This is a genomic window from Micromonospora rhizosphaerae (assembly GCF_900091465.1).
GTDB lineage: Bacteria > Actinomycetota > Actinomycetes > Mycobacteriales > Micromonosporaceae > Micromonospora > Micromonospora rhizosphaerae.
In genome coordinates this window covers 4630045-5079179 of sequence record NZ_FMHV01000002.1, presented here as the reverse complement: position 1 = coordinate 5079179, position 449135 = coordinate 4630045, and the positions used below count along the sequence as shown (strand labels likewise).

Annotated in this window: 431 protein-coding genes, 8 tRNA genes, 7 pseudogenes and 3 riboswitches (2 of these 449 only partly in view); of the genes and pseudogenes, 253 read left to right on the top strand and 193 right to left on the bottom strand. The window is 72.0% G+C overall.

Annotation, left to right across the window (positions count from 1 at the left end; translation table 11 throughout):
• The 7 genes from GA0070624_RS23915 to GA0070624_RS34250 all read right to left on the bottom strand — a co-directional run.
• A protein-coding gene (locus tag GA0070624_RS23915; protein ID WP_245718952.1) for an NUDIX domain-containing protein crosses the window boundary here: on the bottom strand, nucleotides 1-77 show its start. Its footprint begins 439 nt before the window's first position; 77 of the gene's 516 nt are visible here — the first part of the coding sequence; the start codon lies at nucleotides 75-77; its stop codon lies off the left edge, out of view.
• Between the two features lie 240 nt (nucleotides 78-317).
• The gene (locus GA0070624_RS23910) at nucleotides 318-959 is read right to left on the bottom strand and encodes an SRPBCC family protein (protein ID WP_091344804.1); all 642 of its coding nucleotides are present in this window, start codon (nucleotides 957-959) and stop codon (nucleotides 318-320) included.
• The gene (locus GA0070624_RS23905) at nucleotides 956-1318 is read right to left on the bottom strand and encodes an ArsR/SmtB family transcription factor (protein ID WP_091344801.1); all 363 of its coding nucleotides are present in this window, start codon (nucleotides 1316-1318) and stop codon (nucleotides 956-958) included. The genes GA0070624_RS23910 and GA0070624_RS23905 overlap by 4 nt, the downstream gene beginning before the upstream one ends.
• A gap of 98 nt (nucleotides 1319-1416) precedes the next feature.
• On the bottom strand, nucleotides 1417-2088 hold the full coding sequence (locus GA0070624_RS23900; protein ID WP_091344799.1) for a peptidoglycan recognition protein family protein: 672 nt from the start codon (nucleotides 2086-2088) through the stop codon (nucleotides 1417-1419).
• A gap of 59 nt (nucleotides 2089-2147) precedes the next feature.
• Nucleotides 2148-2894, bottom strand: coding sequence for a lysozyme (locus GA0070624_RS23895; RefSeq protein ID WP_091344797.1), 747 nt, complete (start codon nucleotides 2892-2894; stop codon nucleotides 2148-2150).
• A 260-nt stretch (nucleotides 2895-3154) separates the two neighbouring features.
• Entirely contained in the window at nucleotides 3155-4261 is a 1107-nt protein-coding gene (locus GA0070624_RS23890) for a ScyD/ScyE family protein (protein ID WP_141715152.1), read from the bottom strand.
• Nucleotides 4262-4321: 60 nt separating this feature from the next.
• Nucleotides 4322-4540, bottom strand: a complete 219-nt coding sequence (locus GA0070624_RS34250; RefSeq protein ID WP_141715151.1) for a hypothetical protein — start codon at nucleotides 4538-4540, stop codon at nucleotides 4322-4324.
• Nucleotides 4541-4694: 154 nt separating this feature from the next.
• Between GA0070624_RS34250 and GA0070624_RS23885 the strand changes: the two genes are divergently transcribed.
• Together GA0070624_RS23885 and GA0070624_RS23880 are read left to right on the top strand one after the other, a co-directional pair.
• Nucleotides 4695-5045: a YciI family protein gene (locus GA0070624_RS23885; RefSeq protein WP_091344793.1), complete on the top strand. Its 351-nt coding sequence runs from the start codon at nucleotides 4695-4697 to the stop codon at nucleotides 5043-5045.
• A gap of 5 nt (nucleotides 5046-5050) precedes the next feature.
• Nucleotides 5051-6253 (top strand): RNA polymerase sigma factor, encoded by a 1203-nt coding sequence (locus GA0070624_RS23880; RefSeq protein WP_091349656.1) that lies wholly within the window; start codon nucleotides 5051-5053, stop codon nucleotides 6251-6253.
• Here the strand turns inward: GA0070624_RS23880 and GA0070624_RS23875 are convergent.
• Nucleotides 6241-6888 carry a TetR/AcrR family transcriptional regulator gene (locus tag GA0070624_RS23875; protein ID WP_218105272.1) on the bottom strand — a complete coding sequence of 216 codons (648 nt, stop codon included), beginning with the start codon at nucleotides 6886-6888 and terminating at the stop codon, nucleotides 6241-6243. The genes GA0070624_RS23880 and GA0070624_RS23875 overlap by 13 nt on opposite strands.
• Complete coding sequence (locus tag GA0070624_RS23870) at nucleotides 6885-8099, bottom strand: acyl-CoA dehydrogenase family protein (RefSeq protein WP_091344791.1); 1215 nt, start codon at nucleotides 8097-8099, stop codon at nucleotides 6885-6887. Before GA0070624_RS23870 ends, GA0070624_RS23875 begins: the two co-directional genes overlap by 4 nt.
• 117 nt (nucleotides 8100-8216) lie before the next feature.
• On the opposite strand from GA0070624_RS23870, the gene GA0070624_RS23865 reads away from it, so the two are divergent.
• Together GA0070624_RS23865 and GA0070624_RS23860 are read left to right on the top strand one after the other, a co-directional pair.
• Entirely contained in the window at nucleotides 8217-8969 is a 753-nt protein-coding gene (locus GA0070624_RS23865) for an SDR family NAD(P)-dependent oxidoreductase (RefSeq protein ID WP_245719182.1), read from the top strand.
• A gap of 131 nt (nucleotides 8970-9100) precedes the next feature.
• Nucleotides 9101-10693 (top strand): FAD-binding oxidoreductase, encoded by a 1593-nt coding sequence (locus tag GA0070624_RS23860; protein ID WP_091344787.1) that lies wholly within the window; start codon nucleotides 9101-9103, stop codon nucleotides 10691-10693.
• Between the two features lie 69 nt (nucleotides 10694-10762).
• On the opposite strand, the gene pobA is transcribed toward GA0070624_RS23860, so the two are convergent.
• From pobA to GA0070624_RS23815, 9 genes are all read right to left on the bottom strand, one after another.
• Nucleotides 10763-11935 carry a 4-hydroxybenzoate 3-monooxygenase gene (pobA, locus tag GA0070624_RS23855; RefSeq protein ID WP_091344785.1) on the bottom strand — a complete coding sequence of 391 codons (1173 nt, stop codon included), beginning with the start codon at nucleotides 11933-11935 and terminating at the stop codon, nucleotides 10763-10765.
• Between the two features lie 104 nt (nucleotides 11936-12039).
• Nucleotides 12040-13236 carry an MFS transporter gene (locus tag GA0070624_RS23850; RefSeq protein ID WP_091344782.1) on the bottom strand — a complete coding sequence of 399 codons (1197 nt, stop codon included), beginning with the start codon at nucleotides 13234-13236 and terminating at the stop codon, nucleotides 12040-12042.
• A 2-nt stretch (nucleotides 13237-13238) separates the two neighbouring features.
• On the bottom strand, nucleotides 13239-14069 hold the full coding sequence (locus tag GA0070624_RS23845) for an IclR family transcriptional regulator (protein ID WP_091344780.1): 831 nt from the start codon (nucleotides 14067-14069) through the stop codon (nucleotides 13239-13241).
• Between the two features lie 23 nt (nucleotides 14070-14092).
• Nucleotides 14093-15553 (bottom strand): benzaldehyde dehydrogenase, encoded by a 1461-nt coding sequence (locus GA0070624_RS23840; protein ID WP_091344777.1) that lies wholly within the window; start codon nucleotides 15551-15553, stop codon nucleotides 14093-14095.
• Between the two features lie 28 nt (nucleotides 15554-15581).
• Complete coding sequence (locus GA0070624_RS23835) at nucleotides 15582-17180, bottom strand: thiamine pyrophosphate-dependent enzyme (protein WP_091344775.1); 1599 nt, start codon at nucleotides 17178-17180, stop codon at nucleotides 15582-15584.
• Nucleotides 17177-18007 (bottom strand): ABC transporter ATP-binding protein, encoded by an 831-nt coding sequence (locus GA0070624_RS23830; protein ID WP_245718951.1) that lies wholly within the window; start codon nucleotides 18005-18007, stop codon nucleotides 17177-17179. The genes GA0070624_RS23835 and GA0070624_RS23830 overlap by 4 nt, the downstream gene beginning before the upstream one ends.
• Nucleotides 18004-18798 carry an ABC transporter permease gene (locus GA0070624_RS23825; RefSeq protein ID WP_091344771.1) on the bottom strand — a complete coding sequence of 265 codons (795 nt, stop codon included), beginning with the start codon at nucleotides 18796-18798 and terminating at the stop codon, nucleotides 18004-18006. The genes GA0070624_RS23830 and GA0070624_RS23825 overlap by 4 nt, the downstream gene beginning before the upstream one ends.
• Nucleotides 18795-19631: an ABC transporter permease gene (locus GA0070624_RS23820; protein ID WP_245718950.1), complete on the bottom strand. Its 837-nt coding sequence runs from the start codon at nucleotides 19629-19631 to the stop codon at nucleotides 18795-18797. The genes GA0070624_RS23825 and GA0070624_RS23820 overlap by 4 nt, the downstream gene beginning before the upstream one ends.
• On the bottom strand, nucleotides 19628-20593 hold the full coding sequence (locus GA0070624_RS23815) for an ABC transporter substrate-binding protein (protein WP_091344770.1): 966 nt from the start codon (nucleotides 20591-20593) through the stop codon (nucleotides 19628-19630). Before GA0070624_RS23815 ends, GA0070624_RS23820 begins: the two co-directional genes overlap by 4 nt.
• Before the next feature lie 299 nt (nucleotides 20594-20892).
• Here GA0070624_RS23815 and GA0070624_RS23810 point away from each other — a divergent pair, with 299 nt between their 5' ends.
• Genes GA0070624_RS23810 through GA0070624_RS23770 form a run of 9 tightly spaced genes read left to right on the top strand, consistent with a single transcriptional unit; the run spans nucleotide 20893 to nucleotide 28235 of the window.
• On the top strand, nucleotides 20893-21711 hold the full coding sequence (locus tag GA0070624_RS23810) for a CoA transferase subunit A (protein ID WP_091344768.1): 819 nt from the start codon (nucleotides 20893-20895) through the stop codon (nucleotides 21709-21711).
• On the top strand, nucleotides 21708-22478 hold the full coding sequence (locus GA0070624_RS23805) for a CoA-transferase subunit beta (RefSeq protein ID WP_218105270.1): 771 nt from the start codon (nucleotides 21708-21710) through the stop codon (nucleotides 22476-22478). The genes GA0070624_RS23810 and GA0070624_RS23805 overlap by 4 nt, the downstream gene beginning before the upstream one ends.
• Nucleotides 22475-23656, top strand: a complete 1182-nt coding sequence (locus GA0070624_RS23800; protein ID WP_091344766.1) for a thiolase family protein — start codon at nucleotides 22475-22477, stop codon at nucleotides 23654-23656. The genes GA0070624_RS23805 and GA0070624_RS23800 overlap by 4 nt, the downstream gene beginning before the upstream one ends.
• Before the next feature lie 12 nt (nucleotides 23657-23668).
• A complete protein-coding gene (gene pcaH, locus GA0070624_RS23795; protein WP_176731842.1) occupies nucleotides 23669-24421 on the top strand; it encodes a protocatechuate 3,4-dioxygenase subunit beta in 753 nt (250 codons plus the stop codon).
• The gene (gene pcaG, locus GA0070624_RS23790) at nucleotides 24414-24986 is read left to right on the top strand and encodes a protocatechuate 3,4-dioxygenase subunit alpha (protein WP_091344764.1); all 573 of its coding nucleotides are present in this window, start codon (nucleotides 24414-24416) and stop codon (nucleotides 24984-24986) included. Before pcaH ends, pcaG begins: the two co-directional genes overlap by 8 nt.
• A complete protein-coding gene (gene pcaB, locus GA0070624_RS23785) occupies nucleotides 24961-26304 on the top strand; it encodes a 3-carboxy-cis,cis-muconate cycloisomerase (RefSeq protein WP_091344762.1) in 1344 nt (447 codons plus the stop codon). Before pcaG ends, pcaB begins: the two co-directional genes overlap by 26 nt.
• Nucleotides 26301-27068: a 3-oxoadipate enol-lactonase gene (gene pcaD / locus GA0070624_RS23780; RefSeq protein ID WP_091344760.1), complete on the top strand. Its 768-nt coding sequence runs from the start codon at nucleotides 26301-26303 to the stop codon at nucleotides 27066-27068. The genes pcaB and pcaD overlap by 4 nt, the downstream gene beginning before the upstream one ends.
• The gene (gene pcaC, locus GA0070624_RS23775) at nucleotides 27058-27453 is read left to right on the top strand and encodes a 4-carboxymuconolactone decarboxylase (protein ID WP_245718949.1); all 396 of its coding nucleotides are present in this window, start codon (nucleotides 27058-27060) and stop codon (nucleotides 27451-27453) included. Before pcaD ends, pcaC begins: the two co-directional genes overlap by 11 nt.
• Nucleotides 27450-28235 carry an IclR family transcriptional regulator gene (locus GA0070624_RS23770; RefSeq protein WP_091344757.1) on the top strand — a complete coding sequence of 262 codons (786 nt, stop codon included), beginning with the start codon at nucleotides 27450-27452 and terminating at the stop codon, nucleotides 28233-28235. The genes pcaC and GA0070624_RS23770 overlap by 4 nt, the downstream gene beginning before the upstream one ends.
• 23 nt (nucleotides 28236-28258) lie before the next feature.
• Here GA0070624_RS23770 and GA0070624_RS23765 read toward each other — a convergent pair whose 3' ends face one another.
• Entirely contained in the window at nucleotides 28259-28729 is a 471-nt protein-coding gene (locus GA0070624_RS23765) for a hypothetical protein (RefSeq protein WP_091344756.1), read from the bottom strand.
• A gap of 262 nt (nucleotides 28730-28991) precedes the next feature.
• Here GA0070624_RS23765 and GA0070624_RS23760 point away from each other — a divergent pair, with 262 nt between their 5' ends.
• Entirely contained in the window at nucleotides 28992-29945 is a 954-nt protein-coding gene (locus GA0070624_RS23760) for a DUF559 domain-containing protein (protein WP_091344755.1), read from the top strand.
• A 316-nt stretch (nucleotides 29946-30261) separates the two neighbouring features.
• On the opposite strand, the gene GA0070624_RS23755 is transcribed toward GA0070624_RS23760, so the two are convergent.
• Complete coding sequence (locus GA0070624_RS23755; protein WP_141715150.1) at nucleotides 30262-30732, bottom strand: hypothetical protein; 471 nt, start codon at nucleotides 30730-30732, stop codon at nucleotides 30262-30264.
• Nucleotides 30733-30917: 185 nt separating this feature from the next.
• Here GA0070624_RS23755 and GA0070624_RS23750 point away from each other — a divergent pair, with 185 nt between their 5' ends.
• Nucleotides 30918-31184 (top strand): hypothetical protein, encoded by a 267-nt coding sequence (locus GA0070624_RS23750; RefSeq protein ID WP_091344753.1) that lies wholly within the window; start codon nucleotides 30918-30920, stop codon nucleotides 31182-31184.
• A 414-nt stretch (nucleotides 31185-31598) separates the two neighbouring features.
• On the opposite strand, the gene GA0070624_RS23745 is transcribed toward GA0070624_RS23750, so the two are convergent.
• Nucleotides 31599-32669, bottom strand: coding sequence for a hypothetical protein (locus tag GA0070624_RS23745; protein ID WP_218105269.1), 1071 nt, complete (start codon nucleotides 32667-32669; stop codon nucleotides 31599-31601).
• Between the two features lie 181 nt (nucleotides 32670-32850).
• Between GA0070624_RS23745 and GA0070624_RS23740 the strand changes: the two genes are divergently transcribed.
• A complete protein-coding gene (locus tag GA0070624_RS23740; protein WP_091344748.1) occupies nucleotides 32851-33336 on the top strand; it encodes a VOC family protein in 486 nt (161 codons plus the stop codon).
• A gap of 148 nt (nucleotides 33337-33484) precedes the next feature.
• On the opposite strand, the gene GA0070624_RS23735 is transcribed toward GA0070624_RS23740, so the two are convergent.
• Entirely contained in the window at nucleotides 33485-34795 is a 1311-nt protein-coding gene (locus tag GA0070624_RS23735; RefSeq protein ID WP_176731841.1) for a right-handed parallel beta-helix repeat-containing protein, read from the bottom strand.
• A gap of 202 nt (nucleotides 34796-34997) precedes the next feature.
• Between GA0070624_RS23735 and GA0070624_RS36650 the strand changes: the two genes are divergently transcribed.
• Entirely contained in the window at nucleotides 34998-35768 is a 771-nt protein-coding gene (locus tag GA0070624_RS36650) for a LuxR C-terminal-related transcriptional regulator (RefSeq protein ID WP_342672754.1), read from the top strand.
• 17 nt (nucleotides 35769-35785) lie between these two features.
• On the opposite strand, the gene GA0070624_RS23725 is transcribed toward GA0070624_RS36650, so the two are convergent.
• On the bottom strand, nucleotides 35786-36697 hold the full coding sequence (locus GA0070624_RS23725; RefSeq protein WP_091344741.1) for an SAM-dependent methyltransferase: 912 nt from the start codon (nucleotides 36695-36697) through the stop codon (nucleotides 35786-35788).
• 284 nt (nucleotides 36698-36981) lie between these two features.
• On the opposite strand from GA0070624_RS23725, the gene GA0070624_RS23720 reads away from it, so the two are divergent.
• Nucleotides 36982-38484, top strand: coding sequence for a plasmid pRiA4b ORF-3 family protein (locus GA0070624_RS23720; RefSeq protein ID WP_218105268.1), 1503 nt, complete (start codon nucleotides 36982-36984; stop codon nucleotides 38482-38484).
• A gap of 91 nt (nucleotides 38485-38575) precedes the next feature.
• On the opposite strand, the gene GA0070624_RS35980 is transcribed toward GA0070624_RS23720, so the two are convergent.
• Together GA0070624_RS35980 and GA0070624_RS23710 are read right to left on the bottom strand one after the other, a co-directional pair.
• The gene (locus GA0070624_RS35980) at nucleotides 38576-38713 is read right to left on the bottom strand and encodes a PIN domain-containing protein (protein ID WP_245718948.1); all 138 of its coding nucleotides are present in this window, start codon (nucleotides 38711-38713) and stop codon (nucleotides 38576-38578) included.
• Nucleotides 38714-38990: 277 nt separating this feature from the next.
• Nucleotides 38991-39200 (bottom strand): type II toxin-antitoxin system VapB family antitoxin, encoded by a 210-nt coding sequence (locus tag GA0070624_RS23710; RefSeq protein WP_091344738.1) that lies wholly within the window; start codon nucleotides 39198-39200, stop codon nucleotides 38991-38993.
• A gap of 182 nt (nucleotides 39201-39382) precedes the next feature.
• On the opposite strand from GA0070624_RS23710, the gene GA0070624_RS34245 reads away from it, so the two are divergent.
• Both GA0070624_RS34245 and GA0070624_RS34955 read left to right on the top strand, forming a co-directional pair.
• Complete coding sequence (locus tag GA0070624_RS34245) at nucleotides 39383-40156, top strand: VOC family protein (protein WP_141715149.1); 774 nt, start codon at nucleotides 39383-39385, stop codon at nucleotides 40154-40156.
• 26 nt (nucleotides 40157-40182) lie between these two features.
• Nucleotides 40183-40452, top strand: coding sequence for a hypothetical protein (locus tag GA0070624_RS34955; RefSeq protein ID WP_176731840.1), 270 nt, complete (start codon nucleotides 40183-40185; stop codon nucleotides 40450-40452).
• Between the two features lie 34 nt (nucleotides 40453-40486).
• Here GA0070624_RS34955 and GA0070624_RS23700 read toward each other — a convergent pair whose 3' ends face one another.
• A complete protein-coding gene (locus GA0070624_RS23700) occupies nucleotides 40487-40903 on the bottom strand; it encodes a MarR family winged helix-turn-helix transcriptional regulator (protein ID WP_091344735.1) in 417 nt (138 codons plus the stop codon).
• 79 nt (nucleotides 40904-40982) lie between these two features.
• On the opposite strand from GA0070624_RS23700, the gene GA0070624_RS23695 reads away from it, so the two are divergent.
• The 4 genes from GA0070624_RS23695 to GA0070624_RS23680 all read left to right on the top strand — a co-directional run bounded on the left by GA0070624_RS23695 (nucleotide 40983) and on the right by GA0070624_RS23680 (nucleotide 46974).
• Nucleotides 40983-42776 (top strand): ABC transporter ATP-binding protein, encoded by a 1794-nt coding sequence (locus GA0070624_RS23695; RefSeq protein ID WP_091344733.1) that lies wholly within the window; start codon nucleotides 40983-40985, stop codon nucleotides 42774-42776.
• Nucleotides 42777-42842: 66 nt separating this feature from the next.
• Entirely contained in the window at nucleotides 42843-43862 is a 1020-nt protein-coding gene (locus GA0070624_RS23690; RefSeq protein WP_091344731.1) for an endonuclease NucS domain-containing protein, read from the top strand.
• A gap of 273 nt (nucleotides 43863-44135) precedes the next feature.
• On the top strand, nucleotides 44136-44852 hold the full coding sequence (locus GA0070624_RS23685) for a DUF7008 domain-containing protein (protein WP_091344729.1): 717 nt from the start codon (nucleotides 44136-44138) through the stop codon (nucleotides 44850-44852).
• 883 nt (nucleotides 44853-45735) lie between these two features.
• The gene (locus GA0070624_RS23680) at nucleotides 45736-46974 is read left to right on the top strand and encodes a chymotrypsin family serine protease (protein WP_141715147.1); all 1239 of its coding nucleotides are present in this window, start codon (nucleotides 45736-45738) and stop codon (nucleotides 46972-46974) included.
• A 70-nt stretch (nucleotides 46975-47044) separates the two neighbouring features.
• Here the strand turns inward: GA0070624_RS23680 and GA0070624_RS34240 are convergent, their stop codons facing one another.
• The 3 genes from GA0070624_RS34240 to GA0070624_RS34950 all read right to left on the bottom strand — a co-directional run bounded on the left by GA0070624_RS34240 (nucleotide 47045) and on the right by GA0070624_RS34950 (nucleotide 48851).
• Nucleotides 47045-47836, bottom strand: coding sequence for a hypothetical protein (locus GA0070624_RS34240; RefSeq protein ID WP_141715146.1), 792 nt, complete (start codon nucleotides 47834-47836; stop codon nucleotides 47045-47047).
• Nucleotides 47823-48338, bottom strand: a complete 516-nt coding sequence (locus GA0070624_RS23670) for a sigma-70 family RNA polymerase sigma factor (protein WP_091344723.1) — start codon at nucleotides 48336-48338, stop codon at nucleotides 47823-47825. The genes GA0070624_RS34240 and GA0070624_RS23670 overlap by 14 nt, the downstream gene beginning before the upstream one ends.
• A 279-nt stretch (nucleotides 48339-48617) precedes the next feature.
• Nucleotides 48618-48851, bottom strand: coding sequence for a hypothetical protein (locus GA0070624_RS34950; protein WP_176731838.1), 234 nt, complete (start codon nucleotides 48849-48851; stop codon nucleotides 48618-48620).
• Between GA0070624_RS34950 and GA0070624_RS23660 the strand changes: the two genes are divergently transcribed.
• A complete protein-coding gene (locus GA0070624_RS23660) occupies nucleotides 48850-49314 on the top strand; it encodes a hypothetical protein (protein ID WP_176731837.1) in 465 nt (154 codons plus the stop codon). The two genes, GA0070624_RS34950 and GA0070624_RS23660, sit on opposite strands and share 2 nt — an antisense overlap.
• A 31-nt stretch (nucleotides 49315-49345) precedes the next feature.
• Here the strand turns inward: GA0070624_RS23660 and GA0070624_RS23655 are convergent, their stop codons facing one another.
• Nucleotides 49346-50269: a hypothetical protein gene (locus GA0070624_RS23655; RefSeq protein WP_091344719.1), complete on the bottom strand. Its 924-nt coding sequence runs from the start codon at nucleotides 50267-50269 to the stop codon at nucleotides 49346-49348.
• A 166-nt stretch (nucleotides 50270-50435) separates the two neighbouring features.
• The gene (locus tag GA0070624_RS23650; RefSeq protein ID WP_091344716.1) at nucleotides 50436-53279 is read right to left on the bottom strand and encodes an AAA domain-containing protein; all 2844 of its coding nucleotides are present in this window, start codon (nucleotides 53277-53279) and stop codon (nucleotides 50436-50438) included.
• 158 nt (nucleotides 53280-53437) lie between these two features.
• Between GA0070624_RS23650 and GA0070624_RS23645 the strand changes: the two genes are divergently transcribed.
• A complete protein-coding gene (locus GA0070624_RS23645) occupies nucleotides 53438-56368 on the top strand; it encodes a M36 family metallopeptidase (RefSeq protein ID WP_091344713.1) in 2931 nt (976 codons plus the stop codon).
• A gap of 123 nt (nucleotides 56369-56491) precedes the next feature.
• On the opposite strand, the gene GA0070624_RS23640 is transcribed toward GA0070624_RS23645, so the two are convergent.
• Nucleotides 56492-56608: an ATP-binding protein gene (locus GA0070624_RS23640; protein WP_245718947.1), complete on the bottom strand. Its 117-nt coding sequence runs from the start codon at nucleotides 56606-56608 to the stop codon at nucleotides 56492-56494.
• A 161-nt stretch (nucleotides 56609-56769) separates the two neighbouring features.
• Between GA0070624_RS23640 and GA0070624_RS23635 the strand changes: the two genes are divergently transcribed.
• The gene (locus GA0070624_RS23635) at nucleotides 56770-57417 is read left to right on the top strand and encodes a DedA family protein (RefSeq protein WP_091344710.1); all 648 of its coding nucleotides are present in this window, start codon (nucleotides 56770-56772) and stop codon (nucleotides 57415-57417) included.
• Between the two features lie 272 nt (nucleotides 57418-57689).
• Here the strand turns inward: GA0070624_RS23635 and GA0070624_RS23625 are convergent, their stop codons facing one another.
• On the bottom strand, nucleotides 57690-58298 hold the full coding sequence (locus GA0070624_RS23625; RefSeq protein WP_091344708.1) for a glycine zipper family protein: 609 nt from the start codon (nucleotides 58296-58298) through the stop codon (nucleotides 57690-57692).
• A 66-nt stretch (nucleotides 58299-58364) separates the two neighbouring features.
• Between GA0070624_RS23625 and GA0070624_RS34235 the strand changes: the two genes are divergently transcribed.
• On the top strand, nucleotides 58365-58592 hold the full coding sequence (locus GA0070624_RS34235; RefSeq protein WP_141715144.1) for a hypothetical protein: 228 nt from the start codon (nucleotides 58365-58367) through the stop codon (nucleotides 58590-58592).
• A gap of 90 nt (nucleotides 58593-58682) precedes the next feature.
• A complete protein-coding gene (locus tag GA0070624_RS23620; RefSeq protein ID WP_091344705.1) occupies nucleotides 58683-59927 on the top strand; it encodes an FUSC family protein in 1245 nt (414 codons plus the stop codon).
• Here GA0070624_RS23620 and GA0070624_RS23615 read toward each other — a convergent pair.
• The gene (locus tag GA0070624_RS23615) at nucleotides 59863-60558 is read right to left on the bottom strand and encodes an alpha/beta hydrolase (protein WP_091344704.1); all 696 of its coding nucleotides are present in this window, start codon (nucleotides 60556-60558) and stop codon (nucleotides 59863-59865) included. The genes GA0070624_RS23620 and GA0070624_RS23615 overlap by 65 nt on opposite strands.
• A gap of 215 nt (nucleotides 60559-60773) precedes the next feature.
• Here GA0070624_RS23615 and GA0070624_RS23610 point away from each other — a divergent pair, with 215 nt between their 5' ends.
• Both GA0070624_RS23610 and GA0070624_RS23605 read left to right on the top strand, forming a co-directional pair.
• Nucleotides 60774-61991 carry an MFS transporter gene (locus GA0070624_RS23610; protein ID WP_245718946.1) on the top strand — a complete coding sequence of 406 codons (1218 nt, stop codon included), beginning with the start codon at nucleotides 60774-60776 and terminating at the stop codon, nucleotides 61989-61991.
• Nucleotides 61992-62187: 196 nt separating this feature from the next.
• Entirely contained in the window at nucleotides 62188-62526 is a 339-nt protein-coding gene (locus GA0070624_RS23605) for a hypothetical protein (RefSeq protein ID WP_091344702.1), read from the top strand.
• A 148-nt stretch (nucleotides 62527-62674) separates the two neighbouring features.
• Here the strand turns inward: GA0070624_RS23605 and crcB are convergent, their stop codons facing one another.
• From crcB to GA0070624_RS23565, 8 genes are all read right to left on the bottom strand, one after another.
• On the bottom strand, nucleotides 62675-63037 hold the full coding sequence (gene crcB, locus GA0070624_RS23600; RefSeq protein ID WP_091344699.1) for a fluoride efflux transporter CrcB: 363 nt from the start codon (nucleotides 63035-63037) through the stop codon (nucleotides 62675-62677).
• A complete protein-coding gene (locus GA0070624_RS23595; protein WP_091344697.1) occupies nucleotides 63034-63513 on the bottom strand; it encodes a FluC/FEX family fluoride channel in 480 nt (159 codons plus the stop codon). The genes crcB and GA0070624_RS23595 overlap by 4 nt, the downstream gene beginning before the upstream one ends.
• A gap of 222 nt (nucleotides 63514-63735) precedes the next feature.
• Nucleotides 63736-65388, bottom strand: coding sequence for an FAD-dependent monooxygenase (locus GA0070624_RS23590; RefSeq protein ID WP_091344695.1), 1653 nt, complete (start codon nucleotides 65386-65388; stop codon nucleotides 63736-63738).
• Nucleotides 65385-66353: an MBL fold metallo-hydrolase gene (locus tag GA0070624_RS23585; RefSeq protein WP_218105267.1), complete on the bottom strand. Its 969-nt coding sequence runs from the start codon at nucleotides 66351-66353 to the stop codon at nucleotides 65385-65387. Before GA0070624_RS23585 ends, GA0070624_RS23590 begins: the two co-directional genes overlap by 4 nt.
• A gap of 25 nt (nucleotides 66354-66378) precedes the next feature.
• The gene (locus tag GA0070624_RS23580; protein ID WP_091349629.1) at nucleotides 66379-67110 is read right to left on the bottom strand and encodes an ABC transporter ATP-binding protein; all 732 of its coding nucleotides are present in this window, start codon (nucleotides 67108-67110) and stop codon (nucleotides 66379-66381) included.
• On the bottom strand, nucleotides 67110-69050 hold the full coding sequence (locus GA0070624_RS23575) for a branched-chain amino acid ABC transporter ATP-binding protein/permease (protein WP_091344693.1): 1941 nt from the start codon (nucleotides 69048-69050) through the stop codon (nucleotides 67110-67112). Before GA0070624_RS23575 ends, GA0070624_RS23580 begins: the two co-directional genes overlap by 1 nt.
• Nucleotides 69050-69919, bottom strand: a complete 870-nt coding sequence (locus GA0070624_RS23570) for a branched-chain amino acid ABC transporter permease (RefSeq protein ID WP_091344691.1) — start codon at nucleotides 69917-69919, stop codon at nucleotides 69050-69052. Before GA0070624_RS23570 ends, GA0070624_RS23575 begins: the two co-directional genes overlap by 1 nt.
• A 10-nt stretch (nucleotides 69920-69929) precedes the next feature.
• Nucleotides 69930-71081, bottom strand: coding sequence for an ABC transporter substrate-binding protein (locus GA0070624_RS23565; RefSeq protein ID WP_176731836.1), 1152 nt, complete (start codon nucleotides 71079-71081; stop codon nucleotides 69930-69932).
• A gap of 179 nt (nucleotides 71082-71260) precedes the next feature.
• Between GA0070624_RS23565 and GA0070624_RS23560 the strand changes: the two genes are divergently transcribed.
• From GA0070624_RS23560 to GA0070624_RS23540, 5 genes are all read left to right on the top strand, one after another.
• A complete protein-coding gene (locus GA0070624_RS23560) occupies nucleotides 71261-71932 on the top strand; it encodes an IclR family transcriptional regulator (protein WP_091344686.1) in 672 nt (223 codons plus the stop codon).
• An 85-nt stretch (nucleotides 71933-72017) separates the two neighbouring features.
• Nucleotides 72018-73325, top strand: coding sequence for a phenylacetate--CoA ligase PaaK (gene paaK / locus GA0070624_RS23555; RefSeq protein WP_091344684.1), 1308 nt, complete (start codon nucleotides 72018-72020; stop codon nucleotides 73323-73325).
• Nucleotide 73326: 1 nt separating this feature from the next.
• A complete protein-coding gene (gene paaI, locus GA0070624_RS23550) occupies nucleotides 73327-73749 on the top strand; it encodes a hydroxyphenylacetyl-CoA thioesterase PaaI (RefSeq protein WP_091344683.1) in 423 nt (140 codons plus the stop codon).
• Nucleotides 73750-73795: 46 nt separating this feature from the next.
• Nucleotides 73796-74905 carry a nucleotide disphospho-sugar-binding domain-containing protein gene (locus GA0070624_RS23545; protein ID WP_091344681.1) on the top strand — a complete coding sequence of 370 codons (1110 nt, stop codon included), beginning with the start codon at nucleotides 73796-73798 and terminating at the stop codon, nucleotides 74903-74905.
• 63 nt (nucleotides 74906-74968) lie between these two features.
• On the top strand, nucleotides 74969-75535 hold the full coding sequence (locus GA0070624_RS23540) for a dienelactone hydrolase family protein (protein WP_091344678.1): 567 nt from the start codon (nucleotides 74969-74971) through the stop codon (nucleotides 75533-75535).
• A 102-nt stretch (nucleotides 75536-75637) separates the two neighbouring features.
• Here the strand turns inward: GA0070624_RS23540 and GA0070624_RS23535 are convergent, their stop codons facing one another.
• On the bottom strand, nucleotides 75638-77896 hold the full coding sequence (locus tag GA0070624_RS23535) for an adenylate/guanylate cyclase domain-containing protein (protein WP_245718945.1): 2259 nt from the start codon (nucleotides 77894-77896) through the stop codon (nucleotides 75638-75640).
• A gap of 186 nt (nucleotides 77897-78082) precedes the next feature.
• Between GA0070624_RS23535 and GA0070624_RS23530 the strand changes: the two genes are divergently transcribed.
• The 10 genes from GA0070624_RS23530 to GA0070624_RS23485 all read left to right on the top strand — a co-directional run bounded on the left by GA0070624_RS23530 (nucleotide 78083) and on the right by GA0070624_RS23485 (nucleotide 91997).
• The gene (locus GA0070624_RS23530; protein ID WP_091344676.1) at nucleotides 78083-81052 is read left to right on the top strand and encodes a helix-turn-helix transcriptional regulator; all 2970 of its coding nucleotides are present in this window, start codon (nucleotides 78083-78085) and stop codon (nucleotides 81050-81052) included.
• Nucleotides 81053-81149: 97 nt separating this feature from the next.
• Complete coding sequence (locus GA0070624_RS23525) at nucleotides 81150-81920, top strand: DUF5995 family protein (RefSeq protein ID WP_091344675.1); 771 nt, start codon at nucleotides 81150-81152, stop codon at nucleotides 81918-81920.
• Nucleotides 81921-82003: 83 nt separating this feature from the next.
• On the top strand, nucleotides 82004-82753 hold the full coding sequence (locus GA0070624_RS23520) for a phosphotransferase enzyme family protein (RefSeq protein WP_091344673.1): 750 nt from the start codon (nucleotides 82004-82006) through the stop codon (nucleotides 82751-82753).
• A 113-nt stretch (nucleotides 82754-82866) separates the two neighbouring features.
• Nucleotides 82867-83262: a hypothetical protein gene (locus GA0070624_RS23515; protein WP_091344671.1), complete on the top strand. Its 396-nt coding sequence runs from the start codon at nucleotides 82867-82869 to the stop codon at nucleotides 83260-83262.
• A 127-nt stretch (nucleotides 83263-83389) separates the two neighbouring features.
• Nucleotides 83390-85495, top strand: coding sequence for an APC family permease (locus tag GA0070624_RS23510; protein WP_425413556.1), 2106 nt, complete (start codon nucleotides 83390-83392; stop codon nucleotides 85493-85495).
• Nucleotides 85496-85832: 337 nt separating this feature from the next.
• Nucleotides 85833-86813, top strand: coding sequence for an ABC transporter permease (locus GA0070624_RS23505; RefSeq protein WP_091344666.1), 981 nt, complete (start codon nucleotides 85833-85835; stop codon nucleotides 86811-86813).
• A 92-nt stretch (nucleotides 86814-86905) separates the two neighbouring features.
• Nucleotides 86906-88672, top strand: a complete 1767-nt coding sequence (locus GA0070624_RS23500; protein ID WP_245718944.1) for an ABC transporter substrate-binding protein — start codon at nucleotides 86906-86908, stop codon at nucleotides 88670-88672.
• Between the two features lie 102 nt (nucleotides 88673-88774).
• Complete coding sequence (locus tag GA0070624_RS23495) at nucleotides 88775-89776, top strand: ABC transporter permease (RefSeq protein WP_176731835.1); 1002 nt, start codon at nucleotides 88775-88777, stop codon at nucleotides 89774-89776.
• An 11-nt stretch (nucleotides 89777-89787) separates the two neighbouring features.
• The gene (locus GA0070624_RS23490) at nucleotides 89788-90861 is read left to right on the top strand and encodes an ABC transporter ATP-binding protein (protein WP_176731834.1); all 1074 of its coding nucleotides are present in this window, start codon (nucleotides 89788-89790) and stop codon (nucleotides 90859-90861) included.
• A 35-nt stretch (nucleotides 90862-90896) separates the two neighbouring features.
• Entirely contained in the window at nucleotides 90897-91997 is a 1101-nt protein-coding gene (locus tag GA0070624_RS23485; RefSeq protein ID WP_176732044.1) for an ABC transporter ATP-binding protein, read from the top strand.
• A 180-nt stretch (nucleotides 91998-92177) separates the two neighbouring features.
• On the opposite strand, the gene GA0070624_RS23480 is transcribed toward GA0070624_RS23485, so the two are convergent.
• The 4 genes from GA0070624_RS23480 to GA0070624_RS23465 all read right to left on the bottom strand — a co-directional run bounded on the left by GA0070624_RS23480 (nucleotide 92178) and on the right by GA0070624_RS23465 (nucleotide 95437).
• Nucleotides 92178-92384: a hypothetical protein gene (locus GA0070624_RS23480; protein WP_091344659.1), complete on the bottom strand. Its 207-nt coding sequence runs from the start codon at nucleotides 92382-92384 to the stop codon at nucleotides 92178-92180.
• 117 nt (nucleotides 92385-92501) lie between these two features.
• Complete coding sequence (locus GA0070624_RS23475; protein ID WP_091344657.1) at nucleotides 92502-93710, bottom strand: low temperature requirement protein A; 1209 nt, start codon at nucleotides 93708-93710, stop codon at nucleotides 92502-92504.
• 194 nt (nucleotides 93711-93904) lie between these two features.
• Nucleotides 93905-94774: a helix-hairpin-helix domain-containing protein gene (locus tag GA0070624_RS23470; protein WP_091344654.1), complete on the bottom strand. Its 870-nt coding sequence runs from the start codon at nucleotides 94772-94774 to the stop codon at nucleotides 93905-93907.
• Between the two features lie 210 nt (nucleotides 94775-94984).
• Nucleotides 94985-95437, bottom strand: coding sequence for a hypothetical protein (locus GA0070624_RS23465; protein ID WP_218105266.1), 453 nt, complete (start codon nucleotides 95435-95437; stop codon nucleotides 94985-94987).
• Nucleotides 95438-95574: 137 nt separating this feature from the next.
• Here GA0070624_RS23465 and GA0070624_RS23460 point away from each other — a divergent pair, with 137 nt between their 5' ends.
• Complete coding sequence (locus GA0070624_RS23460; RefSeq protein WP_141715142.1) at nucleotides 95575-96051, top strand: SLOG cluster 4 domain-containing protein; 477 nt, start codon at nucleotides 95575-95577, stop codon at nucleotides 96049-96051.
• Nucleotides 96052-96138: 87 nt separating this feature from the next.
• On the opposite strand, the gene GA0070624_RS23455 is transcribed toward GA0070624_RS23460, so the two are convergent.
• From GA0070624_RS23455 to GA0070624_RS23445, 4 genes and pseudogenes are all read right to left on the bottom strand, one after another.
• A complete protein-coding gene (locus tag GA0070624_RS23455) occupies nucleotides 96139-97002 on the bottom strand; it encodes a S1 family peptidase (RefSeq protein ID WP_091344649.1) in 864 nt (287 codons plus the stop codon).
• 211 nt (nucleotides 97003-97213) lie between these two features.
• On the bottom strand, nucleotides 97214-97396 hold the full coding sequence (locus GA0070624_RS35975; RefSeq protein ID WP_245718943.1) for an HAD family hydrolase: 183 nt from the start codon (nucleotides 97394-97396) through the stop codon (nucleotides 97214-97216).
• A gap of 17 nt (nucleotides 97397-97413) precedes the next feature.
• Nucleotides 97414-97536: pseudogene (locus tag GA0070624_RS35970) on the bottom strand (HAD family hydrolase); the annotation flags it as partial.
• A gap of 49 nt (nucleotides 97537-97585) precedes the next feature.
• The gene (locus tag GA0070624_RS23445; protein WP_091349616.1) at nucleotides 97586-97987 is read right to left on the bottom strand and encodes an MmcQ/YjbR family DNA-binding protein; all 402 of its coding nucleotides are present in this window, start codon (nucleotides 97985-97987) and stop codon (nucleotides 97586-97588) included.
• Nucleotides 97988-98060: 73 nt separating this feature from the next.
• Between GA0070624_RS23445 and GA0070624_RS23440 the strand changes: the two genes are divergently transcribed.
• From GA0070624_RS23440 to GA0070624_RS23425, 4 genes are all read left to right on the top strand, one after another.
• Nucleotides 98061-98327 carry a hypothetical protein gene (locus GA0070624_RS23440; RefSeq protein WP_141715141.1) on the top strand — a complete coding sequence of 89 codons (267 nt, stop codon included), beginning with the start codon at nucleotides 98061-98063 and terminating at the stop codon, nucleotides 98325-98327.
• Nucleotides 98328-98437: 110 nt separating this feature from the next.
• Nucleotides 98438-98749: a nucleoside triphosphate pyrophosphohydrolase family protein gene (locus GA0070624_RS23435; RefSeq protein ID WP_176731833.1), complete on the top strand. Its 312-nt coding sequence runs from the start codon at nucleotides 98438-98440 to the stop codon at nucleotides 98747-98749.
• A 230-nt stretch (nucleotides 98750-98979) separates the two neighbouring features.
• Complete coding sequence (locus GA0070624_RS23430; RefSeq protein ID WP_091344643.1) at nucleotides 98980-99570, top strand: dihydrofolate reductase family protein; 591 nt, start codon at nucleotides 98980-98982, stop codon at nucleotides 99568-99570.
• A 4-nt stretch (nucleotides 99571-99574) separates the two neighbouring features.
• Nucleotides 99575-100693, top strand: a complete 1119-nt coding sequence (locus tag GA0070624_RS23425; RefSeq protein WP_091349609.1) for an alpha-hydroxy acid oxidase — start codon at nucleotides 99575-99577, stop codon at nucleotides 100691-100693.
• A gap of 52 nt (nucleotides 100694-100745) precedes the next feature.
• Here the strand turns inward: GA0070624_RS23425 and GA0070624_RS23420 are convergent, their stop codons facing one another.
• Complete coding sequence (locus GA0070624_RS23420) at nucleotides 100746-101795, bottom strand: LacI family DNA-binding transcriptional regulator (protein WP_091344640.1); 1050 nt, start codon at nucleotides 101793-101795, stop codon at nucleotides 100746-100748.
• A 261-nt stretch (nucleotides 101796-102056) separates the two neighbouring features.
• Between GA0070624_RS23420 and GA0070624_RS23415 the strand changes: the two genes are divergently transcribed.
• The 6 genes from GA0070624_RS23415 (at nucleotide 102057) to GA0070624_RS23390 (ending at nucleotide 108117) form a co-directional block, all read left to right on the top strand.
• A complete protein-coding gene (locus GA0070624_RS23415; RefSeq protein ID WP_091344638.1) occupies nucleotides 102057-103142 on the top strand; it encodes a substrate-binding domain-containing protein in 1086 nt (361 codons plus the stop codon).
• 98 nt (nucleotides 103143-103240) lie between these two features.
• Nucleotides 103241-104269 (top strand): ABC transporter permease, encoded by a 1029-nt coding sequence (locus tag GA0070624_RS23410; protein WP_091344636.1) that lies wholly within the window; start codon nucleotides 103241-103243, stop codon nucleotides 104267-104269.
• A complete protein-coding gene (locus GA0070624_RS23405) occupies nucleotides 104266-105108 on the top strand; it encodes an ATP-binding cassette domain-containing protein (RefSeq protein WP_091344634.1) in 843 nt (280 codons plus the stop codon). Before GA0070624_RS23410 ends, GA0070624_RS23405 begins: the two co-directional genes overlap by 4 nt.
• Nucleotides 105109-105161: 53 nt before the next feature.
• Nucleotides 105162-106103, top strand: coding sequence for a carbohydrate kinase family protein (locus tag GA0070624_RS23400; protein WP_091344631.1), 942 nt, complete (start codon nucleotides 105162-105164; stop codon nucleotides 106101-106103).
• Between the two features lie 53 nt (nucleotides 106104-106156).
• The gene (locus GA0070624_RS23395) at nucleotides 106157-106408 is read left to right on the top strand and encodes a hypothetical protein (RefSeq protein ID WP_091344629.1); all 252 of its coding nucleotides are present in this window, start codon (nucleotides 106157-106159) and stop codon (nucleotides 106406-106408) included.
• Between the two features lie 59 nt (nucleotides 106409-106467).
• Nucleotides 106468-108117, top strand: coding sequence for a ribulokinase (locus GA0070624_RS23390; protein WP_091344627.1), 1650 nt, complete (start codon nucleotides 106468-106470; stop codon nucleotides 108115-108117).
• Nucleotides 108118-108300: 183 nt separating this feature from the next.
• Here GA0070624_RS23390 and GA0070624_RS23385 read toward each other — a convergent pair whose 3' ends face one another.
• From GA0070624_RS23385 to GA0070624_RS23375, 3 genes are all read right to left on the bottom strand, one after another.
• Complete coding sequence (locus tag GA0070624_RS23385; protein ID WP_091344625.1) at nucleotides 108301-109737, bottom strand: glycine hydroxymethyltransferase; 1437 nt, start codon at nucleotides 109735-109737, stop codon at nucleotides 108301-108303.
• 18 nt (nucleotides 109738-109755) lie between these two features.
• Nucleotides 109756-109845: riboswitch (ZMP/ZTP riboswitch) on the bottom strand.
• Between the two features lie 97 nt (nucleotides 109846-109942).
• The gene (locus GA0070624_RS23380) at nucleotides 109943-110443 is read right to left on the bottom strand and encodes a hemerythrin domain-containing protein (RefSeq protein WP_091344622.1); all 501 of its coding nucleotides are present in this window, start codon (nucleotides 110441-110443) and stop codon (nucleotides 109943-109945) included.
• A 149-nt stretch (nucleotides 110444-110592) separates the two neighbouring features.
• Nucleotides 110593-111324, bottom strand: a complete 732-nt coding sequence (locus tag GA0070624_RS23375) for a histidine phosphatase family protein (protein WP_091344620.1) — start codon at nucleotides 111322-111324, stop codon at nucleotides 110593-110595.
• A gap of 146 nt (nucleotides 111325-111470) precedes the next feature.
• On the opposite strand from GA0070624_RS23375, the gene GA0070624_RS23370 reads away from it, so the two are divergent.
• From GA0070624_RS23370 to GA0070624_RS23360, 3 genes are all read left to right on the top strand, one after another.
• Entirely contained in the window at nucleotides 111471-111701 is a 231-nt protein-coding gene (locus GA0070624_RS23370) for a hypothetical protein (RefSeq protein ID WP_091349605.1), read from the top strand.
• 173 nt (nucleotides 111702-111874) lie between these two features.
• Entirely contained in the window at nucleotides 111875-112201 is a 327-nt protein-coding gene (locus tag GA0070624_RS23365; RefSeq protein WP_091344618.1) for a hypothetical protein, read from the top strand.
• 28 nt (nucleotides 112202-112229) lie between these two features.
• Nucleotides 112230-113213, top strand: coding sequence for a DNA polymerase domain-containing protein (locus GA0070624_RS23360; RefSeq protein ID WP_091344616.1), 984 nt, complete (start codon nucleotides 112230-112232; stop codon nucleotides 113211-113213).
• A 31-nt stretch (nucleotides 113214-113244) separates the two neighbouring features.
• On the opposite strand, the gene GA0070624_RS23355 is transcribed toward GA0070624_RS23360, so the two are convergent.
• The gene (locus GA0070624_RS23355; RefSeq protein ID WP_091344614.1) at nucleotides 113245-113754 is read right to left on the bottom strand and encodes an Lrp/AsnC family transcriptional regulator; all 510 of its coding nucleotides are present in this window, start codon (nucleotides 113752-113754) and stop codon (nucleotides 113245-113247) included.
• Nucleotides 113755-113826: 72 nt separating this feature from the next.
• Here GA0070624_RS23355 and pdhA point away from each other — a divergent pair, with 72 nt between their 5' ends.
• The 6 genes from pdhA (at nucleotide 113827) to GA0070624_RS23325 (ending at nucleotide 121285) form a co-directional block, all read left to right on the top strand.
• Entirely contained in the window at nucleotides 113827-115029 is a 1203-nt protein-coding gene (gene pdhA / locus GA0070624_RS23350) for a pyruvate dehydrogenase (acetyl-transferring) E1 component subunit alpha (RefSeq protein ID WP_176732043.1), read from the top strand.
• Nucleotides 115029-116033: an alpha-ketoacid dehydrogenase subunit beta gene (locus GA0070624_RS23345; protein WP_091344610.1), complete on the top strand. Its 1005-nt coding sequence runs from the start codon at nucleotides 115029-115031 to the stop codon at nucleotides 116031-116033. Before pdhA ends, GA0070624_RS23345 begins: the two co-directional genes overlap by 1 nt.
• The gene (locus GA0070624_RS23340; RefSeq protein ID WP_091344607.1) at nucleotides 116018-117442 is read left to right on the top strand and encodes a dihydrolipoamide acetyltransferase family protein; all 1425 of its coding nucleotides are present in this window, start codon (nucleotides 116018-116020) and stop codon (nucleotides 117440-117442) included. Before GA0070624_RS23345 ends, GA0070624_RS23340 begins: the two co-directional genes overlap by 16 nt.
• A gap of 102 nt (nucleotides 117443-117544) precedes the next feature.
• Nucleotides 117545-119224 carry a right-handed parallel beta-helix repeat-containing protein gene (locus tag GA0070624_RS23335; RefSeq protein ID WP_091344604.1) on the top strand — a complete coding sequence of 560 codons (1680 nt, stop codon included), beginning with the start codon at nucleotides 117545-117547 and terminating at the stop codon, nucleotides 119222-119224.
• Nucleotides 119225-119437: 213 nt separating this feature from the next.
• Nucleotides 119438-120709 (top strand): L,D-transpeptidase, encoded by a 1272-nt coding sequence (locus GA0070624_RS23330; RefSeq protein ID WP_091344601.1) that lies wholly within the window; start codon nucleotides 119438-119440, stop codon nucleotides 120707-120709.
• A 210-nt stretch (nucleotides 120710-120919) separates the two neighbouring features.
• Complete coding sequence (locus GA0070624_RS23325) at nucleotides 120920-121285, top strand: anti-sigma factor antagonist (RefSeq protein ID WP_091344599.1); 366 nt, start codon at nucleotides 120920-120922, stop codon at nucleotides 121283-121285.
• A 73-nt stretch (nucleotides 121286-121358) separates the two neighbouring features.
• On the opposite strand, the gene GA0070624_RS23320 is transcribed toward GA0070624_RS23325, so the two are convergent.
• A complete protein-coding gene (locus GA0070624_RS23320) occupies nucleotides 121359-121727 on the bottom strand; it encodes an FKBP-type peptidyl-prolyl cis-trans isomerase (protein ID WP_091344596.1) in 369 nt (122 codons plus the stop codon).
• 174 nt (nucleotides 121728-121901) lie between these two features.
• A complete protein-coding gene (locus GA0070624_RS23315; RefSeq protein ID WP_091349602.1) occupies nucleotides 121902-122468 on the bottom strand; it encodes a DoxX family protein in 567 nt (188 codons plus the stop codon).
• Nucleotides 122469-122694: 226 nt separating this feature from the next.
• On the opposite strand from GA0070624_RS23315, the gene GA0070624_RS23310 reads away from it, so the two are divergent.
• Nucleotides 122695-123393, top strand: a complete 699-nt coding sequence (locus GA0070624_RS23310; RefSeq protein ID WP_091344593.1) for a CBS domain-containing protein — start codon at nucleotides 122695-122697, stop codon at nucleotides 123391-123393.
• Nucleotides 123394-123415: 22 nt separating this feature from the next.
• On the opposite strand, the gene GA0070624_RS23305 is transcribed toward GA0070624_RS23310, so the two are convergent.
• From GA0070624_RS23305 to GA0070624_RS23285, 5 genes are all read right to left on the bottom strand, one after another.
• Nucleotides 123416-124141 carry a helical backbone metal receptor gene (locus GA0070624_RS23305; protein ID WP_091349599.1) on the bottom strand — a complete coding sequence of 242 codons (726 nt, stop codon included), beginning with the start codon at nucleotides 124139-124141 and terminating at the stop codon, nucleotides 123416-123418.
• 121 nt (nucleotides 124142-124262) lie between these two features.
• Entirely contained in the window at nucleotides 124263-124814 is a 552-nt protein-coding gene (locus GA0070624_RS23300) for an Asp23/Gls24 family envelope stress response protein (RefSeq protein WP_091344591.1), read from the bottom strand.
• Nucleotides 124811-125329 carry a hypothetical protein gene (locus tag GA0070624_RS23295; RefSeq protein ID WP_091344588.1) on the bottom strand — a complete coding sequence of 173 codons (519 nt, stop codon included), beginning with the start codon at nucleotides 125327-125329 and terminating at the stop codon, nucleotides 124811-124813. Before GA0070624_RS23295 ends, GA0070624_RS23300 begins: the two co-directional genes overlap by 4 nt.
• Before the next feature lies 1 nt (nucleotide 125330).
• On the bottom strand, nucleotides 125331-125666 hold the full coding sequence (locus GA0070624_RS23290; RefSeq protein WP_091344586.1) for an Asp23/Gls24 family envelope stress response protein: 336 nt from the start codon (nucleotides 125664-125666) through the stop codon (nucleotides 125331-125333).
• A gap of 13 nt (nucleotides 125667-125679) precedes the next feature.
• Nucleotides 125680-125868, bottom strand: coding sequence for a hypothetical protein (locus tag GA0070624_RS23285; protein ID WP_091344584.1), 189 nt, complete (start codon nucleotides 125866-125868; stop codon nucleotides 125680-125682).
• 204 nt (nucleotides 125869-126072) lie between these two features.
• Here GA0070624_RS23285 and GA0070624_RS23280 point away from each other — a divergent pair, with 204 nt between their 5' ends.
• The gene (locus GA0070624_RS23280; protein WP_091344582.1) at nucleotides 126073-126951 is read left to right on the top strand and encodes a PDDEXK family nuclease; all 879 of its coding nucleotides are present in this window, start codon (nucleotides 126073-126075) and stop codon (nucleotides 126949-126951) included.
• Between the two features lie 287 nt (nucleotides 126952-127238).
• A complete protein-coding gene (locus tag GA0070624_RS23275; protein WP_176731831.1) occupies nucleotides 127239-128537 on the top strand; it encodes a hypothetical protein in 1299 nt (432 codons plus the stop codon).
• Nucleotides 128538-128778: 241 nt separating this feature from the next.
• Here the strand turns inward: GA0070624_RS23275 and GA0070624_RS23270 are convergent, their stop codons facing one another.
• Entirely contained in the window at nucleotides 128779-129126 is a 348-nt protein-coding gene (locus GA0070624_RS23270) for a histone-like nucleoid-structuring protein Lsr2 (RefSeq protein ID WP_091344580.1), read from the bottom strand.
• 258 nt (nucleotides 129127-129384) lie between these two features.
• Between GA0070624_RS23270 and lon the strand changes: the two genes are divergently transcribed.
• Nucleotides 129385-131721, top strand: a complete 2337-nt coding sequence (lon, locus tag GA0070624_RS23265) for an endopeptidase La (RefSeq protein ID WP_091344577.1) — start codon at nucleotides 129385-129387, stop codon at nucleotides 131719-131721.
• Between the two features lie 81 nt (nucleotides 131722-131802).
• On the opposite strand, the gene GA0070624_RS23260 is transcribed toward lon, so the two are convergent.
• The gene (locus GA0070624_RS23260) at nucleotides 131803-133575 is read right to left on the bottom strand and encodes a DEAD/DEAH box helicase (RefSeq protein WP_091344575.1); all 1773 of its coding nucleotides are present in this window, start codon (nucleotides 133573-133575) and stop codon (nucleotides 131803-131805) included.
• 235 nt (nucleotides 133576-133810) lie between these two features.
• On the opposite strand from GA0070624_RS23260, the gene GA0070624_RS23255 reads away from it, so the two are divergent.
• The 7 genes from GA0070624_RS23255 (at nucleotide 133811) to GA0070624_RS23225 (ending at nucleotide 141211) form a co-directional block, all read left to right on the top strand.
• A complete protein-coding gene (locus GA0070624_RS23255) occupies nucleotides 133811-134557 on the top strand; it encodes an ArsR/SmtB family transcription factor (RefSeq protein ID WP_091349592.1) in 747 nt (248 codons plus the stop codon).
• Between the two features lie 129 nt (nucleotides 134558-134686).
• On the top strand, nucleotides 134687-135703 hold the full coding sequence (locus GA0070624_RS23250; RefSeq protein ID WP_091344573.1) for a cytochrome P450: 1017 nt from the start codon (nucleotides 134687-134689) through the stop codon (nucleotides 135701-135703).
• The gene (locus tag GA0070624_RS23245; RefSeq protein WP_091344571.1) at nucleotides 135700-136506 is read left to right on the top strand and encodes an isocitrate lyase/PEP mutase family protein; all 807 of its coding nucleotides are present in this window, start codon (nucleotides 135700-135702) and stop codon (nucleotides 136504-136506) included. Before GA0070624_RS23250 ends, GA0070624_RS23245 begins: the two co-directional genes overlap by 4 nt.
• Nucleotides 136507-136626: 120 nt before the next feature.
• Nucleotides 136627-137589, top strand: coding sequence for a hypothetical protein (locus GA0070624_RS23240; RefSeq protein ID WP_091344569.1), 963 nt, complete (start codon nucleotides 136627-136629; stop codon nucleotides 137587-137589).
• Nucleotides 137590-137593: 4 nt separating this feature from the next.
• Complete coding sequence (locus GA0070624_RS23235) at nucleotides 137594-139204, top strand: asparagine synthetase B family protein (protein WP_091344566.1); 1611 nt, start codon at nucleotides 137594-137596, stop codon at nucleotides 139202-139204.
• Nucleotides 139205-139246: 42 nt separating this feature from the next.
• Nucleotides 139247-140179: a PfkB family carbohydrate kinase gene (locus GA0070624_RS23230; RefSeq protein WP_091344564.1), complete on the top strand. Its 933-nt coding sequence runs from the start codon at nucleotides 139247-139249 to the stop codon at nucleotides 140177-140179.
• A gap of 42 nt (nucleotides 140180-140221) precedes the next feature.
• The gene (locus GA0070624_RS23225) at nucleotides 140222-141211 is read left to right on the top strand and encodes a linear amide C-N hydrolase (protein ID WP_091344561.1); all 990 of its coding nucleotides are present in this window, start codon (nucleotides 140222-140224) and stop codon (nucleotides 141209-141211) included.
• Between the two features lie 54 nt (nucleotides 141212-141265).
• On the opposite strand, the gene GA0070624_RS23220 is transcribed toward GA0070624_RS23225, so the two are convergent.
• Nucleotides 141266-142708 (bottom strand): LVIVD repeat-containing protein, encoded by a 1443-nt coding sequence (locus GA0070624_RS23220; protein ID WP_091349589.1) that lies wholly within the window; start codon nucleotides 142706-142708, stop codon nucleotides 141266-141268.
• Between the two features lie 139 nt (nucleotides 142709-142847).
• Between GA0070624_RS23220 and GA0070624_RS23215 the strand changes: the two genes are divergently transcribed.
• Nucleotides 142848-143540: a DUF305 domain-containing protein gene (locus GA0070624_RS23215; protein WP_091344558.1), complete on the top strand. Its 693-nt coding sequence runs from the start codon at nucleotides 142848-142850 to the stop codon at nucleotides 143538-143540.
• A 716-nt stretch (nucleotides 143541-144256) separates the two neighbouring features.
• On the opposite strand, the gene GA0070624_RS23210 is transcribed toward GA0070624_RS23215, so the two are convergent.
• Nucleotides 144257-145609 carry a serine/threonine-protein kinase gene (locus GA0070624_RS23210; RefSeq protein ID WP_176731830.1) on the bottom strand — a complete coding sequence of 451 codons (1353 nt, stop codon included), beginning with the start codon at nucleotides 145607-145609 and terminating at the stop codon, nucleotides 144257-144259.
• 549 nt (nucleotides 145610-146158) lie between these two features.
• Between GA0070624_RS23210 and GA0070624_RS23205 the strand changes: the two genes are divergently transcribed.
• The 8 genes from GA0070624_RS23205 (at nucleotide 146159) to GA0070624_RS23170 (ending at nucleotide 153222) form a co-directional block, all read left to right on the top strand.
• Complete coding sequence (locus GA0070624_RS23205; protein ID WP_091344553.1) at nucleotides 146159-146800, top strand: RNA polymerase sigma factor; 642 nt, start codon at nucleotides 146159-146161, stop codon at nucleotides 146798-146800.
• Between the two features lie 15 nt (nucleotides 146801-146815).
• Nucleotides 146816-147571: a hypothetical protein gene (locus GA0070624_RS23200; protein WP_091344551.1), complete on the top strand. Its 756-nt coding sequence runs from the start codon at nucleotides 146816-146818 to the stop codon at nucleotides 147569-147571.
• Nucleotides 147572-147730: 159 nt separating this feature from the next.
• Nucleotides 147731-148960 carry an ergothioneine biosynthesis glutamate--cysteine ligase EgtA gene (gene egtA / locus GA0070624_RS23195; RefSeq protein ID WP_425413555.1) on the top strand — a complete coding sequence of 410 codons (1230 nt, stop codon included), beginning with the start codon at nucleotides 147731-147733 and terminating at the stop codon, nucleotides 148958-148960.
• Nucleotides 148957-150291, top strand: coding sequence for an ergothioneine biosynthesis protein EgtB (gene egtB / locus GA0070624_RS23190; RefSeq protein ID WP_091344546.1), 1335 nt, complete (start codon nucleotides 148957-148959; stop codon nucleotides 150289-150291). The genes egtA and egtB overlap by 4 nt, the downstream gene beginning before the upstream one ends.
• A 28-nt stretch (nucleotides 150292-150319) precedes the next feature.
• Nucleotides 150320-151066 (top strand): ergothioneine biosynthesis protein EgtC, encoded by a 747-nt coding sequence (gene egtC, locus GA0070624_RS23185; RefSeq protein WP_091344544.1) that lies wholly within the window; start codon nucleotides 150320-150322, stop codon nucleotides 151064-151066.
• 56 nt (nucleotides 151067-151122) lie between these two features.
• Nucleotides 151123-152088, top strand: coding sequence for an L-histidine N(alpha)-methyltransferase (egtD, locus tag GA0070624_RS23180; RefSeq protein WP_091344542.1), 966 nt, complete (start codon nucleotides 151123-151125; stop codon nucleotides 152086-152088).
• A 194-nt stretch (nucleotides 152089-152282) separates the two neighbouring features.
• Nucleotides 152283-152870 carry a TMEM165/GDT1 family protein gene (locus tag GA0070624_RS23175; protein WP_091344539.1) on the top strand — a complete coding sequence of 196 codons (588 nt, stop codon included), beginning with the start codon at nucleotides 152283-152285 and terminating at the stop codon, nucleotides 152868-152870.
• 136 nt (nucleotides 152871-153006) lie between these two features.
• On the top strand, nucleotides 153007-153222 hold the full coding sequence (locus GA0070624_RS23170) for a hypothetical protein (RefSeq protein WP_091344537.1): 216 nt from the start codon (nucleotides 153007-153009) through the stop codon (nucleotides 153220-153222).
• 48 nt (nucleotides 153223-153270) lie between these two features.
• Here GA0070624_RS23170 and nhaA read toward each other — a convergent pair whose 3' ends face one another.
• Nucleotides 153271-154596: a Na+/H+ antiporter NhaA gene (gene nhaA / locus GA0070624_RS23165; RefSeq protein ID WP_091344535.1), complete on the bottom strand. Its 1326-nt coding sequence runs from the start codon at nucleotides 154594-154596 to the stop codon at nucleotides 153271-153273.
• A 316-nt stretch (nucleotides 154597-154912) separates the two neighbouring features.
• Between nhaA and GA0070624_RS23160 the strand changes: the two genes are divergently transcribed.
• The 4 genes from GA0070624_RS23160 to GA0070624_RS23145 all read left to right on the top strand — a co-directional run bounded on the left by GA0070624_RS23160 (nucleotide 154913) and on the right by GA0070624_RS23145 (nucleotide 159690).
• A complete protein-coding gene (locus GA0070624_RS23160; RefSeq protein ID WP_091344533.1) occupies nucleotides 154913-156379 on the top strand; it encodes a tyrosine-protein kinase domain-containing protein in 1467 nt (488 codons plus the stop codon).
• A gap of 154 nt (nucleotides 156380-156533) precedes the next feature.
• Nucleotides 156534-157796, top strand: coding sequence for a glycosyltransferase family 4 protein (locus GA0070624_RS23155; protein WP_091344531.1), 1263 nt, complete (start codon nucleotides 156534-156536; stop codon nucleotides 157794-157796).
• A 52-nt stretch (nucleotides 157797-157848) separates the two neighbouring features.
• Nucleotides 157849-158262, top strand: a complete 414-nt coding sequence (locus GA0070624_RS23150; RefSeq protein WP_091344529.1) for a protein-tyrosine phosphatase family protein — start codon at nucleotides 157849-157851, stop codon at nucleotides 158260-158262.
• A 168-nt stretch (nucleotides 158263-158430) separates the two neighbouring features.
• Nucleotides 158431-159690, top strand: coding sequence for a D-alanyl-D-alanine carboxypeptidase family protein (locus tag GA0070624_RS23145; RefSeq protein ID WP_091344527.1), 1260 nt, complete (start codon nucleotides 158431-158433; stop codon nucleotides 159688-159690).
• A 95-nt stretch (nucleotides 159691-159785) separates the two neighbouring features.
• On the opposite strand, the gene GA0070624_RS23140 is transcribed toward GA0070624_RS23145, so the two are convergent.
• A complete protein-coding gene (locus GA0070624_RS23140; RefSeq protein WP_091344525.1) occupies nucleotides 159786-160577 on the bottom strand; it encodes a DUF2249 domain-containing protein in 792 nt (263 codons plus the stop codon).
• 19 nt (nucleotides 160578-160596) lie between these two features.
• On the opposite strand from GA0070624_RS23140, the gene GA0070624_RS23135 reads away from it, so the two are divergent.
• The 6 genes from GA0070624_RS23135 to GA0070624_RS23115 all read left to right on the top strand — a co-directional run bounded on the left by GA0070624_RS23135 (nucleotide 160597) and on the right by GA0070624_RS23115 (nucleotide 167339).
• Complete coding sequence (locus GA0070624_RS23135; protein WP_091344523.1) at nucleotides 160597-161352, top strand: helix-turn-helix transcriptional regulator; 756 nt, start codon at nucleotides 160597-160599, stop codon at nucleotides 161350-161352.
• Complete coding sequence (locus GA0070624_RS23130) at nucleotides 161349-162479, top strand: hypothetical protein (RefSeq protein WP_091344520.1); 1131 nt, start codon at nucleotides 161349-161351, stop codon at nucleotides 162477-162479. Before GA0070624_RS23135 ends, GA0070624_RS23130 begins: the two co-directional genes overlap by 4 nt.
• Nucleotides 162479-163708 (top strand): hypothetical protein, encoded by a 1230-nt coding sequence (locus GA0070624_RS35335; RefSeq protein WP_218105263.1) that lies wholly within the window; start codon nucleotides 162479-162481, stop codon nucleotides 163706-163708. Before GA0070624_RS23130 ends, GA0070624_RS35335 begins: the two co-directional genes overlap by 1 nt.
• Complete coding sequence (locus GA0070624_RS23125) at nucleotides 163705-165072, top strand: multicopper oxidase domain-containing protein (RefSeq protein ID WP_218105262.1); 1368 nt, start codon at nucleotides 163705-163707, stop codon at nucleotides 165070-165072. The genes GA0070624_RS35335 and GA0070624_RS23125 overlap by 4 nt, the downstream gene beginning before the upstream one ends.
• 96 nt (nucleotides 165073-165168) lie before the next feature.
• Nucleotides 165169-166434, top strand: a complete 1266-nt coding sequence (locus tag GA0070624_RS23120; RefSeq protein ID WP_425413554.1) for a D-alanyl-D-alanine carboxypeptidase family protein — start codon at nucleotides 165169-165171, stop codon at nucleotides 166432-166434.
• Nucleotides 166431-167339, top strand: a complete 909-nt coding sequence (locus GA0070624_RS23115; RefSeq protein ID WP_425413516.1) for a M15 family metallopeptidase — start codon at nucleotides 166431-166433, stop codon at nucleotides 167337-167339. Before GA0070624_RS23120 ends, GA0070624_RS23115 begins: the two co-directional genes overlap by 4 nt.
• 52 nt (nucleotides 167340-167391) lie before the next feature.
• Here GA0070624_RS23115 and GA0070624_RS23110 read toward each other — a convergent pair whose 3' ends face one another.
• Nucleotides 167392-168429 (bottom strand): M4 family metallopeptidase, encoded by a 1038-nt coding sequence (locus tag GA0070624_RS23110; RefSeq protein WP_091344513.1) that lies wholly within the window; start codon nucleotides 168427-168429, stop codon nucleotides 167392-167394.
• A gap of 124 nt (nucleotides 168430-168553) precedes the next feature.
• Nucleotides 168554-169843: a D-alanyl-D-alanine carboxypeptidase family protein gene (locus GA0070624_RS23105; RefSeq protein ID WP_176731829.1), complete on the bottom strand. Its 1290-nt coding sequence runs from the start codon at nucleotides 169841-169843 to the stop codon at nucleotides 168554-168556.
• Nucleotides 169844-170106: 263 nt separating this feature from the next.
• Between GA0070624_RS23105 and GA0070624_RS23100 the strand changes: the two genes are divergently transcribed.
• Nucleotides 170107-170613 (top strand): DinB family protein, encoded by a 507-nt coding sequence (locus GA0070624_RS23100; RefSeq protein WP_091344509.1) that lies wholly within the window; start codon nucleotides 170107-170109, stop codon nucleotides 170611-170613.
• Nucleotides 170614-170652: 39 nt separating this feature from the next.
• On the opposite strand, the gene GA0070624_RS23095 is transcribed toward GA0070624_RS23100, so the two are convergent.
• Entirely contained in the window at nucleotides 170653-171459 is an 807-nt protein-coding gene (locus tag GA0070624_RS23095; RefSeq protein WP_091344507.1) for an alpha/beta hydrolase, read from the bottom strand.
• 242 nt (nucleotides 171460-171701) lie between these two features.
• On the opposite strand from GA0070624_RS23095, the gene GA0070624_RS23090 reads away from it, so the two are divergent.
• Nucleotides 171702-172094 carry a hypothetical protein gene (locus GA0070624_RS23090; protein WP_091344505.1) on the top strand — a complete coding sequence of 131 codons (393 nt, stop codon included), beginning with the start codon at nucleotides 171702-171704 and terminating at the stop codon, nucleotides 172092-172094.
• 287 nt (nucleotides 172095-172381) lie between these two features.
• A complete protein-coding gene (locus tag GA0070624_RS23085; protein ID WP_091344501.1) occupies nucleotides 172382-174391 on the top strand; it encodes an elongation factor G in 2010 nt (669 codons plus the stop codon).
• Nucleotides 174392-174419: 28 nt separating this feature from the next.
• Here the strand turns inward: GA0070624_RS23085 and GA0070624_RS23080 are convergent, their stop codons facing one another.
• Together GA0070624_RS23080 and GA0070624_RS23075 are read right to left on the bottom strand one after the other, a co-directional pair.
• The gene (locus GA0070624_RS23080) at nucleotides 174420-175007 is read right to left on the bottom strand and encodes a DUF6058 family natural product biosynthesis protein (protein ID WP_091344498.1); all 588 of its coding nucleotides are present in this window, start codon (nucleotides 175005-175007) and stop codon (nucleotides 174420-174422) included.
• Nucleotides 175008-175050: 43 nt separating this feature from the next.
• Nucleotides 175051-175812 (bottom strand): hypothetical protein, encoded by a 762-nt coding sequence (locus GA0070624_RS23075; RefSeq protein ID WP_091344495.1) that lies wholly within the window; start codon nucleotides 175810-175812, stop codon nucleotides 175051-175053.
• Nucleotides 175813-176147: 335 nt separating this feature from the next.
• Here GA0070624_RS23075 and GA0070624_RS23070 point away from each other — a divergent pair.
• The 11 genes from GA0070624_RS23070 (at nucleotide 176148) to GA0070624_RS23020 (ending at nucleotide 180303) form a co-directional block, all read left to right on the top strand.
• Nucleotides 176148-176220: transfer RNA gene (locus tag GA0070624_RS23070), tRNA-Trp, on the top strand.
• A 212-nt stretch (nucleotides 176221-176432) separates the two neighbouring features.
• Nucleotides 176433-176505: transfer RNA gene (locus GA0070624_RS23065), tRNA-Glu, on the top strand.
• Nucleotides 176506-176527: 22 nt separating this feature from the next.
• A tRNA-Gly gene (locus GA0070624_RS23060) sits at nucleotides 176528-176601 on the top strand.
• A 30-nt stretch (nucleotides 176602-176631) separates the two neighbouring features.
• Nucleotides 176632-177831 carry an RtcB family protein gene (locus GA0070624_RS23055; protein WP_091344494.1) on the top strand — a complete coding sequence of 400 codons (1200 nt, stop codon included), beginning with the start codon at nucleotides 176632-176634 and terminating at the stop codon, nucleotides 177829-177831.
• A 38-nt stretch (nucleotides 177832-177869) separates the two neighbouring features.
• Nucleotides 177870-177942: transfer RNA gene (locus GA0070624_RS23050), tRNA-Arg, on the top strand.
• A 16-nt stretch (nucleotides 177943-177958) separates the two neighbouring features.
• A tRNA-Glu gene (locus tag GA0070624_RS23045) sits at nucleotides 177959-178034 on the top strand.
• Between the two features lie 5 nt (nucleotides 178035-178039).
• Nucleotides 178040-178112: transfer RNA gene (locus tag GA0070624_RS23040), tRNA-Arg, on the top strand.
• Nucleotides 178113-178127: 15 nt separating this feature from the next.
• Nucleotides 178128-178198: transfer RNA gene (locus tag GA0070624_RS23035), tRNA-Cys, on the top strand.
• Nucleotides 178199-178447: 249 nt separating this feature from the next.
• The gene (locus GA0070624_RS23030) at nucleotides 178448-179245 is read left to right on the top strand and encodes a PIG-L family deacetylase (protein ID WP_091344491.1); all 798 of its coding nucleotides are present in this window, start codon (nucleotides 178448-178450) and stop codon (nucleotides 179243-179245) included.
• Between the two features lie 74 nt (nucleotides 179246-179319).
• A complete protein-coding gene (locus GA0070624_RS23025) occupies nucleotides 179320-179538 on the top strand; it encodes a hypothetical protein (RefSeq protein WP_141715140.1) in 219 nt (72 codons plus the stop codon).
• Between the two features lie 15 nt (nucleotides 179539-179553).
• Nucleotides 179554-180303 (top strand): hypothetical protein, encoded by a 750-nt coding sequence (locus tag GA0070624_RS23020; RefSeq protein WP_091344485.1) that lies wholly within the window; start codon nucleotides 179554-179556, stop codon nucleotides 180301-180303.
• An 11-nt stretch (nucleotides 180304-180314) separates the two neighbouring features.
• Here the strand turns inward: GA0070624_RS23020 and GA0070624_RS23015 are convergent, their stop codons facing one another.
• From GA0070624_RS23015 to GA0070624_RS23000, 4 genes are all read right to left on the bottom strand, one after another.
• Nucleotides 180315-181208 (bottom strand): Gmad2 immunoglobulin-like domain-containing protein, encoded by an 894-nt coding sequence (locus tag GA0070624_RS23015; RefSeq protein ID WP_245718941.1) that lies wholly within the window; start codon nucleotides 181206-181208, stop codon nucleotides 180315-180317.
• Nucleotides 181205-182593, bottom strand: a complete 1389-nt coding sequence (locus GA0070624_RS23010) for a sensor histidine kinase (protein WP_245718940.1) — start codon at nucleotides 182591-182593, stop codon at nucleotides 181205-181207. The genes GA0070624_RS23015 and GA0070624_RS23010 overlap by 4 nt, the downstream gene beginning before the upstream one ends.
• Before the next feature lie 22 nt (nucleotides 182594-182615).
• Nucleotides 182616-183296: a response regulator transcription factor gene (locus GA0070624_RS23005; RefSeq protein ID WP_091344476.1), complete on the bottom strand. Its 681-nt coding sequence runs from the start codon at nucleotides 183294-183296 to the stop codon at nucleotides 182616-182618.
• Between the two features lie 92 nt (nucleotides 183297-183388).
• On the bottom strand, nucleotides 183389-183943 hold the full coding sequence (locus GA0070624_RS23000; protein WP_176731828.1) for an AMIN-like domain-containing (lipo)protein: 555 nt from the start codon (nucleotides 183941-183943) through the stop codon (nucleotides 183389-183391).
• Between the two features lie 290 nt (nucleotides 183944-184233).
• Between GA0070624_RS23000 and GA0070624_RS22995 the strand changes: the two genes are divergently transcribed.
• The 4 genes from GA0070624_RS22995 (at nucleotide 184234) to GA0070624_RS35960 (ending at nucleotide 185999) form a co-directional block, all read left to right on the top strand.
• The gene (locus tag GA0070624_RS22995) at nucleotides 184234-184674 is read left to right on the top strand and encodes an ArsR/SmtB family transcription factor (protein ID WP_245718939.1); all 441 of its coding nucleotides are present in this window, start codon (nucleotides 184234-184236) and stop codon (nucleotides 184672-184674) included.
• A 4-nt stretch (nucleotides 184675-184678) separates the two neighbouring features.
• Entirely contained in the window at nucleotides 184679-185098 is a 420-nt protein-coding gene (locus tag GA0070624_RS22990) for an NUDIX domain-containing protein (protein WP_091344471.1), read from the top strand.
• A 368-nt stretch (nucleotides 185099-185466) separates the two neighbouring features.
• Nucleotides 185467-185667 carry an alpha/beta hydrolase gene (locus GA0070624_RS35965; RefSeq protein ID WP_091344468.1) on the top strand — a complete coding sequence of 67 codons (201 nt, stop codon included), beginning with the start codon at nucleotides 185467-185469 and terminating at the stop codon, nucleotides 185665-185667.
• Between the two features lie 26 nt (nucleotides 185668-185693).
• Entirely contained in the window at nucleotides 185694-185999 is a 306-nt protein-coding gene (locus tag GA0070624_RS35960; protein WP_245718938.1) for a hypothetical protein, read from the top strand.
• Nucleotides 186000-186091: 92 nt separating this feature from the next.
• Here the strand turns inward: GA0070624_RS35960 and GA0070624_RS22975 are convergent, their stop codons facing one another.
• Both GA0070624_RS22975 and GA0070624_RS22970 read right to left on the bottom strand, forming a co-directional pair.
• Nucleotides 186092-186664, bottom strand: a complete 573-nt coding sequence (locus GA0070624_RS22975) for a hypothetical protein (protein WP_176731827.1) — start codon at nucleotides 186662-186664, stop codon at nucleotides 186092-186094.
• A 151-nt stretch (nucleotides 186665-186815) separates the two neighbouring features.
• Nucleotides 186816-187262 (bottom strand): hypothetical protein, encoded by a 447-nt coding sequence (locus GA0070624_RS22970; protein ID WP_091344456.1) that lies wholly within the window; start codon nucleotides 187260-187262, stop codon nucleotides 186816-186818.
• 96 nt (nucleotides 187263-187358) lie between these two features.
• Here GA0070624_RS22970 and GA0070624_RS22965 point away from each other — a divergent pair, with 96 nt between their 5' ends.
• Nucleotides 187359-188285 (top strand): diacylglycerol kinase, encoded by a 927-nt coding sequence (locus GA0070624_RS22965; protein WP_091344451.1) that lies wholly within the window; start codon nucleotides 187359-187361, stop codon nucleotides 188283-188285.
• Here GA0070624_RS22965 and GA0070624_RS22960 read toward each other — a convergent pair.
• Together GA0070624_RS22960 and GA0070624_RS22955 are read right to left on the bottom strand one after the other, a co-directional pair.
• On the bottom strand, nucleotides 188248-189219 hold the full coding sequence (locus GA0070624_RS22960; protein WP_091344447.1) for an EamA family transporter: 972 nt from the start codon (nucleotides 189217-189219) through the stop codon (nucleotides 188248-188250). The genes GA0070624_RS22965 and GA0070624_RS22960 overlap by 38 nt on opposite strands.
• A 190-nt stretch (nucleotides 189220-189409) precedes the next feature.
• The gene (locus GA0070624_RS22955) at nucleotides 189410-190165 is read right to left on the bottom strand and encodes an HAD family hydrolase (RefSeq protein ID WP_091349576.1); all 756 of its coding nucleotides are present in this window, start codon (nucleotides 190163-190165) and stop codon (nucleotides 189410-189412) included.
• Nucleotides 190166-190251: 86 nt separating this feature from the next.
• Here GA0070624_RS22955 and GA0070624_RS22950 point away from each other — a divergent pair, with 86 nt between their 5' ends.
• Both GA0070624_RS22950 and GA0070624_RS22945 read left to right on the top strand, forming a co-directional pair.
• Entirely contained in the window at nucleotides 190252-193044 is a 2793-nt protein-coding gene (locus GA0070624_RS22950) for a DEAD/DEAH box helicase (protein ID WP_091344443.1), read from the top strand.
• Between the two features lie 166 nt (nucleotides 193045-193210).
• Entirely contained in the window at nucleotides 193211-194092 is an 882-nt protein-coding gene (locus tag GA0070624_RS22945) for an MHYT domain-containing protein (RefSeq protein WP_091344440.1), read from the top strand.
• A 50-nt stretch (nucleotides 194093-194142) separates the two neighbouring features.
• Here the strand turns inward: GA0070624_RS22945 and GA0070624_RS22940 are convergent, their stop codons facing one another.
• Together GA0070624_RS22940 and GA0070624_RS22935 are read right to left on the bottom strand one after the other, a co-directional pair.
• Nucleotides 194143-195063, bottom strand: a complete 921-nt coding sequence (locus tag GA0070624_RS22940) for a 5'-3' exonuclease (protein WP_091344436.1) — start codon at nucleotides 195061-195063, stop codon at nucleotides 194143-194145.
• Nucleotides 195064-195142: 79 nt separating this feature from the next.
• Nucleotides 195143-195367 (bottom strand): hypothetical protein, encoded by a 225-nt coding sequence (locus tag GA0070624_RS22935; protein WP_091344433.1) that lies wholly within the window; start codon nucleotides 195365-195367, stop codon nucleotides 195143-195145.
• Between the two features lie 106 nt (nucleotides 195368-195473).
• Between GA0070624_RS22935 and GA0070624_RS22930 the strand changes: the two genes are divergently transcribed.
• A complete protein-coding gene (locus GA0070624_RS22930) occupies nucleotides 195474-196547 on the top strand; it encodes a DUF4037 domain-containing protein (protein ID WP_091349573.1) in 1074 nt (357 codons plus the stop codon).
• Between the two features lie 252 nt (nucleotides 196548-196799).
• Here the strand turns inward: GA0070624_RS22930 and GA0070624_RS22925 are convergent, their stop codons facing one another.
• Nucleotides 196800-197978 (bottom strand): low temperature requirement protein A, encoded by a 1179-nt coding sequence (locus GA0070624_RS22925; RefSeq protein WP_091344430.1) that lies wholly within the window; start codon nucleotides 197976-197978, stop codon nucleotides 196800-196802.
• 511 nt (nucleotides 197979-198489) lie between these two features.
• On the bottom strand, nucleotides 198490-199689 hold the full coding sequence (locus tag GA0070624_RS22920; protein WP_091344427.1) for an epoxide hydrolase family protein: 1200 nt from the start codon (nucleotides 199687-199689) through the stop codon (nucleotides 198490-198492).
• A gap of 527 nt (nucleotides 199690-200216) precedes the next feature.
• On the opposite strand from GA0070624_RS22920, the pseudogene GA0070624_RS35955 reads away from it, so the two are divergent.
• From GA0070624_RS35955 to GA0070624_RS22900, 4 genes and pseudogenes are all read left to right on the top strand, one after another.
• Nucleotides 200217-200488 (top strand): annotated as a pseudogene (locus tag GA0070624_RS35955) (IS256 family transposase); the annotation flags it as partial.
• A gap of 71 nt (nucleotides 200489-200559) precedes the next feature.
• Entirely contained in the window at nucleotides 200560-203346 is a 2787-nt protein-coding gene (locus GA0070624_RS22910) for an ATP-binding protein (protein WP_091344424.1), read from the top strand.
• A gap of 125 nt (nucleotides 203347-203471) precedes the next feature.
• A complete protein-coding gene (locus tag GA0070624_RS22905) occupies nucleotides 203472-204803 on the top strand; it encodes a nicotinate phosphoribosyltransferase (protein WP_091344421.1) in 1332 nt (443 codons plus the stop codon).
• Nucleotides 204804-204923: 120 nt separating this feature from the next.
• Nucleotides 204924-206378, top strand: a complete 1455-nt coding sequence (locus tag GA0070624_RS22900; RefSeq protein ID WP_091344418.1) for a pyridoxal phosphate-dependent decarboxylase family protein — start codon at nucleotides 204924-204926, stop codon at nucleotides 206376-206378.
• A 54-nt stretch (nucleotides 206379-206432) separates the two neighbouring features.
• Here the strand turns inward: GA0070624_RS22900 and GA0070624_RS22895 are convergent, their stop codons facing one another.
• The 7 genes from GA0070624_RS22895 to GA0070624_RS22860 all read right to left on the bottom strand — a co-directional run bounded on the left by GA0070624_RS22895 (nucleotide 206433) and on the right by GA0070624_RS22860 (nucleotide 210789).
• Nucleotides 206433-207050: a TMEM175 family protein gene (locus tag GA0070624_RS22895; protein WP_091344415.1), complete on the bottom strand. Its 618-nt coding sequence runs from the start codon at nucleotides 207048-207050 to the stop codon at nucleotides 206433-206435.
• Nucleotides 207051-207140: 90 nt separating this feature from the next.
• On the bottom strand, nucleotides 207141-207725 hold the full coding sequence (locus GA0070624_RS22890; protein WP_091344412.1) for a type 1 glutamine amidotransferase domain-containing protein: 585 nt from the start codon (nucleotides 207723-207725) through the stop codon (nucleotides 207141-207143).
• A gap of 31 nt (nucleotides 207726-207756) precedes the next feature.
• The gene (locus GA0070624_RS34945) at nucleotides 207757-208152 is read right to left on the bottom strand and encodes a DUF2267 domain-containing protein (RefSeq protein ID WP_176731826.1); all 396 of its coding nucleotides are present in this window, start codon (nucleotides 208150-208152) and stop codon (nucleotides 207757-207759) included.
• On the bottom strand, nucleotides 208149-208640 hold the full coding sequence (locus tag GA0070624_RS22880; protein ID WP_091344406.1) for a DUF2267 domain-containing protein: 492 nt from the start codon (nucleotides 208638-208640) through the stop codon (nucleotides 208149-208151). The genes GA0070624_RS34945 and GA0070624_RS22880 overlap by 4 nt, the downstream gene beginning before the upstream one ends.
• An 83-nt stretch (nucleotides 208641-208723) precedes the next feature.
• Nucleotides 208724-209113: a DUF2267 domain-containing protein gene (locus GA0070624_RS22875; protein WP_091344403.1), complete on the bottom strand. Its 390-nt coding sequence runs from the start codon at nucleotides 209111-209113 to the stop codon at nucleotides 208724-208726.
• Nucleotides 209114-209401: 288 nt separating this feature from the next.
• Complete coding sequence (locus tag GA0070624_RS22865) at nucleotides 209402-209908, bottom strand: hypothetical protein (RefSeq protein WP_091344395.1); 507 nt, start codon at nucleotides 209906-209908, stop codon at nucleotides 209402-209404.
• Nucleotides 209887-210789 (bottom strand): hypothetical protein, encoded by a 903-nt coding sequence (locus GA0070624_RS22860; protein ID WP_141715135.1) that lies wholly within the window; start codon nucleotides 210787-210789, stop codon nucleotides 209887-209889. Before GA0070624_RS22860 ends, GA0070624_RS22865 begins: the two co-directional genes overlap by 22 nt.
• A 132-nt stretch (nucleotides 210790-210921) precedes the next feature.
• On the opposite strand from GA0070624_RS22860, the gene GA0070624_RS22855 reads away from it, so the two are divergent.
• From GA0070624_RS22855 to GA0070624_RS22840, 4 genes are read left to right on the top strand one after another with little or no spacing between them, the layout of a single operon-like run.
• Nucleotides 210922-212289 carry a cytochrome ubiquinol oxidase subunit I gene (locus tag GA0070624_RS22855; RefSeq protein ID WP_245718937.1) on the top strand — a complete coding sequence of 456 codons (1368 nt, stop codon included), beginning with the start codon at nucleotides 210922-210924 and terminating at the stop codon, nucleotides 212287-212289.
• Nucleotides 212286-213326 carry a cytochrome d ubiquinol oxidase subunit II gene (locus GA0070624_RS22850; protein ID WP_091344389.1) on the top strand — a complete coding sequence of 347 codons (1041 nt, stop codon included), beginning with the start codon at nucleotides 212286-212288 and terminating at the stop codon, nucleotides 213324-213326. Before GA0070624_RS22855 ends, GA0070624_RS22850 begins: the two co-directional genes overlap by 4 nt.
• Before the next feature lie 47 nt (nucleotides 213327-213373).
• The gene (locus GA0070624_RS22845) at nucleotides 213374-214333 is read left to right on the top strand and encodes an ATP-binding cassette domain-containing protein (RefSeq protein ID WP_091344386.1); all 960 of its coding nucleotides are present in this window, start codon (nucleotides 213374-213376) and stop codon (nucleotides 214331-214333) included.
• Nucleotides 214330-215121, top strand: coding sequence for an ABC transporter permease (locus tag GA0070624_RS22840; protein WP_218105261.1), 792 nt, complete (start codon nucleotides 214330-214332; stop codon nucleotides 215119-215121). Before GA0070624_RS22845 ends, GA0070624_RS22840 begins: the two co-directional genes overlap by 4 nt.
• On the opposite strand, the gene GA0070624_RS22835 is transcribed toward GA0070624_RS22840, so the two are convergent.
• Nucleotides 215076-218300, bottom strand: coding sequence for an ATP-binding protein (locus GA0070624_RS22835; RefSeq protein ID WP_091344383.1), 3225 nt, complete (start codon nucleotides 218298-218300; stop codon nucleotides 215076-215078). The two genes, GA0070624_RS22840 and GA0070624_RS22835, sit on opposite strands and share 46 nt — an antisense overlap.
• A gap of 367 nt (nucleotides 218301-218667) precedes the next feature.
• Between GA0070624_RS22835 and GA0070624_RS34940 the strand changes: the two genes are divergently transcribed.
• The 9 genes from GA0070624_RS34940 to GA0070624_RS22790 all read left to right on the top strand — a co-directional run bounded on the left by GA0070624_RS34940 (nucleotide 218668) and on the right by GA0070624_RS22790 (nucleotide 228684).
• A complete protein-coding gene (locus tag GA0070624_RS34940; protein ID WP_176731825.1) occupies nucleotides 218668-219054 on the top strand; it encodes a hypothetical protein in 387 nt (128 codons plus the stop codon).
• Between the two features lie 245 nt (nucleotides 219055-219299).
• Nucleotides 219300-219389: a K(+)-transporting ATPase subunit F gene (gene kdpF, locus GA0070624_RS22825; protein ID WP_091344381.1), complete on the top strand. Its 90-nt coding sequence runs from the start codon at nucleotides 219300-219302 to the stop codon at nucleotides 219387-219389.
• Nucleotides 219389-221044 (top strand): potassium-transporting ATPase subunit KdpA, encoded by a 1656-nt coding sequence (kdpA, locus tag GA0070624_RS22820; RefSeq protein ID WP_091344379.1) that lies wholly within the window; start codon nucleotides 219389-219391, stop codon nucleotides 221042-221044. Before kdpF ends, kdpA begins: the two co-directional genes overlap by 1 nt.
• 20 nt (nucleotides 221045-221064) lie before the next feature.
• Nucleotides 221065-223257, top strand: coding sequence for a potassium-transporting ATPase subunit KdpB (gene kdpB, locus GA0070624_RS22815; RefSeq protein ID WP_091344377.1), 2193 nt, complete (start codon nucleotides 221065-221067; stop codon nucleotides 223255-223257).
• Complete coding sequence (locus GA0070624_RS22810) at nucleotides 223257-224138, top strand: potassium-transporting ATPase subunit C (RefSeq protein WP_091344375.1); 882 nt, start codon at nucleotides 223257-223259, stop codon at nucleotides 224136-224138. Before kdpB ends, GA0070624_RS22810 begins: the two co-directional genes overlap by 1 nt.
• Nucleotides 224139-224241: 103 nt before the next feature.
• The gene (locus GA0070624_RS22805; protein WP_091344372.1) at nucleotides 224242-226794 is read left to right on the top strand and encodes a sensor histidine kinase; all 2553 of its coding nucleotides are present in this window, start codon (nucleotides 224242-224244) and stop codon (nucleotides 226792-226794) included.
• Entirely contained in the window at nucleotides 226791-227489 is a 699-nt protein-coding gene (locus GA0070624_RS22800) for a response regulator (protein WP_091344368.1), read from the top strand. The genes GA0070624_RS22805 and GA0070624_RS22800 overlap by 4 nt, the downstream gene beginning before the upstream one ends.
• An 8-nt stretch (nucleotides 227490-227497) precedes the next feature.
• Nucleotides 227498-228067 carry a UPF0158 family protein gene (locus tag GA0070624_RS22795; RefSeq protein ID WP_218105260.1) on the top strand — a complete coding sequence of 190 codons (570 nt, stop codon included), beginning with the start codon at nucleotides 227498-227500 and terminating at the stop codon, nucleotides 228065-228067.
• A 20-nt stretch (nucleotides 228068-228087) separates the two neighbouring features.
• Nucleotides 228088-228684 carry a GNAT family N-acetyltransferase gene (locus tag GA0070624_RS22790; protein WP_091344362.1) on the top strand — a complete coding sequence of 199 codons (597 nt, stop codon included), beginning with the start codon at nucleotides 228088-228090 and terminating at the stop codon, nucleotides 228682-228684.
• On the opposite strand, the gene GA0070624_RS22785 is transcribed toward GA0070624_RS22790, so the two are convergent.
• Entirely contained in the window at nucleotides 228662-231067 is a 2406-nt protein-coding gene (locus GA0070624_RS22785) for a low temperature requirement protein A (protein WP_091344358.1), read from the bottom strand. The genes GA0070624_RS22790 and GA0070624_RS22785 overlap by 23 nt on opposite strands.
• Before the next feature lie 191 nt (nucleotides 231068-231258).
• On the opposite strand from GA0070624_RS22785, the gene GA0070624_RS22780 reads away from it, so the two are divergent.
• Nucleotides 231259-233208, top strand: coding sequence for an APC family permease (locus GA0070624_RS22780; protein ID WP_091344356.1), 1950 nt, complete (start codon nucleotides 231259-231261; stop codon nucleotides 233206-233208).
• A 2-nt stretch (nucleotides 233209-233210) separates the two neighbouring features.
• On the opposite strand, the gene GA0070624_RS22775 is transcribed toward GA0070624_RS22780, so the two are convergent.
• From GA0070624_RS22775 to GA0070624_RS22765, 3 genes are all read right to left on the bottom strand, one after another.
• Nucleotides 233211-234071, bottom strand: a complete 861-nt coding sequence (locus GA0070624_RS22775) for an SAM-dependent methyltransferase (RefSeq protein WP_091344353.1) — start codon at nucleotides 234069-234071, stop codon at nucleotides 233211-233213.
• Nucleotides 234072-234175: 104 nt separating this feature from the next.
• Nucleotides 234176-234580, bottom strand: a complete 405-nt coding sequence (locus GA0070624_RS22770; RefSeq protein ID WP_091344350.1) for a DUF2267 domain-containing protein — start codon at nucleotides 234578-234580, stop codon at nucleotides 234176-234178.
• Nucleotides 234581-234641: 61 nt separating this feature from the next.
• Nucleotides 234642-235697, bottom strand: a complete 1056-nt coding sequence (locus GA0070624_RS22765; protein WP_176731824.1) for a CapA family protein — start codon at nucleotides 235695-235697, stop codon at nucleotides 234642-234644.
• A gap of 140 nt (nucleotides 235698-235837) precedes the next feature.
• Here GA0070624_RS22765 and GA0070624_RS22760 point away from each other — a divergent pair, with 140 nt between their 5' ends.
• The gene (locus GA0070624_RS22760; protein ID WP_218105259.1) at nucleotides 235838-237451 is read left to right on the top strand and encodes an FAD-dependent monooxygenase; all 1614 of its coding nucleotides are present in this window, start codon (nucleotides 235838-235840) and stop codon (nucleotides 237449-237451) included.
• On the opposite strand, the gene GA0070624_RS22755 is transcribed toward GA0070624_RS22760, so the two are convergent.
• Together GA0070624_RS22755 and GA0070624_RS22750 are read right to left on the bottom strand one after the other, a co-directional pair.
• Nucleotides 237427-238107 (bottom strand): class I SAM-dependent methyltransferase, encoded by a 681-nt coding sequence (locus GA0070624_RS22755; RefSeq protein ID WP_245719178.1) that lies wholly within the window; start codon nucleotides 238105-238107, stop codon nucleotides 237427-237429. The genes GA0070624_RS22760 and GA0070624_RS22755 overlap by 25 nt on opposite strands.
• Before the next feature lie 150 nt (nucleotides 238108-238257).
• Entirely contained in the window at nucleotides 238258-238932 is a 675-nt protein-coding gene (locus GA0070624_RS22750) for a glycosyltransferase family 2 protein (RefSeq protein WP_091344345.1), read from the bottom strand.
• 145 nt (nucleotides 238933-239077) lie between these two features.
• Here GA0070624_RS22750 and GA0070624_RS22745 point away from each other — a divergent pair, with 145 nt between their 5' ends.
• A complete protein-coding gene (locus GA0070624_RS22745; RefSeq protein WP_091349325.1) occupies nucleotides 239078-240493 on the top strand; it encodes a hypothetical protein in 1416 nt (471 codons plus the stop codon).
• A 31-nt stretch (nucleotides 240494-240524) separates the two neighbouring features.
• Here the strand turns inward: GA0070624_RS22745 and GA0070624_RS22740 are convergent, their stop codons facing one another.
• On the bottom strand, nucleotides 240525-241586 hold the full coding sequence (locus GA0070624_RS22740) for an NAD-dependent epimerase/dehydratase family protein (RefSeq protein WP_091344342.1): 1062 nt from the start codon (nucleotides 241584-241586) through the stop codon (nucleotides 240525-240527).
• 131 nt (nucleotides 241587-241717) lie between these two features.
• Here GA0070624_RS22740 and GA0070624_RS22735 point away from each other — a divergent pair, with 131 nt between their 5' ends.
• From GA0070624_RS22735 to GA0070624_RS22725, 3 genes are all read left to right on the top strand, one after another.
• The gene (locus tag GA0070624_RS22735) at nucleotides 241718-243022 is read left to right on the top strand and encodes a molybdopterin-dependent oxidoreductase (RefSeq protein WP_091344337.1); all 1305 of its coding nucleotides are present in this window, start codon (nucleotides 241718-241720) and stop codon (nucleotides 243020-243022) included.
• The gene (locus GA0070624_RS22730; protein ID WP_091344333.1) at nucleotides 243015-243500 is read left to right on the top strand and encodes a hypothetical protein; all 486 of its coding nucleotides are present in this window, start codon (nucleotides 243015-243017) and stop codon (nucleotides 243498-243500) included. The genes GA0070624_RS22735 and GA0070624_RS22730 overlap by 8 nt, the downstream gene beginning before the upstream one ends.
• A gap of 223 nt (nucleotides 243501-243723) precedes the next feature.
• A complete protein-coding gene (locus GA0070624_RS22725) occupies nucleotides 243724-244983 on the top strand; it encodes an IS4 family transposase (protein WP_245718936.1) in 1260 nt (419 codons plus the stop codon).
• A gap of 58 nt (nucleotides 244984-245041) precedes the next feature.
• Here GA0070624_RS22725 and GA0070624_RS22720 read toward each other — a convergent pair whose 3' ends face one another.
• From GA0070624_RS22720 to ccsA, 6 genes are all read right to left on the bottom strand, one after another.
• Complete coding sequence (locus tag GA0070624_RS22720) at nucleotides 245042-247540, bottom strand: glycoside hydrolase family 65 protein (RefSeq protein WP_245718935.1); 2499 nt, start codon at nucleotides 247538-247540, stop codon at nucleotides 245042-245044.
• Nucleotides 247541-247601: 61 nt separating this feature from the next.
• On the bottom strand, nucleotides 247602-248492 hold the full coding sequence (locus GA0070624_RS22715; protein WP_091344328.1) for a cytochrome c-type biogenesis protein CcmH: 891 nt from the start codon (nucleotides 248490-248492) through the stop codon (nucleotides 247602-247604).
• On the bottom strand, nucleotides 248489-249046 hold the full coding sequence (locus tag GA0070624_RS22710) for a TlpA family protein disulfide reductase (protein WP_091344324.1): 558 nt from the start codon (nucleotides 249044-249046) through the stop codon (nucleotides 248489-248491). Before GA0070624_RS22710 ends, GA0070624_RS22715 begins: the two co-directional genes overlap by 4 nt.
• Nucleotides 249043-251001, bottom strand: coding sequence for a heme lyase CcmF/NrfE family subunit (locus GA0070624_RS22705; protein WP_091344321.1), 1959 nt, complete (start codon nucleotides 250999-251001; stop codon nucleotides 249043-249045). The genes GA0070624_RS22710 and GA0070624_RS22705 overlap by 4 nt, the downstream gene beginning before the upstream one ends.
• Nucleotides 250991-251401: a cytochrome c maturation protein CcmE gene (locus GA0070624_RS22700; protein WP_091344318.1), complete on the bottom strand. Its 411-nt coding sequence runs from the start codon at nucleotides 251399-251401 to the stop codon at nucleotides 250991-250993. The genes GA0070624_RS22705 and GA0070624_RS22700 overlap by 11 nt, the downstream gene beginning before the upstream one ends.
• The gene (gene ccsA / locus GA0070624_RS22695) at nucleotides 251398-252165 is read right to left on the bottom strand and encodes a cytochrome c biogenesis protein CcsA (RefSeq protein WP_091344315.1); all 768 of its coding nucleotides are present in this window, start codon (nucleotides 252163-252165) and stop codon (nucleotides 251398-251400) included. Before ccsA ends, GA0070624_RS22700 begins: the two co-directional genes overlap by 4 nt.
• 198 nt (nucleotides 252166-252363) lie before the next feature.
• On the opposite strand from ccsA, the gene coxB reads away from it, so the two are divergent.
• The 10 genes from coxB to GA0070624_RS22650 all read left to right on the top strand — a co-directional run bounded on the left by coxB (nucleotide 252364) and on the right by GA0070624_RS22650 (nucleotide 262456).
• Complete coding sequence (gene coxB, locus GA0070624_RS22690; RefSeq protein WP_091344310.1) at nucleotides 252364-253353, top strand: cytochrome c oxidase subunit II; 990 nt, start codon at nucleotides 252364-252366, stop codon at nucleotides 253351-253353.
• 21 nt (nucleotides 253354-253374) lie between these two features.
• Nucleotides 253375-255294 carry a cytochrome c oxidase subunit I gene (gene ctaD / locus GA0070624_RS22685; RefSeq protein ID WP_091344305.1) on the top strand — a complete coding sequence of 640 codons (1920 nt, stop codon included), beginning with the start codon at nucleotides 253375-253377 and terminating at the stop codon, nucleotides 255292-255294.
• The gene (locus GA0070624_RS22680) at nucleotides 255291-255917 is read left to right on the top strand and encodes a cytochrome c oxidase subunit 3 (protein ID WP_091344300.1); all 627 of its coding nucleotides are present in this window, start codon (nucleotides 255291-255293) and stop codon (nucleotides 255915-255917) included. Before ctaD ends, GA0070624_RS22680 begins: the two co-directional genes overlap by 4 nt.
• Entirely contained in the window at nucleotides 255917-256318 is a 402-nt protein-coding gene (locus GA0070624_RS34205) for a hypothetical protein (RefSeq protein WP_141715134.1), read from the top strand. Before GA0070624_RS22680 ends, GA0070624_RS34205 begins: the two co-directional genes overlap by 1 nt.
• Nucleotides 256315-257223, top strand: a complete 909-nt coding sequence (locus GA0070624_RS22675; protein ID WP_245719176.1) for a cytochrome c oxidase assembly protein — start codon at nucleotides 256315-256317, stop codon at nucleotides 257221-257223. The genes GA0070624_RS34205 and GA0070624_RS22675 overlap by 4 nt, the downstream gene beginning before the upstream one ends.
• Nucleotides 257220-257615, top strand: a complete 396-nt coding sequence (locus GA0070624_RS22670) for a c-type cytochrome (protein ID WP_091344292.1) — start codon at nucleotides 257220-257222, stop codon at nucleotides 257613-257615. Before GA0070624_RS22675 ends, GA0070624_RS22670 begins: the two co-directional genes overlap by 4 nt.
• Before the next feature lie 90 nt (nucleotides 257616-257705).
• Nucleotides 257706-258449, top strand: coding sequence for a cytochrome bc1 complex diheme cytochrome c subunit (qcrC, locus tag GA0070624_RS22665; protein WP_176731823.1), 744 nt, complete (start codon nucleotides 257706-257708; stop codon nucleotides 258447-258449).
• Nucleotides 258446-259309 carry a QcrA and Rieske domain-containing protein gene (locus GA0070624_RS22660; RefSeq protein ID WP_091344287.1) on the top strand — a complete coding sequence of 288 codons (864 nt, stop codon included), beginning with the start codon at nucleotides 258446-258448 and terminating at the stop codon, nucleotides 259307-259309. The genes qcrC and GA0070624_RS22660 overlap by 4 nt, the downstream gene beginning before the upstream one ends.
• Nucleotides 259306-261066 carry a cytochrome bc1 complex cytochrome b subunit gene (qcrB, locus tag GA0070624_RS22655; protein ID WP_091344283.1) on the top strand — a complete coding sequence of 587 codons (1761 nt, stop codon included), beginning with the start codon at nucleotides 259306-259308 and terminating at the stop codon, nucleotides 261064-261066. The genes GA0070624_RS22660 and qcrB overlap by 4 nt, the downstream gene beginning before the upstream one ends.
• A gap of 127 nt (nucleotides 261067-261193) precedes the next feature.
• A complete protein-coding gene (locus GA0070624_RS22650) occupies nucleotides 261194-262456 on the top strand; it encodes an ROK family transcriptional regulator (RefSeq protein ID WP_091344280.1) in 1263 nt (420 codons plus the stop codon).
• A 224-nt stretch (nucleotides 262457-262680) separates the two neighbouring features.
• On the opposite strand, the gene GA0070624_RS22645 is transcribed toward GA0070624_RS22650, so the two are convergent.
• The 7 genes from GA0070624_RS22645 to GA0070624_RS22615 form a co-directional block, all read right to left on the bottom strand.
• Nucleotides 262681-264093 (bottom strand): GH1 family beta-glucosidase, encoded by a 1413-nt coding sequence (locus GA0070624_RS22645; RefSeq protein ID WP_091344277.1) that lies wholly within the window; start codon nucleotides 264091-264093, stop codon nucleotides 262681-262683.
• A 68-nt stretch (nucleotides 264094-264161) separates the two neighbouring features.
• Nucleotides 264162-265169, bottom strand: coding sequence for an ABC transporter ATP-binding protein (locus GA0070624_RS22640; protein WP_091344274.1), 1008 nt, complete (start codon nucleotides 265167-265169; stop codon nucleotides 264162-264164).
• Between the two features lie 173 nt (nucleotides 265170-265342).
• Nucleotides 265343-266404, bottom strand: a complete 1062-nt coding sequence (locus GA0070624_RS22635; protein WP_091344271.1) for an ABC transporter permease — start codon at nucleotides 266402-266404, stop codon at nucleotides 265343-265345.
• Nucleotides 266405-266407: 3 nt separating this feature from the next.
• Nucleotides 266408-267388 (bottom strand): ABC transporter permease, encoded by a 981-nt coding sequence (locus GA0070624_RS22630; protein WP_091344267.1) that lies wholly within the window; start codon nucleotides 267386-267388, stop codon nucleotides 266408-266410.
• Nucleotides 267385-268563 carry an ABC transporter ATP-binding protein gene (locus GA0070624_RS22625; RefSeq protein WP_091344263.1) on the bottom strand — a complete coding sequence of 393 codons (1179 nt, stop codon included), beginning with the start codon at nucleotides 268561-268563 and terminating at the stop codon, nucleotides 267385-267387. Before GA0070624_RS22625 ends, GA0070624_RS22630 begins: the two co-directional genes overlap by 4 nt.
• Nucleotides 268564-268676: 113 nt before the next feature.
• On the bottom strand, nucleotides 268677-270356 hold the full coding sequence (locus tag GA0070624_RS22620) for an ABC transporter substrate-binding protein (RefSeq protein ID WP_091349318.1): 1680 nt from the start codon (nucleotides 270354-270356) through the stop codon (nucleotides 268677-268679).
• A 96-nt stretch (nucleotides 270357-270452) separates the two neighbouring features.
• A complete protein-coding gene (locus tag GA0070624_RS22615; RefSeq protein WP_091344261.1) occupies nucleotides 270453-271523 on the bottom strand; it encodes a LacI family DNA-binding transcriptional regulator in 1071 nt (356 codons plus the stop codon).
• A gap of 118 nt (nucleotides 271524-271641) precedes the next feature.
• On the opposite strand from GA0070624_RS22615, the gene GA0070624_RS35950 reads away from it, so the two are divergent.
• Together GA0070624_RS35950 and GA0070624_RS22605 are read left to right on the top strand one after the other, a co-directional pair.
• Nucleotides 271642-272007, top strand: a complete 366-nt coding sequence (locus tag GA0070624_RS35950; RefSeq protein ID WP_245718934.1) for a hypothetical protein — start codon at nucleotides 271642-271644, stop codon at nucleotides 272005-272007.
• Nucleotides 272008-272332: 325 nt separating this feature from the next.
• On the top strand, nucleotides 272333-272593 hold the full coding sequence (locus GA0070624_RS22605; protein ID WP_091344256.1) for a hypothetical protein: 261 nt from the start codon (nucleotides 272333-272335) through the stop codon (nucleotides 272591-272593).
• A 94-nt stretch (nucleotides 272594-272687) separates the two neighbouring features.
• Here the strand turns inward: GA0070624_RS22605 and GA0070624_RS22600 are convergent, their stop codons facing one another.
• A complete protein-coding gene (locus GA0070624_RS22600) occupies nucleotides 272688-273461 on the bottom strand; it encodes an FkbM family methyltransferase (protein ID WP_245718933.1) in 774 nt (257 codons plus the stop codon).
• A gap of 120 nt (nucleotides 273462-273581) precedes the next feature.
• Here GA0070624_RS22600 and GA0070624_RS22595 point away from each other — a divergent pair, with 120 nt between their 5' ends.
• From GA0070624_RS22595 to GA0070624_RS22575, 5 genes are all read left to right on the top strand, one after another.
• Nucleotides 273582-274055, top strand: coding sequence for a molybdenum cofactor biosysynthesis protein (locus GA0070624_RS22595; RefSeq protein WP_091344251.1), 474 nt, complete (start codon nucleotides 273582-273584; stop codon nucleotides 274053-274055).
• Nucleotides 274056-274171: 116 nt separating this feature from the next.
• On the top strand, nucleotides 274172-275998 hold the full coding sequence (locus GA0070624_RS22590; RefSeq protein ID WP_091344248.1) for an AMP-dependent synthetase/ligase: 1827 nt from the start codon (nucleotides 274172-274174) through the stop codon (nucleotides 275996-275998).
• A 3-nt stretch (nucleotides 275999-276001) separates the two neighbouring features.
• The gene (locus tag GA0070624_RS22585) at nucleotides 276002-276874 is read left to right on the top strand and encodes an alpha/beta fold hydrolase (protein ID WP_091344246.1); all 873 of its coding nucleotides are present in this window, start codon (nucleotides 276002-276004) and stop codon (nucleotides 276872-276874) included.
• A gap of 97 nt (nucleotides 276875-276971) precedes the next feature.
• Complete coding sequence (locus tag GA0070624_RS22580) at nucleotides 276972-278246, top strand: FUSC family protein (protein ID WP_091344244.1); 1275 nt, start codon at nucleotides 276972-276974, stop codon at nucleotides 278244-278246.
• A gap of 86 nt (nucleotides 278247-278332) precedes the next feature.
• On the top strand, nucleotides 278333-278632 hold the full coding sequence (locus GA0070624_RS22575) for a hypothetical protein (RefSeq protein WP_141715132.1): 300 nt from the start codon (nucleotides 278333-278335) through the stop codon (nucleotides 278630-278632).
• Between the two features lie 14 nt (nucleotides 278633-278646).
• Here GA0070624_RS22575 and GA0070624_RS22570 read toward each other — a convergent pair whose 3' ends face one another.
• The gene (locus GA0070624_RS22570) at nucleotides 278647-279630 is read right to left on the bottom strand and encodes an acetylxylan esterase (RefSeq protein ID WP_091344237.1); all 984 of its coding nucleotides are present in this window, start codon (nucleotides 279628-279630) and stop codon (nucleotides 278647-278649) included.
• A 461-nt stretch (nucleotides 279631-280091) separates the two neighbouring features.
• Here GA0070624_RS22570 and GA0070624_RS22565 point away from each other — a divergent pair, with 461 nt between their 5' ends.
• Together GA0070624_RS22565 and GA0070624_RS22560 are read left to right on the top strand one after the other, a co-directional pair.
• A complete protein-coding gene (locus GA0070624_RS22565; RefSeq protein WP_091349315.1) occupies nucleotides 280092-280484 on the top strand; it encodes an ATP-binding protein in 393 nt (130 codons plus the stop codon).
• On the top strand, nucleotides 280481-280816 hold the full coding sequence (locus GA0070624_RS22560; protein ID WP_091344234.1) for an STAS domain-containing protein: 336 nt from the start codon (nucleotides 280481-280483) through the stop codon (nucleotides 280814-280816). Before GA0070624_RS22565 ends, GA0070624_RS22560 begins: the two co-directional genes overlap by 4 nt.
• Before the next feature lie 300 nt (nucleotides 280817-281116).
• On the opposite strand, the gene GA0070624_RS22555 is transcribed toward GA0070624_RS22560, so the two are convergent.
• The 4 genes from GA0070624_RS22555 to GA0070624_RS22540 form a co-directional block, all read right to left on the bottom strand.
• Nucleotides 281117-281335 carry a Rho termination factor N-terminal domain-containing protein gene (locus tag GA0070624_RS22555; protein ID WP_091344231.1) on the bottom strand — a complete coding sequence of 73 codons (219 nt, stop codon included), beginning with the start codon at nucleotides 281333-281335 and terminating at the stop codon, nucleotides 281117-281119.
• Nucleotides 281336-281485: 150 nt separating this feature from the next.
• A complete protein-coding gene (locus GA0070624_RS22550; RefSeq protein WP_091344228.1) occupies nucleotides 281486-281866 on the bottom strand; it encodes a hypothetical protein in 381 nt (126 codons plus the stop codon).
• A 155-nt stretch (nucleotides 281867-282021) separates the two neighbouring features.
• Nucleotides 282022-282324, bottom strand: a complete 303-nt coding sequence (locus GA0070624_RS22545; protein ID WP_091344225.1) for a hypothetical protein — start codon at nucleotides 282322-282324, stop codon at nucleotides 282022-282024.
• A gap of 35 nt (nucleotides 282325-282359) precedes the next feature.
• Nucleotides 282360-282746 carry a DUF2267 domain-containing protein gene (locus tag GA0070624_RS22540; RefSeq protein WP_245718932.1) on the bottom strand — a complete coding sequence of 129 codons (387 nt, stop codon included), beginning with the start codon at nucleotides 282744-282746 and terminating at the stop codon, nucleotides 282360-282362.
• Between the two features lie 264 nt (nucleotides 282747-283010).
• Between GA0070624_RS22540 and GA0070624_RS22535 the strand changes: the two genes are divergently transcribed.
• A complete protein-coding gene (locus tag GA0070624_RS22535; RefSeq protein ID WP_218105258.1) occupies nucleotides 283011-283763 on the top strand; it encodes a class I SAM-dependent methyltransferase in 753 nt (250 codons plus the stop codon).
• A gap of 18 nt (nucleotides 283764-283781) precedes the next feature.
• On the opposite strand, the gene GA0070624_RS22530 is transcribed toward GA0070624_RS22535, so the two are convergent.
• From GA0070624_RS22530 to GA0070624_RS22520, 3 genes are read right to left on the bottom strand one after another with little or no spacing between them, the layout of a single operon-like run.
• Nucleotides 283782-285194, bottom strand: coding sequence for an acyl-CoA synthetase (locus GA0070624_RS22530; RefSeq protein ID WP_091344214.1), 1413 nt, complete (start codon nucleotides 285192-285194; stop codon nucleotides 283782-283784).
• 26 nt (nucleotides 285195-285220) lie between these two features.
• Nucleotides 285221-286003: an enoyl-CoA hydratase/isomerase family protein gene (locus tag GA0070624_RS22525; protein WP_091344211.1), complete on the bottom strand. Its 783-nt coding sequence runs from the start codon at nucleotides 286001-286003 to the stop codon at nucleotides 285221-285223.
• A gap of 3 nt (nucleotides 286004-286006) precedes the next feature.
• Nucleotides 286007-287263, bottom strand: coding sequence for a CaiB/BaiF CoA transferase family protein (locus GA0070624_RS22520; RefSeq protein ID WP_091344208.1), 1257 nt, complete (start codon nucleotides 287261-287263; stop codon nucleotides 286007-286009).
• 151 nt (nucleotides 287264-287414) lie between these two features.
• Here GA0070624_RS22520 and GA0070624_RS22515 point away from each other — a divergent pair, with 151 nt between their 5' ends.
• Nucleotides 287415-288200, top strand: coding sequence for a GntR family transcriptional regulator (locus GA0070624_RS22515; protein ID WP_091344207.1), 786 nt, complete (start codon nucleotides 287415-287417; stop codon nucleotides 288198-288200).
• A complete protein-coding gene (locus tag GA0070624_RS22510; protein WP_091344205.1) occupies nucleotides 288197-288730 on the top strand; it encodes a gamma carbonic anhydrase family protein in 534 nt (177 codons plus the stop codon). The genes GA0070624_RS22515 and GA0070624_RS22510 overlap by 4 nt, the downstream gene beginning before the upstream one ends.
• A gap of 18 nt (nucleotides 288731-288748) precedes the next feature.
• Here the strand turns inward: GA0070624_RS22510 and GA0070624_RS22505 are convergent, their stop codons facing one another.
• Nucleotides 288749-289576 carry an IclR family transcriptional regulator gene (locus GA0070624_RS22505; protein ID WP_091344201.1) on the bottom strand — a complete coding sequence of 276 codons (828 nt, stop codon included), beginning with the start codon at nucleotides 289574-289576 and terminating at the stop codon, nucleotides 288749-288751.
• A 273-nt stretch (nucleotides 289577-289849) separates the two neighbouring features.
• Here GA0070624_RS22505 and aceB point away from each other — a divergent pair, with 273 nt between their 5' ends.
• On the top strand, nucleotides 289850-291451 hold the full coding sequence (aceB, locus tag GA0070624_RS22500; RefSeq protein WP_176731822.1) for a malate synthase A: 1602 nt from the start codon (nucleotides 289850-289852) through the stop codon (nucleotides 291449-291451).
• 118 nt (nucleotides 291452-291569) lie between these two features.
• On the opposite strand, the gene GA0070624_RS22495 is transcribed toward aceB, so the two are convergent.
• Together GA0070624_RS22495 and GA0070624_RS22490 are read right to left on the bottom strand one after the other, a co-directional pair.
• Nucleotides 291570-294497, bottom strand: coding sequence for an FAD-binding and (Fe-S)-binding domain-containing protein (locus tag GA0070624_RS22495; protein ID WP_218105257.1), 2928 nt, complete (start codon nucleotides 294495-294497; stop codon nucleotides 291570-291572).
• 44 nt (nucleotides 294498-294541) lie between these two features.
• A complete protein-coding gene (locus GA0070624_RS22490) occupies nucleotides 294542-295705 on the bottom strand; it encodes a pyridoxal-phosphate-dependent aminotransferase family protein (RefSeq protein ID WP_091344195.1) in 1164 nt (387 codons plus the stop codon).
• A 338-nt stretch (nucleotides 295706-296043) separates the two neighbouring features.
• On the opposite strand from GA0070624_RS22490, the gene GA0070624_RS22485 reads away from it, so the two are divergent.
• Nucleotides 296044-297549: an SLC13 family permease gene (locus GA0070624_RS22485; RefSeq protein ID WP_091344191.1), complete on the top strand. Its 1506-nt coding sequence runs from the start codon at nucleotides 296044-296046 to the stop codon at nucleotides 297547-297549.
• A gap of 112 nt (nucleotides 297550-297661) precedes the next feature.
• Nucleotides 297662-298417 (top strand): 2-keto-4-pentenoate hydratase, encoded by a 756-nt coding sequence (locus GA0070624_RS22480; RefSeq protein ID WP_141715131.1) that lies wholly within the window; start codon nucleotides 297662-297664, stop codon nucleotides 298415-298417.
• 29 nt (nucleotides 298418-298446) lie between these two features.
• Here GA0070624_RS22480 and GA0070624_RS22475 read toward each other — a convergent pair whose 3' ends face one another.
• Together GA0070624_RS22475 and GA0070624_RS22470 are read right to left on the bottom strand one after the other, a co-directional pair.
• A complete protein-coding gene (locus tag GA0070624_RS22475) occupies nucleotides 298447-301053 on the bottom strand; it encodes a hypothetical protein (protein WP_091344186.1) in 2607 nt (868 codons plus the stop codon).
• Nucleotides 301054-301343: 290 nt separating this feature from the next.
• On the bottom strand, nucleotides 301344-302105 hold the full coding sequence (locus GA0070624_RS22470) for a YoaK family protein (RefSeq protein ID WP_091344184.1): 762 nt from the start codon (nucleotides 302103-302105) through the stop codon (nucleotides 301344-301346).
• Nucleotides 302106-302290: 185 nt separating this feature from the next.
• Between GA0070624_RS22470 and GA0070624_RS22465 the strand changes: the two genes are divergently transcribed.
• From GA0070624_RS22465 to GA0070624_RS22435, 7 genes are all read left to right on the top strand, one after another.
• Nucleotides 302291-303004, top strand: coding sequence for an iron-containing redox enzyme family protein (locus tag GA0070624_RS22465; RefSeq protein WP_091344172.1), 714 nt, complete (start codon nucleotides 302291-302293; stop codon nucleotides 303002-303004).
• Between the two features lie 97 nt (nucleotides 303005-303101).
• Nucleotides 303102-303479, top strand: a complete 378-nt coding sequence (locus GA0070624_RS22460) for a Rieske (2Fe-2S) protein (protein WP_091344169.1) — start codon at nucleotides 303102-303104, stop codon at nucleotides 303477-303479.
• A 7-nt stretch (nucleotides 303480-303486) separates the two neighbouring features.
• Nucleotides 303487-304707: an NAD(P)/FAD-dependent oxidoreductase gene (locus tag GA0070624_RS22455; RefSeq protein ID WP_091344167.1), complete on the top strand. Its 1221-nt coding sequence runs from the start codon at nucleotides 303487-303489 to the stop codon at nucleotides 304705-304707.
• On the top strand, nucleotides 304704-306140 hold the full coding sequence (locus GA0070624_RS22450) for an aldehyde dehydrogenase family protein (RefSeq protein WP_091344165.1): 1437 nt from the start codon (nucleotides 304704-304706) through the stop codon (nucleotides 306138-306140). The genes GA0070624_RS22455 and GA0070624_RS22450 overlap by 4 nt, the downstream gene beginning before the upstream one ends.
• Complete coding sequence (locus GA0070624_RS22445; RefSeq protein ID WP_091344164.1) at nucleotides 306137-306547, top strand: Rieske (2Fe-2S) protein; 411 nt, start codon at nucleotides 306137-306139, stop codon at nucleotides 306545-306547. The genes GA0070624_RS22450 and GA0070624_RS22445 overlap by 4 nt, the downstream gene beginning before the upstream one ends.
• Nucleotides 306548-306552: 5 nt before the next feature.
• Nucleotides 306553-308166, top strand: coding sequence for a gamma-glutamyltransferase family protein (locus GA0070624_RS22440; RefSeq protein ID WP_218105256.1), 1614 nt, complete (start codon nucleotides 306553-306555; stop codon nucleotides 308164-308166).
• Nucleotides 308159-308611 carry a RidA family protein gene (locus tag GA0070624_RS22435; protein WP_091344162.1) on the top strand — a complete coding sequence of 151 codons (453 nt, stop codon included), beginning with the start codon at nucleotides 308159-308161 and terminating at the stop codon, nucleotides 308609-308611. The genes GA0070624_RS22440 and GA0070624_RS22435 overlap by 8 nt, the downstream gene beginning before the upstream one ends.
• Nucleotides 308612-308836: 225 nt before the next feature.
• Here the strand turns inward: GA0070624_RS22435 and GA0070624_RS22430 are convergent, their stop codons facing one another.
• Complete coding sequence (locus GA0070624_RS22430; protein ID WP_091344160.1) at nucleotides 308837-310432, bottom strand: hypothetical protein; 1596 nt, start codon at nucleotides 310430-310432, stop codon at nucleotides 308837-308839.
• Between the two features lie 185 nt (nucleotides 310433-310617).
• On the opposite strand from GA0070624_RS22430, the gene GA0070624_RS22425 reads away from it, so the two are divergent.
• Complete coding sequence (locus GA0070624_RS22425) at nucleotides 310618-312060, top strand: MFS transporter (RefSeq protein WP_091344158.1); 1443 nt, start codon at nucleotides 310618-310620, stop codon at nucleotides 312058-312060.
• On the opposite strand, the gene GA0070624_RS22420 is transcribed toward GA0070624_RS22425, so the two are convergent.
• Nucleotides 312047-313807, bottom strand: a complete 1761-nt coding sequence (locus GA0070624_RS22420) for a PucR family transcriptional regulator (protein ID WP_091344156.1) — start codon at nucleotides 313805-313807, stop codon at nucleotides 312047-312049. The genes GA0070624_RS22425 and GA0070624_RS22420 overlap by 14 nt on opposite strands.
• A 127-nt stretch (nucleotides 313808-313934) precedes the next feature.
• On the opposite strand from GA0070624_RS22420, the gene GA0070624_RS22415 reads away from it, so the two are divergent.
• Entirely contained in the window at nucleotides 313935-314390 is a 456-nt protein-coding gene (locus GA0070624_RS22415) for a GlcG/HbpS family heme-binding protein (RefSeq protein WP_091344155.1), read from the top strand.
• Nucleotides 314391-314479: 89 nt separating this feature from the next.
• On the opposite strand, the gene GA0070624_RS22410 is transcribed toward GA0070624_RS22415, so the two are convergent.
• Entirely contained in the window at nucleotides 314480-314872 is a 393-nt protein-coding gene (locus GA0070624_RS22410) for a Na-translocating system protein MpsC family protein (RefSeq protein ID WP_091344152.1), read from the bottom strand.
• 310 nt (nucleotides 314873-315182) lie between these two features.
• On the opposite strand from GA0070624_RS22410, the gene GA0070624_RS22405 reads away from it, so the two are divergent.
• The 5 genes from GA0070624_RS22405 (at nucleotide 315183) to GA0070624_RS22385 (ending at nucleotide 322302) form a co-directional block, all read left to right on the top strand.
• Complete coding sequence (locus GA0070624_RS22405) at nucleotides 315183-316280, top strand: Nif3-like dinuclear metal center hexameric protein (protein ID WP_218105255.1); 1098 nt, start codon at nucleotides 315183-315185, stop codon at nucleotides 316278-316280.
• Nucleotides 316281-316289: 9 nt separating this feature from the next.
• Nucleotides 316290-317849, top strand: coding sequence for a hypothetical protein (locus GA0070624_RS22400; RefSeq protein ID WP_218105254.1), 1560 nt, complete (start codon nucleotides 316290-316292; stop codon nucleotides 317847-317849).
• A gap of 219 nt (nucleotides 317850-318068) precedes the next feature.
• Nucleotides 318069-319373: an erythromycin esterase family protein gene (locus tag GA0070624_RS22395; protein WP_425413515.1), complete on the top strand. Its 1305-nt coding sequence runs from the start codon at nucleotides 318069-318071 to the stop codon at nucleotides 319371-319373.
• A gap of 152 nt (nucleotides 319374-319525) precedes the next feature.
• A complete protein-coding gene (locus GA0070624_RS22390; RefSeq protein WP_091344148.1) occupies nucleotides 319526-320851 on the top strand; it encodes an IS4 family transposase in 1326 nt (441 codons plus the stop codon).
• 140 nt (nucleotides 320852-320991) lie between these two features.
• Nucleotides 320992-322302 (top strand): hypothetical protein, encoded by a 1311-nt coding sequence (locus GA0070624_RS22385; RefSeq protein WP_141715129.1) that lies wholly within the window; start codon nucleotides 320992-320994, stop codon nucleotides 322300-322302.
• Nucleotides 322303-322417: 115 nt separating this feature from the next.
• Here GA0070624_RS22385 and GA0070624_RS22380 read toward each other — a convergent pair whose 3' ends face one another.
• The 5 genes from GA0070624_RS22380 to GA0070624_RS22360 form a co-directional block, all read right to left on the bottom strand.
• Entirely contained in the window at nucleotides 322418-323410 is a 993-nt protein-coding gene (locus GA0070624_RS22380) for a TIGR03842 family LLM class F420-dependent oxidoreductase (RefSeq protein ID WP_091344144.1), read from the bottom strand.
• A gap of 13 nt (nucleotides 323411-323423) precedes the next feature.
• Nucleotides 323424-324827, bottom strand: a complete 1404-nt coding sequence (gene hydA, locus GA0070624_RS22375; RefSeq protein ID WP_091344142.1) for a dihydropyrimidinase — start codon at nucleotides 324825-324827, stop codon at nucleotides 323424-323426.
• Complete coding sequence (locus GA0070624_RS22370) at nucleotides 324824-325666, bottom strand: nitrilase-related carbon-nitrogen hydrolase (protein ID WP_091344139.1); 843 nt, start codon at nucleotides 325664-325666, stop codon at nucleotides 324824-324826. The genes hydA and GA0070624_RS22370 overlap by 4 nt, the downstream gene beginning before the upstream one ends.
• Complete coding sequence (locus GA0070624_RS22365) at nucleotides 325663-327222, bottom strand: NCS1 family nucleobase:cation symporter-1 (RefSeq protein WP_091344137.1); 1560 nt, start codon at nucleotides 327220-327222, stop codon at nucleotides 325663-325665. Before GA0070624_RS22365 ends, GA0070624_RS22370 begins: the two co-directional genes overlap by 4 nt.
• A 239-nt stretch (nucleotides 327223-327461) precedes the next feature.
• Nucleotides 327462-329066: a PucR family transcriptional regulator gene (locus GA0070624_RS22360; RefSeq protein WP_091344135.1), complete on the bottom strand. Its 1605-nt coding sequence runs from the start codon at nucleotides 329064-329066 to the stop codon at nucleotides 327462-327464.
• Nucleotides 329067-329191: 125 nt separating this feature from the next.
• Here GA0070624_RS22360 and GA0070624_RS22355 point away from each other — a divergent pair, with 125 nt between their 5' ends.
• Nucleotides 329192-330481, top strand: a complete 1290-nt coding sequence (locus GA0070624_RS22355) for an aspartate aminotransferase family protein (RefSeq protein WP_091344133.1) — start codon at nucleotides 329192-329194, stop codon at nucleotides 330479-330481.
• Nucleotides 330478-331968: a CoA-acylating methylmalonate-semialdehyde dehydrogenase gene (locus tag GA0070624_RS22350; protein ID WP_091344131.1), complete on the top strand. Its 1491-nt coding sequence runs from the start codon at nucleotides 330478-330480 to the stop codon at nucleotides 331966-331968. Before GA0070624_RS22355 ends, GA0070624_RS22350 begins: the two co-directional genes overlap by 4 nt.
• A 222-nt stretch (nucleotides 331969-332190) precedes the next feature.
• Here the strand turns inward: GA0070624_RS22350 and GA0070624_RS22345 are convergent, their stop codons facing one another.
• Nucleotides 332191-332841, bottom strand: a complete 651-nt coding sequence (locus GA0070624_RS22345) for a hypothetical protein (protein ID WP_141715128.1) — start codon at nucleotides 332839-332841, stop codon at nucleotides 332191-332193.
• A 91-nt stretch (nucleotides 332842-332932) separates the two neighbouring features.
• On the opposite strand from GA0070624_RS22345, the gene GA0070624_RS22340 reads away from it, so the two are divergent.
• The 3 genes from GA0070624_RS22340 (at nucleotide 332933) to rnhA (ending at nucleotide 335149) form a co-directional block, all read left to right on the top strand.
• Nucleotides 332933-333337, top strand: a complete 405-nt coding sequence (locus GA0070624_RS22340) for a contact-dependent growth inhibition system immunity protein (protein ID WP_091344126.1) — start codon at nucleotides 332933-332935, stop codon at nucleotides 333335-333337.
• Nucleotides 333334-334566, top strand: a complete 1233-nt coding sequence (locus GA0070624_RS22335; protein ID WP_091344123.1) for a lycopene cyclase family protein — start codon at nucleotides 333334-333336, stop codon at nucleotides 334564-334566. Before GA0070624_RS22340 ends, GA0070624_RS22335 begins: the two co-directional genes overlap by 4 nt.
• A gap of 106 nt (nucleotides 334567-334672) precedes the next feature.
• Entirely contained in the window at nucleotides 334673-335149 is a 477-nt protein-coding gene (gene rnhA / locus GA0070624_RS22330) for a ribonuclease HI (RefSeq protein WP_091344120.1), read from the top strand.
• Between the two features lie 66 nt (nucleotides 335150-335215).
• On the opposite strand, the gene GA0070624_RS22325 is transcribed toward rnhA, so the two are convergent.
• From GA0070624_RS22325 to GA0070624_RS22315, 3 genes are all read right to left on the bottom strand, one after another.
• Entirely contained in the window at nucleotides 335216-335446 is a 231-nt protein-coding gene (locus GA0070624_RS22325; protein WP_091344118.1) for a hypothetical protein, read from the bottom strand.
• A 44-nt stretch (nucleotides 335447-335490) separates the two neighbouring features.
• Complete coding sequence (locus GA0070624_RS22320) at nucleotides 335491-335727, bottom strand: preprotein translocase YidC (RefSeq protein ID WP_091344116.1); 237 nt, start codon at nucleotides 335725-335727, stop codon at nucleotides 335491-335493.
• Between the two features lie 198 nt (nucleotides 335728-335925).
• Nucleotides 335926-336807, bottom strand: coding sequence for a pentapeptide repeat-containing protein (locus GA0070624_RS22315; RefSeq protein WP_091344114.1), 882 nt, complete (start codon nucleotides 336805-336807; stop codon nucleotides 335926-335928).
• 173 nt (nucleotides 336808-336980) lie between these two features.
• Here GA0070624_RS22315 and GA0070624_RS22310 point away from each other — a divergent pair, with 173 nt between their 5' ends.
• Complete coding sequence (locus GA0070624_RS22310; RefSeq protein WP_091344112.1) at nucleotides 336981-337586, top strand: hypothetical protein; 606 nt, start codon at nucleotides 336981-336983, stop codon at nucleotides 337584-337586.
• Between the two features lie 37 nt (nucleotides 337587-337623).
• Here the strand turns inward: GA0070624_RS22310 and GA0070624_RS22305 are convergent, their stop codons facing one another.
• Complete coding sequence (locus GA0070624_RS22305) at nucleotides 337624-338418, bottom strand: SDR family oxidoreductase (protein WP_091344109.1); 795 nt, start codon at nucleotides 338416-338418, stop codon at nucleotides 337624-337626.
• A 75-nt stretch (nucleotides 338419-338493) separates the two neighbouring features.
• Between GA0070624_RS22305 and GA0070624_RS22300 the strand changes: the two genes are divergently transcribed.
• Nucleotides 338494-339912: an RtcB family protein gene (locus tag GA0070624_RS22300; RefSeq protein WP_091344107.1), complete on the top strand. Its 1419-nt coding sequence runs from the start codon at nucleotides 338494-338496 to the stop codon at nucleotides 339910-339912.
• Nucleotides 339913-339917: 5 nt separating this feature from the next.
• On the opposite strand, the gene GA0070624_RS22295 is transcribed toward GA0070624_RS22300, so the two are convergent.
• A complete protein-coding gene (locus GA0070624_RS22295) occupies nucleotides 339918-340346 on the bottom strand; it encodes an archease (protein WP_091344105.1) in 429 nt (142 codons plus the stop codon).
• Nucleotides 340347-340471: 125 nt separating this feature from the next.
• On the opposite strand from GA0070624_RS22295, the gene GA0070624_RS22290 reads away from it, so the two are divergent.
• Nucleotides 340472-341077 carry an MBL fold metallo-hydrolase gene (locus GA0070624_RS22290; protein ID WP_091344103.1) on the top strand — a complete coding sequence of 202 codons (606 nt, stop codon included), beginning with the start codon at nucleotides 340472-340474 and terminating at the stop codon, nucleotides 341075-341077.
• 141 nt (nucleotides 341078-341218) lie between these two features.
• Here the strand turns inward: GA0070624_RS22290 and GA0070624_RS22285 are convergent, their stop codons facing one another.
• The 4 genes and pseudogenes from GA0070624_RS22285 to GA0070624_RS22270 form a co-directional block, all read right to left on the bottom strand.
• Entirely contained in the window at nucleotides 341219-342184 is a 966-nt protein-coding gene (locus GA0070624_RS22285) for an RNA polymerase subunit sigma-70 (protein ID WP_091344101.1), read from the bottom strand.
• The gene (locus GA0070624_RS22280; protein ID WP_091344099.1) at nucleotides 342181-342600 is read right to left on the bottom strand and encodes a VOC family protein; all 420 of its coding nucleotides are present in this window, start codon (nucleotides 342598-342600) and stop codon (nucleotides 342181-342183) included. Before GA0070624_RS22280 ends, GA0070624_RS22285 begins: the two co-directional genes overlap by 4 nt.
• A 108-nt stretch (nucleotides 342601-342708) precedes the next feature.
• Nucleotides 342709-343269: a cysteine hydrolase family protein gene (locus tag GA0070624_RS22275; RefSeq protein WP_091344097.1), complete on the bottom strand. Its 561-nt coding sequence runs from the start codon at nucleotides 343267-343269 to the stop codon at nucleotides 342709-342711.
• A gap of 82 nt (nucleotides 343270-343351) precedes the next feature.
• Nucleotides 343352-343765, bottom strand: a pseudogene (locus GA0070624_RS22270) (TetR/AcrR family transcriptional regulator); the annotation flags it as partial.
• On the opposite strand from GA0070624_RS22270, the gene GA0070624_RS34935 reads away from it, so the two are divergent.
• From GA0070624_RS34935 to GA0070624_RS22260, 3 genes are all read left to right on the top strand, one after another.
• A complete protein-coding gene (locus GA0070624_RS34935) occupies nucleotides 343682-343906 on the top strand; it encodes a hypothetical protein (protein ID WP_176731531.1) in 225 nt (74 codons plus the stop codon). The pseudogene GA0070624_RS22270 and the gene GA0070624_RS34935 overlap by 84 nt on opposite strands.
• A gap of 63 nt (nucleotides 343907-343969) precedes the next feature.
• Nucleotides 343970-344419 carry a hypothetical protein gene (locus GA0070624_RS22265; RefSeq protein ID WP_091344095.1) on the top strand — a complete coding sequence of 150 codons (450 nt, stop codon included), beginning with the start codon at nucleotides 343970-343972 and terminating at the stop codon, nucleotides 344417-344419.
• Between the two features lie 293 nt (nucleotides 344420-344712).
• A complete protein-coding gene (locus GA0070624_RS22260; protein ID WP_091344093.1) occupies nucleotides 344713-344952 on the top strand; it encodes a hypothetical protein in 240 nt (79 codons plus the stop codon).
• Here GA0070624_RS22260 and GA0070624_RS22255 read toward each other — a convergent pair.
• Nucleotides 344922-345584, bottom strand: a complete 663-nt coding sequence (locus tag GA0070624_RS22255; RefSeq protein ID WP_091344091.1) for a TetR/AcrR family transcriptional regulator — start codon at nucleotides 345582-345584, stop codon at nucleotides 344922-344924. The two genes, GA0070624_RS22260 and GA0070624_RS22255, sit on opposite strands and share 31 nt — an antisense overlap.
• 209 nt (nucleotides 345585-345793) lie before the next feature.
• On the opposite strand from GA0070624_RS22255, the gene GA0070624_RS35330 reads away from it, so the two are divergent.
• From GA0070624_RS35330 to GA0070624_RS22235, 5 genes are read left to right on the top strand one after another with little or no spacing between them, the layout of a single operon-like run.
• Nucleotides 345794-346267 carry a hypothetical protein gene (locus GA0070624_RS35330; RefSeq protein ID WP_218105253.1) on the top strand — a complete coding sequence of 158 codons (474 nt, stop codon included), beginning with the start codon at nucleotides 345794-345796 and terminating at the stop codon, nucleotides 346265-346267.
• Entirely contained in the window at nucleotides 346236-347213 is a 978-nt protein-coding gene (locus GA0070624_RS22250) for an RNA-guided endonuclease TnpB family protein (protein ID WP_218105252.1), read from the top strand. The genes GA0070624_RS35330 and GA0070624_RS22250 overlap by 32 nt, the downstream gene beginning before the upstream one ends.
• 12 nt (nucleotides 347214-347225) lie before the next feature.
• Nucleotides 347226-348779: a flavin-containing monooxygenase gene (locus GA0070624_RS22245; RefSeq protein WP_091344089.1), complete on the top strand. Its 1554-nt coding sequence runs from the start codon at nucleotides 347226-347228 to the stop codon at nucleotides 348777-348779.
• 36 nt (nucleotides 348780-348815) lie between these two features.
• On the top strand, nucleotides 348816-349760 hold the full coding sequence (locus GA0070624_RS22240; RefSeq protein WP_091344087.1) for an SDR family NAD(P)-dependent oxidoreductase: 945 nt from the start codon (nucleotides 348816-348818) through the stop codon (nucleotides 349758-349760).
• Entirely contained in the window at nucleotides 349757-350614 is an 858-nt protein-coding gene (locus GA0070624_RS22235) for an alpha/beta fold hydrolase (protein ID WP_245718931.1), read from the top strand. The genes GA0070624_RS22240 and GA0070624_RS22235 overlap by 4 nt, the downstream gene beginning before the upstream one ends.
• On the opposite strand, the gene GA0070624_RS22230 is transcribed toward GA0070624_RS22235, so the two are convergent.
• Nucleotides 350580-351743, bottom strand: coding sequence for a low temperature requirement protein A (locus tag GA0070624_RS22230; RefSeq protein ID WP_245718930.1), 1164 nt, complete (start codon nucleotides 351741-351743; stop codon nucleotides 350580-350582). The genes GA0070624_RS22235 and GA0070624_RS22230 overlap by 35 nt on opposite strands.
• 232 nt (nucleotides 351744-351975) lie before the next feature.
• Here GA0070624_RS22230 and GA0070624_RS22225 point away from each other — a divergent pair, with 232 nt between their 5' ends.
• The 3 genes from GA0070624_RS22225 to GA0070624_RS22215 all read left to right on the top strand — a co-directional run bounded on the left by GA0070624_RS22225 (nucleotide 351976) and on the right by GA0070624_RS22215 (nucleotide 355114).
• Nucleotides 351976-353076 (top strand): CapA family protein, encoded by a 1101-nt coding sequence (locus tag GA0070624_RS22225; RefSeq protein WP_091344084.1) that lies wholly within the window; start codon nucleotides 351976-351978, stop codon nucleotides 353074-353076.
• Between the two features lie 80 nt (nucleotides 353077-353156).
• Nucleotides 353157-353819 carry a GntR family transcriptional regulator gene (locus GA0070624_RS22220; protein WP_091344082.1) on the top strand — a complete coding sequence of 221 codons (663 nt, stop codon included), beginning with the start codon at nucleotides 353157-353159 and terminating at the stop codon, nucleotides 353817-353819.
• A complete protein-coding gene (locus tag GA0070624_RS22215) occupies nucleotides 353816-355114 on the top strand; it encodes an MFS transporter (RefSeq protein WP_091344080.1) in 1299 nt (432 codons plus the stop codon). Before GA0070624_RS22220 ends, GA0070624_RS22215 begins: the two co-directional genes overlap by 4 nt.
• A 5-nt stretch (nucleotides 355115-355119) precedes the next feature.
• On the opposite strand, the gene GA0070624_RS22210 is transcribed toward GA0070624_RS22215, so the two are convergent.
• Nucleotides 355120-355545 (bottom strand): hypothetical protein, encoded by a 426-nt coding sequence (locus tag GA0070624_RS22210; protein WP_245718929.1) that lies wholly within the window; start codon nucleotides 355543-355545, stop codon nucleotides 355120-355122.
• 142 nt (nucleotides 355546-355687) lie between these two features.
• Here GA0070624_RS22210 and GA0070624_RS22205 point away from each other — a divergent pair, with 142 nt between their 5' ends.
• Together GA0070624_RS22205 and GA0070624_RS22200 are read left to right on the top strand one after the other, a co-directional pair.
• Nucleotides 355688-356776 carry an S-(hydroxymethyl)mycothiol dehydrogenase gene (locus GA0070624_RS22205; RefSeq protein ID WP_091344078.1) on the top strand — a complete coding sequence of 363 codons (1089 nt, stop codon included), beginning with the start codon at nucleotides 355688-355690 and terminating at the stop codon, nucleotides 356774-356776.
• Nucleotides 356773-357402: an MBL fold metallo-hydrolase gene (locus tag GA0070624_RS22200; protein WP_091344076.1), complete on the top strand. Its 630-nt coding sequence runs from the start codon at nucleotides 356773-356775 to the stop codon at nucleotides 357400-357402. Before GA0070624_RS22205 ends, GA0070624_RS22200 begins: the two co-directional genes overlap by 4 nt.
• A gap of 17 nt (nucleotides 357403-357419) precedes the next feature.
• On the opposite strand, the gene tsaA is transcribed toward GA0070624_RS22200, so the two are convergent.
• Genes tsaA through GA0070624_RS22185 form a run of 3 tightly spaced genes read right to left on the bottom strand, consistent with a single transcriptional unit; the run spans nucleotide 357420 to nucleotide 359619 of the window.
• A complete protein-coding gene (gene tsaA / locus GA0070624_RS22195) occupies nucleotides 357420-357830 on the bottom strand; it encodes a tRNA (N6-threonylcarbamoyladenosine(37)-N6)-methyltransferase TrmO (protein ID WP_091344074.1) in 411 nt (136 codons plus the stop codon).
• On the bottom strand, nucleotides 357827-358768 hold the full coding sequence (locus tag GA0070624_RS22190; RefSeq protein WP_091344072.1) for a sensor histidine kinase: 942 nt from the start codon (nucleotides 358766-358768) through the stop codon (nucleotides 357827-357829). Before GA0070624_RS22190 ends, tsaA begins: the two co-directional genes overlap by 4 nt.
• Nucleotides 358765-359619 (bottom strand): MEDS domain-containing protein, encoded by an 855-nt coding sequence (locus GA0070624_RS22185; protein WP_176731821.1) that lies wholly within the window; start codon nucleotides 359617-359619, stop codon nucleotides 358765-358767. The genes GA0070624_RS22190 and GA0070624_RS22185 overlap by 4 nt, the downstream gene beginning before the upstream one ends.
• A 328-nt stretch (nucleotides 359620-359947) precedes the next feature.
• On the opposite strand from GA0070624_RS22185, the pseudogene rho reads away from it, so the two are divergent.
• The 5 genes and pseudogenes from rho to GA0070624_RS22155 form a co-directional block, all read left to right on the top strand.
• Nucleotides 359948-361090, top strand: a pseudogene (gene rho / locus GA0070624_RS22180) (transcription termination factor Rho); the annotation flags it as partial.
• 11 nt (nucleotides 361091-361101) lie between these two features.
• A complete protein-coding gene (locus GA0070624_RS22175; RefSeq protein WP_091344067.1) occupies nucleotides 361102-361563 on the top strand; it encodes a VOC family protein in 462 nt (153 codons plus the stop codon).
• 73 nt (nucleotides 361564-361636) lie between these two features.
• Nucleotides 361637-362764 carry a DUF3626 domain-containing protein gene (locus GA0070624_RS22170; RefSeq protein ID WP_245718928.1) on the top strand — a complete coding sequence of 376 codons (1128 nt, stop codon included), beginning with the start codon at nucleotides 361637-361639 and terminating at the stop codon, nucleotides 362762-362764.
• 300 nt (nucleotides 362765-363064) lie between these two features.
• On the top strand, nucleotides 363065-363856 hold the full coding sequence (locus tag GA0070624_RS22160) for a hypothetical protein (protein WP_091344064.1): 792 nt from the start codon (nucleotides 363065-363067) through the stop codon (nucleotides 363854-363856).
• A 746-nt stretch (nucleotides 363857-364602) separates the two neighbouring features.
• Nucleotides 364603-365193: a hypothetical protein gene (locus GA0070624_RS22155; protein ID WP_091344063.1), complete on the top strand. Its 591-nt coding sequence runs from the start codon at nucleotides 364603-364605 to the stop codon at nucleotides 365191-365193.
• 113 nt (nucleotides 365194-365306) lie between these two features.
• Here the strand turns inward: GA0070624_RS22155 and GA0070624_RS22150 are convergent, their stop codons facing one another.
• A complete protein-coding gene (locus tag GA0070624_RS22150) occupies nucleotides 365307-366767 on the bottom strand; it encodes an MFS transporter (RefSeq protein ID WP_245718927.1) in 1461 nt (486 codons plus the stop codon).
• Between the two features lie 70 nt (nucleotides 366768-366837).
• Entirely contained in the window at nucleotides 366838-367074 is a 237-nt protein-coding gene (locus tag GA0070624_RS22145) for a hypothetical protein (RefSeq protein WP_091344060.1), read from the bottom strand.
• 136 nt (nucleotides 367075-367210) lie between these two features.
• On the opposite strand from GA0070624_RS22145, the gene GA0070624_RS22140 reads away from it, so the two are divergent.
• A complete protein-coding gene (locus GA0070624_RS22140; protein WP_091344058.1) occupies nucleotides 367211-368359 on the top strand; it encodes a geranylgeranyl reductase family protein in 1149 nt (382 codons plus the stop codon).
• Between the two features lie 74 nt (nucleotides 368360-368433).
• Here the strand turns inward: GA0070624_RS22140 and GA0070624_RS22135 are convergent, their stop codons facing one another.
• On the bottom strand, nucleotides 368434-369468 hold the full coding sequence (locus tag GA0070624_RS22135) for an NAD(P)-dependent alcohol dehydrogenase (protein WP_091344056.1): 1035 nt from the start codon (nucleotides 369466-369468) through the stop codon (nucleotides 368434-368436).
• An 88-nt stretch (nucleotides 369469-369556) separates the two neighbouring features.
• On the opposite strand from GA0070624_RS22135, the gene GA0070624_RS22130 reads away from it, so the two are divergent.
• Nucleotides 369557-369748 (top strand): hypothetical protein, encoded by a 192-nt coding sequence (locus tag GA0070624_RS22130; RefSeq protein ID WP_091349281.1) that lies wholly within the window; start codon nucleotides 369557-369559, stop codon nucleotides 369746-369748.
• A 56-nt stretch (nucleotides 369749-369804) separates the two neighbouring features.
• Here the strand turns inward: GA0070624_RS22130 and GA0070624_RS22125 are convergent.
• The 3 genes and pseudogenes from GA0070624_RS22125 to GA0070624_RS22115 form a co-directional block, all read right to left on the bottom strand.
• A pseudogene (locus tag GA0070624_RS22125) lies at nucleotides 369805-370677 on the bottom strand (5'-nucleotidase C-terminal domain-containing protein); the annotation flags it as partial.
• A gap of 193 nt (nucleotides 370678-370870) precedes the next feature.
• Nucleotides 370871-371557, bottom strand: a complete 687-nt coding sequence (locus GA0070624_RS22120) for a nucleotidyl transferase AbiEii/AbiGii toxin family protein (RefSeq protein WP_176731820.1) — start codon at nucleotides 371555-371557, stop codon at nucleotides 370871-370873.
• Complete coding sequence (locus GA0070624_RS22115; RefSeq protein WP_091344055.1) at nucleotides 371521-371862, bottom strand: hypothetical protein; 342 nt, start codon at nucleotides 371860-371862, stop codon at nucleotides 371521-371523. Before GA0070624_RS22115 ends, GA0070624_RS22120 begins: the two co-directional genes overlap by 37 nt.
• Before the next feature lie 606 nt (nucleotides 371863-372468).
• Here GA0070624_RS22115 and GA0070624_RS22110 point away from each other — a divergent pair.
• The gene (locus GA0070624_RS22110; RefSeq protein ID WP_091344053.1) at nucleotides 372469-373053 is read left to right on the top strand and encodes a hypothetical protein; all 585 of its coding nucleotides are present in this window, start codon (nucleotides 372469-372471) and stop codon (nucleotides 373051-373053) included.
• 271 nt (nucleotides 373054-373324) lie between these two features.
• On the opposite strand, the gene GA0070624_RS22105 is transcribed toward GA0070624_RS22110, so the two are convergent.
• Entirely contained in the window at nucleotides 373325-374050 is a 726-nt protein-coding gene (locus GA0070624_RS22105; RefSeq protein WP_342672769.1) for a TIGR04282 family arsenosugar biosynthesis glycosyltransferase, read from the bottom strand.
• A gap of 364 nt (nucleotides 374051-374414) precedes the next feature.
• On the opposite strand from GA0070624_RS22105, the pseudogene fdh reads away from it, so the two are divergent.
• The 9 genes and pseudogenes from fdh to GA0070624_RS34200 form a co-directional block, all read left to right on the top strand.
• Nucleotides 374415-377660: pseudogene (fdh, locus tag GA0070624_RS22095) on the top strand (formate dehydrogenase); the annotation flags it as partial.
• Between the two features lie 14 nt (nucleotides 377661-377674).
• Entirely contained in the window at nucleotides 377675-378718 is a 1044-nt protein-coding gene (locus GA0070624_RS22090; RefSeq protein WP_091344044.1) for a 4Fe-4S dicluster domain-containing protein, read from the top strand.
• A complete protein-coding gene (nrfD, locus tag GA0070624_RS22085; RefSeq protein WP_218105251.1) occupies nucleotides 378715-379989 on the top strand; it encodes an NrfD/PsrC family molybdoenzyme membrane anchor subunit in 1275 nt (424 codons plus the stop codon). Before GA0070624_RS22090 ends, nrfD begins: the two co-directional genes overlap by 4 nt.
• Nucleotides 379990-380035: 46 nt before the next feature.
• Nucleotides 380036-381325 carry an L-lactate MFS transporter gene (locus GA0070624_RS22080; protein WP_091344042.1) on the top strand — a complete coding sequence of 430 codons (1290 nt, stop codon included), beginning with the start codon at nucleotides 380036-380038 and terminating at the stop codon, nucleotides 381323-381325.
• Between the two features lie 63 nt (nucleotides 381326-381388).
• Nucleotides 381389-381484: transfer RNA gene (locus GA0070624_RS34930), tRNA-Sec, on the top strand.
• Between the two features lie 22 nt (nucleotides 381485-381506).
• Nucleotides 381507-382811, top strand: a complete 1305-nt coding sequence (selA, locus tag GA0070624_RS22075; RefSeq protein ID WP_091344040.1) for an L-seryl-tRNA(Sec) selenium transferase — start codon at nucleotides 381507-381509, stop codon at nucleotides 382809-382811.
• A 1-nt stretch (nucleotide 382812) separates the two neighbouring features.
• Complete coding sequence (selB, locus tag GA0070624_RS22070; RefSeq protein ID WP_091344038.1) at nucleotides 382813-384576, top strand: selenocysteine-specific translation elongation factor; 1764 nt, start codon at nucleotides 382813-382815, stop codon at nucleotides 384574-384576.
• 49 nt (nucleotides 384577-384625) lie between these two features.
• Entirely contained in the window at nucleotides 384626-384823 is a 198-nt protein-coding gene (locus tag GA0070624_RS22065; RefSeq protein ID WP_091344036.1) for a hypothetical protein, read from the top strand.
• 107 nt (nucleotides 384824-384930) lie between these two features.
• Complete coding sequence (locus tag GA0070624_RS34200; RefSeq protein ID WP_141715127.1) at nucleotides 384931-385113, top strand: hypothetical protein; 183 nt, start codon at nucleotides 384931-384933, stop codon at nucleotides 385111-385113.
• A gap of 3 nt (nucleotides 385114-385116) precedes the next feature.
• On the opposite strand, the gene GA0070624_RS22060 is transcribed toward GA0070624_RS34200, so the two are convergent.
• Nucleotides 385117-385770, bottom strand: coding sequence for a hypothetical protein (locus GA0070624_RS22060; RefSeq protein ID WP_091344034.1), 654 nt, complete (start codon nucleotides 385768-385770; stop codon nucleotides 385117-385119).
• 133 nt (nucleotides 385771-385903) lie between these two features.
• On the opposite strand from GA0070624_RS22060, the gene GA0070624_RS22055 reads away from it, so the two are divergent.
• Nucleotides 385904-386110 (top strand): hypothetical protein, encoded by a 207-nt coding sequence (locus GA0070624_RS22055; RefSeq protein ID WP_091349270.1) that lies wholly within the window; start codon nucleotides 385904-385906, stop codon nucleotides 386108-386110.
• On the opposite strand, the gene GA0070624_RS22050 is transcribed toward GA0070624_RS22055, so the two are convergent.
• From GA0070624_RS22050 to GA0070624_RS22040, 3 genes are all read right to left on the bottom strand, one after another.
• The gene (locus GA0070624_RS22050) at nucleotides 386107-386583 is read right to left on the bottom strand and encodes a hypothetical protein (RefSeq protein WP_091344032.1); all 477 of its coding nucleotides are present in this window, start codon (nucleotides 386581-386583) and stop codon (nucleotides 386107-386109) included. The genes GA0070624_RS22055 and GA0070624_RS22050 overlap by 4 nt on opposite strands.
• Nucleotides 386580-386789, bottom strand: coding sequence for a phosphatidylethanolamine-binding protein (locus GA0070624_RS22045; protein WP_091344030.1), 210 nt, complete (start codon nucleotides 386787-386789; stop codon nucleotides 386580-386582). The genes GA0070624_RS22050 and GA0070624_RS22045 overlap by 4 nt, the downstream gene beginning before the upstream one ends.
• Nucleotides 386790-386868: 79 nt before the next feature.
• Nucleotides 386869-387747 (bottom strand): universal stress protein, encoded by an 879-nt coding sequence (locus tag GA0070624_RS22040; RefSeq protein WP_091344028.1) that lies wholly within the window; start codon nucleotides 387745-387747, stop codon nucleotides 386869-386871.
• Nucleotides 387748-387874: 127 nt separating this feature from the next.
• On the opposite strand from GA0070624_RS22040, the gene GA0070624_RS35945 reads away from it, so the two are divergent.
• The 15 genes from GA0070624_RS35945 to GA0070624_RS21965 all read left to right on the top strand — a co-directional run bounded on the left by GA0070624_RS35945 (nucleotide 387875) and on the right by GA0070624_RS21965 (nucleotide 399533).
• The gene (locus tag GA0070624_RS35945; RefSeq protein ID WP_245718925.1) at nucleotides 387875-388351 is read left to right on the top strand and encodes a class I SAM-dependent methyltransferase; all 477 of its coding nucleotides are present in this window, start codon (nucleotides 387875-387877) and stop codon (nucleotides 388349-388351) included.
• 2 nt (nucleotides 388352-388353) lie between these two features.
• Entirely contained in the window at nucleotides 388354-389541 is a 1188-nt protein-coding gene (locus GA0070624_RS22030) for a PP2C family protein-serine/threonine phosphatase (RefSeq protein ID WP_091344026.1), read from the top strand.
• 47 nt (nucleotides 389542-389588) lie between these two features.
• A complete protein-coding gene (locus tag GA0070624_RS22025) occupies nucleotides 389589-390053 on the top strand; it encodes a MarR family winged helix-turn-helix transcriptional regulator (RefSeq protein WP_091344024.1) in 465 nt (154 codons plus the stop codon).
• Nucleotides 390054-390378: 325 nt separating this feature from the next.
• The gene (gene clsA, locus GA0070624_RS22020) at nucleotides 390379-391020 is read left to right on the top strand and encodes a cardiolipin synthase ClsA (RefSeq protein WP_091344022.1); all 642 of its coding nucleotides are present in this window, start codon (nucleotides 390379-390381) and stop codon (nucleotides 391018-391020) included.
• Complete coding sequence (locus GA0070624_RS22015) at nucleotides 391017-391961, top strand: DUF881 domain-containing protein (protein WP_091344020.1); 945 nt, start codon at nucleotides 391017-391019, stop codon at nucleotides 391959-391961. The genes clsA and GA0070624_RS22015 overlap by 4 nt, the downstream gene beginning before the upstream one ends.
• Complete coding sequence (locus GA0070624_RS22010; RefSeq protein ID WP_091344018.1) at nucleotides 391958-392290, top strand: small basic family protein; 333 nt, start codon at nucleotides 391958-391960, stop codon at nucleotides 392288-392290. The genes GA0070624_RS22015 and GA0070624_RS22010 overlap by 4 nt, the downstream gene beginning before the upstream one ends.
• 9 nt (nucleotides 392291-392299) lie before the next feature.
• Nucleotides 392300-393262 carry a DUF881 domain-containing protein gene (locus GA0070624_RS22005; protein WP_091344015.1) on the top strand — a complete coding sequence of 321 codons (963 nt, stop codon included), beginning with the start codon at nucleotides 392300-392302 and terminating at the stop codon, nucleotides 393260-393262.
• Between the two features lie 56 nt (nucleotides 393263-393318).
• Entirely contained in the window at nucleotides 393319-393699 is a 381-nt protein-coding gene (gene gcvH, locus GA0070624_RS22000; protein WP_091344014.1) for a glycine cleavage system protein GcvH, read from the top strand.
• Between the two features lie 218 nt (nucleotides 393700-393917).
• Nucleotides 393918-394370, top strand: a complete 453-nt coding sequence (odhI, locus tag GA0070624_RS21995; RefSeq protein ID WP_091344012.1) for an oxoglutarate dehydrogenase inhibitor Odhl — start codon at nucleotides 393918-393920, stop codon at nucleotides 394368-394370.
• Between the two features lie 50 nt (nucleotides 394371-394420).
• A complete protein-coding gene (ftsR, locus tag GA0070624_RS21990; RefSeq protein ID WP_176732037.1) occupies nucleotides 394421-395116 on the top strand; it encodes a transcriptional regulator FtsR in 696 nt (231 codons plus the stop codon).
• A gap of 210 nt (nucleotides 395117-395326) precedes the next feature.
• Nucleotides 395327-395791: a bifunctional nuclease family protein gene (locus GA0070624_RS21985; RefSeq protein ID WP_091349267.1), complete on the top strand. Its 465-nt coding sequence runs from the start codon at nucleotides 395327-395329 to the stop codon at nucleotides 395789-395791.
• Nucleotides 395792-395996: 205 nt separating this feature from the next.
• Entirely contained in the window at nucleotides 395997-396596 is a 600-nt protein-coding gene (locus GA0070624_RS21980; protein WP_091344007.1) for a MerR family transcriptional regulator, read from the top strand.
• Nucleotides 396597-397102: 506 nt separating this feature from the next.
• Nucleotides 397103-397492 carry a group I truncated hemoglobin gene (locus GA0070624_RS21975; RefSeq protein ID WP_091344004.1) on the top strand — a complete coding sequence of 130 codons (390 nt, stop codon included), beginning with the start codon at nucleotides 397103-397105 and terminating at the stop codon, nucleotides 397490-397492.
• Between the two features lie 2 nt (nucleotides 397493-397494).
• Nucleotides 397495-398673, top strand: coding sequence for a globin domain-containing protein (locus GA0070624_RS21970; protein ID WP_091344002.1), 1179 nt, complete (start codon nucleotides 397495-397497; stop codon nucleotides 398671-398673).
• Between the two features lie 164 nt (nucleotides 398674-398837).
• Nucleotides 398838-399533 carry a DivIVA domain-containing protein gene (locus GA0070624_RS21965; protein ID WP_245718924.1) on the top strand — a complete coding sequence of 232 codons (696 nt, stop codon included), beginning with the start codon at nucleotides 398838-398840 and terminating at the stop codon, nucleotides 399531-399533.
• 110 nt (nucleotides 399534-399643) lie between these two features.
• Here the strand turns inward: GA0070624_RS21965 and GA0070624_RS21960 are convergent, their stop codons facing one another.
• The gene (locus GA0070624_RS21960) at nucleotides 399644-400303 is read right to left on the bottom strand and encodes an NAD(P)H-binding protein (protein WP_091344001.1); all 660 of its coding nucleotides are present in this window, start codon (nucleotides 400301-400303) and stop codon (nucleotides 399644-399646) included.
• Between the two features lie 118 nt (nucleotides 400304-400421).
• Between GA0070624_RS21960 and GA0070624_RS21955 the strand changes: the two genes are divergently transcribed.
• Both GA0070624_RS21955 and gcvP read left to right on the top strand, forming a co-directional pair.
• On the top strand, nucleotides 400422-401351 hold the full coding sequence (locus tag GA0070624_RS21955; protein WP_091343998.1) for an NAD-dependent protein deacetylase: 930 nt from the start codon (nucleotides 400422-400424) through the stop codon (nucleotides 401349-401351).
• 66 nt (nucleotides 401352-401417) lie between these two features.
• Nucleotides 401418-401516, top strand: a riboswitch (glycine riboswitch).
• Nucleotides 401517-401591: 75 nt separating this feature from the next.
• A complete protein-coding gene (gene gcvP / locus GA0070624_RS21950; protein ID WP_091343995.1) occupies nucleotides 401592-404411 on the top strand; it encodes an aminomethyl-transferring glycine dehydrogenase in 2820 nt (939 codons plus the stop codon).
• A gap of 102 nt (nucleotides 404412-404513) precedes the next feature.
• Here the strand turns inward: gcvP and GA0070624_RS21945 are convergent, their stop codons facing one another.
• Entirely contained in the window at nucleotides 404514-404714 is a 201-nt protein-coding gene (locus GA0070624_RS21945; protein WP_088974232.1) for a DUF5999 family protein, read from the bottom strand.
• Nucleotides 404715-404861: 147 nt separating this feature from the next.
• Between GA0070624_RS21945 and GA0070624_RS21940 the strand changes: the two genes are divergently transcribed.
• Nucleotides 404862-406139, top strand: coding sequence for a chorismate-binding protein (locus GA0070624_RS21940; protein WP_245718922.1), 1278 nt, complete (start codon nucleotides 404862-404864; stop codon nucleotides 406137-406139).
• A 362-nt stretch (nucleotides 406140-406501) separates the two neighbouring features.
• Here GA0070624_RS21940 and pip read toward each other — a convergent pair whose 3' ends face one another.
• Nucleotides 406502-407449 (bottom strand): prolyl aminopeptidase, encoded by a 948-nt coding sequence (pip, locus tag GA0070624_RS21935; protein ID WP_091343993.1) that lies wholly within the window; start codon nucleotides 407447-407449, stop codon nucleotides 406502-406504.
• A 52-nt stretch (nucleotides 407450-407501) separates the two neighbouring features.
• On the opposite strand from pip, the gene GA0070624_RS21930 reads away from it, so the two are divergent.
• From GA0070624_RS21930 to GA0070624_RS21905, 7 genes are all read left to right on the top strand, one after another.
• Nucleotides 407502-408023, top strand: a complete 522-nt coding sequence (locus tag GA0070624_RS21930; RefSeq protein WP_091343991.1) for a MarR family winged helix-turn-helix transcriptional regulator — start codon at nucleotides 407502-407504, stop codon at nucleotides 408021-408023.
• Nucleotides 408024-408423: 400 nt separating this feature from the next.
• A complete protein-coding gene (locus tag GA0070624_RS21925; RefSeq protein WP_091343989.1) occupies nucleotides 408424-410283 on the top strand; it encodes an ABC transporter ATP-binding protein in 1860 nt (619 codons plus the stop codon).
• An 81-nt stretch (nucleotides 410284-410364) separates the two neighbouring features.
• On the top strand, nucleotides 410365-411399 hold the full coding sequence (locus GA0070624_RS21920) for an aminoglycoside phosphotransferase family protein (protein ID WP_091343986.1): 1035 nt from the start codon (nucleotides 410365-410367) through the stop codon (nucleotides 411397-411399).
• A complete protein-coding gene (locus GA0070624_RS21915; protein WP_176731818.1) occupies nucleotides 411396-412403 on the top strand; it encodes a phosphotransferase family protein in 1008 nt (335 codons plus the stop codon). The genes GA0070624_RS21920 and GA0070624_RS21915 overlap by 4 nt, the downstream gene beginning before the upstream one ends.
• Nucleotides 412403-413575 (top strand): hypothetical protein, encoded by a 1173-nt coding sequence (locus GA0070624_RS34925; RefSeq protein WP_176731817.1) that lies wholly within the window; start codon nucleotides 412403-412405, stop codon nucleotides 413573-413575. The genes GA0070624_RS21915 and GA0070624_RS34925 overlap by 1 nt, the downstream gene beginning before the upstream one ends.
• Complete coding sequence (locus GA0070624_RS21910; RefSeq protein WP_176731816.1) at nucleotides 413572-414627, top strand: aminoglycoside phosphotransferase family protein; 1056 nt, start codon at nucleotides 413572-413574, stop codon at nucleotides 414625-414627. The genes GA0070624_RS34925 and GA0070624_RS21910 overlap by 4 nt, the downstream gene beginning before the upstream one ends.
• Before the next feature lie 30 nt (nucleotides 414628-414657).
• Nucleotides 414658-414876 (top strand): hypothetical protein, encoded by a 219-nt coding sequence (locus GA0070624_RS21905; protein ID WP_091343980.1) that lies wholly within the window; start codon nucleotides 414658-414660, stop codon nucleotides 414874-414876.
• A 57-nt stretch (nucleotides 414877-414933) separates the two neighbouring features.
• On the opposite strand, the gene GA0070624_RS21900 is transcribed toward GA0070624_RS21905, so the two are convergent.
• The 4 genes from GA0070624_RS21900 to GA0070624_RS21885 are packed head-to-tail and all read right to left on the bottom strand — an operon-like array spanning nucleotide 414934 to nucleotide 420605.
• The gene (locus tag GA0070624_RS21900; RefSeq protein ID WP_091343978.1) at nucleotides 414934-416085 is read right to left on the bottom strand and encodes a glycosyltransferase; all 1152 of its coding nucleotides are present in this window, start codon (nucleotides 416083-416085) and stop codon (nucleotides 414934-414936) included.
• Nucleotides 416082-416792, bottom strand: a complete 711-nt coding sequence (locus GA0070624_RS21895) for a ChbG/HpnK family deacetylase (protein WP_091343976.1) — start codon at nucleotides 416790-416792, stop codon at nucleotides 416082-416084. The genes GA0070624_RS21900 and GA0070624_RS21895 overlap by 4 nt, the downstream gene beginning before the upstream one ends.
• Nucleotides 416789-419500: a glycosyltransferase gene (locus tag GA0070624_RS21890; protein WP_141715126.1), complete on the bottom strand. Its 2712-nt coding sequence runs from the start codon at nucleotides 419498-419500 to the stop codon at nucleotides 416789-416791. Before GA0070624_RS21890 ends, GA0070624_RS21895 begins: the two co-directional genes overlap by 4 nt.
• A 58-nt stretch (nucleotides 419501-419558) precedes the next feature.
• Complete coding sequence (locus GA0070624_RS21885; protein WP_091343972.1) at nucleotides 419559-420605, bottom strand: NAD-dependent epimerase/dehydratase family protein; 1047 nt, start codon at nucleotides 420603-420605, stop codon at nucleotides 419559-419561.
• A 304-nt stretch (nucleotides 420606-420909) separates the two neighbouring features.
• Here GA0070624_RS21885 and GA0070624_RS21880 point away from each other — a divergent pair, with 304 nt between their 5' ends.
• Both GA0070624_RS21880 and def read left to right on the top strand, forming a co-directional pair.
• Nucleotides 420910-421716, top strand: coding sequence for a TetR/AcrR family transcriptional regulator (locus tag GA0070624_RS21880; RefSeq protein WP_091349261.1), 807 nt, complete (start codon nucleotides 420910-420912; stop codon nucleotides 421714-421716).
• Between the two features lie 10 nt (nucleotides 421717-421726).
• The gene (gene def / locus GA0070624_RS21875; protein ID WP_091343970.1) at nucleotides 421727-422236 is read left to right on the top strand and encodes a peptide deformylase; all 510 of its coding nucleotides are present in this window, start codon (nucleotides 421727-421729) and stop codon (nucleotides 422234-422236) included.
• Nucleotides 422237-422334: 98 nt separating this feature from the next.
• Here def and GA0070624_RS21870 read toward each other — a convergent pair whose 3' ends face one another.
• From GA0070624_RS21870 to GA0070624_RS21860, 3 genes are all read right to left on the bottom strand, one after another.
• The gene (locus GA0070624_RS21870) at nucleotides 422335-423114 is read right to left on the bottom strand and encodes a GNAT family N-acetyltransferase (protein WP_091343968.1); all 780 of its coding nucleotides are present in this window, start codon (nucleotides 423112-423114) and stop codon (nucleotides 422335-422337) included.
• Between the two features lie 122 nt (nucleotides 423115-423236).
• The gene (locus GA0070624_RS21865; protein WP_281181000.1) at nucleotides 423237-424010 is read right to left on the bottom strand and encodes a sulfite exporter TauE/SafE family protein; all 774 of its coding nucleotides are present in this window, start codon (nucleotides 424008-424010) and stop codon (nucleotides 423237-423239) included.
• A gap of 66 nt (nucleotides 424011-424076) precedes the next feature.
• Entirely contained in the window at nucleotides 424077-424970 is an 894-nt protein-coding gene (locus GA0070624_RS21860) for a LysR family transcriptional regulator (RefSeq protein WP_091343966.1), read from the bottom strand.
• A gap of 71 nt (nucleotides 424971-425041) precedes the next feature.
• Between GA0070624_RS21860 and GA0070624_RS21855 the strand changes: the two genes are divergently transcribed.
• Both GA0070624_RS21855 and GA0070624_RS21850 read left to right on the top strand, forming a co-directional pair.
• On the top strand, nucleotides 425042-425578 hold the full coding sequence (locus GA0070624_RS21855) for a DMT family transporter (RefSeq protein ID WP_091343964.1): 537 nt from the start codon (nucleotides 425042-425044) through the stop codon (nucleotides 425576-425578).
• A gap of 39 nt (nucleotides 425579-425617) precedes the next feature.
• A complete protein-coding gene (locus GA0070624_RS21850) occupies nucleotides 425618-426400 on the top strand; it encodes an endonuclease/exonuclease/phosphatase family protein (RefSeq protein ID WP_091343962.1) in 783 nt (260 codons plus the stop codon).
• Nucleotides 426401-426407: 7 nt separating this feature from the next.
• Here the strand turns inward: GA0070624_RS21850 and GA0070624_RS21845 are convergent, their stop codons facing one another.
• The 11 genes from GA0070624_RS21845 to GA0070624_RS21795 form a co-directional block, all read right to left on the bottom strand.
• On the bottom strand, nucleotides 426408-427286 hold the full coding sequence (locus tag GA0070624_RS21845) for a bifunctional 5,10-methylenetetrahydrofolate dehydrogenase/5,10-methenyltetrahydrofolate cyclohydrolase (protein ID WP_091343960.1): 879 nt from the start codon (nucleotides 427284-427286) through the stop codon (nucleotides 426408-426410).
• A 13-nt stretch (nucleotides 427287-427299) separates the two neighbouring features.
• A riboswitch (ZMP/ZTP riboswitch) is annotated at nucleotides 427300-427382 on the bottom strand.
• A gap of 164 nt (nucleotides 427383-427546) precedes the next feature.
• Nucleotides 427547-428812: a phospholipase D-like domain-containing protein gene (locus tag GA0070624_RS21840; RefSeq protein ID WP_176731815.1), complete on the bottom strand. Its 1266-nt coding sequence runs from the start codon at nucleotides 428810-428812 to the stop codon at nucleotides 427547-427549.
• Between the two features lie 304 nt (nucleotides 428813-429116).
• Nucleotides 429117-429317: a TetR family transcriptional regulator C-terminal domain-containing protein gene (locus GA0070624_RS21835; protein WP_091343957.1), complete on the bottom strand. Its 201-nt coding sequence runs from the start codon at nucleotides 429315-429317 to the stop codon at nucleotides 429117-429119.
• A gap of 79 nt (nucleotides 429318-429396) precedes the next feature.
• Nucleotides 429397-430464 carry a DNA glycosylase AlkZ-like family protein gene (locus GA0070624_RS21830; RefSeq protein WP_091343955.1) on the bottom strand — a complete coding sequence of 356 codons (1068 nt, stop codon included), beginning with the start codon at nucleotides 430462-430464 and terminating at the stop codon, nucleotides 429397-429399.
• 189 nt (nucleotides 430465-430653) lie between these two features.
• A complete protein-coding gene (locus GA0070624_RS21825; protein ID WP_091343952.1) occupies nucleotides 430654-432159 on the bottom strand; it encodes a tripartite tricarboxylate transporter permease in 1506 nt (501 codons plus the stop codon).
• A 3-nt stretch (nucleotides 432160-432162) separates the two neighbouring features.
• A complete protein-coding gene (locus GA0070624_RS21820) occupies nucleotides 432163-432735 on the bottom strand; it encodes a tripartite tricarboxylate transporter TctB family protein (protein ID WP_218105248.1) in 573 nt (190 codons plus the stop codon).
• Entirely contained in the window at nucleotides 432732-433715 is a 984-nt protein-coding gene (locus GA0070624_RS21815; protein WP_091343950.1) for a tripartite tricarboxylate transporter substrate binding protein, read from the bottom strand. Before GA0070624_RS21815 ends, GA0070624_RS21820 begins: the two co-directional genes overlap by 4 nt.
• Before the next feature lie 80 nt (nucleotides 433716-433795).
• The gene (locus GA0070624_RS21810) at nucleotides 433796-434581 is read right to left on the bottom strand and encodes a triose-phosphate isomerase (RefSeq protein WP_091343948.1); all 786 of its coding nucleotides are present in this window, start codon (nucleotides 434579-434581) and stop codon (nucleotides 433796-433798) included.
• 2 nt (nucleotides 434582-434583) lie between these two features.
• Complete coding sequence (locus GA0070624_RS21805) at nucleotides 434584-435039, bottom strand: ribose-5-phosphate isomerase (protein WP_091343946.1); 456 nt, start codon at nucleotides 435037-435039, stop codon at nucleotides 434584-434586.
• Entirely contained in the window at nucleotides 435036-436766 is a 1731-nt protein-coding gene (locus tag GA0070624_RS21800; protein WP_091343944.1) for a dihydroxyacetone kinase family protein, read from the bottom strand. Before GA0070624_RS21800 ends, GA0070624_RS21805 begins: the two co-directional genes overlap by 4 nt.
• The gene (locus GA0070624_RS21795) at nucleotides 436763-437704 is read right to left on the bottom strand and encodes a sugar phosphate isomerase/epimerase family protein (protein WP_091343942.1); all 942 of its coding nucleotides are present in this window, start codon (nucleotides 437702-437704) and stop codon (nucleotides 436763-436765) included. The genes GA0070624_RS21800 and GA0070624_RS21795 overlap by 4 nt, the downstream gene beginning before the upstream one ends.
• Before the next feature lie 90 nt (nucleotides 437705-437794).
• Between GA0070624_RS21795 and GA0070624_RS21790 the strand changes: the two genes are divergently transcribed.
• Both GA0070624_RS21790 and GA0070624_RS21785 read left to right on the top strand, forming a co-directional pair.
• Nucleotides 437795-438562, top strand: coding sequence for a GntR family transcriptional regulator (locus GA0070624_RS21790; RefSeq protein ID WP_218105247.1), 768 nt, complete (start codon nucleotides 437795-437797; stop codon nucleotides 438560-438562).
• Between the two features lie 128 nt (nucleotides 438563-438690).
• The gene (locus tag GA0070624_RS21785) at nucleotides 438691-439689 is read left to right on the top strand and encodes a 4-hydroxythreonine-4-phosphate dehydrogenase PdxA (protein ID WP_091343937.1); all 999 of its coding nucleotides are present in this window, start codon (nucleotides 438691-438693) and stop codon (nucleotides 439687-439689) included.
• A 140-nt stretch (nucleotides 439690-439829) separates the two neighbouring features.
• Here the strand turns inward: GA0070624_RS21785 and GA0070624_RS21780 are convergent, their stop codons facing one another.
• Nucleotides 439830-440837 carry a tyrosine-type recombinase/integrase gene (locus GA0070624_RS21780; RefSeq protein WP_091343934.1) on the bottom strand — a complete coding sequence of 336 codons (1008 nt, stop codon included), beginning with the start codon at nucleotides 440835-440837 and terminating at the stop codon, nucleotides 439830-439832.
• A gap of 386 nt (nucleotides 440838-441223) precedes the next feature.
• On the opposite strand from GA0070624_RS21780, the gene GA0070624_RS34920 reads away from it, so the two are divergent.
• A complete protein-coding gene (locus GA0070624_RS34920; protein ID WP_176731814.1) occupies nucleotides 441224-441607 on the top strand; it encodes an MmpS family transport accessory protein in 384 nt (127 codons plus the stop codon).
• Nucleotides 441608-442349: 742 nt separating this feature from the next.
• Here GA0070624_RS34920 and GA0070624_RS21770 read toward each other — a convergent pair.
• Nucleotides 442350-443093 (bottom strand): GNAT family N-acetyltransferase, encoded by a 744-nt coding sequence (locus tag GA0070624_RS21770; protein ID WP_141715124.1) that lies wholly within the window; start codon nucleotides 443091-443093, stop codon nucleotides 442350-442352.
• 210 nt (nucleotides 443094-443303) lie between these two features.
• Nucleotides 443304-443876, bottom strand: coding sequence for a hypothetical protein (locus GA0070624_RS21765; protein WP_141715123.1), 573 nt, complete (start codon nucleotides 443874-443876; stop codon nucleotides 443304-443306).
• 357 nt (nucleotides 443877-444233) lie between these two features.
• Between GA0070624_RS21765 and GA0070624_RS36935 the strand changes: the two are divergent.
• Nucleotides 444234-444800: pseudogene (locus GA0070624_RS36935) on the top strand (DUF6218 family protein); the annotation flags it as partial.
• Between the two features lie 15 nt (nucleotides 444801-444815).
• Here the strand turns inward: GA0070624_RS36935 and GA0070624_RS21760 are convergent.
• The 6 genes from GA0070624_RS21760 to GA0070624_RS34915 all read right to left on the bottom strand — a co-directional run bounded on the left by GA0070624_RS21760 (nucleotide 444816) and on the right by GA0070624_RS34915 (nucleotide 448793).
• Nucleotides 444816-446231 carry an FAD-dependent oxidoreductase gene (locus GA0070624_RS21760; protein ID WP_091343924.1) on the bottom strand — a complete coding sequence of 472 codons (1416 nt, stop codon included), beginning with the start codon at nucleotides 446229-446231 and terminating at the stop codon, nucleotides 444816-444818.
• 76 nt (nucleotides 446232-446307) lie between these two features.
• Nucleotides 446308-446802 carry a GNAT family N-acetyltransferase gene (locus GA0070624_RS21755; RefSeq protein ID WP_091343921.1) on the bottom strand — a complete coding sequence of 165 codons (495 nt, stop codon included), beginning with the start codon at nucleotides 446800-446802 and terminating at the stop codon, nucleotides 446308-446310.
• Nucleotides 446802-447131, bottom strand: a complete 330-nt coding sequence (locus tag GA0070624_RS21750; protein WP_091343918.1) for an ArsR/SmtB family transcription factor — start codon at nucleotides 447129-447131, stop codon at nucleotides 446802-446804. Before GA0070624_RS21750 ends, GA0070624_RS21755 begins: the two co-directional genes overlap by 1 nt.
• Nucleotides 447132-447139: 8 nt before the next feature.
• A complete protein-coding gene (locus tag GA0070624_RS21745) occupies nucleotides 447140-448384 on the bottom strand; it encodes a M28 family metallopeptidase (RefSeq protein ID WP_176731813.1) in 1245 nt (414 codons plus the stop codon).
• Nucleotides 448381-448629, bottom strand: coding sequence for a hypothetical protein (locus GA0070624_RS21740; RefSeq protein ID WP_091343916.1), 249 nt, complete (start codon nucleotides 448627-448629; stop codon nucleotides 448381-448383). The genes GA0070624_RS21745 and GA0070624_RS21740 overlap by 4 nt, the downstream gene beginning before the upstream one ends.
• A gap of 14 nt (nucleotides 448630-448643) precedes the next feature.
• Nucleotides 448644-448793, bottom strand: coding sequence for a hypothetical protein (locus GA0070624_RS34915; protein ID WP_157551546.1), 150 nt, complete (start codon nucleotides 448791-448793; stop codon nucleotides 448644-448646).
• 86 nt (nucleotides 448794-448879) lie between these two features.
• On the opposite strand from GA0070624_RS34915, the gene GA0070624_RS21735 reads away from it, so the two are divergent.
• Nucleotides 448880-449135 carry the 5' portion of an ArsR/SmtB family transcription factor gene (locus GA0070624_RS21735; protein ID WP_091343914.1) on the top strand. Its footprint extends 128 nt past the window's final position, so the window shows 256 of its 384 coding nt (coding positions 1-256); it begins with the start codon at nucleotides 448880-448882; its stop codon lies off the right edge, out of view.

The following is a 449135-nucleotide window of genomic DNA, read 5'->3' as shown; positions in this document are numbered from 1 at the left end:
CAGACCCGCGGCCAGCCGGCGGCCGCCGGGTAGGCCGCTCCGCAGTACGAGCAGTGCGAGTACGGAACGCTGGTCACGCCGCAGCACGTTACCCGCCCGGCCGCCGCTCGGCGTGGGTTAGCCGCCGGATCGAGGTCGTCCACGAGTTCCACGCCGACCCGCCACCGGCCGGATGACCGTCCCCCGGGCGACCCCCGCCCCGCCGCGCCGATCATGGAGTCGTGGTCCCTCCTGAAAGCCGCGCACGACCTCAGAACAGGCGCCACATCTCCATGATCGACCGACGCGCGGCGCGAGGGTCCAGGGAACCCGCGCCGTCAGGACGCCGGGACTCCGGTGTACGCGGCGGTCGTGCGGTCTGCCGCCGCCCGGGCCTCGTCGGCCGGGGTGCCTGCCGCCACGCTCGCCTCGCCCCAGCGCTCGCTGCTCAGCGTCATGAACTGGCGGCCTTCGTCGGAGCCCATCCACGCGGCGGCCTGCGCCGGGTCGACCCCGCTGCCGTCGCCCGCGAGGTGCGAGGCCAGGCCGAGCAGGCCCATGTCCCAGCCGACGCCGACGGCGCCGGGGCCGAACTCGGCCCAGCGCTGGTCGTCGACGTGCGCGACGTGCTCCAGCTCGAACCGGGTACGGCCCTCGCCGGCCGGGCTGAGCCGCACCTCGATCCAGCTCGCCTCGTCGCCATACTCCCAGGTGGCGGCGAAGCTGTGCGGCGGGTCGCAGCGTTCGATGGTGCCGCTTGCGTTCCCCTCGAGCTGGTAGCGGCCGTGCAGGCGTAGGTCACCGGAGATGGGCAGGAACCAGCGCGGGATGCGGTCCGCGCTGGTGCAGGCGTCCCAGACGTCCTCCAGCGGCGCGCCGTACGTCTGACTGATGGTCATCACGCGCGCCTCCCCGGCGGGCAGCGTACGGCTGCCGACGGTGCGCTCCACGGAGCTGATCTGCCCGATCACGTCGATCATGGTGCTTTCCTCTCATCAGGGTTGCCCTCGCGCAGCCGGCGCTCCCGCCGGCCCCGCGCCAGCTCGGTGGCGAGCGCCTCCAGCGGCGGGGTCCAGAACCGGCGGAAGTGGTCGAGCCAGGCGTCGACCTGGTGCAGCGGCTGCGGGTCCACCGCGTAGAGGCGGCGGGTGCCCTCGGGTCGTACGGTCGCGAAGCCGTTGTCCCGCAGCACCTTCAGGTGCTGCGACACGGCCGGTTGGGAGATGCCGAACTCCTCCTGAACCGCCGCGCAGATCCTGCCGGCGGTCTGCTCACCGCCGGCGAGCAACTCCAGGATCCGGCGGCGGACCGGATCCCCGAGGACGTCGAAGGCGTGCACCAGCCTTTTCTATCAGACTCAGCTTATATAAGCCACCGGTACACATGCGTTGAGGCGCCGGCGGGGCACGACCCCGCCGGCGCGCTTCCGGCCGGCTCTCAGCCAAGCCGGGCGGCGACCGCGCTGCGCAACTCCGGCAGCCGGTCGTGCAGCAGCCCCGGGCACTGGGTGCTGTTGAAGTCCTTGTGCCCGTAGATCTCGCTGGCCGGGATGGCGTACTGCTGGCAGGTGAACGCGCAGAAGACCACCAGGCTGTCCCAGAGCGCCTGCGGCGGCTGCACGTCGAGGTAGGTGCCCTCGTTCTCGATGCCGATGGCCTGCGTGTTCTGCCCGACGCAGTGCGCGCCCTGCACCATGGTCTGCCCGTGCAGCAGCGCGTAGAGGCTGCCGTGCCGGCCCTCGGTGAGGTACCCGCCGCGGCTGTTGGTGAAGTGCTGCCCGGAGTCGATCCAGCCGTTGGTGTCCATGTGCAGGTTCTGGATGTCGCGGGAGTTGGCGTAGGCGTGGGCCAGGCTGTAGTCGGTCGAGTTCGGGAACGCCGTGTGGTGGATGATGATCTTGTTCGGCCGGCTCTGCACCACGCTGACCGACGACTTCGGCGGCCGGGCGCCCCAGGTCGCGCAGTTGGCGATGACCGGCTGGTCGACCCGGGTGGTCACGGCCCGGGCATGGCGGTCGCCGCCGAGTTGACCGAGTGCGGTGACGCCGGCGGCGGCGCCGAGCAGGACGGCGCCGCGCAGCACGGCCCGCCGGGGTACGGGGACGGACATCGGGGCCTCCTCGAAGGGGCGATCCGGTGGTGGGCCGGGCGGCCCGCCACCGGTGGTGGTCAGCAGGGTCCGTTGCAGGCCAGCACCTTGAGCCGGTCCCAGGTGCCGTTCCACACGTCCTGGTCGCCAGGGAAGGTGCCGGAGGAGGCCCACTGCCAGAAGGAGTACGTCGACCAGCCGGCCGGCAGGGTCCCGACGGTGCTGGAGTACCGGGCGATCCAGAGCGGGTTGTTCGCGGCGAAGCCGCTGTAGTTGCCCGTGCAGGTGGTCCACCAGTCGGTGGTGGTGTAGATGGTCGCCCACCGGCCGGTACGGGCGTAGTACTGGTTGACGAACGACGTGATCCAGCTGCGCATGCCGCTCTGCGTCAGGCCGTAGCAGGTCGAGCCGTACGGGTTGTACTCGATGTCGAGGGCGCCCGGCAGGGTCTTGCCGTCCTTGGACCATCCGCCACCGTGGTCGACGAAGTAGTTGGCCTGGGTGGCGCCGCTGGACCGGTCGGGCAGGGCGAAGTGGTACGAGCCCCGGATCATCCCGACGTTGTAGGAGCCGTTGTACTGCTGGGCGAAGTACGGGTTGGTGTAGCCCGTGCCCTCGGTGGCCTTGACGTACGCGAACCGGGCGCCGTTGTTCCAGGCCGCGGACCAGTTGACGTTGCCCTGGTAGCTGGAGACGTCCATGCCGGGCAGGCCGGCCGGGGCGGCGCTGGCCGGCGTCGTGCCGAGGGTGGCCGAGGCGGCCAGGGTGACCGCGGCGAGCAGGCCGGCCGCGGCGGCCCGCAGCGCCGATCGCAGGGGACGGTTCATCTTTCCTCCCTGGGGTTGCCGCTCGGGGCGGCGGGAGTGACGAAGGGAACTGTCAGTATTAAGACACGAGGCGAAGATTAACTTCAATAGATGTATTGAAGATCATCCCTGTGAGGTGGCCCACCAGTCGAGCACAGCTACCGAGGAAACGACAACGGCCGGCTCCCGATCTACTTCGGAGCCGGCCGTTGTCGTTCCGGTGCAGGAGAGATTGAACGCGGGCCGCTGGGCGACGAGCCGCGTGGGCGGCCGCGCGGCGGTCAGGGCGTAATGGTCACGACCGACCCGTTCCCGAACACGTCGGTCGTCGCGTACAGCTTCCCGTTTGCCCACTCGACGGCGGCCGGGAACGGCACGTCGGCGAGAGGCTTCGCACCAGCCCCGGAGACGGTGGAGATGCGGCCGCCGAACAGCTCTGCGACATAAATGGTGCCGTCGGGACCGACCGCGAGGTTCGTCGCGCCGAGGAAGCCACTGGCGATCCGGGTGACCGTGCCCGTTGCCAGGTTCACCGAGTAGACCGCGCCGCGGGCGCCGAAGCTCGGGTCCTCCGGGCCGCCGGGGAGGCTCGACACGTAGAGCAGACCGTCCCGACCGAGCTCGACGTCGGTGGGCACGGGTTCGAAGTTGTAGGTCTTTCCGACGGTGCACTCGGGCAGCCCCACGCCGGCAGCCAGCTCGGCGGTGATGACGGATGGTGCGGGCGGCAGCACGGCGACGGTGCTGATTGTGCCGTCGGGTGCGACCCGGACGACGTCGTTGCCTGCCGCGTCAGCGACGACGCGTGACCCGTCGGGCAGGATCGCGACAGAGTACGGGTGCGACTCGACGATCCCGAGATAGGGATCGGCGCCGATTTCCGCGGGCACCTGCGCCGCGCACTCGGGTGTGAGTCCGTGGAAGCCGTAGCTGTTGACCTGGTCCGGGTTGACGGTTGCCTCGTAACTACCGACGTCGGCGACTGGGCGTACCTTTCCGTTCGCTAGGACGCGTTTCACCTGCGCGAACAATCCATCCTCGGTCTCACCGCTGGTCGTGAAGGTCACCGTTCCGCGCCCCTCTGCGGCGACACCCGCAATCTCCGCGCCGGGCGTCGACACGACCTCTGTCGCACCCTTCCACCCCACCGCGGTCAGCTTCCCGGCGAAGGACTGGGAGACGTAGATCGTCCCGTCACTTCCCACGGCCAGCTGCAGCGGCCCGGCCAGTCCGTCGATGATCGGGTCCGACACCGTTGCCGCCGAGGCGGGCGCCGCGCCCGGCAACACCAGCGCCATGGCAACGGCGGTTACCACGGCCACCTGCGAACGTGCTCGTAACATGCGTTGACCCCCCTCCCGGCGCGCGGACGGCGCCGAGTCGCTCACCGAACATAAAATTCGGTGTACGTAGAGCCATCGGTGAAAAGGTCAGGGTCGGAAACCGATCTACTTCCCTCCCCGCCCGCCACAGCCCTCGCCGGTGAGCCGAAGGGTTGGTCCGCCGCGGTCCCCTCGTTGCGACTTGCGGGCCACCTGTCGCAGCAGCAGCGAGACCCTTTGGACGACGACGTTACGCGGGGGCATCGACCACACAGGACGTCCGAGCCCGAAGTAGAGCAGGCCGTAGCGGGCCAGCGCCCAGGACGCGAGCAGGACGGAGAGCACGCCGCCGGTGCTGGCGCCAGCCAGGCCGCCCGCGCGGCGCGGACCCCCAGCCTGCGGGAAAATCCCCGGCCGGCGTGTCGATCCGGGGGCATCCCGTTCGTATGGAGGGTGAAGGGGCCGGCAGTGGGCCGGCCCCCGGGGCGAGGAGGAACGCATGAAGCAGTACCTGATCAGCATGTACCAGCCGGCCGGCCAGGGGATGCCCGACCCGGAGTTCCTGGCCGGGGTGATGCGGGAGATCGACGCCATCCGCCGCGACCTGGTCGAGGCCGGGTCCTGGGTCTTCGGCAACGGGCTGCACGCGCCGGAGACGGCGACGGTGCTGCGGGCCAAGGGGGACGAGGTGCTGGTCACCGACGGGCCCTACATCGAGGGCAAGGAGTACCTCGGCGGCTTCACCATCATCACCGCCCCGGATCTGGACGCCGCCCTGGAGTGGGGCCGCCGGTACGCCCTGGCGACCACCCTGCCGATCGAGGTGCGCCCCTTCCAGGGCGAGGCGTGACCGATCTGACCGACGTCGAACAGGTGTTCCGCGCGGAGTACGGCCGCGCGGTCGCCGTCCTGGTCCGCGTCCTCGGCGACATCGACCTCGCCGAGGAGGCGGTCCAGGACGCCTTCGCCGCGGCGGTCGACCATTGGCCGACCGACGGCCTGCCGCCCAGCCCGGCCGGATGGATCATCACCACCGCCCGGAACCGGGCGATCGACCGGCTGCGCCGCGAGGCGTCCCGGGCCGACCGGCACGCGCAGGCCGCCCTGCTGTACGACCGCGACGCACCGGCCGAGGAGGGACCAGTGCCCGATGACCGGCTCCGCCTGATCTTCACCTGCTGCCACCCGGCGCTGAGCGCCGGCGCCCGGGTCGCGCTGACCCTGCGGCTGCTCGGCGGCCTGAGCACCGCCGAGATCGCCCGCGCCTTCCTCGTGCCGGAGCCGACGATGGCGCAGCGGCTGGTCCGGGCCAAGGCCAAGATCCGGGACGCCGGGATCCCGTACCGGGTGCCGCGCGACGCGGACCTGCCCGACCGCCTCCGGGCGGTGCTGGCCGTGGTCTACCTGGTCTTCAATGAGGGGCACACCGCGAGTTCGGGGGAGCGGCTGGTCCGGGACGAGCTGTGCGCCGAGGCGATTCGGCTGGGCCGGCTGCTGGCCGAGCTCATGCCGGACGAACCGGAGGTGCTCGGGCTGCTCGCGCTGATGCTGCTCACCGAGGCCCGCCGGCCGGCCCGCGTCGCTTCCGACGGCAGCCTGGTGCCGCTGGCTGAACAGGACCGCGGCCGGTGGGACCGCGCGTTGATCGGCGAGGGGCAGGCGCTGGTCCGCCGCTGCCTGCGGCGGGACAGGCCCGGGCCGTACCAGATCCAGGCGGCGATCAACGCCGTGCACAGCGACGCGACCGCCGCCGCCAACACCGACTGGGGTCAGATCGCCCAGCTGTACGACCAGCTCATGGTGCTCGCGCCCAGCCCGGTCGTGGCGCTGAACCGGTCGGTCGCGGTGGCCGAGGTGGACGGAGCGGCGGTAGCGCTGGCCCTGGTCGACGGCCTTGACCTGGCCGGCTACCACGTCTTCCACGCGGTCCGCGCCGACCTGCTGCGCCGGCTCGGCCGTGCGGACGAGGCACGCCTGGCGTACGGCGCGGCGATCGAGCGCACCGACAATGCCGCCGAGCGGGAGTTCCTCCGTCGCCGGCTGGGTCAGGTCCGGTAGGGCGGGCCTGCCGGGGCGCGCAGGCCGCCGACGAACAGCGCGACAAGCTGGTGACCGACCTCCGCGAAGGACAGCGGCCCGCCCGGGCGGAACCAGGTGTGCGTGTTGCCCAGGGCGCTGAGGAAGGTGTGGGTGATGACCGTGGCGGAGACGTCGGTGCGCACCACGCCGCTCTGCTGCCCTTCGCGTACCAGGTCGCAGAAGAGGTCGTGGTAGCGCCGGCGCTCCCGGCGGGTGGCCTCGGCATGCTCGTCGTCTAGCAGGTGCGCCGACTTCGCCCAGACGGTGAGCTCGGCCAGGTGCTCGGCCGTGTGCTCGACGACGTCGAGGGCCGCGGCGTGCAACCGCTCCTCGACCGGCGCGTCGCCGTCGGCGATCTCCCGCAGCCGCTGCGTCTGCTCCGCCAGCAGCTCCCGGTAGATGCTCGTGAGCAGCTCGGACTTCGAGCCGAACCAGTGGTACAGAGCCCCCTTGGTGACCTCCGCCGCGGCCACGATCTCCTGGACGCTGGTCGCTCCGTAGCCGCGCCGGGCGAAGAGTTCGGTGGCGGCCGCGACGATCCGCTGCCGGGCCGAGCCGCGCGCGGCCCGCCGCCGCCCGGCCCCGGCGGTCGGCTCGGTCGCGGCCACGCTCACCGCGACTCCAGCTGGCGGCGGATCTCGCGGCGGGCGACGTCACGCACGTGCACCTCGTCCGGGCCGTCGGCGATGCGGAGCGTACGGGCGCCGGCGTACATCGACGCCAGGGGGAAGTCGTCGGAGACCCCGGCCCCGCCGTGCACCTGGATCGCCCGGTCGAGCACCTCGAGCGCGACCCGCGGCGCCACCACCTTGATGGCGGCGATCTCGGTGCGGGCGGCCTTGGCGCCGTACCTGTCGATCATCCAGGCCGCCTTGAGCGTCAGCAGCCGGGCCTGCTCGATCGCGATCCGCGACTCGGCGATCTGCTGCTGCACCACGCCCTGGCGGGCCAGTTCCTGGCCGAAGGCGACCCGCGATGCCGCCCTGCGCACCATCAGGCTCAGCGCCCGCTCGGCCAGCCCGATCGAGCGCATGCAGTGGTGGATGCGGCCGGGACCGAGCCGGGCCTGGGCGAGGGCGAAGCCGCTGCCCTCTTCGCCGAGCAGGTGGGAGGCCGGCACGCGGACGTCGGAGAAGACCACCTCGCCGTGGCCGTGCTGGTCGTGGTAGCCGAAGACCGGCAGCGAGCGGAGCACCTGGACGCCGGGGGTGTCCACCGGTACCAGGATCATCGACTGCTGCCGGTGGGTGTCGGCCGACGGGTCGGTCTTGCCCATCACAATCATGATCTTGCAGCGCGGGTCGGCGATGCCGGTGGTCCACCACTTGCGGCCGTTGATGACGTACGAGTCGCCGCCGCGCTCGATGCGGGTGGAGATGTTGGTGGCGTCGCTCGAGGCGACGTCCGGCTCGGTCATCGCGAAGGCCGACCGGATCTCCCCGTCGAGCAGCGGACGCAGCCAGCGCTCCTGCTGCTCGGCGGTGCCGAACATGTGCAGGATCTCCATGTTGCCGGTGTCCGGCGCCGCGCAGTTGGTGGCTTCCGGAGCGAGTTCGATGGAGTGGCCCATCAGCTCGGCCAGCGGGGCGTACTCCAGGTTGGTCAGCCCGGAGACGTCGGGCAGGAACAGGTTCCACAGCCCCCGGCGGCGGGCCTCGGCCTTGAGCTCCTCGACGACGGGGGGCAGGTGGTGGCGCTTGCCGGAGGCCGCCAGCTCGGCGCGCTGCGCCGCGTACACCGGCTCGGCCGGGTAGACGTGGTCGTCCATGAACTCCTGCAGCCGGTGCAGGTACTCGGCGCCCCGGGCGCTCGGTTCGAAGTCCACTGCTTCCTCCCCATTGACGCGCATGCGACCGGCTGGTTAGCGTCGCCCGAACATACCGTCCGGTCGGTTTGCCGTCCAGGCCTGCCACAGTGAATGCGAGGAGCCCAGGTGAGTGTGATGGACCGGTTCCGCCTCGACGGGAAGGTCGCCGTCGTGACGGGCGCCTCCTCCGGCCTCGGCGTCTCCTTCGCCCGGGCGCTCGCCGAGGCCGGCGCCGACGTGGTGCTCGGCGCCCGCCGAGCGGAGCGGCTGCCGGAGACCGGCGCGCTGGTCGAGGCGGCCGGACGCCGCTACGTGGCCCGGGCCACCGACGTCAGCAAACCCGAGGACTGCGAGGCGCTCATCGCCACGGCGATCGACACGTTCGGCCGGGTGGACGTGCTGGTCAACAACGCCGGCGTCGGCACGGCCGTCCCCGCCACCCGGGAGACGCCGGAGCAGTTCCGGTCCGTGATCGACGTGAACCTCATGGGCAGCTACTGGATGGCCCAGGCGTTCGCTCGCGCCGCGACCGACGGTGGCGCGATCGTCAACATCTCCAGCGTCATCGGCCTGCGCCCGGCGAACATCCCACAGGCGGCGTACGCGTCGAGCAAGGCCGGCATCATCGGGCTGACCCGCGACCTGGCCGCGCAGTGGACCGGCCGCAAGGGCATCCGGGTCAACTGCATCGCCCCCGGCTTCTTCCAGTCCGAGATGAGCGACCAGCTTCAGCCGGCGACGTTCGAGATGGTCAAGCAGGTGGCCCCGGCCGGCCGCCTCGGCGAGCACGAGGAACTCGCCGCCACGCTGATCTGGCTGGCCAGCGACGCCTCCTCGTACGTCACCGGAGTGACCGTCCCCGTCGACGGCGGCCTCGTCATGCCGTGACCACTCACCTCTGACGGTCCGGCAAACGCCGGAAGCTCAGGCGCGCAGGCGGTTGTCGACCTGGGTCACTCGCTCTACGCTCAGTCCGTGTTGGACGGTCGGAGCGTACCGCCACCAGCCAGGTGCGATCTGTGAGCCGGCCCCGCTCCTGGTGGGGCTGGGGGTGGGCGGACCGGGCCCTCGACGCCGAGGCGAGCCGGCGGTTGGCTGCCCGCGTCGCCGCCTTCGGACTCCCGTTGGACGGAACGCTGGCGCGCGTGCCGGACCCGGCCGGCCTCGGGCTCCCCGAACCGCGGCTCACCCCGCCGGCGAGCCTCGCCGAACTCTGCCGGACCGACCCGCTCACCCGGGCCGCCCACACCCACGGCAAGGCCTACCGCGACGTGGTGCGAAACCTGCGCGGCGAGCTGGACCACGCGCCGGACCTGGTGGCGTACCCGCGTTCCGAGGCCGACCTGGTCGCGCTGCTGGACTGGGCCGTGGCCGACGACGTGGCGGTGGTGCCCTATGGCGGCGGGACCAGCGTGGTGGGCGGGGTGGAGTGCCGGGACCGGTCGCGGCCGGTGCTCAGCATCGACCTGACCGGACTCTCCGGTGTGGTGGAGGTCGACGAGATCAGCAGGGCTGCGCGCATTCGCGCCGGCACGCTCGGCCCCGAGCTGGAGGACCAGCTGCGCCCGTCCGGACTCACGCTGCGCCACTTTCCGCAGAGCTTCGAGTTCTCCACCCTCGGCGGGTGGCTGGCCACCCGAGCCGGTGGACACTTCGCCACCGGCCACACCCACATCGAGGACCTGGTGGCGGCGGTACGGGTCGTGACCCCGGCCGGCGTCGCCGGGTCACTGCGGGTGCCGGGCAGCGGGGCCGGCCCGTCACCCGACCGGCTCTGGCTCGGCTCGGAGGGCACGCTCGGTGTGATCACCGAAGCCTGGGTCCGGGTGCAGTCACGCCCGCGGTTCCGCGCCGCCGCCGCGGTCCGCTTCGAGGAGTACGCCGATGCGGTCGCGGCGACGCGCGACGTGGTGCAATCCGGACTGCAGCCGGCCAACTGCCGGCTGCTCGACCGGCTGGAGTCGATGCTGGGTGCCGGTGTGAGAGACGGCTCCTGCCGCTTGCTGCTCGGGTTCGAGTCGGCCGACCACCCGGTCGACTCGGCGCTGAACCGGGCGGTGCAGCTTTGTCGTGCCCGTGGCGGCCACCCGGATGCTCCGACCCGCGAGAAGGAGATGCGCGCTGACGCGCCGGATGCGGTCGCCGAATGGCGGGACACATTCGTCTCCGCGCCGTACCTGCGGGACGCGCTGGCCCGGCTCGGTGCCGTGGTGGAGACCTTCGAAACGGCCTGCACCTGGGCGGGGTTCGACGCGCTGCACGCCGCGGTGATCGACGCGGTCGCTCACGCCGGCATCGCCATCAACGGCTCGCCGGCGCTGGTCACCTGTCGGTTCACCCACGTGTACCCGGACGGGCCGGCTCCCTACTTCACCGTGTACGCCGCGGGACGGAGGGGCGCCGAGGTGGCGATCTGGGACCAGATCAAGGTTGCGGCCAGCGAGGCGATCGTGGCGAACGGTGGGACGATCACCCACCACCACGCGGTCGGGCGCGATCACCGCCCCTGGTACGACCGCCAGCGTCCGGACCCGTTCGCCCTCGCACTGCGCGCCACGAAGCGGGCCCTCGACCCGGCCGGCGTGCTCAACCCCGGTGTCCTTGTCGACTGAGGATCGCCCGGGCTCGACACTCTTCTTGTCGCTCGCTGTTGCCGGCCTGCGCTGATCCGCGCCCCGCGGTCACACCTCGGGCAGGCCGACGTAGTTCTCCGCCAGGCTGGTCGCGTACGCGCGGGAGGTTGCCACGTAGCGCAGCGTCGAGGACTGCAGCTTCGCCTCGTACGCGTCCTGGCCGTCCAGCCGGTGCAGCATCGACGTCATCCACCAGGAGAAGTGCTGCGCCCGCCAGACCCGGCGCAGGGCGGTCCGCGAGTAGTTCTCCAGCAGGTCGGTCCGCCCCTCGCCGTACCAGGCGGCGAACGCGTCCCCGAGCAGCGCCACGTCGGCGAGCGCGAGGTTCATGCCCTTCGCCCCGGTGGGCGGGACGATGTGGACGGCGTCCCCGGCGAGGTACAGCCGCTCCCACTGCATCGGCTCGACCACGAAGCTGCGCATCGGGGTGATCCCCTTCTCCAGGATCGGCCCCTCGTTGAGCGACCAGCCGGGCACCGTCTCCAGCCGGGCCCGCAGCTCCGCCCAGATCCGCTCGTCCGGCCACGCGGCGATGTCCTCGTCGGGAGCGACCTGCAGATACAGCCGGGAGATCTCCGGCGAGCGCAGGCTGTAGAGGGCGAAGCCGCGCTCGTGGTTGGCGTAGATCAGCTCGTCCACCGCGGGCGGCGCGGCGGCGAGGATGCCCAGCCAGGCGAACGGATAGGTCCGCTCGTAGGTGGTCAGCAGGCCGTCGGGCACCGCCGCCCGGCTCACCCCGTGGAAGCCGTCGCAGCCGGCCACGAAGTCGCAGTGCAGCTCCTCCTCCCGGCCGTCCCGGCGGAACCGGATGACCGGGGAATCCGAGTCGAGGCCGTCGAGGCGTACGTCGTCGACATTGAAGAGGATCTCGCCACCGGCCGCGAGCCGGGCCGCGATCAGGTCCTTGACCACCTCCTGCTGCCCGTAGACGGTGATCGCCCGCCCGGTCAGCTCGGTCAACGGCACCCGGTGCGACTCGCCGTCGAAGCGCAGCTCGATGCCTTCGTGCCGCATCCCCGCGCGGTCGAGCCGGTCGGCGAGTCCGGCGCGGCGGAGCAGGTCCACCGAGCCCTGTTCGAGGACCCCGGCACGGACCCGCTGCTCCACGTACTCCCGGCTGCGGCACTCGAGCACCACGGACTCGATGCCGTGCAGGTGCAGCAGGTGCGACAGCATGAGCCCCGCGGGTCCCGCGCCGACGATGCCGACCTGGGTACGCATCCGTGCCTCCTCGTTCTCCGTGTCGCCGCCGAAGCGCGGCCCTGTCAGCCTGCCGGATCGGGCGGCGCGGCGCCGCTACCGGTTTCCGTCCAGCGGAAGCCGGCTCAGACCTGGCGGTCCCGCCCGGCGCCGAGCGCGGCCGCGGCCATCACCGTGACCGCGACGCAGAGGGCGACGAGCGGTGCGGTCCAGTCGTCCGACACGTCGTGCAACAGGCCGACCAGCACCGGTCCGGTCGAGCCCAGCAGGTAGCCGACCGACTGCACGGTGCCGGAGAGGTCCCGGGCCGACTCCGGCGTACGGGCCCGGATCACCAGCAGCGCCAGCGCGAGGCCGATCCCGGCGCCCTGCGCCAGCCCGGTCAGCGTGGCCCAGAGCAGGTACAGCGCGGGCGCGACGAGCAGTCCGAGCAGTCCCACCCCCCAGGTCGCGCAGACCAGCAGGCCGAGGCCGCGCTGGTCGCGTCGGCGGGCCGCCAGGGCGGGCGCCGCCACGGCGGTGGCGATGCCGAGCAGGTTGAACAGGGCGAGCGCCCAGCCGGCGCCGGCGGCGGAGACGCCCGCGTCCCGCAGCAGCGTGGGCAGCCAGGCCAGAATCGCGTAGTAGGTCAGCGACTGCATCCCCATGAACCCGGCGAGCTGCCAGGTGACCGGCGAGCGCAGGACGGCGGCCCCGCCCAGCCGGACCACGGGGGCGACGTGCCGGCGCCGCAGCTGGGGGAGCCAGGCGATCGCCGCGACGGCGGCAAGTCCGCCCACCAGGAGCAGGGCACCCCGCCAGCCGAGCCCGATGTGCGCCAGCGGGGCGGTGACCGCCGCGGCGAGGGCGGCACCCCCGGTCAGCGCAGCCGTGGTCAGGGCGGTCACCGGACCCTGCCGGTCGGAGAAGTCCTGCTTGACGATGCTGGGCACCAGCACGTTGCCGACGGTGATTCCGGCGCCCACCACCACCGTGCCGGCGACCAGCCACCAGAGACCCGGCGCGGTGCGGACCAGGCTGCCGGCCACGATGCCGAGCATCGCCAGCAGCAGGGCCGCCTCGATGCCGATCCGGCGTCCGAGCAGCGCCGCGAAGGGTGACAGCAGCCCGAAGCAGAGCACCGGCAGCGTGGTGAGCAGCCCCGCCGTGCCGCTGGACAGGCCGAGGTCTGCTCGGACGTCCGGCAGCAGCGGGGCGAGCCCGGCGATCGCCGCGCGCAGGTTGAGCGCCAGCAGGACGACGCCGAGCAGGGCCAGCGGTCCGGCCGCCCGGCGGCCGCGGCCGCCGGTCTTCGGGGACTGGGCAGTCCGTTCGTGCGTCATGGTCAGGCGCTCGCCCGGTGCGCCGGCGGGCGGTGGGGCGCGACGCCGTGCCGCAGACCCGGGTACGGGTCCTCGGCGGTCGTCGTGAGCCGGGCGGCCACCTGGTCGGCCACGCCGCGCAGCGCGGGCACCAGTCGCTCCAGGTGCGCGCCGAGACTGTGCACGACGACCCCGATGGAGGCCACGGCGGTGCCCTCGGTGTCCAGGACGGGCACGGCCACCGAGCACGACCCGAGCGTCATCTCCTCGCTCGTGGCCGCCCACCCGTGCCGGCGCACGGTGGCCAGCTCGCGGGCCAGCCGGCCCGGTTCGGTGATGGTGTACGAGGTGCAGCGGGGCAGCGGCCCGCGCAGAAACGCGGCGATGTAGGCGGCGGAGGCGAAGGCGAGCAGCGCCTTGCCGACGCCGGTGGCGTGCAGCGGCAGCCGCCCGCCGACCCGCGAGATGATCGGCACCGCGCGGTGCCCGGTGACCTTCTCGACGTAGAGCGCCTCGTCGCCGTCGCGGACGGCGAGGTGCACGTTCTCCCGCACCGCGGAGTGCAGGTCCTGCAGGTACGGCAGTGCCACCTCCCGCAGCCGGGCGTGCAGCGGCGAGAGCAGGCCGACCTCCCACAGTCGTACGCCGACGGTGTAACCGCCGTCGGGACCGCGGGACAGGGCCCGCCAGGCGACGAGCTCGCCGACCAGCCGGTGGGCCGTGGCCAGCGGCAGGCCGGTCCGCCGGGCGATGTCGGTCAGCGTCAGAGTCGGGTGGTCGACGTCGAACGCGCCGAGGATGGCGAGCACCCGCGAGGTCACCGAGGTGCGCGGGTCGCGGATGCCGCCAGCCACGGTCGTCTCCTTCTGTCGTCGGCTCAGAACGGGTACCGGGCGATGGTCCCCTGCATGGTCAGCCACTGGGTCTCGGTGAACGCCTCCACGTTCGCCGCCGGACCGCCGAACCGGGAGCCGGTGCCGGACGCGCCGACGCCGCCGAACGGGGCCACCGCCTCGTCGCTGACCGTCTGGTCGTTGATGTGCACGATGCCGCTGGGGATCCGGTCGGCGAGCGCCATCGCCTTCATCACGTCCCGGCTCAGGATGCCCAGCGACAGCCCGTACTCGGTGTCCCGGGCGAGCGCCGCGGCCTCGTCCAGGTCGCGGAACGCGATCACGGGCGCGACCGGGCCGAAGACCTCCTGGGCGTACGCGGGGGTGGTGGGGGTGACGTCGGCGAGCACCGTGGGGCGGTAGAAGAGCCCCTCGTACGTGCCGCCGGCCGCCAGCCGCGCGCCCGCGTCCACACTGGCGGTGACCAGCGAGTGGATCTTGTCGCGCTGGCGCTCGTCGATGATCGGCCCGAGCGCCACCTGCTCCTTGGCCGGGTCACCGACCGGCAGGTGGTCCGCCTTCTCGGCCAGCTTCTCGACGTACCGCTCGGCGAGGCTCTCGTGCACCAGGTGACGGCCGGTGGTCATGCAGATCTGGCCCTGGTGCAGGAACGAGCCCCAGGCGCCGGCGGAGGCCGCGAGGTCCAGGTCGGCGTCGTCGAGCACGATCAGCGCCGAGTTGCCGCCGAGCTCCAGGTGCGCCCGCTTGAGGTGGCGGGCGGCGGCCTCGCCGACCTTCCGGCCGGCGGCCGTCGAGCCGGTGAAGCTGATGACCCGTACGTGCGGGTCGGCCACCAGCGCCTCGCCGGCCTCCACGCCACCGGGCAGGACGTGCAGCAGCCCCTCGGGCAGCCCCGCCTCCTCGAAGATCCGGGCAATGGCCAGCCCGCCGGCGATCGCCGTACGCGGGTCGGGCTTGAGCACCACGGCGTTGCCCAGGGCCAGGGCCGGCGCGACCGAGCGGATCGCCAGGATGAGCGGGAAGTTGAACGGCGCGATGACGCCGACCACGCCGACCGGCAGCCGGCGGGCGAGGCTGAGGCGCGGCTGGCCGCTCGGGATGATCTCGCCGAGCGGGTGCGAGGCGAGCGCGGCGGCCTCGTAGCACTCCTGCGCGGCCGTGTCCGTCTCCACGCCCGCCTTCGGCGGGATCGAGCCGGCCTCCCGTACCAGCCAGTCACCGACGTCGGCCGCGTGCTGCTCCCACAGCTGACCGGCGCGGCGCAGCACCGCGGCGCGCTCGAGGTAGCTCGCGGCGGCCCAGCCGCGCTGCGCCTCGGCGGCCCGCGCGCAGGCCCGGGCCACGTCGTCGGCGTTCGCCACGCCGACCTGGGAGATCTCCTCGCGGGTGGCGGGGGAGAGGACGGGGCGGGTGCCGCCCGCGGCCTCGACCCAGCCATCGCTGTAGACCATGCCGTGCCACGTCGCGGTGTCGAGCAGAGTCATCGTGGTCCTCCTTGGGGCGGTACGAAGGTCAGGGTTGGAAGTGCTGTTCGGTGACGACCGGCACGTCGAGCAGCAGCGGCTCGGTGCGGTCGGCCAGCGTCGGGACGACCTCGTCGAGGACGGCGAGCAGCTCCTGGTGGCTGGTCACCCGGCGGGCCGGGCAGCCGAGTGCGGTGGCCAGCCCGTGCACGTCGACGTCCTCGAACGCCGGCCACGGGGCCTTGCCGCCGACCTTGTCGGCGAGCCGGTCCATGATCGCGTAGCGGCCGTTGGAGAGGATCACGAAGAGCGCGCCGCAGCCGTACCGGGCGGCGCTCCACAGTCCCTGGATGCCGTAGAGCGACGAGCCGTCGCCGAGGACGGCCACGACCGGCCGGCTCGGGTCACCCATCCGCAGCCCGGCCGCGGCCGGCAGCCCGAAGCCGAGGCCGCCCATGGCCGCGCTGACGAAGCCGCGTGGCTCCCGGGCCGGCAGCAGCCGGTGCAGGTCCGGCCGGGTCGACGGGGTCTCCTCGACCAGCACGACGTCGCGGGGCAGCCGCTCGGCGAGCGCGGCGAAGACGTGCACCGCCCGGATCGGCTCCCCGGGAGCCGGCGGTTCGACCGTCTCGGTGCGCCGCGCCGGCACCTCGGCCCGCCGGGGTGAGACCCGTTCGGTCACCGTAGCGCAGAGCGCCGCCGGGTCGGCGAGCACGGCGAGGTCGGCTCGGCTGTGGTGCAGCTCGTCGGGGTCGGCGGAGACCACCGCCACGGTCAGCCCGTCGGGCACCAGCGGGCCCGGCTCGTACGGGTACTGCCGGAAGGCGCCGGTGCCGACGACCAGCGCGACGTCGTGCCCGTCGAGCACGGACCGCAGCCGGGACCGGCCGGCGGGCAGGTGCCCGGCGAAGCGCGGGTGGTCCTGGGGGAAGCCGGCCCGGGCGCCGAACGCCTCCTGCCACACCGGCGCGCCGATCCGCTCCACCAGCGACACCAGCGCATCCCAGGTACGGCGGTCGTCGGCGCCGGCGCCGACGACGACCACCGGGTTCGATGCGCCGTCGAGCAGGCGGGCCACCCGGTCGGCGGCGGGCCCCGGCGCCGAACCGGCGCGCAGCACGGTCGTCGGCGCGGCCAGCCCGAGCGCCGGGTCGACCTGCGCCGACCAGTCGTCCATCGGGACGACCACGATGGCCGGCCCCCGGTGCTGGACGGCCTCGTGCCACGCGCGCCGCACCGCCGCCGGGACGTCCTGCGGCAGCACCGGCTGGTTGACCCAGACCGGGTACGGCCCGGCCAGCCCGTCCAACTGCCCGGCGAGGAACGGCTCCAGCGCCAGGTGCCGGCGGTCCTGCTGGCCGACCACCACGACCAGCGGCGCGCGGTTGACCCGGGCGGTGGCGAGCGCGCCCACGGCGTTGCCGAGTCCCGCGGTGGTGTGCAGGTTGACGAACGCCGGCCGGCCGGTCGCGATGGCGTGCCCGGTGGCCATCCCGACCACCGACCCCTCGTGCAGGGCGAGGACGAACTCCAGGTCGTCCGGGAGGTCGGCGAGGAAGGCCACCTCGGTGGAGCCTGGATTCGCGAAGATCCGGTGCATCCCGCACTGTCGGAGGATGTCGAGGGTCGCCTCGCGGACCGTCGTCACGCGGCGGCCTTGTGCTTCTTCGCCCGCTGGATCTGCTCGAACACGTGCCCCCGCAACTCGGCGAAGCGGCTCGACGAGCGGGTGGTGAGCTGGTCGCGCTCGTCCGGCAGGTCGACGGTGACGTCGTCCAGCACCACCGTCGGCGAGCTGGAGAGCACCAGCACCCGCTGTCCGAGGTAGACCGCCTCGTCGATGTCGTGGGTGACGAAGAGGGTGGTCACCCCGAGCCGGTGCCACAGCGACCGGACCAGGTCCTCCAGGTCGGCCCGGGTCTGTGCGTCCACCGCGGCGAACGGCTCGTCCATCAGCAGGATGTGCGGCTCGTAGGCGATCGCCCGGGCGATGGCGACCCGCTGCTGCATGCCGCCGGAGAGCTGCCAGGGGTACGCCGACTGCACGTCGGCGAGGCCGACCGCGTCCAGCGCCGTGTGGATCAGCTCCTCCCGGCGCGCCTTCGGCAGCTTCTTCTGCTTGAGCGGCAGCTCCACGTTCTTCCGGACGGTCATCCACGGGAACAGGCTGCGGCCGTACTCCTGGAACACCACGGCCATGCCCGGCGGCGGGCCGTTGACCGCCCTGCCTTCGAGCACCACCTCGCCCGAGGTCGGCGCGAGCAGGCCGGCGATGCACTTGAGCAGCGTGGTCTTGCCGGCGCCCGAGGGGCCGACCACGCAGACGAGGTCACCCTTGCCGACGGCGAAGGTCAGGTCACGGACCGCCTCGACCGAACGGCCGTGCCCCTCGTACACCTTGCGCACGCCGCGGACGTCGAGCAGCACCTCGGTGCCGGTACGCGACTGGGTCTGGGTCTGGGTCATGGAACTCATCGACTCCCACCTCGCTGCGCCTGGCGCAGCCCGAAATACCACTTGAGGACCCGCTGCTCGAACAGCCGCATCAGCAGGGCGAGCAGGAACCCGAGAACACCCAGCAGCAGGATGCCGGTCCACATCTCCGTGACCGCGAAGGTCCGCTGGAACTGGATGATGCTGAAGCCCAGCCCGTTGCTGGCGGCGAACATCTCGCTGATCACCATGAGGATGATCCCCACGGAGAGGCCCTGGCGCATGCCGGTGACGATCTGCGGGCTGGCCGAGCGCAGGACCAGATGCCAGAGCCGGGCCGGCCCCCGTACGCCGTAGCAGCGGGAGGTCTCCACCAGCACCTCGTCCACGGCGCGGACGCCCTCGACGGTGTTGAGCAGGATCGGCCAGAGGCAGCCGGAGACGATCACCAGCACCTTCATGGCGTCGCCGATGCCGGCGAAGAGCATCAGCACCGGCACCAGCACCGGTGGCGGGATCGCGCGCAGGAACTCCAGCACCGGTTCGCAGAACGCGCGGACCCGGCGGAACGAACCGATCGCGGTACCGAGCGACACCCCGAGCAGAACGGCCAGCAGGAAGCCGCCGAGCAGCCGGAGCACGCTGGGCAGCACGTCGACGCTCAGCCGGTCGGAGAAGAGCCAGACGTCGTCGACGTTGGCGAGGATGTCCGCCAACGGCGGCAGGTAGTAGCTCTCGCTGTCGGCGGAGAGGACCCACCAGAGGGCGAGCAACGCGGCCGGCAGCGCGAGCGCCGCCACGGTCGAGCGGGTGATCCGGCGGACGAGACTCATGCCGCCACCTCCCGGCGCAGCGACGGGTGCCAGGACAGCAGCCACCGCTCCAGCCGTCGGGCGAGGACGTTGACCGCCACGCCGAGCAGGCCGGTGACGATGACCAGCGCGTACATCCGGGGGATGGCACCGCCGGACTGGGCGACGCCGATCTCGTTGCCCAGCCCCGGCGCGCCGATGATGAGCTCCGCGGTGATGGCGAGGATCAGCGCCACGGCCGCGGCGAGCCGGACGCCGGTGAGGACGTACGGCAGGGCGGTCGGCCACGTCACGTGCCGCATCCGGGCCCAGCGGTCCAGGCCGAAGGTGCGCGCGGTCTCCTGGGCGACGGGATCGACGTCCTGCACGCCGTAGAGCACCTGGACCAGGACCTGCCAGAACGAGGCGTAGACGACCAGCAGCAGGACCGACCGCAGGTCGGTGCCGAAGACCAGGACGGCCAGCGGAATGAGGGCGACCGACGGGATGGGGCGGAGGAACTCGATGGTCGAGGCGGTGAATTCGCGCAGGACGGGGACCGTTCCGATGACGAAACCGACGGCGATGCCGAGCACCACCGCGATGACGAGGCCGAGGAACCAGCCACGCACGGTGTCACCGAGTGCGGTCCAGAAGCTGGCCTCGCCGACGAGTTCCGCCAGGGCCACGCCGATCCGGCTGGCTGGCGGCAGGTAGTCCGGCGAGACGAGGCCGATGCGTGGCACGACCTCCAGCAGGGCGACGAAGGTGGCGAACCCGAGGACGCCGAGCAGCGCGCTGCCCCCGAGCAGCCGACCGGCCGCGCCGGCCCGGGACTTCCGGGCCGGCGCGGCGAGCGTGGTCGTGGACGTCACGGGAGCAGCTCCGAGACGTCGACCTTCTGCTTGATCAGGCCGTCGGTGAGCATCAGGTCGGCCATCGTCTGGACCGATTCCCTGTTGATCTGGCCTGACCAGCTCGGGAGCGTGATCTTCTCGGTGACCGTCGGGTCGATCTTCGTGTACTTCAGCAGCACCGCGCGCGCCTCCGCCGGGTGCTCCTGTGCGTACTTCAGGGACTTCTCGATGGCCGCGGTGAAGCGCTTCACCAGGTCCGGGTTCTGCTTGATGTTCTTCTCGGTGGTGAAGTACGCCGAGATGGTGAGGTTCGGCGCGGTGTCGACGAAGTTGGACGCGATCACCCGGGCGCCCTGGTTCTGCGCCACGGTGAAGAACGGCTCGACGATCCAGGCGGCGTCGACCCGCTTGGCGGCGACGGCGGCCGGCATGTCCGGGAAGGCCAACTCGACGAACTTCACGTTGGTCGGGTCGCCGCCGGCCTTGCGGATGGACGCGCGGACCGTGGTGTCGCCGATGTTCTTCAGGTTGTTGACCGCGACGGTCTTGCCGGAGAGCTCGGCCGCGCTCTTGATCGGGCTGTCCTTCGGCACGACGACGCCGCCGAAGTCCTTGCCCTGCTGGCCGGTCGAGGAGTTGCCCTCGGCGATCGCCTTGAGCGGCAGGTTGTTGGAACGGGCGACGATGAGCGACACCAGGTTGCCGAAGGCGAAGTCGAACTCCCCGCTGACCACGCCCGGCACGGCGGCCGCGCCGCCGGTCGTGTTGACCACCTCGACGTCGATGCCCTGTTCGGCGAAGAAGCCCTTCTCCTTGCCGAGGTGCAGGGGTGCCACGTCCACGATCGGGATGGCCCCGACCTTGACCTTGGCAGTGCCTCCGGCCTTCTCGCCGGAACCGCCGGCATCGGAGGAACCGCATGCGGCGGTGACCGTGAGCACTGCTACGGCGGCTATGGCACTGGTGATGAAACGGCGCATGAAGGTTAACTCCCGCGTCCGGCGGTCCCTGGGGACCGGGGGTGGTGGGCCCGGTGAAAGGGGAGCCCGGGTATGTTCGCTAGCCGAACGGCTGTTCTCATCTAGAACGTTGGCACGTGGCGCGGCTCACGTCAACGGGTCGCCGCAACATTTCTGCAACGAGGAACGACGCCGGCGATCGCGCTGGTCCGGGCGCGTTGACGGATCACCGTGCGGGGCATTACGTTCGACATGAGGACGGCAGTCCGCATAGCGAACAGCGGGCACGCCGAGGAAATCCACCGGGGACGGGGAGGCTCATGGCGAAGCTCGTCTCGCTGGCCGAGGGTGTGGCGGACCTGGTCCGCGACGGAGACGTGGTGGCCCTGGAGGGCTTCACCCACCTCATCCCGTTCGCCGCCGGCCAGGAGATCATCCGTCAGGGACGGCAGGACCTGACCCTGGTCCGGATGACGCCCGACGTCATCTACGACCAGCTCATCGGCGCGGGCTGCGCCCGCCGCCTGGTGTTCTCCTGGGGCGGCAACCCCGGCGTGGGATCGCTGCACCGCTTCCGCGACGCGGTGCAGAACTCCTGGCCGGTACCGCTGGAGCTGGAGGAACACAGCCACGCGGGGATGGCCAACCGGTACGTCGCCGGAGCCTCCGGCCTGCCGTTCGCCGTGCTGCGCGGCTACACGGGCACCGATCTGCCCCGGCACACCACGAACATCAGGACCATCACCTGCCCGTTCACCGGTGAGGTGCTCACCGCGGTGCCCGCGCTGCGTCCCGACGTGACGGTGGTGCACGCCCAGCGCGCCGACCGGGCCGGCAACGTGCAGATGTGGGGCATCACCGGAGTGCAGAAGGAGGCCGTGCTCGCCGCGCGCCGGTCGCTGGTCACCGTCGAGGAGGTCGTCGACGAGCTCGAACCGGTACCGGGCCAGGTCGTGCTGCCCGGCTGGGCGGTGACCGCGGTGGCCGAGGTGCCGGGCGGCTCGCACCCCTCGTACGCCCAGGGCTACTCCGTTCGCGACAACGACTTCTACGTCGCCTGGGACGCGATCAGCCGGGACCGCGACACCTTCCGCGACTGGTTGGCGCAGCACGTGCTCAAGGCGGAGGTGGGAGCGTGAGCCCGGAGTACACGTCCGACGAGATGATGACCGTGGCCGCCGCCCGCCAGTTGCGCGACGGGGCCGCCTGCTTCGTCGGGATCGGCCTGCCCAGCACGGCGGCGAACCTGGCCCGGGCCACCCACGCGCCGAACCTCGTGCTCATCTACGAGTCCGGCTGCCTCGGGGCGAAGCCGGACCGGCTCCCGCTGTCCATCGGCGACGGGGTGCTTGCCGACACCGCGGACGCGGTGGTCTCCGTGCCCGAGGTCTTCAACTACTGGCTGCAGCCCGGCCGGATCGACGTCGGGTTCCTCGGCGCCGCGCAGCTCGACCGGCACGGCAACATCAACACCACCGTCATCGGCGGCGACTACGCCGACCCGAAGGTACGGCTGCCCGGCGCCGGCGGCGCCCCCGAGATCGCCGCGTCCTGCGGCGAGGTCGTGGTGGTCGTCCGGCAGAACCTGCGCACATTCATCGACCGGGTCGACTTCGTCACCTCGGTCGGGTACGGCAGCGGACCGGGCGACCGGGAGCGCCTCGGCCTGCGCGGCGGCGGCCCCCGCTTCGTGATCACCGACCTCGGCGTCCTGGCACCGGACCCCGAGACCTGCGAACTGACCCTGACCCGCCTGCACCCCGGCGTGGCCGTCGACCAGGCGCGGGCCGCCACCGGCTGGGAGCTCGCCGTCGCCGACGATCTGACGACCGGCGAGCCGCCGACCGAGCACGAGCTCTCCGTGCTGCGCGCGCTGGAGGCGACGAAGCGGGGGGCGCCCCGGTGAGCGACGACGTCTACCTCCTCGACGCCGTGCGTACCCCGATCGGCCGGTACGGCGGCGGCCTGGCCGGCGTGCGGCCGGACGACCTCGCCGCGCACGTCGTGGGTGAGGTCGTCCGGCGCAGCCCGGGCCTCGACCCGGCCCGCATCGACGACGTACTGCTCGGGGACGCGAACGGCGCCGGCGAGGACAACCGGAACGTGGCGCGGATGGCCGTCCTGCTGGCCGGCCTGCCGCCGTCGGTGCCCGGCGCGACGGTCAACCGGCTGTGCGGCTCCGGGCTGGAGGCCGTGATCGGCGCGTCCCGGGCGATCGCGCTGGGCGATGCCTCGATCTGCGTCGCCGGCGGGGTGGAGTCGATGAGCCGGGCGCCGTGGGTGCTGCCCAAGCCCGAGCAGGGCTACCCACGCGGGCACGAGACGCTGCACTCGACGACGCTGGGCTGGCGGATGATCAACCCGCGGATGCCGCAGGAGTGGACGGTGGCGCTGGGGGAGGGGGCGGAGATCCTCGCCGACCGCTACCAGATCAGCCGGGCGGAGCAGGACGCCTTCGCACTGCGCAGCCACCAGCTCGCCGCCCGCGCCTGGGAGGCCGGGGTCTACGCCGACGAGGTCAGCCGGGTGCCCGGCACAGAGGTCGAGCGGGACGAGAGCATCCGGCCCACCACCACGCTCGAGGCGCTGGCCCGGCTCAAGCCGGCCTTCCGGCCCGACGGCACGGTCACCGCGGGCAACTCCTCCCCGCTGAACGACGGGGCGAGCGCGCTGCTGCTCGCCGACCGGGCCGGCGCCGACGCGATCGGGCGGGCCCCGTTGGCCCGGATCGTCTCCCGCGCGGTCACCGCGGTCGAGCCGCACCTGTTCGGCATCGGCCCGGTGGCCGCCGCGCAGGAGGCACTGCGCCGGGCCGGCATAGGCTGGGGCGACCTCGACGTGGTCGAACTCAACGAGGCGTTCGCCGCGCAGTCGCTCGCCTGCCTCGCCGAGTGGCCGGATCTCGACCCGGAGATCGTCAACCCGCAGGGCGGGGCGATCGCCCTCGGGCACCCGCTCGGCTCGTCCGGGTCGCGGATCCTCGGCTCGCTCGCCTGGCAGTTGCACCGCCGCGGCGGCGGGCGGGGGCTCGCCGCGATCTGCATCGGGGTCGGCCAGGGGCTGGCCGTCGTGCTGGAAGCCTGACGGGAGAGGTAGATGACCCAGGACATCGTGACCGACAGCGGCCTGATGCTGCCCCGGTACCGGCGCGACGACGCCGACGCGCACCCGCCCCTGCTCAGTCCCGGCTACAAGTCGACGGTGCTGCGCTCGCCACGGCAGCCGCTGACCTACCTGCCGCAGCGACTCACCGAGGTCACCGGGCCGCTGCTGGGGGAGGGGCGGTTCGGCGAGCTCGACCACGACCTGACCCGTCAGCACGAGGGCGAGCCGCTCGGGCAGCGGGTCATCGTGCACGGCCGGGTGCTCGACGGTGACGGCCGCCCGGTGCCGCACACGCTGGTGGAGATCTGGCAGGCCAACGCCGCCGGGCGCTACCGGCACGCGGTGGACAACTGGCCGGCCCCGCTCGACCCGAACTTCGACGGGGTGGGGCGGGTGCTCACCGACGACGCCGGGCGGTACCGCTTCATCACCGTGCAGCCGGGCGCGTACCCGTGGAAGAACCACGACAACGCCTGGCGGCCCGCGCACATCCATTTCTCCCTCTTCGGCCGCGCCTTCGCCCAGCGGCTGGTGACGCAGATGTACTTCCCCGGCGACCCGCTCTTCTTCCAGGACCCGATCTTCAACTCGGTCCGCGACCCGAAGGCCCGGGAGCGGATGATCGCCCGCTACGACCACGCGACGACCCAGCCCGAGTGGGCGCTGGCCTACGAGTTCAACATCGTGCTGCGCGGCCGGGAGAGCACCCCCTTCGAGGACGAGGACGACGACGACGATGAGTGAGCAGCTGGGAGTGACCCCGTCGCAGACGGTCGGGCCCTACCTGCACATCGGCCTGCTCTGGCCAGACGGCCCGTACGTCGTCCCCGACGGCACCCCGGGCGCGTTCTGGCTTCGCGGGCAGCTCTTCGACGGGGCCGGCAACCCCGTGGTGGACGGGATGGTCGAGACCTGGCAGGCCGATCCGGACGGCCGGTTCGACCACCCGGACGATCCCCGCGGCGCCCGGCCGCCGTCCGTGCCCGGCTTCCGGGGCTTCGGGCGCAGCGCCACCGACGCGCAGGGGCGGTACGAGATCCTGACCGTCAAGCCGGGCCCGCTGCCCGCCCCGGACGGGGCCACGGAGGCGCCGCACCTCAACCTGTCGGTCTTCGCGCGGGGGCTGCTGCACCGCGTCGTCACCCGGCTCTACTTCCCGGACGAGCCGGCGGCCAACGACGCCGATCCCGCGCTGCGCGGCGTCGACCCCGACCGCCGCCATACGCTGCTCGCGACCGAGGCGCCGGACGGGCTGCGCTTCGACATCCACCTGCAGGGGGAGCATGAGACCGTCTTCTTCGCCGTCTGACGGGTTGCTCGGCGGCCTCTCCGGTGACCCCGGCGTCGACGCCGAGCTCACCGACCGGGCTCTGCTCCAGGCGATGCTCGACGCGGAGGCCGCGCTCGCCGGGGCCGCCGCGGACTGCGGCGTGGTACCCCGGCCGGCCGCCGAGGCGATCGCCGCGCAATGCCACGCCGACCGGTACGACCCCGCCGCACTCGGCCGCGCGGCCGAGGAGGCCGGCAACCCGGTCGTCCCGCTCGTGCGGGAACTGACCGCGGCGCTGCCCGAGGACGCCCGGGCCTGGGTGCACCTCGGGGCGACCAGCCAGGACGTCCTCGACACCGCGCTCGTCCTGGTGGCGGTGCGCGCGGCCGGGCCGCTGCTGGGCCACCTCGACGCGGCCGCCGGGGCGGCGGCCCGGCTCGCCGAGGCCCACCGCGACACCGTCATGGTCGGCCGCACGCTCGGGCAGCAGGCGTCGCCCACCACGTTCGCGCTCAAGGCCGCCGGCTGGCTGGTCGGCCTGGTCCAGGCGCGTACCCGGCTGCGTCAGGTCCGGGCGGCGCTGCCGGCGCAGCTCGGCGGCGCGGTCGGCACGCTCGCCGCGCTGGGACCGACCGGACCGGCGGTGGCCGAGCGGTACGCCGAGCGCCTGGGCCTTGCCACGAGCCCGCTGCCCTGGCACACCCGCCGCCAACCCGTGCTCGACCTCGCCGCCACCCTCGGCGGGCTGCTCACCGCCACCGGCAAGGTCGCGCTCGACGTCGGGCTGCTCGCCCAGACCGAGGTCGGCGAGGTCGCCGAGGGCGGCGCCGGTCGGGGCGGTTCGTCGGCGCTGCCGCACAAGCGCAACCCGGTCGACTCGGTCCTGGTCACCTCGGCCGCGCGGCGCGCGCCCGGTCTCGTCGCCACCGTGTTCGCCGCCGCAGTGCAGGAGCACGAGCGGGCCGCCGGCGGCTGGCACGCCGAGTGGGAGCCCCTGCTCGACCTGCTGCACCTGGCCGGTGGCGCCGCCGCCCGTACCGCCCGGATGCTGGACGGCCTTGAGGTCCGCCCGGACCGGATGCGGGCGAACCTCGACGCCACCGGCGGTCTCGTGCTGGCCGAGGCGGTCGCCGCCCGGCTGGCCCGCGCGCTCGGCCGCAGCGGGGCGCACGACGCCGTCGCCCGAGCCACCCGACGGCCGCCGTTCCGCGACGCGCTGCGCGCGGATCCCGGCGTGCGTGCGCACCTGAGCGAGCCCGAGATCGGTGAGGCACTCGACCCGCACAGCTGGCTCGGGTCGGCGGGACTGTTCGTCGACCGGGCGCTGGCCGCGTACCGGACGGAGGAGTCGTCGTGACGTCCCGACTGCACGCCACCGTGGACGGTCCGGCCGGCGCGCCGGCGCTGCTGCTCGGCAGCTCTCTCGGCACCACCGGCGCCATGTGGGAACCCCAGCTGGCGGCCCTCGCCGCCCGCTACCGGGTGATCCGGTACGACCATCTGGGCCACGGCCGCTCCGCGGTGCCGCCCGGCCCGTACACCATCGAGCTGCTCGGCCGGGAGGTGCTGGCCCTGCTCGACGACCTCGACGTGCGGCGCGTGCACTACGCCGGGCTCTCCCTCGGCGGCATGGTCGGCATGTGGCTCGCCGCGCACGCCCCCGACCGGGTGGGTCGGCTGGCGCTGCTCTGCACGTCGGCGTCGCTGGGCCCGCCCGAGGGCTGGCGCCAGCGGGCGGCGACGGTACGGGCGGCCGGCCTGGCGGCCATCGCCGACGCCGTGGTGGCCCGGTGGTTCACCCCGCCCTTCGCGGAATTCCGGCCGGAGGTGGTCGCCGCGCACCACGCCATGCTGACGGCCACCCCCGCCACCGGCTATGCCGGCTGCTGCGAGGCGATCGCCGCGATGGACCTCCGCGCCGACCTGGGCAAGGTGTCTGCGCCGACGCTGGTGATCGCCGGCGCGGACGACCCCGCCACCCCGGTGGAGCACGCCGCCCGGATCGTCGAGCGGATCGCGGGAGCGCGGCTCGCCGTGGTCGACCACGCGGCGCACCTGGCCAACGTGGAGCAGCCGGAGCAGGTCGGAAAACTGCTCCAGGAACACTTCGATGAGGGGTGATCTGATGGACGACCGCGAGCGACACGAGGCCGGCATGGGGGTACGCCGGCAGGTGCTGGGCGACGCGCACGTCGACCGCGCGGTCGCCGGCACGGACGAGTTCACCGCGGACTTCCAGGACTTCATCACCCGGTACGCCTGGGGCGAGATCTGGACCCGGCCCGGCCTGGACCGGCGCACCCGCAGTTGCATCACCCTGGCGGTGCTGGCGACTCTGCACCACGACGAGGAGTTGGCGATGCACGTGCGGGCCGCGCTGCGCAACGGGTTGACCCCGGCCGAAGTCGGTGAGGTGCTGCTCCAGGTGGGCGTCTACGCTGGGGTTCCCGCGGCCAACCGGGCGTTCAAGGTGGCCCAGCAGACACTGCGGCAGGAGGCCGGATGACCGAGGAGGCCGGGCGCTCCCCGGAGTTCGTCCAGTCGCTGGAACGTGGACTCGCCGTCATCCGGGCCTTCGACGCCGAGCACCCGCAGCTCACCCTCAGCGAGGTGGCGCGGATGACCGGGCTGACCCGGGCCGCCGCGCGCCGGTTCCTGCTGACGCTGGTCGAGCTGAACTACATGCGCACCGACGGGCGGCTCTTCTCCCTGCGGCCGCGCATCCTGGAACTCGGCTACGCGTACCTGTCGAGCCTGAGCCTGCCCGAGGTCGCCCAGCCGCACATGGAGGCGCTCGTCGCGCAGGTGCACGAGTCCTGCTCGATGTCCGTCCTCGACGGTGACGAGGTGGTGTATGTCGCCCGCGTCCCCACCAAGCGGATCATGGCGGTGGGGATCAGCGTCGGCACTCGCTTCCCCGCCTACGCGACCTCCATGGGCCGGGTGCTGCTCGCCGCCCAGCCCGCCGATTGGCTGGACGACTACCTCGCCAAGGCCGACCTCAAGCGGCTGACCCGACGCACCATCACCGACCCGGCCAAGCTGCGCGCGGTCCTGGGCAAGATCGCCGCGCAGGGGTATGCGCTGGTCGACCAGGAGCTGGAGGAGGGGCTGCGCTCGCTCGCCGTGCCCATTCACGGGGAGAACGGGCAGGTGATCGCGGCCCTGAACGTCTCCGCGCACGCCAGCCGTGGACCCTCCGAGGTGATCCGCAAGGAACTGCTGCCCCCGCTGCTGGCGACCGCCAAGCGAATCGAGGAGGACCTCCGCGGCGGCCCGAACCGGTAGGTGGTCCTGCTTGTCGCGGGATGTCAGGCGAGGGCCCGCTGCAGGACGCCGGCGATCATCAACAACGCCACCGCACCTCCGGCGAGGACGCAGATCATCAGCCCCGCCTTGGCGGGAGTCGATCGAGCGCCGCGTGCGATGCCGAGGTTGACGCCCATGGCGATGCCGCCGATCAGGCCGCCGATCAACCCGCCCCGAAGCACGAAGATGAAGACGACAAATGGCAGGACGGCCAGGATCTGGAGCAGCGCCGGTACGGCGGGTCCCGTGCGGTGCTTGACGCCCGCGATCTCGATCGTGGGATACGCGTCGAACAGGCCGCCGTGCAACTTGGCCTCCTTCATCGTGCCGTCCGCGGCGGGCAGGAGGTAGTTGTTGGCCCGGGTGCGGGTCGCGGTCTGGTCGCCGACCGTGATGGAGGCGGGGCGGAAGTTCGGCGCGGTGACGACGACCGGCCCGGCGAGGCCATCGATCTGAATCGGTTCGGTACGCATGGCGGGACATACTAGGCGCTCGGGTGATCTTCCGCCGTCCCCTGTGGAGCATCTCAGCGAGTGACGGCACCCCGCATCGCATGATCGTCTACGCCTCACCGTCATGACACGCCGAGCAGAGGCAGCGCCCGCATCAGACGATCTTGCAGCGCCGTAGCACATCGCGCCGTTCCACGTGGTGCCGTCCACACCTCGCTGCATCGTCCACAGCCGACGCCGGTGCCGCTTGCGGCAGAGACGCGGCGGGGCCAGTGTCTGCCGCGTGAAATCGGTGCTCCAAGCGCTGGTGGATCAGAGTGGGGAAGTGGTGACCCGGGCGGTGGCGGCCCAGGTGGTGCCGGAGTCGACGCTGCGGGGAGCCTGTCATGCCGGCCGACTGCTCCGGGTGCTGCCCGAGGTCTACGTCGACGCCCAACTCGTTCCACCCGCACCGGCCGACGGCGCGCCCGTCCTCGCCCGCCTCGGCCCCGAGCTGGGGCGGCGAGCCGTGCTCGCGTACGCGGACGGGCGGGGCGCACTGAGCAGCCTCCGTGCCCTGGACGTGTGGGGCCTGCGCTCGCAACGCATCGGTGAGCCCGTGCACCTCGATGTGCCGGCCGGCTCCGGCATCCGCACCCGGCCACACCTCGTCGTGCACCACCGACTGGGCTTCACGGTGGCGCCGCCGCACGTCGTCTACCGCTGCGGCATCCCGGTCGTGCGGCTGGACCGCGCGCTGGTCGACGCCTGGCCGCAGTTGCCTCCGGCGGACCGTCCGGCCCCGCTGATCCGGGCGGCCAACGACCGACTGACCACGCCGCGGCGGGCCTTCGGGGCGCTGGCGGCCGCACCGAGGCTCACCGGCCGGGCCGAGCTGCGGGCTCTCCTCGTGAAACTCGCCGCAGGCTGCCGCAGCCCGCTGGAGATCTGGGGACACGACCACGTCTTCACCGGCCCCGACATGCCTGCCTTTCAGCGACAGGTACGGATCCAGGCGCGAGGGCGCACGGTCTACCTCGACGTCGATGCGGAGCGGGAACGCGTCGACTTCGAGCTCGACGGAGCGAGCACCCACGGCGATCGGCGGCAGCGCGAGGTCGACCTGCGGCGGGACGCGCTGCTGGCCACGCTCGGCATCCTGGTGGTGCGGTTCGCGCACCGTCGGCTGGTGCACGAGACCGACGAGGTACGCCGCGAGATCCTGGCGATACTCGCTAGCCGCCGAGGCGGCGGTTGACCGAGTGCTGTAGAACGTCGACCCTCATCGGTCCCGGCCCTCGAAGAGTTGCCTGATGGTCTCCAGCACCTGAGCGCAGTGCGCCTCGGCCTGCCAGCGCTCCTCCTCGCCGCCCAGCCGCTCGTGCCGGGCGACCTTCCCCTCGCCGCGGGAAGTGAAGAACGGCTGGCTCTAGACCATCGATGAGTTGTCGGACCGTATTCGGACGTCGACCTGAACGGGTGAATCCTCGGGGCAGCGGGGACCGGCGGAAGGTTGTTGATGATCCGTTGGCAACGACGGACATCAACACCCTTCTGCCGCGGCAGGGCAGGTCCTAGCGCTGGCGTACGCGTGGGTCGGCGAGGGCGCGGGCCGCGGCGGCCAGGATCCCGCTCGCGCACAGCGCCGGCGCGCCGATCAGAAACTCCTCCCGGTCCATCCACTCCACGAGCTGCACTCCGGGGCGGGCGAGGAGCGACTGATCGAGTGAGAGCGCCGCCGCGTCGTCGTAGCACGACCGTGCCTCGTCGCCCACCCATAACGTCCAGTGGAACGGGCCGATGCGCTCGGGGCCCGCGTCCGTCTCGTCGAAGATCTCCCACCACCGGTCGCGCGGCTTCACCGGTCCGGCACCGAGTGCGCCGCAAGCGACGAGTTCCTCGACCGTCATCGGCGCTACGCCGGGTTCGGTGACGGGCACCACCAGGTCTGCCAGCTCGTCGTCGTGCTCAGTGCAGGCGCAGTTGGGCCGGGTGGGAGGCACCCACTCGGCCTCCTCGGCGTCTTGTCGTTGGGACGCAGACATGGTGGGCATCGTAGGGCGGAAATCGCTACGGCGATGTCCCGCCCGCGCCGTTTGGCGGGCCTGCTCGGACGATCGCCACAACCCTCCGTGGCGCTGCTGGAAGGCCTGACCGGCCAGTACGGCGGCTACGGCGGCGCGGCACCCCGACTCTGGTCAACTACCGACGAGTTGCTCATCATGACCAGATGCAGCGCTTCGCGGATGACGATGCCGGTTACCTGAACTGGATCTCGCGCAACCCCGACGGGTATGTCGTGAACACCAACCGCAGCCCGAGTCCTAGCTACCTGATCCTGCATCGGGCCACCTGCAGGACCATCGCGGAGAGCCCGACCAGAGGCGGCAGGTGGACTGACCAGTACATCAAGCTCTGCGGAGGCCGTGCCGAGCTTGAGCGCTGGGCCCACGAGGAGGTCGGCGGCCCGCTGAAGCCCTGCGCTCACTGCGAATAATGCGCGGGGTCGGCGCTCCGACCAGAAAGTCCCCGGCCCGCGCCGTTGGCGCACGGCGGTGACCGGCCGATCCTGCACGGTTGCGGCCGCCACGAGCCGGACCTGATGGACTGACCCGACACCGGACGGCACCACGCCGGAGAACCTGCTCGCCGGCGCGGCGCCGCAACTCGTCTCCGGAAGCCGGGTCGCGGGCTTCTACCGCACCGCCGATGTGAAGGGCCGGCACGTCGAGGCGTACTCGTGGGGTGGGCTGACCTCGCGCAGCGGGAGCCGAATGCTGTGGCTGCTCCTGCTGCCGTTCGCCCTGGTGAACGTCGGCGGGTGGATGTGCACGCCGACCGCCTGGGGGCACCCCTGGCGGTTCCGGTTCCACCGGGCGGTGGTCCGGCAGGGCCACCGCTACTTCGTGAGCTATGCCCGGATCGGAATGCCGTGGCCGCGGTCGTCCGTCAGGATCTCGAACAGGGCGCGGTGTTCGGTGAGCAGGGTTTCCCGGGTACCCGTTACTCGGTTGGTCACCTCGACCTCGCAACGCGCGATCTTGGTGTTGAGACAGTGCTTTACCCCGCCCGGTGGATTCGAGTACGCCAGGCCGGTGAACGCCTCCGGTGGTGCCTCGATCCGTCCGCGCACCTGGACTGAAGGGGACTGCGAGGCGAAGTCCCAGCCGAAGTAGCGGAAGCGGCCGGTCGCCCGGATCCCTTGCCACAGCGAGACCAAGGAGTGCTCCTGGCCTCGGTGGCGCAACACGAGCAGGGTGACCATCGGGGTGTTCACGGGACCGATCCGGTTACTCGCGGTGGCAACCTCCAGGAAGCTGTCCGGTGCGTTGTCGAAGCCGGCTACCTGACCGAAGGCATAGCGGTCGGTGTGCCGGGTGCCCCAGTTGTGATTTTGGCTGCCCACCCAGTCGCCGACTCTGATTCGGCGATCGCCGACGATCAGTTCACCGTCGTAGCGGGCCAGGGGACTGCCCACGAGGCTCTTCGCCTTCGGAAAGCCACCCCGATACAGCCGGGGCGGCAAGAGGTAGAGCGGAGGCTGGTCGCTGGCGTACGTCAACTGCCAGCGCACGCCGTGCACCCCGCCGGCCAGCCTCGCGGGTCCTAACGTCGCCTCCCCGATCCGCACGGAGAACGCCCGCCGATCGAAGTCGCAGTCGGCAATCGGATGCTCCTGCTTGGCCACGACGTGCTGCCCGGTCTCACCGTCGAACAGCACGAACCACAGCTCGCCGATCGCTTCGACGGGGCGACCTGCCGGGGTGAAGATCGTGTAGCGGATCCAGAACGCCAGGGGCCGGCTGGGATGGTTGGCCCGCTGGTAGAAGCTCTCGTAATGGCCCGCGCGCTGGTCCGGCTCGTACTGGGTCCAGTTGACCTGCTCAGCCACCAACGGGTTCGGCCGCATCAGTCGCTTCCTTTCGGCGTCAAGGGAACAGCGACAGCAACGCCCACGCTGCTGATTCTTCGCGTTCGGCACTGGCTTCGCCAGTCACTAATTCTCAGCGCCTCGTCATGACGAGGACGGCGCATGCGCCGTCTGGCAGGTGCCACCCGGGACCGGTTCACCGAATGAGCGATGAGTTTTCCGCCGTGTCGGCGTTGTACACGTGAAGCATCGGTTGCGGGAGCCCGGTCCCGTCGTACGAGAGGACAACGCCATGCGGCAGAAGATCACTCCGAACCTGTGGTTCGACACCCAGGCCGAGGAGGCCGCGAACTTCTACATCTCCGTCTTCGACAACTCGCGCATCGTGAACGTCACCCGCTACACGGAGGCCGGGCCACGACCGGCCGGCATGGTGATGACGGTGGAGTTCGAGTTGGCCGGTCAGCGGTTCGTCGGCATCAACGGCGGTCCTGAGTTCACGTTCACCGAGGCCGTTTCCTTCCAGATCAACTGCGAGACGCAGGACGAGATCGACTACTACTGGGAGCGCCTGTCCGAGGGCGGCCAGGAAGGGCCGTGTGGCTGGCTCAAGGACCGGTACGGCCTGTCCTGGCAGGTCGTACCGACCGGGATGGAGGAGATGTTGAACGACCCGGACCCGGAGCGGGCCCGGCGCGCGATGCAGGCCATGCTCGGAATGGGCAAGATCGACATTGCCGCGCTGCGCAGCGCGGCCGACGGCGTCCCGGCGACCTGACGAGCCGGCGAGGTCAGGGCATCGCGGCCCGCACCGGCCTCACGCCAGCCGGGGGCCCTTGATCCGAGGCAAGTGAGCGGCTCGACGCGTTGTCGAGCCGCTCACCCTTTCGAAGGTCACGCCTGGGCGCAGCGGCCGTGGTGGTCGGTCACGAGGATTGAGCGCCGCAGATCGTCCCTTCCGGGTAGTCCGTGAGGCACTGGTTCCCGACCCAGGTGTTCGCCGTCCGGTTGTCGTCCCGGGCATCGAGAACGCCGTTGCCGAACATCCAGTTGCCGGAGAAGGTGTTGTCGCTCGTCGACGAAGCTGCGTAGATACCGCGGCGCCCGTTGCGTTCGGTCACGTTGTCCCGGACGTCATTACCTGCGTTTCCTGCCGGAACGATTATCCCGTCGAGCCCGTTGTCGCTGCTGACGTTTCCCGCGATGACGGAGTCCCGCAGCTCGCCCGCACCGACCGTGAGGCCCTGGCCGGCATTTATGCCGCTGAAGACCATTCCGCGCGCGGTGTTACCGGTGATGGTCACCCGGCGGCTGGGCGGGAACTTGTCGAAGTAGCTCGCCGAGGCAAAGATGATGCCGACCCGCCCGCCGGTCACGAGGTTCGACGCGACGGTCAGGTCCGTGTTCCCGCCTCCGAAGGCGATCGAACCGGTGCCCGAGGCCCCGACGACCTCGTTGGCGATGACGGCGCTCCGGGCTGAGTTCTGCAGCGCAATGCCGGTGCCCTCGGCCCGCGACACGTTGTGGTCCACCGTCACCTGCTCGCGTCGGCCCGGGCCGGCCACGTCGATTCCGGCCTGGTTGCGGAAGGTGTCGTTGTGGTCGATTCGCGCCGTACGTAGATCGCGGGCGTTCCACGCGCCACGCTCGTTACCGACCGGGAGCTTCCACAGGCTGTCGTCGTCGAGCTCGCAGACCAGACCCCAGCGGTTGTCGCGGAAGCAGTTGTGGTCGACGCGGGACTCCCGGGCGCCCGCAGTGCCGAAGTCCATGCCGAAGAGGGTGTTCAACCGGACCAGATTGTGGTGGACGTGCTGCCCGGAGAATCTGTCGTCCGCGTCGATTCCCACCGAGGCGTCCTGCACGACGAACCCAGCGAGGACGACGTCGTCGGCCAGCATGTCAAAGGCGACGCTGAACCCGTCCGCGGCCGGGTCGACGATCACCTGCTGGGTCGGGTCGAGGCCGTCCGCCTGTGACGCGGCGGCGTCGAAGCAGTCAATCGCCTCCACCGCATCAGGTTCACCCCACAGGATCAGTGGCTTGTCCACGCGTACGCTCTCGGGATAGACGTCGGGGCAGACCTTGATCCGTGTCCCCGGCTCGGCTGCGTCGACCGCTGCCTGGATCGACGTGAAGTCCGCATTCCCGCACTGCGCTCCGTCGCGGTCCACGACCAGCGTGGAGGGGAGGGACGCCACGGCAGCGCTGGACAGCGCGACGAGCGCCACGGCCACTGCCGCGAGGAGAGGTACCGACCTGATCATTCTCATTGCTGCTCCTCCCTCGAGGCGCGGCCGCGGTGGCCCTGAGGGCATCGTCCGTTTTGGGGAGAGGGGTCGGACAGTGTCGCAATCGCCACTGGACAGAGTCCTGCTTGCTGCGCCTGCATCCGCTCGCCAGACTTGCCACAACGCGCTGCTCGACGGCGGAGGACACATGCGACGGGACGAAGCGCTGCTGCGCGCCAGCATGGACGCCGCGAGGCTCGTGGCCGCCGGACACGACTACGTTGAACCGTTCATCGCGGCAGTCGGACGAGCCATCGACGCGGACGCGGGGGCGGGCTTCACCCGGTGGAGCCTCGCTGAGGGCGAGGTGGCGACGGTGACCGTCACGGTGTGGGACGCCGCACCGCTGCCGCAGCACTACATCGATGCCGCCCGGGCCGTGGCGTCCCGGCACCCGTGTTTCCTGGATCTCAGGTCGGGAAGAGGGTGGGCGCAGCGGGTCAGCGACCATGTTGACCTGCCGCGGTTCTGGCACACCGAGACCTACCACTGGATGCACAGCTGGACGGACGGGCGGTATCCGGCGGGTCTGCACCTCGGCGCCCGGCCGGACCAGGTCGTCTTCCTCGGCGTGCATCGAAGGCACCGCGACTTCGAGGCCGACGAGATGGCCGCGCTGTCCCTCGTCCGCGAGCCTCTTGCCAGCGCCCTGGCGTTCCGCCGGGAACTCGACGCGGCGGCCGCCCGGCTGGTCGGGCCCGAGAGTACGAACGGTGGCGGCGACACCGACCGGCTGACGCCCCGCGAGCGCGACGTGCTGGCCCTGGTGGCGCAGGGCTGGACCAACCAGCGGATCGGGCGGCGCCTGGGGATCACGGAACGCACCGTCCGCAAGCACCTCGAGTGCGGCCGCGACAAGATCGGTGCCAGCAGCCGTGCGGAGGCCGCGGCCTGGTGGGCGAGGACCGGCAGCCGCTGATCCGCGGTGAGCTTGCATCAGTCGACCTCACGGCGCCGCGCGACCATCAGCGGGGTGCCAAAGAAGGTCATCACTCTGACGTCGAGGAAGCCCGCGTCCTCGAGTAGCTGCCCGGCCGTCCCGGGCGACATGCGGCCACCGCCCAACATCAGATATTGCACGTCCCCCGCAGCGCCCAAGAGTCCGCCTTCGGCGGTGTGAGCCAGCCCCATCACCACAACCGCACCGGGACGGGCCGATCTGTGCAACCGGGGCAAGGCAGCGACGAGCACCGGCGGGGGCAGGAACGGCTGAGGCACCCAGATGAGATCAAACGCCGCGACCTCCTCGAACTCGGTCACAGACTGCTCGCGTACCTCGATCCGGTTGGTGAGTCCCGCGGCGGACACCGCGTCTCGGCCGACGCGGACCGAGGGCGGGTTGATGTCGAGCCCCACGGCTTTCAGGCTCGGGTGCCGCCTGCAGAGTTCGATGCTGATGCCGGCCGCGCCCACTCCTACGTCGAGGAACGCCGCACCCGGCCGGTCCAGCCGGTTGGGAAAGCCCGGTACGTTCGCGAGCACCCGCCTGAGCACGTGGTTGACGGCAATTCCGCTGACCAGGCCGTACGAGCGGATCGTCTCCGGATCCTCCGGCGACCACACCGCCGGGTCGCCACCGGCCAGTGTGCCGGCCAGTTGCAGCGTGCTGGCGACCAAGCCGCCGTGGGCCGCGGCCGGCACGTCCGGCGGCAGGGACGCCAGCAGCGACTGAGACGGGCGCACCGGATCCGGCTCCAACAGTCCCGCCGCGATCAGCAGTCGTTGGGCGGCGACGGCCAGCGCGTCGTCGGCGGCTGCCGGCGAATCCAGCAGCCCCTGGCGGGCCAGGCGCCCCAACGCGGCCAGTACCCACATGTTTGCCTGCAGATCCTCGAGCGGGTTCGGCATGACCTCATGCTCCTCGCCCGGGCCCTCGGTGAGTAGCGGCGGCGGCGTCCGAAGGGCGACAACGACCCGCGGCGGAGACCAGAGGCGAGCGGGAAGGGTCGTCAACGCCCACCGCAGCGCGCTCACCGCCTGAGATCCTGGCGTTCCTCGTCGCCGCGGTCCGCCAGCGTGGTTTGTGCTCGGTGGCGGTGTGCCGGCCTGCCGTGGGACCGGTGGAATGCGGCAGACTGTGCGGCGTGAGTCCAGTGAGCCGTGGCCGTCGGCGCAACGGGAAGAAGCGATCAGTGCGAGGAGGCGGGCCGCTCGTCGTGGTCGGCGCGCCTGAGGAGTGCGACTGCCCGTACTGCGCCGGGGCGCAGCCCACGCCGGAGCAGATCGGCGGCCTGATCCCGCCGCCGATCGACATCGACGCCATGCAGGATCCGCTGGAGGTGGAGATCGTCGCCTCGATGTTGGTGACGATCGTGGCCACCGTAGGCGACGACTTCGAGCGGGCGTTGCGGGACCTGTTCGTGCCGACGTTCGAGGCGCAGGCCAGCCCGGAGGCGCGGGCCATGCTGGCGGGAATCGCGTCGGTTTACGACGGCGAGGTCAGTCGCGCCGCGACGGAGGGCGCCAGCCGACTCGCCGGTGCTGGCATCACCTCGCCACCCTGGCTGGCCGAGCTGGAAGCCCCGGTCACGATGCCGGACTGCTGCCGCTTCGCCGATTCGGCGGGTGGGACGTTCATGCTGGCTGCCCGGTTTCAGCGGGAAGGCCGGTCACATGTCGTCGCCGTCAGCGTGGACGAGTTCGACTGCGGCGCCGCCCGCGACATCCTGTTGATCGACGGGGATCAGTGGGAACAGGCGCGCGCGGAACTACTGTCCGACCTGCGCGCCGGTGGCGTAGACGTCACGGAGGAGAAGCTCCGGCCGGCGGAGTTCCGTCAAGCCGTGGAGGAGACGCTGGAGGCCCGCTCCGACCACGACCGCGACCGCGGCACCGAGGGGCTGGACGAACTCCTTGAGGAGGACGGCCCCGGCTACGCTGCGCTGGCCCTGCTGCTCCGCAGCCGGATTCGGACCCTTCCCGCGCCCCGGCAGCGCAAGCGGGGTCATCTGCACGACGGCGAACTGGACGTGGCTTCGATCTCCGCGCTGCTCGACCGGCTGCACCCGCCGCGACGGGGCGGTTCGATACCCACCCCACGGCGCTCCGCGGGCCTGCCCGCGAAGCGGAAGAAGTCCGACGGCCCAGCGCCCATTTACCAGATCAAGGTGAGCCTGCGGGGCGCTCGCCCACCGATCTGGCGGCGTCTCGAGGTGCCCGCGGACGTCAGCCTCGCCCGCCTGCACGAGCTGATCCAGGCTGCGTTCGCCTGGACCGACAGCCACCTGCACGTCTTCGAGACCCCGTACGGCAGCTTCGGCCGTCCCGACACCGACCTCGGTCACCGCGCCGCATCGCGGGTCACGATGGAACAGGTCGCCTCCGCCGTCGGAGACAAGCTGCGCTACACGTACGACTTCGGCGACGACTGGGAACACGACATCCTCGTGGAGAAGGTCCTCGACCGGGACGCGTCCGTGGCGTACCCGCGCTGTGTCGGTGGGCGGCGGGCCGCGCCGCCGGAGGACTGCGGCGGCGTGTGGGGGTACGCCGAACTGGTGGAGATCCTCAGCGACTCCAGTCATCCCGAACACCGGGACCGGCTGGACTGGCTGGGCCTGGATGATCCAGCGGGCTTCGACCCGGCCCGGTTCGACGCGAAGGCGGTGACCGCGGCCCTCCAGCAGGGGCGGTAGTGCCAGCTGCCCCGCATTCACCATCGTCGAGCGCCGGCCGCCGGCCGCCGCGAGCCCGGGAGGTCGGCCCGGAGTGGACTAGCGTTCCGCTTCAGTCAGCCGAGCCGGGAGCCATCACCCAGGCGGTTGGCTGCCCGATGATTGCCGTGATCATGTCGAAGCCATCGTCGTAGTGCAGCACGGTGGCGCCGTGGCGCTCGGCGGTGGCGGCGATCAGCAGGTCCGCCATCGACAGGGTGCGGTGGTTCCCTTGTGGAGCGCCTGGACCTGGACGTCGATCGCCCGATCCCAGATCTCGTCCGGCATGGCCAGCCAGCGGAATCCGCCAAGCAGCCAACGCGCGCGCTGCGCGTCCTTGGCCGTGCGGGCGCTGTGGATAACCTCGATCCTTACCACTCCGCACACCGCCGGCAGCCCTCTTTTGGACAAACTCGTCGAGCACGGGGCTACGGAGGGTTTCGGCCAACGGGCGAGCGCCGACTTGTCCAGGAGGTAAAGCTCCCGGCTCACGCCCCGTCCGGCTTGGCCGCGCCCGTTCCACCGGTCAGGTCGGGAAGTCCGCCGGTCTTGAGCCAGTCGGCAAACTCGCGCCGCTTTTTCCAATTGACCACCGCCGCAAGAGCGGCGTTGACAGTCGCCTTTTTCGTCGTGGTACACAGGATCTTCGACGCTTCCGCGAGCAGGTCGTCGTCAACGTCCAGGATCGTTCGTGACATGGTAGGGACCTCTCTGCCGGCAGCGAGTCAGCACCGATGATTTCAAGAATGCCCGCAGTTGATATCACTGCTCTCGGAGCGCGCCCGCCGGGCTGCATGGGAGCGGCATTACTTGGCTTGCGCGGAGCCATCGCGGCGCGCGTCCGGCCAGGAATTGTCCGAATGTGTGCCAGGATGGCGGCATGAGCACACCAAAGTTCCCCAAGGGCGCCCCGACCTGGGTTGACATCGGCACGACCGACGTCCCGGGTGCCGTCGCCTTCTACACCCGGCTCTTCGGCTGGACACACCTGGATTTCGGACCCGACGCGGGCGGCTACGGAGCGTTCCTGAAGGACGGCCGGCAGACGGCCGGGATCGGCCCGGCGATGGATCCGGAGCGCGGCACGTCCTGGGCGACCTATCTCGCTACGGACGACGCGACGGCGACCGCCGCCGCCGCGGAGGCCGCCGGCGCAAAGGTGATCATGGCACCGATGCAGGTGATGGACCAGGGCAGCACGGCGGTCCTCCTCGACCCGACGGGCGCCTACGTCTCGATCTGGCAGCCCGGCAAGCACCGCGGTGCCGAGGTGACCGGCGAGTCCGGCAGCCTCACCTGGGCCGAGCTCATGACAAGTGACATCGCTGCGAGCAAGGCGTTCTACACCTCCGTCTTCGGGGTCACGACCCGTGACGTGGCAATGGGCGGCGACGAGACCTACACGCTCATCGAGGCCGGTGGGCAGCCCGTGGCGGGAGCCATGCAGATCAGGCCCGACTGGGGCCCGATGCCCTCGCAGTGGAGCGTCTACTTCGCCGTCGACGACTGCGACGTCACCGCGGACCTGGCCATCTCGCTAGGCGCGACGGAGATGCTGCGGCAGGACTCGCCCGCCGGGCGATTCGCCACACTCACCGACCCGCAGGGCGGCGCCTTCTCGATCATCAAGAACGACCCGAACTTCTCCATGTGAACGTTCGGCGGCCGGCACTCCCGGGCGTGGATGGTCTGCCAGTCCCGCAGAGCCCGCTTGAGCCGCTCGTTCTCCTGACCGAGCAGGCGTACCTGCTGGAGTCGGATCTGGGCGCCGTGCAGGACGGACGGCTGGCGGATCTCAGCTTCGTTCGCGGCAACCCGTTGCAGGACATCCACAACGGCGCCAACGTCGAGATGGTGATGAAGAACGGCCGGGTCTACACCATCGATGAGCTGATCGGGCCGTACTCGGACGTCGACCTGAACGGCCGAGCCCAGGGCGAAGGGTGTTGATGATCCGTCGGCGACGACGGATCATCAACACCCTTCAGTCGCGCAGCGTACGCAGGATGCGGGCCAGGTCGGCGCGGTCGGCCGGGCTGAGATGACCGAAGAAGTGTTCCGCCTCGGCGTGGCGGGCGGCGCGGATCGCGGCGCCGACGCGGGCGCCTTCCTCGGTCAGCGCGACGAGCGTGGCCCGCCGGTCCTCCGGGTCCGGCCGGCGCTCGGCGAGACTCCGCTCCTGCAGACCGTCGACTACCTCGGTGGTGGAGCGCGGCGCGATGTGCAGGTGGTCGGCGAGCGTGCTGAGCCGCACCGGGCCGTGCCGCATCAGGACGTCGAGCGCCCGGGCGTGTCCGGGGTTGAGGTCCCACGGTTCGAGTGTCCGCCGGGACTGGTGGCGCAGTCGCCGGGCGACCCCCCAGAACGCCTCGGCCAAGCTCTCCTCGTCCTTTCCCCTCACCCGGAATACGGTAGCAGCACTTCCTGTTGTTCCCTCATAGTGAGGTAACCTCAGCATATTGACAGGAAGTGAGCACCCCTTGGAAGCACCCCGGGAGGGCCGCGGCGGCGGCCCGCGCACCGTCACCCCCGCCGAGAAGGCGCAGGCCCGCCAGGTCCCGCTGCGTCGCGTCGGCGCTCTCTTCGGCGCACACCGTCGACAGTTGGCCCTCGTTGTGGCGATCATCGTGGCGTCGTCCGTGCTCGCGATGGCGTCGCCGTTCCTGCTCCGTACCGTGATCGACCAGGCCCTGCCGGAGCGCGACCTGGCCCTGCTGAGCTGGCTGGTCCTCGGCATGGTCGGGGTCGCGGCCGTTACCGCCGTCCTCGGCGTGGTCCAGACCTGGATCTCGACGCGGGTCGGGCAGGAGGTCATGCACCGACTGCGCACGGACGTCTTCGCCCACCTGCACCGGCAGTCGATCGGCTTCTTCACCCGGACCCGCACCGGTGAGGTGCAGTCCCGGATCACCAACGACATCGGCGGCATGCAGACAGTCGTCACCTCCACCGCCACCTCGATCGCGGCCAACCTGACCACCGTGGTCGCCACGGCGGTCGCCATGGTGGCGCTGAGCTGGCGGCTTTCCCTGGTGTCCCTGGTGGTGCTGCCCCCGGCGATCTGGCTGACCCGCCGGGTCGCCCGGATGCGGCGGGAGATCACCACACAACGGCAGCGGGAACTCGCCGACCTCAACGTGACCATCGAGGAAGGGCTCTCGATCAGCGGCGTCCAGCTGAGCAAGACCCTTGGGGCCGGGCCCGCCCTCGTCGACCGCTTCACCGCCTCCTCGGCCCGCCTGGTCGACCTGGAACTTCGCTCAGAGCTGGCCGGCCGCTGGCGGATGGCGTCGATGAGCGTCATCTTCGCCGCCATCCCTGCGGTCATCTACCTCAGTGCCGGCCTGCCGGGCGCCGCCGGCACCCTCAGCATCGGCACCCTTGTCGCCTTCACCGCCCTCCAGGGCGGGCTGTTCCGGCCGCTGATGGGCCTGCTCAACGTCGGCGTCTCGGTGACCGCATCGCTGGCCCTCTTCGCCCGGATCTTCGAGTACCTCGACCTGCCCGTCGAGGTCGACGACCCGGCGCGGCCGGTCCCCGTCGACCCCGCCCGGGTGCGCGGCCACCTGCGCTTCGAGGACGTCACCTTCAGCTACCCGGGCAGCGACACCGCCGCCGTCGCCGGCGTCAACCTGGACGTCCCGGCCGGCACGAGCCTGGCCCTGGTGGGGGAGACCGGCTCCGGCAAGAGCACCCTCGCCGCGCTGATCACCCGCTTCCACGACCCGGCCGCCGGCCGGGTCACCATCGACGGCGTCGACCTGCGCGACCTGCGCCTGGCCGACCTGGCCGCCGTCGTCGGCGTGGTCAGCCAGGAGACCTACCTGCTGCACACCACCGTGCGGGAAAACCTCCGGTACGCCCGGCCGGGCGCCACCGATGCCGAGATCGAGGCCGCGGCCCGCGCCGCGCAGATCCACGACCTGATCGCCGCTCTTCCCGACGGGTACGACACGGTGGTCGGCTCCCGCGGCCACCGCTTCTCCGGCGGCGAGAAGCAGCGGCTGGCGATCGCCCGGACCCTGCTGCGCGACCCGCGGATCCTGGTGCTCGACGAGGCCACCAGCGCGCTGGACACCGAGACCGAACGCGCGGTGCAGCGGGCCTTCGACGAACTGTCCCGCGGGCGGACGGTGATCACCATCGCCCACCGGCTCTCCACGGTCCGGGACGCCGACCAGATTGCCGTGCTCGACCACGGCCGCATCGTCGAATCCGGCACGCACCAGAGCTTGCTCGACCGGCACGGCCGGTACGCGGCGCTCGCCGCCTGAGGCCTTCCGGCCGGCCAACGACAACCGCCGATCCGGCCGGGTACCGTCCGGGGAGGAGGAGGCGCTGTGGCGGAAGAGCTGCTGTTCACCGTGGATGGACCGAAGGCGGTACCAGCGCGTCGGATCTCGCTCGCGGAAGCGGGGCTGCTGGAGCGCCAGCATCTCCAGCAGTGGGTTATCGACCACCCCGAACTCATCGGGAATGGCGTAAAGATCGTGACGTTCGAGTTCGATCGGTGGGTCTCTGGCGCTGGCAGCGCGGCCGCTGACCGGCTGGACGTACTCGGTATCGATCGCACGGGTCGACTCGTGGTTGTCGAGCTCAAACGAGATAGAGCACCGGACACCGTGACGATGCAGGCCATCAACTATGCGGCCATGGTGCGGCGGTTCAGCCTGGACACCCTTGCTGATGTCCACGCCGCGTACCTAGGCGGGTCGACGACCGCTGACGAAGCGCTAGCGCGCCTGATGGAATGGGCTGAGGGGGTCTCTGACGAGACGCTGAGCCCCCCTCGGATCGTGCTGATGGCCTCGGACTTCGGCCCGACAGTCACCAACACCGCACTATTCCTGTACGAAGCGGGGATCGACATCCGCTTGCTTCGCTACCAGCTGTACGAGACTGCAGCGGGCGAGAAGATGCTCTCGGTCGCGCAGCTCCTGCCCGTGCCGGACGCGGAAGAGTTCATGGTGCGGCCCCGGTCGAGCAGCGCCACCCAGGCCGCCTCGCGTAAGTCCGGCGAGCGTCGAGCGGCGGCCGCGCAGCGGCTCATCGCGCACGAACTGATCCCCGACGGTACGTCGCTGACCGTCACCATGCCGAACCTTGTCGGCCAGGACCGTGACGCCATCAGAGCATGGCTGGATGCGGAGCCCGACCGGGCGCGGGTGCGCTGGTACAACGATCTGACCGCACCGGTTGAATGGGAGCACGACGGGCAGCGATACCGGCTGATCGGGCTGATCCGCACCATCATCGAGTCGGCTACCGGAAAACCACCGCAGGCTCAGATCTGGCCGACAGCGTGGTATTGCATCGACGACGGGAGAACCCTGAACCAGATCGCAGACCCTCTTCCGTAGCCATGATTCGGGCCAGACGTGCTGCAATCTGGGTGTCGGTCTCGACGCTGGCTGAGGATCCTGACGTCGGTCCCGTTGCGCCCCGATGCCTCGACGCGCGGGCGTCGCTGGCAAGCGCCGTGGCGGCGATCGAGGATGCGCTGCACCGGCCGGAGGAAAAGGATGGCGGTTACCCGCTGGTGCTGGTAACCGACGAGGGCGGCAGCGCGGCTGAGTACCGGGCGGTGGTGGAGCGGCGGATCGCGGTCATCGAGGGCAACCGCAAACATCGGGTTGATCGAGCGGCCGGAGTGCAAGCGGCGGTGGGCCACCGAGGGCTGGGATGCGATGCAGGCGAAGGCGCTGCGCGACTGGCTGCTGGACCGGTGCGAGGCGCGAGAGCTGTGGTACCACCACGTCGACAGGCTGGAGCAGCCGCGCCCGCTGACCACCGCCCAGCTCGCCGACGAGCTGCGCCGCGACGCCGACGTGCTCACAGTCGCCAACCTCTACGCGCCCGGTCAGGACCTCGGCAAGGTGGTCGCCGACCTGGTCGCCGACGAGCACGTGCCGCACCTGGCCGCGCTGCGCTACAAGGACTCCGGCCTGAGCAAGCGCGCGGACTGGGAGCACGTGTGGGACCTTCAGCGGCAGGAGCGGTTCGTGTCGTACCCGGGCGCCAGCCGCGACGGTGACCCGTCGCTGCTGGTCGGTTGGGCCGGCTGGGACCACCGCGAGCAGGCCCAAGCCCTCGCGACGCTGATCGTGGCCCGTGAGCAGGAGGACGGCTGGGCCGCCGACCGGCTGGTGCCGCTGGTCGCGGGGTTGCGCGAGATCTTTCCCTGGGTACGCCAGTGGCACGGCGAGTTCGACCCGGAGTGGGGTGCCTCGCCGGTGGACATCTACGCCGGCTTCCTCGCCGAGACCACCAATCGCCTACACCTCACCGATGAGGCGCTCACGTCCTGGCGCCCGCCCAAGGCCACCCGCGGGCGTAAGGCGAAGGCATGACCCCAAAAGGACAACTCACCCTCGATCGTTCGGTCTCAACCCCAGGGCTGCTCAACAGGAGCGGCCATGGGGGAGGCTTCAGCAACTGCGAGGTCCCTTATGACGGGCGATCAGGGCCTCCGACAAGCCGGATCATCCCAGATTGGGGGCACTTCCTCGTCCTCGATCATGAACCACGGGCGGGCCTTCTGAAGGGCCGAGGCTGACTGCGGATATCAACTGTTAGCGATTGCTGTGTCGGGGTGTTGGTGTAAGGGACGGCCATCGCGGGATCCGGTCTGATGTTATGCGGCGATCGGGACGGGGTCGCCTGGTTGTTGTCGTAATGGGCAGGCTGGGCGGGAATGAGGCGGGCTTTTGTTGAGCAGTTCCAGGCGCATGTAGCGGCGACCAGGGTGCGGATCTCCGCCCGTATCGAAGGACGCCGCGGTCGTCGTTCCGGGTAGGTCCACTCCCTGCCGACCAGCTCGCGGTGCCACCCGCCGCAAGGCGGCCGGGGTCACGAAGAACGTCGACCAGCGGGAACGAGGCAGCAGCCGCGACAGGGCTGACAGCACCAACCGGTCGACGGGCTAACTCGAGATCCTTGGACCGCTCGCCACGCAGGCCTTGCATTACGAGCCGCAGGATCAAGACGCAAGATCAGATACCGCAAGGAAAATCTGCTCGCCACCATGCCTCGCGGTTGGCTGGCCGGGCCGCACAAAACCGCACCCCAGGGGCCAGAACCGGGTTTCCCAGCGGGCACAAGCTCGGCCCCGCCCAACATCGTAGAGCCACTTTTTCCTCGCATTTCAGGCACCCGCCGCACACCGAACGGGGCAGCGGCAGCTAGTGGCCCCCTGTACATTGGCCGCAGTCTCGTCAATATAGGAGGGCATAAATGGCAGGACTGCGGCATTTCGCGGTCATCGTCGCAACGACCATCGCCGTATCACTAACGAGCGCGGGTGCCGCTCAGGCCAAACCCACTCCACTGACGTACCAGCAGATCGCCGCATTGCCCCTGGACGAGCAGGCCGTCATCCTCGATCCGTTGCGCGCATTGGCGAACGCGGCCGGCGAAGTCGGCAGGTCGCAGTGGGCGAGCGTCTACTCCGGCATCCAGATCGATGCCTCGGCCCGTACCGTGACCATCTACCTCACCGACCTGCGCGTCAAGTCGGCCTTCCTGGGCGCGGTGCGGAAGACCGACAAGGCGGTCGACCTCCGGGCCGCCCGCTTCGCACAAGGTGGCCACACCTTCGCGACGCTGACCGCGGCCAGTGATGACGTGCTGCAGCAGCAGAAGCAGATGGACATGAGCATCGAGAGCATCGCGGTCCCCTCGGATGGCAGCGCGTTGCACATCCGGGCGTACAACGTCGATCACGCCAAGCAGGCGCTGACGACGTCGTCGGTCACCGGCAGAAGTTCGCTCGCCGCTTCGGTGCCGATCGTCGTGGAGAACGCGACGAACGGCAGTGACATGTCTCGACTCCGAGACAGTCCGCAGTGGATCTCCGGAGCGGCGATCAGCCAGACCAGCACCAGCCAGGCGTCGGTCTACGCCTGCACCTCCGGCCTACCGGCCCGGCGTAACTCGGACGGACGATCGTTCCTGATCACCGCGGCGCATTGTTTTGGTAACGGCGTCACGGTGTACACCGGGTGGCAGAACGGCGGCCGCAACCGAATCGGTGTCGTCGCCAACCGGGACAACATCGACGATGCCATCGCGATCGACACCAGCAGCACCGGCACGACGGCCAGCCGCGAGTGGGACGGTCCTCCCGGTCCAATCGCGAACGTGTACGACGTGAGCGGCTCCGCGTACTCCTACAACGGTGACCTGACGTGCCAGGACGGCTACACCTCCGGCATCGTCTGCGGCCTGCAGGTGACCGACGGATACATCACCTGGACGGGCAGCAACGGTGTCAACCATCGCGGGGTCGAGGCCCACCAGGTCAACGGACAGACGGCGATCCGCGGTGGCGACAGCGGCGGCCTGGTGTTCGCGCTGCTCAGCGGCAATATCCGTCAGGCGCGCGGGATCAACAGCTGGGGTGGTGGCGATGTGATCCGGTGGTGCGAGGCCCCGTACATCTTCTCCACCTTCGGGATGTCGCTGGCTCCGTAGGCGAGCGACGTACGCGACTACGTGCGCAGTGCCCGGCCATGCCGGGCACTGCGCACGTCGGCGCACCACGTCATCGCGGGAAACCGGCGCGGCTCACCAGCAGGGGCGCGCCGAGCACGGGAATGCCCAACGACGTCTGCTGGGGCAGTTTCTCGACCGGCCCCTGAAGTACCACCACCTCGTACGACTGCGGTGCCGACCAGACCGCCGCCCAGCTCAGCGATGGGCAGAGCATATTGCGTGGACCCAGTTCCTGGGTGCTCGGGCGGTCGGGGGCGACGTCGAACCCGTAGCCGATGAGATCCACGCCCTGTGGCGTCACGTCCCCCGGCAGGTTCAGCATCGGCCCGCCGCCCACGATGACCCCGGCCCTGAGGTAGAGCACCTCGAACAGCCGCGGCGGGCTGGACACGATGTGCATGGGGGCTGCGGCCTTGAAGGTCACGGCGATGTCGGGGCCGACGTCGTCAGCGGATTTCCGGACCGAACTGATCGCCATCGTCAGGCCGGTGCGGCTAGTCGCGGCATCGGCCAGGACCAGTCGTTCTCCGCACATGTACACCTTGGGTGGTGCCCCCGATGGCGTCGTGGAACCCTGCGCCGATGGGCCGCTGGCTGGAGGCTTGGCTGACGCATCGCTCATGGTCTGACTTCCGTTCTCCGATCCACCCCTTACCCAGCTGGAAATCGCCACCAAGGCCAAAACGATTGCAGCGGTGCCTGCCGTCGTGCCGAGAACGGACCGGCGACGACGCCGGCGTCGAACCTTGGCGACGATGCTCTCCGCGTTGAACCCGAGCGGACCGGCCTCGGCCGCGACGACGGCCAGGTCGTCGCGGAGCGGCGCATCATGGGGTTGCATAGCCATCCTCCGTGGTGTGGTCAGGCGATCCCAGGTGATCGGCGAGCCGGATGCGAGCCTCGTGCAGGTGTCGCTTGACAGTGCCTGGGCTGAGCCCGAGGTGATCGCTGCTCTCCAGAACGGACAGGTCGAGGTAGTAGTGCAGCACCACGCACGCTCGTTGCCGGGGGGACAGCTCCATCAGTGCCCGGCGGAGGTCGCCGCGCAGGTCGGTCTGCGCGTGCTGGTCCTGCCGCGGTGACATCGCCGTCAGGGGCAGCAGGCGCTCCCACACTCGGCGGCGGCGCACTCGGTCGAGAAAGATGTTCAACATGATCTTGCGGACATACTGCTCGACCTGAGCGACGTCGGATCGCTGGGAGGAGGTGAACGTCCGGACGAGGGCGTCCTGCACCAGATCCTCGGCCTCGCTGCTGTTGCCGCACAGGAGATAGCCGTACCGCTTCAGCGCCGCACCACGCTGCTGCACGAGCTCTGTCAGCGCCCGGTCCCACGCGGCCACTGCACCACCTCCTTGACGGTCGTCCCAGGTCACCAATGCTGCCCGCCATTAGGACGAACTAGCACCCTCGCCGGTTGGGGCCAGCGAAGAAGTCTTTCGAGGGGAGTGTCAGGTTAACGGCGGCCGGCGCCGGTCGGGTCGAGGCTCGTCAGCGCCATGTAAACGTCTGCCAGCAACGGCGGAGGACTTACGGCGGGCCATTACGCAACCCCCGGTGGGCGCCGGCACCGCCGAGCGATCGGTACGGTAAGCAGCATGTCTTCGCCCACCCCTGCACCGCTACTCCGGGAGTTCATCGAGATCCCGGAGCGCACGAGCACCAGCGACTTCGTGCTCAAGGTCGCCGACAGTGTCGCCGACGCCGACGCCGACGCCGACGCCGACGCCGACGCCGACTCCACGCTCCGCGACTACGTCGTCACGGACCGGCTTCTCGGCAACTTCGACGAGGCGCTTGCTCTGAATGACCGGCGGTGCACCGCAGGGCCTGTCGTACCAGATGGTGTGGGCCATGCGCGAGGTGCTGCTCGGAGCCGATCCGCCGGTCAGTCTCACTCAACGGGCCGTCACACGGTTGGCGAAGCTGCGTGAGGAGGCGACGTCCTGGGTGCACCCGGGCGGCACGGTGATCGTTCGGGACCGGGAGGGCGAGGTCCGGTGGTGGACCTGGGCAGCTTTCCGCGCCAACGCCACTCTGGTCGCCACTCTCGGCGAGCTGGCTGATCCCACCCAGCGTTACGACGACGCGTCCATCCGGCTGCGTCCCGACCTGGACCGGGAGATGTGGCGGGTGGCAACGGGAGACGCCGTGGGTCGGATTTGTCTGCCGGACGTGACCGAGCAGGCCCTCGCCGGGCTCAAGTTCAGCGCAGCCCTGCCCGCGCGGCTGGCGACCGCCACGCTCGCGGCGAGGCTGGCGGACATCGAGTCCGCCGCAGCGGTCCTCCAGGAGCCCGCCAAATTCGCCTACCTGTGAGAACCCCGCCGGTCGAGGTGCCCAGTTCCGGTCAGGCTGATCGGGGTCTGGCCGAAGAGTCGTCCGTTGATTTCGAATCGTCCGCAGGCTGGGGCGCTTCTGGGGGCTTCCCGTCGGGCCCCTGCTTCGGGATGTCGCCCGATGTGGCTCGTCCGAAGATGTCACTGTCCCGCAGCGTTTCCCGGAACAGATCTTCGAGTCGCCGCAGGGTTGCCTTGTGCTCGGCCAGCAGGTGCTCCACGTCGCTGGCCAGCTTCTCGTTCGTCCGCTGTCCGCCGCCAGTGGCGAGGCTGCTGCCAAGATTTTCCAGGACCGTAACCACCTTCCGGCTGAGCTGCTCGGCGTACTCCGCTCGCCGCTTCCGTACGTCGAATTCAGATCCGATTCTGATCAGCTGTTCCCAGTAGGGCATGGCGATCCGCATGACCCGCTCGTCGGGCCGCACACGGACCTGCGGTACACACTCCACCACCCGGTCGCCCTGCGGGTAGTGCCATGGGACTTCCTTGAGGAGCACCTGCTGCAGCTTCGCCTCCAGTCCGGCCGCACGGTGTGGTGCGAACCTGCCGGCGTGCTCCGCCGCGAGGTGCGTCAGCCTTCCGATGACGTCCGGCATGTAGTAGTGCGCGTAGCCGCTCAGCGCCTCCCGCCGGAGGCGGTCGGATGACCAGGTGAAACTGGCATCGACGGTGAAGTTGAAGACACCATCCTGAGCGGAAACGCGGATCGGCGCCGGCGCATCGCGCCGTTCGGTGTGCCGGCGGGGCGGGGCTGATGATTGCCAGACCGACGGTCGGCGGTTTTCCTCCTCGTGCAGGGCGTTGACCATCCGCCTCCAGAGCTCACGCACATGCCGCCAGAACGTGACTGCGCCCAGCAGGAGCGCCTCTGACCGGTCGCCCAGTCGTCGCCACCGGTCGGCCGATTTTGATTCCTTGCTGGAGGCGTCGGTCACGCCACCTCCCTCGTAGAGACTCCGGCAGTTCCGGCGCGCGGTCCATTCCTTACGATAACCGGGCGTGACCGATTTGTCGGCAGTCGCGCCCTGACCGACGCTTGGCATCCAGATATTTCGACAAATCCTGTTATTAAAGATATAAACCGCACTCCGGGCGGTGAGTTTACGGTCTCGTCATCCGAGAGGTGAGGTCGAGGGCGGCCCGGATCGGGTCGTCCGACCAGCGGCTGGCGAACACGTCGTACAGGTGCCACCCGGCCCGCAGCAGCGTGCGCTGCCGCTCCACGTGCGCCGCGACCCCGTCCTGGTGCACCCCGCAGATCACCGCCACGGCGTCCGCATCCTCGCCCACGCAGAGATCCACCCGCCACCGACCAACCGGGTAGCCCGGTCGTACCGGCAGCCCGAGCCGGCGCAACTCCTCGGCCAGCGCGCCGGTCCACCCCGCAATCGGGCCGTCGGTGTCGGCTGCGGCGGGTGGGCGGGCGGCGTACGAGAGGTAGTCGCCGACCAGCCCGTCGGGGGACCGCAGCGACGTGACCACCGTCAGGTGCCGCCTGGCCCGCGTGACCAGCACGTTGAACAGGTTCGGCTCGGCCACGAACCGGTGCCGGGACGGCGGGTCGTCGTCCACCAGTCCGAGCGACGCGATCACCACCTCCACCTCGCTGCCCTGGAACGCGTGCACCGTGCCCGACCGCAGGCCGAGGCGTTCGATCTCGTCGACGTCGTATCCGGACAGCAGTGCCGCCTCCACCGCGTCCGCCTGCGCCCGGAACGGACTGACCACCGCGATCCCACCCTCGGGCGGTCGCGCCGCCAGCCCCCGGACCAGGTCCAGCACGGCGTCCACCTCGGCCCGGTTGACGCCCTCGACCACGGCCGCGTCGGCCACCGTCACCACGTCGATGACGTCGGCTCGCTCGTTGCGCGGGTGCCGGGTGACCAGCTCCAGCCTGCCGTCATAGAACCTTCGGGCGGAGAACCCGATCAGGTGCGGCGCGGACCGGTGGTGCTCGCCGAGCCAGGTCACCGGCGCCGCGCCGGCCGCCACGTCGAACGCGCTCGACCGCCGCACGTCGAGCCGGTCGGCGAAGCGGTCCAGGCCGTGCCGATGCAGCGTCGCGGCCACGTCCACGTCGGCCACGAACGACACGAACCGAAGCTGCCGCGGATCACCGGCGACCAGCGCGCGCCGCGCCCGGGCCAGCACCGGGGCGGCCCGGAGTTGGTCGATGTGCGCGGCCTCGTCCAGCACCACCAGGTCGAACATGCCGGCCACCGGCGGCAGCAGGTCCTCGACGTCGGCCACCGTGCCCACCCACAACGGCAGCGCCCGTACCAGCGCCTCGGCGTCCAGCCCGGCGAGCAGCTCGCGACGGCGATTCCGGCCGGCCCGCAGCGCCGCGCCCAGGCCGCTGGCGGCGCGGCGCGCGTCCGCCGTCCACCGTCGGGCGCTGGTGGCCCGGTGCCGCATGGCCGTGCCGACGGCGGCGGCGAGCGCGTCGTCCGCCTCGGTCAGCGCCCGCCAGGCCGGCGCCAGGTCCGTGCCGCCGGTCGCGGCCAGCCGCGCCGCCGCCCGTACCGCGGACGCGGCGTCCACCGCCGCGCGCAGCCGCTCCACCGGTACGTCGGGACGGGCGCCCGCCAGCCGCCGGAGCCGCCCGGCGGCGCGCGCCCGCCGCCAGCGCCACCACCACCCGTCACCGGCCCGGGTCGCGCCGGCCAGCGCGGCCCGGACCGCCGCCAAATCGGTGTCCGGCTCGAACGCCGCCGGGGCGTCGTGGGTCAGGGCGGGCAGCAGCGGCTGCCAGCCGGGCAGCGTAGCGGCGAGTCGTTCCTCGTCGAGGGCCGCCACGATCCCGGCGCGGACGGCGGCGACGCGGTCCCGGGCCGCCGCCACGGCCGCGGCGTCGGCCCCGAGCAGCGCGTCGTCCGCACCGGCCGCCGCGCCCCCGGCCAGCTCGGCGGCGATCGCCTCGCGCCGCTCCGCGTCACCGAAGAGCACCGGGGTCGGCCCGGGATGGCGGCGAAGCAGCTCGCCCAGCACGTCCGCGGCGTGCACCGACTGCGTCGCCACCAGCACCGATCCGCCCCGGTCCACCGTGTCGAGCGCCGCGGCGACCAGAGTATGGCTCTTGCCGTTGCCCGGCGCCCCGGAGACCACCACCACCGGTTCCGTCCGGGTCCGCCGGACCACGTCCCGCTGCGCGGAGTTCAGCGGCAACGGCGACAGCACCTCGTCGCCGTCGGCCGGCTTGTCGTGGTCGAAAACGGTGCCGGGCGCCTCCCCCACCACGGGCGGCCGGCCGTCGAGGGTCGGTGGGTGGACAGTCGTGATCGGGCCGCCCGCGCGCCCGGCGGTGTCGACGTACAGCCTGCTCAGCGCCGTGCTCGCCAGCCCGGGACGGCCCGCCCAGCTGAGCAGGGTGTCCCGGAGCCGACCGGCGAACACGTCGCGGGTCACGAAGATCGCGGCGGCGGCGACGCCGGTGAGGACCGCGTCGTCGGTGCTCCGCGGCGGCTTCGAGACGACGGCCTGCACCTTCAGCCCCGCGGCCTCGGCGGCGGCGGTGATCCACGCGGCGGTGCCGGCGGCCGTCAGCCAGCCCGGCCCGGCCAGCCCCGGCGCGGCCTCCAGCCGACCGGCCAGGTCCCGGTCCTCGATCAGCGAGGTCAGTTCGAGATCCCCGGCCGGGACGACCCGGTAGCCGCGTCGGGCGCGCTCCAGGCGTACCGGCTGGGCCAGCAGCGGCAGGCGGACCCGCCGCCGCCCACCGTCCACGTCGGCCCCACCCACCAGGAAGGCCAGGCCACGGCGGAGGATCCGCTCGTCGCGGTGCAGCGCGTCCAGCGCCGCCAGCCGGTCCAACCGGGCGCCGCGCGGGCCCCGGTCCGGCTCGGGCAACCAGACCAGCGGCCGGCCGGTCCCGGACACGTCGAAGACCCGCTCGGCGCCGGCCGGGGCCAGGTCGGCGAGCGCGGACAGGATCGTGGCCGCCTCCATCGCCGGCGATTCTGCCGTACGTCCAGCACGGGGCCCGCGCGCCACGGTGGGTGGGCCGCATCGAGATTTGAACATTTGTGGATGTTCGGCCAGTGCCGACGGCCGCGCTGACCTGGTCGGATGGCAGGACGGACATCGCCGTTCGAAGAGGAGGGACCGTGCGCACACCATCCCGTGCGTTGACGGGGACCACCGCGCTGCTGCTCGCGGCCGGGCTGGTCCTGACCGCCGGAGCCAGCGGCCAGGCAGCGCCCCATGAGGAGACCCGCACTCAGGCCCAGCCCGGCCACCTGCCGGGCGACACCCACGACAGCAAGACCGAGGACAACCGCCAGGGGCGGATCGCCCCGACCGACCGACAGCGCGACCGGGCCGCCGCCCTCGGTGCCCGGGCCCGCTGGACCACCTTCGGTACGCCCGCGATGCTCACCTCGACCGGCCGCCCGCTGGCCACCGGTCTGCCCGCCGACCCGGCCGCGGCGGCCCGGGCCTACGTGGCCGCCAACCGGGACCTGCTCGGCCTGACCGCCAGCGGCGCCGCAGCCCTGGAGCAGTTGACCGTCGCCCCGATGGGCGACGGCGCCACCGTCCTGTTCCGCCAGCGCTTCGGCGACCTGCCGGCCGCGGTGGACGGCGTCCTCGCGGTCGGGGTCCGCGACGGCGCGGTGTGGCACGTCAGTTCCTCGCTCGCCCGGGACGCCGCCGCGCCGGCCCCGGCCACGCTCACCGCCCAGCAGGCGGAGCGGGCCGCCGCCGCCGACGCCGGTGTCGCGAACCCGAAGATCCTGCGGACCTCGCTGGTCGCGGTGCCGACCGTCGACCGGGGCTCGCGGGCCGCGTACGAGGTGATCTTCGGCGCGGACCTCACCGGGGCCGACCCGGCCGCCTTCTCGACCTACGTGGACGCCCGGGACGGCAGCGTTCTGGTGCGCGAGGACCTGGTCGACCACGATGCCGACGACCCGGAGTGGAAGGTCTTCCCGAACTCACCGTCGACCGACCACTCGTCGGCCGACACCCGGGTGCGCTGGTGCTTCGGCGCCGCGGGTTGCGACGAGACCGTCGGCACCTCCGCGTCCTCCCTGCCCTGGGACGTCGACCCGGCCACCGGGACCGCCACGCACACGACCAAGGGCAACAACGCGATCGCGGTGCACAACTGGTTCAGCAACGACCCGTTCAGGGTGGGCACCGAGACCGCGACGCCGCGGCCGGACCGGAAGTACGCCTACCCGTGGACCAACCAGTGGTACGAGCAGCAGTGCAGCCCGGACACCTTCACCTCGCCCAAGGCCAACGACATCGACGCCGCCCGGGCCAACCTGTTCGCGATGCACAACCGCATGCACGACTGGTCGTACCACCTGGGCTTCACGGAGGCGACCTGGAACCTGCAGCAGGACAACTTCGGCCGCGGTGGCCTCGGCGCCGACGCGGAGCAGGGCAACGCCCAGGCGGGCGGCGTGAGCGGCGGCCCGCCGAACTTCGCGGCCCGCGACAACGCCAACCAGATCACCCCGGCCGACGGGGTCGCCCCGATCACCAACATGTACCTCTGGCAGCCGATCGCCGGCTCCTTCTACGCGCCCTGTGTGGACGGTGACTACGACATGTCGGTGATCGCCCACGAGTACACCCACGCGATCAGCAACCGGATGATCGCCGGCCCGAACGCCGGGGTCAGCTCGCCGCAGGGCATGAGCGAGAGCTGGTCGGACCAGCTGGCGATGGAGTACCTCTACGAGCACGGGTACGCCCCGGCCGGCCGTCGCGGGTTCACCATCGGCGAGTACGCCACCGGTGACCCGGACGTGGGCATCCGCAACTACAACATGAGCGACAGCCCGCTCAACTACAGCGCGATCGACTACGACTTCGTCGGGCTGCAGGTGCACGCCTCCGGCGAGGTGTGGAGCGCCACCAACGTCGACATCCGCGCGGCGATGATGCAGCGGTACGGCGCCGGTGACGCGGCGCTGCAGAAGTCCTGCGCCAACGGCGCGACGCCGGTCACCGCCTGCCCGGGCAACCGGCGCTGGATCCAGCTGGTGTTCGACTCGTTCCTGCTGATGGCCGTCAGCCAGGTCAGCATGGTGGACGCCCGGGACGCGATGCTCGCCGCCGACCGGATCCGCTTCGGCGGGGCCAACCAGGACCTGCTCTGGAACGCCTTCGCCAAGCGCGGTCTCGGCGAGGCCGCCGCCAGCAACGGCAACGGCGACGTCAACCCGACGCCGGACTTCACCTCGCCGTACGCGAACGAGGCGAGGCTGACGTTCCGGTCGGTGCTCGACGACGTGGCCGTACCGGGTGCCCAGCTCTTCGTGGGTCCCTACCAGGCCCGGGCCGTGCCGGTCGCCGACACCGACCCGGCCACCGCGCTGACCGACCAGGTGAGCCTGGTGCCCGGCACGTACGAGTTCATCGTCCGCGCGCCGGGACACGGACACGTCCGGGTCGGTCCGGTCACCGTCAAGGCCGGTCAGGTGCGCGACCTGCCGGTGCAGGTGCCGGTGAACCTGGCCTCCGAGGCCAGCGGGGCGGCGGTCAGCGGTGACGGCGTCAACCTCGTCCGGATAGCGGATGACGACGAGGCGACCAACTGGGCCTCCCTCGGCAGCCCGGTCGCCGGCCGGCAGGTCACCGTGGACCTGGCCGGCGGCGCCCAGCAGGTACGCCGGGTCCAGGTCAGCGCGATGCTGCGCCCGCCGGTCACGGGCGACCCGGACGCGGGGACGCAGAGCCGGTTCTCCGCGCTGCGGCAGTTCCGGGTGCTGGCCTGCGAGGCCACCGGCACGGTCACCTGTGCGGACGCTGCGGACTTCCGCGCCGTCTACACCAGCCCGGCCGACGCGTTCCCGTCGGTGGCGCCCCGGCCCCGGGCGCCGGAGCTGATCATCCGGTCCTTCGACATCCCCCGGACGAGGGCGACCCACCTGCGCATCGAGGTGGTGACCAACCAGTGCACCGGCGCACCCGACTACGCCGGTGAGCAGGACGCCGACCCGGGGGCGGACACCGACTGCACGACCGCCAGCGTCCAGGCGAACAACGTCCGGATCGCCGAGTTCCAGGCGTTCACGCAGTAACCGGTCCCATCGCGGCGCCGCGGGTGGCGGGTCCTCGCCCGTCCACCCGCGGCGCCGCGCCGCTTCGGCGACTTCGCGCACGCCGGACGGCGACCGAATGGATGATGGGCCCGGACGGGCGCGTCAGGCGCCGCCAGAGACCCGCTTGACCAGGTGGACCGTCGTGCCCTCGGGCGTGCCGTCGATGGTCGCCTCGTCCAGCAGCCGCGCCATGATCAGCCGTCCCCGGCCGCGGTCCACGCCCTCGGCAGCGGCCTCCCGCCAGCCGCGGACCCAGCGCAGTGGCCGCCCAGTCCGTGACCGCAGCGCCGCACCTGTCCGGTCCGTACCCGGAAAGAGATCGCTGGCGGCGTGGGCCGTACGCCAGGCGGACCGGGCCGGTCGCGGGCGACAATCGGCCGATGGACCAGCTGCTGAACCTGCTGGCGGCGCTGCCGCCCGCCCTGGTCCTGGCCCTGGTCTTCCTGCTCCCGGCGCTGGAGGCGTCGACCTTCCTCGGCCTGCTCGTACCCGGGGAGGTCGCCGTGCTGGTCGGCGGGGTGCTCGCGCACGAGGGGCGGCTGCCGCTCTGGGCGGTGGTGGTCGCGGCGGTGACCGGGGCCGCGCTCGGCGACCAGATCGGCTACCTGGTCGGGCGCCGCTACGGCCGGCGGCTGCTGGCCCGGACCCCGCGCCGGTTCGTCCGCTCCGGCGAGCTGTGGCGGGCGCTCGACCTGATTCGACGGCGGGGTGCCATGGCGGTGGTGCTCGGCCGGTGGGCGGCCGCCCTGCGGGCCCTCGTGCCCGGGCTGGCCGGCATGAGCGCGATACCTCAGCGCACCTTCACCCTGGCGAACGTCACCGGCGGCGCCCTCTGGGCGGTGACCGTGGCCGTGCTCGGCTACCTGGCCGGGGCGTCGTACCGGCTGCTGGAGCGGCGGCTCGGCCTGGGCGGGGAGGTGGTGCTCGCCCTGGTGGTGGTCCTGGTGCTGGTGCGGGTCTGGCGGGGTCGGGTGGCCGCGCGCCGAGGCCGGATCGCCCCGGACGTTCGGGGTATGGGTCGCCGCTAACGATGGGCATCAACGTTCGAGCGCCGCCCGTGGGTATGCCGAGAGTTTGGAGCTGCCCGCACGGACGGGGCAACTATGGCTGGGGCTGGGGCTGGGGCTGGGGCTGGGGCTGGGGCTGAAGCCGGAGCTGAAGCTGGATTTAGCGGCGCTGGGGGCAGCGGGCCAGCGCGGCACCGGCTGGGCGTACAGACGGGGCAGCTCGAAAGGCACCTGCGGATGGGACAGCCGGGAGGTGCGATGAGCGCGGTGCCGGCGGCTCGGCCCGCTCGGCCTCACCGCGGCGGCCTCCCCTGGATCCGGTACGCGATGGCCTCGTGCCACACGTGCGGGTAGACGCCGATCTCGAAATAGCGGGTGAACCGGTTGATCGGGGCGTTGGCGTGATCGTGGTAGAGCAGCCAGACCGGGGCGATGGTGAAGAGCACGTAGTTCGCCAGCACCAGCGGGATGTAGAGCGGGCCGAGCAGCCGGGCCTGGAGGATGTGCACATCCTCGTGGCGCTGGATCCGTGGGCTGGAGCCGGCGCAGACCGTGCCGATGGTGGTGGCGTACCTCGGGGAGACGCCCTCGACGACGTTGACCCGGCCGCTGTGCGGCGAGACCACCCGGTCGATCTGGTGCCGCACGACCAGGTGCAGGGCCAGGTAGACCGCGCCCACCACGGTGTTGAGCAAGCTCCACGTGTGGTCGACGACGAAGAGCAGGACGCCGCGGATGTCCGGGGCGTACGTCCGGGCGGAGCCGATCGCCCAGCCGAAGGGCGCGCCGACGAGCAGTCCGAGCAGCGCGCCGGTCACCAGGCCGACGATGCCGCCGGCCCACTGGCCCAGGAGGGCGCCCAGAGCGATGTGAACGATGACGCTGAGGATTCCGAAGCCCATGGGTTCACCTCTTCCGACCCACGAGTGGATGGGACGGGCACGCTGGCTTGTCCAACAGTGTGTGTGATGGCGTCAGCTCCCGCAGCGGGCGATCAGTCACAACGTTTCCGTCGCCCGGGGGAGCCCGGCCGGGCCGCGGCGGGGCCGGACGTGGTGATCGGCGAGGGTGCCGCGATCGTCCTCGTCCCCGCCGACGAGTTGCTCGACGGCCGGCCCTACACCCCGGGCACCGCCAGGCTCTTGACCCGCTTCCTGGCCTCCCCGGAGTACACCCGCCTGGCCGCCGCCGGCTGACCGGGGCCAGCCGGGGCGACCCGGACCACTGCTGTCCGGCGCGGAACGGCGCACCATGGGTGGGTCGGTCCGACGGCGGAAGAGGTGGCGATGGCGCGGTGGAGCTGGTTCCGGCCACTCCGGCTCGGCGTGTCTGACGCCACGGCGCGACCCGGAGTAGTCGTTTGGGAGGCCGCCGGGCGGCTGAAGCGCGGCTGGCTGCCCGTGGTCGAGGCGACGCTGGCGGCGGTCATCGCCTGGGTGCTGGCCGCCCGACTGGTCGGCCACCCGGAGCCGTTCTTCGCCCCGGCCGCCGCGCTGATCGTCCTCGGCCAGGCTCGGGGCCAGCGGATGCGCCGGGCCGTCGAGGTGGTGCTCGGCGTGGCGGCCGGCGTGCTCGTCGCCGACCTGGTCGTCCAGGCGCTCGGGCCGCGTACCACCTGGACCGTCTTCACCGTCATCCTGCTGACCGTCGCCCTGGCCGTGGCGATCGGCGCCAGCTCGGTCACCGTGGTGCAGGCCGCCGTCTCCGCGCTCTACCTGGTGGTGGTCGCGCCGCCGACCGAGTCGCTGGTTCCGTTCCGGTTCGTCGACGCGCTGATCGGGGGCGCGGTAGCGGTCGCGGCGAGCCAGCTGATCGACGCCCGGCGGCCGCTCGCCCCGCTGATCGACGAGTTCCGGCGCACCTTCGAGGAGCTGGCCGAGGTGCTCGACGAGATCGCCGCGGCGCTCGACCGCGGCGACGAGGACGCGGCGCTGGCCGCGCTGGAGCGGGCCCGGCACGCGGACGCCGGCGTGGATCGCCTGCGAAGTGCGGTGCTCGCCGCCGGCGAGGCGCTCCGGCTCAACCTGCACCGGCGTCGGCACATCGGGCGGCTGCGTTCGGTGGAGGGCTCAATCCGGCAGATCGACTACGCGGTGCGTAACGTGCGGGTGCTCGCCCGGGCCGCGGTCACCCTCACCCGGGGGTCGGCCCCGGTGCCACCCGACCTCGGCGTCGCCGTCCGCACCCTGGCCGAGGCGGTCCGGTCCGCCGGGAACGCGCTCGCCGCCGACCTGAGCGGGCAGGACGGCAGCGCGGACCGGCACGCCGAGCGGGCCGACATCGCGGCGCTGGAGGCGGTCCGGGTCGCCGGGCAGCTCTTCACCCCGGGGCAGACGCTGCCGCTGGCCATGATCATCGGACAGGTGCGGGCCACCGCGATCGACCTGCTCCGCGGCGTGGGCGTGGACGACGACGCCACCGTGCTGGGCCGGGTGGACGCGGCGGTCACCGCGCCGACGAACGGCGTCAGCCGGTCAGCCACTCCACCGCCCGCTGCCGGATCTCCGCCGGCACCTCGTGGCCGCCGGTGAACTCCGCGTACTCCACCGCGTAGCCCAGCGAGTGCAGCCGGGGGACCAGCCGCCGGCTGCACATGTCCACCGGCAGCACCCGGTCGTCGGTGCCGTGCGAGACGAAGGCGCGCGGCCGGCCGTGGGTGACCAGCGGCGCGGCGAAGCCGGGGGAGAAGGCCAGCACCGCGTCGAACAGATCGCCGTTGGTCAGGCCCAGGGACAGGGCGTACGACGCCCCGTCGGAGAAGCCGCCGACCACCACGCCGTCCACGGGGTACGCCCCGAAGATCGTATCCAGCAGCTCGTCGATCCGGCCCACGTCGGGGCCGAACCCCTCCACGATCAGGTCCCAACTGCTCGCCGTCGCCTGCGGGGCGAGCAGCAGCAGCCGGTGCGCGTCGGCGAGCGGGAGCAGCAGGTCGAGCCCCTGCCGAGCCGATCCGCCGGCCCCGTGCAGAAGCAGCACCAGCCGGTACGGTCCGTCGCCTTCGGCCGGGGCGTACGCCAGCGCCAGCGGCTCGCCGTCCGGCGCGGTGAACCGCGCCAGGCCGGTGGCGCCCTGGACCACCGGCGGGGCCGGCCGGGCTCTCAACCGCCCGTGCCGCGGGTTCTCCTCGGGCTGCCGGTGCGGCGGCGCGGGCTCGGTCACCTGGGTCGCCCCTTCCCGTCGGCGAAATCCCCGGGCGGTTACCCCGCTCTCCGCCGGTCAACCGTCCGCCCGTTCCGGCGCCCTCCCGCGGTGACCCGCGGCCCTCCAGCACGGGTTGATCGTCGTCGGTAAGGGGCGGAACCCGCTTGTGGTGGTAGCACTCTCCGGTGTGTGATCGTCGGCGAGGCAGTTCCCGGGGAGAGGGAGAGAACGCTGTGCAGAGCACCGCCGACGCACCGACCGCCGAGCCGCGGCTGGTACCGCGTCCGGTCCTGGCCGCCCGGACCGGCGTGGCGGTCGTGTTCGCCCTCAACGGGCTCGCGGTGGCCTCCTGGTTCTCCCGGGTGCCCGCGGTACGCGAGGCCCTCGGCCTGAGCGCCGGGCGGCTGGGACTGCTGCTGCTCGCCATGTCCGTCGGCGCGCTGCTGGCGATGCCAACCGCCGGGCTGGTCACCCAGCGCCTCGGCCCGGCCCGGACGGTGGCGACGTCGACGCTGCTGGTCGCGGTGGGCATGACGATCGTCGGGCTCTCCGCCGGGCTCGCCGGCTCGGTCGTCGGCGTCGCCGTCGGGCTGTTCGCCCTCGGCTACGGCTCCGGCACCTGCGACGTCGCGATGAACATCGAGGGGGCGGCCGTCGAGCGCCGACTGGGCCGGACCATCATGCCCCGGTTCCACGCGGCGTGGAGCCTCGGCTCGGTGGCCGGTGCCGGGATCGGCGCCGGGGCGGCCCGGGTGGGCGTACCGGTCGCCGTGCACCTGACCGTGCTGGCGGCCGTGGTGCTGGTCGGCACCCTGCTCGGCGCCCGGTCCTTCCTCCCGGCCCCCCGGGAGACGGACGGCCGGGCCGAGCCGGCGGCCCGGCGTCGCGCGCAGCTGGCCGCCTGGCGGGAGCCGCGCACCCTGCTCATCGGCCTGCTGGTGCTGGTGATGGCGTTCACCGAGGGCAGCGCGAACGACTGGGTGGCGGTCGCCTTCATCGACGGGTACGGCGTCAGCGAGGCGGTGGGCGCCGCCGTGTTCGGCGTCTTCGTGGTCGGCATGACGCTGGGGCGCACCGTCGGCACGATCGCTATCGACCGTTGGGGGCGGGTGCCGGTCCTGCTCGGCACCATCGGCCTGGCCGCCGCGGGCGCCGCGTGCGCGGTGCTGGCCGGCTCCGGGCCGGTGGCGATCGTCGGCGTCGCGTTCTGGGGCCTCGGCGCGTCGCTCGGCTTCCCGGTCGGGATGAGCGCCGCCGCGGACGACGAGGACCGGGCGCCGGCGCGGGTGAGCGTGGTCGCGGTGATCGGCTACACCGCGTTCCTCGCCGGGCCGCCGCTGCTCGGCCTGCTCGGCGACCACGTCGGTACGCTGCGCGCCCTGCTCGTCGTGCCGGTCCTGCTGCTGCCCACCCTCGCCCTGGTCCCGGCCCTGCGCCCACCGGCCCGCTGACTTCCGTCGTCCCGCGCGGCCATGATCGACTCCGCTTCCCGCACATCGGGGTGATCTTGCCGGCCGGTTACCGCGATGTCCGGGATATGGAGCGGCTCAATCCTGCCGGGGGCCAGCGGGCTGTCATCTGCCTTGCAGCGGATTGTCAGGAATCGGTGCTGCACTGGGAGGGACGCCGAGGAGAGGAGGCGGGCAGATGGGCTGGTTCACCCGACGGCCGCGGGCCGGCGACGGGACGACCCCGACCAAGCTCGACCGGGAGGCGACGAGGGACGACCTCGCCGCGCTGGAGGCGTTCGTGTCCAGCCGCCGGGGCGTGGAGTTCTATCTGGAGCCGGAGACCACTGCCACCGACACCACGGTGGTCGCGATCGCGCACGACGGCGAGTGGATCCGCCGCCGCACCGGCTCGCCGCGGGCCGCGGCGAAGATCGCCCAGCGGCACGGCATTCCCCTGTACGAGGCCGCCCGCACCGGCTACCCGGAGCGGATGCGGGCCTGGAACCGGGCCCACCCCGAGCGCCGCGCCCGCTGACCGGCGCCGACCTCGTCGATCGTACCGACGGCGTCGATGACCGCGGCTCCTCACGGGTCGGTGGGTCAAGGTCGACGGTGATGCTAGATCGTCGGTCGTCCCTGAGGCGTCCCTGCGTCGACGGAGGGGGCTGGCCGGCGGGGTGGGATCAGCCGGCCAGGGCGCGGGTGACGGCGTAGCCGAGCGAGGCCGCACCCAGCCCCGCGACCACGCTGGCCAGCGTGTTGGCCAGGGCGTGGAAGCGGGCGCCCTCCCGGGTCAGCCGCAGCGTCTCGTAGCTGAGCGTGGACCAGGTGGTGAGGGCGCCACAGAAGCCGGTGCCGACCAGCGCGGTCACCTCCGGGTCGGCCGGGACGGCGGCGACCGCGCCGAGCAGCAGCGAACCCAGCACGTTGACGGTGAGCGTCCCCCACGGGAAGGTCGAGTCGTGCCGGGCCTGCACCGCCCGGTCGGTCAGGTAGCGCAGCGGCGCGCCGAGCGCCGCCCCGATCGTGATCAGCAGGACCGTCACCGGGCCTCCCGCCCGGTCCGAGCCAGCAGCCGGGCTGCGGCGGCGTCCCCGGCCCAGACCGCGAGCAGCGCGCCGACCACGGTCGCCGCCAGGTACGCCAGGGCCGTACCGGCCGCCCCGACAGCCACCGCCCGCTGGGTGTCCACCGCGTACGCGGAGAAGGTGGTGAAGCCGCCGAGCAGCCCGACGCCCAGAAACGGCCGCACCAAGGGGCCGGTGGGGCGCGCCCCGATCACCGCCATCAGCGCCCCGATCAGCAGACTCCCCGTCACGTTGATGCCGAACGTGGCCCAGGGAAAACCGGTCGGGTGGTGCGGGAAGGCGGCCTGGATGCCGGCCCGGGCCAGCGCGCCGAGCACGCCGCCGGCGGCGATGGCGCCGAGCACCGCCGCCGGGTGAGCGGTCAGCTCACCCCGGTCGGCCGGTAGGTGCAGGTCGACGTCGGGGTCGACGCGGAACTCGGGCGGTCGTGACACGGTGCCTCCCCACCAGTACGGGCATCACTGGCAGGGACCGTTGGCGACGGTGTCGCGGTTCTCCCGGCGTGGCCCGGGACGGCGGGCCCCACCGCCGGTCTCCGGCCGAGCATAACCCGCCTCCCGGTCCCGCCCGGCCAGCCCCCGCGCGTCCGGGCGAACGGGATCGCGGGCGGCCGACCCCCGAGCCCGGCGCCCGCGATCCCGAAACCTCCGCCCTCGCTAACCGGCGCGCGCCTCCTCGCCGGCGCGCGGCGGCACGACCGCCTGCCGTGGCAGGGTGAGCCCGAGCGCGCGGCGTACCGCGGCGGACACCGCCATGTCGTCGGACCGGACGACGGCGGCGAGATGCCCGTCCGGCCTGATCACCATCGCCTCCCCGGCCCGCGCCTCCAGCGCCCCGGCGAGCAGGCCGGTCGGGTCGATCTCCGGTATCGCCAGTACCCGCACCGGTGCCGGGCGCGCCGCGTCCACCAGGGCATCGAGCAGGTCGGTCGCCTCGCTGGTGAGCACCAGAACCCCGTCGCGGACGAGTTGGCGCAGCCGGGTCACCCCGGGCTCGTCGGGAACGGTCACCGGCGCGTCGGGCACCAGCACCCCGGGTACGACCGGCGGCGCCTCTCCGCGAGGTGGGCGGCCGGGGAAGGTCCGGTCCGCGTGCGGGGTGGTCAGGGGGGAGTCGACGTACCAGTACGGCTCCGCCAGCCGCCCGGAATCGACCTGGCCGCGGGCCGCCGGGTCGGTGAGCGCCCGGTCCAGGACGTCCCGCCGGCGCTGCCGCGCCGGCTCGTCGTGGGGGACCAGGAAGTCCATCGTGGCGCTGGTCACGGCGAGATTCTCCGCCGCGGCCGCGCTCCGTTCCGCCTCGTACGTCGGCAGCAGCGCCGGGGGCGCCCAGCCACGCAGGACGAAGGCGATCTTCCAGGCGGCGTTCTCGGCGTCCTGCACGCCGGAATTCAACCCCCGCGCGCCGAACGGCGCCACCAGGTGGGCGCAGTCACCGGCGAGCAGCACCCGCCCGACCCGCATCCGGTCGACCAGCCGGGAATGGAACCGGTAGACCGACGACCACACCACCTCGTACGGCCGGTCGCCGATCACCTGGCGGATCCGCCGGTCGAGCGCGCCGCTGTCCCGTTCCCGGTCCAGGTCGAAGTCCGCCGGCACCTGCCAGTCGATTCGGTACGTCGAGTCGGGGCACGGGTGGATGAGCACCTGGCGGCCCGGGTTCCACGCCGGGTCGAAGTAGAACCGCCGCTCGTTCGCCCACTCACCGAGGTCGGCGCGGATGTCGCAGATCAGGAACTGGTCGTCGAAGGACCGGCCGCCGAAGGTCACCCCCAGCGTCCGGCGGACCGCGTCCCCCCGGGCACCGGCGCAGGCGAGGACGTACGGGGCCCGCACCCGCCGCTCACCCTCGCCGGTACGGCAGGTCACCGTCACGCCGTCCGCGTCCTGGCTGATCCCGGTGACCTCGTGCCCCCAGCGCACCTCGATCGTCCGGGTCGCGGCGATCCGCTGGTCGAGGACCTGCTCGGTGTGGGACTGCGAGACGTTGACGAAGGGTGGGAACGGCGACCGGCCACGGTCGGCGAAGGTCAGGCAGAACAGTTCCGCGTCCCGGTAGTACGTGCGGGCCCGTTCCCAGGTGACGCCCGGGTCGGCGATCAACCGGCCGGCACCCACCGCCTCCCACACGTCCAGCACGTCGCGCTGCTGGCAGATCGCCTTGGATCCGACAGCGTCCCGCTCCGGACGCGCGTCGAGCACGGTCACCGGTACGCCCCACCGGGCCAGCAGCAGGGCGGCCGTCTGGCCGACCGGCCCCGCGCCGATCACGACGACCGGGTCCGGTCCCGCCTCCGGACTGCTCATCCCTGCAGCTCGTTCCACACCTCACGGTCCCGCTCGGCCGTCCAGATACGCGGCCAGTCGACACCGTCGAGTTCGTCCCACAGCCGCTGCACGTTGAACGGCAGGCAGTGTTCGAAGATCGGCCACCTGCCGTACCGGGGAGCGAGAGTGGCGTGGGTGCTCTCGAAGGCGTCCTTGAGGGAGCCGCCGGCCGCGTGCACCTCGCCGACCTTCTCCCGCATCACCAGCAGGAAGTCCCGGGTCTGGTCGATGGCGGCGTCGACCGCCGCCCGTCCGTTGGCCACCGCGCCCCGACCGCCGACCAGGGCCTCCGCCCCGAACTCGCGGACCCGGTCCAGCGTGCCGGTGGACCAGTCGGCGTGGAAGGCGTCCCCGGTGTAGAGCGCCGCCTGCGCCTCGACCAGGTCGCCGGCGAAGAGCACCCGCTGCCGGGGCAGCCACAGCACGATGTCGCCGGCGGTGTGGCCCCGGCCGCAGTACTGCAGCACCACCTCGCCCCGGCCGCCGCCGAGGTCGATGGTCAGCCGGTCGGTGAAGGTGACATCCGGCCAGGTCAGCCCGGGGACCGTCTCCTCACCGGTGAACAGTCGCGGCATCCGGCCCCGCTCGGACTCCCAGTCCTGCCGGCCGCGTTCGGCGATGAGCCGCCGGGTCTGGTCGTGGGCGATGATCACGTCGGCGTCGAACGCGGACGCGCCGAGCACCCGCACCGCGTGGTAGTGCGAGAGCAACAGATACTTGACGGGCTTGTCGGTGTGCTCACGCAGCCTGTCCAGCCAGCGGCGGGCCATCACCGGCGTGGCCCGGGCCTCGAACGCCACGACGAAGTCCTCGCCCTCGATCGCGCCGACGTTCGGGTCGCCCTCGGCGGTGAGGGCGTACACGCCGTCGGCGATCACCTCGAGGGTCTCGGTCTTCTCCTGCACATCCGCCGACGAGGCGAACGGCTTGGCCACGGATGTCACGGCCTCTCCTTTCTGTCGGGCGACGTCAGGACGTCGCGGTCGAGTAGTTCCCACCGAGATACGCGCTGCGGACCCGGTCGTCGTCGGCGAGCACGGCGGGGGAGCCGGTCGCCACGACCCGTCCCCGGTCCATGACGACCACCTCGTCGGCGACCCGGAACGCGGCCCGGGCGTTCTGCTCCACCAGCACGATGGCGAGCTCGTGCTCGGCCTTCAGCCGGGCCAGCGCGGCGAAGATCTCCCCGACCAGCCGGGGCGCCAGGCCCAGGCTCGGCTCGTCGAGGACGAGCACCTTCGGTCCGGCCATCAGGCCGCGTCCGATCGCCACCATCTGCTGCTCGCCGCCGCTGAGCGTGCCGGCCGGCTGGTCGAGCCGGGTGGCGAGCCGCGGAAACAGCTCCAGCACCTGGGCCCGGCGGGCGGCCACCGCCGTCCCGTCGCGGCGCCGGGTCCAGCCGCCCAGCGCGAGATTGTCCGACACCGTCAGCGACGGGAAGACCAGCCGGTTCTCGGGTACGTGGGCCAGCCCGGCCGCCGCGATCGCCTCGGCGCTCAGCCCGGTGAGCTCCCGCCCGGCCAGCGTGATCCGCCCGGCCGAGGGCCGCAGCAGCCCGGAGAGCGCCCGCAGCAGGGTGCTCTTGCCCGCGCCGTTGGCCCCGATGACGGCGAGCAGTTGACCGTCGGCGACGGCGAGGTCGATCTCGTGCAGGACCTGGAGCTTGTCGTACCCCGCGCTCAGCCCGGAGACGTCCAGCATCACGCACCGTCCTTCCTGGCCGGTTCGCCGTCGGCGCCGGGCGCCGACGCGACGACTTCCTCCTGATCGTCGCCCACCCCGAGGTAGGCGGCCAGCACCGCCGGGTCCTGCCGCACCTCGTCCGGGGTCCCGAGGGCGATCAGGTGCCCGTCGTCGAGCACCGCGACCCGGTCGGCGAGGGCCAGCACCGCCTCCACGTCGTGCTCCACCAGCACGATCGCCATGCCACCGGCGCGCAGCCGGCGCAGCAGCCGGACCAGGTCGTGGCGCTCCGCGCCGGAGAGGCCGGCCATCGGCTCGTCGAGCAGCAGCAGATCGGGTTCGAGGGCGAGAGCTCGGGCGATCTCCAGTTGCCGCTGCCGGCCGAACGGCAGGTCCGCCGCCGGCCGGTCGGCGTCCGCCGCGAGGCCGGTGAGGGCCAGCAGTTCGTCGACGGATCGCTGGATCTGGCGTTCCTCGGCACGGGCCGGCAAGGACAGCGCCCCGCGCAGCATGCCCGCGCCGCTGCGCAGGTGGCGACCGACCGACACGTTGCCGCGCACCGTGGTGGAGCGGAAGATCTGCAGGTTCTGGAAGGTCCGCGTCGCCCTGGCCCGGGCGAAGACGTGTGGCTTCCGACCGTCGATGCGGGTGTCGCCCAGTCGCACCGAGCCCGCCGACGGCGTCAGGACGCCGCTGATCATGTTGAAGCAGGTGGTCTTCCCGGCTCCGTTCGGGCCGATCAGGGCGAAGATCTCGCCGGCCCGTACGTCGAAGGACACCGCGTTCACGGCGGTCACGCCGCCGAAGCGGCGGGTCAGGTCGCGGACCTGCAGCAGCGGTGCCCCCGCCGCGGGCCGGCCCTCCCGGGCGAGCAGGGGCGCCGCGTCCACCTCGACGTCGGTGCCGACCGCGGCCGGTTCGTCGCTGGCCGGCGCCGGACGTTGGAGGCGGGCGAGCAGCCGCCGCCACACCTCGTGGATGCCGCCCGGTACGAACAGGATGACCGCGGTGAGCACCACGCCGAACCCGACCAGCTGCACCTCTCCCTCGGCGCCGGGGACCAGGGTGGGGATGAGGCTGCGCAGCCCCTCGTCGAGCAGTTCGACCGCGAACGCGCCGATGATGGCGCCCCACACGCTGCCCAGGCCGCCGAGCACGGACATCAGCAGGAACTCCACCGAGAGCGGGAAGTTCGCCGCGTTCGGGTTGACCACCCCGATCCAGTGCACGTACGCGACGCCGGCCAGTCCGGCGAAGCCGGCGGAGAGCACGAAGACCTGCAGCCGCAGGCGGAACGTGTCGACGCCCAGGCACTCGGCGGCGACCTCGGAGTCGTTGACCGCGCCGAGGGCGCGGCCGATCCGCCCGGCGACGATGTTCCGGGCCAGCAGCAACGCCAGGAAGACCACCGGGGCGAGCAGCCAGAAGTACTCGGCGGGGCTGTCGTAGCGGCGCCCGCCGAAGGTCGGCTTGTAGACCCCGTAGATGCCGGAGGTGGCGCCGAGGAACTCGGACTCGGTGGCGGCGACGGTGACGATGATGCCCAGGCCCAGCGTGGCCAGCGCCAGGTAGTGCCCACGCAGCCGCAGCAGCGGCAGGCCCACCAGCAGCGCCGCGAGCATGGCCAGGCCGACCGCGATGATCGCGGCGACCACCATGGGTACCTGGTACCTGGTGACCAGGACCGCCTGCCCGTACGCGCTGATGGCGAAGAACGCGGCCTGGCCGAGGCTGACCTGCCCGGCCAGCCCCATCAGCAGGGTCAGGCCGATCGCGGCGAGCCCGTAGATCAGCGCGTACACCCCGACGTTGACCACCGACTCGGAGGCCAGCAGCGGGAATGCCGCCAGCAGCAGCGCCAGGACGACGAAGCCGGCCGGTTCCCCGCGGCCGAAGCCCCGGGAGCGGGTCCGGGTGGTCGGGGTTCCGCCGCGGGGCTGCGGAATGCGTACCGTCATCACACCCTCGCCACGGCGCGCTGCCCGAGGATGCCGCCTGGGCGCACCACCAGGACGACGATCAGGACGATGAAGGCGACCGCGTCGCGCAGCCCGGAGTCGACGTAGCCGGCGACGAGCGACTCGAGGATCCCGAGCAGGAGGGCACCGCCGATCGCACCCCGGATCGAGGTCAGACCGCCGAGCGTGGCGGCGACGAAGCCCTTGAGCCCGAGCGTGAGGCCGGAGTCCCAGGCGCTGAAGTAGACGGGACTGGCCAGCACTCCGGCGATCGAGGCGAGCAGCCCGGCGATGCCGAAGGAGACCAGCGACGCCCGGGAGATCGAAATGCCCACGAGCCTCGCGGCCGTGGCCTGCTCGGCACACGCCCGCAACGCCTTGCCGGCGAGGGTCCGCTCGTAGAACCAGCTCACGGCGACCGCGACGAGCGCGGTGACGCCGAGGATCCACAGGTACTGGGCGCGCACCGCGACGCCGAAGACGGTGAAGTCGCTGCCGGGGAAGGGGGTGAGACCCTTCGCCTCCGGCCCCCAGATCAGCAGCATGGCGGCCTTGAGCGCGGTGGAGACGCCCAGCGTCAGAATGATCGACAGCAGGGTGGTCATGCGCTTGACCGGGGCGATCACGAGTCGCTGCATCAGCGCGGCCACGATCACGACGGTGACGACGGCCAGCACGATGGCGGCGGGCAGCGGCATACCGCTGCCCGCCGCGCTGATCGCGACCAGCCCCGCCAGTGCCACGAGTTCGCCCTGGGCCAGGTTGATGACTTCGCTGACCGTGTAGATCGCGACGAAGCCCATCGCGATCAGGGCGTAGACGGCGCCGATGGAGACGCCGGCCAGGAGGAGTTGGAGTAGATCGCTCATCGTCGGGTGGCTACTTGTCCTGCAGGATCTGCCACTTGCCCCCGGAGACGGTGACCAGCACCAGAGCCTCCTTGGTCAGGCCCGAGTGGTCCTCCGGCGTCATCTTGTAGACGCCGGTGACGCCCACGAACCCGTCGACCTTCTCCAGGTGGTCGCGGACCTTCTGCTTGTCGGTGCCGACCGCCTTGAACGCGTCCATCGCGAGCTGGAAGGCGTCGTACGCGTGACCGGCGAAGGTGGACGGCTTCTCGTTGTAGGCCTGCTGGTAGTCGGCGAGGAACTTGGTCAGCACCGTTTTCTGCGGGTCGCTGTCGGGCAGCTGGTCGGCGACCAGGAGCCGGCCCAGCGGGGCGACCAGGCCGTCGGCGCTGGCGGCGGCGGTGTCCAGGAAGACCTGGTTGCCGATGCCGTGGCTCTGCACGACGGGGGCGCTGATGTTGAGCTGCCGGTAGGCCTTCTGGGCGAGCCCGGCCGCCGGCGGGATGCCCCAGATGAGGTTCATGTCCGCCTTGGCGTTGCGGATGTTGATCATCTGGGCGGTGAAGTCGGTGGCGTCCGGGGCGAACTTCTCGACCTTCACGACCGAGATCCCGTCGGCCTTGCCGAGCTCGGTGAGGGTCTCCGCCACCCCCTCGCCGTATCCGGACGCGTCCCGCAGCAGACCGATCGTCTTCCAGCCCTTGGCCTTCGCGTGCTCGACGATGTTCTCCAGCACGACCGCGTCGTTCTGGGCCGTCTTGAAGACCCACGTCGCGCCCTTGGTGACCTTGACGTTGGCGGCGAGCGAGATCATCGGGGTTTTGCTCGACTCCGCCACCGGCCGCATCGCCAGGCTCGGGCCGGTACGGCTGGCGCCGAGCACGATGTCGACCTTCTTGCTGACCATCTCGTTCATGGCCTTGGCAGCGCCGTCCTCGGTGGACTGGTTGTCCTCGACGATCAGCTCGATCTTGCGGCCGTTGATGCCACCGGCCTGGTTCACCTGCTTGGTCAGCAGCTCCAGTGTCTTGCGCTCGGGTACGCCGAGGCTCGCGCCGGCGCCGGTGATGTCGAGCACGGCGCCGATCTTGATCGGGCCGCTGCTGTCGCCGCCGCCTTCCGCGACGTCCTTCTCGGCACAGCCGGCGATGGTGAGCAGCAGCGTCGCCGCCGCCGCCGTCATGACACCGACCCTGCGGGTCCTAGCCATCACTCGCTCCCTCTGGTCGCGGCTCCGGTCGGGATCCCGCCGGGCTCCGCCGCCACGGGGTTGTCCGATAATCGAACACCCTGTTCCGATATTGAATCGAGAGGCTAGTATGGTGTGATCGGGCACACAAGGGCCCGAGCGAGAAGGGCCTCATGGTGACGCACTCCCAGACCCTGGACCGCGGTTTGCGCATCCTGGAGGCGCTCGCCGCCGCCGACGGTCCGCGATCGATCGCCGAGCTCACCCAGGCCATCGACGTACACCGATCGATCGTCTACCGCATGGTGCGCACGCTGGAGGCCCACCGGCTCGTCAGCCGCCGGCCGGACGGCCGGTACGAACTGGGCTTCGGGCTGTCGGCCCTGGCCCGCTCGGTCAGCCCCGCCGTGCAGTCCGCCGCGCTGCCCGCGTTGTCCGCCCTGGCCGACGACGTCGGCATGACCGCCTTCCTGGTGGTTCCCGACGGCGACGAGGTGGTGACCCTGGCCAGCGTGGAGCCGCGCCGGACCCACGTGCACGTCGCCTACCGCCCGGGGGTGCGGCACTCGGTTCATCTCGGCGCCCCGGGCATCGCCGTCCTCGCCGGGCGGCCCCCGCAGCCTGGCGAAGCGGAGCGGGTCACCGAAGCGCGGGAGCGCGGGTGGGCGTCCTCGCACGGCGAGGTGCTCTCCGGGATGCGGTCGGTCGCCGCGCCCGTGGTCGACAACCGCGGCGAGGTGGCCGCTGCAGTGGCCGTGGTCTATGTGGCGGACGAGAGCGACCCCGCCGACCTGGGTAAACGGGTCATCGCTGCCGCTGCCGCCGTTGTCGAACGGCTGGGTTGAGTCTGCTGGTCGAGCAAAGATTCCGAGGCGTACGGTACGTCACGACGATGGCCGCAACGCCGCCAACAAATCCGAGGAGGGCACAGTGCAGGACCGGACTCCACGGCCGGAGGAGTTGGAGCCGATCGAGCGGGCGTCCGTGGACGAGCTGCGGGCGCTGCAACTGGACCGGCTGCGCTGGTCGCTGCGGCACGCGTACGACAACGTGCCGCACTACCGCCGGGCCTTCGAGGCGGCGGGGGTCCATCCGGACGACTGCCGGGAGCTCGCCGACCTGGCCAAATTCCCGTTCACCGGAAAGGCCGAGCTGCGGGAGAACTACCCGTTCGGCATGTTCGCGGTGCCCCGCGAGCGGGTCGCCCGGGTGCACGCCTCCTCCGGCACCACCGGCCGCCCCACCGTGGTCGGCTACACCCGGGACGATGTGACCACCTGGGCCCGGCTGATGGCCCGGTCGATCCGCGCCTCCGGCGGCCGCCCCGGCGACCGGGTGCACGTGGCGTACGGCTACGGGCTCTTCACCGGCGGGCTCGGCGCGCACTACGGCGCCGAGGAGCTGGGCTGCACGGTCATCCCGGTCTCCGGCGGCATGACCGAGCGTCAGGTGATGCTGATCCGCGACTTCGAGCCGGACGTCATCATGGTCACCCCCAGCTACATGCTGGCGATCGTGGACGAGATGGAACGCCAGGGCGTCGACCCGCGGACCACCTCGCTCAAGGTCGGCATCTTCGGGGCCGAGCCGTGGACCGAGGACATGCGCCGGGAGATGGAACAGCGGCTCGACATGCACGCCGTGGACATCTACGGGCTGTCCGAAGTGATGGGCCCGGGCGTGGCCAACGAGTGCGTGGAGACCAAGGACGGGCTGCACCTCTGGGAGGACCACTTCTACCCGGAGATCATCGATCCGGTCACGGGGGAGGTGCTGCCCGACGGTGAGCAGGGCGAGCTGGTGATCACCTCGCTCACCAAGGAGGCCATGCCCGTGGTCCGCTACCGCACCCGCGACCTCACCCGGCTGCTGCCCGGCACCGCCCGGCCGATGCGCCGGATCGAGAAGATCACCGGGCGGACCGACGACATGATGATCGTCCGCGGGGTGAACGTCTTCCCGACCCAGATCGAGGAGCTGATCCTGCGTACCCCGGCGTTGTCGCCGCACTTCCAGTGCGTGCTGGACCGGCAGGGCCGGATGGACACCCTCACCGTCAAGGTGGAGCGCCGGGCCGGGGTGGCCCCGGACGTGGCGGCCCGGGCCGGCGCGGCGCTGGTCGAACAGGTCAAGAACACCATCGGGGTCAGCGTCGCGGTGCAGGTGATCGAGCCGGACGGGGTGGAACGGTCGATGGGCAAGATGCGCCGGATCATCGACCAGCGGCGGGGTGGCTGACATGGGGGAGAGTGGCGGCCGCAACGCGGCCCACGAGATGTTCGACGCCGACGTGGCCTCCAAGGGGCTCGGCATCGAGCTGGTCTCCGTTGCGGACGGTGCGGCGGTGGCCCGGATGCGGGTCACCGCGGCCATGCTCAACGGTCACGCCATCGGCCACGGCGGCTTCGTCTTCCTGCTGGCCGACACCGCCTTCGCGCTGGCCTGCAACAGCCATGGCCCGGTGACCGTCGCGGCCGGCGCCGAGATCAGCTTCCTCCGCCCGGTCCGCGAGGGCGACCTGCTGGAGGCCCGGGCGACCGAGCGCACCCGGTACGGCCGCAGCGGCATCTACGACGTCACCGTCTGGCGGGACGACGAGGTTGTCGCCGAGTTCCGGGGCCGCAGCCGCACCCTGTCCCAGGGCGGTGGAGCGGCGGCCTGAGCCCGCGGGGTCCCACCGACCGGCGGGTGGCCCCTAGCATCGAGGCATGCGTGTGCTGGTGGCGTCCGCGCCCCTGATCGGTCACGTCTTCCCCCTGCTGCCGCTCGCCCTCGCCCTGCGCGACGCCGGGCACGACGTGCTGGTCGCTACGGCGGCCGACGGCCTCGCGGCGGCCCGCTCCGGCCTGCCGGTCCGCGATGTCGCTCCGGCGTTCGACTTCGGACGGATCGCCCGCGGGGTGATGCTGCGGCATCCGCTGGTCGCGCGCGCCGAGCTGGCCGGTACGGCCGGCACCCGCGGCGCCGCCCTCCTCTTCGGACAGGTCAACGACGAACTGGCCGACGGCATGGTCGCCCTGGCCCAGGAGTGGTCACCCGACCTGGTGGTCTACGAGCCGTTCGCGGTGGCCGGCGCGCTCGCGGCCGCCCGGGTCGGCGTCCCGGCGGTACGCCACGAGAACTCGCTCTTCGACGGGCGCGAGCTGGTCCGGGTCACCACCGAGCGGCTCACCGGGGCGCTGCGCCGGCACCGCGTCGCGACGATCCCGCCACCCGCCGCGGCGATCGCCGTAGCCCCGCCCAGCGTGGCGACCCAGGACGGCTGGCCGCTGCGGTACGACTCGTACGCCGGCGGCGGTGAGCTGCCGGACTGGCTGCGCGAGCCGGGGGACCGGCCCCGGGTGCTGGTCAGCCGGAGCACGGTGGCCGGTCCCGGCGGGGCGGGCCCGATGCGGGCGGTGGTCGCCGCCGCCGACCGGGTCGACGCCGAGTTCGTCCTGGTGCGGCCGAACGGGCGGCTGTCCCGGTCGGCGTTGCCGGCCAACGTCCGTACCGTCGACTGGATCCCGCTCGCCGCGGCCCTGCCGGCCAGCGCGGCGCTGGTCCATCACGGCGGCGCGGGCAGCGTCCTCGGCGCGCTGGTCGCCGGCGTCCCGCAGCTCGCCACCGTCGGCCCGGGTGACCGCCGGTTCAACGCCACGTTGGCGGCGAACCGGGGCGCCGGCATCGCGGCGCCGGCCCGGGGGATCACCGCGGAAACCCTGTCCCGGCTGGTCACCGACGCCGAACTCGCCGCCGCCGCGGTGAAGGTGAGCCGGGAGATCGCGGCGATGCCGCCGCCGGCCGAGCTGGTGGCGCGGATCGAGTCGCTGGGCTGACCGTCGACGATCCCGCCGGGCGCGGCGGGCCCGTTTGTCGGTGGCCGGGTGCAGGATGGGCCGATGGGACACATCCTGCTCTTCCACTCGGTCTACGGGCTGCGGCCCGCCGTGCTCGCCGCCGCGGACCGGTTGCGCACCGCCGGGCACCAGGTCACCACCCCCGACCTGTACGGGCTGCCGGCAACCGACACCGTCGAGGAGGGCTTCGCGCTGCTCGACAAGGTCGGCCGGGACGCGGTGCTGGACCGGGCCCGCGCCGCGGCAAGGGACCTGCCGGCCGAGACGGTGCTGGCCGGCTTTTCGCTGGGTGCGGGGGTGGCCGGGGCGCTGCTCGCCGAGCGGCCGGCCGCGGCGGCCCTGCTGCTCCTGCACGGCACCGGCGGCGCGCCCGACGCGGTGCGTCCCGGGCTTCCGGTGCAGCTGCACCTCGCCGACCCCGACGAGTACGAACCGCAGCACGAGGTGGACGAGTGGCAGCGGGCGATGACCGCCGCCGGCGCCGAGCTGTCGGTGCACCGCTACCCGGGGCCGGGGCACCTCTACACCGACCCCGACCTGCCCGACCACGACCCCGTGGCCGCCGAGCGGACCTGGGAGCGGGTGCTGGCGTTCCTCGCCGACCGCTGACCGCCAGGGGTCCCACGGGAACGAGGTGTCACCCCGTGGCCGGCTGCCCGCTGCGGGTGACCTGGCGGCCGCCCCGGCCCGCGCCGCAGTCCGCGCGACGGCTCAGGCCGCGGCGAGCCGGACAGTCGATACTCCACTCCGTTTGCGCGACATTGGGGTGTCGGCCGCCGTCGGACCCCGCGAGGTGCCGTAAGCGGAGTCGATCATCTCGGCTGAGTCGTTATCGGCCGGCGGGCCGTCCAGACCGGCCCGGGGATGCACGGCCAGCGGATGGATCCGCCCCACGGTCCGGTCCGGTCGGGACCGGCGCGGGAGGGCTCCGGCTTCGTGGGTAAGGTCGGGCACGCCGTCCCGGCGCCTGTCCGCGTCGACCGCCCAGGTCGCATCGGCCGCACGTAGCGCGTCGACCGCGGGCGTGGCGTAAACCGCACGTGTGGCCGGGGCCGCCCGCCTCGCGTCGACCGCCCGGGGCGCGTCCAGCGCGGGTTTGGCGGGGACCGCCTGGGAGGCGTCGACCGCTTGGCGGGCGTCGACCGCGGGGGTGGCGTCGACCGCGCGGGGGGCGTGGGGCGCCCGCCTCGCGTCGGCCGTGGACATGGCGTCGGCTGCGCGCGTCGGGTCGAGGAGGCGAGGCGTCCGAGCGCGGCGGGCGAATTCGGCCCGGACCGCGCGGGGCAGCCGGTCGTGGGCGACCAGCGCCACCGCCGGCTCCGCGACGGCGTACCCGCCGCGCGCCGGCCGCAGCAGCGCCTGCGCCGCCAGGTCCCGCAGCACCGGCTCGGCCCGGCCCGGCGCCCAGCCGAGCAGCCGGTCGACCGCCGTCGGGGCGAAGCCGACGCCGAGCGCCGCACCGGCCATCAGCACCGCCCGCTGCTCCCCGTCGAGCCGATCCAGCCGGGCGTCGACGATCCGGCGGACTGCCTCGGGCACCCGGGCGCCCGACGCCCCGTCCTCGTCGAGCCCCCGGACGTACGCCTCGGCGACGCCCGGGTTGCCGCCGACCAGCGGCAGCAGCCGCCCCGCCAGCGCGGCCGGTCGGCCGGCCCGGCGGAGCTGGTGCCGGAGCAGCCGTCCGGTGTGGACGGTATCGAGCGCGGGCAGCGGCACCCGCCGGCGTCGGTCGGCGGCGCCGGGCAGCACGTCGGCCCAGCCCGGACCGTGCGTGGCCACCACCGCCAACGGCAGCTCCCGCTCGGTCGCCGCCGCGAAGAGCCGGTGCAGGAACCGGTTCAGCGCCGGGGCCGCTCGGTCCAGGTCGTCCACCGCGACCACCACCGGCTGCCCCGCCGCCAGTTCCAGCAGGACCTGCAGCCACGCGTCGGCCCCCCGATCCGCGGCGGCCGCGTCCTCCGACGCGGCCAGCAGCTCCGCCAACGCGTGCGCCGCCGCGCCCCGCCGCTGCGGCGGAAGGACTCCTTCGAGCGCCGTGGCCAGCCGCCGGCGTACGGTCGCGGAAAGGTCGGTGTCGCGGACCCCGGCGAACCCGCGGACCATGTCGGCCAGCGGCGTCCAGGCCCCCTGCGGGTACGGCGGGCAGTGCGCGACACACCAGCGTACCGGCACCCCGTCCACGGTGGACGCCGCCCGCACCAGCTCGTGCAGCAGCCGGCTCCGCCCACTGCCCGCCGGGCCGACCAGCGAGACCCAGCGCGGGCGGCGGTCCCGGACCGCCCGCGCGATCTCATCGCCCGCCGTGGCCAGCTCCCGCCGCCGGCCGATCAGCGGGCCGTGGTGCCGGGCCGGGCCCCCCCGGCCCGGCCCGGTCACCCGCCAGACGTCCAGCGGCATCGCCTTGCCGGCGACCGCCATCGAGGCCAGCGGCCGCTGCTCGACCAGGCCGGCGGTGGCCCGCCGGGTGGCCGCGCAGACCACCACGCCGCCGGGCGGGGCGTACTGCTGAAGACGGGCCGCGGTGGTGATCACCGCGCCGCTGGCCATGCCGTGCCCACCGTCGCGGGTGCCGGCGACGTCCACCAGCGCCTCGCCGGTGGCCACCCCGACCCGCACGCGCAGCCGAGTGCCGGCCGGCGACCGTCGGCCGAGGGCGCGCTGGATCTCCAGCCCGGCCTGCACCGCCCGGTACGCGTCGAAGCCGTCGGAGCCGTGCGCGCCGAAGAGCGCCATCACCGCGTCGCCGATGTACTTCTCGACCACGCCGTTCCACCGGCGCAGCACCCCCGCGACGGTGTCGAAGTACGCCCGCTGCAGGGCCCGCACGTCCTCCGGATCGAGCCGCTCGATCAGCCCGGTGGAGCCGACGATGTCGGCGAAGAGCACGGTCACGGTCCGTCGCTCCTCGGGTACCGGCCAGTGTGCCGAGCCGAGGGCTTCCGGACTCCCGGCGATTGTGGACATTTGCATCGCACCCGTCCTCCCCCGTTGGTGCCTGACGACCTACGGAGAGTTGCACCACCGGATCGTCGGGGGATCGGTAGGACGACGTATGTCGGCCACCCGCAACCTTTAGTCGCAATGTCGACGCGAGGAGTACCACAAGGCCCGTTCGCCCGTAGAACAGTGCGGGAGCCTGTGATTAGGCTGCGAGCCATGGCCAGCGATGTGGACACCGCACCGCTCGTCGGTCGTGCCGATCAGCTGGCGACGCTCCGGTCAGCGCTGCTCGACGACGTCGCGCCGGGGCACACCGCGGCGGTCTTCCTCACCGGCGAGTCCGGGGTGGGCAAGACCCGGCTGCTGCACGAGGTGAGCACCCGGCTGCGGGACGGCGGCGCGCTGGTGCTCACCGGCTCCTGCCTGGACATCGGCGACGCCTCCCCGCTGCATCCGCTGCGGCAGGCGCTGCGCCGCTTCGACGGCGAGCTGACCGCCGCCCAGGCCCGTACCTCCTCGGCGGTGCGCGGTCTGCTCCAGATGTTCGACGACGAGACCCCGGGGCCGGATGGCGCCGGCGCGCTGCTGGAGCGGGTCTCCCGCGGCCTGCACCTGGTCGCCGGCGGTCGCCCGCTGGTTTTGGTGCTGGACGACCTCCAGTGGGTCGACCGGAGCACCCGCGAGCTGCTGCTCTATCTGCTCGCCGGCCTCGGTGACCTGCAGCTGTCGGTGCTCGCCGCAATCCGGGCCGAGGCCCTGCAGGGCGCCCACCCGCTGCGTCGGGTCCTCACCGAGCTGCGCCGGCTGCGGTCGGTCCGGGTGCTCGACCTGGCACCGCTGGACCGGGCGGACACCGACCGGCTGGCCGCGGCGATCGTCGGCCGGCCGCTGGCCCCGGACGCGGCCGAGCTGGTCTGGCAGCGCAGCGGCGGCAACCCGTTCGTGGTCGAGGAGCTGGCCCGGGACGTGCGCGACGGCCGGGACGAGCTCTCCGACACGCTCCGGGAGATCTTCCTGGCCCGGGTCGACGCGCTGCCGCAGCCCGCGCACGCGGTCATGCACGCGGTCGCCGCCGGTGTGGAGCCGGTCGAACACTGGCTGCTGGCCCAGGTGGTCCGGCTGCCCGAGGAGGACCTGATCCAGGCGGTCCGGGCCGCGGTGGCGCACCGGCTGCTGGTCGGTGCCGACGACGGCTACCGGTTGCGGCACCGGCTGGTCGCCGAGGTGCTGGCGCACGAGCTGCTGCCCGCCGAGCGCTCGGCCCTGCAGCGGCGCTACGCCGAGGCGCTGACCTCGGCCACCGCTGAGCTGCACCAGGCCCGGCTGGCCCACCACTGGCGGCTGGCCGGTGAGCCGGCCCGCGCATTGCCGGCCGCGATGGCCGCCGCCCAGGAGGCCGAGCGGCTGCACGGTTACGCCGAGGCGCACCGGCACTGGTCGAGCGCGCTCCAGCTGGCCGCCGCGCCGCCCGCCGGCCCGCCGGACGCCGCCCGCCCCGCACCGGTCGAGGTCGACCGCGCCGAGCTGCTGGAACACGCCGCCGAGACGGCCCACCACTGTGGCGAGCACGCCCGGGCGCTGGCCCTGCTGGAGGAGTTGGCGGCGGACGCCGGCGGTCCGCCGTCCTGCGCCCTGCACATCCGGCGGGCCCGCTACCTGGCCGCCGCCGGCCGGTCCGCCCCCGCCGAGGCCGAGTACCGGCGGGCCCTGGCTGCCGCCGACTGCACGCCGCGGGAGCGTGCCACCGCCGCGGCCCACCTGGCCGAGCTGCTGCTGCACCTCGGCCGGTACGCCGAGGCCGGCGACCAGGCGAGGGAGGCGCTGCAGCTCGCCGCGGCGGTCGAGGGCTCCACCTCGGAGGTGGTGCTGGCCAGCGCCGCGCTCGGCTTCAGCGAGGCCTACCTGGAGGACCCGGACGCCGGGCTCGCGGTGACGCGGGAGGCGCTGGAGGTCGCCGAGCGCTCCGGGCGGCCGGAGGACGTGGCCTGCGCGTACCTGCACCTGGCGGAGCTGCTGACCGGCCCGCTGAACATCCTCGAGGAGGGCGTGGTGGTCGCCCGCCGCGGCGCCGAACGGGTCGCCGAGCTGGGCCTGGGCCGCACCTGGGAGACCCGGCTGCTGGCCATCGCCACCAACGGGCTGTTCCGGGTCGGGCAGTGGTCCGAGGCGGAGAAGGTGGTCGCGGCGGCGCTGCGGCACCGCCCCTCCGGCGCCGACGCGGTCGAGCTGCTGCTGGCCCGGTGCCGGCTCTCCGTCGGGTACGGCGACATCGAGGCCTCCGACCGGGACCTGGAGGCGGTGGCCACCGTGTTGGCCGGCGGCGGCGCCCGGCACGTGCTGCCGATGCTGATCCTGCGGGCCGGGCTGGACATGTGGCAGGGGCGGCACGACCTGGCCCGGCAGGCCGTCCAACGTGGTCTGACCGAGAGCCGCTCCGACGATGTGATCGTGCTGGCCACCCTGGCCTGGCACGGGCTGCGCGCCGAGGCCGAGGCGCACGCCAGCCGCACCATCGCGGTGGACGAGATGGCGGTGCGGCGGCTGCGCGAGGTGGTCGACCGGGTTGCCCGCAAGAGCGAGGACGCCGCTGGTCCGGTGCGCTACATCGTGGACGGATTCCTCGCGCTCTGCGACGCGGAGGTCAGCCGGCTCGACGGCAGGGGCGACCCGGAGCTGTGGGCCCGCTCGGCGGCGGAGTGGGACCGGCGCAACCACCCGTACCCGGCGGCGTACTCGCGGCTGCGTCAGGCCGAGGCGCTGCTGGCCCGGCGCAGCCGGGTCGCGACCGCCGGCAAGCTGCTGCGGCAGGCGTACCAGATGGCGCAGGGCCTGGGGGCGGTGCCGCTGAGCAGCGAGATCCGTACCATTGCCGGCCGGGCCCGGGTGACGCTGGAGGAGCGGGAGACCGAGCGGCGGCCCGCGCCGCCCCGTGAGCGTCCCGCGGCCGCCGTCGCCGAGCCGGCCGTCGACGAGCTGGCCGTGCTGACCGCCCGGGAGCGCGAGGTGCTGGCTGCGGTCGCCGAGGGGCTGACCAACAAGGAGATCGGCCAGCGGCTGTTCATCAGCGAGCGGACCATCGGCGTGCACGTCTCGCACATCTTCGACAAGCTCCAGGTCCGCACCCGGGTGCAGGCGAGCGCGATATTCCTGCGCAATCGTCCCGATCACCCGTACGGCGCGGACTGACATACGTCGTTCTACTGATCCGGCCGACCGGCGTCGGCTGGAAGGCTGTCCTGCGTCACCGCGGCGCTCCTGGCGCCCCGGCCACAGTGGAGGAGAGATGACCGAACCGGTCTGGGGTCCTGTGCACCAGGACATGGTGGGGCTGCTCGCCGACCACCCCGCCGACGTGCCGGCGGTGGTCGACCATCTCACCAAGCTCCAGGACCTGCTGGTCCGGCTGCCCCCGCTCGAGGCGAGCTGCCCGCTGGCCGACTTCAACAAGCTCTACCTGACCATCACCACCAGCGTGCTGGACGGCCTCTACGACGACCGCTTCGCCGACCCGGTCTTCCTGGCCCGGCTGGACGTGGAGTTCGCCGCCCGCTACTTCGACGCGCTGCGGTACTGGACCGAGTCCAGCGCGAACACGCCGAAGGCCTGGCACTGCCTCTTCGAACGGATGCGTGGCCCGGACGCCCGACCGCTGCCCTCGGCCGCCGCCGGGGTGAACGCGCACATCAACTACGATCTGCCGTTCGCGCTGGTGACGACGTTCGACAGCCTCCAGTCCGAGCCGGTCGACGGCAGCGACCAGCACCACGACTACCTCGAGATCAACGACATCTTCGCCGAGCGGATCCCCGAGCTGCGCCGCGGCTACCTGGACCACTGGCAGCTCATGATCGACATGCTGAACGGCGACATCGACGACTGGTACCAGGGCGAACTGGTGGAGTACACCCGGAACGTGGCCTGGCGCAACGCGCAGAAGATCTGGCGCTGCCGGCACGACCCGGATGCCCGCGAGTGTGAGCGGACGCGGCTGGACGACAACGCCGCGCTGCTCGGTCGGCTGCTGCTCTCGCCCCTCGGGGCCTTCCTGCAGTAGCCGCGACGGGGGGTCCCCGCGTTCCGTCCTCCGGTCGGAACGCGGGGACATCGTCGTGCCCACCGCCGGGGCAGGATGGGCGGATGACACGCGACGAGCAGCCGCTGACCGGCAACGTCACCGCCGGGGTGGTGCGGGTCGGCGACACGGTCCGCCGGCCGGTCGGGCCCTGGACCGACAGCGTCGACGCCCTGCTGCGCCACCTGCACGAGGTCGGCTTCCCCGGCGCGCCCCGACCGCTCGGCCGGGACGCCGCGGGCCGCCAGGTGTTGGAGTACGTCCCGGGGGAGACCGGCCCACCCGAGGGCACGTACGCCCCGGCGGAGCTGGCGTCGATCGGTGCGCTCCTGGCCGACCTGCACCGCGCGACGGCGGACTTCGTGCCCCCGGCGCCGGCGGTGTGGAACCGGGTCATCCCGCCCGACGGCGAGGAACTCGTCTGCCACCACGACGCCGCCCCGTGGAACCTGGTCCGCTCACCCCGCGGCTGGGTGCTGATCGACTGGGACTCGGCCGGACCGGGCACCCGGCTCTGGGAGCTGGCGTACGCGGCGCAGAGCATGGCCGGGATGGGGCCGGACCGCCCGGCCCGCGAGTCGGCCGAGCGGCTCCGGATCTTCGTGGACGGCTACGGCCTGTCCGGGGCGGACCGCCCGGCGCTGGCCGGGATGCTCGGTCGCCGCGCCCGGGCGATGTACGACCTGCTCTGCCGGGGCGCCCGGGAGGGTCGGCAGCCGTGGGCCCGGATCCACACCGAGGACGGGGCGTACTGGCGGGCCACGGCCGAACACCTCGACGCCCACGTGCGGCTCTGGACCAGCGCGTTGGAATGAGGTGTCACTCGGCAGGAGGGGTGTCGGGCCGCCCGGACCGGGTACGCGCGGCCCATGGTGAGCAGCGAGCGGTCCGGAGCGGGCCGCGCAGTTCCGACGGCGGGCGGTCGACGGTGAGCGGCCCGCCGCAGCGGTTCGGGTTCCGGTTCGACCCCCCGTTCCGCCTGCCGCTGGCACTGCTCGGCATCCGGCCGGAGACCGCCAGCGTGGAGGTCGGCTCCGAGGAGCTGACGGTCCGGTTCGGGCCGTGGCGGCTGCGGACCGCCCGGGGCAACGTCACCGGGGCGGAGCTCGGCGGGCCGTACCGCTGGTGGCGGGCGATCGGACCGCACCTGTCCCTTGCCGATTGCGGGGTCACCTTCGGCAGCAGCGTCGCGGCGGGCGTCTGCGTCCGCTTCGCCACCCCGGTGCCGGCCCTGGCGCCCGGCCGGTGGCTGCGTCACCCGGCGGTCACGGTGACCGTCGCCGACCCGGACGCGCTGCTCCGCGCCCTGCGGATCGCCGGCTGACCGTGCCGGTCATCGAGAACTGGCACGATCCCGCGCGCCCCTGATGATCTTTCCCCGCGTGCCCGGTTCCGACCGGCGACCCCCTGGATACCGCCTACCGTCGGATCAGGGCGTGGAGGGGGTGACGATGGCGGACGGGCGGGGCGGGGCGCAGCCACGAGGAGGGCGGGGCTGGCGCGACCCGAGGTCGACCCGCCCGGGGCGCGCGCGGCGCGCCGCCGGCGACCCGGCACGCGGTCACCGTGCCGGTCGGCCACCGGGGGCGATGCCGGAGTGCGTGGAGAGCCCGAGCCGCCCGGCGCCGCCGCCCGGCAGACTGAGCCGCTGGCTGTTCCAGCACCGGGTGCAGCCGGTCGGCCCGGAAACCCGGGAGCCGGAGGCGAAAGCGCACCCCTGGTGGCAGGTCATGTGCCTGACCGGTGTGGACTACTTCTCCACCCTGTCCTACCTGCCCGGCATCGCCGCGCTGGCGGCCGGGGCGCTTTCCCCGCTGGCCACCCTGCTGATCGTCGCGCTGACCCTGTTCGGCATGCTGCCGATGTACCGGCGGGTGGCCCGGGAGAGCCCGCACGGGCAGGGCTCGGTGGCCATGCTGGAGCGGCTGCTGCCGTTCTGGCGGGGCAAGATCTTCGTCCTGGTGCTGCTCGGCTTCGTGGTCACGTCGTGGATCATCACGATCACCCTGTCCGCCGCGGACGCGACCGTGCACCTGCTGGAGAACCCGATCCTGCCCGCGTCCTTCCCGCGGAGCACCCTCGCCGCGGTCGGGGTCACCGTGGTGCTGCTGCTCATCCTCGGCGGCGTGTTCCTGATGGGCTTCAGCGAGGCGGTGCAGGTCGCTATCCCACTGGTCGCGGTCTTCCTCGGGCTCAACGCGGTGATCGTGGCCGCCGGGCTGGCCGAGGTGGCCGCCAACCCGGGGGTGCTGGGCGGCTGGACTCATCTCCTGACCGCCCGTGCCGAGGGGCTGACCGACCTGCTCGGGCCGGCCGTGCTGGCCTTCCCGCTGCTGGTGCTCGGGCTGTCCGGCTTCGAGACCGGGGTCAGCATGATGCCGCTGGTCACGGGTGAAGACGCCGACCCGCAGGAGCGGCTGCGGGCCCGGATCCGCAACACCCGCAGGCTGCTCACCACCGCGGCACTCATCATGTCCGTCTACCTGATCACGACCACTCTGGTCACCACCCTGCTGATTCCGCCGAAGGAGTTCCAGCCCGGAGGCGCGGCCAACGGACGGGCGCTGGCGTTCCTGGCCCACGAGCACCTCGGCGAGGCGTTCGGCACGGTCTACGACATCAGCAGCATTCTGATCCTCTGGTTCGCCGGCGCCTCGGCGATGGCCGGCCTGATCAACATCGTGCCCCGCTACCTGCCCGAGTACGGCATGGCGCCGGAGTGGGGGCGCGCCGTCCGGCCGGTGGTCATCGTCTACACGCTGATCAGCATCGCCATCACCGTCTCGTTCCGGGCGGACGTCAACAGGCAGGCCGGGGCGTACGCGACCGGAATCCTGGCGATGATGTTCTCCGGCGCGATCGCGGTGACCATCTCGGCGCACCGGGCCCGGCAGCGGATCGCCACCGCCGGCTTCACCGTGCTCAGCCTGGTGCTGCTCTACGCGCTGTTCGCCAACGCGATCGAGAGACCGGACGGCATCACCATCTCCGGCACGTTCGTCGCCGGCATCATCGTCGTCTCGCTGATCTCCCGGGTGTCCCGCACCACCGAACTGCGCGCCGAGCGGATCGAGTTCGACCCCACCGCCCGCCGGTTCATCGCCGATTCGCTGGCCTACGACGGCCGGCTGCATCTCGTCGCCAACAAGCGGCAGACCGGCACGGCGCAGGAGTACCGGGCCAAGGAGCGGGCGCAGCGGGCGATGAACCCGGTGCCCGGCGCCGCCGACATCCTCTTCCTCGAGATCGACGTGGTCGACCCCTCCGAGTTCAGGAAGGCGCTGCGGGTGCACGGGGTGGAGGTCGACGGTTACCGGGTGCTGCGGGCCAGCAGCCCGGCGGTCCCGAACGCCATCGCGGCCATCCTGCTCGCGCTCCGTGACGCCACCGGGGTCCGCCCGCACGCCCACTTCGAGTGGTCGGAGGGGAACCCGCTCGCGCTCCTGCTGCGCTACGTGATCCTCGGCCGGGGCGACACCCCGCCGGTGACCCGGGAGATCATCCGCAAGAGCGAGCCGGACCGCGCCCGCCGTCCCGGCATCCACGTCGGAGGCTGACGGCCGTCCAGAGCCGATGCCCCGCCCGGCCGCAGGAAGCGTCACATCGGCCGCGGTTGGCGAATGGTCCGTTCGTGCAAGGCGCGCCGTGTTTCTGGCCGTTGCATCAGCAACCGGGGCCGCCGAACGGCTGATGACTTGTAACGCCATCATCACGGGCCGGCCTGATGTTGGTCACAGCAACCATCCGCTATTGACGGTCACCCACGCCCGGGTCCAAGGTGCGACCAACGAAGTCGACCGATGGACCGGCTTCGCCCTCGCTTCCTCACCCGCACGGGCGGACCGGGTCTCTCCGGCGCGTCCGAGCGGGTGGTCGGAGAAAGGTGGACCCGCCATGACAGTGGGACCGGTGACAGCACCCGCCGAGACGCAGGCCGTGGAGGAGGCGTCCGTTGCCGGGACGGCGATCGAAGGCCGGTCGCTGGGCCGGATCGCGTGGACCCGGCTCAAGCGGGACCGGGTCGCGATGGCCGGCGGCGTCACGGTGCTCCTGCTGATCCTCGTCGCGGTCCTCGCGCCGCTGATCAACAAGGCGTTCGGCCATCCGGTGAACGAGTACCATCAGGACAAGATCGACCCCAACCTCGGGGGCATCCCGCCGGTGGGCACCTGGGGTGGGATCAGCCGGGAGTTCCTGCTCGGCGTGCAGCCGGTCACCGGCCGCGACCTGTTCAGCCAGATCATCTACGGCGCGCAGACATCCCTGCTGATCGCCTTCACGGCGACCCTGCTCGCGGTGGCCATCGGCATCGTGGTGGGGGTCAGCGCGGGGTTCTTCGGCGGCTGGCTCGACTCGCTGTTCAGCCGGTTCATGGACCTGGTCCTGGCCTTTCCGCTGATCCTGTTCGCGATCGCGCTGATCTCGGTGCTGCCGCCGACCAAGGGCTTCCGGATCGCGGTCATGATCATCATCATCGGCGGTTTCAGCTGGCCCTACATCGGACGGATCGTCCGGGGCCAGACGCTGTCGCTGCGGGAACGTGAGTTCGTCGAGTCGGCCCGCAGCATCGGGTCCAGCAACTTCCGGATCATCTTCAAGGAGCTGCTGCCCAACCTGGCCGCCCCGATCCTGGTCTACTCCACGCTGATCATCCCGACCAACATCCTGTTCGAGGCCGCGCTCTCCTTCCTCGGTGTCGGCGTTCCACCGCCGACGCCGTCCTGGGGCCGGCTGCTCTCGGACGCCGTGCAGTTCTACGAGTACGACCCGATGTACATGTTCGTGCCCGGCATGGCGATCTTCCTCACCGTGCTGGCGTTCAACCTGTTCGGCGACGGGTTGCGGGACGCTCTCGACCCGAGGGCCAACCGCTGAACGCACTTTGGACCGACATCCCGCTGTGCCGCCGCACGTGCGCATCTCACCGTCCGGTCAGCCCCCGGACGACCCGCCACAAGGAGGAAGCAGTGAACCTGAGAAAAGGTGTGGTGATCGGCACCACCCTCACCCTCGCCATGGGTCTGATGGCCTGTGGCACAAGTGAGTCCAAGGACGAGGAGAAGGGCTCGACGGTGTCGGCCGAGTTCAACGCCGGCACCAAGGGCATCGTGAACGCCTCGGACAAGAAGGGCGGGACGCTGCGCTTCGGCTACAGCTCCGACCCGGACTCGCTGGACCCGACGCGGATCTACTACGCCTCGGGCCAGAACTTCATGCGGTCGTTCTACAACCGCACCCTGCTCACCCCGGACTCGAAGCCAGGTGAGGACGGCCTCAAGCTGCAGCCCGACCTGGCCGAGGCGATGCCGGAGATCAGCGCGGACAAGCTGACCTACACCTTCAAGCTCAAGAACGGGCTGAAGTTCGAGGACGGCGCCCCGGTCACCTCCAAGGACGTCAAGTACGCCATCGAGCGCACCTTCGCCCAGGACGTGCTCTCCGGCGGCCCGACCTACCTGATCGACCAGCTCGACCAGGGCCAGAACTACCCCGGCCCGTACAAGGACACCGATCCGGAGAAGCTCGGCCTGAAGTCGGTCCAGACGCCGGACGACAAGACCATCGTCTTCAAGCTGGCCAAGCCGTTCCCGGACTTCCTCTACCTGCTGCCGATGGCGCCAGGCGCGGTGCCGCGGGCCAAGGACACCGGCGCCAAGTACACCGAGCACCCGGTCTCCACCGGCCCGTACATGTTCGAGACGGTGGACCCGGGCAAGAAGATCACGATGGTGCGGAACCCGAACTGGGATCCGGCCACCGACCCGATCCGCAAGGCGCTGCCGGACCGGGTCGAGATGACCCTGCAGATGCAGCCGGACGAGCTGGACAAGCAGCTGTTGGACGGGACCCTCGACCTCGACTTCGGTCAGACCGGCGTGCAGCAGTCCGGCCAGGCCAAGATCCTGCTGGACAAGAACCTGAAGAAGAACGCGGACGAGCCGGTGACCGGCTTCATCCGGTACTTCACCATCAGCACCAAGGTCCCGCCGTTCGACAACATCCACTGCCGTAAGGCCGTGCAGTACGCGGCGGACAAGGTCGCGCTGCAGACCGCCCGCGGCGGCGCCGACGCCGGTGGTGACATCGCCACCAACATGCTGCCGCCGAACATCGCCGGCCACGACCCGAAGCTCGACCCGTTCGGCACCAAGCAGGGCAAGCCGCAGGTTGACAAGGCGAAGGAAGAGCTCGTGGCGTGCGGCAAGCCGAACGGCTTCGAGACCAAGATCGCCGTCCGGAACCGGGGCAAGGAGCCGAAGACGGCCGAGGCGCTGCAGCAGGCCCTCGCCCAGGTCGGCATCAAGGCCACCATCGACCAGTCGGACGCCTCGCTGTACTTCCGCTCGACCATCGGCTCGCCGGACAACGTGCACAAGAAGGGCTACGGCATCATGACCGCCGGCTGGGGCGCCGACTTCCCGACCGGCACCGGCTTCCTGCAGGTCCTGGTGGACGGCCGGCTGATCCAGGCCAGCGGCAACAACAACTACGCGGAACTGAACGACCCGGAGATCAACGGCATGATCGACCAGGCCACCGCCGAGACGGACCCGAAGAAGGCCGCGGACCTGTGGGGCCAGATCAACGCGAAGGTGATGGACACCGCCACCCAGCTGCCGTTCGTGTACGACAAGGCGCTCAACTACCGCAACCCGCGGCTGACGAACGTCTACGTCTACTCGTACTTCGGCGAGTGGGACTTCGGATCGCTCGGCGTCAGCGACGGCAAGTGATCTGACCCGACAATCCTGCGAGTAGCGGAAGGCAGGTGAAGGTCGCTGCGCCGGCCGGCGTCGCGGACATCCCGTGGCGCCGGCCGGCGGTCGGCCGATGACGTGACCCACTACATCCTGCGCCGGGTACTGACGTCCGTCGTGCTCATGATCATCATTTCGATGATCACCTTCGGCGTCTTCTTCATGGTGCCCAAGCTCGCCGGCACCAACCCGGCCGAGCTCTACGTCGGCAAGCAGGCCACCCCGGCCGACGTCGCGGCGACCGCCCGCAAGCTCGGGCTGGACCAGCCCGTGACCGTGCAGTACGCGCGGTTCGTCAAGGGCCTGGTGGCGGGGCGGGACTTCGACGACGGCCCCAACAAGACCCACTGCGCCGCACCCTGCTTCGGCTACTCGTTCCGCAACGACCGTCCGGTGTGGCCCCTGCTGCTCGACCGGCTGCCGGTGACCATCTCGCTGGCCGTCGGCGCGGCGGTCATCTGGCTGATCGGCGGGGTGCTCGCCGGTGTCATCTCGGCGCTGCGCCGGGGCGGCGCGCTCGATCGAACGGTGATGGTGCTGGCGCTGGCCGGCGTCTCGCTGCCGATCTACTTCACCGGACTGCTCGCCCAGCTCGTCTTCGTCCACCAGCTGCACTGGTTGCCCGGCGGCGAGTACGTCAACCTCTGGGACGACCCGGCCGGGTGGGCGGGCAAGCTCTTCCTCGGCTGGGTGACGCTCGCGCTGCTCTACGCCGCCACCTACGCCCGGCTGACCCGGGCGCAGATGCTGGAGACGGTCAGCGAGGACTACGTCCGCACCGCGCGCGCCAAGGGGCTGCGCGAGCGGACGGTGATCGGCAAGCACGTGATGCGCTCCGTCCTCACCCCGATCGTCACCATCTTCGGCCTGGACATCGGTTCCCTGCTCGGCGGCGCGATCCTCACCGAGTCGGTGTTCGGTCTGCCCGGTATCGGGCGGCTCTCGATCGACGCGGTGAACACCAAGGACCTGCCGGTGGTCCTCGGGGTCACGTTGTTCGGTGCGCTCTTCATCGTGCTGGCCAACTTCGTCGTCGACCTTCTCTACGCCGTGATCGATCCCCGGGTACGGCTGGCATGAAAGGGGCGGACATGTCCTCGACGATCACCGCGACGGACTCGACCGAGGGCCCACGGCTCGGCCCGCTGCCATCGGCCTTCCTGGACGTACGGGATCTGCGCATCCATTTCCCCACCGACGACGGCCTGGTCAGGGCCGTGGACGGGATCTCGTTCACCCTCGAGCGGGGCCGCACCCTCGGCATCGTCGGGGAGTCCGGCTCCGGCAAGAGCGTGACCAGCCTCGGCATCCTGGGGCTGCACCACCGCGGACGCGCCCGGGTCAGCGGTGAGGTGTGGCTCGACGGTGAGGAGCTGATCTCCGCGCCGGCCGAGCGGGTCCGCCAGCTGCGCGGCCAGCGGATGGCCATGATCTTCCAGGATCCGCTGACCGCCATGCACCCCTACTTCACGGTGGGGGCGCAGATCATCGAGGCGTACCGGGTGCACCACAAGGTGGCGAAGTCCGTCGCCCGCAAGCGCGCGATCGACCTGCTGGGCCGGGTCGGCATCCCGCAGCCGGCCCGGCGGGTGGACGACTACCCGCACCAGTTCTCCGGGGGCATGCGCCAGCGGGCGATGATCGCGATGGCGCTGGTCAACAACCCGGAGCTGCTCATCGCCGACGAGCCGACGACGGCGCTGGACGTGACCGTGCAGGCCCAGATCCTGGACCTGATCCGCGACCTGCAGGAGGAGTTCGGCTCGGCCGTCATCATGATCACCCACGACCTCGGGGTGGTCGCGGAGCTGGCCGACGACATCCTGGTGATGTACGGCGGCAAGTGCGTCGAGGAGGGCACCGCGCAGACCATCTTCCGCCGACCCGAGCATCCGTACGCCTGGGGTCTGCTCGGCTCGATGCCCCGGGTCGACCGGTCGGTGCGCGACCGGCTCATCCCGATCAAGGGCAGCCCGCCCAGCCTGATCAACCTGCCCGGCGGATGCGCGTTCCACCCGCGCTGTCCGTACCAGGGGCGCAACGGCATTCCCTGCCGCACCGAGGTCCCCACCCTGGCGGAGGGGAGCGATCACGGCGTGGCGTGCCACATCCCGCCGTCGGATCGTCGGCGGATCTTCGCCGAGGACATCGCCCCGGCGCTCTGACCGGGCACGCGTACGAAGGAGCACCTGTGCCGACGATTAGCCAGACCGAGCGCACGCCCAGCCGCCCGGCGACCGACGACCTGCTCCAGGTGAGCGGGCTGGAGAAGCACTTCCCGATCACCCATGGGGCGGTGATCCGGCGCGCCGTGGGCGCGGTACGGGCCGTGGACGGCATCGACTTCACCGTCCGGTCGGGCGAGACGCTGGGTCTGGTCGGCGAGTCGGGATGCGGCAAATCGACCACCGGGCGCCTGATCAGCCGGCTGCTGGAGCCGACCGGCGGAAAGATCGTCTTCGAGGGCCGGGACATCACCCACCTCTCCACGCGGGAGATGCGACCGCTGCGCCGCGAGGTGCAGATGATCTTTCAGGACCCGTACTCGTCGCTCAACCCCCGGCACACCGTCGGCGCCATCGTCGGCGCGCCCTTCCGGGTGCAGCACATCCCCACCCCGCAGGGCACCAAGCGGGCCGTGCAGGAACTGCTGGAACTGGTCGGGCTCAACCCCGAGCACTACAACCGGTACCCGCACGAGTTCTCCGGCGGGCAGCGACAGCGCATCGGCATCGCCCGCGCGCTCGCCCTGCGGCCGAAGCTGATCGTGGCCGACGAGCCGGTCTCCGCACTGGATGTCTCCATCCAGGCGCAGGTGGTCAACCTCCTCGACGACCTGCAGCGGGAACTGAACCTGACGTACGTCCTCATCGCCCACGACCTGTCGGTGGTCCGGCACATCTCCGACCGCGTGGCGGTGATGTACCTTGGCAAGATCGTCGAAGTCGGACCCCGGGACGCCCTGTACGCCGCGCCGCTGCACCCGTACACCCTCGCCCTGCTCTCGGCGGTCCCGGTGCCGGACCCGGACCGGCGCGACCGCGCCCAGCGGGAACGGATCCTGCTGACCGGCGACGTGCCGAGCCCGATCGACCCGCCGTCGGGGTGCCGGTTCCGGACCCGCTGCTGGAAGGCGCAGGAGCTCTGCGCGCGGGAGGTGCCGCCGCTGCGCGAGCTGGCGGCCGGCCAGCTGGTCGCGTGCCACTTCCCGGTCGAGGAGGTCGAGCGCACCCCGCAGGGGCGGGTCAGTGCGCAGCGGGCGGCGGCGGAGGTCCCGCCGGTGACCACCGGCCCCGCCTGAGGCGACGACCGAGCGGTTGCCATCGGGTCGTCAGGGGGCAAGCACCCGTCGCGCCGTCCCGCCACGGCGGAGAAGGACCCAGCCTCCTAGGACGCGTTACAGAGCGTGACGCACGCGGATCGGGTAAAGCAGAAGGTCCGCGCCGCGGGGGGAGCGGCGCGGACCCGGGGGGAGGGCGGTCTACTTGGACGGCTCCGGGATCTTGCAGTCCACCTTGGGGTTGGCGCCGACGTAGTTCAGCGGCCCGGCCACGATGGTGACCAGGATGGTGCCCGCCTCGGCGCAGTTGGCGTCCTTGTCGCTGTAGTAGCCGCGCTGGCCGGCCGCGATCGCGCCGATGATCAGCCAGATGACGACGAGGACTCCGAGTATCGAGGTGCCGCGCATGGTTGCCTCCAGGGGTGGATACGAGGTGAAGAGGCTTGTACCCAATCGCGACGAACCGCTAACGGTGCTCGCGATCGGTCATAGCGCGCGCACCGGGCCGTTGCTGGGACACCCGGCTCAGTGCGGCGGGGACGGTTCCTCGGGCGGGCGGCCCCGGCTGCGCCGGTAGTCGGCGGCCGCCACGCCGGCCAGCACCAGCATTGCCCCGGTCGCGGCGAGCAGGGGCGGCAGGAAGAGTACGGCGGGAGCGATGGTGAGCAGCGCCAGCAGCCCGCCGGGGCGGGACAGCGAGACCCTGCTGAACACCTCGTACTCGAAGGCGGACCGACCCACCAGGAACAGCGCCGGCCCACCCAGGATGAGCGCGGCCCAGGCCGGCGGGGTCCGCCCGGAGGGTTCGTGCAGCACCAGCTCGAAGCCGGCGGCGCTGGTCACCACACCGGCCACCATCAGCAGGTGGGTGTACGGCGCGGTGAAAAGGAACCGGCTCGGCTGCTTCGCGCTGGAGATGGCGTGCGGCAGCAGCTGACCGGACTTGTGCACGTAGATCCGCCAGAGCAGCAGCGTGCTGATGAAGGCGACCGAGAAGGCGGCGATGTTTCCCAACTCGGAGTGGCTGCTGCGGCTGTAAATCATCCCGGTCACCAGGATGGCGTCGCCCAGCGCGATGATGAAGAACTGCTGGTAGCGCTCGGAGAGGTGTTCGGCGGTGATGTTGCGCTGGGTTTCGGGCACCACGCCGAGGCCCGGGACCGGATAGGCCAGCCGGAAGCCGACGTAGTCGATGGCCAGCGCCAGCGCCCACCATGCCTCCCGGGCCGCCCCGTGTACGACGCCGCCCACCAGCCACGGCACGGCGGAGATCCCGAACCAGGTGAAGATCCGGGCCGCCCGGCGCTGGGTCTGCCGGTCGTGCCGGACCGTCGGCATGAGGAAGATGCCGCGACCGAGATGGATCGCGACGTACGTGCCGGCGAAGACCAGCCCCCGGCTGGCGAAGGCCTCCGGGATGGCGGTGGTCATCAGCAGCGCCCCGAACATCACAATGGCGATCAGCAGCCTGATCTCCGTGCGCCGCGGGTCGTACATGTCGGTGACCAGGGTGGTGATGGCCCAGGTCCACCAGATCGCCATCAGGATGAGCAGGGACTGCAGGGCGCGTTCCCAGCTGAGGTCGGTGACCAGCCCGCGGGAGATGAGAGCGAGCGCCACCACGTAGACCAGGTCGAAGAAGAGCTCCAGCAGGGTCGCCCGGCGGGACGACTCCGGGTCGCGCACCGGGGGCTGACGTTGTTCTTCGGGCTGCTCCGGCGTGGCGGATGGCACGAGCTGCTCCTGCGGTGGCGGGATTGGCGCGGCGGGCCGGCCGGCCCTCACCGACCGTAGCGACGTCCGGCCGATCTCGTGTCCGATCTATTACTTCGGCTGGCGGCGGTTATCGACCTACGGCCGCCGAAGGAGGGCGCAGCGGGACCGGGCCGGTGGCGACGACGGATCGTCACCACCGGCCCGGACGATGCTCAGGCGTCCGCGCCGGCTCCCACCGCCGCCGGCAGCGCCTTGTCAGCCTCGGCGGTGGCGCCGACCAGCACCTTCGCCTGCTGCGACCAGGTGGCCAGGCTCGGGGCGGCGCGCAGGCCGGCGGCCCGGATGGTGTCCCGCAGGGCCGCCTCGTCCAGCTCCGCGAGCTGGCGGTAGGTCCGGATGCCGGCGGCCTGAAGGGCGGTGGCCATCTTCGGCCCGATGCCCTGGATCCGCCGGAAGTCGTCCGCGGCCTCCCCGGCGGGCTCGGACGCGGTGGCGGCCGTCCCGTTGGCGGCGGCGGTCCCGGTCGCGGCGACGGCGGTGCCGTCCGGGGTCGAGGCGGTCTCCGGGGCGTCGCTCGCCGGCGGGCTGACGTCCGCCACGGCCGCCAGAGGAGCCGGGACGGTGGTCGTGGTCTCCGTCGAGGTCTCCGCGGCGGCCGGTTCCTGGTCGGCGACCACGCTGGTCGGGCCGTCCGTCGGCTCGTCGGCCTCCGTCGCCTGAACCTCGGCGTGCGCGGGCTCGACCTCGGCGGGCTCGCTGGTGGTGGCCGCCGCGGAGTCCGCGTCGGCCGGCTTGGCGTCGGCCTCGGCCGGGGTGGTGTCGGCGGTACCGTTCGCCTCGAGGCGCGCCGGCTCGGTGTCGGTCGACGCGGTGGCGTCGTCCACGACGGCCTCCGGCCGCTCCTGGTCGACGGTGGCCGTCTCCGATACGCCCAGCTCAGCGACCCCCGCGACGGGGTCACCCTCCACGATGGGCGCTGCCGGGCTTGCGGCGGCGCGGCGGTCGCGCAGCACCCACCCGCCGACGAGGCCCACCAGCAGGGCCAGGATCACGATCAGCCATTGCCCGAAAGTCGACGGCACGGCTACCTCCCTCGTATGTACGTGACCAGAGTCGCAATAAACTCGGGGCAGCTTTGCACACGTCCGTCGTCGAGGACAGGGAGGTCGGCGGCTTCCGCCATAGGTGGGACGCGTCGCGCCAGCGGGTGGTGGGGGGATGACCGTGCGTGTGGCGCCGGTCCGCATTCGCGGGGCCGTGTCCGCCGGATGCGGTGAGTGCATTACCGACGGTCAGGTGTCGTACTCACCGCTGTCCCAGGGCTCGGTGAACGCCATGTAGTTGCCCGGGTGCAGCTCCACCCACCACGACTCACCGTCCTCCTCGGGCGGCCGGGGGATGAGGCCGAAGGTGGTGCCGGACCGCTGCACCTCGAAGGGCGCGACTTCGATGCGGCCGAAGGTGACCGGCCCCAGTTGCGCGAGCCGCGCCTCGTACGTCCGACGGCGGGCCTCCCGGTCCATGAGGTGCCTCGGTCCGAAGGCGTCGATCGTCGCCTCCAGCAGGTGCCCGGCACTGTCGAAGAGAAAGCGCGCGACGAATTCGTCGCCCTCGCCGGCCTCGGGGTCGGCGGGTACGAACGGCGTGGTGAGGAAGAACTGCCGTCCGTCGGCGGTGTGGCCGACGTGTTCGGCGTAATAATCGTCATGGTCGATCGCGATGAGCGTGGGCCGTCCGCTGGTCACGCCCGGGACGGTAGCGGACCGGAACAACGCCATGGGCGAGCCCGGGGTAGCCGATTTTCCGTCCGCTGCCCGGTGTCGGGACAAGAATTTCCTGGTCACCGGCGGAAATGGTGGTCGGGAAGGGGCGGGCAGCCGTCATGCAGGTAGCGGTGTGTGGACCGGCGGACGCCAGGCAGGCCGAGCTGGCGGACGCCCGCCGGGTGGGGGAGCTGCTGGCCGAGCGCGGGGCCACCGTCCTCTGCGGAGGCGGCGGCGGGGTGATGGCCGCGGTCGCCGCCGGCGCACGCTCCCGCGACGGCCTGGTGATCGGGGTACGCCCCGACGACGGCCACGACCCCGGTCCCGCCGACCTCTCCGCGTCCGTGGTGACCAACATGGGTCAGGCCCGCAACGCGATCCTGGTGTGGAGCGCCGACGCGGTGATCGCCGTCGGCGGCTCCTGGGGGACGCTCAGCGAGGTGGCTCTGGCCATGCGGCGGGGCGGCATCCCGGTGGTGGTGCTCCGCGGCTGGCGGATCCACGACGCGACCGACGTCCCGGTGGCCGGCCTGCGGCACGTGGACACCCCGGAGGCCGCCGTACGCGCGGCTCTCAACCCGGCGGTGCAGTCGTGACCGTCGGGCGGGTGTGTGGCGCTGGGATCAGAACGGCGCGGCCCGGCCGCAGAGCCGAAAGTCTGTCGGCCGGGTGCGCCGGGTGGCTCAGTACACGGTGACGCCGTACACGCTCGCGGCTTCGGTGACGGGCTGGTAGAACGTCGTGCCACCGGAGCGACAGTCGCCACTGCCGCCGGAGGTGATGCCGAGCGCCTTGGTGCCGTCGTAGAGCGGGCCGCCGGAGTCGCCGGGTTCGGCGCACACATTGGTCTGGATCATGCCGCGTACGGTGCCGCCGCCCTGGTAGCGGACCGTGACGTTGAGCGCGGTGACGGTTCCGCTGTGGGTGCCGGTGGTCGACCCGGTCCGCTTGACCGACTCGCCGACGAAGGCGTTGGCAGCGGTGAAGCCGCCGGGGTGGCTCAGCGACGCGTTGTCGTAGCGGACCAGCGCGTAGTCGTTGCCCGGGAAGCTGTAGCCCATGGTCGGGCCGATGAGCGTGGTGTGGCTGGAGTTGGTGTACCAGGTCTTGGCGACCTTCCCACAGTGGCCGGCGGTGAGGAAGTAGTAGGTGCCGCCGCTGACGACGTTGAAGCCGAGGGAGCAGCGGTAGCCACCGCCGTAGATGGCGTCACCGGCGGAGACGAGCGGACGGAAGACGCCGTGCGCCCGTTCGACCCGGAGGGCGCCGGCCTTGCCGGCGGCACGTTGCGTGAGAGTCGCGATCTCGGCGCGGGAGACGGTGCCGTCGGCGGTGACCACGACGCGGTCGGCTGCCGCGTCGACGTGCCAGGCGATGCCCTCGACGCCCGACTGCTGCACCGCGTCGCTGACGTCGGAGAGCTGGTCGGCGCTGTAGCCCTGGGGGGAGGCCGCCGCCGCGGAGGGCAGGGTGAATGCGCTGGCGGCGATCAGTCCGACAGTTGCGGCTAGGAGTTGGGCTCGGCGGGAAGTGCGTCTGATCCTCACTGTCGCCTCCTCGGGAGTGCCGGGACCGGGGATCGGGTCCCGTGCGGTGTCGTCAGGAGACGCATCGCCGGGGGCAGGTGATGTCGTGCTCCTGAGGACGCTGCACCGAGTGTCGGCCTTCGTCAATGCGACGGGCAAGCGGCACCGGCGTGGCGACCAGGACGAATGGTGCCGCCGTGACCGGACGCTCGGTCACCGAATGGTCCGGCGGTCAGGCGAGCAGCGAGCGCAGATTCAGCGGACGGTCCGCGGTCAGGTCCGCGGGTTCGCTCGGGTCGTACTGGTGGCCCCAGCCGGCGGCCACGGCCAGGGCGCCGATGCGTCGCGCCGCCCGGAGGTCGAGCGGCGAGTCACGTACGCGGCCCGGGTGGGCTCGACGCCCAGCAGCCGGCACGCCAGCTCGACACCGTCCGGGTCGGGCTTGGGACGCGCGACCTCGTCCCCGCCGACGATGACCTGGAAGTGTCGGAGGAGGCCGCCCCGATCGAGCAGAATCTCGGCCGCCCGGTGGCTGGCGCCGGCGAAGAGACCGATCGCCGTGTCCGCGGCGACCTCGGCGAGCAGGTGCCGCGCATGCCGTGGCTCAAGCCGTCGCGCCGGTGTCCGCTCGGAACTGGGCCGCGAGGCGCTTCGGCGCCCGGGCGTACCAGGCCTCGGTCACCAGCTCGGTCAGCTCCTCCACACCGATCCGGTCCAGCCGGACCAGCACCGCCGGGTACCCGTCGAAGTGCGGGGTGGTGAAGTAGACGTCGGGGTCGTCGGCGATCAGCGCCTCCTTGGCGCCCACGTCGGGCACCCGCGCGCCGAGGATCGGGCCGTCCGGCGCGGCATCGCCGAGGGCGTCCAGGTCGGCGCGGCGCAGCGGCCGTTCCCAGGCGAAGGGCTTGTCCCGGACCCGCCAGGCGGGCAGTCCGTCATGGGAGCCGCCCTCGGTGGTCTCGGGCAGGGCGAGCGCGATCCGTCGTACGTCGTCCCAGTTGGCCATGGCCTGACGATACGGGTACCGGCGCAGTAGCCGGACGGTTGGCCGCGCCGGGAGATGTACGAGGGTGACCTGTTTGACCAGGGTGACGAACACGGCGACCGGGGCCAGCACGCTCGTGGACGCGGGCGGCAGCGCGATGGTCGAGTACGGCACGGACGGCTCGATGACGTGGTACGTGACCGGGCCCGTGTTGTTCGGCTTCGGCGAGAACGCCGGAACCCTGCCGCGCGGCCTGTCGAACATCGACGGGCAGTTCGTCGTCGAGTTCTCCCCGACGTTCTACAAGACCCTCACGATGGTGAACGGCACGGCCTACAACGTCTGCACGGACCTCGACTGATCGAGGGCCGCGGCGGCCCCGCGCCGGCTGCGGCGGTGGCCGGGCCCATCCGTCGATGGGCCCGGCCAGCGGCGGCGCCGGCCCGACCGGGCGGCGGTAGATTGCCGATCATGGACATCGGTGAGCTTCAGGCCCGGGCGCGGCAGATCGCCGACCGGTACGACCGGCACCACGTCGACGCGGGTCGTAGGCCGTGGAGCACGGGCGAGCTGGCGCTCGGGTTCGTGGGCGATGTCGGTGACCTCGCCAAGCTGGTGCTGGCGGTCGACGGTCGGCGGGAGATCCCGGACGCCCGCGACCGGCGCGGCCACGAGCTCGCAGACTGCCTCTGGTCCGTCCTCGTCCTCGCCGACCGGTACGACGTCGACCTGGTCGCCGAGTTCGGGAAGATGACCGACGGGATCGAGCGGCACCTGGGGTGATTCCCGCACCAGATCAGCCGAGCCCGGCCGCCTCGCGGAGCAGGGCGATGTCGTGGTGGTCCACCGCGCCTGCCGTCCGGCCGGATCGCCACCGGGTGCACGTCGACCTTCCGGCCGTCCGGTGCGGTCAGCTCGGCGTGGACCCGTCGAGCAGCGCGGTCACCTGAGCCCCGTTCACGCGGCGATCTTGTCAGACTGGTCGCCTGCCACGCCAACGGGAGAGGACTGCGATGCGCAAGATCATCGTGTGGATGTCGGTGTCCCTCGACGGCTTCTTCGAGGGACCGAACCACGAACTCGACTGGCAAAAGGTCGACGACGAGCTGCACCAGCACTTCAACGACGAGCTGTCCCGGATGAGCGCCTTCCTGGACGGCCGCCGGACCTACGAGCTGATGGCCGGGTTCTGGCCGACCGCCGATCAGGATCCGGGCAGCAGCGCGCCGACGCGGGAGTTCGCCGGGATCTGGCGGGACATGCCGAAGCTCGTCTACTCCCGGACCCTGGAGCGGGCCGACTGGAACAGCACCATCGTGCGGGAGGTCGTACCCGAGCAGGTGCTGGCCCTCAAGGCAGCGCCGGGCAGCGACATGGTGATCGGCGGCGCGGACCTCGCCGCGACCTTCCGCCGCCTGGACCTGATCGACGAATACCGGATCTACCTCCACCCGGTGGTCATCGGGCGGGGCAAGCCGCTGTTTCCGTCCGACACCCGACTCGACCTACGGCTTGTGGAGAGCCGGGCGTTCGGCAACGGTGTGGTGATGCTGCGATACGTCGACGAGCCCGCGCGCGCAGAGGCCGGGCGGGCCGATGGCTGACACCATGCTGCCGGACGCCCCGGCCGGACCGGTTGCCGTGGACGTGGCCGCGTGGCCGGCGAGCCTGGCGGAGTTCGCCGGGCCGGCCCGGGCGGCGCTGCCGCCGGAGGTCTGGGACTTCATCAACGGCGGCAGCGGCACCGAGACCACGCTGACCGCCAACCGGGCCGCTCTGGACCGGGTCGCCGTGCTGCCCCGGGTGCTGACCGGCGTGGACCGTCCGCGTACCGATGCGCCGCTGCTCGGCCGGGCGCAGGCGATGCCGGTGGCGGTCGCGCCCATGGCGTACCAGCGGCTGGTCCACCCCGACGGCGAGCCGGCGCTGGCCGCGGCGGCCGCAGCGGCCGGAGTGCCCTACGTGGCCAGCACGCTGAGCAGCACCCCGATCGAGGAGATCGCCGCGGCCGGCGACCAGGTCTGGTTTCAGCTCTACTGGCTGCGCGAGCGGGGCATGGTCGCCGACCTGCTGGACCGGGTGCACGCGGCCGGCTGCACCGCGCTGATGGTCACCGTCGACGTACCCATCCTCGGCCGACGGCTGCGCGACGTGCGCAACGGCTTCGCGCTGCCGCCGCACGTCACCGCCGCGAACCTGCCGGGCGGGCGGAACGACCTGGCACACCAGGGCACGCCAGGGGTGTCCGCCGTGTCCGCCGGCGCGGTCTTCGCGCCCGCGCTGAGCTGGGCCGACCTTGAGTGGCTGCGCGGCCGTACGCCGTTGCCGCTGCTGATCAAGGGGATCCTCGACCCGCGCGACGCGGTGCGCGCGGCGGAGGCCGGGGCGGCCGCGGTGGTGGTTTCCAACCACGGCGGACGCCAGCTCGACGGCGCGCCGGCCACCGTCACCGTACTGCCCGAGGTGGTGGCCGCGGTGGGGGAGCGGTGCGAGGTGCTGCTGGACAGCGGCGTACGCGGCGGGGTCGACGTGCTGCGCGCGCTGGCGCTCGGCGCGAGGGGCGTGCTGGTCGGCCGGCCGATGCTCTGGGCCCTGGCCGCCGGCGGGCGGGCCGGTGCCGAGGCGGCGCTGGCGCTGCTCGCCGCCGAGCTGCGCGACGCGCTCACCCTGACCGGCTGCGCCGACCCGGCCGCGGCCCGACAGCTGCGCACCCTGACCGGAGGCTGACCGCTGGCCGCCCGCCGACGAGCGGCCGTTGGCCGGTGCGGGGCGGCCCTGGTCAGCGGGAGTGTGGCCCCCTGATCTCGCCCGAGCCGCGGACGATCAGCCGGGTCGCCACCAGGTGGCTGGTGGGGTGCCACTGTTCGCCGTCGAGCCGCCGGAAGATGAGCGAGGCGGCGGTTCGGCCCATCTCGGACGGGTCCTGCGCGATCACCGTGACCGCCGGCGACAACAGGTCCGCCAGCGGGAAGTCGTCGAAGCCGACGAGGGCGACCTCGTGCTGGCGGCCGAGCTGCTGCAGGGCGCGGATGGCGCCGATGGTGACGATGTTCTGCGAGGTGAAAAGCGCGGTGGGGGCGGGGTCGGCGAGCAGCAGCCCGCGGACCGCTGCCTCGGAGTCCCGCTCGGTGTGCAGGTCGTGGACGATGGTGGCCGGCCGGATGCCGTGGTCGCTCAGCGCCTCCTTGAAGCCCTGGAACCGCTGCCGGGCGGTCGTGATCGTCCGCAGGTCGCCCAGGTACGCGATGTCGCGGTGCCCGTGCGCGACGAGATGGTGGACGGCCATGGCGGCGCCGTGGTGGTTGTCCGCGAGCACGGCGTCGACCGACAGGCCGACCGGCGGCCGGTCCACGAACACCACCGGCGTCCCGTCGTTGACCTCGCGCCCGAGGTAGCTCTGGTCGTCGCTGGCCGGCACCACGACCAGGGCGTCGGCCTGCCGGGCGCGGAAGGCGCGCACCAGGTCGCGTTCGCGGTCGGGATCCTCGTCCACGCTGCCCGCGAAGATCAGCACGCCGCGCTCCCGGGCGGCGTCCTCCAACGCGCGGTGCAGGACCGCGGAGAACGGGTTGGCCAGATCCTCCAGGACCGCCGCGATCGCCGCGCTCCGGCCGTTGGCGCGCCGGAGGCTGCTCGCGGTGAAGTTCGGCCGGTAGTCCAGTTGCGCGATCGCCCGCTGCACCGCGGCGGTCTTCGGTGCGGAGACCCCCGCCTCCCCGTTGACCACCCGCGAGACGGTCTTCGGGCTCACACCCGCGAGCAGAGCGACGTCCCGGAGCGTGGGTCGGGTCCTGCCGCTTGGCGACGTAGCGGAGACGGCGGCATGCATGAGCGCTCCTACCGGGCGGGGTGGTGAGGTGCGGGATCGGGGGCCACGCCTGTACGCCGGTGGCCCCCGCCCGAAGGGCTCCACCGTGGGCGAATCCTGCGCGCCCCTGACATCGATGTCAAGAGTTGCCGGCGAGTTACGAGCTGGTTATGCGAAACCTTCGGTCAAGGCATTGACATCTGTCCGATGCGGGCCCGAGACTGCGCTGACATCGTTGTCAATCCCGCCCCGGCCCGCCGGGGAGTCCCCCAGGGAGAACACATGATCCAGCGCAATGGCCGCCGCCGCGCCGCCTTACTGATCGCCGCCACGGCGGTGAGCAGCATGGTCGTCAGCGGGTGCGGTGACAGCTCGGGCGGCGGCTCCGGAGACGGTGGCAAGAGCATCGCCGTCTCGCTGATCACCAAGAACTCCACGAACCCGTTCTTCGTCGCCATGCAGAACGGCGCGAAGAAGGCCGCCGAGGCCGAGGGCGTGAAGCTCACCGTGGCCGCCGGCAAGGAGGACGGCGACGAGGCCGGGCAGGTGCAGGCGATCGAGAATGCGATCGCCCGCGGCGACGACGGAATCCTCATCACCCCGACCGGCCCCGGCGTCAACCCGGCGATCAAGAAGGCGCGGGACGCCGGCCTCTACGTCATCGCGCTGGACACCCCGCCCGACCCGGCGGACACCGTGGACATCACGTTCGCCACCGACAACTTCAAGGCCGGTGAGCTGATCGGCAAGTGGACGGCCGCGCAGCTCGCGGGCAAGCCCGCGACCATCGCCCTGCTGGACCTGTTCAACGACAAGATCGTCTCCGTCGACTACAACCGGGACCAGGGCTTCCTGACCGGCATGGGCATCGACACCGCCGACAAGAAGAAGAACGGCGACGAGGCGAAGACGGGCAGCTACTCGGGCGGCACCTACACGATCGCCTGCAACGAACCGACCAACGGCGCCGAGGACGGCGGCCGGACGGCGATGGAGAACTGCCTCACCAAGAACCCCGACATCAACGTGGTCTACACCATCAACGAGCCGGCCGCGGTCGGCGCGCACAAGGCGCTGCAGGCCGCGGGCAAGACCCAGGGCGTGCTGATCGTCTCCGTCGACGGTGGCTGCGACGGCGTACGGCAGGTCAAGGACGGCGTCATCGGCGCCACCTCGCAGCAGTACCCGCTGAAGATGGCCGAGCTGGGCGTGCAGGCGATCAAGAAGATCGCGAACGACGGGGAGAAGCCGAAGGTCTCCGACGGCCTCGACTTCTTCGACACCGGCGTCGCCCTGGTCACCGACAAGACCGCCACCGGGGTCGAGAGCATCACCAGCACCGAGGGCACCCAGCGCTGCTGGGGCTGAGCCACCGCCGCCACGGTCGGGGCGCCGGGGCATCCTCCGCTCCGCGCCCTCGACCGGGCAGTCCGTCCGCCACCGCCGACAACGGCAGGGAGCCCGCCGTGACCACCACGACCCCACCGACCACCGCAGCGCAGCAGTTCGCCCTGCGCCGGCACTCGCCAGTGCAGCGCCTCCAGCATCTGCTGCACGCGCACCCCGCGATCAGCCCGTTCCTCGTGCTGGTCGGATCGTTCGTCGTCTTCGCCACCCTCAACCCGCGCTTCGCCTCGCCGAACTCGCTGTCGCTCGTCCTGCAGCAGGTGGCCGTCATCGGAGCGCTCGCGGTCGGGCAGACACTGATCATCCTGACCGCGGGCATCGACCTGTCGGTCGGCGCCATCGTGATCCTGGCCATGATGCTCTCGGCCAAGCTGGCCGAGGAGCAGGGACTGCCGGGCGTCCTCGCCATCGTCCTGGCCATCGCGGTCGGCGCCGCCGCGGGAGCGCTCAACGGGGCGCTGGTGACGCGGCTGAAGCTGCCGCCATTCATCGTCACCCTCGGTACGCTCAGCGTCTTCACCGCGATCGGGCTGCTCTACTCGAGCGGACAGAGCGTCCAGGCCACCGACCTTCCGGCGGTGCTCAGCTGGACCGGCGAATCCTTCCCGGTGGGCCGGTTCCGGATCACCGCCGGCGTCGTCGCGGTCGTCATCCTCTACCTCGTGGTGGGCTTCGCCCTGGCCAAGACCGCCTGGGGTCGACACGTCTACGCGGTGGGTGACGACAAGGAGGCCGCCCGCCTCGCCGGCATCCGGGTCGACCGGGTGCTCCTGAGCGTGTACGTCGTCGCCGGCGCCATCTACGGCATCACCGCCTGGATCCTGATCGGACGCGCCGGCGCGGCCAGCCCGAACGCCATCACCGACGCCAACCTGGAGAGCATCACCGCCGTGGTCATCGGCGGCACCAGTCTCTTCGGTGGCCGCGGGGCGGTGCTCGGCACCCTGCTCGGCGCGCTGATCGTCGGTTTCTTCCGCAGCGGCCTCTCCCTCGCCGGGGTCGACGACCAGTACCGCGTACTCGCCGTCGGCGTGCTGGTGATCCTCGCCGTGGCCGTGGACCAGTGGATCAGGAAGGTGAGGTCATGACCGCCACCACCACGCACATTCCCGCCGGGCGGGCCGGCGCGGCGGACAGCGACCAGCGCTCGCCGGTGCTGTCGGCCCGGGGCCTGGTCAAGACGTTCGGCAAGGTCGTCGGGCTCGACGGGGTGGATCTCGACCTGTACCCGGGCGAGGTGCTCGCCGTCATCGGGGACAACGGCGCGGGGAAGTCCACACTGATCAAGTGCCTGACCGGTGCCCTGACGCCCGACACCGGGGAACTGTTCCTGGAGGGGAAGCCGGCGCAGTTCAAGCGGCCGCAGGACGCCCGGGACGCCGGTATCGAGACCGTCTACCAGACGTTGGCGGTGGCGCCGGCGTTGGACATCGCGAGCAACCTCTTCCTGGGTCGGGAGAAGCGCCGGCGCGGCCCGCTCGGCTCGGTGTTCCGGATGCTCGACCAGAAGGGCATGCGCCGGGAGGCCGCGCAGGCCCTCGCCGATCTCGGCATCGGCACCCTGCAGAACGTGGCGCAGGCGGTCGAGACGCTGTCCGGAGGCCAGCGTCAGGCCGTGTCGGTGGCCCGGGCCGCGGCCTTCGGCAGCAAGGTGATCGTGCTGGACGAGCCCACCGCGGCGCTCGGGGTCAAGGAGTCCAACCAGGTGCTCCGGATGATCGAGGAGGTTCGCGAGCGGGGGCTCCCGGTCATCCTGATCAGCCACAACATGCCGCACGTGTTCGAGGTCGCCGACCGCATCCACATCCAGCGGCTGGGCCGCTGCGCCGGCGTGGTTACGCCGGCGTCGCACACGATGCCGGAGGTGGTGGCCATCATGACCGGCGCGACCACCCTCGAGGAGACGCCGGGCCGGACGGCGGGCTGAGAACTGGCTGTGGAGCTGGTCGGGGCACCGCGCGGTGCCGGGAAGGGAAGACTGTGATCTCGGTTGTCGGCGAGAGCCTGGTGGATCTGATCGAGGATCCGTCGGGCGAGGTGATCGCCCATCCCGGGGGCAGCCCGGCGAACGTCGCCGTGGCGCTCGCCCGCCTCGGCCAGCCAACCACCCTGCTGACCCAGCACGGCGACGACGCACACGGGCGGCTGCTCCGGGACCATCTGGCCGGCAGCGGCGTACGGCTGGATCCCGCGTCGGTGCCGGACCTGCCCAGCACCAGCGTGGCCCGGAGCCGGGTGGGTGCGGACGGGCAGGCCCGGTACGACTTCAGCATCGCCTGGCGGTCCTTTCCGGACCGGACCGGCGTGGGGACGGGCAGCCGCTGCCTGCACACCGGCTCGCTCGCCACCGTCCTGCAGCCGGGCGCCGACGACGTGCTGGCGCTGGTCCGGGAGCGGCGGGCGACGACGATGATCAGCTACGACCCGAACTGCCGGCCGTCCCTGATGGGCGACCGGAGCACGGCCCGGCACCGGGTCGAGGAGCTGGTGGCGGCGAGTGACCTCGTCAAGGTCAGCCTGGAGGATCTGGCCTGGCTCCACCCGGAACGCGGGCACCAGCGGGTGGCGCGGGAGTGGCTGGAGCGAGGCCCCGTCCTCGTGGTGGTCACCCGCGGCGACGGCGGGGCGTGGGCGGTCAGCCGAGGCGGTGAGGTGCAGGTGGACGCCCGACCGGTGCGGGTGGTGGACACCGTCGGAGCCGGTGACGCGTTCACGGCCGGGCTGCTGGCCGCGCTGAGTGAGCGGGACCTGCTCGGCGCCGCGCGGCGGACCGCCCTCGGCGCCGTCGGCCGGGACACGGTCGCCGCCGTACTCGCGGAGGCGGCCCACGTCGCCGCCCTGACCTGTGCCCGACGGGGAGCCGATCCGCCGACGCGGGCCGAGCTGGCGGCGGACCTGGCCGGTTCGCGGCCCGGAACCTGAGCGCCGGTAGGTGCGGCGGTGACCAGCTTGCGGTGTCGCACCATACTGGACGAATGGTTGCCTGGGAGTACGCGCTGCTGGTCCGCCGATATCAGGCACAGGGCCGCAATTTCACCGTCTCGTTCGTCTGGTACGGCCCGGACGGGTCCCGGCGGGACATCACGGCGTACGGCGACACGGCGATCGCACACCTCAACCGGGCCGGCCGGGAGGGCTGGGAGCTGGTCTCCGCCGCCGAGGACGTGAACAACGTCCAGGGCAGCACCGAGGTGCACCGGTACCACCTCAAGCGCCCGGTCGGCTGAGCGACTACCGTGACCTCCCACCACCGCTGCCGAACCGGGCGGTGGTGGGAGGAGGAGCAGTGAGCCGGTACGTCGTCGGGGTGGACTTCGGCACGCTCTCCGGCCGCGCGGTCGTGGTCGACGTCGCCGACGGCATCGAGCGCGGCAGCGCGGTCCACCCGTACCGGCACGGGGCGATCACCGAGCGGCTGCCGGACGGGCCGTCGCTGCCCCCGGACTGGGCGCTGCAGGACCCGGCCGACCACCGTGAGGTGCTGCGGGTGGCCGTCCCCGCCGCCGTCCGCGCGGCCGGGATCGACCCGGCCGAGGTGATCGGCATCGGCCTCGACGCGACCTCCTGCACGGTGCTGCCCAGCCTCGCCGACGGCACTCCGCTCGCTGAGCTGCCCGAGCTGCGGGACCGGCCGCACGCCTGGCCGAAGCTCTGGAAGCACCACGCGGCGCAGCGGCAGGCCGACCGGATCAACGCCCTCGCCCGGGAGCGCGCCGAGCCGTGGCTGGCCCGCTACGGCGGCCGGGTCTCCGCGGAGTGGCAGCTCGCCAAGGCGCTGCAGGTGCTGGAGGAGGACCCGGAGGTCTTTCGCCGCGCCGAGCGCTGGATCGAGACCGCCGACTGGCTGGTCTGGCGGCTCTGCGGCCGGGAGACCCGCAACGTCTCCGCCGCCGGGTTCAAGGGGCTGCGTCAGGACGGCCGCTACCCGAGCCCGAAGTTCCTCGCCGCGCTGCACCCGGGCCTGCCCGACCTGCTGCCCAAGGTCGACGGGCCGCCCGCCCCGCTCGGTGCCCGGGCCGGCGGGCTCACCCCCGAGGCGGCCCGGTGGACCGGGCTCCCGGAGGGCGTCGCGGTGGCCGTCGGCACCATCGACGCGCACGTCACCGCGGCCGCCGCCCGCTCGGTCGCGCCGGGGCGGATGCTCGCCGTGCTCGGCACCTCCACCTGCCTGATCATGAACTCGGACACCTGTCACGAGGTGCCGGGTGTCTGCGGTGTCGTCGAGGGCGGCGTCACCGCCGGCGGCTGGGGCTACGAGGCGGGGCAGAGCGGCGTGGGGGACATCTTCGCGTGGTACGTCGAGCGGGCGCTCCCCGCGCCGTACGCCGACCGGGCGCGGCGCCTCGGTGTCTCGCCGTACGAACTGCTGGACACCCTCGTGGCGGAGCAGCCGGTCGGCGGACACGGGCTGCTCGCGCTGGACTGGCACAGCGGCAACCGGTCGGTGCTGATGGACCACGAGCTGAGCGGGGTGCTGGTCGGGCTGACCCTGGCCACCCGGCCGGAGGAGATCTGGCGGGCGCTGCTGGAGGCGACGGCGTTCGGCGCGCGGACGGTCGTCGAGGCGTTCACCGCGGCGGGGGTGCCGGTCGACGAGCTGACCGCCGCTGGCGGGCTCACCCGCAGCCGGCTGCTGCTGCGCAGCTACGCCGACGTGCTGCGCCGGCCACTGCACGTGGTGGACACCGAGCACCCGGCCGCCCTTGGCGCGGCGATCCATGCCGCAGTGGCCGCCGGGGCGTACCCGGACGTGGAGACGGCGTCGGAGGCGATGGGTGCCGCCCACCGCGAGACCTGGCACCCGGACCCGGCCCGCGCCGCCAGCTACGACGAGCTGTACGCCGAGTACCGCGCCCTCCACGACCACTTCGGCCGCGGAGGAACGAAGGTTCTCCACCACCTCCGCACCCTCCGCAACCGCGCCCTCCGCCGCTGACCTCCCCCACCGCCCGCCCCGCCCGACCACAGTTGATCAAGAGGTTTTGGTGCGGAAACCCGCGCCTCCAGGACGCAAACTTCTTGATCACCGCGAGGAGGCGTGCGGGTGACGCGGGAGACGGCGACGCCCCGCGCGGCGTGGGCCGGGCGGGGCGTCGGGGTAGCGCGAGACGGCTCGGGGTCAGCCGAGGTCGACGGCGGGGTAGAGGGGGAAGCCGGCGAGCAGGTCGCTGGCCTGCTTGCTGACCCGGTCCGCGACCGCCGCGTCCAGCACGTACTTCGCCTTCGACGGGGTGCCGTCCGGGTTGGCGCCCGACCGGGTCTGGCTGAGCACGGTGTGGATCAGCTCGGCCGTCTCGTCCATTTGCGCCGCGCCCAGGCCGCGGGTGGTCAGCGCCGGGGTGCCGATCCGGATGCCCGAGGTGTACCAGGCGCCGTTCGGGTCCTGCGGGACCGCGTTGCGGTTGGTGACGATGCCCGAGTCGAGCAGCGCCTGCTCGGCCTGCCGGCCGGTGAGGCCGTACCCGGAGACGTCGATCAGGACCAGGTGGTTGTCGGTGCCGCCGGTGACGAGCTTGGCGCCCCGGCGCAGCAGCCCGTCGGCGAGCGCCTGGGCGTTGTCGACGATCCGCTGGGCGTAGTCGGGGAAGTCGGGGCGGCGGGCCTCGGCGAGGGCGACCGCTTTGGCGGCCATGACGTGCGGCAGCGGGCCGCCGAGCACCATCGGGCAGCCCCGGTCGACCTGGTCGGCCAGCTCCGGCTGGCACAGCACCAGGCCGCCACGCGGGCCGCGCAGCGACTTGTGGGTGGTGGTGGTGACGATGTGCGCGTGCGGCACCGGGTCGAAGTCGCCCGTGAAGACCTTGCCCGCGACCAGGCCGGCGAAGTGCGCCATGTCGACCATGAAGGTGGCCCCGACGGAGTCGGCGATCTCCCGCATGATCCGGAAGTTGATCTTCCGGGGGTACGCCGAGTAGCCGGCCACCAGGATCAGCGGCTTGAACTCGCGGGCCGCCTCGGCGACCTTGTCGTAGTCGACGAGGCCGGTGGCCGGGTCGGTGCCGTAGCTGCGCTGGTCGAACATCTTGCCGGAGATGTTCGGCCGGAAGCCGTGGGTGAGGTGGCCGCCGGCGTCCAGCGACATGCCGAGCATCCGCTGGTTGCCCAGCTCCCGACGCAGCGCGAACCAGTCCGCCTCGGTGAGGTCGTTGACCTGGCGTACCTGGGCCTTCTTGAGCGCGGGGGACTCGACCCGGTCGGCCAGGATGGCCCAGAACGCGACCAGGTTGGCGTCGATGCCGGAGTGCGGCTGCACGTACGCGTGGGCGGCGCCGAACAGCTCCCGGGCGTGCTCGGCGGCGAGCGCCTCGACGGTGTCGACGTTCTGGCAGCCGGCGTAGAAGCGGCGGCCGATCGTGCCCTCGGCGTACTTGTCGCTGAACCAGTTGCCCATGGCCAGCAGGGTGGCCGGGGAGGCGTAGTTCTCGCTGGCGATGAGCTTGAGCGACTCGCGCTGGTCGGCCAGCTCCGCCCGGATGGCGTCGGCCACCCGCGGCTCGACTGCGCGGATCACCTCCAGCGCGCTGCGGAAGGCGGTGGATTCGGCGTTCAGCGACATGTGACCTCCTACTGACGTGCGGAAGGCCCAGGCGCTCGGCGTGCGTCCTTGCGACGGGACCGCTCCCCGATGGTGCTCCATCCCCACGCGCCAGTCACGGCCCGCGCCGATCCTACCGGGTCCGGGTCCACACGAACGGCGCGGCCGACCCCGGACAGGACGACGGGACCCGGGCCCGCCGGGTCCCGCGCCACGGCTCCCCAGGTCAGGCCGTCACCGCGTCCAGCGACTTCTTGAGCGCCTTCGGCGCGGCCGGGGTCTTCGGCGCCTTCTTCCGCAGTTCGATCATGCGCTCGCCGATCTCCTGCAGCTGGCTACGCCCGAGCGCCTCGCGCACCTTCGGGAACCACTCTTCCTCCTCCTCCTGGACGTGGTGCAGCACGCTCTCGATCAACACGGTCGTCTTGGCGTTGTACCGCTCGTCGTCCGGGTTCATGGTGAAGAGCTCGAAGCAGAGCACGTCCGCGACGTGGTGCTCCTCGTACGACTCCAGGATGTCGTCCTCGACGTCCGGCACGAGCTTGCGGACCTCGGGATACATGACCTCGTTCTCAAGGTACGTGTGCACCGTCAGCGCCTCGAGGATCTGCTTGACCAGCTTCTGGCGCTCGCTCGCCGGCCCCTCCTCGGCGTCCTGGAAGGCCTTGAACAGGCGGCGGATCTCCTTGTGGTCGTCCTTGAGCAGCACGATGGCGTCGGTGGACACCGGTACCTCCTTGGGTCTGGGCGGGTGTGCTCCCACTACCCCCGGTGCAAGCTGCAAAAACGGATGGGGCCCGGCGATGTCCGCCGGGCCCCACTCGCCTCTTGCCGCCGGCCGGCAGCGGCCCGGAGCAGCGCGTGATCACCGGGGCCTCAGACCGGTTCGGCATGGACCTCGTCCTCCCGGGTCCGCCGCGCGCCCCGCCGACGCAGGTGGGCGACGTCGTTGAACACGTCCAGCGTCAGCCGCCCCTCGCCGTCGGCAGACCAGCCGGTGACCGAGCAGTTGGCGATCCGGTGCGCTTCGGCCATTGCCATCAGCTCGGCCTCGGTGAGCCCCTCCACCAGGTATCGGAGCGTGAAGACCAGGGCGTCGTGGCCGAAGAGCAGCACCCGCCCGCCCTCGTGGTCACGGCGCAGGTCGCCGAGGAGCGCGCGCAGCCGCAGCGCCACGTCCGTCCAGGACTCCCCGCCCGGCGGCCGGTGGTAGAACTTGCCCAGCCGGGCCCGGCGCTCCGCCTCCGCCGGGAACCGTTGCCGCACCCCGTGCTCGGTCAGCCCGTCGAGGATGCCCAACTCGCGGTCGCGCAGCCGCTCGTCCCGGCTGACCGGGATGCCGCTTCCGGCCAGGGCCAGCTCGGCGGTCTGCGCCGCCCGCACGTACGGCGACACCACCGCCACGTCCGGGCGTCGCGCCTCGGGCAGACCGGCGAGCCAGCGGCCGGTGGCCCGGGCCTGCTCCTCCCCGGTCGCCGACAGCGGAACGTCCGCGTCCCGGTGGTTCAGATCGATCAGCTCCGCACCGGACGCCTCCGCCTGGCTCGCCACGACGTTCGCCGTGCTCTCGCCGTGCCGCACGATCCAGAGCGCTGCCAGTTCCGCCATGCGGCAACCGGTACCCCGGCCGGTGCGGGGTAACCGTGGCGGTCGGCGGCGGGGCCCCGGGTGGGCCGGGGGCGTGAACCGGCCGAAGCCGGGTAAGCGCTGGCGCCACCGGAAGTCGAGACATGGGGAGGTACGCCGTGGCGACCATGACCAAGGAACAGATGAGCCCGGTGCGGGACAAGAACTACGACCTGCTCCACACCCTGCAGATGTCGCTGGAGAACATCTACCGGATGGACACGTACATCTCCGACGCGGAGGAGCGGGGCGACACCGAGCTCGCCAACTGGTTCCGCAAGATCCAGGAGAACAACCGCAAGGCGGGTGACCAGGGCAAGCAGATGCTCATGACGCGGATGCAGCAGGAAGGACGCTGAGCACCGGCGCCGCCGGGGCCGGACGGACATTCCTCGTCGCGCCCGGTCCCGGCAACCGCGACACCGCCCACCGGACTGTCGCCGGCCCGACTGACCGCTGCCCGGCACGGGACAGCGGCCGGACCCGTCGACGGAGGAGAATGTCTGCTCCGACACGACGGGATGGAGCTCCGATGACGGTCGTCAAGGGTCTGCGGGAAGCCCTCGTGCTCTTCAGCATCGCGGTGGTGCTGATCGCGGTCGGGGTGGGGATCTGGGTCGCGGTCAGCGGCGGGGACTTCACCCACCGGCTCGGCGTCGGGTGCATGGTGGTCGGCGCGCTGCTCGGGATGACCGGTGATCTGACCCTGAGCCGTATCGAGACGATGCCCGCGCGCTCGGTGTTCGGGCTCGCACCGGAGCGGGAGGGAGCCGGCGGCGGGCGCGTGCTCACCGGCGTCGGCATCTTCCTCTTCGTCGCGGTGCCGCTGATCGCCATCGGCATCCTGCTCGTCAGCTGACGACACGGCTGGCCCACGGCGTCGTACGGTGGGAGGCGTGGCGACGACGGCGGCCGAGGAGATCAAGGTAGGGGAGCGGGTGGTCCGGGTCTCCAGCCCTGACAAGCCGTACTTTCCGGAGCGCGGACTGACCAAGCTGGACGTGGTCCGCTACTTCATCTCCGTCGGCGACGGCATCCTGCGCGCCCTGCGGGACCGCCCGACGATGCTGGAGCGCTGGCCGCGCGGCGTCTTCGAGGGCGCGAAGATCGCCACCCGGCAGGACAACCGCGGGGACGCCTTCTACCAGAAGCGCCTCCCGGCCGGCGCGCCCGACTGGGTGCGGACCGCGCACATCACCTTCCCGAGCGGGCGGACCGCCGACGAGGTCGCGCCCAGCGAGCTGGCGGTGGTGATCTGGGCGGCCAACCTCGGCACGCTGCGCTTCCACCCGTGGCCGGTCTCGGCGGCCGACGTGGAGCACCCGGACCAGCTCCGGATCGACCTCGACCCGATGCCGGGGGTCGACTTCGCCCAGGTGGTGCCGGTGGCCCACGAGGTACGGGCGTTCCTCGACGAGCTGGGGCTGGTCGGCTATCCGAAGACCACCGGCGGCCGGGGCCTGCACGTCTACCTGTCGATCGAGCCCCGGTGGAGCTTCGGCGAGTGCCGGCGGGCGGTGCTGGCGCTGGGCCTCGAGATGCAGCGCCGGCTGCCGGAGCTGGTCACCACCACCTGGTGGCGGGAGCAGCGGGACCGGCCGGTCTTCGTGGACTACAACCAGATGGCCCGGGACCACACCGTGACCTCGGCCTACTCGATCCGGCCCACCCCGCAGGCGCTGGTCTCCGCGCCGCTGGACTGGTCGGAGCTGGACGACGCGCGGCCGGAGGACTTCGACCTGGTCTCCCTGCCGGGGCGGTTCGCCGAGCGCGGCGACCCGCACGCGGGCCTGGACGAGCGCCGCTTCTCCCTGGAACCGCTGCTGGAGCTGGCCGACCGGGAGGGGCTGGCGGCCCCGCCGGAACGCTGACCCCCGGGGTCGGCCGGCCGTCGGCCCAGGCTCACTGCCAGGGGCTCTGCGCCCCGTCGAACTCCTCGAAGACCAGCCAGGTGCGTGTCGACAGCACCCCGGCGATGCTCTGCACCCGGTTGAGCACCACGTCCCGCAGCGTGGCGTTGTCCGGCGCTCGGACCAGGGCGAGCACGTCGTGCTCGCCGCTGAGCAGCGCGACGTGCTCGATGTAGCGCACCTGGGCCAGCTCCGCCGACACCTCCCGCCAGGTGTTCTGCTCGATGGTCAGCGAGATGTACGCGGAGGTGCCGAGCCCGGCCGGCTCCGGCGCGACCTGGGCCCGGAACCCGCTGATCACCCCGTCCCGCAGCAGCCGCTCCACTCGCGCGTACGCGTTGGTGCGGGAGACGTGCACGCGTTCGGCCAGCGTACGGATGGAGATGCGCGCGTCGCGGACCAGCTCGTCGAGGATCCGCCGGTCCACCTCGTCCAAGGGGCCGGTGGCCGAACGTCCCGTCCCGCCCGCCACGCCCGGTATCGGGGTGGTCTCCTGGCTCATGGACTCCTCCTCGCCGTGCCATTCGTCCCACGTTCGTCGGGAATCTTGAGTCAATCATCCGACAGCAGGAGCATAGGGCCACCACACGTCCAGGAGGTCCTCGCCGTGACGACCACACCCCAGGCGGTCCGCAGGGCATCCCCGCGCACCCGCCGGCCGGCCACCCCGGCCGCGCCCGATCCGTCGGCCGGCCTGCTGCCGCAGACCGAGCCGGTCCGACTGCTCGACCCGGACGGCACCCCGCTGCCGCCCCGCGACGACTACCCGGAGCCGCCCGTCGAGGCGCTGCGCGAGATGTACCGCCGGATGGTGGTCGGCCGCCGCTTCGACATCCAGGCCACCGCGCTGACCAAGCAGGGTCGGCTCGCCGTCTACCCGTCCTCCCGCGGCCAGGAGGCCTGCCAGGTCGGGGCGGTGCTCGCCGTCCGGGACACCGACTGGGTGTTCCCGACCTACCGCGAGTCGATGGCGCTGACCTCGCGGGGCATCGACCCGGTCGAGGTGCTCACCCTGCTGCGCGGCGACTGGCACTGCGGCTATGACCCGGCCGAGCGGCACACCGCGCCGCAGTGCACCCCGCTGGCCACGCAGTGCGTGCACGCCGCCGGCCTGGCCCATGGCGAGGCGTACCAGGGGCGGGACACCGTCGCGCTGGCCTTCATCGGCGACGGCGCCACCAGCGAGGGCGACTTCCACGAGGGGGTCAACTTCGCCGCCGTCTTCAAGGCCCCGGTGGTCTACTTCGTGCAGAACAACAAGTACGCGATCAGCGTCCCGCTTTCCCGGCAGACCGCCGCGCCGAGCCTGGCGTACAAGGGCGTCGGCTACGGCGTGCCGAGCGAGCAGGTCGACGGCAACGACCCGGTGGCCGTGCTCGCGGTGCTCACCCGCGCGGTGGAGCACGCCCGCGCGGGCCACGGGCCGTTCCTGGTCGAGGCGCACACCTACCGGATGGAGCCGCACACCAACGCCGACGACGCCACCCGCTACCGGGACGGCGCCGAGGTCGAGGCCTGGCGCGACCGGGACCCCATCGCCCGGCTGGAGACGTACCTGCGGGCGCGCGGGGTGCTGGACGACGCGGCCGTCGCGGCGATCGCCGACGAGGCCGAGGCGTACGCCGCCGAGCTGCGGGACCGGATGAACGCGAAGCCCACGGTCGACCCGCTCAGCCTCTTCGACCACGTCTACGCGCAGCCGACCCCGCAGCTGGTCGAGCAGCGCGAGCAGGTCCGCGCGGAGCTGGCCGACGCCGACGAGGAGGGTGAGCGCTGATGGCCACCATGACCATGGCGAAGGCGCTCAACGCCGCGCTCGCCGACGCGCTGCTGGAAGACGAGCGGGTGGTCGTCTTCGGTGAGGACGTCGGGCAGCTCGGCGGCGTCTTCCGGATCACCGACGGGCTGCAGGCCCGGTTCGGCGACAAGCGCTGCTTCGACACCCCGCTCGCCGAGGCCGGCATCGTCGGCTTCGCGGTCGGCATGGCCATGTCCGGGCTGCGCCCGGTGGTCGAGATGCAGTTCGACGCGTTCGCGTACCCGGCGTTCGAGCAGATCGTCTCGCACGTGGCGAAGCTGCGCAACCGCACCCGGGGCGCGCTGAGCGTGCCGATCGTCATCCGGGTGCCGTACGCCGGCGGTATCGGCGGCGTGGAGCACCACTGCGATTCCAGCGAGGCGTACTACGCGCACACCCCGGGTCTGAAGGTGGTCACCCCGGCCACCGTCGAGGACGCGTACTCGCTGCTGCGCGAGGCGATCGCCGATCCGGACCCGGTCGTCTTCATGGAGCCGAAGAAGCTCTACTTCTCCAGCGCCGAGGCCGCGTTGCCCGCGACCACCGCGCCGTTCGGCAAGGCCGTGGTGCGGCGGCCCGGTCGCGACGCCACCCTGGTCGCGTACGGCCCGGCGGTGCCGGTCGCGCTGGAGGCCGCCGAGGCCGCCCGCGAGGAGGGCTGGGACCTCGAGGTGGTGGACGTACGCACCATCGTGCCGTTCGACGACGCGACGATCACCGCGTCGGTGGGCAGGACCGGCCGGTGCGTGGTGATCCAGGAGGCGCAGGGCTTCGCCGGGGTCGGCGCGGAGATCGCCGCCCGGGTCCAGGAGCGCTGCTTCCACGCCCTGCATGCCCCGGTGCTGCGGGTGTCCGGCCTGGACATCCCGTACCCGGCGCCGATGCTGGAGCACACCCACCTGCCGTCGGTGGACCGGGTGCTGGACGCCGTCGCCCGACTGCAGTGGGACGACCAGCCCGACCCGCGGTGGGTGGCGGCATGACCACCGTCGAGCGCACCCAGGTCTTCCTCCTGCCCGACCTCGGCGAGGGGCTGAGCGAGGCGGAGATCGTCGAGTGGCGGGTCGCCGTGGGCGACATCGTCACGGTGGACCAGACCGTGGTCGAGGTGGAGACCGCCAAGGCGGTCGTCGACGTGCCCTGCCCGTACGCCGGTCGGGTCGTCGCGCTGCACGGCGCGGCGGGTGAGATACGGCCGGTCGGCCAGCCCCTGATCACCATCGCGCCGCTCGACGGTGACGGCGGGGCGGGCGACGAGCCCGCCGGGCACGCCACCTACCGCGAGGAGGAGCGGGCCGGCTCGGGCAACGTGCTGATCGGCTACGGCACCGGGCACGGCGGCTCCGGCCGGCGGCGGCGCCGGCCGCGGCTGGCGGTGGCCGGCGAGCCGCCGGCCGCCGTCGGAACCGGCGCGGTGGCGCAGACCGACCCGACCGGCCCGGCCGACGCCGCGCCGGCCGGGACCGGCGTGACCGCGTCGCCCGGCTCGTCCCCGGCCCTGGTCATCTCGCCGATCGTCCGGCGGCTGGCGAAGGAACGCGGCGTGGACCTCGCCTCGGTGCGGGGCACCGGCCTCGGCGGCGTCATCCGCCGGGCCGACGTGGAGGCCGCCCTCGCCGACGCCGCCGCGCCCGCCGCCCGACTCGCCGCCGTGCCGGACGCGCCCGAAGCGCACGTCGGGCTCGCGCCCGCCGGCGACGGTGACGTGGTCATCCCGCTCACCGGCATCCGCAAGGCGATCGCCGACAAGCTCTCCCGCAGCCGGCGGGAGATCCCCGAGGTGACCATCTGGGTCGACGTGGATGCCACCGCGCTGCTGGAGACCCGGGCCGCGATCAACGCGGCGACCCCGGACGCCCCGGTCAGCATCCTGGCCCTGCTGGCGCGGATCTGCCTCAGCGGGCTGCGGAAGTACCCGCAGCTCAACGCGCACGTCGACACCGAGGGGCAGCGGATCGTCCAGTCCGCCGGGGTGCACCTGGGCATCGCCGCGCAGACCGACCGCGGCCTGCTGGTCCCGGTGCTGCGCGACGCGCAGCGGCTGACCACCCGGGAGCTGGCCGCCGAGCTGGCCGCCACGACGGCCGCGGCGCGGGCCGGCACCCTGCCCCCGGCGCGGCTCACCGGCGGCACCTTCACCCTGAACAACTACGGCGTGTTCGGTGTGGACGGTTCCACCCCGATCATCAACCACCCCGAGGCGGCGCTGCTCGGGGTGGGGCGGATCGTGGACAAGCCCTGGGTGGTCGACGGTCAGCTCGCGGTCCGCAAGGTGACCCAGCTCAGCCTGACCTTCGACCACCGGGTCTGCGACGGCGGCGTGGCGGGCGGCTTCCTGCGGCACGTCGCCGACTGCGTCGAGCAGCCGGCGCTGCTGGTCGCGAACGTCTGACCCGCCCGGCCCCGGCCCCGCTCGGGGCCGGGGCCGTTTCATCGCCGTTTCTCACTCGATGCACCGGGAATGCCAGCCCCGGTCACGGAGGGGAGGAACCAGATGGAGTACCGGCACATGCCCGCCGCCGGCGGCGTGCGGCCGCACCCGGTCGCCGGTGCTCCACTGCTCTGCAATGCGCGCGAGCACGGCCTCGTGGGCGACGGGACGACCAACGACCAGCCCGCGTTCGCCGCGCTCGTGGACCGGCTCGGTGACGCGTACGCCGCGGACGGGCGGGCCCGGGTGATCTACTGCCCGCCCGGGGTCTATTCGATGCGGGATGCAGGCACGGTGTGGCGGAGCGGGGTCTCCCTGCTCGGCGCCGGTCCCGGCGCCACCCGGTTCGTGCTCAGCAACGCCGGCAACCGGGCCGATCCGGCCCCGCTGGCCTTCCACACGGCCAAGCACCACGGCGCCGACCGGGAACGGCACCTGAAGTACTGCACCTTCGCCGACTTCGAGATCGACGGCTCGGGAGTTTCGTCCGCCGAGTACAACCCGCTGGCCAAGGGACTGGGCCTGCAGTATCTGGTCCGGGGCGTCTTCCGCAACCTCTACATCCACCACACCGCCGCCACCGGGCTGGGGTGCGACTTCCTCCAGGACACCCTGATCGACGGGGTGCTGGTGGTCGGCTGCGGCCGGCTGGACAACGGCACCGAGCTGGGCGGCGCCGGGATCGGCATCGGGATCGGCGGGTGGGGCAGCGTCGAGAGGTTCAACGTGATCAACTGCACGGCGATCGCCAACGCCACCAACGGTATTTTCCTCGAACTGCAGAAGGCCGGCGAACTGCGGCCGCGCGGCATCCGGATCATCGGCTGCCACGCCCAGGGCAACCGCTTCGGCATCTCGGACTGGGGCGCCAACGGCCTGATCGTCTCTGCCTGCACGATGACCGGCAACCTGGAGGCGGGCTTCCACGTCTCGGCGAAGGGCACCTCCGGCACGGCCGGACGCGGCGGCATCCTCGCCGACTGTGTGATCGACGGCAACCTGCGCGACGGGGTCAGCATTGGCAACACCCCAGGCCCGTACACCATCCGGGGCAACCGGATCAGCGGCAACGGCCGATACGGCTACCACCAGCGCAGCCTGGGCGGGGAGGAACAGGAGACCGCGCGGGAGATCGTCATCGAGAGCAACGACTTCTACGGCAACAGCGTCGACGCGATCCGGATCGACCGGCCGATCCACGACGCGATGGTGGTCAACAACCGGATCCGGGGCAACGGCCGGCAGTGTGGCTCGGCCGTCTCCGGGGGCGGCGACTCGGTGCGGTACAGCGAGAAGCTGGTGGTCGACCGTCGCGCGACCTGGCAGCACGACGAACACCGGGGCAAGGTGGTCAAGGTGGGTGACGACATCGCGGTGGTGGCGGCGAACAACGACACCGAGCTGACCCTCGCACCGATCCGGCCCGACTCGTTCACCGGCTGGAGCGGGGCCATTCCCGCCCCGGGCTCCCGGTACGAGCTGCCGGCCGCGCCCGACATTCGGGCCGGCATCAGCGTCAACGCGCCGCTCGACGCGGCCACCATCCGGGGCAACCGGATCTGGGACGGCAGGGAGCCCCGCGCCCAGACCCACGGGCTCTGGATCACCGAACAGGGCAGCTGCGTCGACTGTCGAATCGAGGACAACGACCTCGCGGGCAACATGGAGGGCCCCACCCGGCTGGACACCCCGCTCATCGGCGGCCGGTGGGAACGCAACCACGGTGACGATGACTGGACCTGAGCGTCGGCTGGGTCGAATCGGTCGTCCCGGTCCGCTCGGGCGCAGTTCGGCCACATTGTGACGCCGGGCCCGTCGGATGCCGCAATTCCCATTCCAGTACGCGGAGGCCGAAACCGATGTCGTTTCGCCCGACCAATTCCGCCGAAGCAAGCATCCCCTTCCCGTCGGCCCTACAGAATGTGAACCAAGGGGAGTGGAAAAGGGGGGCGGAATATGTATGTGCGGCGGCGATTCACGCTAATCGCGGTAACCATCGCAGCCACACCGCTGGTCCTCGGCGGATGCACCGCCGACCAGAAGCCGGGAGTGCACGGCAAGAAGGCTGTCGGCCCGTCGCTGACCGTGACGCCGGGTGACAAGTCCCGCGACGTGCCGATCAGCGCGGAGGTGGGCGCCACCGTCAAGGGTGGGAAGATCACCGCGGTGCGGCTCACCGACGACAAGGGCGCGCCGGTCGCGGCCGAACCGAGGGAGGACGGGTCCGGTTGGGTGCCGGCCAAACCATTGAAGAACTCGAAGACGTACACGGCGGAGGTGACCGCGACCGGCGACAAGGGACGGACCACCACGCAGAAGACGACGTTCACCACGGCGGCGAAATCGACCAAGCCGGCCATCACCAGCGAGCTCTATTTCACCAGTAAACAGACGTACGGGACGGCTCTGCCGGTGACCGTCGCCTTCGATCCGCCAATTCCCAAAGAGGCCCGGGCGGACGTGCAACGGCGACTGTTCGTGAAGACCGACCCGCCGCAGCCGGGCACCTGGTCGTGGGTGAAGGACGGCAAGCAGGTCGAATACCGGGCGCCCGACTTCTGGAAGCCCGACACGAAGATCAGCGTACGGAGCGCCCTGCAGGGGCTGCCGATCGGCAAGAACGCCATCGGCGACGCTGACCGCACCGCGACCTCGAAGATCGGCCGGCAGGTCTCCCTCGAGATCGACAACGGCACCAAGCAGATGTCGGTCTACCAGGACGGCAAGCTGCTCCGCAAGATCCCGGTGAGCCTCGGCAAGTCGAGCACCCCGACCTCCAGCGGCAAGATGGTGATCATGGAGAAGTTCGACCGGACCACCTTCGACACCCGTGGCGACCCGAACGGGGGCTACGTGGTCGACGTGGACGACGCGCAGCGACTGACCTGGGGCGGCGAGTTCATCCACTCCGCGCCGTGGTCGGAGGGGGACCAGGGCAACATCAACGTCTCGCACGGCTGCACCAACGTCTCTGCCGCGGCGGCGCACTGGCTGATGGGGATCACGCAGGTCGGCGACCTGGTGACCGTCAAGGGCACCGAGGTGAAGTTGGACCAGGGCAACGGCTTCACCGCCTGGAACGTCAGCTGGGACGAGTTCGCCAAGGGGAGCGCGCTGCCGGTCCCGGCCGGGCTCGCGCCCACCCACAGCGCCACGCCGCACCCGGGTGCGGTGGCCGGCGGCGGGTCGCCCGCACCGGCCGCACCCGCCCCCTCGGCCGGCGGCTGACGGGAGGAACGATCACGGACGGCCGGTCCGCCACCGAGGTGGCGGACCGGCCGCGTCTGCGGCGTGGCGGATCGGCCTCGCCCTGCCGGGTGGCCGACCGGCCGCGTCCAGGGTCGGACCCCGAGTTCCTCCGGGTCGGACCCGGGACGTACCCGGATCCGGTGTCTCGGTCGGGCGGAACTGTCGGTCCCGCCGGATAGGTTGCTCGACATGGGACAGCGCAGCGACCGGTTCCACGCCGAGACCAGCGTCGGCGACCACGTGGTGGACGTCCGAGCGGTCGGTGAGATCGACATCGCCACGGTCGGGGCGTTCCGGGCCGCGCTCTGGGCGGCCCCGGCGCGGCCGGTGCTGCGGCTGGATCTGGCCGGCGTCCGGGTGTTCTCCGCCGCTGCGGTGCGCGCGCTGGTCGCGGCCCACCTGTGGATCCGGGCCCGCGGCGGCGAGCTGGTGCTGGTCGACCCGGATCCGGTGGTGGCCCGCGTGCTGCGCGCCACCGGCCTGCACCGGGTGATGCCGATCCGGGAATCGACGACCGCCGGTGCGCCGGGGTTGGGAGAGCTGGTGGGAGTCTGATCGGCGGCGGGCCCGGCAGACCGCAGGGCCGCCGGCGGGGATGCCGACGGCACCCTGCGGTACGGGTGGCGGATCAGCGGACGCCGAGCAGGTCGACCACGAAGACCAGCGTCTCGCCCGGCTTGATGACGCCGCCGGCGCCCCGGTCGCCGTAACCCAGGTGCGGCGGGATGGTCAGCCGGCGACGGCCGCCGACCTTCATGCCGACCACACCCCGATCCCAGCCGGCGATGACCTGGCCGCCGCCGAGCGGGAACTCGAAGGGCTCACCGCGGTTCCACGACGCGTCGAACTCGCGCCCGGTCGAGTGGGCCACCCCGACGTAGTGCACCCTGGCCACCTGACCCGGCTGGGCCTCCGGGCCCTCGCCGACGGTGATGTCCTCGATGACGAGATCGGCGGGCGGGGCACCCTCGATCGGGCCTACTTCGGGCTTGTCCATGCGAAGGTCTCCTACCTCGGTGGGTGATTCATCCGGTCTCTGCCGATCCTGCCCGATCGCGACCGGCCGATGCGCGGCGGTCCCCGCAGCCGGGCAGCGGCGGGGACCGGTGGGCGTACGAAACGGCGGGCGTCACCGCCGGTGACGCCCGCCCTGTGGGTAGTGCCTGATGGTTCACGTCAGCCAGGGGAGCCGCTGGACGATGGGGAGCCTCGCCCAGGCCCGGCCGAGTCCGAGGGTGTCACCGGCGCCGACCAGGGCCAGGCCGGCCAGCAGACCCGCGTAGATCAGGTGGTCGTCCATGAACGGGTTGTTCTCGGGGGGGAGCACGGCCGTCCACATCATGACCATCAGGATCCCGCCGGCGACCGCGGCGACCCGCATCCCGATGCCGAGGACCAGTGCCAGGCCGATGGCCGCGAGGCCGATCATGAACAGCCAGTCCGCCCAGGCCGCGCCGGCGATCCCGTTGTAGAGCCCCTTGAACGGGCCGGTGGCGCCGAAGGCGAGGAAGCCCTTGGTGGGGCTGCCGCCGTTGATCCAGGCGTTCTTCGCCGGGGTGGCGTGTCCGAGGCCGAACATCTTGTCCAGGAAGGCCCAGAGGAAGATCCAGCCCAGGGCGATCCGCAGTCCGGCGAAGACGTACCGGGCGGCCCGCTGACGGACGGTCTCGACGTCCCGGGTGGTCTCGGCCGCCGGAGCCCTGGTGTTGGCGGTGATCCGCTCGATTGTCGCGGTCATGGTCTCCACGTCCCTTCTTCTGCCTCGCACCGCGCTTTCCGATGGCAACTCCATTCCATCTCTGCGGCGGCGGCCCGGGCAGGGCCGACCGGGCCGCTCCTGCCCGGGACCTTGGACCTCTTCCATCCCGGTCCGGTCGGCCTTTCCGGGCCGGTCGACCGCCCCTGACCAGGGGCGCCGGTGCGGCCATACCGTCGCCAGTGGAACAACCGCCGAGGAGGTCGTGATGAGGACGTGGCAGGTGGGCGACGTGATGACCAGGGACGTCGCGACGGTGGGGGAGGAAACCCCGTACCGCCGGATCGTCGACGTGCTGGTCCGGCGGGGCATCAGCGCCGTGCCGGTGGTGGACGACTTCCGTCGGGTGCTGGGTGTGGTTTCCGAGGCGGATCTGCTCCACAAGATCGAGCGGGCCGGTCACCCGGACGAGCGGCGGATCTTCGAGGGGCGGCGTCGGCGTACCGCGCGGGAGAAGGCCGGCGCGCTGGTCGCCAGAGATCTGATGACCAGGCCCGCGGTGACGACGTACTCGGAGGCGTCCCTGCCGGCGGCGGCCCGGCTGATGGACCGTGAGGCGGTCAAGCGGCTGCCGGTGCTGGACGACCTCGGTCGGCTGGTCGGCATCGTCACCCGCAGCGATCTGCTCCGGGTGCACCTGCGCACCGACGCGGAGATCCGCGAGGACGTGGTGCAGGAGGTGCTGCGCCGGGTGCTCGCTGTGCGGGACGGCCTGGTCACCGTGCAGGTCCGCGACGGCGAGGTCACGCTGGACGGCCGGCTGGACCGGCGGACCGCCGTCGAACTCGCCGGCCGCCTCGCCGGCCAGGTCAGCGGCGTGATCCAGGTCCACAACGCGATCGGGTACGACGTGGACGACACCACCCTGGTCGAGCTGGATCCGGGACAGGTCACGCCGGTGGCCTGAGCGCCACCTCCCCTCGCCCCGTTCAGGCAGCTCGGAGTGGGTGGGCGAGCTGGGCGGCGAGCACCGCGGGGGCCTCCGCGAGACAGGGGCCGTACCAGGTCAGGTGCCGGCCGGAGACCAGCGCGCACGGGACGCCGGGGAAGACCTCCGGCCCGTCGTCGGCGGTGAACCGGTACGGCTCGTCCGGCAGCACCACCAGCTCGGGCCCGCGGCCGCGCAGCTCGTCCAGGTCGGGGCGGGGGTAGCGCTCGGCGTGGTCGGCGTACAGGTTGGCCACGCCGAGCCGGCGCAGCACGTCACCGGCGAAGGTCTCCCCGCCGAGCACCACCCAGGGCCGGCGCCAGACCGGGACCACCGCCCGCCGCGACGTTGTGGGCTCGGCCAGGGCGGCCCAGGCCCGGCGGGCCGCCACGAGCCAGTCCGGCTCGGTCGTCGCGCCGAGCGCGGTGACCAGCTCGCCGAGCTCGGTCAGCGCTTCCGGCACGGTACGCGGAAAGGTGACCCGTACCGGCACCCCGGCGGCGACCAGCGCCTCGGCGTCTTCGCGGCGGTTCTCCTCCTGGTTGAGCAGGACCAGGTCGGGTCGGAGCGCGAGCACCCCGTCCAGGTCCGGGTACTTGCTGCCGCCCACCCGGGCGACGTCCAGCCCCTCCGGGTGGGTGCACCAGTCGGTGGCCCCGACCAGCACCTCGGGCCGGGTCAGCGCCACCGCCTCGGTCAGCGACGGCACCAGGGACACCACTCGCACGCCCGTCCCCTTCCGCCGCCCGGCCGGACCGATCATGCCGCACGTCGGTGGGGATCGCGAGCGGGGCCGCGGGCGCCCGCAAAGCCGCTCGCCACGTGGTCGTCCGGCCCTGTCCGGCTGGTCAGGGCCGGGCCTGGTCCACCCGGGCGGTCACGTCCAGGTGCGCCGGCCGGCAGCCGACGGTCGCCGCGAACCGGCGGACCGCGGCGTCCACGTGTTCGCGGACGGCGGCGGTGCCGGTGCGCGGGTCGAGGTGCACCTCGATCCAGACGTCCGGCCGGGCCACCGCGCCGGTGAGCACCACCCGCGCCCGGCGCACCCCCGGCTCCCGCAGCAGATCCCGCTCCAGCGCGCCGGTCAGCAGTCCGCTGGCCACCCGGGTCCGACCGGCGCCATTGCCCGGGTGCACCAGGGTCCCGGCCACCCGGCCCGGCACCCGCAGCTCCCGGGCGATCAGCCGCTGCCCTAGCAGGGCGAGCAGCGCCCCGCCGACCGCCACGGCGAGGACGCTCCACGGCGCGCCCGCCCGCCACCAGTGCAGCAGGCCGGTGCCGAGCAGCGGTGCGCCGGCGCCGGGCAGCCAGTCCAGGCTCACGGCCAGCCCGGTCCCGCCCAGGGCGGTCAGCAGCAGGGCGATCACCGTCCACAGCAGCCGATGCGCGGCGTTGCTCATGTCGTCCGCCGGGCGGGGATGAGCCGGACCTCGATCCGGCCGCGCGAGGGCGCCGCCAGCCGGTCCAGCTCCCGGTGTACGGCGAACTCCACGTCGGAGACGGCCGCCGGGTCGCCGGTGGCGGTGACCCGGGGTCGCCAGGCGTCGCCGCGTCGGCGGATCCGGACCCGGGCCCGTCGTACGCTGGGCACCGACCGGGCCGCACGGGCCAGCCGCCGCTCCACCGAGCGCCGGTGCAGGTGCCAGCCGTCGTCCTCGGTCAGCCGTAGCCGCGTCGGACGCCACCGGCGCAGCTCAGCGGCGAGGATCACCAGGCCGAGCAGGGTCACCCCGGCCGCCACCGCGCGGACCGAACCGTCCTGCCAGCGGGTGCCGGTCAGGGTGGCGTACCAGCGGGGGAGCAGCAGCCCCGGGCTGCCCACCGCCGCGAGCAGCGCCTCGACCGCGACGAGCAGCCCGCCGGCGAGCAGGGCGACGGCGAGCAGCAGGGTGGCCACCCGGTTGGCCGTTCGCATGTCAGCCGGGCTCCTCGCCGGGGAGGACCACGTCCACCACCGTGATGGTGACCCCCTGCACGGGCAGGCCGGTGTGCGCCTCGATCCGGGCGGCGACCCGGCGGCGCACCGCCTCGGTGATCGTCGGCAGGTGCTCGCCGTAGCCCACCAGGAGGTCGAGGTAGACGCGGGCCGCCTGCCCGTCGGCGCGGACGGTCACCGCGGCCGGGGCGTAGACGCCCGGAATGTGTCGCGTCGCGTCCTCCGCGAGCCGGCAGGCGCGGTCCTCGGTCCGGCCCGGCGCCGCGTCGGCGTGCGCGTGCGCGGTGCGGCCGCGACGGGGCAGGGTGCCGGTCACTCGGGCGCCCCGGTCAGCGTCGTCGGGTCGGGGCCGCCCGGTCGGCGAGCCCGGCCGTGGTCACCTCGCCGTCGAGGACCCGGACCAGCAGCCAGCCGACCAGGCCGGCCAGGGTGGCGGCCGCCGCCGCGCCGGCACCGCCGAGCGCCCAGACCGCGACCAGGAGGAACCCGGCGAGGAACCCGAACTGCTGCCGCGTCATGCCCACCTCCGCTGGTGCCGGCCGGCTGATGACCCCGGCGTACCCGCTCTCGCCCTGGTCAGTCGCCTATAACGTGGCAAGGTTCGGCTCGAACGTCCCGCGGGCTCCCTCGGTGGCGGCCACGGACCGCACCGACGGGTCGCCCACCATGATCGACGCCCTAGACTCGACGGGTCGACCGATCAACGGATGGATCTGGCGAGGATGACGGGCACCGGTAGCGAGGACGGCACCTGGCTGCGTCCGATCACGGCCGGGGGCACGCCGCTGCTCACCCGGGCCGGTCAGGTCGTGTACGCGTCGCGGCGGCTCAGCGAGCTGGTGCAGGGGCGTCCGCCGGGCATCACCGGCCACCAGTGGAGCTCCGCGATCCGGGAGGGTTTCGACCAAGTGGTCTGCGCCGCCGACAGCGGCCGGCCCGTGTTCGCCGTGGAGATCGCCCCGCCGCCGGCCGCCGGCTCGCCGGAGCAGCGCGCCGAGCGGATGAAGAACGCGGTCTGCGCGGCGGTCGGCCTGGAGGTGCTGCGGATCGAGTCGCCGACCCTGCGCGGCGCCGACCACGGCCGCCGCATCGTCGAGTACGTCATCGATGCGCGCGGCTACGCGGACGCCGCCAGCCCCGAGCCCGACTCTGGTGAGCAGCCGACGGTCGGGTTCCGCGACATCATCGGCCGGCTGCCGGATGGGCGCAGCGGCCACGTCAACGACCTCGGTGCCCTGGCCCGGGCCGCCGCCGTCGAGGCGTACGTGAACCGGCAGCTCGCGGATCCCATCATCCGGGGCCTGCACGTGCGCTGGAAGAACAGCCCCGCCGAGGGGTGGAGCTGGGTCGAGGTGCGGCCCGGACGGTGCCTCCTCGAGCGGGTCCAGCTCTGGGACCAGCGGTTCTCGTGCGGGGTCGACCCGGCCCGGCTCGCCGAGGACCTGGCCGCGCTGGCGGTCGGGGAGCGGCTGCGCGACCTCGACGCCGCCGAGCCGCTGCTGGTGGACCGGGACCAGCTGCGCCGGGACCTCCGGCTGCTGGCCGGCCGCCGCGACGAGTTGGACGGCGGCTTCGCGTTCGACCACCTCTGCGCCGACTGACCGCGCCCGTCGAGGAACCGCTCCGGGCCGAAATGGCCGGCCTCCCCCCTGTGCCGGTTGAGCATCTCCTTCTCGAATTCCCCGATCCGGCGTTGAACCAGCACCGTCGCCGCTCCGTACTCCACCGGGAATGGACGCAGATCTTCCCGAGGCGCGCCGGCGAGCGCGGGAGACGGAGCGGAAAGGCATCGTCGCTCATCGACGCGTCGCAGTGATCCTCACCCCGAAGTTCCGTCGGTCCGCCGGGATCACGGGCCAACTACCGGATCGAGAAGGAGAGCAATTCGATGCGCAGGTCCAGAGGGGCGCGCCGGTCATCCGGTAACGCGCGGAGCAAGCGACTGCTGGCCGTTGTCGGCACGCTCGCGGTCTTCGGCGCAATCGTCGCCGTGACCCAGATTTCGTCCGCCCAGGACCGGCGGACGGACAGCCGCACCGTCGCGGCGTCGTGCGTCGCCCCCAGTCCCGGCGCGACCGCACCGAGCGGGCGGGGCAGCACCACCCGGACCTGGCAGAACGGCCGCTGGGTGCGAAACCACTGGGGCGACGGGCAGATGTCGGTCGCCGAGTGCCAGTCGGTCAAGGCCGGTGGCGCCGCCGCCGGTGCCCCCACCGTGGCCTGCCCGGACGTCAAGGCCAGGCTCCCCCAGATCCCTGACCAGGCCCGCGCCGAGGTGGACCGCAACCTTGCGCTGCTGGACGCGCAGATCGCCGAGGCGAACCGACGGCTCGCCGCCGACGGCAGCCGCAACGACCAGGACTTCATCAACAACGTCGTCCTGCGGCCCTTGGCCGACGAGCGGACCGCGACGTTGAACCGGATCGCGACCGCCATCGGCCGGGCGGCGCAGCGGCCGGAGGGCCTCGACCAGCTCGCCCAGTGCGCCCTCGCCGACGCGGGTCAGAATGCCGGCGGAAACGACACCGGCGACAACGGTGGTCAGAACACGGGCGGCAGCGACAATGGCGGCCAGAACGCCGGTGGCAACGACAATGGCGGGAACAACAACGGCGGCAACAACGGTGGGAACAACGGCAACGGGCTGGGTGTGCTGGCCAAGGACTGCGGCAACAGCAAACTGCAGCCGCATGACGGTTTCCAGGCCGGTGACCGCTGTGTGAGCACCGCATTCGGTGAGGTCGGCGCGGCGGCGAACAATCCGTCGCTGCTGATCACACAGTTCCCGAACCAGGTCCGGCGCAACCAGCCCTTCAATCTGCGGGTGACCACCCAGAACCTGGTCCGGGACCGCTTCCTCGCGGCGGGTCAGGGCGGCTACTACCTGGAGAGTTCGCTGCTCAACGACCAGGGGCTGGTGCGGGGCCACTTCCACACCGCCTGCCGAATGCTGAACAGCACCCGGCAGCCACCGGCGCCCCAGGACGTGCCGGCGTTCTTCGTGGCCACCGAGGACGGTCGGGGCGGCGCCCAGCCGGACGACGTGATCATTCAGATTCCGGGCCTGCCGCAGTCGGGTCTCGCCCAGTGCGCGGTCTGGGCCGGTGACGGCTCGCACCGGATCCCGATGATGGAGCGGGCCAACCAGACCCCCGCGTTCGACGTGGTGCGGATCCGGGTGAACTGAGCGACGGTCCGGGCGCCGTCCGGGCGTACCCGGACGGCCCCGGTCGCCCGTTCAGGTCAGCGCCGGCGACGACTCCCCGGCCTCGCGTTGATCATGGTGGCGCCGGTCACGCCCCGGCACAGGCCCCGGGTCCCGCGCCCACTCGGCGGAATTTGCTAACGACACGGAAAACAGCACCGGGGCCGCCGCCGATTTCTCAGCGTGACCCCGGGGTGCCGGAAGGTGATCTTTGCCCGCTCGCTCAGCGGTTCTTGTACGCCTCCACCACAGAGACCGGGATGCGGCCCCGCTCGGAAATCTCGTAGCCGTTCTTGGCGGCCCATTCCCGGATGGCCCGGTTCTGCTCGCGGTCCATTCCGGAGGTGGCCGGACGCCCCGGGCGGCGAGTGGCGCGGCCCGCGTCGAGCGCTCCGCGGCCCATCCGCCTGCCAGCGTTGATGTACGGGTCCAGGGCCTTGCGCAGGACGCCCGCGTTCTCGTCGGAGACGTCGATGGTGTACGCCACGCCGTCCAGACTGAACTCGACGGTCCGATCGGCCTTTCCGCCGTCGAGATCGTCGGTCAGAACGGTGATTACTTTCCTTGCCATCGCGATTGCTCCCTGTGTCGGGCGGGGTGTGGCTAAGAGTTTGACGCACCGCGCGGCGAATTCGCAACAATACCCGTTGTTCTGCATTCGGCGGGTCGCAAATCCGTACGCCGGAATCGTCTGCCGCCGGGTGTCAGCCCCCGGTGCGGGGCCGGCCGGGGAGGGCGAGGGGAGTGGTCTGGGTCACAACCCGGAACAAGGGGAACGCTTTGTTACTTGAGCCTGACACGCTCAACTCAACGCGATAGCAGGTGTTCGATGGCAACTCTTCCGGTACTTCCCCTGACCGACGCCGTCCTGCTGCCGGGCATGGTCATCCCGGTGACCCTCGACCCGACCACCCAGGCAGCGGTCGACGCGGCCCGCGCCACCGGCGACAGGAAGCTCCTGGCCGTGCCCCGCATCGACGGCGAGTACGGCTCCGTCGGCGCGGTCGCCACCATCGAGAAGGTGGGCCGGCTGCCCAGCGGCGAGCCCGCCGCCGTGATCCGCGGCCTGGCCCGGGCCCGGATCGGCTCCGGCGTCCCCGGCCCCGGCGCCGCCCTCTGGGTCGAGGCGACCGAACTCGACGAACCCGCCCCGGCCGGCAAGGCCCGGGAACTCGCCCGTGAGTACCGCGCGCTGATGACGTCCGTCCTCCAGCAGCGCGGCGCATGGCAGGTCATCGACGCCATGGAGCGGATGACCGACCTCTCCGAGCTGGCCGACGCGGCCGGCTACGCGCCCTGGCTCACCCTGGCGCAGAAGACCGAGCTGCTCGCCGCGCCGGACGTCACCGCCCGGCTGGAACTCCTCGTCGGCTGGGCGAAGGACCACCTGGCCGAGCAGGAGGTCACCGAGCAGATCAACAGCGACGTCCGCGAGGGGCTGGAGAAGTCCCAGCGGGAGTTCCTGCTCCGTCAGCAGCTCGCCGCGATTCGCAAGGAGCTCGGCGAGGACGAGCCGGACGGCTCCGCCGACTACCGGTCCCGGGTCGAGGCCGCCGACCTGCCCGAGAAGGTACGCGAGGCGGCGCTGCGCGAGGTCGGCAAGCTGGAGCGGGCCAGCGACGCGTCCCCGGAGGCGGGCTGGATCCGTACCTGGCTCGACACGGTGCTGGAGATGCCGTGGAGCACGCGTACCGAGGACAACACCGACCTGGCCGCGGCCCGGGCGGTGCTCGACGCCGACCACGCCGGCCTGGCCGATGTTAAGGACCGCATCCTGGAGTACCTCGCGGTGCGCAACCGCCGGGCCGAGCGCAACCTCGGCGTGGTGGGCGGCCGTGGCTCCGGCGCGGTGCTCGCCCTCGCCGGCCCGCCCGGCGTCGGCAAGACCAGCCTCGGCGAGTCGATCGCCCGGGCGCTCGGCCGCAACTTCGTCCGGGTCTCCCTCGGCGGTGTCCGCGACGAGGCGGAGATCCGCGGCCACCGGCGCACCTACGTCGGCGCGCTGCCCGGCCGGATCGTCCGCGCCCTGCGCGAGGCCGGCTCGATGAACCCGGTCGTGCTCCTCGACGAGGTCGACAAGCTGGCCGTCGGCTACTCCGGCGACCCGGCCGCGGCCCTGCTGGAGGTGCTCGACCCGGCGCAGAACCACACCTTCCGGGACCATTACCTGGAGGTCGACCTCGACCTGTCCGACGTGCTCTTCCTGGCCACCGCCAACGTGGTGGAGACCATCCCCGGCCCGCTGCTGGACCGGATGGAGCTGGTCACCCTGGACGGCTACACCGAGGACGAGAAGGTGGCCATTGCCCGGGACCACCTGCTGCCGCGCCAGCGGGAGCGAGCCGGGCTGACCGCCGACGAGGTCACCGTCGCCGACGAGGCCCTGGCCCGGATCGCGGGGGAGTACACCCGGGAGGCCGGCGTCCGGCAGCTCGAGCGGGCCCTGGCCAAGATCCTGCGCAAGGTGGCGGTGGCGCTGGCGTCCGACCCGGCACCGGTCCGGGTGGACACGGACAACCTGGCCCGCTACCTGGGCCGGCCGAAGTTCACCCCGGAGTCGGCGGAGCGGACGGCGGTGCCCGGCGTGGCCACCGGCCTGGCGGTCACCGGCGCCGGTGGGGACGTGCTCTTCATCGAGGCCACCAGCATGGAGGGCGAACCGGGGCTGACCCTGACCGGCCAGCTCGGCGACGTGATGAAGGAGTCCGCGCACATCGCCCTGTCGTACCTGCGCTCGAACGGGCGCCGGCTCGGGCTGGACCCGAACGCCCTCGCCGGGCGGCGGATCCACCTGCACGTGCCGGCGGGCGCGGTGCCCAAGGACGGCCCCAGCGCCGGCATCACCATGGTCACCGCCCTCGCCTCGCTGGCCAGCGGCCGACCGGTACGCCCCGAGTTCGGCATGACCGGCGAGGTCACGCTCTCCGGCCGGGTGCTGCCCATCGGCGGCGTGAAGCAGAAGCTGCTCGCCGCCCACCGGGCCGGCCTGACCGAGGTGATCATCCCGGCCCGCAACGAGCCGGACCTCGACGACCTGCCCACCGAGGTACGCGAGGCGCTGACCATCCACACCCTCGCCGACGTCGCCGACGTGCTCGCCCTGGCGCTGCGCCCGGCCGACGTCGACGCGGAGACCCTGGGCGGCCAGCCACTCGCCGCGGCCTGACCGTGCCTGCTCCGGCACACCCGGGGCGGGACCAGGCACACCGAGGCCCCCGGTCGATCGACCGGGGGCCTCGGTCCCTTCTCAGCCGCGCTCGCGGCGACCGCCGGCCGCGAAGTCCCGGTCCCGGCGCTCACGTCGGTCGCGGCCGTCGAAGCCGCCGCCGCCGTCACGATCCAGGCGGACCGTCGCCTTACGGCCCTTGATGGTGCTGCCGCGCAGCCCCGCGATCACCTCGTCGGCGACCCCGTACGGCACCTCGACCAGGGAGAACCGGTCGGCGATCTCGATCGAGCCGATGTCCCGCCCGCTCACCCCGGTCTCCCCGGTGATCGCCCCGACCAGGTCCTGCGGCCGGACCCCGGCGCGCCGGCCCAGCCCGATGAAGACCTGGGTGGTGCCGCCCGGGCGGGGTCGACCGCGCCGCTCCGCGCCGCGGCCGTCGTACTGTCGGGCCTCCCGCGGCGGGCGGACCGCGACCTGCGGGATCTCCTCCTCCTCCTCGGCGGGGCCCGGCGAGGTGGCCTCGTGGGCCAGCTTCACCGCCGCGAGCGCGACCTCCATCATGTCGAACTCGTCGGTCAGCGACTCGACGATCACCCGGAACGGCTCCAGGTTGTCTTCGAGCAGGCTCTCCCGCATCGCCGCCTGGGTCAGCTCCAACCGCCGGGCCCGCAGGTCGGCCACGGTGGGGATCTTGTCGACGCTGATCCGCTGCCCGGTGACCCGCTCGATGGTCTTGAGCATCCGGTGCTCGCGCGGCTCGGCGAGGGTGATCGCCACCCCCTCCCGGCCGGCCCGACCGACCCGGCCGATCCGGTGCACGTACGACTCGGGCGCCGACGGCACGTCGTAGTTGACCACGTGGGTGAGCTGCTCGATGTCCAACCCCCGGGCCGCCACGTCGGTGGCCACCAGCAGGTCGGCGGTGCCCGCCCGGAGCCGGCCCATCACCCGGTCGCGCTGCTCCTGGCTCATCCCGCCGTGCAGTGCCTCGGCCCGGTAGCCGCGGCCGTTCATCGTCTCGGTGAGCCGGTCCACCTCCTCGCGGCTGCGGCAGAAGACGATCGCCGCGGTGGGGGACTCCACGTCCAGCACCCGGCCCAGCGCCGCCGGCTTGTGCCCCCGGGTGACCATGTACGCGCTCTGCCGCACCCGGGGCTGCGCACCGGCCGCCGGCTGCTCCCGGCCGATCTGGATGCGCACCGGATCGTTCAGGTGCTGACGCGCCAGCCCGTCGATCCGCGACGGCATGGTGGCCGAGAAGAGCACGGTCTGCCGCTGCTCGGGCGCGTGCTCCAGGATCGCCTCGATGTCCTCGGCGAAGCCCATGTCGAGCATCTCGTCCGCCTCGTCCAGCACCACCGTCGCCAGCGAACCCAGCCGCAGGGTGCCCCGGGCGATGTGGTCCAGGGCCCGGCCCGGGGTCGCCACCACCACGTCCACGCCCATGTCCAGGGCGCGCAGCTGACGGCCGATCGGCTGACCGCCGTAGATCGGCAGCACCCGGGCGCCGAGGTCCTTGCCGTACCGGTGGAACGCCTCGGAGACCTGCACCGCCAGTTCCCGGGTGGGCACCAGCACCAGCGCCACCGGATCACCGCCGGTCCGCTCGTCCGGCATCCGCTGCAGCAGCGGCAGGGCGAACGCGGCCGTCTTGCCCGTACCGGTCGCCGCCTGCCCCAGCAGGTCCCGGCCGGCCAGCAGCGGCGGGATGGCCTCCCGCTGAATCGGGGTCGGCTCCTCGTAGCCGAGGGCGGAGAGCGCGGCCAGCAACTCGGTGCGCAGCCCGAGATCTGCGAAGGTGCTCCCGTCGTCGGTCGCGGTGGGGTCGGTCGGTGTGGGTGCGGAACTCATGCGCCCAGCTTTTCATCACCCACGACCGCGCGATGCGGCGACCGGCACAACCGTCGGCCGCACCACGTTCCCGTTCAGCCGAGCACGATGGCCAGCACGGCGGCTGCCCCGACTGCCCCTGGCCTTACCTGATCTTTACGTCCGTGCGGGCCCTTGCAGGCCCGGTTCCCGGGGCACTCCCGGTACCGGCACCGGTCGGCCGGCACCGAAACGTGCCCGTGCCAGCATGGTGGGCATGACCACGACCACCGCCGACGGCCGCTCGGTCGCCGGCCTCGCCGCACTGCTCGCCGACGGCACCCGGGCCAGCTTCTGCCTCGCCCTGCTCGACGGGCGGGCCTGGACCGCGGGGGAGCTGGCCCGCGCCGCCGGGGTGGCGCCGTCGACTGCGAGCGACCACCTCACCCGGCTGGTCCGCGGCGGGCTGCTGGTGGAGGAGCGGCAGGGCCGGCACCGGTACGTCCGCCTGGCCGGGCCGTCGGTCGCCCAGCTGATCGAGGACCTGGCCGGCCACGCCCCCGCCCCGCCGGCCCCGCCCCGGACCCTGCGCGCCGCGTCGGCCGGCGCCGCCCTCGCGTACGCCCGGACCTGCTACGACCACCTGGCTGGGCGGCTCGGCGTGCTGCTGTACGACGCGCTGCTCGACCGCGGCGTGCTGGACCGGGCGGGCGGCCTCGCGCTGACCCCGGCCGGCCTGGAGTGGCTGAACGGCCTCGGGGTGCCGGTCGAGCCGCTGCGCGCCGCCCGGCGCCCGCTGGTCCGCGACTGCCTGGACTGGACCGAGCGGCGTCCGCACCTCGCGGGGGCGCTCGGCGCGGCGCTCTGCCGGCGCTTCCTCGATCTCGGCTGGACGGTCCGCGGCACCGGCCGCGCGGTCCGGCTCACCCCTGCCGGGACGCCCGCCCTGGCCGCAGCCCTCGGCCTCGACCCCACCGACCTGGCACCCGCCCCACCCCGCCCCACCGGCGGCGGCCGCGCCTGATCCACCCACCCCCGCCCCGCCCTTGCACACGGAAAGAGTGGCTATCCGGCGCGAAATTGCCACCGTGAACCAGCGCGGTGAGGCGACGGTTCGGTCGGGGCCGAAGCGATCCGGACCTACCGTCGGGCGATGACGGTTACCTGGCCCCTGATCGGCCCCGCGCCCGAGACGCTCGACTGCGGACCGCCGACCGTCGCCCCTGACGGCGGCTGGACGGTCACCCGGCACGCCGACGTGTGCGCGGTGCTGACCCACCCGGACTGCGCGGTGCCGGCCGCGCCCGAGGGGCCGCCGGGCACGCTGGCCTGGCTGCGGAGCACGGTCAGCCGGTTCAGCGCCCCGGACCGGCACCCGGCCCGACGGGCGATCGGTGTCGCCGCGCTGGCCCGGATCGATCCTGCCGAGCTGAGCGCGGCCGCCGCCCGACGTACCGAGGCGGAACTCGACCGGGCCGGTGACCAGCTCGACGTGATGGCTCGGCTGGCCCGACGCGTACCGCTGGAGGTGCTGGCCGCCGGACTCGGCCTCGCCGACCCGACCGGCGCCTGGCCGGCGGTGGCCGCGGTGGCCGCCGCCTACCACCCGGGTGCCGGTCCGCCGGCGGTGCGGCGCGCCGACCGGGCGGTGTCGGCGCTGCTGGCGATGTCGCCGCCGGCGCCGCCGGAGGTCGCCGCGAACCGGATCGGCCTGCTGGTCCAGGCCTGCGACGCCACCGCCGGCCTGATCGGGGCCGCCGCCCGGCACCTGCTGCCGCTGCCGGCGTCGGCGCCGACCGCCGACCTGCTGGCCGAGGTGCTCCGCCTCGACCCGCCGGTACGCGCCACCCGGCGGGTCACCACCGCCGCGATGCGGCTCGGCGGGCGGGAGATCGGCCCTGGCAGTCCGCTGCTGCTCCGCTTCGACGCGGCCAACCGCGACCCCGCGGTCTTCGCGGAGCCGGACCGATTCGTGCCCGGCCGACGCGCCCGGGCGATGACCTTCGGCGCCGGACCGCGCGGCTGCCCCGGCGAGCGGCACGCCCTGGCGCTGGCCGCCGGCGTCGTCGACGTGCTGCGCCGACGCTGCCGCGCCGCCGACGCGGAGGTCCGCCACGACCCGCACCCCACCCTGCGCATCCCCACCAGTCTCGAGGTGAGACCCCGATGAACGACCGCCACGCCGCGTTCCGGGCCCTGCACCGGCCGGGGCGCCCGGTCCTGCTGCCGAACGCGTGGGACCACGCCTCCGCCGCGGCGCTGGCCGCGCAGGGCCACGCGGCGATCGGCACCACCAGCCTCGGGGTCGCCGCGGCCAGCGGCAAGCCGGACGCGGCGGCGGCCACCCGGGCGGAGAACCTGGATCTCGCCCGCCGGCTCCGCCGGCTCCCGGTGCTGCTCACCGTCGACATCGAGGGCGGGTTCAGCGACGATCCGGCGGCCGTGGCCGGGTACGTCGCCGAGCTGGCCGCGGTGGGCGTGGTCGGAGTCAACCTCGAGGACGGCCGCCCGGACGGCACCCTGGAGCCGCCCGAGCGGACCGTGGCCAAGATCGCGGCGGTGAAGGCGGCGGTGCCCGAGCTGTTCGTCAACGCCCGCACCGACGCCTGGTGGCTGGGGACGCCGGACCCGCTGGCGCAGGCCCTGCACCGGGCCCGGGCCTACCGGGCGGCCGGCGCCGACGGGATCTTCGTCCCCGGCGCACCGGACGACACCGTCGGCCTGCTCGCCGCCGAGATCGCGGCGCCGCTGAACGTGCTGTACCGCCCCGGTGGGCCGGACCTGGCCGAGCTGGGCCGGCTCGGGGTGGCCCGGGTGAGCACCGGCTCGCTGCTCTTCCGCGCGGCGCTCGGCGCCGCGCTCGAGGTCGCCGACGCCGCCCGGTCCGGCCGGCACGGGGACCTCCCCACCGTCCCGTCGTACGGGCAGGTGCAGGGGTTGAGCGGGCGGTTCGGCACCGACCGCACCGGATGAGGCCGCTCCGTTCCCTTCCGAGGAGATTAGGAGGATTGCTCGCGGAACCTCCCGTCCTGGTGATTACGGTGTGTTTCAGGCTCATCCACGCCGTCTCCCGCCGGGAGAGAGGACCCGACCATGCGAGTGCCCAGCCGAAGCCCCGGCCAGCAGCCCGGGCCGGCCGTCGCGTCCACCGCCCCCGCCCACCGGCTGCCCACGCCGGCCCGCCGGCCGTCGTCGCGCGAGCCGGATCTGGCGGCGTACCGGGCGGCGGTGGCGGAGCTGCTGGTGGAGGTCGGTGCCCTGGCGGACGCCCCGTCGACCGCGGCCCGGCAGATGCTCCTGGACCAGCGGCTGCGCGAGCCGGCGATCGCCGCGGTGCTCGACGCGACCCCGCAGGGGTTCGTCGGCGCCCGGGAAACGCTGCTGCTGGAGATGCTCCGCTATCAGCCCAACGCCCGCAGCTCCGCCGGCGACCTGACCGCGCTGGTCCGGATCTTCCTGCTCTCCCGCATCGACGTGATGTGGTGGCGGGACACGCCGACCTTCCACACCGACACGCAGGTCAACAGCTCCATCGAGCTGATCGACCTGGAGTGGCTGCGCCGCCGGGGCCTGCTCCGCTTCCGCTACCAGGGGCAGCCGGTCACGGTCCTCGGCCGGGGCCTGCGCGCCGTGCGCCGCCGGCTCCGCCCGGACGCCGCCCCGCACACCGCGGGGCTGATGTTCCGCCGGGCGCGGCGGGAGATCGTGGCCCTGCTCAACGACGTCGGCCGGGAGCTCGCCTTGGCCGCCCCGCCGGGAACCCCGCCGCTCTGGGTGACCAGCCTGGTCCGCAGCGCCGAGCACCAGTACCGGCTGCGCCGCCTGGGTTACGCCGCGATGGTGCCCAGCGGGCACTGCCTCGGGTACGCCGCGGATGTGGAGATGGCCTGGTTCCGGCGCTTCGGCGTCCGGGACATCCTGGCGGGGCTGCTGCTGGCCCGGCAGGAGGCCGGCGAGATCAACGTGGTCGACGAGGGTCAGGCCTGGCACGTCTGCGTCGCGCCTGCCGCCTGCCAACGGTTCCGGCGGGCGTTCGAGGCCGAGATGGGGGTGTGACGGCGTGTGCGGCATCGCGCTCAGCATCGGCCCCGAGGCCGACCCGGCCACCTTCCGCCGGATGCTCGGCGTCCTCGCCCCGCGCGGGGAGGTCACCGAGACGCGACAGGAGACCGGCCTGCTGGCCGGTGCCCGCCGGCTGCGCATCGTGGACCGGGACCGGGCGGTGCAGCCGTGGGTCTCCGCCGACGAGCGCTTCCTGCTCTGCTACAACGGCGAGGTCTTCAACCACCACGAGCTGCGCGGGGAGCTGACGCGGCTCGGGTACACCTTCCGCAGCGACAGCGACACCGAGGTGGTCCTCGCGGCCTTCCTGCGCTGGGGCGAGGACGTGGTACGCCGACTGCGCGGCGAGTACGCCTTCGCCGTCGTGGAGCGGGCCACCGGCCGGGCCTACCTGGCCCGGGACCCGCTCGGGGTGAAGCCGCTCTACTGGACCCGCAGCCCCGGCTGCCTGCACCTGGCCTCGGAGGTCAAGGCGCTGGTCGGGCACGGCGCCCCGGTCAGTGAGGTGCCGCCCGGGCACCACGGGTGGGCCGATCCGGGCCGCGGGGTCCGGCTGCGTCCGCACGTCGACCTGCTCAACCTCGGCGCCGGGCTGCCGGTGATCGACGACCCGGACGAGGCTGCCCTGCTCGTCCGTGCCGCGCTCACCGACAGCATCCGGATGCGGCTGGACACCGACCTGACCGTGGGGGTGGTGCTCTCCGGCGGGCTGGACAGCTCGCTGGCCCTGCTGCACGTGCGGGAGATGCACCCGGACTGCGTGGCGGTCACGGTCGGGGTGCCGGACAGCCCGGACGTGGCGTACGCGCGGCGGCTCGCCGCCGACCTCGGCGTGCCGCACGAGGTGATCGAGCTGCGTCCGCGGGACATCCGGCTGGCCGACGTCCGGGAGGCGATCCGGATGTCCGAGCTGACCGAGTACGGCGACATCATCAACGCCATCGTGTCGGTGCCGATCTTCCGCCGGCTGCGCGCGCTGGGGATCAAGGTGGTGCTCACCGGGGACGGCTCGGACGAGCTGTTCGGCGGCTACCCGATGTACCTGCAGGTCGGCCCCAAGCGGTCCCGCCGGCTCTTCCTGCACCGGATCCGCAACCTCTGTCGTACGGAGCTGCAGCGGGTGGACCGGGCCAGCCTGGGCCACGGCGTGGAGGCCCGGGTGCCGTTCCTCGACCTGAGCGTGGTGGAGCTGGCGATGCGGCTGCCGCTGGAGCTGAAGATGCGCGACGGACAGGACAAGTGGATCGTCCGCCGGGCGTTCGCCGACATCCTGCCCGACTACATCCGACGGCGACCGAAGAACCCGATGTCCTACTCTTCCGGGCTGCACGAGCGCGCCCGCCTCTACAAGCCGCTCTTCGCCCGGCTACACCGGTCCTTCGGCTACGACCTGCTCGAACCGGTCCGCCGGGACTTCGACAGCGTGCTGCTGCGCTGCGGCAACGACCTGGACCGGGCGATCGCCGAGGGGCTGGCCCGGCCGGACTACACCGTCCTGGAGCACGCCCGGGACCTGGTCGGCGCGGCGAAGTGGAACGCCATCCCGATGGTCCGCCGGCTGGTCGGGCCCCGCCGTACCCGGGGCGACGAGGCGCCGCTGCCCGGCTGAGCGGCGTGGCGTGACCAGGGCCGCCCGGGGTATCAGCCCGGCATGGTGGGACTGGACGCGATCGCGGTCGGGCAGGTGGCGCGGGACATCGTTCTGGTGGTGGACGAGGTGCCCGGCCCCTCCCGAACCGCCCGCGTTCGGTGCCGCCGGGAGCTGCTCGGCGGCAAGGGCGCCAACCAGGCCGTGAGCCTCGCCCAGCTCGGCGCACGGGTCGGGCTGCTCGGGGTGGTGGGGCAGGACGAGGTCGGCGACCGGCTGCTGGGTCAGGCGCGCAGCGACGGCATCGACGTCGCCCCCGTGCTGCGGCGGGAGGGCACGCCGAGCGCCCTGATCGTCGACGTGGTCGACGCGCAGGGCCACTGGCGCTACCTCGAGGACATCCCCCGGGAGACCCTGCTGACCGAGGCGGACGTGGCCGGCGCGGAGGACGCGCTGCGGGCCGCCCGGGCGGTGCTCGTACAGCTGCAGCAGCCGCTGGCGGCGGCGCTGGCGGCGGCGCGGTGCGCCCGGTCGGCCGACCGGCTGGTGGTGCTCGACGGGGCGCCGGACGATCCGGGCGGGGCCGCCGAGCTGCTCGCGCTCGCCGACGTGCTGCGCGCCGACGCGAAGGAGGCCGGACTGATCTTCGGCGAACCGCCGAAGGACGCCGAGACCGCCCTGCGGGCCGGCCGGGAGCTGCTCGGCCGGGGGCCGTCCCTGGTTGCCGTCGAGGTGGCGGGGGCGGGGAACGCCTTCGTCTGGCCGGACGGGGAGTTGTTCGTGCCCATCAGCGAGACGCCGACGGTGGACACCACCGGCGCCGGCGACGCCTTCGTCGCCGCGCTCACCCTCGGCCTGCTCCGCAAGGATCCGCATGATCAGACGGCCCGGTACGCGGTCGCGGCGGCCGGCGCCACGGTCGGCCATCCCGGTGGTCGGCCGGACCTGACCGCCGAGGCGATCGAGGAGCAGTTGGCCCGCATCCCGGGGAGCTGACGGAGATGGACAGCCATCGGTGCCTGCCCTAGCGTCGCTGGTATGCGCAGGAGTCTGCTCGCCACCGGTGTCGCCCTGCTGCTCGCGGTCACCTCGTGCTCGCATCCGCAGTCCCCGGCGTCGCCTCGGGCCGGGACGCCGACCGCGTCCCGCCAGGACGCCGGGCAGGTCGAGCGGACCCTGGCCAGCCTGCGCAAGGTCGACGACCTGCCGCTGTACGAGCTGACCTACGTCGGCGACTACGACCCGACGGTCGGCACGTCCGCCACGGCCGAGGCGAGCCCCTTCGGCTGCTCGCTCTTCGCCGCCCTCGGCGACCGCGGCCGGCCGTTGTTCGCCCGCAACTTCGACTGGGACCCCAACCCGGCCCTGGTGCTGCGGACCGACCCGCCGGACGGCTACGCCTCGGTGTCCCTGGTGGACATCTCCTACCTTGGGGTGGGACCCGATCCGGCCGGTGACCGCCGGCTGCTCAACGCGCCGCTGCTGCCCTTCGACGGGATGAACGAGCGCGGCCTCGCCGTGGGCCTGGCCGCCGACGACCGGGCGACCGCGCGTCCGGTGCCGGGCCGGCCGACGGTCGGTTCGGTACGCATTCTCCGCCTGGTGCTTGACAACGCCGCCACGGTGGACGAGGCGATCGCCGTGTTCGAGCGCTACAACCTCGACTTCGACGGCGGGCCGCCGCTGCACTACCTCCTCGCCGACGCCACGGGCGCGTCCGCCGTGGTCGAGCTCGTCGACGGCACGATGCGGGTCCAGCGGGGCCGGGGCGACTGGCAGGCGCTGACCAACGTGCCGGTGGTGGGCGTACCCGAGCCGGAGTTGCGGCAGGACCACCGGTACGGGGTGATCGCGGCCGCCCTGGACAAGGCGGGCGGGGTGGTGGACGCCCCCGCGGCGTTGAGCGTCCTGGACGCCGTGCGGCAGCCGCACACCCGCTGGTCGGTGACGTACGGCCTGCGCAGCGGCGAGGTGCGGCTGGTCACCGCGACCGGTGGCGAGCGGCGTTACCAGTTGCCAATGGGCTGACCGGGGTCGGGCCCGGCCCCCTGTCGCGGGGACCGGGCCCGGGGGCCGGTACGCCTACCTGTTCCGGTAGCTGGGCTGCGTCTGCACGTTCAGCTCCTGGAAGCGGGTGTTGTTGGCCGTGCGCGGATCGTCGATCTCCAGCACGTCCAGGCCCTTCTGGATGTCGCTGGAGTAGATGTGGCCGTTGTAGTAGTAGGCGGACCAGGAGCCGCCGAGGATGAGCTGGGTGGCCGAGAGCGGCCCGCGCTCCCAGTAGCCGATCTCGGTGGGGTTGGCGGAGTCGGTGAAGTCCCAGACCGAGATGCCGCCCTGGTACCACGCCTGGACCATGATGTCCCGGCCGGGCACCGGGATCAGCGACCCGTTGTGCGCCACGCAGTTCTCCGTGTCGGCGTTCACCCGGGGGATCTTGTAGTAGCTGCGGAAGGCCAGCGAGCGGGCGTCGCCGCTGCCGGTGACGTCGTAGATGGCGTCCGCGCCCTTGTTCGGCCCGACCTGCTTGTTGCAGGTCGCGCCGCCGCCACCGCCGAGTTCGTCGGTGAAGACCACCTTGGTGCCGCTGTTGTTGAACGTCGCCGAGTGCCAGAAGGCGAAGTTCTTCGTGTCGCGTACCTGGTCGATGACCCGGGGCGCCTCCCGGTCGGAGATGTCCATCAGGATGCCGTCGCCCATGCAGGCACCCGCCGCCAAGTCCTTCTCGGGGAAGGCGGTGATGTCGTGGCAGCCGCTGGTCGCCGAGGTGCTGGAACCCTTGTATCCGCCGTCGGGGAAGAGGTTCGGCGTGGCCACCACCGCCGCGTCGGTCGGGGCGCTCAGCGGCACCTTCACAATGGAGATCGAGTCGTGCGGCGGCTGGCAGTCCGGGAAAGTGTCCGACGGGAAGTACGACGACACGTAGAGGTAGACCGAGGTGCCGTCCTTGGCTGGGACGAGGGTGTGGGTGTGCGAGCCGCAGTCGGTCTCAACCGACTTGATGTAGCGCGGGCTGGTCTTGTCGCTGATGTCGAAGACCTTGATGCCCTCCCAGGACTCCTTGATGGTCGCGGACTGCGAGACGCTGTGGCAGGAATCGTCGCTGCGCGAGGAGTCGGTGGAGAGGAAGAGCAGGTCGCCGTAGACCGACACGTCGTTCTGCGAGCCGGGGCAGAGCACCTGCGACACGATGGACGGCGCGTCCGCGCGGGCGATGTCGTAGATGACGAAGCCGTTGTAGTTGCCGACGAAGGCGTAGTGGCCCTGGAAGGCCATGTCGGTGCCGAACGACGACGTGGTGTTGAACGGGGCCTGCTTCGGCAGGTTGGCGATCTGGCGGATGTTGAGGCTGTGGGCGATCTCGTCGACGCCGAGTCCGGTGCCCGGTTTGGCGGGCTCGGCACTGAGTGGTGTCTCTTGAGCGCTGCTGGGCGGGGCGGTGACCACGCCGGCGAGGAGGAGGCCGGCGGCCGTCACGCTCACGATCCGGAGCCGACGGGCCTGAGGCGTACGGAATCTGATCATCGGCGACACCCTTCGAAAGGGGATGGCGAGTGTCCAAACCTTACCGTCCGGCGATCAGCATCAATGTGACCTGGGTCACACGATGTGTCCTTTGTTGATAGATAGGATCGCTGTCACCTCGACCGGAGGAGGGTCGCGCATGACGGGCCGACGTGGACGCGTGCTGATCGCCGTCACAGTCGCGGCCCTGCTGCTGGCCGCCTTGGGCCTGACACTGCGGTCTCGTGCCGGCGCCCCATCGACGGTCGCCCGTACGGCCGGCGGGTCGGGGGCGGGGCCGTCGCCTTCCGCCGACGCACCCCCGGTCATCGTGCCCGGCCGGCCCGGGGAGTCGGCGGCGGTCCGCCCGGCGCAGGAGGTCAGGGACGGCTCGCCGCCCCGCTACAACAGCCTCGATGTCTGGTTCGTCCGGATGATGATCCCGCACCACCAGCAGGCGCTGGAGATGGCCGCCCTCGCTCCGGACCGGGCCGCCGACCCGCGGGTACGCGCCGTCGCCGACCGCATCCGGGCCGCCCAGGCTCCCGAGGTGGGCATGATGCGTGCTTGGCTCGACGCGCGGGGTCTGCCCGCAGCGGTCCCCGGCCACGACCACGGCACGATGCGGGGCATGCAGTCGCCGGAGGCGATGCGGCGGCTCGCCGACGCCCGGGGCGCGGACTTCGACCGGCTCTTCGTGCGGATGATGACCGAGCACCACCAGGGCGCCGTCACGATGGCAACCGATCTGCTCAAGGTCGGCGTCGACCAGGCCCTGTCCGAGTTCGCCAACTCCGTCGCCACCGAACAGACGGTGGAGATCAACCGCCTGCGCGAGTTGACCACCCCCTGATCAGCCCGTCCGCGCCACCCTTCGCCGCCGAGATGCCTCCTCGGCTCCCTCTGGAGCTGCCCCGTCTGGGCCACCGCTGGCAGCGGGTTGTATGCAGCTGGTGCCCGTGCAGGCGGTCACCGGTCACGTAGATCATCGTCGGCCGTCGACCAAGGCGCTCGCCGAGATGTACGAAGTCGGCAGCCAGTCGACGGTGCGCCAGGGCCATCACGATCCTCATCGAGACCGGCGAACTCTACGGCCACCAGGGTCTCGGCGTCTTCGTCGCCGATCGCGAACCGTCCTGACCAACCGCCCCGGTTGCTGAGGTCCCGTCGATCAAAGGGACCGGCGGCGGTGCCCCGCCGGTGCGGGCAGCTCTAAAGGCAGGCGGGAGTCACGCCGCCGGCTGCCGCCGGACTGCCCCGTACGCTGGGTGACCTGAACGTACGATCTTCGGCCGTCCGCTGCGCGGTGCCGCGTTCGACGTCGCCGTCTCCGGCCTGGTGGCGCTCTTCGCCGTCGCCGGTGTGGTTACCCAGCCGGCCTGGCGGGCGCTTGCCCGCCCGGTGGCCGAGGCGCTCGGCGTGGTGTGACCGCTACCCGGCGGTGACACCGTCGGGCAACAGGTGCGTGGGTCAACGGGCCGGGTTCCGTCCAGCCAGGACGGGACCCGACCGGCGGGTGTCGGGCCGGGCACATCAGCCCGGACACTCACCGCCTGTTGGGCCGGAGGCTCAGCCCCCCGGAACGACCGGGGGATTGGCAATGGTGGTCGTCGGTGCCGGTGCGGTGGTGGTAGAGGTGTCGGTCGGTGCCGGATCGGTACTCGGCGGCGTTGTCCCGGTCGGGGACGGATTCGGCGACGTCGAGGGCACTGGGGACGCGCTCGGTGCCGCACTCGGCGTTGCGGAGGCCGACGGAGACCGCTTGCTGACCGGCCCGGCCGGGCGGCGCGTCCGGCTACTCTGTCCGGTCGGGGTCGCCTCGGTGGCCGACGCCTCGCCGGTGGGCGCGACCGCGGGTTCCGTGGTCTTGATCGTGGTGGCCGGCGCATCCGCCTGCTTGGCCGCGCCGAGCGCCGCGCCGAGCGCGGCCAGCGCCACGAGCACCGCGGCAAGCGCGCCGACAAGCGTCCCACGCCGCCCGCCACGACGCGACGGGGAGACCGATGGTGCCGGCGAGACGACTGGAAGATCGTCCCTGGTGGTCGCCACCCCGGCCGAATTGCGCAACCGGACCGGCACCATGGCGGTAGGGGACTCGGCCATAACCGCCCTGGCCGCCTCCGCCATCGCGGCACCGGTCGAGAACCGGTCCGCCGGATCCTTCGCCAGCGCCCGGGTCACCAGGGCACGAACCGGCTCCGGGATGTCGTGCGGCAGCGCCGGCGGTTCGTCGTCGAGGTGCTTGACGGCCACCTGCAGCGGGTTGTCGCCGGTGAACGGCGGGCCGCCGGTGAGGCAGCAGTACGCCACCGCGCCGAGGGCGTAGATGTCGGTGGCGCCGGAGACCGGTCGGCCGGCCGCCTGCTCGGGCGCCATGTAGAGGGCCGTGCCGGGCACGGCGTTGGTGCTTGTGATGCTGGTCACGTTGGTCGACCGGGCGACCCCGAAGTCGACCAGCACCACGGTGCCGTCCTCCTGCACCAGCAGGTTGCTCGGCTTGACGTCCCGGTGCACGATGCCGCGGGCGTGCGCCGCGTGCAGCGCCTGGGCCACCTGCGCCACGATCGACATCGTCTCGCCGACCCCGAGGTGGCCGGCGGCCTCGATCCGCCTGGACAGCGGCTCGCCCGCGACGAACTCCATGACCAGGTAGTCGGCGCGGCTACCGTCGGCCAGCTCGTCCTCGCCGCTGTCGAAGACCTGCACGATGCCCTGGTTCCGCAGGGACGCCATGATCCGCGCCTCGGCGCGGAACCGGGCGATGAAGTCGGGATCGGAGACCAGCGCGGGGAGCAGGACCTTCACCGCGACCGGGCGGCCGAGGACCAGGTCGGTGGCACGCCAGACGTCGCCCATGCCGCCGGTGGCGACACGTTCGTCCAGTCGATACCGACCGCTGAGCACGACCCCCGATGACAACACCTCAATACCGTACCCAGAGCCGGGGCGGAGCAAATCCCGCAATCCCGCCCGCCGGAGGCGGCGGCGGGTCCGCAGCCGGTCGGCGGGCCGTCTGGTGACGCCTCGGCGGACCGGTCGACCGGGACGAGTCGGGTACGATCGGCCAGAAAACCTTGCTGACCGGTCCATTTGTCCCAGCTTGGGCACCAGGCGGGCGCCGGTGACAGCGCGCAGCGTTCAGGCGCAGTTCGGTGTTACGCCGACACGCCGATGGCAGCCGTAGATGATTCTCACTTTTTTCCTGGTCAACGGCGGCTTGTCGGTCCACCAGACCACTCCTAGCGTTAGCCCGACTCGGGCTCGCCCCCTGGTGCCGGTACGGTATGTCCGCCGACGGCCGTGCTTCGCGGCGAGTGTCCATACGTGCCGCCCGAGCGCTCCGGCGCCCGGGCGCGATCAGGGTCAGCGGGGGACTGATGGTGCGGGTGGAGGTCCGGTCACCGGACCGGGCGGGCGTCGCGCACGCCGGCCACGGCATGGGCCGGTCCGGAGAGCGGGAACGGCGGGTCCATGACCGGTGAGCTGAGCGAGGCGGTCGACGCGGCGCAGGCCGGCGACGAGGATGCCTTCCGCTTCCTCTACCGCAGCCTGCAGCCCGGCCTGCTGCGCTACCTCACCGCGCTGGTGGGCGCGGACGCCGAGGACGTCGCCTCGGAGACCTGGTTGCAGATCTCCCGCGACCTGCCCAGCTTCACCGGCGGCGAGTTCCGGGCCTGGACCGTGACCATCGCCCGGAACCGCGCGATGGACCACCTGCGTCGGCAACGCCGGCGACCGTCCCTGCCGGTGCCGGTGCAGTCGCTCAGCGAACTGGCCGGGGACGCGGACACCGCGGAGCGGGCCGGCGAGACGATCGGCACCGAGGCGGCGCTCGCGCTGATCGCCACCCTGCCACCACGGGAGGCGGAGGCGGTGCTGCTCCGGGCGGTGATCGGACTCGACGCGGAGACCGCCGGGCGGGTGCTCGGCCGGCGACCTGGAGCCGTGCGCACCGCCGCCCACCGAGGCCTGCGCCGGCTCGCCGCGCTGTTGGAACGCTCCGACGTGGGCCAGCCGTCGGGCCGGGCCTGGGGAACCACCGCGCCCCGCCCCCGTACCGGCCGGGGGCGGCAGGCGCCGAGCGCGCCGCACGCCAAGCCGGCGGACGGATGACGTGAGGGGGAACTGATGAGCTTTCGCCGGACCGACGGGCCCGCCGACCGGGCGGGGTCCGAGCGGCTTCTCGACGCGGCGCGAGCCGGTCGACGCCCGAGCCCCGACGCCGATCCGCTGGTCCAGCTGCTCGCCGCCGCGGCAGCCCCGGCCAACCCAGGCGAGCTGTCCGGGGAGGGGCAGGCCCTCGCCGCGTTCCGAGCGGCCCGGGCGGCTCCCGCGCCGGTACGGGCGGCCCGCCGACGGCGGATCGGAGCCGGCGCGGTCGCCTGGCTCGCCGGCCTCGCGGCCACCGCCACGGCCGGTGCGGCGTTCGCCGCGGTCAGTCTCGACCGACCCGAGGAGCCGGCTCCGCCGTCCGCCCCGACCACGCCCGGCAGCTCCGGAGCCGACGGATCGCAGTCGCAGACCCCGGGCGGGGGCACCACCGGGGGCGGTCCGCGTGCTTCACCGTCCACCGCTGGCGCGCCCAGCACCGCCGGCGGCGGACCCGGCCGCCCGGCCGACACCCAGCAGCTGACCGGCCTGTGCCGGGCCTACCTGGCCAAGCCGGCCGGGCAGCGGGCCCGGGCGCTGGAGACGCCCACCTTCGCCGACCTGGTGGTCGCGGCCGGCGGTGCCGACCGGGTCGACGGCTTCTGCCGACGGCTGATGCCGGAGCAGGCCCCGAAGGCCTCGCCCAGCGCCCGAGCCACCCGGTCGCCCGGGGCCGTCACGGGGCCCACGTCGGCCGCGCAGACCGGGAAGCCGACCACCGAAACCGGCGGTTGACACCGATCCGGACAAAAATTCATCTCTCCGGGGGCGCGGATTCCGTCTGCTAGACAGAAGATGGTGGAACCAAGGGCGCCCCCGACCGGTGACGGTGGGCGGCGCCGCGGTGGAGGCAGCGGTCGCCACCCGCACGGGGAGAGGAGCCGTCTCTTGATGATGTCGCCGGACCTGGACCGTGCCACCGTCCTCGCGGACGCGGCCGCGGCGGCCGGGCACATCGCCAGGATCTGCTTCAAGACCGGCCCACCCACCTGGACCGGCGTCGAACTGGAATGGACCGTGCACGACGCCGCCGACCCGGCCCGACCGGTCGATCGCGAGCGACTGCGCATGGCGCTGGGGCGGCACAGCCCCGTCACCATCGACGGAACCAGCCCCGCCGATCAGCTCCGGCACGGCAGCACCGTGACCGTGGAGCCGGGCGGGCAGGTGGAACTCTCCACCGCGCCGCGATCGTCCATCGCCGCGCTGATCCTGGCCACCGAGGCCGACATCGCCGAGCTGAGCGCCGTACTGGATGCCGCCGGCCTGGTCCTCGGGCGTACCGGCATCGATCCCTGGCGGGCCCCGCGTCCGATCGTCGACACCCCGCGCTACCGGGCCATGCGCTGCGTCTTCGACCGGCACGGCCCGGCCGGCCGGACCATGATGTACAGCACCGCCGGCCTCCAGGTCTGCCTGGACGCCGGCGAGCCGGACCGGCTGGGCGACCGGTGGGCGGCGGTGCACGCGGTGGGGCCACCGCTGCTGGCCGCGTTCGCCACCGCGGACCGGCACGCCGGCCGGCGTACCGGCTGGGCGTCGGCACGGATGGCCGCGTGGCTGGCTATCGACCCGGCCCGGACCCGACCCGTCTGGTCGCCGGGGCGGCCCGACCGGGACCCGGTCGCCGCCTGGACGGAGTACGCCCTCGCCGCGCCGCTGCTCTGCCTGCGCGACGACGGTCCGGACTGGACACCACCGCCCGGCGTCACCTTCGCCGACTGGATCGACGGGGCGCTGCCCCGACCCCCCACCACGGACGACCTGGAATACCACGTCAGCACGCTCTTCCCACCGGTACGCCCGCGCGGCTACCTGGAGGTCCGCTACCTGGACGCGCAGCCCGGTCCGGAGTGGACCGTGCCGCTCGCGGTGCTGGCCGCCCTGCTCGCCGACCCGGGCACCACCCGGGCCGCCCTGTCCGTCGCGACGCCGGTGGCCGACCGCTGGCACGCTGCCGCCCGGTACGGCCTGAGCGACCCGCCGCTCGCCGCCGCCGCGGCGAACCTGTTCGACCTGGCCCTGGCCGCCCTGCCGCGACTGGAGCTGCCACCGGGTACGCACGAGGAGACGAGCCGAGCAATCCGGCGGCGGCGCGCCGCCGCGGAGAGGGGACACCGGTGACGACCACCGAACAGCCGGGCACCGAGACGGAGCTGCGCAGCCGCATCGCGGTGGAGCTGGAGCGGACCCGGGCCCGTACCGCGCTGCTGACCGAAGCGGTCGACGACGCCGACCTGATGCGGCAGCACTCGCCGTTGATGTCCCCGCTGGTCTGGGATCTGGCGCACGTGGGCAACCAGGAGGAGCTCTGGCTGGTCCGGGACGTCGGCGGTCGCGAGCCGGTGCGCCGGGACATCGACGACCTGTACGACGCCTTCAAGCAGCCCCGCAAGGACCGCCCCTCGCTGCCGTTGCTCCCGCCGACCGAGGCGCGCGCCTACGTGCGGACCGTCCGGGACAAGGTGTACGACCTGCTCGACGGAATCCGCTTCACGGACCGGCAGCTGGTCGTCGACGGGTTCGCGTTCGGGATGATCGTGCAGCACGAGCAGCAGCACGACGAGACCATGCTCGCCACCCACCAGCTGCGCTCCGGCGCGCCGGTGCTGAACGCGCCGCCGCCGCCCGAGCCGCGGGCCCGGGTGACCGGTGAGGTGCTGGTGCCGGCCGGCCCGTTCACCATGGGCACCTCCACCGACCCCTGGGCGCTGGACAACGAGCGTCCCGCGCACACCGTCGACCTGCCCGCGTACGTCATCGACGCCGCGCCGGTCACCAACGGGCAGTACCGCGAGTTCATCGCCGACGGCGGCTACGACGACCCGCGCTGGTGGAGCGGAGCCGGCTGGCGGCACCGCACCGAGGCGGGGCTGACCGCCCCGATGCACTGGCGCCGCGACGGGGACGGCTGGGCGTACCGGCGGTTCGGCCGCTGGTCCCCGGTCCGCGACGACGAGCCGGTGGTGCACGTCTGCTGGTTCGAGGCGCAGGCGTACGCGGCCTGGGCCGGCAAGCGGCTGCCCACCGAGGCGGAGTGGGAGAAGGCGGTCCGCTGGGACCCGGCCACCGGCCGCTCCCGCCGCTACCCGTGGGGCGACGAGGACCCGACCGGCGAACACGCCAACCTGGGCCAGCGGCACCTGTGGCCGGCGGCGGTCGGCGCCTACCCGGCCGGCGCCTCGCCGCTCGGCGTGCACCAGCTCATCGGTGACGTCTGGGAGTGGACCTCCACGACCTTCCGCGGCCATCCCGGCTTCACCGCCTTCCCGTACCGGGAATACTCCGAGGTCTTCTTCGGGGACGACTACCGGGTGCTGCGCGGCGGGTCGTTCGGCACCGACCGGGCGGCCTGCCGGGGCACGTTCCGCAACTGGGACTACCCGATCCGGCGGCAGATCTTCAGCGGCTTCCGATGCGCCCGGGACGCCCGGCCCGAGGAGGCGCACGGATGACCGCCCGCCGGTCCGGCGGTGCGGCCTGATGTGTCGGCACCTGGCGTACCTGGGGCCGCCCGTGAGCCTGCGGAGCCTGCTGTACGACCCGCCGTACTCGCTGCTGCGGCAGTCCTGGGCCCCGCGCGACATGCGCGGCGGGGGCACGATCAACGCGGACGGCTTCGGGGTCGGCTGGTACCCGGGCGACGGCGACCCGGTCCGCTACCGGCGCGCCGGGCCGCTCTGGAGCGACGCCACTCTGCCGGAGCTGGCCGCCGTCACGGTCGCCGGCGCGGTGCTGGCCGCCGTCCGCTCCGCCACCGTCGGCATGCCGGTGCAGGAGACGGCCGCCGCGCCGTTCGCCGAGGGTCGCTGGCTGTTCAGCCACAACGGGGTGGTCCGGGGCTGGCCCGACTCGCTGGTCCCGCTCGCCGCCGACCTGCCCGTGCGCGATCTGCTCACCCTGGACGCGCCGACCGACGCCGCGCTGCTCTGGGCACTGCTCCGGCACCGGCTGCGGGCGAGGGAGGACCCGGTCCAGGCGATGGCCGACACCGTCGCGGCGGTCGAGGCGGCCGCCCCGGGCTCGCGGCTGAACCTGTTGCTCACCGACGGCCGCATGGTGGTGGCGACGGTTGCCGGGCACGCGCTGTCGGTCCGGACGACCGGGGAATCCGTGCTGCTGGCCTCGGAACCCCTCGAGGACGAACCCGGCTGGCAGGCGGTGCCGGACGGGCAGCTGGTGGTGGCGACCTCGAACGGGGCGCGGGTCCGCGCCCTGGCGGGAGCGTGACCCCGGATCTGTTGCGCAGGTGGGACAGGGACGTTCGCCAACGGAAGGGACACCTCATGAGCGCGGAGCCATTGGAGATCTACCTGGAGGAGCAGGAGCTCGGCCGCGGCCTGCGGGAGGACGTACGGGTGGGACTGACCGCCGAGCCGAAGTGGCTACCACCGAAGTGGTTCTACGACGCCCGGGGCAGCGAGCTCTTCGAGGAGATCACCCGGCTCCCGGAGTACTACCCGACCCGGGCCGAGCGGACCGTGCTGGCCGAGCACGCCGGCGAGATCGCCGAGCTGACCGGCGCGAAGACGCTGATCGAGCTGGGTTCCGGCTCGTCGGAGAAGACCCGGCTGCTGCTGGACGCGTTCACCCGCCGCGGCGGCCTGGGCACCTTCGTGCCGCTGGACGTCTCGGTCAGCGCGCTGCGGCAGTCCACCGCGCAGATCGCCGCCGACTACCCCGGGTTGCGGGTACGCGGCGTCGTCGCCGACTTCACCCGGCACCTCGACCGGCTGCCCACCGGTGGCCGGCGGCTGGTGGTCCTCCTCGGCGGCACGATCGGCAACCTGCTGCCGATCGAGCGGGCGGAGTTCCTCACCGCGATGCGCGCGGCGCTGGAGCCCGGCGACCGGCTGCTGGTCGGCACCGACCTGGTCAAGGACCCGGGGGTGATCGTGCCGGCGTACGACGACGCCGCGGGGGTGACCGCCGAGTTCAACCGCAACGTGCTGCGGGTGATCAACCGCGAGCTGGGTGCGGACTTCGACCCGGACGCGTTCCGCCATGTGGCGCTCTGGGACCCGGAGCACGAGTGGATCGAGATGCGGTTGCGGGCCGAGCGACCGATGCGGGTGCGGGTGCTCGACCTGGATGTGGACTTCGCCGCCGGCGAGGAGCTGCGGACCGAGGTCTCGGCGAAGTTCCGGCCGGAGGGAATCGCGGCCGAGCTGACCGGCGCCGGGTTCGCCCCGCAAGCCTTCTGGACCGATCCGGACGGGTTGTTCGGCGTCACGCTGGCCCGGGCCGACTGAGCGGCCACGGGGGCGTGGGATAGGCTGGGCGGCGCGAAGGGGAGTAGCCCCCAATGTCGTGGTCGACATACTGATGCGTTTCGCATCCGGCCACGCGGCCCCGTCCCAGGGCGGGCGAGACCTTCGACTCAGGCTGTCGCAGCCGGGTCGAGGGCGCCCCTGTACCTCCTCCCGGCTTGATCGGGAAGGTTCACATGGACGGTTTCCTCGTCGCGCTGGTGATCAGCTTCGGCGTCATCTTCGTCGCTGAGCTGGGCGACAAGTCCCAGCTCATGGCCCTGACGTTCGCCACGCGGTTCAAGCCGGTGCCGGTGCTCATCGGCATCACCATGGCGACCGCGATCGTGCACCTGGCCTCGGTGGCGATTGGGTACGGCCTCAACGCGGCCCTGCCCACCGGTTGGATCTCGCTCATCGCCGGCCTGGCGTTCCTCGGTTTCGGCGCCTGGACCCTTCGGGGGGACAAGCTCACCGAGGAGGAGCGGCGCAAGGCGGAGAAGACCGGCAGGTCCGCGATCGTCGCTGTCGGCGTGGCGTTCTTCCTGGCCGAGCTGGGCGACAAGACGATGCTCGCCACCATCACCCTGGCCACCAAGTACGGCTGGTTCGGCACCTGGCTGGGCTCCACCCTCGGCATGGTGGCCGCCGACGCGCTGGCCATCCTGGTCGGCCGGCTGCTCGGCCGGCACCTGCCGGAGAGGACCATCCGGTACGGCGCTGCGGTGCTCTTCGCCATCTGCGGCCTCTGGTTGATCCTCGAGGCGGTGAGCCAGCTCCCCTGACCGGGCGGTCCGGGCCGGGCTGGTCACCGACGCCGCCTGGCCCGGTCCGAACATCGCCGCCTCGCTGCGGCCGAGAGGCTCACCGCCTAGCGTGGGCGGCGAGAGTCGACCCTGGAGATAGCCGGAGGACAACCGGATGAGCAGGCATGACGACCCCAACGAGTACGGCTTCGCCGGTGAGCCCACCGCCCCCGAGCCGCCGCCGGGTGCGCGCCCGGACGAGCAGGACAAGGCTGAGGCGGTCGCGGTGCCGGCTGACGACTTCACCGAGCCGATCACGGAGGCGGTGTACGAGGAGACCGAGGAGCCGGAGGAGGCCGAGGAGGAGCGTACGGCCGAGCATCGGGGCTGACCGGCGTGGCCCGTCCGGGAGCGCGCCGCCGGACGGCCGCCGGCCCGCTCAGCGGCCGTCCGCGGGATCCTGCTGGTAGACGTCCGGCACGCCGTCGCCGTCGTCGTCCCGGCTCTCCCGCTCGGCGATCCGGCGGTAGGCCGCGTTGCGGCGCGTCAGCACCGACGAGGCGAGCGCTGCCGAGATCAGGGAACCGAGCAGGACGGCGGCCTTCACCCTCTCGTCGGTCTCGCTGCCCGCGCCGAACGCCAGCTCGCCGATGAGCAGCGACACGGTGAAGCCGATGCCGGCCAGCAGCGCCATCCCGAACAGGTCGGCCCAGGTGATCTCGTCGTCGAGTTCGGCGCGGGTGAACCGGGCGAGCAGGAACGTCGAGCCGAACACTCCGACCGTCTTGCCGAGCACGAGACCGAGCACCACCGCGGTCACCACCGGGTCGGTGAGCAGGTCGGCCAGGTCGGTGCCGACCAGGGACACCCCGGCGGCGAAGAACGCGAAGACCGGCACCGCGAAGCCGGCCGAGACCGGCCGCCACCGGTGCTCCAGCCGCTCGGCCAGGCCCGGTCCGCTGCCGCGGGACGGCAGCACCGGCACGGTGAAGCCGAGCAGCACCCCGGCGACCGTGGCGTGCACCCCGGAGGCGTGCACCAGCGCCCACGCGAGCGCGGCGAGCGGGATGAGCGCCCACCACCAGGTCCGTCGCTTCTGCACGAGCAGGGCGAAGAGGCCGATCGGCACCAGCGCGCCGAGCAGCGGCAGGGGATGGAAGCCGGCGGTGTAGAAGACGGCGATGATGATGATCGCGAAGAGGTCGTCGACCACCGCCAGGGTGAGCAGGAACGCGCGCATGCCCTGCGGCAGGTGTGAGCTGACCACCGCCAACACCGCCAGCGCGAAGGCGATGTCCGTGGCGGTGGGAATGGCCCAGCCGCGCAGGCCGGCGCCGCCGGCGGCGAGGGTCACCGCGACGTAGCACAGGGCCGGCAGCAGCATGCCGCCGATCGCGGCCGCCACCGGCAGCGCCGCCCGCCGCGGATCCCGCAGGTCGCCGGCGACGAACTCGCGCTTGAGTTCCAGGCCGACCACGAAGAAGAAGACGGCCAGCAGTCCGTCCGCGGCCCACTCCGCCAGGCTGAGATCCAGGTGCAGCGCCGACCCGCCGGACCACGGCTGCCAGGCACCGAGAGCGGCGTACGACGACCGCCAGGGCGAGTTGGCCCAGATCAGGGCGACCACCGCGGCGAGCAGCAGCAGGCCACCGCCGACGGTCTCGGTGCGCAGCACGTCGGCAAGGAACCGCGCTTCCGGCCAGGAGCGGCGGGAGAAGAGGCGGTTGGAGCGGCGGGAGTCGGCGCGCGGGGTGCGGTCGGTCATGCGGTGGGTCCACCTCGGGGTCCGGGATCGGCAGGGCCATCGCCGACCAGACTTCCCGGCACACCGCCATCGACCCTATCCGACTGGGCGCAGTGGAGCCCTCGTCTCCGGCTGCCGGCCGGGTAGGCCTGGTGCTGGCTTGACGTTCGTCCGTTTTCAGGAGATTGCAGGCGTTCAAGAGTCCGTATCGCCTACATTGGGCTGGTCGTTTCTGACACGGATTGAGCGCATAAGAGAGCTGACACGGCGTTTGCGGACGGTAGGGGGATTCCGTGGAGTTCAAGCCGCTAGTTGACCGGACGAGGCGGGGGGCCTGATGGACGTCCGTACCTACCTGCGTCTCATCCGCCGTCGCTGGTGGATCGTTCTGATCACCCTCGTGGTCGCACTCGCAACAGCCGCGCTCATCACCGTCCGGACCACACCTCGGTACGTCGCCTCGGTGACCTTCTTCGTCGCCAGTCCCAGCCAGGGGGCCACCGACGCCTACCAGGGCAGCCTCTTATCCCAGCAGCGCGTCAAGTCCTACGCCGACCTGCTCACCAGCGATCGGTTGGCGCAGACCGTGGTGACGGCGAACCCGCTCGGCCTCACCGCCGAGCAGGTCCGGCGGAAGGTGAGTACGTCCACGCCGCCCGACACCGTTCTGCTCGAGGCGTCAGTCACGGACACGGACCGGACCCGGGCACTCAGACTCACCCAGACACTCTCCGTGAAGTTCACGGAGCTGGTGCAGAAGGTTGAGACCTCCTCTGGAGGCGGCTCCGCACCCATGAAGATCGAAGTGGTCAACGGACCGCGGGTAAGCTCTGCCCCGGTTTCCCCCCAGCCCCTGCGGAACCTGGCCCTCGGCACGCTTCTCGGGCTACTGGCCGGCATGGGGCTGGCCGTCCTCCGTGGCGTGGCCGATGTCCGGATGCGCGACGGCGACAACCTGCAACGCACCACCGGGAGTCCGCTGCTCGGCGAGATCCCGTTCGAGGCCGACGCCAAGTCGGCGCCGCTGATCGTCGGAGAGGCGGCGCTTTCCGCCAGGGCCGAGGCGGTGCGCAAGCTGCGGACCAACCTGCGCTTCGTCGACGTGCACGAGCCGGCCCGGGTCATCGCCGTCACCAGCGCCATGCAGGGTGAGGGCAAGACCACGATGGCGTGCAACCTGGCCATCGCGCTTGCCGAGGCGGGCTGGCGGGTGCTGCTCATCGACGCCGACCTGCGGCGGCCGAAGGTTGCCGACTATCTCGGTCTCGACGGAGGCGTCGGCCTCACCGACGTGCTGATCAGTGACGCCCAGGTCGGTGACGTCGTCCAGCGGTGGGGCGACCGGTCCCTGCTGGTGCTCCCCAGCGGATCCGCTCCGCCCAACCCGAGCGAGCTGCTCGGTTCCAAGGCGATGGGGGACCTGCTGCTCACCCTGCGGGAGTCCGCGGACATCGTGGTCATCGACACCGCGCCGCTGCTCGCCGTCACCGACGGTGTGGTGGTCGCCGTGCAGGCCGACGGCGCGCTGCTGGTCACCCGGCAGGGGCGGACCTCGCGCACCCAGGTGGCCGCGGCGGCGCGGTCGCTGCACTCCGTCTCGGTCCGCCTGCTCGGCTGCGTGCTGAACATGTCCAAGGTGACCAAGGCGGACAGGTACCAGTACGAGGCGTACCGGGTGCCGGCTCCCGCCACTGGCTCGGCCGTGCCGGCCGACCGGGCCGCCACCGCGGCCCGCGATGGCGACGGTGCCGGCGTGGACGACGTCGGCCACGGGACTCAGGATTTAAGTCGGCTGCCCCGATGAGTGTCACCAGGGGTCTGATGGACCGCTCGATCGCAGCGGCACAGTGCCGCAAGTCGGCGGGCGAACCGCCGATCGGCCCGCGGGGGTCGGCGCCGGTCCCGGCCGCGACCTCGATCGCGTACGGATGCCTGAAGGCCGCGCCGGGGGTACGACCATGAAGATCGGGATTCTCTCGTACCACTTCCCGCCGGAGCCGGCGTTCATCCCGGGCAGCCTCGCCGAGGAGCTGGCCGCCCGCGGCCACGAGGTACGCGTGCTGACCGGCTTCCCGGACTATCCCGGCGGGCACGCCTATCCGGGGTGGCGCCAGCGCTGGCGGCACCAGACCCGCAGCGATCGGCTGACGGTCCGTCGGGTGCCCCGGTACGCCAGCGGCGACGGGTCCACCCGCGCGCGGATGGCGAGCTGGCTGTCGTTCGCCGGCAGCGTGGCGCTGACCGGTCGCCGCTACCTCAGCGACATCGACGCCCTGTACGTCTTCCAGCTCCCGGCGACCACCTTCGCCACCGCCGGCCTGCTCCGGCTGCTCGGGCGGGTACCGACCGTGCTCCACGTGCAGGACGTGTGGTCGGAGGAGGATGATCCGACGCGGGGCGTCGACAATCAACGGTGGTCGGGTCGGATCAGCAACACCATGCGTCGCATCTACCAGGAGGCCGACGGCATCGCGGTCAGTGCGCCGTCCATGCGCGACCTCGTGGTCGACGACGGGGCCGACCCGGGCCGGGTGCGGGTCGTGCTCAACTGGACCGACGAACGGATCTTCCAGCCGGTCGACCCGAGTCAGGCCTCCCGCAGCCTGATCCGTCGGGACGGCCGGTGCGTGATGATGCACGCCGGAACGATCGGCGTGCGGCAGGGACTGGAGACCGCGGTCCGGGCGGCGGCTGCGCTGAACGACCGGATGGACCTGGTCCTGGTGGGCTCGGGGGCCGAGGAGCGGCGGGTGCGGGGGCTCGCCGCCGAACTCCAGGCGGACAACGTCCGATTCGTCGAACGACGCTCGCCGCTGGACATGCCGGACCTCTACGCCGCGGCCGACTACCAGTTGGTGATGCTGCGGGACCTGCCGCAGCTGCGCGGCATGGTGCCCGGGAAGCTGCAGGCGGCGCTCTCCTGCGCCGCACCGGTGGTCGCCTCGGCCGGCGGCGACACGATGGAATTCGTCGAGCGGGCCCGGGCGGGACTGTCCTGTGCGCCCGAGGACTGGGCCGCGCTGGCCGACCGGTTCTGGCTGGCCTCCACCATCCCACCGCCCGCCCGCACCGACATGGGCCGCCGCGGGCGCGACGCCTACCTGCGGGAGATGTCGCTGCGTGCCGGGGTCGACCGGATCGAGCAGATGCTCCACGAGGTCGCGTCGGGCGCGGCCCGGACGGGCCAGCCGGCCGAACGACAGGCGCCGCAGGGGGCGTAGCAGCCCTCGATACCTCTGCGCCGCGCGACCGCGGAGCGGTCACAATGGCCGGGTGGGGGAGCCCTGGGCGGACCGGACCGGTCTGGTGCTGCTGCCCGGTGGCGCCGAGGTGCGCGGCCGCCGGGTCGCCGCCGCGGCCTCACCCGCCGACTTCGCCCTGCTGCTGGCCCCCGCGCCGCCGCCGGCCTGGCCGCACCGGCGGATCCGCTGGCCCGACTTCTGGGTGCCGCTCGACCGTGCCGACGCCGTGGACGCGCTCCGGGAGGCGCTGCGCCGGGCGTACGCCGGGGAACGGGTGGAGGTGGCCTGCCGCGGCGGCGTCGGCCGAACCGGCACGGCGCTCGCCGCCCTGGCTGTCCTCGACGGGCTGCCGGCCGACCGGGCGGTGGACTGGGTACGCGCCCGCCATCACCCGCGGGCGGTGGAGACGCCCTGGCAGCGGCGCTGGCTGCGGCGGATCGGCTGACGGGTCGCCGCCGTACCCTCATCGCGCGCGACGCCTGGCTGCGGGCGACCGACCGCTGGGACCTCGTAGCGAAGACTGCCGGTGACCCTGCGGACCCGAATGGTCGCGGGCCGTCAGCAAGGGAACCGGTCCCGGCATGATTCGATCTTGCGGATAGTCTCCCTGGTCATGAGAGCGAGGGTCCTGGCCGCCGCCACCGCCGCCGTACTCGTGAGCGCCGGGGTGTCCGCCCCGGTGCAGGCCGCACCGCCCGCGCGGGCCGCCGCCGCGCCGCTGCCGTGTCCGAAGGCGGCGGCGCCGAAGGTGTCCCGACCGCCCCGACCGGTGCCGCCGCCGCCCGTGCCGGAGGACCGGGTCGTCGGCGGGGAGCAGCTCGACACGCCGGGACTGGTCGCGCCGGCCGGCGCGCCGGCGCCGCCTGCGGTCACCGCGACGTCGTGGCTGGTCGCCGACCTGGACAGCGGCGCGGTGCTGGGGGCCTGCGGCCCGCACGAGTACGGCACCCCGGCCAGCACCCAGAAGCTGCTGTTGGCGGCCACGATGCTGCCGAAGCTGGACCCGAAGCAGGCGGTCACCGTGACCCGGAGCGACCTGAAGATCGCCCCGGGCAGCTCCGCCGTCGGCCTGCTCGTCGGCGGCCGCTACCCGGTGGAGACGGTCTGGCTCGGGCTGCTGCTGAACTCCGGCAACGAGGCGGCCAACGTGCTGGCCCGGCTCGGCGGCGGCCCCGACCTGGTGGCCGGCGGGGTGCGCGCGATGAACGAGGAGGCCCACCGGCTCGGTGCCCGGCAGACCCACGCGGTGACGCCCTCCGGGCTGGACGGCAAGGGGCAGTTCACCAGCGCCTACGACCTGGCGCTGATCGCCCGGGCCTGCTTCGCCAATCCGCTGTTCCGCCGGTACGCGCTCACCGAGCGCACCCAGATCCCGGCCCAGCCCGCCCTGAAGAAGGGCGGATTCCAGATCCAGAACGAGAACCAGCTGATCTACCGGTACCGGGGCGCGCTCGGCGGCAAGACCGGCTTCACCGAACTGGCCCGGCACACCTACGTCGGCGCCGCCGAGCGCAACGGGCGGCGGCTGGTGGTGACCCTGCTCGGCGCGGAGGCCCGCCCGTTGCGCGGTTGGCAGCAGGGCGCCGAGCTGCTCGACTGGGGGTTCTCCCTGCCCCGGGACGCCTCGGTCGGCCGGCTGGTCGAGCCGGGGGAGCTGGACGCGGCGGCGGAGGCGGCCCCGAGCGGTTCCCCGGGCGCGCCGGCCACGCCACCCCCATGGCAGGGGCCCGTCGTGACGGCCGGCCGCCGCATGGCCGAGGGAGACTGGCGGGTCATTCTGCCGGTCGCCGGCGGCGCCGCCGCGGTGGTCGGGGTGGTCGTGACGCTGCTGATGGCGCGGCGCCGCCGCCCCGTCGGCCGACGCCGCGCCTAGCCCTCGACCACGGCGGTCCCGCTGTCAGCCCGCCTGGTCCCGGCGGCACCGGGTCGGACGGCGGTGACGCCACCCGGACTGTGCGCGGTGGTCGGTCAGGCCCGGGCCGGGACGCGCTGCAGCCGGATCTGCCACACGTCCGGGCCGTCCTGCAGCCATTCCGTGGTCATCCCGGCGCCGTACCGCCGGTCGATCTCCGCGAGCAGCGGGCGGGGAGCGTGCGGGGCGACCAGGACCAGCGCGCCGTCGGCCGGCAGCGCGTCCAGGGCCGCGAGCACCCGGGCGTGGGGTACGTCTCGGACGTCCAGCCGCGGGTCGATGCTCAGCACGGCCGCCTCCGCGCCGGTGGGCGGGGCGTCTCCGCCGCACGCGCAGGCGCCGCCGCATCCGCCCGTACCGCCGCTCTCCTCGGCCCCGATCAGCTTGTGCATGCCCGTTAGGAGCCCGGCCAGCGACACCTTGTCGGCGTCGGCCAGCAGCGGCACGATCAGGCGGTTCTCCTTGTCGAGGTGGACGGCGAACAGGGCGGCGAGGGCTCGGGCGGCAGCGGCGGCCCGTGCCGGACCGCTCGCCTTCCCCAGCTCCGAGACCAGCCCGAGGATGGCTGCGTGCTCGCGGAGCATGCCGTCCACCAGCAGCTTGCCCCGGTCGAGCGCCGCGGCGGCCGGGTACATCGCGGCCTCCTCGGCCTGCGCGTGCGGCAGCAGTTCGTCGTGCAGCCAGCGGGCCAGCTCGTCCCGGTGGCGCAGCGTCTCGGTCTCGGCACCGCGGTCGGCCGCCGCCAACAGGCGCCCGGTGTGCGAGTCGAGGGTGGCGGCCAGTTCGGCGTGGTGCCGTACGACGGCCTGCGCGGCGCGACGGTCGGCGGCGCGGTCCGGCTGTGACATGGAGCCCTCCTGAGTTTTGATGCCGTTCGGCGTTGTAACGTTAACCATCGTGGAAACCCCGAGAACAGGGCCTTCCGGCGGGACCATCGACACCCCCCGCCACCGAGCGCTCGGCACGGCCAGCCGGGTGACCATCCTCAAGCTGGTGCGCGACGCCGATGGCGGCATGACCGCCGCCGAGGTCGCCGAGCGCACCGGCCAGCACCTCTCCACCACCCGCACCCACCTGGACCGGCTGGTCGAGGCGGGGCTGCTGGTGAAGGCGAGGGCCGGCGGCGGCCAGCCCGGGCGCCCCGCGTGGCGCTACCGGGCCACCGGGCACGACGATCCGGCGCCGGCCCCCGCCCCGTACCGCTCGCTCGCGGCCGCCTTGCTGGACCACCTCGCCCGCGCCGACGGCGACACCCGGGCCGCGGCGGGCCGGGTCGGCGAGGACTGGGGCCGGCACCTCGCGGCGGCGACCGACCAGGACGCCGGTCCCGTCGGCACGGTGCTGAACGTCCTGGACGGTCTCGGGTTCACCCCGCGGCTGTCCGAGACCGGCGCCGACGACGGCGGCACGGCCGAGGTGCACCTGCACACCTGCCCGTTCCTTGACCTCGTGGGCCGCAACCCGGACGCGATGTGCGGGCTGCACGCCGGCGTGATCCGCGGCGCGCTGGAACGCGGCGGAGCGCCGGACGCGACCGCCGTGCTCGAACCCTTCGGCGCGCCCACCGCCTGCGTGGTCCGACTCGGCCTGACCAGGACCGTGTCCGGGGACGGCCCGGCATGACCCGGCCCCGGCCGGTACCGGTGAGCTGGCGTTCACCCGTCCTGGCCGCTGGCGCGTTCGCGCTGCTCACCGGCCTGTACGCGGCCCTGCTGCTGCTCGGCGTGCCGGTCCCGGCACCCCGGCGACCGCTGGAGGAGGTGCACGGGCCACTGATGGTGTTCGGCTTCGTCGGCACTCTGATCGGGCTGGAACGCGCAGTGGCCCTCGGTGCCCGGTGGGCCCTGCTCGCGCCGGCCTGTTCCGGAATCGGCGCGCTGCTGCTGGTGCTCACCGGCGAAAGCCTGGCGGCCAAGATCATGCTGATGACCGCCGCGGTCGGCCTGCTCGGGATCTACCGGGCGCTCTGGCGCCGGCAACCGGGCGTCGCCCTGCTCGCCCAGGCCACGGGAGCTTTCGGCTGGTACGCGGCCACGCTGCTCTGGCTGGCCGGCTTCCCGCTGGCCGAGGCGGTGCCGTGGCTCGTCACCTTCGTCGTGGCCACGATCCTCGGGGAACGTCTCGAACTCGCCCACGTGGCGCTGGCACCGGCCGGACCGCGCTGGTGCCTGGCGGCGCTGGCCGCCCTCACGGTCGGGGCCACCGCCACCCTGCTCTGGACCGGCCCCGGCGGGCACCTGTTCGGCGTGAGCCTGCTGGCGGTGACCGCCTGGCTGTCCGTCTCCGACGTGGCGCGTCGCACCGTCCGGGGCCGCGGCCTGCCCCGCTACGTCGCCCTCGGGCTCCTCGCCGGCTACGCGTGGCTCGGCCTGGCCGGCCTGCTCTGGGCCGGTGTCGGAGCCACCGCAGCCGGAGCCCGCTACGACGCCACCCTGCACGCGGTCTTCCTCGGCTTCACCATGTCGATGATCTTCGTGCACGCCCCGGTGATCCTGCCGGCGGTGCTCCGCCGCCCGCTGCCCTACCGGCCGGTGCTCTACGCGCCGCTGGCCCTGCTGCACGGCTCGTTGCTGCTGCGCGTCGCGGTGGGGGACGGCCTCGGCGTCGAATCGGTGTGGCGGTGGGCCGGGGTGGCCAACGTGGCGGCCGTACTCGGCTTCCTCGGCTGCGCCATCGCCCTCTCCGTCCGCCGGCTGCCCAGCGCGGCGCGGCCCTCGGCTCCCGCGCCTCCAGCGGTGGCGGTGCGGTGATGGCCGGCACGGAGACCCGGCCCGCCGGGCCGGTGGCGACCGGCCGGGCCGGCTGGCATCGACGGGTGGCGGCGCTGCCGACGGCGTACCTGCTTGGGCTCGTCGCCCTGGGCTTCGGCCACCCCTTCGTGCCGTCGTGGCGCTGGCTGGCGATCCACCTCTTCCTGCTCGGCGCGGCGACGAACGCCATCCTGATCTGGAGCGCGCACTTCACCGTCGCGGTGCTCCGGGCCCCGGCGCGGAACAGTCGGCGCGCCGAGACCGTACGCCTCCTCACGCTGAACACCGGCGTGCTGGCCGTGCTGGTCGGCGGCGCCGCGGACCGCCCCTGGATCGGGGTGGCCGGAGCCGTCGTCGTCTTCGCCGCAGTCGCCGCGCACCTCGCCTGGCTGGCGGCTCGGCTGCACGCCGCGCTGCCGACCCGGTTCGCGGTCACGGTCCGCTACTACCTCGCCGCGGCGATCGCCCTGCTGGTCGGCATCCCGGTCGGCGCCGCGATGCTGGTGGTCGACGAGCCCGCCCGGCCGCGGCTGCTGCTGTTCCACGCGCACGTCAACCTGCTCGGCTGGGTGACCCTGACCGTCCTCGGTACGCTGCTGACCCTCTGGCCGACCGTGCTGCGTACCCGGATGGCCGAGGACGCGGTCCGCGCCGCGACGGCGGCCCTGCCCCTCGTGGTGACCGGCCTCGTCCTGCTCGGCACCGGTCTGCTCGCCTGGTGGCGTACGGTGATCGGCGCCGGCCTGGTCCTGGTCGTCCTCGGCGCGCTGACCGCCCTGCGACCCGCGTTCGCCGCTGCTCGCGGCCGGCCACCGGGCTCCTTCGCCGGCTGGTCGATCGCGGCCGCCGCCGGATGGCTCCTCGTCGCCCTCGCGCTCGACGCCTGGACGCTGCTGGGCAGCGCCGCGCCGGACCCGGCCGCCGAGCGGTTCGGCGCGGTGCTCGTCCCCCTGCTGGTCGGCTTCGTCGGCCAGATCCTGCTCGGCTCGCTGAGCTACCTGCTGCCGGTGGTGCTCGGCGGCGGCCCGGCCGAGGTGCGCCGGCGTACCGCCCTGCTCGACCGGCACTGGCCGCAGCGGCTCGCGATGACCAACGCCGCCCTGGCGGTGTTCGCCCTCCCGACCCCGCCGTTCGTCCGCATCACCACCTCACTGCTGGTCCTCGCCGCGCTGGTGCAGTTCCTCGTGCCGGCCGTCCGGGTCCTGCTCACCGCCCGGAGACAATCGTGAACCCGTCCACCGGCCACACCCCCGTCCGCCCGCTCGGCGGCTTCGCTGCCGGCCTCGCCCTGGTCCTGCTGGCCGTCCTCGTCGGGGTCGCCGCGCAGCGCGTCACCGGCGTGGCGGCGCCCAGCGCCGTGCCCGCCAACGGTCAGGTGCCGGCGACCGGGCACACCACCACCGTCGCTGTCGTGGCGGAGGGAATGCGGTTCCACCCTGCCCGGATCACCGTGCCGCGCGGCGACCGCCTGGTCATCGAACTGACCAACCGCGACGACCGACGGCACGACCTCGTCCTGGCGAGCGGTGTTCGAACGCCGCCGGTGAGCCGCGGCGGCAGTGCCCGGCTCGACGCGGGCGTCATCGGCGCAGCCTTGGCCGGCTGGTGCTCGCTGCCCGGTCACCGACAGGCCGGGATGACGCTGAGCATCAGCGCGACGGGTGCCCCGGCCGCCAGCCACGACCACGCGGCCGACCCGACGCAGAGTGCGATGCGCGTCGACCCGATGGCCGACCCGGGGCCCGCCTTCACCGCCCGGGACGCCACCGCGCCGCCGACCCCGCCCAGCCGGCTGCACAGAGTGGAACTGCGGGCGCGGGAGGTCGTGCGCGAGGTGGCCCCCGGCGTCCGCCAGAAGATGTGGACCTTCAACGGCATGGTGCCCGGACCGGTGCTGCGCGGCCGGATCGGCGACACGTTCGAGGTCACCCTCGTCAACGAGGGCAGCATGGACCACGGTGTCGACTTCCACGCCGGCGCGCTCGCGCCCGACGCGGTCATGCGACCGATCGACCCCGGCCAGCGGCTGACCTACCGGTTCACGGCCGCCAAGGCGGGGATCTGGATGTACCACTGCTCGACCATGCCGATGCTGCACCACATCGGCAACGGCATGTACGGCGCAGTCATCATCGACCCGCCAGACCTCGCCCCGGTCGACCGGGAGTACGTCCTCGTGCAGTCCGAGCTCTACCTAGGCCCCGTCGGTGAGCCCGGCGACCTGGCGAAGATGCAGGCCGAGCGACCCGACGGCGTCCTCTTCAACGGCTACGTCGCCCAGTACGATCACCGCCCGCTCACCGCCCGCGCGGGAGAGCGGGTCCGGGTGTGGGTGCTCGACGCCGGGCCGAACAGGGACAGCGCGTTCCACGTCGTCGGCGCCCAGTTCGACACGCTCTACCGGGAAGGGCAATGGCAGCTGCGGCCGCCGGACCCTGGCGGGGCGCAGGTGCTCGACCTGGCACCGGCCGCCGGCGGCTTCGTGGAGACCGTCTTCCCCGAGCCCGGCCGGTACCCGTTCGTCAGCCATCTCATGGTCGACGCGGAGCGTGGCGGCCACGGTGTGTTCGAGGTCGGCCGGGCGGGGGAGTAGCCTACCGGCCGCCTCGGCCGGCCGGGCGCGATCGCATGACCGGACGACCTGATCGTGTCGCCATCGTTACCCTGCGTGAGCATGAGAGTTCCGCTCCTGCGGGCGACGCTGCTCGCCGCCGCGCTCCTGCCGGCGGCGGCCGTTCCCACCGTCGCCGTCGCGCACACCGGTGCCCCGGTCCCGGCCGTCGCCCCGCGGGTACCGTGCCCGAACGTGCCTGCCCCGACGTTGCGGCCGCCGAAGCCGCCGCCTTCGGCCGACCCGGCGGCCCGTGCGGTGGGCGGGCTCGCGCTGGCCACCGCCGGCCTGGTGGTGCCGCCATCGGTGCCCGCGCCGCCCGCGGTGACCGCGACGTCGTGGCTGGTCGCCGATCTGGACAGCGGCACGGTGCTGGGCGGCTGCGGTCCCCACGAGTACGGCGCTCCGGCCAGCGTGCAGAAGCTGCTGCTGGCCGCCACGATGCTGCCGAGGCTGGACCCGCAGCAGGAGGTGACGCTCACCGCGGAGGACCTGGCCATCGAGCCGGGCAGCTCCGCCGTAGGCCTGGTGGCCGGCGGCCGCTACCGGATCGAGACGATCTGGCTGGGACTGCTGCTCAAGAGTGGCAACGAGGCCGCCAACGCGCTGGCCCGGCTGGGCGGCGGCGGCGACGGCCAGGCCGGCGGGATCCGCGCGATGAACGAGGAGGCCACCCGGCTCGGCGCGCTCCAGACCCATGCGGTGACCCCGTCGGGCCTGGACGGACCGGGGCAGTTCACCAGCGCGTACGACCTCGCGCTGATCGGCCGGGCCTGCTTCGCCGACCCGGCCTTCCGCCGGTACGACTCGGCGCGGACCGCCGAGATTCCCGGGCAGCCGGCGCTGCGCCAGAAGCCCTTCCAGATCCAGAACGACAACCAGCTGCTCCACCAGTATCGCGGCGCGCTGGGCGGCAAGACCGGCTACACCGACCTCGCCCGCCACACCTACGTCGGGGCGGCGGAGCGCAACGGACGGCGGCTCGTGGTGACCCTGCTCGGGGCGGAGACCCCCAACCAGCGCGGGTGGCAGCAGGGCGCCGCCCTGCTCGACTGGGGTTTCTCGCTGCCGAAGGACGTGAGCGTGGGCCGGCTGGTGCGGCCCGGCGAGCTGACCTCCGGCAGTCCGTCGCCGAGGGTGCCGCCGTCCGCGCTCGCCGGTGGCGCCGGGCTGCACGGCACCGCGGAGGGCGGCCCGGCACCGTGGCCCGGGACCGCGCCGATGCTCGGGATCGGCACGCTGCTGGTGGCGGGCGGGGCGGTGCTGATCACCCGTCGTCGCCGGCACGCCGTCCGGGCCCGCTCAGGTGACCCTGACGCCGAAGCTGATAGTCGCGACCCGTGAGGGTGACGCGGACTGATCTACCGGTGGGCGGCGTGGCGGCGGCCGGCCGGGTCCCGCGCCGGTCTGCCGCCCGGGTCATCGCCCTCGCCCTGGCGCTGTTGGCCACCGCCTGCGCACGGCCCTCGCCCACACCGACCCCGTCCCCGCCGACCCCGTCCCCGTCGAGCCCGTCCCCGTCGAGCCCGTCCCCGACGGCCGCCGGACTCCGCGCCCCGGCGGACTTCGTCGTGCTCTCCGACGTCGATCCGAGCATCCACACCGACATCCGGTACGCCACCGCGCACAACTTCGTCGGCCGGCCGATCGTCGGCTACCCGGAGCCGCTCTGCCTGCTCACCCGGCGGGCGGCGGAGGCGCTGCACCAGGTGCAGGCCGCCGCGCTCGCTCAGGGCCGCAGCCTCAAGGTGTACGACTGCTACCGGCCACAGCGTGCGGTGGACGACTTCGTCGCCTGGGCGAAGCTCCCCGGCGAGCAGCAGATGAAGGCGGAGTTCTATCCGCACGTCGCCAAGTCGAAGCTCTTCGACGAGGGCTACATCGGCGCGCCGACAGCGCACAGCCGGGGCAGCACACTGGACCTCACCCTGGTCCCCGTGCCGCCGCCCACCCGGCCGGCGTACGCGCCGGGGCAGCGCTTGGTCTCCTGCACCGCGCCGCCGGGTCAGCGGTTCCCGGACAACAGCGTCGACATGGGCACCGGGTTTGACTGTTTCGACCCGCTGGCACACACCGCTGACCCCCGCATCACCGGCGCCGCACGGGAGAACCGGCTGCTGCTCGAGCGGCTGATGGCAACGCAGCGGTTCGAGAACTATCCCGGGGAATGGTGGCACTTCCAGTTCACCGACGAGCCGTACCCGACGACATATTTCGACTTCCCCGTCGCCCGGTCGTCCCTGCGGTGACCCCGCCCCGACCGGACGTCGGTCCGGCCGGGGCGGTCGCCGATCTGGGCGATCAGAGGATGCCGCGGGCCTCGAACGCGGCCCGGGTCGCCGCGGCGGCGGAGGTCCCGTAGAGCCGCTGCGCGGCGGCGACCGTGGCCTCCGCCGCGGCCCGGAACGAGGTGTCCGGGGCGAAGTCGAACTGCGCCTCCACGATCAGCGTGGTGGCCCTGCGGTCACCGAGCGCGGTGCGGATGTCCCACAGTGCGCGCGACCAGATCTCGCCGTCGGCGTGCACCTCGCCCCGTACGTCCTCGGGGTAGTGCTTGGTGCCGTCGAGCCGGCGCAGGCAGTGCGGGGTGGTGCGGGTGTAGGAGACCGAGTCCCAGTCGGCCACGCAGGCCTCCGGGGTCTTCGTCGGCGTACCGGTGGCCCAGCTCGTCACCACGACGGCCAGGTAGTCGCTGAAGGCCTCGCCGATCGAGCCGGACTCCAGGTTGGTGCCGAAGCCGGCCACCTGCGCGTCCTGCACCGAGTGGCCGTACTCGTGGACGATCACCTCGGCGTCCTCGGCGTCGTCCACGCCGCCCTTGCCCAGGGTGATGTTCGCCTTGTCCTCACGGAAGAACGAGTTGTCCCCGCCGAACTGGTCGATCCGCAGCTCGATCTGCCGCTGGTTCACGGGCCGTAGGGTGCTGCCGAAGCCGAGCGACTGCAGGTACGCCTGGGCGGTGTTCACCCAGTGGTAGCCCATGACCTGCTCGAACTGGTCGGCGTCGCGATGCCACGCCGGGAAGGTGCCGTCCACCATCCGGGCCGGCGTGCCGGTCTTGCTCTTGACCACGACGTACCTGCCGGTGAGGGTGCCGGAGCCGTCGAGGTTGGTCAGCGTCACCGACCGGTACGCCCCGGCCAGCGCCGGATAGTCGGCGTCCTTCTGGTCGGTCAGCGTCTGGTCGCCCAGCTGCTGCACCGGGTTCGGGGCGAAGACCGTGGCGGTGGCGCTGTGGTCGTACGGGTCGCCGGCCGCCTGGACGGTCGTGCCGCCGGCGACCAGCGCCGCGGTGACCGCCGAGGCGACCACCGCGGAACGTTTGAGGTGTGGGTGCATTGGATGATCCCTTCGAAGGTGGATCGATCCGCTGAGACTAATACGACAGCCATCGTTTGAATCTGGCTCGTGGGCCGGGTAGACGTGGGACGGACTGATGGAACAACCGCGCCGGCAGCGGTGGTCAGCGGTGGTGGCGGATGCGTTCCCAGGTGCTCGGCGGTTCCATACCGGTACCGGTGCGCAGCGCCGTGCCGACCGGCTCGCCGCCGCCGGCGCTGACGGTGAGCCGGCCGTGGTCGGCCCCGGCCGCGATCCGCGACGGCACGGCCGGGATCTGGGTGTGGAGCCGCACCTGCAGGCCCGGCCAGCCGACCACCTCGACCTTCTCGGCGGCGTTGATGGTGGTACCGGTGCCCAGCGGGCCGCGTACGGTGGCAACCTCCTCGCCGGCCTCGACCAGCGTGTGGACGGCGAGCGCGGCCGCCGTCGACCGCAGCAGCGACCGGGTTACCGCGAACACCCGGTCCAGCTGGACCGGGGTGTTGGCGCCGGGCTGGCCCAGTACGGCACCGACGATGGTGAGCTTCCGACCGCCGACATTGACCACCGCCGCGAAGACGAGGCAGCCGCCGGCCTCGTCGGTGGAGCCGGTCTTGATTCCCACCACGCCGTTGCGGCCGACCAACTCGTTGTAGTTCTTCACCGTGCCGGCCACCGGCAGGGTCGCCTGCTTCTGCTTGACGATCTCCGCGAATGCCGGCAACGCCATCGCCTTGCTCGCCAGGATCACCTGGTCGTGCGCGGTACTCACGGTGTCGGGGTCGAGGCCGGACGGGTCGGTGTAGTGGGTGCCGGACATGCCGAGTTGGTCCGCGGTGGCGTTCATCTTCGCGACGAACGCGGAAACGCTGCCGGAGTCCCAGGCGGCGAGGATGCGCGCCATGTTGTTCGCCGACGGCAGCAGCACCGCCTGCAGCGCCTGCCGTTCGGTGATCACCTCACCGGCCCGCACCTCGACGAGCGACTCGCCGCGCGCCTGCTCCGCCGGGTACGCGGCGGCCTGCTCGGCGCTGACCGTCAGCTCGGGACCCTGCTCGCCGGCGGCGAGGGGGTGCTCGGTGAGGATGACGTAGGCGGTCATCACCTTCGTCACGCTCGCGATCGGCAGCGACTTCGACCCGCCGGAGGTGCCGACCGTCCCGAGCCCCTCGACCGAGATCATCGCCTGGCCCGAACGCGGCCAAGGCAGCCGCGGCACCGTACCGGGGATTGCCATCGACGCGGGCAGGGTCAGCTCGACCGTCGAGGCGGGCAGCGGGTGCCGCAGCGGCGCGACGGCGTACAGCGCGCCGCCGAGGAGCAGCAGCGCCAGCAGACCGCACAGCAACCACGGCAGGCGCCGGCGCCGGACCGGCGGCGCCGGTGGTATCCGGCTGAACTCCACGGTCGGCATTTCCGTCGGACCGTACATCGCGTTTCCTCCCCCGTGACAAAACCGCAGCACGATAGCAGGTCTGGTCGGTCCATCGGCGCCCCTCGGGTGCGGCGTGACGGCCTCCATGGAGTTATCGCCGCCACCGGTTCCACAGGTTCACGTGATCTACCCCACGATGGGTACGGCAGGTTGCTACGGCCGTCGGGCCCGGGTTCCAATGTTCGAGCTCGGCTGGGTCGGCGATACCCGGTGCAACCTCGCACCCGCCGCGGCTCCCGTCGTACCAGGAAGGACCCCCCGTGGAGACCGATCGGATCGGCCCGCCCCTGCTGGCCGGGGAGCGCGAGACGCTGCGCGCCTTCCTCGACTTCCACCGGGCCACCCTCGCCATGAAGTGCGAGGGCCTCACCGACGACGAGCTATGCCGGCAGTCCTCCCCGCCGTCGACGCTGTCGCTGCTCGGCCTGGTCCGGCACATGGCTGAGGTGGAGCGCACCTGGTTCCGCCGGGTGATCAACGGCGAGGACATCCCGCTGGTGTGGTCGGAGACCGGCGACTATCAGGAGGCGTACGACGCCAGCACGGCCGACCGGTCGGAGGCGTTCGAGGCGTGGCAGCGGGAGGTCGAGCACGCCCGTCGTATCGAGCGGGAGGCGGAGTCCCTCGACGTGACCGGCCACCAGGCGCGGTGGGGCGAGGACGTGTCGCTGCGGCTGGTGATGCTCCACATGATGCACGAGTACGCCCGGCACAACGGCCACGCCGACTTCCTGCGGGAGGCCATCGACGGCTCCGTCGGCGTCTGACGGTCGGCAGGGGCGCGCGAGGCTCACCGCCCCCGCCGCTCAGCCTCCGCTGACGCCCGGCCGGTCGCCCCCGCCCGAACGCAGCGGGAGCCAGGCCAGCGCATCCTGGATCTTCGCGTCCCAGTACGCCCAGTCGTGCTCCCCGGGGGAGAAGTCCACGGTGAGCGGTATCCCGCGCCGCCGGGCGGACTCGACGAAGCGGGTGTTGTCGTCGTACAGGAAGTCCTCGGTGCCGCAGGCGACGTAGAGGGCCGGCAGGTCGGCGCCGGCGCGCTCCAGCAGCGCGATGGTGTCGTCGTCCGTGCCGGGCACGTGCCGGTCGCCGAAGACGGTGTGCCAGACGGCCGGGTCCACCGGGCTGGTCGGGTGCTCCCGCCGCTCGGCCACGTTCAACGCCCCGGAGAGGCTGGCCGCGGCGGCGAAGCGGCCCGGGTCCCGCAGCGCCCACTTCAGCGCGCCGTAGCCGCCCATCGACAGCCCGGCGACGAAGGTGTCCTCGCGCCGGTCGGAGAGCCGGAAGAACGACCGGCAGACCTCGGGCAGTTCGCTGCTGAGGAAGGTCCAGTACCGGTTGCCGTGCTCCTCGTCGGTGTAGAAGCTCCGCGCGGCCTGCGGCATCACCACCGCCAGCCTCAGCGGCGCGACGTAGCGCTCGATGGAGGTGTGCCTCGTCCAGATCGTGTCGTCGTCGGATAGGCCGTGCAGCAGGTACAGCACCGGCGGGTCACCGACCGTGGTGCTGCCGGCCGTGCCGATCTGCGACGAGGCCGGCTCCGGCAGGAGCACGGTCATCGACGTGCCCATGCCCAGCGCCTCGGAGAAGAAGTCACAGCGGATCCGCGCCATGGGCGTGGATGCTACGCCCCGCCGCCCCGAACGCGGCCTGCCCCAGCACGGGCACCGCGAGCACCGCCTCGGCCAGGGTTCGCCGCCCGGCGGCGCCGGTGCCGGCCAGCCGGTCGAAGTGCCGGTCGAGGTGCGGGTATTGCCTCGGACGGGCAGGGGGGACAGGATGACCAGGCGCGTTCAGGTAACTTCCGCGTAACCTTCGCGCCGCTGGTTCTGTCACATGGAAGTGGGAGTCAGTCATGAGCGACGTGTCGTCGGCGCTGGGTGTGCGCCTATACCCGGACCTGGTCGAGGCGGGCGGGCTGGCGTCCGCGCTCGCCGAGACCGCCGCCCGGCACCAGCTCGATGTCGGCCGGGTGACCGCTCCCGAGCAGGGGCGGAGCCGGTTCACCTGCGCCGAGCTGACGTCCGAGCCGGGGACGGTCTGCGTCGGCCTGGGCTCCCAGGCCCGGTATTTCATGATCGACGTCAGGGTGGCGGGGCAGGTCCAGGCGCGCGGCGACGCCACCGACCTGGCGCAGGTCGCGCAGGTGGTCGCCGCCTGGCGGGGCGGCGCGACGCTCGGCGACCTCGCCGCGCGCTTCCCCTTCATGGAGGCGTGCCGTCCCGCGCCGGTTGCGCAGGCTTCGTAGCGGACGCGGCAGGGATCGATCCCCGCCCCCGCTAGCGTCACGGTCGTTGACCCATCTCGGACGGGGCGCTGAATGAGGGCCTCGGTCCGTGCCGCCCGCAACGCCAGCCGGTCGGTGGGGGCACGCCGCCGATCACGTACGTCGGAAGAGTTAATCGGTTGCCGGGAGCTCGGGCCGGCTGCTGCAATCCGGGCAGAAGCCGACCGAGCGGAGGAGCCAGGCAATGCGAGCAGCGTTCATGTCCATCCAGAAGGGAATCGCCACCTATCCAAAGGACATGACGCTGCGTGAAAACGTTGAACCTGGGAATCCTGGCACATGTCGACGCCGGTAAGACGAGCCTGACGGAGCGGCTGCTGCACAGCGCCGGCGTCATCGACCAGCTCGGCAGCGTCGACGACGGCAGCACCCGCACCGACACCATGGCGCTGGAACGGCAGCGCGGCATCACCATCCGCTCCGCCGTGGTCTCCTTCGTCGTCGACGGGGTGACGGTCAACCTGATCGACACCCCCGGCCACCCCGACTTCATCGCTGAGGTCGAGCGGGTACTCGCCGTGCTCGACGGCGCGGTGCTGGTGGTCTCGGCGGTGGAGGGCGTCCAGGCGCAGACCCGGGTCCTGATGCGGACGCTGCAGCGGCTGCGCATCCCGACCCTGGTCTTCGTCAACAAGGTGGACCGGGGCGGCGCCGACCCGGAGCGGGTGCTGCGCCAGATCGCCGAGAAGCTGACCCCGGCCGTGGTCGCCACCGGTCGGGTCGACGCCCCCGGCACCTGGGCGGCTCGCTGCGTCCCCTTCGGCCCCGAGGACTCCGGCTTCACCGAGCGGCTCGTCGACCTGCTCACCGCGCACGACGACGCGCTGCTCGCCGCGTACGTCGAGGACGAGAGCGCGGTGTCCTCCGGCCGGCTGCGTCGGGCGCTCGCCGCGCAGACCGGACGGGCGCGCGTACACCCGGTCTTCGCCGGCTCGGCGATCACCGGGGCCGGGGTGGACGCGCTGATCGCCGGCATCGCGGAGCTGCTGCCGGCGGCCGAGGGCGACGAGGACGCCGAGCTCTCCGGCACGGTTTTCAAGGTCGAGCGCGGCCCGGCCGGCGAGAAGATCGCGTACGCCCGGATCTTCGCCGGCAGGATCCGGGTCCGCGACCGGGTCCGGTTCCGCCGGGACGAGGAGGCCAAGGTCACCGCGATCGGCGTGTTCGAGGATGGGGACGCCGTGCCCCGCCCGTCGGTCGGCGCCGGCCGGATCGCCAAGCTCTGGGGGCTGGGCGACATCCGGATCGGCGACCCGCTCGGCACGCCGCCCGATCGGCCGGCCGGTCGCCACCACTTCTCCCCGCCGACGCTGGAGACGGTCGTCGTGCCGTGCCGGGCGGCCGACCGGGCGGCGCTGCACACCGCCCTCACCCAGCTCGCCGAGCAGGACCCGCTGATCAACCTCCGGCAGGACGACCTCCGGCAGGAGATCTCCGTGTCCCTCTACGGCGAGGTGCAGAAGGAGGTCATCCAGGCCACCCTGGCCGACGAGCACGGCGTGGCGGTGACCTTCCGGGAGACCACCACCGTCTGTGTCGAACGGCCGGTCGGCGTCGGCGCCGCAGTCGAGTGGATCGGCAAGGAGCCGAACCCTTTCCTCGGCACGGTCGGCCTGCGGATCGAACCGGCGCCGATCGGCAGCGGCGTCGAGTTCCGGCTCGGCATCGAACTCGGCTCGATGCCGCTGGCCTTCCTCAAGGCCATCGAGGAGACGGTCCGGGAGACCCTGCGGCAGGGCCTGTCCGGCTGGCAGGTCACCGACTGCCTGGTCACCCTCACCCACGGCGGCTACTGGGCCCGGCAGAGCCACTCCCACGGCGTCTTCGACAAGAGCATGTCCAGCACCGCCGGCGACTTCCGCAACCTCACCCCGCTGGTGCTGATGGACGCCCTCACCCGCGCCGGGACCCGGGTGTACGAGCCGATGCACCGCTTCCGCCTCGACCTGCCGGCCGACCTGTTCGGCACGGTCCTGCCGGTGCTGGCCCGCCTCGACGCCGTACCCCGGACCTCCACCATGCGCGGCACGTCCCACCTGGTGGAGGGGGAGGTGCCGGCCGTGCGGGTGCACGCACTGGAGAAGCAGTTGCCGGCGCTGACCCGGGGCGAGGGCGTGCTCGAATCCGAGTTCGACCACTACCGGCTGGTCCGTGGCCTCGCGCCGAGCCGACCCCGCTGGGACCACAACCCGCTCAACCGCAAGGACTACCTGCTGGCCGTCGCCCGGCGGGTCACCGCCCGCCCCGATCAGCGCTGACCTGCGTTCGGGTGGTGCATTGCCGGGCTTAGCGCGGGTATCGGGCACGCACCGCGTCGATGCAGGTGTCGCGCGAGGTCGGGCCGCCGAACCGGTGCCGGTCGTACCCGGTGAAGGCCGGCTCCAGCGCGTCCAGCTCGTCGACCAGCGCGTGCAGCCGGGCCGACCAGTCCGCCGACCCGGCGTCCGGCTCATCGGGCGCCGACCGGATCGCCGCCGTCAGCTCATCCTTGCGCCGGATGCTGTCCGGGGTGACGGACCGCAGGCAGACGTACCGGCCGCTGAGGTAGGCGTCCCATTCCGCCGTCCCCTCCGCCGGGTCCGCCCAGTGCCCGATGAACCAGGCCGCCAGCCGCTCCGGGCCGCCCGCCCGCTCGGCCAGCGCGAACAGGTCGGCCGGGACCATCTCCGCGCCGTCCGAGCGCAGATAACCCGGCATCGGCAGCCGCCGGTCCAGCATCAACCGGCGTACGTCGTCCGGGTCCCGACCGGCCGCCGCGCACAGCTCCTCGAGCACCACGAACTCTTCGCTGACGTACGCGTTGTCCGCCGCCGTCATCAAGTGCTCCCCGTTGACCTCGCGAAACCGCTCCGCCACCCGACGCCTCAACTCCACGCTCGCCCCTCCCGGACCGGCCGCCCCGGTGCTCCCGGGCAGGTTAGGCACCAGATCCTTCGGCCCCGGCCGAAGCGTCGCCGCCCCACCGCTCGATCCGGGCGAGCGCGTGGGCGCACAACTCGTCGGCCGCTTCCCGCCAGCGGGATTCCTCGCTCGGTGCCCGCCGGCGCCAACTGCGGCCGAGCACCGCGTCCCGGGACGTCGCGATCAGCGCGAACAGGCGGGGCTCCTGCTCCACCCGCACCCGCCGGCCCGGCCTCCCTGGGTCGTCGTCGGTCCGGGCGTACCGCAGCAGGGTGTTGGCCGCGTGGTACCGGACCAGGTACTCCCGGTCGCGGACCGCCCCGCCAAGCGCCCCGATCAGCGTCACCGTGGGCGGGAAGCGGTCCAACGCGATCGCGGCGTCCATCCGGGTGCCCCAGTGGCGTGCCTCGCCGAGCACCGAGACGATCGGCTCGGCCCACCGGTCGTCGCCGCTCAACCGGTGCAGCGTCACGGCGAGCTCGACCAGGAAGGACCCCGACGCGGTCGGCACCGCCGCCCGAAGCAGGTGGCTCGCCCCACGAGGCTCCAGCCCGGCCTCGGCGAGCACCGCCACGGACTCCGCGGCCACCGGGTCGCCGTCCTCGAGCCCGGCCGCCAGCATCCGCCTGACCATCCCCGGGTCGTCACGCGCCACCCGCAGCAGTCGGCTGAATTCCGGCCCGTCGTGCCAGACCAGGTACGGATCGCCGAAGATGTCCCGCCGCCACCGCCGCCACTCCTCGACGGTGGCCGGTGACCTCGCCTCGCCCGGCCGCATGTCCACATCGTGCCGCCGACCGTTGCCTGCCGCACGCCGGCCGTGCCACCGCCGAATATCAATTGCGGCGACCGCACGGCGGGCTTACCTTCATCGGGCAACGTCAACCGGATCAACCCAGGGAGTACGCCGTGTCGCAGCGCACCCGCACCGAGGCCCCGCGGTCCATGCCGCGCGGCGGTGCCCTGCTGCCCGAAGGCGAACGAGCCCTGGGCCTGTGCCGGCAGCAGCGTTGGCAATCGGGGTGGCGGCGCGACTAGCGCCAGCGCGACACGCGCAGCCGCCCGCCCCGCGAAGGGGGACCGGGCGGCTTTTTCGTCACCCCACTTCCGCTCAGGGGCGTAGCTCAACCGGAAGAGCACCGGATTCCAAACCCGATGGTTGCAGGTTCGAATCCTGTCGCCCCTGCTCCTGTGCCCCGGCCCCGGCCGGCGACCTCGCTCCTTCTCAACTCCACAGTGGACGACATGAGCACGACCCCGGCCGGCGCCCCGACGCGCCGGCCGGAGCGACACGTCCGGGACGAGGGAGCTGGCTGACCCGCTCGCCTTGGGCGGGAGAGACACGGGCTTCGATTCCCCGGTCCCGGACTTCGCCGGATGGTTCCCGCCATCCTGCACGGGCCGTTGGAGCAATTGGCAGCTCACCCGGTTCTCAGCCGGGCGGTTACGGGTTCGAGTCCCGTACGGCCTACGCCGGTCCCACCCGGGACCATGCGGTTGTAGCGCAGTCAGGCAGCGCGTCACCTCGCCATGGTGAAGATCGCCGGTTCGAATCCGGCCAGCCGCTCGACCACACCCCCGACACGAGGAGACGACGATGGGATTCACCCCGCTGGCCGGCACCCGGGCGCCGGTACGGGTCTGGACCGACCCGTACACGATCGAGGCGCAGGCCGCGCGGCAGCTGCGCAACATCGGCGCGCTGCCCTGGGTGCAGGGCGTCGCCGTCATGCCAGACGTGCACTTCGGCAAGGGCGCCACCGTCGGCTCGGTCATCGCCATGCGGCAGGCCGTCTCGCCGGCCGCGGTCGGCGTCGACATCGGCTGCGGCATGTCCGCCGTACGGACCTCGCTCACCGCGGCCGACCTGCCGGACGACCTCGCCCCGCTGCGCTCGGCCATCGAGGCGGCCATCCCGGTCGGCTTCGCGATGCGCGACGACGCGGTCGACCCGCGCCGGGTCCGCGGCCTCGAGCAGGCCGGCTGGGACGCCTTCTGGCGTCGGTTCGGCACCCTGGACCGCCGGGTGGCGCAGCTGGAGACCCGGGCGCAGCGGCAGCTGGGGACCCTCGGCGGCGGCAACCATTTCATCGAGGTCTCCGTCGAGCAGGGCGGCCCCGACGACGGTCAGGTCTGGCTGATGCTGCACTCCGGCTCCCGCAACATCGGCAAGGAGTTGGCCGAGCGGCACATGGCGGTGGCCCGCGGGCTGCCGCACAACGTCGACCTGCCCGACCGGGACCTGGCGGTGTTCCTCGCCGGCACCCCGGAGATGGACGCCTACCGCCGGGACCTCTGGTGGGCACAGGAGTACGCGCAGCGCAACCGAGCCGTCATGCTCGCCCTGCTCTGCAACGTGATCGGCGACGAGTTCCCGCACGTCTCGTTCGGCGAGCCCATCTCGTGTCACCACAACTACGTGGCGGAGGAGAGCTACGACGGCGTGGAGGTGCTGGTGACCCGCAAGGGTGCCATCCGCGCCGGCCGGGGTGACCTGGGCATCGTCCCGGGGTCGATGGGCACCGGCTCGCACATCGTGCGCGGCAAGGGCAACCCGGACGCGTACTGCTCCGCGTCGCACGGGGCCGGGCGGCGGATGTCGCGCGGCCAGGCGAAGCGGACGTACAGCACCGCCGACCTGGCGCGGCAGACCGCCGGGGTGGAGTGCCGCAAGGACGCCGGGGTGGTCGACGAGATCCCCGGCGCGTACAAGGACATCACCAAGGTGATGGCGCAGCAGGACGACCTCGTCGAGGTGGTGGCGCACCTCAAGCAGGTCGTCTGCGTGAAGGGTTAGACCGGCCGGCGCCCGCGGGGGGTGGGCGCCGGTCGTACGCCCCGGTGGCGCAGCGGAGAGCGCGCCGGTCTACGAAACCGGAGGGCCCAGGTTCGAATCCTGGTCGGGGCACGGCGGGTACGCGAATGGCGCGGTGGACGAATGGGGAGAGTCGCCCGGCTTTCACCCGGGACACGTTGCGGGTTCGAATCCCGTCCGCGCTGCTCATGCCCCCGTGGCGCAGCGGAGAGCGCACCAGTTTCCGAAATTGGGGGTCGCTGGTTCGAATCCAGCCGGGGGCACTGGTTCCGGCACCCGACCGAGTGCCCGAGTGGCCAGGGAACGGTCTGCAAAACCGTCAACGCGGGTTCGATTCCCGCCTCGGTCTCGATCGTGTCGTCCACTGTGGTTCTCCGCCGGAGGACGTGGGTCCAGCTGCTGCTCATAACGGCGGCCCGCCCGGTTCGACACCGGGTCCGGCGACGAGACGCCCCGCGGACGGTGTGTTCAACCGACGGTCCAGCCGTCTGGTCCCTTCCGGCGGCGAGGCCAGCGGCGGCGCTTTGCGGCCGGGCCGGCGCCGGCGGCCTGGTGGCCCTCGGCGGTGGTGGCCATCGATGCGCCATCATCGTCGGGCATGAGGCCTTCTAGCCCGCCGGCCACCGATGCGGCCACGACAGCCACGGGTAGGTCCCCCGGCCTGGCGCCCACCTCCGCCCGAGCGGCGCTGTTCCTGGTCCCGCATCCCGACGACGAAACTCTGGCTGCTGGTGTCCTGCTCGCCGGGCATGCCGCCGCGGGCAGGGAGGTGCACATCCTGCTGCTGACCCGCGGCGAGAAATCTGCGGTCAAGGACATCCTCAACGGGGTCAGGACGTCGCACTGGTGGGGCGTGCCGCACGACCCGACGGTGGAGGGGTACGCCGCCCTGACCGAACGGACCCTCGGCGCGGCCCGGTACCGGGAGCTGGTGGCAGCGGCCGCCGCCCTGGGCGTCACCGAGGACCGGATCCACGAGGCCGGCCTGCCGAACGACGGGGTGACCGTCGAGGAGGTCAAGGCGGCGGTGGTCGCCACCGCCGACGCCATCGGCGGGGACCTCGGCCTCTGGGCACCGTCGTACACCGTTGACGACCACCCCGATCACCTGGCCGCCGGCGAGGCTGTGCGGCAGTTGGGTCTCGACGATCCGATTCGATGGGGGAGCTGTCGCTATTACGTGCTGCCGCCGTACTGGTCGGATCCGCGGCTGGGTTCGGTCGACTGGTGCTGGGACGACCCGATGGAATCGGAGACCGCCGCGCGGGCCCGCAACGCCTGCCGGGCGTACGGGTCGTGGCAGCCACAGGCCGGGGTGTTCGCCTGCGGCTACCACTCGGTGTACGCCATGTTCCGGCAGATCGACGCCAACCCGCGAAGTCTGACCCACGAATAGCGCGGCAGCCGAAGAACGGTACGCGTTGCGGCGACTCGGGTCCGCCCGGCACCTGGCTTCGCTACCGTCGGGATGTGGACAAAATGAACGTGCGCCTGCGTGGCGGGCCGTACGACGGGCAGACCGTGGGCTGGGACGTGCCGAACGCGGACGACCCGCCGCCGTCGTACCAGCTGAAACTGCACGGACCGCACGAGACGGTGGAGACCATCGAATACCGCCGGGCTGAGCGCGCGCCGCAGGGCGCGCCCGAGTCCTGGATCTACGAGGCGTCCGATGGCGGGCCACGGTAGGAAAGCGGTCTCGGCATGAGCGAGGTGCTGGAGGACGGCGACATCTACTTCCTCTACCGCCCGCGGGTGGGCGAGCAGCACGTGGACTCGCTGGAGGAGGTGCAGCGATTGCTGGTGGTGCTGCACCCGTGGCGCGGACGGCAGCGGCTGCGGCTGCTCGTGGTCGGCCGCAAGCACCTACCCGAGATCGACGAGCACAACCGCTTCTGGGGGTTCGTCGACACCGTGGTGAGCCGGCCACAGCAGCTCTACGAAGCGCTCCGGCCGCGCCAGTACGAGACGAAGACCCGTGGTGAGCGCCTGCAACCGGCGGCTCGGCCCGCGGCCGAGGGGGCGTACAGCATCGCCCGCCACGACGACCACACCCATCTGGCGTACCAGCTCGAGCTGCCCCATCGTCTCGGTCCGCCGCAGCACGAACTCGACATCGAACCCGAGGCGAGCTACATCGTCACGGTGAAGAATCCGCAGGCACCGTCGCCGCCCGGGGTCGGTCTGCCGGGGCCCGGCAAGGCGAAGCTCCCAGCTGACCTGCAGGAGCGCTTCCACGGCCGCCGGTTCGCGCCGCTCGATCCGCCCCGGTTCCTCGACCACGGGGGCGTGGAGCTGGTGCTGATCGGGGCGGCCCACGACGCCTCGGCCGAGCTCGGGATCGACCTGGACGCCGAGGTGGAGCGGGCGGCCCGAAACACGATCTTCGAGGATCTGCGCATCGGGCGCGCGGAGCAACCGGCCGCGCCGCTGCTCACCGGCCAGTGGCAGTGACGGTGCCTTGCTCACCTGCTGGCGGTGACGACGACGGGAATCCTCACGACGTTGATCCGGGAACCGTCGCGGGCCGATACCTCGTACACCTCGACGGTGCCGGGCTGGGTCGTGGCGAGTCGGTAGGCGACCGCGGTGCGGTAGTCACCGCGACAACCGGTGCCGCAACTGGCGGTGGTGAAGGCGGTGGCGATCTCCCGTCCGGCGCTGTCGAGGATGCGGATGCTGACGGTCGCCTCGAAGACCTGCGCGGTGCCGGCGAGGGTCACCGGGCTGGTGACCCGCTGGCCGATGGTCGGGGCGGTCACCACGATCGCCGGCAGGAGGTCGGCGTAGTCGCGCCGCGAGACGGACTCGCCCGCCGGGAAGGCGACCCGGCGCACGGTGGGGAACTGGGTGAGGGTGTAGACCACCTGGGCCCGGCGGAGCCGGACCGTCGCTGCCCCGCCGTCGGAGAAGCCCGGCGGAGGGCTCACCACCGCCAGTCCCTCGACAATGCGGACGACCTCGACGCCGGTCGGCAGCAGGGTGGTCAGACCGGCCGCGGCCTCGGCGGGCGATGGCCCGGCGGCCAGCTCGGTGAGGGCCAGCCGGGATGTCGCTACGGTGGCCGGCCGGGTGCGCTGGGTCGGCACGATCCTTCCGGCCGAGACGAACCACAGCTGCAGGGTGATGGTGCCGGACGGTGCGGGGTCGCCGGGCCGGCCGGTCGAGGTCGGTGTTCCCGGGGACGGCCGCGGCGTTGGGGTGCCGGTCGTCAGCGGCGGGACCTTGGTGGGCGGGGCGGCGGTGGTCTCGGCGGGCGGCGCGGCGGTCGGCGCCGGACCGAGCGTCCCGGACCGGGCGTCCGCGCAGCCGGCGGCCAGCAGCGCGATGGCGGCGAGCAGGGCGAGGGGTCGTTTCACCGGGGACCGTCCTCTCCGGCGAGGTCGCCGTTCGCGGGCAGTTCCAGCCGGAACTCGGTGCCGACGCCGGTCTCGCTGTGCACGAGCAGGCGGGCGCCGAGCAGGCGGGCGTTCTCCAGGGCGATGGCCAACCCGAGCCCGCTGCCCGGTCCGGTGCGGGACGGATCGACCTTGTAGAAGCGGTCGAACAGGTGCGGCAGGTGCTCGGCGGGGATGCCCGGCCCCCGGTCGATGACGGTGACCGTGATCAGCGGGCCGTCCTGCCGTACCTCGGCTCGGATCTCGCCGCCGCCGTGCTCGACCGCGTTGCTCACCAGATTGGCCAGCACCCGTTCCAGGCGGCGCGGGTCGGTCGGGACGCGGGCGGCATCGCCGGTCACGGCGACCCGGCCGCTCCAGCCGCGCGCGTCCACGATGGTGCGCAGCAGGGCCGGGACGTCCACCGGGCGGACCGCGACGATCTCCTGCCCGGCGTCCAGTCGGGAGATCTCCATCAGCTCCTCGACCAGTCGTCGCAGCCGGACCACGTCGGTGACGAGAAGTTCGGCGGCCCGGCGGGCGTCCGCGGGCAGCGTGTTCAGCTGCTCGCCGAGCAGCGACCCCGCCGCGACCAGCGCGGTCACCGGGGTACGCAGCTCGTGCGCGACGTCGGCGGTGAACCGCCGCTCCCGGGCCTGGGCCCGGGAAAGCGCTTCGATCTTCGTCTCCAGCGCATCGGCCATCTCGTTGAACGAGGCGGCCCAGGCGCTGAACTCGTCCCGGCCCTGCACCGGCAGCCGGGTGTCCAGCAGCCCCTCGGCGACCGCCCGGGCCGCCCGGCTGGCCCGGCCCACCGGCTCCAGGGTCCGACGGGCCAGGGTGTTGCCGACCGCGGCGGCGAGCAGCACCACCACCCCCCAGCCGACCGCCAACGCCGTACGGAGCTGATGCAGGCCGCCGACGAGCTCGTCCTCCACGGTCACCACGTACAGCTCGGCGGTGGAGCCGGGGATCCGGCCGCCGACCACCAGCAGTTGCGGCCGGGCGCCGTCGGGGGAGCGCTGGTAGCCGAGGTGCCCCGCGGCGACCGCCTCCCGCAGGGCGCGGCCGGGCACCGGCGCGAACCGGGGGTTCGACGCCTCGGCGTCGCCGGCGATCAGCAGCACGTGCCGTCCACTGGCCTCGAAGCTGGTCAGCAGGTCCGCCCGGCGGGTGTCGGTGAGCGGCAGGAACTGTCCGGCCAGCACCAGCTGGTAGCGGGCGTCGGCCGCCGCGCGTTGCAGCGAGCCGTCGAGCCGGGCCTGCCGCAGCATCAGGTACGAGCCACCGGCGAGCACCCCGGCGGAGACGCCGGCGACGAGCACGAACGCGATGACGAGCCGGCGCCGCAGGCGCCCCGGTGACACGCTGCCCGCCACCATCGGGCCCTCACCCCGTCGACAGCTTGTAGCCGGCGCCGCGGACCGTCCTGATCAGCACGGGGTGGCCCGGGTCGTCCTCGACCTTGCCGCGCAGCCGTTGCACCGCCACGTCCACCAGCCGGGAGTCGCCGAGGTAGGCGTGCCCCCACACCCGGTCCAGCAGCAGCTCGCGGGTGAACACCTGCCCGGGTCGGCGGGCCAGCTCCAGCAGCAGCCGGAACTCGGTCGCGGTCAGGGTCAGCTCCCGGCCCGCCTTGCGGGCCACGAACCGCGCCGGGTCGATCTCCAACGGGCCGACCGTCACGGTGGTCTCCTCGACCGGGGCGACCGTCCGGCGCAGCACCGCGCGGACCCGGGCGACCAGCTCCGGCAGGTCGAACGGCTTGCGGAGGTAGTCGTCGGCGCCGCACTCCAGGCCGACCACCACGTCGATGGTGTCGGTGCGTGCGGTGAGCATCAGGATCGGCACCTGACTGGTCCGGCGGACCTCCCGGCAGACCTCGAAGCCGTCCAGGCCGGGCAGCATCACGTCGAGCACGATCAGGTCCATCGGCCGGGCCCGCCAGGCGGCCAGGGCCGCCCGGCCGTCGACCGCGGTCTCCACTCGGAACCCGGCCCGCCGCAGACCGAGGGCGGTCACCTCCCGGATGGAGGCATCGTCCTCGACCAGTAGCACGCGGCCCTCCATGAGGATCTCAGGGTAGCCCGGCACGACGGCCCGGGACCCTGGCGCAACGGTCGGTGATGAGGGCCGGCCGGCCCTCATCACCGCCGAGTGGGTCACTGCTGCCACCGGTGGGCCACGTCGATCACGATCCGGCTGTGGGTGCCCGGACCGGGGAGGACGAACACCCGGTACGGCAGCTGCGCCCGGACGCCGACGGCGAAGGTGGTGTAGCCCTCGAAGCTGCCGCCGAAGACCACGTCCCGCAGCGTCCGGTAGCCCAGCGCGTTGGCCGCGTGCTGCCCGGTGCGGTACGGCACGGTGGCGACGTGCTGCTCGTCGTACGCCGGGGCCCGCAGGGAGACCCGGAGCAGCGCGCCGCCGGCGGTGTAGGGGGACAGCGCCAGCCCCTGCCCCTCGGTCAAGGTCTCCCCGTACGCGACCGAGTAGCCGTTGGCCGGGCCGGCGAACTCGAAGACCACCCGGTCCCAGCAGTCGTGCTGGCCGGTGCGGACCTCGACCAGCGGGCCGGTGCTGAGCGTGCCGGCCGCCTTGGCCGTGCTGCCCCAGGTGATCCCGCAGTACGGCGTCGCCGCGGTGGCGCCGCCCGTGCCGGCGACCAGCCCGCCGAGCACGACGGCCAGCGCCAGCAGCGCTCTCTTCAGTCTCATCGTGTCCTCCTGTCGGTGCTCCACTGGGGACCACCACCGGTGGTCCCGGCTCGACGGTCGGACCGGCGTGCCACAGCGGCTTCGCAGCCGGGTAACCGTCAGGTAACAGCCGGCGGGGGGCGCGTTCGCGGCGGGAGGCGGTCCGCTTCGCGGGCGTCGGGCCGGTCAGCGGTCGGCTGCGGGCAGCGCGGCCGGGTCGGTCAGCGTCCGCAGCGGCGGGCGGAACACCGGCAGCCAGGTCAGTCAACCGGATCGACCAGTACGTCTCCTGGGACGACGGGACGTTGCACGTGGACCACCTGACCCACTCCGGTGAGGTGGCCCTGGACGGCCGGGGCCTGCTGCTGGTCCCGTCGGTCTTCGCCGGGTCGCGGGTCTGGTCCAACCTGTCCGAGCGGGCCGCGCAGCCGGTCCTGCGCTGTCCGGCCCGCGCGGTCGGGACACTCTGGGAGCGCAGCGCGGCCCCGGCCAGCGAGGCCCTGGCCCGGGTCCTGGGCCGCACCCGGGCGACGCTGCTGCACGAGCTGGCCGTGCCGACCGCCACCACCGAGCTGGCCCGGCGCCGCGGGGTCACCGCCGGCACGGTGTCGCACCACCTCACCGCGCTGCGCGACGCCGGGTTGGTGGGCACCCATCGGGTCGGGCGGCTCCTGCTCTACGCCCGGACCAGCTCCGCGGAGGCGTTGATCGCCGGGGCCGGGTCGACCGAGGAGACCGGTCGCGCAGAATGAGCTGATGTCTCCGCGTACTCCCTCGGTGTCCTGCGTCTTCGTCTGCCACGACGGCGCCGGCCGGCTGCTGCTCGCCCGGCGCGGTGCCGGGGCCCGCGACGAACCCGGCACCTGGGACACCGGCGCGGGCGCGCTGGAGTACGGCGAGACCTTCGAGGCCGCCGTCACCCGCGAGGTCCGCGAGGAGTACGCGACGTCACCGCTGGCGATCACCCTGCTCGGGGTCCGCAACGTGCTGCGCGACGACCCGCCCTCGCACTGGGTGGCGGTGGTCTTCGCGGTCCGGGTCGACCCGGCCACGGTCGCCATCGGCGAGCCGCACAAGTTCGACCGGCTCGGCTGGTACAGCCGCGACGCCCTGCCGGAGCCGCTGCACTCGCAGCTCGCGCCGACGCTGGCGATGCTGCCGCCGCACCTCGAATGAACCGGCGTCTCGGGTGACCGGATGCCGGTCACCCGACGTCGGCTCCTCCAGTCCCGCGGCGCCGCCGTGGGTGTCGCGGGGCTCGGCGCGGGCGGTGTCGCCCTGGTCGACGTCGAGGTGCTAGCCGGCCGGTCGGTGCTCAACCACGCGCTCGGTCGCTGCGACGCCCGGCCGGGCCGACGCCGCCGCCGGTCACCGGGAACTTCCGCTCCGCGGCGCGCCGCCGAGAGATCGGCTTCGCCATCTCCTACCCACCCGGGTACGCCCCGGGCGCGAAGCTACCCGTCTGCCTGGCCCTGCACGGGTACGCGGCGAACGCCGGCACCGCCGTCGCGGCCGCCCGGTACCCGGAGTTCCTCGCCGGCGCGATGCGGGACGGGGTGGCCCCGTTCGCCCTCGCCGCGCCGGACGGCGGGAACGGTTACTGGCATCCACACGCCGACGACGACCCGCTCGGCATGCTCGTCGACGAGTTCCTGCCGCTGCTCGCCGAACGCGGTCTGCGCACCGACCGGATCGCGGTGGCCGGCTGGTCGATGGCGGGTACGGGGCGCTGCTGGCCGCGCTGACCCACCCCGGCCGCTTCCGGGCGGTGGTGGCCACCTCACCGGCGATCTTCCACTCCTACGCCGACGCCCGGGGCGTCAACGCCGGCGCCTTCGACAGCGCCCGGGAGTGGGCCCGGTACGACGTGACCGCCCGCGCCCGGGAGCTCGCCGGGCTGCCGGCGCGGATCGCGATCGGCGCGGCCGACCCGTTCGCCCCGGCCGTGCGGACGCTGCGCGACCGGCTACCGAACCCGGGCGTCGTCCAGGTCACCACCGGCTGCCACGACAATGCCTTCTGGGCGTCCATGGCCCCGCCCCACGTCCGGGCGATCAGCGTCGCGCTGACAGGTTGACGTCCCCGGCATCGTTGATGTGGACGGGGGTGATTCACGGTGGTGGCTGCGACCGATCAGGCCGGGGACGCAAATCTCCCGTCTTCCGCTCGTCAGGGCGTGGGACAGGTCGGGTCGGCGTAGATGGTGACGTAGATGCCGGCCGGGCTGAGCACTGACCACTGCGGCGACGGCGGCCGGTCCGCCGTGCTCGGGCGGACATCGACCCGTTGCTCCGGATCCGAGCGGATGACGAGGCGGCTGGGCACCTCAAGCACGCTACGGCAGTAGGTGAGGAAGACCGATCCGTCCGCGACCGGCCCGCGGTCGCCGGCCGGCGTGAACCGCCAGCCCGCCTCCCGGGCCACCGGGTCGAACGTGCGTCGCAGCGCCCCATCGTCGTAGCCGCGCGACAGCCGCCAGGTGAGGGACACGGAGGTGTTCGTGGTGTCCTCCCGGCTCACCCGCTCGCATCCCTTGCTGCGGATGACGTCACCCGCGCGCCGCGCCCCCTGCGGCCGCACCGCGAGGACCGGGTCGTCGGCGTACGCGTCCAGCAGCCCGTCCTCGTCGTCGGGCACGGTGCAGCCCGGCACCCGGGCGGCGTCGTGTGCGCCCACCCACCCGCAGCCGGTCAGCGTCGCCGCGAGCATCGCGGCGAACGGCAGGCACGATCGCCATCTCATGGGCGCACGATAATGGCCGATCCGTGGCCCGGCTGCCCCGTCACCGGCTACTTGCGGCCGGATCGCGTACCGGATAGTCGGCCTGGAAGGCGAGCCGGCGGTCGGCGTCGACGGAGCCGGCCCGGACAGCTCTTCGGGACGGGTGTTGCGATCAAGATCCGGAGCGCCAGGATTCGCTGTCGCAGACCTTCGGGCCGTCGGTCTGCAGACCGACGACCAGACCGATCTCGTCGGCGGAGCCGTCGACGTAGGTCAGGCTGACGGGGAATGCCAGGTACGTCCCGTCGATGCCGCTGGACTCCGTCGGGTCGCCGATCGCGTAGGACACGAACGCCCGCTGCTGGCGGAGGAATGCCACATGCTCCGTTTCGGGGTAGTCCTCGAGCACGTCGGAGCAGAGTTGCTGGTACGCGGCAAGGTAGTCGCCATCCTCCACCCGCGTCAGATACCCGCCCAGCGCAGCCCGGGCCGCCCGCCGGTCCTGTCTGTCATTCGCCTTGCCGACCAGATCGAGCACTCCGCAGCAGGTGAGGACGCAGATCACCGAACCGAGCGCCAGCACGACGGTTCCCCGCGTGCGCCCCGCCACGGAGATCACGCAGCGGAGACTATCCGTCGGCGCGGGCCTTGTCCGTCCGGGCGACCCGGCCTCTGCCTTCCGCCGGAGGTGAGGGCGTGGGGTCGTACCGGTACGGTGCTCGCCGTGACCGCAGACGATCACCTCTCCGCCGGCCCCGTCGCCGTGCTGGCCAACCCGACCGCCGGCCGGGGACGGCACCGTGGCCTGTTGCCCCGACTGCTCGAGCGGCTGGCGGACGCCGGCCGTCCGGTCCGGCTGCTGGAGGCGCACACCCCGGCCGAGGCGGAGGCGGCGTGCGACGCGGCGGTCGCCGACGGTGCCAGCGCGCTGGTCGCGGTCGGTGGCGACGGCACGGTCCACCGGGCGTTGCAGGCGGTCGCCGGTACGGCGGTGCCGTTCGGCCCCGTTCCCGCCGGCACGGGTAACGACTTCGCCGTCGACACCGGGTTCCCCGCCGACCCGCTCGCCGCCGTCGACGTGATCGCGGCCGCGCTGCGGGAGGGGCGGACCCGACCAATCGACCTGGCCCGGATGAGCGGCGCCGACGGCGACGACCGCTGGTACGGGGCGGTTGTCGCGGCCGGCTTCGACGCGATCGTCAACGAGCGAGCCAACCGGATGCGCTGGCCGCGCGGACCGCGCCGCTACGACCTGGCGATCCTGGTGGAGCTGGCCCGGCTGCGCCCGCGCCGGTACACCCTGCGTCTCGACGGCGAGGCGCAGGAGGTGGACGCCGTTCTGGTGGCGGTGGGCAACTGCCCCACCTACGGCGGCGGGATGCGAATCTGCCCCGATGCCGATCCGACCGACGGGCTGCTGGACGTGGTGGTCGGAGGGCGGTTCGACCGGCGGACCCTGATGCGGGTGAAGCCGCGCATCTACCAGGGCACCCATGTCAACCACCCGCTGGTGCGCAGCTACCGGGCCCGGACGGTGGAGGTGTCCGCCGAGGGCATCACCACGTACGCCGACGGGGAGCGGGCGCTGGACCTGCCGGTGCGGATCACCGCCGTGCCGCAGGCCGTGCGGCTGCTGCGCTGAGCTGCCCGTCCGGCCCTTCGGCGACCGGCCCGACCGCCTCGTCGGCCCGCTTGCCGCCGGCCCGGACCGCGCCGACGCTGGCGGCGATCACCAGGCCGATCGCGACGATCTCCACCGCGCGCAGCTCCTGGCCCAGAACCAGGTAACCGGCGACGGCGGCGATAGCCGGGCCGAGGCTCATCAGCACCGCGAAGGTGGCGGTGGGCAGCCGGCGCAGCGCCAGCAGTTCGAGCGTGTACGGCAGCACCGAGGCCAGTACGGCCAGCCCGGTCCCGAGCCCCAGCACCGCGGGATGCCACAGCCGCGATCCGGCCCCGGCCAGGCCGATCGGCAGGGTGACGAGGGCGGCCACGGTCAGCGCCAGGGCCAGCCCGTCGGCGCGCGGGAACCGGCCGCCGACCCGGGCCGAGCAGACGATGTACGCCGCCCACATCGCGCCCGCAGCGAGCGCGAGCGCGGCGCCGAGCGGGTCGAGCCGGTCGAAGCCGCCCTGGCCGAGCAGCGCCACCCCGGCGAGTGCCAGCCCGGCCCAGCCCCAGGCGGCCAGCCGGCGGGCGGTGAACACCGACAGCGCGAGCGGCCCGAGCACCTCCAGGGTGACCGCCGGGCCGAGCGGGATCCGCTCGATGGCCTGGTAGAAGATCGAGTTCATGCCGGCGAGGGCGAGGCCGAACGCGACCACCGACGCCCAGTCGGCGCGGTCGTGCCCGCGCAGCCTCGGGCGGCACACCGAGAGCATCAGCAGGGCGCCGATGGTGAGTCGCAAGGTCACCGCCCCGGCCACCCCGGTATGCGGGAAGAGCAGCGCGGCGACCGCGGACCCGAACTGCACCGACAGCGCCCCGCCGAGCACCAGCCCGACCGCTCCCACCTGACCGCCGCGGAGGCGGCGTAGGGAACGTGTCGGCGTGGGCGGGCTGAGCGTGCGGGTCATGCCCCCGACGCTATCCGGGCGACCAGGCCGAGTTTCGGCGGGTCGCGCCGGGCGGGCGCCCGCCACACCGGTCGCGGCCGGCTCCTCACCAGGTCACCGACGCGCGCACACCCCGATACCCCGGGATGGAGCGGTTCACGCGCCCCCGCGCCGCTTCGCCCGAGCGCGGCGCGGTCGCCGGAACCGCAGGTCACGAAGGCAGCGCCAGGTCGAGCACCGCGCCGAGCCCGTTGGCCCGACCGGCGTCGGCGGCCGGGAGCACCAGCACGGCGCAGCCGGCCGCCACCGCCCCCGCGTCGGCCGGCGTGTCGCCCACCATCAGGCTCCGCTCCGGGTCGACGCCGAGCATCCCGCAGGCGCGCAGGAAGATCCCCGGGTCGGGCTTGCAGCGCCCCACCTCGTAGGAGAGCGTGTACGCGTCGACCAGGTCGTCGAGGCCCCAGGCGGCGAAGAGGGGCCGGATGTCGAAGGCGATGTTGCTCACCACGGCCACCTTCACCCCGGCCTGGCGCAGCGCCTTCAGGATCGCCTCGGTGTCCGGGTACGGCACCCAGCCCTCCGGGACCAGCAACCGCTCGTAGAGCGCGTCGGCGAACCCGTCGATGCCCGCGTCGACCGTCTCGGCCAGCCCGATGTACGCGCCGCGGTGGGCGTGCGGGTAGAGGTCCCGGTCGGCCCAGAGCTCCGCCAATCGGGGCGGCACCCGGGCCGGCAGCGGCCCGCCGGCCCGCCCGGCGGTGAGCAGCCGGTCGGCCAGGGCGGTGGCCCGCACCCGGTCCAGTTCCACCCCGCACGCCGCCGCGGCGGCCAGCACCCACTCGCGCGGCTCCTCCACCTGGGCGAGGGTGCCGTGGAAGTCGAAGAGCACCGCCTCGACGGGCCGGCGCGACGTGCTCGCGCGGTCGGCGCCGCTCGACGGGTGGGGCGGTTCGGCATGGTCCGGCACGTCGTGCACCCTACCGACCTCGGGAGACGGTGCCGCCGGACGGCCTTGGCCAGTAACCGTCGGCCGTACCGATTAATCTTGGAGGCATGTCGAGCCCCGCCGAGCGGTACGCCGCGGCGCGCCGCCGGGCCGCGCAGGCCGCCGCCTTCCCTGCCCTGGACGAGTTCGCCCGTGACCTGGGATTCGACCTCGACGACTTCCAGCGGGAGGCGTGCCAGGCGCTGGAACGGGGAAGCGGGGTGTTGGTGTGCGCCCCGACCGGCGCCGGCAAGACCGTGGTCGGCGAGTTCGCCGTGCACCTTGCCCTGCGCGGGACCCCCCAGCAGCCGGCGGCGGCCGAGGAGCCGCCCACCCGGCGCAAGTGCTTCTACACCACGCCGATCAAGGCGCTGTCGAACCAGAAGTACCACGACCTGGTCGACCGCTACGGCGCCGACCAGGTCGGGCTGCTCACCGGCGACAACGCGATCAACGGCGACGCGCCCGTGGTGGTGATGACCACCGAGGTGCTGCGCAACATGCTCTACGCCGGCTCCAGCACCCTTGAGGGCCTGGCGTACGTGGTGATGGACGAGGTGCACTACCTCGCCGACCGGTTCCGCGGCGGGGTGTGGGAAGAGGTGATCATCCACCTGCCCGCCTCGGTCACCCTGGTCTCCCTCTCCGCCACGGTTTCCAACGCCGAGGAGTTCGCCGACTGGCTGGTTACCGTGCGGGGCGAGACCGCGGTGGTGGTCAGCGAGCACCGGCCGGTGCCGCTCTGGCAGCACATGCTGGTCGGCAGGCGGATGTTCGACCTGTTCCACGACGCCGACGCGGCCCGCAAGCACGACGTGCACCCAGAGCTGCTGCGCTACACCCGGGACACCATGCGCCGGCTGGAGCTGGGGGAGGGGCGCAGCGCGTTCCCGGGCGGCGGGCGACGCGGCCCGCGCTGGCGTGGCCCGAGCCGTCCGGACATCGTCGACCGGCTCGACCGGGAGGGGCTGCTCCCGGCGATCCTGTTCATCTTCAGCCGGGCCGGCTGCGACGCCGCCGTGCAGCAGTGCCTCGCCGCCGGCCTGCGGCTCACCTCCCCGGAGGAGCGCGCCGAGATCCGCCAGGTCGTCGAGTCCCGGGTCACCGCCATCCCCGGCGAGGACCTGTCCGTGCTCGGCTACTGGGAATGGCTCGACGGCCTCGAGCGCGGCCTGGCCGCCCACCACGCCGGCATGCTGCCCGCGTTCAAGGAGGTCGTGGAGTCGTTGTTCGTCCGCGGCCTGGTCAAGGCGGTCTTCGCCACCGAGACCTTGGCGCTGGGGATCAACATGCCGGCCCGCTGCGTGGTGCTGGAACGGCTGGTCAAGTACAACGGCGAGGCCCACGTCGACCTGACCCCGGGGGAGTACACCCAGCTCACCGGGCGGGCCGGGCGGCGCGGCATCGACGTGGAGGGGCACGCCGTCGTGGTCTGGTCCCCGGAGACCGACCCGCGGCACGTGGCCGGTCTCGCGTCCACCCGGACCTACCCGCTGCGGTCCAGCTTCCGGCCGTCGTACAACATGGCGGTCAACCTGGTCGGCACGGTCGGCGCGGAGCCGGCCCGGGCGCTGCTGGAGTCCTCGTTCGCGCAGTTCCAGGCGGACCGGTCGGTGGTCGGCCTGGCCCGGCAGGTGCAGCGCAACACCGAGACCATCGAGGCGTACGGTGCCGAGGCGGCCTGCCACCACGGCGACTTCGACGAGTACTTCGCGCTGCGGGTGGCGATCGCCGACCGGGAGCGGGCCATTGCCCGGCAGGGGCAGACCCAGCGCAAGGCGGCCGCGGTGGCGTCGCTGGAGCGGCTGCGGGTCGGCGACGTGATCCGGGTCCCCTCGGGGCGGCGGGCCGGGCTGGCGGTCGTCCTCGACCCGGCCACCGGCGGCTTCGGCGAGCCCCGCCCGCTCGTGCTCACCCAGGACCGCTGGGCCGGTCGGGTCAGCCCCGGCGACTTCACCACCCCGGCCGAGGTCCTGACCCGGATCCGGGTGCCCAAGCACTTCAACCACCGCTCGCCGGCCGCCCGTCGGGACCTGGCCGCCGCGGTCAGCGGCACCGGGCTGGACCGGCACGCCGGCCGGCGCGGCGGCCGATCCCGGCAGGCCACCGGCGAGGACCACCGGCTCAGCCAGCTGCGCGGCGAGCTGCGCCGCCATCCCTGCCACGCCTGCCCGGAACGGGAGGAGCACGCCCGCTGGGCGGAGCGGCGTCGCAGGCTCGAACGCGACACCGAGGAGCTGCGCCAGCGGGTGGCCGGCCGGACGGGCTCGCTCGCGCGTACCTTCGACCGGATCGTCGCGCTGCTCACCGCGCGCGGCTACCTCGCGCCCGACGGCACGGTCACCGACGCCGGGCGGATGCTCGCTCGGATCTGGAGCGAGGCGGACCTGCTGGTCGCCGAGTGCATGCGCCGGGGCGTCTGGGACGGGCTCTCCCCGGCCGAGCTGGCCGCCGCCGTGTCCGTGGTGGTCTTCGAGTCCCGGCGGGAGATCGAGGAGCGGGCCTCGCTGCCGCGCGGCCCGGTCGCCGACGCGGTGGACGAGACGCTCAAGCTGTGGAGCGACATCGAGGCGGACGAGGCCGCCCGGGGCCTCGCGGTCACCCGCGAGCCCGACCTCGGCTTCGCCTGGCCCATCTACCGCTGGGCCCGGGGTGAGGCCCTGGCCAAGGTGCTCGCCAGCGGACAGCAGATCGACGGCGAGATGCCCGCCGGCGACTTCGTCCGCTGGGCCCGCCAGGTCGTCGACCTGCTCGGCCAGCTCGCCGACTCCGGCGGGGCGTCGGCGGACCTACGGTCCACCGCCCGGCAGGCGATCGCGGCCGTCAACCGCGGCGTGCTCGCCTACCAGGCCGCCGCCTGACCATCGCCTCCGGTCACCGCTGGTCGGCAGTCGCGGCATCGCAGCGTCACCGCGATGGGTACCCCGATTCGCCCGGGTGGACTATTGCACCTGCTCATGCACCTCCCAGATCATGGCTCGGGCGCACTCTGCCGCGCGCCCGGCAATCCACGGGGAGACGACTGCGATGGGGCAGATCCATCACTTTGAGTATGGGTGGATCACACCCGCGCTCAGCTACGCACTGTCCGTTCTCGGGTCGGGTCTCGGGCTGGTCTGCGCAGGCCGGATCCGTAGCGCCCGCGGCGCCGGACAGCGGGCCTGGTGGGGGGTGCTCGCCGCCTGGGCGATCGGCGGCACGGGCATCTGGGCAATGCACTTCATGGCGATGCTCGGCTTCGCCGTCGAGGGGACGCGGATCCGTTACGACGTGCCGATCACCGCGGCCAGCACGGTGATCGCGATGGTGGCGGTCGGCATCGGGCTGGCCATCGTCGGCACCGGCCGCCTCAACGCGCTCCGGCTCCTGGCCGGCGGTCTGTTCACCGGGGTCGGCGTCGCCGCGATGCACTACACCGGCATGGCCGCGATGCGGCTGGACGGCACCATCGACTACGACCGCACCCGGGTGGCGCTGTCGGTGCTCATCGCCTTGGTGGCCGCCACCGTGGCGCTCTGGCTGTCGATGACCGTCCGCCGCGGCCTGGCCATCGGCGCCTCCGCGCTGGTCATGGGGATGGCGGTCAACGGGATGCACTTCACCGGGATGAGCGCGCTCTCGGTGCACCTGCACGAACGCCGCGGCGAGCTCGCCGGCACCGAGGTCAGCGGCCTGCTCTTGCCGATCGTGCTCGCGGTCATTTTCGGGGTGGTCGGGCTGATCTACGCGCTGCTCTCCCCGCCCGCCGAGGACGACCACACCGGGGCGGCGTACCTGGACGCGCCGCGGCGCGCGGAGCAGCCGACGGTCGCCTCGCCGGAGCCGGCCCCGGCCGGGCGGCGTGGCCGGTCCACCCTGGGCCAGCCCGGCACGCCGTTCCCGTCCCGCCGGGGCAACCCGCCCCGCTGATCGGGGTGTGCGCAGCGGGCGGGGGCAGCGTTTCCGCCGCCCGCCGCTACTCAGGAACGGGCGGCGAGCGCGTCGACCAGCCGCCGGCACGAGCCGGCGAGGTTCCACCGCTGTGCCAGGTCCAGCAGCCGGTCCGGGTCCGCGGGCGCGGTCGGCAACGCGGTGGGCAGCTGCGGCAGCGGTACGTCGGTGGCCACCCGCACCACCTTCGGCGCGACCGCCAGGTAGTCGCGGGCGGCGTTGAGCTTGGTCCGCAGCCCGGGCGCGAAGCCGGCGCCGGAGTCGTCCAGTGCGTCGAGGATGCCGGCGAGGCCGCCGTACCGGTCGATCAGCCGGGCGGCGGTCTTCTCGCCCACGCCTGGCACCCCGGGCAGCCCGTCGCTCGGGTCGCCGCGCAGGGCGGCGAAGTCGGCGTACCGGTCGGCGGGGACGCCGTACCGGGCGTGGACCGCGGCGTCGTCGCAGTCCTCCAGCTTGGCCACGCCACGGCCGACGTAGAGCAGCCGGACCCCGCGGGCGTCGTCGACGAGCTGGAACAGGTCCCGGTCGCCGGAGACCACCTCCACCGGACCGGGCTGGGTCACCGACAGCGTGCCGAGCACGTCGTCGGCCTCGTAGCCGGTGGCGCCGACGGCGGTGATACCGATCGCGGCCAGCACCTCCAGGATGACCGGCACCTGCGGGGAGAGGGTGTCCGGCACCACCTCGCCGCCCTCCGGCGCGACCCGGTGCGCCTTGTACGACGGCAGCAGCTCCACCCGCCACGCCGGTCGCCAGTCGTGGTCGAGCGCGCAGACCATCCGGTCCGGCCGGCGGGTGCGGATGAGCTGGGCGAGCATGTCGAGGAAGCCGCGCACGGCGTTGACCGGCTGGCCGTCCTCGCTCTTCGCGGCCGATTCGGGGATGCCGAAGTAGGCCCGGAAGTAGAGGCTGGGGGCGTCGACGAGCAGGATCGGGGGTTGCTGTGCCACGCTGACAGCCTGGCACAGCCGTACGACGAGATGGGGGACGGGCCGGTCGGCGGGTGATGGAGCCCGGCGGGTGGGGGCGTCAGCGGCCCTCCTCGCGGTAGAGCGTCTCGCGGCGGGCCACGCGCTGCATGGCGAAGCTCGTCAGCAGCAACACGATCGCCAGTGCCACCTCGATCCCGGCCACGGCGCCGTTGGCGACGGTCAGGCCGAGCAGGAGCAGCACCAGCCCGATCACGGCCAGGATGCCGGCCCAGAGCAGCCGGCTACGCCGTGCCGCCGCCCGGTCCCGCTCACTCGCTGGCATCGTCCGCCGCCCTCCGTCGTTCCTCCGGACCAGGCTATCGGCGGCGACCGGCCGGCGGATCGATAACCGCTGGGTGGCCCGCGGCCGGGGCGGGCAGACTGCCGACATGGCGTTCGTACCCGGGCTGACGCTCTGCCGCCGCTTCCACGCCGAGGTGCTCGCCCCGCTGCTGGCCCGCCGTCGCCTCGGCCTGTGCTACGCCGCCGGCCTGCTCGACGGCGGTTCGGAGCTGCTCGGTCTGGACACCCCCCGCTCCACCGACCACGACTGGGGGCCCCGCGCCCAGCTCTTCGTCGCCGACCCGGGCGACGTCGCGCCGGTTCGCGCGCTGCTGGACGCCGAGCTACCGGCGGAGTTCCTCGGCTGGCCGACCCGCTTCACCGGCGGCCCCGACGTTCGCCTCGGCGTCGCGGATCCCGACGGCGACCGGCACGGCGTGGAGGTGGCCGAGCTGGACGGGTGGCTGCGCGGGCGGCTCGGCTTCGACCCGCTCGCCGGGATCGGCGTGGACGACTGGCTGTCGACGCCCACTCAGCGGCTGGCCGAGCTGACCGGCGGCGAGGTCTTCCACGACGGGCTCGACGGGGCGCTCACCTCGGCGCGGGCCCGGCTGGCCTGGTACCCGGACGACGTCTGGCGGCACGTGCTGGCCGCCGAATGGAGCCGGGTCGGCCAGGCCGAGCACCTGGCCGGTCGGTGCGCCGAGGTCGGTGACGAGTTGGGCAGCCGGGTGGTGACCGCCGGGCTGGCCCGGGACCTGATGCGGCTCGGCCTGCTGCTGCACCGCCGCTGGCCCCCGTACGCCAAGTGGCTCGGCACCACCTTCTCCCGGCTGCCCGCGGCGGCGCCGGTGGCCGCGGCGCTGACCGACGCCCTCGGCTCCGGCGGCTGGGCAGACCGGCAGACGGGGCTGGTCCACGCCCTGGAGACCCTCGCCCATTGGACCAACGACACCGGGCTGGCCCCGGCCGTCGACCCCCGGGCGCGGCAGTTCCACCAGCGGCCCTTCCTGGTGCTCGACGCCAACCGGTTCGCCGCGGCGCTGCGCGCCGCCATCACCGACCCGGCGCTGCGCGAGCGCCCGCCGGTCGGCGCGATCGACCAGTACGTGGACAACGTCGAGGTGCTCACCCACCCGGACCGCGCCTGCCGGATCGCCGCGGCCGTCCTGCCGCGCTGATCTGCTAGGCCGGGACAACGCCGACCCGTGATGTTGTCCAGGACGCAGGGACAGCTCCTCAACCGTTGAGGGTGGGTGCCCAGATGTCGTTCGGGTGAGTGACAGCAACGGCGACAGCAACCGTGTCACTCGTCACCCACCCGCCTCTTCCGGTTCGCTGAGGGCCGCGTCGATGTGGGCGCCCTCTCGGCGCTACGCCGACCGTCGGAGGATGACCGGGGCCGCATCGTGGCCGCGTTGATGGACCGCGAGCTAGCCGGGTGGTGATGGCGGCTCGGGTGGGCGTCGGTGGACGCGGACTGCGTCGGCGATGGCGATCCCGGCTAGGACTGCGGTCGCGGCGAGGGCGGCCAGCAGCGGCGGCACGAACAGCATCGCGGGTGCCAGGACGGCCAGCACGAGCACGCCGATTGGTCGAATCCAGGACAGGTGGCTGAATACCGCGTACTCGAAGCAGGCGCGCCCGGCCAGGAACAGCGCGGGTCCGCCGAGGATGACGGAGACCCACGCCGGTTGCGTGTGTCCGAGTGGATGGGTGATGACGAGTTTGTCGCCGACGGCGGTGGCGACGACGCCGGCCACCATGATCGGGTAGGAGAGTGTCGCCGAGAGGGCGACGCGTTCCGGGTCGGGGGCCGCTGCGACAGCCTCGGCCAACAGTTCCCCGGCATGGTAGATGTAGATCCGCCAGAACAGCGCCGTGGTGGCGAACGAGACCACGAGCGCCGCGATCTGATCAGCCGCGAAGCCGCTGCCGTAAAGGGTCAAACCAGAGACCAGGATCAACTCGCCGAGCGCGATGATAAAGAACTGCCGGTAGCGGTCGGCCAGGTGCTCGCCCAGGATGCCCATTTCCGGCTTGGGTGAGCGACCCAGCCCCGGCGTGGGCCAGCGGAACGAGAGCGACACGTATTCCACAGCCACCGCCAGCGTCCACAGCGCCTCACGCGCCGCACCGTGTGCGGCCGCCCCAGCGATCCACGGCACCGCGGACACACCGAACCAGAACAGCACCCGAATGCTTCTGGGCTGCAATTCGTGGCCGCGCAGGGCGAGGACGAGGAAGAGTTGGCGGCCGACATGGATGGTGACGTACGTGCCTGCGAAGACCAGACCTCGCTCGCCGAACGCGTCGGGCAGCGCGACGACCATCACCAGACTGCCGAGCATGGTCGCGGTGACCAGCAGCTGTATCGCCGGCCGTTCCGGGTCGTAGAGGTCGGTTGTCCACGCTGTCATGGTCCAGATCCACCACATGGCCAACAGCAGCACCAGCGTCTGGAAGGCGCCGCTCCACCGGAGATCCTGTATCAGCGCCTGCGAGAGTTGGGCGAGCGCGACGACAAACACCAGGTCGAAGAACAGCTCCAGGAAGTTTGTCTGCCGCGGCTCCCCGGGTCTTCGCAGCAGCTTGGCACCGCTCGCCGTCATCTTTCCCGCCCGTTCTGCCCGCCTTGTCTAGACTCGAAGCATTCGTACCACGCGGCAGCGCGAAGATGTCGGCCCGCCAGCAACGCTGACAGACATCCCATGAGCGGAGCGGTCAAGCAGCGGCCGTTTGGTCGTGTGCTTCGCGGTGTCGCCAGGCGGTGGCCTCGTCGTAGGCGGTGCCGGTTTTGAGGCAACCGCTTAGCAACCAGGTCAGGCGCTAGCGCTCCGCAGTCGACTTCAAACCGTCACGCGCCCCCGAGGTGGCAGGCCACTAGCCGTGGCCTGGGTTGTGTCTCTTAATCCCACGGGTTCGGGGTTTGTCGTACGCGGTAGGTCTGCGACCAGGCGCGGACCTGCGGCTCCGTACGCAGCCAATTGATGCACGTCAGCGTCTAGAAAAGTCCACAAGGGTGAGGTGGCCGCGTAGCTCGGGGCGGCCGAGAGACTCGCAGGTGAGCCACTCGGCCGCCCCGCCTAGCTAGAGCCTCTGCAGACGGTCGGACACGGTCATCTAGCGAAGCGACCGGAAGCCGGCGCGCAGCTCGTCCACAAAGAGTTGCGGCTGCTCCCAGGCCGCAAAGTGGCCGCCCTTGTCGAGCTTGTTGTAGTGGATGAGATTGGGATACGCCTGCTCTGCCCAACTCTTCGGGGCCTCGTAGAGCTCGTCAGGAAAGACGCTCACGGCAACCGGGATGTTGACGCCCTTGACGCCGAAGAAGGAGATCCCGCTCTTGATGCACTCCCAGTAGAGACGCGACGCAGAAACCCCCGTGTTCGTCAGCCAGAAGAGCGTGATGTTGTCGAGGACATCGTCTCGCGTCAGGCCTTCGGAGTGTCCGGCAAAGGCCCGAGAGATCAGCTCCAGGCTGGCCGCGTCATGGTCGATCATGAAGGCCGCCAGGCCGACGGGCGAGTCCGCGAATCCGGTCAGCGTCTGCGGACGCGAGCCCATCATGAGGCCGTAGGCGGCGTGATCCCAGAAGAATTCCATCTGCTCGCACGCGCGCTTTTCCTCGTCGGAGAGGTCGGTCGGCAGCGGGTTGCCGGCCTGGAGGGCCTTGTCAATGGCGGGCGGAAACACGCCGGCCATGTTGGCGTGGATGCCGATCAGCCCCTCGGGCTGCTGCACGCCCATGAGATCGGTGACGATCGCACCCCAGTCGCCGCCCTGCGCCACGTACTTCGTGTAGCCGAGGCGCTTCATCAGCTCTCCCCAGGCACGCGCGATGCGGTCGGGGGCCCAGCCGGTGGTGGCAGGCTTGCCCGAGAAGCCGTAGCCCGGCATCGACGGAATCACCACATGGAAAGCGTCCGATGCGTCCCCGCCATGTGCCGTGGGATTGGTGAGCGGCTCGATGATCTTCAGCTGCTCGATGATCGAGCCGGGCCAGCCGTGCGTGACGATCAGCGGCAGAGCATTCTCATGCTTCGAGCGGACGTGAATGAAGTGAATGTCCAGCCCGTCGATCTCGGTGATGAAATTCGGCAGAGCCTTCAGCTTCGCCTCGACCTTGCGCCAGTCGTATCCCGACGCCCAGTAGCGCGCGAGTTCCTGAATCGTGGCGAGCTGCGTGCCCTGCGACTGATCTGCGACGGTCTCCTTCTCGGGCCAACGCGTGGCCCTGATGCGGGCACGCAGGTCCTCGAGTTCGGCGTCGGGGAACTCGAACGTGAACGGGCGGATCGTGGAATTGTCTGGTGTGACAGACAAGAGGTCTCCTTGAAGTCTGATTTTCCCATGGAAATTTTGAATATAGGCAGAACACGGATTTGCGTTAAATCAGCCGGAAATGCCTCCTCTTCATGACTAGTGCCGCATCCGTGGCCGCAACTCGGTGGACCGCTTGTGGGGGCCGGACAACCGGAGATCGGGTCGGGCCTAAGTGCTCTAGGTCCCGATCATCGAATCCGCTCGGGCGGCCCGGCGATCCTCGCCTTGCGTCGTCCACGTCTCTGTTTCGCGGACGTCTTCACTGTTGCGCGGCGGTTCGCGCTTCGCCCCTGGGAAAACCCCGGGGGCTTCCCCGGGGTTTGAACCGGTACGTGTTGCAGAGGGCCTAGTCTTGATCTTCCATTGCGGGCGAGTATGTCGGTGATATGGCTTTCGTCCTGCCCTGCGGGCGGGTCCGGGTAGGACTGCGAGTCGGCTGTCGCGCCGGGAACGCCGGATTCCACGGGCGGGGGACTGCGGTGCAGTGGGCAGGACGAGGCTCGCGCGTTCGCCGGCCGGGCCTGTCCGCCGCCGACTACGTTTACCTACGCACCACGAGCCCGATCGATTCGACCGTCGCCACCGTCCGGCACCGCAGCGAGGTCACCAAGGTCCCTGCTCGAAGGCCGCCGGCCGGGCCATGGCGTTCAAACTCATCGAAGTCGCCCAACACCGGTGGCGCGCGGTCAACGCACCACACCTCGTCGCGCTCATTCGCGCCGGAGCCCGCTTCGAATGGGGCAAAATCATTGAACGGGCCACGCCCGTCCCCGCCCTCGCCGGAACCGCCGCAGCCTAGCTAGTCAAGATCTTGCCAAAAGATCGTATTGGCCGCACATTTCGCCAAGCAGCTGATAAGGAAGATCGACCATGGGCGTACCCGCCATCGACGGGCCGCCGGGCCGTGGCCGGGAAACGGCCGCGCTGGAGCGGGTGCTGGCCGAGGCGCGGGCGGGCAGCAGCGCGATCCTGGTCCTTCGCGGCGAGGCAGGGATCGGCAAGACCGCGTTGCTGGACTACGCAGCCGGCCGGGCGGCCGGGTTCCGCACGGTCGCCATCGCGGGCATTGAATCGGAGATGGAGCTGCCGTTCGCGGGCCTTCATCAGCTCTGCGCGCCGATGCTGGGTCGTCTTCATGAGTTGCCTGGGCCGCAGCGCGATGCATTGGCCGTCGCGTTCGGACTGCGGGAGGGCGAGGCGCCCAACCGGTTCCTGGTGGGCCTGGCTGTGCTCAGTCTGCTGGCCGGCGCCGCCGAGGATCAGCCGCTGGCCTGCCTCGTCGACGACGCGCAGTGGCTCGATGACGGGTCCATGCAGGTGCTGGCGTTTGTCGCCAGGCGGTTGCTGGCCGAATCGGTAGCTTTGATCTTCGCCGTGCGGGAGCCTGATGTCGATCGTAAGCTGGCCGGTCTGCCAGAGCTGATCGTCGAGGGCCTCAGCGAGCCCGACGCGCGTGCCCTGCTGGCCTCGGCTTGCCCCGCGCCGCTCGACCCGCTGGTACGGGACCGGATCGTTGCCGAGGCGCACGGCAACCCGATGGCCCTGCTGCATGTGCCACGTGCGCTCGCACCTGCTGAGCTGGCGGGCGGTTTCTGCCTCCCCGGCAGGCCGCCCTTGGCGAGCCGCATCGAAGACGCCTTTCATCAGCAGTTCCGATCACTTCCGCAGGACAGCCAGCGGCTTCTGCTGACCGCCGCGGCCGAGCCGACCGGAGACGCGGGTCTGTTGTGGCGCGCAGCCGGTCTTCAGGAGGTACCGGTGGACGCCGCAGCGCCGGCCGAGGCCGCAGGACTGGTCGAGTTCGGTGCCAGGGTGCGGTTCCATCACCCCCTGGTGCGCTCAGCCATCTACGAGAGGACGCCCCCGCCGGATCGCCGGGCGGTGCACCGAGCACTGGCAGAAGCCACCGATCCCCACCGTGATCCTGATCGTAGGGCGTGGCATCGCGCTCACGCGGCCACCGGTCCGGACGAGAGCGTCGCCGTCGACCTGGAGCGCTCGGCTGACCGGGCTCAAGGCAGGGGCGGAGTCGCTGCCGCAGCCTCGTTCTTGCGGCGGGCGGCGGAGCTGACGCCCGATCCCGCGCGACGCGTCACCCGTGCACTGGCCGCCGCTGAGCTCGACATTGACGCTGGCGGGGCAGAACAGGCCGACAGCCTGCTGGCGGTCGCGGAGGCCGGCCCCCTCGACGACCTGCAGCGCGCCCGACTCGAGAGGTTGCGCGCCCGGCTGGTGTTCGCCCAGCTACGCTGCAGCGACGCGCCGCGCCTTCTGCTCGACGCCGCACACCGGCTGGCGCCTCTCGACGCTGCCCTCGCCCGTGACACGCTGCTGGAAGCGGTCGGCGCGGCGATCTTCGCCGGCCGTCTGGGTGCAGGACCCGGGCCCCGGGAAGTGGCCGAGGCAGCCCGCGCCGGACCGTCGCCGCCGACGCCGCCGCGGGCGGTCGACGTCCTTCTGGACAGCATGGCCGGCCTGATCATCGATCGCTCCGCTGCCAGCGTCGACGCTCTCAGGCGTGCACTACACATCGTCCGACAGGAGCAGAAATCTGGCCCGACGGATGTGGACAGGCGCTGGTTGTGGCTCGCGTTCCGGGTGATACCCGAGCCTCTCGTACCGGAGCTGTGGGACGACGACGCGTGGCAGGAGATGGCGACCGGCGCCGTCCGCATCGCCCGCGAAACGGGGGCGCTCTCCGTCCTCCCGATGGCACTGACCTACAAGGCGCTCTACCACGTGTTCGCTGGAGAATTCCATGCCGCAGCGGCTCTGATCGACGAAGCGACAGCGATCTCGGACGCGACGGGCGGCGCACCCATGATGTACACGTCACTGGTACTCGGCGCCTGGCGAGCACAGGAAACCCAGGCACGGGACCTAATCGAAACCACCATCGAAGAGGTGCGCGTCCGGGGTGAGGGACGAACGGTCAGCCTCGCCGAGTACGCAGCCGCAGCGCTGCACAACGGCCTCGGCCGCTACGACACCGCGCTGGCGGCGGCGACACGCGCATGCCAGTACGAGGATCTGGGATTCTTCGGGTGGGCACTGGTCGAACTGATCGAGGCGGCTGCCCGCAGCGGGCAGCCAGAGGCCGCCGCGGCGGCGTTGGACAAGCTCACCGAACGCACCCGCGTGAGCGGAACCGAGTGGGCGCTGGGCGTGGAAGCCTGCTCACGCGCGTTGCTCAGCGACGGACCGGGAGCCGATGCGCTCTACCGGGAGGCGATCGAGCATCTCGGACGCTGCCGGATCGCCGTCCACCTGGCCCGCGCCCGTCTGCTGTACGGCGAGTGGCTACGTCGCCAGAACCGGCGCCAGGAAAGCCGTACCCAGCTACGCTCCGCCTACGAGGCCTTCAGCCGGATCGGAGCCGACGGTTTTGCCGAGCGCGCCCGCAGGGAGCTTCAGGCAACCGGGGAAACCGCACGCAAGCGGACGGCCGCGACTGTCGCCGAACTCACCAGCCAGGAGGCCCAGATCGCCAAGCTGGCCAGAGACGGGCACACCAACGCTGAGATCGCCGCCCAGATGTTCATCAGTCCACGAACAGTGGAATGGCACCTCGGCAACGTGTTCAGCAAGCTCGGAGTCAGCTCACGCAGGCAGCTCCGCACATTGCTCTCTCCTCCGAAGCCGCCGCCGACGGTGTAACCAGTTGCGGTCTCGCCATGTATCAACCTGATGCGCTCCGGCGGTCGGCAAGCTCGAGGTTCTCCCATTTCCCGCACGCTCCGCCGCCGGTTCCACCACAGTGGTGGCGTGGCCGAGGAGGTGGCATGACGGGGTTGCGGACCGACCTGTACGAGCTGCGGATGGCGGCCAGCTACCTGCATCGCGGCATGGTGGAGCCCGCCACGTTCAGCCTTTTCGCCCGCCGCCTGCCCCGACAGCGCGGCTTCCTGGTGGCCGCCGGCCTGGCCGAGGCGCTGGCCTTCCTGGAGAGCTTCGCGTTCGACGACGACGAGCTGGCCTATCTGCGCGACGTCGTCGGGCTCGACGAGTCGACCCTGTCGACGCTGGCCGGGCTGCGGTTCACCGGCGATGTCTGCGCCGTACCGGAGGGTCGCGTGGTGTTCGCCGACGAGCCGCTGCTGGAGGTCACCGCGCCGATCGCCGAGGCGCAGCTGGTGGAGACCGGCGTGCTCAACCTGATCACGTTCCACACCACGGTGGCCAGTAAGGCCGCCCGCTGCCGCCTCGCCGCGGGCGGCGCGCAGCTGATCGACTTCGCGTTCCGGCGTACGCACGGGATCGAGGCCGGGGCGGGCGTGGCGCGGGCATCGGCGATCGCCGGCTTCGCGGCGACCAGCCACGTCGAGGCCGCCCGACGCTACGGACTGAAGCCGTCCGGAACGATGGCCCATTCGTACGTCGAGGCGTTCCCCGACGAGCGTGCGGCGTTCCGCGCGTTCGCCGCAGACTTTCCCACGAACCCGATCTTCCTCGTCGACACCTACGACACGCCCGCCGGAGTGCGGGCCGCCGTCGACGTCATCACCGAGCTGGGCCTGACCGGGCCGGTCGCCGTCCGGCTCGACTCCGGAGACCTCGCCGCACTGGCCGTGCAGGCCCGCGCCATCCTGGACGGCGCCGGGCTGACCCAGGCCCAGATCGTGGCGAGCGGCAGCCTCGACGAGGACGTCATCGCGGCGATCGTCGCCAAGGGCGCACCTATCGACGGGTACGGCGTCGGCACCCGCATGGGCGTCTCCTACGACGCACCGTCACTCGACAGCGCCTACAAGCTGGTGGCCGTCGGCGACCGGCCGGTGCTCAAGCTGTCGCCCGGCAAGGCCACCCTGCCCGGTCCCAAGCAGGTCTTCCGTGACCCCACCGGGGCCAGCGGCGACGTGGTGGGGCTGCGCGAGGAGCCGCCACCGGGGAACCGGGAGCCGCTGCTCGTACCGGTCATGCGCGGCGGACGCCGCCTCGACGCGGCCGATCCCGTTGGCGAGGTACGCGAGGCACGCCAGCGGTTCGACGCCGACCTGGCCTGGCTGCCGGAGGCGGCGCGCCGGTTGGCGGATCCGGAGCCGCTCATCGCCACCGTCAGCCCGGCACTCACCGCGCTCCACGACCGGTTGGCCAAGCAGTTCGCGCCGGGTTAGAAACGATCACCGGGCCACCTCACACGAATTGGCTGGCGCGCCAGGCCGTGCTGCGGTGTCAGGCTGATGCGACCGCCGCCTCCGGGTGCCGTCTGCCCGGACGAGAGGGAGGAACCCGCGATGACGGATCCGTTCCGGGATGCCGACGCCGAGGACGCGCTGCGGCAGGTGTACGAGGCGGCAGGGCCCTATCTGTCGTCACTCGCCGACCGGCCGGTGCACGACCCCCGCAGCCTGCCGCTGCTTGACGAGCTGTGGCGTCCGGCGCACGGTGGCGGCCTGCCCGAGCGGGGCGAGGGTTCGGTCGTCGTGCTGGAGCGGCTGCTGCGGATCGGCGCGGCCGCGGCGACCCACTCGGCGGGGCCACGGTTCTTCCACTTCATCATCGGCGGTGCGACCCCGGCGGCGCTCGCCGCCGACTGGGCCGCCGCCCTGTTCGATCAGAATGCGGCGTTCCGTGCCTCGTCCAAGTTCGCCACGATGACCGAGACCATCGCGCTGGCCTGGCTGCGTGAACTGTTCGGCCTGCCGGGCGCGTTCGGTGGTGCGCTGGTCGCCAGCGCCACCTTCGCGAACGTCACCGGCCTGGCCGCCGCCACCCACTGGTGGGGCGAGCAGCATGGGGTCGACGTGGCAGCGGACGGGTTGGCGGGGCTACCGCGGATGCCGGTGCTGTCCGGCGGATACGTGCATGCCAGCGACCGGAAGGCGCTGCAACTGCTCGGCCACGGCCGGGACGCTGTCGAGGTCTTCGTCCGGGACGGCGTGGGCCGGGTGGACCTGCCCGCACTGGAGAGCCGGCTGCGCCTGCTCAACGCGCCGGCGGTGCTCATCGCCAGCGCCGGGGAGGTGAACGCCGGTGACTTCGACCCGCTGGAGGAACTGGCCGACGTCGCCGAGCGGCACGGTGCCTGGCTGCATGTCGACGGCGCGTTCGGCGTCTTCGCCGCGCTCTCGCCGCGTACCGCCCACCTGGTTCATGGCATGGAGCGCGCCGACTCGATCGCCGGCGACGCGCACAAGTGGCTCAACGTGCCGTACGAGAGCGGCTTCGCCTTCCTCCGGGACCCGGCGCGACTTCCGGCCGCGTTCGGCATGCCGGGAGCGGCGTACCTGCCGGGGAAGCGGAGCGCCCTGCCCGCTTCCGCCGGACCGGACTACGCGCTGCTCGGCCCCGAGTCCTCCCGGCGGGCCCGGTCGCTGCCCATCTGGGCGACCCTGGCCGCGTACGGCCGCGACGGCTACCGGGCGATGGTGGAGCGCCACCTCGACCTTGCTCAACGTCTCCGTAGGATGGTCGACGAGGCGCCCGAACTGGAACTCCTCGCCGAGGTGCCGCTCAACATCGTCTGCTTCCGGGTGCGTCCCGCCGGTGTGCCGGAGGAGACGCTCGACGACCTCAACCGACGCCTCGGCGCAGCCCTGCTCGACGACGGCCGGGTCCATGCCGGTACCACCGTCTACGGCGGCAGGGTGGCACTGCGACCCGCGATCGTCAACTGGCGCACCACCGAGGCCGACATCGACCTGCTGGTCGACGTGGTCCGGAAACTGATCCCCACGGTGACCGGCTGACGGGGGGTCAACTCCGGAGGCGTGGTCCGGGCTCGACCCCAGCTCGGCACCGGCTCATTGCTGCCGTGCGTCTGCAGGAGGGCTGCCCGCCGGGGTGCGTTCGAAGATGTAGTAAACGGGGACGGCGCCGATGATGGCCAGCGCCACCGGCGGGCTGACGAAGGCGACGGCGATCGCGGCCAGATACAGGATCGACCCGGTCCAGAATCGCAGCCGCGCCGCCCGACGGGCCCGCTCCGGCAGCGGCTGCTGGAGCCGCCCCGTACGCAAGGTCCATTCGAAGATCCCGCCGAAGCTGAGCCCCATCCCCAGGAAGGCAGCTGCATACAGAACCACCGCCACCCGGGCGTCCTGTCCGCCCAGCGTGACGTACTTGGCCACCGTCGCCGTGTCTACCGGGATGAGGACGACGAACAGCAGCAGGACGAGGTTGAGGAGGGCCAGGGTCCGGTCGACGACGGCGACGTTGCCGATGAGGGCGTGATGGTTGACCCAGATGATCCCGATCGTGAAGAAGCTGATCAGGTAGGCGACGAATGAGGGCCAGTGGTCCGCGAGTTGATGCAGGAGCGGGCCGTGACCCGGGCCGGCCATCGCCAGGTTCAGCGCGAGTAGCGTGATCGCGACCGCGAAGACCCCATCGCTGAATTCCTCCAGCCGAGTTCGGCTCACTCCACGGTTCTACCGCAACACCCCCGCGTGCCGCCGGGGTTCAACCCGGCCAGCTACCGCCGGGCCCGGCCGCCGCCACGCGGCCCCGGATCAGCGGGCCGGCATCATCCGCCCGACATGTCGACCCTCCGTGATCTCCTCGACCATCTTGTCGCAGAAGGCGGGGATGTCGTTCGGGCCGCGGCTGGTCACCAGCCCGTTCTCGACGTGCACCGGCTCGTTCACCCAGTTGCCCCCGGCGTTGGTGATGTCGGTCCGCAGGCTCGGGTACGAGGTCAGGGTCCGGCCGGCGACCAGGCCCGCCTCCACCAGCGTCCACGGGCCGTGGCAGATCGCCGCGACCGGCTTCTGCTGCTCGAAGAATGCACGGATGAACCGGATCGCATCGGGGTTGAGCCGGAGCCGATCCGGATTGACCGCCCCGCCCGGCAGCACCAACGCGTCGTACGCCGCCGGGTCGGCCTCTTGGACGGTCCGGTCGACCGGGTAGGTGTTCGACGGATGTATGTCGTGCTGCATGGACTGGATCGGTGCGGACTTGATGGAGATGAGGTGGACCTGTGCGCCTGCCTGCTCGGCCGCCCGGCGCGGTTGGGTGTACTCGACCTCCTCGACGCCGTCGGTGGCCAGGAAGGCCACGGTCTTTCCGATCAGTGGTGTCTGCGGCACGGGCATCGACTGAGCTCCTCTCCCTACACGGCTCGCTTCACGCCCCGACTCCGCGGCGTACCGGATGAAGCAGTTGCCGAATGTCCTTCGGCAGCTCCGATTCCAGGTCCTTGATTTCTTCGGCGCTCACCGCGTCGCGTACGGTCGTCAACACGGCGCGGGCAGCCTCGGCGGCCCGCTGATCATCACCCACTCCCGCGCGCGCCCGTATCTCATGCAGGAACTCGGGCAGATCGAGCCGTTCGGCGAAATCCACTTCCTTGTACAGGTGCCCCCGGAACTCCTCGGGAAGCTGCTCGGCCAGGTCGGAAGCCTGTCCTCCACTGACCCGTTCCGCCAATGTCTTGAGCGTGGCTCGGATGACGTTCGCCGCCTCCGCGGGTGGCAGGCCCGCCCGCTCCGCCACCGCTTCCAGAAACTCGGCGTAGTTCACCGCGGGTTCTCCTTCCGGACCATCTCCGGGGCGTCGCGGCGTCCGCGACCGGCGTCGGCTGCTGTTCTGCTTCGTGCCGGTACCTCCGGGCGCCGTTCCACCCCGACCCGTGCCCCGGCCGGCTCGCGCACGTCCCAGAACTCCTCCGGAAGCTGAGCCATCATGTCGTCGAACTCGTCGCTGGTGACCTCTTTGCAGATCGTCTTGAACACCGCGGGCACGCTCTTGTCGGCCAGGGCCGCATCCACACCGGCGCGTGAGCTGACGCGCTGGAGGAACTCCGCCAGCCCGAACGGCTCGGCGCCTCCCTGGGCCTGACACAGGTCATCCCGTAACTCCCTGGGCAGCTGCTCGCCAAGATCCCTCGCCTCGCCTGCGGTGAGCCGTTCAGCCAGCGTCTGCAGGGTGGCGCGGGTGAGGGCGTCAGCCTGCGCCTGCGGGATGCCGGAGTGCCGGGCAACCGAGTCGACGAACTCGGAACCGTTCATCTGCTGCTCCTCCTCTCGCGGCGAATCAGCGCCGCTTACCCGAGGTGTGTCTGGCAAAACGGCGCGTGTGGAGATCCCCGCGGTCACGCCCCGCGGGGCACGGGCTGGGCCAGCGCCCGGATGTCCGCCGGCAGCTGCGACATGGCGTCCTCGAACTCGTCGTGGCCCACCACGCGATGCAAGGTCTGCAGGACGGCTCGCACGCCGCGCTCCGCGACGCCCTGGTCCACCCCCGCGCGGTCCGCCACCCGCCGCAGGAATTCGTCGTACGCGAACACCTCCGGTTCCTCCGGTGGTGCCTTGGCCACGAACGGGCGCAACTCGTGCGCCACGTGGTCAGCCAGGTCTGCCGCCTCGCCGCCGCTGATCCGCTCCGAGAGGGTACGCAGGGTGGCCTCGGTCAGGGATTGCGCCGTCTCCGGCGGGACGCCCGCCCGTGCGGCCACCTTTTCGTAGAACTGCAGCTCAGCCATGCCCCGTCCCTCCGATCCCGGACACGGCGTGGCTACCCTCGGCTACCGCCCACAAACGGGTGGCGCGCTGATATTCCTGTTCCGGCATGGCCTGGAGCGAACCGTGGGCGACCTTGCGACCCCGGCATCGTATGTGCTCGTTCAGCGCAGTTTGGGATCGAGCGCCTCGCGGACCGCCTCGCCGAGCATCACGAAGCTGAGCGCGGCGGTGACGAGGAACGCGGCGGGGATCTAATCCCTGAGCCGGGCTGTGGGCGGTGGTCGCCCCGAGTCACTTCGAAGCGGGAATCAGGGTCCGGAGGCGACCTCTGGCAGGTGGCGGGCGAGCTCGGTACGTAGGACCCTCGTCGCGGGCCGAAGCAGGCCGACGTTGACTGTGTAGACAGGCTGGCCAGCACACATGCGTGGCCGAAGCGTGGTGGCGGACGGCACGACCGCTCCGGGTTGGAGGGTGACCTGGAGCATGGCGAACGGGCCAGGACGGTGGACCGTCGCCGACTGGATCGCCGGCCATGGGAGCTCGGCCGCTCGCCCCTTCCCGGCCAGCCCGAGCGCGGGATCGCTGACGTGGACCGACGGCCAGTTGCGGCGGTGCAGGGCGAGCGAGAGAGCGCTGAAGGCGACAGCGTAGAGGATGCCCGACGCGGCGGTGCTCATCAGGTCGGTCGGCAACCGCCCGGCGACGAGTGAGTACACGGCTTGGACGAAGACCCAGGCCAGGAAGCCGATCAGCAGCATGACCATGAACATGAGGCGGATGGACGTGCGGAACGTCATCCCGTCGCGCTCGTCCATGAGGGGTCCTTCCGTCGATCGATGCCGTCGACTGTAGGGCGGTGCCGCTCGCTGAACCGAATCAACAACAGACCAGCGCCGAGGACGAGGCCCGGTCCGATCACGAGGACCACGGCCTGGGTGGGTCGCGACGGCGCCGGCACGATCGACAAACCGAATGGCTGGGGCAGGCCGAGCTGGATCGCGACGAATCCGGCGATGCCCGCCCCCGACAGCGCGTACACCCGGGGGCGGACGGCCCGGTCGACGCCGCTGACCGCGGCCAGGGCGAGGGCCAGCACAACCGCGAACGTCGCGCCGGCGACAGCGTCGGCGAGCTGCGACGGGAAGACGAAGCTGGCGTGGAACCCACGGTCGATGGAGTCCGCGGGGGGCGGCGGGTGGTAATCGCCCAGGATCGGAATCGCCACCGCGGTGAGTGTGGTGACCGTGGCCGCTGCTGCGAGTAGCCGACGTCCATGGCGCCCGAGCAGGTCGAGGCCGTGCGGAGCCCGAGCCGACAGGGTCAACAGGAACGCCGCCGCGATCGCCAGCAGCAACGGCCACACCAGCAGGTCAAAGGGCACGTCGTAGCGCGGGTCGCCGTTGATCCGCAGCATGACCACGACGATCTCGTACAGCACGGCCGCCCAGGCGCCTAGCACCGCGGCGGTCCGTGCCCGGAAGAGGACGGCGACGCTGATCGCGACCCAGGCCGCTGCTCGGGGCCAGGCCCATACCGGCACGACACTCAGCGTTTCGCCCGTACGCAGGAGGAAGGCACCAGCCTCGGTCAGCGGGCGTAGCTGGCGGGCAGTCAGAATCATGGTGACGACGAGGGCAAGAACGCCGGCCGCGTCCGCCCATCGCGGTTTGCTGGACGACCGGTCGAGCACTGCCATGGTCGCGGCTCCCTCATCTGCCAGGGCAGTGCCTCACGCTGGCACCGGCCCCGAGGGTACGGGAGATCTCGCATTCCTGCCCATACGTCCGATGTCGTTGCGATGATGTGCGCAATCGATGGGAGGCATCGGTTGCTGCACTTCCTGGCGCAGGACGCCATTCCGGCTGACCTGATGGCGGCGCGGCTGCAGATGGCGTTGTCGCTCGGCTGGCACATCGTCATCGCCGCGTTCGGGGTCGGCATGCCAGCGGTCACGGTCTTCGCCGAGTGGCGGGGGCTGCGTACCGGTGACGTCGTCTACACCCGGCTGGCCCGCCGGTGGGCCTCGGTCATGGGTGTCCTGTTCGCGGTCGGCGCGGTCTCGGGGACGATCCTGTCGTTCGAGATGGGGCTGCTCTGGCCCGGCCTGATGGGGGCGTTCGGTGATGTGATCGGGCTGCCGTTCGCGCTGGAGGGCTTCGCCTTCTTCATCGAGGCCATCTTCGTGGGCATCTACCTGTACGCGTGGGACCGGCTTCCACCGCGCGCGCACCTGCTGTCCGGCCTGCCGGTCTGCGTGGCCGGGGTCGCGTCCGCGTTCTTCGTGGTGTCCGCGAACGCCTGGATGAACCAGCCGCGCGGCTTCGACCTGGTCTCCGGCAGGGCGACGAACGTACGGCCGTGGGCGGCCATGTTCAACCCGGCAACCCCACCGCAGACGGTACACATGATCATCGCGGCGTTCATGGTCACCGGCTTCGGCATCGCCAGCGTGTACGCCGTCGCGCTGCTGCGCGGTCGCCGGGACCGGTACCACCGGCTGGGGTTCGCCATTCCGTTCACCGTGGCCGCCCTCTTCGCCCCGGTGCAGGTCGTGGTCGGCGACTGGGCCGCCCGCTTTGTCGGGGAGTACCAGCCGACCAAACTGGCCGCGATAGAAGGGCTCGGCCGCACCCAGGCGGGCGCCCCGCTCTCCCTCGGCGGCGTCTACCGCGACGGCGAACTCCGCTATGCGGTGGAGATCCCCAACGCCCTGTCCCTGTTGGCCAAATGGGACGCGAACGCCGTGGTGCCGGGGCTCGACCAGGTGCCGGACGACCAGGAGCCTCCCGTGACGATCGTGAAGTGGGCGTTCCAGTTGATGGTCGCGGTCGGCTCTGCGCTGGTGGGGCTCGCCGCGTGGTGGGGGCTGTCGTGGTGGCGCCGGCGTGGCCCACCCCGCTCGCCCTGGTTCCTCCGCGCGGCGGCGCTCAGCGGAGTCGCCGCAGCGTTTGCGGTCGAGGCCGGGTGGGTGGTCACCGAGGTCGGCCGGCAACCCTGGATCGTGTACGGGGTGCTGCGTACCTCGGCCGCCGTCAACCCCGCCCCCGGCCTGGCCGCCGGTCTGGTGCTCGTTGCCAGCGTCTACCTGGTGCTGACGGTCGCGACCATCCTGGTGCTGCGTCGGATGGCCCGGCACCGCGAGGAGCCGGTGGCGCCGCAGGAGGGGGCACCGGCGGCGGCGGAAACCGGGCCGTGACCATCGCCGACATCCTGCTCGGGGTCCTCCTGCTCGGACTGACCCTGTACACCCTGTTCGCCGGGGCCGACTTCGGTGCCGGCATCTGGGACCTGCTGTCCGGCGGCACCCGTCGCGGTGCCGGTCGGCGGAAGCTGATCGAACACTCCATCGCCCCGGTCTGGGAGGCCAACCACGTCTGGCTGATCCTGGTGATCACACTGTTCTGGACCGCCTTCCCGCCGGCGTTCGCGGCCTTCGCCTCCACCCTCTACATCCCGCTCACCCTGGCCGCGTTCGGCATCATCGGCCGGGGAGCCGCATTCGCCTTCCGCAAGGCCAGCCATACGTTGGCCCAACAGCGGCTCTACGGTGCGACGTTCGCGCTCTCCTCGCTCGCCACCCCGTTCTTCCTCGGTGCGATCGTCGGTGCGCTCGCCTCCGGGCGCGTACCTCCCGGCATCGCCCAAGGCGACATCTGGGGCAGCTGGCTCAACCCCACCTCCATCTACAGCGGCCTGCTCGCCATCGGCGTCTGCGCCTATCTGGCCGCGGTGTACCTGCTCCACGACGCCCGGCGGGCCGGAGCTCCCGAGCTGGTCGCCCAGTTCCGTCGTCGGGCCCTGGTCACCGGTGTGCTCGTCGGTGCCGGCGCCCTCGCCGGTCTCGCCGTGGTGGCCGTCGACGCACCGGACCTCTTCGCCGATCTGGGCGGGCGCGCGCTGCCCCTGGTGCTGCTGTCCCTCGCCGCCGGCATCGGCTCCCTGGTCCTGATCGCCGCCGGCCGGTACCGGTTGGTCCGGGTCACCGCCGCCCTCGCCGTCGCCGCCGTCCTGTGGGCGTGGGGCGCGGCACAGTACCCCGTCCTGCTTAGTCCCGGCCTCGACGTCGCGCACGCGGCCGGGGACCCCACCGTCCTCGCCACCGTGCTGGTGGTCCTGGTCATCGGAGCGCTGCTGCTCGTGCCGTCGCTGCTCTGGCTCTTCGGCATCTTCCAGCGGGCCGAACCCCCGCGTGGTCGACCGACCGGGGCAACTCCTGATCACCTTCAGCGCTGAAACCGTGGTGAAACCGCGGTGATCCCCGCCGCCGGCACGCTACGGGCATGACGACGACCATTCCAGGGCCGGCGATCGCCGTGACCGGCCTGCGCAAGTCGTACGGCGATCATGTCGTGCTCGACGGCATCGACCTGCACGTACCGGAGGCCTCGGTCTTCTCCCTGCTCGGCCCGAACGGCGCGGGCAAGACCACGATGGTCCAGATCCTCTCGACGTTGATCCGGGCGGACGGCGGCGACGTCCGGATCCTTGGCCACGACCTGACGAGCGAGCCGGACCGGGTGCGGGCCGCCATCGGCGTCACCGGGCAGTTCTCCGCCGTGGACAACCTGCTCACCGGCGCGGAGAACCTCCGGTTGATGGCGGACCTGCGGCACCTGGGCCGCGTCGAGGGACGTCGGATCGTGGCCGACCTGCTGGAGCGGTTTGACCTGGCGGAGGCGGCCGGGAAACCCGTGTCCACCTATTCGGGCGGGATGCGGCGACGGCTGGACCTGGCGATGACGCTCGTGGGCCGGCCGCGGCTGATCTTCCTCGACGAACCGACGACCGGTCTGGACCCGCGCAGCCGGCGGATGATGTGGCAGATCATCAAGGAACTGGTGGCGGGTGGCGTGACCATCTTCCTGACCACCCAGTATCTGGAGGAGGCCGATCACCTCGCCGGGCGGATCGCGCTGCTCGACCAGGGACGGCTGGTTGCCGAGGGAACCCCGGACGAGCTGAAGCGACGCATCCCGGGTGGTCATGTCCGGTTGCGGTTCGGCGACCCGGTTGGTTTCGACGCGGCGGCCCGCGCGCTGCCGACGGCGGCGCGTGACAACGAGGCCCTCACGCTGCAGGTGCCGAGTGACGGCAGCGTCCGCTCGGTGAAGGCCCTGCTCGACCGGCTCGACGGCGCGTCGATCGAGGTCGACGCGCTGTCCCTGCACACCCCCGATCTCGACGACGTCTTCCTGGCGCTGACCGGCCGCCCCACCGACGAGAAAGTTGGCGCGAAGTGACCACTCTGGCCCACACCCTCGGCGATTCGGCGACCATGCTGCGCCGCAACCTGCGGCACGCGCTGCGCTATCCGGCATTGACCGTGGCGGTCATCGGGATACCGGTGATCTTCCTCCTGTTGTTCGTCTATGTCTTCGGCGGCACCCTGGGCAACGGCCTCGGGCGGGTCTCCGGTGGCCGCTCCGAGTACGTCAACTACGTCACCCCCGGCATCCTGCTGCTCGCGATCGCCGGGGCGGCCCAGGGCACGGCGATCTCGGTGGCCATGGACATGACCGAGGGCATCGTCGCCCGCTTCCGCACCATGTCGATCGCCCGGTCGGCGGTGCTGACCGGGCACGTCGTCGGTGCCGTCCTGCAGACGATGACCGGCGTCGCGGTCGTTGTCGCGGTGGCCCTGCTGGTCGGGTTCCGGCCCTCCGCCGGTCCGGCCGGGTGGCTGGCGGCCGTCGGGTTGCTCGTGCTGGTCTCCTTCGCCATCACCTGGCTGTCGGTGGCGCTGGGCATGGTGACCAGGAGCGTGGAGAGCGCCAGCAACCTGCCGATGCCGCTGATGCTGCTGCCCTTCCTCGGCAGCGGGTTCGTGCCGACCGAGTCGATGCCGGTGGGCCTGCGCTGGTTCGCCGAGTACCAGCCCTTCACCCCGATCATCGAGACTCTGCGCGGCCTGCTCTTCGCCACGTCGACGGGCAGCAGCGCGGCCCAGGCGGTCGGGTGGTGCGTGGGCATCGCCGTGGCGGGCTACCTGTGGGCCCGGAGACTGTACGACCGGGACCCGTCGCGCTGACCGGCCGAGGGCCGGGCGCGCAGCGCGGTGAGGGCGGCCGCCCGCAGGTCGTCGTGACCGAGGGCGGCGTACGACGCGGACGCCTCGTCGTACGCCGCCCGGTCGGCCTGCTCGGCCGCCCGCCGCGCCGCGGCGGACGACATGCTGGGCTGGAAGTTGCGGAGACAGCCGAAGCGCTCCGCCAACGCGATCAGGCGTGCGCCGGAGGCCAGCAACTGCTCGTCGCCGGTGCGATCCCCCCGCTCGAGGTCCACCATCGCCAGTGCCAGCAGCATGGCACCGCAGATCGGCAACTGCGCCAGGAACGCCGGCGGATTGTCGAGGGGACGGGCGAGCAGCGCGGCAAGCTTCCCCGACAGGTCGTCGACCAACTTTTCGACGGCGTCCAGCCCGCCGCGCCGGGCGTGGGCGACGACGGCGGCGGCCCGTACCTCCAGGATCCATGGCGGATCACCGTCCGGCTGCGCCCACACCAGCGGATCCAGCGGGGTCGCCAGCTGATCCACGGCGGCCCGCCACAGGCGCAGGCCCGCCTCGACGTCACCGCGGGCCAGCGCCACCTCCGCGCGGACCCCGGTCTCAAAGGACCGCATCCGGTACGCGTCGTCCGCGCGATCGTACGTGGCGAGCGCCAGCCAGCGCTCCGCCTCGTCCACCGCGCCGAGTTGCAGGTTGACCAGCACCAGCGCCCACCGGATCTGGAGCACGTCGAGCCAGGGCCCGGACTCGGTCAGCAGGTTCAGGGCGGCGGTGAGGTTGCCGCGCGCCTCCTCGCCGAGTTCGGCCTGCATGCACAGCTCACCGACCCGGGAGTGGGCGAGGACGCGGATCCAGGGGACGGGCCGGTCGGCGAGCGCGCCGAGCATCCGCCGGGCGGCGGCCAGGGCGTGCTCGGGCTGGCCCGACTGCTCGAACACGTAGCTGGCCAGGCAGTTCCCGACTCCGGCCACCAGCGGCTCGGGATGGTCGCAGAACCGGAGCAGGGCAGCGGGATCGACGGCCATCTCCGGCACCGCGCACAGGACCGTGGCCAGGGCGCCGATCAGGGTGCCCGGTGGCGGCGGAGGCAGCCGGCGCAGCGTGACCAGCGCGCGGGTCGCGCGCGGCCCGAGCATCATGAAGGTGTGCGCCACGGCCAGGACCGAGGTCGTGCGGGTGACCTCCAGAAACGGCGGTTCAGGCCGAAAGTGGGAGAGGACCGGGGCCGTCTCATCGGTGAGGGTCAGCATCCGCGGGTAGTTGGCGTCCAGGGTCCACAGGCCGGCGAGGACCGCCGAGGTCGCGGCGACCGTCCCGCCGTCGCAGCGGGCCAGCCCGTACCGGAGCGCCAGCACCAGGTTGTCCTGCTCGGTACGGATCAGCTCGGCCGCGGTGAAGGCGGCGGCCCCGAGCAGCGACTCGTGGTGGCTCACGCCGAAGTCCCGCGCCCAGCCGAGGAAGTCGCTGATCACCTGCTCGGTCTCGTCGGCCTCGTCCCGGCGGGCTGCGGCGAACTCGCGGACGGTCTCCAGCATCCGGAACCGCACCCCGGCCGGGGTGTCCTCGACCTTCAGCAGCGACTGGTCGACCAGGTGCTCAAGCACGGTCAGCACGTCGTCGTGTCCGAGCAACCGCCGGGCGGCGGCAGCGTCGAATCCACCGGGGAAGATCGACAGCGCGCGCATGGCGGCCTGCCCGCTGGGCCGGAGGAGGGCCCAGCTCCAGTCGACCACGGCGTGCAGGGTGTGGTGGCGCTGCGGCGCGTCCCTGGCGCCCCCGCGGAGCAGGGCGAACCGGTCGTCCAGCCGGCGGGTGATCTCGGGGACCGTCATGACCCGCACCCGGGCCGCGGCCAGCTCAACCGCCAGCGGCAGCCCGTCGAGGTGCCGGCACAGGTCCGCCACCGCGTCGGCGGGCAGAGCGGCGCCGGGTCGGGCGGCGCGCGCCCGTTGGGTGAACAGTTCGACCGCCGCCGGGAGGGCCAGCTCGGGCAGCGGGTGAACCGACTCGGACGACAGCCCCAGTGGGGTCCGGCTGGTGGTGAGCACCCGCAGGTCGCGGGTCATCGAGACGAGCGCGTTCACCAGGTCGGCGACACCCTGGACGACCTGTTCGCAGTTGTCCAGCACCAGCAGCCCGGGACCGGGACCGAGGGCGGCCGCGATCGCGGAGACCGCGCCCGGGGCGACGGTGCGTGGGCCGACGGGGGGCTGGCGGGACTCGCCGACCCCGAGGGCGGACGCCACCTCGGCCGCCACTTCATGGTCGGCGGTGACGCCGGCGAGCGGGACCACGTACACGACGGGTTGCTCGGCCCGCCGGGCGACCGCGTACGCGAGACGGGTCTTGCCGAGGCCGCCCGGTCCGACGATCGACGTGACCCGCGCGGTGCGCAGCAGCGCGGTCACCGCCGCGATGTCGTCGTCGCGGCCGAGCAGCATGTTGGGCTCGTGGGGCACGTTGTGTCGGGTGACGTGAGCCTCGCCGCCGATCAGCTCTCGGTGAATCTGCCGCAGCGTCGGGCCGGGATCGCTGCCAAGGTCGTCGCGCAGCCGGCGGCGGAAATCCTCGTAGCGGCGCAGGGCCGCCGGCGTGCCGGTGGTCGCGGCCTCCGAGCGCAGCAGCGCGGCCAGGATCTCCTCGTCCTCGGGGCGGCGTGCGGCGAGCGTGTCGAGCGCGGGGCGGGCTTCGGCGTGTCGACCGAGCCGGGACAGGGCCAGCGCCCGGGAGCGCTCGAGCGACCGGTAGATCGGCACGCGCGCCGCCCGCAGCACCGCCAGCGGATCGTCGGCGAACGTCCCGTCGGTGGGCGGTGCCGCCCACAGGGCGAGTCCGGCCTCGGCCTCGGCCAGCGCGGCCAGGTCCTCGCCGGCACGGGCGTGCCGCTCGGCCGCGTCGGCATGCACCCGTACGGCCGTGGCGTCGACCTGCTCCTCGGTCAGGTTCAGGCGGTAGCCGCTGGCCGTCTTCTCGATCAGGTGGGCGCCGAGATCCGCACGAGCGCGGGAGACGAGGATCTGCAGGGCCTTCGACGGGTGTTGTGGCTGGCGGTCCGGCCACAGGGCGTCGATGAGCCTGGTCGTGCCGCACCCGCTGACCAGGTGGTCGGCTAGCAGTGCGAGGAGCCCGCGCAACTGGGGCCCGGTGATCTCCTGATCGCGCCAGGCCACTCTGGTCAGCAGGGACAGTTCGGGGGCCACCTGATCAGGTTAGGCCGCTTGAGCCAGTCATCGACCAGCCGATGCGGGCGGTGCGGGGGCGCTGCGCCGGGCGTCCGCCGCCGGCGCCGAGGGTGCGGAGCCGGCCGCGACCAGGCTGGCGGCATCGCCCATGCGACTGAATAGGCCTCGACCCCCGCGCAATTTTCACGCGTTTTTCACGGCAGCCCGCGGGACAGCTGGAATGAGGCCGAGAGATGGCTGCCCGGCGTGCCGTTAAGGCGGCGTCAAAATTGCCGGTCGGCGCGTAGCAGATCCGTGAAAGCCATCGACGGCGGCTATGGACCGGACTGGTATTGGCCACAGGCGGGCCTGAGGTGCGGGCCCTCGTTGCCGCCGGAGGCGTGCTGTGACTGTCGATCGAGTTCAGAAGGGCGCGACGTACGGGGAGCCGACGCCGACGGGGGTCAGCGTGGCGGTCGGCTGGGTGGTGATGGTCGGGGTGGCGTTGCTGGCCGCGGCCATGTTCCCGCCGGCGGAGCTGCCGCCACGGGCCGTCCTCATGGCCGTCGCCGCCGGCGCCTATGCGGCGCTGGTGGCGGACCTGCGGGCGGTCGCTGCGGTGACGGCACTGGCGACGGCCACGTTCGTCGGGTTCCTCGCGCACCGCTTCGGCGAGCTGACCGGCGGCGGACACGCCTGGTCGTACGCCGCGGTGATCGCCTTGGCCGCCGCGCTCGGGACCGGGTACCGCCACATGAGGTCGATCGGGTCGCCGGGTGACGGCAACCTGTGACGGCCCTCACCCGATCAGCAGGCCCCGTCAAAAAGGCGTCAAGAATCGGCGGTTCGCCGTCATGGTCGCGTTATAGAGCCTGTCCTTCCAAGGTCAGGGGCGTTTTGATTGCCCGGCGCGACCGGAAGGCGGTCGTGAGAACTAGTCAGCTATGAGGAGTCAGCTGTGTCTGACCTGCTGTTCGTGCTGTTGACGGTGGCGCTGTTCGCGGCGCTCACCCTCGTGGTGAGGGGTGTGGAGAAGCTGTGAGCGCCGTCAACGCCGTCGGTCTGGTACTGGCGATCGGCCTGGGCATCTTCCTGGTCGCCGCCCTGCTCTTCCCAGAGCGTTTCTGATGAGCACGACGACAGCCGGCGTCATCTTCGTCCTGGTGCTGGTGGCGGCGCTGGTCGCCGCCTACAAGCCGTTCGGCGACTACATGTTCCGGGTGGTCTCCGGCACCCGGCACTCCCGCATCGAGCGCGGCATCTACCGCCTTGTCGGCGTCAACCCGGCGGCCGAGCAGTCCTGGGGCGTCTACGCCCGCAGCGTGCTTGCCTTCTCCGCCGTCTCGATCCTGTTCCTGTACGCCTTCCAGCGACTGCAGAACCACCTGTGGCTCTCGTTGGGCTTCGACCCGGTGATGACCCACGGCGCGTGGAACACCGCGGTCTCGTTCGTGACCAACACCAACTGGCAGTGGTACTCGGGTGAGTCGACCATGGGCCACCTGGTGCAGATGGCCGGCCTGGCGGTGCAGAACTTCCTCTCCGCCGCGGTGGGTATTGCCGTCGCGGTCGCCCTGGTGCGTGGCTTCGCCCGCAGCCGGACCGGGGAGCTGGGTAACTTCTGGGTCGACCTGACCCGGATCACCCTGCGGATCCTGCTGCCGATCGCGGTGCTCGGCGCGATCGTCCTGATGATCGGCGGCGCGGTGCAGAACCTCTCCGACGGCGTCGACGTGACCACGCTGACCGGTGGCACGCAGCACATCACCGGCGGGCCGGTGGCCAGCCAGGAAGTGATCAAGGAATTCGGCACCAACGGCGGCGGCTTCTACAACACCAACAGCGCCCACCCGTTCGAGAACCCGACCACCTGGACCAACTGGCTGGAGATCTTCCTGCTCCTGGTGATCCCGTTCAGCCTGCCCCGGGTCTTCGGCCGGATGGTCGGCCAGAACCGCCAGGGCTACGCGATCGCCGCCGTCATGGCGACCCTGGCGCTCGCCAGCATCACCCTGACCAACGTCTTCGAGCTGGCCGGGCACGGCACCGTCCCGCAGGCGATCGGCGCCGCGCTGGAGGGCAAGGACGTCCGGTTCGACGTGTCGAACTCTGCGACCTTCGCCGCGGCGACCACGCTCACCTCCACCGGCGCGGTGAACTCGTTCCACGACTCCTTCACCGCGCTCGGCGGGATGATGCCGATCGTCAACATGATGCTCGGCGAGGTGGCGCCCGGTGGCACCGGCTCCGGCCTCTACGGCCTGCTGATCCTCGCGGTGATCACGGTGTTCGTCGCCGGGCTGATGGTCGGCCGGACCCCGGAGTACCTCGGCAAGAAGATCGGCTCGCGGGAGATCAAGATGGCCTCCCTGTACTTCCTGATCACCCCGGCCCTGGTGCTGGTCGGCACCGCCGCGGCCTTCGCCACCGGCAACAACGCCACCGCGCTCAACGTCGGACCGCACGGCCTGTCCGAGGTGCTCTACGCGTTCACCTCGGCCAGCAACAACAACGGCTCCGCGTTCGCCGGGATCACCGTCAACACCCCGTGGTGGAACACGGCACTGGGGATCTGCATGCTCCTCGGCCGGTTCCTGCCGATGATCTTCGTGCTCGGCCTGGCCGGCTCGCTGGCCCGCCAGAAGCCCACCCCCGCCTCCGAGGGCACCTTGCCGACCCACCGACCACTCTTCGTCGGGATGGTCGTCGGCGTGACGGTGATCCTCGTCGCGCTGACCTTCCTACCCGCGCTCGCGCTCGGCCCCTTCGCTGAGGGGCTGTGACCACTATGAGGAACAAGGACATGTCCGTCACGCCCGTGACATCCGGCACCGAAGAGGAGCCGATCGCCGGCACCCCGGCCACCCATGGCAACCGGGTGGGCGCCGGCCTGCTCGACCCGAAGCAGCTGATCCGGTCCCTGCCCGACGCGCTGCGCAAGCTCGACCCCCGCACGCTGTGGCGCAACCCGGTGATGTTCATCGTGGAGATCGGCGCCGCGTTCACCACCGTCCTGGCGGTGACCAGCCCGTCGGTCTTCGCCTGGGCCATCACCGTCTGGCTCTGGCTGACCGTGGTCTTCGCGAACCTCGCCGAGGCGGTCGCCGAGGGCCGGGGCAAGGCCCAGGCCGCAGCCCTGCGGCAGGCGAGGAAGGAAACCGTCGCCACCCGCCTGCTCGGCTGGGCGCCCGGCGCGGCGGCGAACACCTACCGCGACGAGGCCGTCCCCGCGCCGGAGCTCAAGCAGGGCGACATCGTCCTGGTCGAGGCCGGGGGCATCATCCCCGGTGACGGGGACGTGGTCGAGGGGATTGCCAGCGTCGACGAGTCCGCGATCACCGGCGAGTCGGCTCCGGTCATCCGGGAGTCCGGCGGCGACCGCAGTGCGGTCACCGGCGGCACCAAGGTGCTCTCCGACCGGATCATCGTGAAGATCACCCAGAAGCCGGGGGAGAGCTTCATCGACCGGATGATCGCCCTGGTCGAGGGCGCCAGCCGGCAGAAGACGCCGAACGAGATCGCGCTGAACATCCTGCTCGCCGCACTCACGATCATCTTCCTGCTGGCCGTGGTCACCCTCCAGCCGCTGGCCATCTTCTCGAAGGGCTACCAGGCGGCGGCTCCTGACACCCAGGCGATCACCAACGCCGGGGTGACCGGGATCGTGCTGGTCTCCCTGCTGGTCTGCCTCATCCCGACCACCATCGGCGCGCTGCTGTCGGCCATCGGCATCGCCGGCATGGACCGGCTGGTGCAGCGCAACGTGCTCGCGATGAGCGGGCGCGCGGTCGAGGCGGCCGGCGACGTCAACACGCTGCTGCTGGACAAGACTGGCACGATCACCCTTGGCAACCGGCAGGCCGCCGAGTTCCTGGCGGTCGAGGGCGTCACGGCGGACGAGGTGGCCGACGCGGCGCAGCTGTCGAGCCTGGCCGACGAGACCCCCGAGGGTCGCTCGATCGTGGTGCTCGCCAAGAACGAGTTCGGGCTCCGCGAGCGCGAGCCCGGCCTGATCGCGAACGCCACCTTCGTCCCGTTCAGCGCCCAGACCCGGATGAGCGGCGTCGACCTCGGCGTCGAGAGCGTCGACGGCGGGGTACGCCGCATTCGCAAGGGCGCCGCGGCGGCGGTGATGAAGTGGGTGCGGGAGAACGGCGGCCACCCGACCGAGCAGGTCGGCCAGCTTGTCGACGAGATCAGCGGCATCGGCGGTACGCCGCTCGTCGTCGCCGAGCACCTCGACGGCCAACCGGCCCGGACCCTCGGCGTCATTCACCTGAAGGACATCGTCAAGACGGGGATGCGGGAGCGGTTCGACGAGATGCGCCGGATGGGCATCCGCACCGTCATGATCACCGGTGACAACCCGCGGACCGCCCAGGCGATCGCCGACGAGGCCGGAGTGGACGACTTCCTCGCCGAGGCCACCCCGGAGGACAAGCTCGCCCTGATCAGGAAGGAGCAGCAGGGCGGCCGGCTGGTCGCGATGACCGGCGACGGCACCAACGACGCGCCGGCGCTGGCCCAGGCCGACGTCGGGGTGGCGATGAACACCGGCACGTCGGCCGCCAAGGAGGCCGGCAACATGGTCGACCTCGACTCCGACCCGACCAAGCTGATCGAGATCGTCGAGATCGGCAAGCAGTTGCTGATCACCCGGGGCGCGCTGACCACGTTCAGCATCGCGAACGACATCGCGAAGTACTTCGCGATCATCCCCGCGATGTTCGCCGTCATCTACCCGAGTCTGAACGCGCTGAACATCATGCGCCTGCACAGCCCCGAGTCGGCGATCCTGTCCGCGGTCATCTTCAACGCGATCATCATCGTCGCGCTGATCCCGCTGGCCCTGCGGGGCGTGCGGTACCGGCCGGCGAGCGCGTCGAAGCTGCTCAGCCGCAACCTGTGGCGCTACGGCCTCGGCGGCATCATCGTGCCGTTCATCGGCATCAAGCTCATCGACCTGCTCATCCAGTTCATCCCGGGGATCTCGTGATGCGCCTACCCACCTGGCTCGCCCAGCACCTCGCCGCTCTGCGCGCGCTGCTCGTCTTCACCGTCCTGCTCGGACTGGCCTACCCGCTCGCCCTGGTCGCGGTCGGCCGGCTGCCCGGCCTCAACGACAAGGCGGACGGCTCCCTCGTCACGGTCAACGGAAAGACCGTCGGCAGCGCCCTGATCGGCCAGGCCTTCACCGACGCGGACGGCAACCCCGTCCCGCGCTACTTCCAGTCCCGCCCGTCGGCCGCCGGCGACGGCTACGACCCCACCTCCACCGCCGCGAGCAACCTCGGCCCGGAGAGCGTGGTCGACACCATCGCCCCGAATCCCGACGACTCCACGCAGAGCCTGCTCACCCAGGTCTGCGTCCGCAGCAAGGCCATCGGCGAGCTCGACGGCGTCGACGGGCGCCGCCCGTACTGCACCCCCGACGGGGTCGGTGCGGTGCTGGCGGTGTTCCACGCCAACGGCCTGACCGGCGCGATCACCCGCGTGGTCAGCGTCAACCAGGTCGCGCCGGCGACCCCGTTCATCTCCTCGTACCAGGGGGTGCCGGTGGAGCTGGCGAAGCCCGGCGAGGACTACGTCGCGGCCGGCGGGCTGATCACCCCGGTCCGTGGTGACGCTCCCGCCCACCCGGCCGTGCCCGCCGACGCGGTCACCGCCAGCGGCAGCGGCCTCGACCCGCACATCAGCCCGGCGTACGCCGAGTTGCAGGTCACCCGGGTCGCCCGCGAGCGGCACGCGGACCCGGCGGAGATCCGCCGCCTGGTCGCCGAGCACACCGACGGCCGGGCGCTGGGCTTCATGGGTGCACCCGGGGTCGATGTGCTGGAACTGAACGTCGCCCTCGACAAGAAGTACCCGGTCGGCTGACCCAATCCGAGCGGGGGCCACCGGCATTCGGTGGCCCCCGCTCGGCGATCGGCAGAATGTCGTCCGGGTGACCGGGCGGCCGGCAGAGCGAGAGGATGTCCGCGTGGCACGTGGAGAGCTGCGGATCTATCTGGGTGCTGCGCCCGGCGTCGGCAAGACCTACGCCATGCTGGAGGAGGCGCACCGCCGGGCGGAGCGCGGCACCGATGTGGTGATCGGCTTCGTCGAGACCCACGGCCGTAAGCACACCGCGGCGATGATCGGTGACCTGGAGCAGGTGCCGCGCCGGACGATCAACTATCGGGGCACCGAGTTCACCGAGATGGACCTCGACGCGCTGCTGGCCCGCCGGCCCGAGGTCGCGGTGGTCGATGAGCTCGCGCACACCAACGTGCCCGGCTCCCGCAACGAAAAGCGGTGGCAGGACATCCAGGAGCTGCTCGACGCCGGCATCACCGTACTGTCCAACGTCAACATCCAGCACCTGGATTCGCTGAACGACGTCGTCGCCCAGATCACCGGCATCACCCAGCGCGAGACCGTGCCGGATGAGATCGTCCGCGCGGCGGAACAGGTCGAGCTGATCGACATGACGCCGGAGGCGCTGCGCCGGCGGATGGCGCACGGCAACATCTACCGCCCCGACAAGATCGACGCCGCGCTCGGTAACTACTTCCGGGTGGGCAACCTGACCGCGCTCCGCGAGCTGGCCCTGCTCTGGCTGGCCGACAAGGTCGATGAGCAGCTCGACCGGTACCGCGCCCAGCACGGTATCTCGGAGCCCTGGGAGGCGCGCGAGCGGGTGGTGGTGGCGCTCACCGGCGGGCCGGAAGGCGAGACGCTGATCCGCCGGGCCGCCCGGATCGCCGCCCGCAGCAAGGGCGCCGACCTGCTCGCCGTGCACGTGGCCCGCGCCGACGGACTGGCCGGCGCCGATCCGGCCCAGCTCGCCCGGCAGCGGGTGCTGGTGGAGAGCCTCGGCGGCACGTACCACGAGGTGCTCGGTGCCGATATCCCCGAGGCGTTGCTGGACTTCGCCCGCGGCGTCAACGCCACCCAGCTGGTCCTCGGCGCGAGCCGCCGGGGCCGGTTCGCGCAGCTGTTCTCCCGCGGCGTCGGCGTCACCACGACCGCCCAGTCCGGCCCGATCGACGTACACCTGGTCACCCATCCGGAGGCCGGCCGCGGGCGGCGCGCCGCGGCCGTCCCGGCGGCGCTGTCGCGGCGCCGGCGCCTGCTCGGCTTCGCGCTGGCCCTGCTCGGCATGCCGCTGCTCACCCTGCTGCTGAAGGCGCTGCCGGACCTCTCCCTGACCAACGACATCCTGCTCTTCCTCGCCGGCGTCGTCGGCGTCGCCCTGGTCGGAGGTATGTGGCCGGCGCTGTTGGCCGCACTCGGCGGGTCCCTGCTGCTGAACTGGTTCTTCACCCCGCCCCTGCACACGTTGACCATCGCCGAGGCGGAGAACCTGCTCGCCCTCGGCGTCTTCGTCGGCGTCGCCGTCTCGGTCAGCTGGATCGTCGACCTTGCCGCCCGGCGGACGCGGGAGGCGGCCCGCGCGTCCGCCGACGCGCAGACCCTGGCCACGGTGGCCGGAAGCGTCCTGCGCGGCGAGCGGCCGCTGCCGGCGCTGCTGAACCGGCTGCGGGAGACCTTCGGGCTGCGCGCGGTCAGCGTCCTCGAGTTGGCCGCCGACGCCGAGGGGCGACCCGGCCGGGAGCGGGAGGAGGGTGCCTGGCGGGTGGTGGCCAGTGTCGGCGAGGCGCCACCGTGCAGTCCCAGCGCGGGAGAGACCACGGTGCCGGTGGACGAGCGGCTCACCGTCGTGCTCAGCGGTCGGCGGCTCGAGGCCGCCGACCGGCGCATCGTCGAGGCGTTCGCCGCTCAGGCCGCCCTCGCGCTGCGCCAGGAACGGCTGGCCGAGGAGGCCGCGACCGCCCGGCCCCTGGCGGAGGCCGACCGGATGCGCACCGCCCTGCTCGCCGCGGTCAGCCACGACCTCCGTACACCCCTGGCGTCCGCCAAGGCGGCCGTGAGCAGCCTGCGCAGCCACGACGTCGAGTTTGAAGCCGAGGACCGGGAGGAGTTGCTCGCCACCGCGGACGAGTCCCTCGACCGGCTCGGCCGGCTGGTCGCCAACCTGCTGGACATGAGCCGCCTGCAGGCCGGCGTGCTGGGCATCACCGCCACCGCGATCGGCCTGGAGGACGCCGTACCCGGGGCCCTGGACGAGCTGGGACCGGCGGCGGCAGACGTGACCACCGACATCCCCGCCGATCTCCCGGCCGCCGTCGCCGACCCGGGCCTGCTGCAGCGCGTGCTGGTCAACATCGTCGCGAACGCACTGCGCTACAGCCCGCCCGGCCGGCCGCCCACCATCACCGCCAGCGCCCACGCCGGCCAGGTCGAGCTACGGGTCATCGACATCGGGCCGGGCATTCCCGAGGACCAGTGGGAGCACGTCTTCCTGCCGTTTCAGCGTCTCGGCGACCGGGACAACCAGACCGGCGTCGGTCTCGGCCTCGCCCTGTCCCGCGGCCTCGCCGAGGCGATGGGTGGCAGCATCACCCCGGAGACCACCCCGGGTGGGGGACTGACCATGGTGCTGCGGCTGCCCGCCGCCACCCCGACCACGTCGGAAGGGCCGCAGGAATGACCCGCATCCTGGTCGTGGACGACGAACCGCAGATCCTGCGCGCACTGCGGATCAATCTCCGCGCCCGCGGCTACGACGTCCACGTCGCCGAGACCGGCGCCGGGGCGCTCAAGGCCGCGGCCAGCCACCCGCCGGACCTGGTGGTGCTCGACCTCGGCCTGCCTGACATCGACGGCGTCGAGGTGATCCGGGGCCTGCGCGGCTGGACCACCGTCCCGATCATCGTCCTCTCCGGCCGGGCCGGCAGCGAGGACAAGGTCGCGGCCCTCGACGCCGGCGCCGACGACTACGTCACCAAGCCCTTCGGCGTCGACGAACTCCTCGCCCGAATCCGCGCCGTCACCCGCCGCCTCGCCGTGACGCCCGCCGATGCCGCCGCGACCGCCGTCACCGCTGCGCCGCGCGTGGGCCGGCACACGGTCAACCTCGTCGACCGCACCGTCACGCGGGACGACGGGGCCGAGGTCCGGCTCACCCCCACTCAGTGGGCCATGCTGGAGAAGCTGCTGCGCAACCCGGGCAAGCTGGTCAGCCAACGCCAGCTCCTGCACGACGTGTGGGGCCCGGAGTACCAGCACGAGACCAACTACCTGCGCCAGTACATGGCCCAGCTCCGGCGCAAGCTCGAGGACGACCCCGCCCGCCCCCGGCACCTCATCACCGAACCGGGCATGGGCTACCGCTACCGGCCCTGACCGGCCCGATGCCGCTACTGCTGATCCCTGGAGCATCGCGAAGCTGGGGCATCGCCGCCGCACTGCACGGGCTACCGTGCCTACGACGCGCACCCGGGAGCGGACAGATGCTTGATGCACGCAACCTCGATCTCGAGGAGATCGCGACCGCCTTGGCGGACCAGAGCACGTACGAGCATCGCTGGCTGATCAATCCGGAGACCGGGGAGACAGTGCTGTGGACGGCCGAGGGCGGGATCGACGGCGAGACACCCGTGGATCTCGATGAGCTGGATCTGGTCCCCATCGAGCCGTTGCCGCCCTCCGTCTGGTACCGCGACATGGCCGACTTCGTCGAGCGGATCAGGGACGAGCAAGCGGGACGCAGGCTGCGGCGGGCGATCCAGGGCAGAGACGCCTTCCGCCGGTTCAAGGACGAGTTGCACGAGGAGTACCCGCACCTTCTGCCGGCTTGGTACGCCTTCCGCAGAGCTCGGGCAACCCGCCGCGCAATCGACTGGCTGCTCGACAACTCCCTTGTCGATGACCACGCAGCAGGCGGCCTCCGGGCTGAGCACGCCGAGCCGGACCTGCCGTGAGGCGAACGGCGCCAGAAGCTGTGACCGCACCTGAGATCACTGTGGCCACCCCGGCAGACCGTGGCCGGGTGATCGGCTCGCTGGTCGCCGCGTTCGCCAACGATCCGGTCCTGCGCTACCTGTTTCCCGACCGTGACACCTACCCGCGCTACGCGGCCGCGTTCTTCGGGCACCTCTTCGACAAGCGGGTGCGCCAGGGAACGATCTGGACGATCGGGCACGGTGCTGCGGTCGCGATGTGGGACGCCCCCGCAGCCGGGCACGGGCCGCCGGACGAGAGCCTGGCGGCTCAACTCCCCGCCGACGCGCTGGCCCGCGTCAACGCCTACGACCAGGCCGTGCACGCCGCACTGCCGTCCACCCCGTTCTGGTACCTCGGCGTCCTGGGCACCCACCCCGAGCACGCCGGCCGCCGCTGGGGCCACGCCGTCATGGGGGCCGGACTGCGCCGCGCCGCCGTGGACGGCCTGCCGGCGATCCTGGAAACCAGCAACCCCGCCAACGTCGAGGTGTACCGCCGCGCCGGCTGGGAGGTGATGCTCCCGGTGACGGCCGAGCCGTTGACGATTTGGATCATGCAACAGTCGACCGGGATCAGGTGTGGGCCGAGCTCATGACGGTGAGACCGACAGTCGCGGCCGTGAGTAGAGCCAGCCTCAGGAGCGCCGGCAGCGGTGTCGTCAGCGGGGCGAGTGCCGCCACGACCAGGGTCCCGAACACCTGCCGCCAGCGGAGCTGATGTCGGGTTCGCGCCCAGATCAGTTGGTCGGCGAGCAGATAGATGATCACGCCGCAGAACAGCGTGTAGTGTCCCAGCGCCGTCGGCCCGGCGGCCGATGAACTTCCCACGTGGGCCAGCGTGGTTCGCAGACCGAAGGCGACCAGCATCAGTCCCACGACCAAGGGCAGGTGCAGGTAGGTGTAGGCGTCCCGAGCGAAAGTTGCCCGACGTAGCTCGGTCGAGGTTTGCAGGGCCCGCTGTCCGGCTGCGGCGTCCCGGTCGAAATAGGTCCACCACAGGGCGGCCAGGAGGATGGAGCTGAGCAGGACGGCGGTGATGACCGAGCCGGACATCGGCCGGGAGCCCAACGCCACCCCCGTCGAGATGACCGCTTCCCCGAGCGCGATGAGGATGATCAACGCGAAGCGGTCCGTCCAATGCTCGACCGATCGAACCTGCCAGCTACGCGGTCCGACCAGGTAACCGCCTCCGAGGTCGACCACCACTGCCGTTACCCAGAGGGCGGTGCCGACTGGAGTGATCGGCTCCTGCGCCGGAATGAACAGCGACGCGCAGAGCAGCAGGACCAGAGCCGCGCCGGCGGGGACAACGGCCCGCCGTAGTTGCCCGTGCAGTGCCGGATCCCGGCGTGTCACCAGCCAGAACGAGCCCAGGTGCAGAACGCGGAGCGCCAGGTAGCAGGTCACGAAGATGAGCGGACCCGGAAGCCCGCCTGGCACACGATCGAACGCCTGCGGAATGGCGATGCCGGCCACCAGCGTCAGGGCCGCGGCCACAAGCATGCCCAACCGCACCACCGCCGCCTCGCTCCGGACCACATTGGCCAGCCAGGCGTAGCAGCACCAGGCCCACCACAGCAGGACCAGAAGGGCCATCCCCTGGACCAGCCCGACCACGGACGGTCGGCGCGTCAGCAGGACCGTGACCTGGATGAACGCGTACACGAACAGCAGGTCGAAGAAGAGTTCCTTGGGCGTCACGGCCGCGGCAGCGCGGACCCCGGGCTCCACCGCCCTATGCAGCGCGCGGTGCCGCCCGCCGAAGAGGGTCAGGTCGGCCAGCACCATACTGGCGACCGCTGCGGCGAGCAGCCCGAGCACGCCCAGCACCGGCAACCGGAGGGCGATCGGGAGCAGGGTGAGCAGCAGTAGGACGCCAAGGATCGGACTACGCCCCAACAGGCGAATGGTGCGCCGCTCCAGCCCGATCAGGCCGAGCAGATAGAGGACGACCCCGCCGTAGAGAATGAGCACGTGCGTCCTGTCCCACAGGTGGGCAGTGGAGGGTTCGGTGGTGGCGAGGGCGTGCTTCAGGCCGAGCGCGAGCAGGACCAGGCCGCCGATCATCGGCAGATGCCGAATGTCGTACGCGTCGCGGCCCAGCACCGACCTGCCGGTGCCCGATATCCGCTCCATAGCCTGCTCCGCGGCGGGCTGTGCGAGGTCAAAGTAGGCCCACCACAGCACGGCCACCACGACGATTCCCTGCACCGAGCCCCCGATCACCGACCAGGTGATCGGGGGGCCACCGGCCAGGCCTCGACTGATCCCGACCGAGATGATCGTCTCGCCCAGCGCGATGAGCACGACAAGGCTGTGCCGCTCGGCCCAGTGCCGTACGGATCTGATCTGCCAGTTGCCCTGGCCCACGGCCCGCAGGCCGGTGTAATCGACAGCGGCGGCGATCAGGAACAGGGCCAACCGTAAGTCCTCGACGTTCCAGGGCAGGTGTGCAGGGAGCAGGGCGGCGCCCAGCAGCAGTGGCGCGCTGGCGCACACCGGCAGCCAGGCCCGCCGGACGGGCCGCGGCGCATGCTCAATGTCCCAGCGGGCGTAGGTCATGATCAGCAGGGCGCCGGCGCGCGCCAGCAGGAAGCCGGCCACGAAGACGAGCGGACCGGGCCAGCCACCCGGGCGGTCGCGGAACGCCTCCGGAATAGCCACACCGATCAGCAGCAGGGTCACCGCGAGTGCGAAAACGATCGGTGGCAGAAGTCCGCGATCCAGCCGAACGACGTTGCCGAGCCAGGTGAACGACACCCAGCACCGCCAGAGCAGCAGGACCACCACCGCACCCTGAAGCAGCCCTTCGGGGTGCAGGTTCGCCGCCATCAGGTTGGTGACGTTGAGGAAGGCGTAGACGAAGACGAGGTCGAGGAAGAGTTCCACCCGGGTGACACCACGGCCGCCTGCGGAGAGCTGGATCCGCCTGGCGGGCCCGGAGCGAATCTGACCCGCCGCCGACTCGCTGTTCGCCACCCACCTACTCTGTCAACGGGGCGGACAGCCAGCGGGCGATCCGGAAACTCCCGACGAGAGTCCGACCCGAACATCATGCCGCTTCCGGCCGTGGGTGACGTGTCCCCCGGTACCGCGAATGTCGCGCGGTCGGGGGTCGTTTTCAGGTGAAAATAGGTGGAAACGGAGCTGTGCCCGGGAGTGGGGGTGCCATGGGTTCTGTGGCGGACACCGGGCCAGCGCGCGGCACCCGGCTGCGGCGGTGGCTGCTGGAGGATCTCGCCGCCAATGAACCCGCCGGCCCGCACGGGCCACCAAAGGCGGAACATCAGCGGCCGTGGTGGCAGGTGATGTGCCTGACGGGTCTGGACTACTTCTCCACCCTGGGCTACCAACCCGGTATCGCCGCCCTCGCCGCCGGCCTGGTCGCACCGGCGGCCACGGTGGTGCTGGTCGCCCTGACCCTGTTCGGTGCGCTGCCGGTGTATCGGCGGGTGGCCCGGGAGAGCCCGCACGGCCAGGGTTCCATCGCCATGCTGGAGCGAATACTGCCGCGGTGGAGCGGGAAGTTGCTGGTCCTCGCGCTGCTCGGGTTCGCGGCGACGGACTTCATCATCACGATCACCCTGTCGGCCGCGGACGCCGCCGCCCACATGCTGGAGAACCCGTTCCTGTCCGAGCCGCTGCACGGCCAACAGGTCACCGTGACGCTGGTCCTGATCGCCGTCCTCGGTGCCGTGTTCCTCAGAGGTTTCAAGGAAGCCATCGGGATCGCCGTGGTCCTCGTCGCGGTCTACCTGGCGCTGAACCTGATCGTGGTCCTGGTCGCGCTGGACCACCTGGTGGCTAACCCGCACCTGCTCGCCGGCTGGCGCGCTCACCTGTTCAATCAGCATCCCGATCCCATTGGTATCGCCATCGTGGCGCTCCTGGTCTTTCCCAGGCTCGCCCTCGGCCTGTCGGGCTTCGAGACGGGAGTCGCCGTGATGCCGCTGATCCGTGGCCGCCCTGAGGACACGGAGCAGCGCCCCGAGGGACGCATCGAGGGCGCCCGGCGGCTGCTGACCACCGCCGCGGTCATCATGAGCCTGTTCCTGATCACCAGCAGCCTCGCCACCACCGTGCTCATCCCCGCCGAGGAGTTCAAGCCGGGGGGCGCCGCCAACGGCCGGGCCCTGGCCTTCCTCGCCCACGCCTACCTCGGTAACGGATTCGGGAGCGTCTACGACATCAGCACCGTGCTGATTCTGTGGTTCGCCGGCGCCTCGGCCATGGCCGGCCTGCTCAACCTCATCCCGCGCTACCTGCCCCGCTACGGCATGGCGCCCAACTGGACCCGTGCGGTACGCCCGCTGGTACTCGTCCTCACCGCCATCTCGTTCCTGATCACGATCGTCTTCCGCGCCAGCGTCGACGCCCAGGGCGGCGCCTACGCCACGGGCGTCCTGGTGCTGATCACATCGGCCGCCTTTGCGGTCACGCTCGCCGCGCGCAGGCATGGCCAGCCGGCGGCGGCGCTGGCCTTCGGTGCGATCACTCTCGTTCTCATCTACACCACGATCGCCAACATCATCGAGCGGCCGGACGGTGTCAAGATCGCGTCGCTGTTCATCGTGGCGATCATCGGTACGTCCCTGCTGTCGCGGATCCTCCGCGCCACGGAGCTACGCGTGACCGAGGTGCGTGTGGACGAACTGGCGCGTCAGTTCATCACCGAAGCCGCCGCCCGGGGCGACATCCACATCATCGCCAACGAGCCCCACGAACGAGACGAGGCCGAATACCGGGCCAAGGAGGCGGAGGAACGCGCCCACAGCCGCATCCCGGTTGACGAACCGGTGCTGTTCCTGGAGGTGACGGTGTATGACCCATCCGAATTCGAGGCGACCCTGGTCGTCGCGGGCGAAGAGCGCTTCGGCTACCGGATCCTGCGGGTGGAGGGGCCCAGCATCGCCAACGCGATCGCGGCGACGCTGCTCCACATCAGGGACATCACGGGGCGGCGACCCTACATCTACTTCGCCTGGACGGAGGGCAACCCGGTGATCTACCTGCTCCGTTACCTGTTCCTGGGCGAGGGTGAGGTCGCCCCCGTCACCCGGGAGGTGCTACGCCATGCGGAGCCCGACCCGCACCGCCGCCCGCACGTGCATGTCGCCTGACGTCAGGGCTTACGGGCGACCGCAGCGTACATCGACGCCTGCACCGCCGGCGTTCGCTGTTCCGGCGGATCCTCCGGTCGCCACTCGGTGACCGGGCTGATGCCTGGTGGGATCAACTCGAGGCCGTCGAAGAACGACTCGAACTGGTCCCGGGTGCGGAAGGCCATGTCGATCATGCTCGTCGCCGTGGTCGATGCCGCGGTGGCCGCGATGTGTCGCGGCACCAGATCAGTGGTGGCATGGGAGATCACGACGTAGCTGCCGGAGGGAATCGCCTCGATCAGCCGGCGGGTCACCCCGTACGGGTCGTCGCTGTCGCGAAGGAAATGCAGGATCGCTACCAGCATCAGCCCAACCGGGCGGGTGAGATCGAGCGTGGCGCGCAGGTCGGGGTGGTGCAGAATCCGCTCGGGGTCGCGCAGGTCGGCGTCGACGTAGGCGGTGGCGCCGTCGGGTGCGCTGGTCAGCAGGGCGCGGGCGTGGGCCAGCACGATCGGGTCGTTGTCGACGTACACGACCCGCGATCCCGGCGCGATGTGTTGGGCGACCTCGTGCATGTTGGGACTGGTCGGGATGCCCGTTCCGATGTCGAGGAACTGCCGGATGCGCCCCGCTGTGGCGAGGTGACGGGTGGCGCGGTGCATGAATCGCCGGTTCTCGATCACGGTGGTGCGGATCGCCGGGTAGGCGGCGGCGACCGCGTCCCCCGACGCGCGGTCCGCGGCGAAGTTGTCCTTACCGCCGAGCCAGTAGTCGTAGCGGCGGGCGGCGTGCGGCATGGTCGGGTCGATCCGCGACGACGGTGGGGCGTCCGGCCGGGCTTGCCGGCCTGATTCGAGTGATTCCGACGCCGTGTCGGCCATCGCGACCTCCGTGCTCCGGGGACAGCACGGCGATCGTACCGGCACGACGGTCGGTGCGGTGTTCCCAATGCATATACGGCAGCGAATGTTTGCTGGCGGGGAGGCTAACCTCGGCTGCGTTGTCGGTCGTACCTCCCGGCTGAGTCCGTGAGTTCCCAGAACTCTGCCGGGAGATGAGTAACCACGTCGTCGTAGTCGCCCGGCGGGATGGCCTCGCGGAGGGTGTCGAACACCGCGCGCATGCCCGCCTCTGCCAGCGAGCCATCCACCTCGGCGCGTCCGCTCACCTGCTGGATGAACGTCTCGCGCCCGAAGCGCTCGGCCTTCTCGCTCGGCGCGAACGCGTAGGCCCGCAGTTCGTCGGGAAGGAGGGCGGAAAGGTCACGCGCCTCGCCCCCCTCGATCCGCTCCGCCAAGGTCGTGAGCGTGGCGCGCGTGATGGCGGTCGCCTGTTCGGCCGACGTCTGCAAGCGTCTCGCCACCGAGTCGATGAACTCGCTGTTGTCCACCTTCGGGGCCTTTCTCTGCGACGGATAGCCGCGTCTACCCACGTACCGGCCCGGCAAACTGCTACGCGTCGGGAGCCGCGGCGAGTCCGGTGCAGGCGCGCAGGTCCGCGTACCCCCGGCGGATCCGGGCCGCGTCCTCCCCACCCGCGAGCTCCGGTCGGCCGGTCCGCCGGGAGATCGTCGCCGGCACCAGCTCCGTCCTGACGATCGCCGGTCCGCGGAGGGTCACCCGCAGAATTCCCGTGTCATTGCTGTACGCGTCGTCCCGCCACCAGAGGAAGTTGCCGAGCCCGTACTGGACGAAGGTCCTGCCGAGCCAACCGTCGCCGAGGAGCAGGTGGGCGTGGGTGCCGACGACCATGGTCGCACCCGCCGCGGCCATCTCACCGGCGATCGCGCGAGCCTCGGCGGGTGGGCACGCCTCGCCCTCCGCGCCCCAGTGGATGTAGACGACGACCACGTCGGCCCGTTGCCGGGCGGCCCGCACCGCTGCGACGGCACGCGGCAGGTCCCGCGTCATCGCGATGCCGGCCTGAGTGTCCGTGGCCTTCCAGTCCGACCACAGCTCGGCGACCTGGCTGAAGCCGAGGACAGCGATTCTCGTACCGCGCACCTCGGTGATCCAAGGCGTGTACGCCGCCGCCGCGTCGGCGCCGGCTCCGACGGTGGGCATCCCGGCCGCCCTGGCGGCGTCCAGGGTGTCGGTCAGCCCCGTCCGCCCGTAGTCCAGCGTGTGGTTGTTCGCGATCGACACGACGTCGATCCCGGCGGCCTTCACCGCGTCGTACGCGCTTGCCGGCGCCCGGAAATGGAACTGCTTCGGCTCCGGGACGCCGCGCGTGGTGACGGCGGTTTCCAGGTTCACCATCGCCAGGTCTGCCGCGGAGAGGGCCGACGAGATCGACCCGAACGCGGTCGCCGGGTTGTCCAGCAGACTGGCGGTACGGTCCGCGAAGTGCACGTCCCCCGCGAAGGCCAAGCTGATCTCGGCGGGCTGCGACGGGGACGGCGCAGCGGCGGAGCGGGTGGGCGCGCGCTTCGGCGGGGTGGGCGCGGCGTCACATGCCGTCAGAGTCAGGGTCGCCGCCAGCGCGACGAGGGAGCGTGCCCAGTTCACTCCGCGCAGCGTACGGAAACCCGCCGGACCCTGGGTCGACTTGGCCGAGATTGGCTGCCGCTCGCCGGCGGGATTCCTGCCGGGCTGCACTACTGTGATGTTGACGCTGGCAAGCCTCGGTCCCAGCCAGGGAGTTGTTCATGCCCGACGCCTCGATGGCCCCGGTTGAGGTGCTGGTGGTCGGGGCCGGGCCGACCGGGCTCGCGATGGCCGCGCAACTGGCCACCTTCGGTGTTCGAGTCCGGGTGGTCGATCGTGCCGTCGACCGGGTGCACGAATCCCGGGCGCTGGCGATCCAGCCCCGCACGCTGGAGGTCCTCGCCGGTCTCGGGGTGACCGATGAGATGGTGGCCTGCGGTAATCCGGCCGTCCGGTTGTGCCTGCACGTCGGCCGCCGGCAGCGGGCCGTGCCGTTGTTCGACCTGGGCCTGCAGGACACGGCGTACCCGTATCTGCTGTTCCTGTCGCAGGCGGAGACCGAACGCCTGCTGGGCGAGCACCTCGCGGCGGTGGGGGTCAACGTCGAGCGGGGTGTCGAGCTGACCGGGCTGGCCCCGGACCAGGCCGCCGCGGTGGCCACGCTGCGCCACCGGGACGGCCGCGAGGAACGGGTGACGGCCCGGTACGTGGTGGGCTGCGACGGCGCGCGCAGCACCGTACGTCACCTCGCCGGGATCGGCTTCGAGGGCGGCTCGTACCCCCAGACCTTCGTGCTCGCCGACCTCGAGGCCGACGGTGTCGAGCCGGGCGGCGCGCACGCCTTCCTCGCCGGCCGGGGGATCTTCCTCCTCTTCCCGCTCGCTCGCCCGGCCAGTTGGCGGCTGATCGCCATGCGCCCGCCCGGCGATGCCACGGCGCCCGACGCCCCGGTCACCCTCGATGACCTGCAGGCCTTCGCCGACGGCTACACCGGCGCGTCGGTGCGGCTGCACGACCCGGTCTGGATGACGAACTTCCGGCTGCACCACCGGGCCGCCACCCGTTACCGGGCCGGGCCGGTGTTTCTGGCCGGCGACGCCGCGCACATCCACAGCCCGGTCGGCGCGCAGGGCATGAACACGGGAATCCAGGACGCGGTGAACCTCGGCTGGAAGCTCGCCCAGGCCCTGCGGGGGAGCGCCGACCCGGCGCTGCTGGACAGCTACGAGTCGGAGCGGGCGCCGGTCGGCCGGATGGTGCTGCGGTTCACCGATCGGGCGTTCACCATCGCCACCTCCACCAACCCGGTGATCCGTTTCGCCCGTACCCGGATCGCGCCCGCCCTCATCCCCGCCGTGCTCGCGCCCCGGAGCGTCCGCGCCACCGCCTTCCGCACGGTCTCGCAGTTGGCCATCGGCTACCGGCACAGTCCGCTGTCCACCGAGGGTCCCCACGCACCGCGGACCGGCCCCAGAACCGGGGATCGGTTGCCTGACGCCCGGCTGGCCGGCGCCCAGGACGGCGCCACGCTGCACCGGCTCACGGCCACGCCCGGCTGGCACCTGCTGCTGTGTGGGCCACCGGAGGCGTGGCCCGACGGCGAGGTCGACGCGGTGGCTCACCGCTGCTCCGGGCAGCTCACCGTGCACCGCCTGACCGGCGGTGCCGCGACCGGTGGGGAGTCGGGGGAGGGCGCCGAGGCGCTGCGCCGGCTCGGCCTCACCGCGGTGGCCAGTGGCCTGTATCTGGTCCGCCCGGACGGGCACGTCGGCTACCGGGCCGGCGGCACGGACGTGACCGGGCTGCGGGCCTACCTGCACCGTTGGCTCTCGTAGGCGGGGGCCAGCTCGGCGAACCACCGACCGTCGCGACGGAACACCTCACGTACGGCCAGCCCGGCGGCCCGCGCGACGGTATGCACCGCTGACGTGCCGAGGCGCGCCCAGCGAAACGAGGAACCCACGCGCGCGATCTTTCCACCGGCCCCGGTCACCACCCCTGCCCGGCCGCGCCACAGGCCGACCTCCGGCGCCTCCAGCTCGACCAGCACGGTGCCACCGGGTCCAAGCAGTTCCCGGCACCGACGGAGCAGGGCGACGGGGTCACCGCCGATCCCGATGTTGCCGTCGATCAACAGCACGTGTGCCCAACGGCCCTCGCCGGGCAGCGGGGAGAACACATTCCGGTGGACGGCGACCGCGCCCCGCGCCCGGGTGAGCCGGACTGCGTACGCACACGCATCCACCCCCACCGCGGTCAGGCCGGCCCGAGCGAGTGCCACGGTCAGCCGCCCCGGACCGCACCCCACGTCCAGCGCCGGCCCGACGCAGCGGACGACCACCTCGGCCAACGCGGGTTCGGCCGGAGCGTGCCACCGGCCCACCGGCAACAGACTGCGCCCCCCGTCGGTCCGCACCAGCCAGTGCGTGTCCCCCCGAGCCCGCAGCGCCTCGGCGAAGCCACAGACGAGGTCGGGGCGGACCTCCACCACCGGCCCGACAGAGCCGGCCGGGACAGCGGCCACCGCGTCGGGGGTCACCTCAGCATCCGGCGGCGGCGATCCTGGCTGCCCGGTGCGGCGCGGCCGGCGGGCCGAGTCCGGGCTGCACCGCACCGGGCCGGGGCACCACAGGCAGCGCGGTCACCGTCGGCCGTCCACGGCGCGCAGCACGGCGGCGAAGTCGCGGGTCGCGCGCAAGGTGCCGCGTACCGAGCCGGAGACCTTGGACCGGGTGCCGGCGGCGCGCCGCCCGTACGCCACGTCGCGCTCGTGGATCCGCCAGCCGGCGGCGGCGGCGCGGATCAGCAGCTCCAGCGGGTAGCCGAAGCCCCGGTCGGTGACCCCGAGGGCGAGCAGCGCCTCCCGGCGGGCCACCCGGATCGGGCTGAGGTCGCGCAGCGGCACGCCCCGGTGCCGCAGCAGCGCGGCGACCAGCGCCGTGCCGGCCCGGGCGTGCCACGGCCAGATCCCGGCGGCGGTCGGGCGGCGCCGGCCCACCGCCAGGTCCGCCGTGTCGGCGGCCACCGGGGCGACCAGGGCGGGCAGCTGGCGTGGGTCGAAGGAGCCGTCGGCGTCGAGCACGCAGACCAGCTCGGCCTCGGCGGCCTCGAGGCCGGTGTGCACGGCCGCGCCGTACCCTCGGCGGGGCTCGCGAACCACCCAGGCGCCGTGCCGGGCGGCCACCTCCGGCGAGCCGTCCCGGGATCCGTTGTCCACCACGATCGCCCGGTATCCGGGCGGCAGCGCGGTCAGCACGCCGGGCAGGGCGGCGGCCTCGTCCAGGCACGGCAGCACCACGTCGATGAGTCCTGGCATATCGCCGACATTAGGTGTCGGCGGGGTCGCCGGAGGCGCGAACGGCCTTACGTAACCCTTACCGACCTTGCGTTGCTTACCGTCCGGTGACGGTGTGGTGATTCGGCTGCCGGGCCGGCCGGAGCCGCCGTACCGTCCGGTCGTCATGAGGTCCCAAACGGCTCCGCCCCGATCAGCTACCGTGACGCGTCCTCCGGGCTGGACCCGGAGCGACGCCGTCGTGCTGTGCGTGGAGGCGGCGCTGCTCGCCGCCGCGGTGGTCGTCGGCGCGATGCTGAACGCCCGGGGCGTGCGCCTGCACGCGGACGCGGCGCCACTCTTCGCCACCTGGCGGCCGCACGTCGGCTGGGGGACCCCGCTGGCGCTGCTGCTCGTCGCGGCCGTCGTGCTCGGCCCGGGCCCGCGCTGGGCCCGGACCGCCCGGTGGAGCGTGCTGCTGGCCGCCGGCTGGCTGGCGTCGGTGGCCTGGACGCTCGCCCTGGCGCTGGTGGACGGCTGGTCGGCCGGGCTGACCCGGCGGCTCACCGTGCAGGCCGAGTACCTCTTCGAGGTGCCCCGGGTGACCGACGTGCCCCGGATGCTGGCCGGCTTCACCGACCGGATCCTCGACTTTCAGCCCGAGTCGTGGTCCACCCACACCGCCGGCCACCCGCCGGGCGCCCTGCTGGTCTTCGTCTGGCTGGACCGGGTCGGCCTGGGCGGCGGCGCCGCCGCGGCGCTGGCCTGCGTGCTGGTCGGCGCGACGGTGGCGGTCTCGGTGCCGCTGACGCTGCGGGCGCTGGGGGCGGCCGACAGCGGCCGCGCGGTCCTGCCGTTCCTGGTGCTGCTGCCGGGCGCCGTCTGGGTGGGCGCCTCCGCGGACGGGATCTTCGCCGGTGTGGTCGCCGCCGGCCTTGCCCTGCTCGCGCTCCGCGGACCCGCCACGGCGCTGGCCGGGGGCCTGCTGCTCGGCTTCGCGCTGCACCTGTCGTACGGCTTCATCCTGGTCGCGCCGCTGGCCCTGGTGGTGCTGGCGTTGCGGCCGACCCGCCGACGGGCCGCGTTGCTCGGCGCGGCGGCCGGGGTCGGCGCGGTGGTTGCCGCGTTCACCATTACGGGTTTCCGCTGGTGGGAGGGGTACGACCGGGTGGTCGAGCGCTACCACCAGGGCTGGGCGGCGGACCGCCCGTACGGCTACTGGGTCTGGGCGAACCTGGCGGCGCTGCTGCTGTCGGCGGGGCCGGTGCTCGGTCCGGCGCTGCGCCGCACCCTGCTGGTGGCCCGGGCCGGGTGGTGGTCGGACCGCGCCGGCCCGGCGCCCGTCGGGGCTGGCTGGGCGTTGGCGGAGCGGGCCCGCCGCCTCGGGCCGGTCGTGCTGCTGCCGTCGACCGCGGCGCTGGCGGTGACCGCCGCCGACCTGTCCGGGATGAGCAAGGCCGAGGTGGAGCGGATCTGGCTGCCGTTCGTGGTCTGGCTGCTGGTCGCCACCGCGCACCTGCCAGGGCCGTCCCGCCGCTGGTGGCTGGCCGGGCAGGCGGTCACCGCGCTCGCCGTCAACCACCTGCTCCTCACCGTCTCCTGAGCGGCCCGGGATGCCGCCCGACGCGGACCGGTCAGACGGCGAGGGCGGCGGGCTCGCGCAGCGGGTCGGTGGCGAACGCGGTCACCCCGTCGACGAAGCCGACCCGGGCGGTGTAGCCGAGTAGTTCTAGCGCCCGGCGCGGGTCGGCGACCACGTGCCGTACGTCGGCCGCCCGGGCACCGCCCACCACCTCCGGCGCGGGTCCGCCCATCGCGGCGGCGAGCGCGGCGGCCAGTTCGCCGACCGTGTGCGGCTCGCCCGAGCAGACGTTCACCGGCACCAGGCCGTCCGGGGCGGGTGCGGTGAGCGCCAGCAGGTTCGCCCGCGCAACGTCGGTGACGTGCACGAAGTCGCGGCGCTGCGCGCCGTCCTCGTAGACCCGGGGCGGCTGCCCGGCGGCCAGCGCGGAGCGGAAGATCGAGGCCACCCCGGCGTACGGGGTGTCGCGGGGCATCCGGGGGCCGTAGACGTTGTGGTAGCGCAGCGCCCACACCCCGCCCCCGGTCTGCCGGGACCAGGCGCCGGCCAGGTGCTCCTGGGCGAGCTTGCTGGCCGCGTACGTGCTACGCGGCTCCAGCGGAGCGTCCTCGGGGACGAGCGCGGCGGCGAGTGGGCTGGCGCAGTCCGGGCAGGTGGGGTCGTACCGGCCGGCGGCCAGGTCGACGGCGCGCCGCGGGGCGGGATGGACCACGCCGTGCCGGGCGCACCGGTAGCGGCCCTCGCCGTAGACCACCATTGAGCTGGCCAGCACCAGCCGGGACACCCCGGCCCGGTGCATCGCGGCGAGCAGCACCGCCGTCCCGTAGTCGTTGTGGCTGGCGTAATCGGGGGCGTCCGACGGGTCCAGCCCGTGCCCCACCATCGCCGCCTGGTGGCAGACCGCGTCCACCCCGGACAGCAACCGGTCCAGCAGCTCGGCGTCACGGACGTCGCCGACCACCGGGGCGTGCCGCCGGGACCACTCCGGCAGCTCACCGCCGTGCGCCTGGGGCAGCAGCGCGTCCAGGCAGACCACCTCGTGCCCTTCGGCGACCAGCAGGTCCGCGACCTGCGATCCGACGAAACCGGCCGCGCCGGTGACCAGTACGCGCACCTGACCACGGTAGGACCGTCTTGCCGGCCAGCCGACCCATTCAGCCTGGTGGTCATGCTTTCGTAAGGGTTTCCACCTCATGTGCCGGTTGTCGTTCCCGTAGCGTGCAGACAGGAGGAAGGGGTCATCGCATGGCGTTTCCGCGACGGCTGTGGCGGGTCCTGGACCGGCACCCGCCACCCGGGATCGCCGGGATCGGCCGCCGATGGCGCAGCCCGCTGCGCGGCCCGTGGCTGACCTCCGTGTACGGGTTGGTGCTGCTGGTCGGCCTGCCTCTCGTGATCATCACCGGTCTGCTCGACTACGCCGCCTACAGCCCCCAGTTCGGCCAGGCCCTTCCTCGGGACGTGGGCTGGTTGCGGCTGCCCCCGTTCGACTGGCCCACCCGGCCGGCCTGGCTGTTCCGCCTTACCCAGGGGCTGCACGTGACCCTCGGGATCATGCTGATCCCCATGGTGCTGGCCAAGCTGTGGTCGGTGATCCCGAAACTGTTCGACTGGCCGCCGGCCCGCTCTCTGGCGCAGGTGCTGGAACGGCTCTCCCTGCTGCTGCTGGTCGGCGGAATCCTGTTCCAGATCGCCACCGGCCTGCTGAACATCCAGTACGCGTACCTGTTCGGCTTCGACTTCTACACCGCGCACTACTTCGGGGCGTGGGTCTTCATCGCCGCGTTCGTCGCGCACGTCGCGCTGAAGCTTCCCCGGCTGGTGTCCGCGCTGCGATCTCGACCGGTCCGCGCCGAGCTGCGGACCTCCCGCGCCGCGACCCGGGCCGAACCGCCGGATCCCGACGGTCTGGTCGCCGCCCAGCCGCGCCCGGCGACGATGACCCGGCGCGAGGCCCTGGCCCTGGTCGGGGGACTCTCCCTGCTCCTGGGCGCGTTGACGATCGGGCAGAGCCTGGATCCGCTGCGCCGCACCGCCCTGCTGCTGCCCCGCGGCCGGCAGCCCGGCCACGGACCGAACGGCTTCCCGGTGAACCGCGCCGCCGCCGCGGCCGCCATCCGCGACACCGACACCGGCCCCGACTGGCGGCTCAGCCTCAGCGGCGGGAAGCGGCCCGTCGCGCTGGACCGGACGCAACTGCTCGCCCTGCCGCAGCACACCGCACGCCTGCCGATCGCCTGCGTCGAGGGATGGTCAACCGCGCAGACCTGGACCGGCGTACGACTGCGCGATCTCGCCGCCCTCGCCGGTGTGCCCGAACCAGCGTCCGCACTGGTCCGCTCCCTGGAACAGGCCGGCCTGTTCAACCAGGCGGTGCTGCAGGCCAACCAACTCCGGCATCCGGACGCGCTGCTCGCCCTGCGGGTCAACGGCGCCGACCTGTCCCTGGACCACGGCTACCCGGCCCGCGTCATCGTGCCCGCCCTGCCCGGCGTGCACTGCACCAAGTGGGTCACCGACATCGCCTTCCGGACCCGGTCCGATGCGTGAGCTGGCCCCCCGGTTCCGTGCCGGCTACGGCGCCGGTCCCTGGCATCTGATCCTCACGCTGGTCTGCCTCACGGTCACCGGATGGGTCGTGCTGCGGCTCGCCGGGGAGACCGGCGCGGAACGGATGCTGGCCTGGTTCGTCGGCGCGGCTGTCGCCCACGACCTGTTCCTCTTCCCGATCTACGCCACGGCCGACGCAGCCCTGCGCCGGCTGCTGCGCGTCAACGGGCACGCCGCCCCAGCAGCCCGGGTATCGGCGGTGAACCATATCCGTGTGCCGGCCCTCGCCGCGGGCCTGCTGCTCCTGGTCTACCTGCCCGGCATTCTCGGGCAGGGTCGGGCGACGTACCTCGCGGCCACCAGCCAGGACCGGCAGGCCCAGCTCACCCGGTGGCTCGCGATCACCGGCATCATGTTCCTCGCCAGTGCCGTCTGGTACGCGATCCGCGTCCGCCGACTTCCGCGAAAACCGGGCTAGACCCAACGCCGTTCAGTTAGGCGTTCGCGGGTGCGGTCAAGGGGTGTGTTGATCAGGAAGTGAGAAGCGGAGTTCCGGTATCAAGGTTTGTCACTCCAAGACAACCCAGAACCAGGAACTCCGCTCGGTGGATCAGATTGCCATAACCCGTACCGTCACGGTAGCCGCGGGACCGTTCGCGCCGGGTCATCTCGGTGAGCTGACTCGTCTGCTGCCGTTCGAGATGGTCGATGACGTTTTGGCCGGGACCCGGCGTACACAGCAGCGGATCCGGCTGTTGCCGGCCCGGGTCGTGGTGTATCTACTGCTGGCCGGGTGTCTGTTCGCCGATCTCGGCTACCGGCAGGTATGGGCGAAACTCGTCGCCGGCCTGCGTGGGCTGCCGCTGAGGACACCGACCGGCAGCGCTCTGCGACAGGCCCGGCAGCGGCTCGGCCCGGCCCCGTTACGGGCGTTGTTCGACCTGCTCCGCGGTCCTGCCGCGACCAGTGCTGTGGCTCAGGTGTGGTGGCGTGGCCTGCTGCCGGTCGTCATCGACGGCACCACCCTCACCATCGCGGACTCACCAGCCAACCTGCGCCGCTACGTCAAACACCGCGGTAACAACGGCGGTGCCGGTTACCCGACGCTGCGGCTGAGTGCCCTGCTGGCGTGCGGCACCCGCTCGGTGCTCGACGCCGTGTTCGACCCGATCACCACCGGTGAACTCGCCCAGGCGCAACGGCTGGCCCGCAGCTTGCGTGCCGGGATGCTGCTGCTGGCCGACCGCAACTACGCCGCCGCCGACCTGATCACCACCCTCACCGCGACCGGAACCGACCTGCTCATCCGCTGCAAGACCGGCCGCAAACTCCCGCTGATCCGCCGCTGTCACGACGGATCCTGGCTATCGGTCATCGGCAGCCAGCGCATCCGCGTCGTCGAGGCCCGCATCAGTATCACCACCACCGGCGGCAGCCACACCGGCGACTACCGGCTGATCACCACCCTGCTCGACGCGCACCGTTACCCGGCCGCCGAACTGGCCCGGCTTTACCACCAGCGCTGGGAGATCGAAACCGCCTACCTGGAACTCAAGTCCACCATCCTCGGCGGCCGGGTCCTACGAGCCCGCACCCCTGACGGCATCGACCAGGAGATCCACGCCCTGCTGATCGTCTACCAACTACTCCGCACCGCCATGGTCGACGCCACCGACAGCCAGCCCGGCCTCGACCCGGACCGGGCCAGCTTCACCACCGCCCTCCACGCCACCCGCGACCAGATCGTCCACGCCGCCGGCGTCATCGCCGACACCGTCACCGACCTCGTCGGCGCCATCGGCGAACGCATCCTGGCGAACCTGCTGCCCGACCGCCGCATCCGGACCAAAACCCGCATGATCAAACGCTCAAACTCCAAATACCAGGCCCGCGGACCGAACATCGACCGCCGCACCTACAAGGCCACCACCAGCATCGACGTCCTCACCGACGAACCTTGACCCACCAGCCACCGGCCTAACTGAACGGCGTTGGGGCTAGACCCGGTGCCCGGTCGCGTCATCGTCTCAGCGCTTCCTGCGGCGCGTGGCTGCGGTCCGGTCGAACCGCTGGTGTTTCTTTGCCGCGCATCGCAATGGTGACCGTGGCACCGGGTGACAGCAGCATGGACCTGTCCCGGACGGCCACCCGAACGGGCGGGTCCGCCCCGGGCGCGGCCGAGATCCGCACCTCCTGGTGCTCGATGGTCAGGGTGATCAAGAGGTTGCGGTACCGGATGACACACTCGAGGCGATCGAGCCCGTCGGGCAGCAGCGGGTTGAGCCGGAGCACGTCGCCGCGAATCTCCAGGCCGGTGTAGCAGCGTTGCAGGATGTCCAGCGACCCGGCGGTGGCGCCGAGGTGGATGCCCTCCCGGGTCGAGCTGTGTTCCGGATCCGTGAGGTCGGTACCGAGTGCCTCCAGCAGCATCTCCCAGGATCGGCGGCGGTCGGTACGGGCCAGCACCCACGCGTGCGCGATCCGGCTGAGGGTGGACCCGTGCGCGGTGCGGGAGAGGTAGTAGTCGACGGTGGCGGGGATGCGCGCCGGGTCGAAGTCGTACCCGAGGCCGCGCACGAGTCCGGTGAGCTCCTCGGCACTGAACAGGTACAACAGCATCAGCACATCCGCCTGCTTGGAGATCTTGTACCGGTTCGGGTCGTTTCCCTCGGCCTGCAGCAGCCCCCCCAACATCCGGAGGTCGCCGTACCGCCGCCGGTACCGGTCCCAGTCCAGTTCCGCCAGGTCGCCGTACCCGTCGAACTGAGCGAGGATCCCGTGGTCGAGGAAGGCGAGCCGCAGCCGACGCGCGATGTGCGACCAGCGGCGGCCTTCCCCGTCCCCGATGGCCACGTCCCGCCACGGCGCCGCCCCCGGATGCCGGCCGACGATCGCGCACGCCTCGCGGGCCCGGGCGAGCACCCACGCGACCATCACGTTGATGTACGCACAGTTGTCCATCCCCTGGCCGGGCCGGCCCGGATAGCCGTCGTGATACTCGTCGGGCCCCAGCACACCTCGGATGTCGTAGCGGTCGTCCGACGGGTCGTAGGTGGCCAGCCCCGCCCAGAATCGTGCCGTCTCGATCAGCAGTTCGAGGCCGTGGCCGGCGAGGAACGACAGGTCGCCGGTCGTTTCCCAGTACCGCCACACGCAGTACGCCACGGCCAGATTGACGTGCTGCTGCCGGCCGGTGTGGTCGTCCACCCACTTGCCGGTCGCCGGGTTGCGAACCCGGTCGGGACTTTCGTCCCGGCCACTGCTCCCGCTCTGCCACGGGAACAGGGCACCCACCATCCCCGCCGCGGCGGCCTGCCGCCGGGCCGCCGCCAACCGTCGGTGCCGGTACTCGAGCAGCGCCCGGGTCAGCTGCGGCAACCTCAGATTGAGGTACGGGTAGATGAACAGCTCGTCCCAGAAGATGTGCCCGTGGTAGCCCTCGCCGTGCAGCCCGCGCGCGGGGACCCCCGCGTCGAGATCGATCGTGTGGGGCGACAGCGTCTGCAGCAGGTGGAAGGTCTGCAACCGGACCCCCAACTGCCACACGTGCTCCTCACCCACGTCGAGCCGGAACCGGTCCCACAACCGTGCCCACGCGGCGGCATGCTCGCCCAGCAGCAACTCGAACGCCCCAGCGCAGCGGAGCTCCTCCCGGGCGGCGCTCAGCGGCTCGTGCATGGCCCGGTCCCGAGCGGAGAACACCGCGACCGTCTTCGCCACCGACACCTGCTCGCCGGCCGCCACGTCGATCCCGAACACCTGACTCACGTCGTCCGGCCGCTGGACCGTGTGGGTGGCGTGCGAACGGGCGGCGCCGAGCATGCTGATCCTGGTCCGGGCCGTGACGGCGATCCGCTGATGCGATCCGGTCGTCGCCGCCGTCAACCAGACGGTCTCGGGGTCGTCCGCGCCGGTCGCGACATCGGTGAGGTGCCGCCCGCAGGTGCCGGTGTCGGCCGCCGCGTTCGCGTTGACCACCCCGCCGTCGATGCCCGACCTGATCTCCAGCCGACCCGACCAGTTCTCCGCGATGATGTTGGTCTCGAGCGCCGCCACGTGCGGGTTCGCCATCGACACCAGCCGGCGCTGTCGGATCCGGGTCCGCCGCCGCTCGTGGTCGACGACCAGCAGGTCTCGCAGGTACACCCCGCGGCGCAGGTCCAGCACCCGGTGCTCGTGCCGGCGGCGACCCCGCCCTGGTGCGTACCACTCGCCGCCGGCGGGACGAAACGTCAACGGCAGCCAGTTCGGCAGGTTGACGATGCTCTCGTCACCGTACGGTGGGTCGGGGCCGGAGAGCCGGTTGTGGAAGCCGGCCAGGTAAGTCCCCGGATAATGGACGTCGTCGGCTGACGCCTCCGGATCCGCCCCCCGGGTAGCCAGATAGCCGTTGCCCAGGGTGAGCATCGCCTCCCGCGTCCCTTCGGCGGCCGGCTCACCGTCCAGGTACGCCAGCGCCCACGCCTCCGGCGGGCTCCCGGTGCACAGCTCACAACCAGGATCCGTGTCGGCCGGCACCCCGCCCCTCCTCTCCGTCGGCGGTGCCGTTCCCGGTCCCCGGCTCGGCAAACTCCACCGGTCAAGGTCGTGCGGCGAGCAGCCGGCGGATCTCGGCGGCCGCCGGATGATCCGGCGCGGCGGCCAGGAAGCGCCGGAGGGTGGCGTCCGCCTCGCCCCGGTCGGCCTCGCGTTGGGCCAGGCCGAGCACCAGCAGGGCGTCCGGCGAATCGGGCGTGTTCGTCAGCACCTGCCGCGCCATCTGCTCCGCACCGGCCGGGTCGCCGGCGCGGACGAGGGTGAAGGCCAGTCTCAGTCGGATCGAGTCGTCCGGCTGGGTGCGCAACGCCTGCCGGTACAGGTCCGCCGCCGCGCCGTACTGCTGCTGCTGTTCCAGGTCCCGGGCCAGCAGCACGGCGACCGCGGCCGGGTCGGCCGCCGCTCCGCCGGCAGCCGTCGGACCGACCCTGGTTGCGGCCAGTGCCACCGACGCGACGATGGCCACCAGGCCGAGCGAGCCGGCCCGCCAGGCCAACCGGGCAGCCCGGGCGCTCGGCGCGGTGATCGGCCGCGTGGCGGATCGTCGCCGGGCCGGGCGCAGCGTGCGTACGGCCGCGAAGCCGGCGGCCAGCAGCACCAGCAGGGGGACGACCCAGAGCAGCAGCGCCGGCCCGTGCAGCGGTGGATCCGCGAGCACGTCCTCCCCGTAGCGCTGCACGAACCAACGGCGGATCTCGTCGGGAGGGCGCCCCTGCGCGACCTGGTCGGCCACCACCTGCCGCATGGCGGCAGCGATCGGCGAGCGGGAGTCGGCGACGGATTCGCCCTGGCAGGCGGGGCAGCGCAGGCCGGCGGCGATCGACCGCACCGGGTCCGCCCGCTCCCCGGCGGACCCGGATCTGATCAGCCCCACGAGGGCCGCCGCCAGCAGGGCCGCCATGACGACCGAGCCCAGGGCCCCGCGCCACCTCATCCGGCCAGCAGCGGCCCCACCCGCTGCTCCAGCCACTGCCGGCTCACCTGCCCCTGCTCCCGGTCGGCGATCCGCCCCTCCCGGTCCACCACGAAGGTCTCGGGCAGGCCCCGTACGCCCCAGCCCACCGCCAGCGTGCCGTCGGGGTCGGTCAGCACGGTCATCGTCTCGGCGCCCGTGTCGCGCAACAGCGCGCGCACCGCCTCGGGGCCGTCCCGCACGTTCAGGCCGACCAGTTGCAACCCCCGCGTCGACCAGCGCTGCCGGGCTTCGACCAGCAGCGGCAGTTCCTCCCGGCACGGTCCGCACCACGAGGCGAAGACGTTGACCACCAGCACCTGACCGTGTGCGTCAGCCAGATCGAAGTGACCCCCGTCCAGCGTCGGACCGGACAGCGCCGGAGCGACGGCGCCGGGTGCCGTACCCGCCGAGGCGACCGTCGTCGGCGAACGCAGGCCCACCGCGAGCACCGCACCGACGGCCGCGGTCAGCAGCAGAGCCAGCGCAGGCAGCGCGACGCGGGGCGGCCGGCGCGAGCGCACCCGAGCCTTCACGTCCGGGCCTGCGCGACGGTGGCGGCGCCTACGGCCGGTCGGACCTCAGGCGGGCGGGAGTTGCCGGTGCGACGCTGCCGGACTGACGTCAACAACGCCAGCAGGCCGCCCGCCACGGTGAGCGCACCACCGGCCCAGAGCAGGCCGACGAGCGGGTTGACGGCGAGCCGTACCGTTGCTCCGCTGTTGTCGGGCGCCACCGCGATCAGCGTGACGTACGTGTCCCGCAGCAGACCCGTCTCGATCCGCGGCACGGTGACGGCCGTGTCCCGCGCGGGGTAGTAGCGCAGGTCGGGGGCGAGGATCCGGTCGCGATCCCGCGGCTCGGTCAGCCGGAGCCGGGCGCTCACCGCCATGCCGTCGGCGCCGGCCTGACGGTGCACCTCGACCAGCCGCACCGAGACGTCGCCGACCGTGACGGCTTCGCCGACCCGGAGCTCCCGCTCCGCGCTGGCACTGTAGGCCGAGGTGCCGGCCACGCCCAGGGCCACGACCGCGATGCCGGCGTGCGCCGCCAGCCCCGCGAATCCGGCGAGTCGGGCTCGGCGGGACGCCCGCGCGGGCCGTCGTAGCCGGTCGGTCGCCTGCCCGGCGACGCCGGCGAGCACGAAGGCTCCGGCGGCGAAGGCGGTGAGTGCGGGAAGACCGGGCCGGTTGGCCAGCCCCACCACGGCGACGGTGGCCAGCGCGGCGCCGGCCGGCACGGCGAGCCGCCGGGGCGACCCCCGTAGGGCCGGCGTCGCGCCCATGACCACCAGCAGCACGACGGCCAACGGCACGGCGGTGCGGTGGTAGTAGGCGGGCCCGACGGCGGTCCGGGTTCCGCCGAGGGACTCGGAGAGCAGCGGGAAGATGGTGCCGACCAGGACCATTGCCGTGATGGTCAGCAGCAGGACCCCGTTCACCAGCACTGCGGTGCTCCGTGACAGCAGCGGCGCGGGTGGCCCCGCCGCCGGCGGCGGAGCGCGCCATCCGGACAGGACCGTCGAGACGGTCACCGCGAGCAGCACGAAACCGAGCAGCATCGGCCCCAGTGGGGAGGCGGTGAAGGCGTGCACGCTGGCCACCGCGCCGGACCGGGTGAGGAACGTGCCCAGCAGCACGAGCACGAAGCTCGCGCAGGCCAGCAGCACGTTCCAGGTGGCCCGGGTCCCGGGGCGGCCCGCCGGGAGGGTGGTGTGCAGGAACGCGGTGGCGGTCAGCCAGGGCAGCAGGGAGGCGTTCTCCACCGGGTCCCAGGCCCAGTAGCCACCCCAGCCCAGCACCGCGTAGGACCACCAGGCGCCGAGGCCGATGCCGGCGGTCAGCGTGACCCAGGCGAACAGGGCCCAGGGTCGGGCGGCGGACAGCCAGCCGCGGCCCGCCCGGCCGGCGAGCAGCGCGGCGAGTGCGAAGGCGAACGGGACGACCAGGCCGATGTAACCGGCATACAGCAGCGGGGGATGCAGACCCATCGCCGGGTGCTGTTGCAGCAGCGGGTTGGGGCCCGGCCCGCTGACCGGCACGGGCTGTACCGTCCGGAAGGGATTCGCGGCGAAGTACGCCAGCGCGAAGAAGAACATGCCCACCGCACTGACCACGACCATCGCGTACCCGTGCAGCCGGCTGGGGTACCGGCCCGGGCGACGGGCCAGGGCGGTGGCGTAACCGCCGTGGATCAGCAGCCAGAGCAGCAGCGAGCCGTCCAGCGCCGACCAGAGACTGGTCACCGTGTAGTAGACGGGAACGCCGTGTCCGCCGTTCTCGGCCACGAACCGCACGCTGAAGTCGTGCCGGAGCAGCGCCGCCTCCAGGACGGCGCAGGCGGCCACCGCGGCGAGCAGCGTCAGTGTGGTGGTGATCCGGGCCGGGCGGGTCGGTCCGCCGAAGAGGGCGGTCCGCAGCCAGAGCAGGGCCGTGAGAGTGGCGGAGAGCATTCCGGCCGCGAGGCTCGCGGTGCCGAGTTCACCGAGCATCGGCGGGCTTCCCGGGTCCGGTCGACGGCCGGTACTCGTTGCCGTGCCGGACCAGCACCCGGTCGGAGCGGAACACCCCGTCCGAGTCGAGGACGCCCTCGACGACCGCCTCCTCGCCCTCCCGGAAGGTCTCGGGCGGCACGCCGCGCTGTGCCACGGTGACCTCATGGCCGTCCTCGGCCAGCCGGAACACGACCAGCTCGTCGGTCCGGCTCAGCGATCCGGGGACGACCTCGCCACCCAGTCGCAGCCGGTGGCGTCCCGCGTCCGGGTCGCCGAGCACCTCGGCGGGGGTGCGGTAGTAGGTAAGGGTGTCCTGCAGGGCGCTGGCGGCGAGCACGCCGCCGGCGGCGAGGACGACGGCGATCGCGGCGATTCGACCGGAGCGCGGGCGGATCATCCGATGGGGACCCGGGTCCGAGCGTCCGAACCCGGCAGACCGGACGTCTGCCGGCCGAGCCGGCGTTCGAGGGCGACCAGCCGGTAGAGCAGCACGCAGAAGGCGCCGAGCGTCGCGGCGGCCACGGCGAGCAGCAGGGCCACCCCCATGCGCAGGTCGATCGGGGGGCGGTCCGGGGCCAGCACGGTGGCCTGCTGGTGCAGTGACCGCCACCAGACGACCGAGAAGTGCACGGCCGGTACCAGCAGGAAGCCGCTCACTCCGAGCACCGCCGCCGGTCGGGCGATCCGGTGGTCCATGCCGTCCAGAGCGCCGGTCCGTTCACTGATCATCCGGCGCAGCGCGAGGTAGCCGGCGTAAGCCAGGAGCAGCAGGGCGGTGCTGACCAGGCGTGGATCCCAGGCCCACCAGGTGCCCCAGACCAGGTGTCCCCAGAGTGCACCGCTGACGATCGCGACGGCTGTCAGCGCGACGCCGACCTCGGCGGCGGGCCGGGCCAGGCGGTCCCACCGCAGGTCCCCGCGGATCAGGTACGCCGCGCTGCTCGCCAGGACGACCGCGAACGCGGCGTACGCCACCCAGGCGGCTGGTACGTGCAAATACATCAGCCGTTGCGCCTGCCCCTGAAACCGGTCCGGGGGCGCCACCACGCCGCCGGCCACGGCGGCCGCCACGGCGAGGCCGCCGGCGAACCACGCGATGGTTCGGCGCCGGGCGGCGGCCTGGAGGGTGTCCGAGGCGAGGTCGACGCTGGAGGTTTCCATGATCTTCCTGTCCGCGCCGCTCCGGCGCTTCCTGGCGGCGGTTGCCGTCGCATCCGGACGATAGCGCAGCGAAACGGACGGAAGGCCACGTAACCCCATATAGGGCCGGAAAACCTGCCAGTGGCACTAGCCTTTCTCGTGGTGGACACGAGACGGTCAGCGAGGACGCCCGGCGCCGAACAGCGGAGGCGCCGGCCGATGCGCGGTGCCCGGGTGGTCGCCGCCGGGCTCGGTGCACTGTCCGTGCTCGCCGGATGCCCGGCGGACGCGCCCTCCGCGCTCGACCCCGCGGGGGCCGGGGCACACCGGATCGAGGGCCTCTGGTGGCTGCTGTTCTGGGTCTCCGTGGTGGTTTTCCTCGAGGTGGCGGCTCTCCTGGCCTGGGCGCTGGTGTTCCGGCGCGGCGAGCGGACCCGGATCCGGCACGGCCAGCCGCTGCGGTTCGTGACGATCGCCGGCGCCGGGCTGCCCTTCGTGATCCTGGTCGCGGTGTACGGGGTCGGCCTGCGGGACCTCGCCGCGCTCAGCGCGGATCCCGGGCCGGATGGTCCGACCGTCGAGGTCACCGGCCACAAGTGGTGGTGGGAGGTGCGCTACGAGGGGGTCTCCGGGGCCACCGCCAACGAGATCCACATCCCGGTCGGCGAGCGGGTACGGGTGCGGCTGCGGGCCGCCGACGTGCTGCACAGCTTCTGGGTGCCCCAGCTGATGCCCAAGACCGACCTGATCGCCGGCGAGATGCGCGAGACGTGGCTGCTCGCGAACCGGGCCGGCAGCTACCGTGGGCAGTGCGCGGAGTACTGCGGACTGCAGCACGCCCACATGGCCTTGATGGTCATCGCCGAGCCGCGGCGGGACTTCGACGCCTGGGTCGCCCGCCTGGGTGCGCCGGCCCGCGCACCGCAGTCGGAGGCCGAGCGCCGTGGGCAGCAGGCGTTCCTGCAGGGCACCTGTGCCGCCTGCCACGCGGTACGCGGCACCAGCGCCCAGGGCCGGGTCGGGCCCGACCTGTCCGACATGGGCGCCCGGTGGAGCATCGGGGCCGGCGCGGTCCCCAACGACGCCGGCCACCTGGGCGGGTGGATCGCCAACCCGCAGACGGTCAAACCGGGCAACGCCATGCCGCCGCAGCCGGTGGACGCCGCGCAGCTACCCGACCTCATCGCGTATCTGCGGTCGCTGAAGTAGCCGCCGGGGGAGGGGAATCGAATGTCGACTGTTGCCCCGCCCTCGTCGGGGGTCAGCCGGGAGGACCTGGACCGGCTCGCCGAACACTGGGGTGAGCGGCCGTCGGTCCGGTCCTGGTTCAGCACCATCGACCACAAGCGAATCGGCCGCCGTTACCTGGTGACGGCCGGTCTGTTCTTCGTGCTCGCCGGCCTCAGCGCCCTGCTGATGCGGACCCAGCTGGCCCGACCGGAGGCGGGCATCCTCTCCCCGCGGGAGTACAACCAACTGTTCACCATGCACGGCACGGCGATGATCTTCCTGTTCGCCACCCCGATGCTCTTCGGCTTCGGCAACTTCCTCGTCCCGCTGATGATCGGCTCGCGGGACATGGCCTTCCCGAAGCTCAACGCGCTCGGCTACTGGATCTTCCTGTTCGCCGGCCTGTTCATGTGGGCGAGCCTGCCGTTCGGCGCGGCGCCGAACAACGGCTGGTTCGCCTACGCCCCGCTCAGCCAGGAGCAGCACAATCCCGGGTTGCACATGGACGTGTACGCCCTCGGCCTGCTCTTCCTCGGCATCTCGACGACCGCCAGCTCGATCAACTTCATCGTCACCGCGCTCAAGCTGCGCGCCCCCGGGATGTCACTCAACCGGGTGCCACTGTTCGTCTGGGCGATCGTGGCCACCGCGTTCATGGTCATCTTTGCGCTGCCCGCGTTGAACGCGGACAACGCCATGCTGTTCCTCGACCGCCGGTTCGGCACGCACTTCTTCGACCCGTCGGCCGGCGGCAACGTGCTGCTCTGGCAGCACCTGTTCTGGATCTTCGGCCACCCGGACGTATACATCATCGTGATGCCGGCGCTGGGCATCGTCTCCGCGGTGCTGCCCGCGTTCACCCGCCGGGGCGTGGTCGGCTACCCACTGATCGTGCTCTCCATCGTGGCGATCTCGATCATCTCGTTCGGGGTGTGGGTGCACCACATGTTCGCCACCGGGCTGCCCCAGCTGTCGTACAGCTTCTTCAGCGCGGCCAGCTCGATCATCACGATCCCGTCCGGCATCCAGATCTTCGCCTGGCTGGCCACCATGCTGCTCGGCCGGCTGGTCGTCCGGGTACCGCTGCTGTTCCTGATCGGGTTCATCGTGACCTTCGTGCTCGGCGGCTTCACCGGGGCGATGTTCGCGCTGACCGCGTTCGACCAGCAGGTCACCGACTCCTACTTCGTCGTGGCGCACTTCCACTACGTCCTCATCGGCGGCGCGGTCTTCCCGATGCTCGCGGGCCTGTACTACTGGCTGCCGAAGATCACCGGCCGGATGTACCACGAGCGGCTCGGCCGATGGGCGTTCTGGCTGGTGTTCGCCGGCATGCACGTGACCTTCTTTCCGATGCACCTGTACGGCCTGTTCGGCATGCCGCGCCGGGTCTACACGTACCGCGGCGACCTGGGCTGGGACGGGTGGAACCTGCTCAGCACCGCCGGGTCGTACCTGCTCGCCCTCGGTCTGCTGCTGGTGCTGGTCGGGGTGGTGCACGCGCTGCGCCGCGGCCGACCCGCCCCGGCCGACCCGTGGGGCGGGGACACCCTGGAGTGGTCGACCAGTTCCCCGCCGGAGCCGTACAACTTCCCGGTGGTGCCCCGGGTGCACAGCCTGCATCCCGTGTGGGACGAGCGCACCGCCGAGTCGACCGGGCCGGGCGCGACCGAGGACCGCATCCTGAGCGACGGACGTCGGACGGTGTTCACCAGCGAGCTGGACGCGCGCTACGAGCGGGCGGTGCGGATGCCGGAGGCCAGCCTGCAGCCGCTCGTCCTCGCCACGGCGCTGCTGGTCCTCTTCACCGCGCTGCTCCTCGGCTGGTACCCGCTGGCCGGCCTCGCGGTGGTCGCGGTGGCCGCGACGGTGGCGGTCTGGGCCTGGCCACCCCGCTGGGCGGACGAGGCGGCGGCATGACGGGGCGTGGTGGCGTCGCGGCGGCGACCGGGGCCGAGGCGCTGAGCACCGAGCTACCGGTCGGCCGGCCCACCGGCTGGTGGGGGATGGTGCTCTTCGTCACCACCGAGGCCACCCTCTTCGCCTGCCTGCTCGGCAGCTACTTCTATCTGCGCTTCCAGTACGGTCCCCACTGGCCCCCGCACGGGATCGAGGCACCGAAACTGCTCCGGCCACTGGTGATGACGGCGGTGCTGCTGCCCAGCAGCCTGCCGGTGATCTGGGCGGAGCACGGCATCCGCCGCGGTCAACGCTGGCGGCTGCGCGCCGGACTGGCCACCACGCTGCTGCTCGGCGCCACCTTCCTGACGTTGCTGGCCACGGAGTATGCCGAGACGCTGCGGCACTTCACCCTCACCACCGACGTCTACGGATCGCTGTTCTACCTCATCACCGGCTTCCACGGGTTACACGTGCTGGTCGGGCTGACGATGCTGAGCTGGCTGTTCGCCGCGTCCCTGCGGCGCGGCCGCTTCGGCGCCCGCCGGCACGAGCGGGTGCGTAACGTCGCGATCTACTGGCACTTCGTCGACGTGGTCTGGGCCGCCATCCTGTTCACCATCTACCTCTCGCCGAGGCTGTGATGAGCGTCCAGCCAGATCACCGCGCCCGGCTGACCGGTGGGCTGCTGCTCTGGTACGGCGTGCTGGGCGGCGCGCTCGCCTGGGCGGTGCACCTGTTCGTCGGCTGGAGCCTTGACGAGCTCACCTGCGCCACCGGGGCCGACACCGTGGCACAGGTCCCGCTCTGGCAGGCCGTCTGGCTCGCGGTGGTCGTCCCGGCGGTCGCCACCGTCGGGGCCCTGCTGGTCGCAACCCTGGCATGGCGGCGGACCGCGCGGGCGCAGCGCGGGCGCGAGGACGATCCGTCATTCGGCCGGGCCCGGATGCTTGCCGTGGTCGGCATCTGGGCGAACCTGCTCTTCCTGGCCATCATCGTGCTGGGTGGCGTCGCCGTGCTGGTGCTGCCGCCGTGTCAACGATGACCGCCACCGGGGCGAGCATGGACCCGGGCCGGGGCTCCGTCGCGGAAGGCCTGCTGGCGATGGTGCTCGTCGTGTCGCTGGCCCTGGTCGCCGCGGGGTACGGACGCGGTGTGCACGAGCTGTGGGCACGCCGCGGCCTCGGCCGGGTCGTGCCGGTCTGGCGCGTGGTCGCCTTCGGTGCCGGCCTGCTCGTCGTCCTCGCCGCTCAGGGCGGCCCGGTCCACGAGCGTGCCGAGGGCTCGTTCGCCGGACACATGGCCCAGCACATGCTCCTTCTGCTACTGGCCGGGCCGCTGCTCGCGGCCGGGGTCGCGGGGCTGCCGGTGAGCCTCGTCTGCTCGGTGCCGCTGCGCCGGCGGCTGGCCCGTTGGCGGGTCACCCCGGCCGCCCGGTGGCTGCGCCGGCCGACGACGTACGCGCTGCTGGCCGGCGGGGCGCAGACCCTGGTGCTCTGGATCTGGCACCTGCCGACGACCTACGTCGCCGCGCTGGAGCATCCCGTCGTGCACGCCGTGGAGCATCTGTGTTTCGTCGGGTCGGCGTGGCTGCTCTGGACGCCGGTGGTCGGCTCGCCGCGCCACCGGCCGCCCGCCCCGGTGGCGGTCCTGCTGCTGCTCGGCACCATGCTGCCGGCCTCCGCGCTGGGCGCGGTGCTGACCTTCGCCCCCGAACCGGTCTATCCCGCCCAGGTGTTCGGCACCGATCCGCTGGCGGATCAGCAACTGGCGGGTCTGCTGATGTGGGCGCCGATGGACGTGGCCGTCCTGGTCGCGACGCTGGCCATGTTCCTGCGCTGGCTCCTGCAGCGGGAGCGGCTCGACGCTGACCGGTCGGTGCCGGCCAGCGGCGACCGGTGGAACGGGGATCCCGCGGTCGAGGCGCGGACGGAAAGGCTGGTGGGATGAGGATTCCTCGTCGGATCGGGGTCCGGTGGCCCGTCCTGCTGGCGATGTCGGTCCTGGTCGCCGTGCCCGCGTGCAGCCGGACCGACCCGTCACCGCCGCCCGAGTCACGTACCGGGAATCCGGAGCGGGGCGCCGAACTCATCCAGCAGTACGGCTGCGGCTCCTGCCACACCATCCCGGGCATCAACCGGGCCAACGGTCTCGTCGGTCCACCGCTGACCCGGTTCGGTGCCCGCTCGTACATCGCCGGCGAGCTGCCCAACAACGCCGACAACCTGCGGCGCTGGATCTCGAATCCGCAGGCGGTGGAGCCCGGAACGGCCATGCCCGCCCTCGGCGTCGACCCGATCGACGCGCAGGACATCGCCGCCTACCTCTACACCCTGGACTGAGCCGTGGACGTGCGAGGAAGAGCCGACGGACCCAGGGGCGGAAGCGGCGCGTTCGGGCGGTGCGGTCCGCACCCACGCCGGGCCCTGGCGGTGGGGACCGCGCTGGTCATCGTGGTGGGACCGCTCGCGCTCGCACCGGCGCCGACGCCCGGTGGCTCGCCGGCCCCACCGGCACCCGCCGGTGCTCCGGCCACCGGCGATCCCGGCGCCGACCTCTACCTGCGTACCTGCGCCACCTGTCACGGTGAGCAGGGGCAGGGGACGCAGCGGGGGCCGTCACTCATCGGGGTGGGGCCGGCGTCGGTGGCCTTCCAGTTAGGTACCGGACGGATGCCGCTGGCCCGGGAGGAGCAGCAGCCGAGGCGCCGGGATCCGGTCTTCTCGGCCGAAGAGATCCGGGCCCTGGTCGGGCACGTCGCCAGCTTCGGCGGCGGGGGGCCGCAGCTCCCGCGGGTCGCCCCGGGCGACGTCGTGGCGGGGCGGGAGCTGTTCGCCGCCAATTGCGCGCCCTGCCACTCCGCGACGGGTGCCGGGGGCGCCCTGACGAACGGCTGGACCGCCCCGCCGCTGTACGACGCGACGGCGGTCCAGGTCGCCGAGGCGGTGCGGGTGGGTCCCGGGCTGATGCCGGCGTTCCCCAGCCAGGTGCTCACCGACCGGCAGGTCGACGACCTCACCAGCTACGTACGGCTGATGCAGAGCGAGCGGCTGGACCGGGGTGGCAATCCCCTCGGCCGGCTGGGGCCGTCGACGGAGGGTGTGCTCGCCTGGGTGGCCGGTCTGGCCCTGTTGCTGCTCTTCGTCCGCTGGCTGGGCAGGAGGGCGGACCAGTGAGCGGCCGGCGACCAACGGCGGCCGAGCGGACGGCGGGCCGCCGGATCGTCCTCGCCTTCATCATCAGCGCCGCGGGTGCGGTCGGATTCGCGGTGACGTACGGACTCGGCGGACAGACCCAGTGGGAGGGGGCATCCCTCGCCGTCGCGTTCGCCGGGCTGGCCCTGGGCCTGGCCACCTGGGCGCGCCGACTGGTGCCGACCGGCGGGTACGTCGAGGAACACGAGGGGTTCACGCCACCGCCGCCGGAGCAGGCGCTGGCCGCGGCGGCCCTCAGCGACGAGGACAGCCCACTGCGCCGACGCGGACTGCTCGCCGCGCTCGGTCTCGCGCTCACCGCGCTCGGTGTCGCGGCGCTGTTCCCGCTGCGCTCGCTGCTGCCCCTCCACCGGACCCGACCCGCCCAGGCGCTGCGCGACACAGACTGGGCGCCCGGAGTGCGGCTGGTCAACGCCGAGGGGCGCCCGCTGCGCCCGGCGGACGTACCCGCCGACACCATGGTCGCGGTCTTCCCCGAGGGACGCACCGACGCCGGGGACGCCCCCGCCTTCGCCGTACGCCTCGACCCCCAGCGCTTCTCGGACCCCCCGCCCGCCGGACACCTCGACGGACTGGTCGTCTACTCGATGCTCTGCACCCACGCCGGCTGCCCCGTCCGCATCTACCTCAAAGGCGCCGGCCGCCTGCTCTGCCCCTGCCACCAGTCCTCGTTCGACCTGCTCGCGGCGGCCCGCCCGGTCGCCGGTCCGGCCGCCCGAAGCCTTCCCGGCCTGCCGGTCCAGGTCGATCCGGAGGGGTTTCTGCGAGCCACCGGTGACTTCACCTCCCCGCCCGGCGCCGGCTACTGGGGTCGGCCATGATCGTCGACCGGCTCGTCCGGGCGGTGGATGACCGGCTCCGGCTCTCGCCGGTCGCCCGGCGGGCGCTGGCGAAGGTCTTCCCGGACCACTGGTCGTTCATGCTGGGCGAGATAGCGCTCTACGCGTTCGTCGCCCTGATCCTCACCGGCGTCTACCTGACGTTCTTCTTCGACGCCAGCTCCGCGGACCGGGTCTACCAGGGCGACTACGCGCCGCTGGACGGCGCAACGACCTCGGCCGCCTACGCGTCCACTGTGGAGTTGAGCTACGACGTACGGGCCGGATTGCTGCTCCGGCAGACCCACCACTGGGCCGCGCTGCTCTTCGTCGGCGCGATCGTGCTGCACCTGATGCGCATCTTCTTCACCGGGGCGTACCGCAAGCCCCGCGAGATCAACTGGTTGATCGGCGTCACCATGCTCGCGCTCGCCCTGCTGAACGGATTCACCGGTTACTCCCTGCCAGACGATCTGTTGTCCGGGACCGGCCTGCGGATCATTCATTCGGTGGTGCTGTCGACCCCGGTCATCGGGAGCTGGCTGGCGTTCCTCGCCTTCGGGGGCGAGTTCCCCTCAGACGTCATGATTCCGCGGATGTTCATCACCCACGTCCTGCTGGTCCCCGGCGTGCTGGTCGCGCTCGTCTCGATGCATCTGGCGATCCTGGTCCGGCAGAAGCACAGCCAGTTCCCCGGCCCCGGTCGTACCGAGCACAACGTGGTCGGCTCCCGGCTGTGGCCGAGCTACACGCTGCGGACGCTCGCCCTGTTCGCCTGGGTGCTGGCGGTGCTGTTCGCGCTCGGCGGGCTGGCCCAGATCAACCCCGTCTGGATCTATGGCCCCTTCGAACCGGCACAGATCTCCTCACCCGCCCAGCCCGACTGGTACGTCGCCTGGGGCGAGGGCGCGCTGCGGCTGTTCCCCCCGGTGGAGTTCCGGGTCTTCGGCCACCTCGTGCCGGCGCCGTTCTTTCCCGGGGCGGTGCTCGGCGGTCTGACCTTCGCCGCGCTCTACGCATGGCCGTTCGCGGAGCGCCTGCGCACCCGGGAGAAACGGTCACACCAGCTGCTCGACCGCCCCCGTCAGCACCCGGCCCGGCTGGGCATCGGGGTCGGCGTGATCGCGTTCTACGCGGTGTTGGTGATCGCGGCGGCGGACGACATCATCGCCCGGCTGCTGCGGGTACCGCTGTCCGACGTCCTGTCGGTGCTGCGCGTGCTGGCTCTGGTCCTGCCGATCCCGGCCGGGCTGCTCGCGTTCCTGACCGCGCGGGCCATGCGGGTGGGCGACAGCCGGCGCCTCGGTGACCTCACCGGGACGGAGTTCCGGCGGGCGGCCGGCCGGCGGGACCGGTCGACCGACGACGCGGAGCGCCCCGAGGAGAACCCGCCGGGGGAGAGCCGGGAGGGGCCCGCCACACCTCGGATCGAGCTGTGGCCGGAGCGGGACGCCTGGCGATGGCGCTACCGCCAGGGGGCCGACGGGGTGATCCTCACCAGCAGCAGGCCGGTGCTGTCGGAAGAGGAAGCGGTCGCCGCCGCCCGGCTCGCCTACCCGGGCGTCGAGCGGGTGGTGGTGCCGGGGCCGCCGGCGCCTCCGCCGGCCGGACCGGTCCGCGCCGCCCTCCGCCGGTGGGGACGGGCGATGGCCGCCGGCTCCCTGCTCATTGCCGCCCTCGTCGACCGGCGGCGGGACCAGCGACGACGGGAGCAGGAGCGGGCGGATCGCGAACCGGGAGGACGGCAGACGCCCGGCTGACCGGTGAAGGGCCGGACAGGCCCACACCTCCTTACGTCAACTCTTGGTTCATGGCATTAATCGTGGCGTTGATGCATCCTGGGTGGGGCCGCCGGCCGGTGGCGCCCGGGAAAGGACGACCGCGGACATGGACGCCAGACGCACCACCGTGCGCGACATGCGCCGCGCCAACCGCTCGGTGCTGCTCACCCGGATCTGGCTGGACGGCCCGCTCAGCCGCCAGGAGCTGGGCCAGACCACCGCGTTGAGCCTGGCCAGCGTGAGCAACCTGGTCGGGGAGATGATCGACGAGGGGATCGTCGAGGAGGCCGGCTCGGTCGAGTCCGACGGCGGTCGTCCCCGGGTGCTGCTGCGCGTCGCCCCCGGCTACGGCTACCTGGTCGGCGCCGACGTCGGCGAGACCCGCGTCCAGGTCGAGCTCTTCGACCTGGCGATGACCGCGCTGGCCAAGGCGGAGTACCCGATCGCCGCCGCCGAGCCGGACCCGGACGACGTGGCGGCCCACCTGCTGCACGGGCTGGCCGCGGTCATCGAGCAGGCCGGCGTCGACCCCGCGGCGGTGCTCGGCTTCGGCGTGGCGGTGTCCGGGACGGTGGAACGGACCGCCGACGCCGTCGTGCACGCCCAGACGCTCCGCTGGGACGGGGTGCCACTGGGGGCGATGCTGCGCGCCGGCACCGATATCCCCGTGCACGTCGACAACGGCGCGAAGACCCTCGGCCAGGCGGAGATGTGGTTCGGTGCCGGCCGGGGCACCCGGCACGCGGTCATCGCCCTCGTCGGCTCCGGGGTCGGGGCCTGCGTGGTGGCCGACGGGGTGAGCTACCGGGGCGCGCACAGCAGCGCCGGCGAGTGGGGCCACACCACGATCGTGTACGGCGGTCGCCGCTGCCGCTGCGGCAACCTCGGCTGCCTCGAGGCGTACGTCGGCGCGGAGGGTGTGCTCGACCGGTTCCGACAGGCCAATCGGGGCCGCCCGGTGCCCGGCGGCGACGAGGAGAGCGCGTTCGGCGAACTGCTGCGCTCCTCGACCCGCACGGCCGCCAAGGTGCTCGACGAGACGGTCGGCTACCTGGGCGCGGGCGTGGCCACGCTGGTCAACCTGTTCAACCCGGAGCGGGTGGTGCTCGGCGGGTGGGCCGGTCTCGCGCTGGGGGACCGGTATCTGCCGCGGATCCGCGAGGCCACGGCGCGGCACGCCCTGCGCCAGCCGTACGCGCAGTCCTCGATCGAGCTCTGCCAGCTCGGACCCGACGCGGTCGCGATGGGCGCGGCCACCCTGCCGATGGCCCGGCTGCTGCGCGACGGTGGCGTCGCCCGCGACGCGTCGGCCCGGATCATGCCTGCACCCCGGCGGCCGGCGCGCCGCCCGCGGTCCCGGGCCCGCTGAGCCGTCGGCGCGCCCGCTCCCGGGCCCGCTGAGCCGTCGGCGCGCCCGCTCCCGGGCCCGCTGGCGGGCGGGCCGGCGACACCGCCGCCGGCCCGACCCTCGCCCAGGACGGCAGGGTCCACTTCTGGTTGGCGCCGCCGGTGCAGGTCAGATCGGCATTTCGCGCCCGAGCCGATGGCGAAGCGGCCGCCCGGGGAGGGCCCGGGCGGCCGCTTCGCGGTGGCTCACCGCTCGCCGCGGATCCGGTGGACCGTCTCGCGGTACCAGAGCGCGCTGCGCTTCGGGGTCCGCCGCTGGGTGTCGTAGTCGACCCGGACGATGCCGAACCGCTTGTCGTAGCCGTACGCCCACTCGAAGTTGTCCAGCAGCGACCAGGCGAAGTAGCCGCGCACGTCCGCCCCGGTGAGCCGGGCCCGGGCCACCGCGCGCAGGTGCTCTGCCAGGTACGCCACCCGGTCGTCGTCGGCCACGAAGCCGTCGGCGTCCGGCTGGTCGTCGAAGGCCGCGCCGTTCTCGGTGATCACGATCGGCACGCCCGGGTAGTCCCGGCTGAGCCGCACCAGCAGGTCGGTGAAGGACTCCGGGACGATTTCCCAGCCCATCGCCGTGCGGGGCAGGTCCCGCGGGACCACCCGCCGCACCGGCCGGCCGTCGGCGTCCTGCTCCCGCCCATCGTCATCCACACCGGAGTAGAGCTGGCCGAAGTAGTAGTTGACGCCGAGCACGTCGAACGGGGTGGAGATGACCGCCAGGTCGTCCGCCTCCACAGGTATGCGCACCCCCTCGCGGGCCAGGTCGGCCACCACGTCCTCGGGGTACCGGCCGTGGACCAGCGCGTCGAGGTAGAGGCGGTTGCCCAGGCCGTCGGCGGCGCGCGCCGCGTCCCGGTCCGCCGGGCTGTCGGTCGCCGGATCGGCGGTGGCCAGGTTGACGGTGATGCCCAGCTCCAGCGGTCCGCTGGCCGCCGCCCGCAGCCGTCGCACCGCCAGCCCGTGACCAAGCAGCAGATGGTGCGCGGCGGCGATCGCGTCGCCCAGGTCACGGCGGCCCGGGGCGTGCAGACCGTAGAAATAACCGAGCATGGCCGAGCACCACGGCTCGTTCAACGTGGTCCAGGTCCGCACCCGGTCGCCGAGCGCGTCGAAGACCAGCTCCGCGTAGTCGGCGAACCGGTGGGCGGTGTCCCGGGCCGGCCAGCCGCCGGCGTCCTCCAGCGCCTGCGGCAGGTCCCAGTGGTAGAGCGTGACCCACGGGTCGATCCCGCGGCCGAGCAGCTCGTCGACCAGCCGGTCGTAGAAGGCCACCCCGGCCGGGTTCACCGGCCCCCGCCCGTCGGGTTGCACCCGGGGCCAGGCCACCGAGAAGCGGTACGTGTCCAGGCCCAGGTCGGCGATGAGCGCCACGTCCTGCGGCATCCGGTGGTAGTGATCGCAGGCAACGTCGCCCGTGTCGCCGTTCGCCACCGCGCCGGGCACCCGGCAGAAGGTGTCCCAGATGGACGGCCTGCGGCCGTCCTCGGCGACCGCGCCCTCGATCTGGTACGACGAGGTCGCCACCCCCCACCGGAACGTCGGCGGGAGGGTGTCGATCGGGTCCGCCTGCCCCGTGGTCGCCGGGATGGTGAGGTCGCTGTCCATGGTTCTCCTCGCGGTCGCGAATGGTGTATCGGGAACGGGTACGCGGGTGGTCGCCGGGCCGGGGCGGGTCACCGGGTGACCGCCTCGGCGGCGGGGTGCAGCCAGCAGGCGACGGCGCGTCCGGGGTCGCCGTCGGCGGGCGGGCCGAGGAGCGGTATCCGGCTGTCGCAGGGGGTGAACGCCCGGGGGCAGCGGGGGTGGAAGGCGCAGCCGCCGGGCATGGCGCGCAGGTCCGGCGGCGCCCCGGGGATGCCGGTCAGCTCGCGCCGCGGGCCGCGCAGCGCCGGGAAGGAGTGCAGCAACCCCTCGGTGTACGGGTGCAGGGCCCGGTGGTACAGCTCGGCCGCGGGCGCCTCCTCGACGATCCGGCCGCCGTACATGATGGCGATCCGGTCGGAGAATTCGACCAGCAGCGACAGGTCGTGGGTGATGAACAGCACCGCGAAGCCGAGCCGCCCGCGCAGCTCGGCGAGCTGGCCGAGGATCTGCCGCTGCATCACCACGTCCAGGGCCGTGGTGGGCTCGTCCATGATGACGATCTGCGGTTCCAGCGCCAGCGCCATGGCGATCATGACCCGCTGCCGCATTCCGCCGGAGAGCTGGTGGGGGTAGCTGTCCAGCCGGTCGGCGGAGATTCCGACCAGCCGCAGCAGCTCCCGGGCCCGGGCCAGCCGGGGCTCCGGGGTAATCCGCGGCTCGTGCGCCTTGATCACGTCGAGCAGTTGGGTGGAGATTCGGTGCACCGGGTTGAGCGAGTTCATCGCGCCCTGGAACACGATCGACGTCTCGGCCCAGCGGAACGCCCGCAGTTGCGCGGGGGTCATGGACAGCACGTCGACCGGCGGGCCGTCGGCGGGGTGGTAGACCACCTGGCCGCCGCTGACCACCCCGGGCGGGGGGAGCAGCCGGGTCAGCCCGTACGCCAGAGTCGACTTGCCGCTGCCGCTCTCCCCAGCCAGCCCCAGCACCTCGCCGCGGTGCAGCGTGAGGTCCACCTCGCGGACGGCGTGCACCGCCTCGTCGCCGAGTCCGTAGTCGACGCAGAGCTTCCTGATCTCCAATAAGCGCTCACTCACCGGGACCCTCCTTCGTTCGCGACTGCGGGGCTCCGCTTCGCTGCACTCCTCGCGCTCACCGGGACCCTCCGTGGTTCGCGACTGCGGGGCTCCGCTTCGCTGCACTCCTCGCGCTCACCGGGACCCTCCGTGGTTCGCGACTGCGGGGCTCCGCTTCGCTGCACTCCTCGCGCTCACCGGGCGGCCTCCTTCCGCTGCCCGGTTACCGGTTCGGAGCGCGGCCGCGGGGACGGCGGGGCGGGTCGCGGCGCCAGCACCGGGGTGAAGCCGACCCGCATGCGTACGGTGCGCCCGTCCGCCGTCCGCACCCGGGTCCGGCCGCCGCTGCGCAGCCGGGGGCTGACGAACTCATCGATGCCGAAGTTGATCAGTGCGAGGGCGGTGCCCAGCAGCGCGATGGCCAGCCCGGCCGGCACGAACCACCACCAGGCGCCCTGGGCGAGGGCCTGCTGGCCCTGCGCCCAGAACAGGATCGTGCCCCAGTTCCATGAGGAGACCGACGAAATGCCGATGAACGCGAGCGTGATCTCCGACATGACCGCGAAGATGACCGTACCGACGAAGCCGGACGCGATGATCGCGGTGAGGTTGGGCAGGATCTCGAAGATGATGATGCGCCACGTCGACTCGCCGGTGGCCCGGGCCGCCTCCACGTAGTCGCGGCGGCGTAGCGACAGCGTCTGCGCGCGCAGCACACGGGCGCCCCACGCCCACGACGTCAGCCCGATGATGAGCGCGACCAGCGTGTCGCTGGCCCGGTCGACGACCGACGTCACGATGATGATCAGCGGCAGCGCCGGGATGACCAGGAACACGTTGGACAGTGCCGACAGGCCCTCGTCGGCTACGCCGCCGAGGTAGCCGGACGTCACGCCGATGATGATCGACAAGACCGTCGCCACCACGCCGGCGATCAGGCCCACGACGACGACGCTTCGGGTGCCGACCAGGATCTGGCTGAAGATGTCCTGGCCCAGGTGGGAGGTCCCGAACCAGTGCTTGGCCGACGGCGCCTGCAGGATGTCGTTGCTGCGGGCGTCCGGATCGTACGGCGCCACCCACGGCCCGATGATCGCGAATAGGCCGTAGATGCCCAGGAGGACCAGGCCGGTCGCGGCCTTGGCGTTGGCGATGAACCGCAACCGGCGCCTCGCCTTGCCGGGCGCGGTCGACGGCTGGGCCATCGCCCCCTGGCCGGGGATGACCTGGTCGATGCTGGAGGGTGAGATGGTCATCGGTCAGCCACTCTTTCGGGTCCGCGGGTCGAGCAGCAGGTACGCGACGTCGGCGAGCAGGTTCGCCACCAGCACGGAGATCGTGATGATCAGGAAGATCCCCTGCATCAACGGGTAGTCCTTGGCGCCGACCGCCTGGAAGAGCTGGAACCCGAGACCGGGGTAGGAGAAGACGATTTCCACCAGCAGCGTGCCGCCGACGATGAACCCGAGGGACAGCGCGAAGCCCGAGACGTTGGGCAGCAGCGCGTTGCGGGCGGCGTAGCTCAATGCCACTCGGCGCTCCGACAGGCCCTTCGCGTGGGCGACCGTGATGTAGTCCTCCGACGAGACCGTGACCATCATGTTGCGCATGCTGAGGATCCACCCGCTCATCGAGGAGATCAGGATGGTGGCGGCCGGCAGGATGCTGTGCTGGATCGCGCTCGGGACGAAGTACTGGTCGAACGCCGGCACGAGGCCCGGCTCGTAGCCGCCGGAGGACGGGAAGAAGCTGCCCGGCCCGGCCAGCAGGGCGATCGCGACGAGGCCCAGCCAGAAGTACGGGATCGAGGACAGGAACGTCGTGGCCGGCAGCAGGCCGTCGATCCACGAGCCGCGCCGCCAGCCGGCGCCGACGCCGAGCGCCGTGCCGAGGAAGAAGCTGACGATCGTGGTGATGCCGACCAGGCTGACGGTCCACGGCAGGCTGTCGCCGATAACCGTCGACACCGGCGTTGGGAAGAACGTGAACGAAAGGCCCAGGTCGCCGTGGAAGAGCTGGTTCCAGTAGTTGAGGTACTGCTGCCAGACGCTCTCGTTCTTGTCGAGGCCGAACAACACGTAGAGCGACTGGATGGCGTCGGCGCTGATCCGGCCCTGGTTGCGCGAGATGAGCGACTGAACCGGGTCGCCCGGGATCAGCCGCGGGATGAAGAAGTTGAGGGTGATCGCCGCCCACGCGGTAAACAGGTAGAACGCGATGCGTTGCAGCAGGAACCTCATCGTGCGTCCTCCGCCCGATGGATCAGCGGCACAGCCGGAGCGGAGCTCCTAGGCCCGGTCCTCGCCGCTGGTGGCGGCCCGATCGTCGGGTCCGCGTCGGGGGCGGCGGAGGCCGAGCCTTCGGCGGCGACGGTGGCCGGGTCGTAGAGCCAGCACGCCGCCCAGTGGCCGGGCCGATCGGCGATCTCCAGCCGGAGCGGTAGGTCGACTTTGCAGCGGGGCATGACGTGCGGGCAGCGCGGGTGGAACCGGCAGCCGGCCGGCGGCCGGATGAGGCTTGGCGGCTCCCCGTTCCCGCGGTCCTGGCCGGTGGCATCTGCGGCGCCGGTAATGCGATCGGGGTCGGGCGCCGACTCGATGAGCAGCCGGGTGTACGGGTGGGCCGGATTCTGCGTGACCGTCTCGCTGTCGCCGCCCTCGACCATGCGGCCGGCGTACATCACGATCGTCTCGTCGGCGAAGTAGCGGGCCGAGGCGATGTCGTGCGTGATGTAGAGGATGGCGAGGTTGAGCCGGTCCTTGAGGTCCCGCAGCAGGTTGAGCACGCCGAGTCGGATCGAGACGTCGAGCATGGAGACCGGTTCGTCGGCGAGAAGGACCTCCGGGTCGGCCCCGAGCGCCCGGGCGATCGCGACGCGCTGCCGCTGGCCGCCGGAGAGCTCGTGCGGGAACGCGTCCAGGTAGCGCTCGGCCGGCGTGAGGCTGACCCGGGTGAGCAGCTCGCCGAGGGCCTTCTCCAGGTCCTCGGCGGTGCGCCCGGCGTTGCCGTGGATCCGCAGCGACCGGGTGAGGTGGTAGCGGATCGTGTGCACCGGGTTGAGCGACGCGAACGGGTCCTGCAGGATCAGCTGGACGCGTCGCACGTACGACCGGAACGCGCGACCGCCGCGGACCGTGGTCGATACACCGTGCAGGCGGATGTCGCCGGCGGTGCGGCGGTGGAGCTGGGCCAGCAGCCGGGCCACCGTCGACTTGCCGGATCCGGACTCACCGACCAGCGCGGTCACCTGGCCGCGGCGTAGCGCGAACGATACGTCGTCGACGGCGTGGACCGCTGTCGGCGTGCGCGAGAAGAGGTCACGCAGCCGTTTGCGGACGGGGAAATGCTTGGTCAGGCCGACGGCCTCCAGCACCACCTCGTTGACCGGCGCCGCCGCGCTTTCGCTCAACGTCATGCCGAGTTCCTGTCTTCGGGGTGTCTGTGTCACCGTGGGGTGACGCGGTACGAGTCTGAGCTTGGGTCCGCCTCCCCGGTCGGCCTCGGCCGACCGGGGAGGCGGCATTGCGGTCAGCTACCGGCGGGCTTGAGGTGCAGCACCACGTCCAGCGCGTTGGGTTGGGTGGGCTGCATCGCGCCGTACGGGTTCGAATCGTCGGGCCAGCCGGTCCAGTTCTTCGTGCTGTACGCGCCACCGATGTTGTCCGCGCCGACCGGGATCATCGGCATCTGCTCGACGAAGACCTTCTGCAGCGTGCTCATCGCGGCGGTACGGGCGGCCTCGTCGGTCGCGTTCGCGTAGGCCGTCAAGGCGTCGGTCGCCTGCTGGTTGTTGAAGCGACCGAAGTTGCCCGCGGGGGAGGCGGTGCCGATCGGCTTCAGTTGCCTGCCGTCCATGACGGTCCGGTAGATGTCGTACGGCGTTGCGCCGCCCTCGGTCCACCGGAAGGTCGCGTCGAAGTTGCCCTGCTCGACGTTCCTGAACCAGGCGTCCTGGTTGGCCTTGTCGACCGTGGCTACAATGCCGATCTTGGACAGGCCGTCCTTCACGATCTCCAGGCTGGTCTGGTAGTCGGACCAACCGGCCGGGTCGGTCAGGGTCAGCTTCACCGGCTTGCCGGTCTTGTCCTTGAGGGCGTTGCCGTCGAGCTTGTAGCCGGCACCGGTGAGCAGCGCCTTGGCGCCCTCGACGTCGACCTTGTGCTCCTGGCCCTTGAACTCGGGCGCGATGAACGCGTCACCGGCGGGGCTGGGCAGGCCGGTCACGCTCTTCACCAGCGGGTGGAAGTATCCGGCCTCGGCCGTGGTGAAGATGTCCTCGCGGTCGATGACCATGTTCATCGCCCGGCGCAACGTCGGGTCGTCGAACGGCTTCTTCGTGGTGTTGACGTACAGGCCGTGGATGCCCAGGACCGCCGGCGCCCACACCTTGTGGTTGGCCGGGTCCTTGGCGACGAAGACGGCCTGGTAGTTGGGGATGAAGACGAAGCTCCACTCCGCCTCGCCGTTGGCGAGGGCGGTGGTCTGCGCGCTGTTGTCGGTGTACGACGTGAAGCGCAGCTCCTTGATCTTCGGCAGGTCCTGCCAGTAGCCGCTGTCCCGCACGGTCAGGGTCGTGGTGGCCGGGGTGAAGGACTTCAGCGTGTACGGGCCGCTGCCGACGGGCTGCTTGACGGGGTCGGTCGTCGGGTCGCTGATCTTCTCCCAGATGTGCTTGGGGACGATCGGCACCCGCCACAGGACCTTCTGCTGGTTGACGAACTGCGGGCTGGCCATCTTGATCGTGACCTCGTCGCCGCTCGCGGTCGCATCCGTATACGGCACGCCCTGATCGTTCAGCGCCGGGTACTTCTTGACCAGGTTGTACGTGAACGCGACGTCCTCGGCCGTGAGCTTCTGGCCGTCGGACCAGGTGGCGTTGTCCCGGATGGTGACCTTGACCGAGGTGTAGTCCGGCGACCACTCGGCCTTGGTCGCTACCCAGGGCTTCATCGGGTCGCTCGGCTTGACCGGGTTCCACATCATCAGCGGCTCGTAGATCTGCCAGCGGTAGCCCAGCGAGGCACCGGCCGAGGTGGTGAGGAACGGGTTGTTGTTCTCGGCCTGCGGGCCGTTCGGCATGCCGATGTTCAGCACGGTGGCCGCCTGGCCCTTGTTCTTGTTGGCGTTCGGACTGTCGCCACAGGCGGCGAGCATGGCCAACGCCGTCACGCTCGCCAGGGCGAGGGCGAGGCTGCGTCTGACGCGCATGTTTTCCTCCCGGTCGGGTTGGTGCATCAGTGGGGTCGTCGGCGGAACGGGGTTGTGCGTCACCGCGGCGGGACGCGGGTGACGTCCCGCCGGGTGTCAACGGATCTGCTGCTGGAGCGGCTCCGGCTTGGGCCGGCCCGGCCCGAGGACTCGGCGGTTGGCCGGTAAGGGCGCTCTGGTCGAGCCTCGGACGATCAGGGTGGTGGGAATGACGTTGGGCGTGTCGGGCAGCGGCACACCCGCGAAGTGCGACAGGAGCATCCGGGCCGCGGCCTCTCCCATCTCGCGCATCGGCTGGTGCACCGTGGTCAGTGGTGGATCGGTGTGTGCCGCGTACGGGATGTCGTCGAAACCGACGACCGCAACATCCTCCGGGACCCTGCGACCCTTCTCGCGGATCGCCTGCAGGGCGCCGCCGGCCGACAGGTCGTTGTGGGCGAAGACGGCGTCGAAGTCGAGGCCGGCCTCGATCAGCCCCTTGACGGCGAGGCTGCCGGAGCCGAAGGTGAAGTCGCCCTCGACCACGAGCCGCGGATCCAACGGCAGGCCGGCGGCGTCGTACGCCTCGGCGAACCCGGCCAGCCGTTCCTCGGTGCAGCCGAAGTCCTCGCAGCCCTTGATCACCAATGGTCGGCGCCGACCCAGTTCGAGCAGATGACGGGCGGCCGACTCGCCGCCACTGCGGTTGGTCGTGGCCACCGAGGGGAAAGGCCGCTGATGACCGCGGTCGTCGATGAGGACCACCGGGAGGCCACGGCCGTGCAGCTCGGCAATGTAATCGAGGCTGCCCTCGGGCTCGATGACGAGCAGCCCGTCGAACGACTTCGCCGAGACCTGCGAGGCGAACTGCCGCATCGACTCCTCGCCGCGGTTGAAGGTGGAGAGCAACAGCCCGTACCCGGCGCTCTCCACCATGTCGACGGCGCCCTGCAGTACCTCGCCCATCCACGGCCACGTCAGGGCGGGAACCAGCATGCCGACCACCCGGGTCCGGCCCCGGGCCAGGCCGACGGCCCGGGCGCTCGGCACGTAGCCCAGGTCGGTGATGACCGCGCGGACGCGGTCGGCGGTCCTCTGGTCGACCTCGCCCTTGCCGTTGAGCACCCGGGAGACGGTCGTCTTGCTCACCCCGGCCCGGCTGGCGACGTCGGCGATGGTGATCGGCACGTGACGCTCCCCGGGTCGCAGGGGTTGAGGGCGTGTTGCGGAACCGGTTGCGGAAGCGGTTCCGTCGCAGTCAACCGAAGTGACGGCGGTCACGTCAATAACGCCCAGGTAACGAAACATGCCTAATTTCAAGAACTTAAAGAAGTCCCGTGATGCTCACCAGGTGGACGGCTCCGGAGGGGGCACGACGGGCGGACGGTCGTCGCAGGTGATGGTGTTCGGCACCATCCACCAGGACCCGATGTTCGAGCGGTCCGGCCGGGTGGACCCCGGCCGGGGCGGCTGCCGGGTGCCGTGGAGCGGCGACGCACCCCCGTTCGGCTTCAGCCCGGACGGCGCCGTCGCGGTGCCGTGGTTGCCGCAGCCGGCCGACTGGAAGGACCGTACGGTCCGCGCGCAGAGCGGCGATCCGCACTTCATGCTGGAGTTGTATCGAGCCGCCATCGCCATTCGTCGCGCCGAACGCTCGGCGACGGGGAGCTGACCTGGCTGTCGGCGCCGGAGGGGTGCTGGCCTTCGGCCGCGGCCCGGACTTCGCCTGACTGGTCAACCTCTCCACCGCGGCGGTAGCGCCGCTGGCCAACGCAGGGCTGCTGCTGGCCAGCGGTCCGCTCGACGACGGACGGGTGCCGCCGGACACGGCCGTCTGGCTGCGTACCCGAGGGGCGTGGCCCGCTTGATCGACACCCAGCCGGCGGGCACCCTTCCCCTCCTTCGTCCATGGGAGGGACCTCCGTCGGCGTGCGGGCCGCGTTTGCCCCCGTACGCCTCGGGAACTCGGAGCGCCGAGACACGGGGAGGAGCAGGTGATGAAGGTCCACGACCCGTCCAGCCAGGCGATGCAGAAGGACTACGAGATTTCCGACATTGAGCGCCTGATGGGCAAGCGGGACTGGAAGAACTACGACGAAGTGATCAGTTGGCTGAAAAAGGAGGGTGACGAGGATCGACGGTTCACTCCCGGCGAGGTCCAGCACATGATCGACGACTTGTCCCGGGCCCGGGACAAGCGGATGGACTTCGTCCGGGATCCCGAGCAGCTCTACCAGAAGCTGAAGAGCAGCCGGTAGCGCGGCAGCGTCCGCAACACCCGGCGGCCTCGACCGCCGTCGACGCGTCCGGGTCGCGCTGGAGGACCGCTTCCAGCGCGGCCCGGTACGCCCACTATCCGGTTACGCAGTACACATCGCCGGAGTTGACCTCATGTGGCAGTGAGACCAGGTGGGCGGCCATGCCTTCCGCGGACATCCCCTCCGGAAAAGCCAGCGACATGGTGTCGCCCAGTGAGATGTTGAAGCTGCTGAAGCCGAGTGCCGTGGCACGATCCAGGCAACGTTGCGCAACGCCCCGCTCGATCGTGGTGAATTCGAAGGAGAGCGCGCGCGGCGGATGATGCAGCCCGGCCAGCACTTCATCCTCGAAGCCCTCGACGTCGATCTTGACAAAGGTCGGCACGCCGTATTCACCGATGAGTGCGTCGAGAGTTATGGATGTCACCTCTATCTGCGAGTCCCATATTTCGTCTTCCCACCCGGCTGCGCCATCCGCCGCCTCAATGAAGTGTCGGGAGGCGGTGGACACCGTGGGGTTGGCGGAGTTGATGTTGATCTGGATGTTGCCGGCACGTGCGCCGCACGCCCCCTCGACCAGCGAGACCTGGTCGTCGCCGGCGTATATGGCACGGATGGCTTGCGTGCACAGCGGTTGGGGTTCGACGGCCACGACGCGGGCCCCGAGGCGGCGGAAGCTCCCGATGTGGTCACCCACGTGAGAGCCGATGTCGAAGACGAGATCTCCGGCCCTGATGAAATGGGCGTAGAACCGATCCATCGCCCTCTCGCGCTGCGGGTCACCGTAGTAGATCTCCAGTGAGCGACGAAGAGAAGTGGTGGCCGGATGAGTCTTGAGCGCCTCAATTGCGCCGGTCTGGGCGTCCACTAACGGACGGTAGCCCGAGCCGTGAGAGTTGGTATTCACTTTCGGACACCCGGTCCTCCTGTCGGCCGAGGTCACGCCGGTATGCTCCGCGGCCCCGGCGTGCTTTGTAAAATCGCTGCCATGGCGCGGATCGTTCAGCTGCTGGCCTCGCCCGTGCATCGCTATGTCGGTCGGCCTGCGGACGGTCCGGCGCCGGCGCCGCCCGATGAGCTGGTCGAGGAGGTCCGGATCCGGGCGAACCTCGGCATCGTCGGCGACCGGTACTTCGGCAAGCAGGCGCATCGCGACGCGAGCGTGACCGTGATCGCGCAGGAGTCGTTGCCGCGCGGCGTCGGTCTTGTGCAGGTCAGGCGCAATGTCCTCACGACCGGCATTGCCGTGGACGAACTGGTCGGGTCGGTGCTGGTCCTGGACTCGGGAGCAGGCCCGGTCAGGCTGCTGGTCGGTCGCCCAGCGAATCCCTGCGCCTGGATGGACGTCACCGTCGGCCCCGGGGCATGGAAGGCGTTGCGCGGTAGAGGCGGGGTCCGTTGCAGGCCCCTGACCGACGGGATCCTGCGCCTCGGCCCGGTCGACGTCACGGTCGACAGGTAGTCAACCTTCCGAGGCGTCCGGCCGCCGATGGAACTTCCCTGTTCACGGCCGGTCGTGCCGCTGGTCGGGTCATGATGGGCTCGTGACGTCTGGGTAACGACGCTGGGGGGGCGGACGTGCAGGACGTGCGGGTCGAGCCGGTGGTCACCGGCACCGAGGTGCCGGGTCTGGCCGAGATGGTGTGGGACAACGCCCAGAAGGACCCTGAGGCGGTGCAGTTCGTCCGTCCGGATCCGGTTCCGCGGACGTGGCAGGCGCCCCGGTCCACGCGGGGCGGTCCGCTCCCGGTGACCTGTCGGGAGTTCCGGGACGACGTGCTCACCCTCGCGCGGGGCTTCATTGCCGCCGGTATCGGGCATGGCGACCGGGTGGGGCTGATGAGCCGCACCCGATACGAGTGGACCCTGGTCGACTACGCCCTGTGGTCCATCGGCGCGGTCACCGTTCCCGTCTACGACACCTCCAGCGCCGAGCAGCTGGGGTGGATGCTGTCGGATTCGGGGGCGGTGGGGTGTGTAGTGGAAACCGGCGAGCACGCCGAGAAGCTTGCCGGCCTGCGCGATGACCTGCCGGCGCTGCGCCAGACGTGGCAGATCGACGCCGGGGACCTGATTGCCCTGGCGGGGGAGGGCCGCACCGTCGACGACGGGAAGGTCGAGGCGCGGCGGCGGGCGGTGTCCGGCGGGGACGTGGCGACGATCGTGTACACCAGCGGCACGACCGGGCGGCCGAAGGGCTGCGTGTTGACCCACCACAACATCTACTGCGACGTCAGCAAGGCGACCTCCGTGCTGCCGGAGTTGTTGCACCCGGGGGCGTCGACGGTGCTGTTCCTGCCGCTGGCGCATGTGTTTGCCCGGCTGATCCAGGTGGGCATCGTCTGCACTCGCGCGACGATGGTGCACAGCGCCGACGGCGTGCTTGAGCAGCTTCGGAAGTACCGGCCGACGTTCATCCTCGCGGTGCCGCGGGTGTTCGAGAAGATGTACAACGCGGCCCGGCAGAAGGCCGACGACGCGCACCGCGGATGGTTGTTCACCGTCGCGGACGCCGTCGCCGTGCGGTACAGCCGCGCCATGGACAAACCGCGAGGCCCGGGAGCGCTGTGGCGGATGCCGCACGCGGTCTGCGACCTCCTGGCGTACCGGAAGTTGCGCGCCACCCTCGGCGGACGCTGCCGGATGGCCATGGTCGGCGGCGCGCCGCTGGGGGAGCGGCTGGGGCATTTCTTCCGCGGCGCCGGAATCACGGTGCTGGAAGGGTACGGGCTGACGGAGACGTCTCCGGCGGTGACGGCGAACCTGCCCTCGGCGATGCGGATCGGCACCGTCGGCCGCCCGCTGCCCGGGGTGGAGGTGCGCATCGCCGACGACGGCGAGGTCCTCGTCCGGGGGGATGTCGTGTTTGCCGGGTACTGGAACAACCCCGACGCCACCCGCGACGCGTTCACCGACGACGGGTGGCTGCGCACCGGTGACCTGGGCAGCCTCGACGACGACGGGTTCCTGCGCATCACCGGGCGCACAAAGGAAATCATCGTTACTGCGTCGGGAAAGAACATCGCGCCGGCGCCGATCGAGGAGAAGATCCGCGCGCACCCGCTGATCAGCAACGCCATGCTGGTCGGCGACCGCCGGCCCTACCTGGCCGCACTTGCCACCATCGACCCGCACTCCTGGCTGCGGTGGCGGGCCAGCCACGGCCACCCGGACGCTGAGGTGGCGGATCTGCGGGACAACGCCGAGTTGCGCGAGGAGATCAAAACCGCCATCGACCACGCCAACCGGACGGTGTCCAAGGCAGAACAGGTCAAGACCTTTCGCATCCTGCCCCGGGACCTCACCGAAGCCGACGGCGAAATCACCCCCACCTTGAAGATCAAACGGGAGGTGGTGCAGGACCGCTACGCCGCCGACGTCGACGCCCTCTACCGCGGCCATTGACCCGTGTTTCACGGTTTCGAGGAGGTCGACGTCGCCACGGCGGATACGACCATCCATGGACGCCGGGGTGGCGACGGCCCGCCGGTCCTGCTGCTGCATGGCATGCCCGAGACCCATCTCATGTGGCATCAGGTAGCGCCGCGACTCGCGGAACACTTCACGGTGGTGGCCACCGACCTGCGCGGTTTCGGCGACAGCGGCGCACCGCCGAGTACCCCGGATCACGCGCCGTACAGCATGCGCCGGATCGCCCGTGAGCAGGTAGAGGTCATGCGGCTCCTGGGGTACGAGGAGTTCGGCGCCGTCGGGCACGATCGCGGCGGGCGCTGCGCCTACCGGATGGCGTTGGACGACCCTGGCGCCGTCACCCGTCTCGCGGTGCTCGACATCGTGCCCACCGGCGACGCCTTCAGCCGCGCCAACATGGACTTCAGCCTCGGCTTCTGGCTCTGGTCATTCCTCGCCGCTCCCGAGCCGGTGCCCGAACGGCTCGTCGCCCAGGCCCCGGAGGCGATCGTCGACTACATGCTCGGCTCACTGTCGGAAGTGCCGGACGCGTTCCCGGCTGGCGTCAGGGCCGAGTACATCAAGAAGCTGAGTAAGCCGGACGCCATCCACGCCATCTGCGAGCAGTACCGTGCGGCCGCCACGCTGGACTACCAGCACGACGAAGCCGACCGCGGAAGACGGCGGATCACATGTCCCGTCCTCGCGCTGTGGAGTCACAGCGGCCCCGTCGCGAGCTGGTACCGGCCGCTGGAGGTGTGGAAGGCCTGGGCCGACGACGTCGACGGGAGCCCCGTGGCGGCCGGTCACTTTCTTCCGGAAGAGGCTCCTGACGAGACGACACGCCTCCTCCTCCCGTTCCTCGCGTAGTCCGGCGTTGCGTCGGTGCCCGGCAGGTCAACGGATACAACGAGGGCGGGGCTGCCCGGGGGAGGATTCGTCGGCCGGTGACCGGGTAGGCGCGGCCATGGTCGGTGCCGGTCCGCTGCGAGAGGGCGGCGCACCGGCGCGTGCCGACCAGGCCGCGAAGGACGGCACCGCGGCCGCGGTCGCCGAGCTGCGGCGCAGGTCGGCCAGGACGCTGCGGAACCGGCTGCGCCGGGTACGCGCCGGTGTCGGGCTCGCCGCGCAAGCCGGGCTCGCGGCGGGTCTGTCCTGGTCGGCGGCGGAGGACCTGCTGCACATCCCGCATCCGGTGTTCGCGCCGATCTCCGCGGTCCTGGCGCTGGCCGCGTCGGTGGGTAAGCGGCTGCGCCGCACCGTCGAGCTGATCCTCGGCGTTTCCGTCGGCGTACTGATCGGTGATCTGCTGATCTACCTCGTCGGGGCGGGGCCGTGGCAGCTCGGCCTGATCGTCGTACTGGCCATCGCCGTGGCGGTGTTCGTCGGCGGCAACCCGGCGGTGGTTGTCCAGGCCGCGGGGACCGCGGTGCTCATCGGGACCCTCGGTCCAACGGTGCAGAACCTGGAGGTCCCCCGGTTCCTCGCCGCCCTCGTCGGGGGCGCGGTGGCGCTCCTGGTCACCGCGGTGCTGCTGCCGCTGAATCCGCTCCGGGTGATCAATCGGGCGGCCAAGCCGGCGCTGGATCTGCTCGTCGATCAGCTCGAGGCGACAGCCACGGCGATGAAGCAGAAAGACGCCGCTCGGGCGCAGGCCGCGCTCGATCGGCTACGCGACAACAAGAAGGAGCTCGGTGCGTTCAGCGAGGCGGCGCAAGGGGCGCGGGAGGCGAGCACCCTGTCGCCGGTGCGCTGGGGCAGCCGGCACGGCCCGCTTGGCCGGTACGAGCAGGCCGTCGAGCCAATCGACCGGGCGATGCGCAACAGCGGCACGCTGATCCGCCGGACGGTGACCCTGATCGAGGACGACGAGCCGATCCCAGACGCCATGGTGGCGGCGGTGTCCGCGCTCGCGGCGGCCGTGCGGGTGCTGCGCAGGGAGTTCACCCGCGGCGACGAGCCCGACCGGGCGAGAGAACAAGCGCTGAGGGCGGTGGGTGAGGCGGGCCGCGCCTACCGGGCCGGGGTGGGGTTCTCCGGAGCGGTCGTGGTCGCCCAGGTTCGGACCGCCGTCAGCGACCTGCTCGTGGCCACCGGCATCAACCAGGACGACGCGAACCAGCTGGTCCGGCGCGCGTTCGGTCCCCTCAAGCCGCCGCCCGGCCCACCCGAACGGCCGCGGGAGGCCACTGCCGCCCCGCCTGAAGCCGGCAACCCGAGCCCGCCCCGGGGATCGCGGTGACGGCCAGCCGAGGTTGCCCGATGCATTTCCCGTGTCGGGCCGACACCCATCGGGCCCGAGGACCTGGATCCACCGGGCGAACCAGGGTGGCCGTTGGACGGGACTGGCGTACGAGGTTGGTCGCGCACAACCCGAAGTCCAACACCATGTTCGAGGCGTTCGCGGACTACAACGGCCCGCGCAAGCCCGCGATCAAGAAGATGAACCGGCTATCCATCGTGGACGCCTCGGCCCGGGTCGCGAAGATCTCCGGCGGCAGTGCCGAGGGCGGCGCTGTACCTGCGCGGGATCATCGATCACCCGACCACGGCCGTGCCGCAGATCCGCTGAACGAGGACGAGGTCGCCCGGGTCGGGAAGTATCTGCCCGCCGCCGGCCTGCTGTGACGCCGAGGGTGGACTCAGCGGCTCCTGGTGGCCAGCAGCTTGCGCAGCCAACGGATCTGCTCCGTCCGCTGGAAGCCCGCGCCGCCCTCGTGCCCGTTGTACGGCCACACCGTGATGTCCTTGTCGTCGGCCGCGTAGTGGTTGTAGGCGGCGAAGACCGTCGAGGGCGGACACACGTTGTCCATCAGCGCGACCGAGAAGAGCGTCGGGGCGTTCGCACGGACGGCGAAGTTGATCCCGTCGAAGTAGCGCAGGGTTGCGAACACCTGGTCGACGTCGTCGCGGTGGGTCTTCAGGTACGACACCAACTCGCCGTACGGGAAGGCATCGGTGATCTCGGTGGCGCGCCGGTAGTGGCACAGGAAGGGCACGTTGGGCATGGCAGCGGTGAGCCCCTCGACCAGGCCGGCGACCGCGAGCGTTATCCCTCCGCCCTGGCTGCCGCCGGCGACCACCACCCGGTCCGGATCGACTCTGGGGTGCGCCCGGGCGGCGTCGACCGCGCGCACCCCGTCGGTGAAGACCCGGCGGTAGTAGTAGTGCCGGGGGTCGGCGATGCCACGGGTCATGAAGCCGGGCGTCTGCGGCAGGCCGACCGGGTCGGGGTCGGGGGTGTCGCCCACGAGTGAGCCGTTGCTGCCCTGCCCCCGGGTGTCCATGACGAGGTGGGCGTAGCCGGCGGCGCTCCAGTGGAGCCACTCGTGCGGCAGGCCGCGCCCGCCGCCGTACCCGATGTACTCGACCACGCAGGGCAGTCGACCGGTCGTGTGCCGGGGCAGCAGGAACCAGCCGCGCACCGGCTGGCCGGCGAATCCGGGAAACGTGACGTCGTACACCTCGACGGTGGTCAGGCCGGCGTCGTACGGCTCGAACCGGGCCGGCCAGTGCGCGTCCCGCGCCTCGTTCAGGGTGGTGGCCCAGAAGTCGTCGAAGTCGGTCGGCTCGTCGCGCGGGGGCAGGTAGTCGCGCAGACGATCCAATGGCCAGTCGACGAGCATCGGCTCTTCCCTTCGACGTGGGAGCGGCTTCACAGACTAGTAAGTCGTCCCGGTTCATGGGCGCCGGGCCGACGACGATCAGCCGACGGTCTCCAGCGGGCGGCTGTGATGGCGCAGCCAGATCTTGTGCGGTGAACGGTCGGATCCGTGCGGTAAGCGGCGCCGTGGTCAGGCCTCGTCCCACGTCTGGGTTTCCGTTGCCTCGCCGTACAGCTCAGGCGCGGCGGTGCTGTTGCGTTTTGGCGGCGGCCAGCGATGAACATCCGTGGCGACGACGCGACGCGGCGGAATGGACGGGTGGTGTCGGGGCCGTAGCGGTGGGCGCCCATCTCGGTTGTTCCATCAATGCTCGCGTCGTCGAGGGATCAGGGGCGGTGATTCGGGTGCACGGCGCGCAGCCGAGCAGGGGTGGACCCGTGGGGGCCGGTGGCAGTGCTCCGGCCGGTGGCCGGGGCGCCGTGATGCTGTTGTCGGAATCGATCACGGAGGTGTCGGTGGTGCGTCTGCGGCACGCGGTCGCAGCGGCGGCCGGCGCGGCCGGCCTGGCCGACGGCGCGTTGGAGGACTTCGTCTTGGCCGTGCATGAGCTCGTCACCAACGTCGTGCGCCATGGCGGTGGCAGCGGACAGCTTCGCCTGGTGCGTGCCACCTCATCCCTGTCCTGCCAGGTCATCGATCACGGACCCGGCGCTGGTGAGGTGATGGTCGCGCTGCCGAATCCCGAGATGGAGGGGGGCCGGGGCCTGTGGCTTGCCCAGCAGCTCGCAGACGATCTGGTCGTCGACAGCGGACCGCACGGCGTGACCGCGACCGTCACCGCTCACCTCGCCGCTCCGGGAGGTGAGCACCAATGAACGCGGGCATCGGTCAGACCTGGCGGTCGAAGACGACGGTGCGCAACCGGACCGCCGTGGTGACGCTGTTCGGTGAGCTCGACATCGCCGGAGCGGGCGAGCTGCGTGACGTCCTACACGCGGCGATCGCCCGTGCGACCCAGGTGCAGGTGGACATGGCGCGGGTCACCTTCATCGACTCCACCGTGCTGACCACCTTCGTCAACGCCCATCACCGGGCCGCCGACGCGAGCGTCAGCTTCGCTGTGGTCAATCCCGCCGGCCACGTCCGCCGTGTGCTGACGATGACCGGCATCCTGTCGCTGCTCACCTCGCCCGAGGACGACGACTGACGGACCGGGCATCGCTGGTACCCCATCGTCACCGGCGTACGACGATCGTCGGAGAGCCGGTGGATTCTCGAAGGTGAGAGGTGCGCAGTCGACTCCGGGACGCGCCGCGGGACGCGGCGAGTGTGCGGCGAGAAGGCCGCGATGCCTACGAGCACGCGGGGGAGGAGAGACGGAAGACGACCGAGATGGTCGGCGCAGTGGCGTCTGAGCAGAGAAAAGCCCGGCCGGGACACCGGTGGGCTCGGTGGCCCAACCGGCGTCCGGCCGGTCCGATACGCGTCAGTGGCCGTCGGTCACCGGTCAGGTCTGGTTGCCCGGCAGGTTCTTGTAGTCCGTGGGGCTCACACCCCTCGGCGCCGGATCCTTCTGTCGCTGACCACCGCCCTGGTTTCTGTTCGTCGAACCGCCGAGTGCGTTGATCATGTCTGTCTTGGTCATCTGGTCCGTGTTTCTTATCCCGGCCCGCTCGGCCTGCTTGCGCAACTCGCCGGTCTTCATCTGGGCAGGATCGCGTGCCATGGTGTCCTCCTCGGGATGAGTGAGTGGTCTGGAGCGTCCGACAACGGCGCCAGATCGGGGCTGCCGCCCGCTTACCCGGTCAGCGCCGTGCCCAACGCGGTCGACGGCACCGGTAGGGGCACCCCCAGTCGAGGACGGCGTAGCGCCTCGTCACTTGCGCCCGGGTGCACTGGGCCACCACGGGTGCGACCAGCCGACCGCGATCACCAAGGCGCCGACGAAGAGTAGGGCTGGCCTGCGCCGGCGCGCGCCGAGGGCGGTCACCGCGTCGCCCGCGAGTCTCACCAATTGAGCGGATGGTGGCATGTGCGCCTGTATCCAGCGTCCCCGCCCCGTGCGGGCGAGTGCGGCAAGGTCCGCCAGGCTAAGCACGACCACCGAACCGGCGACCGGTATCGCGACCCGGACCGCGAGGGCCGCCTTCGGTCGCATCCGCCACAACAAGAGGTTCGAGACCAGGCTCGCCGTGACATCCGCCGAAATCTTGACCGGGTGAACCTGATGTACCAGGACCCGCTCGGTCAGTCGCATCTCGCCACCTTCAGGTGCCTTGCTGCTGCTCCTGTCCCGGCAGTCCTACCAGTCGTGAGGCAACCTGTCTCAGCGGCCGGTTGCCGTTGACGGCTTTCGTCATTCGCCGCCACGCCGTTCGGGCCGAGGATCCGGCCGACCCACCGCCGACACCGCTACCACCGCCAGCCGCCCTGCTGCGTCTGCTGAGCAATCTGCTCGGTGGTCTGCCCAAGCTGTGGACCAAGCCGCTGGCTGGTCTGCTGCAGCGTTTGTGACAACAGGCCCTGCGGTCCCAGCGCCTGTCGCGCCGTCTGCCCGACCTGGTTCACCCCCGTGTCCACGGTTTGAGCAGCGACTCGAGGATCTGTGGGCTGCGATCGATGGTGCTGAGCGCGGTCGAGAATGCCGCGGAGTTCCTCGCGCGGCTGGGCGGCCGAGTCCTGTTCGCCGCGGTCCCGGCTGTCCTGTTCCGCCATTCCTGCACCCCTCTGGGCTCGCGTCGCACACCGCGTCAACGGCCGCGGAGACCCACCGGTACCACCTCCCAGAAGTCCTTCGGCAGCTGAGCCACCATGTCCTCGAACTCGTCACGCGGAACTGCCTCACGCAGCGTGGTGAGTACCGCGCGGATCCCGGAACTGGCGAGCACACCGTCGATGCCGGCGCGGGCGGTCACCCGCTGCACGAACTCTCCGAGCCCGAACACCTCGGGATGTTCCTGAGTCTTGCGCAGGTGATCGTCGAGCCCCTCGGGAACCTGATTGGCAAGATCGTTGGCCTCGCCTCCGCTGATCCGTTCCGCCAGCGTCTCCAACGTCGCGCGGGTGATGGTTCCCGCCTGATCGACCGGCACCCCTGCCCGCCTGGCCACTGCGTCGATGAAATCCTCGTAGACCACTTGGATCCCCCTCTCGGACCGGATCGCCGCCTACCCGGGTGCCGACGCATCAAACCGCGCCCCGGTCCGGGCCGAGAGGAGTCGGCGCGGCTCGGAACGAAGGATCCGAACGCCGGCGGGTCGGTCATGACTGTCGATGGTGAGCGCCGTGCCATGGTCAGCCACGGGCGGAGACCGGTACGGTTGCGGTAACGCCCCCGGTTCTGCCCGGCTTGTGAGGAAGCGCCAGCGATGCCGCCAAGAGACGATGACACGCGCCGGGGCTTGCTCCTGCGGGAGTTCGCCCGGCAGGCCGGCACCTTCGAGGACCCGCGGCTCAACGGCGCCTTCACCAGCCATCTTCAGCGCCTGGTCGACTTCGCGAGGCCGGACACCGAGGATGTCTGCCTGGACGTGGCCTGCGGTACCGGCCTGGTCGCCCGCGCGCTCGCCGTGCACACCCGGCACGCGACCGCGCTTGACGCCACCCCCGAGATGCTGGAGGCGGGCAAGGCGCGAGCCGACGCCGAGGGCGTGTCCAACGTGGTGTTTCAGCGCGGTGACGCGGCGCGACTGCCCTTCGTCGACGGTTCGTTCTCGCTGGTGATTTCCAGGTTCTCGCTGCACCACGTGACCGAGCCGGCGGAGGTCGCCGCCGAGATGGTGCGGGTGTGCCGGGCCGGTGGGCGGGTGGTGGTTGCGGACATGGTCCGCAAGCCGGGGCTGCCCGGTGATCCCGACCGGGTGGAGCGGCTGCGCGACCCGTCCCACGGAACCATGCTCGGTGCCGAGGCCATCGCCCGGCTGCTCACCTCGGCCGGGGCCGCGGTGGAGAAGTCCGACGTCTTCGACGTGGAGCGTCCGCTTCGTCCGTGGCTCGAACAGGCCCGTACCGCTGCCGACGTCGCTCGTCGGATCGAGGACGAGCTGTCCCGGGAGCTCACCGGCGGCGCGCCGACCGGGATGCGCCCGTTCACCCTCGACGGCGAGCTCTGGTTCACCCAGACCTGGGCGCATCTCTCAGCGACCGCGCCGTGACCCGGCCGAGCGCGCACGTCAGCCTCCGGCGAGCAGCTTCTTCTGCACCTTGCCCATAGCGTTGCGGGGCAGCTGCTCGACGAGGTGAATCTGCCGCGGGCGTTTGTGCGCGGAGATCCGCCCGGCCACGAAGTCGATGAGCTGCGCCTCGGTCGCCGCGTCGGCGACCACGTAGGCGACGACCTGTTGCCCGAGGTCGGGGTGGGGTGCGCCGATCACCGCGGCTTCCCGGACCGCCGGGTGGGCGAGAAGCGCGTTCTCCACCTCACCCGCGCCGATCCGGTACCCGCCGCTCTTGATCATGTCGGTGGAGGCGCGCCCGATGATCCGGTGCCAGCCGTCCGCGTCGATGGTGGCGATGTCCCCGGTGCGGAACCAGCCGTCGGAGGTGAACGACTCCCGGTTGGCCTCCGGCCGGTTGAGGTACCCGCTGAACATCATCGGCCCGCGGATCTGAAGCTCGCCCGGCGACTCGCCGTCGGGCGCCACCGGGGTGCCATCCTCGGCGACCAGCCTGCTCTCCACTCCGGCGAGTCGCGTGCCGACGAACCCGGGCCGGCGCTCGGCGTCCGCGCGGCCGCTGACGGTGATCAGCGTTTCGGTCATCCCGTACCGCTCGACGGGCGGTTGCCCGGTGAGCTCGGCGAGCTGCTCGAAGACGGGCAGCGGGAGCGGCGCGCTACCGGAGACCAGCAGCCGGGCCGAGGACAGGGCCCGGGCGGCGGACGGATCGGCGCAGACCCTCGACCACACCGTCGGCACCCCGAAGTAGAGCGTTCCCGCCGCCGTCGCGTAGGCGTCGGGCCGGGGTCTGCCCGTGTGGGCCAGCCGGGACCCGATCCGCAGCGCTCCCAGCACGCCCAGCACGAGGCCGTGCACGTGGAACAGGGGGAGCCCGTGCACCAGCAGATCGTCGGGAGTCCACGACCACGCATCGGCGAGCGCGTCCAGGTCGGCGGCGATCGCCTGCCGCGGGATCAGAGCTCCCTTCGGTGCTCCGGTGGTGCCGGAGGTGTAGAGGATCAGTGCCGTGCTCTCCGGCGGGGGCTCGGGATAGCTGGTGGTCGACCGTGCCCGGAGGTCGACCGCGGCGACGGGTACCGGCACGTCCGCCAGCCGTGGGCTCCCCTCGCTGGTCGCGGGGACGAGCAGCAGCGAGGCGGCCGAGTCGCGCAGCACGTAGTCCCGTTCGGTCGGCCCGGAGTCGGGTGGTACCGGTACGACCGGCACCCCGGCAAGTAGACCGGCCACGACGGCCACGACGGTTTCCATGCCGGCTGTCGCCCAGACCGCCACCGCGTCGCTGCCGGCGATGCGGTCGGCGAGGGCGGTGGCGGCGGACAGCACCGCTTCCCGGGACGCCCGCTGGTCCCCGACCCGGATCGCGTCCGCGTCATCACCGAACGCCCCGGACAAGGCCGGCAGCAGCATCTCTTCGCTCCCTCGTCGCATCGTGGTCACCGTCCGGTCCAGGTCCTCGGTTGCTTGGCGCTGAAGGCCCGGACGGCGGCGCGGAAGTCGTCGCTGCCGTAGACCCGGGAGACGATGTCGTCACCGTCGGCGCGGCCGCGGCGTAGCCGTCGGATCGCCTCCTTCGTCGCCCACATGGTCAGCGGGGCGTGCCCGACCAGGCGGTCGACGGCCTGCTGAACCGCCTCGTCGAGATCCTCGGTGGACTCGGTCACGAACCCCGCCGCGTGTGCCTCCCGGCCGGAGTAGAACCTCGCGTTGAGCAGCAGATCCAGGGTACGGGCCGGCCCGAGGTGGTGCAGCAGCAGCGCATAGGTCGGCATCGACAGGCAGTTTCCCAGCGTCCGGGCGATGGGGATGCCGAACCGTGCGTCGGGTGTCGCCAGTCGCAGGTCGCACACGGCGGCGATCGCCAGGCCCGCGCCGACGCAGTACCCACGGATCGCCGCGACCGTCGGTACGTTGACGTCCTCCAGCCGGTCCAGTACCCGCGTGATCCGCCGCTCGTACGCGACCCCGTCCTGCCCGCCGGTGAAGTCGGCGAACTGTCTGATGTCGGTGCCGGCGACGAAGGCGTCCTCGCCCGCGCCGCGCAGGACCAGCACTCGCACATCGTCGTCCGCGTCCGCGCGTTCACAGGCCTCGTACAGGCCGTCGTACATCGCCCACGTCATCGCGTTGCGCTGCTCGGGGCGGTTGAAGGTCACGGTGAGGGCGGGGCCCTGCCCCTCCACGAGGATCTCGGAGCGGGATCCGGGCGACGAGGACATTGCCTACCTCCTGGGCGTCGTTGTCACGGCGGGGCTGGTGGTCGTACCGTCGACCTCCTCGACCAGGGCGGCGCCGGAGGCGACGAGGTGATCGATCTCCGGCGCGCTGCAGCCGGCGGCGGTCAACATCTCCCGGGTGTCGGCGCCGAGCACGGGGCCCGCGCCGGCCCGGCGGACCGGGGTCTCCGACAGGCGCATCGGCGAGCCGAGCTGACGCACCGACCCCAGGGTCGGATGCTCGGCGTCCCAGAAAAAGTCCCGGGCCGCCAGGTGCTCGTCGGTGAACACCTCGCCATAGTCGGCGATCGGAGCGCATGGCACTCCCGCTTTGTTGAGCCGCTCGACGATCTCCGCCGTGCTCATCGCGCTCGTCACGGTCTCGATGGCCTCGATGAGCTCCGCCCGGTTCTGCAGCCGGGCGAACGCGTCGGCGTATCGCGGGTCCGCGAGCAGCTGGACCAGCCCGAGGGCTTCGCAGAACGCCAGCCAGTTGCGCGGCGTGGTGGCTCCGATCGTCACGTAGCCATCGTTGCTGTGGACCGCCTGGTACGGGGCGTTGCTCTGGTGCGCGGAGCCCATCGGGCCGCCCACCTCCCCGGTCGCGAAGTACTTCCCGGCCTCCCAGACGGCGAAGGACACTCCGGCCTCGAACAGCGAGACGTCGACGTACTGCCCCGCCCCGGAGCGGTCCCGTTCCCGCAGCGCGGCGGTGACCGCGAGCGCCAGGTAGAGGCCGCAGACCAGGTCGCAGATCGGCACACCCACCTTCGCGGGTGGACCGCCGGGATGCCCGGTGATGCTCATCAGCCCGCTGCGCGCCTGCGCCATGATGTCCAGCCCCGGCAGACTCGCGAGCGGCCCGTCCTGCCCCCAGCCGGAGGCGGAGGCGTACACCAGGCGAGGGTTGATCTCCCGCAGGTCCTGGTAGCCGAGGCCGAGACGGCGCATGGCCCCGGGGCGGAGGTTCTCCACCAGGACGTCGGCCCGGTCGACCAGTCGGAGGAACGCTTGACGCGCATCCGGTGACTTGAGGTCCAGCGCGACCGAGCGCTTGTTCCGGTTGATGCGGACGAAGGGCGAGCTCTCGGTCCCGAGGAACGGGCCGGTCTGGCGGACCGGTTCACCGCCGCTCGGGTGCTCGACCTTGATCACGTGGGCACCGAGGTCGGCGAGTTGCATGGTGGCGAACGGCGCCGCCATGAACGCCCCGATCTCCAGCACGGTCACCCCGGTGAGGGGCGGGGTCCGTTCACTGCTCATCGACCTGCCTCCGGGTTATCGGCGCCGGTACGTGATCGGGCAACCCGTGCCGCCGCGCGGAGGAACGGGATGTCCGGATGCGAAAGCTACCGGTAGAGTGGGCTCTTGTCTACAGAAGACAAGAATGCGGTGACGAGCTGGAGGAGTTCCGATGGCGGAGCGGACGACCGCGACGGCGGACGAGGGGGTGCGCCGGATAGTGCCTCCGCCGAGCATGGCGCGGCTGGCCGCGGACGCCGTGCGGGACATGATCCTCGCCGGCGAGTTGCAGCCCGGTGACCGCGTGGTGGAGAACCAGTTGACCCGGCGGCTGGGCGTGTCCCGGCCGCCGTTGCGCGAGGCGCTGCGCGTGCTGGAGCAGGAGGGTCTGCTCGTGCAGCAGCCCCGGCGCGGGGTGATCGTCGTCCCGGTCACCCTGCACGACGTGTACGAGATCTTCACACTGCGCGATCAGCTCGAGCGGATGGCGGTCGAGTTGGGCGTGCCCGTGCGACGTCCCGAGCGCCTCGAGCGCTGCCGGACGGCACTGCGTGACCTGGAGGATGCCGCCCGGGCCGGCGACGCCGCGACCGTCACCGATCGAGCCTTCGACTTCCATCTGGCCGTGGTCGGGCTGGCCGGGCACCGCAGGCTCGAGGAGTCCTACCGCTCGCTGTCGCTGCAGATGCGGCTCTGCATGGGCATGAACCAGCGGGCCCGGGTGGCCGGCGAGGGATTGTGGGGAAACGTCGAACGGCACCGGGCGATCCTGGAGACCCTGGAGCGTGGGGACCCGCAGGAGACCCTCGACCTGCTCGCCGACCACGGGCAGCACACGTTCGTCCTCGAGCTCGGCCACTCCCTCGACGGTCGCACGGCCGAGGCGGAGGCCTGGCTGGACCGGCTCGGCGGCTCCCGCTCCGACAGCAAGGCAGGACTGGAGGCGCCGCGATCGTGAGCACGCAAGCGCTCGTCGTCGACTTCGGCGACCGCACGCCGGACATCCATCCCACGGCATGGGCCGCGCCGGGCTGCACGATCGTCGGCTCCGTACGCCTGGCGCCCGATGCCAGCGTCTGGTACGGGTGCGTGCTGCGGGCCGACACCGAGGAGATCAGCATCGGCGCCGGCAGCAACATCCAGGACGGTTGCGTGGTGCACGCCGATCCGGGCTTTCCGACGGTCGTGGGTTCGGGGGTCTCTGTCGGGCACCGCGCCGTGCTGCACGGCTGCACGATCGAGGACGACGTGCTGATCGGCATGGGAGCCGTGATCCTCAACGGGGCACGGATCGGTTCCGGCTCGCTGGTCGCCGCGGGCGCGGTGGTGCTGGAGGGGACCGTTGTTCCCCCCGGCTCGCTGGTAGCGGGTCTGCCCGCGCGGGTGCGGCGTGAGCTGACCGAGGAGGAATGCGCGGGCATCGTGCGCAACGCCGAGGGGTACGCCGATCGGGCCCGGGCGCACGCCGCGGCGACGTCCCTGCTCTGACGGTCGGCGCCGGGCGGGTCAGCCGGCGACGCGGTCCGCTTCCACGGGACGGGGGACGCTGAGTTCGTCGGCCAGATCCTCGGCGGCCTGACGGAGCAGCGGCACGGCCCGCTCGACCACGTCCGGGGTCACGCGGGGCGCCGGCCCGGAGACCGAGACGGCGAGCCGATTCGCGGTGCCGAGCACCGGTACGGCGACACACCGTACGCCGATCTCCTGCTCGCCGTCGTCCATGGCGTAGCCCTGGGCCAGCACCCGTTCGATCTCCTCGGCGAACCGGCGTGGTTCGGTGATGGTGTGCTCGGTCTGGGCGGGCATGCCGGTGCGCTTGAGGAGCGCGTGCACGTCGCTTGGCGGCAGGTGGGCGAGCAGGGCCTTCCCGACCGCCGTGCAGTGGGGGTAGACGCGCCGTCCGACCTCGGTGAACATCCGCATCGACTGCCTGGACTGGACCTGCGCCACGTACACGACCCGGTCACCGTCCAGCATCGCGAGGTTCGCGCTTTCGCCTAGCGAGTCGACCAGTCGGGCGAGGTACGGCCGGGACCAGGTGCCCAGCAGGTGGCTGGCGCTGTCGCCGAGGCGGATCAGCCGCGGGCCCAGGGAGTACTGCCGGGACGGCTCCTGCCGGACGTACCCGAGGTCGACCAGGGTGCGGACCAGCCGGTGGATGGTGGGCAGCGCGAGCCCGGACTCCTGGGCGAGCCGGGACAGTCCGATCACGCCGCCGGCGTCCGCCATGATTTCGAGCAGTTCGAAGGCGCGTTCCAGCGACTGGACACCGCCGGGTACCCGGCCTTTCGGCTGCGCGCCGTCAGCAGCCAGGCCCAGGTTCGACTCGGTCACTCAGGTCCTCCTTCTGCCCGGGACGCCGGGGAGGGGCACGGCGACGCCGCGCTATTTCCGCATCGCAGAAGTCTATCCCGCGCCACGTGGACAGCCCTTCGCGGCGTTGCCCTTGACTTCCGTAAAGCGGAAACTACTATCCACAATGATGAAAGAGTGACGGCGCGGGATCGGCGTCCCGTCGGGTTGTCACCTGGGTGCCGGCGTCCACGCGTCTGCTCTTGCCGCGCTGCCGGCCGCACGGGCCGCGGGAGACAGAAGAAGGTGATCCGGATGCCCGAGATCGAGGTGACCGGCGGCCCTGTGCCGCGCGGCGACGAGATTCTCACCCCCGAGGCCCTGGCCTTCGTCGCCGAGTTGCAGGAACGGTTCGGTGCCCGTCGCGACGAGTTGCTCGATCTGCGTCGCCAGCGCCGGGCGGCGGTCGCCCGGAGCCACCGATTCGACTTCCTGCCCGAGACACTCGAGGTGCGGGAGACCGCGTGGAGCGTCGCTCCGGCCCCCGAGGACCTGCGGGACCGCCGGGTGGAGATCACCGGGCCGACCGAGCGCAAGATGACGATCAACGCGCTCAATTCCGGCGCCCGGGTCTGGCTCGCCGACCTCGAGGACGCGAACACGCCGCACTGGGGCAACGTCGTGGGCGGGCAGATCAACCTTTACGACGCGGTGCGCCGGACCATCTCCTTCGCCTCGCCGGACGGCCGGGAGTACGCGCTGCGCGAGGACGGGCGGCTCGCGACGATCGTGGTGCGGCCGCGCGGCTGGCACTTCGACGAGACGCACCTGTTCGTGAACGGCAGACCGGTCGTGGGCGCCCTCGTCGACTTCGGCCTGTACTTCTTCCACAACGCCGAGGAGCTCCTGCGCCGCGGCAGTGGGCCGTACTTCTATCTGCCGAAGATGGAGAGCCACCTCGAGGCTCGGCTCTGGAACGAGGTGTTCACCTTCGCCCAGCAGCGGCTCGGCATCGCCCACGGCACGATCCGCGCGACCGTGCTGATCGAGACGATGCCGGCGGCGTTCGAGATGGAGGAGATCCTCTACGAGCTGCGCGAGCACGTATCGGGCCTGAACGCCGGCCGCTGGGACTACCTGTTCAGCATCATCAAGTACTTCCGTGACTCCGGCGCCGACTTCGTGCTGCCGGACCGCAACTCGGTGACGATGACCGCGCCCTTCATGCGCGCCTACACCGAGCTGCTGGTGCGCACCTGTCACAAGCGTGGCGCCTTCGCCATCGGCGGGATGGCGGCGTTCATCCCCAACCGGCGTGATCCGCAGGTCAACCAGGTGGCGCTGGCGAAGGTCCGCGAGGACAAGGAGCGGGAGGCCGGGGACGGCTTCGACGGCTCGTGGGTGGCGCACCCGGACCTGGTGCCCGTCTGCCAGGAGGTCTTCGACCGGGTGCTGGGCGACCGGCCGAACCAGCTCGATCGGCTGCGCGAGGAGGTCTCGGTCACCGCGGACCAGTTGCTCGACGTGGCGAGCACGCCCGGCGCGGTCACCGAGGCCGGGCTGCGCAACAACATCAGCGTCGCGCTGCAGTACCTCGCCTCGTGGCTGGCCGGCAACGGCGCGGTGGCCATCAACAACCTGATGGAGGACGCGGCGACCGCCGAGATCGCCCGGTCGCAGATCTGGCAGTGGGTGCACAACGACGTCAAGCTCGAGGCCGGTACGACGGTGACCGGCGACCTGGTCGAGCGCATCCTCGACGAGGAGCTGGCCAAGATCCGCGACGCCCTGGGGAAGGAGCGGTTCGACGAGGAGCGGTTCGCCCAGGCTCGGCGGCTCGTCCTCGAGGTCGCCCTCGCCGACGACTACGCCGACTTCCTGACCCTTCCCGCGTACCAGGTCTCCGCGGAGAGGTGAGCCCGAGCGGCGGCTGAACCCCGGCGGGGCTGCGGCAGGAGCACCCCCGCCGGGGCGGCCCGGCACTACGCCGGTGCGCACCCCCGGTGGCGTCCTCGGCCGCGATGCGGGCCGACCATCAGCTTTCGGGCAAAGACTGGCGGACCAGCTCGAGCGGATGCCAGGCGAGCCGCTGGGTGCCGTGCCGGATCTGCTGACGGCAGGACACGCCCGTCGCGGCCACCACCGTGTCGGGCGACTCGGCCCGGATGGCCGGGAAGAGCCGGTCGCTGCCCACCGCCATCGACAGGTCGTAGTGCTCGGACTCGAACCCGAACGACCCCGCCATGCCGCAGCACCCGGCGTCCAGTTCGACCACCTCGACGCCGGGGATGCGGCGCAGCAACGCCACGGTGGCGGCCGTACCGACCTCGGCCTTCTGATGGCAGTGCCCGTGGTAGAGGATCCGCCGGCCGGAAAGCCCGGACTCACCGAGCCGCAGCCGGCCGGCGTCGATGGCCTCGACCAGCAGTTCCTCGATCTGGCGTACCCGGCCGGAGACATCCCGCACGTCGGGGTCGTCGGGCAGCAGTTGCCGGTGTTCGTCGCGCAGCGTCAGGATGCACGACGGCTCGCACCCGACGATCGGAGATCCAGGCTCCGACGCGCGCACCAGCGTGGCGGCCAGCGACCGCGCCTTCCGCCTCGCGTCCTCGAGCAGGCCCTTGGAGAAGCTGGCCCGACCGCAACATCCGCCGCTCGCCAACCGGACCGCCCAGCCGGCGGCCTCCAGCAGTTCCACCGCCGCCCGACCGATTCCCGGCTCGGTGAAGGTGGTGAAGGAGTCGGCGAGGAGGGTCACCTCACCCTGTGGAGCCGTTGTCTCCACCGATCGGTGGCGGCGGAACCAGCGGACGAGGTTGCGCCGCTGGAAGGTGGGCAGCGGGCGGTTCGACGTGATGCCGGCCGAGCGGTCCATCAGCCGGCGCAGCAGCCGGCTGCGGCCGGGCAGGTTGGACAGCGGAGCCGCCGCCGAGCCGAGCCGGTTGAGCAGCCGGATGGCGCCGAAGAGCCGCGAGCGCAGCGGTACGCCGTGCGTGTCGTGGTGATGCGCCAGGGCCTCGGCCTTGAGCGAGGCCATGTCCACCCCGAGCGGGCATTCGCTCTTGCACGCCTTGCACATCAGGCACAGGTCGAGGATCTCGTGCAGCCGCTCGTCACCCAGCGCCACCGCGGGATCCGGCTCCGAGAGCGCCTTGACCAGTGCGTTGGCCCGCCCCCGGGTGGCGTGCTCCTCCTGGCGGGTGGCCATGTACGACGGACACATCGCACCGGTCGCGCTCTTGCGGCAGAGCCCGATGTTCATGCACCGGTCCGCCGCCCCGCGCATCCCCCCGACCACGTCGAACGTCAACCGGGTCCGGATCGGCGGCGCCGGGGGGAGCGCCGCGTCGCGGAGGTTCTCGGTCATCGACGGCGCGTCGACTATCTTGCCCGGGTTCATGCAGTTGTCCGGGTCGAAGATCCGCTTGACGGTGCGCATCGCCTCGTAGAGCTCTTCGCCGAAGATCTCCCGGTTGAACTCGCTGCGGGCCAGGCCGTCGCCGTGCTCGCTCGAGTTGACTCCGCCGTACTCCCGGACGAGGTCCTTGATCTCCTCCGCGACGGCGCGCATCGCGCGGACCTGTTCCGGCTTGCTGACGTCCACGAAGGGTCGGATGTGCAGGCAACCCACCGAGCAGTGCCCGTAGAAGCCGGCCTGCAGGCCGTGCCGGTCGAGCACCTGCCGGAAGCGTCTGGTGTAGTCGGCGAGGTGCTTCGGATCGACCGCGGTGTCCTCGACGAACGCGAGCGGACGCCGGGTCCCGGTGCCGGCGGCCATCAGCAGGCCGAGACTGGACTTGCGTACCTTGAGCAGCGGGGCCTGCTGCTCAGGCGTCTCGGCGCGCAGGGTGTGGTAGCCGTGACCGTGCCTGCCCCACAGCGCGGTCAGCCGGTCGAGCTGACCGGCGAGTTGCCGTTCGTCGTCCCCGCTGAACGAGACGAAGAGCAGGGCCTCCGGGTCGCCTTCGAGGGTCCGCCCGAGGTCGGCGTACTCGATCTTCTGCCGGGACAGGTCGAGGATGGTGCGGTCCATCAGTTCGACGGCCGCCGGCTCGCAGGCCAGCGCGTCCTCGGTGGCGTCGATGGCGGCGATCGCCGAGGTGAAGTGCCCGACCGCGATCACGGTCCGGCGCGGCTTGGGCACGAGGTCCACCAGGGCCTCGGTCGCGATAACGAGGGTTCCCTCCGACCCGACGACGAAGGGGGCCAGGTTGAACCACGGGTCGCCGGCGAGCCGGTCCAGCCGGTAGCCGCACGCCCGCCGCCAGTACGCCGGGAAGTCGTTGGAGATGGCGGTCGCGTACGTCTCCAGCACGTGCGGCAACTGCCGGTAGAGGCTTCCCTCAAGGGTCTGCAGGCCGGCGCGACGGGTCCGCTCCGCCGGGTCCAGCGGGGCGAAGCGGGTCCGAGAGGCGTCGGCGAGCACGACGTCGAGTTCCCGGATGTGGTCGATGGTCATCCCGTAGCGGACGGAACCGCTGCCGGCGGAGTTGTTGCCGAGCATCCCGCCGATGGTGGCGCGGTTGCTGGTAGAGGTGTCCGGCCCGAACATCAGCCCGTGCGGGGCGGCCGCCCGGTTGAGTTGGTCCTGCACGACGCCGGGTTGCACCCGCGCCGTCCGGGCATCCGGGTCGATCTCCACGATGCGGTGCATGTGCCGGGACAGGTCGAGCACCAGGCCGGGTCCGACGGTCTGCCCGGCGAGGCTCGTGCCACCGCCGCGCGGGACCACCGGTACGCCGTACCTCCCGGCCAGCGCGACGGCCGCCGCGACGTCGTCCGCGTGCCGGGGGAAGACCACGCCGAGCGGCCGGATGGCGTACATGCTCGCGTCGCGGGAGAACAGGTGGCGGGTGTACGCATCGAAGCCGGTCTCGCCGTCGAGGGCGCCCTCCAAGTCCCGCGCGAGGTCCCCGCCGAGCTCCTCGGCCTCCCGGTCGAGACGGTTCTGACTGGTGGTCAAGGCCCTGCCCTCCCGTGTGGAGTTCGTGCGAAAGGAGCGCTGACTCAGGGGCGTTGCAGGCGGTCGAGAGCCGCGTTGATCCCGGTCGGGTCGATCGGAACCCCGGCGGCGATGAGGCCCATCTGGACGCCGGCGAGGGTGCCCGCGAGCATCAGGTCGTTGAAGTCCCCGAGATGGCCGATCCGGAAGATCCGCCCGGTGAGCTTGCCGAGCCCCGCGCCCAGCGACATGTTGTACCGGTCCAGGATGACGGCCCGGATCTTGTCCGCGTCGTACCCGTCGGGGACGAGGACGGCGGTCAGCGAGCCCGAGTGCTCGCGCTCGTCCGCGCAGAGCACCTCCAGGCCCCAGCCGCGCACCGCCAGCCGGGTCGCCTCGGCGTGCCGCAGATGGCGGGCGTACACGTTGGCCAGGCCTTCCTCGTCGAGCATGCGCAGCCCCTCCCGCAGCCCGTACAGCAGGTTGGTGGCCGGGGTGTAGGGGAAGAAGCCGCGCTTGTTGGCCTCGATGATCGGCTGCCAGTCCCAGAACGACCGGCGTAGCCGCGCCGTCTTCGACGCCTCCAGCGCCTTCTGGCTGATCGCGTTGAAGCTGAGCCCGGGCGGCAGCATCAGGCCCTTCTGGGAGCCGGCCACCGTGACGTCGACGCCCCAAACGTCGTGCTGGTACTCGATGGATCCCAGGGACGAGATGGTGTCCACGAGCAGCAGTGCCGGGTGGCCGGTCGAGTCGATCGCATTTCGCACCTCGGCGACCCGGCTCGTCACGCCGGTCGAGGTCTCGTTGTGCACGACGAGGACGGCCTTGATGCGGTGGCCGGTGTCGCCGCGCAGCTTGTCGGCGACCGTCTCCGGGTCGACGCCGTGCCGCCAGTCGCCGGGCACGAAGTCGACCTCGAGACCCAGCCTGCGCGCCATCTCCTGCCACAGCGTCGCGAAGTGGCCGGTCTCGAAGCACACCAACCGGTCGCCGGGACTGAGGGTGTTGACCAGGGCGGCCTCCCAGGCGCCGGTGCCCGACGCCGGGTAGATGACGACGGGCTGCGTGGTGCCGAAGACCCGCTTGACGGCCTCGAGCACCTCCAGGCCGAGCTCGGCGAACTGAGGGCCGCGGTGGTCGATGGTGGGTGCCGCCATGGCGCGTAGCACCCGCTCCGGCGTGTTGGTGGGGCCTGGGATCTGGAGGAAGTGACGGCCGGTGGGGGTCATACCGAGGCTGCCTCTCGGGTCATGAAGTCCGCCATGCGGAAGTCGTCTACCGCATGACGGAGACCGTATCAACGAACAGCCGGGAGAGCGCAAGCATCGGGGGCCTGCCCGCCGTCCGGCCGACCTTCGCCGTGATCTATCCCCTTTGGACGATCTCGTGGGTCGGGCGGATCGACAGACCTTGACGGTCGATGTGATATGGCACATACTCCCCGGCAACGAAATTTAGTTTTCGCATTGTGGAAACAGGCCCGTGTTATGCGACCCGGGGTGGGCGTAGCCCCCAGCCCCACCCCACCGGTACGGCGTCGAGATGCACCCCCAGCCGGGAGGTTCCCATGTCGGTAGAGCTCGTCTCGATCCTCGTTCTAGCCCTCATCTTCCTGATAGCCACGGTTCGACCGGTGAACCTCGGCGCGCTCGCGATCGTCGCCGCCTTCATCGTCGGTATTTCGGTCCTCGACGGGGCGGACCTCGGCGAGAAGACCGACGCGGTCTTCGCCGGCTTCCCTGGCGATCTGTTCGTCATCCTCGTCGGCGTCACGTATCTGTTCGCCATCGCGAAAGCCAACGGCACGGTCGACTGGCTCGTCCAGACCGCCGTCCGGCTGGTCGGCGGTCGGGTCGGCATGATCCCGTGGATCATGTTCCTGGTGACGGCCTGCCTCACCGCGATCGGCGCCGTCGTCCCGGCGTCGGTGGCGATCATCGCGCCGATCGGCATGGGCTTCGCGAAGCGATACAAGATCAACCCCCTGATGATGGGCCTGTTGATCATCAACGGCGCCAGTGCCGGCGGCTTCTCGCCGATCAGCATCTTCGGCAGCATCACCAACGGCGTCGTCGAGAAGGCCGGGCTGCCGGGCAACCCGACGCTGCTGTTCCTGGCCTCCTTCTTCGTCAACCTCGCGATCAGCGTCGTCGCCTTCTTCATGTGGGGCGGTCGCGACCTGGTCAGCCGTCGGGCCGTCGACACCGGCATCGGCACGTTCGACGAAGCCGAGCTGGTCGGCGCCTCAGGTTCCGCACGGCGCCCGGAGCCGGCCGCCGACCCGGGCACCGAGGCGGCCTCGGACTCCGGCATCAGCCTCGCCGACGAAGGCGCCGCCAGCGCCCGCCAGGCGGGCGGCGCCGTCGCGGTGAGCGAGGGGTCCGCGGGCTCGCCCGTCCCCGCCCAGGCCACCCGTTCGTCGGGCGGAGGCACCAGCACCACCCTGCCGGCCGAGGCCGAAGCTCCACTCCGCCTGGACCGGGATCGCATCATGACGGTGGTCGGGCTCCTGGGCCTCGCCATCGCGGCGCTCTTCTACGACCTGAACGTCGGCATGGTGGCCGTGACCGTGGCCGCGATCCTCACCCTGCTCTCGCCGGAGTCGGCCAGGAACGCCGTGAACCACGTCGCATGGCCCACGGTGCTGCTCGTCTGCGGCATCGTGATGTACGTCGGCGTCATGCAGGAAATCGGCACCATCAAGTGGCTCGGTGAGGAGGTCGCCACCATCGGCGCCCCGCTGATGGCCGCCCTCGTCATCTGCTTCATCGGCGGCGCGGTGTCGGCGTTCGCCTCGACGACCGGCATCCTCGGCGCCCTCATCCCGCTCGCCGTACCGTTCCTTACCGGCAGCAACGCCGTGGGTGCGGTCGGACTGATCACGGCTCTGGCGCTCTCCTCCTCCATCGTGGACTCGAGCCCGTACTCGACCAGCGGCGCTCTCACCGTGGCCAACGCGACCGAGGAGCAGCGGGACTACGTGTACAAGGGCCTGATGCGCTGGGGCTTCAGCATGGTGGTGATCATTCCCGTCGTCACCTGGCTCATCTTCGTCGTGCCCGGCTGGCTCTGATCCGCGCACCTCGGCCGGTCTTCACCCACCGGGTGAAGACCGGCCGCCCGCCGGTCCCCGGCGCTGCCCGCCCGGGCGGTGGGGGCTGCCGCACACCGTGCGAGGAGGTGACATGTACGACGAGGCAGTGGTGAGATCGTTCCTGAGGGCGAGAGTGGACGGCGTGGCCGACGCCGGTACGAACGCCGCCGGGTGCGACGTCCACGCGGCACTGGGCCTCCAGTTGGCCGTCCTCGATCGGCTGGTGGCGGCGGGCGACCGGTTGGCCGGCTGGAAGGTGGGTCTGACCTCGGGCCCCCGTCGTGATGCGATGGGGACGGGCTTCCGGCCGTTCGGGTACGTCCTGGAGAGCCGCACGTTCAGCTCCGGGGACGTCGTTGAGCGTGACCGGATCAGATCGTGCTACCTCGAGCCGGAGCTGTGCCTGGTGCTGGGCGCGCCGTTGCGCGGTGACGACATCGATCCGGTGGCGGCGAGGTCTGCCGTGCGAGCGGTCGCGCCCGCGTTCGAGCTGAACGAGATCCGGCTCAGCGCCGGAGCGGACAGCCCGACCACCATTGCCGACGGCCTGGGCAACTGGGGCATCGTGGTCGGGTCGGAGGCGCCCGCGGTGTCGGCCCTCACCGACACCACGGTCGACCTCTGGCACGACGACGCCCTGGTCGCCACCCGTACCCCGGGAACTTCCATGGACGATCCGTTCCTGTCACTGTCGCGCCTCTGCGCGCTGCTGCACCGGTACGGCCGCGGACTCGAAGCCGGCCAACGGGTGATCACGGGGTCCTTCTGCAATCAGAGCGAGCCGGGTCCGGGCACCTGGCGTGCGGTCTTCTCGGGCATCGGAGACGTGACCGTGCGGTTCGCATGACCCGTCTCTGCTGCCCGCCCCGGCGGCGTTCAACAGCCGAGGGCGGTCCTGATGCCGTCGTTGTGTCCAAGAAGCACCTGCGCCTGGGCTGCCGTGAGGCCCTTGCCGGTCTGCGCCCTCACCTCGTTGGCAAACGCGCCCAGCTTGTTGCACGCGGGCGTGGTGTGCCCGCGTTCGCAGTCGCGCCGGGCGTTGTGCAGCTTCGCCGTGAGGCTCTGCTCGAGGCCCTGCGTGAGACCGAGGGTGCCGATGTACTCGGCGAGACGTTCCATCTGTTCACACGGATCCGCCACGACCGCGGTGACGTTGCGTTGGGCGAGGTTGTTGTCGAAGGGCACCAGCCGCCAGTTCGGTAGGGAGCCGTTGACCGTGTCCGCGTTGCTCGGATCACCGGTTGCCGATGCGCTCGCCAGGAGGCAGGCCACGCCAGCCGACTGTGTGTTCCAGGTGAACGGACCGAGCACCGTCTGGCCGCCCGGCGGAACCGGGCCGGTGGCCGCCAGTTCCGGCGTGTCGGTCGGGGTCCAGGCGTTTGGCCAGGCGAGTCCGGTGGCCGGATCGGACCGGTAGAGCTTCACCGCCACGTCTGTCGCCTCCTGGGTGCCGCGGTTGCCGACCCTGACGTAGGCGTAGCTCGGGAATCCGGCCAGCGGCTCCTCGTGCGCCGCGCCACCGTCCGGCAGCTGCCGATTCCAGACATCGCCGGTGGCGGTGAAGTCGGCCAGGTATGGGGCGTAGGTACCGGCACGTCCGTCGTCGATGTAGACGTCCACGGCGGGCGGATCGCCGGGCTGGGTGACCGGGGTGGGCGCGCCCGCCGGCTGGTAGAGACCCTGCTGCTCGAAGCTCCACCGGATGACCTTGTGCCAGGCGCCGCCGGGGTGACCTTCGAAGTTGAGCGTGCTCTCGTCGGCGTCCATCAGCGCCGTCGCGTAGATCTCCGGATTGGTGGTCGTGACGGTGAGCGTGCCGATCGCCTTGATGATGAGGAAGGCGAGGTAACGGGCGGCGAACTCCTGGACCGCGCGGACCGGGTCGTCACCGCCGGTGCTGCGATACACCCAGAAGAGCAGGGTGGAGAGGATCTGCTCGCTGCCGTACTGGGTGTCGTCCTGGATGCCGCCCCAGGCCCACCCGGCGGCGACGTCACGGTCGTGGCGCCGACCGATGTTGACGAAGGGGAACGTGACGAACCGGTCGGGGGCCAACGAGCCCGGGTCGGACAGGATTGCGCCGAGGGTGTCCCCGGCGCTGTGGCAGAACCCGAAGTTCGGCGAGTTGACGTGGTCCCACAGGAGGGCGTGGCCGAACTCGTGGAGGGCGACCCGGCCGTCGACTGCGATGCCCACCGGGCAGCCCCCGGCGGCCAATCCGTTGCGGAAGCGCCCCATCCCGTTGCCCATAACGTTCCCGGCGGCCTGCGCGTTCACCGCGTTGCCGAAGCCCTGGTGATCGACCGGTATCGGGAAGGTCGTGCCGTCGAAGTAGCTGAACACGTTGAATCCCATGCTCTCTACCAGGCGGTAGGGCGCGTCGTAGTGGAAGTAGGCGTTCGCGGCGGCGAAATCGTCACTGACGGCCGAGTAGCAGAAGGAGAAGGGAGCGGTGGTGGTCGGCGGCACCACGGCGGGAGCGTCAGTGTCCCTGACCTCGACGTACGTGCCCCGCAGGGCCTGAACTCCGGCATTGGGGGCATCGAGACCGAGCAGCGTCACCGTCGCGCGCACCACGTCGAGGTCCGCCGCCGCGGAGCAACCGGTGAGCGGGTTCCCGCTCGCCGTGACCGGGTCGGTGGCGAACACGCACGCCGTGACCGAGGCGACCAGCGCACGCAGGTAGAGCACCGCCCCCGTCCGCGGTTCGATGAACAAACGCCAGTTGAGGTCCCCCCATCCCGGCAGGGACAGGCTGAACAGCACCTCACGTACGACGTAGTGCTGCCCCGGCTCGATGCCCTCGGGCACCGGGGGCAGCGGCAGCGTGGGCGCCTCCGCCTGGAGGTTCTCGACCGCGGCGCTCGGGTCGAGCCGCTCAGCCGGGTCGTAGCGATAGACGAGCAACCGCGTGTCGTTGATCCGCAGCCCCTGCCCGGCCTGCTCGTCCAGACCGAGCGCCTCGCGCAGCGCCGACCCTTCGGTGGTCGCTGGGCCGAGGGTGTCGGAGGGCGGCGTCTCGACCTGGACGTCGTAGTGCACCGTGCTGTCGGAGCTGGCGACCCGCAGCGGTTCACCGTACAGGCGGACCTGGAGGGCCGCCTGCCAGATCGGTAGCCCCAGCACGGTCTGCTGATACGACACCACGACCGTGTCAAGGACGGTCTTCTCTTCGGCGAGCTTGAGTCGGGTGCCCTCGTCGACCGGCAGGCGCCGGACCGGCCCCGTGAGATCGTCCACCTGCTCGTCGGGAAGGTCGTACATCGGCACGATCTCGCGCACGTACGCGTCGGCCAGCTCCCGCGGCGAGGCCTCCGCCAGCCCGACGCGCTCGGCGGAGAACTCCACCCGCGGATGCCGCAGCACCCGCACCCGGTCGTCCGGGCCGCGGCCGACGTGAACGTTCGACGACTCCTCGAAGACCCTCGTCCTTGACGCCCTGGCGCGCCGGTGGCCGGAGGGCCGCTCCGCCATGTCCGACATGGTGACGCTCCTTCCCCTCGATACTCAGCGTGACCAGTGCTCGGGTCGACGGATAGGTCTGCGACGCCAACCGGACAGCCGACGGGGGTCCTATTCACCTTGACACTCACTGCGCTGACCTCCAACTGCCTTCGTTGGCCGGGGCGGGTGGCGCCCGGGGAGCCTGCTGTCCAGCACCGAGCACCGTGAGATCGCCCGGGCGGGGCTGTGGTGCCAGCTCGTCCAGGTCGCGCCCGGCAGTGGGGACAGCAGCAGCGGGATCGGTGCCAGGGTGAGGCCGGCGCCGAGAGTCAGCGACGAACGAGGTCTGGGTCTGGTGCCGGCCGGATGGCCGCGACGGCCGCGGCCAGGACGATGCCGAGGCTCCCCAGCTGTACCAGGGGCGCCCACACCGGCGCGCGTACCGCGAGCAACCCGCCGAGCGCCGCGCCCGCGATCAGCCCCAGCAGGGTGAGGACGCTCTGCGTGACGTCGCGCAGTCGGTGCCCGGAGGTGAGTCGTGCGATCACGGTGGTGAGCGTCCCGGTGAGATAGGTGGTCGACAGTCCCGCCACGCCGAACCGCTGGACCGTGCTGCTCTGGATGCCGAGCGCGAGGGCGTTGAGAACGAGCAACGCCAGTTGCAGCTGTCCCGACGGGTGGCCGCGGCTCAACCACCAGCCCATCGCGTACCCGGCGAGCACCACACCCTCGACGGCCAGCGCGCGGGTCACCGCCGGGGGCCAGACCGGGTCGTCGGATCTCGGGGTGCCGGCGATGCGTGTGCCGAGCGAGCAGCCGAGGATGAAACAGGTGATCGCCGCCCCGGTGTGTAGGGCCAGCGCACCGTCCGCCCCGGCCAGGGCGACCCCGAGCAGGACCATGTTCCCGGTCATCACGCTGGTGAAGGCTCCGCCCAGCGCCAGGAACCCGATGGCGTCGGTCGCTCCGCTGTTCACCGCCAGGACGACGGCCATCCACTCCCGCCACCGACGCTGCTGGTGGCTGCTCCGCGACGCCGCCGCCGGCGTCCACCTGAATCGGCGCGGGTGCGTGCTGTTCATCGTCGGCATCGGCTCACGATGACAAAACGGTCGCCGCCAACGCCGTGGGCTTTCTGCACAGAAGACTACGGCGAACGATGTGCACCTTTACCGTGTGGTGCTGGTCGTCGGCTCCCTAGCGTTGGTGACACCCCAGAGACTCCCGTGGCGCCACGCCGAGCTGCCGGGACCGCACCACAGAGAGAGGCGACCAGATGACCGAGCTGCTCTCCCGCGACAAGTTCCGCGCTGCCCTCGAGGACGCGATCAAGGGCAGAGAGGCCAAGAACGCGTCGTTCAGCCAGGCATGGGCCGATGGCAAGCTGGAGCGGCACCACTTCGCCCGCTGGGCGGAGAACCACTACCACTACGTGGGCCCGTTCGCCGACTACCTGAGCTACGTCTACGCCAACACCCCCGAGCCCTGCACGGACGCCAAGGACTTCCTTCTGCAGAACATGTACGAGGAGGAATTGGCCGACATCCGCCACACCGACCTGCTGATCCGCTTCGCCGAGGCCTGCGGGACGACGCGGGAGCGGATCGAGGACCCGAACAACATGAACGCGGTGACCCGCGGCCTTCAGGCGTGGTGCTACGCCACGGCCATGCGCGAGCACTTCGCGGTGGCGACCGCGGCGCTGGTCGTAGGCCTCGAGTCCCAGGTGCCCAGCATCTACAAGAAGCAGATCGTCCCGCTGCGCGAGGTGTACGGCTTCACCGAGGACGAGATCGAGTTCTTCGACCTGCACATCACCTCCGACGAGGTGCACGGCGAGCGCGGCTACCAGATCGTCCTGGACCACGCCAACACCCCCGAACTGCAGCAGCGATCGCTGCAGTTCGTCCGCTGGGGCGCGGAGATGCGCTTCTCCTACACCAAGGCGCTCTACGACACCTACGTGGCGCCGGACCTGGTCAGCGCCTGATCGAAACCGCCGGACGGGTGGGTCCACTGGTTGGCCCACCCTTCTGGCATCTGCGGCCGGAGTTCCGCAACCGTTTCAGACACGGAGGGAGTCGGGAGTGAGCGAGCCTAACCCCGTCGAGTGGGTGCTCGTCGCCGAGCTGTCCGAGCTCGGGCGCCGCAAGAAGAAGCAGGTGGTCGTCGGCGGCACACCGATCGCGCTGTTCCTCGTCGGCGGCCGGGTCTTCGCCTTGCACGACGTCTGCGTCCATAAGCAACGCTCGCTGAGCAAGGGGACGGTGCTGCACGGGCGAATCATCTGCCCCGGCCACCAGTGGTCCTTCGACCCGGCCACCGGGGAGGCGGCGGACCAGATCGAATGCCAGCCGACGTACGACGTCCGGGTGGCGAACGACAAGATCTACGTCAACCTGCGGCCGCGCCCCGGCCGAACGGACGCCGACGTCGCGCCGTACACGACCACGGCTGCGGGGTGAGACGCCGATGACCAGGACGATTGTCACCATCGGAGCCGGTCAGGCCGCGGCGGTCGCCGCTCGTACCCTGCGACGGCGCGGCTTCGACGGCCGGATCGAGCTGCTCGGCGCTGAACCGGAACGACCGTACCAGCGGCCGCCGCTGTCGAAGGAGTACCTCGCCGGCGACGACGACTGCGGTCTGCACCTGCTGCCGGCGGACTGGTGCGCGAAGAACGACGTGCACCTGCGGCTCGGCCAGCCGGTCGTCCGAATCCGGCCCGAGCGCGGGGTGGTCGAGTTGGCCGACGGCACGGAGGTCGCCGCGGACGCCGTCCTCGTCGCCACCGGCGGAGGACCACGCCGGCTGCCCGGCGTCACCGGTGAACGCATCCACTACCTTCGCACGCGGCGGGACGCCGACCGCCTGCGCACCCAGCTCCGTCCGGGCGTACACGTGATCGTCATCGGCGCCGGTTTCATCGGCGCCGAGGTCGCCGCCACCAGCCGCGGCAAGGGTGCCGACGTCACGATGGTGGAGGCGCTTGAGGTGCCGCTGCAGCGCGTACTCGGGCACGAGATCGGGGCCACCTGCGCGGCGATCCATCGGCGGCAGGGGGTCACGCTGCGGCTGGGCGAGTCCGTCGAGTCCGTCGTCGAGACACCGACCGGCGTCGTCGTCACCACCAACGGCGGACGCATCGAGGGCGACCTGGTGGTGGTGGGCATCGGCATCACGCCGAACACGACCGTCGCCGAGCAGTCGGGCCTCGCCGTCGACAACGGCATCCTCGTGGACGAGTACTGCCGGACCGCGGTGCCGAACGTGTACGCCGCGGGTGACGTGGCCAATCACTGGCATCCGCTCTTCGGGGAGCGGATCCGGGTCGAGCACTTCGACAACGCGAGCCGGCAGGCGACCGCCGCCGCCAACAACATGATCGGCCGGACCACGTCGTACACCGATCCGCACTGGTTCTGGTCGGACCAGTACGACCACAATCTGCAGTACACCGGCCACGCGCCGGTCTGGGATGAGCTGGTCGTGCGCGGCTCGGTCGAGGAGTGCGACTTCTCGGCCTTCTATCTGCGCGACGGGCTGGTGCGGGCGGCGTTCGCCGTCGACCGCGGCGCGGACGTCCTCGTCGCCAAGGAGCTGATCGCCGGACAGGTCAGCGTCGATCCGCGGATCCTCGCTGACGAGGACGTCGACCTGGCCGAGCTGACGGCGTTGGAGGAGCAACTGTGAAGGGCAACTTCATCGGTGGCGAGTGGGTGGGCTCGGCCAGCGGGCGTACCCGCGAGCGGCGGAACCCGGCTGACGAGCGTGAGGTCGTCGCGGTCTTCCCGGATTCCGACACGAAGGACGCGCACGATGCGGTTTCCGCGGTCGCGGCCGGCTACCGGGAATGGGCGGAGCGCGGCCCGGAGGCGCGAGCGGCTGTCCTGTACCGGGCCGCGGACATCCTCGCCGCCCGCGCCGACGACCTCGCCCGGGACCTGGTCCGCGAGGAGGGCAAGACGCTGGCCGAGGCGCTCACCGAGACCCGCCGGACCCCGTCCAACCTCCGGTTCTACGCGGGCGAGGCGCTTCGCGTGGCGGGTCGCACATACGCCACGGGCGACGGCAGCCTCGTCTACACCTCCCGGGAACCAGTCGGGGTCGTCGTGGCCATCACCCCGTGGAACTTCCCGCTGAACATCCCGTCCCGCAAGCTCGGCCCGGCGTTGGCGGCGGGCAACGGCGTGGTGTTCAAACCGAGCGAGGTGACCCCGCTGACGGGGCAGCGGCTGGTCGAGGCGTTGCTCGAAGCGGGGGTCCCGGCTGGTTCACTGTCCCTCGTGCAGGGTGGCGGGGAGGCCGGCGCGGCGCTGGTCGCGGATCCGCGGGTGGGTGCGGTGACCTTCACCGGCTCGTACGACGTCGGGGCGGCCATCCACCGCGCCGTCGGTCCCAGCCAGCGCTGCCAGCTGGAGATGGGCGGCAAGAACCCGGTGATCGTGCTGGAGGACGCCGACCTGGACCGCGCCGCCGACATCGTGGTCCGCGGGGCGTTCGGCCTCAGTGGCCAGGCGTGCACCGGCACCAGCCGACTGATCGTCCACGAGGCCGTGCACGACGCGCTCGTCGAGCGGGTGGTCGCCCTCGCCCGCGCCCGCCGGGTGGGTGACGGGCTCGGTGACGGCGTGCAGATGGGCCCCCTCGCGACCCGCGCCCAACTGGAGAAGACCCAGCGCTACCTCGATCTCGCCGCGACCGCCAACGCCCGCCTCCGCGCCGGCGACGAGCCGCTCGGCCCGGGCCTGGAACACGGCAACTTCGTCCGCCCGGCGGTGTTCACCGACGTCGACCCGTCGTCGCCGTTGGCGCAGGAGGAGATCTTCGGGCCGGTGCTGAGCGTGCTGCGCGTCGGCTCCTTCGACGACGCGATCAGCGTCGCCAACGACACGGCGTACGGTTTGTCGGCCGGGATCGTCACCCGCGACCTGGGCCGTGCGCTCGACTTCGCCCGTCGGGTCGACAGCGGCCTGGTGAAGGTCAACCAGCCCACGACGGGCATGGCGATGAACGCCCCCTTCGGTGGGCTGAAGAACTCCAGCACGCAGACGTTCAAGGAACAGGCAGGGGAGACGATGATGCACTTCTACACCGTCGACAAGACCGTCTACGTGGGCTCATGAGCACGCCCGAGGTCACCGGCACCGCGGCCGCGGGAGCGGAGCCGGGCGCCGTCCGATTCGTCCGCGTCGCCCGCTCCGGTCAGGTGCCCGACGGGTACGTCCGCCGCTTCTACGCCGACACCCTGGAGCTGTGCGTCGCCCGCTTCGAGGGCAAGGCGTACGCGACGTCGAACTACTGCACGCACCTGGACTGCCTGCTGTCGTCGGGCAAGCTGGTCGACGACGGCATCGGGTGCTCCTGCCACGGCAGCGTCTTCGACCTGGAGACGGGCGAGCCGGTCTGCCCGCCCGCCACCGAACCGATCAAGACGTTTCCCGTGCGGGAAGAGGACGGGCAGGTCTACGTGGGCGTGACGCCGGAGGACATCGCGTCCGGTGGCCCGCGGCGACGCAAACCGGTCAGGTGACGGGCGTGAGCGCGGACTGGCCGGCACCGACCCGCAACCCGGTCCTCGCCGGCGAACACATGGCAGTCTCGAGCCACCCGGCGGTCAGTGCCGTCGGTCACCGCGTGCTCGCCGCCGGCGGCACTGCGATCGACGCGACCGTGGCGATGGCCGCGATGTCCTGGCTGGCGCTGCCGGGCCAGTGCGGCGTCGGCGGCGACGCCTTCGCCGTGGTTCGGGAGCCGGACGGGTCGGTGTGGACCATCAACGGCAGCGGGTACGGGCCGGACGGCGGCGACCTGGCGTTCTACCGGGCGCAGGGCCGGTCCGCGATTCCACTCACCGGGGCGCTCGCCGTGGCGGCTCCGGGCGCGGTGGCCGCGATCGCCGCGCTGCACGCCCGCGGGGCGACGCGCGGCCTGCCCGAGTTGTGGGCGCCGGCGATCGCCGCCGCCGAACGCGGTCTGCCCTGCACCCGCAAGACCCGGGCGGACATCCTCGAACACGAGGCGCAGCTGGGCGCCGACGATGGGGCCCGACGGACGTTCCTGCGCGATGGTCGGGCGCCGCAGGTCGGCGAACGGCTCCCACAGCCGGAGCTCGCCGACTCACTTCGGCTGCTGGCGGCCGATCCCCGCGCCCTCTACACGGGCGAACTGGCCGAGCGCGCGGTGGCCGCGCTGGCAGTGGCAGGTGCTCCGTTCAGCGGCGACGAGTGGGCGGCCTCCGGCATCCCGCTGCAGGGCGAGGCGATCGTCGGGCGGTACGGCGACCTGGTCGTGCACACGACACCGTTGCCCACGCCGGGCTGGATGGTGCTGCAGCAGGCGGCCGTCTGCGACGGGATGCTTTCCGGGCTGCCGTCGCTGAGCGCCGACGCGGTCGGCTGGCTCGCCGGAGCTGCTCGGGAGGCCTTCCGGGACCGTTGGGACCGGTGCGGCACCGACACGGACGCCTGGCGGGCGCTGCTGCGTCCCGAGGCCGTAGCGGACGTACGGGCGAAGCTCGCCGCCGGAGGGCATCCGCTTGCCACGGCCGGGCTGACGCCGGACGGGGACACCACGACGACCGTCGCGGTCGACGGCGACGGCCGCGCGGTCAGCTTCATCCACTCGCTCGCCTTCACCTTCGGCGCCCGGATCACCATCCCGGGCACCGGCATCATGCTCAACAACCGACTGGGGCGCGGCGCGTACCTGGTCGAGGGCCACCCGAACCAGGTGCGACCGCGGCGCCGTCCGCTGCACACCTGCCTTGCCTGGCTGGTGACCGACACCGGGGGAGCCCTGCGGCACGTCGGCAACACGCCCGGCGGTGACGGGCAGGTGCAGTGGAACATGCAGGTGCTGTCGCACCTGATCGACCACGGCCTGGATCCGCAGGCGGCCGTGTCGGCACCGCGGTTCACGGTGTTTCCCGGCAGCGACGCGGACGTGGTGGGGGCGCCCGACGAGCTGATCTGCGAGTCGCGGCTCGGCGAACGGGCCGTCGCGGAGCTGCGCGCCGCTGGCCACCCGGTCCGGGTGGTGGGGCCGTGGGACGCGGGCGGCAGTGCCCTGGTGGTCTCGGTGGACGGGCGGCTCGGCTGCCTCGCCGGTGGCGCCGACCCCCGGCAGGACGGGGTGGCGCTCGGTGGCTGAGCCAGCCGGCGGGGAGACGCTGCCGGCGCCCCCGGCCCCGCAGGGCCACTACGTGCCGGTGGTGGTGCATGCGGGCATCGCGTACACGGCGGGCATGACCCCTCGGGTGGACGGCCAGCTCGCCGTGCGCGGCCTGGTAGGCGCGGCTCTGACCGTGGCCGAGGTGCGCGCGGCAGCCCGCCTCGCGGCCAGCAACGCCGTCGCTGCGGTGGCCGAGGCGGTCGGAGGACTGGACCGGGTGCGGCGCTGCCTGCGGATGACCGTGTACGTCGCCTGCCGTCCCGACTTCACCCAGCACTCCGCGGTCGCCGACGGGGCGTCCGAGGCGCTGCGGGACTGGCTGGGCGAACGCGGCGCCGTCGCGCGATCGGCAGTCGGGGTGTCGAGCCTGCCGTCCGGCGCGCCGGTCGAGGTGGAGCTCACCGTCGCCGTCACCGCCGATTGAGTTCGGCCGGTGGAGCACGCCGGCTCCGTGTGCCAGGGCGGCCAGCACGCAGCGGCCGCGCCTTCCCGCGCGCGTAGGGAAGCGTTGCCATGTCGAACAGCGCCGCTCCGATGGCGCAACCACCATCCCTCAGGATTCTCGGGTTCAGGGCCTGTGCGGTCACGGCACGGCGGAGGCGGCGGGCATCGTTGCCCGCCGCCTCCTGCATTTCGTGTTGCCCAACTCCTATGGGAAGAAGACCACCGCGAAGATGGTGCCCACGATGAGCCCGCTGACCACCGGGATGAAGCACCTGCGGGCGAGGGCGATCACCGGCACCCGGGCGAAGCCGGCGACGGCGATGAGTGAAGACCAGGCGACGAGCGTGCCGCCACCGGACCAGATGTTGCCCATCTGACCGACGGCGGCGAGCGTCCCGGCGCTGATCCCGGCGGCCGGGCCGAGGCTGCCCGCCAGCGATCCGGTCAGCGGCAGGCCGGAGAAGCCCGACCCCTCCAGGCCCGCGATCATGCCGATGAGCAGGATGCCGAAGGCCGCGATGAAGCCGCTGTGGGGGATGTGGCTCTGGGCCGCCGTGACCAGGTCGTACAGGAGCGCCGGCCCCTTCGCCGGGTCGGCGGTGCCGAGGATCTGGCCGGAGAAGTCGCCGTTGCCGATGAAGAAGAAGCCGGCGATCGGCAGGACGACGCCCATGGCCTTGAACGCGAACACCAGTCCGTTGACGACGTGCTCGGCGGAGCTCTCGAGGAATCCCTTGCCGTCCCCGGCGAGCGCCGCCAGGAAGACGACGAGCGCCGCGATGCCGCCGACCAGGGCGGCGGCGTCACCGCCGCGAAGATCGGGCACGCTGTCGGAGAAGGTGGCGATCGCCATGTACACGATCAGCGCCAGGTAGGCCGCCGGGACGAAGATGGCGAAGAAGACCGGGACCAGCGGGTTGCCGCGGTAGCCGCCGGCCGTCTCGTCGTCGCGGTCGCTCAGCTCGTCGTCGTACTCCTCCCGCAGCGCGACGCCGTGCCCGACCGTCGGCGGCCCACCCCGCAGGGACGGGACGTCCCCGGCACCGGCCGGCCGGTCGCCCGCCCCGACCAGCTCGCGCTCCCGCTCGGTGACCGCCAGGCCCTTCACGCGTTCACCGCTGCCGTCCGCCGTCGACTCCCACTCGGCGAGCAGGGCCGGATCCGGTCGGCGCATCGTGCGGAACTCCATCAGGTAGGCGACCGCGAGGGCGACCCCACCGACGACGAGCGACAGCACCATGGCGCGGTCGGCGACGACGTTCGCGTCCGCCCCCGCCGCCTTCGCCGACAGCCCCGGGGCCACCCGGATGACGTAGTCGGAGGAGAGCGCCATGCCCTGGCCGGCGATCGCCACCACCAGACCGACGGCCATCGGCCGCAGACCCGCGCGAATCGCCACCGGGATGAGCACCGCGCCGATCAGCGGCACCGCCGGGGTCGGCCAGAAGAACAGCGAGATGAAGTACGTGACGACCACCAGCGTCCAGAAGGCGAGGTGGCCGTTGCGCATCACCCCTCGGAACGGGGCGACCATCTTCCGATCCGCGCCCAGGGCCTGCAACGAGTGCAGCATCGCGGTCACGAGCGCGATGATCAGGAAGATGTTGAACAGGTTCGTTGCCGCCACGAGGCTGGCGTTGAACACCGCGGAGAGCCCGCGGATGATGCTGTGCGAGAAGACGAGCGCGGTCGCGAATGTCGCGACCACGGCCGGGACTACGATGTTTTTTCGCGCGATCATCGTCGCGATGATGACGACAACGCCGACGAGATAGACCCAGTGGGCCGCCGTTAACTGCATCTGCCACCTCACGGACTCTTGCAGCGGATTGCCCGTCAGACTCCGCGTGTTGCAAGGTCAGCGTCTATCACCGATCTGCACAGGCCGCCGGCCAAAGATTGTGCAGGGTGCCGTAGCATCGCACAACGGTCACGGAGCAGTCTCGAGCGGTATGTGAGCTGCGCATACGATCGGAAGGACGGGACGTGCGGGACACCCGGCCGCGCATTGACGCCGCGCAGTCGTTCGCCATGCCGGCCGGCCCGCAGGCTCCGCCGCAGCGAGAGCGGGCGGGACTCGCCGTACTGCTGACCCTGCTCGGTGCGACACTGCTCGGCACCGTCATCAACAACGCGCTGAACGTGCCGTTGCGCGACATCACCGGCGATCTCGGCGTCTCGCTGTCCTCCGGCGTGCTCGTGGTGAGCAGCTTCGTCCTGGTCCTGGCCGCCGGCATGGCGTTGAGCGGCTGGGTGGGTGACCGGTTCGGACGACGCCGGACCATCATCGCGTCCCTGGCCCTCATGGCGGTCGCCATGGTGGGGGCGGCGCTGGCCCCGTCGCTGCCCGTCCTCGTCGCGATGCGCGCCTTGCAGGGCATGGCATGTGCGGCCTATCCGCCGGCGGTCATGGGCATGCTCGCCACCATCTACGGGCCGAGCCAGCGGGCCCGCACGATGAGCGCCTGGGCGGCCGCCAACGGGATCGGACAGGCCGTCGGCCCGCCGCTGGGCGGTCTGCTGGCCGACCTCGCCGGCTGGCGGGCGATCTTCTGGTGCCTCGCTCCGGTCGCCGTGATCCTGCTGGTCGCCACCGTCCTGTTGGTGCCGAACGACCGCGGGCGCGCCACCGCGCTGCACTGGCCCGGCGCGGTGTCCTTGACGCTCGGCGCCGCGTTGCTGATGACGGCCGCCACTGCCGTCCCGCAGCCCGTGGTGCCGGCCTGGCTCATCGTCACGCTCACCGTGGCGGGCGTCGGACTGCTGGCGGTCTTCGTCACCAGCTCCGCCAACGCGGCGGCTCCCATCATCCGGCCGCGTCTCATCGTCGAGTCGCGATTCCTGCGCAGCACGGTCGCCGCGTCCGCCCAGATGTTCTGCCTCGCCGCCACGCTCGTCGCGGTTCCGCTGTACGTCACGGGGACCCTCGGGCGGACCACCGCCGTCACCGGCCTCCTGGTGCTCGCCCTGCCCGCCGCGATGGCATTGCTGGCCCCCGTCGTCGGCCTGCTCAGCGAACGCGGCCGGCCTCGCTGGATCCTGCGCACCGGTCTGGTCCTGCTCGCCGCGGCGGAACTGCTGCTGGGGCTGTACGCCGGTACCGCCGCCCGGAGCACGGCGCTGCTCGTCGCGCTGCTTCTCACGGTGGGTGTGGGCGTGGCCCTCGTCCAGACACCCTCCGCCGCGGGGGCGACCCGGTCACCGGCCGGCAGATCGGGTGCCGCCCTCGGACTGTTCAACATGATGCGCTTCGGTGGGTCGGCGCTGGGCGCGGCCTGGGTGGCGGTCGTCTATCCGTACGGCAATTTGCTGCTGCTCTTCGCCGGATGCGCGACGGTTGCCCTCGTCGGGCTGGTGGTCAGCTTCGTCGGCCCCGACCCGTCCCCGCTCGACACCGACCCGGCACCGCCGGTCACTACGTCGGGTTGAGGTCGCGGTCGACGGCTGTCACCGTCTCGGCGAGCAGGTTGAGCTTGTGCGCCAGCCATACCGAGAACTGGTGCTCGGCCTCCCGCAGGTCCAGTTGCAGCATCCGCGAGGCGCGGTCGAGCTTGTACAGCATCGTGTTGCGGTGGATGTGCAGTTCCCGCGCTGCGGCGTTGAGGTTCCCGCCGGACGCGACGTAGGCGATGACTGCCTGCTCCAGGTCGCTTCCGCCGGCGCGGGAGCCGCGCAGCGGGGCGAGCATGTCCCGAGCGAAGGCACGCCCCTGCGGGCTTTCCGCGAGCTCCACCAGCGTGGCGAAGACTCGCAGGTCCTGGAAGCCGCAGACCCGGTCCACGCCGAGCCGGGTGCGGATCCCGAGCGCGATGCGCGCCTCCCGGTAGCTGTCGAAGATACGGCCGGCACCGTCGACGCAGCGCCCGTACGCCACGGCAACCTCGCGGTGGGTCCGGCGTTCCAACTCCGCCTGCAGGGTGCGCGCGAAGTCCGCCAGCGCCCGCTCCGCCGCGTCCGGCGAGTCCCGGTGGCCAGCCGGATCGACCTGCCGGACCACCGCGAGCACGTCGCCGACGACCGTCGTCAGGGTGTGCGCGCCCGGTCGGACGTCGAGGCGGGCGGCGTGGCGGGCCAGCTGGAACAGGGCCGTCGGGGAATCGGGGCTGCCGACCGAGCCGAGCTGGTTCGCGACGATCACGCCGTAGGTTGCCGCGACCGGGAAGTCGTAGTGTGCCGCTCGGGCCTCCAGCTCGTGCTGGTTCGAGAAGCGGCCGTGCAACAGCGCGTGGACGAAGTCGCCCCGCGCTCGCTCCTCAGCCTGCTCGATGCTGCGCAGGCGCAGCATCTCGGTACCGACGATGGTGGCGGCCTGCTCGACGACCACGCGGTGCTGCGCGATGTCGTGCGGGCTGGGTGGATCGGCCGACTCCACGATGACCACCCAGCCGTCGTGGCGACCGCTGAGCAGGATCGGATTGAGCACGCACGTCGCGCTGATCCCGTCGATCAGGAGCGTGCGGACCTGGGGCCCGGCGTGCGGCTGCTCGGAAGCGACCGGCCCTGGTCCCGCCGCCGCGGCGCCATTGAGTGAGGCGCTGTCTGCCGCCGTGCCGTACGTGTCCTCGCGTAGCGCGTCCGCGACCGCCGTCGCCTCGAACACGCGGTCGCGGCTGGGCTCGAACGTCAGGACCCGGTACTGTGCGTCGAGGATGGCCGCCGCGCACCCGGACAGCCGGGCCATCTGGTGTCCGAGCGCGGCCAACCCGGCCCCGCGGTAGAGCAACTCCACCAGCGAGCGGTGCACCCTCAGGCCGTAGCGCAGGACGTGAGTGTCCCGGGCCAGGACGAGTTCCGCCACCAGCTCACTGAGGTGGCGGAAGCCGACGTGAGCCCCGACGTGAATCATCGGCAGGCTGGCCGGGGGGTCCGGGAGTTCACCGGCCCGGCCGGCAACGACGACGGCGGCGGCCCTCCGGAGGCCGAGGTCCCGCAGCACCGCCGGCCGCACCTGGTCGGCCCGGGCATGGACGACAACTCCGGGCAGGGGGTCGACGCCGGCCTGGACCTCCTCCCAGGGCAGACACCAGGTGACGGCGGTGTCGAGCGTCTCGGGGGAAGCCGCCGTTCGCGCCGGGCGGAGCAGGCGTTCCTGCAGCAGCCGACCAACCGTCAGCTGCTGCGGCCCCGCGTCGCCGGGCGGGCCGTCGTGGACCAATACTCCCGCTGGGTCAGCCATGACAACTCCTTGGACAGGTTGCACAAGCTTCCCCCGTCGTAGCGCGGCAGTCTAGCCATTGTTGCGCTCTCCGCGCCCCGGCAGTCTGGTCGCACGGACCGCCCGTGAAGTGTGCAGAGGAGGCAAGGTGCACAGGATCTACCGGATCACGCTCGACGACGCGCTTCCCATGCTGGCCGCAGCCCGAGCGAAGGCGGAGGAGATCGGCGTCAGGCAGACGATCTGCGTCTGCGATGACGGCGGCCATGTGCTCGCGCTGCATCGGATGCCCGGTGCCCGCCTCACCGGAGTCGAGATCTCGATGGCGAAGGCGTTCACCGCCGCCGGGCATGAGCGGGCGACCCACAAGTTCAACGAGCCGCCGAACGGCCCCGCGCTGCCGGGCAACGAGGCGTTCGGGATCAGCCACATGTACCCCGGGAAGTTCGCCATCTTCGTGGGCGGGTTCCCCATCGAGTACGACGGCCAGATCGTCGGCGCCGTCGGGGTCAGCGGCGGCAACGGCGAGCAGGACAAGGCGGTCGGCGCGGCCGCGCTCGAGGCGTTCGCGAAGCACGTCGCGGAGCTGGGGCTCGGCGGGTAGCCCAGGTCGAACGCGCGTCACTGACGTACCGTGGTGGAGCCGCGGCACGTCAGCGACTTCTTCGTGGATCGGGCCGGGGCGGCCCGCCGCTACTGAGGGCGCCGCGACTCGGTGAGGACCAACGGGGCGTCGAGGACCACGACGGTCGCCGCGATCTCCGTGTTCGGGTCATAGTCCTTGAGGACGACGCGTACCGGAAGCCCGATCCTGTCCGTGAGTTCCTGGGCGAGCCGCCGCTTGCCCTCGTCCAGCAGCGCCACGTCCACGTTGCGGGTGATGTCGCGGTGCGCGGGGTCCAACGTGGCAAGCGCCTTGACGCGCTGGTGCTGGGCGAGGATGAGGATGCGGTCGTCCAGGAGGTCGACCCGCTGCCGGCTCACACCGACGCCGGCGATGCCCTGGTTCACGGCGTTGTAAACGCGCAGTATCTCCTGCTTGAGCTCTCCCGGCGTGCGCGGCGGTGTGCTGCCTAAGCGGTCCATGGCGCGACTCTAGTGATCGCCGGATGGGCCGGTCGAGACCTTGACACCCTCCGGCGAGCGCCGTTATACATCACACACTTCCGAGGCACTGTTCCCCGGGCACGGGCCGAGGAGGACGTCGTGATTCAGAGCCGACGAACGGTCTAGGGAGCTTCCGTACCGAAGAGCCCGACAGCTGTCGCCGATGGCGGTTGGCGGTTTGTGCGAGTTCGCGCACACCGCCGAGTCCAAGCGGTGGCAGCTTTTTGCTTCCGCCGCACCAGATCCAGTGCGTGTCGCACTGGCGTCAACGGAAAGGCGGACGAGACGCGTGACGAAAGAAGCGGTGTCGCAGACCTGTCCGACGGTGGCCGACGTGGTCGCGGCGCTCGACGGGCTGACCGGTGGCCGGGTCACGAGCTTCGACGGGGATCGCAACCCGTGGGTGATCAGCAAGGACTCCGGAATTCCGGGCAAGGCGGTGACCGAGCGGCCCGGCCTGGTCTGGGGGGCCTCCGACAGAGCCGTGCGGCGGCTCGCGGTCGCGATGACCATCACCGAGCACCACATCGAACTCGCGTACGCCAGCGGCGTGGACGCGATCGTGGCGCACCACCCGATCGCGGACGCAGCGAGTTCCGGTGGGGTGGCGCTCGCCGACTACCTCTCGCTGTACGGGGTCGCGGTGCTGGAATGCCACGAGGCCTTCCACGGACTCCATCCCGGCATGGCCCACCTCCACGGCCACCGGCCCTTCTACGTCAACCCGGCGTACGACGGGGTGCACGGGCTGGTGGTCATGGTCGGCCGGCCGCTGCCGGGCGTCACCACGGTAGGTGACGTGCTCGCCCGGCTCAACGCGGGCCTGGAGCGGTCCCTGGACCTGCGCATCCTCGACGGTGAACGCGCCGTCCGCCAGTGCGCCGACCTGGTGGACAGCGCCACGGCCCCGGGGATGAGGGTGCTCGCGGGCGCCCCCGACGATCCGCTCGGCGAGGTCGTCCTGCACGCCTTCCCGCACACCGGGTTCGGTGAGAATCAGCTCGCCCAGTTGCTCGCCGAGTACCCGGCGATCTCCACGGTCATCTTCAGCATCAGCGCGGCTGCCCCGGACTCGGCCGTGGTGGCGAGTGCGGCCGCGCGCGGACTCAACGTACTGGTGGGCAGCACCCACGCCTCGGAGGTCTTCGAGAACGGGCTTCCGTTGGCGTTCGGGCTGTCCGCACTACTGCCGAACGTCGACGTTGTCCTGTTCCGGGACCGGGTCGTTTCGATTCCGATCAACAGCGTGGGCACGGGCGCGCTGCGCGAGTATGGGCAGACGATGGCGCAGGAACACCTGCTGCCACTCGCCGAGGCCGTACGCGCTCGCGCCGCCGCGACGACGGTCGCGGCCACACCCCTCAGTCACTCCGAGCAAGCAAGCTAGGAGACAACCATGGAAATGACGCCAGCGCACTGGGTGTACCTCGCCGGTCTGGCCTCTCTGATCATCGTCATGATCGCCCGGAAGAACGTCGTCGTCCCCGCCATCGCCGCGACCTTCCTCACCGCCGCGACCTTCACGGGCAGCGTGCCCGGGGGAGTGGCGTCGGTCTTCCGGGCCAGTCTGGTGGCCGCCTCGGAACTGTTCAACATCTTCCTCATCATCGCGCTCGTCACCGCGATGCTCGCGGCGCTGCGGGTCATCGGCGCCGAACACCGGATGGTGGCGCCGTTCCGTCGGCTGATGGTGAACGGGCCGGTCGCCTACGTCGTCCTGTTCGTCGTCACCTACGTCTTCGCGCTGTTCTTCTGGCCCACGCCGACCCTCGCGTTGATCGCGGCGATCCTGCTCCCGGCCGCCATCCGGGCGGGCCTGTCCCCGATGCTCGGCGCGATCGCGATCGCCATCGCCGGACAGGGCATGGCGCTGGCCTCCGACTACGTCATTGGCGTCGCGCCCGGCCTCTCCGCGAGCGGTGCCAACGTCTCGGCCGATCTGATCGCCGATCGGGCGCTGATCCTGTCGTGGGTCGTCGGGCTCGTCGCGATGGTCATGAGCTACCTGCTGACCGTACGTCGCCGCCGCCCCAGCCTGGCGACAGCGGCCGAGGGCAGCCCGGAGATGTCGATCGCGCACCGGACCGAGCTCGCCCCCGTGGGCGCGGCCGCGGGCAGCGGTTCGGGCTGCACCTCCGACCAGCTCGGCCACGCCCTGGCGACGAAGCAGCCACCACGGGAGGCGCTGGAGGACGGTGCCGTGTCCACCGAGGCCGGGCTGGACGACGGTCCGACGGACGAGGGCGGACGGGACCGGCGGGCCAAGCTGTTCGCCGTGCTCGTGCCCGTCGCCTTCGGCGCGTTGCTCGTCTACATGCTGCTCGGCCGATTCACCGACCTGGTCTCGGTCGACGACGGCGCCGGCGCGCCGCTGGTCGGTGGCCTGGCGGCGCTGCTGCTCCTCGCCGTCGCGGTCACCAGCGACCGGGTCCGCGCCCTGGAGAGCTGCGCCGAGCACATCGTCGACGGCCTGTCCTTCGCGTTCAAGGCGATGGGCGTCGTCATCCCCATCGCCGGCTTCGTCTTCATCGGCATCTCGGACTTCTCCGGCCGCATCATGGGGCTCGCCGAGGACGCGACGGCGCCCGGATTCCTGTTCGACGCGATCCGCAGCGTCCAGGAGCACATTCCGAACAACCCGTTCATCATCATGTTCGCGGTCCTGCTGGCCGGCATGACGGTCGGACTCGACGGATCCGGCTGGGCCGGGCTGCCGCTCACCGGCTCCCTATCGGAGGCCCTCAGTCCCCACTCCGGCCTCGACACCGCCACGCTCGCCGCCATCGCACAGAACGGCGCCTCATGGACCGGAGGGGGCACCCTGGTCATCTGGTCGTCACTGATCGCGGTTGCCACCTTCTGCGGCGTGTCCGTGGTCGACCTGGCCCGCAAACTGTTCCTGCCGGTGGTCACCGGACTCGTCCTGAGCACGGTGGTTGCCGCGATCATCTGGTGAGCTACGCCCTCACCGAGCGCGTCGGCCAGCGCTGCTGTCACGGTTGTCATCCGCCGTGCAGCAGCGCTGGCTGACGTGTTGACGATGAGGTCGAAGGTGCCAGCGGGCTTCGTGAAGCTCTCCGGGTCGCTGGGCGTAGGTGTGGTGTGAACCGTCTCCCGTTTGCCCGACGCGACCGCGGGTAGCCGCCACGGAAGGGACGGCACCGATGGGAGGACCGTGGCGCGGTACGCGGACGAGGTGGTGGCGCTGGCCGCGCCGCTGACGGACCCGGGGGACCTGGACGTCCTCGTGGACCGGATCGGCGATGCCCGGGTGGTGATGCTGGGCGAGGCGAGCCACGGCACGCACGAGTTCTACCGCTGGCGGGCGGAGCTGACCCGGCGCCTGATCGCCGAGCGGGGCTTCTCGTTCGTCGCCGTGGAGGGGGACTGGCCGGACTGCGACCGGGTGGATCGGAGCGTCCGCTGCCGCGGTGACGCGCCGGAGGACCCGTACTACGCGCTCGCCGCGTTCGAGCGCTGGCCGACCTGGATGTGGGCCAACCAGGAGGTCGTCGACTTCTGCCGCTGGTTGCGGGGGCACAACACCGGCGTCGATCCGGAGCTTCGGGTGGGCTTCCACGGGTTGGACGTCTACTCGCTGTGGGAGTCGCTGCGGGAGGTTCTGATCTGGTTGCACGAGCGGCAACCCGGGCTGGTGCCGGTCGCGCTGGCCGCGTACCGGTGCTTCGAGCCGTACCGGGAGGACCCGCAGGAGTACGCGATGGCCACCCGGTTCGTGCCGACCAGCTGCGAGAACGAGGTCGTCGACCTGCTGGTCGCGCTCCGCGCCACGGCCGGCGGCCCCGTAGCGGGCGACGGTGACCCGGAATCGCGCTTCGCCGCCCGGCAGAACGCCGAGGTGGTGGCCGGCGCGGAACGCTACTACCGGACGATGGTCGCCGGTGGGCGGCAGTCCTGGAACGTTCGGGACCGGCACATGGACGAGACCCTGGACCGGCTCCTCGACCACTACGGCCCCGGATCGAGGGCCGTGGTGTGGGCGCACAACACCCACGTCGGTGATGCCCGGGCGACCGACATGGCCGACGCCGGGGAAATCAACATCGGCCAGTTGGCCCGCGAGCGGTACGGCGCCGACCAGGTGGTGCTGGTCGGCTTCGGCACCCACCACGGCACCGTCGTCGCGGGCGATGCCTGGGGCGCGCCGACCGAGCTGATGCCGGTGCCGCCGGCCATGACCGGCACGCTGGAGGACGTGCTGCACCGGTCGGCACCCGAGCGGGCGCTCTTCGTCTTCCCTCGGGCCGACCGGACCGACCTGCTCACCGAGGAGCTGGACCATCGGGCGATCGGGGTGGTCTACCACCCGGAGCGGGAACGGCTGGGCAACTACGTGCCGACCGTGCTGGGCGACCGGTATGACGCCTTCTGCTGGTTCGACGCCAGCCAGGGCGTCCGCCCCCTGCACACCGGTCGGCCCGGCGTGCCGGAGCCGGAGACCTTCCCCACCGGCGTCTAGACCCAACGCCGTTCAGTTAGGCGGGTTGGTGGCTTGTCAAGGCGTGTCGAGGATGTGAAGCAGCGGAGCTCCGGTAGAGAGGGTTGTCACTCCAAGACACCCCGAAACCAGGAGCTCCGCTGTCCGGACAGATTGCCATAACGCGTACGACGATGGTGGCGGCGGGGCGGTTCGCGCCGGGTCATCTGGGCGAGTTGACCCAGCTGGTGCCGTTCGAGATGGTCGATGATGCCCTCGATCGCACCGGTGCGGTGCAGTCGCGGGTTCGGTTGCTGCCTGCACGGGTGGTGGTCTACCTGTTGCTGGCCGGCTGCCTGTTCGCTGAGTTGGGCTACGTGCAGGTCTGGCATCGGCTGACCGCTGGTCTGCATGGCCTGGCCGTGGCCACGCCGACGGCCAGCGCGCTGCGTCAGGCCCGGCAACGGCTCGGGGCGACACCTCTGCGGGCGTTGTTCGACCTGCTCCGTGGCCCGGCCGCGACGACCGCGGCAGGGGCGGTGTCCTGGCGCGGGCTCTTGGTCTGCGCTGTGGACGGCACGCTGATGAGCGTGGCCGACAGCGCCGCGAACCTGACCGCTGTGGTTAAACAGCGCTGCAACCACGGCGCGGGCGGTTACCCCACGGTCCGGGTCCTAGCCCTGGTGGCCTGCGGGACCCGCAGCGTCATCGACGCGGTCTTCGGCCCAGCCAGCACCGGCGAACCCGGGTACGCGGCACGGTTGGCGGGCAGTCTCCGACCGGGGATGCTGCTGCTGGCCGACCGTAACTTCGCCGCCGCGGACCTGCTGACCCATCTCGCCACCACCGGCGCGGACCTGCTGGTGCGATGCAAGACCGGCCGACGACTACCGGTCAGATCCCGCTACCCGGACGGCTCCTACCTGTCCCAACTCGGTAGTCTCGCCGTCCGCGTCATCGAGGCCGAGATCAGCATCGTCACCAGCGCCGGCCGGCGCACCGGCACCTACCGTCTGGTCACCACGCTGCTCGACCCGCACCGCTACCCAGCCGGCGAGCTGATCACCCTCTACCACCAGCGCTGGGAGATCGAGACCGTCTACCTGGAACTGAAATCCACCATCCTGGGCGGGCGGGTGCTACGCGCCCGCACCCCGGCCGGGATCGACCAGGAGATCTACGCCCTGCTGGTCACCTACCAGGTGCTCCGCACCGCCATGACCGACGCCACCGACACCATCCCTGGCCTGGACCCCGACCGGGCCAGCTTCACCATTGCCCTGCACACCGCCCGTGACCAGGTCATCCAAGCCGCCAGCATCATCGCCGACACGGTCATCGACCTCGTCGGCGCGATCGGACGACGGGTCCTGGCCACGCTCATGCCCGACCGACGCGTACGCACCAAACCCCGCATCGTCAAACGCGCCATCTCCAAGTACAACGCCCGCGGCCCGGACATCGACCGCACCACCTACAAAGCCACCATCGAGATCAACATCCTCGACACCGGACCTTGACAACCGACCAACCCGTCTAACTGAACGGCGTTGCGTCTAGACCTCCAGAGAAGACCGAAGTGGTCAAGGAGTGGCGCGACACTTGAAAGCCCCGCGTTTACTTAAAGGTGTCCAACCTCACACCGCCTTGGAGGTTCACCATGGACACACGACACGGGGGAGTGCCGCGAGGAGAACCCGCACCGGGCTCTGGGCTGCCCCACCGCCCCCTCGCCGCAGCCATCGCCGCCCTGTTGGCCACAGCCGGCGCGCTGGTGGCAACCGAACAGCCCGCCGCCGCGCTGATCACGTACGTGCGCCCGGTCAGCGTCAGCTACACCGACGCCCGCCAACCGACGATGTCCTTCCAGGGGACCGACGGCACCGTCCCGGTCGGTACCTCGGACGTTGACGGCGCCAAGCAGACGTCCCGCGCGTACTTCACCTTCGACCTCTCCGGCTACCACGGCAGGCGGATCATCAACGCCGTCGGGATCAGCGGCGAGTCCACGGTCAACGACTGCGACAAGCCCCGCGAACTGGAGCTCTGGCACACCGACACGCCGGCCGGTTTCCCGACCTGGGAGACCGCGCCCACCGTCCGAGAGAAGATCGCGGATTTCAACCCGCTCACGTCCTGCCCGTCCGGCTACCTCGAATTGTCGCTCACCGAGGCGATCCGGCAGGCCGTAGCCGACCGGCAGGACCGGATCACCATCATGGCGCGAATTGCCGGTGATCACGAAGAGAGCAAGCACTACGGCCGACGGATAAAGGACCTGGGCATCTCGCTGACCCACAACCGGGCACCGAACGTGCCCGGGAAGCTCGCCGTCGGCATTTACCCGTGCGCCGACAATCTGTTCATCAACACCACCGCGCCGTACCTCACCGCTGAGCTGACCGATCCCGACGTCAACCAGACCGGCGGGGGTGACTGGGTGACGGCGACCTTCGCGTGGTGGCCGGTCGACCGCCCGGCCGAGCGGACCGAGTGGACGTCCTACTACTCGCTGGACGCCCCAGCGACCTTCCGGTACGACGTGCCGTACGGGCTGATGGTCGACGGCGTCACGTACGCCTTCGCCGTGCGTGCCGCCGACGAGTACGACGTCTCGGCCTGGTCGCCGGAGTGCCGGTTCACCGTCGACACCGTCGCGCCGCCCGAGCCCACCGTCTCCTCCACCGACTATCCGCCCGGCTGGGAGGGGCCGGGCTACGGCGGCCCCGGAATCCCCGGGAGGTTCACCTTCTCGGCCAACGGTGCTGACGATGTGAAGGGCTACTACTACGGCGACTGGGGCCCGGCACATTACGTGGCGGCCGAGTCGCTCGGCGCCTCGGTGACCATCACCTACACGCCCACGTCTCCCGGGACGCACTCGCTCTACGTCCAGAGCGTTGACCGGGCCGGCAACCTTTCGGCGGAGATGACCCAGTACGAGTTCGTGGTCGCGAGCCCCGCGGCGTAGGTGACCGACGGCGTTACTGCAAACATCCAAAATCGACCCGAGCTGATCGCGGACCACGGGAGGGTGGCGCCGGCTCCGGCGCCACCCTCCCGCCTAGCCGTCAGGCACGCCGGGATCAGACGTGCGTGATCACGTCCTTGCCGTACGAGGAAAGGGTCTTCTCCTTGTCGTCGTGCATGAGGTAGAGGGCGAAGTTGTCCACGCCGATCTCCCTGAGTTCCTGCAGCCGGTCGACGTGTGCCGACTCGGGCCCGAGCAGACAGAACCGGTCGACGATCTCGTCGGGAACGAAGCCGGTCGACGGATTGCCGGCGCGGCCGTGGTGTGAATAGTCGTAACCCTCGCGGCCCTTGATGTAGTCGGTCAGCGCCTTCGGTACGACTCCGGAGTCGCCGTAGCGGGCGACCAGGTCGGCCACGTGGTTGCCGACCATCCCGCCGAACCAGCGCAGCTGATTCCGTTGGTGCGCGAGGTTCGTGCCCACGTAGGCGGGCGCGGCCACGCACATGGTGATCGAGTCGGGATCTCGGCCCGCGGCGGTGGCCGCTTCGCGTACCGAGCCGATCGTCCAGCGGGCGATGTCCGGGTCGGCGGTCTGCAGGATGAAGCCGTCCGCCTGCTCGCCGACCAGGCGCAGCGCCTTCGGGCCGTAGGCGGCCATCCAGATCTCCAGCTTGCCGTCCCGCACCCACGGGATGCGCACCGGCGTGCCGTGGTGTTCCACCTCGCGGCCCTCGGCCAGCTCTTTGATCACGTGCATGGCACTCTTCAGCGTGGCCAGGCTCGCCGGCGGCTGGCCGATGACCCGCCGGGCCGAGTCGCCGCGGCCGATCCCGCACACCGTGCGGTTGCCGAACATCTCGTTGAGCGTGGCGAAGAGCGACGCGGTGACCGACCAGTCGCGGGTGCTCGGGTTGGTCACCATCGGCCCGACCGTCAGGTGCTTGGTCGCGGCGAGGACCTGCGAGTAGATGACGAACGGCTCCTGCCACAGCACGCAGGAGTCGAACGTCCACCCGTAGCGGAACCCGTTGTCCTCGGCCGCGGCGAGGCCGGCCACGACGTCGCGGGCGGGCGGGTCGGTCTGAAGTACGACACCGAAGTCCACGGCTCCTCCCTCGTCAGACCAGGTATTGACAGAGATCGCGCTTCAGGAATCTGCCGTGCCCGGCCGCGCCGTGGAAGGCGTTGTCGTCGACGACGATTCGACCACGGGACAACACGGTGGAGACCTTGCCGGTCAGCTCCATGCCCTCGTACGCGGAATAGTCCACGTTCATGTGGTGGGTGCTGGCCGAGATGGTCTGCCGAGCCGTCGGGTCGTACACCGTGATGTCCGCGTCCGCGCCCGGCGCGATGACGCCCTTGCGCGGGTAGAGGCCGAACATCCGGGCGGGCGTGGTCGAGCTGATCTCCACCCAGCGCGGCAGGGTGATCTCGCCCTTCACGACGCCCTGATAGAGCAGGTCCATCCGGTGCTCGACGCCCGGCATCCCGTTCGGGATCTTGGAGAAGTCGCCCCGGCCCAGCTCCTTCTGGTCCTTGAAGCAGAAGGGGCAGTGGTCGGTGGACACCAGCGACAGGTCGTTGGTGCGGAGGCCCCGCCACAGTTCCGCCTGGTGCTCCTTCGGGCGCAGCGGGGGAGAGGCGACGTACTTCGCGCCCTCGAAGTCCGGCCTGGCCAGATCATCCAAGGACAGGAAGAGGTACTGCGGGCAGGTCTCGGCGAACACGTTCTGGCCGGTGTCGCGGGCCTGGGTGACGGCGTCGAGGGCGTGCGCGGCGGACAGGTGCACGATGTACAGCGGCGAGCCGGTGACCTTGGCCAGCGTGATCGCCCGCGAGGTGGCCTCGCCCTCCAGCTCGGGCGGCCGGGTCAGCCCGTGCTGCACCGGTTCCGTCTGACCGTTGGCCAGCGCCTGGAGGATGAGCTGGTCGATGGCGATGCCGTTCTCCGCGTGCATCATGATCATCGACCCGGTGTCCCGGGCCTTCTGCATCGCCCGGAGGATCTCCCCGTCGGTGGCGTAGAAGACACCCGGATAGGCCATGAACATCTTGAACGTGTTGACGCCCGCGTCGATGCAGGCCTCCATCTCCTTGAGAGACGTGTCGTTGACGTCCGAAATGATCATGTGGAAGGCGTAGTCGATCGCGCAGTTGCCGTCGGCCTTGCTGTGCCATTTGTCCAGCGCGGACAGCACGGACGTGCCCTTGCCCTGCACCGCGAAGTCGACGATGGTCGTCGTGCCGCCCCAGGCCGCCGCGATCGTCCCGGTCTCGAAGGTGTCCGCCGAGAACGTGCCGCCGAACGGCATCTCCATGTGGGTGTGGCCGTCGATGCCGCCCGGCACCACGTACTTCCCGGCGGCGTCGATCACGCGCTCGACGCCGGACGCCCACTGCTGCGCCAGACCTGAGTCGGGCGCGGCGAGCGCCGCGATCCGCTCGCCCTCCACCAGCACGTCCGCCGGGTACGCCCCGGTGGCGTTGACGACTGTTCCGTTCCGGATGACGATGCTCATGGGGTCACCAGCGATTCGTACGTGTCCGGCCGGCGGTCGCGGTAGAAGGCCCACAGGTCGCGAACCTCGGCCAGCTTGTCCATGTCCAGGTCGCGGACGACGATCTCCTCCTCGGTGTCCGAGGCGGCGTCGCCGACCAACTGCCCGCGCGGGTCGACGAAGTAGGACTGGCCGTAGAAGTCGTTGTCGCCCAACGGCTCCACGCCGACCCGGTTGATGGTGCCGACGTAGTACTCGTTGGCCACCGCGGCGGCGGGCTGCTCCAGGCGCCAGAGATACTCCGACAGGCCGCGGCTGGTGGCGGAGGGGTTGAACACGATCCTCGCGCCGGCCAGCCCCAGTGCGCGCCAGCCTTCGGGGAAGTGCCGCTCGTAGCAGATGTAGACGCCGATGCGGCCGACGGCGGTGTCGAACACCGGATAGCCGAGGTTTCCCGGCCTGAAGTAGAACTTCTCCCAGAACCCCTTCACCTGCGGAATGTGGTTCTTCCGGTGCTTGCCGAGGTACGTGCCGTCCGCGTCGATCACCGCGGCGGTGTTGTAGTAGACGCCCGGCTGCTCCTGCTCGTACATCGGCACGATCAGCACCACGCCGTGCTGCTCGGCGACCTCGCGCATCAGCGCGGTCGTCGGCCCGTCCGGGATCGCCTCGGTGTAGGAGTAATAGTCCGCGTCCTGGATCTGGCAGAAGTACGGACCGTAGAACAACTCCTGCAGGCAGACGACCTGAGCGCCCTGCGAGGCGGCGCTGCGGATGGCCTCCACCGCGTTGGCGATCATGGACTCCTTGTCGCCGGTCCACTTCTGCTGCACCAGCCCGGCTCGGACGATGTTACTCATCGGTTCTCCCCCTTCGCGTGGCCGGCGCGCGGCATCGACAGCGCCAGGTAGACGAGGAACCCGGCGATCAGACCGACCACCCAGCTGTAGTCATAGAGCGGCTTGAGGAACGGGATGAGCCCGTCCGCCGGGAACGGCCCCTTGCCGGGTGCGGAGTAGGCGCCACCCACCGCGAGGAGCGCGCCGACCACGGTGGCGACAACGGCGGCCCAGTTCCAGCCACCGGCGAACCAGTACCTGCCCTCGGGGCGGTAGAGGGCGGGCAACTGGAGGCGGGTGCGGTAGCGGACCCAGTATCCGGCGATGAGCACGCCGGCGACCGCGCCGAGCAGGCCGCCGTAGAACCCGAGCCAGACGAAGATGTAGATGTTGGGGTCCTGCACCAGGCGCCAGGGCTGGATCAGGATGCCGAGCACACCCGTTATCAGGCCTCCGGTCCGGAAGCTGACCAGTCGGGGCGCGGCGTTGGAGAAGTCGTACGCCGGGCTGACCGTGTTCGCCGCGACGTTCACCGACAGCGTGGCGACCACCACCGTGAACAGGCCCAGCGCGACGACCACCGGGTTCTCGAACTTGGCCGCGAGCTGGATGGGGTCCCAGATCGCCTTGCCGTAGATGACGGCCGTGCCCGAGGTGATCATGATCGACAGGATGGCGAAGAACGACATCGTGGTGGGCAGGCCGAGGATCTGGCCGTACGCCTGCTGCCGCTGGCTGCCGCCGAACCGGGTGAAGTCGGGGATGTTCAGCGAAAGAGTCGACCAGAAGGCGATCATCCCCATCAGCGACGGCGCGAACAGCTTCCAGAAGTCGGCGCCCCAGCCCAGCTTCGACGGCTCGGACAGGATCGGGCCGAGCCCGCCGGCCTCGACCATCACCCAGATCAGCAGGGCGACGGCGACCACGATGACGAACGGAGCGGCCCAGTTCTCGAAGCGCCGCAGCGTGTCCATGCCCCGCCAGATGATCGCCATCTCGATCACCCAGAAGACGAGGAACGAGGCCCACAGCGTCCACGGGTAGTCCATGACCTTCGCCGCATCGACCCACCAGGAGCCCAGCAGTTTGCCGGCGATCGCGTAGATCGCCTCGCCGCCGATCCAGGTCTGGATGCCGAACCACCCGCACGCGATGAAGGCGCGAAGCAGGGCCGCGAGGTTGGCGCCGCGGACTCCGTAGAACGCGCGGGCGAAGACCGGGAACGGGATGCCGTACTTCGTGCCCGCGTGGCTGTTCAACAGCATCGGGACAAGGACGAGCAGGTTGCCCAGGGTGATCGTGAGGAACGCCTGCACCCAGTTCATGCCGAGCTGGATGAGCCCCGCGGCGAGCAGATAGGTGGGGATGTTGTGCGCCATGCCGATCCACAGCGCCGCGAAGTTGTACGTGTTCCAGGTGCGCTTCTCGATGGGTACCGGGGCGAGCTCTTCGTTGAAGTACGGGCTGTCGGCGATCGTGGAGAAGTCACGCAACTCGACTCGGCCATCCGGATGGGTGATCTGGGTGCCCGGTTCGGCCGCGCTGGTTTCGGCGGGGGGGAGGGGTTCAACGGCCATCGCTCACCTCGCTGTGACGCTGCCGCAACGTGGCCGGACAACCGGCGCGAGTGCTGCGGGTGGGGGCGGATAAGCTGGATCTTTATCTCGGAATGGTGGTGTCACGGACCCGCCACGGGCAGTGGCAAAGTGTCCACGCTTGCCATGATCAAGGCACACTCTGTCCACGCCGTGCCCCGCGGTGACCTGTCAATGGGCGCAGTGGTGGATTCCGGCCTCATACCTGCGTGCTTGCCCCGTCACGCGTCGTCGAGTTCGTGCACCAGGAGCGCGACGTACAGGGACAGCATCGACTCCGGGTCCTCCAGCGACACCCCGAGCACCTGCGCGATCCGCGACAGTTGCTGGTAGTAGGCCGTACGCGACAGGTGCGCCGCGGCGGCCGCCGCCGATTTGTTCCCGCCCCGCTCGCAGAAGCAGCGCAGCAGCTCCAGGAGCCGGCTGCCCTGGCTGTCATCCCGCGCCAACAGGGGTCCGAGCTCCCGGTGGGCGAAGGCCCGGACGCGCTCGTCCTCGCGCAGCAGGTGCAGCAGGCCGCGCAGTCGCACGTCATCCAACCGGTGGTAGAGCTGGGTGCCGGGGGACCGTAGCGCGGCACCGGCGACGTGCGCGGCCTCGCCCAGACTTCGCCGCACGTCCGACACGTGCGACACGGTCGTCCCGACCGCCACCACCATGGCACTGGCGGCCGAGCGGTGCACCTCTCTGGCCAGGCGCCGCAGGACCGCGTCGACCTCCGCCTGCGCGGGCAACGACAACAACGCGCGCACGCTCGTGTCGTCCACGACGCCCACCAACGCCGGCACGCTCACCCGTCGCGCGGCCAACGCGGTGGCCTCCGCGAGGTCCCGCAGCACCTCCTGGGTGGCCAGTGCGGGGGCGCGCGGCGTGATGCTGCCCGGCCGGATCGCCACCCCGACGAGTTGCCGCCGCTCCAGCGGAACGCCCAACGCGGCCGCCCGTGTGGTCACATCAGGAGGCGGCAACGCCTGGCCGAGCAGCTGCGCGAGCAACATCCGGTGCGTCTGCCGCTCCAGGCTCTCCCGGTCCCGGGCCACCAGCCGGTGCACCGCCAGCGCCGATGCGGCCCGCTCCGCGACCACCACGTGACGGTGCGGGGGAGGGCCCGGCGAGAGCAGAACCAACCGCCCCCAGTCGGCGCCCTGCGCGCCGACCGCGGTGATCAGCCAGCCGGCCTCCTCGTCGTAGGCGGTCCGTTGGGACACCGCCACGGACCTGGATCGCTGCCCCCAGTCGGTCAGCAACTCGATCGGGTCGTGCCCGGCCGCGTCGTACGCGAGCACGTCGTGCCCCAGCGTCTCCAGGACGACCGGCAGCCCGGAGATCCTCGCGACCTCGCGCAGAACCTCGGCCGGCTCCGCCCCGGCGACCGTGAGCGCGGTGAACGTCTCGTGCACCTGCTCAGCCGCCCGCAGCTCGGCGAGCTGCGCGTCCACGATCAACGCCACGACCGCCTCCGTGACGGACACGAACTGCGTCTCCCGGGCCAGCGTGATCAATGGCAGCCGGTGTCGGTCCGCGGCCGCCACCAGCGCGTCCGGCACGCGGTCGCTCCAGCGCCGGACGAGCTCCACCACGAGCCCCGCCGCGCCGACCGCGGCCAGGTCGTCCACGTACGTCGTCAGTGCCGGACCGTCATCGGGCAGCGCGATGCCGGTGGTCAGCACGAGTTCGCCGCCCCGCAGCAGATGAGCGATGTCGGCGACCTCCGCCACATGGACCCAGCGGACGGGCCCTTGCATGCCGGCCGACCCGGCGACGACGCGTGGCCTGCCGCGCCGGATCACGGGCAACGCTATGGCTTCGGCGACCGTGGGGTACATGCGGCCTCCTCTGCGAGGGCTGCACACAACGTAGTGCCATCGATGCCGACCCGTACAGGTTGTCGGTGGCGGCGACCACCGAAGTCTCGCGACACTCGGCTCAGGTACGAGATACGGAGGACGCGATGGCGCATCGGGAGCTGCTGCATCGACACCGGTCCGTGATGCCGAATTGGCTGGCCCTCTATTACGAAGAGCCGATCGAGATCGCCAGCGCGCACGGTCGCCGGGTGACCGATCGCGAGGGCCGGACATACCTCGACTTTTTCGGTGGCATCCTCACCAATTCCGTCGGCTACGACGTGGCCGACATCAGCGACGCCGTCCGCTCGCAGATCGACACCGGCGTGCTGCACTCCTCGACGCTGTACCTGATCGAGTCGCAGGTCGAGCTTGCCGAGAAGATCGCGCACCAGTCCGGGATCCCGGACGCCAAGGTGTTCTTCACGAACTCGGGCACGGAGGCCAACGAGACCGCGTTGATGCTCGTCACGCAGTACCGCCGCAGCGGGCAGGTGCTCGCGCTGCGCAACTCCTACCACGGCCGTGCGTTCGCCACGGTCGCGATCACCGGCATCCGCGGCTGGTCGGCCAGCGCGCTCAGCCCGATCAAGGTGAGCTGGGTGCACGGTGGCTACCGGTACCGCAGCCCCTTCAAGGACCTGTCGGACGCCGATTACGTCAAGGCGTGCGTCGCCGATCTCCGTGAGGTGATCGAGACCGGGACAGCCGGAGACGTGGCGTGCATGATCGTCGAGCCGATTCAGGGGGTGGGCGGGTTCGCCTCCCCGCCGGACGGCCTGTTCCGCGAGTTCAAGAAGGTGCTCGACGAGTACGGCATCCTGTTCATCTCCGACGAGGTCCAGACCGGTTGGGGCCGTACCGGCGAGCACTTCTGGGGCATCCAGGCGCACGACGTCGTGCCGGACGCGATGACCTTCGCCAAAGGACTCGGCAACGGCCTGGCGATCGGTGGTGTCGTCGCGCGCGCGGCGCTGATGGACTGCCTGCAGGCCAACTCGATCTCCACCTTTGGCGGCAACCCGGTCGCCACCGCGGGAGCCCTTGCCACCCTGAACTACCTGCTCGACCACGACCTGCAGGCGAACGCCGCGAAGCTGGGCAATCGTCTGATCCACGGCCTTCGCTCGGTCGCCGCGACGCATCCGGTGGTCGGCGACGTACGGGGCAAGGGTCTGATGATCGCCCTTGAGCTCGTCGGCCCGGCCGGCGAGCCCAACCCCGCGGCCGCAACCGCCCTGTTGGAGGAGACGCGCAGACGCGGACTGTTGGTGGGCAAGGGCGGCCTGTACGGCAACGTGATCCGGCTGGCGCCGCCGATGACGCTCACCGAGGACGAGGCCGAGGAGGCGCTGGGCATCCTGGCCGAGGCCGTCGAGGCGGTGTCGGCATGAGGATCACGCACTGGATCGGCGGCAAGGCGTGGACCGGCATCGCGCAGCGCGCGGGTGACGTGTACGACCCCGCGACGGGTCAGGTCACCGGGCAGGTCGATTTCGCCAGCGCCTCAGACGTCGACGAGGCGGTCAGCGCTGCCCGGGAAGCCTTCTCCCGCTGGCGCAACGCCTCCCTCGCCCAACGCGCGAACGTGATGTTCTCGTTCCGCGAGCTGCTCAACGCCCGGAAGTCCGACCTCGCCGAGATCATCACCGCCGAGCACGGGAAGGTGCTCTCCGACGCGGCGGGCGAGATACAGCGTGCGCTGGAGGCGGTGGAGTTCGCCTGCGGCATCCCGCAGCTGCTCAAGGGGGGCTTCAGCGAGAACGCCTCCACCAAGGTGGACGTGTACTCCATCCAGCAGCCGCTCGGCGTGGTCGGGGTGATCTCCCCGTTCAACTTCCCGGCGATGGTGCCGCTGTGGTTCGTGCCCAACGCCATCGCGTGCGGCAACACGGTGGTGCTGAAGCCGAGCGAGAAGGACCCGTCCGCATCGAACTTCCTGGCGGAGCTCTTCGCCGAGGCCGGGCTGCCGGATGGAGTGTTCAACGTCGTGCACGGCGACAAGGAGGCGGTCGACCGGATCCTCGAGCATCCGGAGGTCAAGGCGATCTCGTTCGTCGGCTCCACTCCGATCGCCCGTTACGTCTACGAGAACGGAACGCGTAACGGCAAGCGGGTGCAGGCGCTCGGCGGCGCGAAGAACCACATGGTGGTGCTGCCCGACGCCGACCTCGACCTCGCCGCGGACGCCGCCGTCTCGGCCGGGTTCGGCTCGGCCGGTGAACGCTGCATGGCGATCTCCGTCGTCGTGGCGGTGGACCCGGTTGGCGACGAGTTGGTCGGCAAGATCAGCGAGCGGATCGCCGGACTGCATGTCGGCGACGGTCGCCGCGCGGGCTGCGAGATGGGACCGCTGGTCACCGGGGCGCACCGCGCCAAGGTGCGGTCATATCTGGACGCCGGCCGGTCGGCGGGCGCGAAGCTGGTGGTCGACGGCCGCAGTCATTCGATCGACGGTGACGAGGCTGGCTTCTGGCTCGGGCCAACGCTCTTCGACCACGTCGACGTGGATATGTCCATCTACACCGACGAGATCTTCGGTCCGTTGCTCTCGGTAGTGCGGGTGCCCAGCTACGACGCGGCGGTCGAACTCGTGAACGCCAATCCGTACGGCAACGGCACCGCCATCTTCACCAACGACGGCGGCGCCGCGCGGCGATACCAGAATGAGATCGAGGTCGGCATGGTCGGTGTCAACGTGCCGATCCCGGTTCCGGTCTCGTACTACTCGTTCGGCGGTTGGAAGGACTCGCTGTTCGGTGACTCGCACGCGTACGGGCCGCACGGTGTGCACTTCTTCACCAGGGCCAAGGTGGTCACCAGCCGGTGGCTCGATCCGTCGCACGGCGGCGTGAACCTCGGCTTCCCACAGAACACCTGAACACCGGCACCGCTCCGCCCGGGTCGGCCTCCCGTCACAACCGCACGCCATGATCGTTCCACCGGCTCTGGTCAGCGCCCCAGCTCTGACCAGGTGAAGGATTGCCGTGGTAGCAGCGGCCGCAGAGGCGACACGGGTGGCCCGGCCGTGCCGTGGATCGCGAGGCTGGCCCTGACCGTGACTCTCGTCCAGGACACCAATGCGTTGACCCAGTCGGCGTGATTACCGCCGCACCTCAGAGCTGCGCCGCAGGCTGTTCGCCCAGTGGGTAGCACCGATCCCGGTCGGCTGCGCTCCGGTGTCGGTAACGGTGGTCGCGTAGGGCTGCGGGGTCGGGTCTGCCGTCGTCAGGCCGAGGCCTTCCGCGCCGAGCGGGCGATCGCGCTCCGGAGCGGCAAACGAGGAAAATCGATTTGGGGCTTCCTTTTCGGGCATATCGGCGTCCGGCTTCGGCCAGCGCCGCCAGCGCTGGATGCTGAGCACGGCGACCAGCAACGCGGCACCGATTAGCAGCGTGGTGCCGGTCCGCACCGGGGTGGCGATATCGGCGTGCTGGCCGGCCACGGTCACCTTGTGGCCGAGGAGGCTCAGCAGCCAGGTCGGGCGGGTCACCATGGCGAGATAACTGCCCGCGTACACGACCCCGGTCAGCGCCGCGCCGAGCGGGGAGAATCGCAGGGTGGCGACGAGCCCGAGCAGGATGCCGGCCGCTGCCAGCAGCAGCGCCGTCCGAATGAAGTCACCCGTGTTGAAGGCACCGCTGCTCTGCGCCGTGGTGAAGGCCTGGACCGAGCGGTCCTGGCCGATGGCGAGAAGGATCCAGGCCACCGGACCGATGACGATTGCCGCAATCAAGGTTCCGACATGTCGCATCCGGGCACCGTACCGGTGCAGCACAACGATGAAAACCCCCAGCACCGACCGTCGCTTCCCGGTTACACGCCAGGAACCATAACCTGTGCCTGTGACGACGATCGAGGAGCATGAGCGGGAGGTGTGGCCCGATCCCGGGGCCGGATCGACGAATCTGGTGCGCCGCTGTACGGAACTCCGGCGCAAGCCGCTGTCGGACTTCACGGTGGAGGACCTGCGCATCATGCTCGGCCAGGAGATCGCCGTGCCGGTACTGCTGCCACGCGCCGTTGACATCCTCGTCCGCGAACCGCTCGCCGAGGGTGACCTGTATCCGGGTGATCTTCTCCGGAACGTGCTGCGGTTACCGGACGCCGCCTGGTCGAACCTTCACGTCCGGCGCGAACGCCTCGCCGATGTCCTATTGGCCCTCGTTGCCGGCGCTGAACTCCGTGACCGCGAACTGCGAGACCAGATAGTCCGGTTCCTCGCCGAGTGTGACAGCGTGGCCGGGTGAACGCAGCACCCGTCGACGTCGACCTCGCGCTGGTGGGCGGCGGTGGCGCCGCGTCCCTCGTCCTGGCCGCGCTGGACCGGTACGGCGTGTCCGGTCTGCGGATCGCCGTGGTCGACCCGGTGCACAAGCGCGGCCAGGACCGCACCTGGGCGTTCTGGGACCGCCCCGGCAACGACCTCGACCCGATGCTCAGCGCCAGGTGGTCGCGGGTCGAGGTGGTCACGCCCGCCGGTCGCCGCGTCCTGGCGCTCGCCCCGTTGCGGTACGCCATGCTCCGCTCGGACGCGGTCTACGCCCGGGCTGCCGAGGCCGAACGCCGCCTCGGCGCCACCCGGATCGGCGCCGCGGCCGGCGCCCTCGACGACGACGGCCAGCGGGTGCTGGTCCGCGGCACCGACGGCCGGCCGCTGGTGCGCGCCGACTGGGTGCTCGACTCCCGCCCCCGGCCGCCGGAGCGCCCCGGGCGGACGAACTGGCTGCAGCACTTTCGCGGCTGGTGGGTGGAGACCGACGAGCCGACGTTCGACCCGGAGCGCGCGGTACTGATGGATTTCCGTACCCCGCAGCCCGCCCGGGGTGTCTCGTTCGGCTACGTGCTCCCGGTCAGCGACCGGTACGCCCTGGTGGAGTACACCGAGTTCTCGCCGTGGCTGCTCACCGACGACGCGTACGACCTGGCGCTGCGCCGCTACGTCGGCCTGGCCGGCCTCGACCCGGCCGCGCTGCGGATCCGGGAGGTGGAGAACGGGGTGATCCCGATGACCGACGCCCCGTTCGTCGCCCGCCCCTCGCCGCGGGTTGTACGGCTCGGCACCGCCGGCGGCGCCACCCGCCCGTCGACCGGCTTCACCTTCTCCGCGATGCGCCGCCAGGCCGACCAGGTCGCGCGGGCCCTGGCGGCCGGCCGCCCGCCGGTGCCGCGGCCCGCGTACCCGCGGCGTCACCGGTGGATGGACGCGGTGGCGCTGCGCGCCCTGGACCGGGGCCGGGTCGACGGTCCGGAGTTCTTCAACCGGCTCTTCGCCCGCAACCCGGCCGATCGGGTGCTGCGGTTTCTCGACGGCGCCACCTCGCCGGCGGAGGACCTGGCGGTGATGCGGTCCAGCCCGCTGCTTCCGATGATGGGCGCGGTCATCGGCGACACCGTCGACCGGCTCCGCGGTCGGCTTCGCCGGGACGCGGCCCTCGTCCCCCTGCGAAGGAGCGGATCGCGGACGGATCCACGCTGAGGCGCCCGCCGCCGACAGCTGGCGTCCTTGTGGGTGGATGGTGGCCGCCAGGCGACACTTGGGGCGGTGCGCCGGGCCACGAGCGATGCCGGGTAGGTTTCCTGCCATGGTGGGCGCGGCGGCCGGCAGGGTCGTGGAGATCTGGACCGACGGGGCGTGCAGCGGAAACCCGGGCCCCGGCGGCTGGGGCGCGCTGCTGCGGTACGGCGGCCACGAGCGGGAGCTGTGCGGCGGCGAGGCGACGCCGACGACCAACAACCGGATGGAGCTGACCGCGGCGATCCAGGCCCTGGAGAGCCTGACCCGACCGGTCACCGTCCGGCTGCACACCGACAGCACGTACGTGCGCAACGGCATCACCGGCTGGCTCGCCTCGTGGAAGCGCAACGGCTGGCTGACCGCGGCGAAGCAGCCGGTGAAGAATGCTGATCTGTGGCAGCGCCTGGAGGCCGCCTGCGCCCGGCACGACGTGACCTGGCTCTGGGTCAAGGGGCACAACGGCCACCCGGAGAACGAGCGGGCCGACGCGTTGGCCAACCGCGGCATGGCCGAGGCGCGGGCGGGGGTCGCCGCCGCCCGGTGAGCCGGGGGAGTGTCGAACAGGGCGACCTCGGCGCGGCGATCAGCCGCGACTGACCCGGCGGTCGGATCACTCCTCGGCGTTCGGGTCGGCGGCGCCGGAGACGGCGTCGACGTCGTAGCCGGCCCGGCTGGTCTCCCGGGCGGGGCGGGCCTCCTCGGCCGGCAGGTCGGCGAAGTCGTCGCCGGTGTCGTCGGTGGTCCGCAGGGAGTCTCCGGGCGGTCGCAGTGACGCCTCGAAGGCCGTCGCGCCGTCCGGTTCGTCGGTGGCCGCGCGGCCGAAGTGTCCCTCGCTGGTCATGTCGAACAATCCTGCCCCCGGTCGGCCGATGGCAAACGCCCTGGTCAGTGGGGCGCGTCCGGGTGTCCCGGCATGCTGGAGCCGCCGGAACTGCTGCCCGAGGAGCCGCCGGCCACCCCGGACCCGTCGTCCGTCGTGACGATGTCGGGCTTGGGGGCGCCCTCCTCGGGCGCCGGCACATCCGTGTCCGTCTCGACCTGGAAGACCTGGGCCTGAACGGCCCCGTCCTCGGCGTGCGCCGGATCGACCGGCTGCTCGCCCTGCCGTGTCCGATATCCCACCGTCCGCCTCCCCTGGCTGCGCCGCCGGCGCCGCGCCGGCGCAGGTGCGGCTACCCGGGCGGGCGCCGGCGAAACGTCACGGCACTCAGTGCGCTCGGCCGGCCGACGCTGCGCGACTGGTGACGGCGAGCGGAACCGCGGGCGGCGCTGGGCCGGTGATCAAGGGCAGGGGCCACCAGGGTGGCGGTCAGCGGCACGTCACCGGTGCCGCCGGCCCGGTCGTCCGGGGCGTGCCGGGGTGAGGTTGAGGTACCAGTGGGCGGGACGGCGCAGCGTCGCCGGCAGCACCGTGCGGTGGTCGCCGCGAGCCGCGTCGAGCTGGGACTGGTGCAGGAACAGGCAGCCGCTCAGGTCGGCCCCGCGCAGGTCCGCCCCGCGCAGATCCGCTCCGGTCAGGTCGGCCCGCCCCAGGTCAACGCCGCGCAGGTCCGCGCCGATCAGGCAGGCGCCGCGGAGGTTCGCCCCGGACAGATTCGCCCGGCGCAGGTCCACCCCGATCAGCACCGCCCCGCGGCGGTCCGCGCCGTCCCGACCGGCCCGGGCCCGCTCGGCTGCCCGCGACAGCAGTGCGTTCACCCGACCCCGGTACGCGTCGACGTCCAGGGCGATCAGCTCTTCCGGGCTGCCCTCGGTGAGCCGCTCGGTCTCGTCGAGCGCGCGGGCCAGGTCGTCCCGGAGCACGCCGGCCGGGGTGAGGGTCAGCGCCTCGGTCAGGTACCAGAGCAGCTCGTGCAGCGGACGCATCACCGCGAAGGTGTCGAACATCCGCTGCGCCGTCACCGGGTCTGCGCGCCAGTCCCGCCCGCCGAAGGTGACCTGGGCGACCTGCTGGCCGGCGCCGAAGCAGTCGAAGACCGTGCACCCGGGGAAGCCCCGCTCCCGCAGATCGCGGTGGATGCCGCAGCGGGAGTCCGGCCGCAGGTTCGGGCAGGGCTGCCCGGCCGGCTTGTCGATGGCGAAGTCGGCGGAGGCGGAGAAGGCCGGCGCCACGCAGCAGAGCCCGAAGCAGCGGGCGCAGTCCGCCCGCAACTCGCGGCCGCCGGTGGACACCGACGACTCCCGCTCCGCTGTCTCGGACATGCTGACCCGTCTCCCGCCGTTCGATGCCGCTCGCGGCCTGGGGCCGCCGCTGTCCCATTGTCCGCCCACCCGCCGCCGGCCTCCCCGACGGGCCCCGGACCGGGCCGTTCCACCTCGGCTGCGCCCCGGATCTTCGTATCGTGGGCCTATCCAGCACCGGAGGGGACGGCGGCATGGAGGAGGACGCGCGCGAGCAGGCGTTGCTCACCGCCCTGACCACCGAGCATTTCGTGCTTCAGACCTCCCGCAGCGCCACGATCACCGAGTCGGTCGGGCGGGCTTCGGTGTTTCTCACGCTGCTCTCCGCCGCGCTGATCGGACTCGGCTTCGTCTCCAGCAGCGGGAGCCTGCTCAAGCCGTACCTCGGCGCGGTGCTGCCGACGCTGGTGATCACCGGGTTGCTCACCTTCGCCCGGCTGGTGCAGAACATGGTGGAGAACTCGCTGGACCTCAAGCGCATCCAGCGCATCCGCGCCTACTACCACCGCCAGTTCGCCGGCGAGCACGACTTCTTCGCTGACGCGGTGGCCGGCGGGGGCGACCTGCGGGCGATCGCGGCTGCGGTGGGCACCACCCCCGCTCGCTGGCAGTTGCTGCTGACCACGGCGGCCATGGTGGGCGCGGTCAACGCACTGTTGATCGGGCTGGGCGTGGCCCTGCTGGCCGGGCTGCTGGGCGGATCTCCCGCGCTGGCGATCGCGCTCGGTGTGGCGGTGGCACTGGTCTCCTTCGCCGCAGAGGTCGTGCACATCAACCGGGCCTCGTTCTGGCTCGACTGACCACCTGACTGCCGCAGCGGAGCCGTCAGCGCGACCGTCAGTCATGAGAAGTAAGAGCATTGGCCTGCGGCCCCATCAGCAGCATCCCTCCGTCCACCAGCCACGACGCCCCCGTGACGTACGCCGCGGAGGGCGACGCGAGCAGCGCCACCACCGCGGCGACCTCCCGGGCGTCCCCCGGCCGCCCGACCGGCACCCCCGGCCGCTCCTCGGTGAACGGGTCGACGTCCTCCTGCCCGGTCATCGGGGTGGCGATCTCCCCGGGCGCGACGGCGTTGACGGTGATGCCGTCGGCGGCCAGTTCCTGGGCCATCGCCTTGGTCAGCAGCCCGAGCCCGCCCTTCGCCGCGCAGTACGCCGACGCGCCGACCCGGGGCGCGTGCTCGTGCACGCTGGTTATGTTGATGATCCGGCCGCCCCGGCCCGCCGACCGCATCCGCCGGGCGGCCCGCTGCGAGCAGAGGAAGGGCCCGTCCAGGTCGACGCTGAGCACCTCCCGCCACTGCTGCCACGACACGTCGACGAAGGGTGTGGCGAGGCCGGTGCCGGCGTTGTTGACCAGCACGCCGATCCCGCCGAGCCGGTCGGCCAGCTCGTCGATCACCGCGGCCGCGTCCGGCAGCCGGGTCAGGTCCAGCTCGGCCGCCTCGCAGCGGCGGCCGGCCGCGCGTACCTCCTCGGCGGTGCGCTCGGCGCCCTTCGCGTCGCCGTGCCAGGTGATGCCGATGTCGAAGCCGGCCTCGGCGAGCGCCACCGCGCAGGCCTTGCCGATGCCGGAGTCCGCGCCGGTGATGACGGCGAGTCTGGGGTGGTCCGCGTACCGCTGGGGCATGCTGCCGCACTACCCGGGCCGGTCGAGCTCAACCAGGTCGGGTGTAACCGACCCGGACCGGGGTAGCCGGGCGGCATGGAGCTGGTCGAGGAGACGCCGTACCGGTTCCGGATCGACCGGCACGACTCGATGCGGGTCCCGGGCGTGGTCTTCGCGTCGCGGCCGCTGCTGCCGGACGCCGGGGCGGACAAGTCGCTGGATCAGGTGGCGAACGTGGCCACCCTGCCCGGCATCGTGACTGCTTCCTACGCCATGCCGGACATCCACTGGGGCTACGGCTTCCCGATCGGCGGGGTGGCCGCCACGGACGTCGAGGCGGACGGGGTGGTCTCGCCCGGCGGCGTGGGCTTCGACATCTCCTGCGGCGTGCGGCTGCTCGCCGCCGGACTGGACCGCGCCGAGCTACGGCCCCGGCTGGACGCGCTGATGGACGGCCTGGGGGCCTCGACGCCACGCGGGATGGGCAAGGGCGCGGTGTGGCACCTGTCCGACCGGGCCGAACTCGACGCGGTGATGCGCGGCGGCTCCCGGTACGCCGTGGAGCGGGGGTACGGGGTCGAGCGGGACCTGACGCGCTGCGAGGACTACGGCGCGGTGGCCGACGCCGACCCCGCTCAGGTCAGCGCGCGGGCGCTGGAGCGTGGCGCCGCCCAGGTGGGCAGCCTCGGCTCCGGCAACCACTTCCTCGAGGTGCAGGCCGTGGAGGAGGTCTACGACGAGGCGGTGGCCAGCGCCTTCGGGCTGCGTGCCGGCCAGGTCGCCGTGATGATCCACTGCGGATCACGGGGGCTGGGCCACCAGATCGCCACCGACTTCATCCACACCATGGAGCAGGTGATGCCCCGGTACGGCATCGACGTGCCGGACCGGCAGCTCGCCTGCGCGCCCGTCTCGTCTCCCGAGGGGCGGGACTACCTCGGGGCGATGGCCGCAGCCGCCAACTACGCCCGGGCGAACCGGCAGCTCCTCCACCATGCGGCGCGGGAGGTCTTTCAGCGGATCACCGGGAGCGACCTGGACCTGGTCTACGACATCTCGCACAACCTCGCGAAGATCGAGACCCACGGCGTCGACGGCGACCAGCGGCGGCTCTGCGTGCACCGCAAGGGCGCCACCCGCGCGCTGCCGCCGGGGCACTCGGATCTGCCCGACGATCTGCGCGACGTGGGGCAGCCGGTGTTGATCCCCGGGTCGATGGGGACCGACTCGTACGTGCTCGTCGGGGTGCCGGGCGCCCCGGCGTTCGCCTCCACCTGCCACGGCGCCGGTCGGATGCAGAGCCGCAAGCAGGCCACGAAGGCGGCGCGAGGGCACGATCCGCGGCGCGAACTGGAGGCGCAGGACATCGCGGTCCGCGGAAAGTCCCGGCGCGGGCTGGCCGAGGAGATGCCCATCGCGTACAAGGACATCACCGCGGTCATCGAGGCCACCGAGGGGGCCGGGCTCTGCCGGCGGGTGGCCCGGCTCGTCCCGATCGGCGTGGCGAAGGGCTGAGCGGGTCAGACGTCCAGCGTCACCGCGCAGGACCAGCCGGCCTCGTCGGGGCCGAGGCGCAGCTCGTGCAGGGACACCGCCTTCGGCACCGCGCCGACCAGCTCGACCGCCTCCGCGTCGGCGCTGCGCCAATGCACCAGCAGGCCGCCGTCGTCGGCCGCCCGCACCTCGGTCGCGAGCGGCAGCGCGCCCTCCGTCTCCAGCCGGAAGATCACTTCATTGAGTACGCCGACCAGCATGTCCTCGTCGTCCCCGGCGGGCACGGCGAACTCCGTCTCGGCGTCCGCCGTCGCACCCGCGGTGTCGACGAAGCTGTCCACCAGCGCGGCGACCGCCTCGGCCACGCAGCCCTCCCGGTCGGGCGCCCACGCCTCGATCCGCACGTCGGCGGTGTGCGGCACGTTCCTGTGTCCCCGGGCCGGTCCTCGCTCCATGCCCCGATCATGCCGCCGTTCGCCGTCCGGCCACCGGGAAATCTCGGCGCCCCCGCCAGGTGCAGCCCTGTCCGGAGGACGGCGGGGGAGAGCGGAGACCACGTCTCGCCGGTACCGTCCGCCGGGTGCGGATCACCAAGTGGAGCCACGCCTGTGTCCGGATCGAGCACGACGGTCGGGTCCTCGTCATCGACCCCGGGGCCTGGAGCGAACCCCGTGCCCTGGCCGGCGCGGACGCGGTGCTGGTCACCCACGAGCACACCGACCACGTCGACGTGCTGCGGCTGGCCGGCCTCGGCGTGCCGGTCTTCGCACCACACGACGCGCGGCTGCCCGGCCTGGCGCCGCTGCCGGTCACCGGGGTCGCGCCCGGCGAACGCTTCACCGCCGCCGGCTTCGCGGTCACCGCGCTGGGTGGCCGGCACGCCGCCATCCACGGCGGGCAGCCGGACTGCGCCAACCTCGGCTACCTGGTCGAGGGCACGCTCTACCACCCCGGCGACTCGCTGCACCCGCCCGGCCAGCCGGTCGACACGCTGCTGGTGCCGGCCCAGGCGTCCTGGCTGAAGCTGACCGAGGCGATCGAGTTCGCCCGGGCGGTCGACCCGCGCCGGGCGTTCCCGATCCACGACGCCCAGCTCAACGACCGGGGGCTGGCCAGCGTGAACGGCTGGTTCGCCGAAACCCTCGGCGACCGCTACCGCTACCTCGCCCCGGGCGAGACCGCCTGATCCCCGCCGCGCCGGGCGTCGTTCGACCGTCGGCGCCCGCCCGGCCGTCGGGCGATGGCGGCCGGTGGCATCGGGCGGCGGCCGGTGGCCAGCGGCCGGGGGCACACCGCGATCCCCTCGACGCTGCCGCGCTCGCCCGGCTCACAGCGTCGCCGGCAGGCCGAACGCCGGGAACAGGGCGTGGCCGAAGGTGGTGATCTCGAGGATCCGCCCGTCCCGCACCCGCAGCACGTCCAGCTTGAACGCCCGGAAGGTGGTGTCGCCCGGCCGCCGCAGGTAGCTCGCCGCGGCCGGCAGCCGGTTGGCGGACGTCGGCAGCAGCCGCCAGTCGCCGTCCCGCTCCGCACCGAAGGCCCGTTCCAGCAGCGGCGCGATCGTCGCGACGCCGTCGAAGCACATCGGCGCCGGCGGCATGGTGACCCGGATGTCCGGTGCCGCGACGGCGAGCGCGGCCTCGGCGTCACAGCGCTCATGCGCGTCGATGAAGCGGGCCAGCAGCTCCCGTTCCCGCTCGTCCGTCGGGTGGGTGGCCCAGTCCGCCCGCCGGGCCGGCAGGTGGGTCTGCAGACTGGCGCGGGCCCGTTGCAGGGCGCTGTTCGCCGCGGCGACGCTGGTCTCCAGCAGCGCCGCCGTCTCCGCGGCGGACCAGCCGAGCACGTCGCGCACCAGGAAGGCGGCGCGCTGCCGGGGCGGCAGCACCTGCATGGCGGCGAGGAACGCCAGCTCGATGGTCTCCCGGGTCACCGCCATCGCGTCCGGCTGGTCGTCACCCGGCGCGACCTGGTCCAGCAGCCGGTCCGGGTACGGCTGCAACCACGGCACCTCGGCGAACGACCGCACCGCGCGCGGCTGGCGATTGCTGCGGCGCAACATGTCCAGGCAGACGTTGGTGGCGATCCGGTAGAGCCAGGCCCGGACCTGCTCCCCGTCGAAGCCGTCGCGCCCCCGCCAGGCCCGCAGGTACGTCTCCTGGACCGCGTCCTCCGCATCGTCGAAGGAGGCGAGCATCCGGTAGCAGTGCACGTGCAGCTCCCGCCGGTGGCGCTCGGTCAACGCGGCGAAGTCCTCGCCCGGCTCCGTCGACGGGACGTCAAGCCCGGCGGTCACGCCGTCGCTCCGGCCCGGCCGACCTCCTGGACCAGCCACTCGTTGTTGTCCGGGTCACTGAAGGACAGGAAGGAGGCGTAGTCCCGCCGCTCCGGGTCCGGCCCCGGAGTCTGCACCCCGCCCTCCTCGAAGTGGAAGATCTCGCTCGGCTTCACGCCCCGGTCGACCAGCTCCGACCGGGCGGTGTCGATGTCCCGGACCACCAGGTGCAGCCCGCTCAGCGAGCCGGCGGCGTCCGGCCTGCGCATCAGGGCGATCGAGCAGGCGGAGCCGGGCGGGGTGAGCTGGACGACGCGGAAGTCCTCCCCGGCGCGGTGGTCCACGTCGAGCCGGAACCCGGTCTGCTCCAGGTAGAACGCCTTGGCCCGGTCCACGTCCGCGACGGGTACCACGACGAGTTCGAGCTTCCAGTCCATGATCGGCCTCCCTGGCCTCGGTGACTACCGTCAGGACGTACAACGTCGGGCGGGTCGGGGACTCATCGGTGCCGCGATGAAATATCCGTGCCCGGCGGCGCACGGGCTTCAGGACCTGGCGGCGAAGTCGACCTCCTTGGTCTCGACCGTCCCGGCCGTGCGCCCCGGCGCCGTCTGGTAGTTCCAGTACAGGTTCGTGTGCGCGATGACCTGGTCCGGCGGCGGCGCCCCCCAGGCCGTCTGGTCCTCCGTGGTGTGCGCGTCGCTGACCAGGGTCGCGTCGTACCCCCGGACGAGCGCGCCGTGCAGCGTCGAGCGGATGCAGGCATCGGTCTGTGCGCCGACGACGACGAGTCGCCCGACTCCGAGGCCCGACAGCACGGTCTCGAGGGCGGTGTCCTCAAAGGAGTCGCCGAAGTTCTTCTCGACGAGCGGCTCGGCGTCGTGTGGGGTCAGCTCGGGGACGATCTGCCAGTCGTCGCTCCCCCGCGCAAGCTGGTCGTCCGAGTGCTGGACCCAGACAACGGGGACCCGTTCCGCGCGCGCCCTCTCGACGAGGCTGCCGACATTCGCGACGACCGCGTCGCGCTCGTGAGCCCCCTCGACGACGCCGTTCTGGACGTCGACGACAAGGAGTGCGGTGTTCGGCCGGTTCTCGAGTGTGGCCATGGTCTCCCCTTACTGGCGCTGGCTCCGTGTCCACCCACGCTAGACCTACCCACCGACAACGAGCGGCCATCGCCCGCGCGGGTCAGCCCGGCGGCGGGGTGGTGCTGCGGTAGATGGTGGTGAGCCAGACGTCGAGCAGCACGTCGACCACGTCCTGTTCGGCCACGGCCGGTCCGTCGCCGGCGAAGGTCGCGTACCAGACCCGCTCATTCATCGAGTTCAACGCGATGGCGAGGTCCCGGGCGGGCGGACCATCCGGGGCGGCGCCGCGCCGGCGTTCCCCCTCGATGGCCGACGCCACCGCCTGCACCCAGCGTTCGAGCACGGCGGCCCAGAGCCGGCGCACCTCGGCGTTGGTGCCGCGTACCTGGGCGCAGGCCAGCACCACCGCCCGGTGGTCGCCGAAGGTGGCGTGGAACCGGCTGATCACCTCACGCCACCGGGCCCGCGGGTCCTCGGCGAGGCGGTCCAGCACGTCGCCGGCGGCCGCGTCCGCCCCGCGCCCCTGGGACCGGGTGCCGACCCCCGGCCGGTGCCCGGCGGGTACGTCCAGACCGGCTGGCCGGACAGCAAGGGCGCGTGGCTCTCCGCCGACGGCGTCACGTGGACCTGGCTGGACCCGCCCGAGCTGTCCTGAGCGGTGCGGGTGCTCTCGGCGGCTCCGGCCGTCGGGAGCACCCTTGGGGCCGGTGGGCTTCTGATGGGGGACTTCGACTTTCTGGTCGGCGCCGGGGACGTCGTCAGCCGTCGGCTGGTGGAGCGGCACGTGGGCAGCGACAAGTGGGACGAGTTTCTCGGCACCACGGTGGCGCACCGGTTCTTCGACGGCGCCCGCAGCTTCGACGAGATGCGCTGCCCCACCCGGGGCTTCTCCGGCTCCACGCGCATCCTCGACCCGGCGTCCGGACTCTGGTCGATCTACTGGATGCACAGCCGGGGAATTCTCGAGCTGCCGCCGGTGGTCGGCCGGTTCGTCGACGGTGTGGGCACCTTCTACGCCGACGACACCGACGAGGGGCGGCCGATCCGGTGCCGCTTCATCTGGTCCCGGATCACCCCCACCTCCTGCCGCTGGGAGCAGGCCTTCTCCACCGACGGCGAACGCACCTGGGAGACCAACTGGATCATGGAGTTCGCGCGTACTGGCTAGAGTGACGCCGTGCGGCGATGGCGGCGGGTCGATCCCTGGGCAATGCGGCAGGTGGTCGCCGGGGTGGCGATACTGTTCGGCAGCGTAGTTGTTTTCCTGTCGGCCGCGCTGGTGGTCCTACTGGTCACCCGTGGGATGCCCGCCCGTCAGGCCGGGTCCATGCTCGTCGGCGTCGCGGCGACCGGCAATTCACGTCCTTCTGGGTCCGGTTCCATCTGGTCGGCATCTACCGCAGCGAGCGTGGCCTGCTGATCCGACACCTGCACCGCTCCCGGCTGCTGCTCTGGCCGGAGGTGACCGGATTCGACGTGCGGCCGACGCGGTGGTTCGGCAGGCCGAACGGCCAGATGGAAGCCTGGGTGCTGGCCCGGGACGGGGCCGTGGAGACGCCGGTGCGGACGCGCGGTCCCGTGCGCCAGCTGCAGAAGCGGAACGGCGCGGTGCTGGCCGCCGCCGACTTCAACCTGATAATGGCACAGCTGCGCCGGGCGCACGCCGCCGCTCAGGCCGGCGGTGGCGTGGTCGTTCGGTAGATCGCCGTCAGCCAGACGTCGAGCAGCACGTCGACCACGTCCCGCTCGGCCACCGCCGGCCCGTCCCCGGCGAAGGTGGCGTACCAGACCCGCTCGTTCATCGAGTTCAGCGCAATGGCGAGGTCCCGGGCGGGCAGCCCGTCCGGGGCCGCGCCGCGCCTGCGCTCACCCTTGATGGCCGCCTCGACCGCCCGAACCCAGCGCTCCAGCACGTCGGCCCAGAGCCGGCGTACCTCGGCGTTGGTGCCGCGCACCTCGGCGCAGGCCAGCACCACCGCGCGGTGGCCGCCGAAGGTGGCGTGGAACCGGTCGATCAGCTCCCGCCAGCGGGACCGCGGGTCTTCGGCGAGCCGGTCCAGCACGTCGCCCGCGACGCCGTTCGCCTCCTCGGTGACCCGGTCGAGCAGGGTGAGCAGCACCGCGTCCTTGGACGGGAAATAGAAATAGAACGTCGGCCGGGAGATCCCGGCGCCCTTCGCCAGGTCGTCGATGGAGATGTCGCCGAAGGCGCGCCGCTCCAGCAGCCGCTCGGCCGTGGCGAGGATGGCCTGCTCCCGGTCGTCGCCTGTGGAGCGGCCCGGCCGACGCCCGCGAACGCGTGCGCCACCGGTCGGCGAACGGGCGATGGTCATTGGCCGATGCTACACCCGCTCGACATCGTGTCGATCTCATTCAACGGGGTGTTGACTGGCGTCGACGGTGGTGGATAGTGTCCGGAGCACTGCCGCACCGAACGGGAGGAGCGACTAATGCTGTTGTGCGCCTTCTCGTGTCGGCTGGACGGGCTGCGGCGCTACGAGGGGGAACTCAGAGGGGCGGACCTAACTGTGGAGGGTGATCGGTGAAGGTCACCCGGATCGCGTACTCCGTGCGCCTGAACCCGGGCAAGTACGCCGCCCTGGCGGAGCAGGCGCGTCGGTTGGGTCGGGTTCGGAGTGAGGTGTGGCAGCGTTACGGGTCGATCGCCGGCGTCGGGTCCGGACTGAAGGACCGGCAGGTGCGGGACCAGTGGCTGGCTGACGGCACGCACGTCCGGTTCGGTGTGTTGGCGAATGCGTGGAAGGAAACCGTCCGCGACGCCATGGCCGACATCGCGGCGAATTTGGCCTCGGCCAAGGTCGAGGTCCGGCGGGCGATCACCCGGCGCACCAATGATCCGGTCGAGCGCAAGCGGATGTTCACCGCGCTGAAGGCTGACCAGTGGGCCATTGATCCGTTCCTGGCTCGGCAGATGCGCAAGCACTGGAAGCGAGGCAAGGAACCGCACCCACGATCAGATCGTCGTGCGCGCCGACCAGCACCGCACCGTCGCTGACGGGCGCGGCCGGCTGTGGCTGGCGGTCCCCGGTCTCGAACGCCGCCAGATGGTCAGGATCCCGCTGTCCACGACTGTCGCCCCGACTGGCACGCTGCGGCTGATCGTGCGCCGTCCCCGGGTCGAGGTGCACTACCAGATCGACGCATCCCAGCTGCCATCGTCGCAGCGGCCATGCGGCGACCGGACGATCGGCGTTGACAAGGGCTACACCGAAGCCCTGACCGACTCCGACGGCCAGCGCCATGGCGTTCGGCTCGGCGGGCTCCTGACCACCGAGTCGGACCGGCTGAAAGAACGCAACCGGCGGCGGGCGAAGCTGCGCTCGATAGCGAACAACGCGGCCCTCCGCGGTGATCACGCCAAGGCGCGTCGGATCACGGCCAACAACCTCGGGACCGCCAAGCGGGACCGGCAGGCCGCCCGCCACCGCGCGCGGGTGCGTACGGAGATCTTCACCGCCGTGCACGGGGTCGTCGACAAGGCCGCCACGGTGGTCGCCGAAGACCTCACCACCAGCTTTGCCGGGCGCACGAGGCTCGGCAGTAACGTCAACCGGCGCCTCGCCGGGTGGACCAAAGGGCTCACCGCCGAGGCGCTTACAAACGTGTCGGAGCGCAGAGGTTCTGCGCTCGTGCACGTCAACGCCGCCTACACCTCACAAACCTGTCACCGCTGCGGCCGGCTCGGCCGACGCGGCGGGGACCGGCTTCACTGCACCTTGTGCGGGGTGGTGTGGCAGGCCGACGTGAACGCCGCGATCAACATCCTGCAGCGAGCCGGCGACCCCGACATCGCCCTGCACACCCCGCACCGCACGGTGAAGCAGATCCTGCAGGACCGGACCGATCGCCACCGGACCAGACTGCCGGTCCAGGACTCCAGCCCGGCAACAGCCGAGCGGAGAGCGAACCATCCGAACCGCTCAACAACGAGTAACCAGTAGGAAGCAGATGCCATGGCCTCCGATCACGTCGACGTCCTCATCGTCGGTGCCGGGCTCTCCGGCATCGGCGCTGCGGTGCACCTGCAGCGCAACTGCCCGGAGAAGACGTACGCGGTGCTGGAGGCGCGCGCGGCGATCGGCGGCACCTGGGACCTGTTCCGCTACCCGGGCGTCCGGTCGGACTCCGACATGTACACCCTCGGCTACTCGTTCAAGCCGTGGACCAATCCGAAGGCGATCGCCGACGGCGACTCGATCCGCGCGTACGTCCGGGAGACCGCCCGCGAGTACGGCGTCGAGGAGCAGATCCGCTTCCAGCACCGGGTGGTCCGCGCGGAGTGGGACAGCGCCCGGGCCCGGTGGACGGTCCACGCCCACCGCGACGACACCGGCGAGGACGTCGTCCTCACCTGCTCGTTCCTCTTCACCTGCTCCGGCTACTACCGCTACGACGAGGGCTACATCCCGCCCCTCCCGGGCGTCGGGCGGTACGCCGGTCGGTTGGTGCACCCGCAGCACTGGCCCGAGGACCTCGACTACACCGGCAAGCGGGTGGTGGTGATCGGCAGCGGCGCGACCGCGGTGACCCTGGTGCCCGCGATGGCCGAGCGGGCCGAACACGTCACCATGCTGCAGCGCTCACCCACGTACGTCATCTCGCTGCCGTCGCGGGACGTGCTGGCCGACGCGCTGCGGCGCTGGCTGCCGGCGACGGCCGCGTATCCGGTGGTGCGCTGGAAGAACGTGCTGCTCGGGGTGGCCACCTACCAGCTCAGCCGGCGCGCACCCGGGCTGGCCAGGAAACTGCTCCGCCGGGGGGCCCAGGGCCGGCTCCCGGTCGGCTACGACATCGACCGGCACTTCTCGCCCCGCTACAACCCCTGGGACCAGCGGCTCTGCGTGGTCCCCGACGGCGACCTCTTCGAGTCGGTGAAGGCGGGACGGGCGTCGGTGGTGACCGACACCATCGACACCTTCACCGAGCAGGGCATCCGGCTCGCCTCCGGCGAGGAGCTGCCGGCCGACATCATCGTCACCGCCACCGGGCTCAACCTGCTCGGCCTCGGCGGGATGACGCTCGCCGTCGACGGGGCGGACGTCGACCTGGCGCAGACCGTCGCCTACAAGGGCATGATGCTCTCCGGCGTGCCGAACTTCGCGATGACCATCGGCTACACCAACGCCTCCTGGACGTTGAAGGCCGATCTGGTCGCCACCTACGTCTGCCGGCTGCTGCGTCACCTGGACGCCACGGGCCAGCAGATCGTCACCCCGGTGGCGCCGACCTCCGGCGAGCTGGAGCCGATCATCAATCTGAGGTCCGGTTACGTGCTGCGCAGCGTGGACCAGCTGCCCAAGCAGGGCCCGACGGCGCCCTGGCGGCTGCACCAGAACTACCCCCGGGACGTGCTGCTGATGCGGCACGGCCGGCTGACCGACGCGGGTGTCCGGTTCTCCCGCGCCGCGTCGAACGGCACCACAGCCGCGCCCGGGGACCCCGCCGTCCCGGTGGGACGGCCGGCCGCCGGGACGGCGACCGAGCCCGCCGACACCCCCGTCGCCTGACTGCCGGCCCGACCGGCACGGAAAGGAGCGCACCGGATGCGTGACTTCGTCTTCCCCGGCGGCACGGCCGTGGTCACCGGCAGCGCCAGCGGGATCGGGGAGGCGCTGGCCCACGGGCTCGCCCGGCGCGGCAGCGACCTGGTCCTGCTCGACCGGGACGCCGAGCGGCTCGACGCGGTGGTCGCCGCGATCCGCGCGGCCCACCCCGACCGGCGGATCCACACCTACCTGGTCGACCTCGCCGACGCCGACGCCACCGACCGGGTGGCCGAGGAGATCCGCCGCCGGCACCCCCGGATCCGCCTGCTGGTGAACAACGCGGGTGTCGCGCTGGGCGGCCGGTTCGACCAGGTGACCCTGGACGAGTTCAGCTGGGTGATCGACATCAACTTCCGGGCCGTGGTGCGGCTGACCCACGCGCTGCTGCCCGCGCTGAAGGCCGAGCCGGGCGCCCACCTGGTCAACGTCTCCAGCCTGTTCGGGCTGATCGCGCCGGCCGGCCAGGCCGCCTACTCGGCGAGCAAGTTCGCCGTCCGGGGCTTCACCGAGGCGCTGCGCCACGAGCTGGTCGACGACGGCATCGGCGTGACCTCCGTGCACCCGGGCGGCATCCGGACCCGGATCGCGCAGAGCGCCCGGGTCGGCAGCGGCGTCTCCCCGGAGGAGTACGAGGCGGGCCGGCGGCAGTTCGAGAAGCTGCTCTCCATCGACCCGGCGACGGCCGCCGAGGTGATCCTGCGCGGCGTCGAGCGGCGGCGGGGCCGGGTCCTCATCGGTTGGTCGGCGAAGCTGCCCGACCTGCTGGCCCGGATCGCCCCCGCCTCGTACCACCGGATCCTCGCCCTCGGGCTCAACCGGAGCGCGGGCGGCCCGGCGACCCGGTCGACGTCCGACCCGGACGGCGCCGAGGTGCCCGCGCCGCGGCCCGCAACGGAGCCGGTCGCGCCCGACCAGGCGGACACCCCCGGGCGGCCGGCGTGACGCCGGTGTCCCTGCCGGCGGCGGACGAGCTGACGGTGGCGGGACGCCGGGTGCGCTGCCGGATCGAGGGCGCCGGTCCGTCGGTCGTGCTGCTGCACGGCATCGGCCGTACCCTGGACGACTTCACGGCGCAGCGGGACCTGCTGGCCCGCGATCACCGGGTGGTCAGCCTCGACCTGCCCGGCCACGGCGGCTCCGCGCCGCTGGACGGGCCGCACACTCTGCCGGCGCTGGCCCGGGCCGTCGCGGAGTTCCTCGACGCGGCCGGCGTCACCGAACCCGCGCACCTGGTCGGCAACTCGCTCGGCGGGGCGGTGGCGATGCGGCTGGCCGCCGACGACCCGTTCCGGGCGGCCAGCCTGGTGCTGGTCAACAGCGCCGGGTTCGGCCGGGAGGTGACCGTCGCGCTGCGGCTGCTCGCCCTGCGTCCGCTCGGCCGGCTGCTGCTGCGCCCGCACCCGGCCATCGCGCGCCGCACCGAGCTGGCCATCTTCCACGACCCGGCGTACGCCACCGAGGAGCGCATCGCGCACGCCCTGGCGGTGGCCCGGCAGCCGCACGCCGCCCGGGTCATGCTGGAACTCGTCCGTAGCCTCGGCACCGTCCGGGGCGTCCGGCCACAGTGGCGCGAGGAGCTGCTCGGGGCGGTGTCCGCACTGGACATCCCCACCCTGGTGGTCTGGGGCGACCGGGACCTGATCCTCCCCGCCGCCCACCTGGTGGCCGCCCGGGCCCGGCTGCCGAAGGCCCGCACCCACCTCTTCCCCGACACCGGGCACATGCCGCAGATCGAGCGGGCGGCCGAGTTCCACCGGCTGGTCAGGCAGTTCTGGTCGGGGCCCGGTGCCGGATGACGAGCGTCAGCGCCACCAGGACGAAGAGGACGCCGGCCAGCACGTGGATCGGCGCGGGCAGCCACGGCGCGACCAGCACCAGGACGATCGCCACGGGAAACGTGAGCAGGCCGAGGCCGCGCTTCCAGCGCAGGTGCAGCAGCCAGAGGGCGAGCAGGTAGACCGCGACCGGCACCGCGGTGGCGTAGGCGGCGGTCCGGCCGGACACATGTGCCTGGTGCAGGTCGTGGTCGACGGCGACGGCCAGCCCGGCGCCCACCGCGGCGATCGCCGCGAAGATCAGGTAGTGGCCGTAGCCCCAGAACAGGGAGCCGCGCAGCGAGGCGGGCGGCACCGGGCCCGGCCGGTCGAAGTAGAGCCACCAGAGCGCGAAGACGATCACGGCACCGGCGGCGGCCAGCGACCACAGCTGCGGGTTACCTGCGTCGACGCCGCTCTGGATCGCCACCGAGGTGGAGAGCACCACCTCGCCGAGCACGATCAGGGTGAACAGCTGGTACCGCTCGGCGATGTGGTGCGGGTGCCAGCTGGTCTTCCCGCGCCGCTCCGCCACCACGGGCACGAGCACGTCGGCTACGGCCAGCACCAGGAACGCCGGCATCGCCCAGCCCTCCGGCAGGGCGAGCCGGAGCAGCCAGCCGAGCTGCACCACGGCAACCCCCAGGGCGTACGTCGTCGTGGTGGCCCGGTGCTCCGGGTCGCCGGCGGCCGCCCGTACCCAGTTGGCCACGGTGGCCAGCCGCATCACCACGTACCCGTAGGTGATGATGGTGAAGTCGGCTTCGGTGAACGCGCGCGGCACGCCGGCGGCCAGGATCAGCGCTCCGGAGATCTGCACCAGCGTGGTGATCCGGTAGACGTCGTCGTCGGTGTCGTAGGCGGAGGCGAACCAGGTGAAGTTCATCCACGCCCACCAGATCGCGAAGAACACCGTCAGGTAGCTGGTCACCGCGTGGCCGAGGTGGTCCTCCGCCACGTCGTGGTGCAGGTTGCCGGCGGCCTGCGCGACGGCGACCACGAAGCAGAGGTCGAAGAAGAGTTCCAGCGGCGTGGCGACCCGGTGCTCCTCGTCCGGGCGGCGGGCCTGCATCGGCCGGTACCAGCCGCGGGTCAGTGGAGTGGTGGTCAATGATGCTCCTCGCCGGACGCCCGCCTGATGCGCCCACACGATAGCCCGGCGCCCGGGCCGATCAGCCCCGGAAACGTGCATCCCACCAGCGACGCCGTGGCCGGTCAGCAACAGCGCCGCCTCGCCGTACGTGCCGAGCCGCTGGGCGAAGCCATCGACCTGCCGATACGGCGGCCGGGCAATTCCCGCCGCACGCCAGGTGCGGCTCCCCGCTGTGCGGGAACACCGTCCCATGGCCGACGTGACCCTCTTCCTCGCCGGTGACGTGATGACCGGCCGGGGGGTGGACCAGATCCTGCCCCGGCCGGGCCCGCCGGCGCTGCGGGAGCCGGCGGTCACCGACGCCGGGCGCTACGTCGAGCTGGCCGAGTCGGTCGCCGGACCGGTCCCGCGCCCGGCGCCGCCGGAGTGGCCGTGGGGCGATGCGCTGCGGCTCCTCGACGAGCTGCGCCCGGACGTGCGGATGGTCAACCTGGAGACCTCGGTGACCGACCGGGGCGAGTACGCCCCCGGCAAGCCCATCCACTACCGGATGCACCCGGCGAACGTCCACTGCCTCACCGCGGCCCGGCTCGACATCTGCGCGCTGGCCAACAACCACGTCCTCGACTTCGGCCCGGAGGGGCTCACCGACACCGTCGACGCCCTGCGGCGGGCGGGCATCACGCCGGTCGGCGCCGGCCGGGACGAGGACGAGGCGTGGCGCCCGGCCCAGGTGCCGCTCGACGCCGGTGGCCGGCTGCTGCTCTGGTCGGTGGGGGCACCGTCCAGCGGGGTCCCGCCCCAGTGGGCGGCGGCGGCCGGGCGGCCCGGCGTGGCGTACCTGCCCGAGGCCTCCGACGCGACGGCCGAGGCGCTCGCCGAGCGGGTCGCCCGGGAGGCCGGGCCGGCGGACCTGGTGGTGGTCTCCGTGCACTGGGGCTCGAACTGGGGCTACGAGGTGCCGGACGAGCACCGGCGCTTCGCGCACCGGCTCGTCGAGTCCGGGGTGCACGTCGTGCACGGGCACTCCTCGCACCACCCCCGCCCGATCGAGGTGCACCGGGGCCGGCTCATCCTCTACGGCTGCGGCGACCTGATCGACGACTACGAGGGGATCGGCGGGGAGGAGTCGTACCGGCCGGAGCTTCGCCTGCTGCACCTGCCCACCTTCGACGCCGGCACCGGTGAGCTGCACCGGCTGCGGCTGGCGCCGGTGCGGATGCGGCGAATGCGCCTGCAACGGGCCGCGCCGGAGGAGGCCCGCTGGCTGGCGGAGCTGCTGGACGGGCTCGGCGCGCCGTACCGGACCCGGTTCGTCCGCGGCGACGACGGCCTGATCAGCCAGGGCTGAACGTCGCCCGGGCGGCAACCGTCCGTGGCCTGGGCCACTTTCCGGTGTGCTCGGCCGCAGCTGGGACGCATCATAGATACATGACGCATCCCACCGCGTCGCCCCGCGCCGCCGAGCCGTCGGCGGCCGAGCGGGCGTACCGGCACCTCAAGCAGGCGATCCTGGAGCAGGTCTACCCCGGTGGGCTGCTGATCAGCGAGGGCGAGATCGCCGAGGCGGCCGGCGTCTCCCGCACGCCCGTTCGCGAGGCGCTGCTGCGCTTGGAGGCCGAGGGGCTGGTGGCCCTCTATCCGAAGCGCGGCGCGCTGATCCGGCCGGTCTCCGCCCGGGAGATCACCGACGTGATCGAGGCGCGCCGACTGGTGGAGCTGCACGCCGCCGAGAAGGTGTGGCCCCGCCGGGCCGAGCTACGGCCCGAGCTGACCCGCTGGCTCGCCGAGATGCGGCGGGCGTACGCGGCCGGAGACGTGACCGCGCTGATGGCCGCCGACCGGGCCTTCCACGCCACCATCGTCGAGGCGGCCGGCAACGAGATCCTCGCCGAGCTGTACCAGCGGCTGCGCGACCGCCAGGTGCGGATGGGCGAGGCGAGCTTCCGGCTCTCGCCGGGCTGGGCGCAGGTGGTGCTCACCGAGCACGCCGGTCAGCTCGCCGCCCTGGAGGGCGACGACATGCAGGCCTGGCTCGACGCCGTCGGCGCCCACGTCGACAACGCCGCGACCGTGCTGCGGACGCTGCGGTGAGGGCCGCCCTCGCCGCCGCCCGGCGCCGGCCGGCCGGCCTGGTCTTCGCGGTGGCGCTCAGCGCGTACGTCGCCGCGGTGTTCCACCGCAGCTCGCTCGGCGTGACCGGGGTGGACGCGGCGGACCGCTTCCACATCAACGCCTCCACGCTGGCCACCTTCACCGTCGCCCAACTCGCCGTGTACGCGGCCATGCAGGTGCCGGTCGGGGCGCTGCTGGACCGGTTCGGCTCGCGCCGGCTGCTGCTGACCGGTGGCGCGCTGATGGTTGCCGGCCAGCTCTGCTTCGCCGTCGCCACCGACGTACGCCTCGCCGTCGCCGCCCGGGTCCTGGTCGGCCTCGGCGACGCGACGACCTTCATCAGCGTGCTGCGGATCGTGGCGTTCTGGTTCCCCGGGCGGCGCAACCCGCTGCTGGTGCAGCTCACCGCCACGCTCGGGCAGCTCGGCGCGGTCCTCGGCGCCGTACCCCTGGTGGCGCTGCTGCACCACGCCGGCTGGACCCCCGCGTTCCTCACCGCCGCCGCGGTCGGCGCCACGGTGCTGTTGCTGGTGCTCGTCGTGGTCCGGGACACCTCGCACGCCGAGCACCTCGCCGCCGCCCCGGACCTCGCCACCGTACGTCGGCAGCTCGCCGCGGCCTGGGCCCAGCCGGGCACCCGCCTCGGCCTCTGGACCCACTTCGTCACCCAGTTCTCCGGCTCGGTCTTCGCGCTGCTGTGGGGCTACCCGTTCCTGGTACAGGGCGAGGGGCTGAGCCCGACCGCCGCCGCCTCCCTGCTCACCCTGATGACCCTCGCGGCGCTGGTGAGCGGCCCGGTCATCGCGCACCTGTGCGCCCGGCACCCGTTCCGCCGCTCGGTCATGGTCTTCACCATCACCGCCGGCACCGCGGCGGTCTGGGCGGTGGTGCTCGCCTGGCCGGGACGGGCGCCGCACTGGCTGCTGGTGACCCTGGTGGTGGTGCTGGCCGTCAACGGTCCCGGCTCGATAATCGGGTTCGACTACGCCCGCACCTTCAACCCCGTCCACCGGATCGGCAGCGCCACCGGCATCGTCAACGTCGGCGGTTTCGTCGCCTCCATCGCCCTCGTGCTGGCCGTCGGGGTGGTGCTCGACCTGGCCACCCCCGCCGGCCGGTCCACGCCGCCGCTGGACGCGTTCCGCTGGGCGTTCGCGGTGCAGTACCTGCTCTGGGGCCTCGGCGCGGTCCAGGTGCTGCGCTACCGCAACGCCGCCCGCCGCCGGTACGCCGCCGAGCGGGCCGCCGCCGCGCCGGTCCCGGCGGCCGCCTGACCGACTCAGGCGCGGATGCGGCGGTGCGTGAGTGCGTCCAGGACCAGGGTCAGACCGGCGCCGACCAGCCAGACGTCCTTGGCCAGGCCGATGCCCGCCTGGGTCGGCTTCAGGCTGTCCTGCTCCCGCATCCCTGGGGTCTTCAGGTAGAGCTGCACCAGGCCGGCGCCGAACGCGGCCAGCGCGAGACCGGCCACCAGTGACGGCACGAACGGGTTGATCAGGGCGGCGCCCAGGGCGATCTCACCGCGGGACAGCAACTTGGCGAAGCGCGGCGGGTCGAACTGCCGGAGCTGGGGGACCGCCCCCACCGCCATGCCGTGCATGGCCTCGGCTGCCTGCCCCTCCAGCGTGCGATGGCTCAGGCCGGAATTGAGGATGAACGCGCCGGTGCTGAGTCGCAACGGCGCATGCGTCAGCTTCATGATCATGACCACTCCCGTCGGTGCCGGAGAACGTGCCCCGCGTACCCGGCACCAGCCGGGATAACCCGCCGCGTACGGCTGGGCCGGCGGCCACCGCGGCGGTAGGTTCGCGGGAAAGCGTGATCACCGCCGCAGGCAGGAGGAGACCGTGAGCCAGGAAGTCCGGGGAGTCGTGTCGCGGCAGAAGGGCGTGCCGGTGGAGGTCACCACGGTCGTGGTGCCGGACCCGGGACCGGGCGAGGCGGTGGTGCGCGTCCAGTCCTGCGGGGTCTGCCACACCGACCTGCATTACCGCGACGGCGGCATCACGGACGAGTATCCGTTCCTGCTCGGGCACGAGGCCGCCGGCATCGTGGAGCAGGTGGGGGAGGGGGTCACCGAGGTGGCGCCCGGCGACTTCGTGGTGCTCAACTGGCGCGCGGTCTGCGGGGTGTGCCGGGCCTGCCGCCGGGGCCGCCCCTGGTACTGCTTCAACACCCACAACGCCGCGCAGAAGATGACCCTGACCGACGGCACCGAGCTGACGCCCGCGCTGGGCATCGGCGCCTTCGCGGAGAAGACGCTGGTGCACGCCGGGCAGTGCACCAAGGTCGACCCGGCCGCCCGGCCGGCCGCCGTGGGGCTGCTCGGCTGTGGCGTGATGGCCGGTCTCGGCGCGGCCATGAACACCGGCCAGGTGACCCGGGGCGACTCGGTCGCCGTGATCGGCTGCGGTGGCGTCGGGGACGCGGCGGTGGCCGGCGCGACGCTGGCCGGCGCGACGACGATCATCGCGGTGGACACGGACTCCCGCAAGCTCGACTGGGCGCGCAAGTTCGGCGCCACGCACACCGTCAACGCCTCCGTGGACGACCCGGTCGAGGCGATCCGCGCGGCCACCGGCGGCTTCGGCGCCGACGTGGTGATCGACGCGGTGGGCCGGCCGGAGACCTGGAAGCAGGCGTTCTACGCCCGCGACCTGGCCGGGACGGTCGTGCTGGTCGGCGTACCGACCCCGGAGATGACCATCGAGCTGCCGCTGCTGGACGTCTTCGGCCGCGGCGGCGCCCTCAAGTCCAGCTGGTACGGCGACTGCCTGCCCAGCCGGGACTTCCCGGCGCTCACCGAGCTCTACCTGCAGGGCCGCCTCGACCTGGACGCCTTCGTCACCGAGGAGATCGCCCTGGACCAGGTCGAGGAGGCGTTCACCCGGATGCACCACGGCGACGTGCTCCGCTCGGTGGTGGTCTTCCCGTGAGCGCCCGCGTCGACCACACCGTCACCTCCGGCACGTTCTCCCTGGACGGCCAGACCTTCGACGTGGACAACAACGTCTGGGTGATCGGCGACGACGCCGAGTGCGTCGTCATCGACGCGCCGCACCGAGCGGACGCCATTCGCCGCGTCGTAGGGGATCGCCGGGTGGTGGCCATCCTGGCCACCCACGCCCACGACGACCACGTCCGGGCGGCGCCGGCACTGGCCTGGGCCACCGACGCGCCGGTGCTGCTGCACCCCGCCGACCGCGTGCTCTGGGACCTGGTTCACCCGGACGTCCCGCCGAACGGGGAGCTGACCGACGGGGCGGAGGTCCAGGTGGCCGGCACGACGCTGCGGGTGCTGCACACCCCCGGCCACAGCCCGGGCGCGTGCAGTTTCCACGCCCCGGCGTTCGGTGTCGTCTTCACCGGCGACACCCTCTTCGCCGGCGGGCCCGGCGCCACCGGTCGTTCCTACAGCGACTTCGGCACCATCATCGACTCGATCCGGAGCCGGCTGCTCACCCTCCCGCCGGAGACCGTGGTGCACACCGGGCACGGCGACAGCACCACCATCGGCGCCGAGGCACCCCACCTCGACGAGTGGATCGCCCGGGGGCGCTGACCCCGATCAGCCGGGGCTCAGCGTTCGCCGTCGAGCACCGGCTTGACGTCCAGCACCGGGGTGCCGTCCAGCGCCTCCAGCTCGGCCACCCGGACCCGCAGGCCGTCCACCTCGCGGATCCGGACCCGGTGCAGCCCGATCGGGTTCGGCCGGTGCGGCGAGCGGGTGCTGAACACGCCCGTCTCCGGCCGGGACAGGTCACCGCGCGGGTGCACGCTCAGCACGTCGCGTCGGGCCCGGTCCAGCCAGGTCAGCACCAGCACGTCGGTGCCGGGCCGCAGGTCCCGCACCGCCCGGGCGACCCGCTCGTCGAAGACCAGCCACGCCTCCGGCGCCCCCTCGTCGGCCTGCTTCGGGGCCAGCTCGGGGTCGGTCAGCGGGGACTCCACCCGGCCGACCGGGCGCAGCGCGTACCCGTCGTGGTTCATCCGGTGGCCTCCCGCAGCATGTGCAGTCGGACGGTGGTGCCGGTGGCGGTGCTGTGCACCCGGACCAGGTCGCAGAGGGCGTGCACGATGACCAGCCCGCGGCCGCCGACGCCGTCGACCGCCGGGGCCAGCCGGCCGGCGAGCGGGTCGGCGAGCCACCCGTCGTCGCGGATCTCGCAGACCAGATGCGTGCCGGTCAGCCACACCTGGAGGGTGCCGGCGCCGCCGGCGTGCGCGACGCTGTTGGCCGCCAGTTCGGTCACCGCGATCTGCAGGTCCGCCACCCGGTCGGCGTGCAGGCCGGCGCCCGCGGCGTGGTCCGCGACGAACCGGCGCACCCCCGGCAGCGCGGCCAGGTCGTACCGGAGCGTGGCCACCCGCTCCGCCGGGGTGGGCAGCGGCCTGTTGTGCCGGGCGACCACGTCCGACGGGGCATAGTCGGCGCTGGTCCGCCGCCCGGCCCGGTCGACCAGCAGCGGGTGGGTGCCGCGAGCCTCCGCGAGCACGCCGGCATCCAGCGAGGTCGCGTCGTACGGGCACAGGATGCTCACCTCGCGACCGGCGAACGCCCAGTTGATCGCGGCCTCGTGCTGCGCGCACGCCGGGTACTCCACGTCGGTGCGGGCGGCCCAGATCGGCTCGCCGATGATCCGCACCCGCCGGTCCGGGTGCTTGTCGGCGAACGCCTGGAGCACCCACGGGATGATCCGGCCGGGGTTTCGCCCGGCCTCGGTCATGTCGGTGTACCCGACGGCCTCGCCGGCCGGCCCGACTGCGGCGCGGATCAGCTCGAGCTGCGGGCCGGGGGCCGCCACCAGGACCGGTTCATCGGCGGCCAACCCCTCCTCGACGAACGGCACCGTCCCGGCCAGCAGGCCGGCGACGTCGGTGTAGAAGAGCCCCTCGTGGACGAATCCCTGCCTTCCGGGCACCGTCATGCCGGCAGCTCCACCGGGTCGCTCTCCCCGAGCAGGTCGAGTAGCCGGCTCAGCGCCGGACGGCATCCCACCAGCCGTACGCGGGCGCTCCGTTCGGCCCGGACCAGGGCGCATGCGGCACGCACGTCCGCGAAGCTCAGCTCGGAGACGTCCAGCACCGCCGGCCGGTCCGTAGGTGCCCGGCCGGTCACGTCGGCGAGCACGGCGGTGAACGCCTCCCGGTTGCTCTGGTCCACCTGCCCCACCAGCCGCAGCCCCGGCGGGTCGGTCGTCCGGAAGGCCCGCAGCAGTGGCGTCCAGGCTTCGCCCGCCTGCGGTCCGGCCGTCGCCGGATGCGCGGCGGCCACCGCCCGCAGCTGCTCGGCCGGAAAGTCCCTCCGGTCGTAGAGGCACATCCCCGCGACCCGCCCGTCCAGGAACAGTCGGGTTGTCTGCGCCTCGTACCAGCGCAGGTCGTCGATCGTCGTGTCGCTGCGCGACACCCACCCCATCTCTCCGGCCAGTCGCAGCCCCGGGTAGCCCTCGCGGCGGGCCCCGACGATCTTCTCGGCCAGCGAGTCGAGCATCGCCTGCGGCGCGAGTCGACCGGCAGCCAGGTAACTCTCCGCCGCCGGCTGGATGCGCAGCTGACCGCTGGCCACCGCCGCCTCGGTCGGCACGCCGGCGGCCTCCAGGTGCGCCCGCGCGGCCCGGGGCGAGGCGGCATCGGCAGAGAAGATGACCTTGTGGCCGAGTCGGAGGCCCGTGGCGATGAAGCGCCCGACGGCGTCGAGGGCCTCGGCCTCGTCGTCGTGGGCCCAGCAGACGTGGTCTCCGAGGTGGATCCGGTCGACCATCGCGCTTGCAGTCACCGTCATCGCCTTCCGGTCGGCGCGTCCCTCACTTTAGCCCTGGAGTGGAGGTTGACCCAACGGGCGGCCACCCAAGGGCTTGCCCGTCCGGCCGGCGGGGTTTAACCTGCGGAAGGACCCGGATGCCGGCGCGCAGCGCCGCCCGGAGTCCTCCTCACCGCCCGGTGCCCGGTCCGTGACCGCACCCGGCGCTCTCTTCCACCGTTCCCGGCGATCCGCTGGCCGCGTCCTGCCGAGCGCGGTGCGTCCGGCTCGCGCCGCACCGCCTTCCCTCGCCGTCCGTCCCTGCTCGGGCGTCGTGCCGGCGCGGGCGGTCACCTCACCCGAAAGGCACCCGATGAACCTCCAACCCACCACTTTGACGCCGATCAGCGGCGTCCTCGACACCGACGACGATCGGGCGCTCGTCCGGGTCTGCGGCTACCTGCCGTCCCCGGACGACGCGTACGTCTCCACCACTCAGCTGCACCGGCACGGCCTGCGCCGCGGCGACCTGGTCACCGGCGCGGTGCGCCCCGGCGAGCCACGACGCGGCCGGCACGCCCCGCTGGTCCGGCTGGACACCATCAACGGGATGGAGCCGGAGGAGGCGAAGCGTCGGCCGGAGTTCTACAAGCTCACTCCGCTGTACCCGCAGGAGCGGCTGCGGCTGGAGACCGAGCCGCACATCCTGACCACTCGGGTGATCGATCTGGTCATGCCGATCGGTAAGGGGCAGCGGGCGCTGATCGTCTCGCCGCCGAAGGCCGGTAAGACCATGGTGCTGCAGGCGATCGCGAACGCGATCACCCGTAACAACCCGGAGTGCCATCTGATGGTGGTGCTGGTGGACGAGCGGCCGGAAGAGGTCACCGACATGCAGCGGTCGGTGAAGGGCGAGGTCGTCGCGGCCACGTTCGACCGTCCGCCGCAGGACCACACGACGGTGGCGGAGCTGGCGATCGAGCGGGCGAAGCGGCTGGTCGAGCTGGGGCACGACGTGGTCGTGCTGCTCGACTCGCTGACCCGGCTCGGCCGCGCGTACAACCTCGCGGTCCGCTCCGGTGGGCGTACGCTCTCCGGCGGCGTGGACGTGGCCGCGCTCAACCCGCCGAAGCGGCTGCTCGCCGCGGCCCGCAACATCGAGGACGGCGGCTCGCTGACCGTCATCGCGTCGGCCCTGGTCGACACCGGGTCCGCCGCCGACACGCTCATCCACGAGGAACTCAAGAGCACCGGCAACGCCGAGCTGCGGTTGGACCGCGCGCTGGCCGACCGCCGTACCTTCCCCGCCGTCGACCTACGCCCGTCCGGCACCCGCCGGGAAGAACTGCTCTTCACCGGCATCGAGCTGAACCGGTTGCGCGGTCTGCGTTCCGCACTGTCCCAGCTGGACCGTCAGCAGGCCATGGACCAGCTGCTCCGCCAGCTCGTCACCAGCCCGGACAACGACCGCTTCCTCGCCCGGCTGGACGGGGTCACCCGCGGCTAGGATGCATCGGCATGACCACGGATGCCGATGACCAGCCGACCGTACGCCAGCTGCGCCTCGTCGTGGCGGCCGACGACTACGACGCGGCGGTCGCCTTCTTCCGGGACGCCCTCGGCCTGCCCGAACAGGCCGCCTTCTCCGGCGGGGACGGCGCCCGCGTGGTCATCCTCGACGCGGGACGGGCCACCCTGGAGATCGCCAACCCGGCGCAGAAGAAAATGATCGACGAGGTCGAGGTGGGCCGACAGGTCGCCCCCCGCATCCGGCTCGCGTTCGAAGTGGACGACAGCCGCGCCGCCACCGAGCGCCTGGTCGCCGCCGGTGCAACCGAGGTCGCGCCGCCCACGGTCACCCCGTGGCAGTCGCTCAACGCTCGGCTCGACGCCCCGGCCGGTCTGCAGATCACCGTCTTCCAGGAGCTGCGCAGCCTCGACGAGCGGACCGGCCTCGACGGCTTCGGCACCGACGCCTGACGGTTCCGGTGGCCGTTCCATCGGGCAGGTAATTGGGCTGCGTGCGGCCGCGTCGTTGTCCATACTCGCCCCCGTGTCCGCCTTCCGCACCGATCAGGGGTCGCAGGGTCCGGCCCTCACCCCGGCGCAGACCGCAGCCCTGCGGTACGTCCGGGAGGTGGCGCTGCGGGACCGACCGGCCGCGCTCGCCGTCATCGCGCGGCACCTCGCCGGATCGGGTACGGCGTACCAGCCGGAACAGGTGATCGCCGCGGTCGCCACGCACGGCCGGCTGACGCTCAACTTCCACCCCGACCGACTGCTGCGCGACGGCCGTACGGTGGCCGCCGCGCTCGCCGAGGAGGGCGTGTACCGCAGCCAGTTCGAGACCGGCATCTCCAACGGTGGGCTGACCGCCTACCCCGGCGGCGACCGGGACCGCTGGGAGGAGACGCTGTTCGGTGGGGCGTACCAGAGCGCGACCGTGCGCCCTGCGGACCGGCCGAAGTACGGCGGCCTGAACCTGCTGGACCATCCGGACGGCGCCTGCCCCCGGTTCGGCTCCTGCCACCTGCGGCTGCGCCCCGAGGTCCTCGGCCGGACCACCCTCTGCTTCGGCGACAGCCACCTCGGACCGAAGGACCTCGGCACCGTCGACGTCTTCGAGCCGGTGCTCGCGGCGCTGCTCGAGGCGACCGCCGGGACCGGGATCAGCCTCGGCGTGGCCGGGCTGGACACGGACGCCCTGCTCCGCACGTTGGTCCGCCGCCGGGAGTGGGAGTCCGGGCGGCCGGGGGCGGCCGGGCGCGCGCTGGACGACTACATCGAGGCCCAGATCCACGGGGAGCTGAGCCTGGCCCGGGACGTCGAGGCGATGGTGGTCGACCCGTCGTTCCGGGACACCGAAGTGGGGCGGACGCTCGCGGAGATCGCGCGACGGCACGCCTTTCCGCTGCTCTGGCACGCCGGGTTCGAGTTGCCCGTGGACGGGATCGACCCGGAGTTCCGCGGGCCCGCCATCCCGCCGCTGGCCGCCCGGGTGCACGCCGAGTTCGCCCGCCCGGGTGAGCCGGTCGACGCCGCGCTGATCGGCCGGGCCGCCGCCTCCGTCGTCTCGGAACCGCAGCGTTGGGCGGATCGCGGCCCCACCGAGGTCACCCTGCAGCACCTCAAGCAGCTCTGGCACGTCCTGGTCCGGTTCGGTACGCCGGCCGCCCGCTGACCTCAGCCCGTCCTGCTCACGCTCCCGCCGGCGCGGTTCCCGCCCGAGCCGTTCGGACCCCGAATCCGGTCTGTGATGGAATGGGGGTTTTGTTCCCGCGCCTGGGAGTCCACGGCGGTGTGTCGCATACACCTCGTGACCTGGGCCGCAGCCGCCCGCATCCCCGGCATTTCCGGAATGACCGACACGTGAACCTGGTTGTGTCCCCCGTACCGCCGGAACCTAAACCCGTACCGGCCCAGAAGTTTCCCAGGGGCGCTCACCCCGGAGCGCGTCGTAACGATCGAAAGGGCAACCATCGTGAAGGAACACTTCACTCGATGGCTCCCCGCCATCGCGAAGACCAAGCAGGACTTCTCTCAATGGCTCCCGGCCATCGCGAAGACCGCGCAGAGCAAGATCGCAAAGACCCCGCAGAACAAGGCCGCGCTGAGCATCGCCGGCGTGGCGGCCATCGGCGCCCTGGCGTTCGGCCCGACCGCCGTCGCCGCGCCGGTGACCAGCGGACCGCACGCCGGCGCCGTCGCCGCCATCGACCTGGCGACCGGCAAGAAGACCGAGACCGACCCGGCGACCGGCAAGAAGACCGAGACTGTCGAGCCGGCGCAGACGACCGGCGCCGACAAGGTGACCCAGCCGGATTCGGAGAAGCCGAGCCGGGACCAGCTCGTCCCGCACGGCGTCGAGGGCGCCCAGTCGCGCATCCCGCTCGACGACGCGCAGGTCGACAACGCCAAGGCCATCGTCAAGGCGGCCAAGGAGAGCGGCGTGGGGGAGCGGGGCGCCGTGATCGGTGTCGCCACCTCGCTGCAGGAGTCGAAGCTCTACAACCTCGGCCACCTGGGCGCGTCCAACGACCACGACTCGGAGGGTCTGTTCCAGCAGCGCCCGTCGTCCGGTTGGGGCACGCCCGAGCAGATCACCGACCCCGACTACGCCTCCAAGGCGTTCTTCAACGCGCTGAAGAACGTGCACGGGTGGCAGGATCTGCCGCTGAGCACGGCGGCGCAGACCGTCCAGGTGTCGGCCTTCCCGTTCGCGTACGCGCAGTGGGAGGAGCAGGCGGCGGACATCGTGCAGCAGGTCTGGTGAGCCCTGCTGTGAGCTGAGTTCGGCCAAGCCGGCCGGTCCCCTTTCCGGGGCCGGCCGGTTTGGTGTATCTGGCCGCCGATTCCCGGAACCCGGGTCCCTGTCCCGCTGGCCTCGCCGGGTTTGTCGGCGGCCCAGCCTCGCCTGGTTTCTCCGCGCCCCGCTTCGCGCGGATCTGTGGGCCTCGCGGGATCTATCGCCCGGTGAGGGATATGCCTGAGAGTCATAAATATGCCTGAGAGGCATATCGCTTGTTGGGGTGCGCCTAACCGAGGGATCACGGTGGGTGATGCTCGCCGTCCGCGGCGAACGGCCGCGAGGTTCGTGTCCGGCGTCCGGTATGCGTCGGATCGGTGCGGCTGTTGGTGTCAGGCCGATGGCCGTGCGGTGTCCCGCGACGCGGCGGCATCGGGGTGGGCCAGGTGCCCGAAAGCCGCCGTTGCGGTGTCGCCTGTCCGGTCCCCGGGGTGTGACCGGCGGCATTGTGGGGTCGGAATCGTGGCCGGGGCGGGGTCGTTATACCTGGCGTACGACCGAGGACCGCCCCTGATCGGGGGCTGGTGGACGGGCCCCGGAATGATGGTGGGCCGCCGGTCGTTACACACGGTCCCGGCGCCGCGAGTGGCAGCCCCGCCGGGTGGTCGGATCTTTCCCCCGAAGACTTTTTGAGCGCCCGTCCGTGGTGCGTGCGCATCCACCCGGCCCCCTATCGGGTGGGTGTGCCTGACCCCCGAATTGGAGCTTTGATCATGAACACGATGCTGCGTAAGAGTGTGCTCGGTATCGCTGGTCTGGCCTTCACCGGTGGCGTGTTCGCCGGCCCGGCCACCGCCCACGCCGCCGCCCCGGTGGACGCCAAGCCCGTCGCGGTCGTGCAGGCCGACAAGCCGGGTGTGGACACCGGCAAGCTGATTCCGCACGGTGTGCAGGGCACCCAGTCCCACATCAAGCTGAACGACGAGCAGATCGGCAACGTCAAGGCGATCATCGCCGCGACGAAGAAGTCGGGCATGGACGAGCGGGCCGCGGTGGTCTCGATCGCGACCAGCCTGCAGGAGTCGAAGCTGGAGAACCTGGGTCACCTGGGGGAGCGCAACGACCACGACTCGCTGGGCCTGTTCCAGCAGCGTCCGTCCTCGGGTTGGGGCACCCCGGAGCAGATCACCGACCCGCAGTACTCGACCATGGCGTTCCTCAAGGGCCTCAAGCAGGTCGACGGCTGGCACGACATGCCGCTGACCGAGGCCGCCCAGACGGTGCAGGTGTCGGCCTACCCGCACGCCTACGCCCAGTGGGAGCAGCAGGCCGCCGACCTGGTCGCCCAGCACTGGAACAACTGACACAGAGCACCAAGCCGCTGGCCGGCACCCGAACACGGGTGCCGGCCAGCGGCATATCCGGATCTTGAATAGCCGTGCCCGAGATCCGCAGGCGATGTGCCGGAGAGTGGACGTCAGCGGTGCGCGGCCGCAGGATCGCGGCGATGACCGCCGACGATGTCCACCAGGGCGGCCACCAGGGCCAGCGCGATGATGCCGGCGGCCAGCAGGAGTGAGTGCCGAAAGGCAGTGGCCCAGTCGCCGCGGGTGCTCGACAGTGACGAGAAGAAGAGCGCCCCCACCGCGGCGATCCCGGCGGCCGAACCGATCCGCTGACCGGTCTGGAGCATGCCCGCCCCGCTGCCGGCCTGGGGCACCGGAACCTCCGCAAGGGTGAGCGTCTGGTTCGGCGCGATGACCAAGCCGCTGCCCAGCCCGGCCAGCAGCAAGGGCGCGGCGGTCAGTAAGGGCACCGAGCCGGACGGCGAGCCGCGCAGCACGTAGACCGTCGTCACCAGTCCGACCATCACGGTGAGCAGGCCGCCGGCGACCAGCGGCCGTCCGTACCGGGTGACGACCCGACCGCCCAGCGCCGAGGCGACCGCCGAGCCCAGCGCGAACGGGGTGATGGCCAGGCCGGCGACGAGCGCGCTGTAGCGGAGGCCGGTCTGCAGGTAGAGCGTGAAGATGAAGAAGATGGCGGTGAACCCGCCGAAGTAGACCAGCGCGATCACCGACCCGAGCGTGTACGAGCGGAGACCGAACAGCCGCAGGTCGAACAGGGGCGGCCGGTTTCGCGCGTACCAGCGCTCCCAGAGCCCGAAGCCGACCAGGAAGACCAGGCCGGCCGGGATGAGCGCCCACTTCCACGGGGTATGCCACTGGGCGTGCTGCACCAGCGGCAGCAGGACGAGGGTCACCCCGACGGCGAGCAGCAGCACCCCGACCGGGTCGAGGCGGTGGCGGTCCGGCTGACCGGTGGGCCGGGTGGGCAGCAGCCGCCAGGCGAGCAGCACCGCCACGATGCCGACCGGGACGTTCACGAAGAACACCCACCGCCAGCCATGCTCCGCCCCGCCGAGCTGGATGAGCAGGCCGCCCAGTAGCGGCCCCACTGCGGTGGAGATGCCGATGGTGGCGCCGAGCAGGCCGAACGCCCGCCCCCGCTCCGCGCCCCGGAACAGCTGCTGGATGAGCCCGCTGACCTGCGGGTTGACCACCCCGGCGGCGGCGCCTTGCAGCAACCGGGTGGCGACCAGCCATTCCGGCGAGCGGGCCAACCCGGCCAGCGTGCTGGTCAGGGTGAACAGCGCGACCCCGACCACGAAAGCCGCGCGCCGTCCCCGCGCGTCGCCGAAGCGCCCGGCCGGCACGAGCACCAGCCCGAAGGTGAGCGCATATCCGGACAGCACCCATTGCAGATCGCTCGGCGTCGCGCCGAGCGCACGGTCCATCGACGGCACGGCGACGTTGACGATGCTGATGTCGAGCAACGTCATGAAGGCGGCGACCAGGCCGACGCCGAGCGCCTGCCAGCGGCGCCGGTCGTCGTGTCCGCCGGCGTCGGCCGGTGGCGACGACCGGTCCCCGCTCACGGAGCCCCCGAAGACCGTCGATCACGCATCCCTGACCGCTACCCGGGCCCCGAAGGGGCAAACAGCGGGATCAGGCAGTCTGATGCGCGCACCACCGCGGCCCGAAGTCCAGCCCCGCCATCGGGGAGTCCTCCCGGTGCAGCAGATTCTTCTCGGTGAGCAGGTGCAGCGGCGTGCGCAGCTCCTCCTCGGTCATCCCGGTCTCCTCGGCGATGAGGTCGGGATAGGGCACATGGCCCCGGGCCTCCAGCGCGGCGACCGCTTGGAACACCCGTTCCTCGACCTCCGACAGCTGTACCTGCTGCATGACCTTCCTCCTCCGCGTGATCCGCCCGGCGGCGGCGCTATACGCCTGGCGGTTACCCGGAGGATGTCCGATTATGCCCACCGAACGCGGGCCGCGCAGAGGCCGCCTCCGCCGCGTCGTGCCCTAGGCTGCACCAGTGATCGTCTGGGATCTCGCTGTCGTCGGTGGCGGCCCTGCCGGACTCTCCGCCGCGCACGCCGCGGCCAGCGCGGGAATCCGCACGCTGGTCGTCGAGCGGGCCACCCACCCCCGCTACAAGACCTGCGGGGGAGGGCTGATCGGGACGTCGCTGGCGGAGGTCGCGGAGCGGATCGAGGTGCCGGTGCACGACCAGGTCGACCGGGTGACCTTCACCCGGGACGGGCGACGCGGGTTCACCCGCCGGCACGCCGCCGGCCCGCTGGTGGCGATGGTCCGCCGGGAGGAGTTCGATGAGCGGCTGCGCGCGGCCGCGGTCGCCGCCGGGGCCGAGGTCCGCGAGGGCGTCGCCGTCCGCGCCATCGAGCAGGACCCCGACGAGGTACGCCTCCGGCTGGCCGACGGGGAGACAGTACGTGCCCGGACCGTGATCGGCGCCGACGGCTCCTCCGGGATCACCTCCCGGCACGTCGGCGTCCGGCACCGGCAGGTCGACCTGGGGCTGGAGCTGGAGCTTTCGGTGCCCGCCGCCGAACAGGAGCGCTGGCGCGGCCGGCTGTTGGTGGACTGGGGTCCCCTTCCCGGGTCGTACGCCTGGGTCTTCCCGAAGGGGGACCGGCTCACCGTCGGCGTCATCGCCGCCCGCGGCGAGGGGGAGCGGACCCGGGCCTACCTGGGCGCTTTCGTCGACCGGCTGGGTCTGTCGGGACTGTCCCCGGAGCACGACTCCGGGCACCTCACCCGGTGCCGGGCGGAGGATTCGCCGCTGCGCCGCGGGCGGGTGCTGGTCGCCGGTGACGCGGCGGGGCTGCTGGAGCCGTGGAGCCGGGAGGGGATCAGCTACGCGCTGCGCTCCGGGAGGCTGGCCGGGACGGCGGTCGCCGAGGGCGTTCTGGACGGTTACGAGCGGGCCGTGCGCCAGCAGCTGGTGCCGTCCATGTCGGCCGGGCACCGGCTGCTGGAGGTGTTCGAGCGGCGGCCGGACGTCTTCCACGCGCTGCTGGCCACCCCGCCCGGCTGGCGGATGTTCGTCGGGTTCTGCCAGGGCCGGGCCGGCTTCGAGCAGACCCTGAATCGCCGCCCGGTCCGGGCGGCCCTGGCCCTGCTGGACCGCCTACCACCGGTCCACTCGAGGTCCGTCTCCTGAGCCCGGGGCAGCGGCTCGCAACCTGCCCCGCGACCGATTTCCCTGCGCAGGTCCTGACCCCGCGAGAGAGACTGTCAGGGCACGATGACCGCCCGCCCGTGGATCTCCCCCTGGCGGAGCATCGCGTACGCCTCGGGCGCCTGGTCCAGCCCGAAGGTCTGCACGTCGGCCTGGAGCAGTCCGAGGCGGCCCAGCGCGATCACCTCCTGCAGTTCTGCTCGGGTTCCCCAGAACGGCACCCGGGCGGTCGCCTCGAACGGGATGGTGGGCGGCTCGTCGGCGACCGGCCGGACGGGCAGCGTCCCGCCGGCGAGGCCGACCAGCATCAACTGGCCGCCGGTGGCGACGACCTGCCGGGCCGTGGTGAGGGTGGGGTCCGCCCCCACGCAGTCGATCACCACGTCCGCCCCGTCCGGCGGCGGGCCGACGATCGCCCGGATCCGCTCCACCGCGTCGGGCCCGGCCTGCACCACGTGATGCGCCCCCAGCCGGGTGGCCAGGTCCAGCGCGGCCACGCTGGTATCCACCGCGATGATGTGTACCGCCGTCGTGGCGACCAGGATCTGCACGGCCATGTGCCCGAGACCGCCGATCCCGATCACCACGCAGCGCGTCCCGGGCCGCAGGTTCGGTCGGGCCAGTTCCACCGCGTGGTACGGGGTGAGACCGGCGTCGGTGAGCGGGGCGGCCTGCACCAGGTCCATGTCGCCGACGTGCAGCAGCCGGGACGCGGGCACCACCACATGTTCGGCCAGTCCGCCGTCGCGGCTGAGCCCGATGCCACCCACCGGCACGGTTCGGCACTGGTTCTCCAGCCCGCGGAGGCAGGCGCGGCAGTGGCCGCAGCCGATGATGCCGTAGACGGCGGCGCGGTCGCCGGACGCCCAGCCGGTGACCCCGGGGCCGATGCCGTCGACCGTGCCGGCGATCTCGTGGCCGAGGGTCAGCGGGGTCGGGAACAGCCCGGGCGGGGCGTCGAGGATGTGCAGATCGGAGTGGCAGGCGCCGACCGCTCCGACGCGGAGCAGCACCTCGCCGGGCCCGGCCGCCGGAGTCGGGACCTCGACCTGTTCGAGCACGCCGGGTTCGGTCATCCGTACCGCGCGCATGGTTCTCCTCCACCTCGTCGGCGACGGCGCGCTTACCCCCGACGGCGACGTTGATGCGACGGTGGACGGGAGGGAGCACAATGCCGGCATGACCGAGCCGGCGGAGTCGTTCACCGACGAGGAGTACGCGTTCCTGCGACACGTGCGCTTCGGCGAACTGCCGCCGCCGGTGCGCCCCGAGGAGCGGGTGGCGCTGACCGAGACCGAGCCCCGCCGGGACCGGCCGGAATCGGCCGGTGGCCCCGATGAGTGGGACCTGCGCTTCGGCGCCGCTGGCTGAGGCCGCAGACGCGGACGGGCCGCGGTGAGACACCACGGCCCGTCCGGTGGGACCGATCAGAAGACCGACACGCCCTCGCGTACCAGCTTCCAGTTCGGCACGAAGAAGTCGGCCGGGTTGATCACGCCCTTGGCCTGCGCCCAGTCGATCAGCAGTTGGCGGATCTCCTGCTGCTGGTTGTAGACCTGGGTCTTCACGACGCCGGGGAAGTTGCCGCCACCGCTGCGCCGGTAGTTGTTCACCGCGATGACGAACTGGGCGTCCGCGGCGACCGGGGTGCCGGTGCCCGGCATGACCAGGCGGATGATCCGCTGGCCGACCGGCTTGCTGATGTCGATGTCGTAGTCGACACCGGAGATCACGTCGTAGTTGTAGTCCGGCACCAGCGGGTCGCTGATGGTCGCCGGGTCCACCGTGTCGCCCACCGCGAACGTCCGGAAGTACTTCGCCGAGTACTCCAGGTACGCCTTCACCTCGGCGCCGCTGAGCACCACGGCCTCGAGGGTGTTGTCGTAGACGTAGAGGCCCGCGACGTCGCGGATCCGGACGTCACCCTGCGGGAAGATCGCGGTACGGCTGAACGGCGCTGCGATCGACAGCACCGGCAGGCCCGCGTACGCGGTGCCGGCGAGCGCCTTGGTGACCACCTCGGTCTGGACGTGGTTGATGAAGTCCAGAATCGGGGTGTCCTTGTACCGCGACTCAGCGGCCGAGAGCTCCTCGCTGGACTGGGCGACGACCGTGTTGACGTACGTGACGGTCTTGGTGTGCTGGCCGCGCACGGCCGCGAGCACCGCCGGGTCCTCGACCACGGTATTGGTGTTCAGCATGGTGGCGGACTTGCTGACCACCTTCCACCGGCCGTTCTCCCGGGTGACGGTGAAGTCCATCCGGGTGAGCCGCTGGCCCCACTTCGACGGCTCGGAGGTGTGCCTTTCCATGGGGGTGGAGGCGCCTCGTGGGCGCCGTTGCGCACCTTAACCCTCCCGTCACTCCCGCCACACCCGCCCGAGGTATTTCACCCCACCGGCGCAGCGGTGTCCTCCGCGTAACACGACGGCCACCTGGCGGCCGCTTCGCGATCCCCGGCGTCCGGCCTGGTTGGTCCTCTGTGGCCTGCCGTCAGCGTGGCCAGGCGGTCATCCGGCGCCGCACCTCGGCCACCCGCTCGGCGTCGAGGCCATAGCGGGCGAAGCGGCGGTCCGGCACCTGATCCAGGTAGCGGCCCGCGGCCCGGACGTCCTCCAGATCCAGCCCTGGGTCGACCTGGCGGGCCAGGTCCAGCAGCTCCGACACGTCGTAGCGGTCCAGCGCCGCAGAAACGTCGATGTAGTCGCGTACCTCGCGCCGGTTCACCAGCGCCGCGGTCTTGTTGGCGATCAGGTCGTGGACGTCCATCACCGGGCCCAGGTCCATCACCACCGGGCTGCGGTGCCGGTCCAGCCGGGCCAGGCTCAGCCGGATCTGCCGGCCGTCCCGGCTCACCACGAAGTCCCGCATGTCCCGGTCGAAGCCGTCGAAGAGATCCGCCAGCTCGCTGTCCGGATCGGCCTCGGCCACCTCGAAACCGGCCCGCTCCAGCGCCGTACGCACCTCGGTCGCCGCGGCGGCCGCCGCCCCCTCCACATCGGCGAAGAGGTCCACGTCCTCGGTGGGGCGGATCACCAGCCCGTGCGCGGCCCACGCCACTCCGCCGCCCAGCACGAACCGGTGCGGCCCGGCGGCAACCAGCGCCACCCGGGCCACCTCCCGGTAGAACTCGTGCAGGTGCCTCACGCGGTACGCAGGCCGCGGTGCCGGCTCTCCCATGCCAGGCGTACCCCGCGCGGCAGGTTCAGCCGCCGCCAGACCCGACGCAGCGTCCGACCGTTGATCAGGGTCCGCAGATCGTCGATGCGAGTGGTCTCGCGCAGCACGTTCTCGTACATCCAGAGCAGGTCGTCGGGGTCGCCGAGGTCGAAGGTGCGCTCGCTGCCCCACATCAGCCGTACGGGCAACTCGACCACACCGCGGGTCGGACCGGTCAGCTCGGCGATTGTGCGTGCCACCACGGCGGGACGACCCGGGCGGGCCTGGAAGGCGGCGCCGGTCGTGGTGGGGAAGACGCCCTGCATGCTGTCAGGGTAACGCCGCGGCCCGGCGGGGGCTCTACCCGTGCGCCTGTGGTTTCTCTCCGGCACCGCTTTGCGGCCTGCTCGCGCCCCCTGGATTGGCGTACGGCCTACCGGAGCGGTCACGGTGGGTGATGCTCCGCCGTTCTGTGGATGAGCGGGACGTCCCGGTGAGGGGCCTGCACCGTCCGCTGCGAGGATTCGTGCGCCACGCGCCATGAGGTCGTGTATGCGGCCCCGCTGCGAGCGCGTGGGGGTCTCCAGGCGGCCGTGAAGTCACCACCTGTGCGAGCTCGTGCAGATTGTCCGATTCCAGGTGTGACCGGCGGCATTGTGGGGTCGGAATCGTGGCCGGGGCGGGGTCGTTATACCTGGCGTACGACCGAGGACCGCCCCCTGATCTGGGGGCTGGTGGACGGGCCCCGGAATGATGGTGGGCCGCCGGTCGTTACACATGGTCCCGGCGCCGCGAGTGGCACCCCCAACCCCGCGGATCTTCGCCGGACAGAGACTTTCCCCTTTTGTTTTGAGCGCCCGTCCGTGGTGCGTGCGCATCCACCCGGCCCCCTATCGGGTGGTGTGCCTGACCCCCGAATTGGAGCTTTGATCATGAACACGATGCTGCGTAAGAGCGTGCTCGGTATCGCTGGCCTGGCCTTCACCGGTGGCGTGTTCGCCGGCCCGGCCACCGCCCACGCCGCCGCCCCGGTCGACGCCAAGCCGGTCGCGGTCGTGCAGGCCGACAAGCCGGACACCGGCAAGCTGATTCCGCATGGTGTGCAGGGCACCCAGTCCCGGATCGACCTGAACAAGGAGCAGATCGGTAACGTCAAGGCGATCATCGCCGCGACGAAGAAGTCCGGCATGGACGAGCGGGCCGCGGTGGTCTCGATCGCCACCAGCCTGCAGGAGTCGAAGCTGGAGAACCTGGGTCACCTGGGGGAGCGCAACGACCACGACTCGCTGGGCCTGTTCCAGCAGCGCCCGTCCTCGGGTTGGGGCACCCCGGAGCAGATCACCGACCCGCAGTACTCGACCATGGCGTTCCTCAAGGGCCTCAAGCAGGTCGACGGCTGGCAGGACATGCCGCTGACCGAGGCCGCCCAGACGGTGCAGGTGTCGGCCTACCCGCACGCCTACGCCCAGTGGGAACAGCAGGCCGCCGACCTGGTCGCCCAGCACTGGAACAACTGACACAGAGCACCAAGCCGCTGGCCGGCACCCGAACACGGGTGCCGGCCAGCGGCACATCCGGAGGCGACCGGCAGCCCGTCCGAGCGGGGTGACGGCGGTCACCGGGCGGGCCGGAACACCGGCTCCGGTCGCGTGGTTGTGTAGAGCGTCGGTGTGTCCAGTGTCCCCGGGCCTCACCCAATTTGCCTTCGCGGAATACCGTTCGGCTGGAGCCGCGTCGTGCCACTCGCCGAGAGGCGACCTGCACACCGACGCCCAGCGGCGCCCCGGTCTACGGCCGGGGCGCCGCTGTTTCTCCACCACGGGCGAGCAGCGCCAGGTTCTGGCCGCGAGGGTCGGCGAGCGGGACGGTCACCGCCGCCACCGCGGCGGCGAAACGGCCGTGCGGCGCGATGGCCGCGACCGCCACGGCGTCCGCCATCGTGTCCACGTCGCTCAGCATCGGCAGGCTCGCCACCCGCAGCCCGCTGGCCCGCAACGCCCGTCGGGTCCGCAGCCCGGTGTCGCCGCGCGACATCGGCACTCCCAGCAGCGCCTCCGCCTGGCGCGGATCCCGCAGCCCCAGCGCCCACCAGCCCCCGTCGGCGGCCGGGCCCAGCACCGCGAGGCCGGTGCCCGCCAGCCGGCGGACCGCCCGGTCGAGCATCGGCGCCCGCAGCTGCGGGGTGTCCATCCCGATCTGGAGGACCGGAGAGCCAGGGAAGCGGTCGGCGACGTCGGCGTGCGCGGCGACCAGCCGGTCGGCGAAGGTCGCACCGCGCTGGTCGAGGATCGGCCAGCCGCGCAGCGCCCGGAGCAGGTCGGCCCGGCGGGCCGCCCGGCCGAGGTCCCCGCCGACGGCGAGGACCGGGGTGACGCCGGGGGTCGCGGCGACCGCGTCCAGAGTGTCGAGCAGCGCGGCGGCGGCGATCTCGGCCGCCTGATCCGCAGTGGCCGGTGGGCAGAGCCGGGTCTTGACCTGCCCGGGCGCCGGCGCCTTCGCCACCACCAGCAACACCGGCGTCCCGCCGGCGCCCCGACGGGGTGCCGCAGCACGCTCAGGCCGCCCGGCGGTACCGGTGGGACCTCGACGGAGCCGGCCGCCCGCCGCCCCGTCGCCACCCGCCCGCTCCGGCCGCGCGGGCGCACAGCCGGCGACGCGGTCGGGTACGTCGAGGCGCGACACCTCGTTCCGATGGCGGTCCGGCATGGGCCGCTTCTTTGCCACCGTCCACCGGTTCAAACCGCTCTGTCCGAGGACCCACCCGATGAGGTGAATGGGTTCCCCCGAAAATGATCTGCCGCTCCAGTCGCGGGCACCCGGCCGCTGGCCTAATGTTCAAGAGGTCAGCTTCCGCCAGCGGGGGAGGGGGTGTCCCGGGATGGGTCTGAAGACCTTCATCGAGGGTTGGCCGGTCTACCGGCAGCTCACCGGCACCGACCCGCTCGGCCGGGGCGCGGCGGCCCAGTCGGCCCGGTCGGCGGCGCTGACCGCGCGCACGGAGACCGCGGACAGCATGGCCCGCTCGGTCTGCCCCTACTGCGCGGTGGGCTGCGGGCAGCGGGTGTACGTCAAGGACGGGCAGGTCACCCAGATCGAGGGTGACCCGGACAGCCCGATCTCGCGCGGGCGGCTCTGCCCGAAGGGCTCGGCGAGCAAGTCGCTGGTGACCAGCCCCTTGCGGCAGACCAAGGTCCGCTACCGCCCGCGGTACGGCACCGAGTGGGAGGACCTCGACCTCGACACGGCGATGGACATGATCGCCGACCGGGTGATCGCGGCGCGCGACGCCACCTGGGAGGACACCGACGACGAGGGACGGCTGTTGAACCGCACCCTCGGCATCGCCAGCCTCGGTGGCGCCACGCTGGACAACGAAGAGAACTACCTCATCAAGAAGCTCTTCACCGCGCTCGGCGCCCTACAGATCGAGAACCAGGCGCGGATTTGACACTCCGCCACCGTCCCCGGTCTGGGGACCAGCTTCGGTCGCGGTGGCGCGACGGTCTTCCAGCAGGATGTCGCCAACGCTGACGTCATCGTCATCCAGGGCTCGAACATGGCCGAGGCCCATCCGGTGGGTTTCCAGTGGGTGATGGAGGCCAAGCGGCGGGGGGCGAAGGTATTCCACGTCGACCCCCGGTTCACCCGCACCAGCGCGCTGGCGGACACCTACCTGCCGATCCGGGCGGGCACGGACATCGCGCTGCTCGGTGGTGTGGTGCGCTACATCCTGGAGAACGAGCTCGACTTCCGGGAGTACCTGCTGGCCTACACTAACGCGGCGACCATCGTGAGCGACGAGTTCGCCGACACCGAGGACCTGGATGGTCTCTTCTCCGGCTACAACCCACAGACGCACGCGTACAACCAGCGAAGCTGGCAGTATGCGGGCCAGGAGGAGACCACCGGCTACCGCGCCGCCCACCAGGAGCGGGACACCGCGGCCGGCCTGCGGCACGAGTCGCACGGCATTCCGGTCGGCGGCCAGGTGCGGCGGGACGAGACGTTGCAGGATCCGAACTGCGTCTACCAGCTCCTCAAGCGCCACTTCGCGCGATACACCCCGGAGATGGTGGAACGGGTCTGCGGCATCCCGCGGGAGAAGTTCCTCGAGCTTGCCCGGGCGTGGACGGAGAACTCCGGCCGGGAGCGCACCGGCGTGTTGATCTACTCGGTGGGGTGGACCCAGCACAGCGTGGGGGTGCAGTACATCCGCACCGGGGCGATCATCCAGCTGCTGCTGGGGAACATCGGCCGGCCGGGCGGCGGGGTGCTGGCCCTGCGCGGGCATGCCAGCATCCAGGGCTCCACCGACATCCCGACGCTGTTCAACCTGCTGCCGGGCTACCTGCCGATGCCGCATCACGCCCACCACCCGACCTTCACCGAGTGGGTGGACAGCATCCGGCACCCGGGCCAGAAGGGCTTCTGGTCCAACGCCCGGGACTTCGGGGCCAGCCTGCTGAAGGCGTACTGGGGCGACGCGGCCAGCCCGGAGAACGACTTCTGCTACGGCTACATACCGCGGATGACCGGCGATCACGGGACGTACCAGACGGTGCTGAACATGATCGACGGCAAGGTGAAGGGCTACTTCCTGCTCGGCCAGAACCCGGCGGTCGGTTCGGCGCACGGCAGGGCCCAGCGGCTGGGCTTGGCGAACCTGGACTGGCTGGTGGTCCGGGACCTGTTCATGATCGAGAGCGCGACGTTCTGGCAGAACAGCCCGGAGGTGGAGACCGGCGAGATCGTGCCGGAGGAGTGCCGCACTGAGGTGTTCTTCATCCCGGCGGCCTCGCACGTGGAGAAGGAGGGCACCTTCACCCAGACCCAGCGGCTGCTGCAGTGGCGGGAGAAGGCGGTCGACCCGCCGGGTGACAGCCGCTCCGAGCTGTGGTTCTTCTACCACCTGGGGCGGATCATCCGGCAGAAGCTGGCCGCCTCGGACAAGCCGCGTGACCGCGCGGTGCGTGACCTCAACTGGAACTACCCCACGCACGGCGCCCTTGCGGAGCCGAGCGCGGAGGCGGTGCTGAAGGAGATCAACGGGTACGACGTGGCGACCGGCCGCCCGCTGTCCGCGTTCACCGAGGCCAAGGACGACGGCTCCACCGCGATCGGCTGCTGGATCTACACTGGGGTGTACGCCGACGGGGTCAACCAGGCCGCCCGCCGCAAGCCCGGCTCGGAGCAGACCTGGGTGGCCCCGGAGTGGGGCTGGGCCTGGCCGGCCAACCGGCGCATCCTCTACAACCGCGCCTCCGCAGACCCGCAGGGACGGCCCTGGAGCGAACGCAAGAAGTACGTCTGGTGGGACGCCGACCAGGGCGAGTGGACCGGCTACGACGTGCCGGACTTTGAGAAGAAGAAGCCGCCGACGCACCGGCCGCCGCAGGGCACCGCCGGCGTGGCGGGGCTCGCCGGTGACGACCCGTTCATCATGCAGGGCGACGGCAAGGGCTGGCTGTACGTGCCGAGCGGCCTGCAGGACGGGCCGATGCCCACGCACTACGAGCCGGCCGAGTCGCCGATCCGCAACCCGCTGTACGGGCAACAGGCCAACCCGACCCGCAAGGTCTACGACAACCCGGTGAACTCGGTGAACCCGAGCCCGCCGCAGCCGCACGCCGAGGTCTTCCCGTACGTGTTCACGGTCAGCCGGCTCACCGAGCACCACACCGCCGGCGGCATGAGCCGCACGGTGCCGCGTCTGGCCGAGCTGCAACCGGCGATGTTCGTCGAGATCTCCCCGGAGCTGGCCGGCGAGATCGGCCTGGACCATCTCGGCTGGGCCCACCTGGTCAGCGGTCGGGCCGCGATCGAGGCGCGCGTTCTGGTCACCGATCGGCTGACCCCGCTGCGGCTCGACGGCCGGGTGATCCACCAGGTGTGGCTGCCGTACCACTTCGGTCGGGAAGGGATCGTCACCGGTGACTCGGTCAACGACCTGTTCGGCATCACCCTGGACCCGAACGTGCTGATCCAGGAGAGCAAGGTCGGCACGTGTGACATCCGGCCCGGCCGGCGCCCGACCGGGCCGGCCCTGCTCGAGCTGGTGGACGACTACCGGCGCCGCGCGGGGATGGTCGGGGGCCGCCCGCCCATCGTCACCACCGACGCGTCGGAGCGGGAGGTCGGATGATCGAGGCGAACAGCCTGTACGGCCCGCTCGACCCCGCGCCGGACGCCGGCTGGACCGACGGCCAGACCCGGATGGGCTTCTTCACCGACACCAGCGTCTGCATCGGCTGCAAGGCGTGCGAGGTGGCCTGCAAGGAGTGGAACGACGTTCCCGCCTCCGGCTTCGACCTGCTCGGCATGTCGTACGACAACACCGGCGCGCTCACCGCGAACTCCTGGCGGCACGTCGCCTTCATCGAGCAGCCGCTGCCGGCCGGCCATCGGACCCCGCCCTTCGCTGCAGAGCCGACCGGGGAGACGGCCAGCCCGGCCAGCGCGGCCGCCGCCGCCGATACGGCGGAGAACACCGGCACCGCCCCGGGCCTGCCCCCCGGTCAGCCGGCGGCCGCCGCGCGGATGGCCGCGGGGCCGGAATTCCTCGGCATGCCCGGCGACGGACCGCCGGGGCGCACCGGCAGCGCCGAGGGGCGCACCGACTTCCGGTGGCTGATGATGTCCGACGTCTGCAAGCACTGCACCCACGCCGCCTGCCTGGACGTCTGCCCGACCGGGTCGCTGTTCCGCACCGAGTTCGGCACCGTCGTGGTGCAGGAGGACATCTGCAACGGCTGCGGCTACTGCATCTCGGCCTGCCCGTACGGGGTCATCGACCAGCGCAAGGGCGATGGCCGGGCGTGGAAGTGCACGCTCTGCTACGACCGGCTCGGCGCCGGCAAGACCCCGGCCTGCGCGCAGGCCTGCCCCACGGAGTCCATCCAGTACGGCCGACTGGACGAGCTGCGCGAGCGGGCCGCGGCCCGGGTCGCCCAGCTGCACCAGCGCGGCGTGCCGGAGGCCCGCCTCTACGGCCACGACCCCACCGACGGCGTCGGCGGGGACGGCGCGTTCTTCCTGCTGCTCGACGAGCCGGAGGTGTACGGCCTGCCGCCGGACCCGGTGGTCACCAGCCGGGACCTGCCGAAGATGTGGAAGCGGGCCGGACTGGCCGCACTGGCCATGGCGGCGGCGGCCGTCGCCGCGTTCGTCGGAGGTTCATCGTGAGTCCGGACCGTCCCGCCGTCGGCGACCTGTTCCGCCGCTTCCGCGAGCGGCTCGAGGCCGACGGCCCGGGCCGCCTCGGCGGGCCGGGCCACCCCGGGTCGGGCGGCCACGGGCCGAAGGTGAGTCGCGGGGAAGCGGCGAACGGCAGCCGGGCGACCGGACCCGGGGAGGGTGTGGCACGCACCGACTCCGGTGCCGCCGAGGCGCGGCTGGCACCCCAGCCGCCCCGCGACGCCGCGCCGGCGGACCGGCGGACCGGCGGCGGACGCCGGGGCGGCGGTGGGGAGCAGCTCACCGTGCCGCCGGCGGAGTTCATCTCCTACTACGGCCGGCCGATCCTCAAGCCGCCGGTCTGGAAGTGGGACATCGCGGCCTACCTGTTCACCGGTGGCATCGCCGCGGGGTCGTCGCTGCTGGCCGCCGGCGGACAGCTCACCGACCGGCCGGCGCTGCGCCGGGCCGGCCGGGTCACCGCCCTGGCGGCGGTCAGCGCCAGCACGTACTTCCTCATCCACGACCTGGGCCGGCCGACCCGGTTCCACCACATGCTGCGGGTGGCGAAGCTGACCTCGCCGATGTCGACAGGCACCTGGATCCTCACCGCGTTCGGACCGGCCGCCGGCATCGCCGCGGTGGCCGAGGCCGCGCCCCGGCTACCCGAGCGGGGCCTGTTCGGGCTGGCCCGCCGGCTGCTGCCCCCGGTCGGGCACGCCGCCGGGCTGGCCGCTGCCGCCACCGCGCCGGCGCTGGGCACCTACACCGCGGTGCTGCTCGCCGACACGGCGGTGCCGTCCTGGCACGAGGCGTACCCGGAACTGCCGATGGTCTTCGCGGGCAGCGCGCTGGCCAGCGGCGCCGGCGTCGGGTTGATCGCCGCGCCGCCGGCGCAGGCCGGCCCGGCCCGCCGCCTCGCGGTGGCCGGGGCGGCCCTGGAGCTGTGGGGCTCGCACCGGGTGGAGAACCGGCTCGGGCTGCTCAGCGAGCCCTATGCCACCGGCACCGCGGGGCGGCTGCTGCGCGCGGCGCGCGCGCTGACCGTCGCCGGGGTGGCCGGCGCGCTGGTCGGGCGGCGCAGCCGGGTGCTGTCCGCCCTGGCCGGCGGGGCGCTTCTGGCAGCCTCCGCCTGCACCCGGTTCGGCATCTTCCACGGCGGGGTCGTCTCCGCGCGGGACCCGAAGTACACCGTGGTGCCGCAGCGGGAGCGGGTGCGCGGGCACCAGCGTCCGGCACCGAACGACAGCGGGCCGGGCGCCGGCCCGAACGGGGGGTAGGCAAGAAGAGGCGCCGGGCCCATGAGCCGATACGGGGGTACCGCTCATGGCCACAACAACCGCGGGATCGCGGGGAAATCGCCGACCGACGCGGGGCCGATGGGGTCTCGTGGTGGCGGCCGTGCTCGTCCAACTCGCGCTCGGCGCCGTGTACGCGTGGAGCGTGTTCAACAAGCCGCTGCAGGCCGAGTTCGGGTGGAGCAAGGCCGAGGTGGTGCTGCCGTTCGAGGTGGCCATCGGCACCATCTTCATCGGCAGCCTGATCGGCGGCCGCATCCAGGACCGCAGCGGGCCGCGGCCGGTGGCGCTCGGCGGCGGCATCCTCTACGCGGTCGGGACGATGCTGGCGTCGCTGGTGTCGTCGAGCGATCAGTTGTGGCTGCTGCTGCTCACCTACGGGGTGATGGGCGGCATCGGGCTCGGCGCCGCGTACATCACGCCGATCGCCATGCTCAGCAAGTGGTTCCCCGACCGGCGCGGGCTGATCACCGGCATTGCGGTGGCCGGCTTCGGCTTCGGTGCGGTGATCACCGCGCCGGTGGCGAAGGCGCTGCTCGCCGGCACCTCGGACAAGACCAGCGTCTTCCTGCCGCTGGGCCTCGCGTACCTGATCGCGGTGCTGCTCGGCGCGTCCTTCTTCCGCAACCCGCCCGCCGGCTACCAGGTGCCCGGCTTCACGCCGGCGGTCGGCGGGCGGGCCGTCGCCGGCACCCGCGTCTACACCTTCGGCGAGGCCCTGCGCACGAAGCAGTGGTACCTGCTCACGCTGATCCTCACCCTCAACGTGACCTGCGGGATCGCGCTCATCTCGCAGGCCGCGGACGCCGCCCAGGCGGTCGCCGGGGTGAGCGCCGCGACCGCGGCCGGGCTGGTCGGCGTCCTCGGCCTGTTCAACGGCGGCGGGCGGGTGATCTGGGCGTGGCTGTCCGACCGGATCGGACGGATGACCGCGTTCCTCGGCATGCTCGCCCTGCAGGGCGTCTGCTTCCTGATCCTGCCGCACGCCTCCCCCTTCTGGCTCTTCGCCGTCCTCGCCGCCCTGGTCTACCTCGCCTACGGCGGTGGCTTCGGCACCATGCCGGCGACCGCCGCCGACTACTTCGGCACGCCGAACGCCGGGGCCATCTACGGCGCGATGATCGTGGCCTGGAGCATCGGGGGCGTGGTGGGTCCGCTGCTCACCGCGCTGCTCTACGACGCCAGCGGCAAGAGCTACACGCTGCCCTTCACCGTGATCGGGATCCTCGCGTTCGTGGCGCTGGTGCTGCCGCCGATCACCCGCCTGCCGACCAGCCCCGGCAAGCCGCGACCCCACTTCGAGACGCCCGCGCCCTGACCTCGGCCCGCGGTTCTCCCCTCCCGGCGGCGGGCGGAGATCGCATGTGGTTAAGTGCTGGGTGGAGGCGTTCAGGCGGCTGGTGCCCCTCCCGGTCTTCAAAACCGGTGTGGTCCGGGACCCGGGCCAGGCGGGTTCGATTCCCGTCCGTCTCCGCCAGGCAGCCCTTGGAGATGACGCGATGCCCGACGGCACGGCCGACCCACGGCGGCGCGTGCCGCGCACCGACGCGCTGCTCGCCGATCCGCGGCTCGCCGCCGCGGTCGACGCGTTCGGCCGCGACCGGGTCAAGGCCGCCATCGGCCGTGCTCAGGAGCGCGCCCGCCGCGGCGAGATCGCACCCGAGGAGGTACGCGACACCGCGCTCGCCGCCCTGCCGGCGCCGACCCCGCGGGCGGTGCTCAACGCCACCGGCGTCGTGCTGCACACCAACCTGGGCCGGGCCCCGCTCTCGGCCGCCGCGGTCGAGGCGATGGTCGCCGCCGCCGGGCACACCGATGTGGAACTCGACCTGCGCACCGGCCGGCGGGTCCGACGCGGCCGGGACACACTGGACGCGCTCGCCGCCGCCGTGCCTGACGCGCAGGCCGTGCACGTGGTCAACAACGGCGCCGCCGCCCTGGTCCTCGCGGCCACCGCGCTCGCCGCCGACGCGGAGATCGTGGTCAGTCGCGGCGAGCTGGTCGAGATCGGCGACGGGTTCCGCCTGCCCGACCTGCTGGAGAGCACCGGCGCCCGGCTGCGCGAGGTGGGCACCACCAACCGCACCACCCTCACCGACTACGCGGCGGCGATCGGGCCGCGGACCGGGTTCGTGCTCAAGGTGCACCCGTCGAACTTCGTGGTCACCGGCTTCACCTCGGCCGTGCCGGTGCGCGAGCTGGCCACCCTCGGCGTGCCAGTGGTCGCCGACATCGGCTCCGGGCTGCTCGCCCCCGACCCGTTGCTCCCCGACGAGCCGGACGCAGCGAGCAGCCTGCGCGCCGGCGCGGCACTGGTCACCGCCAGCGGCGACAAGCTGCTCGGTGGACCGCAGGCCGGTCTGCTGCTCGGCGCCGCCGACCTGGTCCAACGGCTGCGCCGCCACCCGCTCGCCCGGGCGCTGCGGGTGGACAAGCTCACCCTCGCCGCCCTGGCCGCCACCCTGCACGGCCCGACCACCCCGACTCGGGCGGCCCTGCACGCCGACCCCGCCACGCTGCGCGAACGGGCGGAACGACTGCGCGACCGGCTCGGCGCCGACGGCCGCAAGGCCGAGGTGGTGCCCTGCGCCTCGGTGGTCGGCGGCGGCGGCGCCCCCGGCGTCGCGCTCGACTCCTGGGCCCTGAGCCTGCCCGAACGGTACGCCGAGCCGCTGCGCACCGGCGAGCCGCCGGTGCTCGGCCGGGTCCTGCACGGCCGACTCGTGCTGGACCTGCGCTGCGTACCGGCCGAGGCCGACGAGACCGTGCGGCAGGCCGTCCTGCGGGTTCCGGCGGACGGCTGACATGTGGGTCGTCGCCACCGCGGGACATGTCGACCACGGCAAGTCCACCTTGGTCCGGGCGCTGACCGGGATGGAACCGGACCGGTGGGCGGAGGAACGCCGCCGGGGCATGACCATCGACCTCGGCTTCGCCTGGACCACGTTGCCCTCCGGCGGCACCATCGCCTTCGTCGACGTGCCCGGGCACGAGCGGTTCGTGCCGAACATGCTCGCCGGGGTCGGCCCGGCCCCGGCCGCGCTGATCGTGGTGGCCGCCGACGAGGGCTGGATGCCGCAGTCCGCCGAGCACCTGGCCGCACTGCACGCGCTCGGGGTGTCGTACGGGCTGCTGGCGGTGACCCGGGCGGACCTGGCCGATCCGGGGCCGGCGGTGGCCCAGGCCCGCGCGGAGATCGCCGCCACCTCGCTCGGCGAGGTGGAGCCGGTCGCGGTCAGCGGCCTCACCGGCGCGGGCCTGCCCGAGCTGCGGGCCGCCCTGGACCGCCTGGTCGCCCGGCTGCCCGATCCGCCGACGGAAGCACCGGTACGGCTCTGGGTGGACCGCTCGTTCACCATCCGGGGTAGCGGCACCGTGGTCACCGGCACCCTCGGCGGCGGCCAGCTGCGCGTCGGCGACCAGCTCGAACTTGCCGCCACCGGCGAGCCGGTCCGGGTCCGCGGCCTGCACCGTCTCGGCATGGCTCAGGACCGGGTGGACGCGGTGGCTCGGGTGGCGGTGAACCTGCGCGGGGTGCCGAGGGACCGGATCGCCCGCGGCGACGCACTGCTCAGCCCCGGCCGGTTCCGGCTCACCGACCTGCTCGACGTTCGGCTCGCCGGTGACCCGTCCGCCGAGCTGCCGGCCAGCCTGACCCTGCACGTCGGCTCGGCGGCGGTACCCGCCCGGGTGCGGCCGCTCGGCCCGGACACCGCCCGGCTGCGGCTGGCCCGGCCACTACCGCTGCTGATCGGCGACCGGGCGCTGCTGCGCGACCCGGGCCGGCACCACGTCGCCGGTGGGGTGACCGTCCTCGACGTGGCCCCACCGCCGCTGCGCCGGCGGGGCGCGGCCGCCGCCCGGGCGGCGGTCCTGGCCCAGTTGGACGGCCGTCCGGACCTCGCCGGCGAACTGCGCCGCCGGGCCCTGGTCCGGGCCGGCGAGCTGGCCCGGATGGGGGTGGCGGTCGCCGCCCAGCCCATCGCCGGCGACTGGCTGGCCGACCCGGAGCACTGGCACCGCCTCGGCGTCCGGCTCATCGCGGAGGTCACCCGGTACGCCCGGGAGCATCCGCTCGAACCCGGCGTGCCGGTCGAGGTGCTGCGCCAGCGCCTCGACCTGCCCGACCGGGCGCTGGTCGAGGCGCTGATCCGGCCACCCCTGCGGGTCCGCGCCGGCCGGATCACCGCGGCGGCGGTCGACGCGCTGCCCGAGCCGGTGGCCCGCGCCGTCGACCGGGTCCGCGCCGAGTACGGCGACCGCCCGTTCCAGGCCCCCGAGGCGCACCGCCTGGCCGACCTGGGGCTCGGTCCCCGGGAGATCGGCGCCGCCGTCCGGGCCGGGGCCCTGCTGCGGCTGGCGGAGAACGTGGTGCTGCTCCCCGGCGCGCTCAACGACGCCGTCCGGGTGCTGGCCCGGCTGCCGCAGCCGTTCACGCTCAGCGCCGCCCGGCAGGCGCTGGACACCACCCGCCGGGTGGCGGTGCCGCTGCTGGAACTGTTGGACCGGCGCGGCGCCACCCGCCGGCTGCCGGACGACGCCCGGGAGGTCGTGGCGCCGCCCGGCTGACCGGGAGGAAGACGGCCCGCGGCTCCGCCGCCTCGCCTACCGTGACCGCATGGACCCTTCGGCGGTCTGGCGGGACAGGCAGCACAAGTGGCGGATCGAGGCGTACCGGGTGCCGGACCTGCGGTTCGCCATCTTCGCCACCAACGGCACCACGGAGTCGGCGCCGTTGTGGCTGTTCGGGATGGCCGCCCTGGCCCGGTGGCTGATGACCCACGCCATCTCCCTGGACGACCTGGAAGAGGACTGACCCGGCGCAGCGTCACGCCGCTGGACCTGCCCGCCCGGCCGTCCCGGCCGGGGGAACCCCGCCGAATCACCGTACGATGGGAGAAAACCGCCCGTATCGTGCGAGGCGTGAATGACCGACGAATGCGGACGTTCTTGGCGGTGCTCGCCGGGCTCGCGGTGATCTACTTCGGCGTCACCGGCCAACGCGACACAGGGGAGGAGGGCGGCATCACCGGCGGCCTCGTACTGCTCGCGCTTCTCGCCTCGCTGCTGGTATGGCACCTGACCAGGCCGAAGCCGGCCAAGTGACGCTCAGCGCGCCGCCGCCATCCGGCTGACCTCGCCGGCGTTCTCCTGGCCGAGGGCCACCCGCACCAGCGCCGAGGCCAGCCGCCCGAAGTCGCCCTCGCCGACCAGCCCCGACAGCCCGCGCGGGTTCGCCGGCAACCCGAGCCGCTCCGCGCCGGCCAGCGTCCGCCGGTCGGCGTACGGGCGCACGTCCGGCCAGACCGTCTGCACCTCGCGTAGGAAGATGTCCGCGCCGGTCGGGCCGATGCCGGGGAACTCGATGAGCAGCCGGCGCAGCACCGACGGGTCCCCGTTCGCCTCCCGGTGCAGCCGGCGCAGGTCCCCACGCCAGCGGTCCAGGCAGAGCCGGGCGCCGGTGCCGAGCATGGTGGCGGTGCGCTCGTCGTAGCGGCGGTAGTGCCCGCGACCGAGCGCGTCGACCCGGTCCTGCCAGCTCGCCGCCTCCATCGCCGGCGGGGTGCGGTAGCCGGCGGCGAAGAGCTCCCGGGCGGCGGCGAGGGCCACCCCGGCGCGGATCCGGGTGCTCAGCAGCGTGGTGAGCACCAGCAGCTGGTACAGCGGCCCGGGCCGGTCGGCCAGTCGGATCCCCGCCTCCTCCGCGTACGTCTGTCGCTGCCGGTCCAGCAGGGCCCGCGCCACCTCGCGTTTCTCGGCCATCACCGGCGTGTACCCGACCGGCGGCCGGTTAGCCCCCGCCCGGCCCGGCGCCCTCGGCATGCCGGCAGCGGCGGCGGGTAACCGCCTCACGAGGCGGTTGACACCGCCTGTCGTCCACCGGAAGGAGACAGTGGTGGTTAACCCGCAGCAGCCGGAGCTCCGTCGCAACAACCGGGGCTCCACGAGCCAGGACAGCAAGTTGCCCGGCCCGAGCGGATTCCCGCTCAACCGTGGCACCTCGCACGGCGACGAGGGGCGGCCGCTGCCGAAGGGGCAGGTGTCGCCGTACGGCCCGGCCGAGAAGCCGGTGGCCGAGGACGAGAGCGAGGGGCGGGGCTAACCACCCCGTCGGGATGGCGGTCGCAGCCGGTTCCAGGTGGTTGCGGCCGCCATGCCGTACGCCAGGTGCGGCACGATGTCGGCCACCCAGTCGTTCAGTCGCCAGGTCCGAGGATCGCTCACGCCCAGCGCGGCCAGCGAGCCGTCCGAGGTGGCCATCACGCCCCCGCCGAGCACGCCGGCCGCCACCGGCAGGGGGAGCCGTCGGCGGGCCGCGAGCAGCCCGAAGGCGGCCCCCGCCGCGACGCCCGTGCCGTAGCCGAGGAGGGCCCCGAGGCCGGAGCGGCGGTTGACCGCCTTGTCCCCGGGCCCCAGGTCCACGTGCGCCTTCTCGGCCAGGCGGCGGGCGCTCTCCTCGGGAGCGATGCTCGCCGGGCGCGCCCGGACCACGATGTCCAGGTAGCTGACCATGTTCAACGCGGCGGTGCCGACGGCGCCGGCGATGGCGCCGTCGAGCAGGGGCGTGGCCCTCACTTCGGATCGCCGGGTTCGCGCTCGCCCTTGGGCCCGAACGTCCGGTCCCCCCGCACGACGCCCCGCTGGCCGCGATCCTCCTGCAGGATCCGGTTGGCGACCTGGTTCGCCTCCTGGTCCGCCGCCCGCCCGGAATTCTCGATCAGATCGCGCAGCCGCGCCCGTTGCTTGTCGTAATCGCTGCTGCCCGGCCGTGGTCCTGGCATCGCTGCCTCCTCCGGTCGCTGTCGCCGCCTACCGGGGCCGTCTACCCGTCCCCGCCTCCGCCAACCGTTACGGTGGCGGTCAGCCGGGGGAGCGGACCACGGCGACCGGGCAGGTGGCGTGGTGCAGCACCCCCTGGCTCACCGACCCGAGGAGCAGACCGCCCAGCGCTCCCCGACCCTGCCGGCCGACCACCACCAGCTGGGCGTCGCGGGACGCCTCGGTGAGCACCTTGACCGGCCGGCCGCGGACCACCTCCCGGGTGACCGGCACCTCCGGGTGCCGTTCGACCAGCCCGGTGAGCGACTCCGCGAGGATCCGGTCCTCCTCGCCGCGCAGCTGGTTCTCCTCGTACACCAGGGGCTGCATGTCGCCGGGACCGCCGGAGATCGGATGCGTGTAGGCGAGCAGGGCGTGCAACCGGGTGCCCCGCACGGCGGCCTCGTCGGCGGCGAACCCGACCGCGGCCCGGGACAGGGAGGAGCCGTCCACCCCGACCACGATCGGCCCGGCCGCGCGCTCCTCGCCCCGGGCCACCATCACCGGGCAGTCCGCGTAGGAGGCCACCTGGATCGCCACCGAGCCGACCACCAGCGCGGCGAAGCCGCCCAGGCCCCGGTCGCCGAGGACGATCATCGTGGCGGTGGGGGACTCACCGAGCAGCACCGCCGCCGCCTCGCCGTCGATGATCTCCCCGGAAACGCGGACCCCGGGCGCCGCCGCCTCGGCCTCGGCCACCGCCGCGGCGACCAGCTCCTCGGCCTGGTGCCGCAGCCCACCGCCGGGCGGCGCCTCGGCGGGCGGGTTGACCGGTACGCGCAGCAGCGGCCAGATGAACCCGTGCACCACCCGCAGCGGGCGGTGCCGGCGCGCCGCCTCACCCGCCGCCAGGCGCACGGCCCGCAGCGCCGGCTCTGAGCCGTCCACGCCGACCACCACCGCGCCATTCGCCGAGTTCACCGCTGCACCTCCTGGCCGCCGGACGCTCGCGGCCAGTATCGCGGCCGGCGGCCCGTTGCGGGGCGATACCGCCCGAGCCGGCCCGTGGGTACGCCGTCGACCATCGCCGAGGGAGGGAGCCTCGTCGATGGCCGGACCCGACCAGCCGAGCACCGCCCTCGACGAGCTCTACGACGCGGTCGCGCCGGGCAGCTTCCTGGCCGTCGACTTCAACAGCGAGGAGCTGGCCGCGGACCCGCGGGCCCTGGCGATGACGGGTCCGGAGTTCCCGATGCGGGCGCCGGCCGCGTTCGGTCCGGTGCTCGGGCGGTGGGTGCCCACCGCCGACGGCATCGTGCCGGTCGCGCGGTGGCGTCCCGACGGCCGGCCCGCCCCGATGCCGGACGCCTTCTACGGCGGGTCGCGGCGAAGCCCGCCGCCGCCTGACCGGGCCGCCACCCGGCACCGCCCCGCCGGCCATCGAGCCGGCCGATACGGCGCGCCGATCACCGACCGCTGCGGGCCGGCCACCGGGCGCCACTTCGTGGCCGGAACCGGCCGACCGGTCGTCTCCCGCCCTCCGTATGATTCTTGCCCTACAGCAATAGTCGCCCTCGGAGGATGAACATGCCGGATGTGGCCGGACAGGTTTCGCGCGCCCTGCGCGCGGTGCCGCCCGACCAGTTGGCCGAGGCCGCCGACCGGGCGATCCGCGTCGCGCTGAACGCGACGCGGACCGAGGTGTTGATCGCCGACTACCGCTTCAGCGGGCTCTGCCCGTTGCTGGACCCGGAGCTGCCGGACGCCGGTCTCCTCGCCGGTCAGGGCGTGGCGCAGCGCTGTTTCAGCAGCCAGCAGCCGGTGCTGGACGGCGGCGAGGACGGCCGTTGCCGGGTCTACCTGCCGCTGTCGGTCTGGGGCGAGCGGCTCGGGGTGCTGCTGGTCGAGTTGCCCGCCAGCCCGGCGGCGGCAACCGTCGAGGTGGCTCGGGACATCGCGGGGGACCTGGCGGTGGCGCTGCGCGCGGCGGACCGGGAGACCGACCGCTACCGCCGGGCCCGGCGCCGGGAACGGTTGAGCATGGCCGCGGAGATGCAGTGGGAGCTGTTGCCCGGCCGCAGCTTCACCCACGGCGCGTTCCTGCTCGCTGGCCAGCTGGAACCGGCGTACACGGTGGGCGGGGACCATTTCGACTGGTCGGTCGACGGCGACCGGCTCTCCGTCACGGTGCTCAACGGCACCGGCAGCGGCCTGGCCGCCTCGCTGCTCACCGCGGTCACCGTCAACGCCATGCGCAACGCCCGCCGTTCCGGGGGGAGCCTCGTCGAGCAGGCCGAGCTCGCCTCGGACACCGTCTTCTACCAGCACCGCGGCAGCCGGCACGTGGCCACGCTGCTCTTCGAGCTGGACACCCGGCGCGGGCGGATCAGGGCGGTGGACGCCGGCTCGCCGCACGTGCTCCGGCTGCGAGGTGGCACGGTCACCCCGGTCCCCCTCGAGCAGCAGCTGCCGTTGGGCATGTTCGCCGAGACCCGGTACGACGTGCAGGAGTTCGCGCTCGAGCCGGGGGACCGGCTCTTCGTGGTCAGCGACGGCGTCTACGCCGCCCAGCCGGATGGCCAGGAGCCCTATGGGGAAAGGGCCATGGCGCGAGCGATGCGGTCCACTCGGCTGCAGCCGGGGACCGAAGCAGTTGGTACGGTGTTGCGCGAACTGCACGCGTACCACGCCGACGCCGATCTCCGCGACGATGCGGTCGTCGTCTGCCTGGACTGGCGGGGTGCCAGCCAGCCGGACGACGCGTGCGAGCAGTAACCGAACGACGGGGCGAAAACGAGCGCGACAATCGCAGGGGACATCGGGTGGAGCGACCTCCGAATCTTGCCGCGGCCATCGATTTGGCTGCTGAGGCACTCATCGATGTGCTCGATACGGCCGCGTCCCGGCACAACCTGGGCGTCTCGCCGACCCAGCTGCGCGTGCTCTCGTTGATCATGATCCACCCGGACACCAACGTGAACCGCCTGGCCGATCTGCTGGACGTCGTACCGTCGTCGGCGAGCCGGCTCTGCGACCGGCTGGAGGCGGTCGGCCTGCTGCGGCGGGTGGCCGACCCCCGGGACCGGCGCGAGGTCCGGCTGGTTCCCACCGTGGCGGCCGAGACCCTGCTGCGGAAGCTGAAGGAGCGCCGGCACCAGGCGGTCCAGGCGGTGCTGGACCGGATGCCCAACCGGGCGCAGCACGAGCTGCTGCTGGCCCTGGTCGCGTTCGGCCAGGCGGCGGCGACCCCGCAGACCGGCACCGACGCCACCGCCCGCACGGCCTGATCCTCCACGCCCCAGCCCCCGCTGGTTTCGGCTGTTCCGAGTCGCTCACCTAGTGTCCTAGGACGCGCTACAGGTGGTGTCGCACCGCACCAAGGCCGAAACGCCGGCAGCCACGGAAAGCACAGCCCGGGGACGGGCGGGAGAGCCCGATATAGTGGCAGCGCAACTCACGGCCCATGATCGACACGATCGTGGGCCGCATCGGGGGAGGTCCCAGCCCGGGATCGCAGAGGGCGCCGGCGTTGACCGGCCGGCAACGCGCACGTCCCTCCGGAAGCGACCGACCTCGGTCGGGCGCCGGACCGTGCTGCGAAGGGAGGGTTCGGTGTCGCGTCGGCCGGCTCGGGCAGAGCATCCGTCTTCCGGCGGTACGACGGCGGTCGTGGGGGACCAGGTCCTCACCCTGCCGAACATGATCAGTTTTGCCCGGCTGATCGGCGTCCCGCTCTTCCTCTACCTCTTCCTCGTGGTCCACGCCGACGTGGCGGCAATCGTGGTGCTGGCCATCGGCGGCACCAGCGACTGGGTGGACGGCTGGATCGCCCGCCGCCTGCAGCAGGTCAGCCGGCTGGGTGAGCTGCTCGACCCGCTCGCCGACCGGCTCTACATCCTGGCCACGCTGCTCGCCTTCACCGCGCGGGAGGTGGTGCCGTGGCAGTTCACCGCGGCGCTGCTGGCCCGCGAGCTGCTCCTGCTCGGGTCGCTGGCGGTGCTGCGCCGCTACGGCTACGGCCCGCCGCCGGTGCACTACGTGGGCAAGACCGCCACCTTCCTGCTGCTGGCCGCGTTCCCGATCCTGCTGCTCGCCGCGGCGGTGCCGGGCGGCGCGACGGTCGCCGGCGCGATCGGCTGGGGCCTCGCCTGGTGGGGCCTGGTGCTCTACTGGGTGGCCGGCGCGATGTACGTGGTGCAGGCGAACCGCCTTGTGCGGGCGATGCGTACCCGGTCCGGGGGTGCGGCGGCATGAGTTCCACCCCCCGCGACGGCCGGGACCCCTCGGCCCGGGTGTACGCGCCCGACTTCCTCACCGACCTGTTCCGCAACCCGCTCGACCCTGGGTACGGGGACGCGGCGGCCCGGCGCCGCGAGGCGCCCCCGTCCCGCGTGCGTCGATTGGCGGCCCGCCCGGTCAGCCTGGTGGTGATCGTGGTGATCGGGTTCCTCTTCGCGGTCGCCTACCGGGAGACGGTGGCGGAGGAGCCGAGCCGGGCGCAGGCCCGGGCCGGGCTGATCGCCGAGATCAAGCAGCGGGAGAGCGAGACGGACCGGTTGACCGCGCGCGCCGACCAGTTGCGCGAGGAGGTGAGCCGGCAGCGGGACGCGGCGCTGGGCGGCTCCGAGGCGTCCCGGCTGCGGAACCTGGAGGCGGGCACCGGTTTGGGCCGGGTGCGCGGCGACGGCGTGGTGGTGCGGTTGGCCGACGCGGCGGGGGACCGGGACGCGGTGACGGGCGCGGACGCGGGCCCGTCCCGGGTGTTGTACTCCGACCTGCAGAAGGTGGCCAACGCGTTGTGGGCGGCGGGCGCGGAGGCGATCGCGATCAACGGGCAGCGGTTGACGGCGACCTCGACGATCCGGTCGGCGGGGGAGGCGATCCTGGTCGACTACCGCCCGGTGACCAGTCCGTACGAGGTGACGGCGATCGGGCCGGGGTCGATGCGGGACCGGTTCGACGACAGCCGGGCGGCCGGCCTGATGCGTGAGGTGGCGAAGAGTACCGGCCTGTCGTTCGGGGTCAAGGACGCCGAGGACCTCACCCTGCCGGCGGCTCCGCAGCCACGGCTACGCTACGCCGAGCCCTCGGTGAGTCCGAGCCCGTCGCCGTCGGGTTCGGGTGCCGCCGGTTCGACCAGTCCCGGGCCGTCCGGCTCGGGGACCTCTCCCAGCCCCTCCGGAGGTGGCCGATGATCGCGGTGCTGGCGTTGCTCGCCGGTGTGGTCCTCGGGGTGTACCTCGACCCCACCGTCCCCGCTGCGTTGCAGCCGTACCTGCCGATCGCCGTGGTGGCCGCGCTCGACGCGGTGTTCGGCGGGGTCCGGGCGAAGCTCGACGGGATCTTCGACGACAAGCAGTTCGTGATCTCGTTCATCTCGAATGTGCTGGTGGCGGGCCTGATCGTGTACCTGGGTGACCAGCTGGGGGTGGGCGGTCAGCTCTCCACCGGTGTGGTGGTCGTGCTCGGGGTTCGTATCTTCGGCAACGTGGCGGCGATCCGCCGTCACCTGTTCCGGGCGTAGTTTGATGCGATGAGCGACGAGCACAGCGAGACCGGGACCGGTTGGCCGGAACCGGCGGAGCCGACCCGCCCGGCGGGTCCGGCGAGCGAGCCGGATCCGCGGCCGGACGCACCGGATCCGGACGAGTTGAGCCCGCTGGCGCCGGACGCGCCGGCGGAGCGGGAGGACGGCGAGCGGCCGGCGAGTGCTGCCCCGGACGGCGAGCGGTCCGCGGACCCGGAGCCGGGCGGCGGGTCGGCGGAGGCGAAGGCTGCGGCGGCTGCCGGGTCCCTGGCGCGCCGGTTGACCTCGGCCGGGGCGATGATCGCCGTGCTGCTGGCGTTGCTGGGGTTCACCCTGGTGGTGCAGCTGAAGACGACGTCGACTGATCCGACGTTGGCGGCGACCCGGGAGGAGGACCTGGTCCGGATCTCGTCGGATCTGGATTCCCGGGAGCGGCGGCTGCGGCAGGACATCGAGGCGTTGGAGGAGAGCCAGCGTCAGTTGCGTTCCGGTGAGCAGGGTCGGCAGGCGGCGCTGGAGGAGGCGACCCGGCGGGCGGATGAGCTGGGCATCCTGGCGGGCACGTTGCCGGCGGTGGGGCCGGGCCTGGCGGTGCGGTTCGAGGCGGGCGCGAAGCCGATCTCGTCGATCCGGATCCTGGACGCGGTGCAGGAGTTGCGGGGCGCGGGGGCGGAGGCGATGCAGATCGGCGGGGTGGACGGCACGGCGGTGCGGATCATCGCGTCGACGTATTTCGTGGACGCGGAGAACGGCGGTCTGCTGGTGGACGGGCGGCGGTTGAGTGGGCCGTACACGATCACGGTGATCGGTGATCCGGCGACGATGCGCACGGCGTTGAACATTCCCGGCGGGGTGGTCGCTTCGGTCGCCGATGACGGCGGTAACGTGATCGTCGAGGATCGTGAGGTTGCCGAGGTTTCGCAGCTGCACGCGCCGATCAAGCTGGATCACGCCCGTCCGGTCTCCTGACCGGGTGCGGCCGCGCCGGTTCCCCCCGGTGCACCGATGGATGAAGGACGTAGCTGGTGATTCCTGAGGATCTTCGGTACACCGCCGAGCACGAGTGGGTGGCGGCTGGTGACGGCGGTGCCGTCCGGATCGGCATCACGCACTTCGCGCAGGACGCCCTGGGTGACATCGTGTATGTCCAGTTGCCGGACGAGGGCGCGGCGGTGGCGGCCGGTGAGCCGCTGGGTGAGATCGAGTCGACGAAGAGCGTGTCGGAGATCTACGCGCCGGTGAGCGGTACGGTGGCGGCGCGCAACGAGGCGCTCGGCGACACCCCTGAGGTGATCAACACCGATCCGTACGGTGCCGGGTGGTTGGTGGAGATCACCCCGGATGATCCGGCCGCGGTCGACGGGTTGCTGACCGCTGGCGCGTACCGCGAGCTCACTGAGAGCTGAGTGCTACCCGGCCGGGTGCGGGGGTCGTCTCCGCGCGTACGGTTGCCCTGTATTTCGGTCGCTGGCTAGGCTCGCCCAGTCGACCGAGAACCAAATAGTTGAGCGTTGTGGAATGCGCCTTCCCGGGCACGGGGAGCCAGCCGCCGGGTGTGTGACTGCCCGGCGGCCAGACCCGCCATTACCCGACGCCGACCGAACAGATCCGTGAGGTGGTCCGCATGACGCGCCCAGACGACGAGTTCCCCCCACTCGACGTCACTTCGACGCTCAATCTCGGTTCGCTCGACGAAGTGCTGGAGGGTCCGGAAACCGATGTGGTGCCGGGCCGGATGGCCGGTTCGTTGCCGCCGGGCATGGCGCTGCTGGTGGTTCGCCGGGGCCCGAACGCGGGTGCCCGGTTCCTGTTGGATCACGATGTGACGACGAGCGGCCGGCACCCGGACAGTGACATTTTCCTGGACGACGTGACGGTGTCACGGAGGCACGCCGAGTTTCACCGGGATGGTGGCACGTTCACGGTGCGGGACGTGGGCAGCCTGAATGGCACGTACGTGAACCGGGAGCGGGTCGAGGCGGCCACGTTGAGCAATGGTGATGAGGTGCAGATCGGCAAGTTCCGGGTGGTGTTCATCGCCGGTCCGCGCCCGGAGGAGGGGGCCGGCCGGGGGTGAACGAGCCTGCGGCTTCGACGCCGCCCGGGGTGGCCGGGTCCCGCCCGCTGATGAGCATCGGCGAGGTGCTGGCGCAGTTGCGGGTGGAGTTTCCGGACACGACGATTTCGAAGTTGCGGTTCCTCGAGGCCGAGGGTCTGGTGGAGCCGCAGCGGACGGCGTCGGGTTACCGGAAGTACAGCTGGGACGACATGGCGCGGCTGCGGTTCGTGTTGACCGCGCAGCGGGACCGGTATCTGCCGTTGCGGGTGATCCGTGAGCAGTTGGCGGAGTGGGACGCGTCGGGGTCGGCGCCGGGTCGGCAGCGGCCGACGTTGGTGGCGGTCGGTTCAGACGGTGCGGTGCCGGGCCGGGGTTCGGAGGCCGAGTCGTCTGATATCCGGTTGGGCCGGGCTGAGCTGATCGCCCGGAGCGGGATCGACGAGTCGACGTTGGGCGAGTTGGAGCGGCTCGGTGTGCTGGTATCCGATCCGCCGGGCTGGTACGACGGGGATGCGTTGATCATCGCGCGGGCGGTGGCCGGGTTGGCGGCGTACGGGTTGGAGCCGCGGCATCTGCGGGGTTACCGGACGGCGGCGGATCGCGAGGTCGGTCTGTTCGCCCAGTTGGTGGCGCCGTTGGCGCGGCAGAGTGATCCGGCGGCCCGGGCCCGGGCGGCGGAGACGGCGCGTGAGTTGGTGGCGTTGTCGCAGCAGTTGCACGCGGCCCTGGTGCGGGTGGGGTTGCGGTCGACCTTGGGTCGGTGACGGTGCGGCCGGGTGTCGTGGGGGCGCCCGGCCGTCGCTGTGACGAGCGGAAAGATCTGTGCCGGGAAGCGTGGCGTAGGCTTGCCGGGGTAACCCCTTCCCGGCGAGGCGTGGTGCACGTAGCGCATGGGACTCTCGTGTCGCGGTCCGTGTACCGTGCAGGGAAGGGGCGCGGTGCGGGCGTAGGTGACGACGAACACGGAGGCGGCGGTGCGCGAGCTGAGCGTGGTCGGAGTTCGGGTGGAGCTGCCCAGCAACCAGCCGATCGTCCTGCTGCGGGAGGTCGAGGGGGACCGCTATCTGCCGATCTGGATCGGCGCGGTCGAGGCGACGGCGATTGCCTACGAGCAGCAGGGGGTCAAGCCGGCTCGGCCGTTGACGCACGATCTTCTGCGGGACGTGCTGGCGGCGTTGCAGGCGCCGTTGCGGGCGGTGGAGATCACCGAGCTGAAGGAGAACGTCTTCTACGCCGATCTGTTGATCGGGGACGGGGTGCGGGTGTCCGCGCGGCCGAGTGATGCCATCGCGCTGGCGTTGCGGGTGGGGGCTCCGATTCGTTGCGCGGAGCAGGTCCTCAGCGAGGCGGGGATCGTGATCCCGGACGAGCAGGAGGACGAGGTGGAGAAGTTCCGGGAGTCCCTGGAGCAGGTGCGCCCGGAGGACTTCGCCGGCTGAGCCCCGGTCGGGTGCCGGTCCGCGAGCGCGGTCCGGCGTTACGCTGTGTGACGGCGCGCTGCCATTGGTGATCTTCTCTCCGGCTGCGCGGCGTGTCGCGCCCGTTCGTCCGTGGTAACCCTCGAGGGCCGCTATAGGGTTGCCGTGTCGAGGGGTGCACGTCCCGGAAACGACGTGTCACCGCACGGGCGGGGAGGTTGTCGGGATGCACGAGCCGCGAGATCCTGATCCGGGACCGGAGCAGCAGCGGGCGGGTGGGACGCCGCCCGGGTCGGGCACCGACGGTGACGGGGTGGGCTACCGGGGCGTGACGGCGTGCCACGCGGTGGGCATCACCTATCGGCAGTTGGACTACTGGGCCCGCACGGGGCTGGTGGTGCCGAGTGTGCGGGACGCGTCGGGTTCGGGGACGTCCCGGCTGTACTCGTTCCGCGACCTGGTGGTGCTGAAGGTCGTGAAGCGGCTGCTGGATGCCGGGGTGTCCCTGCAGAACATCCGCAAGGCGGTCGAGGCGTTGCGCTCGCGCGGGGTGGAGGACCTGGCGGGGATCACGCTGATCTCGGACGGGACGTCGGTGTACGAGTGCCGTTCGCCGGAGGAGGTGGTCGACCTGTTGCAGGGTGGCCAGGGGGTGTTCGGCATCGCGATCGGTGGCGCGTTCAAGGAGATCCAGGGTTCGTTGTCGCATCTGCCGGCGGAGCCGGCGGACTCGTCGGGCGGCGGCGGTGAGCAGCCGGTGGCGTCGTCGCCGGAGTCGGTGGGGGACGAGTTGGCGGCGCGTCGGGCGCGTCGTCGCGCGGGCTGAGCCCGCGGCCGGTGGGCGGGGACACGCCCGGGCCGTTCGCGGATCTGCGTCGCGGCGTGGTCCCGGCGCGATCCTCTGCTTGGTAACGCAACGTAGTGATGTGGCGTCGTGGGTGCGGTCGGGCCGGTCCGGTGGGCGGGACCGGCGTGCGGCCGGTCCACCGCCGTCGCTCTCGGCGGTGTCGGTGGTGGTCACGGGCGGGACGTCGGCGTGCTGGAGGGGCCGGTGAGCGGGCCCGTCCAGGGTGGAGAGTGTCACGTGGACTGGTCCGCGGCCGGTGACGCGCGGTAGCCGTCCTGGTTGCCCTCTGCGGACGATCCTTCCGGAGGATGACGACGCTGGCCGGTCAGCTGTTGTCAGAAATCCGATAGGGCTGCCGTGACCTTGTCCGGACGGCGCGCTATGGTCCCACACGGTCGCGCTGGCGTTGCGTCACGGTAACCGCCAGCCGACCGGTTGCCCCTCCGCGCCGACCCGCGCGGCCCTTCACGCTGGAAGGAACGACCGTGACGGTTACCGAAGAAACCGCGCCCTCCCACTACGACCGCATCGGCGGCGCCAGTTCGGTCAAGGCGGCCGTGGCGCTGTTCTACGACAAGGTGCTGGCCGACCCCGAGCTTGCCGGTTACTTCGCCGACGTGGACATGGTGGAGCAACGTCGGCACCTGGCGTTGATGCTGACCGTGGTGCTCGGCGGGCCCAATGAGTACGCCGGCCGTGGGCTGGCCGAGGCGCACCAGCCGTTGAACATCCCGGTGGAGCACTACGTGAAGGTCGGCGAACATCTGACCACGACGCTGACGGAGCTGGGCGTGCCCGCGGACATCATCACCGACGTGCAGGTTGTCCTGGAGAAGGTGCAGGACCAGGTGGTTGCCGCCGGGACGGGCGCCTGAACGTGGACGCGGCACGGCTGAAGGAGAGCTGGTCCCTGGTCGCCGCGCACGGCGATCAGGTGCCGCTCTACTTCTATTCGACCCTGTTCCTGGCCCACCCCGAGACCCGGCAGATGTTCCCCACGAACATGGCCGGGCAGCGGGACCGCCTGGTCACCGCGCTGGGCCACATTGTGTCCAACGTGGACCAGGTGGACCGGCTGGTCGGCTTCCTGCGGGACCTGGGCGCCGACCACCGCAAGTTCGCGGTGCGCGCCGAGCACTACCCGGCGGTCGGTGAGGCGCTGCTGGCGACGTTGCGGCATTTCCTCGGTGACCAGTGGACCGACGAGCTGGCCCAGGACTGGTCGGCCGCGTACGGGCTGGTCTCCCAGGTGATGATCGAGGCCGCGCAGGCCGCCGAGGCGGTGAACCCGCCGTGGTGGGTGGCCGAGATCGTCGGGCACGAGCGGCGGGCGTTCGACGTGGCGGTGCTGACGCTGCGGCCGCAGTGGCTGCTGCCGTTCACGCCGGGCCAGTCGATCGGGGTGTCCCATCCGGCGGTGCGGTCGTGGCGGTACTACTCGCCGGCGAACGCGCCGCGCGCGGACGGCACGGTGGAGTTGCATGTGCGGGCGGCGCCGGGTGGTGCGGTCTCCTCCCGCCTGGTCTACGGGTGCGCGGTCGGTGACAAGATCCACCTGGCCGCCCCGGTCGGGGACCGGTTGACGCTGTGGCCGACCGGGCCCGCCGATCTGCTGCTGCTGGCCAGCGGCACCGGCTGGGCCCCGCTGAAGTCGCTGGTGGAGCAGGTCGCGGTGGAGGGCTCCCGCCGCCGGGTCGACCTGTACGTGGGGGCCCGCTCGCGCACCGAGTTCTACGACAACGACGCGATCGACAAGCTGGCGGCGTCGTACCCGTGGTTGACCGTCACCTATGTGGCGGGTGCGGACTTCCATCGGCCGGGCGAGTTCGTGCAGCCGGTGGACCGGGCGCTGGCTGACGGGGACTGGCGGTCCCGGCATGTCTACATCTGCGGCTCGGACGAGATGGTCGCCCATTCGCTGACCTCGCTGCAGCGAGCCGGCTACCGCGACGGTCAGCTGCACCACGAGGGATTCGGCAAGCACTGGTACGGCCCGGCGTGGCGAACGGCGGTGGAGCAGCCGGCGGGCCCTGACAATTCCGGAGGTGTCCGGTGAGCGCGAGGAGTGAGCTTGCGAGCCCCGCAGTCGCGAACGAAAGGCTGACCCGGTGAGCGCGAGGAGTGAGCTTGCGAGCCCCGCAGTCGCGAACGAAAGGCTGACCCGGTGAGCGCGAGGAGTGAGCTTGCGAGCCCCGCAGTCGCGAACGAAAGGCTAGCTCGGTGAGCGCGACCCCGATCAGCAGGTACGACGGAGTTCAGGTCTCCGGCGGTGTACAGGTGCGGATGACCGCGGACCGGGTTCGGCGGTGGGAGTTCGGCTCGGCGTCGTTCGCCCGCCGGGGTTACGACCACGTCGACGTCGACCGGTTCCGGATGCAGGTGGCCGACGAGCTGGATCTGCTGGCGGCGGAGATCGCGAACCTGCGGGCGGAGAACGAGCGGCTCAACGACCACGTGGAGCTGCACCGGCACGGGGTGATCCCGAGCGACGGCGCGGCGGCGAAGCTGCCGGCGGCGAAGGAGGTCAACCTGCTGTCGGCGGCGCAGCGGGAGGCCGAGCAGATCATCGCGCAGGCCCACGACTACGCCCGGCGGGTCGCCGAGTACGCCCGGATGCAGTACGAGAGCTACATGCAGGCGGCCGCGGAGGAGGCGAAGCAGGAGGCCGAGCGGGTGGTGCAGGACTACCGCAGCAGCGCGGGCACGAACTTCGACGACACCGTGGCCACTCGGGAGGCGCTGCGCATCTTCGGCGAGATGATGATCTCGCACATGCAGGCGGCGGCGCGGCACCTCGACAACGGCAGTGAGCAGCTGGCCCGCACGATGGACCGGATCGTCACCGAGGCCGCGGGCGCGGCGTCGGTCTCCGCCGGTCAGCCCCAGGTGGCGTTGCCCCGCCACCAGCAGCGCTGATCCCGCAGGTCGGCTCGCCGACCGCAACCGGTGGGCCGGCCGGCCTGCGGGCGGCGGGGCAGTGGGCGGCCGGCGTGGCTCCGCCGCTGGGGCCGGTGCCGCGGTGCCGGTCAGCGGGCGGCGACCGCCCGGATCGCGTCCGCCATGGGGGTCTCCCCGCCGACGAGTTCCAGGGTCAGCCCTGCCGTGGCCGGCTCGTAGAGGAGCGCGAGCAGGACGCGGGCCACGTCGGCGCGGGTGACCTGGCCCGGCTCCACGTGCCGGGCCAGCTGGATCCGTCCGACGGGTTCGTCGTCGGTGAGCCGGCCGGGACGCAGCACGGTCACGTCGAGATCGCGGCCGGTGACGTCGTCCTCGGCGGCCTTCTTCGCCCGCAGGTATGCCGCCCACACCTCGTCGGTGCCCGCGGCCGGCGGCTGCTCCACCCCCATCGAGGAGACCAGCAGGTAGCGGCGGACCCCGGCGCGCTGCGCGGCGTCGGCGAGCAGGACGGCCGCGGCCCGGTCGACGGTGTCCTTGCGGGCGGCGCCGCTGCCCGGGCCGGCCCCGGCGGCGAAGACCACCGCGTCGGCGCCGGCCAGGTGCCCGGCCACCGTGTCGGCGTCGCTGTGTTCCAGGTCGCAGACGACCGGTTCGGCGCCGGCGGCGCGCAGCGCCGCCGCGTGGTCGGGGTTGCGGATCAGGCCGACGGCGCTGTCGCCGCGTCCGGTCAGCTCGCGTTCCAGCAGCTTGGCGATCTTGCCGTGGCCTCCGGCGATGACGACTCGCATGCCCTCAACCTAATCGCCGCGCCCCACCGCCCGCCCGGGGTTGGCACCGCGGCGGTCCGCCGATGACCGCAACGCCTCACCGCCCGTCGGCGGGCGGCGGCCACGCGGCGGCCCGCCGATGACCGCTGGGCGGCCGGCGGTCGTGTTTCGACCGGCGGTGCGGCAGCATGGACGGGTGACCGAGACGTTCGACGCGTTGACCCGGCTGGTGGGCGCCGGTGACGTCGTGGTGCTCAGCGGGGCCGGGTTGTCGACGGAGTCGGGGATCCCGGACTACCGGGGGCCCAGCGGCGCGGCCCGCCGGCACACCCCGATGACCTACCAGACGTTCACCCGCGACCCGGGCGCACGGCGGCGCTACTGGGCGCGCAGCCACCTCGGCTGGCGCACGATCGCCCGGGCGGCGCCCAACGCCGGGCACCGGGCGGTGGCGCGGCTGCAGCGCGCCGGCCTGGTCACCGGTGTGATCACGCAGAACGTCGACGGCCTGCACACGGCGGCCGGCAGCACCGGCGTGATCGAGCTGCACGGCCGCCTCGACGAGGTGGTCTGCCTCGACTGCGGCAACCTGACCTCCCGGGAGGAGCTGGACCGGCGGCTGCGGGAGGCCAACCCCGGCTTCGACGCGCACATCGCCGCCGTCAACCCCGACGGTGACGTGGACCTGCCGGACGACGCGGTGGCCCGGTTCCGCGGCGTCGACTGCGGCATCTGCGGCACCGGCATGCTGAAACCGGACGTGGTGTTCTTCGGCGAGACCGTGCCCGCCACCCGGGTGGCGGAGTGTTTCTCGCTGGTCGAGCGGGCCCGGCTGCTGTTGGTGCTCGGCTCGTCGTTGACGGTGATGTCGGGGCGCCGGTTCGTGATCCGGGCGGCGAAGCTCGGTATCCCGGTGGCCATCGTCAACCAGGGCCCGACGCGCGGCGACGGGCACGCCACCCTCACCCTGGACGGGCCGCTGGGCGAGCTGCTGCCGGCGCTGGCCGAGCGCACCGCCGCCGGCGCGCCGCCGGTCGGGCCGGCGCTGGCCGCACCGGCGGCGGTGTAGGCGGCCCGGCCACCGCGCCCGACATCCGCCGGACACACCGGCGCTGGTAGCGTTGACCATGCCGGTACCACCCACGCGGGAGAGACCGCCCAGCAGCACCCGGGCGGCGCCGAAGGGGCAGATTCCTCCCCGGAACCTCTCAGGCAAAAGGACCTCGTGGGCAGGCACTGTGGAGGGCCCGCGGGCGCGACTCAGGGGGAGGCCGACCTGTCGACCTCGCCCCGCAGGAGCGCAGCGAAGATGAGCGCAGAGCAGTTCGCCGACCGCCACATCGGCCCCGACCCCGACGACGAACGCCGGATGCTGGAGACCGTCGGCTACGGCTCGGTCGACGAGCTGATGGACGCGGCGATCCCCGAGGTGATCCGCTGGCACGGCACCCTGGACCTGCCGGAGCCGGCCAGCGAGCGGGAGGCGATCGCCGAGCTGCGCGCCCTGGCCGCCCGCAACACCGTCGCCGTGTCGATGATCGGCCTCGGCTACCACGGCACCCACACCCCGGCGGTGATCCGCCGAAACGTGCTGGAGAACCCCGCCTGGTACACCGCGTACACGCCGTACCAGCCGGAGATCAGCCAGGGCCGGCTGGAGGCGCTGCTGAACTTCCAGACCATGGTCACCGACCTGACCGGGCTGGCCACCGCGAACGCCTCCATGCTCGACGAGGGCACCGCCGCGGCCGAGGCGATGACGCTCGCCCGCCGCGCGTCGAAGAGCAAGAGCCCGGTGTACGTCGTCGACGCCGACACCCTCCCGCAGACCATCGCGGTGATCACCAGCCGGGCCGAGCCGCTCGGCATCGACGTGCGGGTGCTCGACCTGGCCGCCGAGGAGCTGCCGGGCGAGTTCTTCGGCCTGCACCTGCAGTACCCGGGCGCGTCCGGCGCGGTCCGTGACCATGCGCCGCTGGCCGAGGCCGCCCACGCGGTCGGCGCGCTGGTCACCGTGGCGGCGGACCTGCTGGCGCTGACGCTGCTGCGCCCGCCCGGCGAGGTCGGCGCCGACATCGCCGCCGGCACCACCCAGCGGTTCGGCGTACCGATGGGCTTCGGCGGGCCGCACGCCGGCTACCTGGCGGTCCGGGCGGGCCTGGAGCGGATGCTGCCCGGCCGCCTGGTGGGGGTGTCCCGCGACGCGGACGGCAACCCGGCCTACCGGCTGGCGTTGCAGACCCGCGAGCAGCACATCCGCCGGGAGAAGGCGACCAGCAACATCTGCACCGCCCAGGTGCTCCTCGCCGTGATGGCCGGCATGTACGCCGTCTACCACGGCCCCGGCGGGCTGCGGAAGATCGCGGAGCACACCCACTGGGCGGCGGCGCGGCTCGCCGGCGCGCTGCGCGTCGGTGGCGTGGAGGTGGCCGACGTGCCGTTCTTCGACACCGTCACCGCCGTGGTGCCCGGCCGGGCGGCGGAGGTGGTCGCCGCGGCGGCGGAGCGTGGAGTGAACCTGCGGCTGGTGGACGCCGATCGGGTGGGTATCTCCTGCGACGAGACCACCACCCACGCCCATCTGGACGCGGTGTGCGCCGCGTTCGGGGTGCCCGCCGCGCACGGTGAGATCGACACCCGGCTGCCGGAGGCGTTGCTGCGCACCAGTGACTTCCTCACCCACCCGGTGTTCCGCACCCACCACTCGGAGACGGCGATGCTGCGCTACCTGCGGCGGCTGGCCGACTTCGACTACGCCCTGGACCGCGGCATGATCCCGCTCGGGTCGTGCACGATGAAGCTCAACGCCACCACCGAGATGGAGCCGATCACCTGGCCCGAGTTCGCGCACATCCACCCGTTCGCGCCGGAGGCGCAGACCGCCGGGTACCGGGAGATGATCGCCCAGCTGGAGGCGTGGCTGGCCGAGGTGACCGGCTACGACGCGGTCAGCGTGCAGCCGAACGCCGGCTCGCAGGGTGAGCTGGCCGGGCTGCTGGCGATCCGGGCGTACCACCGGCAGCGTGGTGACGGGCACCGGGACGTGTGCCTGATCCCGTCGTCGGCGCACGGCACCAACGCGGCCTCCGCGGTGATGGCCGGCATGCGGGTGGTCGTGGTCGCCTGCGACGCCGACGGCAACGTCGACCTGGTCGACCTCGACGCGAAGATCGACAAGCACCGCGACGCCCTGGCGGCGATCATGGTGACCTACCCGTCCACCCACGGGGTGTACGAGACGGGCATCGCGCAGCTGTGCGCGAAGGTGCACGACGCCGGCGGCCAGGTGTACGTCGACGGGGCGAACCTCAACGCACTCGTCGGGTTCGCCAAGCCGGGCAAGTTCGGCGCCGACGTGTCGCACCTGAACCTGCACAAGACGTTCTGCATCCCGCACGGCGGCGGTGGCCCCGGCGTCGGCCCGGTCGCGGTACGCGCGCACCTGGCGCCGTTCCTGCCCGGTGACCCCTCCGGGGTGCACGTCGACGGCCGACCCGCCATCTCGGCGGCGAGGTACGGGTCGGCGGGGATCCTGCCGATCCCGTGGGCGTACCTGCGGATGATGGGCGCGGCGGGGCTGACCCGGGCGACCGGGGTGGCGGTGCTGGCGGCCAACTACGTGGCGGCCCGGCTGCGCGGGCACTTCCCGGTGCTGTACGCCGGCAACAAGGGCCTGGTGGCGCACGAGTGCATCCTGGACCTGCGGCCGCTGACCAAGGCGACCGGGGTGAGCGTGGACGACGTGGCGAAGCGGCTGATCGATTACGGCTTCCACGCGCCGACGATGTCTTTCCCGGTGGCGGGGACGCTGATGGTGGAGCCGACCGAGAGCGAGGACCTGGCCGAGCTGGACCGGTTCTGCGACGCGATGATCGCCATCCGGGCGGAGATCGACAAGGTGGGTTCCGGGGAGTGGCCCGCCGGGGACAATCCGCTGTCCAACGCGCCGCACACCGCGGCGATGGTCTCCGGTGACGAGTGGCCGCACCCGTACCCGCGGTCGGTGGGGGCGTACCCGGCACAGGACCGGGCGGGGAAGTACTGGCCGCCGGTGCGGCGGATCGACGGCGCGTACGGCGACCGGAACCTGGTCTGCTCGTGCCCGTCGCCGGAGGCGTTCGAGAGCTGACGGGCTGCGCCGGGGCGGTCGTGGCGCCGCCCCGGCCGGTGCGTCGACCTGGGCGCTAGCCTGAGTCGACGGTGCACGCTGCGTTCACGCAGCGTGACCGGATCAGGCGACGAGGGCGTGCCGGGCGGGGCCGCGGTGGGGGGCGATGGTGCTGCCGTCGGGGAGCAGCTCACCGGTGTCCTCGAAGACGATGACACCGTTGCAGAGCAGGCTCCAGCCCTGCTCAGGGAAGCAGGCGATGACGCGTGCGGCTTCGCGGTCGGTCGCCTCGGCGGAGGGGCAGGTGGGTTGGTGCTGGCACATCGGGTTCTCCGGACTGTGGGGGCACTGTGTCATGGTTCACATGACCAGTGACGCACAGTACCAAGCGGAAGTGCGCCGTATCGAGCAGGCATCCGCCTTGTTCACCCGAAATCCTCTGAACGGAGGAGCAAGAAAGGGCCAGATGGTGTGGAAACGCTCCCACAGTCGCTGATCGGCGTACCCGGGGCACCGGCCGCCTGCCGGCGGCGGCTCGTCGAGCGGGCCCGGCTGGAGTGGCGGCCCGGCGACGGCGGCGATCCGGCCGCCCTCGCCCAGGAGTTCCTCACCGCCCACGGCATCCCCGCCGGCGAGCTGGCCCGACCGGCCGACCACGACCCGGACGGGGTCTGCGGCGCCGCCCTGTACGTCTCCGCCGCGGCCGGGGCGCTGCTGGCCGGCGCCCCGGCGGGCTCGCCCACCCCCGTTCCGGCGCTGCCCGACCTGGTGGTGGTCGTCTACCACCATGCCGCCGACGCGCGGGGCGGCCGGGGCGCGGCCGCGCCGGGGCGCGGGCTCGGCGGGCGCGCGGAACCGGCCGGCGGCCCGGCTGGCGCGGTGCCGACCGGCGCACCGGCGAGGACGGCTGGCAGCCGGCCCGGCGAGCCGGCCGCGGCGGGCTGGTGGCTGGGGGAGTGGCGGGAGAGCTGGACGCCCGGCCAGCACGCCGCGGCCGTGGAGGCGGTCCGCGCGGCCATCGGCCGCGGCGACGTGTACCAGGTCAACCTGGTCGGGCACGCGGCCGCCGGGTACGGCGGCGATCCGCTGCCCGCGCTGGCCCGCCTGGGCGCCCTGCCCGGCGCCCGCTACGGCGGCACCCTGAGCGGGCGCGGCTGGGCGATCGGCTGCGCCTCCCCGGAAACGCTGATCGACGTCGACGGCGCGCGGCTGGTCACCCGGCCGATCAAGGGCACCCGCCCGGCCACCGCCACCGGCCGACGCGAGCTGCTCGCCTCGACCAAGGAACGCGCCGAACACGTGATGATCGTCGACCTGGAGCGCAACGACCTGGCCCGGATCGCCCGCACCGGGTCGGTACGGGTGGACGAGCTGTTCGCCGTACGCCGGTGGTGCGACCTGTGGCAGGCGGAGTCGACGGTGTCCGCGGTGGTCGCCGACGGGCTGGGCCTGGCCGACCTGCTCCGCGCGGTCTGCCCCGGCGGGTCGGTGACCGGCGCGCCGAAGCTCGCCGCGCTGGACCGGATCGCCGCGCTGGAGCCGGTCGGCCGCGGCGCCAGCATGGGTGCGCTCGGCTGGGTCGGGCCCGGCCGGATCGACCTCGGCCTGACCATCCGCACGGCCGCCGCGGACGCCGAGCGGCTGCACGTGTGGGCCGGCGGCGGCATCACCTGGGGCAGCGACCCGGCGGCCGAGGTCGCCGAGGCGGCGGCGAAGGCCGCGCCGGTCCGGGCCCTGCTCGCCGGCTGAGGTCGCCGCCGGGGGTATGCGCCGTTGGCTTTCATCGCCGACCGTGACCGGCGCTTGACTTCTCGCCGTCGCGGGCGCTGTTGGACCCAGAGTGACCGGCTTCCGGCGACGCCGCCGATGTTGCCGCCTTCGCGGCGCGCGGAGGCGGCTGACCAGCGCCCTTCCGATCGGCGGTGCCGACCGCCGAAACCGCGTCCTGCCCCTTTGCTCTGCTGCACCGTACGCAACAGTGACCATCCGTGGCTGTTGCGCATACTGCAGCAGAGCAAAGGGAGGAACAGGGAGTGCGGGGGCTGGCGGGGATCCAGCGGGGGCCGGGGACGGACGCGACGAAATGCCCTCCGCTTGCCATGGCCGCCGGGTCAGGCGCGGGCGAACCCGTCCAGCGCCGCCACCACCTCCTCGGTCATGCCGTGACCGGTGCCGTGACCGCCGCTCTCCACGATCACCAGGTGGGCGTCCGGCCAGCCCTGGGTCAACTGCCATGCGATGTCCGGCGGTCCGCTGACGTCGAGGCGGCCCTGCACCAGCACGCCCGGGATGCCGGCGAGCTTGCCGGCGTCGCGCAGCAGCGCCCCGTCGGGCATGAACCCGCCGTTGCTGAAGTAGTGGGTCGCCAGCCGGGCGAAACACATCCGGAACACCGGGTCCGCGTAGCGGGGGCTGGGTCGGTGGCCGCCGGCCAGGGAGACGTGCACGTCCTCCCAGTCGCACCAGTCCCGGGCGGCCCGGTCGCGCACCTCCGGGTCGGGGTCGTTCAGCAGGCGGGCGTACGCGGCGGACAGGTCGGCGTCCCGGTCGGCCTCCGGTGCGCCGTCGCGGAAGCGGGCCCACTCGGCGGGGAAGATCCGGCCCATGTCCCGGGTGACCCAGTCGATCTCCCGGCGGGTGTTGGCGACCACGCTGAACAGCACCAGTGCGGTGAGCCGCTCCGGGTGACGCTGGGCGTACGCCAGGGCCAGGGAGGAGCCCCAGGATGCGCCGTGCAGCAGCCACCGGTCGACGCCGAGGTGGAGGCGCAACCGTTCCATGTCGGCGAGCAGGTGGTCGGTGGTGTTGACCGACAGGTCCACGGCCGGGTCGCTGGCGTGCGGCGTGCTGCGCCCGCAGCCGCGCTGGTCGAACAGGACGATCCGGTAGGCGGCCGGGTCGAACAGCCGCCGCCACGACGGGGTGGCGCCGGAGCCGGGGCCACCGTGCACGACGAGCGCCGGCCGGCCGTCCGGGTCGCCGCAGGTCTCCCAGTACACGTGCTGGCCGTCGCCGACGTCGAGCATGCCGTACGCGTACGGCTCGATCGGTGGATACATCCCGGGTCCCCTCCCGCAAGCCAGATACAACAGCGCTGTTACATTAGCGGACATGACCGCCACCCCGGACCGTGAGGCGCTGGGCACCCTGCTGCGCCACGTGCTGGAACTGCTCGACGGCGACGTCGCGGCCGTCTACACCGATCGGGGCCTGGCCGACTACCGGCCGCGCTTCTCGCCGCTGGTGCGGGTTCTGGTGGCCGACGGCCCTCTCGCGATCCGTGACCTCGCCGCCCGGGTCGGGGTCACCCACTCCGCGGCCAGCCAGACGGTCGCGCAGATGGCCCGCGCCGGCCTGGTCTCGCTCGCCCCGGGGGCCGACGCCCGGCAGCGCATCGTGCACCTGACCGACCGGGCGCACGAGCTGCTGCCGGTCATCGAGGCCGAATGGGCCGCCACCACCACCGCAATACGGCAGTTGGACGAGGAGCTGCCGGTGCCCCTGGCCGACGAGCTGTATGCGGTGCTGGCGGCGCTGCGCCGCCATCCGCTGCGCGACCGCATAGCCGACACCGGTCTGGCGTCGGCTGGCCCGGCCGCTGACGAGGCAGCGGCTGCCAGCGAAATCGCCTAGCCCACCCGGTTGCCTTCGTCGCCGGGTGGGTCCTGCTCCGCTGCTGGGAGGGGCGCCGGAGGCTGTCTTCTCTGTCGAATCGGAAAAGACCTTGCCTTCGAGCTGGTACGTTAGGTGCATTCCGGACAGCTCGCTATTTTCCTGCCAGCATGCGCGAAAACAGCGCGCCCGGAGGTCGCGGTAGAAGGAGGCTCGTGGTGGTCGTCCCCACGCGTCCGGCGGTCGGCACGATACCCGCCCGCCCGGCTCGGCCCACGACGAGCGGCAAGTTGCTCTCGACGGGAGATCAGTTCGGGGCCGCGACCGCCAGCGCTGTGGGAGCGAACGGCGCGTCTGGCGGGACATCACCGGACATTGCCGGCGCCTCTCGGGGCCGCGTCGTTCAGCCGAGGGCCGCAGGATGACGCGCACGCCGCTGGACGGGACGGGGAAGGACGGCCGCGATCTGGGATCTCGGCTGCGCGACGCCGTGCCGCTGGTCGTCGAGCCGCCGGGAGCGGAGTCCCGCGGGCAAACGGTGCGGGAGGATACGAGCGGCGAGCGTGGCCTTGTCCGGCGCCTAGCCTGGGAGTTGCGGCCCTATTGGCTGCGGATTCTCGGGCTGTTGCTCCTCAGCATGCTTGCGACGCCGCTGGCGCTACTCACACCGGTTCCACTCAAGATCGTTATCGACGGAGTGCTGGGCTCGCATCCCGCGCCCCCAGTCCTGAGGAGCATCCTGCCGGCGGAGTCTGACGCAGTACTCCTGACGGCGGCCGCGCTCTTCTTCGTCGCCGTAGCACTGCTCACCCAGCTGCTGGACCTCGCCACCACCGTTCTGCGGACCTTCGTGGGGGAGCGCCTGCTGCTCGATCTCCGCACCCGCCTGTTCCGGCATGTCCAGCGGCTGTCCGTCTCGTATCACGATCTGAGGGGCACGACCGACTCGACCTACCGCATCCAGTACGACGCGACGGCTACGCAGCAGATCGCGGTGGACACGATCCCGTCGTTCGTCACGGCGGCGCTGACTCTCGGCGCCATGCTCTACGTCACGGCGAAGATCGACGGGCAGCTAGCGCTCGTTGCCCTGGCGATCTCCCCGGTGCTCCTGCTGGCGTCGTGGACCTACCGGCGACGGCTTCGCAAGCAGTCCCGGCAGGTGAAGAAGCTGGAGAGCGGTGCCATGTCCGTGGTGCAGGAGGCGCTCTCGGCGGTGCGTGTCGTCCAGGCCTTCGGCCGGGAGGAGCACGAGGAGCAGCGCTTCGTCCGTCGCTTCCACGAGGGGATGTGGGCCCGCATCCGCTACACGCTCGCGTCGAGCCGTTACGCGCTCACAGTAGGTCTGACCACGGCGGCCGGGACCGCCGCGGTCCTCTACCTCGGAGCGCGCAACGTCCAGAGCGGGAGCATGACTGTCGGCGACCTCGTACTGGTCATGACGTACCTGTCGCAGCTCTATGCGCCGCTGAAGACCATGAGCAAGAAAGCGGGGTCGCTGCAGAACCATCTGGCCAGTGCCGAGCGTGCCTTCGCGCTGCTCGACGAGGAGCCGGACGTCAAGGAGCATCTCTGGGCTCGCCTGCTTCCTCGCGCACGTGCAGGGATCGTCTTTCAGGATGTCTCCTTCGCCTACGACAGTGAGCGGCCTGTGCTCCAGGACGTGTCCTTCCGCGTGAAACCGGGCACGCGGGTCGGGGTCGCCGGCGCTACGGGCGCCGGCAAGACCACCCTGGTGAGCCTGCTCAACCGTTTCTACGACCCGACTGAGGGGCGAATTCTCCTCGACGGGATCGACCTGCGTGAGTACCGTCTCGCTGACCTGCGGAACCAGTTCGCGATCGTGCTTCAGGAGCCGCTGCTGTTCTCCACGAGCATCGCCGAGAACATCGCCTATGCGCGGCCCGACGCCAGCCGGGAGGAGATAGTCGCCGCCGCCCGAGCCGCCGGAGCCCACGACTTCATTTCGGCTCTCCCCGACGGCTACGACACCCTGGTCGGCGAGCGCGGGACGCGACTGTCGGGCGGGGAACGTCAGCGCGTCTCACTCGCGCGGGCGTTCCTCAAGGACGCGCCGGTGCTGATCCTGGACGAACCCACGAGTTCCGTCGACGTAAACACCGAGGCGGCGATCATGGAGGCGATGTACCGGCTCATGGAGGGCCGGACGACATTCATGATTGCTCACCGGCTCAGCACCCTCGAAGCGTGCGACGAGCTGATCGAGATCAATCAAGGCCGCGTCACCAGGATGAGCGAGGGATTGCGCACCGGTGTGTAGATCCAGGTACGTCATAACTTATCGATATGGCGATCAGATGAATGTGAACGCGGGGACGGGCCCGCGAAGAGGAGGTGCCAGATGACCGCAGGAGTCCGTTCAGACAATGCGGTGAGCGACGACCTGCGGGCAGTCGTTGAGAGCCTGTTGAGCGGCAAGTACGGACCATCGGCGGTTCGGACGCTTGAGCGCGAAATATCCCCCATGGCCAGTTCCTATCCGGCCGAGGTGATCACGGTCACGCTCGCCGCTGGGCAAAGCTTGAGGATTTTTCTCAAGGACCTCTCGACCCGCCGCTACTATGCAGACATCCCTGAGCGGCGTAGCAGGGAGATCGCGGTCTACCGTGACCTCCTCGCCGGGGCGGACCTCGGAACGCCGCACTACTACGGGTCCGTGGAGGATCCTGACCGCAACCGTTTCTGGCTCATTTTGGAGTACGTCGAGGGCCCACGTGTCAAAGACAAGTCGTTCGAGGTCTGGGTGCAGGCGGCGGCCTGGCTCGGCCGGATGCAGGCTCATGTCGCGGCACACCCTGACCTCCTGAAGCGGTGCACGGCGATTCGGCGACTTACGCCGGACTTCTTTCTCGCAACCGCCGCCGCGGCCGAACGGGCAGCGGCTGCCTTCAGCCGGGATCTGGGCCGGCGAGTCCTCCAGGCTCTCGCCGGCTACGCCGATCTGGCCTATCGCATGGCATCCCAGCCGCCCACGCTCGTCCACGGCTGCTACCGGCCCTACAACATCCTTCTCCGGAGCTCAGGGGGGAGCTCACCGATATGCCCCGTCGACTGGGAATCAGCCGCCATCGGACCCCCGGAATACGACCTCGCGCACCTCGCTAACGGGTTCGATGACGCCCGGCGTCGAATCCTCGTCGAGGCGTACCGGGCCGAAGCCGCCAGTTACGGGCTCCATGTCGACGTTGGCGAGGAAGTTGACGCGATGTTCGACGGATGCAACCTCCACAAGAACCTGAAAACGCTGACCAACGCCGTCGAGCGCGCCTTTCCAGTCACCGGCGTCGAAAAACTGGTGCGCATCATCGAAGTCACCGCGGCCCGGGCGCTGCGGGGGCGAACAAACCGAGCCTCACGATCGTCGAGTATGGCATGACGGCGACAGAAGGCCTGGCAAACCTCGGGCTGATCGAGCGAGACCCGGTGCATCTCGCCCAGACCGTGCAGGACATGCTGAGCGAATTCCTGCGCCGACCGGTCGTCGTCGAAGAGCTGTCCCGGTCGGTCGCTCCAATGGCCAATCGTGCACCCGCTGAAGTCCTCACCGCGACGCTACGAGGCGGTGAGGAGCACAGGCTCTTCCTCAAGAGCATCGGTAACGAGGAGGGCGACCATCCCGACAAGCAGCCGCGGGACCGCGAGCCGCTCCTCTACCGCAGTCTCTTCGCCGGCCGCGCGGTTCCCGTCCCCACCCGGGTTGGCGGCGGGTGGAATGAGGCGATCGGACGGCACGACCTCTATCTGGAACACATCGACGACTGGGACCTGCGGTACCAGGAGGTAGAGTACTGGTACCTGGCCGCGGCACGTCTCGGCCACCTTCACCGCGCATTCGCACAGGCACGGGAGGAGCTGCTCGCCAGCGAATACCTGCTCCGATTCGACGCGGCACACTTCCAAGCCTGGGCTTACCGTGCGCTAGAGGCTGTCCGAAGACAGTCGACAGACCTGGCGCGCCGGTACGAGAGGGTGGTTCGTGCGTTCGGCAGAGGCGGCGAGCTGCTCGCCGCACAGCCTCCGACCCTTGTGCACAACGACCTGTCCGGAAAGAACGTCCTTGTGGACCGCTCAGTGCGGCCGGCACGGATCTGCTTCATCGACTGGGAAATGGCCGGAATCGGTTGTGGCCTGCTCGATCTCGCGCATCTCAAGTATGGATTTGGGCCCGCGGAGCAAGCTCGGCTCTGCGCGGCATACTACGAAGCAGTGCGTGGAAGTGATCTTCTGCCTTCGCAAGCCGAACTGACGGCTGTGCTGGCCGCCTGTGAAATACATGAGACGAACGTCCGTCTGTGGCTGAGCCCCCGGTGGTCGTTGCCGGAGGGGCGTCTCGCGGAGTGGGTCGACGATACGGAAGCAGCGATCGAGAGGATTTTTTGATGCCCGGAAATGAAGGACGGCTGCGGATCGTGTTCGGCGAGGTGATGTCCCGGATCCCCTTCTCCGCCGGGATGGCCTGGAGCTGGATGCAGTGGGCGGTGGGTCTCCGTCGCCTCGGTCACGAGGTGATCTATGTCGAGGAGCTCAGGACGGACCGCTGCATTGACGAACACGGCGAGCCGTGCCCGCCGGAGATGAGCCTCAACCGGGAGTTTTTCCTGGCGACGATGCGGCGGTTCGGCTTCGAGGGGTCCTCGTGGCAGATTGACCGCCACGGTGCGCCGATCGCCGGATCGCGCGACGACCTCCACCGACAGTTGGCCGGCGCAGACCTGTTGATCAACATGACCGGGCACATCCGCGCCGATTCGGTTCTTGAGCAGGCTCGCCACCGCGTCTACATCGACCTGGATCCCGTCTATACACAGCTCTGGCATGCGGAATATGGCAAGGGTGAGAAACTCGGCATCGACCGCCACGACGCGTTCGCGACCGTGGGATTGAACATCGGGACGCCCGCGTCCGAGATCCCGTCGTGTGGCCTCGAATGGCGGCATGTGCTACCGCCCGTCGTCCCCGACATGTGGACAGGGCCCGAGGCAGCGTCGGACGGACGATTCACGACGATCGCTTCCTGGGAGAGCTTCGCCGATCTCGTCTACGACGGCCAGTGGTATCGGGGCAAGCGCGCCTCGTTCGAACGCCTTGCCGAGCTGCCGAGTCGCATCCCTGGTCAGGAACTTGAACTGGCGCTTCGCCGCCAGACCTCGGACGACGAACTGCTGGCAAAGAAACAGGGATGGCACGTCGTGGATGCCGGCCGCGTGGCCGGTGACCTGGACTCGTACCACGACTATGTGACCGCATCGCGGGGGGAGATCGGCATCGCGAAGGACGCGTACATCAGGGCCCGGTCGGGCTGGTTCAGCGATCGCTCGGCCCACTACCTGGCGGCGGGTCGCCCCGTCGTCGCCCAGGCGACCGGCGCCGAAGACCACCTGCCCACGGGAACGGGCCTGCTGGTCTTCGACACGTGCGAATCGGCGGCGGAGGCGATCGAGGACGTGAACGGCGCGTACGAAGCGCACTGCCGGGGCGCCCGCGAGATCGCGGCGGAGTACCTGGACTATCGCCGGGTGCTGCCGCCGTTCCTGGAAGCCTGCCTGTCGTGACGGTTCACAAGCCGCACCAGGGTGTGCGGGAGACGGATGGACCGAGCACGAGTTGGTTCGCCGGCGTGCTCCGTCAGGCGCTGCACCGGGACGACCCCACGGTGTCGACCTGCCGAAAATTGTCCAGACACGTATATCGATTGACGCTGGCGACCGGGCGGCCGGCGTCCGTGGTGATGAAGCGCCTCGATCCCGCCACCGCGCACCGCGACCGTCTGCTCGTACAGCGGTGGCTGCCGGCCGTTGGACTCGCAGATATCGGCCCAAGCCTGCTGGCCACGGTCAGCGACCCGGCGGGAGACGGCGCCTGGAGTATCTACGAGGGGCTCGACGGGCACATCCTGGACCAGCTGCACCCCGACCCCGAAGAGGTGGACCGCCTCGTCGAGGTGGTGGCGTCCCTGCACGTCCGGTTCGCTCGCCACCCTGTGATCGCCGAGATCCGTCATCACGGTGCACACCTGGGATACGGTGCCTACGTCGGCCACCTCAACGACGCGGCGCAGGCTCTCACCGCGGTCAGGTCTCGCTCCGACGTCCGGGCGCATCTTCCCTCCGCCCTCCTCGCCGATCTAGAGCGCGTCGTCTGTCGAGCCCGGGAGGACGCGCCGTCAGTCCTGGCTCTCCTGGACAGGGTCGGCGGGCCGGACACTGTGCTGCACGGCGACCTCTGGCCGAAGAACGTGATGGCCGGCCCAGGCTGGCTGCGGTTGATCGATTGGGACCAACTCGGCGTCGGGCCCGCGATCTACGATCTGTCAACTCTCCTGCTCCGCCTGCCCCGTGGCAGCCGCCGTCCGGTCCTCGACCGATACTTGGGCCACATCGCGGCCGCCGGGTGGCCACGGCCCACGGTGGACGAGGTCGTGCTCCTGTCGACGGCGGCAGAGCGGGCACGGCTGGCGACCCTTGCCGCCTGGCGGGTGCTCGACATTCTGGAGGCACCCACCGGCCCCGTCGCAGCGTGGGCCGGCGATGAGCTGCAGTCCATTTCGACCTGGTGGAAAGAGATAGACCCCAGACCAGAGGAAGTGACGGCGACAGCACGCTGAGGTGCAGCCGCGACCACACGGGAGGCATTCATGATCGAGGAGCATGAGGCCTTCGCAGGGCAATGGCTCGGTGCACTGCGGGACCACGCCGGAGCCGCGGTCGTCGCGTTCGACCGGGAATTCTCGGGTTGGGGCGCTCCTGCGGCCGACGTCCATCTGATCATCTCGGATCCGACGCGCGAAGCCCTCCGTTCCTATCGCTCGGCGGTGTCGGAATACACGCACGCCCTGGACGACCGGATGGCGTAGAAATGCGGTGGCTCCTCGGCGGAGCGCATCCGCTGAGACACCGTGGAAACTAAACGGTTAGGCCAGCGCGATATTCAAAATCCTTTCGGCGGTCTGCCGGGCGTCGAAGTACGTCTCGGCGATCTCTCGAGCCGCGAGGCAGTGCGTTTCGTAATCGGCGTTGACGGTGGCGAGCGCCTCGGCTGCCTCGTATGGGGTGGAGAAGCGGAAGATGCCCTTGCCGAACGGCAGGTAGGGGTTCGGCCCCGTGTCCTGCATCACCACCGGCTTGCCGCTGGCGAGGTAGCACAGGCTCCGATCGCTGATCCAGCCATTTCGCAGCTTGACGCACGAGGGCTTCACGCAGCTGATCTCCCCGCGGGAGCGCTGGATGTAGGAGCGGTACATCTCCGGCGTGCGGCTGACTTCCGACGCGTGACGGAGCCGCCAGCCATGGCTCTGCATCCTCTGCCGGTCGCCGGCGTCCTCAGCAGACATGTGCACGGCCAGCTCCAGCGGCTGGCTGGTCAGCCGGGGCAACTCGGCGAAGGCGAGATAGGAGAGCCGTTTGGTGTTGTCGTACAGCACCTCACGGCCGTCCAGCATTTCGGTCTCCCATCCGCCCCACCAGTTCGTCACCGTGGTGAATTCCTTGCTGCGGGCGTCGAAGATGTAGGGCCAGCGCTGTAGGCATACCGGTGGCCGGATGTGGACCCACTCGACGCCGAGGTCGGGAAACGGCGCGGCCGGGGTGCCGACCGTCTCCCCGGTGGTGAGGTACAGATCGTGCGGTAGGACCGGGACCTGGCGGGTGCTCATCCACGTCTGCAAGAGGCCGGGGTCGATGTCTACCAGGGCAGTCCGGCGGAAGCCGGCCAGCATCTCGCCGTCGATCGCGTAGTGGAAGTTGAGCAGCAGGTCAGCACGCTTGAAGACCTCCTGCGCCTCGGACCGGCTGCTCACCAGGTACTCGTACCCCGTGCCCTGCCCGCCGGGCGCCTCCGTGTAGAGGATGACCTTGTCCTCGAAGCCGTAGCGCTTCAGCCGTCCGAGCCAGCTCTCGATCCTCGACATCTCCTGCCAAGGGCCCTCCCGGGGGACGAACTCAAGCCAGTAGACCTGGCACCCCGCCTGGCGCAACCCCTCGACGTACTGCATGTAAACCCAGAAATGACCGCCTCCCTCGAGAAACTTGACGGTCCGGTACGCTGAGATCACGACGGTAGTCATCTCGATCCCCTATCCAGGGTCACCGTGGCCAGAAGATCCATGGCCTCACCGAAGTTGACGAGTTGGATGCGCCGCGCCGACAGAAGCTCGTTGACCGTCCGGTCGCACAAGGTCTGCAATTCAGCTTCCCTTTCCGTTCGGTAGCTGGATCGCAGCTCCGGGTCGCAGTACCCCGGATGGCAGCCCAACTCGGCGACGTCCTCCGGGATCTCTTCATCCAGCAGGCGCATCAGCCCTTCGACGCTGATCTGCTCCAGATGCGTCTCGCCGCCCCACTGGCCGTAGAAGCCGCAGATGTAGCGCACCGGCGACTGTTCACGCAGCGGCACCCGGTGCTGCAGTGCGAGTTCGAGGAAGTAGGGGAGCAACCGGGGGTGCCGGTGAACATTGTGATGGGAATCGAGATGCGTCGGTGGACGGCCCATGAGCTCGTAGAAGCGGTTGACCTGCTGTTGGAGGACTGCTGGGCAACCCTCGCCGGTGTCGAGATCAACGAGCGGCCGCCCAGCGGCATCCGTGAGGTTGGCGTGCAGGCCGACGCTCAGCGCGGGCAGATCCTGGGTCAGCTGGGCCGCCTCGCGGCTCGCCGGCATGTTGACCATGAGGCTCGCGCTCGTCAGTGAACCCTGCCGGTGTGCCGTCACGATACCGCGGTTCACGCCCGGGCTGGCGCCCAGATCGTCACCGTTGACGACGAGATATCTCATTGCTGGCTATCCTCTGATGTCTTGACAGGCACTGTGAGTTCGTCCTGATTGGGCGGTCGGTCCCCAGACTGAGCCGGCAGGCCGCCATCGGTTGACGCACCGGCATTGTCACGTCGAGGCGCTGGCCGGAACATGCGTAGCCACCGGCCTTGTGAGATGGCAGGCTGGCAACCGGATGGGCCGTGGCGCAGATCGATGCCGGCCGAGACCGCGGTCAGGACCACGCCGAGGGCCGCCCCGGAGTCGACGAGGGAGAATGCGGCAACCAGGGCCCCGACCGTGGCCGCGATCAATGCCATCAGGTAGGCGCCGCCGATCCCGGCCACCACGGCGAGCACGCCGGACGCGAGGATCGGCACGAGAGCCATCCGGCGGATGACCGGCGAGCACCGGTACCTGACAAGCTGCGCGCCGCCGCCGAGCCCCTCAACACAGAGGAGGATCCGTGCCGATCCAAGCGGCCTTCCCCGGAGTTCCATGTCCCATCGGTCGAAGTCTCCACCCCGCCGGACCACGTTTCCGGACCGCACCAGACGGGCCTCGACAGCCCGCAGGCGCTCCTCGGCCTCGATCCAGCGTCCGCTCCAGGCCCAACCTGACCTGCTCACCGGGGCCCGGAAGCCCCGCGTCCGGTAGCCGCGCCAGAGGGTGAGGCCACCACTGAGCCGGCCTTCAAGTCTGGCTACCGGCTGCATCACGTGCATGCCGACGGTCAGCAGACGGCGGCCGATGAGAGCCAGGCGGCCCCGCGGCGCATCCGGAAAGGACGCCCGTGCGGCGCTCACCGAGGCTTGGAGCACGACGAGGAGAAAGGCGAGCGCGGCCAGCCCGGCCAGTGGCAGGCCGATGCGCAGCGGTGACCAGAGCGCGCCCAGCGGCGCCAGCCCCAGGAGGGCGCCGCTCAGCAGGAGCCACTCCGGCGTCAACGGTAGCGAGAGGAGGGTGCCCGGCGACTGCTCGTAGAGGCGCTGGAACGGGGCAGAACCCCACGTGCCGTGGTAGATGCGGCTGGGCCGCACCAGATGGCGGGTGAGGCCCCGGTCATAGATGCGGCCGGCCCACCGGAAGTGGCCCCCGGCGTTGTACTTCTCCGGCCACTTTCCCTCCAGCAACGCCTCGGCGCGCCCGTAGCCGCGTTGCTGGCGCCAGTACATCCGAACCGAATTGCGACGGTGATGCCAGACCAGGGCCGCGGCGGAGAATCCCAGCGTGCCGCCCCGGTCCTGCAGCCGCCAGCAGACGTCCACGTCGTCGCCGGCCGCCCGGAAGCGCGGGTCGAACCCGCCGATCTCGCGAAGCGCGGCGGCGCGGAAGGCCATGTTGCAGCCCGGGATGTGCTCGGCCACCGTGTCGGAGAGCAGGACGTGAGCGGGCCCGCCCGGGGACCGTGCCACGCACTCGGCTATCGCGCCGTCGCCGGGTGGTGGGAGGTTCGGCCCCCCGACCCCCACAACGTCGCTGGTCCGGAACATGTCCGCCAGATACTGCAGCCAGTGCGGGTCGGGATAGGCGTCGCTGTCGAGGTAGGCGACGATCTCACCGTCGGCCGCCTCCAGGCCGGTGTTGCGGGCGTTGCTCAGTCCCCGGTTCTCCGTGCTGATCAGGCGGACCGGGTAGTTCCGGGCGATGTCGGCGGTCGCGTCGGTCGAGCCGTCGTCGACCAGGATCACCTCGTAGTCGGGGTAGTCGAGCTGGAGTGCGCCCTCCAGGCACTCCCGGATCGTCGGCTCCGCGTTGTAGGCGCAGACCACGACGGAGATCCGCGGCCGCTTCCGGTCCGGCGGGAAGGGCACTTGCGCGTACGCCTCGCGCGCCGCGGCGAGGGCCGGCTTGGGCAGACGGTCGCGGTCCGTGAGACCGAACGCCCAGTCGTGCACGTCCTCCCCACCGCGGTGCCACTCGTCCGTCCACGCATAGACGAAGGTGCCGGCACACCCGCCCGTGAAGGCGGTACGCAGCTGCCAGGCGACCGACTGCGCCTGGCCCTCCTCGCCGTTGCGAAGGCTGTCCAGCCCGAGTTCGGTCATCAGCAGGGGCCGGTCGCCGGCGAGGTTCTGCAGCCGGGCGAGGTAGGCGGCCAGCCGGTCCTGCTGTTCGAGGAACACGTTGAAGCAGACGAGATCGAGGAACGGTAGCTCGAGGTATTCGGTCGTCGGGTAGTTGACGTAGGTGACCAGCACCCCTGGGTCGAGGTCCCTGACGCCATCGCAAAGGCGTTCGAGGTACCGTTCGACCCGCCGGTGCCCGAGCCACCGCACGATCGACCCGGGTATCTCGTTGGCGACGCTGTAGCCCAGCAGAGCCGGATGCCCGGCGCAGCGGCGCAGTCGTTCCAGCATCTCCGCCTCGGCGCGTGCCTGGGCGCGCCGACCGTCGTTGAGGTGTCCTACGAAACGTTCGGCTCCCAGGCCGGGCAGGACGAGTAGTTCATGTTCTGCCGCCGCGTCGAGGAACCAGCGTGGTGGCAGGGTGTAGGTACGCACGGCGTTGATGCCGTTCGCGGCCATGAGCGCCAGGTCGCGGCGCGCGGTCTCGGGCGGGGGGTACTCGTCGCCAGAGGCATCGGGGCGGAAGGTTCCGTACGTCACCCCGCGTACGTAGAACTTCTGGTCCCCTACGTACAGGAACTTGCCGCGGGCCGCGGGGCGCTGGCGCGGAGCGCGCAGTATCGTCCCACCGCCTTTTCCATGGTCTACCAGCGCCGTCACGGACGCCTCCCCAGCGGAGCCGATCGTGGGTTTCCGCACGAGATGGTGAGCAGGCGTCTCATCGGCGCTCCCGCGCTTCGGATCGGTCGCGCTTGACTGCGGGAACCAGATATGTCTGACCGACCACGGCGTGCCGCGAGGCCGGGGCGGCGGGGCTGTGGGCCGCGTCGACCCTGTCCTGGAGCCACGCGACCGTCCGGGAGAGGCCCTCTGTCAGGTCCACCTTCGCGCGCCAGCCGAGTACGCGTTGCGCCGCGCCGCAATCGAGCCCGACGCGGTCCAGTTCCCCGGCGCGCGGCGGCATGAATTTAGGCGTGTCAGGTCGCTCGACCACCTCGGCGATGAGCCGATGCAGCTGGCGTACGGAGGTCTCCCGCCCGGTGCCGATGTTGAGCCGCAGCCCGTCCCCGGCCGGACCGGCGGCCAGCACGAATGCCTCGACGACGTCGTCGACGTAGACGTAGTCCCGGGTCGCCCCGCCGGCACCGAAGATCATCGTGGGCCGACCCTCCATCAGGGCGGAGGCGAAGATGGACACGACGCCCGCCTCCCCGTGGGGATCCTGCCGGGGTCCGTAGACGTTCCCGAGGGCCAGCGCCGTCGTCTGCAGGCGGTGGAGATGTCGGTAGACGCGCAGGTAGGTCTCCCCGCAGACCTTGGCGGCGCCGTATGGACAGATCGGATCGAGGTCCGCGGACTCGTGGACGGGGTACGTCGGTTGATCCCCGTAGATGGTGCCGCCCGATGAGGCGAAGACGAGCTTGCGGGCGCCGCTCGCCCGGGCGCTCTCGAGAACGGCGAGGGAGCCGAGCACGTTGCGGCGGGCGTCCCCGACCGGGTCGGCCACGCTGTGGCGTACGTCCATCTGGGCGGCCAGGTGGAAGACCACCTCCGCCCGGTACGCCGTCATCTCCCGACGCGCCGCGTCGGCGACCACGTCGCTCTCCAGGAAGGTGAGGCGTGGGTCGTCGGCCGACTCGGCGAGGTTGTCGAGATGACCGGTGGAGAGGTCATCCACGGCGAGGACGCTGTGGCCTTCGCGCAGCAGGCGGTCCACCAGGGTCGAGCCGATGAAGCCCGCCGCTCCCGTGGTCACGACGCGCATGGCACCTCCCGCCCCTGACGTCCACGCCCGCTGCGGATGGGGGGCAAGGGCCAGCCGAGAGATTCCTGTCCGGTGAACGGCCGGTGCGCGCCGGACGTGGTCAACGGACAACAGGCAACGGACGCCATGGGTGAACCCTCCGAGGTTTGCGGAGCCTGGTCCTTGACCACACAATTCGGCGCACGGGAGCGAACAGTTTGCCCAGCGGGCGAATTGGTGGCTTCCAGGCAATCCGGACGCTACCGTTGTTAGGGGCCGCATACACCAAAATCCGCCACACCAAGCGATCGCTACAGTGACCGGCGTGGCCATCGAGTACAGCGGCACCGGCGATCCTGCCCGCAGCCTCGCCCTGCTCTGGCGTACCCGGGAGAAGCCCAGCCGCCGCGGCGGCGACCTGAGCGTGGAGCGGATCGTGCGGGCGGCGATCGAGGTCGCGGACGCCGACGGGCTGGCCGCGTTGTCCATGCGCCGCGTCGCCGAGCGGCTCGGCGTGGGCACGATGTCGCTCTACACACACGTGCCCGGCAAGGGTGAGCTGCTCGACGTCATGCTCGACACCGTCTACGGCGAGACCGCCCGACCGCAGGACGCCCGCGGCGGCTGGCGTGGCCGGCTGGAGCAGATCGCCCGGGAGAACTGGGCGCTGTATCTGCGCCACCCGTGGCTGCTGCAGGTCGCCACCACCCGCCCCCCGCTCGGCCCGAACGTCACCGCCAAGTACGAGTACGAGTTGCGCGCGGTCGACGGCATCGGCCTGACCGACCTGGAGATGGACGCCGTCGTCACCCTCGTGAGCGGCTACGTCCACGGCGCGGTACGCGGCGCGGTGGAGGCCGCCCAGGCCGCCCAGCGCACCGGCATGACCGACGAGCAGTGGTGGCACGCCCACGCCCCCTACCTGGAGAAGGTGATGGACCCGCGCCGGTTCCCCCTGGCCGCCCGGATCGGCACCGCCGCCGGGCAGGAGTACCAGGCCGCGAGCGACCCGGACCGGGCCTTCGAGTTCGGCCTGGCGCGCATCCTCGACGGCATCGAGGTCCTCGTCGCCGGCCGCCAGGCAGGCGGTCCACCGGCGGGTGGACTCGCCCGGGCGGTAACGGACGGATAGCCTTCCGGGCATGACTATGCGCCCGATCCGGATCATCGGCGACCCCGTCCTGCGCACCCCGTGCGAGCCGGTGACCAGCTTCGACGCCGACCTGCGCGCCCTGGTCGCCGACCTGATGGACACGCTGCTCGGCGCCCCCGGCCGCGCGGGCGTCGCCGCCCCGCAGATCGGGGTCAGCGCGCAGGTGTTCGTCTACGACGCCGACGGCCACCGCGGCCACATGATCAACCCGACGCTGGAGCTGTCCGAGGAACTGCAGGACGACGACGAGGGCTGCCTGTCCATCCCCGGGCTGTACTTCCCGACGCCGCGGGCGATGCACGCCACCGCCCACGGCTTCGACCAGCACGGCGAGCCGTTGACCATCTCCGGCAGCGGCTTCCTGGCGCGCGCCCTGCAGCACGAGACCGACCACCTGCAGGGGCGCCTCTACGTCGACACGCTGCGCGGGGAGACCCGCCGCCGGGCGCTGCGGGAGATCCGCGCCGGCCGCTTCGACTCACCCAGCCGACGCCGCTGACCGCACGCCGCCCGGTCGGTCGTACACGTCGCTCGCCCGCCCGGCGCTCGCGGCGGCCGGTCTGTTGACCGGATGCGGCGGCGTAGCGTGCGGGACTGTCAGACCCGGCCGAGGGCGGTCAGGGCGTACTCGCCGTAGTCGGCGACCCGGGTGAAACCCAGCCGCTCGTACAGCCGCACCGCCGCGGCGTTGTCCGCCTTCACGTTCAACGTGACGTGGTCGACGCTGGCGCGCAGCCGTCCGCACAGCGCCGCCACCGCCGCGGCGGCCAACCCGCGCCCCCGTGCCCGGGGGTGGGTGGTGACGTTGCCCAGCGCCGCCACCCGCCACGTGGGGGACCAGACGTGCACCCCGGCCACGGCGACGAGGTCGCCGCCCTGCCGGATCCCCAGGTACTGGCCGGTGTCCAGCATCCGCGGATCGAACCAGTTACCCGGGTACCCCGCGGCGTACAGCTCGTGCAGCTGTGGCAGGTCCGTCGCCGACAGCGGCTCACCGGCGGGCTGCACCGCGGCCAGGCGCGCCGGATCCGTCAACACCATCTTGAGGTGTGCCGTGGCCGCGTCGACCCGGAACCAGGGCGTCAGCACCGGGTCCAGGCCAGGGGAGAGGTGGGCGTACAGCCGGGCGGGCAGCATCGGCGCCAGCTCGGTCAGCAACGCCGCCAGCTGCGCGGTCCGCTCCGGCGGCGCGAACGCCAGCAGCGTCGGCAGCTCGACGCCGTGGTAGAGCAACGCCACCTGGTCGTCCCGGCGGAACCAGGAGGTGTACGGCCAGAAGAAGTCGTCGAGGTCGCCGAGCTGGTAGGCGTGCAGCACCGGATCCCGACCCAGCAGCTCGGCCAGGACGGCCCGGTCGTGTTCGGCGCGTACCGGCATCCGCCGATGATCACACAGCGCCGGTCAGCAGCCCGCGCCGCGGCCCGGCTCGGCGGGCAGGTACTGCTCGGCCCAGCGCGCGAGGCCGTCCAGGGCCGACACCAGCGCCGCGCCCCGTTCGGTCAGCCGGCCAGCCACTGGTCGTAGCCGAGCTTGCCGACCAGCGCCAGCACCACCACCAGCAGGACCACCCGGACGAAGCCGGAGCCGCGCCGCAGCGCCATCCGTGCGCCCAGCGCGGCTCCGGCGACGTTGCACACCGCCATCGCCGCACCCAGCAGCCACCACACGTGACCGCTGGCCGCGAACACCACCAGCGCCCCCAGGTTGGTGCCGGCGTTGACCACCTTCGCCATCGCCGAGCCGTGCACGAAGTCAGCCCCCACCAGCGCAGTGAACGCCAGCACCAGGAAGGTTCCCGTGCCCGGGCCGATCAGACCGTCGTACAGGGCGATGCCCGCCCCGGCCACCGCCACCGCCGCCACCACCCGGCCCGGCGTGCGCCGCCACGGCTGCGCCACCACCCCGAGCCGCGGCCGCAGCAGCACGAACAGCGCCACCGATGCCAGCACCACCAGCACCACCGGCCGGTACGCCCCGGTCGGCACCGCCCCGGCCAACGCCGCACCCAGCCCGGACATCAGCACCGCCAGCCCCGCCGACGGACCCGCCACCGCCCAGTCCAGCTTCGTGCGCCGCGCGTACGTCACCGCCGCGGTGGACGTGCCGGAGATCGCGGCGAGCTTGTTCGTGCCCAGCGCCGTGGCCAACGGCACCCCGGGCGCGGCCACCAGCAGCGCCGGCAGCAGCACCAGCCCGCCCCCGCCGACCACGGCGTCCACCCATCCCGCCATCGCGGCCGCGGTGAGCAGGGTGGTCAGCGTCAAGGGGTCCACGGGCGGCCATTCTTCCGACCCCGACCGACCCGACGAGGCGGCCTGTGGCCAGGCTCACCGCCCGCGTCAGCCGGCCGCGGCCCGCCGCAGCGCCGCCACCAGCCCCCGCACCCCGGGCGACAGAGGCGCCGCGTCGCGTACCGCGACGTGGATCGACCGGACCGGCCGGGGGTTGCCGACCTCCCGCACCACCACCTGCGGATCGGGGCTGCCCAGCGCGATCCGTGGCACCAGGCTCACCCCGAGGCCGGCGGCCACGAAGCCCTGCGCCGTGGTGTAGTCCTCGCTCTCCACCACCACATCCGGGCTGAATCCGGCCGCCGCGCAGGCGTCCAGCACGGCGTCGCGGCACGGCCCCGGCGGCTCGCAGCCCACCCACGGCTCCCGCGCCAGCTCCGCCAGCGCCAGTACCGGCCGGCCGGCGAGCGGGTGCGTGCGCGGCAGCACCGCGTCGTACGCGTCGTCGCACAGATGCGTGAAGCGGACCCCGTCCACCGGCCGCGCCGCCCCGGAACGCACCACCAGCACCACGTCGACCCGCCCGTCCACCAGCTCCGGCAACGGGTCCTCGACGCCCGTCAGCCCCAGCTCCACGCGCACCCCCGGGTGCTCTCGGCGCAGCGCCGCCACCGCCGGGGCCACCAGTCGCGCCCCCGCCGTCGCGAAGTACCGCACCACCACCCGCCCGGTACGGCCCGCGCGCAGATCCGCCAACGCGGTCTCCGCCTCCGCCACCTGCCGGCTGATCACGGCCGCGTACCCGGACAGCAGCCGGCCCGCGTCCGTGGCCCGAACACCCCGCCCGGTCCGCTCGAGCAGCACCACTCCGGCCTCCCGCTCCAGCACGGCCAACTGCTGACTGACCGCGGACGGGGTGTAGCCGAGATGGCGGGCGGCCGCGCTGACCGACCCACTGGCCACGACCGCCCGCAACACCTGCAACCGCCGTACATCGAGCATGAAGTGCAGCTTAAGGCAGCTTGCAGTTATTGTCGCTTGTCTAACAGGTCGGGTCGGGGGAGCGTACCCCCATGACCGCCACCACCGTCCGGGCCGCCGCCCTGACCCTGCTCTGGGGATCGGCGTTCCTGTGGACCAAGCTCGCCCTCGACGGCGGCCTCACCCCCGTCCACGTCACCGTCGTCCGGTGCGCCCTCGGCGCGGCGGTCCTGCTCGCCCTGGCCCGCGCCGCCGGCCAACGGCTGCCCCGCGACGGCACCACCTGGCGGCACCTCATCGTCGCCGCGCTGCTCTGCAACGCCCTGCCGTTCCTGCTCATCAGCATCGGCGAACAGACCGTGGACACCGGTCTCGCCGGAATCCTGCACGCCACCACGCCCCTGTGGTCCCTGCTCCTCGGCCTCGCCGTCGGCACCGAACGCGGCATCCGGCCGGCACGGCTGACCGGCCTGCTGCTCGGCTTCGCCGGCACCGTGCTGATCTTCGCCCCCTGGCAGCGGCACACCCAGACCGGCTGGGGCGTCGCCGCCCTGCTCGCCGCCGCCGCAGCCACAGACCGACCGACGCCACCGCCACGAACACCAGCATCGAACAGACCAACGCCCTGATCACCCGGCAACCCTGCCACAGCGTCATAGGGTGCAGGTGTGCGCCTGGCCACCTTCAACCTGCTGCACGGACGATCCCTCACCGACGGACTCGTCGACCCGGACCGGCTCGCCGCCGCGGTCACCGCCCTCGACGTGGACATCCTCGCCCTGCAGGAGGTGGACCGCGACCAGTCCCGCAGCGGCAACCTGGACCTCACGGCCATCGCCGCCCGCGCCCTCGACGCCCCCGAACACCACTTCGCCGCCGCCGTCGTCGGCACCCCCGGCGAACAGTTCCGCCCGCTGACCCACGACGACGACGGCCATGGCGAACCCTGCTACGGCGTCGGCCTGGTCAGCCGCTACCCCGTCCGTTCCTGGCAGGTAACCCGGCTGCGTCCCGCCCCCGTACGCTCCCCGGTCCACGTCCCCGAAACCAGCGGGGGGGTCATCCACCTCCTGCGCGACGAACCCCGCGTCGTCCTCGCCGCCGTCCTGGACACCCCGCACGGCCCGCTCACCGTCGCCGCCACCCACCTGTCCTTCGTCCCCGGCTGGAACGTCCACCAGCTCCGCCGCGTCGTGCGGGCCCTGCGCGCCCTACCCGCGCCGCGGATCCTGCTCGGCGACCTCAACCTCCCCGCCGGCGCCGCCGCGCTGCTGTCCCGCTGGCGGCCGCTCGGCCGACGCCCCACCTACCCGGCCGGGGAACCCCACGTGCAACTCGACCACATCCTCGCCGACCGGCAGGGCCTGGACCGGCTGCCGCCGGTCACCGCGGTCGACACCCCGCTGTCCACCATCTCCGACCACCGGCCGCTCATCGTCGACCTCGGCTGAGCACCGCTCAGCCCATGCCCGCGGCCCGCTGCGCCGCCCGCACCGCGTTGCGGAACAACATCGCCACCGTCGTCGGACCCACCCCGCCGACCCGCGGCGTGATCGCCCCCGCCACCCGCGCACAGGACTCGTCCACGTCGGGCAGCAGGCGCCGACCCTCGTACCGCACGCCGCCGCCGACCACCACCGCACCCGGGCGTACGTGCTCCGGCTGGATGATCCCCGGCACCCCGGCCGCGGCCACCAGGATATCCGCCCGCCGTGTGTACCGCGGCCAGTCTGCCACCCCGGTGTGCACCACCGTCACCGCCGCGTTCGCCGTCGGTCGCTTCTGCGCCAGCAGCATCGCCAACGGCCGGCCCAACGTCGCCCCCCGCCCGAGGATCACCACCTCCCGGCCCGACACCGGCACCCCGTGGAACGCGAGCAACGCCTCGATCCCCGCCGGCGTGTTCGGCAACGGACCCGGCAACCCCAACGCCAGGCGACCCATGTTCACCGGGTGCATCCCGTCCACGTCCTTGTCCGGATCGAGGACCTGCAACGCCCGGTCATAGTCCAGGTGCCCCGGGATCGGATGCTGCACCAGCACACCGTGCACGTCCTTGTCGGCGCTGAAGTCCTCCAGCACCCGGCGCAGATCCGCCTGCGACGCCGACGCCGGCAGATGCACGTGCGGCGACGCGAAACCCAACTCAGCCGCCCGCCGCTGCTTGATCCGGATGTACCCGGCGCTCGCCTCGTCGTCGCCCACCAGCACCGTCGCCAACGCCGGCGTCACCCCCGCCGCGCGCAGCGCCAGCACACCCTCGGCCACCTCGGCCAGGATCTGCTCCGCCACCGGCCCACCCGGCAGCAGCCGAGCCGTCGTACCCGCAGAAGACATGGCTCACCTCGCCCGCGGAGGCCCAGGCGGTCGACCTCCGCGACGAGCTCCCCGATGGTTGAAGCCATCCCCGTGCCGCCAGTCGCGTCACCGTCAGCCTGCCACACGCCGACCGCCGGCATCGTCAGCGGGCGGCGGCGGCGCACGTGGCCGTGCCATCCCGTCGCCTCATCGACGGGATCGGGGGCTGGTGCGAGACCGGCTGAGCCGGCCGGCCGGACCCAGAGGAGTCCGTCCGGCCGGCTGCCGAACCGACTCGGTCAGGGGCAGGCCGCCGTACCGCCGTTGGCGACCGACCTGATCCCCGGGGCGTCGCGGACCGTCCGGAAGTTGGTCCGGAAGGCGTCGAACACGGTGGAGTCCTCGAGCTGCAGCAGGGTCTCGTCGGACTGACGCAGCGAGTTGTAGCTGAAGTTGTGACTGCCGACCCAGGTGATGGTCCGGTCCGCGCGGCCGTAGTAGTTGCCCTCGACCTGAAGGTACTTGCTGTGCGTCCAGACGCTGTCGCCGATGCAGTAGTACTTGACGACCGGCCCGCCGTAGGGGCTGCTCGTGGCGGCGAGGAGGTTCTTCATGGCGCCGGCTTCGGACTTGCTGTTCTGGTCGTATCGCTCCACCACCTCGACGTAGCAGCCCGCGTTGTCCAACTCCCACAGCTTCGAGGCGATGTAGGTGCGGCTGAAAATGGCCTGGTTGACCCGGATGATGGTGCGGTGGCTGCCGTCCTGCGTGCCCACGACGGAGTTGCCGAAGCAGGAGACGTGGTTGAGCGCCGTCATGATCGTGTCTTCGCTCGCGTCGTCGTACGGCTGTCCGTTGCTTTCCTGCCGCGGATAGAAATGGACCTTCGCGTTCCCGGAGGTCACCGCGGGCCGGCCGGTGTCGTAGGTGTTGTTGTTGACCCCGCGAGCCTTGAGGTCGTCGAAGTAGCCGCTGTAGGCGTTGTAGATGTTGGTGTTTCCCACCAGCACGAGCGCGGCGTTCCACCCCGCGAGTCCGTCCCGACCGGTGTGCAGGTTTGCCGTCGACTGGACCACCACGTCGGAGGCGCCCTGGGTGCTGGAGAACAGGAAGAACTTGTCGTGGTTGATCGACCCGACCTTGCTCAGCACCCGGTCGCCGATGCAACCGCGGCCCGCCGGACAGAACAGAATCCACGACGGCGCGCTGAGGTCGGTGCCGAGCGCCGTCACCAGGGAGGCGTACGGCGCCTTGGCGGGGTCGTTGTCGTTGAAGATGACCTGAACCTCGACCCCCCGGTTCTTCGCCGCGATCAGGGCGTTCGGCACGGTGGCGTCGGACGCGTAGAACATCGACATCCTGATGCGGGAGCCGGCTGGCGCGCCGTCGATCAACTCCACGAGGCGCGTCTGGATCGCCGCCTTCTCATCGGCTGTACCGAGCGGATTGTTGAAGACGGCGGTGGTGGTCGGTGCCGCGATCGCGGGCTGCACGCCGACGGACAATGCCGCGGCCACGAGGCACGCGAACGCGGCGAACGACGACATGACCTTGCGTAGCGACACGGACCCTCCTGAACTCACAGCGCCTGCCAATGAAAGGGATGTATTACGAAGATCGTGATCAGATCCGGTCGCTTTCCGGATCCTCCCCAGGGCCCGCCGTCGGCTGCGAAGCCACGACCGCGGTGGCGGTGACCACGATGCCCAGTGGGATGAGATTCCGGTCACGCCGGCCGGCCGGCCGGTTGTCCCCGAAGAACCCCTCCACCAGGGCGATGCCTCCGTCGCGGGGACTGCCGTGCCGTCTCCATGGGTGGCGACTCTAGCCCGCGAGTTCGCCCAGGCCCGGATCATGGCAACCGGGGGGTCATGGGCTCGTTGCGCCGGGCAGTCGGTCCTTCCTGGCCTCGCCGACCGGCCTTGCCCGTTTCTCCCGGTATCGCGCCGCAAGCGCGGGATCGTCGGCGATTTCCAGGTTGAGCGCCCGGATCGGCGCCTCGGACGCCGGGTCGGCGAGCTCGGCGGCGGTGGCGCACATCACGGTCTTGAGCGTCTCGATATCGCCCATGTCGGACAAGGCGATCCCGTCCGCGGCCTTGGCTCAGCTCCAGGAACGAGTCGAAAATCACCGTCCCCTTGGATTACTGCTAGCCGCGCGTGTGCTCGATCTCCCTCAGACCCAGCCACGACGCCAACGCCTCCAGCTCGGCCCGCACCGCCTTGGCTGAATCGGCGTTGAACGGCACGTCCCCGTGCACCGCGTGCACCCGCAATACCGACGCCTTCCGGTCCGCCGTCGCGTCCACCTTGCCGACCAGCTCATCGTGGTGCAGCACGGGCAGCGCGAAGTAGCCCCAGCGCCGCTTCGCCTTCGGCACGTACATCTCCAGGTGGTACTCGAACCCGAACAGCTCCCACGCCCGCTTCCGGTCGTGCACCAGCCGGTCGAACGGCGACAGCAACACCGTACGCCCCGCGAACGGCCGACCGACCGCCTCAGAATCGACCCGCCACACCCCCGACGTGCCCTCCACCACCGCCGGCTCGCCCGCCTCACCGACCACCGACGCCCGGGCCACACCCAGCGACCGCAACCGCCGCTCGTCCCGCCGACGCAGCGCCTCCGCCGCCGGAACCACCGGCGTACCCGCCGGATACACCCGCTCCGCCAGATCCCACAACCGCTGCCGACCCACCCGCCCGGAGATCGCGATCTCCCGCCGCGCGGCCAGGAACTCCAGCATCTGCGTGACGTTGCGATTGTTCGTCCACCCGGTCGACGGCCACGGCACCACACTGCGATCCGGCACGTCCCGCGACAGCAGCGGCCCCGAATCCCGCAGCAGATCCAGCACGTACCGCCGGAACGACTCGTTCGCCCGCAACCACTCCCGCCGCCGCTGTTCCTCGGGCCACGCCGCCATCTCCGCCAGGTACAGCCCCAGGTCCGCCATCGGCCGCACCATCGCCCGATGCTCGAACAACGTTCGATCCCGTTCCACCGCCCGCAGCAGATCCGCCGGTTCGTACCCCGCACCCAGCCGGCTCCACGCCACCAGATCGGCACTCGGCGCCACCGCCGCCGTCGGATCCAACTGCAGGAACGTCAACCGCTCCACGACCGGCAGCAGCCCAGTCGGGCGCGCCGCGTCGAGCAGCTGGGCGCGGACCGCGATCCGCCGGGCTTCATCACGATCCAGCCGCAGGGGAGCCATGCCCCGACGCTAGAGCTCCGGTCCGACAACGCGCCCGCCCACCAACCCCGCCAACGCCCGGTTCACGCAGTTGGATCGCACCGCCGCGCTGCTGACCGGGCGAACGCCGCCCGCATGACCCAGGGGAGAGAGCGGTGACGCCGAACGCGGCCGTCCCGGGATCGCGGGCAGCGACCCCGGGACGGTATGTCAGACGCCGGCGGGCTCGCGCTCCCTGGCCGGCGTGTTGCGCGGTCGCAACCTCGCCAGCGACGGGCCCGCCGCCAGCAGGGCGGCGAGGGCCAGCACGACGAGGGCGATGGGGTGTGAGAGGACGATCAGCAGGTCACCGTCACCGAGGGCGGAGGTCTGGGTCAGCGCCTTCTCGAAGAGGGGCCCGATGACCAGGCCGAGGACAAGGGGCGCCATCGGCAGGTTGTAGAGCTTCATGAAGTATCCAGCGACGCCCGCGACGAAGACGACCCAGACACTGAACATGTTGTTGTCGATCGAGTACGCGCCGACGAAGCTCGTGAACAGGATGATCGGGTACAGGTACGCGTACGGGATCCGCAGCATCTGGGCGAAGATCGGGGCCATCGGCAGGTTGAGCACCAGGAGCATCACGTTGCCGATGAAGAACGAGACCAGCAGCCCCCACACCAGCGTCGGCTGGTTCTGGAAGAGGAGCGGGCCCGGCTGCAAACCGTAGATGGTGAATGCGCCCAGCAGGACGGCGGTCGTGCCGCCGCCCGGGAGGCCGAGGGTGAGCGTCGGCACGAAGTTCGCGTTGGCCGCCGCGTTGTTGGCGCTCTCCGGCGAGGCCACACCTTCGATGGCCCCCTGACCGAGCTGGCTCCTGTTCCGGGAGACCCGCTTCTCGACGCCGTAGGCGATGAAGGAGGCGAGGGTCGAACCGGACCCGGGCAGGCAGCCGAGGAGGAATCCCAGGACGCTGCCGCGTCCGATCGGACCGATACTGCGCCGCAGTTCGCTTCTGGTGATGAGCAGCTCCCGGAAGCGGGTCCGGATCGGCACCGCCGCGCCGATGCGAATCTGGTACATGACCTCGCCGACGGCGAACAGCCCGATCATGACCTCGACGAACGGTACGCCGCTGAGCAGGTTGACGCTGTCGAACGTGAACCGTGACGTGCCCGTCCCGGCGTCCAGCCCGACGGTCGCCAGCAGCAGCCCGGCCGCGGCCATCGCCAAGCCGCGGATTCTCGAATTCCCCGAGAAGCTGACGATGGTGGCCAGGCCCAGGATCATGATCGCCAGGTTCTCGACGGGGCCGAACTTCAACGCGAAGTCGGCGAAGGGCGGCGCGACCACCATCAGGAGGACCAGCGAGAAGATGGCGGCCACGAAGGAGCCGATGGCGGCGATGGACAGTGCCGCGCCGGCCCTCCCGCGCCTCGCCATCTGATAGCCGTCAAGCGTCGTCACGACGCTCGACGCCTCACCCGGAGTGGAGATCAGCACCGACGTGATGGTTCCGCCGTACTGCGCGCCGTAGTAGATCCCGGCGAGCATGATGAGCGCGGTCACGGGCTCGAAGTCCAGGGTCAGTGGCAGGAGCACGGCCACGCCGGTGGTCGACCCCAACCCCGGCAGCAATCCGATCACGGTGCCCGCGAGAACGCCGACGAAGCACCAGAGCAGGTTCTGGGGCGTCAACGCGGTCTGGAACCCGAGAATGACGTTGTCGATCACCGCTCAGCCTTCCGTTCCCACTCCGAGCAGCCCCCCGGGAAGGGGGACGTGCAGGAACAACCCGAACACGCCGTAGATCAGCCCCGTGGCGACGGCCGCGATCACCGCGGACTTCAGCAGCGCCTGCCGTTCGACCCAGGTCGAGATCACGAAGACAAGGCCGCCGAACGCGGCCAGAAAGCCGACCACCTGCACGAGCAGGATCGCGCCGAGGGTCAGTCCGAAGACCTTCCAGAGGTTGCGGATCCGCTCCCGCCCGCTGCGCCCGCTGATGTCGACGTCGTCGTCCGTACCGCTCTCCATCGGGTCGGTGTCCCCGGCGGCGTGCGGCCCGGCCCCGGCAGCAGCCCCGCCCGGACGACTCGGCTGGCCGCGCACGGACCCGAGGGCGACCCAGCCGCAGAGGATCGCGGTCAGGCCGCCGGCGAGGACCGGCAGGAAGCCGGGACCCACCCGACCACCGTCGACGAACACGCCGTAATAGCTGCCTCCCGCCGCGGCAGCGAGGCCGACCACGGCGAGCACGGCATACACCGTCGCCTCGCCGTTGCCGCGGATACGAGCCAGCGTGCTCACTTGCCCTGGGCCTTCTTGAGCATGTCGTTGTTCTCCTTGAGGTACGCCGTGAAGTCATCACCGAACAGCGCGTTCGGCTGCAGGTAGTTGCTGGCGATGTACTGCTTGGCCTTGTCGGACTCGATGAACTTCCTGCTCGCGTCGATCCAGAACTTCCTGGCTCCGTCGCTGATCCCGCCCGGCGCGATCAGGCCACGGAACTGGGCGAACGCGACGTCGATCCCCTGCTCCTTCGCGGTCGGGATGTCCTTCAGCTCGGGGTACTCGTACCGCTTCTCGGAGAACGCGCAGAGCGCCTTGAGTTTCCCGGCCTTGAGCTGCTCGACGACCTCACCGGGGTTGAGGGACGCGACCTGGATCTGGTTGCCCAGCAGCGCCGCGAGCAGTTCCTCGCCCGACTCGAACGGGACCCGGTCGAACTTCGCGCCGGTGTCCTGCTCGGTCAGCGTGAAGACCACGTTGTCCAGGCCGGTCACACCGGAGATGCCCGCGACGACGCGTCCGGACTTGCTGGCGTTCACGACGTCCGCGCACGTCGTCCACGGCGAGTTCGCCGGTACGACGGCGAGGGTGAAGTCGTCGCCGACCTTCATGATCGGGGTGAACCTGGTGTAGTCGAAGGCCACCTTGGTGTTGAGCGGCAGGGCCAGCAGCGCCGTCTCGCTCGGCAGGAGGTAGTTCGGGTCACCCGTCTTGCTCAGGAAGTAGGAGTAGCCGACGGCGCCCGAGCCGCCAACGCGGTTCTCCGTGTTGATCCGGAGGCCGGGGACGACGGCCTCCAAGCCGGCCGCGATCGAGCGGCCGGACATGTCGCTGCCGCCACCCGCCCCGTACGGAACGACCATGGTGACGTTGCCCTTGGGCTTGAATGTCTCGCCGTCGCCTCCGGCGGACTTCTGGCCCTTGGCTTCACCGCACGCCGTCAGGATGAGAACCGACGCGGCCACGACCGCGGTGAGCAGCAAGCTGTTGCGCTTCATGGCGACCCTTTCGTTGGTGGTAGTGGTTGAGCTCGGTGTTCAGGTGGATGGGGTGCTGTCGTGACAAGGTCCCGTGCGGGTCAGCGCGGGACCTTCGTCGCGAACACCCGGCCGGCCTCCTGGGCCACGTCCGTCGCGATGCGCAGCAGATGCAGGTATCCGTCGACGTTCCAGGCGCTGCGCCCGACGAAAAGCCCGGTGACGCCGCGGGTGTGCAGCAGGTCCCTCGCGTTCGCGGTGGTGACGGAACCGCCGTACAGGAGACCGGACGCCACGCCGCTGTACTCCGCGTCGAGGGCCTCGGTGATCTCGGCGACCTCGTCGACCGTGGGCTCCCGACCCCTGTCCCCGATCGCCCAGACGGGTTCGTAGGCGAGCAGCACGCCCGATCCGGCGGGCACCCGATCAAGAGCGGCAGCCACCTGCGAGAGCACGTGCTGTCTCGCACCACCGGCCGTCCGCACCTCGGCGGACTCTCCCACGCAGACCAGCGCTGTCAGGCCGTGGCGAAGAGTCGCCCGCACCTTACGGTTGACGGTCCGATCGGTCTCACCGAAGTGCTCGCGCCGCTCCGAGTGCCCGATCTCGACGAGCGTCGCCCCCGCATCGGCGACCTGCGGCACCGACACCTCGCCGGTCCAGGCTCCGGCGTCCTCCCAATGGGCGTTCTGGGCGCCGACGACGACGGGAGAATCCGGCCCCAAGGCGTCGCGAACCACAGATATCGCGGTCGCCGAGGGGACGACGAACGGCTGCACACCGGGCCAGCCGCCGGCAGCCGCGGCGTCCCTGAGCCGGGTGGCGAACGACACCGCCTCGGCCCGGGTCTTGTTCATCTTCCAGCTGGTGCCGACCCACAGGACCACGGTCAGTCACCCTCGTACGAGCAGATCGCCGCGACCTTGGCCGCGGACGCGGAGTTGGGGTCGAAGGAGTAGGTGAGCCACTCCCGGGCGAGACGGCGGGCCAACTCAAGCCCGATGACGCGTTGGCCGAAGGTGAGCACCTGGGCGTCGTTGGACAGGATGGCTCGTTCGACGGACAACGAGTCGTGAGCCGTGACGGCCCGTACTCCGGGCACCTTGTTCGCGGCGATGGCCACGCCCAGTCCGGTGCCGCACACGAGCAGGGCACGGTCGGCCGTTCCCTCGGCGATCAGTCGCGCGGCGGCGACCGCTATGTGCGGGTAGGCGACGTCCTCGCCCGAGGCGACGCCGACATCGATGACCTCGCGCACCCGCGGGTCGTCGGCCAGGTCGGCCTTGAGCGCCTCCTTGTACCTGAAGCCGGCGCTGTCGGCGCCGACGACGATCCGAAGAGTCATGGCTGCTCCCGGGGTTGGTCGGTGGCGAAGTGAACAGCGAGAGCGCTGACGATCAGGGCGAAGGAGACCGCGCCCGCGTCGGGCGTGCCGATGCTGCCGTCGCCGTGGGTGCGCGCGCGCCCGAGACGCGCGGGTATGTGCGCGGTTACCTCTGCCGCCTGCGTCGCCGCATGCGCAGCGGCCGACCACGCGGCGCCCAGCGGCGTTCCCGCTTCGGTCCGGGCCTCGAGCACCTGCGCGAACGGCACGGCGGCGTCGACCAACGTCTTGTCGCCGGGCTCGGCGCCGCCCAGTCGCATGACGGTCGCGACGGCCGCGCCGCTCGCCCGGACGATGTCATCAGGGGTCGGCACATTCTCGTCGTCCAACGTTCCGGCGGCGGCGGTGAGTGCCGCACCCCACAGGGCGCCCGAGGTGCCGCCGGCCCGTTCGGACCAGGCCTTGGCCGCTTGTATCAGCAGTCCCCGGACACCCGCCCGCTCATCGGCCGCCACCTCGGCCGCCTCTGCGGCGGCCGCGGTGCCGCGCGCCATGCCGATGCCGTGATCTCCGTCGCCGGCGACCGCGTCGATCTCGCCGAGGCGGGCCTCGTGCTGGAGCACGACGTCCCGGACATGGGCCAGTGCCCGCGCGACGCGGGCGGCGCAGGCGCGCGAGGCGGGCGAACCTGGCTGGATGCGCCGCGGAGGCCCGGCGACCGCGAGTACGCGGCGGGGCTGTTCGTCGATGACGGGGCCGCGGTGGAAGGCGGGGGTGTCGGCCGGCGCGACCCAGTACTTTTCGAGGTCGTCGTCGAGGAAGGTGACGGTCAGCGAGAGGCCGGACATGTTCAGGCTGGTGACCTGCTCTCCGACCGTCGGCCGGACGATGGTCAGGCCAGCCTTCCCGAGTTGATGGGCGACTCGACGGTAGACGACGAAGAGTTCCTCGTACTTGACCGAGCCGAGGCCGTTGACCAGGACCGCCACCCGGCCGCTCGACCGGCTGGTCCCGGCCTCGTCGAGGAGCTCGCCAACCAGCAGATCCGCCAGCTCGTCGGCGCCGAGAAGCCGCTGCTTGCCGATTCCGGGCTCGCCGTGGATACCCAGCCCGATCGCCATGTGCCCCGGTTCGACGGTGAACAGGGGGTGTCCGGCCCCGGGAAGGGTGCAGCCGTCGAAGGCGACGCCGAAGGAGAAGGTGGCGTCGTTGGCGCGGCGGCCGATCGCCTCCACCGCATCCAGGTCCAGGCCGTCTTCCGCCGCACCACAAGCGATCTTGAAGACGATCATGTCGCCCGCGACGCCGCGGCGTTGATCACGTTTCTGCGGCGGGGCGGAGACGATGTCATCCGTCACGGCGAGCGTACGGACGTCGATGCCCTCGGCGTGCAGCCGTTCCGCGGCCTGACCGAAGTGCAGGACGTCACCGGCGTAGTTCCCGAAGCCGAGGATGATGCCACCGCCGGCGTCGGCGGCGCGGGCGACGGAGTACACCTGGCTCGCGGACGGCGATGCGAAGATGTTGCCGCAGACGGCACCGTGCGCGAAGCCCGGGCCGACCCAACCGGCGAAGGCCGGGTAGTGGCCCGACCCACCCCCCAGCACCACCGCGACCCTGCCGGCCGGGGTGGCCGATGCGCGGACCACCCCGCCGTGCACCGGGATGACGTGCTCGCAGTGCGCGGCCACGAATCCTTCGAGCGCCTCCCCGGCGAAGTCCGGGGCCACGTTGACCAGGCGGGTCATCGCCGGGCTCCGAGCTTCGCCCGGAGAATGCCGCGCAGGTAGTCACGGTTGCGCGCCGACACGCTCAGCCCGTCACCCCCGTAGTGCTCCACACTGATGGGGCCCTGGAAGCCCGCCTCGAGGGCGATCTCGATCGCGCGCCGGTAGCTGATGAGGCCGGACTCCGCGGGGGCGGGGACCGTGAAGTAGGCGCCGGTCGCCGGGTCATGGTCGCGGTAGTAGTTCTTGACGTGCCAGTAGTTGGCGTACGGGAGGGTCTTCAGGTGCATCTGCTCCCAGTCGTCGATGGGCCGGTGCAGCCGGATGAGGTTGCCGATGTCAGGGTTCAGGCCGACGTTCGGCATGCCGATGGCCTGGACGAGCGCGACGGCGTCCTCCGCCGTGCCCAGCAGGGTGTCCTCGTACATCTCGAGCGAAAGCTGGATACCGAGGCTTGCCGCATGCCGCGCGATGCGCGAGAAGCGGGCGACGGCAAGGTCGAAACTGGCCTCGTCCCGCTGCTGGTCGACGGCCCCGGGTTGGGTCCAGAACCACTCCGCGGCCCGCTGCTGCGCGGTCAGCGGCCGGTGCAGCCCCAGACTGACCACTCCGGTGCCGATGCCCGCCGCGGCCTCGACCGTACGCAGCGCGTAGTCGACGTTGGCCTCGCCGTGCTCCGGGTCGAGGATGCTGCGCCGGACGACCGAGATCGCGGTCACCCCTAGATCCGCGTCCTTGAGCGTGCGGACCAGGTCCTCGCGCTGGCCATCCGTGAGGTCGCCCGGACGCAGCCAGGTGTCGGTGAGATCGACGTGCTCGAACCCGCAGGCGGTGACCTCGCCGAGGACCCTGGCCCATTCGGTGGGGCCGGCGTCCTCGACGGTGATGCCATCGCGAGTGCGTGCCGGGAACTGGATCAGGGCAGCGCCGATGGGCCACTGCTCTGCCGTCCAAACCATGCCTGTCTCCGATCGACGTTGCCGTGTCATTGCCGGGCGGCTGCCTCATCGTTGCCCATAGATCCTGTAGGATCCATGATTATGCGGGCTGTGTCCAGAGGTGCGAACGGTAGGATCTCAACCACCATGACAACGTCGATGACTTCCGATGGCGCCCCACTCGAGCCCGACCTCGGTCGGCCGGTCGAGCGGCGCGCCCTGCGGGATGGCGTGTATGACGCGATCCTGGAACTTCTCCTCGAAGGCAGGGTCAAACCGGGCGCATCCCTGAGCATCGACGCCCTCGCCCGCCAACTCGGCGTTTCCCCTACGCCGGTGCGGGAGGCGATGGTGCAGCTCGAGCACACGGGCCTGGTCACCCGGGCCGCGCTGAAGGGTTACCGGGTGGCCCCGCCGCTGTCGGCCGAGCGCATGTCCGAACTCGTCGACGCGCGCACCATCCTCGAGGTCGCCGCCGTGCGCGGCGCCGTACCGATGTCGGACGCGGCGCTGCTGGAGCTGAAGGCCGCGCATTCGGACCACGTGCTCGCGGGCGACCACGTCAAGCGCGTGCGGGCGAGAAACGACGAGCCGGGCTGGTCGGCCGTCCGCCGGTACTACACCGCGGACTGGGCGTTCCACCGCGTGATCCTCAGCCACTGCGGAAACCAGTACCTGCTGCAGCTGGCGGAGTTCCTCTCGCCTCAGGTGCATCGACTGCGGCAGTTGCTCGGTCACGGCCTCACCGACGTGGACCAGGCTTTGGCTGAGCACGGCGACATCCTCGACGCGATCGCCGCCGGCGACAACGAGCGGGCCGAGAACGCCATGCGGACGCACCTGCTGGCCGTGCGCGCCCGCTCGCTCGCCGAGAGCTGACCCGGACGGGGCGGGAGCCGCAAGAACTCCTTGACTCGGCGGGTTCTTGAGAAGATCCTATAGGAAACAGGGTCCGGACGGGGAGCCGTACCGGACCGCGCGACCGGAACGCCCAAGAGAGGAAGCAGATGCGCCAGACCGTCTCCGAGGCCCCGCCGCGGGTCGCGCTCACGATGGGCGATCCGGCCGGCATCGGCCCCGAGCTCACCGTTCGACTCCTGGCCACGCCCGAGAACCTGCACAAGGCCGAGGTGTACGTCCTGACCGACGCAGCCGAACTCAAGGCGGTCGCCGCCGAGGTCGGCGTCGAGGTGCCGGTGGCCGACGCGCCGACTCCCGGTCACGCCGTCCTTGTCGGCAGCGACCTGCCCGGGCGGCCAGTGGAGCGCAGGACCGTCAGCAAGGCGGCGGGGGAACGGGTGATGGCCGACCTGCTCAAGGCGCTCGGCCTCTACCGGTCCGGCACGGTGGACGCGATCATGTTCACGCCGCTGAACAAGGGATCGCTGCATCTGGCCGGTATGCACGAGGAGGACGAGCTCCGCTGGTTCGCCAAGAACCTGGGCTACGAGGGCACCACCTCCGAGTTGAACTTCATACCCGGACTGGTCACCTCCCGGGTGACCTCGCACATCCCGCTGAAGGACGTCGCAGCACGGATCAACGCCGACTCGGTCCTCGCGGCCATCCGCCTCCTCGACGACGTGCTCAAGGGGTCAGGGATCGCGGCACCCCGCCTCGCCGTCTGCGCGCTCAATCCGCACGCCGGCGAGAACGGCCAGTTCGGCCGCGAGGAGATCGAGCACATCGCCCCCGGGGTCGAGGCGGCCCGGGCTCAGGGAATGGACGCGACCGGCCCCTATCCGTGTGACACCGTCTTCATCAAGGCCAGGAACGGTGACTTCGACGGCGTAATCACGATGTATCACGACCAGGGCCAGATCGCGATGAAGCTCATGGGCTTCGATCGGGGCGTGACCGTGCAGGGTGGCCTTCCCGTCCCGATCGCGACCCCGGCGCACGGCACCGCGTTCGAGATCGTCGGCAAGGGCGTCGCCAACCTCGGTCCCAGCCAGCACGCCTACGACCTGGCCGTCGCTCTTGGACGGCGCAACCGGCAGGGCTGACGATGACCACAACAGTAGTCGGACCTGCCCCCACCGCAACCGCCTGCAAGCTCGCCCGGGACAACCGATAACCCAGCCGGGGCCGCCGCCGGACACGGACGGCTGCGGCCCCGGCCCCACCAGCCCGTTCGCCACCCGGCTCAGACGCCCGGCCCGCCCGCAGCCTCCCGGACCAGTCCGGCCAGGGACCGGTTCGTGCGGTTCGACCGCACCGCCGCCCGCTGCTGACCCGCCGTCACCTCGATGTACGTCTGCGACGACGCCAACGACGCGTGCCCCAGCAGCCGCATGATCTCCGCCGCGCTCGCCCCGTCCTCGGCCAACCGGGTCGCGAAGGTGTGCCGCAACGCGTGCAGCCGCGCGCCCCGCGGCACCCGGTCGACGATGCCGGCGCGCCGATAGCAGGAGTCCACCAGATACTGCAGTCCGCCGCGGCGCAGCGGCTCACCCCGCCGGTCCACCAGCAGCGGCGAGTTCGGGCGTACGCTGCGGGCGCCGAACCGGCGCGCGCGACTGTCCAGGTAGGCCGCCAGCAGCCGGTCCAGATCGTCCTCGATCGGCACCACCCGCGGACGCCCGCCCTTGCCGGCCACCTCCACCCGCCGCTCACCGGGGCGGCCGGCCAGCGACGCCACCCGCAACGCCAGCAGCTCGGACAGGCGCAGCCCGGCGCAGAGCGCCAGGGCCAGCACCGCCAGGTCCCGCTCGGGCCACGGATCGCGCTGCCGACCGTCATCCCGGGCCACCGCGGCGAGCAACTCCTCCGGGGTGTCCTCGCCGCGCAGCGGCTTGGGCTGGGGGAGCGGGGCGCGGGGCCGCCCCACCGCCGGCATCGGATTCCCCGGCACGACCCCCTCCGCGACCAGGAACGTGAAGAAGCTGTTCCAGGTCGACCAGGCCCGATGCACCGAGGCGGCGGCGCGTGGTGCGGCGAACCGGGCGAACGCCTGACGCATGACCCGGGGGGAGAGGGCCGTGATCGACAGCTCGTCGAGGGGGAGGGGAGGGGCCTCGCCGACCTGGCCGGCGACGGTGAGCAGGTCGCGCCGGTAGGCGGCCAGGGTGTGCGGGGAGGGCTTGCGGGTGGCCCGGGCGGTCAGGAACTCCTCGATCAGGCTTGCAACCGATTCGTCCTGTTTGTCATGCATAAGGTATATTATGCACGATTCTCGCGTTCCGGACCATAGTGGAACAGGGGAGACGACCTGCTTCTCCTGGCCGTCCGAGGGAGGTCCGCTCGGGTGTGGAGCGTTGTGCCACGATGGCGGTCGCAGCCCGGGGGCTCGACGAAGGGGGAGGCCGGATGACGCAGCCGGACGGTGCGGGTGGGCGACCCGGGGACGACCCGACACCGGCGCCGTGGGTTGCTCCCGACCAGTGGGAACCGCCATGGATGGCACCCACACCACCCGACCCGACGGCAGGCGCCAGTCCACACCCGCCGACCGAGCCGACGCCGGTACCCGCACCGACCACCCGCACGGTGGTGATCGGGCTCGTGCTCCTGCTCCTGGCCTGCGCCGGAGGCGGACTGATGCTGCTCCGGCGGGCGGCGACCGGCCCCGCCGATCCCTACCGGCACGTCACGGACCGACCGGCAGGGCAACCTGCCGTACCGCCGAGCATCAGCGCACCGGACGAGCCCCCAGGCCCGCATGCGGTCAGCTACGAGGTAACCGGCACGGGGCGCGCCTCGGTGCTGTACACGAAAAGCGCATCGGTCACCGGGATCGTGTCGGTGACCCTGCCGTGGCGGGCCACGCTGACGCTGGACGCCGGCGAGGTGACCCTGCGGGCGTTGACGCCACAAACCCCGCCCGAGGGCTTCGGATGCCGACTGGTGATTGACGGCGTGACGGTCGTCGACAGCACGCCGGACGAGTCCGATGCGGTCACCTGTCAGCTTTCGCCGGCCTGAGAGGCGACCCCCTGCGCGGGGGAAGGTGCGAGAACCTTCAGCTTGACATAATGTATATTATCGAACCTCAAGAAGGACGAGTTGTCTCACTAACTTGAACCACCGCGTTTGTTGTTGTTTCTCATTCATCCTGAGCCATTCTCAGTAAGTTGAGCCATCGCCTGACCCTTCTCGCTAAGTTGAGCCATCGTTGCCACAGGTGTCGCTCGCGATCTTGGTCCCCTACTACGTTCGGTAACCGCCATCGCTGCGCCGGACGCCGACGCGGGCAAGGCCAAAGATGTCGGAGTACGGGCTCGTGGTCGCCGGCGTGCTGCCCACCGCTCAACTGCCGGCGCTGGCCATAACCGACGTGTCCCCTCCCCTCGAGGCGTGATGCTCTCCCTGAGGCCAAGCGCGGCGGCGTGGATCCGCCCCCGGCCCTCCCGGCGTTTCAGCTTCGCCGCGAACCGGCCAGCGCACTGGCGAACCGGAAGCTGACCGTCGCCCTCCGGGCTGCCGTGCACCGGCCGCGCCCAGGCTGCGGACACGCAGACGATGCAGGATGGTGGGGTCCGGCGGACGTGGTCGAGCGAGCCTGAAGTGCTCACGCGACGAACAAACTGCTGCTAGCCTCAAAGCCGCAGGAGGCCCCAAGGGGTTCCCGCGCCCGCCTTGGGGCCCGCTCACGCGGGCCCTTCGTGCATCTGGCGGCCGATTCAGTTCCCGCACCACGGCTTCCGGCCCAGCTGCGCTCCGGTGGCTAGCGGATGGCCGTCGATCGCCAACGGACGAACAGTTGCTCGCCGGGCTCGTGGTGGATGTCGACCGGCAGGTTCAGCGGGGCCAGGTCGATGCCGGTGCCCGGCGGCAGCACGGTGAATCCCCGGCGACCGTAGTAGCTATCCAGCCCGGACTCGGCCGGGAACTGCCCGTACAGCAGCAGCCAATCCAACTGGTGGTAGAGGCGCACCGCACGACGCAGCAATACGTCGCCGATCCCGAGCCCCCTGGCGGTCGGAGCGACGGCCAGGCCTCGTATTTTGGCGACCTTCGTCGAGGCAACCAGCGCGAGCGGGAGCGGCACGCCGGCGGCTGCGGCTTCCGACAGCACGTTGCCGGGCGGCACCGCCTGCAGGGCACCGTGCAGTTGCCCACTCGGGCTCTCGGCGACCAGCACGGTGACCAGTCCGATCATCGCGTCCTGCGGCCGACCGACGGCGGCGGCCTCGGCTAGCGGGCGCAGCATCTGCGACGTGCCCGCCCGCAGCCCTGTCAGGATGGTGGTGGCGACAGTGCCGGCTTCGATGGTCTTTTCCAGCTCCTGGTCGAGGCTGAGTTCGGCAAGGGCCAGGAGATCCCGCACTTCGGCCGCGTCGCCTGGGGCGGCGAGCCGGATGCAAGTTCCCGCCGGCCCGGGCCAGCCCCGGAGCAGCCGGTCGGCCGTGATAGGCGGCATGCGTCCGGGCTTCTTCGTCGCTTGACTGGCCGACCGTGGCTTCGCCATGTGGGGACCGTACGCGTTGGGTGCGACAGAAAGAGTCACGACCAGGTCGAGGGAGTCCAGAGGACCCTGGCAGCAGGTGCGCCCTGACCAGTCACGACAACTGCCACAGCAGAGGCCAGGCGGGCGCCAATGCGGCGGCCCTGGCCTCTGCTGTGGCAGGCGAGCGCGCGAGGCTCCGCTGTCGAGCTGGTACTCGGCACCACAACCACATCATTTGCTGGTGCCGCGGTAACGGCTGATCATGATGAGAACCATGGTGACGGTGCCCACCAATCCAGCGAACGTGAGCAACCAGAGACCGGAACCGACGCTCATCTGTGTGGCTGCGCTCATCGCCTTTCCGATGCCAAGGACATCGTCCTTCCCGGACATTTCTGCTCGCATAGCCGTCTCAGCCGCCTGCAGGTCAGCGATCTTCCATGCGCCTACGCCAAACAGTCCGAGGGCAGCGAGGACGGCGAGGATGGGCACGACGACGGGCATGCGCTGGCCGCGCAGGCTCATGCCGGCGTACAGGACCAGAATCAGGCCGAGACCTGCGGTGATCCATCCGTCCGACCCGTCGACCCCGGACATGCTGATCGTGCCCACAATCGGTGCGCTGATTTTGGCCCAGGGCAGGAACGAGCCGATCACGGCGGCGATGCCGGCCCCCAACACGGTCCACTCGTGGATTGGACGTTCGGGGGCAGGCGCGGGCGCAGCAGCGGCCTCGACGGGTTGGTCACCGGACGGCGGCTCGTTGGGCGGCGGCGGTACCGGCGGGTTGGAACGCTGCACCATTTCGATTCCTCTGGATGTCGATGCCTTTCTCACCTTTGAGGCAGGCATGAGGACAGCAATCTAGATCGACGCTGGAGCAACGAACTAGCGACCGTACGGATGATCAAAAGGGAGCGAAAATCCGACGGAACCGTCGCTTATGGCAGCGACGTCACCTGTGTGGGCAAGCCAAATTGGCGAACTCTGTGCCCGGGCCACGAGACTCCATGGAGCAGTCGGCCAGGGGTGACGGGTGGCATCCCATCCAGGCACTCATCGCCTCCTCGGACGAGCCGAGGCCTGCCCTTCTAGCTGAACCGGAGTATCGGCGGGGATGACTACAGTGATGCTCCCGCTCTCAACACTTGAGGATCTGGTATGGCGTCCGAAGCCGAGGCATCCGAAGGCGAACTGTCCGTACCAGTGGACTACGTGCCGGGAGCGCGTGGCCACGCGGTCCTTGCCGTCGGCCCCGATAGCACCGGCGGAGAGGCCCTTGCCTTGTGGCGGCTCAGCCCGACCGGCCGTGCGGGTGGGGCCTGGGTTGTGCGTTTCGACGAGATCGAACGGGACCCCGACCAGTTGCGCCGGATCATGTGGATGCTTCAGGACAGGTGCCTGGTCGACTGGGACAGGGAGGCGCCGGCGCGCATCCTGGCCAGGATCGCCGACGTGTTGCCGGCCGAGCTGCTCACCGCGCTGCAGCGCAACATCCTCACCGTTCCCGAGCTCGTGACCGAGATCAGCGAGCAGCGGTCCATCTACGCCGCAGCGGTAGAGCGGCATCGTGCGGCGACGAAGTCAAAGATTGCTCCGCTCGCGTGGCCCACTCCGATCCCCGACCAGCAGGGCCTCGTCGAGTGGGCGGTCCGGACGCCGTCGGCCTCGGCGTCACCGGTGGCAGCGAGCGCCCTGGCGTTGACCGCGGTCGTCGCCAGGGCGCCGTCGTGGTGGTGGTCATCAGCTGGCGCAGCAGCCGCCGGTCTGGCCGCTGGTCGGGGTGTCGAGGCTGATGAGGCTCAGCGGTGCGGAGAGCAGGCCGCCGGGGATTCCGGTGGCGAGCCCGTGTCCGGCCCGCTGGGCTGCAGGGGCGGGGCCGCAGCAGCTGTCGGTGCCGGTGGAGTCGGCGGGGTTGCTGGTGCAGACGCCGGTTTCGGGCAGGTCGAGCTGGACGTCGCGGGCGGCGTCCCAGTCGCCGGCGAGGGCGGCGACGACGGAGCGGACCTGCTCGTAGCCGGTGGCCATGAGGAAGGTGGGGGCGCGGCCGTAGCACTTCATGCCGACGGCGTAGTAGCCGGCCTCGGGATGGGCGAGTTCGTCGGCGCCGTGCGGTGGGACGGTGCCGCAGGAGTGCTCGTTCGGGTCGATCAGCGGGGCGAGAGCCCGGGTGGCGCCCATGACCGGGTCGAGGTCCAGGCGCAGCTCGGCCGCGATCGAGTGGTCGGGGCGGAAGCCGGTGGCGGCGACGATCCGGTCCACCACGACCGACTCCTCACCGCCGTCGGCGTGCCGGACGACCACGGCGACCCGGCCGTCGGTCGGGGTGAGGGCGTGGACGGAGAAGCCGGTGAGCAGCCGGATCCGGCCGGCGTCCACGTGCTCGCGCAGCCGGGAGCCGAGCGCGCCACGGGCGGGCAGCGCGTCGGCGTCTCCGCCGCCGTAGGTGCGGGCCGGGCTGGCCGAGCGGATCGCCCAGGTCACCTCCGTGCCCGGCTCGCCGGCGGCCAGTTCGGCCAGGGAGAGCAGCGTGTTGGCAGCGGAGTGGCCGGCGCCGACGACGAGGGTGTGCCGGCCGGCGAAGCGGTCGCGGTCCGCGCCGAGCACGTCGGGCAGGGCGTGCTCGAGGAACGCCGCCACGTCCGTCTCGCCCCGGGCGGGCAGGCCGGAGGCGCCGAGGACGTTGGGGGTGCCCCAGGTGCCGGATGCGTCGATGACCGCGCGGGCCAGTAGCTCGTCACCGTCGGCGAGGCGGATCAGGAACGGCGTCTGGTCGCGTCCGGCGGTGCGCAGCCGGTCCAGGCCGAGGCGGCTGATGGCCTCGACGCGCGCGCCGTAGCGCAGGTGGGGCTTGAGCTGCGGCAGCTCTGCGAGGGGCTGGAGGTAGTCGGCGACCAGCTCCGCGCCGGTGGGCAGCGCGTCCTCGGCCGGGGCGACCCAGCCAGCGTCGTCGAGCAGACGGCGCGCGGCCGGGTCGACGTTGTAGCGCCACGGGGAGAACACCCGCACGTGCCCCCACTGCCGCACCGCCGCGCCGGCGGTGTCGCCGGCCTCCAGAACGAGGAAGGGCAGGCCGCGCTCGTGCAGGTGGGCGGCGGCGGCCAGACCCACCGGGCCCGCGCCGATTACCACGACGGGCAGCTCGTTCAGGACACTCATCGGAAAACTCCTCTGTGTTGAGAACTGTCGAATCAAGAAGGTGCAGTTGTGCTGGGGCAGGCGGAGCGCAACGGGTTCAGATGACGGGGCTGCGTCGCTCGAGGAGAACGACGTCGCGCCACCGCCCGTGGTGCCGGCCGACCCGCTCGCGGATGCCGATGACGCGGAAGCCGGCCCGCTGGTGCAGGGTGAGACTGGCGGTGTTCTCCGAAAAGACGCCGGACTGGATGGTCCAGATGCCGGCGGCCTCGGTCGAGGCGATCAGCGCGTCCAGCAGCAGCCGGGCCACGCCACGCCCTCGGGCGGCCGGGTCGACGTAGACGGAGTGCTCGACCACCCCGGCGTAGACCGCACGGCTCGACGTCGGAGACACCGCCACCCATCCGACCACGGTGTCGTCCGCGTCGACGGCCACGAGGCGGTGGTCAGGCAGCTTTCCCTCGTCGAATGTCGTCCAGGTCGGTGCGGTGGTCTCGAAGCTGGCGTTGCCGCCGTCGAGGCCGGCCTGGTAGATGGCGAGGACACGATCGGCGTCGTCCGAGGTCATCGGGCGGACGGTGATGTCGGCCATCAGCAGGCTCCGATCGGGTTGGGCGCGGGGCGGCCCATGACGACGTCGGCGGCGGAGGGGAAGCAGCCGACGCAGGCGTCGTTGATGCGGTAGTGGCGGGCGGTGCCGACCGGCTCGACGAGCACGAACCGCACCTCGGTGAGGATCTTCAGGTGTTGGGAGACGGTGGACTGGGCGAGCCCGACGGCGGCGACGATCTCCCCCACGCTCATCGGCCGGGCGTGCCGGGCGAGGTATTCGACGATCTGCACCCGGGTCGGGTCCGCCAGGGCCCGGAACCACGAGGCGTAGGTCCGCGCGGTCGCCCGGTCGAGCAGGTCGTCCACCATCACTCCTTCTATCGCTTATCGCCGATTGGCGATGAAAGCCTAGCAGGTGCCGTCCCGGTGAGGTGGGCGGTTGCGACGACGAGGCGGGCGATCGCGGTCAAGGTGGCGCGGTCGACGCGGTCGGGGGTGTCGGCAGGGCTGTGGTAGCCGCCCATCCCGGCGCCGATGCCGACCGCGGCGAGACCTGCTGCACCGTAGCGGCGGTTGTCCGAGGCCATCGGCCCCGCAGCGAGTGGGACGCCGGTGTGCCGGCCGGCCTGGTCCAGCAGCGCCAGGAGGCGGTGGGCGGGGCCGCCGGCCTCGACCGCCGCCGGCCCATCCAGGCGGCCTGCTCCGTCGACGTTGACCACCAGGGGTGCGCCGCCCTGGTCGCGCAGCTGCGCGGCGTGGTGAGCCGAGCCGAGCGCGCCCACCTCCTCGCCGTCGAGCAGGGCGACGCAGAGCCCGACCTCGTCGGGAAGTCCGCGGCCGAGGATGCGGGCGGCTTCGAGGACCACCGCGACGCCGCTGGCGTTGTCCGACGCTCCGGGCTGGCGCAGCCCCGGGTGGTCGCCGACGCCGTCGTAGTGGGCGGTCAGGAGCAGCTCCGCCCCGCCGGGGACGGCCTGCCGGAGCCGGGCGTGGATGTTGGTGCCGGTGACGTCGTCGCGGCGAACCGGCGTGGCGCCGGCGAACCAGCTGGCGCTGTCGGTTGCGGCGGCGAGAACGCCGCGGTGGGTGTCCGGGTCGAGGGTCAGGACGGGCAGCGGTCCCGGGTCCGGTCCGGCGAGGGTGGTGAACTGCCACCCGTCGGCGTCGACGGCTCGGCGGACGAGCAGCCCGGCCGCGCCGCGGGTGTCCCGGTATGCGTCGAACAGGCTCATCTCCGCCGGCACCACGAGCCACCGCCCGGCCGGGTCGTCGGCACCGGCGACGCCGAGCGGGCCGCGGCGGGTGTCGGCGGCGTCGGCGGAGGCGGAATGGATCGCGACCTGCCGACCGAAGACCAGCGGCGCGGAGCTGTTCCCGTCGCCCCAGATGACGGCTGGCGCCTCGTACACCTGCGGCACCGCCCGGACCGGGAACTCCTCAGTCCCGACCGCGGCACCGAGGGCGGCGAGCTGGTCGACGAGCCACGCCCGGGCTGCCGCGCCGCCGGCTGATCCAACTCGCCGTCCTGCCATGCGGTCGGAGGCGAGGGTGGCGACGGTCGCGGACATCCGGTCGGCGCTGACTTCCCGGAGCAGGACCGCGAGATCGTCTGGGGTGGTCATCCGCAGCACCCCTGTCCGGCGGCCACCGCGTCGGCCTTGGCCTGCGTGCCGCAGCACGAGCCGGCGGCTTCCGCGGCTTCCTGGGTGCCGCAGCACGGGCCGGCGCTCGCGGCCTCGCCGGCCGGCGGCAGGATCGAGCCCACGGCCTGGGCGGGGCTGCCGCAGCAGGCGCCGGAGCCGGTGACCCGTAGGGCGGCGGCCGGGTCGCCCGCGAAACCGCCGGTGGTCTGGGTGTTCTCGCTCATCACAGGTCCTCTCGTCAGCGGGGGCTGATCAGCGTGTAGACGGTGGTGCGGGCGCGGTCGTAGCGGCGCTGCGCACGCTGGTCGGCGGTGGAAACCTGGGCGCAGGAGTCGCAGAACCGGACTCCAGCGCGAAGAGCGGATGAGCGGCGGGTGGAGCCGAACATGGTGGTCCCCTTCCTCCAGACGCCTGTCTTGACGTCCGTCTAAGCAGACGGTTGCACGTTGATTAGAGAGATGTCAACCTAGAGGCATGTCAAAGCAACAGGCGCCACTTGCCCTCGTCGACCTCAACGCCGACGCGCCGTGCTGCCCCCCGCTGGCGCAGCGCCGGGTTCCGGCCGAGACGGCCGCGGTGCTCGCTCCCGCGTTCAAGGCCCTTGGAGACCCGGTGCGGCTGCAGTTGATGTCGATGATCGCCTCCGCCGAGGGCGGGGAGGCGTGCGTGTGCGACCTGACGCCGGCGTTCGACCTGACCGGGCCGACGATCTCGCACCACCTCAAGACGC

Excerpts from the sequence above, each read along its gene's own strand:
- GA0070624_RS22120 (WP_176731820.1), bottom strand. The coding sequence starts at position 371,557 with ATGGGAGAGCCGGCACCGCGGCCTGCGTACCGCGTGAGGCACCTGCAC.
- GA0070624_RS23240 (WP_091344569.1), top strand. The coding sequence starts at position 136,627 with ATGCGAGTGCCCAGCCGAAGCCCCGGCCAGCAGCCCGGGCCGGCCGTC.
- GA0070624_RS21885 (WP_091343972.1), bottom strand. The coding sequence starts at position 420,605 with ATGCGCGTCGTGACCACGGGAGCGGCGGGCTTCATCGGCTCGACCCTG.
- GA0070624_RS23220 (WP_091349589.1), bottom strand. The coding sequence starts at position 142,708 with ATGATCAGATTCCGTACGCCTCAGGCCCGTCGGCTCCGGATCGTGAGC.
- GA0070624_RS22530 (WP_091344214.1), bottom strand. The coding sequence starts at position 285,194 with ATGCTGCTGCCGGCCTTGTCCGGGGCGTTCGGTGATGACGCGGACGCG.
- GA0070624_RS23285 (WP_091344584.1), bottom strand. The coding sequence starts at position 125,868 with ATGACGCGGCAGCAGTTCGGGTTCCTCGCCGGGTTCCTCCTGGTCGCG.
- GA0070624_RS22605 (WP_091344256.1), top strand. The coding sequence starts at position 272,333 with ATGAAGGTCCACGACCCGTCCAGCCAGGCGATGCAGAAGGACTACGAG.
- pcaB (WP_091344762.1), top strand. The coding sequence starts at position 24,961 with ATGAGACCGTCTTCTTCGCCGTCTGACGGGTTGCTCGGCGGCCTCTCC.
- egtD (WP_091344542.1), top strand. The coding sequence starts at position 151,123 with ATGAGCGCGGAGCCATTGGAGATCTACCTGGAGGAGCAGGAGCTCGGC.
- GA0070624_RS23160 (WP_091344533.1), top strand. The coding sequence starts at position 154,913 with ATGGACGTCCGTACCTACCTGCGTCTCATCCGCCGTCGCTGGTGGATC.
- GA0070624_RS21870 (WP_091343968.1), bottom strand. The coding sequence starts at position 423,114 with ATGCCGGTACGCGCCGAACACGACCGGGCCGTCCTGGCCGAGCTGCTG.
- GA0070624_RS35950 (WP_245718934.1), top strand. The coding sequence starts at position 271,642 with ATGCCTAATTTCAAGAACTTAAAGAAGTCCCGTGATGCTCACCAGGTG.
- GA0070624_RS22680 (WP_091344300.1), top strand. The coding sequence starts at position 255,291 with ATGACGGGGCGTGGTGGCGTCGCGGCGGCGACCGGGGCCGAGGCGCTG.
- GA0070624_RS22245 (WP_091344089.1), top strand. The coding sequence starts at position 347,226 with ATGGCCTCCGATCACGTCGACGTCCTCATCGTCGGTGCCGGGCTCTCC.
- GA0070624_RS22445 (WP_091344164.1), top strand. The coding sequence starts at position 306,137 with ATGAGCACGCCCGAGGTCACCGGCACCGCGGCCGCGGGAGCGGAGCCG.
- GA0070624_RS21895 (WP_091343976.1), bottom strand. The coding sequence starts at position 416,792 with ATGAGATATCTCGTCGTCAACGGTGACGATCTGGGCGCCAGCCCGGGC.
- GA0070624_RS23395 (WP_091344629.1), top strand. The coding sequence starts at position 106,157 with ATGGTTGCCTGGGAGTACGCGCTGCTGGTCCGCCGATATCAGGCACAG.
- GA0070624_RS22560 (WP_091344234.1), top strand. The coding sequence starts at position 280,481 with ATGAACGCGGGCATCGGTCAGACCTGGCGGTCGAAGACGACGGTGCGC.
- GA0070624_RS22705 (WP_091344321.1), bottom strand. The coding sequence starts at position 251,001 with ATGCTCGGTGAACTCGGCACCGCGAGCCTCGCGGCCGGAATGCTCTCC.
- GA0070624_RS22325 (WP_091344118.1), bottom strand. The coding sequence starts at position 335,446 with ATGACCAGCGAGGGACACTTCGGCCGCGCGGCCACCGACGAACCGGAC.
- GA0070624_RS22515 (WP_091344207.1), top strand. The coding sequence starts at position 287,415 with ATGGCGGAGCGGACGACCGCGACGGCGGACGAGGGGGTGCGCCGGATA.
- kdpB (WP_091344377.1), top strand. The coding sequence starts at position 221,065 with ATGTCCGTCACGCCCGTGACATCCGGCACCGAAGAGGAGCCGATCGCC.
- GA0070624_RS21780 (WP_091343934.1), bottom strand. The coding sequence starts at position 440,837 with ATGCATGACAAACAGGACGAATCGGTTGCAAGCCTGATCGAGGAGTTC.
- GA0070624_RS22700 (WP_091344318.1), bottom strand. The coding sequence starts at position 251,401 with ATGATCCGCCCGCGCTCCGGTCGAATCGCCGCGATCGCCGTCGTCCTC.
- GA0070624_RS23910 (WP_091344804.1), bottom strand. The coding sequence starts at position 959 with ATGATCGACGTGATCGGGCAGATCAGCTCCGTGGAGCGCACCGTCGGC.
- GA0070624_RS23620 (WP_091344705.1), top strand. The coding sequence starts at position 58,683 with ATGGCGCGGTGGAGCTGGTTCCGGCCACTCCGGCTCGGCGTGTCTGAC.
- GA0070624_RS21830 (WP_091343955.1), bottom strand. The coding sequence starts at position 430,464 with ATGGCTCCCCTGCGGCTGGATCGTGATGAAGCCCGGCGGATCGCGGTC.
- GA0070624_RS22065 (WP_091344036.1), top strand. The coding sequence starts at position 384,626 with ATGGACCCTTCGGCGGTCTGGCGGGACAGGCAGCACAAGTGGCGGATC.
- GA0070624_RS22080 (WP_091344042.1), top strand. The coding sequence starts at position 380,036 with ATGGCCACAACAACCGCGGGATCGCGGGGAAATCGCCGACCGACGCGG.
- GA0070624_RS22745 (WP_091349325.1), top strand. The coding sequence starts at position 239,078 with ATGAGGTCCCAAACGGCTCCGCCCCGATCAGCTACCGTGACGCGTCCT.
- GA0070624_RS22045 (WP_091344030.1), bottom strand. The coding sequence starts at position 386,789 with ATGCCAGGACCACGGCCGGGCAGCAGCGATTACGACAAGCAACGGGCG.
- GA0070624_RS34920 (WP_176731814.1), top strand. The coding sequence starts at position 441,224 with ATGCTGCTCCGGCGGGCGGCGACCGGCCCCGCCGATCCCTACCGGCAC.
- gcvP (WP_091343995.1), top strand. The coding sequence starts at position 401,592 with ATGAGCGCAGAGCAGTTCGCCGACCGCCACATCGGCCCCGACCCCGAC.
- GA0070624_RS23895 (WP_091344797.1), bottom strand. The coding sequence starts at position 2,894 with ATGAACCGTCCCCTGCGATCGGCGCTGCGGGCCGCCGCGGCCGGCCTG.
- GA0070624_RS22795 (WP_218105260.1), top strand. The coding sequence starts at position 227,498 with ATGCCGCTACTGCTGATCCCTGGAGCATCGCGAAGCTGGGGCATCGCC.
- GA0070624_RS21860 (WP_091343966.1), bottom strand. The coding sequence starts at position 424,970 with ATGCTCGATGTACGGCGGTTGCAGGTGTTGCGGGCGGTCGTGGCCAGT.
- GA0070624_RS23175 (WP_091344539.1), top strand. The coding sequence starts at position 152,283 with ATGGACGGTTTCCTCGTCGCGCTGGTGATCAGCTTCGGCGTCATCTTC.
- GA0070624_RS22410 (WP_091344152.1), bottom strand. The coding sequence starts at position 314,872 with ATGGACCGCTTAGGCAGCACACCGCCGCGCACGCCGGGAGAGCTCAAG.
- GA0070624_RS23005 (WP_091344476.1), bottom strand. The coding sequence starts at position 183,296 with ATGGAGGGCCGCGTGCTACTGGTCGAGGACGATGCCTCCATCCGGGAG.
- GA0070624_RS23710 (WP_091344738.1), bottom strand. The coding sequence starts at position 39,200 with ATGTCACGAACGATCCTGGACGTTGACGACGACCTGCTCGCGGAAGCG.
- ftsR (WP_176732037.1), top strand. The coding sequence starts at position 394,421 with ATGAGCATCGGCGAGGTGCTGGCGCAGTTGCGGGTGGAGTTTCCGGAC.
- GA0070624_RS23660 (WP_176731837.1), top strand. The coding sequence starts at position 48,850 with ATGCGCGAGGTGCTGCTCGGAGCCGATCCGCCGGTCAGTCTCACTCAA.
- GA0070624_RS34925 (WP_176731817.1), top strand. The coding sequence starts at position 412,403 with ATGCCCGGAAATGAAGGACGGCTGCGGATCGTGTTCGGCGAGGTGATG.
- GA0070624_RS22525 (WP_091344211.1), bottom strand. The coding sequence starts at position 286,003 with ATGTCCTCGTCGCCCGGATCCCGCTCCGAGATCCTCGTGGAGGGGCAG.
- GA0070624_RS23170 (WP_091344537.1), top strand. The coding sequence starts at position 153,007 with ATGAGCAGGCATGACGACCCCAACGAGTACGGCTTCGCCGGTGAGCCC.
- GA0070624_RS22345 (WP_141715128.1), bottom strand. The coding sequence starts at position 332,841 with ATGCGACATGTCGGAACCTTGATTGCGGCAATCGTCATCGGTCCGGTG.
- GA0070624_RS23415 (WP_091344638.1), top strand. The coding sequence starts at position 102,057 with ATGATCCAGCGCAATGGCCGCCGCCGCGCCGCCTTACTGATCGCCGCC.
- GA0070624_RS23885 (WP_091344793.1), top strand. The coding sequence starts at position 4,695 with ATGAAGCAGTACCTGATCAGCATGTACCAGCCGGCCGGCCAGGGGATG.
- GA0070624_RS21915 (WP_176731818.1), top strand. The coding sequence starts at position 411,396 with ATGACGGCGACAGAAGGCCTGGCAAACCTCGGGCTGATCGAGCGAGAC.
- GA0070624_RS22400 (WP_218105254.1), top strand. The coding sequence starts at position 316,290 with ATGGAAATGACGCCAGCGCACTGGGTGTACCTCGCCGGTCTGGCCTCT.
- egtC (WP_091344544.1), top strand. The coding sequence starts at position 150,320 with ATGTGTCGGCACCTGGCGTACCTGGGGCCGCCCGTGAGCCTGCGGAGC.
- GA0070624_RS23295 (WP_091344588.1), bottom strand. The coding sequence starts at position 125,329 with ATGCGAACGGCCAACCGGGTGGCCACCCTGCTGCTCGCCGTCGCCCTG.
- GA0070624_RS22775 (WP_091344353.1), bottom strand. The coding sequence starts at position 234,071 with ATGGCCGACACGGCGTCGGAATCACTCGAATCAGGCCGGCAAGCCCGG.
- qcrB (WP_091344283.1), top strand. The coding sequence starts at position 259,306 with ATGATCGTCGACCGGCTCGTCCGGGCGGTGGATGACCGGCTCCGGCTC.
- pcaC (WP_245718949.1), top strand. The coding sequence starts at position 27,058 with ATGAGGGGTGATCTGATGGACGACCGCGAGCGACACGAGGCCGGCATG.
- GA0070624_RS23205 (WP_091344553.1), top strand. The coding sequence starts at position 146,159 with ATGACCGGTGAGCTGAGCGAGGCGGTCGACGCGGCGCAGGCCGGCGAC.
- GA0070624_RS23650 (WP_091344716.1), bottom strand. The coding sequence starts at position 53,279 with ATGGAGGCGGCCACGATCCTGTCCGCGCTCGCCGACCTGGCCCCGGCC.
- GA0070624_RS22865 (WP_091344395.1), bottom strand. The coding sequence starts at position 209,908 with ATGGACGAGCGCGACGGGATGACGTTCCGCACGTCCATCCGCCTCATG.
- GA0070624_RS22385 (WP_141715129.1), top strand. The coding sequence starts at position 320,992 with ATGGACACACGACACGGGGGAGTGCCGCGAGGAGAACCCGCACCGGGC.
- GA0070624_RS22565 (WP_091349315.1), top strand. The coding sequence starts at position 280,092 with ATGCTGTTGTCGGAATCGATCACGGAGGTGTCGGTGGTGCGTCTGCGG.
- GA0070624_RS23110 (WP_091344513.1), bottom strand. The coding sequence starts at position 168,429 with ATGCACCCACACCTCAAACGTTCCGCGGTGGTCGCCTCGGCGGTCACC.
- GA0070624_RS22145 (WP_091344060.1), bottom strand. The coding sequence starts at position 367,074 with ATGCAGCAGGTACAGCTGTCGGAGGTCGAGGAACGGGTGTTCCAAGCG.
- GA0070624_RS21960 (WP_091344001.1), bottom strand. The coding sequence starts at position 400,303 with ATGCGAGTCGTCATCGCCGGAGGCCACGGCAAGATCGCCAAGCTGCTG.
- GA0070624_RS21740 (WP_091343916.1), bottom strand. The coding sequence starts at position 448,629 with ATGAGCGAGAACACCCAGACCACCGGCGGTTTCGCGGGCGACCCGGCC.
- GA0070624_RS23370 (WP_091349605.1), top strand. The coding sequence starts at position 111,471 with ATGACCAAGGAACAGATGAGCCCGGTGCGGGACAAGAACTACGACCTG.
- GA0070624_RS23095 (WP_091344507.1), bottom strand. The coding sequence starts at position 171,459 with ATGGCGCGGATCCGCTGTGACTTCTTCTCCGAGGCGCTGGGCATGGGC.
- GA0070624_RS22975 (WP_176731827.1), bottom strand. The coding sequence starts at position 186,664 with ATGAGATGGCGATCGTGCCTGCCGTTCGCCGCGATGCTCGCGGCGACG.
- GA0070624_RS22110 (WP_091344053.1), top strand. The coding sequence starts at position 372,469 with ATGAACACGATGCTGCGTAAGAGCGTGCTCGGTATCGCTGGCCTGGCC.
- GA0070624_RS22595 (WP_091344251.1), top strand. The coding sequence starts at position 273,582 with ATGGCGCGGATCGTTCAGCTGCTGGCCTCGCCCGTGCATCGCTATGTC.
- GA0070624_RS22225 (WP_091344084.1), top strand. The coding sequence starts at position 351,976 with ATGGCCGACGTGACCCTCTTCCTCGCCGGTGACGTGATGACCGGCCGG.
- GA0070624_RS22350 (WP_091344131.1), top strand. The coding sequence starts at position 330,478 with ATGAGGATCACGCACTGGATCGGCGGCAAGGCGTGGACCGGCATCGCG.
- GA0070624_RS23055 (WP_091344494.1), top strand. The coding sequence starts at position 176,632 with ATGGGATTCACCCCGCTGGCCGGCACCCGGGCGCCGGTACGGGTCTGG.
- GA0070624_RS22190 (WP_091344072.1), bottom strand. The coding sequence starts at position 358,768 with ATGACGGTGCCCGGAAGGCAGGGATTCGTCCACGAGGGGCTCTTCTAC.
- GA0070624_RS22390 (WP_091344148.1), top strand. The coding sequence starts at position 319,526 with ATGGTGGCGGCGGGGCGGTTCGCGCCGGGTCATCTGGGCGAGTTGACC.
- GA0070624_RS21835 (WP_091343957.1), bottom strand. The coding sequence starts at position 429,317 with ATGGGCGATATCGAGACGCTCAAGACCGTGATGTGCGCCACCGCCGCC.
- GA0070624_RS23030 (WP_091344491.1), top strand. The coding sequence starts at position 178,448 with ATGAGGCCTTCTAGCCCGCCGGCCACCGATGCGGCCACGACAGCCACG.
- tsaA (WP_091344074.1), bottom strand. The coding sequence starts at position 357,830 with ATGAACCACGACGGGTACGCGCTGCGCCCGGTCGGCCGGGTGGAGTCC.
- GA0070624_RS23155 (WP_091344531.1), top strand. The coding sequence starts at position 156,534 with ATGAAGATCGGGATTCTCTCGTACCACTTCCCGCCGGAGCCGGCGTTC.
- GA0070624_RS22730 (WP_091344333.1), top strand. The coding sequence starts at position 243,015 with ATGCGTGAGCTGGCCCCCCGGTTCCGTGCCGGCTACGGCGCCGGTCCC.
- GA0070624_RS23575 (WP_091344693.1), bottom strand. The coding sequence starts at position 69,050 with ATGACGGTACGCATTCCGCAGCCCCGCGGCGGAACCCCGACCACCCGG.
- GA0070624_RS22520 (WP_091344208.1), bottom strand. The coding sequence starts at position 287,263 with ATGAGCAGTGAACGGACCCCGCCCCTCACCGGGGTGACCGTGCTGGAG.
- GA0070624_RS21945 (WP_088974232.1), bottom strand. The coding sequence starts at position 404,714 with ATGTGCCAGCACCAACCCACCTGCCCCTCCGCCGAGGCGACCGACCGC.
- GA0070624_RS22945 (WP_091344440.1), top strand. The coding sequence starts at position 193,211 with ATGGGGCAGATCCATCACTTTGAGTATGGGTGGATCACACCCGCGCTC.
- GA0070624_RS22625 (WP_091344263.1), bottom strand. The coding sequence starts at position 268,563 with ATGACGTTGAGCGAAAGCGCGGCGGCGCCGGTCAACGAGGTGGTGCTG.
- GA0070624_RS22860 (WP_141715135.1), bottom strand. The coding sequence starts at position 210,789 with ATGGCAGTGCTCGACCGGTCGTCCAGCAAACCGCGATGGGCGGACGCG.
- GA0070624_RS21905 (WP_091343980.1), top strand. The coding sequence starts at position 414,658 with ATGATCGAGGAGCATGAGGCCTTCGCAGGGCAATGGCTCGGTGCACTG.
- GA0070624_RS22360 (WP_091344135.1), bottom strand. The coding sequence starts at position 329,066 with ATGTACCCCACGGTCGCCGAAGCCATAGCGTTGCCCGTGATCCGGCGC.
- GA0070624_RS34235 (WP_141715144.1), top strand. The coding sequence starts at position 58,365 with ATGGCGTCAGCTCCCGCAGCGGGCGATCAGTCACAACGTTTCCGTCGC.
- pip (WP_091343993.1), bottom strand. The coding sequence starts at position 407,449 with ATGTATCCACCGATCGAGCCGTACGCGTACGGCATGCTCGACGTCGGC.
- GA0070624_RS22455 (WP_091344167.1), top strand. The coding sequence starts at position 303,487 with ATGACCAGGACGATTGTCACCATCGGAGCCGGTCAGGCCGCGGCGGTC.
- GA0070624_RS23130 (WP_091344520.1), top strand. The coding sequence starts at position 161,349 with ATGACCCGGCCCCGGCCGGTACCGGTGAGCTGGCGTTCACCCGTCCTG.
- GA0070624_RS23270 (WP_091344580.1), bottom strand. The coding sequence starts at position 129,126 with ATGGCAAGGAAAGTAATCACCGTTCTGACCGACGATCTCGACGGCGGA.
- pcaG (WP_091344764.1), top strand. The coding sequence starts at position 24,414 with ATGAGTGAGCAGCTGGGAGTGACCCCGTCGCAGACGGTCGGGCCCTAC.
- GA0070624_RS23435 (WP_176731833.1), top strand. The coding sequence starts at position 98,438 with ATGGACATCGGTGAGCTTCAGGCCCGGGCGCGGCAGATCGCCGACCGG.
- GA0070624_RS21925 (WP_091343989.1), top strand. The coding sequence starts at position 408,424 with ATGACGCGCACGCCGCTGGACGGGACGGGGAAGGACGGCCGCGATCTG.
- GA0070624_RS23750 (WP_091344753.1), top strand. The coding sequence starts at position 30,918 with ATGCAGCGCTTCGCGGATGACGATGCCGGTTACCTGAACTGGATCTCG.
- GA0070624_RS23765 (WP_091344756.1), bottom strand. The coding sequence starts at position 28,729 with ATGCGTACCGAACCGATTCAGATCGATGGCCTCGCCGGGCCGGTCGTC.
- GA0070624_RS22935 (WP_091344433.1), bottom strand. The coding sequence starts at position 195,367 with ATGCCAGCGAGTGAGCGGGACCGGGCGGCGGCACGGCGTAGCCGGCTG.
- GA0070624_RS23145 (WP_091344527.1), top strand. The coding sequence starts at position 158,431 with ATGAGAGCGAGGGTCCTGGCCGCCGCCACCGCCGCCGTACTCGTGAGC.
- GA0070624_RS21845 (WP_091343960.1), bottom strand. The coding sequence starts at position 427,286 with ATGTCTTCTGCGGGTACGACGGCTCGGCTGCTGCCGGGTGGGCCGGTG.
- GA0070624_RS23200 (WP_091344551.1), top strand. The coding sequence starts at position 146,816 with ATGAGCTTTCGCCGGACCGACGGGCCCGCCGACCGGGCGGGGTCCGAG.
- GA0070624_RS23250 (WP_091344573.1), top strand. The coding sequence starts at position 134,687 with ATGACGGTTACCTGGCCCCTGATCGGCCCCGCGCCCGAGACGCTCGAC.
- GA0070624_RS22475 (WP_091344186.1), bottom strand. The coding sequence starts at position 301,053 with ATGTCGGACATGGCGGAGCGGCCCTCCGGCCACCGGCGCGCCAGGGCG.
- GA0070624_RS23825 (WP_091344771.1), bottom strand. The coding sequence starts at position 18,798 with ATGAGTCTCGTCCGCCGGATCACCCGCTCGACCGTGGCGGCGCTCGCG.
- GA0070624_RS22900 (WP_091344418.1), top strand. The coding sequence starts at position 204,924 with ATGACGGATCCGTTCCGGGATGCCGACGCCGAGGACGCGCTGCGGCAG.
- rnhA (WP_091344120.1), top strand. The coding sequence starts at position 334,673 with ATGGTGGGCGCGGCGGCCGGCAGGGTCGTGGAGATCTGGACCGACGGG.
- GA0070624_RS22845 (WP_091344386.1), top strand. The coding sequence starts at position 213,374 with ATGACGACGACCATTCCAGGGCCGGCGATCGCCGTGACCGGCCTGCGC.
- GA0070624_RS23480 (WP_091344659.1), bottom strand. The coding sequence starts at position 92,384 with ATGCGCGGCACCTCGATACTCGGAGTCCTCGTCGTCATCTGGCTGATC.
- GA0070624_RS21760 (WP_091343924.1), bottom strand. The coding sequence starts at position 446,231 with ATGAGTGTCCTGAACGAGCTGCCCGTCGTGGTAATCGGCGCGGGCCCG.
- GA0070624_RS23445 (WP_091349616.1), bottom strand. The coding sequence starts at position 97,987 with ATGGCCAACTGGGACGACGTACGACGGATCGCGCTCGCCCTGCCCGAG.
- GA0070624_RS23540 (WP_091344678.1), top strand. The coding sequence starts at position 74,969 with ATGGGACACATCCTGCTCTTCCACTCGGTCTACGGGCTGCGGCCCGCC.
- GA0070624_RS34205 (WP_141715134.1), top strand. The coding sequence starts at position 255,917 with ATGAGCGTCCAGCCAGATCACCGCGCCCGGCTGACCGGTGGGCTGCTG.
- selB (WP_091344038.1), top strand. The coding sequence starts at position 382,813 with ATGTGGGTCGTCGCCACCGCGGGACATGTCGACCACGGCAAGTCCACC.
- GA0070624_RS34240 (WP_141715146.1), bottom strand. The coding sequence starts at position 47,836 with ATGCAACCCCATGATGCGCCGCTCCGCGACGACCTGGCCGTCGTCGCG.
- GA0070624_RS22030 (WP_091344026.1), top strand. The coding sequence starts at position 388,354 with ATGCCGGATGTGGCCGGACAGGTTTCGCGCGCCCTGCGCGCGGTGCCG.
- GA0070624_RS23525 (WP_091344675.1), top strand. The coding sequence starts at position 81,150 with ATGACCGAACCGGTCTGGGGTCCTGTGCACCAGGACATGGTGGGGCTG.
- GA0070624_RS22060 (WP_091344034.1), bottom strand. The coding sequence starts at position 385,770 with ATGGCCGAGAAACGCGAGGTGGCGCGGGCCCTGCTGGACCGGCAGCGA.
- GA0070624_RS22675 (WP_245719176.1), top strand. The coding sequence starts at position 256,315 with ATGACCGCCACCGGGGCGAGCATGGACCCGGGCCGGGGCTCCGTCGCG.
- GA0070624_RS21750 (WP_091343918.1), bottom strand. The coding sequence starts at position 447,131 with ATGGTGGACGACCTGCTCGACCGGGCGACCGCGCGGACCTACGCCTCG.
- GA0070624_RS22485 (WP_091344191.1), top strand. The coding sequence starts at position 296,044 with ATGTCGGTAGAGCTCGTCTCGATCCTCGTTCTAGCCCTCATCTTCCTG.
- GA0070624_RS22890 (WP_091344412.1), bottom strand. The coding sequence starts at position 207,725 with ATGCCCGTGCCGCAGACACCACTGATCGGAAAGACCGTGGCCTTCCTG.
- GA0070624_RS23325 (WP_091344599.1), top strand. The coding sequence starts at position 120,920 with ATGGGACAGCGCAGCGACCGGTTCCACGCCGAGACCAGCGTCGGCGAC.
- GA0070624_RS22555 (WP_091344231.1), bottom strand. The coding sequence starts at position 281,335 with ATGGCACGCGATCCTGCCCAGATGAAGACCGGCGAGTTGCGCAAGCAG.
- GA0070624_RS23755 (WP_141715150.1), bottom strand. The coding sequence starts at position 30,732 with ATGTCTGCGTCCCAACGACAAGACGCCGAGGAGGCCGAGTGGGTGCCT.
- GA0070624_RS21805 (WP_091343946.1), bottom strand. The coding sequence starts at position 435,039 with ATGACTCTTCGGATCGTCGTCGGCGCCGACAGCGCCGGCTTCAGGTAC.
- GA0070624_RS22780 (WP_091344356.1), top strand. The coding sequence starts at position 231,259 with ATGGGTTCTGTGGCGGACACCGGGCCAGCGCGCGGCACCCGGCTGCGG.
- GA0070624_RS23520 (WP_091344673.1), top strand. The coding sequence starts at position 82,004 with ATGACACGCGACGAGCAGCCGCTGACCGGCAACGTCACCGCCGGGGTG.
- GA0070624_RS22115 (WP_091344055.1), bottom strand. The coding sequence starts at position 371,862 with ATGCAGGGCGTCTTCCCCACCACGACCGGCGCCGCCTTCCAGGCCCGC.
- GA0070624_RS23355 (WP_091344614.1), bottom strand. The coding sequence starts at position 113,754 with ATGAGCCAGGAGACCACCCCGATACCGGGCGTGGCGGGCGGGACGGGA.
- GA0070624_RS22430 (WP_091344160.1), bottom strand. The coding sequence starts at position 310,432 with ATGCAGTTAACGGCGGCCCACTGGGTCTATCTCGTCGGCGTTGTCGTC.
- coxB (WP_091344310.1), top strand. The coding sequence starts at position 252,364 with ATGCGCGGTGCCCGGGTGGTCGCCGCCGGGCTCGGTGCACTGTCCGTG.
- def (WP_091343970.1), top strand. The coding sequence starts at position 421,727 with ATGACTATGCGCCCGATCCGGATCATCGGCGACCCCGTCCTGCGCACC.
- GA0070624_RS23245 (WP_091344571.1), top strand. The coding sequence starts at position 135,700 with ATGAACGACCGCCACGCCGCGTTCCGGGCCCTGCACCGGCCGGGGCGC.
- GA0070624_RS22620 (WP_091349318.1), bottom strand. The coding sequence starts at position 270,356 with ATGCGCGTCAGACGCAGCCTCGCCCTCGCCCTGGCGAGCGTGACGGCG.
- GA0070624_RS21745 (WP_176731813.1), bottom strand. The coding sequence starts at position 448,384 with ATGACCACCCCAGACGATCTCGCGGTCCTGCTCCGGGAAGTCAGCGCC.
- GA0070624_RS23740 (WP_091344748.1), top strand. The coding sequence starts at position 32,851 with ATGCGGCAGAAGATCACTCCGAACCTGTGGTTCGACACCCAGGCCGAG.
- GA0070624_RS22490 (WP_091344195.1), bottom strand. The coding sequence starts at position 295,705 with ATGACCCCCACCGGCCGTCACTTCCTCCAGATCCCAGGCCCCACCAAC.
- lon (WP_091344577.1), top strand. The coding sequence starts at position 129,385 with ATGGCAACTCTTCCGGTACTTCCCCTGACCGACGCCGTCCTGCTGCCG.
- GA0070624_RS22960 (WP_091344447.1), bottom strand. The coding sequence starts at position 189,219 with ATGACCCGCACGCTCAGCCCGCCCACGCCGACACGTTCCCTACGCCGC.
- GA0070624_RS22650 (WP_091344280.1), top strand. The coding sequence starts at position 261,194 with ATGGACGCCAGACGCACCACCGTGCGCGACATGCGCCGCGCCAACCGC.
- paaI (WP_091344683.1), top strand. The coding sequence starts at position 73,327 with ATGGGGGAGAGTGGCGGCCGCAACGCGGCCCACGAGATGTTCGACGCC.
- GA0070624_RS22275 (WP_091344097.1), bottom strand. The coding sequence starts at position 343,269 with ATGGCCACACTCGAGAACCGGCCGAACACCGCACTCCTTGTCGTCGAC.
- GA0070624_RS22480 (WP_141715131.1), top strand. The coding sequence starts at position 297,662 with ATGTACGACGAGGCAGTGGTGAGATCGTTCCTGAGGGCGAGAGTGGAC.
- GA0070624_RS23560 (WP_091344686.1), top strand. The coding sequence starts at position 71,261 with ATGGTGACGCACTCCCAGACCCTGGACCGCGGTTTGCGCATCCTGGAG.
- GA0070624_RS23320 (WP_091344596.1), bottom strand. The coding sequence starts at position 121,727 with ATGGACAAGCCCGAAGTAGGCCCGATCGAGGGTGCCCCGCCCGCCGAT.
- GA0070624_RS35965 (WP_091344468.1), top strand. The coding sequence starts at position 185,467 with ATGCGGGACGGGGTGGCCCCGTTCGCCCTCGCCGCGCCGGACGGCGGG.
- GA0070624_RS23385 (WP_091344625.1), bottom strand. The coding sequence starts at position 109,737 with ATGTCGCTGAACGCCGAATCCACCGCCTTCCGCAGCGCGCTGGAGGTG.
- GA0070624_RS23545 (WP_091344681.1), top strand. The coding sequence starts at position 73,796 with ATGCGTGTGCTGGTGGCGTCCGCGCCCCTGATCGGTCACGTCTTCCCC.
- GA0070624_RS23635 (WP_091344710.1), top strand. The coding sequence starts at position 56,770 with ATGGACCAGCTGCTGAACCTGCTGGCGGCGCTGCCGCCCGCCCTGGTC.
- GA0070624_RS22800 (WP_091344368.1), top strand. The coding sequence starts at position 226,791 with ATGACCCGCATCCTGGTCGTGGACGACGAACCGCAGATCCTGCGCGCA.
- GA0070624_RS22255 (WP_091344091.1), bottom strand. The coding sequence starts at position 345,584 with ATGACCATCGCCCGTTCGCCGACCGGTGGCGCACGCGTTCGCGGGCGT.
- GA0070624_RS23425 (WP_091349609.1), top strand. The coding sequence starts at position 99,575 with ATGCTGCCGGACGCCCCGGCCGGACCGGTTGCCGTGGACGTGGCCGCG.
- GA0070624_RS21930 (WP_091343991.1), top strand. The coding sequence starts at position 407,502 with ATGACCGCCACCCCGGACCGTGAGGCGCTGGGCACCCTGCTGCGCCAC.
- GA0070624_RS21795 (WP_091343942.1), bottom strand. The coding sequence starts at position 437,704 with ATGGTTTGGACGGCAGAGCAGTGGCCCATCGGCGCTGCCCTGATCCAG.
- nhaA (WP_091344535.1), bottom strand. The coding sequence starts at position 154,596 with ATGACCGACCGCACCCCGCGCGCCGACTCCCGCCGCTCCAACCGCCTC.
- GA0070624_RS34245 (WP_141715149.1), top strand. The coding sequence starts at position 39,383 with ATGAGCACACCAAAGTTCCCCAAGGGCGCCCCGACCTGGGTTGACATC.
- GA0070624_RS22355 (WP_091344133.1), top strand. The coding sequence starts at position 329,192 with ATGGCGCATCGGGAGCTGCTGCATCGACACCGGTCCGTGATGCCGAAT.
- GA0070624_RS36650 (WP_342672754.1), top strand. The coding sequence starts at position 34,998 with ATGCGACGGGACGAAGCGCTGCTGCGCGCCAGCATGGACGCCGCGAGG.
- GA0070624_RS22925 (WP_091344430.1), bottom strand. The coding sequence starts at position 197,978 with ATGACGGCGAGCGGTGCCAAGCTGCTGCGAAGACCCGGGGAGCCGCGG.
- GA0070624_RS23140 (WP_091344525.1), bottom strand. The coding sequence starts at position 160,577 with ATGTCACAGCCGGACCGCGCCGCCGACCGTCGCGCCGCGCAGGCCGTC.
- GA0070624_RS23505 (WP_091344666.1), top strand. The coding sequence starts at position 85,833 with ATGACAGTGGGACCGGTGACAGCACCCGCCGAGACGCAGGCCGTGGAG.
- GA0070624_RS22015 (WP_091344020.1), top strand. The coding sequence starts at position 391,017 with ATGAGTTCCACCCCCCGCGACGGCCGGGACCCCTCGGCCCGGGTGTAC.
- ccsA (WP_091344315.1), bottom strand. The coding sequence starts at position 252,165 with ATGGAAACCTCCAGCGTCGACCTCGCCTCGGACACCCTCCAGGCCGCC.
- GA0070624_RS22645 (WP_091344277.1), bottom strand. The coding sequence starts at position 264,093 with ATGGACAGCGACCTCACCATCCCGGCGACCACGGGGCAGGCGGACCCG.
- GA0070624_RS23830 (WP_245718951.1), bottom strand. The coding sequence starts at position 18,007 with ATGAGTTCCATGACCCAGACCCAGACCCAGTCGCGTACCGGCACCGAG.
- GA0070624_RS21900 (WP_091343978.1), bottom strand. The coding sequence starts at position 416,085 with ATGACTACCGTCGTGATCTCAGCGTACCGGACCGTCAAGTTTCTCGAG.
- GA0070624_RS23020 (WP_091344485.1), top strand. The coding sequence starts at position 179,554 with ATGAGCGAGGTGCTGGAGGACGGCGACATCTACTTCCTCTACCGCCCG.
- GA0070624_RS23460 (WP_141715142.1), top strand. The coding sequence starts at position 95,575 with ATGCAGGTAGCGGTGTGTGGACCGGCGGACGCCAGGCAGGCCGAGCTG.
- GA0070624_RS22300 (WP_091344107.1), top strand. The coding sequence starts at position 338,494 with ATGGAGCTGGTCGAGGAGACGCCGTACCGGTTCCGGATCGACCGGCAC.
- GA0070624_RS23420 (WP_091344640.1), bottom strand. The coding sequence starts at position 101,795 with ATGCATGCCGCCGTCTCCGCTACGTCGCCAAGCGGCAGGACCCGACCC.
- GA0070624_RS22295 (WP_091344105.1), bottom strand. The coding sequence starts at position 340,346 with ATGGAGCGAGGACCGGCCCGGGGACACAGGAACGTGCCGCACACCGCC.
- GA0070624_RS35980 (WP_245718948.1), bottom strand. The coding sequence starts at position 38,713 with ATGGCGGACCTGCTGATCGCCGCCACCGCCGAGCGCCACGGCGCCACC.
- GA0070624_RS23375 (WP_091344620.1), bottom strand. The coding sequence starts at position 111,324 with ATGGCGGAACTGGCAGCGCTCTGGATCGTGCGGCACGGCGAGAGCACG.
- GA0070624_RS23565 (WP_176731836.1), bottom strand. The coding sequence starts at position 71,081 with ATGACGGCGGCGGCGGCGACGCTGCTGCTCACCATCGCCGGCTGTGCC.
- GA0070624_RS23840 (WP_091344777.1), bottom strand. The coding sequence starts at position 15,553 with ATGACTCTGCTCGACACCGCGACGTGGCACGGCATGGTCTACAGCGAT.
- GA0070624_RS35335 (WP_218105263.1), top strand. The coding sequence starts at position 162,479 with ATGGCCGGCACGGAGACCCGGCCCGCCGGGCCGGTGGCGACCGGCCGG.
- kdpA (WP_091344379.1), top strand. The coding sequence starts at position 219,389 with ATGAGCACGACGACAGCCGGCGTCATCTTCGTCCTGGTGCTGGTGGCG.
- GA0070624_RS23225 (WP_091344561.1), top strand. The coding sequence starts at position 140,222 with ATGCGCAGGAGTCTGCTCGCCACCGGTGTCGCCCTGCTGCTCGCGGTC.
- GA0070624_RS23625 (WP_091344708.1), bottom strand. The coding sequence starts at position 58,298 with ATGGGCTTCGGAATCCTCAGCGTCATCGTTCACATCGCTCTGGGCGCC.
- GA0070624_RS22265 (WP_091344095.1), top strand. The coding sequence starts at position 343,970 with ATGGGGGACTTCGACTTTCTGGTCGGCGCCGGGGACGTCGTCAGCCGT.
- GA0070624_RS21800 (WP_091343944.1), bottom strand. The coding sequence starts at position 436,766 with ATGACCCGCCTGGTCAACGTGGCCCCGGACTTCGCCGGGGAGGCGCTC.
- GA0070624_RS22750 (WP_091344345.1), bottom strand. The coding sequence starts at position 238,932 with ATGCCAGGACTCATCGACGTGGTGCTGCCGTGCCTGGACGAGGCCGCC.
- GA0070624_RS23865 (WP_245719182.1), top strand. The coding sequence starts at position 8,217 with ATGGACCGGTTCCGCCTCGACGGGAAGGTCGCCGTCGTGACGGGCGCC.
- GA0070624_RS23590 (WP_091344695.1), bottom strand. The coding sequence starts at position 65,388 with ATGAGCAGTCCGGAGGCGGGACCGGACCCGGTCGTCGTGATCGGCGCG.
- GA0070624_RS22005 (WP_091344015.1), top strand. The coding sequence starts at position 392,300 with ATGAGCGACGAGCACAGCGAGACCGGGACCGGTTGGCCGGAACCGGCG.
- GA0070624_RS23300 (WP_091344591.1), bottom strand. The coding sequence starts at position 124,814 with ATGAGCAACGCCGCGCATCGGCTGCTGTGGACGGTGATCGCCCTGCTG.
- GA0070624_RS22465 (WP_091344172.1), top strand. The coding sequence starts at position 302,291 with ATGACCGAGCTGCTCTCCCGCGACAAGTTCCGCGCTGCCCTCGAGGAC.
- GA0070624_RS23275 (WP_176731831.1), top strand. The coding sequence starts at position 127,239 with ATGCGCAGGTCCAGAGGGGCGCGCCGGTCATCCGGTAACGCGCGGAGC.
- GA0070624_RS22630 (WP_091344267.1), bottom strand. The coding sequence starts at position 267,388 with ATGAGGTTCCTGCTGCAACGCATCGCGTTCTACCTGTTTACCGCGTGG.
- GA0070624_RS23530 (WP_091344676.1), top strand. The coding sequence starts at position 78,083 with ATGGCCAGCGATGTGGACACCGCACCGCTCGTCGGTCGTGCCGATCAG.
- GA0070624_RS21765 (WP_141715123.1), bottom strand. The coding sequence starts at position 443,876 with ATGGTGCAGCGTTCCAACCCGCCGGTACCGCCGCCGCCCAACGAGCCG.
- GA0070624_RS22715 (WP_091344328.1), bottom strand. The coding sequence starts at position 248,492 with ATGAGGTGGCGCGGGGCCCTGGGCTCGGTCGTCATGGCGGCCCTGCTG.
- GA0070624_RS22760 (WP_218105259.1), top strand. The coding sequence starts at position 235,838 with ATGCCCGACGCCTCGATGGCCCCGGTTGAGGTGCTGGTGGTCGGGGCC.
- GA0070624_RS22580 (WP_091344244.1), top strand. The coding sequence starts at position 276,972 with ATGGTCGGTGCCGGTCCGCTGCGAGAGGGCGGCGCACCGGCGCGTGCC.
- GA0070624_RS23770 (WP_091344757.1), top strand. The coding sequence starts at position 27,450 with ATGACCGAGGAGGCCGGGCGCTCCCCGGAGTTCGTCCAGTCGCTGGAA.
- GA0070624_RS22670 (WP_091344292.1), top strand. The coding sequence starts at position 257,220 with ATGAGGATTCCTCGTCGGATCGGGGTCCGGTGGCCCGTCCTGCTGGCG.
- GA0070624_RS23280 (WP_091344582.1), top strand. The coding sequence starts at position 126,073 with ATGACGGGCACCGGTAGCGAGGACGGCACCTGGCTGCGTCCGATCACG.
- GA0070624_RS23345 (WP_091344610.1), top strand. The coding sequence starts at position 115,029 with ATGGCCACCATGACCATGGCGAAGGCGCTCAACGCCGCGCTCGCCGAC.
- GA0070624_RS23230 (WP_091344564.1), top strand. The coding sequence starts at position 139,247 with ATGGTGGGACTGGACGCGATCGCGGTCGGGCAGGTGGCGCGGGACATC.
- GA0070624_RS22545 (WP_091344225.1), bottom strand. The coding sequence starts at position 282,324 with ATGGCGGAACAGGACAGCCGGGACCGCGGCGAACAGGACTCGGCCGCC.
- GA0070624_RS22905 (WP_091344421.1), top strand. The coding sequence starts at position 203,472 with ATGACGGGGTTGCGGACCGACCTGTACGAGCTGCGGATGGCGGCCAGC.
- GA0070624_RS23850 (WP_091344782.1), bottom strand. The coding sequence starts at position 13,236 with ATGACGCACGAACGGACTGCCCAGTCCCCGAAGACCGGCGGCCGCGGC.
- GA0070624_RS22880 (WP_091344406.1), bottom strand. The coding sequence starts at position 208,640 with ATGAACGGTTCCGAGTTCGTCGACTCGGTTGCCCGGCACTCCGGCATC.
- GA0070624_RS23105 (WP_176731829.1), bottom strand. The coding sequence starts at position 169,843 with ATGTACGGTCCGACGGAAATGCCGACCGTGGAGTTCAGCCGGATACCA.
- GA0070624_RS23255 (WP_091349592.1), top strand. The coding sequence starts at position 133,811 with ATGACCACGACCACCGCCGACGGCCGCTCGGTCGCCGGCCTCGCCGCA.
- GA0070624_RS21980 (WP_091344007.1), top strand. The coding sequence starts at position 395,997 with ATGCACGAGCCGCGAGATCCTGATCCGGGACCGGAGCAGCAGCGGGCG.
- GA0070624_RS21755 (WP_091343921.1), bottom strand. The coding sequence starts at position 446,802 with ATGGCCGACATCACCGTCCGCCCGATGACCTCGGACGACGCCGATCGT.
- GA0070624_RS23570 (WP_091344691.1), bottom strand. The coding sequence starts at position 69,919 with ATGAGCGATCTACTCCAACTCCTCCTGGCCGGCGTCTCCATCGGCGCC.
- GA0070624_RS23000 (WP_176731828.1), bottom strand. The coding sequence starts at position 183,943 with ATGAGACTGAAGAGAGCGCTGCTGGCGCTGGCCGTCGTGCTCGGCGGG.
- GA0070624_RS35945 (WP_245718925.1), top strand. The coding sequence starts at position 387,875 with ATGGCCGGACCCGACCAGCCGAGCACCGCCCTCGACGAGCTCTACGAC.
- GA0070624_RS23135 (WP_091344523.1), top strand. The coding sequence starts at position 160,597 with ATGCCGTTCGGCGTTGTAACGTTAACCATCGTGGAAACCCCGAGAACA.
- GA0070624_RS22735 (WP_091344337.1), top strand. The coding sequence starts at position 241,718 with ATGGCGTTTCCGCGACGGCTGTGGCGGGTCCTGGACCGGCACCCGCCA.
- GA0070624_RS22370 (WP_091344139.1), bottom strand. The coding sequence starts at position 325,666 with ATGAGTAACATCGTCCGAGCCGGGCTGGTGCAGCAGAAGTGGACCGGC.
- pcaH (WP_176731842.1), top strand. The coding sequence starts at position 23,669 with ATGACCCAGGACATCGTGACCGACAGCGGCCTGATGCTGCCCCGGTAC.
- GA0070624_RS23310 (WP_091344593.1), top strand. The coding sequence starts at position 122,695 with ATGAGGACGTGGCAGGTGGGCGACGTGATGACCAGGGACGTCGCGACG.
- GA0070624_RS22010 (WP_091344018.1), top strand. The coding sequence starts at position 391,958 with ATGATCGCGGTGCTGGCGTTGCTCGCCGGTGTGGTCCTCGGGGTGTAC.
- GA0070624_RS23605 (WP_091344702.1), top strand. The coding sequence starts at position 62,188 with ATGGGCTGGTTCACCCGACGGCCGCGGGCCGGCGACGGGACGACCCCG.
- GA0070624_RS22930 (WP_091349573.1), top strand. The coding sequence starts at position 195,474 with ATGGCGTTCGTACCCGGGCTGACGCTCTGCCGCCGCTTCCACGCCGAG.
- GA0070624_RS22315 (WP_091344114.1), bottom strand. The coding sequence starts at position 336,807 with ATGTCCGAGACAGCGGAGCGGGAGTCGTCGGTGTCCACCGGCGGCCGC.
- ctaD (WP_091344305.1), top strand. The coding sequence starts at position 253,375 with ATGTCGACTGTTGCCCCGCCCTCGTCGGGGGTCAGCCGGGAGGACCTG.
- GA0070624_RS22130 (WP_091349281.1), top strand. The coding sequence starts at position 369,557 with ATGACCGAGCCGGCGGAGTCGTTCACCGACGAGGAGTACGCGTTCCTG.
- GA0070624_RS23260 (WP_091344575.1), bottom strand. The coding sequence starts at position 133,575 with ATGAGTTCCGCACCCACACCGACCGACCCCACCGCGACCGACGACGGG.
- GA0070624_RS22210 (WP_245718929.1), bottom strand. The coding sequence starts at position 355,545 with ATGATCATGAAGCTGACGCATGCGCCGTTGCGACTCAGCACCGGCGCG.
- GA0070624_RS23580 (WP_091349629.1), bottom strand. The coding sequence starts at position 67,110 with ATGCTGGACGTCTCCGGGCTGAGCGCGGGGTACGACAAGCTCCAGGTC.
- GA0070624_RS22305 (WP_091344109.1), bottom strand. The coding sequence starts at position 338,418 with ATGCCCCAGCGGTACGCGGACCACCCCAGACTCGCCGTCATCACCGGC.
- GA0070624_RS22135 (WP_091344056.1), bottom strand. The coding sequence starts at position 369,468 with ATGCGCGCGGTACGGATGACCGAACCCGGCGTGCTCGAACAGGTCGAG.
- GA0070624_RS22550 (WP_091344228.1), bottom strand. The coding sequence starts at position 281,866 with ATGCGACTGACCGAGCGGGTCCTGGTACATCAGGTTCACCCGGTCAAG.
- GA0070624_RS22875 (WP_091344403.1), bottom strand. The coding sequence starts at position 209,113 with ATGGCTGAGCTGCAGTTCTACGAAAAGGTGGCCGCACGGGCGGGCGTC.
- pobA (WP_091344785.1), bottom strand. The coding sequence starts at position 11,935 with ATGCGTACCCAGGTCGGCATCGTCGGCGCGGGACCCGCGGGGCTCATG.
- GA0070624_RS23490 (WP_176731834.1), top strand. The coding sequence starts at position 89,788 with ATGTCCTCGACGATCACCGCGACGGACTCGACCGAGGGCCCACGGCTC.
- GA0070624_RS23075 (WP_091344495.1), bottom strand. The coding sequence starts at position 175,812 with ATGCGGCCGGGCGAGGCGAGGTCACCGGCCACCGTCGAGGAGTGGCGG.
- GA0070624_RS22420 (WP_091344156.1), bottom strand. The coding sequence starts at position 313,807 with ATGGCTGACCCAGCGGGAGTATTGGTCCACGACGGCCCGCCCGGCGAC.
- GA0070624_RS23510 (WP_425413556.1), top strand. The coding sequence starts at position 83,390 with ATGGCGGACGGGCGGGGCGGGGCGCAGCCACGAGGAGGGCGGGGCTGG.
- GA0070624_RS23725 (WP_091344741.1), bottom strand. The coding sequence starts at position 36,697 with ATGCCGAACCCGCTCGAGGATCTGCAGGCAAACATGTGGGTACTGGCC.
- GA0070624_RS22175 (WP_091344067.1), top strand. The coding sequence starts at position 361,102 with ATGACCACGGATGCCGATGACCAGCCGACCGTACGCCAGCTGCGCCTC.
- GA0070624_RS23900 (WP_091344799.1), bottom strand. The coding sequence starts at position 2,088 with ATGTCCGTCCCCGTACCCCGGCGGGCCGTGCTGCGCGGCGCCGTCCTG.
- GA0070624_RS23815 (WP_091344770.1), bottom strand. The coding sequence starts at position 20,593 with ATGCGCCGTTTCATCACCAGTGCCATAGCCGCCGTAGCAGTGCTCACG.
- GA0070624_RS22240 (WP_091344087.1), top strand. The coding sequence starts at position 348,816 with ATGCGTGACTTCGTCTTCCCCGGCGGCACGGCCGTGGTCACCGGCAGC.
- GA0070624_RS22950 (WP_091344443.1), top strand. The coding sequence starts at position 190,252 with ATGTCGAGCCCCGCCGAGCGGTACGCCGCGGCGCGCCGCCGGGCCGCG.
- GA0070624_RS23535 (WP_245718945.1), bottom strand. The coding sequence starts at position 77,896 with ATGCAAATGTCCACAATCGCCGGGAGTCCGGAAGCCCTCGGCTCGGCA.
- GA0070624_RS22910 (WP_091344424.1), top strand. The coding sequence starts at position 200,560 with ATGGGCGTACCCGCCATCGACGGGCCGCCGGGCCGTGGCCGGGAAACG.
- GA0070624_RS22990 (WP_091344471.1), top strand. The coding sequence starts at position 184,679 with ATGTCTCCGCGTACTCCCTCGGTGTCCTGCGTCTTCGTCTGCCACGAC.
- GA0070624_RS22470 (WP_091344184.1), bottom strand. The coding sequence starts at position 302,105 with ATGCCGACGATGAACAGCACGCACCCGCGCCGATTCAGGTGGACGCCG.
- GA0070624_RS23810 (WP_091344768.1), top strand. The coding sequence starts at position 20,893 with ATGGCGAAGCTCGTCTCGCTGGCCGAGGGTGTGGCGGACCTGGTCCGC.
- GA0070624_RS22155 (WP_091344063.1), top strand. The coding sequence starts at position 364,603 with ATGAACACGATGCTGCGTAAGAGTGTGCTCGGTATCGCTGGTCTGGCC.
- GA0070624_RS22810 (WP_091344375.1), top strand. The coding sequence starts at position 223,257 with ATGCGCCTACCCACCTGGCTCGCCCAGCACCTCGCCGCTCTGCGCGCG.
- GA0070624_RS23315 (WP_091349602.1), bottom strand. The coding sequence starts at position 122,468 with ATGACCGCGACAATCGAGCGGATCACCGCCAACACCAGGGCTCCGGCG.
- GA0070624_RS21770 (WP_141715124.1), bottom strand. The coding sequence starts at position 443,093 with ATGGCGAAGCCACGGTCGGCCAGTCAAGCGACGAAGAAGCCCGGACGC.
- GA0070624_RS22280 (WP_091344099.1), bottom strand. The coding sequence starts at position 342,600 with ATGGACTGGAAGCTCGAACTCGTCGTGGTACCCGTCGCGGACGTGGAC.
- GA0070624_RS23430 (WP_091344643.1), top strand. The coding sequence starts at position 98,980 with ATGCGCAAGATCATCGTGTGGATGTCGGTGTCCCTCGACGGCTTCTTC.
- GA0070624_RS34915 (WP_157551546.1), bottom strand. The coding sequence starts at position 448,793 with ATGTTCGGCTCCACCCGCCGCTCATCCGCTCTTCGCGCTGGAGTCCGG.
- GA0070624_RS23405 (WP_091344634.1), top strand. The coding sequence starts at position 104,266 with ATGACCGCCACCACCACGCACATTCCCGCCGGGCGGGCCGGCGCGGCG.
- GA0070624_RS22310 (WP_091344112.1), top strand. The coding sequence starts at position 336,981 with ATGGAGGAGGACGCGCGCGAGCAGGCGTTGCTCACCGCCCTGACCACC.
- hydA (WP_091344142.1), bottom strand. The coding sequence starts at position 324,827 with ATGAGCATCGTCATCCGGAACGGAACAGTCGTCAACGCCACCGGGGCG.
- GA0070624_RS23215 (WP_091344558.1), top strand. The coding sequence starts at position 142,848 with ATGACGGGCCGACGTGGACGCGTGCTGATCGCCGTCACAGTCGCGGCC.
- GA0070624_RS34950 (WP_176731838.1), bottom strand. The coding sequence starts at position 48,851 with ATGGCCCACACCATCTGGTACGACAGGCCCTGCGGTGCACCGCCGGTC.
- GA0070624_RS22635 (WP_091344271.1), bottom strand. The coding sequence starts at position 266,404 with ATGACCATCTCACCCTCCAGCATCGACCAGGTCATCCCCGGCCAGGGG.
- GA0070624_RS23330 (WP_091344601.1), top strand. The coding sequence starts at position 119,438 with ATGTATGTGCGGCGGCGATTCACGCTAATCGCGGTAACCATCGCAGCC.
- GA0070624_RS21955 (WP_091343998.1), top strand. The coding sequence starts at position 400,422 with ATGACCGCTGGGCGGCCGGCGGTCGTGTTTCGACCGGCGGTGCGGCAG.
- GA0070624_RS21920 (WP_091343986.1), top strand. The coding sequence starts at position 410,365 with ATGACCGCAGGAGTCCGTTCAGACAATGCGGTGAGCGACGACCTGCGG.
- GA0070624_RS22725 (WP_245718936.1), top strand. The coding sequence starts at position 243,724 with ATGGTCGATGACGTTTTGGCCGGGACCCGGCGTACACAGCAGCGGATC.
- GA0070624_RS21785 (WP_091343937.1), top strand. The coding sequence starts at position 438,691 with ATGCGCCAGACCGTCTCCGAGGCCCCGCCGCGGGTCGCGCTCACGATG.
- egtA (WP_425413555.1), top strand. The coding sequence starts at position 147,731 with ATGTCGCCGGACCTGGACCGTGCCACCGTCCTCGCGGACGCGGCCGCG.
- GA0070624_RS23335 (WP_091344604.1), top strand. The coding sequence starts at position 117,545 with ATGGAGTACCGGCACATGCCCGCCGCCGGCGGCGTGCGGCCGCACCCG.
- GA0070624_RS22090 (WP_091344044.1), top strand. The coding sequence starts at position 377,675 with ATGATCGAGGCGAACAGCCTGTACGGCCCGCTCGACCCCGCGCCGGAC.
- GA0070624_RS23680 (WP_141715147.1), top strand. The coding sequence starts at position 45,736 with ATGGCAGGACTGCGGCATTTCGCGGTCATCGTCGCAACGACCATCGCC.
- GA0070624_RS22220 (WP_091344082.1), top strand. The coding sequence starts at position 353,157 with ATGACGCATCCCACCGCGTCGCCCCGCGCCGCCGAGCCGTCGGCGGCC.
- GA0070624_RS21815 (WP_091343950.1), bottom strand. The coding sequence starts at position 433,715 with ATGAAGCGCAACAGCTTGCTGCTCACCGCGGTCGTGGCCGCGTCGGTT.
- GA0070624_RS22365 (WP_091344137.1), bottom strand. The coding sequence starts at position 327,222 with ATGGCCGTTGAACCCCTCCCCCCCGCCGAAACCAGCGCGGCCGAACCG.
- GA0070624_RS21855 (WP_091343964.1), top strand. The coding sequence starts at position 425,042 with ATGACCGCCACCACCGTCCGGGCCGCCGCCCTGACCCTGCTCTGGGGA.
- selA (WP_091344040.1), top strand. The coding sequence starts at position 381,507 with ATGCCCGACGGCACGGCCGACCCACGGCGGCGCGTGCCGCGCACCGAC.
- GA0070624_RS23365 (WP_091344618.1), top strand. The coding sequence starts at position 111,875 with ATGACGGTCGTCAAGGGTCTGCGGGAAGCCCTCGTGCTCTTCAGCATC.
- GA0070624_RS23090 (WP_091344505.1), top strand. The coding sequence starts at position 171,702 with ATGAGCGACGTGTCGTCGGCGCTGGGTGTGCGCCTATACCCGGACCTG.
- aceB (WP_176731822.1), top strand. The coding sequence starts at position 289,850 with ATGCCCGAGATCGAGGTGACCGGCGGCCCTGTGCCGCGCGGCGACGAG.
- odhI (WP_091344012.1), top strand. The coding sequence starts at position 393,918 with ATGACGCGCCCAGACGACGAGTTCCCCCCACTCGACGTCACTTCGACG.
- GA0070624_RS22570 (WP_091344237.1), bottom strand. The coding sequence starts at position 279,630 with ATGCTCGTCGACTGGCCATTGGATCGTCTGCGCGACTACCTGCCCCCG.